General features: G+C 43.7%; 366 protein-coding genes, 3 tRNA genes and 1 pseudogene (2 of these 370 cut by a window edge). 136 read left to right on the forward strand and 234 right to left on the reverse strand.

Annotation, left to right across the window (positions count from 1 at the left end):
• Both VRU48_RS06470 and VRU48_RS06475 read left to right on the forward strand, forming a co-directional pair.
• On the forward strand, window positions 1-1,054 hold the 3' portion of the coding sequence (locus VRU48_RS06470) for an erythromycin esterase family protein (protein ID WP_330107102.1). The gene continues 197 nt to the left of window position 1, outside the view; 1,054 of the gene's 1,251 nt are visible here — the last part of the coding sequence; its start codon lies off the left edge, out of view; it ends in the stop codon at window positions 1,052-1,054.
• Window positions 1,055-1,149: 95 nt separating this feature from the next.
• On the forward strand, window positions 1,150-2,418 hold the full coding sequence (locus tag VRU48_RS06475; RefSeq protein WP_330107103.1) for a metal-dependent hydrolase family protein: 1,269 nt from the start codon (window positions 1,150-1,152) through the stop codon (window positions 2,416-2,418).
• Between the two features lie 69 nt (window positions 2,419-2,487).
• Here VRU48_RS06475 and VRU48_RS06480 read toward each other — a convergent pair whose 3' ends face one another.
• The 5 genes from VRU48_RS06480 to VRU48_RS06500 all read right to left on the reverse strand — a co-directional run bounded on the left by VRU48_RS06480 (window position 2,488) and on the right by VRU48_RS06500 (window position 10,314).
• Complete coding sequence (locus VRU48_RS06480) at window positions 2,488-3,483, reverse strand: phosphotransferase enzyme family protein (protein ID WP_330107104.1); 996 nt, start codon at window positions 3,481-3,483, stop codon at window positions 2,488-2,490.
• Between the two features lie 164 nt (window positions 3,484-3,647).
• Window positions 3,648-5,054 carry an efflux transporter outer membrane subunit gene (locus VRU48_RS06485; RefSeq protein ID WP_330107105.1) on the reverse strand — a complete coding sequence of 469 codons (1,407 nt, stop codon included), beginning with the start codon at window positions 5,052-5,054 and terminating at the stop codon, window positions 3,648-3,650.
• A gap of 148 nt (window positions 5,055-5,202) precedes the next feature.
• Window positions 5,203-8,379 carry an efflux RND transporter permease subunit gene (locus tag VRU48_RS06490; RefSeq protein WP_330107106.1) on the reverse strand — a complete coding sequence of 1,059 codons (3,177 nt, stop codon included), beginning with the start codon at window positions 8,377-8,379 and terminating at the stop codon, window positions 5,203-5,205.
• A gap of 42 nt (window positions 8,380-8,421) precedes the next feature.
• The gene (locus VRU48_RS06495) at window positions 8,422-9,591 is read right to left on the reverse strand and encodes an efflux RND transporter periplasmic adaptor subunit (RefSeq protein WP_330107107.1); all 1,170 of its coding nucleotides are present in this window, start codon (window positions 9,589-9,591) and stop codon (window positions 8,422-8,424) included.
• A gap of 138 nt (window positions 9,592-9,729) precedes the next feature.
• Window positions 9,730-10,314: a TetR/AcrR family transcriptional regulator gene (locus VRU48_RS06500; protein ID WP_330107108.1), complete on the reverse strand. Its 585-nt coding sequence runs from the start codon at window positions 10,312-10,314 to the stop codon at window positions 9,730-9,732.
• Between the two features lie 393 nt (window positions 10,315-10,707).
• Here VRU48_RS06500 and VRU48_RS06505 point away from each other — a divergent pair, with 393 nt between their 5' ends.
• The 6 genes from VRU48_RS06505 (at window position 10,708) to VRU48_RS06530 (ending at window position 16,774) form a co-directional block, all read left to right on the forward strand.
• Entirely contained in the window at window positions 10,708-11,391 is a 684-nt protein-coding gene (locus VRU48_RS06505) for a DUF6134 family protein (RefSeq protein ID WP_330107109.1), read from the forward strand.
• Window positions 11,392-11,553: 162 nt separating this feature from the next.
• Entirely contained in the window at window positions 11,554-12,546 is a 993-nt protein-coding gene (locus tag VRU48_RS06510) for an NAD-dependent epimerase/dehydratase family protein (RefSeq protein WP_330107110.1), read from the forward strand.
• Window positions 12,543-13,349 (forward strand): SDR family NAD(P)-dependent oxidoreductase, encoded by an 807-nt coding sequence (locus tag VRU48_RS06515; RefSeq protein WP_330107111.1) that lies wholly within the window; start codon window positions 12,543-12,545, stop codon window positions 13,347-13,349. Before VRU48_RS06510 ends, VRU48_RS06515 begins: the two co-directional genes overlap by 4 nt.
• 44 nt (window positions 13,350-13,393) lie before the next feature.
• Window positions 13,394-13,966 carry an RNA polymerase sigma-70 factor gene (locus VRU48_RS06520; RefSeq protein WP_330107112.1) on the forward strand — a complete coding sequence of 191 codons (573 nt, stop codon included), beginning with the start codon at window positions 13,394-13,396 and terminating at the stop codon, window positions 13,964-13,966.
• Window positions 13,963-14,922: a FecR domain-containing protein gene (locus tag VRU48_RS06525; RefSeq protein WP_330107113.1), complete on the forward strand. Its 960-nt coding sequence runs from the start codon at window positions 13,963-13,965 to the stop codon at window positions 14,920-14,922. Before VRU48_RS06520 ends, VRU48_RS06525 begins: the two co-directional genes overlap by 4 nt.
• Before the next feature lies 1 nt (window position 14,923).
• A complete protein-coding gene (locus tag VRU48_RS06530) occupies window positions 14,924-16,774 on the forward strand; it encodes a carboxypeptidase-like regulatory domain-containing protein (protein ID WP_330107114.1) in 1,851 nt (616 codons plus the stop codon).
• 151 nt (window positions 16,775-16,925) lie between these two features.
• Here VRU48_RS06530 and VRU48_RS06535 read toward each other — a convergent pair whose 3' ends face one another.
• The 7 genes from VRU48_RS06535 to VRU48_RS06565 form a co-directional block, all read right to left on the reverse strand.
• Entirely contained in the window at window positions 16,926-17,945 is a 1,020-nt protein-coding gene (locus VRU48_RS06535) for a WD40/YVTN/BNR-like repeat-containing protein (RefSeq protein ID WP_330107115.1), read from the reverse strand.
• A 26-nt stretch (window positions 17,946-17,971) separates the two neighbouring features.
• Complete coding sequence (locus tag VRU48_RS06540; RefSeq protein WP_330107116.1) at window positions 17,972-18,406, reverse strand: DUF2147 domain-containing protein; 435 nt, start codon at window positions 18,404-18,406, stop codon at window positions 17,972-17,974.
• Window positions 18,407-18,546: 140 nt separating this feature from the next.
• Window positions 18,547-18,801: a hypothetical protein gene (locus VRU48_RS06545; RefSeq protein ID WP_330107117.1), complete on the reverse strand. Its 255-nt coding sequence runs from the start codon at window positions 18,799-18,801 to the stop codon at window positions 18,547-18,549.
• A 77-nt stretch (window positions 18,802-18,878) separates the two neighbouring features.
• Complete coding sequence (locus VRU48_RS06550) at window positions 18,879-19,271, reverse strand: DoxX family protein (protein ID WP_330107118.1); 393 nt, start codon at window positions 19,269-19,271, stop codon at window positions 18,879-18,881.
• Window positions 19,272-19,275: 4 nt separating this feature from the next.
• On the reverse strand, window positions 19,276-19,701 hold the full coding sequence (locus tag VRU48_RS06555; protein ID WP_330107119.1) for a VOC family protein: 426 nt from the start codon (window positions 19,699-19,701) through the stop codon (window positions 19,276-19,278).
• A gap of 97 nt (window positions 19,702-19,798) precedes the next feature.
• The gene (locus VRU48_RS06560) at window positions 19,799-20,311 is read right to left on the reverse strand and encodes a DinB family protein (protein WP_330107120.1); all 513 of its coding nucleotides are present in this window, start codon (window positions 20,309-20,311) and stop codon (window positions 19,799-19,801) included.
• A 12-nt stretch (window positions 20,312-20,323) separates the two neighbouring features.
• Window positions 20,324-20,824: a DinB family protein gene (locus VRU48_RS06565; protein WP_330107121.1), complete on the reverse strand. Its 501-nt coding sequence runs from the start codon at window positions 20,822-20,824 to the stop codon at window positions 20,324-20,326.
• A gap of 124 nt (window positions 20,825-20,948) precedes the next feature.
• Here VRU48_RS06565 and VRU48_RS06570 point away from each other — a divergent pair, with 124 nt between their 5' ends.
• Window positions 20,949-21,917: a GlxA family transcriptional regulator gene (locus VRU48_RS06570; RefSeq protein WP_330107122.1), complete on the forward strand. Its 969-nt coding sequence runs from the start codon at window positions 20,949-20,951 to the stop codon at window positions 21,915-21,917.
• 48 nt (window positions 21,918-21,965) lie between these two features.
• On the opposite strand, the gene VRU48_RS06575 is transcribed toward VRU48_RS06570, so the two are convergent.
• From VRU48_RS06575 to VRU48_RS06655, 17 genes are all read right to left on the reverse strand, one after another.
• On the reverse strand, window positions 21,966-23,717 hold the full coding sequence (locus VRU48_RS06575) for a HAMP domain-containing sensor histidine kinase (RefSeq protein ID WP_330107123.1): 1,752 nt from the start codon (window positions 23,715-23,717) through the stop codon (window positions 21,966-21,968).
• 21 nt (window positions 23,718-23,738) lie between these two features.
• Window positions 23,739-24,851, reverse strand: coding sequence for a sensor protein KdpD (locus VRU48_RS06580; protein ID WP_330107124.1), 1,113 nt, complete (start codon window positions 24,849-24,851; stop codon window positions 23,739-23,741).
• 145 nt (window positions 24,852-24,996) lie between these two features.
• Window positions 24,997-26,067 (reverse strand): porin, encoded by a 1,071-nt coding sequence (locus VRU48_RS06585; protein ID WP_330107125.1) that lies wholly within the window; start codon window positions 26,065-26,067, stop codon window positions 24,997-24,999.
• A gap of 33 nt (window positions 26,068-26,100) precedes the next feature.
• Window positions 26,101-26,661 (reverse strand): K(+)-transporting ATPase subunit C, encoded by a 561-nt coding sequence (locus VRU48_RS06590; RefSeq protein ID WP_330107126.1) that lies wholly within the window; start codon window positions 26,659-26,661, stop codon window positions 26,101-26,103.
• A 25-nt stretch (window positions 26,662-26,686) separates the two neighbouring features.
• Window positions 26,687-28,717, reverse strand: coding sequence for a potassium-transporting ATPase subunit KdpB (gene kdpB / locus VRU48_RS06595; RefSeq protein ID WP_330107127.1), 2,031 nt, complete (start codon window positions 28,715-28,717; stop codon window positions 26,687-26,689).
• A 117-nt stretch (window positions 28,718-28,834) separates the two neighbouring features.
• Window positions 28,835-30,550, reverse strand: a complete 1,716-nt coding sequence (kdpA, locus tag VRU48_RS06600; RefSeq protein WP_330107128.1) for a potassium-transporting ATPase subunit KdpA — start codon at window positions 30,548-30,550, stop codon at window positions 28,835-28,837.
• Window positions 30,551-30,554: 4 nt separating this feature from the next.
• A complete protein-coding gene (locus VRU48_RS06605) occupies window positions 30,555-30,689 on the reverse strand; it encodes a potassium-transporting ATPase subunit F (protein ID WP_330107129.1) in 135 nt (44 codons plus the stop codon).
• 515 nt (window positions 30,690-31,204) lie between these two features.
• Window positions 31,205-32,785, reverse strand: a complete 1,581-nt coding sequence (locus tag VRU48_RS06610; RefSeq protein ID WP_330107130.1) for a M1 family metallopeptidase — start codon at window positions 32,783-32,785, stop codon at window positions 31,205-31,207.
• A 28-nt stretch (window positions 32,786-32,813) separates the two neighbouring features.
• Window positions 32,814-34,148 (reverse strand): sigma-54-dependent transcriptional regulator, encoded by a 1,335-nt coding sequence (locus VRU48_RS06615; protein WP_330107131.1) that lies wholly within the window; start codon window positions 34,146-34,148, stop codon window positions 32,814-32,816.
• Window positions 34,149-34,334: 186 nt separating this feature from the next.
• A complete protein-coding gene (locus tag VRU48_RS06620; RefSeq protein WP_330107132.1) occupies window positions 34,335-36,776 on the reverse strand; it encodes a bifunctional YncE family protein/alkaline phosphatase family protein in 2,442 nt (813 codons plus the stop codon).
• Between the two features lie 40 nt (window positions 36,777-36,816).
• The gene (locus VRU48_RS06625; RefSeq protein ID WP_330107133.1) at window positions 36,817-37,662 is read right to left on the reverse strand and encodes a metallophosphoesterase family protein; all 846 of its coding nucleotides are present in this window, start codon (window positions 37,660-37,662) and stop codon (window positions 36,817-36,819) included.
• Between the two features lie 132 nt (window positions 37,663-37,794).
• The gene (locus VRU48_RS06630) at window positions 37,795-38,460 is read right to left on the reverse strand and encodes an O-methyltransferase (protein WP_330107134.1); all 666 of its coding nucleotides are present in this window, start codon (window positions 38,458-38,460) and stop codon (window positions 37,795-37,797) included.
• 268 nt (window positions 38,461-38,728) lie between these two features.
• On the reverse strand, window positions 38,729-40,060 hold the full coding sequence (locus VRU48_RS06635) for a putative sensor domain DACNV-containing protein (protein ID WP_330107135.1): 1,332 nt from the start codon (window positions 40,058-40,060) through the stop codon (window positions 38,729-38,731).
• A gap of 126 nt (window positions 40,061-40,186) precedes the next feature.
• The gene (locus VRU48_RS06640) at window positions 40,187-41,509 is read right to left on the reverse strand and encodes a hypothetical protein (protein ID WP_330107136.1); all 1,323 of its coding nucleotides are present in this window, start codon (window positions 41,507-41,509) and stop codon (window positions 40,187-40,189) included.
• 107 nt (window positions 41,510-41,616) lie between these two features.
• Entirely contained in the window at window positions 41,617-43,806 is a 2,190-nt protein-coding gene (locus VRU48_RS06645) for a tetratricopeptide repeat protein (RefSeq protein WP_330107137.1), read from the reverse strand.
• Window positions 43,807-43,885: 79 nt separating this feature from the next.
• Complete coding sequence (locus VRU48_RS06650) at window positions 43,886-45,271, reverse strand: hypothetical protein (protein ID WP_330107138.1); 1,386 nt, start codon at window positions 45,269-45,271, stop codon at window positions 43,886-43,888.
• Window positions 45,272-45,325: 54 nt separating this feature from the next.
• Window positions 45,326-46,456, reverse strand: coding sequence for a hypothetical protein (locus VRU48_RS06655; RefSeq protein WP_330107139.1), 1,131 nt, complete (start codon window positions 46,454-46,456; stop codon window positions 45,326-45,328).
• A 290-nt stretch (window positions 46,457-46,746) separates the two neighbouring features.
• On the opposite strand from VRU48_RS06655, the gene VRU48_RS06660 reads away from it, so the two are divergent.
• Complete coding sequence (locus VRU48_RS06660) at window positions 46,747-48,690, forward strand: tetratricopeptide repeat-containing sensor histidine kinase (protein ID WP_330107140.1); 1,944 nt, start codon at window positions 46,747-46,749, stop codon at window positions 48,688-48,690.
• 388 nt (window positions 48,691-49,078) lie between these two features.
• A complete protein-coding gene (locus tag VRU48_RS06665; RefSeq protein WP_330107141.1) occupies window positions 49,079-50,275 on the forward strand; it encodes a S41 family peptidase in 1,197 nt (398 codons plus the stop codon).
• Between the two features lie 888 nt (window positions 50,276-51,163).
• Here the strand turns inward: VRU48_RS06665 and VRU48_RS06670 are convergent.
• From VRU48_RS06670 to VRU48_RS06715, 10 genes are all read right to left on the reverse strand, one after another.
• Complete coding sequence (locus tag VRU48_RS06670) at window positions 51,164-52,354, reverse strand: hypothetical protein (protein ID WP_330107142.1); 1,191 nt, start codon at window positions 52,352-52,354, stop codon at window positions 51,164-51,166.
• A 3-nt stretch (window positions 52,355-52,357) separates the two neighbouring features.
• Window positions 52,358-53,272, reverse strand: a complete 915-nt coding sequence (locus VRU48_RS06675; protein WP_330107143.1) for a PD-(D/E)XK nuclease domain-containing protein — start codon at window positions 53,270-53,272, stop codon at window positions 52,358-52,360.
• Window positions 53,272-53,961, reverse strand: coding sequence for a hypothetical protein (locus VRU48_RS06680; RefSeq protein ID WP_330107144.1), 690 nt, complete (start codon window positions 53,959-53,961; stop codon window positions 53,272-53,274). The genes VRU48_RS06675 and VRU48_RS06680 overlap by 1 nt, the downstream gene beginning before the upstream one ends.
• Window positions 53,962-54,263: 302 nt before the next feature.
• Window positions 54,264-54,347 (reverse strand) — tRNA-Leu (locus VRU48_RS06685).
• Window positions 54,348-54,747: 400 nt separating this feature from the next.
• A complete protein-coding gene (locus tag VRU48_RS06690) occupies window positions 54,748-55,512 on the reverse strand; it encodes an MBL fold metallo-hydrolase (RefSeq protein ID WP_330107145.1) in 765 nt (254 codons plus the stop codon).
• 145 nt (window positions 55,513-55,657) lie between these two features.
• Complete coding sequence (locus VRU48_RS06695; RefSeq protein WP_330107146.1) at window positions 55,658-56,731, reverse strand: TlpA disulfide reductase family protein; 1,074 nt, start codon at window positions 56,729-56,731, stop codon at window positions 55,658-55,660.
• Between the two features lie 113 nt (window positions 56,732-56,844).
• Window positions 56,845-57,741: an alkaline phosphatase family protein gene (locus tag VRU48_RS06700; protein ID WP_330107147.1), complete on the reverse strand. Its 897-nt coding sequence runs from the start codon at window positions 57,739-57,741 to the stop codon at window positions 56,845-56,847.
• Window positions 57,742-57,889: 148 nt separating this feature from the next.
• Window positions 57,890-58,540, reverse strand: a complete 651-nt coding sequence (lolA1, locus tag VRU48_RS06705) for an outer membrane lipoprotein periplasmic chaperone LolA1 (protein WP_330107148.1) — start codon at window positions 58,538-58,540, stop codon at window positions 57,890-57,892.
• Window positions 58,541-58,601: 61 nt separating this feature from the next.
• Window positions 58,602-61,172 carry an FtsK/SpoIIIE family DNA translocase gene (locus tag VRU48_RS06710; RefSeq protein WP_330107149.1) on the reverse strand — a complete coding sequence of 857 codons (2,571 nt, stop codon included), beginning with the start codon at window positions 61,170-61,172 and terminating at the stop codon, window positions 58,602-58,604.
• 269 nt (window positions 61,173-61,441) lie between these two features.
• The gene (locus VRU48_RS06715; protein ID WP_330107150.1) at window positions 61,442-61,648 is read right to left on the reverse strand and encodes a hypothetical protein; all 207 of its coding nucleotides are present in this window, start codon (window positions 61,646-61,648) and stop codon (window positions 61,442-61,444) included.
• Window positions 61,649-62,025: 377 nt separating this feature from the next.
• On the opposite strand from VRU48_RS06715, the gene VRU48_RS06720 reads away from it, so the two are divergent.
• Window positions 62,026-62,682, forward strand: a complete 657-nt coding sequence (locus VRU48_RS06720) for an ankyrin repeat domain-containing protein (protein WP_330107151.1) — start codon at window positions 62,026-62,028, stop codon at window positions 62,680-62,682.
• 455 nt (window positions 62,683-63,137) lie between these two features.
• Here the strand turns inward: VRU48_RS06720 and VRU48_RS06725 are convergent, their stop codons facing one another.
• From VRU48_RS06725 to pyrF, 4 genes are all read right to left on the reverse strand, one after another.
• Window positions 63,138-63,359, reverse strand: a complete 222-nt coding sequence (locus tag VRU48_RS06725) for a PspC domain-containing protein (protein ID WP_330107152.1) — start codon at window positions 63,357-63,359, stop codon at window positions 63,138-63,140.
• A gap of 2 nt (window positions 63,360-63,361) precedes the next feature.
• Window positions 63,362-64,642: a DUF2851 family protein gene (locus VRU48_RS06730; protein WP_330107153.1), complete on the reverse strand. Its 1,281-nt coding sequence runs from the start codon at window positions 64,640-64,642 to the stop codon at window positions 63,362-63,364.
• Window positions 64,643-64,773: 131 nt separating this feature from the next.
• Window positions 64,774-65,676, reverse strand: a complete 903-nt coding sequence (locus tag VRU48_RS06735; RefSeq protein WP_330107154.1) for a DMT family transporter — start codon at window positions 65,674-65,676, stop codon at window positions 64,774-64,776.
• Window positions 65,673-66,503, reverse strand: coding sequence for an orotidine-5'-phosphate decarboxylase (pyrF, locus tag VRU48_RS06740; RefSeq protein WP_330107155.1), 831 nt, complete (start codon window positions 66,501-66,503; stop codon window positions 65,673-65,675). The genes VRU48_RS06735 and pyrF overlap by 4 nt, the downstream gene beginning before the upstream one ends.
• A 271-nt stretch (window positions 66,504-66,774) precedes the next feature.
• On the opposite strand from pyrF, the gene rho reads away from it, so the two are divergent.
• Window positions 66,775-68,511: a transcription termination factor Rho gene (gene rho / locus VRU48_RS06745; protein ID WP_330107156.1), complete on the forward strand. Its 1,737-nt coding sequence runs from the start codon at window positions 66,775-66,777 to the stop codon at window positions 68,509-68,511.
• Window positions 68,512-68,655: 144 nt separating this feature from the next.
• Window positions 68,656-69,345 (forward strand): CDP-diacylglycerol--serine O-phosphatidyltransferase, encoded by a 690-nt coding sequence (gene pssA / locus VRU48_RS06750; RefSeq protein WP_330107157.1) that lies wholly within the window; start codon window positions 68,656-68,658, stop codon window positions 69,343-69,345.
• Between the two features lie 6 nt (window positions 69,346-69,351).
• Here the strand turns inward: pssA and VRU48_RS06755 are convergent, their stop codons facing one another.
• Together VRU48_RS06755 and folK are read right to left on the reverse strand one after the other, a co-directional pair.
• Window positions 69,352-69,732 (reverse strand): Hpt domain-containing protein, encoded by a 381-nt coding sequence (locus VRU48_RS06755; protein WP_330107158.1) that lies wholly within the window; start codon window positions 69,730-69,732, stop codon window positions 69,352-69,354.
• Between the two features lie 10 nt (window positions 69,733-69,742).
• The gene (gene folK, locus VRU48_RS06760; RefSeq protein WP_330107159.1) at window positions 69,743-70,255 is read right to left on the reverse strand and encodes a 2-amino-4-hydroxy-6-hydroxymethyldihydropteridine diphosphokinase; all 513 of its coding nucleotides are present in this window, start codon (window positions 70,253-70,255) and stop codon (window positions 69,743-69,745) included.
• A gap of 81 nt (window positions 70,256-70,336) precedes the next feature.
• Between folK and sppA the strand changes: the two genes are divergently transcribed.
• The 4 genes from sppA (at window position 70,337) to VRU48_RS06780 (ending at window position 75,389) form a co-directional block, all read left to right on the forward strand.
• The gene (sppA, locus tag VRU48_RS06765; protein ID WP_330107160.1) at window positions 70,337-72,106 is read left to right on the forward strand and encodes a signal peptide peptidase SppA; all 1,770 of its coding nucleotides are present in this window, start codon (window positions 70,337-70,339) and stop codon (window positions 72,104-72,106) included.
• A 264-nt stretch (window positions 72,107-72,370) separates the two neighbouring features.
• Window positions 72,371-74,047, forward strand: a complete 1,677-nt coding sequence (locus VRU48_RS06770) for a DNA polymerase/3'-5' exonuclease PolX (protein ID WP_330107161.1) — start codon at window positions 72,371-72,373, stop codon at window positions 74,045-74,047.
• A gap of 60 nt (window positions 74,048-74,107) precedes the next feature.
• On the forward strand, window positions 74,108-74,833 hold the full coding sequence (locus VRU48_RS06775; RefSeq protein ID WP_330107162.1) for a hypothetical protein: 726 nt from the start codon (window positions 74,108-74,110) through the stop codon (window positions 74,831-74,833).
• A gap of 55 nt (window positions 74,834-74,888) precedes the next feature.
• A complete protein-coding gene (locus tag VRU48_RS06780) occupies window positions 74,889-75,389 on the forward strand; it encodes a SixA phosphatase family protein (RefSeq protein WP_330107163.1) in 501 nt (166 codons plus the stop codon).
• Window positions 75,390-75,814: 425 nt separating this feature from the next.
• On the opposite strand, the gene VRU48_RS06785 is transcribed toward VRU48_RS06780, so the two are convergent.
• From VRU48_RS06785 to VRU48_RS06875, 19 genes are all read right to left on the reverse strand, one after another.
• Entirely contained in the window at window positions 75,815-76,678 is an 864-nt protein-coding gene (locus tag VRU48_RS06785) for an AMP nucleosidase (RefSeq protein WP_330107164.1), read from the reverse strand.
• Between the two features lie 346 nt (window positions 76,679-77,024).
• Window positions 77,025-78,263 (reverse strand): ATP-dependent Clp protease ATP-binding subunit ClpX, encoded by a 1,239-nt coding sequence (gene clpX / locus VRU48_RS06790; protein ID WP_330107165.1) that lies wholly within the window; start codon window positions 78,261-78,263, stop codon window positions 77,025-77,027.
• 90 nt (window positions 78,264-78,353) lie between these two features.
• Window positions 78,354-79,040, reverse strand: a complete 687-nt coding sequence (gene clpP, locus VRU48_RS06795; protein WP_330107166.1) for an ATP-dependent Clp endopeptidase proteolytic subunit ClpP — start codon at window positions 79,038-79,040, stop codon at window positions 78,354-78,356.
• A gap of 249 nt (window positions 79,041-79,289) precedes the next feature.
• The gene (gene tig, locus VRU48_RS06800) at window positions 79,290-80,633 is read right to left on the reverse strand and encodes a trigger factor (RefSeq protein ID WP_330107167.1); all 1,344 of its coding nucleotides are present in this window, start codon (window positions 80,631-80,633) and stop codon (window positions 79,290-79,292) included.
• A 140-nt stretch (window positions 80,634-80,773) separates the two neighbouring features.
• Window positions 80,774-80,858 (reverse strand) — tRNA-Leu (locus VRU48_RS06805).
• 260 nt (window positions 80,859-81,118) lie between these two features.
• Window positions 81,119-81,922 (reverse strand): helical backbone metal receptor, encoded by an 804-nt coding sequence (locus VRU48_RS06810; RefSeq protein ID WP_330107168.1) that lies wholly within the window; start codon window positions 81,920-81,922, stop codon window positions 81,119-81,121.
• A gap of 232 nt (window positions 81,923-82,154) precedes the next feature.
• Window positions 82,155-84,560, reverse strand: a complete 2,406-nt coding sequence (locus VRU48_RS06815) for an ABC transporter permease (protein WP_330107169.1) — start codon at window positions 84,558-84,560, stop codon at window positions 82,155-82,157.
• A gap of 76 nt (window positions 84,561-84,636) precedes the next feature.
• Window positions 84,637-87,105 (reverse strand): ABC transporter permease, encoded by a 2,469-nt coding sequence (locus VRU48_RS06820; protein WP_330107170.1) that lies wholly within the window; start codon window positions 87,103-87,105, stop codon window positions 84,637-84,639.
• A 161-nt stretch (window positions 87,106-87,266) separates the two neighbouring features.
• Window positions 87,267-89,687 (reverse strand): ABC transporter permease, encoded by a 2,421-nt coding sequence (locus VRU48_RS06825; RefSeq protein WP_330107171.1) that lies wholly within the window; start codon window positions 89,685-89,687, stop codon window positions 87,267-87,269.
• Window positions 89,688-89,835: 148 nt separating this feature from the next.
• The gene (locus VRU48_RS06830) at window positions 89,836-90,522 is read right to left on the reverse strand and encodes an ABC transporter ATP-binding protein (RefSeq protein ID WP_330107172.1); all 687 of its coding nucleotides are present in this window, start codon (window positions 90,520-90,522) and stop codon (window positions 89,836-89,838) included.
• Between the two features lie 120 nt (window positions 90,523-90,642).
• A complete protein-coding gene (locus VRU48_RS06835) occupies window positions 90,643-93,030 on the reverse strand; it encodes an ABC transporter permease (RefSeq protein ID WP_330107173.1) in 2,388 nt (795 codons plus the stop codon).
• A gap of 479 nt (window positions 93,031-93,509) precedes the next feature.
• The gene (locus tag VRU48_RS06840; RefSeq protein WP_330107174.1) at window positions 93,510-95,903 is read right to left on the reverse strand and encodes an ABC transporter permease; all 2,394 of its coding nucleotides are present in this window, start codon (window positions 95,901-95,903) and stop codon (window positions 93,510-93,512) included.
• A gap of 80 nt (window positions 95,904-95,983) precedes the next feature.
• A complete protein-coding gene (locus VRU48_RS06845; protein WP_330107175.1) occupies window positions 95,984-98,353 on the reverse strand; it encodes an ABC transporter permease in 2,370 nt (789 codons plus the stop codon).
• A 338-nt stretch (window positions 98,354-98,691) separates the two neighbouring features.
• Window positions 98,692-101,058, reverse strand: coding sequence for an ABC transporter permease (locus tag VRU48_RS06850; protein ID WP_330107176.1), 2,367 nt, complete (start codon window positions 101,056-101,058; stop codon window positions 98,692-98,694).
• A 94-nt stretch (window positions 101,059-101,152) separates the two neighbouring features.
• Window positions 101,153-103,525 carry an ABC transporter permease gene (locus VRU48_RS06855; protein ID WP_330107177.1) on the reverse strand — a complete coding sequence of 791 codons (2,373 nt, stop codon included), beginning with the start codon at window positions 103,523-103,525 and terminating at the stop codon, window positions 101,153-101,155.
• Between the two features lie 93 nt (window positions 103,526-103,618).
• Complete coding sequence (locus VRU48_RS06860) at window positions 103,619-105,970, reverse strand: ABC transporter permease (protein ID WP_330107178.1); 2,352 nt, start codon at window positions 105,968-105,970, stop codon at window positions 103,619-103,621.
• 125 nt (window positions 105,971-106,095) lie between these two features.
• Entirely contained in the window at window positions 106,096-106,794 is a 699-nt protein-coding gene (locus VRU48_RS06865) for an ABC transporter ATP-binding protein (protein WP_330107179.1), read from the reverse strand.
• A gap of 37 nt (window positions 106,795-106,831) precedes the next feature.
• Complete coding sequence (locus tag VRU48_RS06870) at window positions 106,832-107,878, reverse strand: alpha/beta hydrolase family protein (protein WP_330107180.1); 1,047 nt, start codon at window positions 107,876-107,878, stop codon at window positions 106,832-106,834.
• A 91-nt stretch (window positions 107,879-107,969) separates the two neighbouring features.
• A complete protein-coding gene (locus tag VRU48_RS06875; RefSeq protein WP_330107181.1) occupies window positions 107,970-109,214 on the reverse strand; it encodes an efflux RND transporter periplasmic adaptor subunit in 1,245 nt (414 codons plus the stop codon).
• A gap of 224 nt (window positions 109,215-109,438) precedes the next feature.
• Here VRU48_RS06875 and VRU48_RS06880 point away from each other — a divergent pair, with 224 nt between their 5' ends.
• The 3 genes from VRU48_RS06880 (at window position 109,439) to VRU48_RS06890 (ending at window position 112,788) form a co-directional block, all read left to right on the forward strand.
• Entirely contained in the window at window positions 109,439-109,972 is a 534-nt protein-coding gene (locus VRU48_RS06880) for a GNAT family N-acetyltransferase (RefSeq protein WP_330107182.1), read from the forward strand.
• A 4-nt stretch (window positions 109,973-109,976) separates the two neighbouring features.
• Complete coding sequence (locus VRU48_RS06885) at window positions 109,977-111,347, forward strand: sigma-54-dependent transcriptional regulator (protein WP_330107183.1); 1,371 nt, start codon at window positions 109,977-109,979, stop codon at window positions 111,345-111,347.
• 82 nt (window positions 111,348-111,429) lie between these two features.
• The gene (locus VRU48_RS06890) at window positions 111,430-112,788 is read left to right on the forward strand and encodes a sensor histidine kinase (protein ID WP_330107184.1); all 1,359 of its coding nucleotides are present in this window, start codon (window positions 111,430-111,432) and stop codon (window positions 112,786-112,788) included.
• A 60-nt stretch (window positions 112,789-112,848) separates the two neighbouring features.
• Here VRU48_RS06890 and VRU48_RS06895 read toward each other — a convergent pair whose 3' ends face one another.
• The 17 genes from VRU48_RS06895 to VRU48_RS06975 form a co-directional block, all read right to left on the reverse strand.
• Window positions 112,849-113,448 carry a CDP-alcohol phosphatidyltransferase family protein gene (locus VRU48_RS06895; protein ID WP_330107185.1) on the reverse strand — a complete coding sequence of 200 codons (600 nt, stop codon included), beginning with the start codon at window positions 113,446-113,448 and terminating at the stop codon, window positions 112,849-112,851.
• An 86-nt stretch (window positions 113,449-113,534) separates the two neighbouring features.
• Complete coding sequence (locus VRU48_RS06900) at window positions 113,535-114,806, reverse strand: glucose-1-phosphate adenylyltransferase (RefSeq protein ID WP_330107186.1); 1,272 nt, start codon at window positions 114,804-114,806, stop codon at window positions 113,535-113,537.
• Between the two features lie 12 nt (window positions 114,807-114,818).
• Complete coding sequence (locus tag VRU48_RS06905; RefSeq protein WP_330107187.1) at window positions 114,819-116,225, reverse strand: glycogen synthase; 1,407 nt, start codon at window positions 116,223-116,225, stop codon at window positions 114,819-114,821.
• A gap of 191 nt (window positions 116,226-116,416) precedes the next feature.
• Window positions 116,417-117,214 (reverse strand): uroporphyrinogen-III C-methyltransferase, encoded by a 798-nt coding sequence (gene cobA, locus VRU48_RS06910; RefSeq protein WP_330107188.1) that lies wholly within the window; start codon window positions 117,212-117,214, stop codon window positions 116,417-116,419.
• 271 nt (window positions 117,215-117,485) lie between these two features.
• On the reverse strand, window positions 117,486-117,941 hold the full coding sequence (locus VRU48_RS06915) for a protein-export chaperone SecB (RefSeq protein WP_330107189.1): 456 nt from the start codon (window positions 117,939-117,941) through the stop codon (window positions 117,486-117,488).
• A 2-nt stretch (window positions 117,942-117,943) separates the two neighbouring features.
• Window positions 117,944-118,186 (reverse strand): hypothetical protein, encoded by a 243-nt coding sequence (locus VRU48_RS06920; protein WP_330107190.1) that lies wholly within the window; start codon window positions 118,184-118,186, stop codon window positions 117,944-117,946.
• 12 nt (window positions 118,187-118,198) lie between these two features.
• Complete coding sequence (locus tag VRU48_RS06925; protein WP_330107191.1) at window positions 118,199-118,705, reverse strand: hypothetical protein; 507 nt, start codon at window positions 118,703-118,705, stop codon at window positions 118,199-118,201.
• Window positions 118,706-118,995: 290 nt separating this feature from the next.
• Window positions 118,996-119,463: a hypothetical protein gene (locus VRU48_RS06930; protein WP_330107192.1), complete on the reverse strand. Its 468-nt coding sequence runs from the start codon at window positions 119,461-119,463 to the stop codon at window positions 118,996-118,998.
• 496 nt (window positions 119,464-119,959) lie between these two features.
• Window positions 119,960-121,207, reverse strand: a complete 1,248-nt coding sequence (locus tag VRU48_RS06935) for a sulfate adenylyltransferase subunit 1 (protein ID WP_330107193.1) — start codon at window positions 121,205-121,207, stop codon at window positions 119,960-119,962.
• A 127-nt stretch (window positions 121,208-121,334) separates the two neighbouring features.
• On the reverse strand, window positions 121,335-122,240 hold the full coding sequence (cysD, locus tag VRU48_RS06940) for a sulfate adenylyltransferase subunit CysD (protein ID WP_431311617.1): 906 nt from the start codon (window positions 122,238-122,240) through the stop codon (window positions 121,335-121,337).
• A 136-nt stretch (window positions 122,241-122,376) separates the two neighbouring features.
• The gene (locus tag VRU48_RS06945; protein ID WP_330107194.1) at window positions 122,377-123,072 is read right to left on the reverse strand and encodes a phosphoadenylyl-sulfate reductase; all 696 of its coding nucleotides are present in this window, start codon (window positions 123,070-123,072) and stop codon (window positions 122,377-122,379) included.
• A gap of 5 nt (window positions 123,073-123,077) precedes the next feature.
• Entirely contained in the window at window positions 123,078-124,583 is a 1,506-nt protein-coding gene (locus tag VRU48_RS06950) for a TSUP family transporter (protein WP_330107195.1), read from the reverse strand.
• The gene (cobA, locus tag VRU48_RS06955) at window positions 124,567-125,343 is read right to left on the reverse strand and encodes a uroporphyrinogen-III C-methyltransferase (RefSeq protein WP_330107196.1); all 777 of its coding nucleotides are present in this window, start codon (window positions 125,341-125,343) and stop codon (window positions 124,567-124,569) included. The genes VRU48_RS06950 and cobA (VRU48_RS06955) overlap by 17 nt, the downstream gene beginning before the upstream one ends.
• The gene (locus VRU48_RS06960; protein ID WP_330107197.1) at window positions 125,340-127,424 is read right to left on the reverse strand and encodes a nitrite reductase; all 2,085 of its coding nucleotides are present in this window, start codon (window positions 127,422-127,424) and stop codon (window positions 125,340-125,342) included. Before VRU48_RS06960 ends, cobA (VRU48_RS06955) begins: the two co-directional genes overlap by 4 nt.
• A 246-nt stretch (window positions 127,425-127,670) precedes the next feature.
• Window positions 127,671-128,108: an RrF2 family transcriptional regulator gene (locus tag VRU48_RS06965; protein ID WP_330107198.1), complete on the reverse strand. Its 438-nt coding sequence runs from the start codon at window positions 128,106-128,108 to the stop codon at window positions 127,671-127,673.
• A 53-nt stretch (window positions 128,109-128,161) separates the two neighbouring features.
• Window positions 128,162-129,388 carry a sterol desaturase family protein gene (locus tag VRU48_RS06970; RefSeq protein WP_330107199.1) on the reverse strand — a complete coding sequence of 409 codons (1,227 nt, stop codon included), beginning with the start codon at window positions 129,386-129,388 and terminating at the stop codon, window positions 128,162-128,164.
• Entirely contained in the window at window positions 129,378-130,142 is a 765-nt protein-coding gene (locus tag VRU48_RS06975; protein WP_330107200.1) for an alpha/beta fold hydrolase, read from the reverse strand. Before VRU48_RS06975 ends, VRU48_RS06970 begins: the two co-directional genes overlap by 11 nt.
• A 268-nt stretch (window positions 130,143-130,410) precedes the next feature.
• Between VRU48_RS06975 and VRU48_RS06980 the strand changes: the two genes are divergently transcribed.
• Window positions 130,411-130,821 (forward strand): hypothetical protein, encoded by a 411-nt coding sequence (locus VRU48_RS06980; protein ID WP_330107201.1) that lies wholly within the window; start codon window positions 130,411-130,413, stop codon window positions 130,819-130,821.
• Window positions 130,822-130,999: 178 nt separating this feature from the next.
• On the forward strand, window positions 131,000-131,431 hold the full coding sequence (locus VRU48_RS06985; protein WP_330107202.1) for a hypothetical protein: 432 nt from the start codon (window positions 131,000-131,002) through the stop codon (window positions 131,429-131,431).
• Window positions 131,432-131,457: 26 nt separating this feature from the next.
• Here VRU48_RS06985 and VRU48_RS06990 read toward each other — a convergent pair whose 3' ends face one another.
• The 5 genes from VRU48_RS06990 to VRU48_RS07010 all read right to left on the reverse strand — a co-directional run bounded on the left by VRU48_RS06990 (window position 131,458) and on the right by VRU48_RS07010 (window position 137,404).
• Window positions 131,458-132,723, reverse strand: coding sequence for an NAD(P)/FAD-dependent oxidoreductase (locus VRU48_RS06990; RefSeq protein ID WP_330107203.1), 1,266 nt, complete (start codon window positions 132,721-132,723; stop codon window positions 131,458-131,460).
• A gap of 115 nt (window positions 132,724-132,838) precedes the next feature.
• Complete coding sequence (locus VRU48_RS06995; protein ID WP_330107204.1) at window positions 132,839-133,837, reverse strand: 4-hydroxyproline epimerase; 999 nt, start codon at window positions 133,835-133,837, stop codon at window positions 132,839-132,841.
• Window positions 133,838-133,849: 12 nt separating this feature from the next.
• Window positions 133,850-135,334 (reverse strand): aldehyde dehydrogenase (NADP(+)), encoded by a 1,485-nt coding sequence (locus tag VRU48_RS07000; protein WP_330107205.1) that lies wholly within the window; start codon window positions 135,332-135,334, stop codon window positions 133,850-133,852.
• 27 nt (window positions 135,335-135,361) lie between these two features.
• Entirely contained in the window at window positions 135,362-136,294 is a 933-nt protein-coding gene (locus VRU48_RS07005; protein ID WP_330107206.1) for a dihydrodipicolinate synthase family protein, read from the reverse strand.
• Window positions 136,295-136,531: 237 nt separating this feature from the next.
• Window positions 136,532-137,404: an AraC family transcriptional regulator gene (locus VRU48_RS07010; RefSeq protein ID WP_330107207.1), complete on the reverse strand. Its 873-nt coding sequence runs from the start codon at window positions 137,402-137,404 to the stop codon at window positions 136,532-136,534.
• A gap of 175 nt (window positions 137,405-137,579) precedes the next feature.
• On the opposite strand from VRU48_RS07010, the gene VRU48_RS07015 reads away from it, so the two are divergent.
• From VRU48_RS07015 to VRU48_RS07025, 3 genes are all read left to right on the forward strand, one after another.
• Window positions 137,580-139,355, forward strand: a complete 1,776-nt coding sequence (locus tag VRU48_RS07015; RefSeq protein ID WP_330107208.1) for an aminopeptidase P family protein — start codon at window positions 137,580-137,582, stop codon at window positions 139,353-139,355.
• 319 nt (window positions 139,356-139,674) lie between these two features.
• On the forward strand, window positions 139,675-140,082 hold the full coding sequence (locus VRU48_RS07020; RefSeq protein WP_330107209.1) for a DUF2790 domain-containing protein: 408 nt from the start codon (window positions 139,675-139,677) through the stop codon (window positions 140,080-140,082).
• A gap of 63 nt (window positions 140,083-140,145) precedes the next feature.
• Window positions 140,146-140,901, forward strand: a complete 756-nt coding sequence (locus VRU48_RS07025; RefSeq protein WP_330107210.1) for a hypothetical protein — start codon at window positions 140,146-140,148, stop codon at window positions 140,899-140,901.
• On the opposite strand, the gene VRU48_RS07030 is transcribed toward VRU48_RS07025, so the two are convergent.
• The 3 genes from VRU48_RS07030 to VRU48_RS07040 form a co-directional block, all read right to left on the reverse strand.
• The gene (locus VRU48_RS07030; protein ID WP_330107211.1) at window positions 140,891-141,904 is read right to left on the reverse strand and encodes a DNA cytosine methyltransferase; all 1,014 of its coding nucleotides are present in this window, start codon (window positions 141,902-141,904) and stop codon (window positions 140,891-140,893) included. The genes VRU48_RS07025 and VRU48_RS07030 overlap by 11 nt on opposite strands.
• A gap of 95 nt (window positions 141,905-141,999) precedes the next feature.
• A complete protein-coding gene (locus tag VRU48_RS07035) occupies window positions 142,000-142,503 on the reverse strand; it encodes a very short patch repair endonuclease (protein WP_330107212.1) in 504 nt (167 codons plus the stop codon).
• A 161-nt stretch (window positions 142,504-142,664) separates the two neighbouring features.
• Window positions 142,665-143,075, reverse strand: a complete 411-nt coding sequence (locus VRU48_RS07040) for a VOC family protein (RefSeq protein WP_330107213.1) — start codon at window positions 143,073-143,075, stop codon at window positions 142,665-142,667.
• Window positions 143,076-143,239: 164 nt separating this feature from the next.
• Here VRU48_RS07040 and VRU48_RS07045 point away from each other — a divergent pair, with 164 nt between their 5' ends.
• A complete protein-coding gene (locus VRU48_RS07045) occupies window positions 143,240-144,220 on the forward strand; it encodes a GlxA family transcriptional regulator (RefSeq protein ID WP_330107214.1) in 981 nt (326 codons plus the stop codon).
• 444 nt (window positions 144,221-144,664) lie between these two features.
• Here the strand turns inward: VRU48_RS07045 and VRU48_RS07050 are convergent, their stop codons facing one another.
• The 5 genes from VRU48_RS07050 to VRU48_RS07070 form a co-directional block, all read right to left on the reverse strand.
• Window positions 144,665-146,620, reverse strand: a complete 1,956-nt coding sequence (locus VRU48_RS07050) for an OmpA family protein (protein ID WP_330107215.1) — start codon at window positions 146,618-146,620, stop codon at window positions 144,665-144,667.
• Between the two features lie 27 nt (window positions 146,621-146,647).
• Entirely contained in the window at window positions 146,648-147,685 is a 1,038-nt protein-coding gene (locus tag VRU48_RS07055) for a PorP/SprF family type IX secretion system membrane protein (protein ID WP_330107216.1), read from the reverse strand.
• Between the two features lie 14 nt (window positions 147,686-147,699).
• Complete coding sequence (locus VRU48_RS07060) at window positions 147,700-159,198, reverse strand: DUF7507 domain-containing protein (RefSeq protein ID WP_330107217.1); 11,499 nt, start codon at window positions 159,196-159,198, stop codon at window positions 147,700-147,702.
• A 539-nt stretch (window positions 159,199-159,737) separates the two neighbouring features.
• Window positions 159,738-160,850 (reverse strand): AraC family transcriptional regulator, encoded by a 1,113-nt coding sequence (locus tag VRU48_RS07065; protein WP_330107218.1) that lies wholly within the window; start codon window positions 160,848-160,850, stop codon window positions 159,738-159,740.
• A gap of 36 nt (window positions 160,851-160,886) precedes the next feature.
• Window positions 160,887-161,948 (reverse strand): helix-turn-helix domain-containing protein, encoded by a 1,062-nt coding sequence (locus VRU48_RS07070; protein ID WP_330107219.1) that lies wholly within the window; start codon window positions 161,946-161,948, stop codon window positions 160,887-160,889.
• Window positions 161,949-162,588: 640 nt separating this feature from the next.
• Between VRU48_RS07070 and VRU48_RS07075 the strand changes: the two genes are divergently transcribed.
• A tRNA-Leu gene (locus VRU48_RS07075) sits at window positions 162,589-162,668 on the forward strand.
• 120 nt (window positions 162,669-162,788) lie between these two features.
• Here VRU48_RS07075 and VRU48_RS07080 read toward each other — a convergent pair.
• Complete coding sequence (locus tag VRU48_RS07080; RefSeq protein ID WP_330107220.1) at window positions 162,789-163,991, reverse strand: TlpA family protein disulfide reductase; 1,203 nt, start codon at window positions 163,989-163,991, stop codon at window positions 162,789-162,791.
• 423 nt (window positions 163,992-164,414) lie between these two features.
• Here VRU48_RS07080 and VRU48_RS19640 point away from each other — a divergent pair, with 423 nt between their 5' ends.
• A complete protein-coding gene (locus VRU48_RS19640) occupies window positions 164,415-164,615 on the forward strand; it encodes a PLDc N-terminal domain-containing protein (RefSeq protein ID WP_431311619.1) in 201 nt (66 codons plus the stop codon).
• A gap of 98 nt (window positions 164,616-164,713) precedes the next feature.
• On the opposite strand, the gene VRU48_RS07085 is transcribed toward VRU48_RS19640, so the two are convergent.
• The 6 genes from VRU48_RS07085 to VRU48_RS07110 form a co-directional block, all read right to left on the reverse strand.
• Window positions 164,714-166,666, reverse strand: coding sequence for an OmpA family protein (locus VRU48_RS07085; RefSeq protein WP_330107221.1), 1,953 nt, complete (start codon window positions 166,664-166,666; stop codon window positions 164,714-164,716).
• Window positions 166,667-166,691: 25 nt separating this feature from the next.
• The gene (locus tag VRU48_RS07090; protein WP_330107222.1) at window positions 166,692-167,657 is read right to left on the reverse strand and encodes a PorP/SprF family type IX secretion system membrane protein; all 966 of its coding nucleotides are present in this window, start codon (window positions 167,655-167,657) and stop codon (window positions 166,692-166,694) included.
• Window positions 167,658-167,682: 25 nt separating this feature from the next.
• Window positions 167,683-168,987: a T9SS type B sorting domain-containing protein gene (locus VRU48_RS07095; protein ID WP_330107223.1), complete on the reverse strand. Its 1,305-nt coding sequence runs from the start codon at window positions 168,985-168,987 to the stop codon at window positions 167,683-167,685.
• Between the two features lie 114 nt (window positions 168,988-169,101).
• A complete protein-coding gene (locus VRU48_RS07100; protein WP_330107224.1) occupies window positions 169,102-173,727 on the reverse strand; it encodes a hypothetical protein in 4,626 nt (1,541 codons plus the stop codon).
• 68 nt (window positions 173,728-173,795) lie between these two features.
• Complete coding sequence (locus tag VRU48_RS07105; protein ID WP_330107225.1) at window positions 173,796-177,569, reverse strand: hypothetical protein; 3,774 nt, start codon at window positions 177,567-177,569, stop codon at window positions 173,796-173,798.
• Window positions 177,570-178,146: 577 nt separating this feature from the next.
• The gene (locus VRU48_RS07110) at window positions 178,147-178,500 is read right to left on the reverse strand and encodes a response regulator (RefSeq protein ID WP_330107226.1); all 354 of its coding nucleotides are present in this window, start codon (window positions 178,498-178,500) and stop codon (window positions 178,147-178,149) included.
• A 155-nt stretch (window positions 178,501-178,655) separates the two neighbouring features.
• Between VRU48_RS07110 and VRU48_RS07115 the strand changes: the two genes are divergently transcribed.
• A complete protein-coding gene (locus VRU48_RS07115) occupies window positions 178,656-180,335 on the forward strand; it encodes a GMC family oxidoreductase (protein ID WP_330107227.1) in 1,680 nt (559 codons plus the stop codon).
• Between the two features lie 4 nt (window positions 180,336-180,339).
• Window positions 180,340-180,948, forward strand: coding sequence for a gluconate 2-dehydrogenase subunit 3 family protein (locus VRU48_RS07120; protein ID WP_330107228.1), 609 nt, complete (start codon window positions 180,340-180,342; stop codon window positions 180,946-180,948).
• A gap of 31 nt (window positions 180,949-180,979) precedes the next feature.
• Here the strand turns inward: VRU48_RS07120 and VRU48_RS07125 are convergent, their stop codons facing one another.
• Entirely contained in the window at window positions 180,980-181,345 is a 366-nt protein-coding gene (locus VRU48_RS07125; RefSeq protein ID WP_330107229.1) for a DUF2200 domain-containing protein, read from the reverse strand.
• A gap of 276 nt (window positions 181,346-181,621) precedes the next feature.
• Between VRU48_RS07125 and VRU48_RS07130 the strand changes: the two genes are divergently transcribed.
• Window positions 181,622-182,998 carry a sensor histidine kinase gene (locus tag VRU48_RS07130; protein WP_330107230.1) on the forward strand — a complete coding sequence of 459 codons (1,377 nt, stop codon included), beginning with the start codon at window positions 181,622-181,624 and terminating at the stop codon, window positions 182,996-182,998.
• 1 nt (window position 182,999) lies between these two features.
• Here VRU48_RS07130 and VRU48_RS07135 read toward each other — a convergent pair whose 3' ends face one another.
• The 9 genes from VRU48_RS07135 to VRU48_RS07175 form a co-directional block, all read right to left on the reverse strand.
• Entirely contained in the window at window positions 183,000-185,138 is a 2,139-nt protein-coding gene (locus VRU48_RS07135) for a tetratricopeptide repeat-containing sensor histidine kinase (RefSeq protein ID WP_330107231.1), read from the reverse strand.
• A gap of 198 nt (window positions 185,139-185,336) precedes the next feature.
• A complete protein-coding gene (locus VRU48_RS07140; RefSeq protein WP_330107232.1) occupies window positions 185,337-186,206 on the reverse strand; it encodes an ROK family protein in 870 nt (289 codons plus the stop codon).
• A gap of 148 nt (window positions 186,207-186,354) precedes the next feature.
• Entirely contained in the window at window positions 186,355-188,994 is a 2,640-nt protein-coding gene (locus VRU48_RS07145) for a glycoside hydrolase family 2 protein (protein WP_330107233.1), read from the reverse strand.
• Between the two features lie 5 nt (window positions 188,995-188,999).
• Window positions 189,000-191,258, reverse strand: coding sequence for a GH92 family glycosyl hydrolase (locus VRU48_RS07150; RefSeq protein WP_330107234.1), 2,259 nt, complete (start codon window positions 191,256-191,258; stop codon window positions 189,000-189,002).
• Window positions 191,259-191,449: 191 nt separating this feature from the next.
• The gene (locus VRU48_RS07155; RefSeq protein ID WP_330107235.1) at window positions 191,450-193,063 is read right to left on the reverse strand and encodes a RagB/SusD family nutrient uptake outer membrane protein; all 1,614 of its coding nucleotides are present in this window, start codon (window positions 193,061-193,063) and stop codon (window positions 191,450-191,452) included.
• A gap of 11 nt (window positions 193,064-193,074) precedes the next feature.
• Window positions 193,075-196,353 carry a SusC/RagA family TonB-linked outer membrane protein gene (locus VRU48_RS07160; RefSeq protein WP_330107236.1) on the reverse strand — a complete coding sequence of 1,093 codons (3,279 nt, stop codon included), beginning with the start codon at window positions 196,351-196,353 and terminating at the stop codon, window positions 193,075-193,077.
• A 195-nt stretch (window positions 196,354-196,548) separates the two neighbouring features.
• Window positions 196,549-197,718, reverse strand: coding sequence for a FecR family protein (locus VRU48_RS07165; RefSeq protein WP_330107237.1), 1,170 nt, complete (start codon window positions 197,716-197,718; stop codon window positions 196,549-196,551).
• Window positions 197,719-197,829: 111 nt separating this feature from the next.
• The gene (locus tag VRU48_RS07170) at window positions 197,830-198,438 is read right to left on the reverse strand and encodes an RNA polymerase sigma factor (protein ID WP_330107238.1); all 609 of its coding nucleotides are present in this window, start codon (window positions 198,436-198,438) and stop codon (window positions 197,830-197,832) included.
• A 234-nt stretch (window positions 198,439-198,672) separates the two neighbouring features.
• Window positions 198,673-199,200, reverse strand: a complete 528-nt coding sequence (locus tag VRU48_RS07175) for a hypothetical protein (RefSeq protein ID WP_330107239.1) — start codon at window positions 199,198-199,200, stop codon at window positions 198,673-198,675.
• A gap of 97 nt (window positions 199,201-199,297) precedes the next feature.
• On the opposite strand from VRU48_RS07175, the gene VRU48_RS07180 reads away from it, so the two are divergent.
• Both VRU48_RS07180 and VRU48_RS07185 read left to right on the forward strand, forming a co-directional pair.
• Window positions 199,298-199,519, forward strand: coding sequence for a YdeI/OmpD-associated family protein (locus VRU48_RS07180; RefSeq protein WP_330107240.1), 222 nt, complete (start codon window positions 199,298-199,300; stop codon window positions 199,517-199,519).
• Window positions 199,520-199,557: 38 nt separating this feature from the next.
• Window positions 199,558-200,202: a DNA-3-methyladenine glycosylase family protein gene (locus VRU48_RS07185; protein ID WP_330107241.1), complete on the forward strand. Its 645-nt coding sequence runs from the start codon at window positions 199,558-199,560 to the stop codon at window positions 200,200-200,202.
• Here the strand turns inward: VRU48_RS07185 and VRU48_RS07190 are convergent.
• A complete protein-coding gene (locus VRU48_RS07190; protein WP_330107242.1) occupies window positions 200,189-200,806 on the reverse strand; it encodes a short chain dehydrogenase in 618 nt (205 codons plus the stop codon). The genes VRU48_RS07185 and VRU48_RS07190 overlap by 14 nt on opposite strands.
• 201 nt (window positions 200,807-201,007) lie before the next feature.
• On the opposite strand from VRU48_RS07190, the gene VRU48_RS07195 reads away from it, so the two are divergent.
• The 4 genes from VRU48_RS07195 to VRU48_RS07210 all read left to right on the forward strand — a co-directional run bounded on the left by VRU48_RS07195 (window position 201,008) and on the right by VRU48_RS07210 (window position 204,567).
• Complete coding sequence (locus VRU48_RS07195; protein WP_330107243.1) at window positions 201,008-202,183, forward strand: glycoside hydrolase family 88 protein; 1,176 nt, start codon at window positions 201,008-201,010, stop codon at window positions 202,181-202,183.
• Window positions 202,184-202,193: 10 nt separating this feature from the next.
• On the forward strand, window positions 202,194-203,426 hold the full coding sequence (locus VRU48_RS07200; protein WP_330107244.1) for a DUF2264 domain-containing protein: 1,233 nt from the start codon (window positions 202,194-202,196) through the stop codon (window positions 203,424-203,426).
• A gap of 89 nt (window positions 203,427-203,515) precedes the next feature.
• Complete coding sequence (locus tag VRU48_RS07205) at window positions 203,516-204,220, forward strand: SMUG2 DNA glycosylase family protein (RefSeq protein WP_330107245.1); 705 nt, start codon at window positions 203,516-203,518, stop codon at window positions 204,218-204,220.
• Window positions 204,217-204,567 carry a DUF488 domain-containing protein gene (locus VRU48_RS07210; RefSeq protein WP_330107246.1) on the forward strand — a complete coding sequence of 117 codons (351 nt, stop codon included), beginning with the start codon at window positions 204,217-204,219 and terminating at the stop codon, window positions 204,565-204,567. Before VRU48_RS07205 ends, VRU48_RS07210 begins: the two co-directional genes overlap by 4 nt.
• Window positions 204,568-204,670: 103 nt before the next feature.
• On the opposite strand, the gene VRU48_RS07215 is transcribed toward VRU48_RS07210, so the two are convergent.
• A complete protein-coding gene (locus tag VRU48_RS07215) occupies window positions 204,671-205,438 on the reverse strand; it encodes a hypothetical protein (RefSeq protein ID WP_330107247.1) in 768 nt (255 codons plus the stop codon).
• A 351-nt stretch (window positions 205,439-205,789) separates the two neighbouring features.
• Complete coding sequence (locus tag VRU48_RS07220) at window positions 205,790-206,458, reverse strand: response regulator transcription factor (RefSeq protein WP_330107248.1); 669 nt, start codon at window positions 206,456-206,458, stop codon at window positions 205,790-205,792.
• 97 nt (window positions 206,459-206,555) lie between these two features.
• Between VRU48_RS07220 and VRU48_RS07225 the strand changes: the two genes are divergently transcribed.
• The 5 genes from VRU48_RS07225 to VRU48_RS07245 all read left to right on the forward strand — a co-directional run bounded on the left by VRU48_RS07225 (window position 206,556) and on the right by VRU48_RS07245 (window position 211,553).
• Window positions 206,556-206,966, forward strand: a complete 411-nt coding sequence (locus VRU48_RS07225) for a hypothetical protein (RefSeq protein ID WP_330107249.1) — start codon at window positions 206,556-206,558, stop codon at window positions 206,964-206,966.
• Window positions 206,963-207,607, forward strand: coding sequence for a hypothetical protein (locus VRU48_RS07230; RefSeq protein ID WP_330107250.1), 645 nt, complete (start codon window positions 206,963-206,965; stop codon window positions 207,605-207,607). Before VRU48_RS07225 ends, VRU48_RS07230 begins: the two co-directional genes overlap by 4 nt.
• On the forward strand, window positions 207,597-208,403 hold the full coding sequence (locus tag VRU48_RS07235; RefSeq protein WP_330107251.1) for a sensor histidine kinase: 807 nt from the start codon (window positions 207,597-207,599) through the stop codon (window positions 208,401-208,403). Before VRU48_RS07230 ends, VRU48_RS07235 begins: the two co-directional genes overlap by 11 nt.
• Window positions 208,404-208,568: 165 nt before the next feature.
• Window positions 208,569-210,530 (forward strand): glycoside hydrolase family 97 protein, encoded by a 1,962-nt coding sequence (locus tag VRU48_RS07240; protein ID WP_330107252.1) that lies wholly within the window; start codon window positions 208,569-208,571, stop codon window positions 210,528-210,530.
• Between the two features lie 336 nt (window positions 210,531-210,866).
• Window positions 210,867-211,553, forward strand: a complete 687-nt coding sequence (locus VRU48_RS07245) for a DUF2461 domain-containing protein (RefSeq protein ID WP_330107253.1) — start codon at window positions 210,867-210,869, stop codon at window positions 211,551-211,553.
• Here the strand turns inward: VRU48_RS07245 and VRU48_RS07250 are convergent.
• On the reverse strand, window positions 211,525-211,977 hold the full coding sequence (locus tag VRU48_RS07250) for a helix-turn-helix domain-containing protein (protein WP_330107254.1): 453 nt from the start codon (window positions 211,975-211,977) through the stop codon (window positions 211,525-211,527). The two genes, VRU48_RS07245 and VRU48_RS07250, sit on opposite strands and share 29 nt — an antisense overlap.
• Before the next feature lie 103 nt (window positions 211,978-212,080).
• Here VRU48_RS07250 and VRU48_RS07255 point away from each other — a divergent pair, with 103 nt between their 5' ends.
• The 3 genes from VRU48_RS07255 (at window position 212,081) to VRU48_RS07265 (ending at window position 213,697) form a co-directional block, all read left to right on the forward strand.
• Window positions 212,081-212,800, forward strand: a complete 720-nt coding sequence (locus VRU48_RS07255) for a CPBP family intramembrane glutamic endopeptidase (protein WP_330107255.1) — start codon at window positions 212,081-212,083, stop codon at window positions 212,798-212,800.
• A gap of 83 nt (window positions 212,801-212,883) precedes the next feature.
• Entirely contained in the window at window positions 212,884-213,225 is a 342-nt protein-coding gene (locus VRU48_RS07260; RefSeq protein WP_330107256.1) for an ArsR/SmtB family transcription factor, read from the forward strand.
• Window positions 213,212-213,697, forward strand: coding sequence for an SRPBCC family protein (locus VRU48_RS07265; RefSeq protein WP_330107257.1), 486 nt, complete (start codon window positions 213,212-213,214; stop codon window positions 213,695-213,697). Before VRU48_RS07260 ends, VRU48_RS07265 begins: the two co-directional genes overlap by 14 nt.
• Before the next feature lie 98 nt (window positions 213,698-213,795).
• Here VRU48_RS07265 and VRU48_RS07270 read toward each other — a convergent pair whose 3' ends face one another.
• The 15 genes from VRU48_RS07270 to VRU48_RS07340 form a co-directional block, all read right to left on the reverse strand.
• On the reverse strand, window positions 213,796-214,326 hold the full coding sequence (locus VRU48_RS07270; protein ID WP_330107258.1) for a GNAT family N-acetyltransferase: 531 nt from the start codon (window positions 214,324-214,326) through the stop codon (window positions 213,796-213,798).
• Window positions 214,326-214,622, reverse strand: a complete 297-nt coding sequence (locus VRU48_RS07275) for a DUF3817 domain-containing protein (RefSeq protein ID WP_330107259.1) — start codon at window positions 214,620-214,622, stop codon at window positions 214,326-214,328. The genes VRU48_RS07270 and VRU48_RS07275 overlap by 1 nt, the downstream gene beginning before the upstream one ends.
• An 81-nt stretch (window positions 214,623-214,703) precedes the next feature.
• Window positions 214,704-215,903, reverse strand: coding sequence for a threonine synthase (locus VRU48_RS07280; RefSeq protein ID WP_330107260.1), 1,200 nt, complete (start codon window positions 215,901-215,903; stop codon window positions 214,704-214,706).
• A 59-nt stretch (window positions 215,904-215,962) separates the two neighbouring features.
• Window positions 215,963-216,865, reverse strand: a complete 903-nt coding sequence (locus VRU48_RS07285; protein ID WP_330107261.1) for a LysR family transcriptional regulator — start codon at window positions 216,863-216,865, stop codon at window positions 215,963-215,965.
• Between the two features lie 56 nt (window positions 216,866-216,921).
• Window positions 216,922-217,443 (reverse strand): Fe-S protein assembly co-chaperone HscB, encoded by a 522-nt coding sequence (hscB, locus tag VRU48_RS07290; protein ID WP_330107262.1) that lies wholly within the window; start codon window positions 217,441-217,443, stop codon window positions 216,922-216,924.
• A 108-nt stretch (window positions 217,444-217,551) separates the two neighbouring features.
• Window positions 217,552-218,958 carry an RIP metalloprotease RseP gene (gene rseP / locus VRU48_RS07295; RefSeq protein WP_330107263.1) on the reverse strand — a complete coding sequence of 469 codons (1,407 nt, stop codon included), beginning with the start codon at window positions 218,956-218,958 and terminating at the stop codon, window positions 217,552-217,554.
• 7 nt (window positions 218,959-218,965) lie between these two features.
• Window positions 218,966-220,144, reverse strand: a complete 1,179-nt coding sequence (locus VRU48_RS07300; protein WP_330107264.1) for a 1-deoxy-D-xylulose-5-phosphate reductoisomerase — start codon at window positions 220,142-220,144, stop codon at window positions 218,966-218,968.
• A 54-nt stretch (window positions 220,145-220,198) separates the two neighbouring features.
• Window positions 220,199-221,701: a GH3 auxin-responsive promoter family protein gene (locus tag VRU48_RS07305; protein WP_330107265.1), complete on the reverse strand. Its 1,503-nt coding sequence runs from the start codon at window positions 221,699-221,701 to the stop codon at window positions 220,199-220,201.
• Window positions 221,702-221,792: 91 nt separating this feature from the next.
• Window positions 221,793-222,668, reverse strand: coding sequence for a DUF7847 domain-containing protein (locus VRU48_RS07310; protein WP_330107266.1), 876 nt, complete (start codon window positions 222,666-222,668; stop codon window positions 221,793-221,795).
• Window positions 222,665-223,633: a glycosyltransferase gene (locus tag VRU48_RS07315; RefSeq protein ID WP_330107267.1), complete on the reverse strand. Its 969-nt coding sequence runs from the start codon at window positions 223,631-223,633 to the stop codon at window positions 222,665-222,667. The genes VRU48_RS07310 and VRU48_RS07315 overlap by 4 nt, the downstream gene beginning before the upstream one ends.
• 67 nt (window positions 223,634-223,700) lie before the next feature.
• Window positions 223,701-224,651 (reverse strand): glycosyltransferase family 2 protein, encoded by a 951-nt coding sequence (locus VRU48_RS07320; protein WP_330107268.1) that lies wholly within the window; start codon window positions 224,649-224,651, stop codon window positions 223,701-223,703.
• Between the two features lie 183 nt (window positions 224,652-224,834).
• Complete coding sequence (locus VRU48_RS07325) at window positions 224,835-225,422, reverse strand: DUF4199 domain-containing protein (protein ID WP_330107269.1); 588 nt, start codon at window positions 225,420-225,422, stop codon at window positions 224,835-224,837.
• Window positions 225,423-225,433: 11 nt separating this feature from the next.
• A complete protein-coding gene (locus VRU48_RS07330) occupies window positions 225,434-226,105 on the reverse strand; it encodes a hypothetical protein (RefSeq protein WP_330107270.1) in 672 nt (223 codons plus the stop codon).
• Window positions 226,098-227,360 (reverse strand): dihydroorotase, encoded by a 1,263-nt coding sequence (locus VRU48_RS07335; protein ID WP_330107271.1) that lies wholly within the window; start codon window positions 227,358-227,360, stop codon window positions 226,098-226,100. Before VRU48_RS07335 ends, VRU48_RS07330 begins: the two co-directional genes overlap by 8 nt.
• A gap of 39 nt (window positions 227,361-227,399) precedes the next feature.
• Window positions 227,400-229,448 carry a BatA domain-containing protein gene (locus tag VRU48_RS07340; protein WP_330107272.1) on the reverse strand — a complete coding sequence of 683 codons (2,049 nt, stop codon included), beginning with the start codon at window positions 229,446-229,448 and terminating at the stop codon, window positions 227,400-227,402.
• A gap of 211 nt (window positions 229,449-229,659) precedes the next feature.
• Here VRU48_RS07340 and VRU48_RS07345 point away from each other — a divergent pair, with 211 nt between their 5' ends.
• The 3 genes from VRU48_RS07345 to VRU48_RS07355 all read left to right on the forward strand — a co-directional run bounded on the left by VRU48_RS07345 (window position 229,660) and on the right by VRU48_RS07355 (window position 232,172).
• Complete coding sequence (locus tag VRU48_RS07345; RefSeq protein WP_330107273.1) at window positions 229,660-230,496, forward strand: glycoside hydrolase family 16 protein; 837 nt, start codon at window positions 229,660-229,662, stop codon at window positions 230,494-230,496.
• A 217-nt stretch (window positions 230,497-230,713) separates the two neighbouring features.
• The gene (locus VRU48_RS07350; RefSeq protein ID WP_330107274.1) at window positions 230,714-231,184 is read left to right on the forward strand and encodes an Lrp/AsnC family transcriptional regulator; all 471 of its coding nucleotides are present in this window, start codon (window positions 230,714-230,716) and stop codon (window positions 231,182-231,184) included.
• Window positions 231,185-231,191: 7 nt separating this feature from the next.
• Window positions 231,192-232,172 carry an EamA family transporter gene (locus VRU48_RS07355; RefSeq protein ID WP_330107275.1) on the forward strand — a complete coding sequence of 327 codons (981 nt, stop codon included), beginning with the start codon at window positions 231,192-231,194 and terminating at the stop codon, window positions 232,170-232,172.
• On the opposite strand, the gene VRU48_RS07360 is transcribed toward VRU48_RS07355, so the two are convergent.
• Together VRU48_RS07360 and VRU48_RS07365 are read right to left on the reverse strand one after the other, a co-directional pair.
• Entirely contained in the window at window positions 232,169-233,020 is an 852-nt protein-coding gene (locus VRU48_RS07360) for a TlpA family protein disulfide reductase (RefSeq protein WP_330107276.1), read from the reverse strand. The two genes, VRU48_RS07355 and VRU48_RS07360, sit on opposite strands and share 4 nt — an antisense overlap.
• Before the next feature lie 98 nt (window positions 233,021-233,118).
• Window positions 233,119-234,696, reverse strand: coding sequence for a L,D-transpeptidase family protein (locus VRU48_RS07365; RefSeq protein ID WP_330107277.1), 1,578 nt, complete (start codon window positions 234,694-234,696; stop codon window positions 233,119-233,121).
• A gap of 274 nt (window positions 234,697-234,970) precedes the next feature.
• Here VRU48_RS07365 and hisG point away from each other — a divergent pair, with 274 nt between their 5' ends.
• The 9 genes from hisG (at window position 234,971) to VRU48_RS07410 (ending at window position 243,309) form a co-directional block, all read left to right on the forward strand.
• Window positions 234,971-235,822 (forward strand): ATP phosphoribosyltransferase, encoded by an 852-nt coding sequence (gene hisG / locus VRU48_RS07370; RefSeq protein ID WP_330107278.1) that lies wholly within the window; start codon window positions 234,971-234,973, stop codon window positions 235,820-235,822.
• 69 nt (window positions 235,823-235,891) lie between these two features.
• Window positions 235,892-237,190 carry a histidinol dehydrogenase gene (hisD, locus tag VRU48_RS07375; RefSeq protein WP_330107279.1) on the forward strand — a complete coding sequence of 433 codons (1,299 nt, stop codon included), beginning with the start codon at window positions 235,892-235,894 and terminating at the stop codon, window positions 237,188-237,190.
• Window positions 237,191-237,239: 49 nt separating this feature from the next.
• Window positions 237,240-238,283 carry a histidinol-phosphate transaminase gene (gene hisC, locus VRU48_RS07380; protein ID WP_330107280.1) on the forward strand — a complete coding sequence of 348 codons (1,044 nt, stop codon included), beginning with the start codon at window positions 237,240-237,242 and terminating at the stop codon, window positions 238,281-238,283.
• Window positions 238,284-238,356: 73 nt separating this feature from the next.
• Window positions 238,357-239,490, forward strand: a complete 1,134-nt coding sequence (gene hisB, locus VRU48_RS07385) for a bifunctional histidinol-phosphatase/imidazoleglycerol-phosphate dehydratase HisB (protein ID WP_330107281.1) — start codon at window positions 238,357-238,359, stop codon at window positions 239,488-239,490.
• Between the two features lie 50 nt (window positions 239,491-239,540).
• Entirely contained in the window at window positions 239,541-240,134 is a 594-nt protein-coding gene (gene hisH, locus VRU48_RS07390) for an imidazole glycerol phosphate synthase subunit HisH (protein WP_330107282.1), read from the forward strand.
• A 1-nt stretch (window position 240,135) separates the two neighbouring features.
• Window positions 240,136-240,885: a 1-(5-phosphoribosyl)-5-[(5-phosphoribosylamino)methylideneamino]imidazole-4-carboxamide isomerase gene (hisA, locus tag VRU48_RS07395; protein ID WP_330107283.1), complete on the forward strand. Its 750-nt coding sequence runs from the start codon at window positions 240,136-240,138 to the stop codon at window positions 240,883-240,885.
• 4 nt (window positions 240,886-240,889) lie between these two features.
• Window positions 240,890-241,645 (forward strand): imidazole glycerol phosphate synthase subunit HisF, encoded by a 756-nt coding sequence (hisF, locus tag VRU48_RS07400; protein WP_330107284.1) that lies wholly within the window; start codon window positions 240,890-240,892, stop codon window positions 241,643-241,645.
• Window positions 241,646-241,677: 32 nt separating this feature from the next.
• Window positions 241,678-242,277 (forward strand): bifunctional phosphoribosyl-AMP cyclohydrolase/phosphoribosyl-ATP diphosphatase HisIE, encoded by a 600-nt coding sequence (hisIE, locus tag VRU48_RS07405; protein WP_330107285.1) that lies wholly within the window; start codon window positions 241,678-241,680, stop codon window positions 242,275-242,277.
• A gap of 129 nt (window positions 242,278-242,406) precedes the next feature.
• Window positions 242,407-243,309, forward strand: coding sequence for a WD40 repeat domain-containing protein (locus VRU48_RS07410; RefSeq protein ID WP_330107286.1), 903 nt, complete (start codon window positions 242,407-242,409; stop codon window positions 243,307-243,309).
• Here the strand turns inward: VRU48_RS07410 and VRU48_RS07415 are convergent.
• Complete coding sequence (locus VRU48_RS07415) at window positions 243,296-244,042, reverse strand: carboxypeptidase-like regulatory domain-containing protein (RefSeq protein ID WP_330107287.1); 747 nt, start codon at window positions 244,040-244,042, stop codon at window positions 243,296-243,298. The two genes, VRU48_RS07410 and VRU48_RS07415, sit on opposite strands and share 14 nt — an antisense overlap.
• 51 nt (window positions 244,043-244,093) lie before the next feature.
• Window positions 244,094-249,925 (reverse strand): alpha-2-macroglobulin family protein, encoded by a 5,832-nt coding sequence (locus tag VRU48_RS07420; RefSeq protein ID WP_330107288.1) that lies wholly within the window; start codon window positions 249,923-249,925, stop codon window positions 244,094-244,096.
• 106 nt (window positions 249,926-250,031) lie between these two features.
• On the opposite strand from VRU48_RS07420, the gene VRU48_RS07425 reads away from it, so the two are divergent.
• A complete protein-coding gene (locus VRU48_RS07425; protein WP_330107289.1) occupies window positions 250,032-250,691 on the forward strand; it encodes a YceH family protein in 660 nt (219 codons plus the stop codon).
• Window positions 250,692-250,886: 195 nt separating this feature from the next.
• Here the strand turns inward: VRU48_RS07425 and VRU48_RS07430 are convergent, their stop codons facing one another.
• On the reverse strand, window positions 250,887-251,666 hold the full coding sequence (locus VRU48_RS07430; RefSeq protein WP_330107290.1) for a C40 family peptidase: 780 nt from the start codon (window positions 251,664-251,666) through the stop codon (window positions 250,887-250,889).
• Window positions 251,667-251,774: 108 nt separating this feature from the next.
• Here VRU48_RS07430 and VRU48_RS07435 point away from each other — a divergent pair, with 108 nt between their 5' ends.
• Together VRU48_RS07435 and VRU48_RS07440 are read left to right on the forward strand one after the other, a co-directional pair.
• Window positions 251,775-252,224, forward strand: coding sequence for a universal stress protein (locus VRU48_RS07435; protein WP_330107291.1), 450 nt, complete (start codon window positions 251,775-251,777; stop codon window positions 252,222-252,224).
• A gap of 23 nt (window positions 252,225-252,247) precedes the next feature.
• Window positions 252,248-252,796, forward strand: coding sequence for a P-loop NTPase family protein (locus tag VRU48_RS07440; RefSeq protein WP_330107292.1), 549 nt, complete (start codon window positions 252,248-252,250; stop codon window positions 252,794-252,796).
• A gap of 49 nt (window positions 252,797-252,845) precedes the next feature.
• Here VRU48_RS07440 and VRU48_RS07445 read toward each other — a convergent pair whose 3' ends face one another.
• Complete coding sequence (locus tag VRU48_RS07445) at window positions 252,846-253,196, reverse strand: 4Fe-4S dicluster domain-containing protein (protein WP_199137504.1); 351 nt, start codon at window positions 253,194-253,196, stop codon at window positions 252,846-252,848.
• A gap of 77 nt (window positions 253,197-253,273) precedes the next feature.
• Here VRU48_RS07445 and VRU48_RS07450 point away from each other — a divergent pair, with 77 nt between their 5' ends.
• The 6 genes from VRU48_RS07450 to dnaJ all read left to right on the forward strand — a co-directional run bounded on the left by VRU48_RS07450 (window position 253,274) and on the right by dnaJ (window position 259,166).
• The gene (locus VRU48_RS07450; protein ID WP_330107293.1) at window positions 253,274-254,293 is read left to right on the forward strand and encodes an acyl-CoA reductase; all 1,020 of its coding nucleotides are present in this window, start codon (window positions 253,274-253,276) and stop codon (window positions 254,291-254,293) included.
• A gap of 88 nt (window positions 254,294-254,381) precedes the next feature.
• Window positions 254,382-256,271, forward strand: a complete 1,890-nt coding sequence (locus VRU48_RS07455) for a T9SS type B sorting domain-containing protein (protein WP_330107294.1) — start codon at window positions 254,382-254,384, stop codon at window positions 256,269-256,271.
• 63 nt (window positions 256,272-256,334) lie between these two features.
• Complete coding sequence (locus VRU48_RS07460) at window positions 256,335-256,538, forward strand: fructose-6-phosphate aldolase (RefSeq protein ID WP_199137408.1); 204 nt, start codon at window positions 256,335-256,337, stop codon at window positions 256,536-256,538.
• A gap of 2 nt (window positions 256,539-256,540) precedes the next feature.
• A complete protein-coding gene (locus VRU48_RS07465; RefSeq protein ID WP_330107295.1) occupies window positions 256,541-257,224 on the forward strand; it encodes a cell division ATP-binding protein FtsE in 684 nt (227 codons plus the stop codon).
• Between the two features lie 129 nt (window positions 257,225-257,353).
• The gene (locus tag VRU48_RS07470) at window positions 257,354-257,914 is read left to right on the forward strand and encodes a nucleotide exchange factor GrpE (protein WP_330107296.1); all 561 of its coding nucleotides are present in this window, start codon (window positions 257,354-257,356) and stop codon (window positions 257,912-257,914) included.
• 88 nt (window positions 257,915-258,002) lie between these two features.
• Window positions 258,003-259,166 carry a molecular chaperone DnaJ gene (gene dnaJ, locus VRU48_RS07475; RefSeq protein ID WP_330107297.1) on the forward strand — a complete coding sequence of 388 codons (1,164 nt, stop codon included), beginning with the start codon at window positions 258,003-258,005 and terminating at the stop codon, window positions 259,164-259,166.
• A 49-nt stretch (window positions 259,167-259,215) separates the two neighbouring features.
• Here dnaJ and VRU48_RS07480 read toward each other — a convergent pair whose 3' ends face one another.
• The 5 genes from VRU48_RS07480 to VRU48_RS07500 form a co-directional block, all read right to left on the reverse strand.
• Window positions 259,216-259,719, reverse strand: a complete 504-nt coding sequence (locus VRU48_RS07480; RefSeq protein ID WP_330107298.1) for a hypothetical protein — start codon at window positions 259,717-259,719, stop codon at window positions 259,216-259,218.
• 285 nt (window positions 259,720-260,004) lie between these two features.
• Window positions 260,005-261,387, reverse strand: a complete 1,383-nt coding sequence (locus tag VRU48_RS07485; RefSeq protein WP_330107299.1) for a DUF3472 domain-containing protein — start codon at window positions 261,385-261,387, stop codon at window positions 260,005-260,007.
• A 119-nt stretch (window positions 261,388-261,506) separates the two neighbouring features.
• Complete coding sequence (locus VRU48_RS07490) at window positions 261,507-262,232, reverse strand: LytR/AlgR family response regulator transcription factor (protein WP_330107300.1); 726 nt, start codon at window positions 262,230-262,232, stop codon at window positions 261,507-261,509.
• A 12-nt stretch (window positions 262,233-262,244) separates the two neighbouring features.
• A complete protein-coding gene (locus VRU48_RS07495) occupies window positions 262,245-263,453 on the reverse strand; it encodes a serine hydrolase domain-containing protein (RefSeq protein WP_330107301.1) in 1,209 nt (402 codons plus the stop codon).
• A gap of 10 nt (window positions 263,454-263,463) precedes the next feature.
• Window positions 263,464-264,477 carry a sensor histidine kinase gene (locus VRU48_RS07500; RefSeq protein WP_330107302.1) on the reverse strand — a complete coding sequence of 338 codons (1,014 nt, stop codon included), beginning with the start codon at window positions 264,475-264,477 and terminating at the stop codon, window positions 263,464-263,466.
• Between the two features lie 213 nt (window positions 264,478-264,690).
• Here VRU48_RS07500 and VRU48_RS07505 point away from each other — a divergent pair, with 213 nt between their 5' ends.
• The 6 genes from VRU48_RS07505 to VRU48_RS07530 all read left to right on the forward strand — a co-directional run bounded on the left by VRU48_RS07505 (window position 264,691) and on the right by VRU48_RS07530 (window position 273,239).
• Window positions 264,691-267,102 carry an outer membrane beta-barrel family protein gene (locus VRU48_RS07505; protein ID WP_330107303.1) on the forward strand — a complete coding sequence of 804 codons (2,412 nt, stop codon included), beginning with the start codon at window positions 264,691-264,693 and terminating at the stop codon, window positions 267,100-267,102.
• A 146-nt stretch (window positions 267,103-267,248) separates the two neighbouring features.
• Window positions 267,249-268,421, forward strand: a complete 1,173-nt coding sequence (locus VRU48_RS07510) for an ankyrin repeat domain-containing protein (protein ID WP_330107304.1) — start codon at window positions 267,249-267,251, stop codon at window positions 268,419-268,421.
• A 17-nt stretch (window positions 268,422-268,438) separates the two neighbouring features.
• A complete protein-coding gene (locus VRU48_RS07515) occupies window positions 268,439-269,776 on the forward strand; it encodes an ankyrin repeat domain-containing protein (protein WP_330107305.1) in 1,338 nt (445 codons plus the stop codon).
• A gap of 198 nt (window positions 269,777-269,974) precedes the next feature.
• Window positions 269,975-270,886: an ABC transporter ATP-binding protein gene (locus VRU48_RS07520; protein WP_330107306.1), complete on the forward strand. Its 912-nt coding sequence runs from the start codon at window positions 269,975-269,977 to the stop codon at window positions 270,884-270,886.
• Window positions 270,879-272,216, forward strand: coding sequence for an ABC transporter permease (locus VRU48_RS07525; RefSeq protein ID WP_330107307.1), 1,338 nt, complete (start codon window positions 270,879-270,881; stop codon window positions 272,214-272,216). The genes VRU48_RS07520 and VRU48_RS07525 overlap by 8 nt, the downstream gene beginning before the upstream one ends.
• Window positions 272,217-272,327: 111 nt before the next feature.
• Window positions 272,328-273,239, forward strand: a complete 912-nt coding sequence (locus tag VRU48_RS07530) for a Ppx/GppA phosphatase family protein (RefSeq protein ID WP_330107308.1) — start codon at window positions 272,328-272,330, stop codon at window positions 273,237-273,239.
• Here the strand turns inward: VRU48_RS07530 and VRU48_RS07535 are convergent.
• The 15 genes and pseudogenes from VRU48_RS07535 to VRU48_RS07605 form a co-directional block, all read right to left on the reverse strand.
• A complete protein-coding gene (locus VRU48_RS07535; protein ID WP_330107309.1) occupies window positions 273,190-273,924 on the reverse strand; it encodes a carboxypeptidase-like regulatory domain-containing protein in 735 nt (244 codons plus the stop codon). The genes VRU48_RS07530 and VRU48_RS07535 overlap by 50 nt on opposite strands.
• Before the next feature lie 203 nt (window positions 273,925-274,127).
• Window positions 274,128-274,700: a Maf family protein gene (locus tag VRU48_RS07540; RefSeq protein ID WP_330107310.1), complete on the reverse strand. Its 573-nt coding sequence runs from the start codon at window positions 274,698-274,700 to the stop codon at window positions 274,128-274,130.
• Window positions 274,701-274,797: 97 nt separating this feature from the next.
• Window positions 274,798-275,211, reverse strand: a complete 414-nt coding sequence (locus VRU48_RS07545) for a hypothetical protein (RefSeq protein ID WP_330107311.1) — start codon at window positions 275,209-275,211, stop codon at window positions 274,798-274,800.
• Between the two features lie 153 nt (window positions 275,212-275,364).
• Window positions 275,365-275,892 (reverse strand): KdsC family phosphatase, encoded by a 528-nt coding sequence (locus VRU48_RS07550; RefSeq protein WP_330107312.1) that lies wholly within the window; start codon window positions 275,890-275,892, stop codon window positions 275,365-275,367.
• A gap of 186 nt (window positions 275,893-276,078) precedes the next feature.
• Entirely contained in the window at window positions 276,079-276,321 is a 243-nt protein-coding gene (iscX, locus tag VRU48_RS07555) for a Fe-S cluster assembly protein IscX (protein WP_199137370.1), read from the reverse strand.
• A gap of 94 nt (window positions 276,322-276,415) precedes the next feature.
• On the reverse strand, window positions 276,416-276,748 hold the full coding sequence (locus VRU48_RS07560) for a 2Fe-2S iron-sulfur cluster-binding protein (RefSeq protein WP_330107313.1): 333 nt from the start codon (window positions 276,746-276,748) through the stop codon (window positions 276,416-276,418).
• A 40-nt stretch (window positions 276,749-276,788) separates the two neighbouring features.
• Window positions 276,789-277,553, reverse strand: coding sequence for a Rossmann-like and DUF2520 domain-containing protein (locus VRU48_RS07565; RefSeq protein ID WP_330107314.1), 765 nt, complete (start codon window positions 277,551-277,553; stop codon window positions 276,789-276,791).
• Window positions 277,554-277,620: 67 nt separating this feature from the next.
• Window positions 277,621-280,095, reverse strand: a complete 2,475-nt coding sequence (locus tag VRU48_RS07570) for a heme lyase CcmF/NrfE family subunit (RefSeq protein WP_330107315.1) — start codon at window positions 280,093-280,095, stop codon at window positions 277,621-277,623.
• Window positions 280,095-280,511, reverse strand: a complete 417-nt coding sequence (locus tag VRU48_RS07575) for a cytochrome c maturation protein CcmE domain-containing protein (RefSeq protein ID WP_330107316.1) — start codon at window positions 280,509-280,511, stop codon at window positions 280,095-280,097. The genes VRU48_RS07570 and VRU48_RS07575 overlap by 1 nt, the downstream gene beginning before the upstream one ends.
• Before the next feature lie 101 nt (window positions 280,512-280,612).
• Window positions 280,613-281,254, reverse strand: coding sequence for a peptide-methionine (S)-S-oxide reductase MsrA (msrA, locus tag VRU48_RS07580; protein WP_330107317.1), 642 nt, complete (start codon window positions 281,252-281,254; stop codon window positions 280,613-280,615).
• A 285-nt stretch (window positions 281,255-281,539) separates the two neighbouring features.
• Window positions 281,540-282,961, reverse strand: coding sequence for a Glu/Leu/Phe/Val family dehydrogenase (locus VRU48_RS07585; RefSeq protein ID WP_199141559.1), 1,422 nt, complete (start codon window positions 282,959-282,961; stop codon window positions 281,540-281,542).
• A 146-nt stretch (window positions 282,962-283,107) separates the two neighbouring features.
• Complete coding sequence (locus tag VRU48_RS07590) at window positions 283,108-283,326, reverse strand: CcmD family protein (RefSeq protein WP_199141558.1); 219 nt, start codon at window positions 283,324-283,326, stop codon at window positions 283,108-283,110.
• Window positions 283,327-283,366: 40 nt separating this feature from the next.
• Window positions 283,367-284,041: pseudogene (gene ccsA / locus VRU48_RS07595) on the reverse strand (cytochrome c biogenesis protein CcsA); the annotation flags it as partial.
• Between the two features lie 223 nt (window positions 284,042-284,264).
• A complete protein-coding gene (locus VRU48_RS07600; RefSeq protein ID WP_330107319.1) occupies window positions 284,265-284,663 on the reverse strand; it encodes a hypothetical protein in 399 nt (132 codons plus the stop codon).
• Window positions 284,664-284,950: 287 nt separating this feature from the next.
• Window positions 284,951-285,613: a heme exporter protein CcmB gene (locus tag VRU48_RS07605; protein ID WP_330107320.1), complete on the reverse strand. Its 663-nt coding sequence runs from the start codon at window positions 285,611-285,613 to the stop codon at window positions 284,951-284,953.
• Between the two features lie 786 nt (window positions 285,614-286,399).
• Between VRU48_RS07605 and VRU48_RS07610 the strand changes: the two genes are divergently transcribed.
• On the forward strand, window positions 286,400-286,888 hold the full coding sequence (locus VRU48_RS07610; protein ID WP_330107321.1) for a methylated-DNA--[protein]-cysteine S-methyltransferase: 489 nt from the start codon (window positions 286,400-286,402) through the stop codon (window positions 286,886-286,888).
• A gap of 1 nt (window position 286,889) precedes the next feature.
• On the forward strand, window positions 286,890-287,405 hold the full coding sequence (locus VRU48_RS07615; protein ID WP_330107322.1) for a DUF421 domain-containing protein: 516 nt from the start codon (window positions 286,890-286,892) through the stop codon (window positions 287,403-287,405).
• Window positions 287,406-287,407: 2 nt separating this feature from the next.
• Here the strand turns inward: VRU48_RS07615 and VRU48_RS07620 are convergent, their stop codons facing one another.
• Together VRU48_RS07620 and VRU48_RS07625 are read right to left on the reverse strand one after the other, a co-directional pair.
• Window positions 287,408-288,148, reverse strand: a complete 741-nt coding sequence (locus VRU48_RS07620) for a LytR/AlgR family response regulator transcription factor (protein ID WP_330107323.1) — start codon at window positions 288,146-288,148, stop codon at window positions 287,408-287,410.
• A complete protein-coding gene (locus VRU48_RS07625; RefSeq protein WP_330107324.1) occupies window positions 288,145-290,052 on the reverse strand; it encodes a sensor histidine kinase in 1,908 nt (635 codons plus the stop codon). The genes VRU48_RS07620 and VRU48_RS07625 overlap by 4 nt, the downstream gene beginning before the upstream one ends.
• 298 nt (window positions 290,053-290,350) lie before the next feature.
• On the opposite strand from VRU48_RS07625, the gene VRU48_RS07630 reads away from it, so the two are divergent.
• The 5 genes from VRU48_RS07630 (at window position 290,351) to VRU48_RS07650 (ending at window position 295,984) form a co-directional block, all read left to right on the forward strand.
• Complete coding sequence (locus VRU48_RS07630; protein ID WP_330107325.1) at window positions 290,351-290,899, forward strand: hypothetical protein; 549 nt, start codon at window positions 290,351-290,353, stop codon at window positions 290,897-290,899.
• 2 nt (window positions 290,900-290,901) lie between these two features.
• Window positions 290,902-291,432 (forward strand): hypothetical protein, encoded by a 531-nt coding sequence (locus VRU48_RS07635; RefSeq protein WP_330107326.1) that lies wholly within the window; start codon window positions 290,902-290,904, stop codon window positions 291,430-291,432.
• A gap of 34 nt (window positions 291,433-291,466) precedes the next feature.
• Window positions 291,467-293,377, forward strand: coding sequence for an SEL1-like repeat protein (locus tag VRU48_RS07640; RefSeq protein ID WP_330107327.1), 1,911 nt, complete (start codon window positions 291,467-291,469; stop codon window positions 293,375-293,377).
• Window positions 293,378-293,444: 67 nt separating this feature from the next.
• Window positions 293,445-294,335, forward strand: a complete 891-nt coding sequence (locus VRU48_RS07645; RefSeq protein ID WP_330107328.1) for an energy transducer TonB — start codon at window positions 293,445-293,447, stop codon at window positions 294,333-294,335.
• A 5-nt stretch (window positions 294,336-294,340) separates the two neighbouring features.
• On the forward strand, window positions 294,341-295,984 hold the full coding sequence (locus tag VRU48_RS07650) for a hypothetical protein (protein WP_330107329.1): 1,644 nt from the start codon (window positions 294,341-294,343) through the stop codon (window positions 295,982-295,984).
• Between the two features lie 26 nt (window positions 295,985-296,010).
• On the opposite strand, the gene VRU48_RS07655 is transcribed toward VRU48_RS07650, so the two are convergent.
• The 5 genes from VRU48_RS07655 to VRU48_RS07675 form a co-directional block, all read right to left on the reverse strand.
• The gene (locus tag VRU48_RS07655) at window positions 296,011-296,421 is read right to left on the reverse strand and encodes a hypothetical protein (RefSeq protein ID WP_330107330.1); all 411 of its coding nucleotides are present in this window, start codon (window positions 296,419-296,421) and stop codon (window positions 296,011-296,013) included.
• A 225-nt stretch (window positions 296,422-296,646) separates the two neighbouring features.
• The gene (gldC, locus tag VRU48_RS07660; protein ID WP_330107331.1) at window positions 296,647-296,982 is read right to left on the reverse strand and encodes a gliding motility protein GldC; all 336 of its coding nucleotides are present in this window, start codon (window positions 296,980-296,982) and stop codon (window positions 296,647-296,649) included.
• 74 nt (window positions 296,983-297,056) lie between these two features.
• Window positions 297,057-297,320 (reverse strand): hypothetical protein, encoded by a 264-nt coding sequence (locus tag VRU48_RS07665; RefSeq protein WP_330107332.1) that lies wholly within the window; start codon window positions 297,318-297,320, stop codon window positions 297,057-297,059.
• Window positions 297,317-298,651, reverse strand: coding sequence for a DEAD/DEAH box helicase (locus VRU48_RS07670; protein ID WP_330107333.1), 1,335 nt, complete (start codon window positions 298,649-298,651; stop codon window positions 297,317-297,319). The genes VRU48_RS07665 and VRU48_RS07670 overlap by 4 nt, the downstream gene beginning before the upstream one ends.
• 170 nt (window positions 298,652-298,821) lie before the next feature.
• A complete protein-coding gene (locus tag VRU48_RS07675; protein WP_330107334.1) occupies window positions 298,822-303,663 on the reverse strand; it encodes an MBG domain-containing protein in 4,842 nt (1,613 codons plus the stop codon).
• A 228-nt stretch (window positions 303,664-303,891) separates the two neighbouring features.
• Here VRU48_RS07675 and VRU48_RS07680 point away from each other — a divergent pair, with 228 nt between their 5' ends.
• Window positions 303,892-305,226, forward strand: coding sequence for a dihydroorotase (locus tag VRU48_RS07680; RefSeq protein WP_330107335.1), 1,335 nt, complete (start codon window positions 303,892-303,894; stop codon window positions 305,224-305,226).
• 14 nt (window positions 305,227-305,240) lie between these two features.
• Here the strand turns inward: VRU48_RS07680 and VRU48_RS07685 are convergent, their stop codons facing one another.
• Complete coding sequence (locus VRU48_RS07685) at window positions 305,241-305,717, reverse strand: hypothetical protein (protein ID WP_330107336.1); 477 nt, start codon at window positions 305,715-305,717, stop codon at window positions 305,241-305,243.
• 279 nt (window positions 305,718-305,996) lie between these two features.
• On the opposite strand from VRU48_RS07685, the gene VRU48_RS07690 reads away from it, so the two are divergent.
• Complete coding sequence (locus tag VRU48_RS07690) at window positions 305,997-307,082, forward strand: DUF3810 domain-containing protein (protein ID WP_330107337.1); 1,086 nt, start codon at window positions 305,997-305,999, stop codon at window positions 307,080-307,082.
• 50 nt (window positions 307,083-307,132) lie between these two features.
• On the opposite strand, the gene VRU48_RS07695 is transcribed toward VRU48_RS07690, so the two are convergent.
• Window positions 307,133-307,714: a MiaE family protein gene (locus tag VRU48_RS07695; protein ID WP_330107338.1), complete on the reverse strand. Its 582-nt coding sequence runs from the start codon at window positions 307,712-307,714 to the stop codon at window positions 307,133-307,135.
• A gap of 176 nt (window positions 307,715-307,890) precedes the next feature.
• Between VRU48_RS07695 and VRU48_RS07700 the strand changes: the two genes are divergently transcribed.
• Window positions 307,891-309,129, forward strand: a complete 1,239-nt coding sequence (locus tag VRU48_RS07700) for a glycosyltransferase family 4 protein (protein ID WP_330107339.1) — start codon at window positions 307,891-307,893, stop codon at window positions 309,127-309,129.
• Between the two features lie 554 nt (window positions 309,130-309,683).
• Complete coding sequence (hscA, locus tag VRU48_RS07705; protein ID WP_330107340.1) at window positions 309,684-311,543, forward strand: Fe-S protein assembly chaperone HscA; 1,860 nt, start codon at window positions 309,684-309,686, stop codon at window positions 311,541-311,543.
• Window positions 311,544-311,605: 62 nt separating this feature from the next.
• Here hscA and VRU48_RS07710 read toward each other — a convergent pair whose 3' ends face one another.
• Entirely contained in the window at window positions 311,606-311,890 is a 285-nt protein-coding gene (locus VRU48_RS07710; RefSeq protein ID WP_330107341.1) for a hypothetical protein, read from the reverse strand.
• A 265-nt stretch (window positions 311,891-312,155) separates the two neighbouring features.
• Here VRU48_RS07710 and VRU48_RS07715 point away from each other — a divergent pair, with 265 nt between their 5' ends.
• The 4 genes from VRU48_RS07715 to VRU48_RS07730 are packed head-to-tail and all read left to right on the forward strand — an operon-like array spanning window position 312,156 to window position 315,062.
• On the forward strand, window positions 312,156-313,055 hold the full coding sequence (locus VRU48_RS07715; RefSeq protein ID WP_330107342.1) for a hypothetical protein: 900 nt from the start codon (window positions 312,156-312,158) through the stop codon (window positions 313,053-313,055).
• A 10-nt stretch (window positions 313,056-313,065) separates the two neighbouring features.
• Window positions 313,066-313,518 (forward strand): GNAT family N-acetyltransferase, encoded by a 453-nt coding sequence (locus VRU48_RS07720; RefSeq protein ID WP_330107343.1) that lies wholly within the window; start codon window positions 313,066-313,068, stop codon window positions 313,516-313,518.
• A complete protein-coding gene (locus VRU48_RS07725) occupies window positions 313,518-314,051 on the forward strand; it encodes an NADPH-dependent FMN reductase (protein WP_330107344.1) in 534 nt (177 codons plus the stop codon). Before VRU48_RS07720 ends, VRU48_RS07725 begins: the two co-directional genes overlap by 1 nt.
• Before the next feature lie 54 nt (window positions 314,052-314,105).
• Window positions 314,106-315,062 (forward strand): zinc dependent phospholipase C family protein, encoded by a 957-nt coding sequence (locus tag VRU48_RS07730; protein ID WP_330107345.1) that lies wholly within the window; start codon window positions 314,106-314,108, stop codon window positions 315,060-315,062.
• On the opposite strand, the gene VRU48_RS07735 is transcribed toward VRU48_RS07730, so the two are convergent.
• The 10 genes from VRU48_RS07735 to VRU48_RS07780 form a co-directional block, all read right to left on the reverse strand.
• On the reverse strand, window positions 315,059-315,733 hold the full coding sequence (locus VRU48_RS07735) for a DedA family protein (protein WP_330107346.1): 675 nt from the start codon (window positions 315,731-315,733) through the stop codon (window positions 315,059-315,061). The genes VRU48_RS07730 and VRU48_RS07735 overlap by 4 nt on opposite strands.
• Window positions 315,734-315,797: 64 nt before the next feature.
• Window positions 315,798-316,493, reverse strand: coding sequence for a DUF4397 domain-containing protein (locus VRU48_RS07740; protein ID WP_330107347.1), 696 nt, complete (start codon window positions 316,491-316,493; stop codon window positions 315,798-315,800).
• Window positions 316,494-316,586: 93 nt separating this feature from the next.
• A complete protein-coding gene (dnaN, locus tag VRU48_RS07745) occupies window positions 316,587-317,711 on the reverse strand; it encodes a DNA polymerase III subunit beta (protein ID WP_330107348.1) in 1,125 nt (374 codons plus the stop codon).
• A 33-nt stretch (window positions 317,712-317,744) separates the two neighbouring features.
• Entirely contained in the window at window positions 317,745-319,433 is a 1,689-nt protein-coding gene (gene gldG / locus VRU48_RS07750) for a gliding motility-associated ABC transporter substrate-binding protein GldG (RefSeq protein WP_330107349.1), read from the reverse strand.
• Entirely contained in the window at window positions 319,427-320,155 is a 729-nt protein-coding gene (gene gldF, locus VRU48_RS07755) for a gliding motility-associated ABC transporter permease subunit GldF (RefSeq protein ID WP_330107350.1), read from the reverse strand. The genes gldG and gldF overlap by 7 nt, the downstream gene beginning before the upstream one ends.
• 720 nt (window positions 320,156-320,875) lie before the next feature.
• Window positions 320,876-321,511: a porin family protein gene (locus tag VRU48_RS07760; RefSeq protein ID WP_330107351.1), complete on the reverse strand. Its 636-nt coding sequence runs from the start codon at window positions 321,509-321,511 to the stop codon at window positions 320,876-320,878.
• Window positions 321,512-321,672: 161 nt separating this feature from the next.
• Entirely contained in the window at window positions 321,673-322,182 is a 510-nt protein-coding gene (locus tag VRU48_RS07765; protein ID WP_330107352.1) for a hypothetical protein, read from the reverse strand.
• Between the two features lie 473 nt (window positions 322,183-322,655).
• A complete protein-coding gene (locus VRU48_RS07770) occupies window positions 322,656-323,186 on the reverse strand; it encodes a hypothetical protein (RefSeq protein WP_330107353.1) in 531 nt (176 codons plus the stop codon).
• 109 nt (window positions 323,187-323,295) lie between these two features.
• The gene (locus VRU48_RS07775) at window positions 323,296-324,003 is read right to left on the reverse strand and encodes an ATP-binding cassette domain-containing protein (protein WP_330107354.1); all 708 of its coding nucleotides are present in this window, start codon (window positions 324,001-324,003) and stop codon (window positions 323,296-323,298) included.
• A 1-nt stretch (window position 324,004) separates the two neighbouring features.
• A complete protein-coding gene (locus VRU48_RS07780; protein ID WP_330107355.1) occupies window positions 324,005-324,925 on the reverse strand; it encodes a glycerophosphodiester phosphodiesterase family protein in 921 nt (306 codons plus the stop codon).
• Window positions 324,926-325,305: 380 nt separating this feature from the next.
• On the opposite strand from VRU48_RS07780, the gene VRU48_RS07785 reads away from it, so the two are divergent.
• From VRU48_RS07785 to VRU48_RS07795, 3 genes are all read left to right on the forward strand, one after another.
• Window positions 325,306-326,946: a glycine--tRNA ligase gene (locus VRU48_RS07785; protein WP_330107356.1), complete on the forward strand. Its 1,641-nt coding sequence runs from the start codon at window positions 325,306-325,308 to the stop codon at window positions 326,944-326,946.
• Between the two features lie 120 nt (window positions 326,947-327,066).
• On the forward strand, window positions 327,067-330,525 hold the full coding sequence (locus tag VRU48_RS07790; protein ID WP_330107357.1) for a T9SS type B sorting domain-containing protein: 3,459 nt from the start codon (window positions 327,067-327,069) through the stop codon (window positions 330,523-330,525).
• A gap of 119 nt (window positions 330,526-330,644) precedes the next feature.
• On the forward strand, window positions 330,645-331,532 hold the full coding sequence (locus VRU48_RS07795; RefSeq protein WP_330107358.1) for a DUF6252 domain-containing protein: 888 nt from the start codon (window positions 330,645-330,647) through the stop codon (window positions 331,530-331,532).
• Window positions 331,533-331,722: 190 nt separating this feature from the next.
• Here the strand turns inward: VRU48_RS07795 and arsC are convergent, their stop codons facing one another.
• On the reverse strand, window positions 331,723-332,064 hold the full coding sequence (gene arsC / locus VRU48_RS07800; protein WP_330107359.1) for an arsenate reductase (glutaredoxin): 342 nt from the start codon (window positions 332,062-332,064) through the stop codon (window positions 331,723-331,725).
• A gap of 2 nt (window positions 332,065-332,066) precedes the next feature.
• Window positions 332,067-333,263 (reverse strand): C40 family peptidase, encoded by a 1,197-nt coding sequence (locus tag VRU48_RS07805; protein WP_330107360.1) that lies wholly within the window; start codon window positions 333,261-333,263, stop codon window positions 332,067-332,069.
• 164 nt (window positions 333,264-333,427) lie between these two features.
• Here VRU48_RS07805 and VRU48_RS07810 point away from each other — a divergent pair, with 164 nt between their 5' ends.
• From VRU48_RS07810 to VRU48_RS07845, 8 genes are all read left to right on the forward strand, one after another.
• Complete coding sequence (locus tag VRU48_RS07810) at window positions 333,428-334,510, forward strand: calcium:cation antiporter (RefSeq protein ID WP_330107361.1); 1,083 nt, start codon at window positions 333,428-333,430, stop codon at window positions 334,508-334,510.
• Window positions 334,511-334,573: 63 nt separating this feature from the next.
• Window positions 334,574-336,502: an LTA synthase family protein gene (locus VRU48_RS07815; protein WP_330107362.1), complete on the forward strand. Its 1,929-nt coding sequence runs from the start codon at window positions 334,574-334,576 to the stop codon at window positions 336,500-336,502.
• Between the two features lies 1 nt (window position 336,503).
• Complete coding sequence (locus VRU48_RS07820) at window positions 336,504-336,980, forward strand: GtrA family protein (protein WP_330107363.1); 477 nt, start codon at window positions 336,504-336,506, stop codon at window positions 336,978-336,980.
• 254 nt (window positions 336,981-337,234) lie between these two features.
• Window positions 337,235-339,019 (forward strand): aromatic amino acid hydroxylase, encoded by a 1,785-nt coding sequence (locus tag VRU48_RS07825; RefSeq protein WP_330107364.1) that lies wholly within the window; start codon window positions 337,235-337,237, stop codon window positions 339,017-339,019.
• Between the two features lie 175 nt (window positions 339,020-339,194).
• Window positions 339,195-339,896 (forward strand): SDR family oxidoreductase, encoded by a 702-nt coding sequence (locus VRU48_RS07830; RefSeq protein WP_330107365.1) that lies wholly within the window; start codon window positions 339,195-339,197, stop codon window positions 339,894-339,896.
• A gap of 67 nt (window positions 339,897-339,963) precedes the next feature.
• Window positions 339,964-340,335 carry a magnetosome magnetite crystal formation protein family gene (locus tag VRU48_RS07835; protein ID WP_330107366.1) on the forward strand — a complete coding sequence of 124 codons (372 nt, stop codon included), beginning with the start codon at window positions 339,964-339,966 and terminating at the stop codon, window positions 340,333-340,335.
• 125 nt (window positions 340,336-340,460) lie between these two features.
• Window positions 340,461-340,994, forward strand: a complete 534-nt coding sequence (locus VRU48_RS07840) for a C40 family peptidase (RefSeq protein WP_330107367.1) — start codon at window positions 340,461-340,463, stop codon at window positions 340,992-340,994.
• Window positions 340,995-341,037: 43 nt separating this feature from the next.
• Complete coding sequence (locus VRU48_RS07845; protein ID WP_330107368.1) at window positions 341,038-341,451, forward strand: DUF1801 domain-containing protein; 414 nt, start codon at window positions 341,038-341,040, stop codon at window positions 341,449-341,451.
• 165 nt (window positions 341,452-341,616) lie between these two features.
• On the opposite strand, the gene VRU48_RS07850 is transcribed toward VRU48_RS07845, so the two are convergent.
• The 3 genes from VRU48_RS07850 to rpiA all read right to left on the reverse strand — a co-directional run bounded on the left by VRU48_RS07850 (window position 341,617) and on the right by rpiA (window position 344,372).
• Window positions 341,617-342,504: a flavin reductase family protein gene (locus VRU48_RS07850; RefSeq protein ID WP_330107369.1), complete on the reverse strand. Its 888-nt coding sequence runs from the start codon at window positions 342,502-342,504 to the stop codon at window positions 341,617-341,619.
• A gap of 74 nt (window positions 342,505-342,578) precedes the next feature.
• The gene (locus VRU48_RS07855) at window positions 342,579-343,574 is read right to left on the reverse strand and encodes a fumarylacetoacetate hydrolase family protein (RefSeq protein WP_330107370.1); all 996 of its coding nucleotides are present in this window, start codon (window positions 343,572-343,574) and stop codon (window positions 342,579-342,581) included.
• Window positions 343,575-343,664: 90 nt separating this feature from the next.
• Window positions 343,665-344,372 carry a ribose-5-phosphate isomerase RpiA gene (rpiA, locus tag VRU48_RS07860; protein ID WP_330107371.1) on the reverse strand — a complete coding sequence of 236 codons (708 nt, stop codon included), beginning with the start codon at window positions 344,370-344,372 and terminating at the stop codon, window positions 343,665-343,667.
• Between the two features lie 251 nt (window positions 344,373-344,623).
• On the opposite strand from rpiA, the gene VRU48_RS07865 reads away from it, so the two are divergent.
• From VRU48_RS07865 to VRU48_RS07900, 8 genes are all read left to right on the forward strand, one after another.
• Complete coding sequence (locus VRU48_RS07865; RefSeq protein ID WP_330107372.1) at window positions 344,624-345,790, forward strand: homogentisate 1,2-dioxygenase; 1,167 nt, start codon at window positions 344,624-344,626, stop codon at window positions 345,788-345,790.
• A gap of 91 nt (window positions 345,791-345,881) precedes the next feature.
• The gene (gene hppD, locus VRU48_RS07870) at window positions 345,882-347,012 is read left to right on the forward strand and encodes a 4-hydroxyphenylpyruvate dioxygenase (RefSeq protein WP_330107373.1); all 1,131 of its coding nucleotides are present in this window, start codon (window positions 345,882-345,884) and stop codon (window positions 347,010-347,012) included.
• A gap of 16 nt (window positions 347,013-347,028) precedes the next feature.
• Window positions 347,029-347,385 carry a DUF6970 domain-containing protein gene (locus tag VRU48_RS07875; protein WP_330107374.1) on the forward strand — a complete coding sequence of 119 codons (357 nt, stop codon included), beginning with the start codon at window positions 347,029-347,031 and terminating at the stop codon, window positions 347,383-347,385.
• Between the two features lie 181 nt (window positions 347,386-347,566).
• The gene (locus tag VRU48_RS07880; protein WP_330107375.1) at window positions 347,567-348,154 is read left to right on the forward strand and encodes an RNA polymerase sigma-70 factor; all 588 of its coding nucleotides are present in this window, start codon (window positions 347,567-347,569) and stop codon (window positions 348,152-348,154) included.
• Between the two features lie 75 nt (window positions 348,155-348,229).
• Window positions 348,230-349,348, forward strand: coding sequence for a FecR family protein (locus VRU48_RS07885; RefSeq protein ID WP_330107376.1), 1,119 nt, complete (start codon window positions 348,230-348,232; stop codon window positions 349,346-349,348).
• Window positions 349,349-349,501: 153 nt separating this feature from the next.
• Window positions 349,502-352,846, forward strand: coding sequence for a TonB-dependent receptor (locus VRU48_RS07890; RefSeq protein ID WP_330107377.1), 3,345 nt, complete (start codon window positions 349,502-349,504; stop codon window positions 352,844-352,846).
• Window positions 352,847-352,857: 11 nt separating this feature from the next.
• Window positions 352,858-354,693 (forward strand): RagB/SusD family nutrient uptake outer membrane protein, encoded by a 1,836-nt coding sequence (locus VRU48_RS07895; protein ID WP_330107378.1) that lies wholly within the window; start codon window positions 352,858-352,860, stop codon window positions 354,691-354,693.
• A gap of 8 nt (window positions 354,694-354,701) precedes the next feature.
• Complete coding sequence (locus tag VRU48_RS07900) at window positions 354,702-355,565, forward strand: discoidin domain-containing protein (RefSeq protein WP_330107379.1); 864 nt, start codon at window positions 354,702-354,704, stop codon at window positions 355,563-355,565.
• A gap of 43 nt (window positions 355,566-355,608) precedes the next feature.
• Here VRU48_RS07900 and VRU48_RS07905 read toward each other — a convergent pair whose 3' ends face one another.
• The gene (locus VRU48_RS07905) at window positions 355,609-357,951 is read right to left on the reverse strand and encodes a PDZ domain-containing protein (RefSeq protein ID WP_330107380.1); all 2,343 of its coding nucleotides are present in this window, start codon (window positions 357,949-357,951) and stop codon (window positions 355,609-355,611) included.
• A 71-nt stretch (window positions 357,952-358,022) separates the two neighbouring features.
• Window positions 358,023-361,016 carry a glycoside hydrolase domain-containing protein gene (locus VRU48_RS07910; protein WP_330107381.1) on the reverse strand — a complete coding sequence of 998 codons (2,994 nt, stop codon included), beginning with the start codon at window positions 361,014-361,016 and terminating at the stop codon, window positions 358,023-358,025.
• 135 nt (window positions 361,017-361,151) lie between these two features.
• Between VRU48_RS07910 and VRU48_RS07915 the strand changes: the two genes are divergently transcribed.
• Window positions 361,152-362,081: a YihY/virulence factor BrkB family protein gene (locus VRU48_RS07915; protein ID WP_330107382.1), complete on the forward strand. Its 930-nt coding sequence runs from the start codon at window positions 361,152-361,154 to the stop codon at window positions 362,079-362,081.
• On the opposite strand, the gene VRU48_RS07920 is transcribed toward VRU48_RS07915, so the two are convergent.
• Together VRU48_RS07920 and VRU48_RS07925 are read right to left on the reverse strand one after the other, a co-directional pair.
• A complete protein-coding gene (locus VRU48_RS07920) occupies window positions 362,078-362,356 on the reverse strand; it encodes a hypothetical protein (RefSeq protein ID WP_330107383.1) in 279 nt (92 codons plus the stop codon). The genes VRU48_RS07915 and VRU48_RS07920 overlap by 4 nt on opposite strands.
• A 111-nt stretch (window positions 362,357-362,467) precedes the next feature.
• Entirely contained in the window at window positions 362,468-363,058 is a 591-nt protein-coding gene (locus tag VRU48_RS07925) for a porin family protein (protein WP_330107384.1), read from the reverse strand.
• Between the two features lie 130 nt (window positions 363,059-363,188).
• Here VRU48_RS07925 and VRU48_RS07930 point away from each other — a divergent pair, with 130 nt between their 5' ends.
• Window positions 363,189-364,952, forward strand: a complete 1,764-nt coding sequence (locus tag VRU48_RS07930) for a sensor histidine kinase (protein WP_330107385.1) — start codon at window positions 363,189-363,191, stop codon at window positions 364,950-364,952.
• A 30-nt stretch (window positions 364,953-364,982) separates the two neighbouring features.
• Here VRU48_RS07930 and VRU48_RS07935 read toward each other — a convergent pair whose 3' ends face one another.
• Window positions 364,983-365,285, reverse strand: coding sequence for a hypothetical protein (locus VRU48_RS07935; RefSeq protein ID WP_330107386.1), 303 nt, complete (start codon window positions 365,283-365,285; stop codon window positions 364,983-364,985).
• Between the two features lie 142 nt (window positions 365,286-365,427).
• Between VRU48_RS07935 and VRU48_RS07940 the strand changes: the two genes are divergently transcribed.
• Window positions 365,428-366,588, forward strand: coding sequence for a tetratricopeptide repeat protein (locus VRU48_RS07940; RefSeq protein WP_330107387.1), 1,161 nt, complete (start codon window positions 365,428-365,430; stop codon window positions 366,586-366,588).
• 56 nt (window positions 366,589-366,644) lie between these two features.
• On the opposite strand, the gene VRU48_RS07945 is transcribed toward VRU48_RS07940, so the two are convergent.
• From VRU48_RS07945 to VRU48_RS07970, 6 genes are all read right to left on the reverse strand, one after another.
• Window positions 366,645-367,103: a DUF4268 domain-containing protein gene (locus VRU48_RS07945; RefSeq protein ID WP_330107388.1), complete on the reverse strand. Its 459-nt coding sequence runs from the start codon at window positions 367,101-367,103 to the stop codon at window positions 366,645-366,647.
• On the reverse strand, window positions 367,103-367,696 hold the full coding sequence (locus VRU48_RS07950) for a riboflavin synthase (protein WP_330107389.1): 594 nt from the start codon (window positions 367,694-367,696) through the stop codon (window positions 367,103-367,105). Before VRU48_RS07950 ends, VRU48_RS07945 begins: the two co-directional genes overlap by 1 nt.
• A gap of 1 nt (window position 367,697) precedes the next feature.
• Window positions 367,698-369,188: an acetyl-CoA carboxylase biotin carboxylase subunit gene (gene accC / locus VRU48_RS07955; protein WP_330107390.1), complete on the reverse strand. Its 1,491-nt coding sequence runs from the start codon at window positions 369,186-369,188 to the stop codon at window positions 367,698-367,700.
• Window positions 369,189-369,292: 104 nt separating this feature from the next.
• The gene (locus tag VRU48_RS07960) at window positions 369,293-370,318 is read right to left on the reverse strand and encodes a threonine aldolase family protein (RefSeq protein WP_330107391.1); all 1,026 of its coding nucleotides are present in this window, start codon (window positions 370,316-370,318) and stop codon (window positions 369,293-369,295) included.
• Window positions 370,319-370,682: 364 nt separating this feature from the next.
• Window positions 370,683-371,294, reverse strand: a complete 612-nt coding sequence (locus tag VRU48_RS07965) for a GxxExxY protein (protein WP_330107392.1) — start codon at window positions 371,292-371,294, stop codon at window positions 370,683-370,685.
• 58 nt (window positions 371,295-371,352) lie between these two features.
• A complete protein-coding gene (locus VRU48_RS07970; protein ID WP_330107393.1) occupies window positions 371,353-372,504 on the reverse strand; it encodes an alpha/beta hydrolase-fold protein in 1,152 nt (383 codons plus the stop codon).
• A gap of 151 nt (window positions 372,505-372,655) precedes the next feature.
• Here VRU48_RS07970 and VRU48_RS07975 point away from each other — a divergent pair, with 151 nt between their 5' ends.
• The 7 genes from VRU48_RS07975 to VRU48_RS08005 all read left to right on the forward strand — a co-directional run bounded on the left by VRU48_RS07975 (window position 372,656) and on the right by VRU48_RS08005 (window position 382,878).
• Window positions 372,656-373,669 carry a LacI family DNA-binding transcriptional regulator gene (locus VRU48_RS07975; protein ID WP_330107394.1) on the forward strand — a complete coding sequence of 338 codons (1,014 nt, stop codon included), beginning with the start codon at window positions 372,656-372,658 and terminating at the stop codon, window positions 373,667-373,669.
• A 446-nt stretch (window positions 373,670-374,115) separates the two neighbouring features.
• Entirely contained in the window at window positions 374,116-377,175 is a 3,060-nt protein-coding gene (locus VRU48_RS07980; RefSeq protein ID WP_330107395.1) for a SusC/RagA family TonB-linked outer membrane protein, read from the forward strand.
• Between the two features lie 25 nt (window positions 377,176-377,200).
• Window positions 377,201-378,577, forward strand: a complete 1,377-nt coding sequence (locus tag VRU48_RS07985; RefSeq protein ID WP_330107396.1) for a RagB/SusD family nutrient uptake outer membrane protein — start codon at window positions 377,201-377,203, stop codon at window positions 378,575-378,577.
• An 88-nt stretch (window positions 378,578-378,665) separates the two neighbouring features.
• Window positions 378,666-379,166 carry a DUF5004 domain-containing protein gene (locus tag VRU48_RS07990; protein ID WP_330107397.1) on the forward strand — a complete coding sequence of 167 codons (501 nt, stop codon included), beginning with the start codon at window positions 378,666-378,668 and terminating at the stop codon, window positions 379,164-379,166.
• 18 nt (window positions 379,167-379,184) lie between these two features.
• The gene (locus VRU48_RS07995) at window positions 379,185-379,964 is read left to right on the forward strand and encodes a hypothetical protein (RefSeq protein WP_330107398.1); all 780 of its coding nucleotides are present in this window, start codon (window positions 379,185-379,187) and stop codon (window positions 379,962-379,964) included.
• Window positions 379,965-379,972: 8 nt separating this feature from the next.
• On the forward strand, window positions 379,973-381,751 hold the full coding sequence (locus VRU48_RS08000; protein WP_330107399.1) for a SusE domain-containing protein: 1,779 nt from the start codon (window positions 379,973-379,975) through the stop codon (window positions 381,749-381,751).
• Window positions 381,752-382,026: 275 nt separating this feature from the next.
• Window positions 382,027-382,878, forward strand: a complete 852-nt coding sequence (locus tag VRU48_RS08005) for an N-acetylglucosamine kinase (protein ID WP_330107400.1) — start codon at window positions 382,027-382,029, stop codon at window positions 382,876-382,878.
• Window positions 382,879-383,255: 377 nt separating this feature from the next.
• Here the strand turns inward: VRU48_RS08005 and VRU48_RS08010 are convergent, their stop codons facing one another.
• Together VRU48_RS08010 and VRU48_RS08015 are read right to left on the reverse strand one after the other, a co-directional pair.
• Entirely contained in the window at window positions 383,256-383,720 is a 465-nt protein-coding gene (locus VRU48_RS08010; protein ID WP_330107401.1) for a T9SS type A sorting domain-containing protein, read from the reverse strand.
• Window positions 383,721-383,844: 124 nt separating this feature from the next.
• Window positions 383,845-384,534: an NUDIX hydrolase gene (locus VRU48_RS08015; RefSeq protein ID WP_199141936.1), complete on the reverse strand. Its 690-nt coding sequence runs from the start codon at window positions 384,532-384,534 to the stop codon at window positions 383,845-383,847.
• 123 nt (window positions 384,535-384,657) lie between these two features.
• Here VRU48_RS08015 and pfkA point away from each other — a divergent pair, with 123 nt between their 5' ends.
• From pfkA to gap, 3 genes are read left to right on the forward strand one after another with little or no spacing between them, the layout of a single operon-like run.
• Complete coding sequence (gene pfkA / locus VRU48_RS08020) at window positions 384,658-385,644, forward strand: 6-phosphofructokinase (protein ID WP_199141935.1); 987 nt, start codon at window positions 384,658-384,660, stop codon at window positions 385,642-385,644.
• Window positions 385,645-385,655: 11 nt separating this feature from the next.
• Window positions 385,656-386,498, forward strand: coding sequence for a hypothetical protein (locus tag VRU48_RS08025; RefSeq protein WP_330107402.1), 843 nt, complete (start codon window positions 385,656-385,658; stop codon window positions 386,496-386,498).
• Window positions 386,499-386,503: 5 nt separating this feature from the next.
• Window positions 386,504-387,508, forward strand: a complete 1,005-nt coding sequence (gap, locus tag VRU48_RS08030; protein ID WP_330107403.1) for a type I glyceraldehyde-3-phosphate dehydrogenase — start codon at window positions 386,504-386,506, stop codon at window positions 387,506-387,508.
• A gap of 790 nt (window positions 387,509-388,298) precedes the next feature.
• Here gap and VRU48_RS08035 read toward each other — a convergent pair.
• The 7 genes from VRU48_RS08035 to VRU48_RS08065 form a co-directional block, all read right to left on the reverse strand.
• Entirely contained in the window at window positions 388,299-388,760 is a 462-nt protein-coding gene (locus VRU48_RS08035; RefSeq protein ID WP_330107404.1) for a JAB domain-containing protein, read from the reverse strand.
• A gap of 456 nt (window positions 388,761-389,216) precedes the next feature.
• Window positions 389,217-389,633 (reverse strand): hypothetical protein, encoded by a 417-nt coding sequence (locus VRU48_RS08040; protein ID WP_330107405.1) that lies wholly within the window; start codon window positions 389,631-389,633, stop codon window positions 389,217-389,219.
• Window positions 389,634-389,669: 36 nt separating this feature from the next.
• A complete protein-coding gene (locus tag VRU48_RS08045; RefSeq protein WP_330107406.1) occupies window positions 389,670-389,870 on the reverse strand; it encodes a hypothetical protein in 201 nt (66 codons plus the stop codon).
• Between the two features lie 111 nt (window positions 389,871-389,981).
• Window positions 389,982-390,371: a hypothetical protein gene (locus tag VRU48_RS08050; protein ID WP_330107407.1), complete on the reverse strand. Its 390-nt coding sequence runs from the start codon at window positions 390,369-390,371 to the stop codon at window positions 389,982-389,984.
• A 36-nt stretch (window positions 390,372-390,407) separates the two neighbouring features.
• Window positions 390,408-391,445 (reverse strand): hypothetical protein, encoded by a 1,038-nt coding sequence (locus VRU48_RS08055; RefSeq protein ID WP_330107408.1) that lies wholly within the window; start codon window positions 391,443-391,445, stop codon window positions 390,408-390,410.
• A gap of 352 nt (window positions 391,446-391,797) precedes the next feature.
• Window positions 391,798-392,838: a RelA/SpoT domain-containing protein gene (locus tag VRU48_RS08060; protein ID WP_330107409.1), complete on the reverse strand. Its 1,041-nt coding sequence runs from the start codon at window positions 392,836-392,838 to the stop codon at window positions 391,798-391,800.
• 196 nt (window positions 392,839-393,034) lie between these two features.
• Window positions 393,035-393,685, reverse strand: a complete 651-nt coding sequence (locus VRU48_RS08065) for a hypothetical protein (RefSeq protein ID WP_330107410.1) — start codon at window positions 393,683-393,685, stop codon at window positions 393,035-393,037.
• A 711-nt stretch (window positions 393,686-394,396) separates the two neighbouring features.
• Here VRU48_RS08065 and VRU48_RS08070 point away from each other — a divergent pair.
• Window positions 394,397-397,576 (forward strand): DUF6443 domain-containing protein, encoded by a 3,180-nt coding sequence (locus tag VRU48_RS08070; RefSeq protein WP_330107411.1) that lies wholly within the window; start codon window positions 394,397-394,399, stop codon window positions 397,574-397,576.
• A 16-nt stretch (window positions 397,577-397,592) separates the two neighbouring features.
• A complete protein-coding gene (locus VRU48_RS08075) occupies window positions 397,593-398,078 on the forward strand; it encodes a hypothetical protein (protein WP_330107412.1) in 486 nt (161 codons plus the stop codon).
• Window positions 398,079-398,659: 581 nt separating this feature from the next.
• Here the strand turns inward: VRU48_RS08075 and VRU48_RS08080 are convergent.
• The 8 genes from VRU48_RS08080 to VRU48_RS08115 all read right to left on the reverse strand — a co-directional run bounded on the left by VRU48_RS08080 (window position 398,660) and on the right by VRU48_RS08115 (window position 406,286).
• On the reverse strand, window positions 398,660-399,202 hold the full coding sequence (locus VRU48_RS08080) for a hypothetical protein (protein WP_330107413.1): 543 nt from the start codon (window positions 399,200-399,202) through the stop codon (window positions 398,660-398,662).
• Window positions 399,203-399,217: 15 nt separating this feature from the next.
• Entirely contained in the window at window positions 399,218-399,829 is a 612-nt protein-coding gene (locus VRU48_RS08085; RefSeq protein ID WP_330107414.1) for a hypothetical protein, read from the reverse strand.
• A 321-nt stretch (window positions 399,830-400,150) separates the two neighbouring features.
• A complete protein-coding gene (locus VRU48_RS08090; RefSeq protein WP_330107415.1) occupies window positions 400,151-400,627 on the reverse strand; it encodes a hypothetical protein in 477 nt (158 codons plus the stop codon).
• 163 nt (window positions 400,628-400,790) lie between these two features.
• A complete protein-coding gene (locus VRU48_RS08095; protein WP_330107416.1) occupies window positions 400,791-401,300 on the reverse strand; it encodes a hypothetical protein in 510 nt (169 codons plus the stop codon).
• A 338-nt stretch (window positions 401,301-401,638) separates the two neighbouring features.
• Window positions 401,639-403,468, reverse strand: a complete 1,830-nt coding sequence (locus tag VRU48_RS08100; RefSeq protein ID WP_330107417.1) for a hypothetical protein — start codon at window positions 403,466-403,468, stop codon at window positions 401,639-401,641.
• Window positions 403,469-403,521: 53 nt separating this feature from the next.
• Window positions 403,522-403,716 carry a hypothetical protein gene (locus tag VRU48_RS08105; protein WP_330107418.1) on the reverse strand — a complete coding sequence of 65 codons (195 nt, stop codon included), beginning with the start codon at window positions 403,714-403,716 and terminating at the stop codon, window positions 403,522-403,524.
• A 199-nt stretch (window positions 403,717-403,915) separates the two neighbouring features.
• Complete coding sequence (locus tag VRU48_RS08110; protein WP_330107419.1) at window positions 403,916-404,899, reverse strand: hypothetical protein; 984 nt, start codon at window positions 404,897-404,899, stop codon at window positions 403,916-403,918.
• A gap of 112 nt (window positions 404,900-405,011) precedes the next feature.
• The gene (locus tag VRU48_RS08115) at window positions 405,012-406,286 is read right to left on the reverse strand and encodes a tyrosine-type recombinase/integrase (protein ID WP_330107420.1); all 1,275 of its coding nucleotides are present in this window, start codon (window positions 406,284-406,286) and stop codon (window positions 405,012-405,014) included.
• Window positions 406,287-406,773: 487 nt separating this feature from the next.
• On the opposite strand from VRU48_RS08115, the gene VRU48_RS08120 reads away from it, so the two are divergent.
• Together VRU48_RS08120 and VRU48_RS08125 are read left to right on the forward strand one after the other, a co-directional pair.
• Window positions 406,774-407,058, forward strand: a complete 285-nt coding sequence (locus tag VRU48_RS08120; RefSeq protein WP_330107421.1) for a hypothetical protein — start codon at window positions 406,774-406,776, stop codon at window positions 407,056-407,058.
• A 63-nt stretch (window positions 407,059-407,121) separates the two neighbouring features.
• On the forward strand, window positions 407,122-408,540 hold the full coding sequence (locus tag VRU48_RS08125) for a TlpA family protein disulfide reductase (RefSeq protein WP_330107422.1): 1,419 nt from the start codon (window positions 407,122-407,124) through the stop codon (window positions 408,538-408,540).
• Window positions 408,541-408,557: 17 nt separating this feature from the next.
• Here VRU48_RS08125 and VRU48_RS08130 read toward each other — a convergent pair whose 3' ends face one another.
• Genes VRU48_RS08130 through VRU48_RS08140 form a run of 3 tightly spaced genes read right to left on the reverse strand, consistent with a single transcriptional unit; the run spans window position 408,558 to window position 410,656 of the window.
• Window positions 408,558-409,220 carry a hypothetical protein gene (locus VRU48_RS08130; RefSeq protein ID WP_330107423.1) on the reverse strand — a complete coding sequence of 221 codons (663 nt, stop codon included), beginning with the start codon at window positions 409,218-409,220 and terminating at the stop codon, window positions 408,558-408,560.
• Window positions 409,221-409,226: 6 nt separating this feature from the next.
• Window positions 409,227-409,691: an endonuclease domain-containing protein gene (locus VRU48_RS08135; protein ID WP_330107424.1), complete on the reverse strand. Its 465-nt coding sequence runs from the start codon at window positions 409,689-409,691 to the stop codon at window positions 409,227-409,229.
• Between the two features lie 59 nt (window positions 409,692-409,750).
• Window positions 409,751-410,656 (reverse strand): hypothetical protein, encoded by a 906-nt coding sequence (locus VRU48_RS08140; protein ID WP_330107425.1) that lies wholly within the window; start codon window positions 410,654-410,656, stop codon window positions 409,751-409,753.
• Window positions 410,657-410,781: 125 nt separating this feature from the next.
• Between VRU48_RS08140 and VRU48_RS08145 the strand changes: the two genes are divergently transcribed.
• On the forward strand, window positions 410,782-411,207 hold the full coding sequence (locus tag VRU48_RS08145; protein WP_330107426.1) for a hypothetical protein: 426 nt from the start codon (window positions 410,782-410,784) through the stop codon (window positions 411,205-411,207).
• Between the two features lie 109 nt (window positions 411,208-411,316).
• A complete protein-coding gene (locus VRU48_RS08150) occupies window positions 411,317-411,538 on the forward strand; it encodes a hypothetical protein (protein ID WP_330107427.1) in 222 nt (73 codons plus the stop codon).
• Window positions 411,539-411,643: 105 nt separating this feature from the next.
• Here VRU48_RS08150 and VRU48_RS08155 read toward each other — a convergent pair whose 3' ends face one another.
• The 3 genes from VRU48_RS08155 to VRU48_RS08165 all read right to left on the reverse strand — a co-directional run bounded on the left by VRU48_RS08155 (window position 411,644) and on the right by VRU48_RS08165 (window position 415,498).
• A complete protein-coding gene (locus VRU48_RS08155) occupies window positions 411,644-413,998 on the reverse strand; it encodes a sensor histidine kinase (protein ID WP_330107428.1) in 2,355 nt (784 codons plus the stop codon).
• Window positions 413,999-414,204: 206 nt separating this feature from the next.
• Window positions 414,205-414,933: a tetratricopeptide repeat protein gene (locus tag VRU48_RS08160; RefSeq protein WP_330107429.1), complete on the reverse strand. Its 729-nt coding sequence runs from the start codon at window positions 414,931-414,933 to the stop codon at window positions 414,205-414,207.
• 4 nt (window positions 414,934-414,937) lie between these two features.
• Window positions 414,938-415,498: an RNA polymerase sigma factor gene (locus VRU48_RS08165; protein WP_330107430.1), complete on the reverse strand. Its 561-nt coding sequence runs from the start codon at window positions 415,496-415,498 to the stop codon at window positions 414,938-414,940.
• Window positions 415,499-415,676: 178 nt separating this feature from the next.
• Here VRU48_RS08165 and VRU48_RS08170 point away from each other — a divergent pair, with 178 nt between their 5' ends.
• From VRU48_RS08170 to VRU48_RS08180, 3 genes are all read left to right on the forward strand, one after another.
• Window positions 415,677-416,645, forward strand: a complete 969-nt coding sequence (locus tag VRU48_RS08170; protein ID WP_330107431.1) for a hypothetical protein — start codon at window positions 415,677-415,679, stop codon at window positions 416,643-416,645.
• Window positions 416,646-416,752: 107 nt separating this feature from the next.
• Window positions 416,753-418,735, forward strand: coding sequence for a DUF7849 domain-containing protein (locus VRU48_RS08175; protein WP_330107432.1), 1,983 nt, complete (start codon window positions 416,753-416,755; stop codon window positions 418,733-418,735).
• Window positions 418,736-418,880: 145 nt separating this feature from the next.
• Window positions 418,881-421,580 (forward strand): CHAT domain-containing protein, encoded by a 2,700-nt coding sequence (locus tag VRU48_RS08180; protein WP_330107433.1) that lies wholly within the window; start codon window positions 418,881-418,883, stop codon window positions 421,578-421,580.
• Window positions 421,581-421,959: 379 nt separating this feature from the next.
• Here VRU48_RS08180 and glgB read toward each other — a convergent pair whose 3' ends face one another.
• The 8 genes from glgB to VRU48_RS08220 form a co-directional block, all read right to left on the reverse strand.
• Window positions 421,960-423,960, reverse strand: a complete 2,001-nt coding sequence (gene glgB, locus VRU48_RS08185) for a 1,4-alpha-glucan branching protein GlgB (protein ID WP_330107434.1) — start codon at window positions 423,958-423,960, stop codon at window positions 421,960-421,962.
• Window positions 423,961-424,054: 94 nt separating this feature from the next.
• Window positions 424,055-426,526: a glycoside hydrolase family 31 protein gene (locus VRU48_RS08190; protein WP_330107435.1), complete on the reverse strand. Its 2,472-nt coding sequence runs from the start codon at window positions 426,524-426,526 to the stop codon at window positions 424,055-424,057.
• A 212-nt stretch (window positions 426,527-426,738) separates the two neighbouring features.
• A complete protein-coding gene (locus VRU48_RS08195; RefSeq protein ID WP_330107436.1) occupies window positions 426,739-428,106 on the reverse strand; it encodes an MFS transporter in 1,368 nt (455 codons plus the stop codon).
• A 39-nt stretch (window positions 428,107-428,145) separates the two neighbouring features.
• A complete protein-coding gene (locus tag VRU48_RS08200; RefSeq protein WP_330107437.1) occupies window positions 428,146-429,972 on the reverse strand; it encodes an alpha-amylase family glycosyl hydrolase in 1,827 nt (608 codons plus the stop codon).
• Window positions 429,973-429,982: 10 nt separating this feature from the next.
• The gene (locus tag VRU48_RS08205; RefSeq protein ID WP_330107438.1) at window positions 429,983-432,292 is read right to left on the reverse strand and encodes a glycoside hydrolase family 65 protein; all 2,310 of its coding nucleotides are present in this window, start codon (window positions 432,290-432,292) and stop codon (window positions 429,983-429,985) included.
• A 3-nt stretch (window positions 432,293-432,295) separates the two neighbouring features.
• Entirely contained in the window at window positions 432,296-432,946 is a 651-nt protein-coding gene (pgmB, locus tag VRU48_RS08210; protein ID WP_330107439.1) for a beta-phosphoglucomutase, read from the reverse strand.
• Between the two features lie 5 nt (window positions 432,947-432,951).
• Window positions 432,952-434,796 (reverse strand): glycoside hydrolase family 13 protein, encoded by a 1,845-nt coding sequence (locus VRU48_RS08215; protein ID WP_330107440.1) that lies wholly within the window; start codon window positions 434,794-434,796, stop codon window positions 432,952-432,954.
• A 135-nt stretch (window positions 434,797-434,931) separates the two neighbouring features.
• On the reverse strand, window positions 434,932-437,841 hold the full coding sequence (locus VRU48_RS08220; protein WP_330107441.1) for a TonB-dependent receptor: 2,910 nt from the start codon (window positions 437,839-437,841) through the stop codon (window positions 434,932-434,934).
• Window positions 437,842-438,034: 193 nt separating this feature from the next.
• Between VRU48_RS08220 and VRU48_RS08225 the strand changes: the two genes are divergently transcribed.
• Genes VRU48_RS08225 through VRU48_RS08235 form a run of 3 tightly spaced genes read left to right on the forward strand, consistent with a single transcriptional unit; the run spans window position 438,035 to window position 441,852 of the window.
• The gene (locus VRU48_RS08225; protein ID WP_330107442.1) at window positions 438,035-440,467 is read left to right on the forward strand and encodes a penicillin acylase family protein; all 2,433 of its coding nucleotides are present in this window, start codon (window positions 438,035-438,037) and stop codon (window positions 440,465-440,467) included.
• A gap of 3 nt (window positions 440,468-440,470) precedes the next feature.
• Window positions 440,471-440,821: a hypothetical protein gene (locus VRU48_RS08230; RefSeq protein ID WP_330107443.1), complete on the forward strand. Its 351-nt coding sequence runs from the start codon at window positions 440,471-440,473 to the stop codon at window positions 440,819-440,821.
• 44 nt (window positions 440,822-440,865) lie between these two features.
• Window positions 440,866-441,852: a LuxE/PaaK family acyltransferase gene (locus VRU48_RS08235; protein WP_330107444.1), complete on the forward strand. Its 987-nt coding sequence runs from the start codon at window positions 440,866-440,868 to the stop codon at window positions 441,850-441,852.
• 247 nt (window positions 441,853-442,099) lie between these two features.
• Here the strand turns inward: VRU48_RS08235 and tyrS are convergent, their stop codons facing one another.
• Window positions 442,100-443,386: a tyrosine--tRNA ligase gene (gene tyrS, locus VRU48_RS08240; RefSeq protein ID WP_330107445.1), complete on the reverse strand. Its 1,287-nt coding sequence runs from the start codon at window positions 443,384-443,386 to the stop codon at window positions 442,100-442,102.
• 131 nt (window positions 443,387-443,517) lie between these two features.
• Between tyrS and VRU48_RS08245 the strand changes: the two genes are divergently transcribed.
• The 4 genes from VRU48_RS08245 to dapA all read left to right on the forward strand — a co-directional run bounded on the left by VRU48_RS08245 (window position 443,518) and on the right by dapA (window position 448,853).
• A complete protein-coding gene (locus tag VRU48_RS08245) occupies window positions 443,518-444,192 on the forward strand; it encodes an ACP phosphodiesterase (RefSeq protein ID WP_330107446.1) in 675 nt (224 codons plus the stop codon).
• Between the two features lie 98 nt (window positions 444,193-444,290).
• Window positions 444,291-445,790, forward strand: a complete 1,500-nt coding sequence (locus VRU48_RS08250; protein WP_330107447.1) for a hypothetical protein — start codon at window positions 444,291-444,293, stop codon at window positions 445,788-445,790.
• 40 nt (window positions 445,791-445,830) lie between these two features.
• The gene (gene ligA, locus VRU48_RS08255; RefSeq protein WP_330107448.1) at window positions 445,831-447,843 is read left to right on the forward strand and encodes an NAD-dependent DNA ligase LigA; all 2,013 of its coding nucleotides are present in this window, start codon (window positions 445,831-445,833) and stop codon (window positions 447,841-447,843) included.
• Window positions 447,844-447,965: 122 nt separating this feature from the next.
• Window positions 447,966-448,853, forward strand: coding sequence for a 4-hydroxy-tetrahydrodipicolinate synthase (gene dapA / locus VRU48_RS08260; RefSeq protein ID WP_330107449.1), 888 nt, complete (start codon window positions 447,966-447,968; stop codon window positions 448,851-448,853).
• 368 nt (window positions 448,854-449,221) lie between these two features.
• Here the strand turns inward: dapA and VRU48_RS08265 are convergent, their stop codons facing one another.
• The 10 genes from VRU48_RS08265 to mraY all read right to left on the reverse strand — a co-directional run.
• Window positions 449,222-449,398, reverse strand: a complete 177-nt coding sequence (locus VRU48_RS08265) for a histone H1 (protein ID WP_199138379.1) — start codon at window positions 449,396-449,398, stop codon at window positions 449,222-449,224.
• A gap of 253 nt (window positions 449,399-449,651) precedes the next feature.
• Window positions 449,652-450,896, reverse strand: a complete 1,245-nt coding sequence (locus VRU48_RS08270) for an aminotransferase class I/II-fold pyridoxal phosphate-dependent enzyme (RefSeq protein WP_330107450.1) — start codon at window positions 450,894-450,896, stop codon at window positions 449,652-449,654.
• A 154-nt stretch (window positions 450,897-451,050) separates the two neighbouring features.
• The gene (gene ftsZ, locus VRU48_RS08275; RefSeq protein ID WP_330107451.1) at window positions 451,051-452,700 is read right to left on the reverse strand and encodes a cell division protein FtsZ; all 1,650 of its coding nucleotides are present in this window, start codon (window positions 452,698-452,700) and stop codon (window positions 451,051-451,053) included.
• Between the two features lie 129 nt (window positions 452,701-452,829).
• Window positions 452,830-454,185: a cell division protein FtsA gene (ftsA, locus tag VRU48_RS08280; protein ID WP_330107452.1), complete on the reverse strand. Its 1,356-nt coding sequence runs from the start codon at window positions 454,183-454,185 to the stop codon at window positions 452,830-452,832.
• A gap of 25 nt (window positions 454,186-454,210) precedes the next feature.
• On the reverse strand, window positions 454,211-455,284 hold the full coding sequence (locus VRU48_RS08285) for a cell division protein FtsQ/DivIB (protein ID WP_330107453.1): 1,074 nt from the start codon (window positions 455,282-455,284) through the stop codon (window positions 454,211-454,213).
• Complete coding sequence (gene murC / locus VRU48_RS08290; RefSeq protein ID WP_330107454.1) at window positions 455,274-456,629, reverse strand: UDP-N-acetylmuramate--L-alanine ligase; 1,356 nt, start codon at window positions 456,627-456,629, stop codon at window positions 455,274-455,276. The genes VRU48_RS08285 and murC overlap by 11 nt, the downstream gene beginning before the upstream one ends.
• Before the next feature lie 89 nt (window positions 456,630-456,718).
• Window positions 456,719-457,831 (reverse strand): undecaprenyldiphospho-muramoylpentapeptide beta-N-acetylglucosaminyltransferase, encoded by a 1,113-nt coding sequence (gene murG / locus VRU48_RS08295; RefSeq protein ID WP_330107455.1) that lies wholly within the window; start codon window positions 457,829-457,831, stop codon window positions 456,719-456,721.
• 104 nt (window positions 457,832-457,935) lie between these two features.
• On the reverse strand, window positions 457,936-459,111 hold the full coding sequence (locus VRU48_RS08300; protein ID WP_330107456.1) for an FtsW/RodA/SpoVE family cell cycle protein: 1,176 nt from the start codon (window positions 459,109-459,111) through the stop codon (window positions 457,936-457,938).
• Between the two features lies 1 nt (window position 459,112).
• The gene (murD, locus tag VRU48_RS08305; RefSeq protein ID WP_330107457.1) at window positions 459,113-460,456 is read right to left on the reverse strand and encodes a UDP-N-acetylmuramoyl-L-alanine--D-glutamate ligase; all 1,344 of its coding nucleotides are present in this window, start codon (window positions 460,454-460,456) and stop codon (window positions 459,113-459,115) included.
• A protein-coding gene (gene mraY / locus VRU48_RS08310) for a phospho-N-acetylmuramoyl-pentapeptide-transferase (RefSeq protein ID WP_330107458.1) crosses the window boundary here: on the reverse strand, window positions 460,456-461,373 show its 3' portion. Its footprint extends 330 nt past the window's final position; the window shows 918 of its 1,248 coding nt (coding positions 331-1,248); its start codon lies off the right edge, out of view; its stop codon occupies window positions 460,456-460,458. Before mraY ends, murD begins: the two co-directional genes overlap by 1 nt.

The raw sequence follows: 461,373 nt of genomic DNA on the forward strand, positions 1-461,373 counted from the left end.
CCGTTATTGGATTACCCGCGACCTGATCGAAAATAAAGGCTTTACCCACATTGCCTTTGAAAACGACCTGAGCGATGGCCTGATGCTCAATCAAGAACTAAACAGTCAAGCCGACCTGAATACCTTGATGAAAAAGCGCCTGCTCAGCATTTGGCAGAACGAAGAAACCAAAGAACTGCTGGCTTGGGTGCGAAGCTACAACCAAACCCATCAAAAGAAAGTGCTAATTGACGGCATAGACTATGTGTACAACAACGTTGATATCGAAACCTTGCAAAAAACGTTGGCTAAGCAACCCGATTTTTTGGCTGATGTGAACCGCTTAAAAGCCCCAGCTTCTTTACAGGATGCCACTTGGGAAGCCATGAACGACAAAAACAGCAAAATTGATTTCGAAGCCATGAGCAACAGCAGCTACAAAGGCTATTTATTGGCCGATAGCCTCGATCAAAAAATACAGCAATCTAAACTGTCTGAAAAGCTGAAATCAGAAAGCCATTTGATTTTGCTGAATATTAAACAAGCTTTCTCGCCTTTCTATTACAGTGCCCTAAAAAAACCTGAACTGAGCCGCGATGTAAACATGGCCACCAACGTAGCCGAAATATTAAAGGGCACTCCAGATAAAATGATTATTTGGGCTCACAATGGCCACGTAGCCAAAACAGGCATTTACGATAATGAAGTCGGTGGCATGGGTGGCGAAATTGCCAAGCTGTTCCCCAACCAGTATTTTGTGATGGGCACCGGAACGGCCACCGGAACTTTTGCGGCAACCGAACAATCGCGCGATACCTATACCAATCCGATGAAAGCCTATCCCTTAGAAAAAACTGTAGCCGAATCGTGGGAAACCCAGTTTTTAAGCCTGAACAAACCAGCTTTTTACATTTTCCCTGCGCAATACAACAGCAAAAACGAAGTGAAGCCTTTGCGTTTCATAGGCTATGGCCCAAAGAGTGATCCAAGCACCAACGATAAAACCAATATCAGTCAACATTTTGATGCCTTTTTGTTCGTGAGCAATACCCACGCCGCTACTCCCTTAAAATAAACAGAAAGCATAGGCTCAAGGTAAATTTGTAATTACATCTTGGCAGGATAGGTAAATTGCGATACAAGCATCCCCTTTTTTCTTATCTTGAGCTTATGAAAGCTATTTTCTCTTTGGTATTGCTTTGTTTTGGGCTCTCGGCATTTGCCCAGCAAGATTCGCTTATTCTTTTAAAGCCGGCTCAGGTTTTTGATGGCGAAAGCTTGCACAGCAACTGGGTGGTATTGGTAAAAGGCAAGCAAATTGAGGCCGTGGGCGCCATGACTTTTAAGTTGCCAGCCCACACCAAAATTATTGAATTGCCAGGTACGACCTTGCTGCCTGGCTTCATTGAAGGACACTCGCATTTGTTTTTGCATCCCTACAACGAAGTAAGCTGGAACGATCAGGTGCTGAAAGAAAGTCGTGCCGAAAGAACCGCCAGAGCCGTTAAACACGCCGAAGCAACCTTAATGGCCGGTTTTACCACGGTTCGCGATTTGGGTACCGAAGGCGCTGGATTTGACGATGTAGGCCTCAAACAAGCCCTAGAAAAAGGCATAATCAGCGGGCCTAGAATGATTATTGCCACCAAGGCCATTGTGGCCAAGGGAAGCTACGGGCCCAACTATAAAAATGCGGATTTGGATTTGCCCCAAGGCGCCGCCGAAGTGGCCGGCACTGCCGAAATGGCCAAAGAGGTTTACCTGCAAATTAGCAAGGGCGCCGATTTGATCAAGCTCTATGCCGATTACCGTTGGGGATTGGACGGCAAACCAGCTCCCACTTTTAGCATCGAAGAAATAGCCACGGCAAGTGCCATTGCCAAAAGCAGCGGTAGGCCAACAGTTGCCCATGCCTCGACTAAAGAAGGCATGCGCCGGGCAATTTTAGGGGGCATATCAACCATAGAACATGGCGACAATGGCGATGAGGAAATTTTTAAACTCATGAAAGAAAAAGGAGTTGCCTTATGCCCTACTTTGGCCGCCAGCGATGCTACTTTGCAATATGATGGCTGGAAAAAGGGCATTGATCCGGAGCCCGACCGCATCAAAAACAAAAAGAAAAGCTTCGAACTGGCTTTGCGCACCGGCGTTACCATTTTAATGGGTGGCGATGTGGGTGTTTTTGCCCATGGTACCAATGCCCGCGAAATGGAACTAATGGTAGCCTATGGCATGAAACCTATCGATGTACTGCGATCGGCAACCTCAGTCAATGCCAAAGCCTTTGGCTACGACGAAAAGATTGGAAGCCTGCGCAAAGGCCTCATGGCCGACATTATTGCCGTACAAGGCGATCCAAGCATAGATATCAAAAAAACAAAGGAGGTGGTGTTTGTGATGAAAGATGGGAAAATCTACAAATCGGATCTTAAGTAAGGTAATTAGTTGGCGATTTGCAATTGATAGTTTTCAGTTTATCGCAAGATTTGGCAACAAACTAATAAACTAGTCGCGAAACCATTCCAGCCATTTCCCGATCAGCGCAACTCTTTGCTTCAAATAATTCGGCCCGAAGAAAATGCTCGACCAGTCGTCGAAGTTTTCGTATTGGAAACCAAGGTAAAACACCCAAAAGCCAAAACCAAAATAAGGCATGGCAGCGAGTTCTTCATCGCTTAAGGGTCTCGTTTTTCGATAGGCCTCTACAAACAAGGCAAAAGACTTTTCTGCTTCTTCCCTACTGATTTTATTGTGGAAACATTCCAGAAAATAATGGATGTAAAAAGAGGTGATATCGTTAATCAAATATCCCTTACCTATAAAATCGAAATCGAAGAAAGTGAGTTGTCCATTCTCTTGGAAATGGAAGTTTTTCGGCAGAAAATCGAAGTGGCAATAACCATAACTAAAATTACTCAGGTCCAACTTTTCTAGTTGAGTGCTTACCTGAGTAGCCATTTGAACCAGATCCGCATAAACTTCCCCCAGCCCCTCAAAAGCCGGCTTTATTCCTACTACTGGCTGGGTGATCGTAGTCGCTAGCGTATAGTCTTTTCTTGGGTTTTTCAATTCGATAACCGAAGCTAAATTGTGGAATTTAGCCATTTCTGTGCCTAGGGTTTCTAATTGTTGTGGACTAAGCTCATAAACCGGTTGGCCCAAAGCATAACTCAATAAGATTCCATGGCGCGTTCCTTCTGCGGCATTAAAAGATTGGATCTGGTTACCATCCAACGCTTTGATGGGATAAGAAACACTTACTCCGTTTTCTTGGAGGATATTGAGCAGCTCTACTTCGGCCATGATTTCGTCGAGCTTTCTGTGCGCATCGCGATAGATCTTGAAAATATACTTCTCGGTATCGTTTTCGAGCAGGTAGGTATCGCTCACATTATGTACCAGCAAGCGGCATCTCATTTGCGAAAAACCGTATTGCTGTTCCAGGAAATCTTTTAGGGCTCGAGAAGAAAGGGTTGAGTACTGCGTGGGGAAAATATCCATGATGATGCAAATATAGGGAATAGTTGATGGCCTGTAGTTTTCAGTTAACAGTTTTCGATTCTCAGTTTACAGCTAAGCCCATCAACAAACCAATGAACAAGTGAACCAATGAACTAATCAGCCAATGAACAAAAAAGCCCGCGTTGCGGGCTTTTTTTTCGTTCTTACTGTTTCCAGCCTCCACCTAAGGCCTTGTACAAATTGACTACAGCCTGCAGTTTCTGCAGTTTATCACTTACGCTGCTCAATTGTGCCGCCAATAGGCTTTGCTCAGAAGTTAATACATCGGTATAGTTGGTTGCCGAACTATAGCGCAACAGTTCTTGGGTAAAATCTACCGCTTTGGTTAAAGAAGCGATTTGTTTGGCGCGCGTGTCTTCTTTTTCGGTTGCCGTTTGGTAAGCATACAAGGCATTCGAAACTTCTTGTCCGGCGGTTAATAGGCTTTGCTGAAAACCATAGAAAGCAATCTGCTGTTGTGCCTGTGCTGTTTTTAAACGCGCCTTGTTCTGTCCTTTGGCAAAAATAGGCTGGGTTAAGCCTCCTACCAGATTGTAAAAAATCGATTGGCTAAAGAAATCTTTCAGTTGTAAGCTCGATAAACCTCCCGAAGCCGTTAAAGTCAAGGCTGGATAAAAATAGGTCCTGGCTACATTGGTATTTTCGAAAGCCGAACGCAGGCCCAATTCGGCCGCTTGCACATCCGGACGGTTTTGCAACAACTGTGCAGAAACACCGGTTTTCAAATCGTTGTAAGGCACTTGTTTATCCAAACTGGTACGGTTAATGGTACCTGGCGCCCTTCCCAACAAAGTGCTTAAGGCATTTTCGGCTTCCCTGATGCTTCTTTTCAAATCGGGGATGGTTACCTGCGCCGCATACAAATTGGCTTCGCTTTGCACTACCGCAGCACCGTTTACAATAGCGCCTTCTTTGAGCTCTTTCATGGTGCTTACGCTTTTCTCTCTCACTTTAACCGTTTGTTCGGTAATGGCCAATTGCTGATCCAAGGCCAGCAAATTGTAGTAGGCATTGGCAATATTGGCAATCAGTTGGGTTTGTACGGCACGCTTGGCGGCATCGCTTTGCAATAAGGCAGCATAGGCCGAACGCTTGGCACTGCTCAATTTGCCCCAAATATCGGCTTCCCAGCTGGTGCTGAGCTGCGCACGGTAAGTTTGGGTTTCCAAATCGATGTTGATGCCTGCCGGAAAGTTCAATGCGGCTCTCGATTGTTTGGCATCGGTTACCGAAACATCGCCTTGCAAGCTTGGCAACAAGGCCATCCTGTTTTGTAATAAGGTAGCCTCGGCCACTTTAATACGCTCGATGGCTGTTTTCAGATCGAGATTTTCTTTTAGCCCCTGCTCAATCAAGTTTTGCAACTCCGTATCGGCAAACAAGGTTTTCCAAGGCAAATTGGCGATAGTGGTGGTATCAGTACCCGTTTGACTACGGTACAAATTATCGCTGATGACCTCCGGGCGTGTGTATTTTTTGGTTACACAGGCACTGAGGCTCAGTACAACAAAGCCAAGGATTAATAACGAATATTTATGTCTAGAGTTCATCTGTCTTATATTTTTAATTTTGAATGAATGAGTTTTAATTAGTGAATGATTGAGTTTTGAATGATTGAATGAATAAATTTTTTATCATTCTGTCATTCCTTCATTCTGGCATTCCATCATTTCTTCCTTCTCTCATTCAATCATTCTATTAATGTTCGCGGGTATCAACTTCTGGAAACTCCAACGAAGCCTGTTCCGCATCGTAGCCTTCCTCAAATGGCGATTTGCTGCTTACTTTCTCTTGCAGGGTTTGGAAAACGATAAACAAGGCCGGAATTACGAAAATCCCGAAAATGGTACCGATCAACATCCCGCCTACGGCACCTGTACCGATAGACTTGTTACCTGCTGCGCCTACACCCGTAGAAATCATCAATGGCAACAACCCTAGAATAAAGGCAAACGAAGTCATCAAAATTGGACGCAGACGCGCCGTGGCTCCATCAATGGCTGCACTCACAATGCTCATGCCCTTGCGCCTTCTGTCAACCGCGTACTCTACAATCAGGATGGCATTTTTGGCCAATAAACCCACCAACATGATGAGGGTAATTTGGGTATAGATGTTGTTATCGATGCCGAAGATTTTATCGAAGATGAATACACCAGCCAAACCAATCGGCAAGGAAATCAATACCGCCAAAGGCAAAATATAGCTCTCGTATTGCGCACAAAGCAAGAAATACACAAATATTACGCAAAGCAGGAAGATAAACACGGTTTGGCTGCCGCTGCTCACCTCTTCGCGAGAAAGACCCGAAAACTCGTAACCATAACCTGTTGGCAGGTGGATGGCCGCTTCTTCCTGTACCGCTTTCAAGGCATCGCCCGAGCTAAAGCCAGGGTTTGGCGCACCTGTTACCGAAATAGAGGTAAACAAGTTGAAACGCGAAATGGCTTGTGGACCATAAACTTTCTCTAAAGTAATGAACTCGCTAACCGGAGCCATTTTGCCACCCGAATTGCGTACATAGATATTGTTGAGGCTTTGCTGGTTGGCACGGTATTGCGGTTCAGCTTGGTACATTACCCTAAACTGCTTGCCAAACTTGTTGAAGTTAGAGGCATAAACCCCACCATAATAACCTTGCAATACGCCTAAAACATCACTTACGGTTAAACCGGCCTGTTTTACCTTGGCCACGTTTACATTGATTTGGTATTGAGGGAAATTAGGATTAAACGAAGTAGCCGCATATTGTATTTCTGGTCGTTTGCCCAATGCAGCCAAGAAACCTTGTCCTATTTCATTGAATTTTTTGAGGTCGCCACCGGTTTTGTCCTGCAATTGGAATTCGAAACCACCACTGGTACCAAAACCTTGGATGGTTGGTGGGGCGAAGAAAATAATCTTTGCGCCTTTAATGCGAGCTGTTTTGGCAAACAGTTCGCCAATAATGGCCTTCACATCGCGCTTACGCTCATCCCAAGGCGCCAAACGGGCAATTACCATCCCGTAAGAACTACCGGTACCGCTGATCAGACTTCGGCCCACTACCCTGAACGAGTGTTTGATTTCGGGAATGGTTTTTACAATGCTGTCTATTTGCGTAATCACCACATTGGTGGCTTCCTGCGAAGTTGATGGAGGCAGGGAAATATCAGAAAACACCGTTCCCAAATCCTCGTTGGGTACAAATCCCTTTGGCGTGGTATTCATGAGGTAAATCAGCACCGCCGCAAAAATGGCAATACCCAAACCGGCTATCCATTTGGCATGCGACAAGAAGTTCACCGCACGTTTATAGCGGGCCGTCATGCTGTCGAAACCGGCATTAAAGCCTGCATAAAAGCGTTGCAAAAAGCTTTTCGATTTTTCGTGTTCTTCCTTGTGCGGTTTTAGGAACAAGGCACAAAGCGCCGGACTTAACGTTAAAGCGTTAATAGCCGAAAGGATAATGGAAATGGCCAAGGTTAAACCGAACTGCTTGTAAAACACACCCGATGAGCCTTGGATAAAACTTACCGGAATAAATACGGCCGCCATAACCAAGGTAATCGAAACAATGGCACCGCTAATGTCGTCCATGGCATCTATAGTTGCCTGTTTGGCCGATTTATAGCCATGATCGAGCTTGGCATGCACCGCCTCTACCACCACAATGGCATCATCCACCACAATACCGATAGCCAATACCAAGGCAAAAAGGGTTAACAAGTTGATGGTAAAGCCAAAGAGGCTCAGGAAAAAGAAAGTACCGATAATGGCTACCGGCACACTGATGGCCGGAATTAAGGTAGAACGGAAATCCTGCAAGAAGATAAATACTACGATAAACACCAGAATAAAGGCTTCCACCAAAGTATGCAATACCTTTTCGATAGAGGCATCCAAGAAATCGTTTACGTTGACCAATGCCTGATAGTGCACACCTTTAGGGAAAGATTTCGAAGCCAGATCCAAAGTTTTGATCGAGTTTTCGATTACCTCTTTTGCATTTGAGCCTGCCGTTTGGTTAATGGCGATACCCAAAGCCTGCTTACCGTCGAATTTTACCGAACTGCTGTAGCTTTGTGCACCCATTTCGATGCGGGCAATATCTTTCAGGCGCAACACTTCGCCACTAGAACCGGTTCTGATGATGATATTGCCGAACTCGGTTTCGTTTTTAAGCCTGCCGGTGTATTTTAAAATATACTGGAAAGCCTGGTTGCCCTGCTCGCCAAACTGACCCGGCGCCGCTTCGATGTTCTGCTCGGCCAAGGCCACGCTAATATCGTTAGGTACCAAACCATAGGTAGCCATTACATCGGGCTTTAGCCAAATACGCATGGTGTAGTCCATCAAACCAAAAGCACTCGCATCGCCCACCCCATTAATACGCTTAATTTGTGGGATGATGTTGATGTTGGCATAGTTCTGCAAGAATTTTTGGTCGTACGAAGGATCGTCGCTATAAATACCAAAAATCAATACGTTACTGGCCTGTCTTTTGGCCGTAATTACGCCCGATCGGGTAACCTCTGCAGGCAATAAGCTAGTGGCACGCGCTACCCTGTTCTGTACGTTTACCGCAGCCAGATCGGGGTTGGTACCCAGTTTAAAGTTAACGGTAATGGTTGCCGTACCGTCGTTGCCGGCGCTAGAAGTCATGTAAGTCATGTCTTCCACCCCGTTGATTTGTTCTTCGAGCGGAACAACCACGCTATTCATAACTACATCGGCATTGGCACCTTGGTACGAGGCGGAAACCTGAACGGTTGGTGGCGCAATTTCGGGATATTGGGATACAGGCAGGGTAATCAAGCCCAAAATACCCAATATAACGATGATGATGGATATAACCGTTGATAGTACCGGTCTCTCTATAAATTTTTTAAACATAAATTCTAATGCTGCTGGACCAAGCCAGTATTTAAATGAATCTTATTTTTTTACTTCGGCAAGTACTGAATCTGCATTCAGTTCTTCTGGCTTGATGGCCGTTCCATCTTTAAGCGACTGGAAACCTTCCAATACGATTTTATCGCCTGCCTTTAAGCCCTTGGTTACCACGTAGAAATTGCCTTTTGTCAATTCCATTACTTGAATTTCGGTGCTAACCACTTTAGCCGAATCGCCCAGAACGTATACAAATTTCTTTCCTTGCAAATCGGTAGTCGATTTTTGAGGGATCAGGATAACGTTTTCCAGGTGTTGCGGAATGCGTACCGAAGCACTGGCGCCACTTTTTAACAACGATACCGGATTAGGGAAAGTTGCCCTTAAGCTGGCCGAACCTGTGCTGGTGTTAATCTGGCCGTTAATCGATTCGATCTTGCCATTTTGTGCATAGATGCTGCCATCGGCCAAAACCAGGCTCACTGCCGGAATATTCTTCATCTGCTCGGCCAAGGTTTTGCCCTTGTAGGTATTAGAAAAATCGAGCAGTTGCTTTTCATTAAGCGAGAAGTAGGCATAAACCTTCGAAATATTAGAAACCGTGGTTAAAGGCTGTGCGCTGGTGCTGCTTACCAAAGTACCGGTTTTGTAAGGCAGGCTGCCCACTACGCCATCAACCGGGCTGGTGATTGAAGTATAGCCCAAATTGGTTTTGGCATTGACCAAATCAGCCTTTGCCTGAGCCAATGCTGCTTTTCTGGTCTGCAAAGTTAATTGAGCTGCTTCAAGCTCATATTTGCTGATGATATCCTTATCAACCAATGGCTTGGTTTTATTCACCTGTAGCTGCGCCGCGTTTACATTGGCTTCGGCACTGCTGATAGCCGCCGTTGCGGTTCTTACCTGTTGTTCGTATTGAGGTGCATTGATGGTAAAAAGCAATTGTCCCTTCTTCACCACAGCGCCCTCGTCAACGTAGATTTTCTCGATAAATCCGTCAACTTTTGGCCTGATGTCTATGTCCTGGATACCTTCGATGGTAGCCGGATAATCTTGATCCAGGGTGGTAGCTTGGGTGCTCACGGCAAAAACCGGATAGGCTTGCGGCTGTCCGGCTGCTGCCGCTGCCTTTGCCGCCTTATCGTCTTTACCACCGCAAGAAGCAAGTACGGTTCCCAGGAATAAAATAAGCGATAATCGAATTGTTGTTTTCATATTAATATGGGGTTTGCTTTTGTGTTTCGTCTGTTTATTTTCTCGTTTTTAATGATCAGATGGAGCCTTTGATGATTAAAATAATTATTACACGGTTTGCCTAACAATTGTTTCAATCATGCCGGGTTCATGTTGATTTTATTGATAAACCATTTCAAAAATGAGCTTTTTACGCTCTTTCATGAGCTGGAGGTATTCGGCATCGTTAATGTTATATAGTGATTTGTTTAAGCAGTTATTAATCAACGGATAAGCCATCAGGGCGAACAAATTCATGCAAAAATGACGGGGATCCATCCGCTTGATCTTCCCTTTGTCCATTTCTTCGCTGATCTCTTTTAGAAACGCATTCACCCTGGTTTTCTTCTCCTCCGGCACCTGACGGTCGTTGCGGTTCAAGTCGGTGATGATATACATTTCCCGGTAGGGATATTGCATGGCCTGATCCATAAATACATTGATCAGTTTTTCGAGCTTATCCTTAAACTCGAGTTGCGAAGCAAACACGCCGTCCATTTCTTTCGACATTTCGGCGCGTGCCTCTGTAGCCACCTGTTCAAATAAAATATCCCTTGTTCTAAAATAGTAGTTTAACAAGGTGCGGTTAACACCAGCTGCATCCGCAATATCCTGTGTTGTAGCATGTAATTTTCCCTCAGAAAAAAAGATCCGTTTGGCGGTATCTTTAATGTGCTGTTCAGTTCCCGTATCTCGCTGCGCCATTTACAATTGTGTTTAACATTTTTGTTAAACAAATGTAGACATCTATTTTAACCTGCCTATTTCCTATCAAAAAAGTAGCCGATTTATGACACTTGGCAAACACTTGCGAAGTTTTCAATTTGCAGTTCACAGTTGGCAGTTATTGCGAAGAACACTTGCGAAGTTTTGAAACGGCGTAGCCCTCAACTTTACCATTGAAACCAAAATAACTAAAAGTTAAACTTCGCAAGTGTAGTTTTCAATTCTCAATTAGCAGTTGGTAGTACCCAGTGAACCAATGAACAAATGAGCCCATGAACTAATGAACAAATATTTTAAAAAGGCATAGGGGTAAAAGCAAGGTGAGTTGTATTACTATAAAACCGCATTTAACACACCACAAAAAATTAGCTTATGATACCTGCACTTTTATTTTGGTTGTTCAAAAGATATGCACGGCCAACCTTCCATCAACTGTACCTGCAACTGAGCACCGGTAACCTGCTCAGGTTCACCAAAAAGAAAACCATCCTTGTGCTTTTCGTTGCTTCCAGCCTATTGGCGCGTGCCGAAGAAAAGACGGCTACCTATCAAATTAAGCGCAACGGAACCGTCATCGGACAGATGCAATTGCAACAAAAACAAAATGGTGCCGAAACCTTTTTAAAGATGAGTTCTAAAGTGAAGACCCGTTTCGTTTTTGAAATCAATGTGCAAACCGCCGACGAATCGCTTTTTAAAAACGGCCAGCTCCAATACTCGAGCGTTTATCGCAAGGTAAACGGCAAGGAAAAGGAAAACCGACAAACCAAGCTGTTGCAACAAAACTACCAGCTTTTAGCCGGCAACAAAAGCAGTTTGTTCAATTCGAACATCAATTACAACATGATGTTGCTGTATTGCCAGGAACCTATCCATATTTCGCAGGTTTACTCGGATAATTTCCAGCAGATGCTGGCCATCAAGAAAATCGGGATGAACAATTACCGCATCGATCTGCCCGATGGCAATTACAACACCTATTATTTCCAAAACGGAATCTGCAAAACGGTAGAGGTACACCACTCGCTGTACACCATTACCATGGAACTGGTTTAGGGATGATTAATGATTGAATGAGAAAGTGAAAGAATGATTGAAGGAGAGAATGATTGAATGAAAGAATGAGAGAATGACTGAATTAGAGAATGATGAAAATGAATCGAGAACTCCAACCCATTCAATCATTCATTAATTCACTAATTCAAAATTAACAACAACATGGAAACTAAAATATTTGTAAGCGGTGCTTCTGGTTTTATTGGTCGAAAATTATGCTTCGATTTGGCCGAAATGGGCTTCAAGGTGCATGCGCTTTGCCGGAATACGGCGCACCCCTACCTGCTCAAACACGAAAACATCAGCTTTTTCGAGGGCGACATCCTCGACATCAAAAGCTTGGAAATAGCAATGACTGGTTGCCAACAGGTTTACCATACCGCGGCCATGGCCAAAATGTGGTGCAAAAACAAAGACGATTTTTATAACGTCAATGTAATCGGCACTCAAAACGTGTTGCAAACGGCAGTCAATCAGGGCGTAAAAAAAGTGGTTTATACCTCAACCTGTGGGGTTTGGGGACCAACGTTGCGCCACCCCATGACCGAGAACGATCCGCGCATCATGGGTTTCCCTATCGACTACGAACGCACCAAGTACCTGGCCGAATTGGAAGTAAACAGCTTTGTAAAAAAAGGATTGGATGTAGTTACCGTTAACCCCTCGCGGGTTTTTGGCGAAGGTCCGATTACCGACAGCAACACCGTCAGCAAAATGGTTAACGGTTATTTAAAGGGCAAATGGCGCATCATTCCGGGCAACGGCAACAATGTGGCCAACTACGCCTTTTTAGACGATGTGGTAAACGGGCATATCGCAGCCATGCAAAACGGCGAAACCGGACAGCGCTACATTTTAGGGGGCGAAGACATCAGTTTCAATCAGTTTTTTGCCATCCTGGGAGCCATTTCGGGCCATCATCAAAAAATGTTCAGGGTACCCCAAAAAGTCATCAAGCTATACAGCCACCTCGAACAGCTCAAAACTACCTTAACCGGCCTGGCACCGGTGTTTTTGCCCGAGTTTGCCGACCGCCTGCTTTACGACCAGAAATACAGTAGCAAAAAGGCCATCAACCAACTCGATTACCACATTACCCCTTTTGCCGAAGCCCTAACCAGAACCGTTCATTACTTACAAAAACACGCATCATGAAACTAACCGCCATTGTAACCGGAGCCAGCGAAGGACTGGGCAAATCGTTCGCCTTCGAACTGGCCAGCAGGGCTATAAACTTGGTCCTGGTTGCCCTCCCCAATTCGGGCTTGCCTCAACTGGCTAACTTTATCCGCATCAATTTTAATATCGAGGTTACCGAATTTGAGCTCGACCTTACCCAAACCGAAAATTGCGAAACCATATTCAACACCCTACAACAACAAAGAATTACGGCCGATTTTCTGATAAATAACGCTGGCTTGGGCAATTGGTCGTGGTTTGAGGAAAAACAGATCGATTTCTACAAAAAACAAATCGACCTGAACATTACCAGCACCGTATTGCTTACGCGCCTGTTTTTAGACCAGATCAATAAACAGCAACCCTCTTACATTTTAAATGTGGGCAGTTTAGGTGGCCGATTTGTAGTGCCTCGGAAACTGGTTTATGGTGCCACCAAATCGTTCATCAGCTATTTTACGCGTTGCCTACAGCTGGAGCAGGTCAACTCTTTGGTTAAGGTGAGTTTGCTGAGCCCTGGGGGAATCAATACCAAACCCGAACTGCTGGTACTGAACCATGCGCTAAAAGGCATTTCGAAAGCCACCATTTTAGAACCCGAACAAGTGGCCAAAAAGGCTATCGATGGTTTGCTGAAGGGCAAGAAAGAAATCATCCCCGGACAAATCAACAGGCTTTTGGTGTTTTTCGATTTACTGCTACCCAATTTCATCAAGGCGCTGATCATCAAAAGAAAACTAACGGCCACAGTGGGCACGCCCCGTTTGGTTAATGCTTAAAGATTTTTAATAAAAGCTTATCTTCGATTGGAATAGCCCATAGCTTGGAAAGTAACGACAACCATTTAATCGGCCTCATCAAATCTGGCAGCCAAACCGCATTTGACACTGCTTACCTCAATTATTTTAAGCAGCTGCAACGCTATGCCTTTACTTTTACCAAAGACAACGACGAAGCCGAAGAACTTATACAGAATGTGTTTTGCAGGATCTGGGAAAAACGAACGCAGCTAGATGCCAACGGACAATTAAAGTCTTTCCTGTACAGAGCCGTGCACAACGAATGTTTAAACTATTTAAAACACCAAAACGTGAAGCTGTCCTTTAACAACTATCAACAGGAAAATGCAAGCATAACCAGCGATCCGGTTAAGGAAATGGCGGCGCAAGAGCTGGAGAAACAGCTTTACCTGGCCATTAACGAACTGCCCGGCCAATGCCGTACCATTTTTCAGCTGAGCCGGATAGAACAGCTCAAATACCAGCAGATAGCCGACCAGCTGAACCTTTCTATCAAAACCGTTGAAAACCAGATGGGCAAGGCCCTGAAAACGCTGCGTTTAAAACTGGTCAACTTTCTGCCCATTTTATTGATTTATTTAACCAAAGGCCTATGACCTGGAATGCTACAATAACTGATGATTTACTGGTAAAATACTTGCTGGATGAGGCCACTGTAGCCGAATGGGAGGAAGTAGAACAATGGCTGGCGGCCGATGCTCGGAACCAAAAATATTTGGATGATTTTAAGCTGATCATCCAAAAAAGCCAAATGCCCGCAGCCAACGACGAGAAAGATGATGCCGCCTTAGCGCGTTTGCACGCCCGTATGGAACGGGAAAAAGCGGAAGTACCTGCCCGACCGCTGTTTACGCGCACGAGGGCCATTGCCGCCGTATTGATGATAGCCGTAGGCTCGTGGCTGGCTTATACCCTGCTTAGCCAAAACAAGCCCATCAGCTTGCAGAGCGAGGCTAACGTGCTCACCCAAAACCTGCCCGATGGCTCTACCGTTATTTTAAACAAACATTCGTCGTTCACTTATCCGGCCAAGTTTAATGGCGATACCAGAACGGTAAAGCTCAACGGCGAAGCTTTTTTTGAAGTAGCCGCCAATCAGCAAAAGCCTTTCATCATCGAAGCCAACGGCGTTACCGTACAAGTGGTGGGCACATCGTTCAATGTAAAAAGCAGTCAAGGCCAAACCCAGGTTATTGTAGAAACGGGAGTAGTAAAAGTAAGCAAACTCGACAAAAGCATTACCCTTTTGCCCGGCGAAAAAGTTGATGTAGCTAGCAACAGCGATGTACTGGCCAAAGAAACCAACAGAGGCAAACTGTACAATTACTATTACAGCAGCGAATTGATCTGCGACAAAACCCCCTTGCACGAACTGGTACAGGTGCTGAATCAAAAATTCGACACCAATATTGTAATCAGTAATCCGAAACTGGAAGATTTGCCAATAAGTACTACCTTTAACAACGATTCGCTCAACGAAATTTTAACGGTAATCCACGAAACTTTTAAAGTGGGCGTTGAGTATAAAGGCAACCAGATTTTACTCAAGTAGCATGCGGTTATGGCTTAGGTGTTTTACATTTTTCGCTTCCCTCCTGTTTTTGGCCAACAGCGATATCAGTGCGCAAAACCTGGGCAAAACAGTGACTATTCAAGCCAAAAAGCAAAAACTTAAAGACGTACTTTCGCTTTTGGAAGAACAGGGCAAATTCAAATTTTCCTACAACAGCAACATCCTGCCCCTGGATAGCCTGGTTGATTTCGACTCTAAAAATCTCAATGTTAAGGAAAGCCTAAACCTCTTGCTCAAAAACCAATACGAGTATCGCGAAACGCCAAATTTTGTCATCATACGCTATGCGCCACTGGAAATGACTATGGTGGTACAGGAATCTAATGGCAGTCAGGAACAATATCTGATTAGAGGAAAAATAGTTGATAAACAAAACGGAAAGCCTATAGCCAATGCCAGCGTGTACGAGAAGAACCTGTTGCAATCGACACTAAGCGATAAGGACGGTTTGTTTAGCCTGAAGCTGAAAAATGTACACGCCACCATTACCCTTACCGTGAGTAAAGAGGGCTATAAAGACAATTCGTCTTACTTTTTGCCCGAAGTGGTGATTTTTAAAGACCCTAAAAAAAGCAATGGCTCTTATACCGACGACGAGCTACCCCAAGTAGAAAACACCTTGCTGGGCCGGACTTTCATTACCAAAAAGCAACGTACCCAAACGCGTAACATTGGTGGTTTTATTGCCAATGCACCCGCGCAGATTTCTATTGGTCCGGGCTTGGGTACGCACGGCTCGCTGAGCGGACAGGTAGTGAACCGATTCTCCATCAATGTAACTGGCGATTACAATGCCGGCGTTAACGGCACCGAAATAGGCCTGTTATTCAACATCGACAAAAAAGATGCGCGTTATTTCCAATTTGGCGGGGCATTTAATTTGGTGGGCGGTTCGTTTACCGGACTGCAAATCAGCGGTTTTCATAACGATGTACTTCAAAATTTCAAAGGCCTGCAGGTTTCGGTAGGTTACAACCATGTGTTGGGCCAATTTAATGGATGGCAGATTGGAGGCCTGTTTAACCAGGTTTACAGCGATATTAAGGGCATACAGGTTTCTGTAGGCTACAACGAGAACAAGCAATCGATGCGGGGATTACAAATTGGCGGCGTATTTAACCTTGTAAAAGGCAATTACAACGGCCTGCAAATCGGGTCGGGTTATAACCTTACAGGACAGCAGCTTAGTGGCGTACAGGCTGGAGCCATCAACCAAGCGCAAATGGTAAAGGGCTTGCAAATTGGTCCCGGCTATAATAGAGCAGGCCAACAGTTAGCCGGTGTGCAAATCGGCGCCATCAACAGTGCCCGAAACGTGAAAGGCCTACAAATCGGTTTCTTTAATTTTGCCGATACTTCGGCAGGTTATAGCATCGGGTTACTCAACATCATCCGCAAAGGTTATCATAAACTGAGCATCGGCACCAACGAAAGCATCGATTTGAATGTGGCTTTGAAAACGGGAACCCCTAAATTTTACACGCAACTGCTGTACGGACAAAACATGAGGCCTACCTATAAGCTCATTGCTTTAGGTTTTGGCTTGGGCAAAGAAATTGCCTTGGGCAAACAGTTTTCGCTTAATCCGGAGCTCAGCACCAGTTATCTTTATCAAGGCGATTGGACCTACGCCAACCTCTTGAACCGTGCCGACCTCAACTTGAACTATCAGATCAATTCTTGGCTGGCCATTAGTGCCGGACCAGCTTTTAACGTTTACTACTCAAAGCAATTGGTTCCTTTTGAGGGCTACGAATTTTTAAAGCCTCCTGCAACAGGCCATAAACTGCGTAGCTGGGCTGGCTGGAATTTTGGGGTAACGTTGTTTTAAAGACTTGCAAAGTTTAAGAAATGTCGCAAGTGTATCTAAAATACGTTGCGAAAGAAATAGGCAAAAGATATGAGATTGCAGTTCGAGTTCTTGGTGAAGAACACCAGCAAAAGCAAAAGGAGAAAAAATTTATTTAATCTTGGGCTATCAGCTACTTATAAACTAGCTGATAAATCTGTCCGCGGTTACCCGTTAGCAACACCAAGCTTCCTTTTTTAGCTTTTTGCAGGGCATTAAAGTTTTGGGTAGAGATATTGGTCCAGGTTTTGCCTCCATCTGTCGATACATCGGTACCTGATGAACCTGTGGCGAAACAAAGTTGCTCGTTTACATATTCAACTGCCGAGCGATAACCCAACACTGGCTTTTCTGGCTTAGACCAGCTTTTGCCACCATTTTTGGTGAGGAGTACATTGTTGGTGTTTTCCTTGTCTTTAAGATAGTTGCCCCCAACTACAATCCCCTTTCTATCGTTAAAAAAGGCAATAGAAAATGGCCCAGTGCTATTTTCGCCCTGGATAATGGGACATTGATAAACTTTCCAGCGATGGCCATAGTTGGGCGAATAGTAGATGTTGGAAGTTGAGCCTCCGGTAGCTATCCATACTTTGCCATCGGGTGCCGTTCTGATGGTGGTACCGCTTGCAGCAAATCCAGCTTCGCCTACTTTGAGATCTTTTTTTAACTGGGCCGAAATATCCTGCCAAGTCAAGCCGCCATCAACGGTTTTGAGCAACTGCATTTTGTTTTTGATCGGATCGCCGAAGATGATGCCTTGCTGTGCATCCCAAAAACCCATTCCGTCTAAAAATATGGCCGAATCGGTATTTTTATAAACCTCGCGCCAAGTTTTGCCTCCGTCAATAGTCGACAGTACATAAGCTGGCGAACCTGCATTTACGATAATAGCCTTTAATTTGTCGAAAGCCTCAATATCCCTAAAATCAAGCTTTTCATAGCCTTTGGGCTGGGTCCACTCCCATGTTTTGCCACCATTCAGGGTTTTGCCTACATAGCCGTTGCTGCCGCTTACCCAAGCTATCGAATCGCTAAGCACCGAAAGGCCACGCATGCTGGTATTTTTGCCGCTTGCCAGTTGCTTTAAAGTATAGTTTTGGGCTAGGCCTAAAAAAGGGCAAAGCAAAAAAACAAAAAGGAGTTTTTTGTACATAACAGGGATTTTGAGGACGTTTTAGCCTATTTTACTCTTTTCCAGCTTTCAGATCTACCAATTAGCGAAATGCCAATATAGCCTCTGATGTTGAGCTGACCGTTTTCTTTTAAAGTGATATTGCAGCTATAGGTCTTGCCGGTTTTCGGATCGTAGATGCTACCGTCGGTCCATTTTTTATCTTCAAAAACAAAATCCTTCAGAATTTCCAATCCCAATAAAGGCTTGGTTCTGAGGCTTGCATTCGGATTTTTGACATCGGTTTTTGGCTTACCGTTTTCGTCGTTAGGCTCTTTGATCCAGGCCAGTTTGCCAAAATATTTGTCCCCTTTTTTATAGATTTCTATTTGGCCTTCGCCAGAGGGGTTGATCCATTTGCCGAGAATATCGTCATTCTTTTGAGCAAAAACAGAAAGAGTGCAGAGCGCTAGTATAAACAAAAAGGATAGTTTCTTAACCATAATATGTGCTTTAGCTAGGCTAATTTAGCGATTAGGAATGGAAAATAAAACTTGGCTACACCAGCGCCAAGCTAATTTTACATTCAAACTTCTTTAAGCCAGGGCTCAAAACACATCAGTTGAGAAACCTCTTGCGCCTATTAAGGTCGGGTAAACAAGGTGGCCAGGGGCTGAAAATCGTCGGGGAGTACGCTGGCCTCAAAACCGTTTACCAAGAGCAGTTTGATGATCGAATGGGGACAAACCACGCCATTGGGGCATTGAATGCGAAGAATCAGGTCGCAATCTTCTAAATCGAAGTTGGCCTGATACTCGCTAAAGTTCTGGTGTATCTGATCGACGATGTTTTTGGCATCATCGCCATGGGCTACGTTTGTTTTAAAAACTTCTACCATAGGTATTTTAACATGAGCTTATCTATTTTCTCGTCCACCACACCTTCTTTCCCGCCCTGATGCTGGGCATAGGCGCCTTATTTTTCGGCCTTGATCATTTTATGATAACTGATGTAAGAAGTGAGCAATACCGCAAATACAATCAGCGGCGAAAAGCTCATCGGTGTTACCCCATCCACTGCCAAGTGGCCAATTAAAGCCGAAAGATATTTGATGCCACAGCCTACATAAGCCCATTCTTTGATGCGCTTGCCAAAAAATGGCAAGATCAAAATCAGTCCGCCAATAAAATGGCCAATGCCTATTTCCATAGCCAGCCAGGTGGGAATGCCCAAATGTTTGGTGCCTTCTACCGCTTCGGGACTGTTCATAAAAAATATACCCGGCAAAATAAACAAGGCCAGCAAGCCTGTTGAAACCCAGAAAACTATTTTCGCAGTCTTGTTCGATCTCTTCGTCTGATTTTCCATTGCCTTATTTTTGGTTATAATCGTAGTTCACCATCCATTGGATACCAAATTTATCGGTAAGCTGGCCATAGTAGGCATTCCAGAACATTTTTTGCAAAGGCATAATGATTTGTCCACCTTCAGCCAAGCCATTGAAAAGCTTATCTGCCTCGGCTTCATTTTCAGCGCCAATAGAAATAGACATATTGTTACCCGGTTTTACCTGCACCATATTGCTTGGGATATCAGTACCCATTAAAATGCTGGTTGGACCGATTGGAAGTGCCACGTGCATAATGCCTTCCTGATCTTCTTTGGTCATGCCTTCGCATCCAGGTGTGTCTTTGAAGCGCATCAATGCAGCAAATTCGCCTCCAAATACTGATTTGTAAAAATTGAATACTTCTTCGGTATTGCCGTTAAAGTTTAAGTAAGTGTTTAATGTTGCCATCTTATTTGATTATTTATTGTTTGTTTTAAGTGGTTTATAGCCTATGGTCCATGGATAGTCCATGGACTATAGGCTATGGTCTATTTACTATCGTCTATCAATTAGCCAATTGCTGATAAGCCTTATTTAGCTGACTAGTATGCCTTATGGTATGGAGCATCACAAAATGGAGGGCTTCAAGGCGAGTTACATAACCAATGCCAGGCAGTTCGAAACCCAGGCAAGTGGCACTAAGGTCCAGATCGGCTATAGCCTTTGTTAAGGTTGCGTTGATGGCTTTGATTTTGGCCAAATGAGGTTCCTTTTCATAATCTTTCATTTCGGGGTGTACAAAATCTGGTGCTTCCATCTTCGCATCGAAGTTGAGCATGATGTCTTTGAGCAGACCAACATGCTGATCGGCTGGCCTTTCGGTTTGCTTCGTTTCGCCGTAAAGCATATCGGCAAATCCACCATTGGCTTGGGTAAGATGCTGTACGATTTGTCCGGGCGTCCAGCTGCCTTCGAAAGGAACCAGGTTATATTGTTCGCTACCAAATTGTTGTGCGGCCTTTGTCCAATTGGCAAAAGCCTGATCCAGTTCTTGTTGCAAGGTTGTTTGCGTTGTCATAGTCTTTAAATTTTACATGTATTTCATTGCCGGATAATTAAGCAGGCGACGCCATAGAGCGATCTGTCCGATACAGTTGGCTTCGCGGTAGGTATTGAACGTTACCATATCGTACAAAGGAAAGCTCATGTTCATTTCCGGGAAATCGAGGATTTTGCCGAGTTCGGCATCACTGGCCTGCATCAGTTTTTCCCTCAAAATCGGCGAAATTTGCGCCCAATCCTTTTTATAGCTTTCGAGCGACGGATATTGTACATCGTCCTGAATGCCTTTGTTATGCTTAAACAACTCATGCGATTGAGCTTTTTGGTCGAGGCCAAACCAGTTAGCCAATTCGAAACGGCCTTCGAGCATGCTGCCAGCCAGCCAGGCAATGTGGTTAGCCTTGGTATCTAAGCGTTTATGGGCGTCGGCATCGGCAATGCCATCCAATACGTTATTAAAATAAGTGCTTTGCATGTCGTACAATACAACGATGGCAAACATGCGGTTACTTTTAGGTTGAGTTTCCATATTGTTTTTTGTTTATGCTAAGTTAAGCCATGTTTAACTGGATATGGACTGCTAAAAAAGTCAACCTTAGGGGGGATTTGAGACATTTTTGCTACCTTAGTTCTGCAACAACCCTATCCCTATCATGCGACAAATCGGCGTGCTGTTAAGCAAAAGCTATAAATTATTAAGTATTGCGGCCATTTTAGAGGTTTTTGAAACCGTCAACAAATTTTATGAGGCAGATGGACTGCCCCTGCCCTTTCGCATCAACATATTGACTTCCGAAGAGACTTTGGCCACGCAAAAAGAAGCTTTTGGTTATGCTTTGCAGAGCATTAAAGAAGCCGAAATCATGGAAATCATCCTCATTCCGGCTTTTACTTCAGACAACATGGCCGAAACCCTGCAAGCCAATTATGCCTGTATCCCACATTTGATCAAGCAATATAACTCCGGAGCCTGCGTAGGCACTTTCTGCACCGGAGCCTTTTTATTGGGCGCCAGCGGTTTGCTGAACGGAAAAATTGCCACCACGCACGTAGATGCCAGCAATGGTTTCGCACAGGCCTTTCCATCGGTCAAGCTCAAGGCCGATAAAACCGTAACGCAAGATGGCCGTTTGTACACCAGTGGTGGCGCTACTTCTTCGTTCCACCTGTTGCTGCACTTGGTGCACGAATATTGTGGCAAGGAAATGGCCATCAAGATTGCCAAGGTTTTTGCCATTGACATGGACAGGGATAAACAGTCGTATTTTAGCACTTTCCAGCCTTCTAAAGACCACAACGACGATTTAGTGGCCTCGGCACAGGCCAAAATAGAAAGCAATTACCAAGATGCGGCCACCATTGAAGAACTGATTAAGGATATTCCCTCAAGCCGGCGCAACATTGTAAGGCGCTTTAAACAGATTACGGGCATTACCCCGATCGAGTACCTGCAACAAACCCGCATCGAAGCAGCCAAAAAACTATTGACTAAAACCGGTCAGCAAATGTCTGAAATTATTTTCAACTCGGGCTACAGCGACCCCAAGGCTTTTAGAAAAGTGTTTAAGAAAAGTGTGGGTATGACACCTTCGCAGTATCGGGAGAAGTTTCAGGTGAGGTAACAAGCCTTGCGAAGCTTTAAAAACTTCGCAAGGCTGCGCCAAAAAATTTTATGCTATTGGCAAAGCAAAACAGAACCTGCTGCCTTCGCCAATGGCGCTTTCTACCCAAATCCTGCCTTGTTCGGCTTCGATAAAATCTTTAGAAATGGCCAAGCCCAAACCCGAGCCCGATTTGTTTTGTCCGTCGGTTGGCACCTGGTAGTAGCGATCAAAGAGCTTCTTTTGGTATTGTTCTTCTATCCCTTTTCCAAAATCGCGAACCGAAAACTCAATAAAACCATGCTGTTCGCTCACCTGTACCAATACTTTCGATTTTTCGGAACTGTAGCGCAAGGCGTTCGATAGGAAATTAACCAGCACCCAAGCCGTTTTCTGCACATCGGCATTAACTGCGGGCAATTTTGCAGGTACCTGTAGTTCTAACCTAATTTCTTTTTGTTCGGCCTGAAAATTCACCGCGTCTACGGCCAGTCCCACAATATCGGCGGGATTGGTGCGTACAAAATTAAGCTGCAGGTTTCCAGTTTCTACCTGGGCCAAATCGAGCAGTTCGCTGGTAATCTTCAACAGGCGTTCGCTGTCTTCCTTAATGTGCTTCACCAATTCGCTTTGCTCCTGGTTCATCGTGCCTACCCTTTCGTCGTTGAGGAGTTTTAAACTCATTTTGATAGACGAAAGCGGTGTTTTCAGCTCGTGCGAAACCGTGGCAATGAAATTGGTTTTGGCTTCGTCGAGCTCCTTGAACTGGGTGATGTTTTTGAGCACATAAACCTTGCCGACCGATTTGCCAACGGCAATCAGCGTAGGGTCGTTAAACTCGTCGAAATTGGGAATGGTAATTTCGCGCTGTTCGAGCATAAAGTACGATTCCTTTTCGTCGGCATAGATTTTCAAAGGTTCTTTGCTGTTTTGATCGGCCAATATCCTTTGAAGCAGTTCGTTCTTTTGGGCCAGCTCCTCGGCGCTTTTGCCTACTGCCAGTGCCGAATCGAGGTTAAGCAACTGTCCGGCCACCTTGTTGAGGAACAGGATTTCCTGCTTTTCGTTTAAGCCGATAATGGCATCCTGCATTTGCTCGATAATGGTTTCGATGCGCTGCTTTTCCGATTTGATTTTGGCCACATTGCTGTTGTCCCAGTTTTTGAGTTCCAATGCCATTTTGTTAAAAGCCAAAGCCAGTTCGCTAAACTCGTCGTGCCCTTTAAAATTGAGGTGCTGCTTGTAGTTTTTACGGCTGATTTCGCGAATACCTTCCAACAGTTCACGCAAGGGATTGGCAATAAAACCCGGAAAATTGACGATAAAGCTGAATAGAATGATGAAAGTAACCGAAGCGGTAATGCTCAAAAAAAGCGTCGCTCTTTCGGTAGCCTGTTGCGCCTTTTCGTTTTTCCTGACAATGGCGTTCATGTTCAGTTCGTCTATATTGCGCAACTGCAAGTGGATATCGCTCATGGCTTCGCGTTGCTGCGCAAACATAATGTTGGGCTGTTTTAACCGATCGAAAGCTTGTCGGAGAGCCAATACCGCCGCCTTTTCGCCAGGTTCGGTCACGTTGGCTTCTTCCAGTTGCAAAGCTTTTTCAATTTGTACCGCATTTGCGCTATTGATGGTACCATTTTGGGCATCGAGTGCCGTGCGGATATCGTTTACATACACCAACGACTTATAATTGTCTTTCAAAATCACTTTCGAACGCGAGGCAATTTCGTTGATATGGTAAAGGGAAATGGCTCCAAAGCTGATCACAACCAGGAACAAAAAGCCAAATCCAAGCCGAAGTTTTGTTTTTATCTTCATCGCTTTAAATTTAAAATTCATTTAAGACAAAATAACCAAGTCGGTATCCCTTTCTGCCATGGCCTTTAGCAACTGGTTAAACAAACTGGTGCGCCAAATGAGCTGAAACAGGTTAAAATGGGGCTTGCCGATACATATCGTAGTTATTTCTCTTTCGGTGGCCAACTGGATAATGGTTTTGGTAATCTCATCGCTTTTGATCCGGATTACTTCGGCACCCAATTCGGTGGCCAACTTCAAATTGTTCAATAAATATCGCTGTTTATCCAGCTTAATTTTATCGGCCTGCTCATTATTACTTTGCACATACAAAACCAGCCAGGGCGAATGGTAATAGGAAGCCAGTCGGGCCGTTTTTCTGATGACCACCTTGGCGGTATCAGGATTGGAAGAAATGCAGGCCAAGAACCTCTCCTGACGCAGCTTGATCTGTTTGGGCACTTCCCTGTTTACTTTCCGTTCTACCTGATGGGCTACCTCCTTTAGCGCCAGTTCGCGCAGCTGCAATATTTTCTCCGACTGGAAAAAATTATTCAAGGCCTGCGCAATCTTATTTTCCTGGTAGATTTTGCCTTCTTTTAACCGGGTAAGTAATTCGTCGGCTGTTAAATCGATATTGACGATTTCATCGGCCAGTTCCAAAATCTTGTCGGGAATTCTTTCGGTAACCGGAATGCCCGTAATCTCTTCAATTTCCTCGTTGATGCTTTCCAAGTGCTGGATGTTGACCGCCGAAATTACACTGATGCCAGCCTCCAAAATATCGTAAACATCTTGCCAGCGCTTGGCATTCTTGCTGCCTTCGGCATTGGTATGCGCCAGCTCGTCAACAATTACCACTTCTGGATGCACGTTGAGGATAGCCTGCAGATCCATTTCCTCCAGTTCTTTGGCCTTGTAGAAAATCTTTTTGCGCGGGATAACCGGCAAGCCATCGAGCAAGGCATGGGTTTCTTTCCTAAAATGGGTTTCGATATAACCGATACGCACATCTACCCCGCTCGCCAACAAGGCATGAGCCTCTTGCAGCATACGGTAGGTTTTGCCCACGCCCGCGCTCATGCCCATGTAGATTTTGAGCTTTCCTCTGCGGTTTTTCTTAACCAGCGCGATAAATTCATTTACATTTTCCATGTTGTGTTTGGCGCTTCGCGATTAGAGTTTAGTGTGATCTATTTAATTGTTCTTAATTGTTATATTTCCAATGAACCAATGACCAATGAGCTAGTGAACAATAAGTAACACTTTCGAAGTTTTAAAAACTTCGAAAGTGTTATTCTTAAAAAGCCACCGCAATACTCGCCGTTAAGGCTGCATCTTGGTTAACCATACTGCCATTTCTGGTAAAAATCTGGTCTTTGCTATCATAAACCTTGCCTTCTAAACGGACCACGGCATTGCTGATGGGCGAATAATCTAAATTTAGCGAATAACCCATCGTTTTGAAACCATTGGACGTTCCAGTGGCAATAAATACACCGTCCTTGTCTTTGTAATATTCGGCCCTGGCGGCAATGGCCCATTTCGGATCAAATTTATACTGGGCGATCAAAACCGGCGAGAGTACTTTGCTCTTGGCCGATTTTCCCTTTGTTTTTTGCTGCGTTCCATAATCAAAGCCAGCAGTTAAGCCAAACTTTTCGCTTAATTGGGCGACGGCATAAAAATTATGGTAAATGCGATGCACACGCACGGCATTCTGTCCTTCAGAACCAATATAGTTGCTATAGTTTAAGGTTAATTTGCTATTGGGTTTGTAGGTCAATTGCATACCTCCGGCAGGCTTGCTGTTGCCATCTGGGCGATTGATTTTCTGCCAGCCGTTTAAATAAAGCAAAGTAGCCAAAAATTGACCATTGCTGGTACCATAGCTGAGTTTGGCACCTGTTTCATAATAAGGTGTGTTTTCTGAAGCAATATTTCTGGTCAGCACCCAGCAATCTTTCGAAACCGCACTTTCAAAACCAATGTGCGAAGCAAAAATACCGGCATCGATCCACAGGTTGGCCGTTTTGCTCAACTTTAGGCCAGCATTGGCTTCGTAGATGTTTTTCAGTACGCCAGGCTCGGCCGATAGATTGGCATTGGTATAGGTACCGGCCATCAAAGCTACATTGGCCCTTACCTTATCATTGTCGTAATTGGCTTTGATAAAGGCCAAATTCAGGTTTACTTCATTGTGCCTGTTGTGCGAATACACAAAGCTTGGGCGATTGTTAGGATCAGGCTGATTAAAATCGTAGCTATAATAGGTTTCCAAATAACCCGAAAATTTGACTTTTGGGACATCCTGGGCTTTAACGCTTAGAGTTAGGGCTAATACGGCGATTGTTGCTATTATCTTTTTCATGTGTTTTATTCTTTCAAGTAGGGATTCGGCTAATTATTTCAATTGGTCTAATGCCAGGTTCAGTTCGAGTACATTAATTTTTTTCGGACCAAAGAGGCCTAAAAAAGGTTGTTCGGTATGTTTTACAACGAGTTCGGCTATTTTTCGCTCATCTATCTTACGGTAAGTCGCTATTCTTTTGATTTGGATAATGGCACCCTGCTCAGAAATATCCGGGTCGAGGCCACTGCCCGATGCCGTAACCATGTCGGCGGGGATATCGCTTTTTTGGAGGCTCGGGTTATATTTCAACAAGGTGTCTATTCTCGCCTGTACTGCTTGGAGATAATCGGGATTGCTTGGGCCCTTATTGGAACCTCCTGAACCGGCCGCGCTATAGCCAACTGCCGATGGACGGCTCCAGAAATATTCCGGTTTGGTAAACGACTGGCCCAACAGCGCATAGCCCATAACTTTACCGTTTTTCGTTATTTTTTCGCCACCACCTTGGCCCTTGCTTAGTTTTCCGGCAATAGCAATACTTAAGGGATAAAACACACATAACAACACCAAAAGGACTAGGGTTAAGCGGATGGATTGAATTAAAGTTTTCATTTTATATTTTTTGAATGATTTTGAACTAAACAAGGAGGCCAACTACCAAATCGATGATTTTGATGCCGATAAATGGCGCTACAATACCTCCAATACCGTAAATAAACAGGTTGCGACGAAGCAAGGCCGTTGCCCCAATGGGTTTATAGGCCACGCCTTTTAAAGCCAGGGGAATTAAAATAGGAATGATGATGGCATTGAAAATTACCGCCGAAAGAATGGCGCTTTCCGGACTGTGCAAGCCCATGATATTCAAACTTTGCAAAGCCGGAATGGAGGCAATGAACAAAGCCGGCACAATGGCGAAATACTTGGCCACATCATTAGCGATAGAAAAAGTAGTAAGCGTGCCCCTGGTAATGAGCAATTGCTTGCCAATTTCTACGATTTCGATCAGTTTGGTGGGGTCGTTATCCAAATCGACCATATTGCCTGCTTCTTTGGCGGCCTGTGTACCACTGTTCATGGCCACACCCACATCGGCCTGCGCCAAGGCAGGTGCATCGTTAGTGCCGTCGCCCATCATGGCTACCAGTTTGCCTTGTTGCTGTTCTTCCTTAATGTAGTTCATTTTATCTTCGGGTTTGGCCTCGGCAATAAAATCGTCTACCCCCGCCTTTTCGGCGATATATTTGGCGGTTAATGGATTATCGCCAGTTACCATTACGGTTTTAACCCCCATTTTGCGCAAGCGTTCAAAACGTTCACTGATGCCCGGTTTAATGATATCCTGCAATTCGATCACGCCCAGAGCTTTTTCGTTGAGGGCCACCACCAAAGGCGTACCTCCATTGGTTGCGATGGTTTTTACCCGGGTTTCAATATCAGAAGGAAATTGATTTCCGGCTTGTTGCACCAAGTTGCGGATCGAATCGAAAGCACCCTTGCGAATGCGACGGCCATCGGCAGTATCCATTCCACTCGACCTGGTTTCGGCCGTAAATTTGATGAACGCTGCACCTGCTGGCGCACTCTCAATAATTTTATGGTTATCGGCTTTGGCCAATTCAATAATCGATTTGCCTTCTGGAGTTTCATCAGCCAAAGAACTCAACACACAGGCTTCTACAAATTGAGCCAGCTCTACACCTGCAGTTGGGTAAAAATTGGTGGCTTTACGATTGCCAATGGTGATGGTTCCGGTTTTATCCAGCAACAGCACGTCGATATCGCCGGCTGTTTCTACCGCCTTACCCGATTTGGTAATCACATTGGCTCGCAAAGCCCTATCCATTCCGGCAATACCAATGGCTGACAACAAACCGCCAATAGTGGTTGGGATCAGGCACACAAAAAGCGAAATCAGTGCGGCAATGGTGATGGGCGTATTGGCATAATCGGCAAAGGGTTTTAAGGTTACGCAAACGATGATAAACACCAAGGTGAAACTGGCCAATAAGATGGTCAGGGCAATTTCGTTAGGCGTTTTCTGTCTGCTGGCGCCTTCAACCAAGGCAATCATCTTGTCTAAAAAGCTCTCGCCGGGCTGGGTACTCACTTTGACCTTGATTTGGTCGGAAAGCACTTTGGTACCACCGGTAACCGACGATTTATCGCCACCAGCTTCCCTAATTACAGGTGCAGATTCGCCGGTAATAGCCGATTCGTCGATAGTAGCAATGCCTTCTATAATTTCGCCATCGGTTGGAATGGTATCGCCAGCCTCGCAAATAAATACCTCGCCCTTTTTCAAGGTGTTAGACGAACGGATTTCGTAGTTCCCATCAGGTAAAACCACTTTGGCTGGTGTTTCCTCGCGGGTTTTGCGCAAACTATCGGCCTGTGCCTTGCCCCTTGCCTCGGCAATGGCTTCGGCAAAGTTGGCAAACAGCACGGTGAGCAATAAAATCAGAAATATAAGGAAGTTATACAGCGCACTGCCCTGACCAACATGGCTGATCGAATAAATGGTTACATAAGCCATTACGGCGGTGCCGATTTCTACCGTAAACATGACGGGATTGCGAACCATGAGGCGCGGATCGAGTTTAATGAGCGACTGTTTCAGCGCATTTTTAACCAAAGCAGGTTCGAATAATTTATTGTTGGATTTCATCTTTTTTAATTTTTTCTCAAGAGAGGGTTTGTTTTGGGCGATAGTCCATGGTCGATAGTTTATTGCTTAACTGACTATGAACAATGGTCTATTGACTATTTAACTACGAACCATTAACTATCGACTAGTAAAGTACTCGGCCAACGGGCCCAAGGCCAATGCTGGGAAATACGACAAGGCATTGAGTACCAAAATCACAGCGAAAGTCATCAGGCTAAAAGTGAGCGTATCTGTTTTTAAGGTGCCTGCCGATTCTGGAATGTATTTCTTGCGAGCCAGCAAACCCGCAATGGCCACCGGACCAATAATCGGTAAGAAACGGCCCAAGAAAATAACCAGTCCGGTTGAAATGTTCCAGAACACATTGTTATCTCCAAGTCCTTCGAAACCCGAACCATTGTTGGCATTTGACGAAGTCATTTCATACAGCATCTCCGAAAAACCATGGAAACTTGGGTTATTTAACCAGTTTTTAGGCTGTACGGCCCAATGGGCATCCCCAAAATTGACAAATAGATAAGCTGCAATGGCCGTTCCGGCTAAAATGAGCAAGGGACTGAGCAAGGTAATGATGGCCGCAATCTTTACTTCCCGTGCTTCTACTTTGTGGCCCATAAATTCGGGCGTTCTGCCTACCATCAAGCCCGAGATAAACACGGCAATAATGAGGTAGATGAAATAGTTGAGTATACCCACGCCGCAGCCTCCGTAAAAGCCGTTGATCATCATGGCCAACATTTGCCATAAGCCCGTTAGTGGCATGGTGCTATCGTGCATTCCGTTTACCGATCCGGTAGAAATTACCGTAGTCAGCGTACTCCAGTAAGCGGTTGCCGCCGGGCCAATGCGTACTTCTTTGCCTTCCATGGCTCCTGTAGCTTGCGAAATACCCATTTTGGCGATGGCGTGATTGCCACCTAGCTCGGAAGTTAGGGATGGAATCATGAGCAGCAACATACCGATGGTCATCACGCCAAAAATCATCCAGCCTAGTTTTCTTCTCCTGATGAAATAACCAAAGCAGATGACCATCGCAATCGGAATAATAGTTTGGGCCATCATTTCGACCATGTTGGTGAGGTAGTTCGGATTTTCGAAGGGATGGGCCGAATTAGCACCAAAATAGCCACCGCCATTGGTTCCTAAGTGCTTGATAGCAATAAATTGTGCAGCCGGACCTTTTGATACGTGTACAGTATCGCCTTGCAGGGAAATAAACTGATCTTTGCCTTCGTAACTGGCTGGGGTGCCGTTAAAAGTTAAAATCAGGGCCACTACCATACTTAAAGGCAACAACAAACGGGTGATGGCTTTGACAAAGAACTCCCAAAAGTTGCCTAATTGCTGCGTGGTTTTGTCTCTAAAAGCCTTAAACAGCACTACCGCAGCGGCAATACCGGTAGTGGCACTTACAAACTGTAAAAACATGAGCACAAACTGCTGGGTAAGGTAACTTACACCGGTCTCGCCCGAATAATGCTGCAGGTTGCAGTTGGCCACAAAGCTGATGATGGTATTGAAAGCCAAATCGGGGGTCATGCCCGGATTACCATCGGGATTGAAAGGGAGCTTATCTTGGTAAATCAGTACAAAAAAGCCATAAATGAGCCAAAGGGTATTGATCAGCAACAATACTTTAAGATGTTGCTTCCAGTTCATCTGTTCTTTAGGGTTGATGCCCGAAAGCTTATAGATACCTGCTTCGATGGGCTTCAGGAAGTCGGTCCATACTTTTTCTCCGGCAAACATTTTGGCCAAGTATTTTCCCAAGGGAATGGCTACAAGCAAAGTGAGCAGGAAAGTGGCGATGATGCCAAGGATTTCTGTGTTCATAGCGTTAGAATTTTTCTGGTTTGATGAGTACGTAAACCATGTACAGGAATACGGCTACTGCGGTGATAAATAGAGCAATCATGAGGTTAAATGTTTTCGAGCCAATCGATGGAGCGGTAAACGATCCAGCAAAAGACAAGGAGGGTGAGGAATAAGATTATGGTCATTTGTTTATTGATTTTCCATGCTTATACCAATCACTGTTCCACGAAACACAAAACCAATCCAAAGTATTTATTCACAAATACTTACATCAAAAACCGATAATAAACGCATAAAAAAAACCTTCCAAAATGAAAGGGTTTTTATCAAAAAGGAAGGTTATGGCTGGTTCTTTTATTCTTCTCCACTGGAGGGGTGCCTGCAAGGCGGGGTGGGTTAAGTTTCCGCCTCTTTTACCATTGAGGCATGAAGGGGCATTTAGGAGAACAGCAATTTCATTGGCCTCAGGTGTCTTAAATATTAAAAGGAAGACTATATCGGGCACTTCCATTCCCCTCCGCTGGAGGGGTGCCTGCAAGGCGGGGTGGTTCAAGTTTCCACTGTTTTTTTACCATTGAGGCATGAAGGGACATTTAGTCGAATAACAACTTGAATGACCTTAAATGTCTTAAATGGTAAGACCTCGAAACAACTACCGAATCGCTTTACGGATTATTTAAACGACCCCTCGTGGTTCAACAATTTGAAATAATCGTCGAGCTTGCCACCGATAGATTGCTCAAAAGATGCCTTTAAATCTTCGGGTTGCGGATGCTTGTTCTTCCATTTGGCAAAATAATCCTGGAAAGCTTTATCCATTTTCTCCTTACCAATACTCGATTCGAGCATATAAAGCCAAATAGCCGTTTTGAAGTATGATACAAGACCATAATCTTCGGAAGTTTTGAAATCTGCCGCTGGTGTTTCTATGGCTGGGTTCATGGGCAGGGCATTGGCCAAGGTATTGTAAATTGCTGCTTGAAACTTATCGACAGGCAAAGCCTTTACATTATCGGGGATTTTATCTCCAAACAACGAATTGTATCTGTATTTTTCGGCCTCGTACCTGAACTGAAAATAAGTATTCAGTCCCTCATCCTGCCAGGTGTGCGTGCGCTCGTTGCTGCCCAACATGCTCATGAACCAGTTGTGACCAACCTCGTGGGCAATCACGCCATCCAATGTTTCTTTTTTGGCATCCGGACTGGTAATCAGCGTAATGGTTGGGTATTCCATGCCCCCGCTCGAGTTGTTTGCCGGTCCTTCGATGGCCTGCACAATTGGATATTCATATTCACCTATCGATTTGCTGTAATATTTAACCGCATCTTTCACATAATCGATGCTATTTACCCAAAGCGAGTTCTTTTTATTGTGATAATAGCTGAAAACATCAACCACCTTGCCCGAAACCAATTTGGCAGTATCGTATTGGATAACCAGATCTTTATCGGCAAACCAGGCAAAATCTGGCACATCGTCAATTTTATAGCTTAATTTTTTGGTATCGCCTTTGGCAGCATAAAGTACAGGTGTATTGCCACGATTTAAAGTGTTTTTTGCACCAATGGTTTTGTAGGCCTGCAACTCGTCGGCATTTTGCAAAACGCCCGTTGCGCCCACCACATAATCAGCCGGCAAGGTAATGTTAACCTTATAGTTGCCATATTCGCTATAAAATTCGCCCATATCTAGGTAAGGAAACTCGTGCCAGCCATTTTTGTCGAAAACAGCGGGCTTTGGGTACCATTGCGTAACCATAAACTGGCTATCGGCATAACCTGACCTTGAAAAATAAGAGGGCAACAGCACTTTAAAATCGGTACTGATGCTGATCGAATCACCAGGTTTTAAAGCGCTAGGCAAAATCAGCTTAACCACATCGATGTATTGCGGATTGGGATGCGCCTCGGTTTTCGCCACTTTTCCGTTTACCTTAAAGTTAAGTCCCTCCATGTGGCCATAAGTATATTTGTTCAGCTTTTCCTTCCTCGACTCGTCGTTTTTGATCTGCTGAAACAAAGCCGTGGTTTCATTTTTATAGGCATTGGGATAGATGTGGAACCATATAAAATCTAAAGTAGACGGCGAATTGTTCTTATAAACGATGATTTCCGATCCGCTAAGCGTTTTGGTAGCTGGATTTAGGCTGACATCAATGCTATAATTAACTTGTTGCTGCCAATAGGCATCCTGTGCGAAAACAGCAATTGAAAATAGGGAAATTAAAAGCGTTAAAGCGGTTTTGATCATAGGTTTTGGGTTAAAGACAGGCAGATGGTTAATCGGCAATTTTATATTCTTCTAATTTTCGGTACAAGGTAGTTAATCCGATATTCAATAAACGTGCAGTTTCGGTTTTATTGCCCTTGGCATGCGCCAGTACTTTTTGGATGTGCAATTTTTCTACGCTCTGCAGGTCGAGGGCATTGGCTATGGGGCCATCTGCAAAAAACTCGTACGGCAATTGGCTGGCCTCCAGCGTATCGCCATTGGCCAAGATCACCAGGCGTTCGATTACATTTTTAAGTTCCCGCACATTGCCTTTCCAACTGTGTTTGGTTAACGCATCGATCAGCTTTTCGTCCATTTTTAACGCCGGCCGATTTACCTTGTCGGCAAATTCCTTCAAATAAAAAGTGGCCAGCATTGGAATATCCGCTTTGCGCTCTCTTAAAGCAGGCAAAGGAATAACAAATACCGAAAGCCGGTAATAAAGATCGAGCCTAAAATGCCCCTCGTCGGCTTGGGCCTTGAGGTTGCGATTGGTGGCGGCCAAAATACGGACGTTAACCTGATTAGTGGTGGTAGCGCCTACCTTGATGAACGATTGGTTTTCGAGCACGCGCAAGAGCTTGGCCTGTAAATCGAGGTTCATTTCGCCGATTTCGTCTAAAAACAAGGTACCGCCATTGGCCTCTTCCAGCAGACCTTTTTTGTCTTTGTTAGCTCCGGTAAAAGCTCCGGCTTTATAGCCAAACAATTCGCTTTCTAACAATTCGGCACTAAAACCACTACAGTTTAGGGCTACAAAAGGCTTGTTTTTGCGCTGGCTTTCGTAATGGATGGCCTGGGCAAACACCTCTTTTCCGGTGCCGGTTTCGCCCAACAAAAGCACGGTGGTATCGGTTACGGCAACTTTCTCGGCCAAGCCAATGGCTTCCCTGATGGCTTTGGAGTTGCCCAATATCGTTTTAAAGCTATATTTATTGCTTACCTTGCCCTCCAATTCGTAAACGCGTAGCTGCAGTTCGGCTTTGGCAATGGCTTTGTACACCAAGGGGATGATCTTGTCGTTATCGTCGCCTTTGGTCAGGTAATCGAAAGCTCCGTTTTTGATGGCCAACACCCCATCGGCGATGGTGCCATAAGCCGTAAGGTTAATGACTTCTACAAAAGATTTGACCGATTTGATTTTTTTGACCAGTTCTACCCCATTGGCATCGGGCAGTTTCACATCGCTTACTACCACCAAAACTTCGTGCTGTGCAAGCATTTTAAGGCCTTCATTTGCGTTTTGTGCCTGTAAAACCACAAATCCCTCAAGCTCCAAAATCCTGGCCAAAAGGCTTCTGATCTTGATTTCATCATCGATGATGAGTACGGTTGGCCCCATAAATTCTAATTGATAAGGCAATATTAGGAAAATAAGGCGAAAGGTAAAAGGAAGGGGATTGAAGTTAATGGTTAATAGTCCATAGCAAATGACTGGTTGAGCTTAAAGTCTAAAGACCAAAGCTGAAAGTAAAAAATTTGGGCCATAGACTATAGACCATCGACTGCAAACTCCCCCATCCTAGCGCTAATCATCATCGGCTTTCTTTTTCTTTTCCAATATCACAAATGCACTTCTTTTTGGGGCGGGCATCACCGAATCTTCGCCTTTAACCGATTTCCAAACCACTTCGTTCAGGTCTAAATCGGGAACCGAATCCTCTTTGGCAAAATTGAAGAATTCCGATCTTCGGCTGCTTTCATTGACTGCCACATTGCGTGTTTCCAAACTAATTAAAGGCTGGATGACTTTATAGGGCGTAAAATCGGGCTTATTGGTGAAACATTCGAACAAAGGCATGGCGCCCGCATCGTATTGGCTCATGGGTGGCAAACCTAAAATCAGTTCCATGGTTCTTAAAAATCCGGAAGTCGAATACATGGTATGGATTACGGCTTTTCGCTTTACATAAGGTCCAATTACATAGGCCGGCGAACGATGCGCATCAACATGATCAGGACCGTTTTGTGCGTCGTCTTCCAGAATAAACACAACCGATTCTTTCCAAACCGGACTATGCGAAAGGTGTTCTAAAATACGTCCTACGGCTAAATCGTTATCGGCAACCGCAGCTTGAGGCGATATTTTACCTTTCTTTTGTCCGCTGGTGTGGTCGTTTGAAATACGCAAGGTGCTAAACTGAGGTACGGCTCCCGCCACTACCAACGAATCGAAATCATGTTCCCAGGCATCGGCCCTTACCTGATCTGGGATATCCATGTTAAAGCCTGGAGATTTGGGGCTCATGTGGCCTTGCAACGATTTGATATTGGCCTTGCCATACTCGCCAAACTCGCCATAGCTTCGGTAGCTAATGCCTGCACGCTGGCAATAATCCCATATAAAACCATTTTTCGGATAGGTAACCGGACGGCCGCCTTCGTAATTGGTAGTTCCGCCACGACCACCATAGCTGGTTGGCCAGGTTTTTTCTACCACATCGGTGGCATAAGCGGCCATGCTCCAGTTGTGGCCGTCGGCACTTACTTCTGCATCGACATAGAAATTATCGAGCAATACAAAATTTTCGGCAAGCGCGTGCTGGTTTGGGGTTACTTTTCGGCCAAAAAGGGTAAGCGACGAATCGCCATTGCCCTGAGGCAGATCGCCCAATACCTGATCGTAGGTTCTGTTTTCCTTGATGATGTAAAAAACATGCTTAATCGGCGATTTTTCGCCTTGCTGACGAGGGATAGGATTTCCGGCCTCGCCATCGGCCAGCTTTTCCTTCTGCGCGGTAAAAGGCGTATTGGCATAAACCTGTTTGGTATAGGTCTTTAATTCGTCGGGTTTTGGTGTCTCGATAAAAGATAGCGTGCCTTTAAACAAACCAGCGATATATTGCAGCTTATTGTTGGCCGTGCTGCCCATCTGGTAGCCGCTGTTATCGGCCTTTGAAATAGGCTGTGGACCTTGCGGATTAGCCATCGAAGTATTTCCCTTGCCATTGGCCACCAATATTTTGTTGCCTGTCACCTTTACACTGGTTGGGTACCAGCCTACCGGAATAAAACCCTGGCTCTGGCTATTGCCAGGTTTGGCTACATCGAAAACAGCGAGGCAGTTGTTATCGGCATTGGCAATGTACAGTGTCTTTTCATTGGCACTTAGGGCCAGTCCGTTGGTGGTTGAACCAGTCAATTGCGTGGCATACAAGGTGGTGGCGATGGTTTCGATGACCTTGCGCGTAGCTGTATTCACTACCGAAACCGTATTGTCGTTGGCATTGGCCACAAATAGCAGGTTTCCTTTTTTGTTAAGCAACAATTCGTTGGGATGGTCGCCTACTTTGATCTGTTCGGTAATGGTTTCTTTGGCCAAGTCGACCACGGCCACTGCCCTACCGCCCCACAATGACACGTACAAAACGTCTTCATCGGATGCCAAAGCACAACTATAAGCGATGGCTGGCAACTGGATTTTCTTTAGGATTTTTTGCTCGGCCGGATTGATAATGTACAAGCAACTGTCTTCTTTAGTTACGGTATACAGTTTGTTATTGGCCTTGTTTACCACAATACCGGCTGGACTGATTTTCGCTTTTGGCCAAACAGGACCAAGTTTAATGGTATCGCTTTTAACCAATTTGCTATTGGCGATATTGAAATCCAATATCCAGTTGTCGTTACCACCCGAAACATACAAGTGTTGTTCGTTTTTGCTGAATGCCAAGCCATACCAAGCTTTGGTCAATACTTTTTCGTCGACAAGCTGCTCCGTTTTAAGATCGATCAACTGTAAGGATTGGGTACTTTGGCCGTTATTGGTCACAGCCAGAAATTTGCCCGATGGGCTTAGCTGGGTGTTCAGAGGCAAATCGCCTAGAGCTAAAGAATGACCTGCCGGACTTATTTTCCAGCCATTGGGCAAGAGAATTTGCTGGCCACCCCCTACTTTTCCGGGCCATTGGGCAAGAGCCGAGGTCGAAAAGTAAACAACAAAAGCAAGCAATGTGTATATTTTTTTCATGTTCGATATTACCGTGATATAAGGTTAACTGGTTTTAACGTTAAAATTTGTTTTCGTTTAGTGTTGGATTTTGGCTGGCATTTACCCGATAGGTGTAAACCTTATCGTTCTCGTCAACCTCTACCACACGATAACCCTTGTAGGCCGTGCCCCAATTGCCACCAATGTGTGCATCGAAAAAATGGGGCAGCTTATCGGTATAAAAAACCGAATCGAGGCTATGGTCGTGACCATGAAATACCGCCTTTACATTAGGATAGGCATGCAACAGCTTAATCGTATCTGGGCATTCGACAAAAGGACTTTCAGGCACCCAAAAATGGGGTGGTATGTGCAATACCACAAATACCGTTTTTAAACTCTTGAGTTTTTCCAGTTCTTGCTTTAAAAAAGCATTATTTGGACACAGGTATTCGCCTTTGGTATTAGAAGTATTGGCCAAAACAATACCTACATTGTTTTTTTGAATGGAAAAATTGTCTTCATAGCCAAAAACCGATTTCCACAGCTCGGTATCGGCATGGTCGTGGTTGCCTGGTATGGCATAAAATGGCACTTTAAGCTGATCGTAATGTTCCTTTTTAACTACCGACAACAAATCTGGCCTATCATGCACCAAATCTCCGTTAATAATCACAAAGTCTAAAGGATTTTGGTCATGGGCCTCATTCAGCCAACGCACAATATTATCGTGGTGTTTTTTATATTCGGTATTGGGCTGGCCATAATGCCCATCTGATGCGATGGCAAAGCGCAACCTTACCTTCCTTTCTGATTTGCTTAACAGCTGCTGTGGTACACTGGCCAGCGACGCTATGGATGGAACGATACCGGCAAGCACCGCAGCGGCCATACTACCCTTCAAAAAAGATCTTCTGTTCGACATGGGAAACGGTTTTAAAGAAAAGGCAATATTAGCTGATGTTGACGGCCAAGTCTCATGAATTGCATTACCTTTTGGTTAATTTTTCGTCATGTAAAAGTTACGAAAATAAGTGCCAAAAATGCAACTATCCATTTATTTCATCACCGCGATAGCCATTCCGTCGTATTCCTTGGCACCTACAGTTTGCATAATGGTAGCTTCTACCCGAGTGTTACTGGCCAACAACTGGTTAAAACGCTGTACGCCTTTTACCCTTTCATCAGTTGTGTTTTTATCGAGCACTTTACCTTCCCTAATTACATTGTCGCATATAATGACCGTACCGGGATGCGAAAGCTGCAGGGCCAATTCAAAGTATTCGGCATAAGGCTGCTTATCAGCATCGATAAAAACAAAATCGAAAGCCTCCTCCTTATGGGCAATCAGTTCCTGCAGTACGTCCATGGCTTTGCCAACACGCAGGTCTATTTGATGACTGAGGCCTGCTTTGGCGATATTCTGCTTGGCAATGCTGGCATAGTGCGGATCAAATTCAACCGTAATTACTTTTCCATCGGCTGGAATTGCCCTGGCCATCCAAATGGTACTGTAGGCGCCCAAAGTACCCAATTCGAGCACACGCTTGGCCTTGCACATCAACAGCATCACTTGCAAAAACTTGCCTTGTGTTGGCGTTACACTAATTTGAGGCATCGCGGCCTCGTCTAACGACTGAATGGTTTCTTGAAGCACCTGGTCTTCTGGCGCAACCAGATCGCTGATATACTGATCTACTTTTTCGAATAATTGCTGATCCATATTTGCTTAATTGTTAAAATTGTTGAAGCGACAAACTGTTAAATTGCTACATTGTACAACAACCCAAATGCTTTATTGTTAGATTGTTAAATTACATCTGTTCTTAATTGTAAACTGCCAACTACCTAAATGTTTCTTAATGTCTCAATGGTAAAAAAGCGGTTGAAACCTGAACCACCCCGCCTCAAGACATTGCTGTTCATTGAAGTTGCTAACTGCCAATTGAAACAACCACCCTTTGGTCTTTTCGCTTTAATCTTTAGTCTTTCTACGGTTTCCAACCCACCACCTTAGCCAGTTTGTTGCTCTTTAAGAACTGGTAAACCTTAATGTTTTCCCAAACGATTATTTTGCCATTCACATTTTTGATGGCCCGTATTTCTCCATCTTGCGAAACTACAAAGCCCAGACTCTCGGGATGCTTTAAACAATACGAAAACATGGATTGGTGACGTGTACCGAAATGCGAAGGTGCCATTTTAACCAGCTTATTGGCGGGTTTTGAGGCATTGCTGATGTACACCACATCGGGATGGCCTTTTTCTGAAATGACCGCACCAAAGCCATGGACCACCATTTGTGGCGAAAGCAGTACCAAACCGTCAACACAGGTTAGCGACGACACGAAGCGTACTGCCCCACTCAATTCGTTAAAACTGTCTTCAATATCTATTTCGCTCAGATCGTACTCCTCATGCAGTTCAATCGGCATATCCTCGCCCCTCCTTTTGAGCGATTTGATTACTTTTTCTAAAGCTTCGCTGTCCATTACCGTACTCAAAATATTCATGACAGCCGTTTGTATACGGTTATATTCGAGCTTGTATTTGATGTTGAGATCAGTACTTGGCTTAAAGTCTTTGGTAATGAGAATGGCACCACCGTGATGATAGTTCTTAATTTTGAGCAATATCCGGCTAATGGATTGGATGACGTATTCAAAAATAAAATCGTTAAAAACCTCTACATCCGTTTCGTCAAGCTTTTCTTTCATAGCTTTTTCCAGCTCCTTTTTACTGTAGGCAGAGCTGCTTACAATGAAATCGGAAACCGGGCCATATTCAAATACGTTGGGATAGTGCCTTACCAAATAATTCTGGTTCAATGCCGCCAAAGGCTGATATTCGAGCATCACGTTCAAGATGCCGATGCCGTTGATCATGGTTTGGATCATCCCCGGATACAAGGGTTCGTTATCACGCTCGTAATTGAGGAAATTCTGGTAATGAACCGCCTGGTCTATCATGCCATGGATAAACAGCTGTTCGTTTTCATTGTAGTAAACAGAAAGGCTCGAGCTCCAGGGATCGGCTGCTTTCGAAAGCTTAACCAAATTCTTTACGCTAAATTCCATCGGCGTACCGAAAGGAAAAAACTTCCAGTCGTCGTTATGGGTTACGGTTTTGTGGGCCGAAAGATGGTCGTACAGCGTAATGGTTACCTTAATAAACTGGCCTTCCTCGGTTTGCAAACTGGTGTAGTACAAGGTATTGAACAGCTGTTCCAATATACTTTTCGAGGGCTTTTTGCTGGTTTTAGAGCGCGCAAGTTCTCTAAACACAAAATTGGCCAAGTCGTTTGGGGTATAATTTTTAGACATTTCCGTAAAATCAATTTCGGTCTTACACAAACTTAACTGAAAATAAACGAAAAAAAACCGCCTTTTGGCGGTCTGTCAAATTTTGACACAAAAATCGATAATGGAGGCTTGTAGGCACATAGCTGATTATTGCAGCAGTTTCCTAAACTCATCCAGGTTAAGTTGGTCGATAAAAGATTCTTTTACCCCCATTAAAAATTTGTCGTTTGGCTTAAAGCGGAACATTACATCTATCAATGCTGGTTTGATTCCGTTGGGCGGATACTTTTTCAGGTATTCAGGGTTGATCTGGTACAGACTGAAACCTTCGGTGCCGGTATAAAATTCGGTGAAGTAAAAATTCCCGTATATTTCTTTTGAATTGATGTTGCGGTTATAAGGAACAGTAAAAGATTTATTATCAGGCTGGACAACGGCTTGCTGGCTCAGCCATTTTTCATCTTTCGATTGCAGCAACTTGGTAACGGTTTGTTTTTTCTGCTCATTTACAGCAAGGATATCCCGGGCACTTTGTTCCTGCAGGACCTGCCTGTTTTTTTGATCCTGTAAATAACTGCTGTTCGTCTTCTCCGATTCGATGATCGTTTTTGCCAGCTTCTTTATTCTATCTTGCATATTCGCTACCAGCTCAGGCTTTTCCCTGTCGTAAAATTCCAGCATATCCTGCAAAATTTTTTTCCTTGTAATGGGAATAAAAAAAGGAATATCGGTGTGCGTAATAAACGCATGGCGATACACCATATCGTTATTTACAGTAACGAAACCAGAATTAGGAAAGTTAATGCCATATCCTTTGCCGGGCCTATTCTCTACTACCTGATAGAGGCTGAGATTGCCCGTTTGTTCGGCATTCAGGTCAATAAAACCATTTCCGTTGTTAATTGCATTGACCACCCTGCTGTCGGCAAAACCATAGTAATTAAGTATGGCAATAAAAGGAGCATTTATATTTTGTGAATTTGCCGGGACTTTATAAGCATTGGCATTTCCCTCGATAGCATTAAACACCTTTTGAAACAATGGATTTCCGATTACCCTAAGCACGCCCTGGTATTCATCAACAATGGCCAGCTTATGTGTTTGTACGTTACAGACAAATTGATGCAAACCCAGGTTGTAGATATAACTGTAAACAGGCAACTGATTATAAAATATCCCAGAACTTAAGCCAAAACTGGCTTTCGCCAATCCGCCGGTAAATTGCAGCTTTGGTTTACATAGGTTTTCAAATGTCGTCATTATTTTATTTGCATTGGCTATTTCGGCCGAAGTATAACCCGCTTTGCCTCCGCTCGTTGTCCAACCAACGTGGGCATCAAAAAACCTGCCCGGTTCTTTTAATACACTTTCACCGTTGCAATCCTTGTTCATTTGTTTTGCTATTGCATTAAATTGTGCCTGTGCAGCAAAACCATAAAACAACAGGCAGCTAAAAAATATTCTTTTCATTTCTTTAAATATTTCATTGTAAAAATAGAATGGTCATCAAAGCCGGTCAATCCTTAAAAAGAATGATTGGATATGCCTGAACTTGATTGTTAAAACGCATCACTTGCTTAATTTTTTAAAAAGCTGCTGCCCATGGACGTAAAGCCCGGGCCAGCGCTATTGAACCCTCCGTTTACGCTTACCGTTACCGCACCTAAATCTGCCGAAACCCCTCCACCCATCGGTCCTTTTATTTCTGCTCCCGCCGATCCTGTAACGATCAGGTCGACAGGGTTCATATTGCCATCAAATTGTACAGTTGTTTCTACCGATGCGCCAATTTTGCCACCAATTTTGCCAATTTCAAATTCTTTGTCTTTGCCTCCTTTTACGGTAATGCTATGGCCAGTGGTTTCCCAGGTTACCGGATCATAGCTTCGGCTGTAAGTAAATTCGCCCGCCGGGATACTGCCATAAACCGAAAATCCTTCGCAATTCATTTTTGCGGCGACCACTTTGGCATCAAAACCAAAATCCACTTCGCAATGCTCCCTCTCCCAAACCTGTATTTTTCCTTTGGTATTGTTGTCTGGTTTTAAATAATCGCCACAAGGTTTTGACAAACCGCCATCTACATAAAAAGGAAAAAAAGAACGGAAGCTTTTCAAATCGTTGAGGTAGCCAACATAAGCCTGATAGTTTACCGGTGTGGGATCTTGAAAGGATTGCATGACTATTGTATTCCAAAACAGATATTCCTGTAGCCGCTGGTTCATCAAATCTTCCATCTTGCGGATATATTGGTTATTGATCTCAGCCGATTTGTCCAGCCATTTATTTTGTCTTGCTATTCTTAGTGCGCAGAGTTCTTTTTCAATTTCCATAGCCCGTTGGTTTGCTGCTCCTTTGCCTTCTCCGTCATCCAGTTTACTTTTCTCTTTTACAAGGGCGCTTATCTTATCGTCATAATCCGCTTTCAAGGCCTGCTTCAATTCATTTTCACTTTGCAAACGGCTTGCTGTTTCCTTTTTCATGCGATTGATGTAAGAAACGCTGTATTGTGGGTTATCAATGGCATTGAGCATGAAGGTGGCATGGGCCAAAAACGGATTGGTAAGCCCTGCTTTCATATCTTGTATGGCTTTAGCAGTGCCGGGTTTTCCTGCATTAGCCGCTATTTGCTGCACTTGTGCCATCCGTTTATTCATGTTATCTGTCAACTGTTTGCTGTAGTCTTTTTGGAGTTGTGTTCCTGTTTTTCTTGCGTCGCTTATGGTGACATCCAGGTTCAGGAAAAAGCCGTTTACTTCGGGATATACTGCTAAGGCAGCTTCGTAACTATGAGGTATTGGCGGTATAATAAATCTTTTGGTGATGCTATGGTCTTTATAAAATTGTTTGAAATTATTGCGTATGGCCTGGTACATAGCCGACTTATCGGCTGTTGGAGATAGCTGTTGCAAAAGGTTAATGTTTTGCGTGGTAGCGCCACCATGTGCAATGGCTTTTTGAAGATAGCCAGCGCATAACGGTTTATCTCCTTGTTTCTGGGCAATTAATGCCAAAGAACGATAGGCCTGGGCATTGGTCGAATCTTTTGTTACTGCTGCAACCAACATCGTTTTTGCCTTATCAACATTGCCAACACTCAGCAAAGCTTGTCCCGTGTTGTTGAGGACGGTGCCGCTATTAGGCAACAACTTTTGGGCATACAATAATATAGGCAGCGATTTATGCGCATAACCCGAAATGGTAAGCAGGCTTCCCAGGTTATTTAAGGAAACCAAATCATCTGGATTGGTCATGCAGGCATTCAGCAAGAGATACAACGCTTTGTCCAATTCATTATTTGCCCAAAACACCATGGCATACTTGCCTGTTTTTTCGCCTTTGTTTATTAGGCTTTTTACCGCGCTTTTGCTTTCGGGCTTTATCAGTTTATCTGTCTCGTTAAAAATTGGCGTAAGATAGGCCGTTAGCTGTGGCTTGGTCTGTGGTGTGGTGGCTATTTTAAGTTCAGCAATTTTATCGGGAACAATATTAGGGTCGGTACTCCGCTGCATTACATTCGTGTTCCCTTTGGCATTGTAATCCAACCCCTGCTGTGCGTTTTGCATGGCTTTATTGGCACCCATTTTTTCCATCATATCTTCAAAATTCTTTCTGGCCTCCGGGCTCATGGACGCTTTTTTAGCCTCCAGTTGTTTTTGAGCTTCGACCATTTTTTTTCTGTCTGCTTCCATTTGCTCTTTAGAAGGCTTTTGGGCATAAGAAATGCCGCTGATGAGCATCAGCATTGCTGCGATTAAATATTTCATACCTTGATTTTTTTTTTATCCGATTAAGGAAGAATTAATTCTTGATTGCTGCTTTCCCTTTTTCAAATTGGCCTAGTAATTAAAACTTATGAAAAGGAAGAACCGCTTCTATTTTGTTTTTATCATAATTACAGTCGTACAAACTCATTAGACTTTGCCACTGATTATTCCCGTATTTTTTTGAATAAAACCGGATGAAGTATCTTGTTACCGCCCCCGAACTAAATTTTCGCTCCAAAACATTTCCTTTTAAGGTAAATGCACCCTCGCCTTTAAATTGCTTACTCTTAATTAAATCATTATAATAGTCATAGCCCACCGTATAAGCAGATTGGGTTAACACATAATATTTTCCTTCTGTAGTGTAACTGGTAGCCGTACTTAAACTATTGCCATATAACCCGCTGCTTGAGCCCCATGTACCTATCAGTTGTTTTTTATAATCCACATTTTTTCCGGCAATACCGTTTATTTTTAAACTGAATAAAAGAAAATTCAAGGCCATATCTGTTTCGCTGCCCAGTATCTTATCAGCCGAATTAATCACGGCGAGGTTTGTTCCCGCTTGGATAAGCAGCACGGTACCTTTTATAACCTCACCATTGCCCCCTCCGTTTTTACTAATGCTATTGCTTAACATATAATAAGGCAGGCCCTGACTGGTCAACCCTTGTTCGTGATCTCCCTTTTCAAATAAAAGGTTGTTGGGACTGTTATACAGGCTCCAGCCATCAAAAACATCAAAGAAAACATGCTCCATATCCTTTTCTAAATTGCCCGACGATTTGATCATGCTCATGAACTCGATAATTCTTTTTCCTGTACTTGTATTTTTTTCTACCGTTACATTATTTCCCCCTTCATTTAAACTCCAGGTGGGCGGAACAGTAATTGAATAGACATTTTTGCTTCCCGCAACGGTGGTATAATTTGTGGACGAAGCCGTATTTTCAGGAGCAGGTTTTTCGGTTGCCGTTTCGTTTAAGTCCAAGCTTTTTATAAAACCCAATATTTGGTTTTGATATTTATCGGTATTGGTCATGATGACCACGTTGGTCATTTTGCCATTTCCAGTAGCAGTTATCAGCGTTACCCGCCCTTTATTGGCACCATCGGTATAGCCTGCCTGCCCAGAAATAATGTTCCATCCTTTTTCAGTAGCAGGCGCTTGTAGGGTTGGCTCCCCGGAAACAGACACCGTACCTTTTACCAGTTTTTCCCAACTGTTGGTAAAGTTTTCGTTTGCCGGGGCCGTACTTGCTACCGACCGCAGCATAATAGCAGTTGCATAATTTCCTTTGCCATCGTTTTTGGTGGACAGTTGAATGCCATTTGCCATTTCCGTTTTATCCCAAGCGCTGGGTATGACATAGTTTACTACATCAAAGGCCTGCTTTTGGGCAAAACAAAGCTGACTTACCGTCAATAGCAGGCTAAACAGGAGCATGTTTTTTACAGATTTCATCTTTTTTAGGTTATCTTTTCTCCAAAATCATTTCAAAATACCAGCAGTTATACATCAATGAAGCAAATAGTTAAATCCGCTTTTATTATTTGAATTGTTGCCATCGGTAAAACCATTTCCGGTTATTTGAATGTTGAACTTGTAAAGTACATTTTTGGGTAGAGTGGAGAAATTGGCACCTCCAGCTACTCTCGCATCATAGAAAAGTTCTTTTGCGCTTCCAGGTGCTAATGGAATTTCACCCGCGCCCAAAGTATTTCCTCCAGTAGCCTGCCCGCAACAGGCGGTTTCCAGAAAAGTACTGGGGTCATTATCTGTATCTTCAACCCGGCTTTGTAAGCTTAGTGAGGCAGTTGATGGAATGGCTGTTTCACCAATGTTTTTTAAGGTATAATAAATCCTAACGAATGATGCCGTATCCGCTGGGCTCTTTTCTATTTTGGTAATGGTAACTTCTATATCTGCCGGAGCTGGTGGTGGCGGTGGAATGGTAAACGAAGATTGTATCACATTATTTGTAAAATTCGATTCAGCAAATTGCTGCCCAACCCATTTTTCGGAAGCAGTGCCAGCATTTGATTTCATTCCATTTACACAGAGTTCAAATGTGTAGGCATTGCCCACGATAATACCATTGGTGCTAAACGTATTTCTGCTACTCATGGATTCTCCGGGATTGAGCAATTGATTTGTTTCGCTTGTTAGGCTGGTCGAATTGCCACCTCCTGCGGGGGCACCATTTATATAGCTCTGTACGGATAGCAAACCTTTTTTTACGGCAGCAGTACCCACATTTTTTAAGCTATAATTTACGGCATAGGTATTACCTGTATTGGGAGAAAAGCTAATATTGGTAATAACTATATCGGGAAGGGCCGTTGGTACAGGAGTTGAATTCGTAGTTGTAGTAGTTGTTGTTGTGGTGGTGGTGGGCTGATTTGGAGTTTGCGTTGTGCTTGATGGAGGGGTGTATAACATGCCTGTTGCCGTTTGCTTCGGCGGCGCTATTGAAACATTTGTAGTTGGCGTAGTATTCGTTTGCTGCGGTGTCGGCGTTACGATTTGTCCTTTAACCTTAGCGTTAATAACCGGTTTAACCAATTTACTTGAATCAATTTTTTTTATTTGTGCATTGCTGCCTATTGCACTTGCAATAAATAGAAATAGGATGATTATTTTTTTCATGGTTTTTAGATTTTATGATGTAAAATTAGATTGAATAACAAGACCGGGCAATCATTAAAAAAGATGATTTTTAAGCTGTTGGCAGATGAGCTAGAATTTCAATCAACAAAGACGAAGTCATTCCATTGCTTGGTTAAAATTTTAACTAACTTTAATTGAAACAAGCAAATAGCCAGGCATGCATCAATGAGGCATACCCATCCGAAAGATGGTTTTTAGTCCAGTATTTTTTATAAAATCATTAAAAAAGATGATGAAGAACCCCAACAGCTATACCTAATTTGTACTCCATGAAAAAACTAGTGACAAGCTTATTGATGCTATTGTGTTTACTAAATAGCTATGGCCAAGACCTGCAAAAAATTGATAGTCTTAAAAGGTTACTGAATAAGTCGAAAGAAGATACCAGCAAGGTAAAATTACTTTTTGCGCTTACCTTGGAATATGAAGACCACGATATGAAAAAGGCGATGACCTATGCCAAAGAAGGTGGTCGCCTTAGCAATAAGCTGAACTATAATGCAGGCAAACTAAAGTACAATAAAAGGATGATGTACCTGTTTGCAACGCTTATGCAGCACGATTCGGCCATATGGTATGGCAAACAGATCCTCAAAATCGCTACGGAAACGAAGGATTCTTTAAACATGGGCATTGCCTACTTTACCCTTGGAGAACGCTACAATTTCAAATCGGATTATGAAACAGGGATAGCCTATAGTTTGAAAGGGGTACGGATTATAGAACGGCTAGACACTTCATCCAAAACCAGGGCCACTTTAAATGCCAGTATGGCGGCAAACTACCTGATGATAAAAGACTATAAAAAAGCCATCGAGTTTGGAAAAAAGGCTGAAATCCTTGATAGAAAAAACAAGAATTACAAGTCGCTCACTTCTACGTTACTAAATCTAGGCAATGCCTACGATGCATTAGGGCAAGATACAAAAGCAATTGAAGCCTATAAAGAAAGTTTATCGCTCTGCGACAAATATAACTTTCCAAGTTTTGTTGCCATGAATTGTGAAGGGATGGTAGAAATCATGGATAGGCAAAACAAACTGGAACAGGTAAAATATTATGCAGAAAAAGGACTGGCAACAGCCATTCAAATAGCCGACAACTTTAATATCATGTCTTGCTATCAAAATTTGTCAGTCTATTATTTAAAAACAGATCAACATGCCAAAGCCAAAGAATTACTTTTTAAGGCACTTGATATCAGCAAAGCCAATGATTATAAAGAAGCAAGAGGAACAATATTACAAAGCCTCTCTAATGTGCTGTATGCAGAGCATAATTATGCTTTAGCATCTCAATATCAAAGAGAAGCCACAAAAATCAAGGAAGATATCTTTACCGAATCGATGGCTCAAAAACATGCCAACGAAGAAGTAAAATTCGAAACTGAAAAAAAAGAAAGCCAGATAAAGTTACAGACAGCCGAAATACGGCAAAAAAATATTCTTAATTACTTTTTGATAGCCGGAACCATCGCTTTTCTTGCCATTTCTATACTGAGTTACCGCAACTACAAGCACCGTCAAAAATTGCAACAGGCAAAGATTGATGAACTGGAAACCGAAAAACAGCTCACCGCTACAGAAGCTGTACTGAAAGGCGAAGAACAAGAACGTACCCGCCTGGCCAAAGACCTGCACGATGGATTGGGCGGTATGCTGAGTGGCATTAAATTTTCACTCAATACAGTAAAGGAAAACCTAATCATGACGCCCGACAATGCCCATGCCTTTAACCGGAGCATTGATATGTTGGATAGTTCCATTAAAGAAATGCGCCGCGTAGCCCATAACATGATGCCAGAGATACTGGTAAAATATGGGCTCGACGCTGCATTAAAGGAGTTTTGTACCGAGATAACCCATAGCGGTGTGGTCCATGTCAACTACCAATCGGTGGGCATGCAGCAGACCGAAATAGCACAAACCACATCGGTTACCATTTACCGGATCGTACAAGAGTTGTTGAACAATATCATCAAACATGCCAATGCCAAAAATGTATTGGTACAGCTCCACCAATCGGCACAAGAAAAACTGCTTGCTGTAACTGTAGAAGATGATGGAAATGGCTTTGACGCTGAGCTTTTGAAACAATCTGTCGGAATGGGCTGGCCCAATATAAAAAACCGTGTCGAGTTTTTAAAAGGTCGCATAGATCTGCAATCGAACCCTGGCAAGGGCACCTCGGTAATGATAGAAATTAATATTTAAGCGTAGGCAATAAAGATAAGCACTTTTGTGGTAGCCGACCACTACATGGCGACAGCAGGTATTCGTTCTTCGTTGCCAAACGAAAAAACGATTGATTGGATGGGCCATACAACCAAGGCGACATCTTTCTATAGTTGCAAGAGCCTGATGCTGTCAGTGGCCGACTAAATTTTGATAAAATCGAGATGAAGGGCTGAATTTTCCATGCTAAAGAAACAAATAAATCTCACAAACATGTGATATATTTGCAGCAGGAATAGGCTTTGGGACTTAAAAAATTTGCGCTAAGACCAGTGGCTATCTAAACAAAGCCTGCCAAACCACATACCAATCTTATTTAAGGACGAACCGTATGGAAAATGTGGCGACAAATCCGCAACAACCACGTATGAACAGAAGACTTTTGACAAAACTCGCTTTAACCATACTCATCTTAATTCATGGTTACTCCGCTTTCGCACAAACAAAATATCAAAAAGACTTTAGGGAATTTTGGTCCGACATCAATAATAATTACGCCTATTTTGACCAACAAGGCATTGACTGGAATAAAGTTAAAGAAATATACGAACCACAGGCCGAGAAAATTTCAAACGACAGCGATTTTATTCAGTTGCTTGAAAACATGTTGAATGAACTTTATAACGGACATTCCTCGTTAAGTACCAATCTAAAAACATCCAACAGATTAGTTCCATCCGGTTCGGATTTGTATATCGAAAAATCGGGAAACCAATATATCATAAAAGATTTGAGAAAAGGTTTTGGGGCAGATTTGGCGGGCTTAAAAATAGGAATGGAAGTAACCATGTTCAACGGAAAGCCTATTGATGAGCAGTTAAAAAAATTCTTGCCGAAGTTCACCAACCAATACCATCAAAAAATGTATCAATATGCTATCGATATGCTTTTTGCAGGAACCCACGATACAAACAGGGAGATTGTTGCAATTGAAAATGGAAATCCTAAAACTTTCAATCCTGTTAGCTATGGAAATAGAAGTGAACTCATTTTTGATAAAATACTAAACAAAAATACCGCCTACATCAAAATCAACAATTCCCTCGGAAACAATCAGCTGATTGCGGCATTTGATCAGGCACTCGATAGTTTGTTTCAATATAAAAACCTGGTTATCGATTTGACAGAAACGCCTAGCGGTGGAAATTCGACTGTTGCAAGAGCAATAATGGGGAGATTTACAAATAAACTCCTACCCTTCCAAGTTCACGAATTTGACGAAAAAGAATACCAAACCAAAAGACATTGGGCGGAGTATGTAGCACCGCGCAAGAAAATTTACAGCGGAAAAGTTTATGTTTTGGTCGGCCATTGGACAGGAAGTATGGGAGAAGGCATGGCAATTGGTTTTGACGGCATGAATAGAGCTAAAATTATTGGGACAAAAATGGCAGGTTTGCTGGGTGCAATCTCAAACTTTCAAATGTCGGAAACCAAAATAGGGTTTCAATTTCCAACTGAACGGCTTTACCACATCAACGGAACGCCAAGAGAAGATTTTATCCCTACAATTTTAACGCATAACATAGAAGAAACGTTACAGAAAGCCAGGGCAATAAACTAACTTTTCATAAGTGTTTTCGTAAGTACGGAAACTGTAAAAGCTCGTTTCCTATACATTTTTTCTATAATATTGCACAACCTCACTTTGTTGCGTGATAGTTTACCAAAGGAAACTTATTCTGTGGTTTTCTTGGCAAACATCTTGCACTTTTTTAGTTTACAACAGTGCAGGGAGATTATGAGCCAATTGAAAGTAAATTTGGTATCTGGATCATTTATATATGTTTGGGCTCACTCTGATAAATATTATATGAATGATCCCAGCAACCCCGAAAATGATATATATATCAAGCATTATTTTACGTTAGAAGACCTAGATAGTCTTTTATCCCCATCAGACTTTAAGCGACTACTATATTCAGAAAAAGAACGAATATTTTCAGAAAAGGAAATGCAAACACAAAAGAAATGGCTCGAAAAGTATCTAGACCACTTGGAGATATTTGATAAGAGCGAACGAGCGTCCTTGATAGAAGAACATTGGCAAAATAATACTGAGGCTGATATCATGTGTATTTATAAATTATCATAGCAAACATGAGATTTCTATGCTTAATACTAAATAGTATGGTTTTTCACATTTACAGTTGCTTTTTTAAAGGTAAAATATTCTGATCGTAGATTGTAGCCGCCCCATTTCCTTTCCGAACAGTCCATACGAGCTATTGTTTTTGCTTCTCGTTCCGACAGCACTCAGCATCCATAATTTTTACTTGATAATCCAATATCCTAGTTAGCAGACTAAACAATTTCTATGCAAAACAGATTACCGAAATAGATTTAATCTGTAAAGCAAAAAGTAGTTAAAAAGTTTAAAATGAGAAATGTTATAAACAACGATAACAGCAAAGGATCTAATTCACCCTTGCTGTTGGTAATGTGATCGTTTCTATTTTTGAGATTTCTTTCCTCTACCCTTTGCAGGTTTTTCCGTCACTGTGACTATCTCTTCCGCTAAATCATTGGCCACAACAACGGGCTGGTTATCAACATCTGGCCCAAAAGACATAGCTTTTGTAAATGGAGTTTTCAAAATATCTAAATATATTTCTTTGGCTTTGTTCCAGAATACAGATCGTAAATATCTACTCTCTTTCGCAGATAATTCCATTGGAATTTTAGTAAGCGTAATTTCGCTGTTTTCGCTTCCACCAAGAATACTTATTTCAAAAACTTTAGGACGGCCTTTAAATTCCGCTTTAAGTTGTAAGGTCTTTGTACTTTTAATATGTTCAAATTCATATGTCATCGCGTTAAAACGATAGCCACTTTCTACAGACTTTTGAACAAACATATTTTCTCGAAGATTTTTCCCTTCAAGTACTGCCTGTGAGATGCCAACCAGCTCATCTCCACTAACCTCTTTCTCACCCTCTTCATTATCTTCACTTGAATTATTTGTTCCTCTTTTTAACGTCAGGTGCTTAATATCCGAAAACCGGTATTCATCGGACATACCATGTTTAGATAATCTGTCAAAAAAATCTATAGAATTAGAATCTGTCAATAAATCCTGCTCCAATTCTTCAATATCATAGTCATTGCTAATTCCTTCTTTAAAAAGATCTTGTAGCGCTTTGATATCAGTTGACCGGTTACTATCTACCTCAACCTGCCAACTGCCATCCCCTAGTGGTTCCATTTGGAACTCAAAAGAGGTGGTCTCGTCTTGAAGAAATTCAATACGACCCGGTCTAATCTTGCGATAAGTTAGCGAGGCTTTGTATACTTGCTTTTCCGGTTCAACCAAAACGGGGGCTGTGAGTTTCTGCTCTAGCTTCTGATATATGCCACTATCAAATATGCCTTGATAAACACTTTTCAAATTAAACTCTTTGTTCTTTGTTTTAACGGTAAATCCCGATAAAGCATGAGAACTCGAACGATGATATGCCTTAGACCTGATGACTTCCAAATCTTCATTATCAAAAAATTGTTTAGCAAGCTCAGATGCTAATTCTGGAATTCCTGCTTTAGTGATAAAAATACCTCTAGATTGAGCGAATTCATCTAATACTGATTTGTGTAGCATATTGAGCACTTGGATCAGCTCATAATGTGTTGGATATTTTCTCTCCATAGTTTAATCTTTTCTCATAAATCTCGGAAGTTGGGTGATGTACTCCATTTCCTGGGCATCTATTGTAAGTCCAGCAAAAATGTTTTCTAATTCAGGTTTAATCTTACGATAAAAATTGTCATCACGCTGATAAGTAAATATTGTCAAAGGTTTTTGGGTATCTAAAAAACCAATATTTGAAAGCGCATTTTGCAATCGTTCAAAGGAAGCGATATCTAACCTACCCAAATAAAATACCACACGGTGTTCCACATGATTTACATCGGTATATTGCCCTAAAATAAATTTTGCAGGAAAATAATTAAGAGCTAGCACCGCCGAATGGTTAACCGCCTGTCTTTTTCCTGCGGCAGGAAAATAGAACTGAAAGGGGTCTTTGGTATCTTTATGGCGATTAATCTCATCTATTGCCATAAAAAGTGAAGCTAATCGCAAAACACCACTGTTATCAAGAACATATATATGATTCGAATCTCCTTGCTGCCTATTAAGCTTGACCTTTGCTAGGGAATCTATGAATTTTTGACGAAATGAAGGATAATTATCAAGGTCGGAAAACCAGATGGCAATAACACCTGTTCTAAAAGGCATACTTTGAAGAGATGGAAACATTTCATAAAGCCTTTCCGAATTCTTTAGGTTACTAATCTTCTTATCCAATGTTTTTATCCAAGTATCGATATGTCCCGAATTATAGCTTGTAGTAAGATAGTTCTTAGCCTCAAAAATCACTGCTTCTTCCCTTCCATCGATGAAAGAGTTTACAAATGTGAACAACCGGTCTACACCGTGTTGCTCATCTACTTCATTAGTTAAATCCATGTTGGCATCCCCCAGACTAGTCCAGCCAATTGATTCCAAAAGTTTAGTAAACTGACCGTTCCAACGATCTCCATTTACAGCTTGATCTTCAGGCATTAAGAAAATATAATTTGTTTAAGGTAATCTAAATAATATTCAAAATCATCTTCGTCACACAGTAGCTTGACATTGCCATTGGGTAGTATTTGTACTAGCAATTCCTCTTGTTCTATCAAAACACCAAAAACTACTTTAACTACCGAACTTTTATAGTGCTCCAATAGCTCACGTGCTGTGGACTGCTTTACCACTTCCCCACTAAACCGACCAATCATTCCATTCTCATAATTGAATCGGCGAATGGTAAGTTGGCGAATGCTAGAATTAACTTTCTTATCGATTAAAGTTTCGTTAAATTCTCTAGCGTTTAATAATATGGGTTCAGCATTATATTTTAAACCTTGTACGTTTCGGAGCATGGTTCTTACCATATTTAATTGAATCTGGCCTCCATATACGGTTAAAAGTCTTAGCATACTATTTATTGAAAAATTCACAGATGAAAAGACAGCGATTTGCTTCCTAACAAGGTCACTCTCAATCGGATCAAATTCTTGAATATAGGTAAAACTCCGTTTTAGTAAAGTAGCTTCTACATAGGTAGAATCCCCTGTGACCCTAGTAAATCCCATCCCATTCTCATCAGTATATTTTGCCTCGCTAAGCAAAGCAAATAAATCGACGGGGTGATGTTCATTTATGTCCAATACAAACTTGTTGTACACAAGACTTTTTACTCGTTTCATACTAAGTGATTTGATTAAACTATATAAACGTTGATATTCCAATGAGCAGGAAATACCCATTTGACGAAATAGAGCAGAGCGTTAAATAATTATAGCCCAAAATAGTCATCCATAATGGATAAATCAATAAGATACCTAAAAAATGTTTCATCTCCATATTAGTCGATTAAAAACCATTTTGAAATAAATGCACTAAAAAAGATCAAGGTCCGCAAGGGTCACTGGAAATTTTAGCATCAAATCATCGTAATTTTGCTAAATGGCCTAAAAACAAAAAAGCCCTAGCTTTCGCTAGGGCCCTGTACCCGGAAGCAGATTCGAACTGCCACGCCGTTGCCAGCGCCACCCCCTCAAGATGGTGCGTCTACCAATTTCGCCACCCGGGTATAATGCTGCAAATATAATGGAATGCTCCAATTTTTAAAGCCTTAGCGTTAAATTTATTGATTAATGAATTTCTATTACTGCATAAGTACCTGCCAACTGAGAACTGAGAACTGGAAACCATTATTTTTTTATCACCTCAGACACCTTAGGTTATTTGTGTCTTTGTTGCCATTGATAACTGAAAATTGTTAGGTGGTTACTATGGTTGAGGGTCAACCGAAAACTGCGAACCGAAAACCGCCAACTGAAAACCACTATTTCTTCAACCACCTAAGACACCTTAGATTACTTTGCCCTTTTGTTGCCACTGATAGCTGAAAATTGTTAAATGGTTGCTATTGTTAAACGTTAACTGATAACTGCGAACTGAAAATTGCTAACCGAAAACCGCCAACTGCCTTACTCCACATCCAACACTAGTCCGTCATACGCCAAACGAATGTGGGCAGGCAATTCTTTTTCTACTTCGACATGTTTGCCCAAATTGTGGCTGATGTGCGTAAAATAAGTCCGCGCTGCCCCTACCTTATCGGCAAAGGCTATGGCTTCTTCCAAGGTGAAATGCGAGATGTGCGCTTCTTTTTGCAAAGCATTAACCACTAGATATTTCGTACCCTTTATTTGTGCAAACGACTCTTCCGAAATCGTCTTGGCATCGGTGATGTACGTGAAATCGCCAATGCGATAGCCTAAAATCGGCAATTTAAAGTGCATGACTTCAATAGGTATAACTTTTGTTTTCCCCACCTCGAAAGGCTCGAGTGCTACGGTATGCAGGTTAATCTGGGGCAATCCGAAATATTTGGTATCCTCAAAAATATAGGAAAATTCGCGGCGCAAAGCGTCTTGTACTCTTAAAGTAGCGTAAATATCTATCCGCTTATGCAACAAATAGTTAAACGGCCTGATATCGTCCAATCCAGCGATGTGGTCTTTATGCTCATGCGTAAACAAAATGGCATCCAAGTCTTTTACCCCGGCCCGCAACATCTGGTACCTGAAATCCGGACCGCTATCGATCACGATGGTCTTATCATCGGTTTCTACCAATACCGAAACCCTTAATCGCTTGTCTCTATGATCTGTAGATTGGCAAACCACGCAGCCACACCCAATTACGGGAATGCCTTGCGATGTACCTGTACCTAAAAATGTTATTTTCAAAATCTAAACCGCTTGTGAAATAGCCATAGGCTAAGCTCAGTATCTTCCATTTATTTACCAAATATTTGGGCCAGTTTTTTATCCATGGCTCCGTCATCTTCTCCGCCACCACCATAACGTCCAATAATTTTGCCTTCTTTATCAATCAGTATCTTGGTGGGCAACGTGTGGATGCCATAATGCCATCATTGGTTCGTTTCAAACCACGTAAAACATGTTTCCAAATGCCTATCTCGTCTTGCTTAACCGCCTTATGCCAGGCTTCAGGCTTACTATCGTCGTCAGAAATACCGATAATTTCGAAACCTTTGTCGCGATATTGGGCATACAGTTTTTTCAGATGGGGATTGCCTTCCCTACAAGGTACGCACCAGCTTGCCCAAAAATCCAGTAAAACATATTTGCCCTTAAAATTGGCCAGACTTAGCATTTTGCCATCGATATCAGCTGTTTCAAATAATGTTGCCATTGCTCCTGGCGAGCCTTTTTTAAGTTTTTCGATCTCGTCCACTATTTTTTGGGCATAACTGCTTTTTTGTACCCTCGGCGACAAATTGTGATACATTTTTTCCAATTGCGCCAACGAAGCGTCAGACGCCTCGAAAATCATCAAATAAGCGGTGACATACGAATCCGGATTTTCGGCAAAAAAACGTTTATCAATCTTATTGAGCTTTTCACTAAAAGGGTCGAACTGATTGCGTATTTGGTTAGCCTTTTTTTGGAGAGAATCCTGTACCGCTTCAGGTGCCTTATCTTTCATGGATTTGATATAAGCCAAGTTAGCTTTATCGTAAGCCTCGCTTAAAGGCTTCATTTCATCGTAAATTGATTTTTTGGATGCCATTAACCTGTAATAATCATCCTGCATCGGGGAGCCCGACAGCTTGAAATGTTCATAATCACCCTCTGTCAGTTCGAGCAGCATGGTGCCGGGTTCGATAAACATCGTAGCATAATTGGTGCTATTCAGCTTTTTGTTATCCGAAGTCCCTTTAAGAAAAACCGTTCTCGGTCCAATCAAATTGCCTTTAAATTCGAAATTTCCGGCACTAATAGCCGTGCTGTCGTTTTTAAGATTGTTGTTTTCGTCGTAATAGGTAATATAAATTTTGCCTTCGTCCCTGCCCTTTACCTTGCCTTTTAACGTGTAGGTACTTTGAGCAAACGCGGCCATACTTAAACAGGTCATGGCCAAAAAAAATCCGACTTTTTTCATATCTTTTTTGTTTGGGTGGTTAAACAATATTAATAAAAAACGGACATAACTCAAACCGAAAAGCGCCCGTATCAAATTGATACAGGCTACCATCCTTGCTACAAAACGAAATATTATTTGAAAATGGATCGAGGCACTACACCAGTCCACGATTTGGGAAGATCCTTGCAACCAAAGATATGTGCAATAACCAAAGCCGTATTTTTATTGCTGTTGGGTTCGGTCATCAAGCCCCGTTTTTTGATCTGCGGACCGGTTATCGCCCAGGGCACCTGCATTTCGTTCATGCTCGTGCCGCCATGCCCGTTCCCAATGCCACCATGATCGGTCATCAAAATAAAATGCGTACCCGAATACAGTTTTGCATCCCTTAACTTATCCAACAAAGCTCCAATGGCCACATCGGCTTCTTCCACGGCCTTAACATATTCAGGCGACATCCATTTGTATTTATGTCCTGCATGATCGGTGCTTACATTGTACAAAAAAACCAAAGTCGGCTCATTTTTATGCTTCACCACAAAATCAAAAGCCTTTTGGTAATTAGAGGCATAGCCGTCATTCGCTTCAAAAGAAACTTCGTCGAGGTATTTTCTATTGATCGAGTTGATCAGTTCTGCCCAATTGTAGTAGTAGCCAATTTTAACGTTGGGAACCTTTTCTTTCAGCACTTTGAATATCGACGGATAATAACCTTCTTGGTCGGTTTCTATGGCCTGCAATTCATGCTTTTGCACAGTCCAACTGTTGCTGGTTACACCATGTTCTTCAGGTCCAGACCCGGTAAGGTGGCTGGTCCAATTAGGCAAAGTTACCGAAGGCATTACCGGTCTGGTGGTTAACGAGAGCACGCCATCGGCTACCATTTTATCGATATTGGGGTGCTTGATGGCTTTAAAACCTTCGGCGCTGAAACCGTCGAGGCCAATGATCAGCACTCTTTTTTGAGCTACGGCAGTGAAGCTCAAAGTCGTTAACGCGACTAAAACTGCATAATATATTTTTTTCATGTTTAAGGAGATGAACTCCTAAATTAGATTATTTTGTATAGATATATTAAACAAATATGAACCATCTCTAAAACAATTTTGCCACTTGCAAACTAAAAAAGGGTTCGAGCCTAAACCCGAACCCTTTTCAACAGGTATCCCAATTCAATTATCTTAAATCGACCACTTCAACACCAGGATATTTTTTGGCATCGAATGCAAAAGTGGTTTCAGGCACTTTTACGTTTGGCGAAAATGTTTTTACGTTATAGGTATAGGTATTTCCGTTTTTCTCGAAAATAACCACATTCGTAATCTGTTTAGATGCTTTATCAATACTCAAACGGATCTTGAATACATTTTTCTTTACATCAATTGGCGACAAATCGATCATTTGGTAAACTTTGCTGCCTACTTTGTTTTCGCCAGTGTAGATGTATTTGAAGCCTTTTTCGTAAATGGTAAAGATTTTGGCCGGATTAATGGCATCGCCACTGTTGTCTACATTCGAAATCTGAACCTCTTTGTCGTTTTTAAGGTAAGTCCATTGGCTTTTGCCATCGCTGATCAAATCTTGGTTGGTCATGGCTACCTTGTATTTATTGGCATTGGCCTTTACATATAAAGTTCCTTGCTGCGTTTCTTTTACTTTGGCTTGTGCGTTGTTCAGCGTAAAAGTAAAATCGGTTTTTACCACATCGTAAGAACGGTATTTTTTGCTTACGGCTGCCAATATTTCCTTGGCCTTTGGGTCTGTCTGCGCTTGGGCGGTAAAACCAAATACGCCGATTGTAATGAGTGCTAATACTATCTTTTTCATAATTTTCTTTTAAAATCCGTTAGCAACACTACATTTACTGGCTAACGGAGCTGTACATCTGTTACTTGTTGTTAAGGTTATTCAAGAACTGTTCCAAAGCATATTGGTCTGGCAACAAAACTTCGCGGGCCTTGCTGCCTTCGAATGGGCCAACCACGCCGGCAGCCTCCAGTTGGTCGATAATACGCCCAGCCCGGTTGTAACCTAGTTTCATTTTGCGCTGAATGAGCGAAGTAGAGCCCTGCTGATGGGTTACGATCAATTGTGCGGCTTCTTCAAACAATGGATCCCGATCGTCAGGATCGAAATCAGCCTTCGAAGATTCGCCGTTCTCATCGATATATTCTGGCAGTTGGTAAGCTTCTGGATAGCCTCTTTGGTTGCCGATAAACTCTGAAATACGATCAACCTCTGGTGTATCTACAAACGCACACTGTAGCCTAATCAAGTCATTTCCTGTTGATAAGAGCATATCTCCCCTACCAATCAGCTGATCGGCGCCACCACTATCCAAAATTGTTCTCGAATCGATTTTAGACAACACCCTAAAAGCCAACCTGGCCGGGAAATTGGCCTTGATGGTACCGGTAATGATGTTAACCGATGGCCTTTGCGTGGCCAGCACCAAGTGGATGCCCACCGCACGCGCCAGCTGGGCCAAACGCGCAATCGGGGTTTCTACTTCCTTGCCAGCCGTCATCATCAAATCGGCAAACTCATCCACAATCAGCACAATGTAGGGCAAATAGCGATGTGAATTGTTCGGGTTCAGCTTGCGCTTGATAAACTTCTCGTTGTATTCCCTTAAATTCCTTACCTGCGCATCTTTCAGCAAATCATAACGCTGATCCATTTCTACGCAAAGCGAGTTTAAGGTATGGATTACCTTTTTGGTATCGGTAATAATAGCATCGGCTTCGCCCGGCAATTTGGCCAAGAAATGGCGCTCTATTTTATTGAACAGGGTAAGCTCTACCTTTTTAGGGTCGACCAATACCAGTTTGAGCTGGGCTGGGTGTTTGGTATACAACAAAGACACCAAAATAGCATTGATACCCACCGACTTACCTTGTCCGGTTGCTCCTGCCACCAACAAATGGGGCATTTTGGCCAAATCGGCAATGTAAACCTCGTTCGAAATGGTCTTGCCCAAGGCAATCGGCAAATCCATATTGGTTTGCTGAAACTTCTCGGTAGCCAAAATACTGCGCATCGACACCATTTCAGGGTGCAAATTAGGCACCTCGATACCAATGGTTCCCTTGCCCGGCATCGGCGCAATGATACGGATGCCCAAAGCCGCCAAGCTTAGGGCAATATCGTCTTCCAAGTTCTTGATTTTAGAAATCCTTACGCCTGGCGCCGGAATAATTTCGTATAAAGTAACCGTTGGACCAATGGTAGCTTTGATCTTATCGATCTCGATGTTGTAGTGATTTAAAGTCTCTACAATTTTATTTTTGTTGGCCTCCAACTCGTCGGCATTAACCGAAATCTTGTTAGAGCCGTAATTTTCTAATAAATCGAGGTGCGGTTTTTTATATGAAGCCAAATCCAAGGTAGGATCATAAGTCCCGAACTGTTCTACCAGTTCTTCGGCCTTGGTTTCTTCTTCTGTTTTTTCTATCGTAAAGCTCGGTTCGTTTGCCGGCTCCACTTCAATCGGAGGTGCAACAACCGGAGCCACCGGAGGCGTTACCGTTGGGTTCAGCATCACATTGGTTGGCAAAGGCAACGGTGTTTCTTCCTTAGATTCCTCTTCTTCCTTCGCCTCAAAGCGGTTGGGCGTTAACACGATATTCTGTTCTCTTTTGGGCTGATTTGCCGTCTGATAACGATCGTTAATGCTAAATTCTACCGGTTCAGACTTATCTTCGTTTACCAGTTCGATATGCTCGGGCACCTCTGGAACAACGCCATTTTCGGTTTTGCGGGCAGGCAATTTAAAATCGATGTTGTAAGCGATAATCAGGATGGTAAGGCCCAAAAAGATAATCAAGCCACCCACACCTGCCTGACCAATCTGGGCAACCAGCAATTTGTTGCTCCAATAGCCAAATTCGCCCTCCAAGTAATGTGGCGTCCTAGCCAGGAATGAATGTCCGAAGGCCAAAGTGAGCGAAATGAACAGCAGAAAGAAAAAGCTATAGCCCAATACTTTTTCTACCGCAAATATTTTAACCTTGAACAGCAAACGATAGCCGATAACGAAAAACACAAATACGAACAGGAAGGAAGCTACCCCAAACCATTCATAAATAAATTGGTGAGCCAGCAATGCGCCTATTTTACCCAACCAGTTCTGTACCACCGGATCTTCTACCCCGCTGTTTTTGAGCTCGTCAACCGTTTTAAACAAATTGCTCCAGCCGCCGTTGGCATCAACCACATAGCTCTGGTCGTCCTGCCAAGTAAAAAGATAGGACGTGAAAGCAACCAAAAAGTAGATCGAAATAATGATGAACAAAAGTCCGACGATTTTTACCGCTCGGCCATTCTGAAGGTCAAACTTGGGCAAAATATCGACTTTGGCGCGGGGCGGTCTGCTGGTTGTTGGCCGCTGTCCATCTTTTGATGGTTCGGCACCTTGCTTAAATGAATTGGCTTTAAATTGATTTCCCCTTACCGACATCTTTCGTTAATAAATATAATCAACAAATATAAAACATATAGTGGTTTTGTGGTGTACAAAACCTTTACGATTTAAACAAAATATTTAGAATTGGCAAAAGCACAGTCAATTTATTTTGCTTGCGATGATAACGCTGGTTCTGGCCACATCGATACAAGCGATTAGTGAAAATCGTTTTTTACTGAGCTGGCTCCAAGTCTGCATTCGGTTCAAAAAAAAACCACCATCGGTACTGAGGGTGGTTTTTCGGTTCAATGGACAGCCAACTCTTAAACAGCGTTATCGTCACAGGTGTACACCTGAAGGCAGGCCATATACTGTGCGCAATAAACCGGACCGGTAACCCTACCGGCACAGTCGCAGCCACATTTTGATAAATCAGGAGGATTGCCACCGCCAGCACCTCCAAGAATAGCCTTTTGTTCGCTTCTGCTCAACTGTTGAACATTTTTGATTTTTGATGTGTTTTTAAACATAAAATTTAGGTTTGATTACCATTCAATTTACAAATTTTTAAGTGCTACCGTTAAGCCACTCGTCGAAAAAGATGTTTATCGCACATGGTCATTTACCAAAAAACGTCTTTCTGAAGCCACAGACACATTTTGACTATAAAGCGAGTAAAAAAATTGAACACGATTAAACTTTTTTCAAAAACCTTCGTCTTACTTACAAACTGAATAATTTCGTTTAAATAGTTTTGTTTTAGGTTAATCCTGCTTGGCAACCCTGAGCAGGATTTTTTCATTTCTTTTCTTCCCGATTATTTGCATTAGCGAGCATTTAACGAGTTTTATGTATATCTCATTAATTTTTTGTTAATTTAAGGGCTTAGTTTCAAAACTATTTCAAAATGGATATCACGCATCTCGAAACCTTGATCGAAAACGACCAATTGGCAGAGCTTATCGCTTTGCTTTCTCAGCAGCCCCAATTGGCCGTGCAGAACACTTCGCATCAAATTTCGCCTATCTTATTAGCCTGCTATTACAAGAAACCTCAAATTGCCCAAGCCATTGCCGAATTTGTTCCGGAACTGACTTTGTTCGATGCCTGTGCCATTGGAAAATTCGAAGATGTAACCTTGCTGATTTTTAAAAATCCGGCCAGCGTTAACGAATATTCGGTTGATGGTTTTACGCCATTGGGCCTGGCCTGCTATTTCGGACATGAAGAAATTGCCAGCTTTTTGGTGCTCAAAGGAGCCGAAGTGAATGTGCCCAGCAAAAATGGCTTTAACGTTTTTCCGATCCATTCGGCCGTTGCGGCCAATAATTTTACCATTACCAAAATGTTGCTCGATGCCGGTGCTTACCCCAACGTTTGCCAAAAATCGGGCGCTGCACCTTTGCATACCGCAGCCCAACTGGGCAATATCGAATTGATTATCCTTTTGCTCGAACATGGCGCCGAAGTTACCCTGCGCATGGAAGGAGGCAAACTACCGGCCGATTTGGCGGCCGAAAAGGGCTTTCACGAAATTGCGGAGATCTTGAGAGATGATGATTAGTTTTCAGTTGGCAGTTTTAAGTTTTCAGTAAACAGTTGGCAGTTTTCAGTTGGTATTCAGCAATAGTAGCCACTTAACAATCCTCAGTTTGATGTCGGCACTAAACTAAAGCGTCTTAGGTAGTGAAAAGTATACGGTTTTCAGTTCACAGTTGGCAGTTTTCAGTTGGTATTCAACAATAACAACCATTTAACAATTACCAGTTTGATTGTCGGTACTAAACTAAGGTGCCTTAGGTGGTAAAAAGTACACAGTTTTCAGTAAACAGTTGGCAGTTTTCAGTTCTCAGTTAACCTTTCGCAAAAGGGACATCAATGAAGCATACATCCTTTAGTATTCAGCTATTCTTAAGTGCCTTAGATGGTGAAAAACAAGCAGTTTTCAGTTCGCAAGCCAAAACCTTTCAACCTTACAAGCCTTACCAATGAACTAGTGACCACAAATGAGCCAATGAACTAAGATTCCCAAACCCGGAGCCTTACTTTTTTCATGTAGGTTCTGATATCCAGCACAATGGCCGCCAAAATATAGAACAAAATAGGAAAGCCTACGGCCAGAAACGACGAATAGATAAAAAACAAGCGTACCTTAGCCGTACTCATATTTAGCTTGTTGGCCAAATACGCGGATACCCCAAAACTCTGTTTTTCGAAAAAGGTAACTATGCGTTGAAACATGACTATTTCTTTAAAATCTTAATACCGATACCACAATTTAAGCATTTTTTTTCGTTGCAATAAGTTTTTTTTAATTGTAACAAGGCTTGCGAATTAAAGGCCGTATGTATTTCCAATCCGGCGTTGCGGTATAAATCTATAACGGCATTTTGTTCGGCAGGCGTATGCTCCAACAAAGAAAAAGCACGGGTCATGAGATAAGATTGATCCATAGCCTTGCCATAGGCGAACAAGCAGAGCGAAATGGTATTGATGGAAAGGTTGGCTACTGACGATCGGCCAAGCTGCAGGCTCACTTTATCGGCCTTTTTGTTAAAGTGGTAATGGGTTTTCCAAAATGGATTAACAGGCAAATCTTCAAACAATTTTTGGATCGATTGGTGACCTTTGATAGTCAATATTTTCGAAAAAAGATGATTGCTCCGTATAATCAGCGCCGCAAACTGGGCTAGCCTGAGCGTAGGAAAATTCTGTGGCCTCATGCGCATAAATTTCCAAAGCGAATTATCAATAGGCGTTAATTGATGCTTCTTTTTCAGGAAAAGATACTCCGTTTTCAGCTGCAATGGATAAGCTTCGGCAAATGTCTGGCTCAAGAAACCCGCCTGACCAAAAATCAGGGCTTCTATCTGCAAGGGCTGGTCTTTATAACGGGCCAACAATTTTTGGGGCAACGATTGCGCCAAGAGTTCCATCGGAACGGCATTGATGTTAAAGCCAAAGTTTTTTGCCAACAAACGATAAAATGTTTCCTCCCAATTACCTTTAAGTTCGGCTACAGTGGCATATACCGCTGCCGATTTATGCTCAAGCCTTTCTACCAAAACCCTCGACAAAAAACCGTTGATCAGAAATTCGTCTACCTGTGCCAGCTGCTTTTCGCAGGGAAAGCGGTTAGCCGAACCGATCAATTGCTGATAATTTTCTAACAGTTTAGCTTGAAAAAGGCCTTTCAGACGCAAAACAGGAAGCAAAGTGCCATCTCGCCTGTAAATCGGCTCGTCATCTTCGTACACCACATGCAAAATTACATTTTCGTAGGCATCGTCTAATTGGTGCTGGTGAATAAGCCAGTCTGAAGACTTGACGTGGATTTCTACATGGCCAACCCAGGTGGTATTTCCGATCAGCAATTTGGCCCGACTAAAATCAGGGCCAGCATTTTTATTGGGCATACCTGTTTCGATAACCAGCAAATCCTCTCCACTGGCCAATTGCAAACGCTGGCTTCCGTACAACCTAAATTGCCAAATAAAATGCAGAAATTCCTCAGGCAGTTTCATACTGAAATTTAGCAACTAAATCACAGTAAAACAGCATCTTGCTCAAAATTTAACCTTTACTAAAAACCAGCGCAATAGATGAGAAATTTAATTTCTAAGGGCAATAAATAAATTGCTCGGCAAGAAACTGATTAGACAATTGCCGGTTTCTTTTTATAGTTCGTAATCACTACACCACTAATAATCAGCACAGTAGCCACTAGCAGGTCTATCGTAATAACTTCGTCTAAAACCAGCCAGCCCAAGAACAGGGCAATTACTGTATTAAAGTAGGAAAGAATGGAAACCTCAGTAGCACTTACCTTCTTTAAAGCATAATTATAGGCCAAGTAGCCCAAAACCGAACCAAAAACACCTAAGTAGCACACGGCCAAAATACTGTTAACGGTCCATTTTTCAGGTTTGATTTCGGGCGAGAAAACAAAGGCAAACACCCATTGCACCAAGGCCGAAAAAACAAATTGATAGAAGAGATCCAAAAAAATATTGGAGCTTTTGTGGGAATATTTTTTGGTATAAATTGTGCCCGATGCCCAGCCTAAAATGGCCATACCCAGAAACAAAATCCCAGTTTTATAATGGGGATCGAGCAGGTCGTCAAATCCGTCCCTAAAAATAAAGGCAACACCCAAAAAGCCGATGGTTACGCCCAAAAAACCCTTCAAACTAGGTTTCTGCAAGCCAATCAGCACGCTTCCCAAGAAAACAACGATGGGCGAAAGCGCATTGAGTAAGGAAGCTAATCCGCTGGGTACACTCTGTTCGGCTACGGTGGTCATGCCATTGGCAATCACGATCATGAGTACCGACAAGAGCAATTGCCTTCTCAGTGCAGGCCAGCCTATCCATTTCAGTTCCTTTTTGCGCAGCAACAGCACCAACAAAATAAGCGAAGCAATGGTTTGGCGTATGGCGGTTACAAACCAAGGCGGGATGGTTTCTACGGCAACGCGAATGCCCAAATAGGTAGTTCCCCAAATAATGGCTACGGCCAATAGGGCAACAATCAGCCTGAAATCGGTTTTTGAGCTCATAGCAACTGTGCTGCCTTGAGCAGCTGTTCCATTTCCTGTTGCAATGCCAAGGCTTCGGCCCTTGCTGCTTCGGCAAAATCTTCGCCACTGCTGGCGTAAATAATGCTTCTGGCCGCGTTAATCAGCAAACCACATTGCTTATTGAGGCCATATTTGCAAACGGCCGCCAAATCTCCGCCCTGTGCGCCTACACCGGGCACGAGCAGGAAATGATCTGGTGCCAACCGGCGGATATTTTCAAATTCTTGAGCTTTAGTAGCCCCAACTACATACATCAACTGGTCGCTATTGGCCCAAGTGGCAGAAGTTTTGATTACCTGTTCGTAAAGCAGCTGTTCGTTGCTTTGCTGGGTCTGAAAATCCTGGCTACCCGGATTGGAGGTAAGCGCCAGCAGAATGACCCATTTATTGGGGTGGTTCAAGAACGGCGAAACCGAATCCTTGCCCATATAAGGTGCTACGGTAATTGAATCGAAGCTCATGGCCGAGCTTTCTTCGTTAAAAAAGGCTTCGGCATACATGGCCGAGGTATTGCCAATATCGCCACGCTTGGCATCGGCAATGGTAAACTGGTCTTTAGGAATATGTTGCCAGGTTTTAACCAGGGTTTCCCATCCCTTTACGCCCCTACTCTCATAAAATGCCGTGTTGGGCTTATAAGCTACGCACAAATCGTGGGTGGCATCAATCAGCTGTTTATTAAATTCCAAAATAGGATCTTCGTATTTTAACAGGTGCTTTGGCAGTTTTTCCAATACCGGATCTAAACCAATGCACAAAAAAGATTTCTTTAGCTGTATCTGCTCAAAAAGTTGTTGCTTATTCATTTTATGGGGAAATAGTGCGCAAATATGCCAATTTTCCTGGGCATTTTGAGGTTCAACAGTTTACAATTAGGAAACTATTTATTAACAATTTCAAATTTTTGTTGCAGATTAATTTTCAAATACATACAATTGTGCCATAATTCCAGAAAGTAAATCTGAATATCTCAGAAAAACCTCAATCAAGTTATTCTCCAATAAATGTTTCAAAGGCATTTTTCCGTTGTATTCTTTTGACAAACCCTATTTAAAATTTCTCGACAAACACACATAAATGTTTAATAAAACAGAATTAACTGAAAAGCTAACTGCTGAATTACGTGAGTTAGCGAAAAACGAAGGCATTCAGAATGCAGAAGAGTTGCGCAAGAACGACCTCATCGAACAGATCTTACAACAACAGGCCAATAAAACAACTGCTAGCGAGCCTAGCGCCGCAACACCGGTAAAAGAAGCCAAGCCCAAAGCGGTAAAAGAAAAAGAAAACAAAGAGGCACCAGCCGAAAAACCGGCGCGCAAAAGGACCCGCATTGCGGCCAAAGGCGAAGAAGCAACTGCACAACCCGAACGCGAAGCCATTACTTTGTTTGACGAACCGCTACCACCAAGACAAGAAGAACAAATTATCGAGGCCTCAGAGGAACCTATCATTGTAGAAGATCCTGAACGCCTGGAAACCATAGCCGAAAAGCTTCAAAAACAAGCCAAACAAGGCAAAAGAGAACGCATCCCTCGCGAAGAGGTAAACAAGGCCAGCAAAGAGGCCAAGCCACAACAGCCTGCCGGCGAAGAAAAAGCGCCAAAAGAGGACAATCGCCCTCAAAAAAACCAGAACAATCCGAACCAAAACAACAATAAACAACAACAGAACGAAACCAGCTATTCGAACCTCGATTTCGACAACACCATTACCAACGAAGGTGTTTTAGAGATCATGCCCGATGGCTATGGATTTTTAAGATCAGCCGATTACAACTACCTGTCATCTCCCGATGATATTTACGTATCGCAATCGCAGATCAAATTGTTCGGTCTAAAAACGGGCGATACCGTAAACGGAAGCATCCGCCCGCCGAAAGAAGGCGAGAAATATTTTCCTTTGGTTAAGGTAATCTCCATCAATGGCCGTGTGCCTGCCGATGTGCGCGACCGTGTGCCGTTCGATTACCTAACTCCGCTTTTCCCGACAGAAAAACTCAACCTGTTTACCGATAGCAGCAACTATTCTACCCGCATCATGGATCTTTTTACCCCAATTGGTAAAGGACAGCGTGGTTTAATTGTGGCACAGCCGAAAACCGGTAAAACCAATTTGTTAAAAGAAGTAGCTAACGCTATTGCCAAAAACCATCCAGAAGTTTATTTGATTATTTTACTGATCGACGAGCGTCCGGAAGAGGTAACCGACATGGCACGCAGCGTAAGAGCCGAGGTTATTGCCTCTACTTTCGACGAACCTGCAGAACGCCATGTGAAAATCGCCAACATCGTATTGGAAAAATCTAAGCGTTTGGTAGAATGCGGCCACGATGTGGTTATCCTATTGGATTCTATTACCCGTTTGGCCAGGGCCTACAATACCACGGCACCTGCTTCGGGCAAAATCTTATCTGGTGGTGTTGATGCCAATGCCCTGCACAAACCAAAACGTTTCTTTGGCGCGGCGCGTAACATCGAAAAAGGTGGTTCATTAACTATTTTGGCTACTGCCTTAACCGATACCGGTTCTAAAATGGACGAGGTAATTTTCGAAGAATTTAAAGGTACCGGTAACATGGAACTTCAGTTAGACCGTAAATTGTCTAACAAACGGATCTTCCCTGCTATCGATATTACAGCTTCGAGTACACGTAGAGATGACCTGTTGCTTGACCGTGAAAGCCTGCAAAGAATTTGGATCTTGCGCAACCACTTGGCCGATATGAACAGCCAGGAAGCGATGGAGCTGGTACAAGCCCAAATTAAAGGAACAAAATCTAACGAAGAATTTTTAATGGCCATGAATGGCTAATGAAGGAGGTTGAAGGCATAAAGGCAGCGGGCGGAAGACCAACTTTCAAACCTACCTGCCATGAAACCTTCAACCTTTATACCTTCTACTTTTCATCCAAAAACCTTCCACCTTCCTACCCTCAGCCTTTAATCTCCTCACAAAATGAAAAAGCATATCCCTAACGCCATTACCTGTGCCAATCTTTTTTCGGGTTGCATAGGCATTGTGTTTGCTTTTAGCGGCGATTTGTTTACCGCGGCCTATTTTGTATTGCTATCGGGCATTTTCGATTTCTTTGATGGCATGGTAGCGCGTTTGCTCAATGTGAAATCGGCCATTGGAAAAGAGCTTGATTCTTTGGCCGACATGGTGAGCTTTGGCTTTTTGCCCGGCGTGGTGATGTTTCAGCTGCTCAAGGCCAGCGATTTTAGTTCGGCCTACCTGCCCTACCTGGGTTTTATCATTACGGTATTCTCGGCCCTGCGCTTAGCCAAGTTTAACATAGACGAAAGGCAGACCGAAGAATTTATTGGCCTCAATACACCGATGAACACCTTGTTTATCGTTTCCTTGCCCTTTATTGCCCAAGATTATCCCGCAGTAATCGGATCGAGCATTTTGTTGCTGGCCATCACGGCCATTAACAGCTTTTTGCTGGTTAGCGAAATCAAGATTTTTTCGTTGAAGTTTAAGCAAATGACCTGGGCAAAGAACAAGTTCAAATTTATCTTCTTGATCCTTTCGGCCGTGTTGATCGCCTTTTTAAGGTTTACAGCCGTGCCTTTTGTGTTGGTGCTGTATATTGCGCTTTCTATCTTCCATTTCAGGAGCAGCGCGGCAAAAGAGAGTTAATCGGGTTTAGAGTTCTTTTTCGAGTACCGTTTTGGCTTCATCCAATTGCCTGTAAAGCACATTGTTGATAAAGTCCCTGGCTTGTTCAAAAGCCAATTGCACTCCGGGAATATCGACCAGTTCACGCGCATTGCGCTCAATATCCTGCATGTGGTCGCGTACATCTTCCCTGCCCACATAATAAAAAGTAGGTTTCATTTTATGCGCACATTCCGATGCCTTTTTCCAATCGGCATCAAATACTGCTTTTTCCAGCTCTGCCAAATAAACCGGGGTCTGCTTTTTAAAGGCATCGAGCATTTCGATGATAAATTCGGCGCTGTTTCCAGACATTTCCCGCAAATACGAAAGGTCTAAAGGCTCATTATTTTTGTTAGCGTTGATCATTTTACCAAAGCTAAGAAATTATCTTTACCGACAAAGAATCTGCCAATTGGGTCAAAATTTCGACGAGTGTTTGCTGCAGTACGGGATGCACAAAATCGGGTGCAAGCGCTGCCAGAGGCTGTACCACAAACTTTCGGTGCTGCATTTGCGGATGCGGAATCTGAAGCTCATCTTTGATATCCACAACTTCGTTCCCGTAAAAAATAATGTCGATATCAATCAGTCTGGCGCCCCATTTCTCATGCCTTACCCGGCCCAGCTTTTTTTCGATATCCAATACTTTGTGCAGGAGTGCTAATGGGCTTAAGCTCGTGTTTACAGCCAAGGCCATATTCAAAAAGCCGGGCTGATCGGTTTTGCCCCAGGCTTCGGTTTCGTATATGGCCGACTGCCCTATCACTGCTCCTACCTCTTCGGCAATCAGCGTGCAGGCTTTGGCTAGATATAATTGTCTATCGCCCAAATTGCTGCCCAGTAACAAATAGGCTTTTTTTACATCTAAACTCATATTTTCCAGTGGCATGCTATTTTAAATCGCGAGTGCAAATTTACTATAAGATGCGAATTGGTTTTATATCTTTACAAATTAATATTTATTCTTTTTATGAAAGACTTTTTTAAGTACGTTTTTGCTACGGTTATCGGCATTGTCATCTCTACTGTTGTGCTGGCCATCATTTTCATGGTGGTTATCTTTAGCGCAATCAGCTCTATAGGCGAAGATAAACCCGTGGAGGTTAAGAACAACTCTGTGCTTTACATCGACCTTGACCAGGCCATTACAGAACGTACACCAACCAATTCTCTAGCGGGCTTGCCTATTATTGGTGGCAGCGATGTAAAAAGCATCGGATTTTACGACTTGATCAAAGCCCTTAAGGCTGCCAAAACCGACGATAAAATCGATTGTATCTACCTGAATGTAAGCGCCCCGAATGCCGGCATGGCCACCATGCTCGAAGTAAGGAATGCCCTGCTCGATTTTAAGGAAAGCAAAAAACCGATTATCGCCTACAGCGAAGTTTACAGCCAAGGCGCTTATTACCTCGCTTCGGTAGCCAATAAAGTATACCTTAACCCACAAGGTGCCTTAGAATTTAAAGGCTTTAGCTCTGAACTTACCTTTTTTAAAGGCGCGTTAGACAAATTGGGCGTTGAGGCGCAGATTATCCGCGTGGGCAACTACAAAAGCGCAGTTGAGCCATTCATCAACACCAAAATGAGCGATTACAACCGTCAACAGGTTACCGCTTACGTAAACGGACTTTACCAAACCTTTTTACAAGGCATTTCGCAAACCAGAAAAATAAGCACGGATAGCTTGGCGCTGTTAGCCAATGACTATAAGATACAGCAGCCTAAAGATGCCTTGGCCTACAGAATGGTGGATGGTTTACGCTACAAAGATGAGGTGCTGGATGAACTTAAGACCATTACCGGCAAAAACAAAAAAGAAAACATTACTTCTATCCCTTTGAATAAATATGCGCAAAAACTGCCTGCGTCAACCTCAGGTAGTCCAAGCCAAGTGGCCGTCATTTATGCCAATGGCGATATTGTAGGGGGCGAAGGTTCTGACGAGCAAATCGGTTCAGAACGCATTTCGAGAGCCATCAGAAAAGCGCGACTAGACGACGATATTAAAGCGATTGTTTTACGTGTAAATTCTGGAGGCGGCAGTGCCCTGGCTTCCGATGTGATTTGGCGCGAGATTGTGCTGAGCAAAAAAGTTAAGCCGGTTATTGCCTCTTTTGGCGATGTGGCTGCTTCGGGTGGCTATTACATTGGCTGTGCGGCCGACAGTATTTTCGTACAACCTAACACCATTACGGGTTCTATTGGTGTGTTCGGTATCATTCCTAATTTCCAAAACCTGCTCAACAACAAACTGGGCATCACCTTCGACGGGGTTAAAACTGGCCAATATGCCGATATCATGAGTACCAACCGTCCGTTAACCCCTGGCGAGCGCTTCATTATCCAAAACGATGTAAACCATGTTTACGACAGCTTTATTACCCGCGTTGCCGATGGCCGCAAAAAAACAAAGGCACAAGTAGACAGCATTGGCGGCGGGCATGTTTGGACGGGTAGCGATGCCGTAAAAATTGGATTGGCCGATCGCCTGGGCAGTTTTAACGATGCCATTAAAGCTGCTGCCAAAAAAGCCAAACTTAGCGATTATCAAATTGTAGAATATCCAGAGAAAATAGATCCTTGGAAATCGTTTATTACCGAAGCCAAAGACAATGCCCATGTGTATTTCGCCAAAAAAGAATTTGGCGAAAACTATTTGCTTTACAAACAGATGCAGAAAGCCATTGTAAACTCGGGCATCCAAGCCAGAATGGATTACGAAATCAAAATCAAGTAGGCTACGGCCTACTCGTCATAGCAAGAGCAATCAAATCTACTTGATCGGTTTCCAATCGGGATCATAGGTCAGGTAGGTTTCATTGCTTTTTTTATTGACTGGATTTATTTCAATCCCATTAAAGCCATTATTTTTCAACAATTATCAGTCTAAGCTGTCAAATTAACAATGGTTTCACCATCCTTTAACAAATAACCAGCTCATTTGTGCTTAATCGCATAAAAAGCTTTTCACATTTGCCATTTTACTTTTACTTTTACGTCGATGGAGAACAAACCCATAGCCAGAACACTTCGATTGCTATCTCAACTGATGGAGCTGCACGAGGAAAATCCCTTTAAGATCAAATCGGTAGCCAATGCGGCTTTCAAGATAGACAAACTGCCATTTGCCATCGCCCAAAAGCCATTGGACGAATTGGACAAAATAGACGGCATTGGCAAAAGCATTGCGGGCAAGGTCATCGAGCTGTTGCAAACGGGTACAATGCAGGAGCTCGAAACGCTATTGGCGCAAACTCCTCCGGGCATTGTAGAAATGCTGGGGATCAAAGGCATCGGCCCAAAAAAAATTGGTATTATTTGGCATGAGCTCCAAATCGAAAACGTTGGCGAGCTTTATTATGCCTGCAACGAAAACAGACTGATTGAAGCCAAAGGTTTTGGACTGAAAACCCAGGAAGAAATCAAAAAAATCATCGAATTTAAGATGGCGGCCAGTGGCAAGTTTCTGTATGCCCAGGTGGAAGCTACCGTAAACCAGCTCTTGGCCGATATGGCCGTGTGGCTGAACAAAGCCGACCATCATGCCCTCCTGAGTGTGGCTGGCGATTTTAGGCGCTGTTGTGAGATTATTGAAGAAGTGGTTCTTGTACTGGGTTCCGACGTCATTTTTGGCGAGCAATTAGCTGCTTTCGAAGGACAGGCCTTCGCAGCGGTGAGCGATAATGTGTTTTCGGCAACTACCGAAGCCGGCCTGCATATCCGCTTGGAAATTGTTGCTCTTGAAGATTTTTATCTCCAATATTTTAAGCTTACCGGCAACGAAAATCATGTAAAAGCCGTACTCGAACTGGCTGGAAATGGTCCGTTTGCTGATGAAAAAGCCATTTATGCCAAAGCAGGCCTTGATTTTATCGAGCCTGAATTAAGAGAAGACCTAGGCGAAATAGCATTGGCCCAAAAACACCAATTGCCTCAGCTCATCGAATACAAAGACCTTAAAGGCACTTTGCACAACCACTCCGACTGGAGCGATGGCGTGCATACCCTCGAGGAAATGGCCAGGTATTGCAAGGAGAATTTAGGCCTATCCTATCTGGGCATCTGCGACCACTCCAAATCGGCATTCTATGCCAAGGGGCTGAGCGAAGAACGCGTGTGGGCTCAACACCGCCAGATTGACGAGCTGAACCAAAAACTTGCGCCTTTTAAAATTTTCAAGGGCATAGAAAGTGATATTCTGAACGATGGTTCTTTGGATTATAGTGACGATATCCTTAAAACCTTCGATTTTATAGTGGCTTCTGTACACAGCAATTTGCGCATGGACCGCGACAAGGCAACAGCTCGTCTCATTAAAGCCATCGAAAATCCTTACACCACTATTCTGGGCCACCCTACCGGCAGACTTTTGCTGAGCAGAAAGGGCTACGAGATCGATTATCAAAAAGTAATCGATGCCTGTGCGGCTAACCAGGTAGCCATAGAAATCAATGCCAACCCCTTGCGCTTAGACCTCGATTGGCGCTGGCATCGCTATGCGCTCGAAAAAGGCGTGCTGTTGTGCATCAATCCCGATGCGCACCGCAAAGAAGGCTTCCACGATATGCATTTTGGCACTTTAATTGCCAGAAAAGGAGGACTGACTGCAGCTAACTGCCTAAATGCGTTCAGCTTAGAACAAATAACTGCTTACTTTGAACAAAATGAACCAAAATAACGTTACTAATAATTTATAACTTTATTTTGAGCGCTATAACAATACAAGGAAATCCTTATAATGTCTGAAAAATACATTTTTTGCATGAAATGGGGCAAGCTATATGGCCCCGAATACGTGAATAGACTCCATGCTATGGTAACCAGAAACCTTAGCTATCCTTTTAAAATGGTATGTTTTACCGACGATGAAACAGGCATTATACCAGAAGTACAGTGTTTCCCAATACCGGCCATGGAGTTGCCAGGCGGGCTTCCAGAGCGGATGTGGAAAAAGCTGTCTACTTTAAAAGAGGATCTATACGGTTTAAAAGGCACGGCCCTCTTTCTGGACCTTGATATTGTAATTGTGGCGCCAATTGATTGTTTTTTTGATTATGAAGGCGAATTCCTCATTATCAAGGATTATAAAAAACAATGGCGCATTACCGGAAATTCATCGGTATACCGCTTTGAAATTGGCCAACATGGCTATGTGTTTGACGATTTCCTTCAAAACTTTGATGAGATCAGGAAGCGCCACCGCAACGAGCAGGAATACCTTACTCAAGCCATTTACGACAAAGGAAAATTAGCCTATTGGCCAAAAGAATGGTGTCCGAGCTATAAATACGATTGTGTATCGAGGTTTCCTTTGGCATTTTGGGTAAAGCCATTTATTCCGAAAGGGGCGAAAATTATCATCTTCCATGGGGAAATCAATCCACATAAAGCGATAAAAGGTGGACGAGGCAAATGGTATCGCTACGTGAAACCGGCACCTTGGGTAGCCGATTATTGGCGATAAACATTTTAGGAATAATTTCTGTTGCAATTGTTCGTTTAATCATTTAAAGTTGAAAATGGGAAAACAGCTACTTTTAATAAGGCATGCCAAATCTGACTGGGGAAATGCGGGTTTGAGGGATTTTGACAGGCCTTTAAATGGCAGGGGCAAAAACAATGCACCAGAAATGGCCGAAAGATTGGTCAAACAACAGATTGTACCCGAACTGATGGTGAGTAGCCCGGCATTAAGGGCAATAACTACGGCCAAATATTTCGCAGCAGCCTGGCATATTCCCATCGAAAACATTCAGCTAGAACCCGCTATTTATGAAGCGAATGTAAAATCGCTATTGAAGGTAATTAACCAACTAGACGATCAATATGATCAAATTGCTTTGTTTGGGCATAATCCTGGCTTGACCGATTTGGCCAACTACCTGTGCAACGGACATATCGTAAACATGCCTACGGCTTCTGTTATCCGCATTCAATTTCCTTTTGATAGTTGGAAGCTTATCAGCAGCAATACAGGAAACGTTTTGTTGTTTGATTATCCGAAAAGTTTGGAAGACTAGGTTGGAAGATTCTAATCGACAACTGAAAACTGCTAACTGAAATCTTTTTTTGGACCACCTGAGAAACCTAAGAGCGCCTAAGCTCTACTTCTTTGCGGGTTTTATGATGAGCTCAAACTGAAAACTGAAACTGTTAAATTGTTTCTATTGTCGAGTAATAACTGAAAACCGACAACTGAAAACTGCCAATTGATAAGCGCTTATTTTTTGACCATCTGAGACGCCTAAGAGCACCTAAGTCATCCTTCTTTGTGGATTTTGTGGTGAGCTGAAACTGAAAACTGAAACTGTTAAATTGTTTCTATTGTGGAGTGATAACTGAAAACTGCCAACTGAGGATTGGCTTCTGAAATCTCCAAATGGAGCATGCAGCGAAGAATCTATTGTTTAACAGACTCCTCCTGCCTCCAGATGAAAGAATGACCTTAGAATTTAAGGTGCTTAACGGTTAAACCGCCATTGATAAGTTGCTTAAGCGAATCGATACCGATTTTTAAGTGGGTTTCTACATAATTTGCAGTTACCGAGCTATCGCTTTCGCTTGTTTTTACGCCTTCTGGGATCATGGGCTGATCTGATACCAGTAACAAGGCTCCCGTTGGGATTTTGTTGGCAAAGCCAGTGGTAAAAATGGTAGCGGTTTCCATATCAACAGCCATTGCCCTTAGGCTTTTCAGGTATTTTTTGAACTCTTTGTCGTGCTCCCAAACCCTACGGTTGGTGGTGTAGCATGTTCCTGTCCAATAATCCCTTGAGTGATCCCTGATCGTGGTAGAAATCGCTTTCTGCAAGGCAAAGGCCGGCAATGCTGGCACTTCGGCAGGCAGGTAATCGTTAGAGGTACCTTCGCCCCTGATGGCTGCGATAGGCAAAATCAGGTCGCCCAACTGGTTTTTCTTTTTCAAACCGCCGCATTTGCCCAAAAACAATACCGCCTTTGGCATAATGGCCGTTAACAAATCCATCATGGTTGCCGCTAGTGGACTGCCCATCCCGAAATTGATAATGGTAATGCCGTTTGCCGTTACGCTTTGCATTGGCTTGTCTAGGCCCATAATCGGGGCATTGTCGTTCCACTCAGAGAACATGGTCAGGTACTTGCTGAAATTGGTGAGCAGGATATACTGGCCAAACTCTTCCAAGGGTCTTCCTGTATAACGTGGCAACCAGTTCTTTACAATGTCGTCTTTAGATTTTAAACCAGGTTTTACAGGAGTTTCTACCTCTTTTACTTTTTGCGCTTTCTTTGCGATTGCTTCGTCTTTTTTTACGTCTTTTTCTTCGTTCATCTTTTTATACTCCTTTCTTTAAATTTAAAAATATTATGTTAAAAAAAATCCCGAACAGGTCGGGATTTTTTGATGCGGTTATTATTTTTTTGTTAAGCTTTTTTCTTTCATAAGATATTTTTTGATCGACTGCCTGTAGCAATCAGCAACGAAAACTTGTCTTCAATAAGACGCTTTGCAAAATGTCTTCGTTATTTAATCTGCAAATATACGAATTTTAGCCGAATAACCAACAATTAAAATGACAATCGTACGCAAATGTGGGTTGTTTATGGTTTCAAGCAAGGTAAAAACAAAATATTTCTCTGTTAAAACAAAAAATCCCGAACAAGTCGGGATTAATTTTTTAGGCTGCTTTCAGCTTCTTGAAATCTGCTTTTTCGAATTTCTCGATGGCATAATCCAAGGTAATGTGCAGTTCTTTTACGTGTTCGTCTGACGGCGTGTCGTACATCGCATCAAGCATAATGGCTTCGCAAATAGAACGCAATCCTCTTGCGCCCAGTTTATATTCCATAGCCTTCCCTACAATAAAATCGAGCACTTCTTCGTCGAAAATCAATTTTACGTTTTCGTAATCGAACAATTTGGTGTATTGCTTAATCAACGAGTTTTTAGGTTCGGTTAAGATGTTGCGCAAGGCTTCAATATCCAATGGGTTCAAGTGGGTAAGCACCGGCACACGGCCAATCAACTCTGGAATGAGGCCAAAAGCCTTCAAATCTTGTGGCGTAATGTATTTGTAGAGATTTTTCAGGTCTAAATCCTGATCGTCTTTCTTCACCTTGTAACCTACGGCCTGTGTACGCAAGCGATTGGCAATTTTACGTTCGATGCCGTCAAAAGCCCCGCCGCAAATAAACAGGATGTTATTGGTGTTTACCGGGATCATTTTTTGGTCTGGATGCTTCCTGCCTCCCTGTGGCGGTACGTTTACAATGGTGCCTTCCAAGATCTTGAGCAAGGCCTGTTGTACGCCTTCTCCCGATACATCGCGGGTAATGGAAGGATTGTCGCTTTTGCGGGCTACCTTATCCACCTCATCGATGTAAACAATGCCTCTTTCGGCGGCCGCCACATCATAATCTGCTGCCTGTAGCAGGCGGGTTAAAATGCTTTCTACGTCTTCGCCCACATAACCTGCTTCGGTTAACACGGTTGCATCGACAATACAGAAAGGCACATGCAGGATTTTGGCAATGGTTTTGGCCAACAGGGTTTTTCCGGTTCCGGTTTCGCCAACCAGCATGATATTTGATTTTTCGATCTCTACTTCATCTTTCTCCAGCTTTTGGCTCAACCTTTTGTAGTGGTTGTACACCGCTACCGAAAGTACTTTTTTGGCATCATCCTGACCAATTACATACTGGTCGATGTGCGCTTTTATTTCTGCAGGCTTTAACAAGCTAAACGATTCGTCGAAAGCCTTGTTTTTTCTGCTGCCCAGCTCCTGCGCCAATAAAACATTGGCCTGCGTTACGCATTTGTCGCATATATAGGCGTCCATTCCCTCTATCAGCATCAAAGTTTCCTGCTTCGGAGAGTTACAGAAAGAGCAACGGGAGTCTTTATTTTGCTTAGCCATTTTTATCAGTTTACAGTAGGCAGTTCCCAGTATTCGGTTCACAATTCTCAATTTGCAAACCGTTAGCTGAAAATTGCCAACTGATTTATTTTATTTAGTTGTGCCCAATACTTCATCAATCATACCAAAACCTTTGGCTTCGTCGGCTTTCATCCAGTAATCGCGGTCTGAAGCTTTCTCTACCCACTCGTAGCTTTGGCCCGAATGTGTTGAAATGATGTCGTAAAGTTCTTTTTTCAATTTTAACATTTCTCTCAGGTTGATCTCCATATCCGAAGCCACGCCTTGTGCGCCTCCTGATGGCTGGTGGATCATCACCCTCGAATGATTTAACGCTGCACGCTTGCCTTTAGCGCCCGCCACCAATAATACTGCTCCCATTGAAGCAGCCATGCCGGTACAAATGGTTGCCACATCAGGTGTAATGTATTGCATGGTGTCGTAAATGCCTAAGCCTGCATATACCGAGCCTCCTGGCGAGTTGATGTAGATCTGTATATCGCGATTGGCATCTGTAGATTGCAAAAACAACAGCTGCGCCTGGATGATGTTGGCGTTCTGATCGTAGATGGCATCACCCAAAAAGATGATACGGTCCATCATCAAACGCGAGAACACGTCCATTTGGGCTACGTTTAACTGGCGCTCTTCAATAATATAAGGCGTCATCGATTTTGGCGAATTATTGGTAGAAGCGATGAACCTATCAACGTTCAAGCCATTAATTCTATGGTGTTTAACTGCGTATTTTCTGAATTCTTCTTTATCTATTTTCATGTTATTGCGTTTTGCGTTTCTATTTTTTAAAGATTAATAATTATTTCCAATATGCCCGCCTTTGCTAAATTATTTAAATCTTCGAATAAATTGATAAATATTGGTCAGATATACGCAATCTTAATAGGTATAAAATTAGTTGTATAAGTAAAGAGCAGCCAAAAGCTGCTCTTCTATGCATTATAATCAAATCGTTATGTCAAAAATCTAACTCTTAAGTCCAGAGTCAAATTCAGGACAGGAACTTCCTTACTTCAACTCGATAAACTTGTTGTAAGCTATCTCTTTTTCGTTTAAGGTAGCTACCGATTTGATGTAGTCGAATACTTTCAATGCTTTTACCTCTTCGAAAATACGGTTGGCATTTTCTTTTTCCTGCAAGAAGTTGGCGGTATATTGGGCCAATTGGTCTTCTGGCAATGCTTGAGGGCTGTACATTTTGAATTGTGCATCTAAACGCGCTTTGGCTAGTTCAAAAACATCTTTGTATTCGATTTTGATATCGTTGTCTTTAATGATTTTGTTTTCGATCAAAGTCCATTTCAGGTTTTTCGCGAAATCCGCATAACCTTGCTCCAATTCTTCGTCAGAAAGTTTTTCGTTAGTGGCTTTTAACCATTTGCGCAAAAACTCGTCTGGCAACTGCATTTTGCTTTGTTCGGTTAACTGGGCATAGATATCGTTTTGCAATTTACGATCTGCATCCTGTTTGAACATGGCTTCAACTTCTTCGGTAATTTTGGCTGTAAATCCAGCTTCGTCACTTACTACACCTGCACCAAATATTTTATCAAAGAACTCTTGGTTTAAATCTGCCTCTTCAAGACGGTTTACGTTTTTAACCGTTACTTTGAATTTCGACTTCAATTCTTTGGCATCTTCTTCGCTAATGTTCAACAATTTGGCAATTACGGCTTCGTTGTTGTCGAAGGTTTTTTGGATGTCAATATCTACGACGTCGTCTTTCTTTAGACCAACTAAAGATTTTAGGATCTTTTTGTCGGTAACCAAGTCTAAGCGGACAGAACCTGTACTGGTAATGCCACCTTCAAAAACCGAACCATCAGGCGAAAGTTGTGCCAATTCTGCATAAAGCACATCGCCTTCTGCCGAAACTTCAGGGTTTGACATTTTGCCATAGCTTTTGCGGATGTTTTTGATACGCGCCGCTAGGGTTTCTTCGTCGGCCTTTACGTTATAGTGTGTAAATTTATCTTTAGAGGTCACTTCAACATCAACTGCTGGAGCCAAGCCTAATTCGTATTTGAATTCGAAAGAATCTGTGTTGTCCCATTTGTATTCGGCATCGTCCATTACCGGCAATGGCTGACCCAAAACTTCAACTTGGTTATCGGTAAGGTGCTTAGAGATGTTCTCGTTCAGCATGTTGTTGATTTCTTCAACCAAAATACTCTTGCCATACATTCTCTTGATGTGGCCAACTGGAACCATTCCTTTGCGGAAGCCTGGAAGGTTAGCTTTTTTAGCTTGCTCTTTTAGGGCTTTTTCTACTCTTGGATTGTAATCTTCAGGCGCAATGGTAATTTTTACTACTGCATTTAAATCGTCAACTTTTTCCTGTGCGATGTTCATTCTATTCTAGATCTGAGTAATGAGATGCGAGATTTAAGGCTTAATGCCCTGCCGGCCCACATCGGTTTATGTTTATTTCTTTACCAATTACCTTTTAAAAATAAAACCGTTTCAGAATTACTCGAAACGGTCTTATCTTTTGGTGCGGAAGAAGGGACTCGAACCCCCACGCCGTGAAGCGCCAGATCCTAAGTCTGGTGCGGCTACCAATTACGCCACTTCCGCAGTTATTTAGGATTTATTTTGGATTGCAAAGATAGCGTTTCCCTTTAATTCTCCAAAAAAATATTCGAATTTATTTCAAAAAAATATCTTAAAAAACACATCGCAATGCTTTCTCGAACAGCACAGCCCTACTAACTCAAAGTGAATTAACCGGTTAGCTAAAAGGCAACGTGAAAGAAAAAAATAAATCTTGATCGGTTGGTTATTCAATTCGGTCAAACGGCAGGGCAAAAGAACCAGACAACGGGAATGAATTGTGGCTAAAAGCCTGCCAACTGTTGCTGGAAATTGAACAGGTACTGCACCGCTTTAACGAGCCTGCTGCCATACCAAGAAAACATTTCGCCATCTACGAGCCAAACCTTGGCTTGCGGCAAAGCCTCCTGTAATTCCTGAATATGTTTTTCTTTAAATGGATAGGGTTCTGACGAGAGCAAAACCAATTGGCAGTTTAAGGCTTGCAGTTCTTGAAGCGTTAGCGCTGGGTAGCGACTTTCGGCAACGGCATTGTTTAGGCCAATTCTTCTTAAAACATCGTCGATGAAGGTATGGCGGCCTGCCAACATATAAGGGTCTTTCCAGATAAGGTAGGCCACGTTTTGGTGAATGCCTTTGCTAAGGGCCAAGGTCTGGAGATCGTTAAAGCCGGCATGGATAAGGTGGTTGAGGTAGGCGGCTTCGGGTTCGCGGTTCACCAGCTCCCCTATTTGCCTGATGGTGGCCACGGCATCGTCGAGGTTGTAGATATCGCTCATCCAAACTGGAAATTCGCGCATGAGCAATTCGATTTCAGCCTGGGTGTTTTCTTCTTTGTTGCCGATGATGAGATCGGGCTGCAGGCGCCTGATTTCGTCGATGCGCAACTTTTTGGTGCCTCCTACTTTTGCCCTGGTGGCGAATTTCTCTATCGGATGGATGCAGAACTTGGTGATGCCGATTACTTCTTCGTCGAGGCCCAAATCAAACAAAAGCTCGGTTTGGGAGGGCACAATGGAAATAATCCGTTGAGGCGGATAGTTAATGGTGAGTTCATTGCCCAGCTGATCGACAAAAGTTCTTTGCATGGCACAAAGTTAGGTTATTGCTTTGATTGTTTGGTGGGATTGGGAAATTGCTAAATTGTTGGATTGTTTCCATTATTGAGCAATAACGAGAAAACTGCCAACTGGAGTTTATACGTTGCTAACCACCTAAGACGCCTCAGAGAACCTAAGGGCAACGACGAGTATATCATCGCCGCTATTTTATGATAGCTTTCTAAAAACCGAAAACTGCCGGTTCCCAACTGAAAACAGGTTATTCGTACTTCAACGCATCAACCGGTTTGGCCGTAATGGCATTTTTAACTTGGATGCTTACCGTGAGGACAGTGGTAGCGATGGAGACTCCAAAAGCGATCACAAATGGCAAAATTGGCATATCAATCCGATAGGCAAAACCACTGAGCCAATGGTTAACGGCAATATAAATCAGGGGCCACGAAACAACATTAGCAACAATCATGAGCCATACATAGTTTTTGTTGAGCAGCAGGAACAGCGTTCGATGGTCGGCACCCAAAACCTTTCTAATGGCAATTTCCTTGGTCCGTTGCTTGGTTAAAAAGGCGGCCAGCGCAAAGAGGCCAATCAGCGAGAGGGATATCGATAAAAACGAAAACAGTTTCACCATTTCCTTAAAACGCTCGTGTGCCACCAGCACCTTGCTCAAATCGTCTTGAATATAGGTATAACTTAGCGGAAATGCCGGATATTGGCGTTTCCAGATCTCGTTGATGGCTGTCAACACGCTTTTTTGTTTTTGCTGGTCAAATTTGATGATGTAGTTTACCCCACGATTTGGATAGCCTGTGGCATTGTTGTTAGCCGTAGTATAAACCGTTGGCAAAATCTTGGTTTCGAAACCGGCCACCTGTATATCCTTGATTATTCCTACAACCTGTGCTGGCAGGCTATCATTCACGTAAATGAACTTGCCAATCATGTGTCCTCCATAGGCTTTTTCAAGGCTTTCGTTTAGGATTACCGTGCCTAAGCTATCTTGTGCATTATGGCTTTCGAACAAACGGCCTTGCAGCAGTTTTACATCAAGCGCCTGCAAACCTTCGGCATTTACAAGTACAGTATTTAGCTCTTTCGATTCGTTGTTGTATTTGTATTTGCCGGTAAGTTTATGATTTAGGCTAATCATCCCGTCGTTGCTGCCTACATATTTCACGCCATCGATGCTTTTAAGCTGGGCGGCTATTCTTTTATCGAATGATGTTTTGATGTGGATAACGGCACTGGCATTAAAGCCAGGATCTCTGTTCTCCATATACTGCATCTGCCTCGAAATAACCATGATGCCAATAAAAAAGCCGACCGCGATTACAAACTGCAAACCAACCAATAAGTTTCTTAACGTTTTGCCTTTATGGCTGTGTCCAAAATTGCCTTTTAAAACATTTTGTGGTCGGTAAGACGACAGAAAAAATGCCGGATAGGTTCCCGCCATCAGGATAACCAATAACAACAGCAGTACGAGTTCTGCAAGAATGACGAGGTTATTTTGGTTAAACGTAAGCGATAAATCGAGTTTAAAAAGCTGGTTGAGGTATGGCAAAAAGCCTTCTAACAAAACCGTGCTCAACAGCAAGGCAAATAAGCATTGCAAGGCAGTTTCGAGCAAGAACTGAAAAATCAGCGATTTCCGGTGGGCACCAATCACTTTTTTAATGCCCACTTCTTTGGCTCTCGATACAGCTTGGGCCGTAAACATGTTCACGAAATTGATCACCGAAATCAAGAACAACAAAGCCGACAACAAAATAACCGGTTTAACCAGGCTTAGCCAACTTTTTCCGGTTAAGGGCTCCTGATGAATTTGATGCAGCGGCACCAAACGGGCCGACGGTTTAAGCCCATGCTGCAGATAATCTGCAACAGCCATTTTTTGTCGCTTAAATAAGGCAAGCTTAAAATCGTAATATACATTTTGCAAGGTACGGTTCAGCAATTCGTTGGTTTGCTGGCCTTTGATCTTGACATAAACCGTGGCAAAAAAATAGAAGTTATCATTTAACGGAAACGTTCTGATGTTTCTCTTGATCAGCTGAAAATCGACACTGCTCGGCGTTACCGGATCGGCCACTCCCCCCGTAACGAGATAGGTTTCTGGAGTGGTCCAGTTCTGTTCGTTGATTTTGATGGTCTTGCCTACCGGATTGATTTTCCCAAAGTATCGCAAAGCCACACTTTCCTTGATGACCACATTGCCCGGCTTGCCTAAAGCGGTTTCTGGTGTGCCGTAGATGAATTGAAAAGGAAAAACCGAAAAAAAACCATCGCTGGCACTAACAATTCCTTCTTGCATAAACGGATTATTGTCGCCCAAAATCACCGATTGTGGTCCTGCTTCATTAAAAAAAGCAATATCCTCAACTTGAGGCATTTTATCTTTAATCAGGTCGGGAATACGCAAATCGGCCACGTCCATCCATTCTTTTTTGCCCTCTTTGATGGCCCAAAAATCGAGTTCCTGCAACTGATATACCTTTTCCAGTTGCGGATCCCAGTGGTCGTAGCTCTTTTCGTGGTTTACATAAAGTAATACGAAAATAAAGCCGGCCAAACCCAAGGCCAAACCCATTACATTGACCAGGGTGTATACCTTGTTTTTAAGCAGGTTCCGGAAAGCGATTTTTAGGTTCAGTTTGAACATATTGGATGTTTAAATCATCAAAAAAGATAGTCGAATTTTGTGCTTGGGCATTTAATTTACCCTATATCTTTCGCAATTACTCGTATTTCAGCGCATCAACCGGCTTTGATTTTACCGCTTTTAGGCTTTGAATACTTACCGTCAGTACAGTAAGCAGCACAATGGCCGCATTGACCAAAATAAAAACCAAGTAAGGCATATCGATCCTATAGGCAAAGCCGGCAAACCACTTCTTCATATAAATATAAGCCAAAACATCGGCCAATACACTGGCTATTAACACCAGTTTCACAAAATCTTTGTTCAGCAATTGAAGCAGCGAAGTGGTAGACGCACCAAGAATACGCCTTACCGCAATTTCCTTGAGCCTAATTTTAGCCGTGTAGGCGGCAAAGCCGATTAGTCCGAAAACAGAAATCAGAAAGGTAACCATGCCAAAAAAGAAGATGATTTTCTCGCTTACTTCATAACTATGGTTCATTTTTGCAAAAACCTCGTCCACAAAAACGGGCTTAATCTCTGCTCCCGGCTCTATTTCCTTCCAAAGTTCCGTAATGGCCGAAGTGGTTTGTGCTAAATCGCGGGTACTTAAGCGCACAATGACATTGGTGCGCCAGTGCAACGCATAATCACTTACCAGGTAAATAGTTGGCATAATCGGCTGGTCAAATCCGTAGACCTGAATATCTTTAACTACGCCAACCACGTTAAATTTTTTAGCTTCGTCGTCGCCTTCAATAGCCACCTGGGCGTTTATCTTGTCCAATCCGAGTTTTCGGAAAGCCGTTTCGTTTACAATGATGCTTTGCAGCGAATCGGTACCTAGCAATTGGTAAGAGAAATTTCTGCCTTGTGCTAGTTTTGCGCCAAGCACCGTTAAATAATTAGGATCTACGTATCTGGATTCGGCACTGATTTTCGTGTTGTTGTAGCTCACATTATCTTCAAAGCCTGAATCGTTGATGGGTTGTTCGGTCGACCTCGTTACGTCTTCTACACCCTTTATGGCCAAAAGCCGGTTTTTTATCGATTCGAAATGAGCCGGAGGCAATACCCTGTTTGTGTATTTTGCAATCCTAAACGACAACAGCTGGTCGGATTTCAGGCCCAAATCTTTTTGCTTTATAAAGTTGAGCTGGGCGAAAATCACCCCAAAGCTGATTACGAGCGCAATGGCGATGGTAAACTGAACAACAACCAATACCCTTCTCAGGTTGCCAATATGCGTAGCTGTGCTAAAATTGCCTTTCAATACCTTAACCGGACGGAAGCCAGCCAAGATAAACGCCGGATAGGCGCCTGCCAACAGCATAATGACCATTAATATCAGCAAGGCCTGACCCAAAATTAGCCAAACATCGAAAGATTTGAACAGCTCCAGGTTATCTGCAAGGAGCCGGTTGACCTGTGGCAACAACAATTCAGCAAAAATAAGCGCCAATAAAAAGGCAATAGAGCATTGAATAGCCGTTTCGGTAAAAAACTGTTTAATCAAACTCCACCTAAAAGCACCCAATACCTTTTTAACGCCTACTTCCTTAGCTCTCGCCTGCGCCATCACCAATGCCAAATTAGTGTAGTTGATACAAGAGATGATGATTAAAAACGAAGCCAGCGCAAAGAGAATGTAAATCGTAGTTTGCTTGGCATTTGTTGAATAAAAATTGCTCAGGTTCAGGCTAGCGATCGGCTCGGTGATGAGCTTGATGCTGGTAATGCCCTCTTTGTCTTTCAAGATTTTTAAAGCTTCTTGTTGCGAAGGCTTATAATTAGCGTCGCTATTTTGGGCGATATATTTGCCCAGTTCAACAATATAGGCATCGTTTATTTTTTTCAGGGCTTGTTGCTGATCTACATTTTCCTTTAACCTGAATAAGGTTGTAAACGGGGTGGACAGCAACTGATTGCCATATTGCTTAAAATCTTCCTGATAGAGCAGGTCTAAACCGAAAACCGAAGCCTGCCTCCTATCGTCCCATACGGCCTTGACTACCAATTTGCCCGGAGGAAAATTGACGCCCCTGTTCTGAACCACAACCTGGTTAATCGGGTCGGCAGTACCAAACAGTTTTTGGGCGGCTGTAGCGCTAATGGCAATGGCATCCTTATCGGTATACACATCCTCCATGCGGCCATGAATGGCTTTGAGCGGATATAAACTAAAGAAACTGCTATCTATCGAGGCCGAAGGAAGCAACTCGTTGATGGTTTTGCCCTCTCTTTCGAACTTGATATCAAATCTTCCGGTCATGTTCCCCATCGACACCACTTCGGCTTCGCTAATTTGCTCCCTGATTACTTTGGCAAGCAGTCCCTTGATCTTGGTTCCTTTATTCTCCGCTCCGTTTTTGGTAAAATCGGCCGCTACGATATAGGTTCTTTTCAAAGCAGGGTCCCACTTGTCGTAGCTCGTTTCTTTGGCTATGTAAAGGAGGATGATCACGAAACCCGCCAAGCCTGCCGCCAAACCAAATATATTGATAGCCGTGTAAGCCTTGTTTTTCCAAAGGTTACGGAGTGCGATTTTGAAATTAAGTTTGAACATCTTGAGAAGACTTTAATTGTGAATAGTGAAGTTTCTGTATTGCCTTATTGTTAAATTGTCTGATTGCTCAATTGTTATATTGCTTTATTGTTAAAATGCTAAGTTGCCGAATTGGATGATGAACCAACAACTGCAAACCGATAACCGCCAACTGGTTCATCCTACTCATATTTCAACGCATCAACCGGATTGTTTACCGCGGCTTTACGGGCCTGTACGCTAATGGTAAACACCGCTATAATTACCGACGATAAAGTGGCGATAATAAACGGCCAGATTGGCATGTCAATCCTGTAGGCAAAGCCTGAAAGCCAGCTATTGGTAAAAATATAGCCTATCGGCCAGCTGATCAGGTTGGCAGCCAACACCAAAATCAGGAAAGAACGGTTCAGCATGTTTACAATCTGCAGGTCAGAGGCGCCCAAAATCTTGCGGATGGCAATTTCCTTGGTTCTTCTTTTGGCCATAAAAGTAGACAAGGCAAATAGGCCCAACAGCGAAAGGATAACCGAGATGATACTGAACAATACCACCAATTGCATTAAACGCTTGCTCGATTCGAGTTCTTTTTGAAAGGCATCTTCTACCGAGGTATACTGCATCGGATAATTTGGATAGAGCTTTTTCCACTCTACCTCGATAGCCTTAATGGCATTTTGGTAGTTTTCGGTATTGAACCTTACCAAAAGGTTATTGGTATTTGAACTGCCCCCAAGTTGGGTTACCTTGTAAACGGTTGGCAACACGGCTTTATCAAAGCTTTCGTTGTTGTAGTCTTTAATTACGCCAACAATCTGAAAGGACACTTTGCCTTCGCCCTTGCCACTTTGGTACATTTGGCCCACGATGTTTTTGCCCAGCAGTTTGGCCGCAGTTTCATTGAGTACGGCTGTATTAACGGTATCTTGTTTGTATTCGCGAGCAAAGATCCGACCGCTCACTACCTGCGCACCCAAGGCAGGCAAGGCATCCATGCTTACTGTAACGGTATTGATATCGAATTGCTGGTCTTTATAAGTGATTTGTTGAGGCACGTTAAACGAATTGCCCATGACCTGCGTCGTTGTAGCTACATACTGCACACCCGCTATTTTCTTTATCCTTTCGGCAAAATTATCGTCGTAATTGGTGGCGATATTGATAAGCTTGCTCTTATCAAAGCCCAAATCCTTGCTGGCAATATAGCTGGTTTGCATTTGCATGACGCCGATGCCGATGATAAAGGTAACGGCTATGATAAACTGCAGGATAACCAATCCGTTTCTTAAGGCCATGCCCTTAAATCCGGTTTCGTAATTGCCTTTGAGCACTTTTACCGGATTATATTTAGACAATACCCAAGCCGGATAAAAACCCGACAACAGGGTAATGAGTACAAACAGGCCTAAGAGTTGCAGCACCAGGCTCAACAGTTGCTTGCTGTGCCAGAAACTCAGTTCTACTTCAAAATGATTGCTAAAGGCCGGCAACAGTACTTCAACCAATGCGATACAGATAAACAGCGCTGCTAAACTTTGAATGGCCGATTCGACCAGAAACTGTACCACCAACTGTTTTTTGTAGGCACCCAATACTTTCTTTACGCCAACTTCCTTGGCCCTTTGTACCGACTGTGCAGTAGCCAGGTTTACAAAGTTGATGACCGAAACCAGCAACAAGAAAATAGAAAGTGCTACAATAGGCTTTATTTTATCGAACCAACCCGAACTCAGGGCCGGATTGGAATGTACGCTCTGAACCGGAACCGCCTTTAAGCCGGGTTTCTTTCCATCTTTATAGTAATCGGCGAAATTGATTTTACGCTGTGCAAAGTTGGCTTTCTTAAAATCGACATATACTTTTAACAAGTTCTGGTTTAAAGAAGCCGTGTCGAGCGCTTGAGCCGCCACCGCATAGATCTGGCAATAATTAGAGTTCCCGGGTTGTTCAGGGTCTTTTTCCCGATTGCCACTATGGGTAATGGCATTAAAAGCCACGCTTTGCGCAGTTGCGGGATCAGCCACTACACCGGTAACGGTATATTCTTCGCCCGGATCATTGCGCCACATCACTACTTTCAGGGTTTTGCCGAGCACCTTATCGGTTCCATACAATTGCTTGGCTACGCTTTGTTTCAATACAATGGTATGGGGTTTATTAATGGCCGTTTTTTCGTCGCCGTAAATAAACTGGTATGGAAATACCTTGAAGAAAGACGAATCGGCATCTCTGAAGCCTTTTTGCAACACCGGATCGTTCTGGCCTACTTTTATCGAGTTATAGCCACTACCCCAATTGTTGCTGATCTTGGTAACGTGTTTGAACTGGGGCACATTTTCTGTAAGGAGGTTGCCAATGCGCGAATCGCCGATATCTTGCCAATGTGGCTTGTTATCGGGCGTAAAGAAATCGTGCATTTCCCTGATTTGGTAGACTTTTTCAAGTTTCGCATCCCATTTATCATAGTTGTTTTCGTGGTTGATAAACAACAGCAGCAATACAAATGCGGTAAGCCCAAGCGCAAGGCCGCCGATATTGATGGCCGCATAGACTTTGTTTTTGAACAGGTTTCTTAGGGCGATTTTGAAATTGATCTTAAACATATAATTGATTGGTTGGTTTATTGGTTCGTCGTTCGGTTAATTCATTGCTAAATTGTTGAATGGTTAAATTGTTAAGTGTTAAACCGTTAAACACTAGACCATTGAACTGTTAGTTGCTAATTGCTAACCGAAAACTGCTAACTGAAAACTATTGAACGGCAACTGCCAAATCCTCCTTAATTACACCGTCTTCTATATTCAGTATCCTGTTGCCATACTGCGCATTTTTCTCCGAATGGGTTACTTGCAGGATGGTAATCTTTTCTTCTTCATTCAGTTTTTTAAACAAATCCATGATCTGCTCAGCCTGTGCCGATTGCAGGTTTCCGGTAGGCTCATCGGCCAAAATGATGGAAGGCTGCGCAACCAAGGCACGGGCAATGCCCACCAACTGTTGCTGGCCGCCCGAAAGTTGGTTAGGAAAGAGGTCTTTTTTGGCTACGATGTTAAAACGATCGAGGATATCGGCAATGCGACTTTTGCGCTCTCCGCTCGAAATCTTTTTGTACAGCAAAGGAGCCTCGATATTTTCGGCCACGGTCATTTCATCAATCAGGTGGTAGGCCTGAAACACAAAACCGATATGGTTCCGGTACAGCTCTATTCTTTTGCGTTCGTTCAGTGCGGTTACATCCTCGCCCATAAAATGATATTCGCCATAGGTTGGCTCTTCGAGCATACCCAAAATGTTAAGCAAAGTAGATTTTCCGGCTCCCGATGGTCCCATGATAGAAACAAACTCGCCAGCTTTTATACTGGTTGTTACATGGCGAAGGATATAACTTTTTACACCTTTGTTGGCGTAATATTTCTCTATGTTTTTTAATTCGATCATTTGACTTTATGTTAATTGTTGATAGCTTGTTAAACTGTTGTTATTGTTAAATTGTTGGTATTGTTGGATGGCTACAAATTGTTGCTGATAAACTGCTAACCGCCAACTGTAAACTGTTTCTTATTCATATTTAAGTGCATCAATGGTATTGGCTACCGCTGCCCTGTACGAACGGATGCTTACGGTAATGAGCGTAACGACCATAGAAATAAGCATGGCCCAAACAAACGGCCATACGCTAAGGTCTATCCGATAGGCAAAGCCCGAAAGCCAGCCTGAAACAAACAGGTAAGCCAAAGGCCAGGCCACCAGGTTGGCGATAAAAACCATCCATAAAAAAGAGCTGTTCAGCATTTTGACCAGTTCTTGCGTCGATGCGCCCAATACTTTTCTGATGGCCAGCTCGCGCGTACGTTGTGCCGCCACAAACGAAATTAAGCCGAAAAGCCCAATAAAAGAGATAAAAATGATAATCCCTGCAAATACCTTGAACAGCATACCCAAGGTTTTTTCTGCCTCGTAATAATTATTGATGCTCTCGTTCAGAAATTGTGCATAGTAAACTTCCTGCGGAAAAGTATTGTTCCATATTTGTTCTACCTGTTTCATGGCCGACATCATTTGGTTGTTGTCTATTTTGAGGGCCATATTGTAGTAGCGCCTGCTTTCTGGATAAATGGCCAAAGGCGAAATGCGCTGCTGCAACGATTGGTCGTTAAAATCTTTCACTACGCCAACAATCGGGGCCCTTCTTCCATTTTGGTCGATGATTTTGCCCAAGGCCTGTTGCGGATCGGAGATATTGACCTGTTTGAGGAAAGTTTCGTTCACCACATAGGCATTTACCGAATCGCTTTTGGCAAATGTTTTGCCGGCAATAAGCTGCAATCCGAAAAGCTTAAAGTAATTTTCGTCAGATGGTGCCAATCGTACTTCAAAGTCCTTGTTTTGCTGTCCGTTAAAATTAAAACTAGTGGTATTCAAATTATTAGACATCGGCGCCATGGTGCAATAGCTTAGCATTTCAACGCCCGGAATTTTCAATATCCTTTCTTTAAGGGTACCGCGCTTGGTCTTACTCGCGCTGTCATTTGGCAAACCGACCATGGCTATCGACTGCGTATTGAATCCCAAAGGTTTTTTGCGCATATACTCCATTTGGTCCATGATAACCAATGTGCCAATGATCAAAACCACGGTAATGGCAAACTGCACCACCACCAATATTTTCCGCAGGCTCAAACCACCAGTATTTACCGTAACCTTGTTTTTGATAGCCAAGGCAGGATTAAAGCCCGAAATAACCAATGCTGGATAAAAACCCGCCAAAAAGCTGACCATCACCACCAAACCAGCCATAAATAGGAAAATAGACTGATTTTTGAAGAGGCTGAAATGGGCTTTGTTGTTCAGTATCTTTTCCATTAGCGGAATTGACAATTCAGACAACACACAGGCAATCAACAGTGCAATTACGGTAATGGCCAAGGTTTCGGTAAGGAATTGGAAAATCAATTGTCTGCGCGCACTGCCCATTACCTTGCGCACGCCAACTTCTTTTGAGCGGTTAATCGATTGTGCGGTAGCCAGGTTAATGAAATTGATGCAGGCCGTAATCAGCAGAAAAAGCCCAATCACCACCAGTCCGTAAATTTCTTTTTTGGTAATCGTATTTTCGCCAAAACTGCCATAGCGCTCGTCAAAGTGTACTTCTTCTAAAGATTGTAGTCGATTGCTCTGGTTGCCCGGCAACAGATTGCCCTTGTTGTATTTTTCGTTAAACTTGGCCAAAGGCGCCTGTAAATCGGACAGGGTAGTTCCTTTTTTCAAAAGCACATAGCATGCATTGCTCGAGCTTACCGATTCCCAGTCTTTGTTGTTTTTAGCATAATAGGTCTGAAAGCTCACCACCACTTTTAATGGAAAGCTGCTGTTTTGGGGCATGTCTTTAAACACGCCAACGACTTTGAGCGTGTTGCCATTAATCGTAATTGGCTTGGCCATTGCCGATTTGGCATCGCCGAAGTATTTCTGGGCCATGCTTTCGGCCAGCACCACCGTATTGGGGTCGGCCAAGCCATTATTTTGGTTGCCAAATAGCCAGTTTACGTTAAAGATATCGAAAAACGCGGGGTCGGTATAGTAGAGAAATTTGTCTTCTTTGATTTTGTCTTTGCCTTGTTCGTCTTTTACGATAACCACGCCCCCATCGCGTAGGATGCCTGCTACTTTTTCAAAATTGGCAATATCGTTGCGCGCTGCACCGATGAGCGGAATAGGCACACCAGCAGAATTATCCTCGAAGCTATTGTATTTCCAGTCGGTCACAAAGCGATAAATACGATCCCTGTTTTCAAAATCCCGATCAAAGCTAAGCTGAAAGCTCACATAAATGAAAATCAGGATGCAACAGGCCATGCCGATAGAAAGACCCAGGATATTGATGAGGCTGTAGCTCTTGTTTTTCCAAAGATTTCGAAATGCGATTTTAAGATTCAGGCGGAACATAGCATCAGTTTTTTTAATCGACTAGCTATAATGCCAATTTTATACCAAGCAGAGAAAATAAAATCAAAACACTAAAAATCAACAACTTACAAAACGAACAAAATCAAAAATGTTCGTTTCCGAACACCGCGCTGTACGGTAGCGGACGGGTTGGACAAAGTAATGTGATTTTTAGAAACTTCGCATTGCTTTGTGGGTTCATTGGTGGATTGGCTAATCTTTTATTGTTCAACTGCTTTATTGCTAAATGGTTTAATTGCGAATTGCAACCATAAACTGTTAACTGAAAATTGCCCATTTTTCTGTAACCACCTGAGACACCTAAGATGGTTAAAGACTAAGGGATGCCTATTTCATTACTGCTATTCCTTTGTGAGAACTTTGAATCTTTACGGTTAATTGAGAATTGAAAACTGCCAATTGAAAACTGCCAACCGAAAATTGCTCATTTTTCTTTGACCACCTGAAACGCCTAAGAATTACTCATACTTTAGCGCATCAATGGTATTGGCTCTGGCGGCCTTATACGACCTGATGCTTACGGTAATCAAGGTAATGAACATCGAGATGCACATGGCCAAAACGAAAGGCCAAATACTCAAATCTACCCGATAAGCAAAGCCGTTTAGCCATTTAGACACAAACAAGTAAGCCAAAGGCCAAGCCACCAGGTTAGCAATAAATACCATCAATAAAAAGGAACCGTTCAGCATTTTAACCAGCTCGAAGGTAGAAGCGCCCAATACTTTTCTAATGGCTACCTCTTTGGTCCGTTGCGTAGCTACGAAAGAAATCAGGCCAAACAAACCGATAAAGGAAATGAAGATGATCACGCCGGCAAAAACCTTGAACAAAATGCCCATAATCTTCTCGCTTTGGTAGTAGTTATTGATCACATCATCTAAAAACGACGAGCCGTACACATATTCTGGATATACCGAGTTCCACGTTTTTTCAATATCCTTCATGGTTTGCATGATCGATTTGCTATCCATTTTTACCGCTATAGCCGTGTAGGTCTTTTTATGGCTCATAATGGCAATCGGCGAAATGGCATCGCGCAGGGTATTGTTGTTAAAGTCTTTGACCACACCAACAATAGGTCCCGAAAAATTATGGCTTACCCTCATTATTTTGCCAATGGCATCATTGGGATTCAAGACATTGAGCTTTTTGAGCAGGGTTTCGTTGACCACAAATTCTTTGATGGTATCGCTCTTGCTCAGGGTTCTGCCTGCCACCATTTCCAAGCCAAAAGTCTTGAAATAGTTCTCGTCGGCCATTTTGGTATTGAGGTCGAAGTCGGCGTCTTTGGAACCGTTATAAGAAAAACTGGTGCCGTTGTTGTTGAGCGAGGAAGGTGCGGCGCTACAGAAAGAAACGCTTTTTACGCCTGGCATTTGCATGATACGCTGTTTGAGCACATCGTAGCGTTGTGTACTGATGCTGTCGCTGGGCACATCGACCATGGCAATAGCCGAAGGGTTAAATCCGATTGGCCTTTCCCTCAAATATTGCATCTGTTTGATGATAACCAGCGTTCCAATAATGAGTACGACCGTGATGGTAAACTGCACCACCACCAATACCTTGCGCAGGCCCAAGCCACCCGTGTTCGCCTTGATCTTGTTTTTAATGGCCAAAGCTGGACTAAAACCCGACATGACCAAGGCTGGATAAAAGCCCGATAAGCAGGCCACCACAACCGTGAGCACCAACATAAACACCAAAATAACAGGGTTTTGCAGGATGCTGAAAGAAATTTTGGCGCCAAACAGGTTCTGCATGCTCGGCAAGGCGGCTTCTGTGAGTACGCAGGCAATCAACAAAGCCAAAACAGAAATGGCAAAAGTTTCGGTCAGGAATTGGGCGATTAACTGCTTGCGCATGCTGCCCATTACCTTTCTCACCCCAATTTCTTTAGATCTGCTTACCGATTGTGCGGTAGCCAGGTTAATAAAGTTGATACAAGCGGTGAGCATTAAAAAGGCACCGATTACCATTAAGCCGTATAGCTCTTTCATCGGCATGATGCTACCCGCAAAATTGCCAAAACGCTCGTCGTAATGGATCTGGTTTAAGGGCTGGAATACATGGCTTTCCTTGCCCGGCGCTTTCTCGGTATAATACTTGGCTAAAAACTTAGACATTGGTGCATCAAGGCTGCTGATGTCAAAGCCTTTCTTTAACAGTACAAAACATTCTGAAGAGGAGGCCACTGAGCCCCAGTTTGCCAAATCTTTGCTTTTATAATTTTTGTAGGAAAGTACAATCGTTAATGGATTAGAGCTGTTTTCTGGAACATCGTCAATTACACCTACCACCTTGTAATTGATGTCGTTTTGGTAGTTGAATGATTTGCCGACTGCATTTTGCCAGTTGCCAAAGAAGCGGTTGGCCATTTTTTTAGAAAGCACCGTGGTATTGGGATCTTTCAAAGCCTGGGCATTGCCGGCAAGCCATTTGAAATCGAAAATATCAAAGAAATCGGGTTCTATGTATAATACGTCTTCGGCGGTTTTAAGCCTTTCTTTGCCATTGGCATCATTGATCTTGATAATGCCTCCGCTACCCTGAATGGCCGATACTTTTTCTAAATACTGCGAAAAATCGTTGCGCACGGCCGGTGCCAAAGGCCTTGGCACGCCTTGCGAATAAAAGTCGTTGCCATCGGCATATTTCCATTCGGAAACTACCCGATAAATCCGGTTTCCATTCTTGTAGCCCTTATCATAGCTCATCTGGTAGTTGATGAAGATGAAGATGAGGATGCAGCTGGCCATACCGATAGAAAGGCCCAAAATATTGATCAGCGTATAGCCCTTGTTTTTCCAAAGGTTTCTTAAGGCTATCTTTAAGTTAAGTTTGAACATATATCTTTTTGTAAGGTTCGGCAGTTTTTTAATCTTGTTGACCCAATTAACTCATTGGCTTATTGGTTTATTTAATCGCGCTACTCGTATTTCAAGGCATCAATTGGATTTGATTTGGCTACTTTGATAGACTGTATGCTTACTGTAAGTATCGCAATAACCAAACAGGCTACCATGGCGATAACAAAAGGCCATACCGAAATGCCTACCCTAAACTCGAAAGCCGAAAGCCATTTGCTTACAATAATGTAGGCCAACGGAAAAGCAATGAGGTTGGCAATGGCTACCAGCTTAACAAAATCTTTGTTCAGCAAGGTGAGGATATCGGTGGTGTTGGCACCCAATACCTTTCTAATGCTGATTTCTTTTTTACGTTGTTCGGCCATGAAAAGCGCCAAGCCCAACAAGCCCAGGCACGAAATAAAGATGGCAAAGCCACCAAACCAGTTAGACAGCGTGCCCAACAGCTTTTCATTGTTAAATTTTTGTTCAAAATTATCGTCAACAAAAACCCTGTCTACCGGAAAATCGGGGTTGATTGATTTCACCACTTCATCAACCTGGTTTACCGAAGCGCTGATGTTTTGATTCGGATTTAGGCGAATCAATACCCTGTTAAGGTCGTCGGGATAATAATACATGATCATTGGCCTCACGCTTTGGTAAGGCGATTCGTTGGTAAAATCCTTCATCACGCCGATTACGGTTACCTGATCGTTGCCATAGGTTAAGGTGGCCCCCACCCCTTCTTTCAGCTTCATCACTTTTACCGCAGCTTCGTTAAGCATGACTTGTTTATTCTTGAAATCGGCATTAGATGAAAATTCCCTGCCCGAAACCAATTGTGAACCTATGGTTTTTATCAAATCAAAATCTACTGCACGGGTATTGAAAAGCACATTCTCTTTAGGGTTTTTACCTGGCCAAGAGATGCCAAAAGTATTATTGCCACCTTCGTTTAAACCCGTACTGAAGGCACTGACGTGAGTAGCCGCACCCGAAGCCAACAGTTGCTGTTTCAGCAGGTTGAACTTGCTTTTATCGAGCAGGTTTCCTTGTATCGGGATTTCGATAAGACCAGCCTTTTGAAATCCGATGGGCTTATTTTTTATAAAATTAAGCTGCTGGTAAACTACCGCCGTGCAAACAATAAGACAGGCGGCAAAAGTAAATTGAAATACCACCAGCACTTTACGCACAGATATCGATGCCTTGCCCGGCAGGCTAAAGCCTTTCAATACTTTGATGGGTTCGAAAGACGATAAGTAGAATGCCGGATAACTTCCTGCCAACAGGCCTGTAATAATGGTCAAACTAATTAAAGCGCTCCAAAATTTCCAATCGGTATAGTCGATGGCCAAATGAATGTTGAGCAAGCCATTGAAATAAGGCAGGCTAACTTCGATGAGTACAAAAGCAACGGCCATCCCGATAACGGCAAGCAGCAATGATTCGAGCATAAACTGGTTGATCAGCGATTTCCTCGACGAACCAATCGCCTTACGTACGCCAACTTCCTTGCTCCGCTTCTCTGAACGGGCCGTAGAAAGGTTCATAAAGTTAACGCAGGCAATAAGAAGGATACAGAAAGCCAAAATAAAGAAAAGCTTAATCTGGTCTATACGGCCGCCTACCGATTTGCCGTTTTCGAATTTATCGTACAAATGCCATTTGGTTAATGGATGCAATAAGGCCGTACTTACATTAGCATCTCTAACGTGACGGCCATAAATTCCCTTCATCTCGGCATTAGCCTTGTTAAATAAAGCATTATCCTGCAACTGCACCAGGGTTAGGCAATGGTTGCTGCCCCAGTTGTTGTTTTTTGCCCAAGGGTTTTGCTTCAGGTACATGTCCCAGGTAAGCAGGTAATCGAAACGGATGCTGCTGTTGTAGGGAATATCGGCAATAACGCCACTTACCTTCAATACGTCGTTATTGTTGAGCTTTAGTGTTTTATTAATAGGATCTTCGTTGCCAAACAAGGATTTGGCCAAAGTTTCGGTTAAAACAACCGAATTTACATCGTTTAGTGCCTGCTCGGCATTGCCACGCGAAAACTTAAGATCAAGTATCTTCAGAAATGCCTGATCGGCGCAGACGGTATTTTTTTTGAATTGCTTTTTGTCGTAACCGATCAGCTGCTGTTGCGGATAGCTTGAGTGCGAAGCGTAGGCCACGCCGGGAATGGTTTCCTGCACTTCTTTGGCCATCACCCCTGGTGTCCAGGCCCAGCTGAAAGTTTCGGCATCGGTTTTAAAGTTATTGTAAACCACGTAGGTTTTATCGCTATTGGGTGCCTGTCTGTCAAAACTCCACTCGTAGGCCACGTAAATGAGCAACAACATACAACTAGCCAAGCCAATGGCCAAGCCACCAACGTTAATTAAGGTATAACCTTTATTTTTCCAAAGGTTACGCAGTGCGATTTTAAGATTCAGTTGAAACATATATCTTTTTTATAGTTAGGCTATGCCAATTTTTATACCAAGCCACAACAAAAACACAACACACTAATTATCAATCAATTAAACATAAAACCCATTCAGCAATGTTCGTTTTCGGACAATCTATTGTACATAAGCGAACGGCGCTGGAGGATGGTTCATTGGTTCATTAGTTCATTGGTTCATTAGGGATTGGCTGATTGGTGTATTGTTATATTACTAAATTGTTAAACTGTTAAATGCTGAATTGTGATAGGGTTGAACTGACAACTAACTGCTCATTGGCAACTGAAAACTGTTAACTGAAAACCGCCAACTGAAAACTGTTAACTGGCATCAACCTATTCATATTTCAATGCATCTACAGGATTGGCTTTTACGCTTTTATTGGCCTGCAAACTTACCGTAAGTATGGCCAAGCCAATGGTAATCAATGCACTGAGCGCAAACGGAAGCATCGGCACGTCTACCCTGTAGGCAAAAGTTTCGAGCCATTTTTTGGTGATGAGGTAAGCCAACGGCCAAGCCAACAAATTGGCAACAACCACAATAACAAAAAATGAACTGTTCAATAATTTCAGTATCTGCAAATCGGATGCACCCAATATTTTACGCACGGCTATTTCCTTCATTCGTCCGGCGGTAATGTATTTGGCAAAGGCAAACAAACCCAATACGGCAATGAAAATGGTGAGGATTGCCGCCGCAAAAAATACGGATTGCAATTGCTCTTGTTTCTTGAACAAACGGCCGTACAATTCGTCCAGAAACTGGTAGCGGAAATTGTCGCCATCTTTTTTGTTGATGGTTGGCCATTTGGCTTTGAGCATCGCCAAGGCGCTTGCCATTTGGTTCTCTTCTATCTTGACCATGATATCCAATTTCGCATTGGAGCAAGGATCTTTGATGGTGTAAATGGTTGGTGCTACCGCTGTTTCAAAGCCATCAGCTTTAAAATCCTTAATCACGCCTACAATCCTGTAATCGGTGCTGCAGCCTCTAATGATTTTGCCTATTGGATTGGTCAATCCGTATTTGGCGATGGCACTTTCGTTCAAAATGGCCGAATTAGCGGTATCGGCAGCAAAATTTCTCGAGAAAAAGCGTCCTTCCTTTATTTTGATGTCCAGCGTTTCGAAATAGTCGAAATCAACGCTTAACATGTTGATGCTTTCATTTTTTCCATCAACCGTATACCCATTGATTCCAGTTTTTGAGCCATCGGGAATGCCATTGGCCACGGTTACCGATTTTACGCCTGGAATTTGCATCATCTGGTTACGTACAGGTTCAAAAACGGCAGGATCAGAAAAAACCGCCATATTTTTAATTCGCACCACCTGATCAGGCTTGAAGCCCACATCCTGCGTACGCATGTACTTGAGCTGCGAATTGATTACCAACAGTCCGATGATAAAAATAACCGCGATGCCAAACTGCAGTACCAATAAACCGTTTTTGAGCCAGTAGCTCTGTCTGCTGGTTTGGAAGTTTCCTTTAAGCACCAATGCGGGTTTAAAGCCAGAAAGCACCATTGCCGGGTAAACTCCTGCAACCAAGGTAAGCAGCATCAATACCAAAGGGAGTTGCCACAACAAGGCACTGCGTTGCCAAATAACCAGGTTAACCTCAAAAAGGCTATTGAACTTAGGCAACACCAATTCGGCCAAAATCAGTGCAAAGATGGTAGCTACCACACATTGCATCAAGATTTCGATCAGAAACTGGAAGGTTAGCTGTGTCCTGAAAGCACCCATCACCTTTTTTACACCCACTTCTTTGGCCCTTTTGGTGGCCTGCGCAATACTAAGGTTAGTGAAATTGATACAGGCAATCAACAACATCAAAAAGCCTAATACCGAAAGCGCTATCAACACCTTATAATTGGTGTCTGTACCTGCCGTTGGCCTCAAATGCAGGTTTTTTAATGGATCTAAATAGATATTTGTGGCATTGATGTATTTCCAGTCGGGATCGGTATCGGCTTTAGCCAGACTAACGCGGTACATTTTTTCGATCTTCTGCCTCAAGGCTTCTACATCCGTACCCGGTTTTACTTGAATATAGGTAAAGTAATTGTTATAGCCTTCGGGTTCGCCAACTCCTATTTCTTTGGCAATCGAAATGCCATCAAAAGAAATATTAGAATGCGGATTGGCAAATACCGCGCCTTTTATCACACCCGATTGACCCGAGGTCTTGTTTCCCATCGTCACCAAATTCGGTTTTTGGTCGTTCTTGTCGGGGAATAGCGTAGCCATGTAAGACTCGTTCAGGTAAAATAAGAATTCGCCGCCCGCAGGCTCCTCCAGTCCTTTTAGGGGCTTAATGTTTAGCATCTTGGCGGCTTCGTATTCGGCAAACAAGAGTTTTTGCACAAACACGGTACTCTTATCACTATTAATGGCAAATTCAAAACCACCCGATTTCATTTTTCCTACGGCCTCCACTTCAGGAAAATTCTGCTTGATTTCTTTGCTTAGCGGTGGCGAAGTATAGTTACTTGTAAAGGCCGGTGTTTTTCGGCCCACCAAATAAATATTGTCGTAGTTCGGGTTGTCCTTGTCGAAACTTGTTTCGTAAGCCACATAGATCATGATAAGCATGAAAGCGGCCAATGCAATAGACAAGCCACCAATATTAATAGCGGTTATATTTCTATTTTTCCAAAGGTTACGGAGCGCGATTTTAAGGTTTAATCGGAACATATTTTTAGTTTTTACAGGTTCATTTGTATCATTAGTCCATGGTTTATAGTCGATAGACCATGGACTCTAGACTATCGGTTATCGACTCGACCAACTACTCATATTTCAATGCTTGTACCGGATTGGCTTTGGCCGATTTGAAAGCTTGGAAACTGATGGTTACCAAGGCTACAAACAGGGTTCCGAAAGCGGCAAGAGGTACCAGCCACCAGTTAAACTCGGTATGGAATTCGAATTTGGTCAGCCATTTGTTCATGGCGAAATAACTGATAGGCGTAGCAATTACAATGGCCACTACGATCATTTTCACAAATGAAACCGAGAGCAGCTGCATCAAATTAGCCACCGAAGCGCCCAATACCTTGCGTACGCCAAATTCCTTGGTACGCTGTTCGGCGCTGTAGGCCACCAATCCGAAAAGGCCCAGGCACGACACGAAGATGGCCAACCCGCCAAAAAGGTTCGATAAAATGCCTAAAGTCTTTTCTGTATTGTACTTATCGGCATAAAGCGTATTCAAAAAGTTGATTTCTACGGGGTAAGCCGGATTGAGGCTTTTGGTAAGCTGCGTAATGGTATTGATGTTCTGTTCGAGCGTATGGGCTTCGTTCAGGCGCATGGTAATGGTGCCTTTGCGTCGTGGGTCGAAGAAAACCACCATCGGGTTATTCGATTTGTAAGGCGAATCCCACACATAATCGTCAAACACACCAATGATGTTGAACTTATCGCCAAATACCGTTACGGTTTTGCCCACCGGATTGGTGTAGCCAAAGGTCTTAACCGCTGATGCACTGACCATAATACCTGCCGTATCAGAGGCAAATTTTTCGGAAAAGTCCCTTCCTTCCAGCATTTTGATGCCATTGGTTTTAATGTAATCGTAAGTAGTGGCTACCTGGTTAAACAGTTGCGTGTTTTCGGCTTGGGTCATTCCCTCCCACCTGATGTCCATAAAATTAGAACCACGATGCGAAAGGCTTACCGACGATTGGAACATGCTGGTAACCGCACCCGATTTGAGCAGTTCGGCACGCAGCAATTCGTATTTGGTTTTCAGTTCGCCATCTTGGGGCATCTCTACCAAAGCATTGATATTAAAGCCAACAGGCCTGTTTTTCACATATTGGATCTGACGATAAATAACCAAAGTAGAAATGATGAGGATGATAGCGAAACAGAATTGTCCAACCACCAACACCTGCCTTAAACTGATCTGCAAGAAGCTATTTTTGCCAATTTTGCGCTTTAAAGTCTGTATCGGATTAAAAGCCGACAGGTAAAATGCCGGATAGCTGCCAGCAATCAGTCCGGTAGCAAATACAATAGCCAAAATGCCTATCCAGCTGCCTCCGTTAAAATAGCCCATGTTCAATTTGATATTGAGCAAATGGTTAAAGGTTGGCAAAAAGAGTTCGAGCAGGGCAATGGCCACAATAACGGCCACAAAAGCCAGCACCATCGATTCGGTGAGGAACTGGGTAATGAGCGACCAGCGATTGGCGCCAATGGTTTTTTTAATGCCCACTTCTTTGGCCCTTTTCTCCGATTTGGCGGTAGCCATATTCATAAAATTGATACAGGCAATCAGTAAAATGCCAAATCCCAATCCCGTAAACAGCCAAATCTGCTCGATGTTGCCACCAATACTCTTGCCGTTTTCAAACTTCCCGTACAGGTGCAATTTGCTCAAAGGAAACAAACATTGGCTCTGAAAATCGACATCGGTGTTTCTTTTGATTACTTCTTTTATCTTTTTGTTGACCAAATCCAAATTGGCATTAGGCTTTAGCATCACCAGGGTAACATAGCTGTAATTTTCCCAGTTCAGCTCTTTGGCACCAGGATCGATGCTGCCCAATAATGACCAAGGCATGAGGTAATCGAATTTATTAGAGCTGTTATCCGGCTGATCTTTGATTACGGCGGTTACGTTCAGGTCGATTTTATCCTGAAAACGAACTGTTTTGTTCAACACATCGGTAGTACCAAACAGGATGTTGGCCGTAGTTTCGGTCAGCACCACAGAGTTAGGATTGTTTAAAGCCGTATTGGGATTACCGTTAATGAACTCGAAATCATACATATGGAAAAAATCGGGTTCGGCAAACTTAGAATTGCGCTTAAACGAATTGGTACCATTGGCAATCAGGCTCTTGCGACCATAATCTAACCTGGTCATGTATTTTACCTCGGGCACATCCTGCTTAATGGCAGGGCCAAACGCAGTGGTAGAACCTTCGAAAGTACCAGAAATAGTACCGCCTTCTCCGGCAATATTGGTCATGGTAGTGTACACATCAGCGGCGTTTTTCGACTGCTTGTCAAAATTCCACTCGTAGGTTACATACAGCAGCAACATGAGGCAGGCAGCCAAACCAATGGCCAGGCCAACTACATTGATGAAAGAAGCAGTTTTGTTCTTCCATAAATTACGCAAAGCGATTTTAAGATTTAATCGAAACATATTGTGAGTTCATTGGTTCACTAGTTCATTGGCTCATTAGTCCATTAGCTTGTTAGGCCATCGACTAAGGACTATAGACCATGGTCCATAGACTTATTCGTACTTTAACGCATCTACTGGTTTGGCATTGGCGGTTTTATAGGCCTGCAAGCTTACGGTTACGATGGTGATGATTACCGAAATCAGCGTTGCCGCCACAAATGGCCAAATGGTAATCGTGGTACGGTAGGCAAACCCAGCCAGCCAATTGCTCGATAAAATGTAAGCTACCGGAATGGCAATGAGGTTGGCTATGATGATGAGCACCAAAAAGCTTTTGTTCAATAGTTGCAAAATATCCTTTGTTTCGGCGCCTAATACTTTTCTTACGCCAATCTCTTTTGTCCGTTCCTGAACGGTAAAAGAGGCCAGGGCAAATAGGCCCAAAATGGCAATTGACAGGGTAACGTAGGTAAAAATATTGAATAGCTTATCGAGCCTTACATATTGCTCGTAAACCTTGGCAAAGCTTTGGTCGAGCCAAGTGTATTGGAAAGGAAAAGGTTCTACCGATTCCCAAACGCCTTTCACTTCGGCTAAGGTTTGTTGTGCATTTTCACCCTTTATTTTTAAGATTACATTATCGGCGCTATTTGTATTTCGGCCCTCCACCACAAAGGCAGTTGGTTCGGCACGGGTTTCCATTCCTTTTTGCACATGGTCTTTGACCACACCGACTAAGGTTCTGTCTTCAATCCATTGGTGACCAACCTCTTTTTGCAACTGGTATTTTTTAACTGCCGATTCGTTAACCACAATGGCCGAGCTATCTGTAGCAAATTGGGTAGAAAACGTACGGCCCAATTGCGCAGGCATGCCCATCACTTCAAAGTAGTCGAAATCTACAGTAACCATGCTGAGGTTCTGGATGCTCTTGCCCTTATACTCGCGACCAATAACCTGCATGGCCTTTACGCCTGGATAATAATTTACCCGGCTTACCGCGGCAACGCCATCTATTTTGGCAAGTCGCTGCTTAATCTGCGCAAAATTTTTCCTGCTTTCCCATTTGCGGATCTTAAACACCACCACGTGGTCTTTGTTGAAGCCTACATCTTGGTTTTTGATGTAATTAACCTGTTGCCTGATGATAATGAGTGCCACCATAAATACGGTAGCCACTACAAACTGCACCATAATCAACGATTTGCGCATCCATAAACTGCCCATGCTCCTCGACAAATTGCCTTTCAGCACCTTTACAGGCTCATAATTAGACAAGAAAAATGCGGCATAACCTCCAGACAACAAAATAACCAGCAACATGACCGAACTTAACTGCAGGGTCAGCTGCATCGGATTGTTGTAGCCGAATAAAGAGAGGTTCAAATCCATTAAATTGTTGAGCACAGGCGTAAACACCTCTACCAATGCAAAAGAAAGCAACAGGGCCAAAATGCACTGAATGGCCGTATCGGTTAAGAAATAAGTAATCAAATTGTTTCTTCTGGCTCCTAAAACCTTGCGTACGCCGGTTTCTTTAGCGCGTTTTACCGATTGGGCAATAGACAGGTTGGTAAAGTTGATGCAGGCTATAACCAGCAACAAACCCGAAAACAACAGTAAAAGCGTTACGGTTTTGGCATTGCCCCGTTTCGCCGGATCTTGCGCGCTGGTTGCCTTGAGGTAGATATCCTTAACTGGCGTAATGTAGATGTGTGCCTTTTTTAGCCAGTCTTGTTGCTTCATAATCGGCAACCTGTTAAAGGCTTTGTTGATTTTTTCCTCAAAAAGTTTTCCGTCGATGCCCTTTTTCAGGAACAAATAGGTATAAAAGTTTCCATTGCCCCAGCCATCGCCTGCCGAAGATTTTTTGATAAAACCATCAAAATCCATGTGCTCTGCCGTATTGGGCTCCTGATATACGCCACTTACCGTATAACGTTTATTGTTGTTGATGGTAAGGGTTTGCCCAACGGGATTGGCCTTGCCAAAAAACTGTTCGCTGGTTTTGCTGCTCAATACAATCTGATCGGCGGCCATCAGCGATTTTGGTGCATCGCCATAAATAAACTTATAAGGGAACAGCTTAAACCAGGTACTGTCGACCCCCATAATGTGGTCTACATAGGCCTCATTTTTGTCTTTGGCCACCAAGCGCTGCCCAATGTCCCATACATAAAAACGGGCATAGTCTTGGATCTCGGGCAAGGCCTCTTTCAATGCCGGAGCCAATTCGGCCGGGCTCGATGAATATTCCTCCTCGCCAGGTGCCCATCTGATCGAAATGCGGTAAATATTATCGGCATTGGGGTTCCAGCTATCATAGCTTTTCTCATGGTTGGCAAAAAGCAAAATCATGATAAAGCCGGTTAGGCCAACAGAAAGCCCAAAAATATTAAGCAATGTATATCCCTTATGCTTCCACAGATTGCGTAATGCGATTTTTAGGTTTAATCGAAACATCTTATTAGTTGATTAGGTTCATTTGTGTGTGGTATTGGCTGATTGGTTCACTGGTTCATTAGTTCATTGGTTTATTGGCCATCAGCGAGGCACAATAAACCTAAACTGCAACCCTGAAGGGCCGATTAAATCAGCTCTTCAGTTCTGCCTTTGTTAACTTTCTCCGAAATCACGTGACCATCTTTCAGGTTGATGATACGGTTAGAGAAACTGGCATCGTGACTAGAGTGGGTAACCATCACAATGGTGGTGCCCGATTCGTTCAGCTCGCAAAGCAATTCCATCACCTCGTTACCGTGTGTACTATCCAAGTTACCGGTAGGCTCATCGGCCAGTACCAATTTAGGTTTGGTTACCAAGGCGCGGGCTACCGCTACACGTTGCTGCTGACCACCCGAAAGCTGTTGCGGAAAGTGTCCGCTACGGTTTACGATGTTCATACGACCGATAATTTCGTTCACCATTTTTTTGCGCTCGCCGGCAGGTACTTTGTTGTAGATCAAAGGCAATTCGATGTTTTCGAATACGGTCAGCTCATCAATAAGGTTAAAGTTCTGGAACACGAAGCCCATGTTTCTCTTTCTGAAATTTGAACGTTCCCTATCGTTTAAAGTCAACAATTCGGTATCGATAAACTTGTAGCTGCCACTTTCAGGCTTGTCTAAAAGGCCCATTACGTTAAGCAAAGTTGATTTGCCACAGCCGGAAGGGCCCATAATGGAAACAAATTCGCCTTCGGCCACATGCAGGTTGATTCCGTTGAGGGCAGTGGTTTCGATTTCTTCGGTTTTGTAAACTTTTTCTAGATTTTCGATCTTAATCATAGCAGTTATCCTATTTTAGTTTTTTTAATATTTGATGTTATTTGGCAGTAGTTGGTGTTCGTTCTGTTTGATGATTGGCATTGATCCAATCGATGGCATATTGATGGGCCTCGTCTAAACGGTCGGTCTTTTTCACCTTTCCATCAACAACTTTTTCTTCCTGAAAATAATGATCGGCATTGGGATAAACCTTGTAGGTGAGGTTTTTCTTGCCTTTTCTCAAAAATTCCAGTTTCGCATAATCCATATCCAAAATGGTTTGGTTGTTATCCCGGCCCCCGGCTACATACAAAATGGGAATATGGAGTTTAAGCATGTTTTCCAAGGGCGTTGTTTGCGTAAAGCTGCTCCATTTCAAATAACTTTCGCCGTACCAATTTTCGGTAACCGAAGTAGGATTTTCATAAATCTTGGCATATTCGCGATACAAAGAATCAACGATCTCCTGACCCTCTTCGGCAGAAATCTTACCGCTATAGGCTTGCAACCTGGCGCCAATCATAAAATCGTACAGCTGGTTCAGCGCATTGCCAACAAAGCAAACCACATGGGTAACCTTTTTATTGAGCACTGCTACTTTAGGCGCAACCTGCGAGCCCTCGGAGTAGCCCATTACAATGATCTTGTTCTTGTCTACATCGCCTTTTTTTACCAAAAAATCGATAGCAGCCGAAGCGGTTTCTGCCCGCCAATCTAAACTGTACAATTCCTTGTAGCTTGCATTTTCGGGATAAAAAGCCCTTCCCGAGTGGCTGTACTGCAAAGAATCGGAAAACGGTGTGCCCGGTTTGCTGATGATGACCACATAATAGTCTTTGGCATAACGGCCAATATTCATGGCAATGGAGGTAGAATAACGGCCAGATTTGGTTTTGTACTCGATCGGATAATTGCCAGAACCATCCAAATAAATCAGCAAAGGCTTTGGTCCTTTGGCTACGGGCTTGGTTACATAAATATCGAACGATTTTGTTTTCTTGGTCGATAATTGATAATGCTCAAAAAACGACTTCGGAAAAATCTGTCCAACAGCCATGAAGCCATGCAACAAAAGGAATAAAAATATGTAGCCCGCTTTCTTCATCGGTTTTTCTACTGGTTTATGTTTTTTAAGGTTGGTGCTCCGATCAACGCACCTGATACAGAGCTAACCCAACCTAAATTTCTATTTGAACCTACTTGCTAATTTCAATGATATCGTATTGGTTAAATTGGTCGTACGATGATGTAATTACCTCTTCGCCTTTTTGCAGGCCTTCCAACACTTCATAGTACAAGTAGTTTTTACGGCCAATTTTTACGTTTCTTTTGGTGGCCTTGCCATTGTTCACTACAAATACCCAGCTGCCACCGGTGCTTTGGAAAAACTGTCCCTGCGATAGCAATAGCGATTTGCTGTTGTCAGACAAGGTCAATTTCACCTGCATAGACAAACCCCTTCTCAGCTCGTCGGGCGATTTGCCTTCAAAGGCCAACTCCACCTGGAACTGACTGGCCGTAACCTCTGGGATTACTTTTTTAACGGTCAGTTTATAGGTCTTTCCGTTAAACTCGCATTGCGCGGTTTGTCCTTCCTTCACACGGTTGATGTAATACTCATCAACGCCAGCCTGCAGCTTATAGCCTTGCAATACATCGATTTTTCCGATCATTTCGTTCGCGCCATACGATTTACCGATCACCGGATCGTACGACGACAGTTTACCCGAAACCGGCGCCTTGATGGTCATGTTTTCGATGTTCTTGCGGATCATTTCCAAACTCTCGTTCATTTGGGCCATCGACTGGTCAATTTGCGCCAACTGCATCTTACGGCTTTGGTTTTCCTGCAAAATGGCTTGTTTTACAATTTTGCGTTTGCCTTGGTAGTATTCGTAATCCTGGCTCGATTTATTGAATTCTTGGAGCGTAATTACTTTTTTCGCAAACAAAGAGCTGTCTAATTTATATTGTCTGGTTGCGGTTCTCAGGTTGTTTTCTACATCGAGCAGGTCTTGGTTCAGTACCCTTTGGTTTTGTTCCAAATCCAACCTCGATTTGCGCAACTGGTTAATTTGTTCGGTAGCCGCGGTTTGGCTCGACGTATAGCCCAGCATGGCATTGGCATTGGCAATGCGCAACAAAGGTGTGCCTTTAACCACCGACGCACCATTTTCGGTAAAAATTTCTGCAACGGTACCTCCTTCAGACGAACTCACGATTACCGAAGTTAACGGCACTACGCTGGCATTCAACAATACCACGTCTTCAAAATCGCCATACTGAACTTTGCTGATGGTTACCTTATCGGGATCGGCCTTGTAAACCTTATTGAGCGATAAGCTATAGCCATAGGCCACTAAGCCTACGAAAATGATTGTACCTGCTATGATTAAAATCGTTTTCTTACTAAATCTTTTTTTCTGTATTACTTTGTCCATTTGGAATATCGTGTTAATGCTCGGTTAATTGCCAAGTTTGTGCCAAGCGGAAAATAATTTTTAAATAACTGATTTACAGTTAATTATTTTTTATTCCCCAAAAAACATGTCCGATAACGGACAGTAGCTGTACAGCATCGAACAGTTTCGGTTATTTTTGCTTTGTCTTATTTAAAGTCCAAGCCTAGTTTTGGCAGCAAACCACCGTTTAATACAGCAAGAAAATGGAATTCCCGATCATCAAAACCGACAGACTTTTGCTTCGCCAATTTACCGGCACAGACCTTAAGGATGTATATCGTGGACTTTCAGACCCTATCATTACCAAATACTATGGCATTAGCTATCAAAGTTTGGAAGCAACCAAAGAACAACTGAAATTCTTTGCCGACCTCGAAAAAAACGGAACGGGAATCTGGTGGGCTATTTGTTCCTTGCACGACGGAACTTTTTATGGAGGTGCAGGGTTCAACAATCTAAGCAAAGCCCATCGAAAGGCAGAAATCGGATTTTGGTTGCTACAGGATGCCTGGCACAAGGGAATGATACAAGAGGTTGTTCCCCTGATCTTCACCTATGGTTTCAGCAACCTCAACCTACACCGGATAGAGGCATTTGTAGAATCAGAAAATACGGCCTGCAAAAATACCATGCGCCAACTAAACTTTATACACGAAGGAACCATGAGAGACTGCGAAATAAAAAACGGAGAGTTGATCAGCCTCGATATTTATTCAAAATTGAAAACCGATATTTAAGCTTATGACCAATGCAAACATACTGGTGATAGATGACGACGACGACATCTTGCTGAGTGCCAAGCTATTTCTAAAGCAGCATTTTAACCAGGTGCTTACCTGCAAATCGCCAAGAGAGATCAACGTATTGCTGAGCAAAAACGAGGTAGACATCATCCTGCTCGACATGAACTACCAAAAAGGCGCGAGCGACGGCAGAGAGGGCCTCTACTGGTTGGAACATATCCTTTCTATAGATAAGGACTATGTGGTGATTTTGATGACCGCCTTTGGCAATGTGGAATTGGCGGTACAAGCCATTAAAAAGGGGGCTACCGACTTTATCCTGAAACCTTGGGAAAACGAGAAGCTTTTTGCCACGCTTTCGGCCGCTTCGCGCTTGGGACAATCGAACAAAAAAGTAAAGAAGCTCGAAAAAATACACACTTCTTTGCAAAGCGACATGGCGCGCAAGTTCGAACACATTATAGGCAACAACGAAAATGTACAGCAACTGCAAAAAACCTTGACCAAAGTAGCACCCACCGATGCCAATGTGCTCATTTTAGGTGAAAACGGTACCGGAAAGCAGGTATTTGCCTACGAATTGCATAAAAATTCGCTCAGGCGAAAACAGCTCTTTATGCACGTAGATTTAGGTTCACTTAACGAAAACCTGTTCGAAAGCGAACTGTTCGGTTATGCCAAAGGTGCTTTTACCGATGCCAAGGAGGATAAACCTGGCCGTTTTGAAATGGCTGATGGGGGCACTATTTTTCTGGACGAGATAGGCAATCTTTCCCTGCCCCTACAGGCTAAACTGCTCAGCGTTTTGCAAAACCGTACTGTAATCAGGCTGGGCGAAAGCAGGGAGCGAAAAATTGATGTGCGTTTGATCAGTGCAACCAATATGCCCCTGGATGAAATGGTACACAAAGGAACTTTTAGGCAAGATTTGCTGTTCCGCATCAATACCGTAGAGCTCTTGTTGCCTTCGTTGCGCCAACGCGGCAACGATATTGTGCTATTGGCCCAACATTTTTTGCAAGTATTTAGCGGCAAATACCACAAGGCCTTAAAAAGCTTAACCCCAAAGGCAGAAAGCACCTTGCTCAATTACAGCTGGCCAGGCAATGTACGCGAACTGCAGCATGTAATGGAACGTGCCGTTATTATGGCCGATGGATTTGAAATCAGCGAACACGACCTGCAGCTTTCGCCACAAAAATTTGGCAACCAGCCAGTGCTACAAAACGACATGGCCTTAGACGAAATGGAAAAAATGATGGTCAACAAAGCTATCGAAAAACACAAAGGCAATATTTCGAGGGCTGCCGCAGAACTGGGCCTTACCCGCGCTGCCTTATACCGAAGAATTGAAAAATTTGGATTGTAGAAAAAATAAAGTCTATGGTCTATAGTCTATGGACTATGGTCTATTAACCATAAACAAAACGCTAAACGCCATACCCAATACTATGTTTTACCAAAGATTTACCTTCCGTTTAATTAGCAGACTGGTGCTCATCAATGTATTGGCCCTACTCTTGGTATATCTGGTACGCAATACGCAATTATGGTTTACCATTACGGGCATCAGCCTGGTTTTGCTGGGCAGCATTATTTCGCTTTATTTTTACATCAATCAAATCAGGGAAGACATTCAGCGCTTTATCCTGGCCGTAAAAACGAGAGACCATACCCTTAATTTCAGAAACAAGGTTACCATGGGCAGTTTTCCGGAGCTGTACGAATCGTTCAACGAAATCATCCAGATCCATAAAGACATTCAGCTGGAACAGGATGCCATATTCCAGCTCATCAAAACCATTTTAGAACAGGTACCCGTTGGAGTAATTGTGGTGAAGAAAGAGAAAAATGCCTACGACAAATCGGAAATTTCGTTTTTCAATTTGGCGGCCAGCAACCTGCTTAATGTGCCGGCCTACAGTTATTGGCATCGTTTTCAGGAGCATTTGCCCATTTTTGCCCACGAAATCGATAAAATCAGTACGGGTGGCAAACGCTTTCTCGAGCTCAAGATACAAGACAAATTCATCCAGCTTTCCATCGAAGTGATACCGCTCAACCTATATGGCGCCGACCATATCATCATTTCCTTCCAAAACATCAAGGACGAAATCGAGCAAAAGGAAACCGAAGCCTGGAACCGTCTAATCGGCGTTATTTCGCACGAAATCCTAAATTCCATTACGCCAATCAGTTCTTTGTCTGATACCGTAAACCAAATGATCAGCAACAAGACCAGCTTAGATACCGAAGACCTCGAAGACCTTAAGCCGGCCCTGCAAACTATTAAAAGGCGTTCGGAAGGCCTATTAGATTTCGTAAAAGACTACAGGCTTATTGCCGAGCTTCCTACCCCAAATGCCGAAATGCACAGTGTAGGCGAAATTTTGCAGCACGTTAAAGTACTGATGCAGCCGATGGTCAGCGCCAAGCACATCAAGCTTCAAGTGTTACAAACCGCCTCGAAAATCTCCATCCAAGTCGATTTCAAATTGATAGAACAAGCGCTCATCAACCTCATTACCAATAGCATGTACGCTTTGGAAAATACCGAAAAACCAGTAATCGAGGTTACCTACCGATTGGCCCACAATAAGGTTTATATTGATGTAACCGACAATGGCAAAGGAATTGAACCCGATAATATCGACAAGATTTTTGTGCCTTTTTATACCACTCGGAAAAATGGTTCGGGCATTGGCCTCACCATTACACGCAACATCATGAAAATGCACCGAGGGGGCTTAGAAGCAGATTCGATACCAAACGAAAAAACGACCTTCTCGTTGGTTTTTAATTATTCATAATACCCTTGTGGTTTTTGTAAATCACTTGCGAAGTTTCCCAAATTTCGCAAGTGTAAAATGCTAACTATTCAGGTATTTGCTCTTTTTAAACGGAATGCCCTTACGCATTAAAATGGCATGGTAAAAGCTCGGCACATCGTGCGCCCAATTGCGCAAAATCAAGATAATCAGGATTACATCTAGTTGCGAAGCTAATCCCAGAATTACGCAGGTCTTAAAGATCCAGCCATTATGGGCAAAACCCAGCAATGCAGTAAACGTGGCCAACAAGGTCAATCCCCACATTTTAGAGAGGAAAGCGTGTGTACAGGTTTCTTTGCCAAACTTCAGAAAGCTGACCAAATAACAAAGTCCTTCCATGGTCAAGACCAATATCACTCCAATCTTGTTTTCTTCAATCAAGTCGGGATAAATCAGGTAGCAGCTCCAGGCAATGCCCAACCAAAATACCAAATCCACCTGACTGTCTATCCTGCGCATTTTTGTGGTAGAAAGTTGCTGTTTCCGGGCAATTATCCCGTCAAAAATATCGGAAAAAAGCCCAACATACATCAGCCCCAGAATAACCAGAGCACTTTGTTCCTTAAAAAGATAGGCCAAAATTACCACCGTTGGTGCCAAAAGCAACCTCAGTAAAATCAATGCGTAGGGAACATTCATCAATGTGCAATTAGTTTTCAGGTTTAAGCTACAAAAAAGCCCCCTTAATTTGAAGGGGGCTTTGTCAATTTATCAATATAATGTGTTTAAATTACGGTTCCGTTGGCAATAGTCGAGCCTTTTTTAACCACTACAATTCCGTCTTTCACCACATACAGGCCATAATCGCCCTCGGCAAGATGACTGCCGCCATTAATGCGCACATCGTTGCCAATCCTGCAGTTTTTATCTACAATGGCGTTATTGATGTAGCAACGGTCGCCAATGCCTAGCAAAGGTTTTCCTATGGCTGTAGCTTCCTGTATTTCTTCTAGGGTTTGGTAATGATCGCTGCCCATAATGTAAGAATTGGCAATGGTAGTGCCTTTTCCAATCCTCGACCTGATACCCAAAACCGCCCGTTCTACCCTACTGGCCTGGATAATGCAGCCCTCGGCCACAATGGTTTTTTCAAGCGTGGTACCGGATACCTTTGAGGGAGGCAACATCCTTGCCCTGGTAAAAATAGTATGGGCACTATCGAACATGTTAAACTGAGGCAGTTCGTCGGTAAGGCCCAAATTGGCTTCAAAGAAAGAAGAAATGTTACCGATATCGGTCCAATAGCCTTCGTACTGGTAGCTTAGCACGTGGTTGCTCACCAAAGAACGCGGGATAATCTCCTTACCAAAATCCTTTTCTTCCGGATTTTCGTTCAGCATTTTGATCAGCAAATCGCGATTGAAGATATAAATACCCATCGAAGCGAGGTAATTCCTGCCTGCGCTCTTCATTTCGTCGCTGGTTTCCGAAGTCCAATCAGGCAACAAATCGGCCTTGGGCTTTTCGATAAACGAAGTGATGAAACTGTCTTCATCGGTTTTCAAAATCCCAAATTCGGTAGCCTCTTTGGCATGTACCGGAATGGTAGCGATAGAAATTTCGGCACCTTTATCGATATGCGCCTTTAGCATTTCCCTAAAATCCATTTGGTACAACTGATCGCCCGAAAGGATCAGGATATAATCGAATTCATGGTTTACAATGTGGTGCATGCACTGCCTCACCGCATCGGCGGTTCCCTGAAACCAAGTGGGGTTATCAGGCGTTTGCTCAGCGGCCAAAATATCCACAAAAGCCTTCGAAAAATGGCTAAAGTGATAGGTATTCTTAATGTGCTTGTTTAAGGAAGCGGAATTGAACTGGGTCAGTACGAACATCCGGTGGATGCCTGAGTTCATACAGTTGGAAATTGGAATATCGACCAGGCGGTATTTACCACCTATCGGTACTGCCGGTTTAGAGCGGGTTTGCGTTAACGGAGACAATCTCGATCCCTGGCCCCCGCCAAGGATAACACCCAATACTTTGTCTGTCATAGCTGTTGATGTTTACATTTGGTACAAGTCTATATATTGTTGTGCCGCAAGGTCCCACGAGTGGTCCAGCGACATGATATATTTGCGGATATCCTTTACTTTCTTCTGGTCTAAAAACAGTTCGTAAGCCCTTCCAATGGCATGACCCACATCCCAAACGCTGGTTTGGTCGTGGCAAATGCCGAAGCCTCCATCGCCAATATCTGTAACCGTATCTTTTAGGCCACCTATGCGCCTTACAATGGGAATGGTGCCATAGCGTAGCGCATACATCTGGTTCAATCCGCAAGGCTCAACCCGCGAAGGCATCAACAGGAAATCAGCTCCTGCATAAATTTGGTGAGACAATACTTCGTTATAGCCAATATAAGCATTATAACTGCCTTTAAAATGATGTTTCAGTTCATTTAACCTATCTTCTACGTGAGGATCGCCAGAACCGAGCACCAAAATATTGATTTCGCGATTGCTCTGTTGCAATGCGTTGTAAAAAATATCGGGCAACAAATCGGCTCCCTTTTCGCCCACCAGGCGTCCAATGAAAGTATACAGCGGTTTCTCTTTATCTAGATTAAAAACAGTGCATAAGGCTTCTTTGTTTGCTTTTTTACCACTATCTACCGTACGTACCGAAAATGTCTTGCTCAGCATCGGGTCTTTGGCCGGATCCCATACCTCGTTATCGATGCCGTTTAAGATGCCCGCCGATTTGCCACGCTCTTGGGCCAAAAGACTTTCTAAACCATTGGCTTGATAGCTGATTTCTTCCAAATAGCTCGGCGATACCGTTGTTACGCGCCAGGCGCATTTAATGGCCGCTGCCAAAGGATTGATGCAGTTGCCCCAATCGAGCTTGCTCGAATTGCGTAGTTCGTAGGCCGGAAGATAATAAAGCTTATCCCAGCCAAACTGGCCCTGGTATTGGGCATTGTGGATGGTAAGTACCGTAGGAATATGGCTCAAATGGCGATACTGGTAGCAGTTGCCCACCATAAACGGAATCAGGCCGGTATGATGGTCGTGGCAATGGATAACATCAGGACGATGTTCCCACTGTGCAATCCAGTCTAATGCCGCAATCTGGAAAGCCAAAAAGCGCTCGGTGTCATCATCATAGCCATATACCTTTTCGCGGTCTAACAAACCGCTAATGTGCACCAAAAACAGATCGAAGCCCAGTTTATTGGCCTTTTCCCTAAAAATACGGGCCTGATAGTTATTCGACCCTAGGCGTACCCAGCCATCGTAAACTACTTCAAATTCGTTCTGCTGCAGAAACTTATTGTGATAAGCTGGCATTACCACTTTTGCCACGTGACCAAGCTTGTTCTGATACTTTGGCAAAGCGCCTACCACATCGCCCAGGCCGCCAACTTTTGCAACTGGATAACATTCGGCACTGAAGTGTATAATTTCCATAAACGTAGCATTGAAAAATCTTAGTCAAAATAGGCAATAGATTGAGTATTGCAAACATTTAGGAAAAATAATTTTTGACGGTCGGCGATATATTATTTCCAAGGAAAATTTATTTCAAAAAAAGAAAAGGCTGAGTTTTACCTCAGCCCTAACAACCAAACAAAAAATAAATATGAATTTACCTAAGCTCTTTAATAGCCTTCTTCTACAAGCGTGGCATAAAAATCCTTTATGACATTGAATTGTGGATGTAAGGAAACCACCTGTCCAAAAATAAGAAGTGCCGGCGAGCTGATTTGCTTTTCTTCGATCAGTTCTTCAATGGTATCAACAATGCCCACTACTACGTTTTCTTGAGTCGAAGAACCATTTTCGATAACGGCTACAGGCAATTCTGTTTTGCCCTCGGCTTTAAAGATGGCTGCAATTTCCTTAATTTTTTCGATGCCCATCAATACCACAATGGTGGCATTCGATTTGGCCGCTACGTACAAATCGGGAGAGATAGCTCCTTTGGCATTGGTACCGGTTACCACCCAAAAGCTTTCGCTCAGCGTGCTGTATACCATCGGTATTTTTTGCAGGCCGGGTACGCCCAAGGCACTCGAAACGCCCGGCACGATCTCTGTAGGAATGCTGTACGATTCGGCTACATCGATTTCTTCATAACCACGGGCAAACACAAAAGGATCACCGCTTTTCAGGCGTACCACATGTCCGTAGTTTAAAGCATAATCGATCATCAGCTTGTTAACCAAATCTTGAGAAAATGATTCGTCGTCAGAACGTTTGCCTACATATACTTTGATGGCATTTGCAGGCGCATAGTTTAGCAAGGCTTCGTTTACCAAGGCATCGTACAAAACCACATCGGCGGTTTTTAACGCTTTTACGCCTTTTAAGGTCAACAAATCAGGGTCGCCGGGACCCGCACCTACTAGGGTGATTTTAGGCTCGATTGTGGTTCTTTCTGTCTGACTGAGTATCATTTCTCTTTTGGTTTGGTTAATCAACAGGACAAATATATATATAATATCTATAGAATTAGTAGTATTTATTTTTAAAAATTTTAACTAGTTGATTTAAAGAATGATAAATTCACAGCTTTATCAATGATCTTTCCCAAAAGAGGTTATTATGTTATAGAAAATATGCTGAAGCTCTATTTAGATTTTCTGACGGTCGGAAGGAAACCACTAAGTATAGCTATAAATATAACGATGAGATATTTTAGAAAATATTGAGCCTCTAACTATTGTTCTAATTCAAAGGCTCAATAACATCGCCCTGATTGTCTTCTTCTAGAGCCTGTGGGTTCAATATTTCTAAATCACCTTTGAAAATTTGAGCAGGAATTGTAACCGTTCCAGTTGTTTTACCAAGATTTGAAGTTAGGGTCGAAATAAATGCACGTACATAGGGAAACATAATTGCTGGTGAATTTTGATTCATGAATATTTTACGATATTCATCACCAGCGTTTTCACCAATTATGAAGGTTCCAATTGCGGTTAGGTTTATATCAAATGATCCTTCAGCTTTTACAGAGACACCCATAACGATTTCAAATGAATTTTTTGAATGCTTGTGTAGAAATATTGATGGCTCTACATTAAGTACGATTTCTTCATCAGTCCACGGCTTTTCACAACTGTAGTTGAGGTTAACGAAATTTACACCTTTAAATTTGAGGTTTTCCTGATTAGTGGTAGCCATGGTTATGCGGCAATAGCAAAGTGACTATCCTTAGGTATATTTAGGTCAGTCTGTGAATTTGAAGGCGAATTTGATACCGAATTAGTATCTCTAATTGCTTCCATGTTACGTAAATATCCCTGCACTCCGATATAATCGGCTACTTTCTTTTTTTCTCTTTCCTTAAACCAGGCAAGAACAGACTCGGTCGTTTCACGTTCCAAAGCTTGGTCCAGAGATTTTTCGAGTTCTTTTAGATTGAGCATTTTTAATTAGTATTAACAATCACCGTCAAAGTGATGTGCAAAGTTAGCAATTATTTCTTTGGTATATGCAACTAGTTGTATACGCTTTCTGTAATACAAACCAGTAACTTTTGATATTGTTTCGTTTGAAGGTAAATCCTGAAACATGATTCCTGTTACTTTATCACCCCATCCACCCCTTTCCAAAAAGTACTCATTTACGTCTGCAATCGTTGGTTTTCTACCGGCTTTTTTTGTCAATGCATCGACTGCTTTTTCAATCGATTTAAACCAAAAATCATAATGTTCCTCATCAAATACCGTATCTAAAACGTTTTCACATTCTATTTCTGCTGTATAGACAGAATATTTTTTGAAGTTTTTTTTGCCGTTGATTCCCCAAGAAACTGCATCATTTTCTTCATTCCAAAAATACATCCCATGGCCTAACCAAGCATCGTCTCTTGTACATGGAATTGGTTCGGTAAGATAAGGGGTTGAAAAACCCTGTGTATGAAACATCTTACGTTGTTTTGACATTCGAGAGCATTTTAAACATGTTAACAATTATAAACGAAATAAATACAATCTCCAAATAAAAACAAGAACAACGTCGCAATACCATCTTCCAAGATAAGCCCAATTGCTCAACAATAGGGCTGTATTTTTTCTATCCCTAGGTCTCCTGAAGGGATATATGCCTGTTATATTACCAAATTATTGGATGGTTTGTTCGAAATACACTTGCGAAGTTTTTAGAAACTCCGCAAGTGTTAGTCAGGTTTTAACCTTCGAACTTTACAACCTTAAAACCTTCCAACGCCTATCGCCTATTTGCAATCTTTCGGCTCGAAGATAAACTTGCCGGCTTCGAAATTAATGGGTTTGCCTTTTACAAAATACGATCGGCCCAAGGTAGTTTCGATCTGGCCAACGCCCATGATCAGCTTGCCATCTTTTTTAAGGAAAGCCAGCGGATTGGTATAAGTACCTACGCTATCGGTTCCTACTTTGAAGCTATAATCCACAAACAAGGTATCGCCTTTCAACTCTCCGGTAAAAAAGCCATCGTTTTTGGGCTTATCGGCATAGTTGATCAATAATGTTCCAGATACTTTGCCCGAAGCCAAGGTATTTAGTTTCAAATCGGCCGATTCGGTTTCGTACTTTGCCTGGTAGCAGCTTGAGTTGGTTACATCGTCCTTTGTTTTAGCAGTTTCTTTTTTTTCGCCGTTTTGGCCACAGCCAAATGTCAAGGCACTCAAAGCGACGGCCAGAAATAACAGGTTCTTTTTCATGTTTTTAGGTTTGAGGTGGTTTTTCTTTTTTGAATAGGATGAAGACTCCTATTCTTTTCCATAAGATAACCAATAAAATGCAGAAAAAGTTTGTTTGAAACGATTATGTGTATTGCGTAGTGCGTATTGCGTTAAAATTCTTCTACGCATACCAAATATGCAAAATCTTAAACTCCTCAATTTCTTAATGGTTAAAAATAAAATAGCCACAGATTGACAGATTTTTAGCGTTGTGCGTATTGAGTATTGCGTATTGCGACGGAATTCTTCTAAGGACTGAACCCGAGATACAAAAACTTAACAGCCTTAATTTCTTGATGGTTAAAAAACAGAAAAGCCACAGGTTGACAGATTTTTAGCGTTGTGCATATTGAGTAATGCGTATCGCGATGGAATTCTTCTAGGAGAAACGCTAGAGATGCCTAATCTTAACTACCTTAATGGCTTCAAAAAACAGAAATGGTCGAGACGAGCACATCCCGACCAGCGAAAAAAACTATTCAACCGCAGCGCGAAACATCAAAGCGCCAACGGTAAGGTTCGTTCTGCTATCAATTAAAATGGCCGAACCGTTGTGGCGGCTTTCACTATACAAATCGAAAGCCAAGGTCGCAGCCGTTTTAAGCACTACCCTACCAATATCGTTCAATGCAAAAGCAGCCGCGCTGTGTTTTTCTAAGGTATTGATGTCTACCTTGTAAATCAGTTCAGAAACCTTGCAACGGGTCAAGGTGCTGTTGTGTTGGATCAAATAAGTCAATTCGGTATCTAAAGGCCTGGTGTCCATCCAGCATAAATCGGCCTCTATCAGTTTCGATTCGTGGGGTACGGCCGAAGAATTAACAATCGTATCGCCTCTGCTCAGGTCTACATTGTCCTTCAAATGAATGGTTACCGACTGTCCGGCCTGGGCTTCCTGCAATTCGTTGTCGAAAAACTCAATCTTGCTTATGCTCGAGCGTGCTCCTGAAGGCAATACCGTAATCTTGTCGTTTACCTTAAAACTGCCACTCAATATCCGACCGGCATAACCACGGTAATCGTGCAGCTGATCTGTTTGTGGCCTGATTACCCATTGTACCGGCATGCGTGCAGGCCCCTGTTGCGGTTCTTCGGTGTTTACCTGCTCTAAAAGCTCAATCAGGCTTTTGCCATCGTACCAAGCCATTTGCCCAGACTGGTGCACAATATTATCGCCTTTTAGCGCACTTACCGGCAAGTAGGTAATCTGTTTAAGATTCAACTGTGCAGCCAAAGCTTTGTACTTTGTTACAATGGCATTAAATACGGTTTCGCTATAGCTTACCATATCCATTTTATTGATGGCAACTACCACTTCCTTAATGCCCAGCAACGACACCAAGTAGGTATGCCTAATGGTCTGTTCGACCACACCGTTGCGCGCATCAATCAAAATAATGGCCAAATCGGCTGTAGAAGCACCTGTAACCATGTTTCTGGTATATTGAATATGGCCCGGAGTATCGGCAATGATGAATTTCCGTTTTTCGGTTTGGAAATATTTATAGGCCACGTCGATGGTAATGCCCTGCTCCCGTTCGGCACGCAAGCCATCGGTTAAAATAGCCAGGTCGATGGTACCATCGTCGTTTTTGCGGTTGGCATTTTGCAAGGCCTCCATCTGATCGGCCAGAATTGAATTGGTATCGTAAAGCAAACGGCCAATGAGGGTGCTTTTGCCATCATCAACGCTACCTGCGGTAAAGAATTTGAGTATGTTCATGTTTTTCGTATTGCGATTGGCGTATTTGAGTATTGCGTACAGCGTATTGCGCTAATGCAAACAGCCCATCCAGTAATTAAATAGGTTAAAGACCAAAGCCATGGACTATGGACTTCAGACTAAAGACTTAAAAATATCCTCCTTTTTTACGGTCTTCCATAGCGACTTCCGATACTTTATCGTCCATGCGGGCTCCTCTTTCGCTGACCTTCGAATTGCTGATTTCGGCAATGATATCGTCGATATGGGTAGCCTCCGATTCAACCGCAGCCGTACAGGTCATATCGCCAACGGTACGGAAACGCACTTTTTTGCTAATGATAGTATCTTCTTCGTCGAGGTTCAAAAACGGCGTAGCGCCCATCAACTGTCCGTTTCTAACCACGCAATCGCGCTGGTGCGCAAAGTAGATACTTGGCAAAGCGATATTTTCTCGGCGAATATAATTCCACACATCCAGCTCGGTCCAGTTACTAATGGGAAAAACCCTCACATTTTCGCCCTTGTGGATTTTCCCGTTGTAGATGTTCCACAATTCTGGGCGTTGCCTTTTCGGATCCCATTGGCCAAACTCATCTCTCACCGAAAAAATACGCTCTTTGGCGCGGGCTTTCTCTTCATCGCGACGGGCACCACCAATACAGGCATCAAATCCGTAAGCCTGAATAGTGTCGAGCAAGGTAACGGTTTGCAAGGCGTTCCTGCTGGCATTTTTACCGGTCTGCTCTACCACTTTTCCTTCGTCTATCGATTGTTGTACGGAGCCTACAATGAGCTTTTCGCCAATGCGGGCTACCATTTCGTCGCGATACTGGATGGTTTCTATAAAATTATGACCGGTATCTATGTGTACCAACGGAAAGGGAAACTTGCCTGGCCTAAAAGCCTTCTCGGCCAAACGCACCAATGTAATCGAGTCTTTTCCGCCCGAAAACAGCAAGGCTGGCTTTTCGAACTGGCCTGCCACTTCGCGCAAAATGTGAATGGCCTCGGCCTCCAACTCGTCTAAATAATCTAAATTATACCTACTCATGTTCTTGTTTGTATTGTTTTTATATTGGTAGATTGTATTGTTCAATTCCTACATTGTTTAATTGCTACATTGTTCAATTGTTGCATTGCTCAATTGCTATATTGTTAACTGAAAACTGGTAACTGGCAACCAAAAATCAGCTCACATGCAGGCCACATTCCTTTTTCGATTGGTCTTCCCACCACCAGCGACCGGCTCTAAAGTCTTCGCCCTCTTTTACGGCTCGCGTACAAGGCATACAGCCGATGCTCGGAAAGCCCTTGTCGTGTAGGGTGTTGTACACAATGTGATGCTGTTTGATGTAGGCCTTCACTTCTTCGAGCGACCAATCGAATATAGGATGGAATTTAACCAGCTGATTGCCTTCATCCCATTCCAGGTTATCCATATGCTCGCGGTTTGGACTTTGTTCGGCGCGGATGCCGGTAATCCAGATTTCGTTTCCGGCCAATGCCCTTTTCAAAGGCTCTATTTTGCGGATGTAGCAACATTCCTTTCTATTCTCAACCGATTCGTAGAAACTGTTGGGGCCTTTGGCGTTCACCATTTCCTGCAACAATTCGTTTTGTGGATAATAAGCCTCGATTGGCTTTCGGTAGATTTCTAAAGTCCTGTTCCATACATAATAAGTTTCCGGAAACAGTCTGCCTGTTTCGAGCGTAAAGACCCTGATGGGGAGGTTATTTTCGAAAATGAGGTGCGTAACCACTTGGTCTTCCCAGCCAAAACTGGTCGAAAACACGATTTTACCCGGGAACAAATCGGCCAACAGGGCCAATTGCGCTACCAAATCTAAACCGATTAATTGTTTTTTGATTGCTGCTATATCCATTTTCACTAAATCAATTTTAAAATAAACGATATCACGCTACGCAGACTTACGGCCATCACGATGATGCCCACGGCTACCATAATGGTTTTGGCCGAAATGCGATTGGAAACCTTGGCAGCTATAGGCGATGCCAAAGCACTGCCGATGATCAATCCTACAACAGCTTCCCAATATTTGCCACCCAGCATGGTAAAAAAAGTAAGCGAGCTGAGCGTGGCGATAAAAAAACGGCTGATTTTTACCGTGCCCAAAGAGAACAAGGGATGCCTGCCACCGGCAATGAGGCTCGACAGCACGATAGAACCCCAGCCTCCGCCAAACGCGGCATCGATAAAGCCTCCAAAAAAGCCAAGGGCACCTATTTTTTTGATCTTTTGCTCGGCTTTTTTTCTTTTGATATTGAAAGCTTTCATCAAGATAATGCCTCCTAATATCAGGGTATAAACGGCTACAATGGGCTTGGTATATTTGCTGTAATGCTCTAGCGACGATAATAGGTAGGCACCCAAAACGGCACCGATAATGGCTGGAATAATCAAAATCTTGAACAGTTTCCAGTTTACATTGCCCATGCGATAGTGCATCCAGCCGGCGATGCCGTTGCTCAGCACTTCCGAAATATGGATAGCCATGCTGGCCGATGCCGGTGGCAAGCCCATGGTTAGCGAAAACGAAGCCGAGGTTACGCCATACGACATGCCAATGGCACCATCAATCATGGCAAACACAAAACCTGCACCCAAAAACCAGTAAAACAAGGGGTCGATGTTGATCAGGAAATGCTGAAATGCAGGTTCGGTATTCCATAACGTTAACCCGGCCGTACCGATCAGCAAAATACTGGCCAGCCAAATCATCCATTTGATGTTGGCTTCCCAAAAGCTCTTGCGGGGCTTCACCAAAATCTCGGTCACTTTGTTGAGCTTTTTTACCTTTTTGGCAAAATCGCCATCCAAGCTCTGGCGCAAAGTGTTCATGTTGATGAGCGTTTCTTCGAGCTCGTTAGGTAAACTCTCGTTAAGGATTTGCTTTAAGCGCTTGGCAATGGTGGGCGATTTGCCGTTGGTAGAAATAGCTATTTTCAAATCGCCTTTTTGGGCAATGGATCCCAGGTAAAAATCGCAAAGTGCTGGCTGGTCGGCCACGTTGATGAGCAAACCTTTTTGATGGGCTACTGTCCTTAGTTGCTCATTGAGCTCGCTATTGTTGGTCGCTGCAAAAACAATATCCACTTCCTCCAAATCTGCAGGTTCAAAAGACTTTTGCTTAATGGTTAAATAAGGATGCTTTTGCTGCAAGGCCAGTACGGCTGGCAAAACCTGTTCGGCCACCACGGTTACCCTTGCCTGCCGACTATTGCCAATAATGGCATTTAGTTTTTCCAAGCCCACATGGCCAGCTCCGATCAATAGCGTACGCAACTGGTTCAGTTTTACAAAAACCGGAAACAGCTGGTTGCCTTTTTCTTCAACAGCAATATGGCCTTCCTGAAGGCTAGGCAATGTTTGCATAAGACTGGATCAATGTTTTAAATGCCGGATGCAGGGAAACCACTTCGCCGAAAACCAATAAGGCCGGAGCCTCTATTTTTTCTTTTTTAACGGTATCTACAATCGTATTGACTTTGCCTACTACAAATTTTTCGTCGTCGGCCGAACCGTTTTGAATAACGGCAACAGGCAGTTGGTCTTTGCCAGCTTCCTCAAAAACAGCCACAATCTGCGCCAATTTCTTCAAACCCATTAAAATCACGACCGTGGCGTTCGAGTGGGCAGCCTGGTAGATATCGGCCGAAATGGCGCCTGAAGTGGTGGTACCGGTAATCACCCAAAAACTTTCGCTCAGCCCGCGATGGGTGACCGGAATTTGCTGCAACCCAGGCACGCCTATGGAGCTCGAAATACCCGGAATAACGGTTACCGGAATATTGTACGAATCGGCAAAATCTAATTCTTCGTAGCCCCTGCCAAACACAAACGGATCGCCCCCTTTGAGGCGCACCACGTGGCCAAAATTAAGAGCGTAATCTACCATCAGCTTATTAATGGCATCTTGCTCGTACGAATGTTCGCCAGAGCGTTTGCCTACATAAACCTTGATGGCCGTTTCGGGTGCGTAGGCCAGCAAAGCTTCGTTGATGAGCGCATCGTAAAGCACCACATCGGCCGTTTGCAGGGCTTTTACGCCTTTCAGGGTCAGCAAATCCGGATCGCCCGGACCCGCGCCCAAAAGGGTTATTTTGGGTTCTCTATCTAATTTCAAATTGCTCATGCGGTAACCTCCCTCTTGGCTTTAATTTGTGTTAAAAATTGTTGTGCGGAAGCCAAATAGCTTTCCGCAAAAACCTGACTAGGCTCATTTTTGTTAATTTGCAGGGCGATTTCCTGAAAACTAGGCTCGAAAACAAATTCTCCAGTCGCTACATATTGTGCATCAAACTCTTTGATTACCCCAATTTGCGTACTGCTGTTGATGCCTTTATCGAGCAACAAAGACTTGGCCGCACTGACCAATACGCTGTAAGTATGGTAAATCGAATCGGCATGAGCGCCATGAGCCAAGGCTTGTGTGGCCCAACCCAGTTTTTCTTCAGCTTCGAGCAACAAAGTAGCCACCAAATCGATCACCACTCCCGCACATTCGCCTACGCCAATAGCGGTTTCAAAAGTTTCTTCATGACCCCAATCCACAAAATCAGTAGCCTGCAACTCGTTTAAATCGGCCAATGGTTTCAAAAGCTGATAAAAATAATCCTTACCTTTTCTATCGTAATAAGCATGAAAAGTTTCTTCATAGCCATCAGCCTTAAAATCGTTTAGCAGGGCATGCAACACCAAATCGGCCCTTTTTGAAGGCACTTTGATTACACGTTCGGCTACACGACCTACGCCATTGCCTACCGTGCCGCCACCCAGCATCACCTGTACGGCTGGCACCACCTTACCCGCTGCTTTAAGCGAACTGCCGTGGAAACCAATTTCGGCCAAACCATGCTGACCGCAAGAGTTCATGCAACCGCTAATCTTGATTTTGATGTTCTTTTCGTAAATAAACTCCGGAAAATCGTGCTGAATGGTATGTTCCAATACCTTAGCCAAGGTCATGCTGTTCGAAATGCCCAAGTTACAGGTATCCGTCCCCGGACAAGTGGTGATATCGGCCAAACTATCGAAGCCCAATTCGGCTAAGTCCAGTTCATACAAACCGGCATAAAGCGCTGGCAAAGCTTCTTTGCGTACAAATTTGAGCAGTAGACCCTGGTTTTGGGTCACACGGATTTCATCGGCAACATAAGGCTTCACCGCCGCCACAAAGGCTCTTGCCTGATCGGTTTTGATATCACCGATCTGTACTTTTACATATACGGCATAAAATCCTTTTTGTTTTTGTTCAACCACATTGGTATCCAGCCATTGTTGGTAGCGTAGCTGATTTTGAATTTCAACGTTCGGATAATCGATAGCAAGGGGCGCTTCCGGTTGTTCAACCGAATTGCGGTCAACCTTAAAGCTTTTTACTTTATTGGCCAATCGCTCCTCTTCTACCAAACGCAGCACCTCTTCCAAACCCAATTTCTGCACCAGGTATTTTAAGCGGGCCTTGTTTCTGTTGGTCCGTTCGCCATAACGGTCGAAAACGCGCAATACCGATTCGCTAAAAGGAATAAGCTGGTCTTCGGGCAAAAATTCGTGTACGGCACTGGCCAGAAAAGGCTGTGCCCCCAGGCCACCAGCAAACATCACTTTAAAGCCCCTTTCTCCGGCTTCGTTTATTTTGGGGATAAAACCCAAATCGTGGATATAGCTGTAGGCCGTATCTTTATCGCTTGAGGAGAAGGAAATCTTGATCTTGCGGCCCATCTCCTGACAGATGGGGTTGCGCAGGAAATAGCTGAACACGGCATGGGCATAAGGCGAAACATCAAAAGGCTCGTCGAGATCGATGCCCGCATTGGGCGATGAGGTTACGTTTCTTACCGTATTGCCACAGGCCTCGCGCAAGGTAATGTCGTCCTGCTCTAGCTTAGCCCATAACTCGGGAGTGCGGTCTAGGCTCACATAGTGAATCTGTATATCCTGACGGGTGGTTAAATGCAGGTTGCCACTGGCATATTCGTCGGCAATATCGGCGATGCGCAGGAGCTGCCTGAAACTCAGTTTCCCGAAAGGCAATTTAATGCGGATCATCTGTACGCCGGGCTGGCGCTGTCCGTAAATGCCACGGGCCAAACGCAGGCTCCTAAAACGCTCTTCGTGTATCTTGCCCGCCCTAAAATCATAGATCTTTTTTTCTAAATCGATGATATCCTGCTCAACGATAGGATTTTCTAATTCTGTTCTGAAACTCTGCATTCGGTGTTTTTATAGGTAGTTTTTTACTCATGATCAGCTTTTTGCGGGCTAAACAACCGCCCGAACAAATCGCTTAATTCTAGCAAATATATAAAGTATATAGATTTAGTAGTAATTTATTTTTATTTTATTTCTTTTTGAGCTTAGTACCAACACGAAAATCAAGGGGAGTTCAATAGCGCAACAAGCCGTCCACGGCTTCGTCTATTTGTCGGAAACCATCAACACCAATACGTAAAAAACTGATTAAAGATCGAGCAAAGGTGTTTTCTCTTTTTCGATGATCTGGGCAATACTGGTTTCGCTCAATACTTTCAGCGTAGCATCGCGTACATCGATAAATACCTTACGGATGCCACAGGTAACCTCATCGTGGCACTCGTCGCACTTGTGATAAAACTTAAGGCTGGCACAGGGAACCATGGCAATAGGGCCATCGGTAATACGCAAAATATCAACCAAATAGATGTCAGCTGGATTTTTGTTGAGGCTATAGCCACCGCCAGCACCTTTTTTGCTGTACAGGTAGCCTGCATTGCGCAGGTCTAGCAAGATCTGCTCTAAAAATTTTTTCGGAATATGCTCCTCTTCCGCAATACGTGCAATTTGCATCGGCGGCTCATTGATGTTTTTTCCTAAAACCACCAATGCTTTTATGGCATACTTTGTTTTTTTAGACAGCATATGAACAAAGCTAATAAAATTTTAGAAATGCAAGGGCTATTGCGCCTTCTTGCCTATACTTTTTCTACCTTTTCGTACTGCAGCACATAATTGCGGTACAGCTGACTGAGGTAAAAGGTTCTTTCGAGCAAAATAAGGATGAGCACCGGAATAAAAATCAGCGCAAAGCAATCGAGCTTCCAGAAAACATAAGCCACCACCATCATCAGCCTGATGCATTCGAGGTAATAAATCCACTTGCGCTGTTCGAGCAGGGCACCACAGTTGACCAGGGTAATCAATACAAAACCTAAGACAAACAACTTATCGTCGAGCCCCAAAAAGGCAAAACAGGCTGTGATGAAAGTAAGCAGCAATACCGAAAGCGCCAGCTGAAAATTAAGGTACTGCTTAAATTTAAAACGGTATTGTTCGCTGACCTTGTGTTGCAAAAAACGTCTTTCCAGAACAGGCCTGATATCCTGATCGAGCGTAGCCGGATGACCAAACCATACTTTAAGCTTATTGCCCAAGCCCCCTACCCTTCGGGCCGCCTCGTCCAGTTCTAAATAATAATGAAAATGCTGCCACAAAAAGCTGTAGCTCTTAATTGGGTGTGTTAAGCCATATTTGGGTGCTTCTTCTTCCCGCTGGAAAGTGCCGAACAACTTATCCCAAAACACAAATACATCACCGTAGTTTTTATCGAGGTATTGCTCGTCGCTGGCATGGTGTACACCATGCAGGGAAGGCGTGATGAAAACATATTCGAGCCAAGGCAATTTACCGATCAGCTGGGTATGCGTAAAGAACGAGTAAGCCCCGTGAACAGTCAAAATAACCATCACCAATGCCGGATGGAAGCCCAAAAAAGGCAAAATGCACCAAAATACATTCCTGATCAAGGCCTGAAAGGTGGTAATCCTGGCCGATACGCTCAGGTTAAACTCTTCGCTTTGGTGGTGTACGATATGCGCCGCCCATAGAAAATTAACCTCATGCCCCAAACGATGATACCAGTACCAAATCAAATCAGTAACCAAAATGAGCAAGACCCACACCCACCAGGTATTTGGGATAGGAAACAACGCGTAATTTTTATAGATATACTGAAACAACTCGTAGAAACTACCAGCAATAAACAAATTGAGCAAACGCTCGGCAATGCCAATACTGACGTTAGACACCGAACTCTCGTACCTGAACAAGTGCTTTTTCTTTAGCCTGACGGCCAACTGATATTCGAGATACAGAAAAAGGAAAAAGGCTGGAATGGCAAAAGCCAGGTAGTTAATCGACATAATTACTGGCTAAAAAGTTGCTCAGGTGCAGGTTAAAAAGTTCTGGTTGTTCCATCATGGGCGCATGGCCACAATTGTCGAGGTAATGCAGCGTAGCTTGAGGCAACAGTTGCTTAAATTGCTCGGCAACCGCCGGAGGCGTAACCACATCCTGTAAGCCCCAAAGCAGCAAAGTAGGCACTTTAATGTTGGGCAATTGGTTTTTAAGGTTTTGTTTTTGCGCATCCCTGGCCAAACCGATAATGGATAAAGCTTTTGGTTTTTGTTGAACGATTTCGAAAATGTGGTTAACCAAGGCCTCGTCAACCACTTCTTTCCGGTCAAAAACATCTTCCACCTTCCCTTTGATATAGCCGTAATCCTTCACTCTCGGAAAAGTGCCTCCAAATGTATTCTCATACAAACCGGAACTGCCCGTAAGCACCAGTTTAGCTACCTTTTTGGGATGTTTAAGCGTGTAGAGCAAGGCGATGTGCCCACCCAATGAATTGCCAATAAGTACTGGCTGATCAATTTGGTTTTGGGCAATGTAGTTTTCCAGAAACTGCACCAAGCGATCGAGCTTGTTGCCCCAAAATCCGTTAAACAAAGGCAATTCGGGCGCAAAAACCCGATGCCTATACTCAAAGCGTTCTTTAACGTGCTTCCAATTGCTCAACTGCCCCAACAGGCCGTGAAGCAAAACAATAGGCCGGCCCTTTGCCAAACCGTTTTGGACGTTTATTGCCGAAGGTGAAGTGCATGATAACTGCATAGGAAAGTTCTTTGGATCAAAACTTTTCAAAAATAACAATATTTCAAATAATTACTACTAAATCTATAGATTAAATATAATAAAATACAAAAACAGACAACAACAAAACATAAAGTACTTAATTATAGACAGTTAAGACATCAACAATATATCTATAATTAAATAAAATAATCAAAGATTAACATATTTAATCTTTGATTAATTATAGGCATCAACCCGTCATTGGCATTTCATTTGAAAACTATAGGTTAACCTTAGCATTCTATTTATGAAAACCATTTACCTACTATTTATCCCATTCTTTCTTTTAATTTCGTTCACTGTCAAGGCTCAAAGTGGCTGTATTGTTACCTACGATACCTACATTGCCGATTACAAGGTGTACACCAAATCGTTAGGCACCTTTACCAGTTGCAATGGTTTTAACAACGTGGAACGTTTCGACCCTAACGTGTATACTTCTTTTAGTCCACAGTGTACGGTATCTCCAAATCCTTTAAGCCTTATTACCAGTCCTGGCTATCGAAACTGTATTGTAGGCAGTGGCTGTGGTGTAAAGGGGAATTATGTCATCGACAATTGCCCATTAGATGATTATACCTGGGCAACGCTGTTGTTGGTAGGCGGCACTGGCTTTTCGTTGTTGAGGAGGCGCAATAACCTCCCGTTTTCGGCTTAGATGATAAATGGCAGTGGGCCATAAATGCTACGTTCATTTTTTTAGGCTCATTTAAAGCCTGTTAGTTTTCTTCTCCAAAAATTAATCTTTAATTAAAAAACAAACTTTAATATTTGGGCAATTCAACCGCGATAACTAATTAACTTTTTGCCTATACCAGAACCTGCCGATCATCCTCATGCTTTTTACTTTCCGTTCCAAGAAAAAAATTAAGCAGCTCTCTCTCCTATTCATCCTCCTCCTTTTTAACCTGCCCAGCTATGCGCAAAAGGGCTGTATTATTGTATACAGCACCACGAGTTTTGGCAATAGGGTCTATACCAAAAGCCTAGGTACTTTTACAGAATGTAACGGCTATAGCAACGTTGAGCAATTTGACCCGAACGTATACACCGACTTTAGTGCAACTTGCACCGTAACCCCCAATCCCCTGGGTTTGGTGATTAGTTCCAACTACAGAAATTGCATTGTAAGTTCCAGTTGCGGCGTTAAGGAAACTTTTGTGGTAGACAATTGCCCGATAGATAGCTACATTATTGTTTTATTGTTGCTGATAACTGGTGTTGCTTGTTATTTTATTCGCAAAAACAGGCCAGCTGTTCTTAGCTAAAGAAAAACAACTGTATCAAAAAATAATTACTGAAATCTATTCGGGTTAAAAGCATGGAGCGGTACCGCTGTTTCTCGGCCAGTAGCCAGTTCGGCCACTAATTTTCCGGTAGCTGGCGCCAGGCTCAGTCCCATCATGCCATGTCCGCCTGCAATAATCAGGTTTTTGAGGTGTTGGCTGTAGCCGATATAAGGCAAGCCATCGGGCGAGCAGGGCCTAAATCCATACCAAATTTTATCGATTTGTGGCATAACCACTTGATGGTCTTTATAATACTGCGGAATAGCATCTACAATGCCCTGCACTCTTTTTTGATTGATCTGTTTATTGATCGGTGCAATTTCCATGGTTCCGCCAAAGCGTACCTGCCCATTCATGGGGGTAACAGCCACTCTGGCCTCCAGCAACAAAGCAGGATGATGAATCTTCTTTTGTTGAGGATCGACCATAAAGGAATAGCCTTTGCCTGGCATCAGCGGGATATTGAGTTTGGCCATTTTAGCCAGTTCGGGCAACCAAGCCCCGCCTGTCATCACGGTTAAATCGGAAACAAAATGCCCCTTTTCAGTTTTTATGGCCTTGATTTCTCCCTTATCCAGTTCGAAACCTGTCACCTTGCAGTGGGTAATCAACTTAACATCATTGCGTTGCAAATAAGTAATCAGCTGCTGCACCAAAGCATTGGGGTATAAATGGCCGTCGCAACGGTAATGCACCGCTCCCAAAACGTTTAGCTCGGTATCTGGCTCCAAGTCCTGTACTTGTTGGGCGTTGAGTACGGCTACATCAAGTCCTAATTTTTGCGCCTCGCTGGCCAAGTGGATTTCTTCCTGGCCAGTTGCCTGTGTTTTATAGAGCATGAGTATGCCTTTTTTCTCGAGCCCGAAATCCAGCCCTGGTTCTTTTTCCAGGTCGTCGTACAATTGCTTGCTCAACAAATGCAAATCGCGAAGTGGGACGGCCGAATTGGCTACATGTTGCGCATTGGCATGTTTCCAGAATTTTATCCCCCACGAAAACAATGCCGGATTAAGCGAAGGCTTAACGTAAAATGGGCTTTTACTGTCGAACATCCACTTAATCCCCTGACTGATCATACCGGGCGCCGCCAAAGGCACAAAATGGCTGGGCACAATCATTCCTGCATTACCCGAAGAGCAGTTATCCAACAGGTTTCCCTGATCAATGAGCGCAGGCTGATAACCTTGCTTCAACAAATAATAAGCCGAGCAAAGGCCAATAATGCCACCGCCGATAATGGTTACTGAAGGTTTAGCCGGATGAGGATTCATGATGGATGTAAAAGGGGCTTCTATTGTTGTTATTGTTAAATTGACCTATTGTTAAATTGTTGTTGATTGTTAACTGAAAACTGAGAACCGGCAACTGAAAACTACCAACTGGAAATCAAATCACCTGAAAGCCATGTGCATAAGGATCGTCATCGTCTATAAAAATGGTATTGTAGCCCGTTACTTTGGCCCAGCCCTCTATACCGGGCACGATAGCGGGTTTGCCAGCAATGGTGGTTTCTTCTTCAATGGTGCCTACAAACTGCGAACCGATGATGCTTTCGTGAACAAAGCGATCTCCTTTTTTCAGTTTTCCCTTGGCAAACCATTGTGCCATGCGCGCTGACGTGCCTGTACCGCAAGGTGAGCGGTCAATGGCTTTATCGCCATAAAAAACCGCATTTCTGGCCGTAGCTTCCGACGAAATGGTTGCACCAGTCCATAAAAAATGGCTCAAACCATTGATATTGGCATCTTCTGGATGCACAAAACTGTAGCGTTCGTTCATCTGTTTACGACAGGCCCTGCTCCAGCTGATCAACTGATCGGCCGTATGGTTTTCAATGCCTTTAAAATTTTCCTGCGGATCAACAATGGCATAGAAATTTCCGCCATAAGCCACATCAACGCTTAGTTTACCCAAATCCGGGCAATCAATTTCCAGCGCTTCGGCAGCCAGGTAAGACTTGATGTTAATGAGCTTAACCGATTTAACCTTGCCGGCTTCCTGCACATATTCTACCAGCACCAAGCCTGCAGGAGTTTCGAGCCTTAATTTGCCAGGCACTTTGGGTATCACCAAGCCTTCTTCAATGGCAATGGTTACCGTGCCGATGGTACCGTGGCCACACATGGGCAAACAGCCACTGGTTTCGATGTAAAGTACACCAATATCATTTGCAGGATCGATTGGCGGATATAAAATACTGCCGCTCATCATGTCGTGTCCACGAGGTTCGAACATCAGCCCTCTTCTGATCCAATCGTATTCCCTTAAAAAGTGTAAGCGACGTTCCATCATGCTGTTGCCCAACAAAATCGGACCTCCGCCAGCCACTACCCTCACCGGATTGCCACAGGTATGTGCATCTATGCAACTGAATGTTTTTTTCATCGACTGTTATTTTTAGGAAATGGCATCACGGGTAAGCTCGTTGTTAATGGTTCTCCATATTTGCAAAGGATTACCGTTTTTAAGCTCGTCTGGCAAAAATTCATCGCCCCAGTTCTGAAAGCAAACCGGACGTGCAAAACGCTTAATTCCATCGGCGCCTACCGACGTAAACCGACTATCGGTACTGGCCGGAAATGGTCCGCCATGCTGCATAGGCAAACTTACCTCTACACCCGTTGGCACATTGTTGAGGATAAAGCGCCCACAGATTTCCTGTACGTAAGTTAGCAACTCGCGATGCTGCCTCATGTCTTTCGGCGTAGCCATTAAAGTTGCCGTTAGCTGGCCTTCCAGTTTTTGGGCAATTTCGAGCATTTCGGCTTCGTTTTGGCATTGGATAATGAGCGAATAAGGTCCAAATACCTCTTCGTGCAATACCGGATTATTTAAAAAAGTGCGTGCGGTAGTCGTCGCAATACTGATGAGGCCCTCACCTTCGCCCATGTTTTGTTCGGTTTGGGTAAGCAGCTGCACTCCTTTTTGAGCCAAGGCCTTTTCTAGTTTTTCGCCGAAATTTTTGGCAATACCTGCATGCAACATCTTGCTTGGCATAACACTTTTGATTTCTTTGCGCAGGTGCTGTACAAAACGGTCTAATCCTTCGCCATCAATGGCAATAAGTAAACCGGGGTTGGTACAGAACTGGCCCATACCCAAAGTAATAGAGCCGGCACATTGCTTGGCCAGCGCCTCAGCTTCTGTCTGTAGTTTTTCGGGCAATAAAAAAATAGGGTTCACGCTGCCCATTTCGGCAAAGACCGGAATTGGATTTTTACGCTGATTGGCCCAGTCGAACAAGGCTTTGCCTCCGCTAAAAGAGCCCGTAAAACCAATGGCCTTTACAGCTGGATGTTTGGCCAGGTATTCGCCGGTTTCGAAACCCGCACCGTATACGTGGTGAAAAATTCCATCAGGCATTTGGCATTGCTCAGCCGCCTTGTGAATGGCATCGGCCACCAAGGTAGAAGTTTTGGCATGCGCCGGATGGGCCTTTACCACCACCGGACAACCGGCCGCAAAAGCGCAGGCCGTATCTCCACCTGCGGTAGAATAGGCGAAAGGAAAATTACTGGCTCCAAAAACCACTACTGTACCCAAGGGCACAAGCATTTTTCTCAAGTCGGGTTTGGGTGGCGTTCGTTCTGGCAAAGCCGTATCGATACTTGCTTCCAACCAATTGCCTTGTTCGGCCGCATCGGCATAGCTGTTGAGCTGAAAAATAGTCCGGGCCCTTTCGTTCATCAAACGGGCAGCCGGCAAATTGGTTTCTGCGTGGGCAGTTTCAATGAGCTCATCGCCCAACAATTCGATTTCCTTGGCAATGGCACGCATAAAATCGGCGCGTTGCCGCAACGAATAGGTTTTGTACTGGTGATAAGCTCTTACCGAACTGGCCAACAGCTCATCAAGCATGGCTATACTGGTATCTTGATACATGATTTTCTTGTTTTACTTTAAACGAAGTTAAAGAACTGCTACTGCTAAATCCAAATAGGCCGGCAATTTTGGACGGACAGCAAGGCCTTCGTCAATAACCTGTTGCACATAAGCACGTTCCTGGCCTTTTAAAACCAAACGTGGCGCTCTTACATATTCCGATCCGATGCCGGTAGCCTGCGCTGCCAATTTGATATACTGAACCAATTTGGCATGGATATCCAATTCTAACAAAGGCAAAAACCAACGGTAGATTTCCAAAGCTTCGGCGTGGCGGTTGTTTTTAACCAAGCGATAAATAGCAACGGTTTCGGCAGGAAAGGCATCAACCAGTCCAGCTACCCAGCCGTGTGCGCCCAAAGCCAAGCATTCGAAGGCCAAAGGATCTACGCCACATAAAATCTTAAAACGGTCGCCAAAGCGGTTGATCATTCGCGTTACGTTCGAAACATCCCTGGTGCTTTCTTTCACGGCCTGTATGTTGGCAAAGGGCTCCAATTCTTCAAACATCTCGACAGAAACCTTGATGCCGTAATCAACCGGGTTGTTGTAAATCATGATAGACAGCGAAGTGGCACTCGCCACACTTTTAAAATAGGTAAGCGTTTCTTCGTCGTCGGCTTTATAGCGCAATGGTGGCAATAGCATCAGACCATCGGCACCGATTTGTTCTGCCTGTTGGGCCATCGCAATGGCATCTTTGGTTATCTGCTCTGCAATATTGAGGATCACCGGAACCCTGCCATTGATGCTTTTTACGCAATATGCCAATAATTCCAGCTTTTCGGCACTGCTCAGGGTACTGGCTTCGCCCAAGGAACCACAAATAATAATGCCATCAACCCCAGCCGCCAACTGGGCATCGAGGTTTTTCTGGAACAAAGGGTAGTCTATTTCGTCGTTTTCCTTAAATGGAGTTAATAGTGCAGGATAAACACCTTGCCATGCTACGTTTTTCATCTGTTTAATTTTTTAATGCAATGAAAGCTTTTTAATCATTCCTTAATGGCTTGATCAATTATCGCGGCTTTCATTTTCCAATCGGTTTAAATTCGGTTTTAGCAAATTGCCGTTGCCAACAATCAACTAAGCCAAAAGTAAAAAGACGAGGCTATAAATTTTGACCGGTTTTGATGAAGAATTGACAGATTTTAACCCAATAAACAAATTAAAGATTAAAATATGGGTAATTTTATTTCAAATCTGCAATAAACGCTTAAAATAGGCTTTGGGTGCCTGACCTTTTACCGAGCGGAAAACACGGTTAAAATTGGTGATGTTGTTGAAGCCACAGGTATAGGCCACGCTCGCAATATTTTCGAATTGGCTGCTGGTTAGTTTCTTGCAGGCCTCGTTAATGCGCAGTTCGTTCAGGAAAGCAATGAAAGTTTGTCGGGTGTGCTTTTTAAAATACCGGCAAAAAGCCTGGGGCGTTAAGTGGGCTTCGGCCGCTACTTCTTCCAAGCTGATGTTGCGATGATAGTTCTGCATCAGGAAATTAAAAATATGGCCAATTCTCAGTCCCTCACTTTCTGAAAAGCCCGACAAAATAGAGGTTGACAGGGGCTCTAACTGATTGTTCAACTGCTGTAACGACTGAAACAAATTCAGAAAACTGACCATTACCTCTGTATTTCCGGCTTGCTGCACGGCCTCCATCTGGCTAACAATATGCGCTTGATGAGCCTGGGGCACCTTAAATCCATTTTGATGCTGCTGCATAAAAGTAGCCAGCCACTGCATTTCGGGGAGCGCCAGAACAGGCGCCAGTTTTCCCTGCGGATCGAAAAAAATCATAAGCGACTGGATTTTCAGTCCGCTGTTTTCTTCAAAGTAAACCGGATTACTTTTCAACAAATGGGGCTGGTTGGCCCCCAGCAGGTATACATCGCCTTTTTGAAACGCATACATATTGTTGGCCACGATTAGCGTCCCCTCTCCTTCTTTAATCCAAATCAGCTGGGCCTCGCGATGGCGGTGCAGGTAGGGATAAAAGTGAGGCATATCGTCTTCCTGCACAATCACTGTACGATCGTGGGCAACGGGAATGGTAAACTGGAGGACTTTCATTTTTGGAAAAAGCGAAATCAATATTAACCCAAAAATTTCAGAAACAAATAAAAACAAGTCAAAATTTGTAAGCAAATCGAAATATTTAGGCTCAACAGACACGAGAAACGTCGTTCGAATGCCATAAACTCTTTTTTAGCTTTCACTTTAAATTCTTTTTCGTTTAGATTTGCGCATGACGTATCCTGAAAAACTGAATGCCATCCGCGAGCAAATGAAAGCCGATGGCGTTGACGCTTATATTATTCCATCGGCAGATCCGCACATCAGCGAATATTTGCCCGACCACTATAAATGCATTGCTTTTACCACCGGTTTCAAAGGTTCGGTAAGTACGGTAGTGATTACGCAGGATTTTGCCGGTTTATGGGCAGATTCGAGGTATTTTGAACAAGCTGAAGAACAACTGCAAGGAAGCGGCTTTGAATTGGTAAAACTGAAGGTGCAACATGCGCCCGAATATATCCAATGGCTGGGCAACACTTTAAAACAAGACGCTACCATTGCTTTCGACGAAAAATTGGTTTCTATTTTACTTGGCGAACTGTTACAGCAGCAACTGGCCTACAAAGGCATCCGTTTCGAAAACAAGGATTACCTGAACCCGATTTGGACAAACAGGCCAGCCTTGCCAAAAGAGCCTGCATTTTTGATAGCCGATACCTATACCGGCCAATCGATAGCCGATAAACTGACTGCGGTTAGGGCAAGCCTGAAACAATACCATGCCGATAGCCACCTGATTTCGTCTTTGGATGATTTGGCTTGGTTGTTTAACCTGCGTGGTTCGGATGTAAGCTACAACCCAGTAGTTTTGGGTTTTGCGCTCATTACGCCTAGCCAAGCTACGTTGTACATACAACACGACAAACTAAACGCAGCCGACAAAGCTACCCTAAGTGCAAACGGCGTAGAAATATTAGGTTACGACACCATTGCCAAAGACCTGCAGTTTCTGACTGCCGAGAGCACCATTCTAATCGACCCGAAACGCAATTGCTTTGCACTGTATAAACTAATACCAACTTCGGTTAATCGCGTATTGGAAACCAACCCTTCAACTCACCTCAAAGCGGTTAAAAACGAAACAGAAGTAGAAAACACCCGTAAAGTGATGCGCAGAGATGGCGTGGCCATTACGCAGTTTTTAAAATGGGTAAAAGAAAATGTAGGCAAAATTGAAATGACAGAGCTTTCTGCTGCCGCACAGCTCAGCGCTTTCAGGGCTGCCCAGGAGGGATTTATCGGCGAAAGCTTCAATACCATTTCGGCTTACCGAGCACATGGCGCCTTGCCTCACTACGCTTCTACCGAAGCCAGTAACGCAGCCATTAAAGCCGAGGGCCTATTCTTGGTCGATTCGGGTGGTCAATACCGCTACGGAACCACCGATATTACCCGTGTGATGCCGATGGGCAACAACACCGAGGAAGAAAGCATCGATTATACTTTGGTGCTAAAAGCCATGATCGAGGGTTGCAAAACCCGTTTTCCGAAGGGAACCTGTGGCTATCAGATCGATGCCATTACCCGTAGGCCGATGTGGGATTATGCGCTGAACTATGGCCACGGCACCGGTCACGGTGTGGGCTACTTTTTAAATGTACACGAAGGTCCGCAGGTATTTAATCCAACGGCAACTGCCGTTCCGGTAGAGCTGGGCATGATTACTTCGATAGAACCAGGTATTTACCGTCCGGGCAAACATGGCATTCGCATCGAGAATTTGGTGTTGACTGTGAAAGACCAAACCAATGAATTTAACGAATTCTACGCGTTTGAGGCCCTCACTTTAGCCCCTATCGATACCACGATTGTGAAGAAAGAACTGTTGGAGCAAAGCCATATTGATTGGTTAAACAGCTATCACGAAAAGGTTTATACGGCTTTAAGTCCGTTATTGAACGAAAAAGAAAAGGAATTCTTGAAAGAGATGACGAAAGCGATATAAAGATTGCCATATTCATGAGAAAAAGCCTCGAACGATAATTGTTTCGAGGCTTTTTTATTTCTTCAATTTACAGTTTTCCCCACATCGGGGAATTCTTGCAGAGTAAACAATTCCCCATATTTCCACATCACGGTCAATTCTCTCCTTTTCTCAAAAACAGCCCAAAAAGAATATTTGATGCTTATTTGCGCACCAACATATATGTTTAAACATAGATAGAGCCCATCCCTGAAATTTCCATGACAAACCTGTATCAGCGCTTTTTCACGCTGGCCTACAAGTTGCCTAATGGGTGTTATAACACGTAACATCCAAAGTCATGAAATTTTTAAAATATATTCTAGCCGCTTCTCTACTTATCCTTTCTTTCAGCGCAATGGCCAATTACGGTTGCAACGTTGGTAACACCATTTATCCTAATGCCACTGGCGGCGTAAATGCTTCTGGTTACCCAACTTACTACGCAAGTGAGCCCATCAACATCAGATGGTGGGATGACGATCCAAACTGTGGCATCAGAGATAACAAAATTTCTCCGCGCACCAACAGCAACGATAAATGCCAGGTGAATGGCGTAAACTGGGGTACTGTTTATTATTTCAACCCTGCCGATAACAACTGTGCCCCAATGAACCTTCCTTTAGACGATTATACTTGGGTTATTTTAGTGGCCGTTGGCGGTCTTGGTGCCCTTTACATCAGCAAAAAAGGTTTATTCGCAGCTTAATTCCATCTTGAAGCAAACAGGCTTTTCAATTTTAGCTATCTTTAGGAAGCTAACCTATTTGAAATGGCCAAGTTCCAAAGACTTTCCCGAAGCGGTTCTCAAAATTTTGCCGTCAATAGCAAAAGAGCGTTTAACCCATTATTTAGCCTAAACGATTTCTTGCCTCAGGCTTTTGATTTTGCCTATGCCATGTGCTTTACCGATGGCCACCACAGAAACATCCGTTCGGGAGGCCAAATCCATCGGAGCCAAGGCGAGCTTTTCATCAACACCTTACAGGGAAAACTGGCCGAATTTGGGATATACAGAAAATTTAGCGAACATGGTATAACCTTGCCCCCGCCAGACTTGAACGTGATGGGCAAAGGCATTTGGGACAATGGCGATTTCGACTGCCTGGGGTATAAGCTCAGCATCAAATCGGCTGCACATTTTTCGAACCTGATGCTCTTGGAAACCAAAGATTGGGATGAAGAAGCCCATTACATTCCGGATGGTTCGAGCTACGATTTCTTCATTTTATGTCGCATTAAGCCCGATGGCAAGGCCTTGTTTGGTCACCATCCCTTACTGGCTCCTAACAAGCCTCCATACGAAGCCTTAAAAGCATTATTTCTTGCCGAAAATTGGGAGTTTGACATTGCCGGATGTATAGGAAAGGGCGAACTGAAAGAACTAATCAAGCGCGAATACATTTTGCCCCAAAAAGCACTACTGAATGGCAAGATCATCATGGATGCCCGTAATTATTATGCACAGAGTGGCGATATGCATACTTTTGAGCAATTGCTTCAAAGGCTAAACCCAGCTATACCGTAGCTTTCTTTTTGCCTTTTGTTTTGGCTTGAGCAACCGGAGGCTCCTGCAACAACGCATATTTAATGTTGGCCGCAATCCTGGCAATTACAGGTACAGTTACCGAATTGCCCGCCTGTTTGTAGAGTTGCGCTTCTGAAATGGCTGGCAGTTTAAAATCTTCCGGAAAGCCCTGAAACCTGAAACATTCTGCAGGGGTTAGTTTTCTGATGCCCGTTGCAGTTAAGACAATCGGCACATTATGGCCACCCATGCCCATGTTGGCCGTTAAGGTTGGACAAACATTTTGCTTGTTCTCCCGCACATAATGCCTGCGCCATTGGTAAACCGTTTCTTTCGACCTTACGTTTTGCGCCAATTCGTTATGGATCATTTTATCTGGTCCGTAGTAATATTTGTGCGCCACTTCATGGGGCGTAATCAGGTCGTTAATTTTAACGTTTAAAGGCAAAGGCTCCGGAAATTGGAAGTGTTTGCCGTAAATATCTTCGCCTTGTTCGTTATTTTTAAAGGCTACGATATAAATACGTTCCCTATTTTGGGGGATATTGCCAAAATCCTTGGAGTTGAGCACCTTGGTAAAAACGGTATAATTCAAGGTTCTTAAGGTTTCTATAATGACCTTAAAAGTATTCCCTTTATCGTGTGAGGTCAGGTTTTTTACGTTTTCGAGCAACAGCACCTTGGGTTGCAATTCCTCGGCATACTGGATAATCCTGAAAAAATGGTTGCCTCGTTGGTCTTCAAAACCTTTGCGATAGCCCGCAATAGAAAAAGGCTGGCAAGGAAAACCACCGGCTAACACATCGATGGGGTCCAAGGTTTTGGGATCGAGTTCAAATACATCGCCTTCGTGAAGCGTGTGTTTAAAATTTTCGCGATAGGTAATGCAGGCATATTTATCAAATTCGTTGGCCCAGGCCAATTCCATTCCTGCTTCTATAAATCCTTGACAAATGCCACCAACGCCTGCATAAAGGCTACCTACCTTAAATTTCTTGCTCATATTGTACGGGGAAACCAATCAGGTTGATTGGCAAAGGCCTAAATTAAAGTTTTAATTCCAATCTTTTTCAACATTTTGTCGCCAAGAAGCAATCTTCATTGATCGTTGCCGGGTACACGGCCTGTTTGCGCAGCTTCGATGTACAATTGAATCTGGTTTACGCAGGCCTTAAGGTTCTGTTTTACCTCATGCTCCCAAAAGCGCATTACATTATAGCCCATCAAGCCCAAGCTTTCGTTGGCAAATTTATCGCGTTGCATGTTCCGTTCTATTTTGGGGATCCAGAAACCCAGGTTACTTTTCGGTTTGCGTTTGGCCCATTCGTAGCCATGCCAAAAATCACCATCTACAAAAATGGCCAGGCGGTATTTGTCAATTACAATATCTGGTTTGCCCGGCAGGTCGTTTCTGTGCAGACGAAAACGGATGTTGGCTGCCCATAAAGCTTTTCTGAGCAACAATTCGGGCACGCTATGCTTCCCCCTGATTTTAGACATGGTTTTACTCCGTTGCTTGGTGGTGTAAAACCCTGCGCTTTCCTCAAACTTGGGAACCTTAATAATATCTTCTTCCGGTATTGGATAAGGCTTATGTTTCATGCCAGCTCATTTGCTTACAAAGTAAACGAAAGTAATTGGAATTTGTTTGTGCTGGAGCAGTTGACAATTATCAGTTGGCAATTTGCAGTTGGCAATGTGCAGTTATCGGTTGGCAGTTGAACAGTCAACCAATGAACTCATGATACGAATGAACCAATGAACTAACCTTTATCATAATTCAACAACCACCTGATGCCAAACTGATCGGTTACCGAACCGAATATGGCACCCCAAAAATTGGTTGCTAAAGGTTGTGTAGCCTGCCCCTGTTGCGCCAATTGATGGTAATAATGATGGAGTTCCTGTTCTGACTGGCAATTGAGCAACAGCGATACCGAATTGCCCGAATTTAAGCCCTCATTGGCTACCATATCAGTGGCCATGAGCACCAAATTGTCTTTGCGCAAAGTAGCCTGTACAATATAGGCCTTGATGTTGTCGGGCAAAGGCTCGCTTAAGGGCGCTTGGCCAATGGTTTGCAGTTCCAGTTCGCCACCCAAACAGCTTTGATAAAAGGTCATGGCCTGTCTGCAATTGCCATTAAAAGTTAGGTATGAATAAAGCTGCGCCATTGGTTAAACTTCTTGATGAGGATAAAAAACAATATTTACTGTGATTTACCCTACAAATTTAGCCAGTAGCCCATTGTGCCGAATAGGGTATAAAAGACAATTCGAGGGGTTGTTTGCGACAAAGCCTTCGCTTATATTTGTTTCGTCAAAATTAAATACGGCCCATGAAACACATCTCTATTCTTGTACCCGAAACCGCTGTGATCGAAGCCATTGCAGACCCCAGGTATCTATTTACCACGGTAAACGAATTTTTGGCCGCGGCAGGCAAGGCTCCCTTGTTCAACGTACAGCTGGTGGGCGTAAAAAAAGAGATGAGGCTGAACAACAACCTGTTTTCGGTACATACCGATATGCTTGTTGAGGACCTTGCCAAAACCGATCTGATTTTTATTCCCGCGCTGAGTGGCAACATGAACCGCGCAGTGGAGATGAACAAGGAACTGCAACCCTGGATTATAGAACAGTACCACAAAGGTGCCGAAGTGGTTTCGCTGTGTTTAGGGGCTTTTTTATTGGCTTCTACCGGATTGCTGGATGGCAAAAAGTGTTCTACGCATTGGCATTTGGCCGCAGACTTTAGAAACATGTTTCCAAATGTTGAGCTGGTTGATGGCAGCATCATTACCGAAGAGCGAGGCATTTACTCGAGTGGCGGTGCCAATTCTTATTGGAACTTGCTGCTTTACCTGGTAGAGAAATATACCGATCGCGATACGGCCATTTTGGCTTCCAAATATTTTGCCATCGATATTGACCGCGAAAACCAGTTGGCCTTTATGATGTTTCAGGGACAAAAGAAACACAACGACGAAGAAATTAAAAAAGCCCAGGATTTTATAGACGAGCACTATCAAGATAAGCTAACGGTTGATCAATTGGCCGATATGGTGGCGCTGGGCCGAAGGAGTTTTGAACGCCGCTTTAAAAAGGCTACCAACAACACGGTAATCGAATATATACAAAGGGTAAAAATAGAAGCCGCCAAACGAAGCTTCGAATCGAGCCGGAAAAACATTACCGAAGTGATGTTTGATGTAGGCTATACCGACACCAAGGCTTTTAGGGATGTTTTTAAGAAAATAACCGGCCTTACGCCGATCGACTACCGCAACAAATACCACAAAAAGGTGTTGGTTTCTTGAGAAGCTGAAAGACTAAAGACCAAAGCTTAAAGGCTAAAGGGGGATGGTAGAAGGTGGAAGACCAAAAAGACTAAAGACCAAAGCTAAAAGGTTAAAGGTAGAAGATCAAAGACCAAGGCTTAAAGGCGGGAGGTTTTTGACTATCGAATATGGGCCATTGACCAAGGCCTATAGACCATCAACAAAAGTGCTATAAACAAACAAAGCCCGACCTAGGTCGGGCTTTGTAGCTGTTTCTAATGAGTCTCATTTTAAATTATCCCCTGATAATTTGTCAATGATGATAAGAAGCAATGCCAGGAATGCAATTATGATAACTGCAACGGCAAGGATCTTCATCTTGTTAGCTTTCATCCTTAATAAACGCTCTTAGATCTGATTATAACAGCTGCTATTAACAAAACGCCCGAGCTCAACCAGGCGCTGCTAATATCTCTTATATCTTCAATATTTCAAAATTTTAAATTCAGTACGACGGTTCGCTTGGTGTTCTGCTTCTGTACACTTTACGCCGTTGCTGCATTTATTAAGCAATTGGGTTTCTCCGTAGCCCTTTGCCACCATTCTGTCTCTGGCTATGCCCCTACTTACTAAATAATTCACTACCGATCTTGCTCGGCGCTGCGATAGGTCTAAGTTGTAGATATCAACTCCACGGCTATCGGTATGTGATCCCAATTCAATCACCAGCGTTGGATTATCGCGCATGGTGCGTACCAATTCGTCGAGAATTTTGGCCGCATCAGCCCTGATGTTATCCTTGTCAAAATCGTAGTGGATATTTTGCAATGCGATAGCTTTACCTACCTCAAACAATGGTTCCAACTGCAATTTTACGGCAAAAGTTTGGGATTTGTCAATACCTTTAGTAGAAATTGTTGTAGAATCTGCATAAAACTTCTCTTTCTGTGCCAAAATCTGGTAATCCTTACCCGGTTCTATGTCGAACAAAAAGGTTCCGTGCTCGGTGCTGCTTTTGCGGGCCACCACTTGGCGACCCGCACTGAATAACGTAACTGCAGCAGCTGGGATGATCTCACCAGACTTTTTATTAACCACATCTCCTTTTAGGGCCAAAATTACTTTTGGTTGCTCTCCCCTGTGGCTAAAGCTATAAATATCGTCTCTGCCTACACCGCCTTTGCGGTTAGACGAAAGAAATCCAGTAGTTAAATTATCGCTGTTGCTGATGGTGAGGTAAGCAAAATCATCAGCAGGCGAATTTACTGGGTATTTGAGGTTTTCAGGCTTAGACCAGCTTTGTTTGCTGCCCTTGGTGCTGAATATATCGAGGCCACCCATTCCAGGCCAGCCGGTACTCGAAAAATAAAGGGTACCATCGTCGCCTATGGTCGGGAACATCTCGTCTTTTACCGTGTTGATGCCCGCGCCTGCGTTTTTAGGCTGTCCCCAGGTTTTATCTTCCTGCAACTCGCAGTACCAGATATCGGTACCGCCCAAGCCTCCAGGCATGTTTGATACGAAGTATAGGGTTTTCTCATCCGGACTAAGCGCTGCATGGCCCACCGAATATTTCTCTACGTTGTTGTAGGCAAAGGCTTGCTCAACCCATTTTCCGGCCAACTGTTTAAAGAAGTAAAGCTCGAGGTTATTGGTATTGTACTTGTTTTTGCCCACAGTGCTTACTTCTACCGTTTTGCCGGTTGTAGTTCTGGTTACATACAATACAGAGCCCAATTTATTGGTAATTACCGGACCAATATGGTATTCGCCTTTGTTATAGATTACCGAATCGATAGCGGCATTAGACAGGTCGTTGGCCTCGTTTCTGTTAGCGGTATAAATGCGCAAGTAAGGGCGACCTGTCCGGCCGTACAAATCTTTGAGCGATTTGCTGTTCGGCTCTCCGGTAAAGAACACTCCTTTTTGATAAGGAAATACCGAGAACTCTGAAAGTGGCGTATTCACGCCCGCCTGGTTTTTGATTTGGTGTGTTGTAGGTTTGGCCAACCATACCACTGCCGAATCGCAACCGGCGATATCTACGCTTACACGGGCATTGTCGCCGGTGGTGCTGGCATATTGCTGCAACACTTTTTTGGCTTCTGCATATTTAAGGTTCGATTTCAGGGCATCGCCATATAAAATCAGATTCTCTGGCTTGCTTTCTGGAACGGCCACCACGCGGGCGTACCAGTTTTCGGCCGCCTCGTAGTCCTTCATTTTTACATAGCAATCGGCCAAGCTCTCCAAATCTTCGAGCTTAGGCTTTTTCACGTCTACCAGCTTTTGGAAAAGCTGAACGGCCTGAAAATATTGATATTCGTTATATAACTTCTTGGCTCGATCGCGAAGGTTAAACTGTTCTTGTGCAAATACAGTGGTTAAACTGGCACCCCAGGCAATCAATGTGGCAATGATGATATATTTCTTCTTCATAATTCTATTTGTACGGAATAACCTTCTTTAAAAAAACCTCGGACTTAGCAAACGGTTAAGCGACCTGTTGAAGGTAATGCCCAAAGTCAGCTCGTGCGAACCAGACTGTACCGAGCTCAGTTTGTTCAGCATGTAATCATAAGAGTAACCCAACCTGAAACGGCTGCTTACATTGAACTGCACCACGCCCGAAACAGAGTTGACGTTGCTTAGCGAAATGTTTTGGCTGTAGGCTTTGTTCCACAAGTTTAAACCTGTACGGTACGAACCGCCTAGCCATACCCTATCGTTAAAAATGAACATGGCGCTTAAATCTAAACTGGTTGGCCCTTTAAAATCTTCCTTGATCAGGATGCTTGGCCTTAGCCTTACCTCGTCTGACAGGTTGTTGAGCATACCGGCAATGATGTACATGTGGCGCTTGCGCTTCAGGTTTTCTGTTGTTCCGGCATCCCATTTGAAAATGCTGTTCGATTTGTCGCCCGAGAGCAGGTCCATCACCGATGCTCCTACATAAAAATTCTCGTTGTAATAGTAAACTCCAAAACGCGCATCGGGAATATAGCTGTTGATTTGCCCGGTTGGCAAATTCGGATCGTTTACATCTACCGGGTTCAGCTTGGTGCCATCGAGCGAATAGTTGGTTACGCCCAGTGCCAAGCCGAAGCTCAGGCGTTGGGTATCTTCGGCATTGAGCCTTAAGCGATAGGCGAAATTGGCATAGGCCGAAGCCGATGACTGTGCGCCTAATTTATCGCCTGTAAGCTGCAAGCCAACCCCCATGCGTTTGGTAACGGGATCTACTACGCCATCAATCGAAACCTGCCCTGTATTTGGCGCACCATTGAGGCCCGTCCACTGTGTGCGGAGTGCCATTTGGCCAAACCAATCTTCCTTATAACCCGCATAGGCTGGATTTACGCTCAATGCATTGAACATGTATTGCGTAAACTGGATGTTTTGCTGTGCCCCTGCAGGTTTTAAACCTGCAAGGATTAAGCTTAAGCCAATGATTGTTGTTTTGATATAATGCTTTTTCATAATTTCTACTCTTGAATACCTCATGATAAAATTTCTGATTAACGTTTAATTAAAACCCATCCTTTTATCGTGCTGCTGGTATTGCCTTTTATCAGCTTAATGGTATAGTAATAGGTACCTTCGTTCAGGTTCTCGCCATTCCAGTTGTTCTGGTAGTTTTTGCTATAGTATACCTGGTTGCCCCAACGGTTGTAGAACTCTACTTCGGCCCTGTCGTAGCTTGGCAAGCCTACAATCACGAAGTAATCGTTTTTGCCGTCGCCATCTGGCGTAATCACGTTAGGGATAAAGAAGCCTTCAACGGTTACTTCCACATTGGCCACGTTGGTCCAGTTGCCATAGGCATCTCTTACGCGGTAGGTGAAGGTATCTTTTCCGGTGAAGCCACTGTTAGGCGTATAGGTAATGGTACCATCGCTGTTTACCTTCACGGTTCCGTTTTTAGGCTGTCCGATGATTTCTACCTTTGTTGGATCTAGCTCGGCGCCATCTTTCACGTCGTTTTTGATTACTGGGATAACTACCGGTTTGTTGAACTGGGTTTTATCAGTATCATCAAGCGCTTTCGGATTGCTGGCCACTACCGTGATGTTCACTACCGCTGGATTTGAAGTTTGTCCGTTGGTATCTTTTACGGTATAGGTAAAGTCGTCGGCACCTACATAGCCAGGGTTTGGCGTATAAGTTACCGTGCCATCGGCATTAACAGTTACCGTACCATGTTTAGGCTGTACCGTAATGACTACGCTGCCCGGAACAATTGGCGTACTGCCTGCCACGTCGTTGGTTTCGATGGCAATCTTAACCGGATCGTTCTGACGGGTAGTTGCATTATCGTTATTGGCTACCGGTGGTTTGGCCAGGGTAGTTACCGTAGGCGTATCGTTGGTAGCTGTAGTACCCGATTGGTCGGTTACTGGCTTATTGGCCGGATCGGTTGCATTAACTACCGCCTGGTTGGTTACGTTGCCTTTTGCAATATCCGCTGCTGTAATTACATAAGTTCTTACCACAGTGGTTGAGGCGCCAGGTGCCAATGTACCAGCTACATTAATTACACCTGCTCCTAATAGTGGATCGGTTAATTTAATATTGGCCAAGGTTACGTTACCGGTGTTGGTAATGGTAAAGGTATACTCGATTGGATTACCCAATACAAATGCTCCTCCTACTCCGGTTCCGGTATTGGTTACCTTTTTAACCAAGGCAATTGCGCCGGTTTGTACCAATGGTGTAACAGTACAGGTTGGACAAGCTGGTGTTGGTGGCGTAAGCGGATAGTTAGGATCAGCTGATGCCACTGGCGTTGGATCGGTAGAAGTAACCGTAATGGTATTGTTTCTTGGATCTTTTGCCGAAGCTGTAGCCAAGTTGAATACGCCACGGTTATCTAAATCTGCCTGTGTAATTACATGGTAAGCGGTAAAGGTACTGTTATCGCTTGCACCAGGTGCCAATGAGGCTATCGGTCCGCCCACTATCGTAGCATTTGGATCACTTAGGGTAACATTGGTCAGGGTTACGTTGCCCGTGTTGGTTACTTTAAAGGTATAGTTGATGCGATCGCCCACATTCACCTTGCCATCGCCATTGGTATCGTTGTAAGTACCATCCTTGGTTAAGGTCATGCTGCCTGTTTGCGTAATCGGCGTTACCGTACAGGTTAGACAAGCAGGAACTGGAGGCGTTACCGGATAGCCTGGATCGCCAGGATTTACCGGGGTTGGATCGGTTGAAGTAACCGTTACATCGTTGTTGCGCGGATCCTTGCCTTTAGCCGTTGCGATGTTGAACACGCCGCCGTTATCAAAATCGGCTTGGGTCAACACGTGGTAAGCCGTAAAGGTGCTGTTATCGCTCGCACCTACAGCCAAGCTAGCTATTGGGCCACCACTTACAACCGCGTTGGCGTCAGTAATGGTTACGTTTGTCAAGGTTACGTTACCGGTGTTGGTTACTTTAAAGGTATAGTTGATACGGTCGCCAATGTTCACTTTGCCATCGCCGTTGGTATCGTTGTATACGCCTTCTTTAGCCAAAGTCATGCTTCCAGTCTGTACAATTGGTGTAACGGTACAGGTTGGACAAGCCGGTGTTGGAGGCGTTACCGGATAGCCTGGGTCGCCAGGGTTTACCGGGGTCGGATCAGTCGACGTAGTAGTCACATCGTTATTGCGTGGATCCTTGCCTTTTGCCGTTGCGATGTTGAACACACCACCATTATCGATATCAGCCTGGGTCAACACGTGGTAAGCCGTGAAAGTGCTGTTATCGCTCGCACCTACAGCCAAACTAGCTATCGGTCCACCGGTTACCACCGCATTGTTATCGGTAACCGTTACGTTGGTCAAGGTTACGTTGCCGGTGTTGGTTACTTTGAAAGTATAGTTGATACGGTCGCCAATGTTCACTTTGCCATCGCCATTGGTATCTTGATAAACACCTTCTTTAGCCAAGGTCATGCTACCAGTCTGTACGATTGGTGTTACGGTACAGGTTGGACAGGCAGGAACTGGAGGCGTTACCGGATAGCCTGGATCGCCTGGATTCAACGGTGTTGGATCGTTAGATGTAGTGGTTACATCGTTGTTGCGCGGATCCTTGCCTTTAGCCGTTGCGATGTTGAATACACCACCATTGTCAAAATCGGCTTGGGTCAATACGTGGTAAGCGGTGAAAGTACTGTTATCGCTCGCGCCAGGTGCCAATGAGGCAATCGGCCCACCCACTACGGTTGCGTTGGCATCGGTAATGGTTACGTTAGTCAAGGTTACGTTGCCAGTATTGGTTACTTTGAAAGTATAGTTGATACGGTCGCCAATATTCACTTTGCCATCGCCGTTGGTATCGTTGTATACGCCTTCTTTAGCCAAAGTCATGCTGCCTGTTTGCGTAATCGGCGTTACGGTACAGGTTGGACAGGCCGGTGTTGGAGGCGTTACCGGATAGCCTGGATCGCCTGGATTTACCGGGGTCGGATCGGTTGACGTGGTGGTTACGTCGTTGTTACGAGGATCCTTGCCTTTGGCCGTTGCGATGTTGAACACGCCACCATTATCGATATCGGCTTGGGTCAACACGTGGTAAGCCGTAAAGGTACTGTTATCGCTTGCGCCTACAGCCAAGGTAGCTATCGGTCCGCCAGCAACAGTTGCATTTAGATCGGTTACGGTTACATTGGTTAAGGTTACGTTACCGGTGTTGGTTACTACAAAGGTATAATTGATGCGGTCGCCCACATTTACCTTGCCATCGCCATTGGTATCTTGATAAACACCTTCTTTAGCTAGGCTCATGCTGCCTGTTTGTACAATTGGTGTTACGGTACAGGTTGGACAAGCCGGTGTTGGAGGCGTTACCGGATAGCCTGGATCGCCAGGATTTAATGGTGTTGGATCGTTAGATGTAGTGGTTACATCGTTGTTGCGTGGATCTTTGCCTTTGGCCGTTGCTGTATTGAACACGCCGCCGTTGTCGATATCGGCTTGGGTCAACACGTGGTAAGCGGTAAAGGTAGTATTGTCGCTGGCTCCTACCGCTAATGAAACGATTGGACCACCAGTTACCACCGCATTGTTATCGGTAACCGTAATATTGGTTAGGGTCACGTTACCGGTATTGGTTACGACGAAAGTGTAGTTGATACGGTCGCCCGCATTTACCTTGCCATCGCCATTGGCATCATTGTACACACCATCTTTAGCCAGGGTCATACTGCCTGTCTGTACGATTGGAGTAACCGTACAGGTTGGGCAGGCAGGAACTGGAGGCGTTACCGGATATCCTGGATCACCTGGATTCAACGGTGTTGGATCGTTAGAAGTGGTGGTGATGTCGTTATTTTTTGGATCTTTTGCTTTAGCGGTTGCGATGTTGAACACGCCACCGTTGTCAAAATCGGCTTGGGTCAACACGTGATAAGCAGTGAAAGTACTGTTATCGCTTGCCCCTACAGCCAATGAAGCAATCGGGCCACCCACTACGGTTGCGTTGGCATCGGTAATGGTTACGTTGGTTAAGGTTACGTTGCCGGTGTTGGTTACTTTAAAGGTATAGTTCATACGGTCGCCGATGTTCACTTTGCCATCGCCGTTGGTATCGTTGTATACGCCTTCTTTGGCCAAGGTCATGCTACCTGCTTGGGTAACCGGGGTTACGGTACAGGTTGGACAGGCCGGTGTTGGCGGCGTTACCGGATAATTAGGATCGCCAGGCGCAACAGGTGTTGGATCGGTTGAAGTAACCGTTACATCGTTATTGCGCGGATCTTTACCCTTAGCCGTTGCCAAGTTGAACACACCACCGTTGTCGATATCGGCTTGGGTTAGCACGTGGTAAGCGGTAAAGGTACTGTTATCGCTCGCACCTACAGCCAAGGTAGCTATCGGACCACCTGCTACGGTTGCATTGTTATCGGTTAAAGTAATATTGGTTAGCGTTACGTTGCCGGTATTGGTTACCACAAACGTGTAGTTGATGCGGTCGCCAACGCTTACCTTGCCATCGCCATTGGTATCGTTGTAGGTACCTTCTTTAGCTAGACTCATGTTGCCGGTTTGTACAATCGGTGTAATGGTACAGGTTGGACAGGCCGGTGTTGGAGGTGTGATTGGCGTATTTGGATCGCCAGGCGCCAACGGTGTTGGATCGGTTGAAGTAACCGTTACATCGTTATTGCGTGGATCCTTGGCTTTGGCAGTAGCCAAGTTGTACACGCCACCGTTATCTAAATCGGCTTGGGTCAATACATGGTAGCCGGTAAATGTGGTGTTATCGCTTGCACCTACAGCCAAAGTAGCTATCGGGCCACCAGTTACGGTTGCGTTAACATCGGTTACGGTTACGTTGGTCAAGGTTACGTTGCCGGTGTTGGTTACTACGAAAGTGTAGTTGATGCGGTCGCCCACGTTTACCTTGCCATCGCCATTGGTATCGTTGTACACCCCATCTTTAGCCAAAGTCATGCTGCCCGCTTGGGTAATCGGCGTTACGGTACAGGTTGGACAGGCCGGTGTTGGAGGTGTTACCGGATAGCCTGGATCGCCTGGATTTAACGGCGTTGGATCGTTTGAAGTAACCGTTACGTCGTTGTTGCGTGGGTCTTTACCTGTTGCGGTTGCCAAGTTGAACACGCCACCGTTGTCTAAGTCGGCTTGGGTCAATACGTGATAAGCGGTAAAGGTGCTATTGTTGCTAGCGCCTGGTGCCAATGAGGCAATCGGGCCACCAGTTACCGTTGCGTTAACATCGGTTACGGTTACGTTGGTTAACGTTACGTTGCCGGTGTTGGTTACTACGAAAGTGTAGTTGATGCGGTCGCCAACATTCACTTTGCCATCGCCATTGAAATCGAAGTAACTGCCTTCTTTGGCCAAAGTCATGCTACCTGCTTGGGTAATCGGAGTTACGGTACAGGTTGGACAAGCCGGGGTTGGCGGCGTTACCGGATAGCCTGGATCGCCAGGGTTCAATGGTGTTGGATCGTTTGAAGTTCTGCTTACATCGTTGTTGCGTGGATCTTTACCGGTAGCTGTTGCCAAGTTGAACACGCCGCCGTTGTCAATATCGGCTTGGGTCAATACATGGTAGCCGGTAAAGGTGCTGTTGTTACTTGCACCCGGTGCCAATGAGGCAATCGGGCCACCAGTTACGGTTGCATTGTTATCGGTTACGGTTACGTTGGTTAACGTTACGTTGCCGGTATTGGTTACCAAGAAAGTATAGTTGATGCGGTCGCCTACATTCACTTTGCCATCGCCGTTGGTATCATTATAGGTACCCTCTTTGGCCAAGGTCATGCTGCCAATTTGTACAATTGGAGTTACGGTACAGGTTGGACAGGCCGGTGTAGGTGGCGTTACCGGATAGTTTGGACTCGCAGGTGCCAATGGAGTTGGATCGGTTGAGGTAACGGTTACGTTATTGTTTCTAGGATCCTTAGCCTCTGCAGTGGCCAAGTTGAACACACCGCCGTTGTCGATATCGGCTTGGGTCATTACATGATATCCGGTAAAGGTGCTGTTGTTGCTTGCGCCTGGTGCCAATGAGGCAATCGGACCGCCAGCTACGGTCGCGTTGTTATCGGTAATAGTTACGTTGGTTAAGGTTACGTTGCCCGTGTTGGTTACCACAAAAGTATAGTTGATGCGGTCGCCTACATTGATTTTGCCATCGGCATTGAAATCATTGTATACGCCATCCTTGGTTAAGCTCATGCTACCAGTCTGTACAATTGGTGTTACGGTACAGGTTGGACAGGCCGGTGTTGGAGGCGTTACCGGATAGCCTGGATCACCAGGATTCAATGGTGTTGGATCGTTAGATGTAGTGGTTACATCGTTGTTGCGCGGATCTTTACCCTTAGCTGTTGCCAAGTTGAACACACCGCCATTATCGATATCGGCCTGTGTTAATACGTGATATGCCGTAAAGGTGCTGTTGTTGCTCGCGCCCGGTGCCAATGAGGCAATCGGTCCACCAGTTACAGTAGCATTGTTATCGGTAACGGTTACGTTGGTTAGCGTTACGTTGCCGGTGTTGGTTACTACAAAAGTATAGTTGATGCGGTCGCCCACGTTTACTTTGCCATCAGCGTTGGTATCGTTATAGGTACCCTCTTTAGCCAAGGTCATGCTGCCTGTTTGGGTAATTGGTGTTACCGTACAGGTTGGACAGGCCGGTGTTGGAGGCGTTACCGGATAGCCTGGATCGCCAGGCGCCATCGGTGTAGGATCGGTTGAAGTGGCGCTTACATCGTTGTTGCGTGGATCCTTGCCTTTCGCTGTTGCGACATTGAACACGCCACCGTTATCAAAATCGGCTTGGGTCAATACGTGGTAAGCGGTAAAGGTACTGTTGTTGCTCGCGCCAGGTGCCAATGAAGCAATCGGCCCACCAGTTACAGTCGCATTTGGATCGGTTACGGTTACGTTGGTCAGGGTTACGTTGCCGGTATTGGTTACCACAAAAGTATAGTTGATGCGGTCGCCGATGTTCACCTTGCCATCGCCGTTGGTATCGTTATAAACGCCTTCTTTGGTTAAGGCTATGCTACCTGTTTGGGTAACCGGAGTTACGGTACAGGTTGGACAAGCCGGAGTTGGTGGCGTTACCGGATAGCCTGGGTCGCCAGGGTTTAACGGTGTTGGATCGTTTGAAGTAGCGCTTACATCATTGTTGCGCGGATCTTTGCCTTTCGCTGTGGCCAAGTTGAACACACCGCCGTTGTCGATATCGGCTTGGGTCAATACGTGGTAAGCGGTAAAGGTGCTGTTGTTGCTTGCACCCGGTGCCAACGAGGCAATCGGGCCACCAGTTACAGTCGCATTTGGATCGGTTACAGTTACGTTGGTTAACGTTACGTTACCGGTATTGGTTACCACAAAAGTATAGTTGATGCGGTCGCCCACGTTTACTTTTCCGTCGCCGTTGGTATCGTTATAGGTACCTTCTTTAGCCAAGCTCATGCTGCCTGTTTGGGTAACCGGAGTTACGGTACAGGTTGGACAGGCCGGGGTTGGCGGCGTTACCGGATAGCCTGGATCGCCAGGTACCATTGGGGTTGGATCGGTTGAAGTAGTGGTAATATTGTTATTGCGTGGATCTTTACCTACTGCTGTTGCCAAGTTGAACACACCGCCGTTGTCAAAATCAGCTTGGGTTAATACATGATAAGCGGTAAAGGTACTGTTGTTGCTTGCGCCTGGAGCCAATGAGGCAATCGGTCCGCCAACTACAGTTGCGTTGTTATCGGTTAAAGTGATGTTGGTTAAAGTAACGTTGCCCGTATTGGTTACTACAAAAGTATAGTTGATGCGGTCGCCAATGTTCACCTTGCCATCGCCGTTGGTATCATTATAAACACCTTCTTTGGCCAAGGTCATGCTGCCACTTTGTACAATTGGGGTAATGGTACAAGTTGGGCAGGCCGGTGTTGGTGGCGTAATCGGATAATTAGGATCGCCAGGCGCCAATGGTGTTGGATCTGTTGAACTTGCCGTTACGTCGTTATTTTTAGGGTCTTTACCTGCAGCTGAAGCCGAGTTGTAAACACCACTATTATCTAAATCGGCTTGGGTAAGCACATGATAACCCGTAAAAGTGCTGTTATTGGTCGCACCTGCCGCCAAAGAGGCAATAGGTCCGCCGGTAATCGTTGCATTGGCATCGGTTAGCGTAATATTGGTTACCGGAACCGTACCCGTGTTGGTTACTACAAAGGTATAGTTGATACGGTCGCCCACATTCACTTTGCCATCGCCATTGGTATCGTTGTAAACACCGTCTTTTGCAACGGTAATTTCTGCTTTGTAAACTGTGATGTTTACGGTAATTGGATCAGAATCTACGCCATCTGGTGTTCTTAAGATATAAGTATAGCTATCTGGACCCACATAATTGTTTGATGGCGTATAGGTAATGGTGCCATCAGGATTAACCGTAATTGTTCCGTGGCTTGGGTCTGTACCTTTCACCACGGTTGTTCCGATACCGCTGGCTCCGTCGTTCGCAGTTACCGTGGTGGTTACCGCGGTATTGATCGGCGTAGTCTCAGTATCTGTAGTGCCTACCGGCTTAATGATAATTTCGAAAGTCTGCGCAGGTGAAGTATCAATACCTCCGTTTGCGGTTCCTCCGTTATCGTGAATTTGAACGGTTACCGTTGCCTTGCCATATTTATTTGGCGCTGGGGTATAAGTTAAATTTCCAGCGGCATCAATAGCAGGTTGGGTATTGAATAACGCATTATTGTTATTGCTTACAATAAAGTTTAAGGTTTGTCCACTCTCATCGGCCGGACCAGCACTTAATGCCGTTGCCCAACCATTTACAGTTTTAACTACTGCTGTCGAACTTATGGTATTGGTTTGATCTGCTCCTTTTGTAAATGAAGGCGCATCGTTAACTGGATCAACAGTTATGGTTAAAGTACTTGTAGTCGTTACCGTACCATCACTAACAGTATACGTAATTACATCTACCGGACCATTATAATTGGCCACAGGCACAAAAGTATAGCTACCGTCGGCATTGAGGGTAATGGTTCCTTTTCCTGGAATTAGATGCGAAGTACCTGCAGCATAATCAATACCACCAATGGTATATTTCGTAACCGTTAGTGGATCAGAATCGGCATCGGTATCATTGGCCAATACACCATTGGTAGCAGTTACCGTCAGGGTGGTGTCTTCATTGGTCGATTTGGTATCTGGATTGGCTACCGGTGCAGTATTGGTCGAATTTACGGTTAAAGTCAATGTACTTGTTGCCGTTGCCGTTCCATCGGTAATGGTATAAGTAATTACATCTACCGGACCTGTGAAGTTGGTTACCGGCACAAAAGTGTAGCTACCATTGGCATTAATAGTAATGGTTCCTTTTCCTGGGATAAGGTGTGCCGTACCTGCTGTATAATCAATACCACCAATGGTGTATTTGGTTACGGTCAAGGCATCGCCATCTACATCAGTATCATTAGCCAACACGCCACCGGCCGCCACCGTTAAGGTAGTGTTCATGTTAGTGCTGTTCACATCAGTGTTAGCCACAGGAGGCGAATTGGTAATGGTTACACCAGCAGCAGTTTTGATGTTATTACAACCTACTCCACTCGGATTGCCATTACACTCGGTATCAACGTTGCCCGAGAAGGTTGGTGTACTTTCGTCGGTTGCATCCGGATCGGCAATATCTGCAGGGCGCAAAATAGTTGCCCTTGGCGTAATTGTTGTATTTTTTAAAGCTTGGCCGATGGTACCTGTAATCACATAGGTAGCCTGCGAACCATTGGTCATGCTCAACGTGGCGCTGAATTTCGTAGCAGTAGTTGTCGGCGAGGTAGCCACAACTGTACCTGCATTAGTAGTTAAAACAGGTGGCGTACTGATGGTAAAACCTGCCGGATATTCGAAACCAAAAGTAGCGCCGGTTACATCGCTCACACTTTGTGCGTTTTGTAAGTTTTTAATAACAATGGTATAGGTTACCGTATTGCCCACCTGTTGCGTAGTAACCGAAGGTGTAATGCTGGTTACTTCTAAGTCGGCCTGATAAATGGTAGCGCTAATGGTTTGCGACACCTCGTTACCTTCCACAAACGAGTAGGTGTCAATAGACCTGTTGTTTCCCCAGTCTGAACCACCTGCTCCGCCATTATCACTGTATTTTCCGAATTTGTGTCCGTTTGAGTTACTTGAAACCCCGTTTACACCAAAGGCTGCCTTTGTAGGCGAAGAAGCTGTTGATGAGGCACTATTAGCACCTGATGAGCCATCGCCAGCAATGGTTACATCGCTGTCGTCCCAATAAACCACATCCTTGCCGGGAATGGTATTGTAATTTCCATCGGTGGTAAGCTGTTCAATGATGATACCTTTAGGGTTGATCTCTACGTCGATAAACGGAAAGTGGACTTCCGCCCCAAACAACTGTACCTTAACCGTATTCAAAACCGTTCCTGGCGGCGTAGCCAAACCAGCTGTAATTGGATCGGCAACAGAGGCACCGGCTTTTCCATCCCAATAAACTTGGTTAGAACCGGACACACAACTGCCAATCAATACCCTATCTATAAAATTGCCGTTGCCCGGGATGGTTATTTTATAGGAACCTGCCAAGTTAGAAGTAAAATTGACATAGGCACCTTTAGAACTTACGTAGGTGGCAGAGCCCTCTACCCCTACAAATGAAATATTAGATACGGTAGGAAATTGCGGACTTGCCACTTTGATCCACGTACTAGCGTTCTGTGCAATAGTGGTTGGCGGCAAGTCGTTTGCCGGTTTAGCATAGAAGAGCTTATGCGTGATGTTAAGCGCATCGTCTACTTCATTCGGATTCTTTACGTTTGGATTCGTTGAGGTATTCAAACTTTTGCGGGTCATCGAACCCGTACCATTTGTCCCAGTTGTATAGCCGCGGTTATCTGCAAAAAAAGTAAAACCTACCCCTACTTGTCCATTTCCACTTACTTTATACGCAAAACCGTCTTTAGTTAATACATAGAGGTTGCCATAAAAACCGCCACTAGCGGAATTGAAATCGCCAACCACGTGCGCATTGAATACATTGGTATAAACCCTACCTGTAATAAATGGATTGGTTACTACGGTTCCAGTACCTACAGCTGCCGATCTTACCGACACGTCCCAGGCCAAAATGAGTGGCTGGTTATTGGGCTGTTGGCTCGTCGTAGTAGCTGTCCAGTTTGCATTTGCGCTTAAAGTTGGTACGGAAGGCGTACCGCTTAAAGTAAGGTTCGGAGAAATAAAATCAATCTCAAAAACCCCATCGGCACCGGTATTATTCTGTACCACATAAGGTGTATAACCACCAGCAGCAGGCAATGCTCCCGCCAGCTCTTCACTCCTGTTAGCAATACGTCCGGTAGTAGCTCCCCCTCCAGATGTTGCATCGAAATTGCTTCTACCTGCATTTGGCACCGTTGTAGGATTAAACACATTGATGGTACCTCCACCAATACCTTGAGCACTAGAGCCAAGGTAAATATACTCTCCGGCCTTTACGAATACCTTCATGGTACCCCGGCTTTGGAAAGGCCAGCTTGTTGCATTTGAACTGGTAGAGCTCAAAAGGAAGGCCCTGTTTCCACTCACTCCCGAGGGATAGAGATCTTTTGACCCGTCTGCAAAAACATTCGATGTGCAGCAAGTGGCAAGCAGGAAAATAACTGAATAGAGAATTCGTTTGTAAAGTTGTATCATATTCAAACAGCGTTTTATATCTATTATAAACTCGTTGCAAATATGTACGCGTAAAGGCCTAAAAAACGAGTCATCCGTGCGGCGTGGACACCATGCCGCACGGATGATACATCGTGCCATTGCATGGCTACAAGGGCTTAAAAACAGGCCTATCGATTAAATAAGGGCACCTTGCATAAAAACTGATCAAACAATAAGCAGATTTAGGGATAACAAGGCGAAAGGCGTGTCCGATATGCCCCCACTCGAGCAAACTGTAACAAACAGCGCAGCCGAAATGCCAAAAACGACAAAGTAATTCGCCGAGAATTTGCCAAACGATTAGACTAGGAACAAAAAATAATTTGTAAGGGTTAGGCCCTGATACGGTCTCTGTACTCGGAAGGTGTACAGCCTTTGATTTGTTTGAACTGCCTATTGAAAGAAACTTTGGCATTGAAGCCGCTTTTCTCTGCCAGCTCCTCTAAATTCATATCCAGCTTCTGATCTTCCAGCAATTGGCAGGCGTAGTTTACCCTACACCCATTAATAAACTGATAAAAGGTTTGCTTCAGCTGCATATTGAACACTTGGGTAAGGTGATGGTTCGGAATTTTCAGTTGATTGGCAAGACTACTCAGCGAAAGCGAAGTATCTAAAAAGAGTTTTTCATCTTCCACTATAGCGACCAGCCTTTTTTGATAAGCTAATAATTGCACATGGGTAAGCGGCGAACGCTCATATTTTACATTTTCGCGTTCCTCTTGCCTATTGTCATCGTATGGCGTGGTCATTGCGCTTCTCTTCAACAGCCTATTGAAGGTATAGTTAAAAATCATGAGGATGAAGATCAGCATACAGGCGTATACAATAATCCGCAGCAAATAAACCGCATTCGGATTATGGGCCACCTGGCCAGAAAATGAAAGAATCATAATGATGGTAGCCAGGAACAGCAAAAACACCCGGCCAAAAACAAACATCAGCAACTTGTCTCTAAAGCGGCCGAATATTTTCCTACTCGAAAAGACCGAATACAAGGTATAGCCCAAAAAAGAAAGTGGCCCTATCCGGTACAGCTGCTTATAAACAGTATCGTGAACTTCTTCACTGTTTTTGATGGCTCCAAACATCAAGGCCAGAAACAAAACACTAAAAGCGATAAAGGGTATAGCGTGTAAAAACACTTTCCAAGGTGGCAATACCCTATCACGCAAGGCTACAATGCCAAAATACAAAATGGGGCCGTACATCAGAATAAACGGTGCAATTTTGTTCTTCCATGGCTCGGCTGGATAAAAAACCTCCACACTAAAAGCATAGAAGCTGTTGACGAAAACATAAAAAATCGTCCACAACAATACTTTATTGAACAGATTTTTGGCAAGCGAACGGTAGGCCAAGTAAAAAGTAATGGCCGCCACCAAGCTCACACTAAACAAAATCAACGGGATAACAGGAACCTGCAATACTACAGCCAAACGCATCAGCATATCAAAAAAAGAGAAACCGATAAAATGATGTTAAGCGCTTTGTCGTTCCAACTGCAAAAGGTATTCTGAAGGCGTAAAACCGGTACGCTCCTTAAAATACTTATTGAACGATGTTTTGGAATTGAAGCCGCAAGAATAGGCCAAAGATTCTATTTTTAGCCGCCCCTGGTTATCGCTCAACAATTCTATGGCATACAGAATTCTGTAATCGGCTACAAAATTGTGGAAGCTGCGTTCTAAATAAACATTGAACAGTTGCGAAAAATAATGTTTGGGTATGCCTAGCTCCTTCGAAAGAAAATCGAGCGATAAACTCGGCTCCAGGTAAACACGGGTATCTTCAAAATAATTGACAATACGTTCCTTGTATTCGTTGGCTTGCTCATCGGCCAAGGCAGAATTTTTATAGCTCTTGAGTTGCAAGCTGTCTTCCAGTTCCATAAATTTTGCCTTAATGGCTTTTTTGTCGCCCACCACCCAATACCAGCAAATGGCAATATTGATAAAAACCAATAAGCCGTAGGCAAAGTAGCGATAGTCGAAGCCCATGTCTATTTTGGCAATGCCCCAACCAATAATCATGAGGCTAACCAAAATGGCAATGAGGATATACAAGGCGGCAATGGTAACCAACAAGATATCGGCATCGGGCTTGTTTCTGGTACTCGACTTCCAAATTTTGGCCAGCACATGTACGCTATAAGGAATAAGCGACAGGATAATGATGCCATACGAATTTTGATAAAACGTAAAAGCATAGCTCCCCCAAGGATTGTTCATGTCTGTAGTGAGCGCTACAATCAGGTAAAACAAGCTGAAGCCCATAAAAGGCACCAAGTGGAGGCTGTTTCTAAAAGTAATGCTTAAAGGTTTGTTAACCAGCGAACGGTAGGCGCAATACAGCAGGGGACCGAATAACAGCCAGCTTGGATTCCACATGTTAAATGCAGCCTTAATGCCTCCATCAGCCCAATCAAATTTATAGATGATGTTGAGAATACCTAATATAAAAATCAGGGTTGTGAGTAGGCGAAAGTCGTTTCCCAGCCTGTTTAGGCGGAGAACCCACTTAGGGTAATTTAGTTTGAGCATAATGTATTAAGGATGTAAGACAAAAATACAATTTCTGATTAATTAAAAATTAATTTTTTTATCCAAAACATGCCCATTAACTACAATCAGGTAAAAATACCTGATTAAAACAGTTATTCTTGTCGTTTTGACCCACTCTTTAACTTTTTTGTTACAAACATCAGACTAACTCTTTCATTTAGAAGCAGATGCTTCAAAAAATTTGCTTTAAACTTTTACATCGGGAATAAATTCAGGTTTAAAAAAGCGAGCGGTCTAATGCCCCGGCTTCCTCAATGCACCCAGTACCAAAACCAGCAGATTACCAAATATTCCCACAAGCCAGATTGTTATTTAACTTCTCCTGATCTTATATAATAGATTTCTGCAAAAGGCAATCATCTTGAACGCCTGTGCCGGCTAATAATAACAATCAAGATGATCTACTTTTCGACAAAAAACGGTTGAGATGCGCATAGCTCTTGATAAAAACAGGTAGGAAATACGGAGCTGAAAGGCCTTATTTGACCAAGGTTAATACAAAGCTCCCCTTTTTAAGCACAGAAATCCACTGTATTCAAGCGTGTTATGCTTTATTTGAAAATAATGTTTGCAAATCAATATTGCCCTTGCTATATTTGCATCCCGCTGAACAGCAAATGCCCAGATGGCGGAATTGGTAGACGCGCTGGTCTCAAACACCTGTGGGAAACCGTGCCGGTTCGACTCCGGCTCTGGGTACAAAGACGATAACATCGTCCAAAAGGGCTCTATTTTGAATAGGGCCCTTTTTTTAATATTCTTTCCTAGAAATTCCGAAAGTGTTGCAACATTTGGAAATGGCCGAGGGGCCTAACGCCTCTAATAAAAGGTCATCTTTATGAAACTGATTTCACCCGTTTTTCGCTTTAGTTGAAGGCCGTGAAAACCTAATGTTTTTTGTAAAGAAGCGATATCGGTTAGGTTAAGGGAAAGGTCATAGGTAGCATCACCGGAAATATCGGTTCGAATAATTATTCCACTAGCTTTCTGAACCTCCTGAGCTATATCCTTGAGGCTGTAGCCAACGATTTCATAATTTTCTAATTTATCCGGTGAAATACTGGAATGCTTATCCTGCAATGACTGAAAAGGTTTCAGTTTATTGGGGTCCGATACGACCAAATCATAATATTCTTTTTGTTCATTCACCGACTTCACATCAAACCTCAAGGCATCGCCTAGCATCTCCATGATCATATTCCTTCTTGGGTTTCCCGGAATAATCTGGTTGCGGTATTTTCTAAACAATGTAGTATCCAATTTACTTTCAAAATTTAGCTCTACCAGTTGACTAAGCTTAGCGGTATCATTCGTAATGATCTGTGTAGTCCGGCCGTACCCGCTAATGTACTCCATCACATCGCCCAACTGATAATTGCGTTGCAACAATTCGCCTAAATCCCCCTCTCTGTTCGTTCTGCTCTGTCTGGTTTTCTGAGCATTACTGCCCAATCCTACGCTGAACGTAAATAGAGGCTTTTGCATCTGGACACTGGTCGCTTCAGCTTGTTTGGGGATTTTTTCAACGATATTCAACGGCTCGCCTTTAATTATTTTTTCTAGGATTGATGGCGTTAAACTTTGTCCCGGACCGGTCCATCTCACCACGTTATTTTGATCGATTACCACGCAAAAAGGAATGAGAAGCACGCCAAAGGCCTTTTTTGTTACCTTGCTGGTATCTGTGATGCTTAATCCTTTGATCTCTTTTTTACTTCGTTCGAAAAATTTCTTGATGGTTGAAGGCTGTTCATCGCTGATTACGGCAAAAAGTACATTTTTGCTTGAATATTTTTCAGCCAACTGGTTAAAGTGGGGAAAGTTTGCGATACAAGGCGCACACCAGGTTGCCCAGAAGTCCAATACCAAAATTTTCCCTTTATAAAAATCAGGGTTAACAGGTTTTGTCGTGGTTGACTGAAAGATTACTCGCGGGGCTTCCTTTCCAATCAAGGGAACGATTTGCGCACGACTCTCTATAGAGATGAAAGCGACAGCTACAATTAATGTAAGGTACTTCATTTTGAAATGCATAGATGAACAGGTTGTTTAAATGATTGGAAATAACTTAGTAGCCGATGAAGCTATTGCCCTTAAGACTAGAACAATCAGGGAAAGTTAGCCGGCCATCGCAATTGTTACATCGGCAATCCACCACAGACCATTCTGAAAAAAATACCGCTTTTACGGTAAGTCGTAAAAGACTGCTTTGAACTCTGTTTAGCTTTAGTCTACATTTTAAAAACACTTAACCTTAAGTATTATTTTATAGATTAACGACAATAACTTTCTCAAAAAGAAACAATTACACCCTGAAATGTTCTATTTTTTCACATTTTAAGTTTCACATCAATAACTACATAAATTAGTTGAACCAATAAATACCTAAGCCATGAAAATCAAACACGCTCTCCTTACATTTTTAAACCACAAAACAATTTAGCTATGGGTTTAGAAGAAATATTTTTATTGGGGATCGCATTGGCGCTACCAGCTTTATCGCTGATTGATTTATTGAGGGATAAATCCATGAAAAACCACCAAATCATTTGGACGCTCTTAATTGTTCTCATCCCGTTTTTTGGGCCCGTTGCCTACCTCATTTACAGCAGGTATGTTTTCCTTTTCCGAACCAAGGCCCAATAGGCAGGTTTTGTATGGGAGAACAGGCTGAAATAAAAGAGGCATTACCCTAAAGCAATGCCCCCTAACAAGCCAACAAACAGCAACCAGTGTTTACCCCATTACTGCTTCACGATTTTAAATTCCGTTCTTCTGTTCAGCTGGTGTTCCGCTTCGGTACACTCTACTCCTTTTTTACAGTGGTTGAGCAACTGGCTTGCCCCATAGCCCATGGCAAAAATCCTGTTTGGAGAAATGCCCCGATCAACAATATACTTCACCGCAGCATCGGCCCTTCGTTGTGACAATGCCAAGTTGTACTGGTCGTTGCCCCTACTGTCGGTGTGGCTGCCCAATTCGATCCAAATCGTAGGATTCTCTTTCATGATCTTGACCAGCTTGTCTAATTCTATGGCGGCTTCTGCCCGGATATTCGACTTGTCAAAATCGTAATAAATATTTTCGAGCTTAATCGCCTTATTGATTGCGACACGCTCCAACAATAAATCCTTTTTCATTGTCGATAACACTACCCCATCTGTCGAAATCGGGGCATTATCGCTCATGTAGTCTGTTTTTTCGCCAGAAAGACTATAAGTATTGCCTTTCTGTAAATCAAAGCCAAAATTGCCTGTGCTATCCGTTTGCACCTTTACCGGCGAAGCTTTTACACCCGACAGGGTAACAATGGTGTTGGCTAATGGCCGACCTGAAATCTTATCCAGTGCCCTACCCACCAACCTGAGCCCCGATGGTTGCGCTTGTTCGACAAAGCTGTAGATATCATCGCTACCTGCCCCACCCAAGCGGTTTGAGCTCAAATAACCTTGCAGTTCGTTTGTCTTCATATAGGCGAAATCGTCTTGTGGCGAGTTGATCGGATACCCCAAGTTCTTAACCTCTACCGATTTTCCGTTAACCATTCGAGCCACAAATATATCGAGGCCACCCATGCCCACAAAGCCATCGCTACTGAAATACAAATAGCCTCGTTCGTCGAAGAAAGGCGTACGCTCGTTGCCTGCGGTATTGATCTCTTTCAGGTTAATTGGGTTGCCCCAGCTCCCAGCTTCGTTTCTCCAGCATACATAAACATCGGTACCTCCAAGTCCCCCTGGCCTATCGGAAACAAAATACAGGCGTTTGCCATCATTGGTGATGAAAGGATCTCCCATGGAATAGGCATTACTATTGTTGTATGGAAAAGCTACTGGAGCGGACCATTGACCATCAGCACCTTTCCTGCTCGAATATATGCCAATATTGACCGTTGCGAGGCCATCTTTTTCAAAAGCCGGTTTTGGCGATATCCGTGTCAAAGTAAAGTACATTTCGTTGCCATCGGCGGTAAACGTGGCTGGCCCTACGTGATAATTGCTGGTTACTGCCAAGGGAAAAAGCGAAACACTATCTTTCGCATGGCTTGCATAAAGTTTTAAGTAGGCATTACCGGTCCAGCCGTAAACCACTCTATCAGGCAATTCATAGCCGTCAAATTTCAGGAACGGTCGTTCTTGAGCAACATCTTTCCCTGTTGCATTACCTCTATCCGAAGCAAAAGTTATTCCTCCTAGGTACAAGCCGACACCCCAATCTGATGTTGGAGAATTGAGCTTATGCCTATTTTCGACATCGATTTTTTGGGGGGTTGCCATCCAGCGCATAGCCGAATCGCAACCCATCAACCATGTTTCCAGTTCGCCAGCCTTTAGGCCTTTTTCCAAATCGGCATATTTCCGGTAAGCTATCTTGGCTTCTGCATATTTGGAATTCTGCTGCAAGGCCTTTGTATAGGCCAATACATTTTTTGGCTTGCTGTCAGTCTTGTTCGACACAATTGCATACCAGCTTTCGGCCTGGGTAAAATCACGCAGACGTACATAACAATCGGCCAAGCGTTCGGCCGCTTCCAACGAAGGTTTTTTCCGATAGGCCTGTTCATAAAGACCCACAGCTTTTTTGTAATTGAACAGCTTATATTGTTCATCTCCTTCCTTCAGCACATATTGTGCCCGACATGTGGTGGCTGCCAGCAAAGCAACCGCCAACACCAATAGTATTTTTTTGTATTTCATGCGCATTGGATTAATCAAGATACTCCTAGAAATATCGCGGACTTAGCATCCTGATATGCTTTTTTTGAAAAAAGTAACCGATGGACAACTCATGGGTGCCACCACTATAACCCTGAAGTGGCCCAATGGAAAAATCGTAGGCATAGCCCAGCCTAAAGCTTCCATTTGGAAAGAACTGGATGGCCCCTACCGCAGAATTGAGCTGCGAAAGGTTCTTTTGCAGATAATCTTTATTGTACAGTTTCACCCCTGTTCGGTAGCTTCCACCGATCCAAAATCTTTCGGAAATAATCAGAAAGGCATTGATATCCAAACTTGTGGGGCCACCTCTGTCATCTTTCAACAGGAAAGAAGGCTTGAGCTGGAAATCGTACGACAAAGGCAACAGCATGCCTACCGTGAGGTAATAATGGGGCTTAGGCTTCGGAATAAAGGCATACCTGTTGACGTCGATATACTGCGAAACAAGGTTATCGGCACTAAAACCTGCATAAAACTTCTCATTGGCAAAGAAAACCCCTGCACGGGCATCGGGTACGATGGTAGTTTGCATGCCCATGGGTTGATCTGGCTCTGCATCATTTGGGGTTAACCACGCACCATCGACGCCCAATTGCACCGCCCCCACTCCTATGCCAAAGGCCAAACGCGAAGTTCCATCATCATTTAGTCGGATGCGATAGGCGTAATTAGCATAAACGCCATCATTGCGCTGCGCACCCAAACGGTCGCTTGATACCTGCAAGGCAAGCCCTACGTTGCCATCATTCGCAATCGCATCAACGGCCATGCACATGGTTCTGGGCGCCCCTTTAATTCCGGTCCATTGCGTGCGGTAAAACGCATGCAGGTTCAGTTGTTCCCGGTATCCGGCATAGGCTGGGTTAATGTAGATGCCATTGAACATATACTGGCTGAACTGTGCGTCCTGTTGGGCATAACAAACCTGAAACAAGGCCGGCAACCATAAAATCCATAATAGTCTTTTCATTTTCTTCTGTTCGTTTTCTGGTCCATTATTTTTTGAAAGCCCTTACCATCATCACATCGCCTTTGAACACCTGCCAATCAGACGACTTGGTTTCTTTGACGCGAAGCAGGTAATAATAGGTACCCTCGTTAAGTCCTTCTCCGCTCCAGTTGTTGCGGTAGCCCGAAGCACGGTACACTTCGTTGCCCCACCTGTTTACAATAACGAGCTCGTTCTCGGCAAAAAGCTCCAGCCCTTTGATCTCGAAAGTATCGTTGTTGCCATCGCCATTAGGGGTAAATAAATTGGGAATAAAAAGATCTGTACCCGACACCGAAAGCTTGGTAAAATAGCTTCCATTGTCGGTACCATTGGCACTCGGCACAACACCTTCCTTAGTATGGACGCCAATTGCGGGGTTCGTTCCTTTGAGGTAATCCCATCTGTTGCCGCCTGCATACCTAGCTATGGCCGCATTGGCATCGAGAAACAACTGGCCATTGGTGTTGCTGTTGTGCGCCAAGGTCATATCGATGCTCGCTTGGGGCGTTCCATAGATATGCCACATCCGATCCATGCCCAATTGTGGTTTTGGGAGCACGGGCCCGGCGGCCCGGTAGTTCAGCACGCCCACATATAATTTTGCGGCCGAAGCTGGCGCCAAGGTAGCCGGTGTATAATCGCCTTCGGCAATGCCCAATGGGAAGACAAAACTCCCGCCTAACGAATAATTCTTGATGACATGACCAGCAAGACTGTTTCCGGTTACCACCATCCTGTCTTTCGAGTAATTGGTTATCTTTCCGTCAGGGCCAAATTCTAGGTTATGGCCGTTCAGCAGGATATCTCCACGGTCTACCAAAAAATCTAAAGTACTATTGGCGCGAAGAGATGCCGATAGTGCACCAACTGGGTTGGAAGTACCAAATCCGGGGTCTGGAACATCATCAAGTACGATATTTTCGGCATTCCGGTGTTCTACCAGCAAGGCGATAAAATTGCCGTTGTTGCCATCTATTACCGTTGGTTGAGCACCTGCACCACTGTAATACGGGCTACTTGCGGGATTGTGAATCACAATCTTGCCTTTGCCACTGATATTGGCCGTTGGTGCAATCCAGATGTATCGGCTCCAAATCTCTAAGGTACCGTCTATTGTCCAATTGCTTCCCGGACCAAAACTGATAGTTTCGGCAAAGCATTGCTTAACGGTTCCAGTGGCCACATTAACCGTACTGGCTTGGCCAACGGCTACTGCGCCCTCAACGCTTTTGCTTCCTGCGCCCGTTTGGGCCTTGAGCACTCCCATGCCCAACAAGGCCATCCACATTATGGTGATTAACTTTTTCATGCTCTGTCTATTATTTTTGTACCGCCAATCTCACCGACGGATTTGCCTTTGCACAGTTCTCCAAAACCATTATTTACCTCTAACCGAATAGATTGCAGTATCTAACAGCATATATTACTGTTTAACTCTTGTTCTTAAACTGGGGTTAGCCATTACCGGAGCCATCTTTATTAGCAAAACATTGTCTGTACTGATGCCACAGCTATTGGTAATTCTCCATTGTAATTCTGCCCTGTTCCCCGAATTAAGTGAGATGGTGGTATTATATTTTGTATTATCAGCAATGGATATGTTTCCAGAAATCACAATCCATTCACCCGTTGCGGTTTGCGGATCATTTGCGACCATGGTAAATGTTATTGGATAATTGCCCCCCTTCTGCTGGTCGGGTCCGGCATTGGCAACCATTGGCTGTTCTACAAGCACCTGTGCTAAGGTTCTGGTCGGGCTTACACAGCCTGTTGCATCAACCACCAGTTCTGCATAATAATCGCCACTCACCAATAAGTCGGCAGGGTTCAAAGGAGCCCCACCCGCCGCTGTTGCATACCATTTAATGGATGCGACTCTGAGCGCCATTTCATTAGCTGTAGAAACATCTACAGACAAATTGGCTATTGTTTTAGAATCGTTTGCACAAAACCTATACGCATTTGCACCGGCACTGAGCACTACGTTTTTGGGTTTGTAGCTTACGGTTATTTCATCTGGAACCTTGCATTGTTGCGCAATAGGCAAGCTGGGGTCATAAATAATTTCGGCTTTATAAACACCATCGTAACCAAAGTTTCTCACATCAATAACGGTGGTGGTAGTGGGTACATTTAAGTTTACAAAGGTTCCGCCAGCATCTTTCTTAAACCAGGTGTAGCTACTGGTTGGCCCACCAACAAAATTTGCGACAAGCTGATAAGTAGCGGAATCGGCATCATTTATAGTGGCACAAGAAAAATTATCGGGCAACCCAATTAAACCCGGCAATTGCCCAGGAACAACCTCCTCGACATGCTGGTTATTGCCTAACTGCGTACTGTTGGCATACAAAAGTAAATGGGCATTAGAAGCGATGATTCCGCCTATGCGAATAAAATCGTATTTATTACTATTGTTGGGATTGCTGTAATTAATGGTAGCCTGCGTGGTTTGGCTACTGCCGGTTTCGCCACCAACACGTATACTGTTTAAATAACAAGGTGAACCACTAAGCAACAGGTAATTGGCAACCGCCTGCGTAGAACCTGTCTGCAGGTTGAGCGTAAGCCCGGTTGGCTTTAAAAACAAAGTTCCAAAGGTATTGTTGTCGTTTATTGTTCTGGATTGGTTCAAAATAAGCTCATCGGCTATGATACCACCCTGGATATAATAACCACTACCTAGATATGCCTGTAACGGAACTATAATTTTACCGTATACATCATTGGCCTTGCCATTAAAATTTTCGAGTACATTAATGGTAGAACCTCCAGCCTGTAGTGTTGCCGTTGCCAAATTGGAATGGAACCAGCTTCTTACGGTAATATTGGAATTACGTATATCTACAGAACGTGGATTAGTGGCATCATTAGAAACAAAGTCTTGGGTTAAATTCATGGTAAGCCCCGATGCCTTGAAATCTCCTTTTTGTAACCAAACACCCTGTAAATTAATGGTCTGCACATTTAAATTCAATGCTACTCCATTTAGCTGGCACTCTGCATTGCCATCCCATAACGTAGCATTTGCGGTTACCGTAGCACCTGTTTGTATATACTTGTTATTGAACTTGATATTGCCGTTAAAAATCCAGTTTGCCGTAGGGCTGTTTACGGTCAAAAAATCAAATTTAGCCAGCTGACTAGTGGTTAACACACCATTATTAGCATCGCCCTGCAAAGTTAACCTATTGATATACATATTGCTTCCCAATTGTATGGTGTTGCCATAGGCATTGGCTATGGTATTCACATCGTTAACAATGGCAATTCCATCAGGAGCATCGGCATGCGCAATTAGGTTATTGAAATATGCAGGTATATTGAGTATGTTAATTGGCAGATTGCGGTTAGAAAAGCTATTGAAATGGACGTTGTCGTACCTAGTAGGCACGCAGCCACCTAGTGTTGGCGTTCCATTGGTATTGGTGGTCCAATTTAAACCATTGTTCCAATTGCTATCGCTTGCGCCTGTCCAGTATAACTCTTTTGGAGCTGTTGGCACAAAAGTCCAGTTGTTTACGTCAGGCCCCTGTATCCCTGTGGCTGTATATGTTTTCCCAGTAGTAAGATCGGCAGTAACACCTGTCATCCATACATTGGGTATATTTACATTATTTAGGGCTTTAAAGGTAAAGCTTTGTCCTGGGGTTTTATTATTTACGTACATTTCCATCAGCCCCATACAATCGGCTGTGTGCGAAATAAAGTTTTGGTTAATGGTCAGCGTAACCCCGCTGTTTGCCGAAATTATGGCACTGGCCTGTACTTCCATAGCATTGGTGGTAAAGTTGCCTTGGAAGTATAGTTCTGCCCTGCCTAAAACAGGCATGGCTTTTAACAGGTTTGCGGTGTTATTTGGAGCTTGTACAAAGCTGGCATAGCTTGAATAAACATAGATATTGTGGTAATTTATATTTGGACCAGAAAAATCATAGCCAATACGCTGGGCATTACCCGCAGGGCTAACCGTAACATCATAATAGGTATAGCTATCGCCGGCGTTAAATGAACCATTCGGATTCCTCATGATAATGTGCGAGGTGCCGGCATCAAGCGTACCTCCGCCAGGATATTCCCACAAATAAAGTGCTGATATTGCAGAACTGCCAAAAATCAGGTGTCTGTTGCCGGGTGACATCGGATAACCCCAATGATCTGGCGAAAAGTTCTCCGCAATATACACTTCTTTGCTATTGGTGTTTAAGGTACCGCTATTGAAATAAAGGTTTTGGCCCGTTGTAAGCTTGTCTTGAAGCACCCATCCGCCAAGCCCCCTAAAATGAATGTTTTTTGTAAAAACAGAATTATTTGAAGTAATGGTTTCGCCTAAGCTTGGCGCATAGAAATAAACCACATCATTCACTGAAACGCCACTCTTCATGTACCAAGACCCATAGCAATTGATGCCCACGTTATTTGCAGAGCCCAAGGCAAAAGTTGCCTGGGGGAAATTATCCTGAATGGTGATGTTACGGAAATAGGCAGGTGAGCCGGTAATATTTACCGTTGCCCCCGTTACTACCGAATTGGCATCAAAAAATACGTTGTCATATTGGGATGGAATACAATAGCCACCCGCTCCGCCCGAGCTTGCCGACCAGTTCATTTTGGTATTCCATTGATTATCGGCACCAGCACCAACCCAATAAATATCTTTTGTTGGAGGTTGCGTAAAATTAATTAAACCGGTATTGCCTCCGTTATCAACACCAACCACATTTACCGTTTGCGTAAGTACATTTATGCCACTTATACGAGCATTGGTTAGGTTAATGGGTGCACCCGTTTGGTTATTAAGTTTTGTGGTATAGCCTGTTGGGTAGGCATAAATCTGATAAAAGCCCGTACAATTTGGTGTACTGTCTACCAACTGTCCGGTTACGGCAAGCTCGCTATTGAACTGCATCAAATAGTTGGCCGATGGAGCAAGCCGTAACTTGCCTACATACATGCTTTCCAAGAAATACCCGCCGCTGGTTGTAAAAAAAAGCTCGTTAATGGTAGAGCCTGCCCCAGCAATTACCACCGTAGCATTCTGATTAGTATTATCTATAAAAACCTTGTTTACCGTGGTGGCACTTTTTGTTTTAAACTCATTACCCGTAATGTGAAATTGGGCGGTACCTGCGCTTAAGTTACCTATATACGACCAATTAAAAGCAGTTACCACTGCACCATTGGCTAAGGCAAGGGTAGCTGCAGGGTTTCCGTTATCAACTACGCCTTCTGCATTAAACACCTGCAAACTAGGCAAATTTAATGGTGTGGTAGAGTTAAGCGTAAAGCCCTTGGTATTGATGGTTTGTAGCAAAGGTACATTTAGCGAAGCGGTACCATTAATATTTTGGCCACGATAAGCCGTGAAATTTAAGGTACGTAAACTGGGCATGTTTAACAGGGCATCGTTATTCATCAAAAAGCCTCCGCTCTGAAAAACCGTGCCATTATAATTGGTGATGCCGTTGTTGATATAAGTATCCCCGCTATTGTCAAAATTACCCTCTATGTTTAAGGTACCAGCTCCCTTTTTTACAAAGTCTAAACCCAAGGTAGTTCCATTTAGTTTAAGCGTAGCGATGGTGCCTACAAGCTGGTCTAGCGTAAAACCATTGCCTGGGGCGCCCCCAAACACCATCATTACTGTTGAACGTAGGGTTGCATTGCCACTTACGGCAAGTCCAAAACTTCCAACGATACGGGGCGAATTGCTGGCTGTTAAATCGCTTTCAAAAGTTAAAGATTTAATGAATACGTTGGCCGTTAGGTTAATGATAGTACCGGGACTATTGGCAACCGCAGATCCACTAAAGCCCGATGCCGCATTGATGATTACATTGGTTTCGGAAGTAGGGATAGATGAGGGCGTGGTAGGTCCTTGTGTACCAGATTGAAAAGACCAGTGAGTAAGGTCGCCCCAATTACCAGCACCGCCAATCCAATACATGGTCTGCTCTTGTGCTGCAGCAGCATAGCCAAAAACTAAAAAGAGTAAGGTTAATTTAATTTTGAAAATTTGTTTTTTGCCAATAGCGCTTAATTTCATCATTTACGGCATAAGAGGTTACTTATTAATAACTTTTAAATCTTTTATTAGAAAATTAAAATACAGTTGCACTATTTTACCTTAAACACAATATTCATGTAGGTTTTTTCTGTTACGATACCTGCCGGCAATATTTTGTAGGTGAGCACGCCATTGTCATCTAAGGCGATGCTTGCTGGATCGAAAACCGTGTTATCAAAATAAGTAACAAAATATTCTAATGCTGATACAGGCAGCACTGGCAAGTTGGTTGCCGATGGGCTTTTAACGGCCGATATAGTTGGCGTAGCAAGGCCTGCCATACCAAACTGATTGCTATAAATAGTGTATAAATCGGCCGTAAAGGTTTGCGTACCTGCATCGTAGGTTACACCAGCTGGCAAGTTGGCATTGGCTGTTGGCAACACTACCGATGGTGAGTAGAAGAAACGCGGAGCAGCCGTAACGGAATACACTTTTTTGAGGTTACCACTAGGGTCAGAAACTATAAAGGCATCATTAGACTGTGCAGCTACGGCAGAGGGCAGGTTGGGTACACGCACATTTTGGCCATTAATGTCAATATTAGCATTTTTATATACGGTAAGGGCATTATCTCGGGTGTTCCTGTCAATACCATTGCCCAATTGGAACAAGGGGTCGGTAGGTACCCAGCTATTGGCACTACCCGTGGTAATGGCATTATAACGGCCTGCCACCAGTTCGTTTATTGATGCCGATTGTAGTCCTTCTCCCAGCATCATCGAATTATCGCTAGTTGAATAATTGCTAAATCCAGCTGCAAAGGCTTGTACACCTTTTACCACGTTAAACTTTCCAATAGCAGCAGCATACTCACCCGATGCTGCAATATCATTACGAAATCCAGCAGCCATGGCACCTTTTGCACTAACTGCGTTGTCTCCTCCTAAGCCTACAGCATACTCTCCTGACACGTCGTTGCTTGTACCAAAAGCCATACTGTTTTCACCCCTCGCATAATTGCGGCTACCCAAAGCCGCAGAGTTTTCTCCTATCACAGATTGTCCTTGCAGCTCTGATTGGCTAGGTTCGCCCCCACGTACAGCGCCCCTAACATCTAACCTGGCAATGGGCTTTGCAGCTGTAAAATCACCCAAACCTACATTACCGTTTTGATAAATATTCTGTGTATTTGTTGTTGCGGGATTGGCAGTGTTTTCAATGCGCCAAGGTTCTGGTGCCAATGCCGAAATATCTTTCCACGAAAGCAGCGCCTGCCCAGCCACACCATTTGTAGTTAGCACCTGATTAGCTGTTCCATTGTTGCGCGGAAACAAGTAGTTACCTTCGACATTACCAGTTACGTTTTGATAATTAAAGGCAATACCGTCATAACTGTTTACATTCATCTCAGTACGCTGCTGATTAGTAAGATTAGTTGAATTAATGCCAAAACGGTTTTCCGTAAGAGAGAATGCCGAGGTATAGTTCGGATCGGCGGTTGAAGCCAACAGACCAGTACTGCTTTGCGTAATTATCGAAGTTGCATTGCCAATTTTAGACATGAGCGTATTGCCGTTTCTACTAATACCCAGCACACCTAGTTCTGAAGCTGTAAGAAAATTCGGGTTATTCGCTGCCGAAATAAAATTCACACCTCCACCTGGTATTGAAGTATTATTGGTTTCCATGTTATAGTAGCTACCATCTGCTGTTTGAACCGATGTTTTAAAATCGCCTTTTACTTCCAGTTTTTTGGTGGATGTTGAACCCGTAAAATCGCCTACGGCAAAGTTGCTGTTCAGGTAGGCCGGTACATTATTGGCCGTTGCCTTGTTGGTACTGCCCTGTATTTGTAAGGGCTCTATGGCCAAAGTAGCCTGATCAATTTGTCTTAATACCCCGTTGGCATCCGCACTAACGATTTTATCGCTTGCCGCTCCGGTTTGCAGTCCTGCAATGGCCAAGGTTTTGGCAGCGTCGGTAGTCAAGGTAGTGGCTGTGGTCAAAGCCCCACCCAACTGTATATTGTTAGCGCTTTTGGTCAATCCGTTATCAGCTGTTGTAGCTGCAGGTGCGGTACCGATCATCAACTGCCCGTTGGCATCGGCCACCACTGGCCTGTTGCCTGCTGTTACTGTAGCTCCGGTAGCCAAATCGGCAATCTTTAAGGTACTGTTAATGGTTAGTTTTCTACCTGCAAAATCACCATCAATCAAAGGGGTATTTGTGTTGGAGTTATCAATCATTAAACGATCATCTCCACTATAGTTATAACCCACATTATAGCCTAATATCACGTTTCGAGAACCTTGCAAACTACCTCCAGCCAATCTGCCAATAGCTGTGTTTTTGTTTCCATTAGTAAGGAAGGCCAACGCTTGCGCACCCACCGCAACGTTGTCGCTGCCGCCATCTAGGTTAACTAACGAGTTATAGCCAAAAGCCATATTATCTGAGCCGGTTGTATTTTTCCCCAATGCATTGCGACCTATACCAATGTTGTGTCCGCCGGTGCTATTAAAGTTCAAGGCATTCGAACCAATAGCCACATTATCTGAACCGGACGTATTTTTGCTGATGGCACCGTTGCCGATGGCAATGATATCGGCACCTGTTCCTACACTGGTGCCATTCGAGCCCACGCCGGCATCCTGTGTGAGGTGACTGCTGGCTCCTACCAAACGTAAATCCTGCACGAAATTGGAGGCCGGTATTGTCCTTAGTTCTCCTCCTGCACCATTGGCTACTAAAATTTGATCGGCAGCTGTCCCTGTTGCAGGTAAGCCAGTGATGGATAATGGATTGGCCCCCACGGCAATGGTTGTCGGCTTTAACAAGGCGCCACCCAACTGTACATCGCCTGTAACGGCATCAATGCCCAATCCATTCGAAGCGGCCACTTTTAACGAGCTCATGTCGACCGTTTTGGTGTTTCCCCGTTCTAAAACAAGCGTTAGTTTTTTCGTTGCATTGTCAAAGTCGAAACTGGTTATGGTTTGGTTATCTGTATCTACTATGGTATTGTTGATGATGTAAGGATCGGCAGCGGTTCCGGTTCCGGTAATATTTATCCCAGTGCCTGCCTGTGATTTGCCTCCAACACCATCTATACCATTTGCTCCAGCAGGACCTTGTGGGCCTTGAGCTCCAATCGGACCTTGTGGACCAATTGCTCCAGTTAAACCAATGGGTCCCTGTGCACCAACTGCACCTGCAGGACCTGGAGCACCAGTTGCCCCAGTATCGCCCTTGTCGCCTTTAGCACCTGTAGCGCCGGCAACGCCTGTTAAGCCAATCGGACCTTGTGGGCCAATTGCTCCAGTTAAACCGATTGGGCCTTGCGCACCAGCTACACCTGCAGGGCCTTGAGGGCCGGTTGCTCCGGTATCGCCTTTTGGTCCCTTGGCACCATTTATATTTGTCCAAGTATGAGTAACGGGATCGTATATCCAGGTACCACTATCGTTGATTACAATGGTTGTTCCGGCTCCTGGTCCGCCAGGCTGGCCCGGGGTTCCCGGAGGTCCGGTTTGGCCCGGCTTGCTTTCGATCAAGACACTCCCCGTATCTCCTTTCAGGCCTTTGGCCGAAATCCATTTAGTTCCGTCGTTATAATATATACCTGGGGTTACATCGCCGGCCGTAGCTATGTTGTACACCATCATACCGGCTACGTGGGCCGATAAAGGGCTCGCATCGGTAGTCACTTTTAGCGAAACCCTGGTAAACAACAGCCCTTTGCCCATACTTTCGAGCTCTAGGATAGCATCCTTATTGGGCAGGTTGTTGCCCGTAACGGTACCGTCCTTGATCTTTTCTTGCGAGAACGCAACGACAGACACCAGCATAAAGCTGACTGTAAATTGTAAAAATTTCCCCATGGTATAAATTATTTGTTAAGTGTGCTTAGAGGCAAGCAATAGGAAAGATTTCTCGACTAACGCAAAAGGAAGTCCAAAACACAAGGAACTGAAAGTCAGCCGAATAAAAAACGGATTATTATAGCTACGAGCATATCGCTCAACATTTCGAGGAGCTTGCTCTGCAACAACACGCCAGAAGGACGATTTTAAAGCTAGGCTACCGACAGCTGAGATTTGATGGAAAAATTTGACAAAACCTAAGTATAGCACAAAGCAAAGCCCAAACAACAACTCACTACAAGTCAAATCATTGCAAAAAAAACCATAAAAATAATCAATGTTATTTTTCTACAAATCGAATAACTAATTCCACAAAAGTGCACGCCATATAATTTCCCATATCGTTAAAATATGTGACCTAGATGGAAATAGGCTCAAGACCGTTAGTAAACTGTTTTGTTTTTTTTGGCACATAAACCTGCTATTGCAGACATGTGCATCCGAAAATAGATGTGGCTGCCCAATAAGTATGGGAAGGCATAACACTGCTATGATTTTTACATTGGCCGATAGCCTGCTACAAAATGTTTAGCACCTAACTAAACATCCATTTTAATATATCGCTGACTTCTTCTTTGGATGTTGACCTGAAGATGATTGCATCGGCACCGATTTTAGACAGGGAGCTGGCTTCTTCGTTAAGACAATCTCCTAAAAGCATCACCACCTTGGTATGCCTAATCGCCTTACCGATAAAGTTGGCCAGCAGTTCTTGTGGTGCCAGTTCGATATCCAGTACCAAAAGGTCAAAGTTATTGTCGAAAACAAGCTCGATCGCCTTGTCAAAATTGCAGGCCTCGCTCACCACCGCATCGGTCCATAGCTCGCCAATGATCGTTTTGAAGCCGAATCGATAAACACCTATTTTATCTGCTATCAAAATGTTCATCTGTTCAAGTTTTGAGTTATGGCCCTTCTATGATTTAGCCACAAAGCTCACACACAACCTCCATGCGAAAAATGACAGATATCTATCATTTTTCAAATACTTCATGAGCAACATGTCCATTATTTTTATTTTTAGCTTACCTCCAATACCATAATATGAAAAACAATGAATTTGATGCCATCGTAGTTGGTTCGGGCATTAGTGGTGGCTGGGCCGCCAAAGAGCTTTGTGAAAAGGGATTAAAAGTACTCATGCTGGAACGCGGGGGACCATACGACCATATCAAAGACTATAAAACTGCTTCAAAAAATCCCTGGGAATTTGAACACCGAGGCAGAACTACCGTAGCGCAACAAAAAGAATATCCTATTATTCACCGTGGATGGGCGGCTAATGAAGCCGTAATGGATGCATGGGCCAATGAACAGGATTGCCCCTATGTAGAAATCAAGCCTTTTACCTGGTGGCGCAGCTATCGCATGGGCGGACGCTCAATTTTATGGGGAAGACAATCTTATCGCTGGAGCCCGATGGATTTTGAAGCCAACGAGAAAGACGGCATTGCAGTTGCCTGGCCCATTTCCTACGCCGATTTGGCTCCCTGGTATGACCATGTAGAGAAATTTGCAGGAATAAGCGGCTCCATAGAAAACCTTCCGCAATTGCCTGATGGATCCTTTTTGCCGCCAATGGAACTGAACTGCGTAGAAAAAGATGTGGCCGCCAGGATAAAAAAGCACTACCAAGAAAAACGGCACCTTATTATTGGAAGAACCGCAAACCTCACTGCGCCGCTACAGGAAAGAACCCAGTGCCAATACAGGAACCGTTGTTGGGAAGGCTGCCAGTTTGGCGGCTACTTCAGTACGCAGTCGTCAACCTTGCCCGCCGCCGTCAAAACAGGAAACCTTACGGTAAGGCCTTATTCGCTCGTTACCGAAATCATTTATGACCAGGACAGCAAAAAGGCTAAAGGCGTAAAAATACTGGATACCGAAACCAACGAAGTACATGAATATAAAAGCAAAATAGTTTTTTTATGTGCTTCTGCCTTAAACAGTGCCTGGGTGCTGTTTAATTCGGCAACCCACATTTGGCCTGGAGGCTTGGGCAGCAGCAGCGGCGAACTGGGTCACAACGTAATGGACCATCACTATAACATTGGTGCCTGGGGCACTGTGGAAGGCTACGAAGACAAATATACCTACGGCAAAAGAGCAAATGGATTCTATGTGCCACGCTTTGTTAACCTAGGTGGCGACAAAAGAGATTACCTGCGCGGATTTGGCTATCAAGGTGGCGCAAGCAGGGATGGTTGGGGCAGAAATATTGCAGAGCTAAGTATTGGAGGCGATTTTAAGGATGCCCTTGCAGAACCTGGGCAATGGACCATCGGCGCAACCGGCTTCGGTGAAATCCTCCCCTATCACGAGAATAAAATCTCGCTCGACAAAACCAAAAAAGACAAATGGGGGCTTCCGGTTTTGGCCATGGATGCCATGCTGAGGGAAAACGAGTTAAAGATGAGGAAAGACATGAAGCAGGAAATTAGCGAAATGCTTGAAGCAGCAGGAATAAAAAATGTCGGCACCTGGGACAGTGGTCACGCCATGGGACATGGAATTCATGAAATGGGAACAGCCAGAATGGGGAAAGATCCTAAAACATCGGTACTGAACAAATGGAACCAGGTTTGGGACTGCCTCAATGTATTTGTGACCGATGGAGCGTGCATGACTTCTTCGGCCTGTCAAAACCCTTCATTAACCTATATGGCACTTACGGCCAGGGCCGCCGATTATGCTGTTAGCGAACTCAAAAAAGGAAACCTATAAAAAGATGGACAGAAGAGAACTGATTAAACAAATTGCCTTGCTCACAGGTGGCATTATGATTGGTGGCAATGCTTTGCTTACCGGATGCAGTCCCAATAAATCTGCAAAAAACGAAAAAATCCGTTTTAGTCAGCAACAGCAAGACTTGCTGAACGAAATTGGCGACACGATACTGCCCCCTACCAAAAGTCCTGGTGCAAAAGCGGCCAATGTAGGTGCTTTTATGGAAATCATGGTCAGAGATTGTTACGAAGAAAAGGATCAGCAAGCATTCATTGATGGCATGAAGAAACTCGATGAGGCCAGTAAAAAGATACACGGAAACGGGTTTATGACCATCAATGCTCAGCAGAAGCTCGCATTCATACAACAACTCGATAAAGAGGCTTCAGATTTTCAGGCCAAGAAAGGCGAATTGGAAGCGGCTGAGCGCAAAAAAGACAAAAATTTTGCAGGCCTGCCCAACCACTACTTCATCATGATAAAGCAATTGACCCTTTTGGGCTATTTTACTTCAGAAGTAGGCTGTACACAAGCCATGCGCTATACACCCGCACCTGGGCGTTATGAAGGCGACGTTCCTTATCAAAAAGGAGATAAAGCCTGGGCTTAAACGTTGATCATGTTGCTTTGCGGTTAACAGTTTACAAGCTCCGCAATATCTTTTCCATCTTCCTGCCTTTGGCCAGCTCGTCTATCAGTTTGTCGAGGTAGCGAACCTGTTTGGTCAAAGGATTATCGATTTCTTCAATGCGATAGCCACAAATCATGCCGGTTATGAGCGATGCATTAGGATTTAAGACAGCCCGTTGGAAGAAGGTTTCAAAGGTTACTTTTTCTTCGATGAGCTCCTTTAGCCTTCTGTCGTCAAAACCAGTTAGCCAGGCGATAACTTCATGAAGTTCTTCTTTTGTCCGGCCTTTTGCCTCTACTTTCTTCACATACATCGGATAAACCGAAGCAAAAGTCATTTTTGCAATACGCTCATTGTGCTTATCAGTGGTATTCATGTCTTTTTAGTTGTGCTGTTACGCCGTTATTTGGCACTAATTTACCGATTTAACCAAAGCGGTAAAAATTTGTTCGGATATTCGTCCGTAATCAATTGCGTTGAGATATAAATTTTGTGGCGCTGAAGAGCGCAAAATTAATCCCAGCAAAATACGGGAGGCGCTGGCCTTGGCATTTTAAATATTTTGACAGCTAAGATATTTTATGCGTCTGATAGAAGGATATTCGTAGAAAAAATTATTTTTACAAACTAACCAGGCCCACAAAAAGCTAACATGCCCAAATCATCTCCTATTGCCATTGGTTTAAGGTCTATCAGAAACAAGACGCTTTGGGCCGACCTCATCGGCAGCCCCAGGATGTTTTCGTTAGAGAGCCGGATTTTCCACTCCATTTGCGCGGCATTGGTTCTTTTAGACCTATTTTACATCCCTTACAATTTGTATGCGGGTTTATATGTGGGCTCCCTCTCGGCGCTTATATTCGGCGTACTTTTCATTTACCAGTATTATTTGTCGAGGTTTAAGGCCAAAACGCACAACACCAGCATATTTGGACTAGCCGGCCTTATTATTTTTAGCATCAACTACTTTACCAATTCCGGCATCGACGGTTCAACCGATCTGATTTGGCCGGCCTATTTGTTGTTGGCACTGGCCATTTCGCCCTATAAACAACATCTGCAATGGCTAATTACCTATGTAATCAGCTTCTTGATTATCCATTTCATCGAGTTTCGCTATCCAAATCTGGTGCAGCATCCCTTTATAGCCGGACAAGGGCAGTTCATAGATCGGGTTACTGCTTTCCCGATACCTGTTTTCGTGGTCTATATCATCATCAGGTTTATTAGAAGAAGCTACGACGCAGAAAGGCAGGTTGCCGTTGAAAAGACTTTGGCGGTAGAAATAAGCAAGGAACAGATTTTGGCCCAAAACGAACAACTGGAAAAGAGCAACAGCGAAAAGAACAAGCTGATGTCTATCATTTCGCATGATTTGCGCTCGCCTTTGATCAATATCCAGAACTACCTGGAGCTGCTCAACGAAAGCCAGGTAGACGACGTTAACCGCCCCTTGCTCGAAAGGGCCCTGATTCAATCGACCAATGGTGCCGTACAAATGCTGTCTAATTTCCTGCATTGGTCGAAATCGCAGATGGATGGCATGAACGCCAATCTGGCAGCCATGAACTTGGGCGAAACGTTGCAAGGAACCATTGAAATGGAAAGTGTAAATGCCGCTAAAAAAAATATTGCGCTACAGGTTAACATCCCAGCATCGCTCTTGGTTTTTGCCGATGCCGACATGCTGCAGCTGGTGGTGCGCAATTTAATCAGCAATGCCATCAAATTTACGCCAACGGGCGGAAAAATAAACATAAGCACCCAACAGCTGGCCAACGAATGCCAAATTACCATCAGCGACAACGGAAAGGGTATCCCGGAAGAAAAGCAACAAAAAATCTTCTCGATCAAGGCCCAATCTACCTATGGTACCAATAACGAAAAGGGCATTGGGCTAGGCCTGATGCTTTGCAAGGAATTTATCGAACACCAGGGCGGCCGCATAGCCTTTAAAAGCACCTTTGGTCAAGGTTCCAGTTTTTTTGTGTTTGTGCAGCTCGTTCCCCAAGCTGAAACCGCCTCATAAATCATTTGCTTGTTACGGTTTGTGGCTCCGCTTTTGGAAGCGCGAGTTCCGGCTTATCCAGAGGCAGTGCTACATAAAAAACAGTGCCCACCCCTACTTCGCTCTCGAACCATATTTTGCCGTTATGTGCCTCGATAATCTGTCTAGAGATCGCTAAACCCAAACCAAAAGTCTGCTCGCCGGCCGTTCCAACCCTGGTGCTTTTGCTGTAGATGTCGAATATGCTTTCTTTCAATTCGTCGGGAATTCCAATACCACTGTCCTTTACCGAAATCAAGGCATCCGAATCGGTATGGCTCAGGGAGATTTCGATAACGGTATGCGCATAGCTGAACTTAATGGCATTACCAATCAGGTTGCTGATGACACGCCAAAGCTGCACCGCATTGACCGATACCACCAGCGACTGACCATGGAGCAGGAGCTGCTGACTTTTGGTTTCGGCCTTTAATTTAAGTTGCGCGATGCAGTAATTGAGCATGCCATAGAGATCTTCGGGCTCTTTTTTTAGCGCATCAACGGTTACCGCTGGTTGCAACAACTGGGCAACAAGGTTCAAGCAATCTTCGGTCGATTGTTTCATCAAATCAACCAGCTCTTTTTCTGTAGCATGAAGCGTATTTTTGGTCAACAACATATCGGCGAGCATATCTATGGCTCCAATTGGGCTCCGAAGGTCGTGGGCCACCAGTTTCATGAGCTGTGCATGATCCAGCTGGCTCTGCTCCAATATGGAAAGAGTTCGTTGCAGCTGCTCGTTCTGCTCAATTACGCGTTTATTGAGCGCGGTAAGGTTGGCTACATTTATTCTCGAGCGCTTTAAACTTAGCCATACCATGAGCAGGATAACAATAACCATGACCGAGATAATGGCAGTGGCCACCAGGTATACGGTTTTTAAATGCCGATCTCTTTTTACCAGTGCCAACAAATGCTGCTGTTCTGCCTGCTTAAAGGCTACATCTAAATCGGCGCTTTTCAGTTCGCTGTTTACTGCCAGCAGCGAATCTTTAAGTGCATTGTACTTAAGCATTGAGCGATAGGCCCTATTCGTATCGCCAACGCTTTCGAAATAACGGCTTTTGAGTTGATAAAGCCAATTACGCAGGTTCAGGTTGGCATCATTTTCTCCCTGCCTGGCTGCCAAATTGTTTTCGAGTTCGGCGATTGCATTTTTTGCCGTAGCCACGCGATGGGTACGTAGATACAGATCGGCAAGTTTGGCCTTGGCAGTTTGCGCATCGCCTATGGCATAACCTGGCCTATCATTAATGCCGATACTCATGTTAAGGTATTTTTCGGCATGGGCATAATCTTTCATTCTGCTATACAAACCGCCTAAATTGCCATAGAAAACCCCTTTTGCCGTTTCAATATAAGCTTTTCTGGAGGGGTATTTTGGCTCCGCCCGTCTGATGAAAGCCAAGCCACGCAGGTAATACTGCAAAGCACTGTCGGGTTGATTGGCGCGTTCAAAACACAAGGCAATGCTGTTGTAGGTTGATTGAGGCGTAATAAACTGGTTTTCGAAAGTAGAACTATCCGTACAGCTCGCCATTTCTTTCAAGGTTTGCTTAAAATAAGGCACCGCCTTTAAGTAATGTTGCTGTACAAACCTTACCAAGCCCAGTTTAGCCGAAAAGCTAGCCACCTGACAACTGTCGAGGTTTTCTTTGGCAAAAGAATGGCCTTGGTAATAGCTTTCAAAAGCCTTGTCGTACCGGTGCTGGGCGCGCAACACATCGCCTTTGGCAAAAAGTGTTAAGGCATATTCGGTGTTGTATTGCGACCCTTTGTTTTTCAGCATGGCAAACATGCTGTCTACATATTTTTCTGCTTTAAAAGGCGCCACATCATAATAAAGGTAAAAATTGCTCAGAAAACTGTACTTCTTCCATCGATCTAGAGAACCGGGATTGGGAAAAGTGCTATAAACAGAATCGACATAAAGGATGGAGCGGTTGATTTCGCCACTGTTGAGCAATCCGTTCACCACATCAAAAGCGCTATCTACTTTTGCATCGTGATTTTGAGCGGGCTCGACGGCTCTTCTGCAAGAAACGGCAAAAAAAAGGCCTACACAGACCAAAGCCCACCAAAACTGCTTAAAGAATTTGAAGGTTGGATATAAACAATACACGCTCAGGATGATTTTTTGCCCTTATAAACCAAGATAACTAAAATTGGACTAATAGACGAGCAACTTTTATTCTTTATCTATTCATTTCATTCAATTCAACGGCCAATGGCCAGCTGCAGCTTCAATTGTTCCCAAACAAAAAAGACCTTGCCGATGGGCAAGATCTTTATCGTATTTTTGGCAACAGCCATTGGTCCATTAGTTTTTACCTTGCCAGCAACTGGCTGCGCCAATAAGGGCGGCTTGTTCGTTCAATTCAGAAATATAAATAGGCAATACAAAATCGTGTTTTTTAAACTGTTTGGCCAGGCCGGGCAAAAACTTGCCCGAGGCATTGGCTATGTTACCCCCGATAATCAAGGCTTCGGCATTTTCCTTTTGCTGAAAATCCATGATGAAATTGGCCAAGTTAACAGCAAATTCTTCAAATACCTCACGCACATTGGGCGAGGTTTCATAAAATTTGGCCATTTCCTTTACATCGATTACGTTGATGCCGGTGAGTTCGTAATAATGCCTTAAAAACCAACGGGTAGACAGGTGGTCTTCCGCATAGCTATCTAAAAAGGGCGTACGCCAAAGATCGGCATCGCTTACTTTGCCTTTTTCGTAAACGGCGGTACCCAGGCCCGTGCCCAAGGTAAGGCCAATTACCTTATCAAAGCCCTGCCCTGCTCCGGCAAAGGTTTCTCCAGCCAAAAAGCAGGCCGCATCATTTTGCATCAAGATATCGCTTGCAGGCATTCCCAGCTGCGCCGCCAACATTTCCTTGACGTTCAATCCGTAAAAAGACTCGTATTTGGTCGTATTCTTCATGTAGGAAATACCCGTTTCATAATCGAAAGGGCCTGGCATGGCAATTCCGATTTTGCTGCTTTGCATGCCTGCCTGTGCAAGCGTTTCGCCTATTACAGCCGTCCAGTCGTTCAGGATCTGTTCGTGCCCAGCCCTCGAATTGATTTTTTTCCTCACATAGCTATCGGCCAAAATTGTTTTGTTTTCCATATTTAGCATAGCCGTAGTGATGTGAGAGCCACCTATATCTATGCCCATTACATATTTATCCATTGGTAAGTAGATTGATTTCAATTTTTTTATTCAAAACTTGTGCATTTGGTTACAAACAATGCAGGCAGGAAAAACCGTTATAATAAATCATCCCTAATTGTTTTACAGCTCTCCCGCCTTACATTGTTATTTCTTATGCTTTGCCTGGCTATTTAACCGGCAATTGCTGGTCCTTTACATTCCATCCGTAAACCCGTACGGCCAAAGGCAAGGTACCTTGGTCTGGAAATTCGATGGTTACCGTTTTCTTTTCGCCTGGCAAAATGCTTACATAGTTGTCGGAAAAGAAAGTGGGCAAGATACGCATTCCTGTATTGGCATTTTCTAATGCAATGCGATTAAAAAACGCAATAGGCCCATTTGACGGATTTTCGAGCGTGAGGTTTAACTTTCCTTTTGCTACGGTTTCTACAGCCACCTTCAAATCGGCTGGCTTCATTTCCTGAAGCCCGTTGTATTGGCCATCTTTTCCGGGCAACCAATATAGGTTTTCGCTCAATAATTTTTGGTCGGATGCCAGTAACTTAAGTACTACAAAAACGCCGTTTTTATCATTTCCTTTTTTAAGCGGATCGTTAATCGGGAACATTTTTTTAACCATCGATGGTCCTATCTCTGCAAAAAGCTGGTTGCTAAACTGCAATTTGCCATTCATGTCGTAAACATTGGCCTGCACCATCAGGTTACGTTCCATTTTAAAGCCGTTGTTTACCACCTGGATCATGCTGTCTAAAGGGTTCATCATGATATGCAAAGGCTCGCTGCCTTTCCTCAAACCATACAAGCAAGCATTGACGTCGAGGTAATAATCGTACATCTGTCCACGCAATGCCGTCCACGGATTTTGTGTTTTCCAGATGATGCTGCCGGTGTACCAATCCCACATATGGCTGGAAAAGCCTTCCATCAGTGCCCGGTACTGGTTGTAGTTGACCAATTGGGCCTTCATGGCAAAGTCGGCTGCATTTTTGGCCTTGCCGTAAGGATCGATGTACTGATTATAAGGAATATATTTATGGTATTCCCACACCGAATCGGCCTTTTCGCCGTTTTGCGGTGCGATGAGGTTTTTGGCCGGAATAAAACGCTGCAAGGAAGCATAATCGCCTACACCTACCGAGCCTACTTCAGAATTGTAAGGATAGGTTTTGTGGCCCCAAAAAGTGCGGATGTCCTGAATGTTATAAGGGCCATCGCCATTGCCGCCGATCGAATTGTACGACATGCTATCGGTGTTCGAAAAGTCGAAGAAATAGCGCGTACCATCCAGTTCGGGCAACAGTTTGTTTTTGAGTGGCTCCAAGATATCGTCGGGCGGTGTAATTTCATTGCCACCGCACCAAAAAGCCAAGGAAGGATGGTTTCTGATGAGTTTGATCTGATCGGCAGCCGCTTCGAGTGCCAACTGGTGGTTATCGGGATATTGCCTGCGTGTCCACTGGTCTTCTTTTTTTAGCGGATCAACCCATTTGCCGTTGCAATCGCCACTGAACCAAAAATCCTGGAATACCAGCAAACCATATTTGTCGCAAGCCTGGTAAAACTCGGGACGTTCGGTTAAAGCTCCGCCCCAAATACGGATCAGGTTCAGGTTCATATCTCGGTGAAAACGCACCTCGGCATCGTAGCGCGCATCAGAAAAACGCAACATGGCATCAGAAATAATCCAATTGCCACCCTTGATAAATATTTTTTGTCCGTTTACACGAGCCTCCATGCTCTGCGTGCGGTCGTTCCAAACATTGCTGATTTCTCGTACGCCGAACTGCACGGGCTCTTCATCCAATACTTTTCCCGCAGCATTCACAAATTGCATCCTGATCTGGTAAAGGTATTGCTCGCCATAGCCGTTAGGCCACCAAAGTTTCGGATTTGCCAAACTCAAATCGGGCAGTTTCACTTCCCGCTTTTCGCCAGGTTTTAAAGTTACCGGGGTACGCACAAGTTTGCCTGCCAAATTGTATTGCAAAAATCCCTGTACGGGCTTGGTAGTAGGATTGCTGATTTCGGAAGAAGTGCGGATTACAGCCGGAGCCTGTGCACCCATAGGCAAGCGCTTGCCGGGAACCAAAGTAACCACATGCGGGTTTTCGACATTAACGCTGTTTGTTTTTTCGATAGTTACCTTATCCCAAATGCCGGTATTGCGATCTCTGATGGGCTGTATCCAATCCCAACCGGCCGTATACTGGGTGGTAAGGCCTTTGGCAATGGTGCCATCGCCTCCTTGGCCTCCATTCGGATCGCCTGGAAAATCGGGCGGATAAACCAAAACTGCCAAACGATTGTTGCCGTTAGGTGCCAATAACTTGGTAATATTGTATTGCTGACGCAAATGCATGCCTTCGTGGGTCTTGGCATTTACTTTTTTGCCGTTCAAAAATATTTCGGCTTTATAGTTAACGCCCCTAAATTGCAGCCACACCTGTTCATCGCCCTGGGCAACCTGCTTAAACGATTTGACAAACCAATACGTGTAATAGGCATTGCCGGTATGGTAAACGTCTTTAATCAGCTTATTGTTCATGCCATAAAATGGATCTGGCACTTTATTGTTGTTGAGCAAGGTGGTGAGCACCGTACCAGGCACGGTGGCGCGCATCCATGTATTAACCTGAAAACCAGCTTGCGACAGCTGTTCGCCATTGGCTTTTACATCGTTGATATTGGCACAATACCAATCTGAATTCAGCTCGTAACGTTGCTGGGCGGGCACCTGACTGGTTAGGCAAATCGTAGACAGCAACAGCAAAAAATAACGGAAAGGTTTAATAAGAGCTGCAAACATGGCCATTAACGGTTAAGGTGTGATGATGGCCTATTTGTTGCACTTACGCCAAAGGTTGGCGATGGTTTGCTACCCATGTAAACCTGCAGATTGCCACCCGCCATAATGGTTTTGTGCAAAATATAGCTCTTGGTATAAGGCTTGCCGTTAAGCGTAATCTTTTGAATGTACTTGTTGGCGGCACTGTTGTTCGTAACCTTGATGTTAAACTTTTTGTTGCCCGGCAAAGCAATGCTGGCCTCGTTAAGCAAAGGCGAACCAAAAACATAGGCACCGTTTGCGGGATTGACCGGATAAAAGCCCATGGCCGAGAAAATGTACCAGGCCGACATCTGCCCTACGTCTTCATTGCCACACAAACCATCAGGTTTATCGGTATAAAATTCGCGGTCTATTTGGCGTACCAAATCGGCGGTTTTCCAAGGCTGGCCTACATAGCTGTACAAATAAGGGATATGATGGCCTGGCTCGTTGCCCTGTGCATAATTGCCAATGAGGCCGGAGATATCGGGAGAACTTTCCTTGCTGAACTGAAACGGAACGCGGAACAATGAATCGAGCTTGGTAACGAATGATTTTTCGCTGCCAAAAAGCTTAACCAATCCTTCTACATCGTGCGGTACCAGCCAGATATACTGCCAGGCATTCCCTTCGGTATAATCGTCTTCGCGGTGTTTGGAGGCAAAGGGGCTGAAAGGTGTGCGCCAACTACCATCGGCCAGTTTGCCACGCATAAATTGGGTTTGCGGATCAAAATATTCCTGATACAACTTGGCCCTTTTGCTAAAATAGGCATAGTCGTCTTTCTTGTTCAAAGCCAATGCCATTTGTGCAATGCAATAATCGTCGATGGCATATTCTAAGGCCTTAGCCACCGATTCGTTCACCTTATCGGCCGGAATGTACTTCAGTTGCTGGATGTAGTCGATTCCGTCTGTTTTTTGCATGGCCGATTGTTTGATGGCCTCATAAGCCAGATTTACATCAAAACCCCTGTAGCCTTTCAAATAGGCATCTACAATAACCGGAACGGCATGGTAACCGATCATGGTATTGGTTTCGCTGCCCATCAAATGCCAAACCGGCAATTTGCCCTGCTGTTTATAAATGGCCAGCATGGTGTTGATCACGTCCGAAACCTTCTCAGGATGCAGGATGGTAAACAAAGGCTGTGCGGCGCGGTAAGTATCCCACAACGAAAAAGTTGTCAGGTTATTGAAATTAGCGTTTTTGTAAACTTTTTTATCGGTACCCAGGTAATCCTTGTTCACATCGTTAAAAAGCGAAGGCGCCACCATGGTGTGGTAAAGGGCGGTATAAAAAACCCTTTTGGTTGCCGTATTGGCTTCTATTTTTACCTTTTGCAACTGTTTTTCCCATTTGGCATCGGCCTGTTTAACCGTAGCTTTAAAATCCCAGCCCGGCAACTCGGTTTTGAGGTTAAGGATGGCATTGTCGGTACTTACCGGCGAAAGCGCCACTTTAACCTGAAGCACATTTTGTGGCAGGCTGGCAAAATCGATAACAGCCTTTAGTTCTTTGCCCTGTGCCTCGGTATTGAGTTGCAACTGGTTGCTGCTGTAAATCTTTAAGCTTTTAATAGGCTGCGATAGTTTGATGACAAAATAAAGGCGCTGATCGGCCGACCAACCTTTAGAATTTCTGTAGCCTACCAAGGTATAGGCATCTAATTGTTTGAGGCTCGAAGCAACCGGACTGTCCCAGCCAATACCCTCTACCAAATCGAGCATCAAATGTGGATTTTCACTTCCCGCTTTAAAGGTATACTGATGAAAACCTACGCGCTCGGTTGCCGTAAGCTCTGCCTTAATATCATAGCGGTCGAGCCATACGCTGTAATAGCCTGCTTTGGCCACTTCCTTATCGTGTGAGAAAGTGGAAGCATAGCCTAGCTCCAAATTGTCTTTTTTGCCTTTTTCCAGCAACACTTTTCCGGTAGCGGGCATGATCGAGATATCGCCCAAATCGCCAATTCCGGTACCACTTAAATGGGTATGTGCAAAACCGGTAATGTTGTTGCTGCTGTAGTTATAGCCGCTGCACCAATCCCAGCCTTCGAAAATATTGTTGGGACCGAGCTGTACCGCACCATAAGGCACATTGGCCCCTACAAAAACGTGGCCATGCTTGGCCGACCCGATGATGGGATCGACGAACTGGGTTAAGCTTTGAGCATGCGAGCCTTGTGCAATTGCAGTCAGAAAAATTGCGCCAAGAATTAGGTTAAACGTTTTAGTAAACATTCTTTTAAGAACTGATGAGGTAGGATTGTTTTTCACAGGCATTTATTTTGGTTGGTCAAATCTACCGATTAATGTGTTATTAACCGGTAGATTAAACTAGCTATTTATTTCTCGGGCTAAAGCCCGGTTTTATTTTCGAAAATAACCAATAGGTTTGAGGTTTCCATGGTTTTCTTCATTCTTCTCTTCGGTTAAGGCTTTTTATCCCACCATAATTTGGTACCTCCATTATCTGGGCCACCCAACAAAGCAACGGCTTTCAGCACTTCGGCATTGTTGCTTTTATACTCATCGGGCGAGAATGGCACCCTTCTGATTTGTTTCTGGGTATCGATCAAACCGCCACTCAAATTGTTCACTACCGGGAATATTTTGGGGTAGCCTGTACGCCTAAATTCGGTCCATGCTTCTTGTCCGTCGGGGAAAATGGCAATCCATTTTTGGGTAATGATTTTTTCCAGTTTCACTTCGTCGCTGGCAGATTCATCCCATTTCACGGTGGTCTTGCTCAACAAAGTCGAATTGGCAGGTACATCGTTCGCGGTATTGTTTGCTGGGTCTTTGTAAGCCGCTTGTGTACCGGTATTGTTGGCAATGTAGGCATCTACCCCACTCGCCCCCGACTGCTCAAAAGAAAGCTTGATGCCTTGTTCGTAAAACGATTGTGCGGTTCCGCCCATATTCCAGCCCCAAAAAGCACCTTCGGCACGCAAAAACGCGACTTCGGCTGCGCACATGTACTGCACGGGAGAGCTTTCTTTTAAGGTGGTAGACGAAGATTTCAAGTAGCCATCGGGTTTGTTGCCCGCAATCGAAATTCCGTTTCTGATCCCTCGGTAATCGCCAGGAGTAATTTTCGACACCTGAAAATATTTGGTCAGGCGGTTATCGTTGTAGCCTTTCAAAATCGATTCGATCGAGGCATTCATACGGCAATCGTCGTAAGCCTGATCGGCCACCCACAAACCATTCGAAGTAGCCACCCCTTTGCCGGCCACCACAAGTGCATTATCGGCATTCGTAGCTAACAGGCCATAACTGTTGTTAACGGCCTCTTCTGCCTTGGTACGCGCCAGGCTTTTATTGGCGTAAACAATACGCATGGCCAAACGCAGTTTCAGCGAGTTGGCAAATTTTATCCATTGCTTGTAATCACCATTGTAAACCAAGTCGAATTTGGCCAAGGAATTATCGGTCGGGTTTTTCGCCACATAATCGCTCAGCACTTTAATGGCATTGTCCAGATCCTGAAAAAAGGCATTGTAAACGGTCTGCTGATCATCATAAGGCGTAGTTAGGGTGTTTACGCCAAATTTGGTATACGGAATGGGGCCATAGGTATCGGTTATGCGGTGCATGCCTTCTACTTTAAGGATATCGGCAACGGCCACTACCTGCGGCGCATTGGCTGCGCGACTTTTGATTTCCTTCCAGCTGCCCATAATGCCACTGTAGGCAATCTGAAAAGCCCAGATATTCCAATTTTTGGCCACAAAATCGTAAACCGTGGTATTGGGACCGCCAAAACCGCCCGGGGTGGCAAAATAGCCCGAATACATATCGGCAGTTAAATTCTGTTGCACCTGGTATTTCCAGTTGTCTTGGGGTTTGCAGTAAAAAACGTTGACTTGCATGGTGGGGATGAAGGAACCCGCCCCCAAGTTGTCTTTCAACAGATCGGCACTTGTTAAACCATTTGGATTGGTATTGTATTCGTCGAATTTTTTGGTACAAGCACTTAATAACGCTACAAGAAGCACCGCACAAACCGGTACTAGCCTGAATGTTTTATTGATATATTTCATGTTTCTTGATATTATAAGGTAAACTTTAAACTAAATCCGATGCTTCTCAAACTTGGCACCGAGAAATCTTCATAACCCTGAAAGTTGTTTCCGGTTAGGGTAATTACTTCAGGATCGAAAGGAGCCTTGTTGTAAATCATCCAAAGGTTTCTGCCGATAACAGAAAGCTGGATGCCCTGGATTTTGTTGTTGAACACTTTGGCCGGAATGGTATAGCCAAACGACAACTCGCGCAAACGGATATTGGTTGCACTGTACACGTAAGGTGTATATTCTGACGAAATACGGCCATAGTAATCTTTGGTGATATCGGTACCGCCAAAGCTCAAGCCACCACTGTTGCGGGTATCGGCCGTTCTTTGCGACATGCCAAATTGGTCGAGTACTTTTTCGGTGTTAGACACCACGTTGCCTCCAAAACGTCCGTCGAGCAAGAAACTTAGGCTGAAGTTTTTATACTTGAAACCGTTGTTAAAACTCAACAGGTATTTCGGGTTGACATTACCCACCACAATCAGGTTATTCGAATATTGTGGCAAACCTTTATTATCCAGCAGGAGATTGCCACTGGCATCGCGTAGGTAATCTTTTACCTGGATATCGCCATAAGAGCTGCCTTCCAGGATAACCGAACTGCCATTGAGGCTTAAGCTGGTTACATGTACCTGTTGTCCGGTAGCTGGATCAATGGTGTTCAACAAATCGACCACCTTGTTGCGGTTAAAAGAGAAGTTAACCGTTGGCATCCATTTAAAGTCGCCGAAGGTTGCATTGTAGCCCAACGAAGTTTCCATACCCTGGTTGCGTACCTTGCCTGCATTGTAATCGATGTAAGAATAGCCCGTAGAAGGCGCAGCCGGCAAGCGGAAGAACTGATTATAGGTATTGGTGTTGTAGTAAGTTGCGGTAAGCGTCAATTTGTTATTGAAGAACCTCAAATCGGCACCAATTTCGAACGATTTAGATCTTTCGGGCTTCAACTCGTTGCCCAGCGACTTACCAGTATTCAGCGAAATACCGCCACTTGAAATGACATAGGTTGGATTGCCTGCATAAGCATATTGCGAAGGAATAGCATTACCAACTTCGGCATAAGACAGCCTCAATTTGGCAAAAGATATGGCTTCAGGCATTTTGGTCATTTCGCTGATCACCGCACTTAAGCCTACAGCAGGATAGAAAAACGACTTCGGCAACGACGAATTCCAATCGTTGCGGGCGGTAACATCTAAATATAAATAGTTCTTGTAGCCCAAGGTTCCGGTAAAAAACACAGCCTGATTCTGTTCGCGGTACACCGGCCTTGGATCTGAACCGTACGGAGCCGGATTGATTTTTAAGGCACTCGGGTCAATGTTGTATAAACTGAAGAAATTGGGAACCTTAAACGGATCTAAAGGACCGCCAATATCGGTAGTCCGCATTTTGGTGTTTAAAATACTGCTGCCCAAGGTTGCGTTCAGGCTAAACTGGTTAAATGTTTTAACAAAGTTGAGCAACAAATCGGCATAAGTTTGGCTATTCAAGGCATCCCGCTCGTTGTACTTTCCGTTGTTGCTGTTGTCGGTAAGCACCGGTATGGTGGTGGCGTACAGCTTGGTTGTTCCAAAATCGGTGGTGCGGTCTATTCTTGCCCGTCCTTGCAGGTTAAGGTAGCTGGTAAAGTTGTATTTGGCGGTAACGGTTCCCATTATCCTGTTTCTTTCGGTTTGGAACAGGTTTCGGTTGGCTACCCAATACGGGTTTTGGAGGGCGATGCCACTCGGATCGTATGGCCAGTTTTGCACATAGATATTCCTGGCCGAATTAAACACCTCGAAGTTTTTGTACTGATCAAAATTGGCCGAGGCACTTGGGAAAAGGTATACACCGGTTAAAGGATTGTAATATTGGCCCTGACCTGGCATGTTTTGCGATTTTTGGTAGGTATAGGCAATATTGGCATCCAAACTCAGTTTGTTTTCAAAAAAAGAAGTGGTATTGCGGTAAGAAAAATTATATCGGTCTAGTTTATTGTTGGGGATAATACCATCGGCATTGGTAGCCGCAGCCGAGAAATAAGACTGGTTCTTCTCTGTTCCTCCGGCTATAGACAAGGCATTGATATAGGTTTTGCCGGTATTGAAAAAATCTTTGGGATCATAGCTACTCGAAGCCGAAGCCTTGGCACCCCAACCGTTAAATCCATTGTCGGCAGCACCATAAGAAGTTTGCACTTTAGGCAATACAAAAGGCTGATCAAAAGTAACGTTCGAGCTATAATTGATGGTGGCCTTGCCTGCCTTTCCTTTTTTGGTGGTGATGAGGATAACGCCATTAGAGGCGGCACCGCCATATAGCGCCGAAGCAGAGGCACCACTCAATACGCTAATTTCGTCAATATCGTCGGGGTTGAGGTTAGCAATGCCATCGCCACTGTCTGAAAGCTGAAAACCATCGCTGGTGCTCGTACCGCTTAGGCTTGGCAAAGGAACGCCATCAACCACATAAAGGGCATTGTTGTTTCCGTTAATGGATTTATTGCCACGCAACACAGCTTTGGTAGAACCCCCTGGTGCCGAAGAATGCGTTAAGGTTAAGCCGGCCACTTTACCCGATAGACTGTTTACAAAACTTGGATCTGGAACCTTGGTCAGTTCCTCGCCTTTTACCTGTTGCACGTTGTAGGTAAGCGCATTGGTAGACCGCTTAATACCCAAAGCGGTAACCACAACCTGGGCCAAAGTGCTTTTTTCTTCTTTCAGCACCACAATTAGCGCAGTGGCCGAACTGATGGTAAGTTCCTGTTTTTCGAAGCCTATGGAAGAAAAAACCAATACATCGCCAATGTTGGCATCAATGGCAAAAGCGCCCTTATCATCAGTACTTACCGTTTTGCTGGTGGCCTTGTTCTGTACCGAAACATTGGGTATGCCCACACCGACCGTATCTTTCACCAAGCCACTAATCTTCAGCAGCGGTACCATCTTAATGGTTGAAAGCACCGACGAGCGCTTGTTCTGCTGCTCGGCAATGATTACCATGTTATCCTGAATTTTATAAGACAGCGATTGGTTGGCAAAACAAAGCTCAAGCGCCTCTTTAAGCGATACGTTGGTGCATTTAACACTTACCGGTTTCGCTTTTTTAAGACTGTACACATTGTACAGAAAATCGGTGCCGGTTTGCTTTTTAATATTTTGGAGTACCTTGACCAAGGTGGTATTCTTTTCGTCGAGTGAGATCTGCGCATGCACACTAGCGCTTAGCCGAAACAGGAATACAGTCATTAAAATCGTAGTGAGTTTCATAATACGAACGATTTTTTTAGCGATACAATTGAAGCCCGCATTTCGAGTGGGATAAAATTTCATATATTTGGTTTTAGTTTATTTCATTGATTTATTTGTTTCGCAGCATTTTAAAAAGACGAGATCAAACTATGGCCAGGGGGAGGTCGAAGCACCTCTGGCTTTTTTTGGCCTATCTTTTATGAAAAGGTAACATCAATCCATAACGATAACCCTCCTTCCTTCTATTTTAAAGCTGATGGTGTTGGTATTGGCAATGGTATTGAGCAGGGTTTCGATATTGCCATATCTGGAAATGGTTCCGGCAAAAACTTTTTCCCTCATATCGCCTTTATACACAATTTCTACATCGTACCAACGCGCCACTTTGCGCATAATGCTTTCTATAGGTTCGTCAACAAAAGCAAAACGGCCATTTTTCCAGGCCGCGGCGGCATCCGCATCAACGGCCACTACATTGAGCTGGTTCTGGCTCAATACGGCTTGCTGGCCCGGTTTCAGAATTTCGTCGGCATGGTTTGGCGTAGTCACCCGTACAAGGCCTTCCAATAGCGTGGTTTTGATATTGCCCTCATCGGCATAGGCATTTACGTTAAAGTGGGTACCCATTACTTGTACTTCTTGTCCTGCCGACAATACCTTAAACGGATGGGCTTTATCTTTGGCTACCTCAAAATAGGCTTCGCCGGTTAATTCTACCTTGCGCTCTTTGGCGCCCGTAAAGCTTAGCGGATATTTGAGGCTGGTGGCGGCGTTGAGCCATACCTTGGTGCCATCGGGCAGGTGGATCTGGTATTGGCCGCCCTTGGGCGTTTCGATGGTGTTGTAAAGGGCAAAGCTTTGGGTTTGGTGCTGGTCTTTTATTTCGTAGCGCAACTGTCCGTCGGCGGTTTTGGTAATCTCTATGCCCGCCTCTTTGGCCAGCGCCCCATTAACCGCATGGGTCAGGTCAATTTTGGCCCCGTTGGCCAAGGTAAGCATGGCCTTGTTGCCCCCAGGCATAATCGGGCTATTGGCTACCTGTTCTTGCTTTTTTAAGTTCGAAGAAGAAAAATAGGTCCACAACCCAACCGAAGCGCACAATACAATAACTGCCGCAGCAACATAACGATAGATTGCGAATTGGGGTCTTAATTTTACAGGATTTGGATTGCCGATTCTTCCTTTGATGTTTTCAAACACCTCTTCTACCATCATATCCAACTGGCTGTTCGATTGGTAGGTCTGGCTCAGCTGCTTCTTGATATTTCTTTTGAGGGCCGTTTCGTCATTGCCCTCAGCAAAATATTTCAACAGGTACTCCAATTCCTGGGCACTGCATTCGTTCTTTGCGAATTTGGCAAACAGCAGATCGATTTGATCCATAAATATATTTGGTTAATAACTACTAATACGTTTTAGTAAGCCCGAACAACTAGTCTAATCGACAGAAATTCTTAAAAAAGAGATAAACAACTGATAATCAGGCTTAAAAATTTATTTCACCCGATCAAAAAGGGCAACTACGGCCAAGGCTAAGGCCAGATCGCCGTGTTCGTAGAGAAAATTCCTTACCGCCTTTGAAGATTTGACGATATGGTTATTGACGGTAGAAACAGAAATCCCCAAACGCTCGCTGATTTCCTTATGGCTTAAGCCCTCTATTTTAGACAGTTGGTATACCTGTCTGCTTTGTGGCGACAGGGCTTCGATAGCCTGATTGAGGCAGGCATTTTTTTCTTTAAAGCTCAGCAGTTCTTCTGTATGGCTATAACTTTCTATGGTATTGGCAATCAGCTCCTGGGTTAATTTCTTGTCTAGCGCTACCTTTCGCAGGTAATCGTACACCCTATTTTTGGCTATGGTAAACAAAAAAGACTTGAACGATTTTTCTACATCGATGCTTTCCCTTTTTTCCCAGACTTTCAAAAACAGGTCTTGTAGCAATTCTTTGGCAACCTCCTGGTCTTTCACCATGTGCATGATATTGCTGAGCAACATGCGGCTATACAAATCATAAAGCGAGCCAAAAGCGTTGCTATCCCCTTCCTTTAATTGCGAAAGAAGCAAAGATTGATCATCCCCTGTTTTTAGCGGTAAGCTCATAAACGAAGCCGTTAAGCGACAATAAATATATAATTAATGGGATGATAAATTATAGGAATTAAAGTTATAAAAAAATAAGCAAGCATTAATTTGAAATCAACACTGTAAAAACGGCTGGATTGAAGGCTTGTCGCCAATTTGCGCCCATCAGTCTAACAAAAAAGCCCCCCGTTTTACACAGGAGGCTTTTTAACCAAAGTTGTACCCTTGGGCCACCAACATTTTTAAATAAGTTTAATTAGGCAGTCTTTCTATAAATGCGATCGAAATTCCGTTAAAACAATCGTCTGCACAGTTATCTTCTACATAGCCACAAGAAGAAATCATGCCATTGTTCTTCGTTTCCAACGAAGTTTTGGCACCTTTTCTTTTCAATAGCCATACGGTTCTTGCCTTTTCGTATATCTGATCTAAAGTTAGCGTTGCTGCGCCATTAGCATGGGTATTTAAGCTACCCTCCTCCTCGATCCATTGCTCAACGACAACAATTTGTGGTGTTGGACCGCCACTTATATTCTTTGCCACATAAGCACGCTTAACTACTTTTCCATTTTTTACGGTGATGATGGTTTCTGTTGAATGGCCTGTCCACGATGCGGTATTAACCTGATACCGATAAGAATCATTAGTCGAGGATTTGAAGGCGGTGTAGGTTTTATAGCTGCGGGCAAAATCGCTTTCAAAGGCGATATCACTTTTTTTGCACGAAGCAAATAGCCCGGCCAGGAGCAATAAAACAAAAAAGTAGTGGTTTCTTTTCATAAAGCTTAGGTTTCCTTTAAGGTTGTTTTATTCCCATACGTAGCACAGGCGACTTTCGCTACAATTTGTCATCCCGAAATTAAAATTAACTTTGTGTATGCTTAAAAAAGGAGAACATATTGAAGGGATACCTGCCGAATTGCAAGCCCTTTTAAATCAGGATAGCGAGGCCAATACTTTTTTCGAAAGCCTGGCCAAGTCGTACAAACAAGGCTACTGCGATTGGGTAGGTTCGGCCAAACAGGAAGAAACCCGCAAAACCAGGGCAGCCAAAGCACTCATCATGTTGCAGAACAAGCAAAAAACCCTAAAAACCTAATTTGCTTTACCTAGCGAAAGCAATAACCGGCTCATTCCATGTTTCCAGCATTTAACGAAAGTAACTTCAAGGAAAGCTGCGAAAAGGTAGCTTCCATGGATCAAGACCTCGCACTAATAATCAGCGAGCACGGTTATCCACCCGTGTGGAACCGCCCAAATACTTTCGAATCGCTGGTGCATATCATTCTCGAGCAACAGGTATCGTTGGCCTCGGCATTGGCTACCTTGAATAAGCTACGCGAAAAAATAACTGTAGTAAGTCCGGAAAACGTACTGGCTTTGAGCGATGAGGAATTGAGGGCTTGTTATTTCAGCAGACAAAAAACGACCTATGTAAGGCATTTGGCCCAAGCTTTGGCAAAGGACGAGCTTAATTTGACCGAGCTGGAGGCTTTACCCGATGAGGAAGTTCGTCAAAAGCTATTGACCCTCAAAGGCATTGGCCACTGGACCATAGATGTGTACTTGATCTTTGTACTGAAACGCACCGATATCTTCCCCATTGGCGACCTGGCTGCCGTAAATGCGTTAAAAAGAATCAAAAAACTAGCCAAAAACACCACCCGCGAAACCCTTTTAGAACTTTCAACCCTGTGGCAACCGTACCGTACCATAGCCACCATGCTGTTGTGGCACTACTACCTTTCTTCGGCCAAGCCCAAACAGGTTAATACACCTTGATGACTTTGCCTGTAACGATGCCAAAAATAGAGTTCTCGTAGGCCCTAGCTACTTTCCAGCCTTCAACCGGAATAAAACCCGGAAAACTATCGTGATAGCCTTTTGACTCGGCAAGCACGGTTGGGCTGATGCAATTGATCCGGATGGCTCTCGGCAATTCGTAAGCAGCGGCTTTTACAAAACCTTCTACCCCGCTGTTAACCAACGAAGCAGCTACCCCACCCAAAATGGGTTCTTCAGACAAAATACCCGATATCAAGGTAAAAGAACCGCCATCGGCAATATAGGGCAAAGCCGCGCGTACCAAGTTGATTTGCCCCATCAGTTTGTTGCCTATCGAAAAGGCGAGGTCTTCGTCTGTGAACTGCTCAACACCCTTAAAAACCACCGATCCCGACGCATTGGCAACCGCATCAAAGTGGCCTATTTTTGCAAAGAGTTCTTCCAGACTTCTTTTATCCTGGATATCGGCCTGAAAATCGCCCGAGGTTCTCGACACCTCGATTACTTGATGGCCTTTCTCGTTGATCCTTTTTACAACTTCTCGTCCGATAGTGCCATTGGCACCAACCACCACTATTTTTAGCTTACCGTTATTGCTCATGTTGTTCTTTTTTACAAAGCTCAACAAATTTTAGGCAAACTATGTTCAGATTTATGTCAGTAATGGTTGAAGTACTCGATAAGTCCATATCAGACAAACGTTTGCGTTAAACATCTTATTTCAATTTGCTCTATATTTGGTTTAGGCCTCGTCAAAAAACTACCTTGTTGAGGCTAAAAACCCAAATAAAACTACCTTTAAATGAAGAAACCAATTTTAATCGCCTTTCTGCTTCTCCTCTCCACCTTCGGTTTTGCGCAAACCGAAATGAAACAGCTGATCGAAGAACAATTCAACTTTGCCAAGCAGCAGTACAAAGTAATGGATAAGAATATTCCGCCAGGACTAACGCCACAAAGCTACGATGCCCAGAACAAAAAATTTATCGGGTATGGGGTTCAATGGTGGTGCAGCGGTTTTTACAGTGGCTCGCTTTGGTACATTTATGAACAGACCCAAGATGAGGAAACCAAAAAAAATGCAGAAAAAGCGCTCAAGCTATTAGAGCCAAACCAAACTTTTACGGGCAACCACGACTTGGGCTTTATGATGTTCTGTAGTTTCGGCAATGCCTACCGCTTAACCAAGGATCCGGCTTACAAAGCCATTATCGAGCGTTCGGCACAATCGTTGGCTACACGTTTCCGTCCGGCTATCGGCGCCATCCAAAGCTGGGACAAAAACAAGTACTGGCAATGCCCGGTTATCATAGACAACATGATGAATTTGGAAATGTTGAGCTGGGCCAGCGATAACGGTGGCGATCCGAAGTATAAGCAAATCGCCATCAAACATGCCAACACCACTTTAAAAAATCATTTCAGGCCAGATTTCAGCTCTTATCACGTCATCGATTACAACCCAAGCAATGGCAAGGTGCTTAAAAAGGCAACTTGGCAAGGCGCGGCCAACTGCTCGGCTTGGGCACGTGGCCAAGGTTGGGCCCTTTATGGCTACACCATGATGTACCGCTTTACCAAAAACCCTGCTTATTTGAAACAGGCCAATGGCATTGCACATTTTATATTGAACCATCCTAATTTGCCGGCCGATAAAATTCCTTACTGGGATTTTGATGCGGGCTTAATTCCTTATGCCAAACGCGATGCATCGGCAGGTGCTCTCATCGCCTCGGCATTGTTAGAGCTTGGCCAATACAGCACTAAAGACAAGGCCGAATACAAAAAAGCAGCCGAAACCATGCTGCGTTCGTTGGCTAGCGATGCCTACCGTGCCAAATTGGGCGAAAATGGCGGTTTCCTACTCATGCACAGCACCGGCGCACTGCCTTTGAACAGCGAAATAGATGTTCCTTTGGTTTACGCCGACTATTACTTTTTAGAGGCCTTGGCCAGGTATAAAAAATGGTACTTATAAAATTTAGCGAATGAAGAAATATACACTTTACCTGATGCTGCTCGTCCTTGCAGTGCCTGCTTGGGCGCAAAAAGGCAAAATAAAAGAAACCACCGGTGCACAAGACCGTGCCTTTTGGGTAAAAAGCCTTTATAAAATCTCGTATCCGGTTATCCATAACCTGGCCAACGGCACCTTAAAAGCCAACATGCCCTTAGAAAAAGGCAACAACTACAACCTCAACCTCAAGGCTGTTACCTATACTGAGGCCTTAGGCCGTACATTGGCCGGGATTGCACCTTGGCTCGAACTGCCAGACGATGATAGTGAGGAAGGCAAACTAAGAAAAGCCTTCAGGACCGAAACCTTAACCGCACTCAAAAATGCGGTTGACCCCCAAAATCCCGATTACCTGAACTTCAGAACCGAAGCCCAACCCATTGTAGATGCCGCCTATGTGGCACAGGCGTTTTTACGCGCGCCCAAAATGCTTTGGCAACAGTTAGACCCAACCACGCAAAAAAGATACATTGAAGAGTTTAAATCACTACGGACAAGAACCGGCGCCTATAACAATTGGTTGTTGTTTGCCGCCATTACCGAAGGCTTTTTATGGAATATTGGCGAGCAATACGATCCGGCAAGGCTCCGTTTTGGCATCAACAAGCTAAACGAGTGGTACGAAGGCGATGGCTGGTACAGCGATGGCTCCTCTTTCAGCATGGATTACTACAATTCGTTTGTAATCCACCCGATGATGGTCGACCTGCTCAAAAGCATGGTGGAAAAGAAAAGGGCTAGCGCCAACGATTACAACCGAGCGGTTGACCGCATGGCGAGGTATGCCAGCTTCCTGGAAAGAAGTATTGCACCCGATGGTACCTTTCCTGCCTTTGGCCGATCAATTACCTACCGCACCGCAGCTTTCCAGGCATTGGCACAAACAGCGCTGATGGAGAAACTGCCCGAAGGCGTAAACCCGAGCCAGGTTCGATGCGCATTGACCAAAGTATTTCACCTAATGTACGAAGGCAACCAAAATTTCGACAAAGACGGCTGGTTGGTACTGGGCTTTAACGGACATCAGCCAGAAGTAGCTGATGTGTATACCTCTACCGGAAGCTTGTACATGGCTAGCTTGGGCTTTTTAGCCTTGGGCCTGCCTGCCGACAATAAATTCTGGGCAGATCCGCCAGCACCATGGACATCACAAAAAGCCTGGTCTGGACAAACCTTGCCAAGAGATCACCGCATTGAAAACTAACCAAAAGCCCTCTAAACGGAGGGCTTTTTCATTTACGCTGATTTTATCTTTAAATTTAAGTCCCGTTAACCCGATAAATAGTTTAATCTATGACCTTTGCCGAAAAAGCCATCAATTTTAACCGCAACCTCAGCTATACCGGCAAGGCATTGCCCAAAGGAATCAGGATCATGAATCCCTTTCTCGAATTTGAACAGACCATGGGCATTATGGAATCTTTTTACCATAAGTATTATAACGATAATCGACAAAGACATTTGATTTTGGGCATTAATCCCAGCAGGTTGGGTGCTGGTTTAACCGGTATTCCTTTTACCGACCCTAAAAGGTTGGCCAGCGAACTCCACATCGGCTACACCGGACGCATTACGCACGAACCTTCCTCGGTATTCATGTACGAAATGATCAATGCCTATGGCGGTCCAACGGCCTTTTATGGCGATTTTTACATCAATTCGCCCTGCCCTTTGGGTTTTACTTCAGTTGATGCACAAGGCAAAGAAAAAAACTACAATTATTACGACAGCAAGGCACTTTTAGATGCCGTAGGCGATTATACGGTTGAAATATTGCATCGATTGATTTCGCTAGGCATCAATACCGATTTGTGTTTTTGCCTCGGGACCGGAAAAAACGAACAATACCTAAGTAAACTTAACCAAAAACATGGATTTTTCAAGAAACTGGTTGCCTTGGCACACCCAAGATTCATCATGCAATATAAATATCCAGCCAAGCAACAATACATTGATCATTACCTGGCCGAACTCGGCGCTATACACGATGAAATATGAACATCAAAACCAAAAGAATTTATGAAGCCCCAAGCACAGCCGATGGCTATCGTGTTTTGGTAGACCGGCTCTGGCCCCGTGGCCTCAAAAAAGAAGATGCCCAAATTGCACTTTGGCTCAAGGCTGTTGCTCCTTCCAACGAATTGAGGAAATGGTTTCACCACGAGGAAAGCAACTGGCCCATGTTTGTATTGCGCTATCGGGCAGAACTTCAAAACAACGAAGCCCTACAAGAGCTCAAAGAGCTGGCCGAGGCACATCAAACCATTACCCTGCTGTATGGCGCTAAAGACGAAGCCCACAACCAAGCCATCGTACTTAAACAATTACTCGAAGGCACAACATAACAGAGGCCCCCAACATCCATCGGGGGCCTTGCTTTTTTAAGACTTTAACCTATTGTTGTGTGTTAAAATCTAGGAGAGCTATTAAGGATAATTCTATTTTCGATTAAATAAAGGCTAACAGGTTGATGTTCTCTTTTTTTCTTCGGTACAGTTCTTTGATCATTTCGCTTTCTTTCATTCTTACCGCCCAAGCAGGCCTTAATTCGAAATGCGGAACCGCAGTGCTGTTTTTATTGGATGAGGCGCAGGTTAATCCAATCGATTCGCCCAGTTGCGCTACCTTGGCATACAATGGCGATTGGTCTTTAAAAATGAGTTCGCCGGTCGTGTTTCTTTCAAAAATGCCGATATCAAAGGCGAGGCCGAAATTGCAGCTCGAAAAATTGCTCTGCGCATCGATAAAAATATGTCGCGATAGCTGATGCTTTCTTTCTTTGGCTTTATTTTGATCCTCCACCTTTAATGAATTGATCAATCGGAGGCAAATGCCCTCATCCGCCGCAATGTGGATCAATTCTTTGGCAAACGGAACCACCTCTTTCGGCATTTTCTTCAAAATGGTTTCATTGTACAAATCTTCCTGCTGCTCTTGAGCCACCTCATATTGGTACTCTTCTAGGCTATCGGTGTTGGCTTCGCTACCAAAAATTGCTACATAAGCCCTATCCAACGTTTTTGCACTCGGTTTGCCCTCGGCTTCTATTTGTAGTTTTTGTTGTATCGCCTTAATCAATGCCGCCTGACCTGTTTCTGTGGGTAGCGCTTCAAACAATAGATCATAAATACCAATCCAAGTTTTAAGGCTAACAATGCCATCTACCTTAAGGCCAGCTTTGAGCTGTATGGCTTTAATTTTGTCTGAATTGTTCATTTTGGTCGAATATTTAACTTATACAATTGTCTGCTTTGGGCAACTCGCTGTTTTTGAACCAGGTAAAACGGCAAACGTTTGGAGTAGCATTGCAATGCTAAGTGAGCGCTTTTTTGGAAAAAATTCTAGCGTGGTTTTGCCCAAAAGGCCAATTGGGTAGATTTACGGAACAAACAGGTGTTTTTACCTAGAGGAGGATTCAGCTGGCAGTTGACAGTTTGCAGTTGATTATTCAACAACAATGAAACAATTTATCAATTCTCAGTTGGCAATTGGCAGTTAACTATTCAACAATAACCACAATTTAACCATTCAACAATGGCAACAATAGAAGCAATTAAACAATAAAAACTAACTAAAAAAATCCTCCAGGTCAATGAGGTGATGTTTGAGGGCATAAAGCACCAATCCGGCGGTATTGCGGCTGCCCGTTTTGAGCAAAAGATTGTTGCGGTGCCCCTCTACCGTACGGTTGCTCAAGAAAAGTCTTTCAGCAATTTCGCTGCTGCTCAGTTGCTTGCAAATCAGGCCCAGCACTTCGGTTTCGCGACCAGTGAGCTTGTTTTCCTGCTCTAAACTCACTACTTGTGCCTTTCTGACTACGCCTTTGCGCATAATTTCGAGCATGGGTAGGGTAAAATAGAAATCGTTTTTAAAAACTTCCCTAATGGCCTGCTCTACTTCTTCGGGCTCGGCATTTTTGGCCAAATAGCCGTTGGCACCGGCTTGTATAGTGGCCAAGATGAAATTTTCGGCCTCGTGTACGGTGAGGATAATGACCCTGATGCTCGGATATTTTTCCTTTAGGATTTTTAAGGTTTCCAGACCATTCAATTCGGGCATCGAAAGATCAAGTACAATGATATCCGGCTTAACCGTTGCCTGTTCGCAAAGCTCCAATAGCTCCCTCCCATTTTCGGCCTCAAAAAGCATGCTCATTTGGGCAAAAGAGCCGATTAGCGCGGCCATTCCTTTCCTAAAAAGCTTCTGATCGTCGGCTATGGCAACATTAATATTCATTGTCGGAAATTTTAGGCTGAAAGTAGAAAAAAATTACTCAAAACCCTTATTTTTTTTAATTTCGGGGAAATTAATTTATTTAAAGCTCAGTTAAATTATGAATTCTACAATTAACACCCCAACCATTCCCCTGCGCGACGCTCAACTTAGGATTGAACGTTACAGAAAACAATTATCGGCCTATGTTCCTCAAGAAAACCTGCCTTGCGCCATCTTGATTCCGATCGACGATCTTTTGGCGATTATTAAGCAATACGAAACGGTTGACGAGGAAGGAAACATTACCAATAAGCTAAGGGGTGTTCGTGCCTATTTTGCCGTTAAAGCCAGCGACCAAGAATTGCCAGACGACATTACCGCGCTTATCGTACCTGTTGATTTACAAGGAAACGACGTGGTGGTTAACCCCGACAAACTAGGCGGCGTTGACGACACCGAGATCTACGACTTTACCAAACCATGTCCTACCGAATGCGACGTTAAGAGCCCATTGTACGACCTTCCATGATCTCATTCAAGTACCTGTTTTATACGATCATCGTTCCGGGAAGCATCTTAATACCGCTTTTGGTATTTGTGCCGAGGTACAAAACTGCAAAAAAAGAAGAACGATTGTTGTTTTTTTACCTGATTACCGCAGGCCTTATCAACCTGGTAGCCATTATTTTAAGCTTGTACGGCATGCCTAACCTGCCTTTGCTGCATTTGTATACCATTATGGAGGCTGCGTTTTTATTGGGTTATTTTCAGCTGATCTTTAAAGAACCATTCATCAAAAAAGCCATTGGCCTGATTATGGTCCTATTTCCGATCCTCTGTATACTCAATTTCAGTTTTTTGCAGAGCTTATTTACTTTTAATACCTATACAAGACCTTTAGAAGCGATATTGATTACCTTCTTTTGTTTGTTGTATCTCTATAAAAGTGGGTTTGCCGAAGATTGGACAAAACAGTCAACAAGCTGGTTTAATGCGGGGATTTTAATCTATTTCCCCGCTGCTTTTATCATTTTTATCCTTTCCAACTACATGCTGGCCAGTAAAAACGTAGCCATGAATACCATTGTATGGAATGTTCATGCCGCACTGGTATTGCTGATGTATGTAGTTTGGGCAAGGGGCTTTAGGTTAGCTGGCCATGGGCGATAACCTGTATATCCTCATTTTTTACAGCGTAATTGGCGTTTTGGTCATCGTTACGTTTTTTCTGGTGCTGTACATCCGCAACCAGAACGTAATCTGGCAACAGCGCAAACAATTTCAGGAAACTGAAATCCAGCAACAAAAGCAATTGCTCAATGCCGTTATCGAATCGCAGGAATCGGAACGCAAACGCATTGGACAAGACCTGCACGATGAAATTGGGGGCACCTTATCGGCTATGAAGCTGATGTTGGGTGCCCTTAAGCAACAGGGCCTCATTAGCGAAGACAATATCCTGCCCGTTAAGGAACTGATCGACAAAATGATCAAAGATGTACGCCACATCTCGCACGACCTTTCTCCTCCCGGATTGGCCATGTTTGGTTTGTACACCACCATAGAAGCCTTTGTATCGCTCATCAACAATACCGGCAAAATCGACATCGAAATTGAGCACGACCCTTATGTTGAAGAAAGGCTCTTGGCCGAAAGAACAGAACTGGCTCTGTTCAGGGTCATTACCCAACTCATTGCCAATTCGCTCAAACACGCCGAGGCCACCCACATCAACCTTTCGTTCAAACCTAGCGATACCACGCTCCAAATCGGCTACACCGACGATGGAAAAGGCTTTGACGTGGCTATTTTAAACGAAAGAAAAGGTATAGGCATGCAAAATATTGTGAGCCGCCTGCAAATGGTTGATGCCGTTTATACCCTCGAAACAAGCCCGGGCAAAGGCTTTAAAATGGTCATCAACTGTCCATTAGACAAAGAAGCCGAAACTGCAATGGCCCTTTAGCCTGCTTTTCCAAGAGAACAAGCCCAGCTACTCCCCCCAAAAACTTACCAATCCAAAAATTACAGGACTTTCTACATAAAAAAGCACCTATTCTTTTCATTATTTTGATATTTCGACCTAACTTACGCAACAAAACCTATTAAAATCTCTTACATCCTACCCAAAATGAAAAAATCTATCCTTTTTGCCTTGATGTTATTCCTCATCAAGCCCGTATTTGCCAAAGATTACGAACTCAGTTCTCCTAGCGGGAACAACAAAATCAAAATCAGTTGCGACAAACGCATTTCCTTCGTGGTATTTAACCAAGGAAGCCCAATCTTAACCACCGAGCAAATCGCCTTAGCGCTTAAAGATTTGGGCGTTTTGGGCCAAGACCCCAAAGTAGCCAGGGAAATCAGAACCAAGGCCAATACCAGCATCAATGTTGAGGTGCCGGTAAAATTCAAAACCATTACCGACGAATACAATCAGCTTGAATTGGTGTTTAAAGGCAATTACAGCATTATTTTCAGGGCCTACAATAATGGCGTGGCCTATCGTTTTGTAACCAGCCTTAAAAACGACAAGGTTTTTGTAAACAACGAAAACATTGCCTTTCAGGTAAACGATGCCCAGAATACCATTTGGCCTTTTGAAGGATCAAAACATGCCAATTTGTTTCTCTCTCATTTCGAATACTCTTTTAAACCGCAAAAATATACGGCTATTGACAGCGCGCAGGTTGGACTGCCTACTTATTTTACGGCAAAAAACGGGGCCAAAATCGTTTTTACCGAATCAGATCTTTTCGATTATCCCAATCTTTTCATCAAGAAAAAAGAAAATATAACCGGTGTTTTTCCGCATGTGATTTTAGAACAGCAAAAAGTGGGCGACCGCAGCATCAAAATCTTAAAGGAAGCCGATTACATTGCCGAAACCAATGGCACAAGAGCCTTTCCTTGGCGACTTTGGATGATCAACGACAACGATGCGGGCCTCCTTACCAACACCTTGGTTTACCAATTGGCCACTCCATCAAAAATCAAGGATGCCAGCTGGATCAAACCGGGCAAGGTAGCCTGGGACTGGTGGAACGACAACAACATTTATGGTGTCGACTTTAAATCGGGCATCAACACCGAAACCTATAAATATTATATCGACTTTGCTTCGAAATACGGCCTCGAATACATTATGCTCGATGAAGGCTGGACCAAAAACACACAGGATATCCTCCACTCCAACCCCAACATCGATATTCCGGAATTGGTGGCCTATGGCAAAAAGAAAAACGTAGGCGTGTTGCTTTGGGTATTGTGGAATCCGCTGAACGAAAAAATGGACGAAGTTTTAGACCTCTACAAAAACTGGGGCATCAAAGGCATCAAGGTCGATTTTATGACCAGGGCCGAGCAATACATGGTTAATTTTTACACACGTACCGCCGAAGCCTGTGCCAAAAGAAACCTCATGGTCGATTTTCATGGCGCTTATAAACCAACCGGATTGCACCGCACCTACCCTAACGTCATTTCATACGAAGGCGTGCATGGGCTGGAAAACAACAAATGGGAAGCCACCGTTACGCCCGAGCATGATGCCTTGTTGCCTTTTACAAGGATGATGGCCGGTCCGATGGATTACACGCCAGGTGCCATGCGCAATGCCATTAAGGCTAATTTTAATGCCGTGTACAGCCAACCCATGAGCATGGGCACCCGTGCGCACCAAACGGCTTTATACGTTTTGTTCGAAAGTCCCCTGCAAATGCTGGCCGATAACCCATCAAACTATCAGCAAGACGAAAAATATACGCGCTACCTGGCACAATTCCCTTCTATCTGGGACGACACCAAAGTGCTTTATGCCGATGCGGGAAAAGCAGTAGTTGTGGCCAGAAAACTCGGCAACAAATGGTATTTGGGTGGCATCACCAACTGGAATACTTTTGCCCAGGATTTTAAGCTCGACTTTTTGGGCAAAGGAAAATTCAGCATCGAATTGCTAGAAGATGGCATCAATGCCAATAAAATGGCCGAAGATTATAAAATCACTCAAAAACAAGTGGATGCTACTAGCGTATTGCCAGTTAAGATGGCTCAAGGCGGCGGCTTTACGGCTATTCTAAGCCCAAGCAATTAAGCATAAACTTTCCAAACCTATTCAAAAGCCCTCCATTCGAGGGCTTTTTTGTTTCCAAATGCCATAAAAATCTGAAGCGTATCCATCCTGATTTTGGCAACGATGCGCAAAGGCTGATCAAGAAATTGTCTTTTCACAACTTTAGGGCTGGCAAAGATGTAACCGTTTGGGCTCGAGCTAAACCAGCTATATTTATTTCGACGATTTGGCGGTGAACAAAATCAGTAATTAATTTTAAGCCGATGGGGAGCCATGACAAAAAAGACATACAAATTAGAGGACACTTCTATTTTTGCATCTTGTTAGCGGTATATTTGTGTAATAGATTATAAAAAGATGTCGAAAGCGCAAATTCAACCCTCGAGCTTCAAATTTCTAAACACGCTCAAAAAGAACAACGACAGAGATTGGTTCCAAGCCAACAAGGAGAGCTATTTGAAGGAACTGGCCGTGATAGAAAATTTTGCCGACAGGTTGTTAGCCGAGCTGAATACCCACGACCTGATCGAAACCGTTTCTGGCAAAAAGAGCTTATACCGGATTTACCGCGACACCCGTTTTTCGACCGACAAAACCCCTTATAAAACACATTGGAGTGGCAGTTTTAAACGGGCCACCAAATATCGCAGAGGCGGTTATTATTTTCATATCGAGCCAGGCAACAGCCTGATTGCGGGTGGCTTTTGGGGACCAGCAACCGATGATTTGAAACGGATCAGGGAAGATATTGCTTTTGACGATGCACCGTTAAGAAAGATTTTAAGCGACCCAACCTTTGTACAGACTTTCGGCGAATTGCGTGGCGAACAACTAAAAACCGCTCCAAAAGGCTACGATGCAGAGAATTCGGCCATCGATTTGTTGCGCTACAAGCAGTTTTTATTGGTCAGAAAATTTACCGACCAAGAAGTACTGGACGATAGTTTTTTGCAACAGGCCAGCCTTACCTTCAGCAACATGCGCCCTTTTTTCAATTACATGAGCGAGGTGCTAACTAGCGATAGTGACGGCCTGTCGCTTTAGCATGACCTTTCCAAATCAGCAACAAAAACAGCGTATAACACATTAAAAGAATCAGCACCAAAACCAACACTTCAAAACTGGTTTCTGGAAACCTGGTGCTTTGCGCCACAAAAGCGAGAGTGGCCAGCAACAAGACGACGAAAAGTGCAACCGATAAAATTAGCCGTTGTACAAAATTGAAACGTGAAGTTGTGCTTTTTCTTTGGCTTGGCTCAACTGGCCTTATCAATTGGTCGAGCTCTAGGTTGAGCGTGCTGCCCAAGACCCTAAGCGTATAAAGCCTGGCTTGTACTTCGGCACCTTCGATCCTTTGAACGGAGCGCAAAGCTATCCCCGAATTCTCGGCAAGCTCCTGCTGGCTCCAACCTTTATTTAGCCTACCTGCTTTTACGGCATCGGCTATTTTGTTTTTATCGTACTCCATATTTGGCAACGCCATTGCTACGCCATTTGCAAGTGGCGCAAGTTTCTACCAATTAAAGATATTAGTTTTAGGCCAAAACCCGACTTCCAAACAAAATCTATTCATGATTGGCATTTTCATTTTATTAGCATTGACCATCGGCATTACTTTTTTCTTGTACAAAAGCTGGAAAGATCTGCTGGGCATGGTTCCAACAGGCAAAAGGATGGCCTATTTTATAATGGGCCTATTATTAATGTCGGCCTTGTGTCTACTCAATATCGGCATAGCTACCATGTTCAAATCAATAATGTGGCAAACAAATTCAAGCTTCTCCTACACCCAACTGCTCTCGATTAGTCAATACATGCTCAAATCTGTGTTAACCGAAGAATTGCTTTTTAGGGGAATTGTGTTCTACCTGATTTTAAAGAAGCTCAAAACCAAAACAGCCTGCCTGATTTCGGCCATTGCCTTTGGTGCTTATCATTGGCTAAGCTATGGCGCTATTTCTTTCAGTTTGGTGCAACAGCTCTATATCCTCTTGATTACAGGTTTAGCCGGCTATGCATGGGCTTATGCCTTTACCCAATCAAAAACCATTTGGCTACCACTAGGCCTCCATTTGGGATGGAACATCAGCAACGCCCTCTTTCATCCAGCTAAAGGCTTCGATGCTTTGCTGGTGATAGCACATCAAGAACAACTTTCGCCAGGAGCAGAAGCTATCCTTTCATTTGGATTAGGTTTACTGCCAAACCTGCTTACCTTACTTCTTTTAAGACATCTAATTGGTTTCCTTCAAAGGAATAGACTTTTATTCAGTCGGCAACAAGACAGCTAAATCCTCTCTTTTTCGATTATTTGAAAATAAATTTGCGCAATCAAATGATTGCATTTATATTTGCAACCATATAGTTGCATAACATGATTACACGAAGAGATGTTTTTCAGGCCATTGCCGATCCTACCCGCAGGGAGATCATCCACAGGATAGCGCAGGCCCCCTTATCGCTTAATGAAGTTGCCGAAACTTTCGACATCAGCAGGCAAGCGGTATCAAAGCATATCCAAATTTTAACCGAATGTGGCTTGGTTACCATGAGGCAACAGGGTCGAGAGCGTTTTTGCGAGGCACAATTAGGCAAGCTAAACGAAGTGGCCAGCTGGGTTGATCAGTACAAAAAACATTGGGTTGGCCGTTTTGAGGCATTGGATACTTACCTAACCGAATTAAAAGAAAACCAAAAAGAAAATGGAACAAAGTAAAACAGAAGAAAAGGAAGTGCTGATTAGTCACCTTTTCAATGCACCGAGAGAATTGGTGTTTAAGGCATGGACAGACCCAAAATTATTGGTCAACTGGTACGCACCCGATGGTTGCACCATTGAGTTTAAGACACTTGATGCTAGTAAAAATGGCGAATTCCACTCTTGCGTACACGACCCGGTACATGGCGATTGCTGGATCAAAGGAACCTACGAAGAGGTGATTTTTCCCGAGAAACTTGTTTTTACCATGATCTTAACCGATGAGCAAGGCAGTTCTGTAGAAGCCCTTGCTGCCGGAAAACCCGAAGACTGGCCTAAAGAAACCATAACCACGGTAACTTTCGAAGCCATTGGCGAGCAAACCAAGCTTACTTTGCATCAAACCATTCCAGAGGCACAGGCCAAAGCCACAGGCGCTTACCAAAGCTGGATCAAGATGTTTAATAAACTGGAAGGAATTTTGGGCTAAGCATTTGGTAAAAAGCGATATTCATGGCCGGGATAGAAATCTCGGCCATCGTAATTGATCAGCCACCTTCACCTCTCTACCTTCCTCCCTCTTACCTTCTACCCTTCCTTGAGCTCCAGTTTCATCATCAGGTCTAGCTGAATTTCTTCGCCGAGCTTAAACTCATGGCTATCAAACTGCACAAAACCTATCCGCTGATAAAAACTGATGGCTTTGTGGTTATGCTCCCACACGCCCAGCCACACGTAGCGCTTATCCTCGAATTTGGCTATTTCGATGGCCTTGTTTATCAGGAAAAGACCTAGTTTCTGCCCTTGAAAAGCTTGCTTCACATAAATACGCTCTATCTCAATAGCATTCGCATCTTTTACGTCGCTTTGCGCCTCGTTGAAATTGAGCTTGAGATAACCTGCTAATTCCGAATCTACTTTCAGCAAGTAAAATGCAGAATCGGCGCATTCCAATTCTTGACGAAGCTTGGCTACGGTAAGGTTTTGGGCCACATATTGCGCCATGCTCTCGGTCGAATTGGTCGGTGCAAAGGTTTCAACAAAAGTTTCGGTGCTTATGACTACCAATTCTTCCGTTGCCGAACCATCTATTTTTACAAATTCGATCAGGGGTTTCATTAATTGGCTTGCGGTTCTTCGTCTTTTAATTTTTTATCTACAAAGAATGGTGCAAAAGGCAATAAGGAAGCTACAAAAATAAGTGCGGCCTTGCTAAATTTCCATTTGGTTTCTTGCCAAGCCATCACCAGGCAAGCGGCATAGCCCACAAATAACAAACCATGGGCCCAGCCGGTATATTTAACCGCCAAAGGCATATCGGCCAGGTATTTTAAAGGCATGGCAATAAACAGCAGCAAGAGGTACGAAATTCCTTCGGCCACAGCCACTTTTCTGAAAATGTGTAAAGAAGTCATAAATTTAAGGGTATGCCTCAAAAGTAACCATTCGGGGCTGAGCAAACGGCTCGATTTTCCTTTTTGACAATCCTTTAACCTTTAAAAATCAAAATTATCCAGGTATTTATAGCCAGAACCGGTATTGAGCAACATTACTTTTTGGTGGGCTTCGATTTGTCCGTTTTTTAGCAGGCGTTTTAAGGCGGCCAACAAAGCAGCGCCCTCCGGTGCCACCAACAGCCCTTCGGCCTTGGCCATTTCTTTTACACTGGCTATGATTTCATCTTCGCTAACGGCTAAGGCTGTTCCGCCAGACTGCGCTAGCACATCGAGCATCATCCTTTCGGCAAAGGGACGTGGCACGGCTAAACCGTTTGCGATGGTGGCTTTGCCTTGATAATTGGACGAACTGCTTTGCAGGCCTGAAAAAGTAGCCACCAAGGGTTGACAATTGGTGGCCTGTACAGCAATCATTCGGGTTGGAAATTCCTTGATCCAGCCCATGCTTTTCATTTCTTCGAAAGCTTTCCAAATTCCAATCAATCCGGTTCCCCCTCCTGCCGGATAAAGAATTACATCGGGCAGGCTCCAATCCAATTGCTCGGCCAATTCGTAGCCCAAGGTCTTTTTCCCTTCCAGGCGATAGGGCTCTTTCATGGTCGAAACATCAAAATAAGGCCGCTCTTTTTTCAGCATGGCTACTTTTTGTGCGCAATCATTGATCAAACCCTCAACCAAAATCAATTCGGCCCCAAAAGCAAGGCATTCTTTTTTAAAGGCCTCGGGTGTATGGCTTGGCATAACCACAGTGGCTTGCAGACCAGCCTTTGCACAATAGGCACTGAGCGCGCCACCTGCATTTCCTGCCGTAGGAACAATGCAGGCTTCAACACCGAGCTCTTTGGCCTTGGATACGGCCATACTTAAGCCACGGGCTTTAAAAGAGCCTGTAGGGTTCAACGATTCGTCTTTGAGCAACAGACTGTGCATGCCCAAGCGGCTGGCCAAGGTATCGAGTTGCAAAATGGGTGTCCAGCCTTCGCCTAAACTTACCCTATTCAATTTATTCTTTAAGGGCAATACACCGGCGTAGCGCCACATCGAACGTTCTTCGAAATCAATCAGGTGTTGGGGCAAACTAGTACCCAATTCAAATTTTACGCTGATAGGCGATTGGCCACAAAGTGCGCAAAAGGTTTGCAGTTGTCTTTGGTCATAAACAGCCTCGCAAGTACTGCATTTTAACTGATAGGAATAGGTGGTAGCCATGGGCGCGGCAAGCGAAACATTCGTTTTCATACCCCTAAATTAGTTCGCTTGAAAATTGCTTGCCAATACCGTTTGGGGATGATGTATAACTAAAAGTTATAATGTCCTTTGGCAAACCTGATGAAAGCCTTGTTCATGCCGTTGTTCTCGTCGCCCAAGCGCTGCACAAAATAGAAATGCCTTTCAATGTTCAATCCATCGATATACAGTTGCACCAGTTCTCCCCTTTCCAGTTCTTTGGCTACTGCCTTTAAGGGCAAAAAGCCTAAGCTGTCATCGGCCAGAATAAAATTCTTAAGCGCTTCAGTACCGCCCAAACGCATGCATACGTTTAAATCGCTGGTTTTAAGCCCATGTTGGGCCAATGCCTGACCAATTGCCGTTAAAGTACCCGAACCGCGTTCGCGCAAAGAAAGTGGCATATGCTTGAGTTCATCGAGCTGATAATGCTGTTGCTTGGCCAAGTGACTGCCACTGGCGCATACCGCAACCACCTGCTCTGCCAAGAAATACTGACTATGTACGTTGGCCATTTTATCCTTGCCTTCTACAATGGCCAAATCGATTTCGTGGTTGAGCAAGGCAGCCATTACGTTTTCCGAATTGCGGTTGAGCAAGCTCATTTTCACGGCTTCGTTCTGTTTCCTAAATGCCGAAAGCACTGCAGGAATAATGTAAAGGGCAATGGTGGTACTGGCGCCGAGTTTCAATTCGCCTTTGAGCAGTTGCTCGTTATAAATACTGCCGATATCAAATTCGATCTGTTGGGCCAAAGAAGCAGCGGTTTGCAGGTGCAGTTGCAAGATCTGGCCGGCCAAAGTAAGTGTTACCGCCCCTTTTTTGCGTTCGAACAGGGGTGTTTTGTAATGCGCCTCGAGGTTATGGATATGCTTGCTGATTGCAGGCTGGCTGATAAAAAGCGCTTCGCTGGCCTTGGTAAAGCTCAGGTGCTTGGCCACTTCGATAAAAACCTGATGTTGATAAGACAGCATTTGATCAAAATTATCGATAAAATAAGGAAAGTGATCAGATGCAACGTAAAATTTTACTAGCCGAACTTAGCCAGGCTTTCGGCTAAGCGCTGCAAGTATTTATTGCGGTAATACAAATCCTTGATGGCTTTAAGCTTTGCTCCTTCGTCGCCTTGCTGCTGATCGAATTCAGTTGTTAAGGTTTCGAGCTCTTGATGGAGTGCCTGCTCTATTTGCGCAATCTGTGTTTTTACTTCTTCCAGCTTACTGGCATCAGGTTCAAATTCCAGTTCCATCAAAGCTTCGTTTACATCCATCATTTCCATTAAGAAACTTTGGGGCAACACGTAATTCTCTCCCTCCTGCAATTGGCCTTTTAGACTTAAAATATAATGCAGTCTTTTTTGCGGGTCTTTCAAGACCTGAAAAGCTTTGTTGTTTAACGTAGAAAGTTCTAAAACCTCGTCCTGCTTGGCCTGATCTTCGTTGATATAAAAATCGGGATGGTATTTCTTGCTCAGTTCATAAAACTTCTGCCTCACCAATTGCTGGTCGGGATTAAAGCTGATAGGCAACTCGTAAAATTCGAAGTAATCCATGGGTTGAGGGTTTAAGCCTAATGACTAAAGAGCAAAGACTAAAGGCTACTAAAGGTTTAAGGCAGAAGGCTAGAGGCTTAAGATAGTTGCTCAAGCCTCTAGATCGTATTATTTGCCAAACAGTTTGAGTATATCGTTACCGAAGGCAAAAACCATCAGGCTGAGCAGGATTACGAAACCTACAATCTGGGCACGTTCCATAAATTTATCACTCAACGGCTTGCCTTTAATCATTTCGATGATGAGGAACACTACGTGGCCACCGTCCAATGCCGGAATTGGCAACAAGTTCATAAAAGCTAACGCAATAGAAATAAGACCGGTTAAGCGCCAGAAGTTTTCCCAGTCGAAATCGCTTCCATAAACCTGTGCAATGCCAATCGGGCTGCTGATGTTACGCGCGCTTACTTTGCCGGTAATCATTTTCCAAATGCCTTTGGCATTATCAGAAAAGGTTGTCCACGCTTTGTTGGTTCCTACAGAGAAAGATTCCAAAAAGCCGAAGTCTACATGCTTTGTTGGCAATTTGGCAAAGGCAAAGCCCATTCCTATCGTTCCGTCTTTGGCAACAGTTGGGTTAAAATCCAACACCTTTCCTTTTCTGGCTACTTGTATGTTGATTATTTTTCCTGCCGAAGCTTTTACTTCGCCAATAATCTGGTCGGCAAAACGAAGCTCTTTATGATTAACCGATATAATGCTATCGCCTTTTTGAAGGCCTACCGTAAAGGCGGCAGTTGAATATTGCACCTGTTTATATTTGCCAAAAAGGTTTTTGATCCAATCGATCAGTCCCTTTGGACGAACCTTATTGCCCTCTGGATTGAATACGGTATCGATATTTTTCACCACTAACCTTGGTGTGGCAAACTGTCCAATGCCACCGTATTTGCTAATGCTATCCAATATGGTTTCGGGCACTTTATAATCCATAGCCTGACCGTTTCTGGCGATGGTGAGCTTAGGGCTCCCCAATAACACTTTCGAACTCATCAGTTCTTCGAAACGAACTACTTTTTGTCCGTTAATGGCCAAAATCTTATCTCCGTTCTGCAAACCAATGCCTTTGCCAATAACACCCGGCGAGACGCCGTTTGTCAACTGGTCGTTTGGTGTATAGTTTTCGCCATATTTAAAGGTAATCATCCAGAAAATGAGGATACCCACAATGATATTGACAATAATACCGCCCAACATAACGATTAAACGTTGCCAGGCCGGTTTTGAACGGAACTCCCAGGGCTCTGCCGGTAAAGCCATTTGCTCGGTATCCATAGATTCGTCTATCATCCCCGAAATCTTGACATAGCCCCCTAAAGGCAACCAGCCAATTCCGTACTCAGTTTCGCCTACTTTAAAGCTTACCAGCTTCACTCCCCAGGCATCGAAGAAAAGGTAGAACTTCTCTACTTTTATTCCAAAGGCACGCGCCGCCAAAAAATGTCCTAACTCGTGTAAGATTACTAGTATTGATAAACCCAGCAAAAGCTGGCCCGCCATAATCAGTCCATTCATATCGTATTTAGTATGTTTTTGTTTTTAGATTGGTTAAATTTTGTTTTGTTACGAGTTCGCCGGCAAATATACGTGTCTGACGGTCGGTTTCTAAATAATTGTTGAGCGTTGGATGTGCTATAAAACCGATGCTTTCCATACAGGCTTCGATGACGTCGCTCATTTGTAAAAAACCGATATGATCCTTTAAAAAAGCATCGACCACCACTTCATTCGCGGCATTAATGATACAAGGCATATTGCCTCCCTTTTCCATCGCTTGGTAAGCCAGGTCCAGGTTTCTGAAAGTTTGGGTGTCGGCTTGTGCAAAAGTTAATTCGGGGTAGTTCAAAAAGTTGAAGCGCTCGAAGTTGCTAAGCATGCGATGAGGATAAGCCAAGGCATAATGGATGGGCAATTTCATATCGGGAAGCCCCATTTGCGCCTTGATAGAGCCATCGGTAAACTGCACCATCGAATGGATGATCGATTGCGGATGTACAATGACCTCGATCTGATCGCTGGCTAATCCGAACAGCCATTTGGCTTCTATAGCTTCCAGTCCTTTGTTCATGAGCGAAGCCGAATCGATGGTGATTTTGGCCCCCATTACCCAATTGGGATGCTTTAAGGCCTGCGCTTTGGTTACATGGGCCAAGAAGGCGCTATCCTTGCCCCTGAAAGGTCCACCAGAGGCGGTAAGCATGATTTTTTCGATGGCATTGTTGGCTTCGCCCACCAAGCATTGAAAAATAGCCGAGTGCTCCGAATCAACCGGAATAATATTCACACCGTTTTGTTTGGCCAACTGCATCACCAATTCGCCGGCTACTACCAGGGTTTCCTTATTGGCCAAGCCGATATCTTTTTTAGCTTCGATGGCGGCAATGGTGGGTTTAAGTCCTACCGAACCCATAATGGCCGTTAATACCAATTGGGTTTGGGGCAATTGTACGGCCGCCAGCAATGCCTCTTCGCCACACAATACTTGGGTGTTAGGCAAGGCGTTTTTAACCGTCTGATAATGATCTTCGCAAGCGATTACCACCAATTCAGGCTTAAATTCGAGTGCCTGTTCAATCAGCAGCGTGGCATTGTTCTGAGCAGTAAGGGCATTTACGCGGTACCGCGTTGGATTGGCCCGAACCACTTCCAAAGCCTGCGTACCTATTGATCCTGTGCTGCCTAGTATAGATATATTCTTCAATTCATTCTTTTTTAAGTACCATCCATTCTGAAATTTACCATAAGGATAGCAACCCTACGTTTTCACATACTGCATCAGCTCTTCGGCAATCTTTCTGTCGTTGCTTAGGCGAGGCACCTTGTTCTGTCCGCCAAGCTTTCCAGCTGCACGCATATAGTTTACAAAAGCATCTTTTTGCAAGGTACGGATAATTAACGGTTGCAAAATTTTGCCTTCAATGAGGTCAAAATAGTAAATATTCTTCTTTTGCAAAGCCTCGTCTACTTTAGTGGCAAAGGCTTGCGGGTCTTTCGGTGCTGTACCAAACTCTACAAACCACTCATGGTAAGGCAATTGCCCATCAGGTGCATTCACTTGTGGCGCCACCGTAAATTCTGTAATTTCTATGCCTTCCTCGTTGGCTACCGAAAGCAGCGCATGTTCTACCTCCTCGCCGATCACATGCTCGCCAAAAGCCGAAATGAAATGCTTGATACGGCCGGTTACCAAAATCTTATAGGGGTTTTTGGATACGAATTTCACGGTATCGCCAATGCTATAGCCCCATAAACCAGCATTGGTGTTTAAAATCAATGCGTAATTCTTGTCCAGTTCTACTTCGCCCAAGCTTAAACGGGTCGGATTTTCATTGTAGTACTCGTCGGCGGGAATAAATTCGTAAAAAATACCCGCGTTGGCCAACAGCAAAAGTCCTTTTTCCTGCTGACTATCCTGATAGGCAATAAAGCCTTCGGATGCCGGATAAGTTTCTATCGAATCGATCTTTTTGCCAATGCTGGCCTCTATCTTTGCCCGATAAGGTTCGTAATTGACACCTCCGTAAACAAACAGGCTAAAATTCTTGAAGATATCCTTTATTTTCTTTCCTCCTGATTGCACTTTCAGCCTGTCAAAATACATTTGTACCCATGGCGGAATACCCGAGATCAAGGTCATATCTTGATTGATCGTTTCGCCCACAATGGCATCCACCTTTTCCTCCCAATCTTCAATACAATTGGTTGGATAAGAAGGCAACCTGTTCTTTTGCAGGTATGCTGGTACCAGGTGCGCTACAATACCCGACAAACGCCCTACTTTAATGCCGTGCTTTTCGGTTAATACTGGACTGCCCTGCAGAAAGATCATCTTGCCGTTTACAAAATCGGCCTTGCCTGTTTCGTGGATATAAGTTAACAAGGCATTACGGGCAGCCTTGATGTGCTCAGGCATCGATTCCTTTGAAATAGGGATGTATTTTACGCCAGACGTGGTACCCGAAGTTTTGGCAAAATAGGCTGGTTTTCCTTTCCAGAGGATATCTTTTTCGCCAGCTACCACCCGATCAACATAAGGTTTCAAGGCTTCGTAATCGCGAATGGGAACCTTGACCTTGAAATCGGCATAGCTTTTTATGGAAGCAAAATCGTGGTCTTGTCCAAAAACGGTCGACGAGGCCTCTTTAACCAACGATTGGAAGATGGCTTGCTGCGCTTTTACCGCATTCTTCTTCCACTTGTCGATCCCTTTAACCACCCATGCCGCAAATGGCTTGCTCAGTGCTGCTTTTAATCCCATTTTTCAGATTACAGTTACCAGTTTACAATTCCCGGTTTTCAGTTGCCAGTTGTCAATGAACTCATGACTAATTGAACCCCTAAACTTTAAATTAAACAATGTTATGGATAATATCCGGATGCTCATCACCTTTGTAATCGCCCATGATCTTGCGATAGGCTACCGCAAAAAAAGCCGTTGTAAAAGGCACGATCACAAACGAACTGAATATGACCACAATAAGCGAAATGTATTGGTTGATATCGGTATCAAAAAAGAAATTAATCAGACGGAAACCCGTGGTAACCACTACGTAGAAAAAGCCAAATACGATGGCCTGTACAATGACCAAGCCCAACAAAAAGAACATGAGCTTGATAAAATTGCCCTTGGTGGTAGCCAAACTCAGTTTAATGGATTCGAAAGGTGGAGAATGCTTATCGATGATAAAAAACGGAAAGAAAATGATGCGGATAAACGTAAAAAAGATACTGATCATGGCAATAACCACTGCTATGTTTACAATGATCTTTCCCGTTTCGGCATAACCGTCTATCAGGTGCTGACTTACCGCGAATTTGAAAATCAGGTCTAAAATATACAGCACAGGCATGAGCAAAATACCGACAAAGAAGATACTGATGCCAAAATAAATGGTGCCCAGCAAGAAACGGCCTATTTCCTTTCGGGTAGGCAGTGTATCGATAATCTTGATATCGGCATTTGCATCGTCGAGCAGGTGAAAAATATACTTGATCATGCAAAGCTCGATTACGCAATAGCACATGATGAAAATGAGCAGCATCACGATCTTGATGCCGATATGCAGCTCTTCCATAAAGAAGGCCATAAAGGTGGAGGTAGATGCCGTGATGAAAATCAGGAAGCAAAGCGTAGCAACAGAAAAATAATTTTCCTTGGTTACCTTCCAGGCCTGCAGCACCACATCCTTAACCGCAAATGTGCTTTCCTTTAAATAATCTATCATGATTGCTTAAATATAATTCGCTTAAAAAAATCCTGTATAAAGCCTAAACCGTAGGCCGTAAGTTGTATGAAAGATGCAACTACACTCAAAAATGCAATTTTTATCGATTTGTTGACCTGCCAGGCATGAAAAAATATCAACACAAAAAAGAGCAGCAAAAAGAAATTGCATACCCAGGCCAATGGCCAATAAATAAAGTTGCACAATAGGGTAAGGCCCAATCCGATGACAAAAAATGCCGGGAAGAAGTGCACCAGTTTCAGCTCTGAAGGGAAATGTTTGTAAATATTGATCCTTGCACGCCCAAAAAAGTGGAGTTGCTTGTAAAACTGCTTAAAGCTGGTTCTTCTTTTGTGGAAAACCTTGGCTGCTGGAATCAACCCGATTTTAAAGCCGTTTTCGTGGATACGGATGCTGTATTCGATGTCTTCGCCCAAACGGGTGAGGATAAAGCCTCCTACCTTCTCCCAAACCTCTCTCGAAACCCCCATGTTAAAGCTGCGCGGATGGAACTGGCCAATATGCTTTTTATTGCCACGGATGCCACCGGTAGTAAACGGCGAAGTCATGGCATAACTGATGGCTTTTTGCACGGGCGTAAAGGTGTCGTGCGCCGCATCTGGGCCACCATAGGCGTCCAACTGGTGTTCGAACAGATAATCTCTTACAATTTCGAGGTAATCGGCCGGAATGAGGCAATCCGAATCGAAGATGACAAAATAATCGCCTTTGGCCCGTTCGAAACCAAAATTGCGCGAAAAGCCCTGCCCCTCGTTGGGCTTAAAAAAATACTTTACATCTAAACGGTTGGCATAAGAAGCTACGATATCCTTGGCATCGTTTACCGAACCATCTTCAATAACCAGCACCTCAAACTGCGTATAGGTCTGCCTGGTTAGGGTTTCCAGCAGCTCGTCTATTTCTTGTGGACGGTTATAAAGCGGTATGATGATGGAGAAAAACATAGGTTGGGGCTTAAAGCCGAAAGACCAGAGACTAAAGCTATTCGGCTTTAAACTGTGGTCTTTAAGTTTATAATTCTTTTTCGATTAAATACTGGTTTCTTTCTGGGGCGTTGCGCGTTACCAGCTCGGCCACAAATCCGGTAAGGAACATCTGCGAACCCACTATAATGGCTACCAGGGCAATGTAAAACAAAGGCTGGTCTGTAATTTCTCTTTTGTAAGGAATGTGCGCGGCAATATGATAAAGCTTTACCCCGATCATCCACAAGGTCATGATGATGCCGATAAAAAAGCTCAATACGCCCAACGAGCCGAAAAAGTGCATCGGCCTTTTGCCAAACTTGCCCACAAAAAAGATAGAAAGCAGGTCTAAAAAGCCATTGATAAAACGGCTCAGTCCAAATTTGGTTACGCCGTATTTTCTGGCTCGATGCTCTACCACCTGTTCGCCAATTTTGCTGAAACCCGCCCATTTGGCAATTACCGGAATGTAGCGGTGCATTTCGCCGTATACTTCGATGGTTTTAACCACATCTTTGCGGTAGGCTTTTAGGCCGCAGTTGAAATCGTTGAGCTGTATGCCACTCATTTTGCGGGTAGCCGCGTTAAACAGCTTGGTCGGTATGGTTTTGGTAATCGGGTCGTAGCGCTTCTTTTTCCAACCCGAAATGATATCGAAATTCTCTTCCTTTATCCTTCTGTAAAGTTCTGGCACTTCATCCGGACTATCCTGCAAATCGGCATCCATGGTAATGATCACGTCGCCCTGCGCCGCTTCGAAACCCACGTTCAATGCTGCAGATTTGCCGTAATTCCTCCTGAACTTGATGCCTTTTACGCTGCCATAGCTTTCTTTAAGCTGCGTAATGACCGACCACGAAGTGTCCTTGCTGCCGTCGTCAACAAAAATGGCTTCGTACGAGAAGTTATTTTCGACCATCACTTTATCAATCCAAGCGATAAGCTCGGGCAACGATTCTTCTTCGTTATAGAGTGGAATTACTATTGATATATCCATTAATTTAGATTTATCGTCATTGCAAGCCTGCGAAGCAATCTATCTGGAAAGATGGGCACGCGCCTTAACGCTTTCCCGTCTTTCGTTCGCAATGACGTAACATTTGTATAAATTAAAACGTGCAAATTTCATCAAATTAAATGACAAAACCTGCACGTATAGCTATTCGATTATTAATTATAATTAATTTTCGTTGGTATCACTTACAAACAAGGGCGGCTCTTTTTTAAAGATGGCTCCGAATATTAACGACAACACAAATACAAAAATTATTCCAATGAGATAGCCTTGGGCTTTTTGCATCACCGTTCCGCTGTTTTTATCTTTAAACTCTTTGTTTTTTTCACTCACTATTTCGTTGATTTTATCTTGGTCTAAACCTTGTTTTTTCATCATAGTGACAGAAGCATCCATAGCAGCGGTTTGCACTTTTGCCTCCATATCTGGATCTACCAATTTAACATAAGCAAGGTTTACTACAGCAGAAATGATATAGCATGTTAAAAACATAATGAATATTCCTGAGGTAGCTCTCCTGAAATTCCAATAGCCACCAATTTTTTTCCGCAGGTCTTTGCTAAAGAAAATTGCAATTACTATTGGAAGAATGATGCTTAAGCTGATGGGATAGATCATTATTGCCCAAATGGAGGTCGAACTAATGACCAAGTAAGCCGATACAAGACTTAACACCACTAAAATCAGACCTAAACCCAGGCCATTTTTAATGGCTTCGACCTTTAAGTCCTTATCGTTAAATTTAATTTCCATGTTAGTTTAGTTTATTTTTTATTAAAGTTAGCAATTAAGCTATAGACTGCAACATCATAGCTTTTGTTACTGCTGTACTTCAACAAATCGGCCTCTACCGCTTCGCCACCGTTCGGGTGTAGGAAAAACGTCATGAAAGGCACAAACAGTTCTTCCATTTCTTCCTTCAAATCGAGGGTCTGGCCATTTTTGCAGATATCTTCTACGCTGCTTTCGGCCAATTGCTGATTGCTGATTAGGTCTTCGTAAATATGGAACTCGTCTTGGAACTCGTCTTCGTCAACCAACAGAAACTCTTTCAAGAAATCGTCCAATTCTGGCTTGATCTGCTCGTCGTGGCACTCGTTGATGTACAGCAACAGGTTCAGCAGTTCGGTTCCCCTATCAATCGTTTCTTCTTCAATATCTTCCCATTCCTTCGATTCAAGATAGTTTTCTTCCAGCTTATTCACATCGCTGGTAAAGAAATTGATCATCAAGGTATCGAAATACACTTCGCGCAGCTCGTCGAAAGCCGGATAATCGTCAAAAACGGCATCAAATTCGGCCACCTTCTCTAAAAAATTGATGTCTAAGGCAAAAACAGCAGTCAGCCTTTTTTCTACTTCTTTGGCATCCATTCCTTTAGCCTTTGCAAAAGCAGCCAAAGAAGCGGCCAATGCCTTTTCTATTTTGTTATTCATATGTTTCGAATTGTTTGTTGTTATAAACCAGCTGCACTTTTCCTTTCAGGGTTTTGCCCAACAAAGGAGAATTGGCTGCTTTCGAGCGGTTATTGTTTACGTTATATTCCCATTCTTGTTGCGGGTGGTAGACCACAAAATTGGCCGTTGCCCCTATGCCGATTACCGGAACTTCGAGCTTCAACAATTTACGTGGGTTGATGGCCAGTTTCTCGGCAATAAGGTCTGCATCTAAGCCAGCTTGCAGCAACAAAGGCAGAACCGTTTGCAGGGCGATGATGCCATAAGAGGCGATTTCGAACTCCACATCCTTAAACTCGATCTCGTGTGGACGGTGCTGCGAAGCCACGGCATCGATGGTACCGTCTTTCAATCCGGCAATTAAGGCTTTGTTATCGGCTTTGCTCCTTAATGGCGGTTTTACCTTATAATTACTGTCGAAATCGTTCAACAGCTCTTCGGTAAATACCAATTGGTGGGCGGCTACGTCGCAGGTAATTTTTAGGCCGTCTTTTTTGGCCTTTTTAATCAAGGCTACTGAACCTGCCGTAGAAATCTGGCTGATGTGGATAGGCGCATTGTGGTAGGTTGCCAAATAAATATCGCGGGTTAGCTGCATTTCTTCGGCCAATGCCGGAATGCCTTTCATGCCCAAAAGCACGTTGTTTTTGCTTTCGTTTACCTGGGCTTTGCCAGCAATAGACTTATTTTCTGGATAAACCATCAGCAAACCCTCCAAACCTAGGGCATATTGCAAGGCACGGCTCATAAAACCATCGTCGGCAATAGCTTTGCTGCCATCTGAAAAGGCAACGGCACCGGCATTTTTCATGTCAAAAAGTTCGGCCAGCTCCTTCCCTTCTAAATCGTTGCTGATAGCGCCGATCGGATGCACATCAACCAGGTTGTTTTTGGCCCTGTTCAGGATATATTCAACAGCTCCCTTGGTTTGTACCACAGGCTTGGTGGTAGGCAAAACGGCAATACCGGTAAATCCACCTGCTTTGGCCGCTGCTGTTCCGCTTTGCAGGTCTTCCTTGGTTTCGAGGCCCGGATCGCCAATCATACAATTCAGGTCGAAAAAGCCCGGCGAAAGTATAGCGCCATCGGCTGCTACAACAGTTTCGTTCTTTAAAGGCGATAATTGTTTTTCGATAGCCACAATTTTTCCACCTTCAACGCGTAAATCAACTTTTTGCTGGTTAAACTCGCTGTTAGGATCTGCAATAGTAATTCCCTTTACTAAGAGGTTCATGAATGTATATGTTATTGATTAGCTTATAATATTTCTGTATCAATGAGCTTGCAAGCCCGGTTTTTGGGTATGATAAAATCGTACCAATAAAATTTCAATAGCCAAGAAAACCAGGCTCAAAATTAGGCAAAGTTTCCATAACTCGGTTCCATTATTTTTGGAAGAAACAGCCGAAGCAATGCTATCAGATTTCGGATCCAAAAACGTTAACTGCTGTTTTCCAAATAGTTCCTTAATCTGATCGGCCGAACTGTAATGCATATCCGATTCGGTACGGTTATCGTTAAAGGCAATAACGGCCAAGGTAGAATCGGCTTTTTTAAGTTCATAATAGCCTGCTTTTTTCACTTGGTCGGCCACGTAAAGCAAGGTTTTGCCATTGATTTGACGCAATTCGGGAATGACCTCGAAATTGTCGGCCACCAGCTTTAGCGTTTGGTTGGCGCCCAGTACTATTTTTTGGCTTTCGAGCACGTTGTTGCGGCCTACGGTATAGTAAATAGGCTGTTCTTTGGCACTGACAAAGGCTATTTTGTACATCAAGGGCACAAAAACAGGATGCTTGGCCAGGTTGCTGTCATCATTGTCCAAATCGGTTGCAGCCAGATATGCCTGTCCGTTGCCCATTGGATAACGTGCAAAAAACAATTTGCCGGCAGGTAGCGACAACAAATCTTCCTTGCTGCGCTGGCTACTTTCTACAAAGTTAAAATAACGGTTTACCTGAGGCAGGTCGATATTTTGTGGCAGGGTTTCGAATACTTCCTTAAACAACGGATGCTTCAGCTCGATATGGCTCACTTTGGTGGCGTTGCCATTCACATCGGCAATTGCCGGAAGGCCCAGCGACGTTAAAAACGCAGAATAAACATTTTTATCGGCCTTTACATTCGGAAAAACAACAACCGAACCTCCATTGGCGATATAGCTTTTGAGCTCTTGGGCCAAGCCGCTGGCGGGATTATCGAGGCTGTTCAATACAATCAGGCTGTAACTGGCCAAGGCCGAATAATTGATATTGCTCTCGGGCATTTCAGTAAGCTGAAAATACGGATCAGCACCAAACAGCGCCTTGATGTATTTTTCGGCAGTTTGCCCATTAATGCTCAGTACCTTTTGGTTGGCGTTTACCTTGAAACTGAAATGGAGCTGGTCGTCAAAAGTGAGCGGAAAGTCCTTAATGCTAAGGGTTCCCCTTTGCCAGCCCAAGCCCAGGCCACTGTAAGCCAAGGTATCGGTTTGGGTTTTACCGGCTGCAATGTTAAGACTGCTGATGGCCTTTTGCTGTTGATTGATGGTCAGTTTAATCGGGATGTTCTTCGCATCTTCGTCGCCATAATTATGCAGCTGCACCACCAGTTTTTCGGTAGCACCGGCCTGGTGCGTGGGCGACAGCAGCCAAGCGCTATCAACCGCTACATTAGGCAAGGCATTTGAATTGAGCTTGATGAGCGAAACATTGGTATTGGGATTGGTCTTGATAGGCTGGTTTCCGGCAAAGCCCTGTTGAAAATCGGAAATGATGTAGGCAAAACGGTTGCGGGCGCCAGTAAAAATGCTTTGTTGCCGATTGATGACCTGTTGCAACTGTCGACTGGCCGAAGATATTTTCACTTCGTCAACTGCCTGGATCAGCTCGTCGGCATTGAGCAAACGCTGATGCTTGCCTTCAAAGTCGTTGGTCAGCAATTGAAAGCGGTCGTTGAGCTGAAAGGCCTTTACAATTTCCTTGGCTTTGCGCTTGGCTTCGTCCAACAAGCTTCCCTCCTTGTTTACGGCCTCCATGCTGTACGAATTATCGATGTAAATGCTGACGATATTCCCCTTACTTTGGTCTATTTTGCTGGTTGAAGGCAAAAACGGACGCGCAAAGGCGAAAACCAAAAACACGATGGCCAATATGCGGCAACAGAGGATAAGCAGGTTTTTCAGCTTCTCTCTCGACGATTGCTGCTCTTTGATCTCCTTTAAAAAGGCGACATTGCTGAAATAGACTTTTTTAAATTTCCTGAAATTGAATAAATGGATAATGACCGGAATAGCGACCGTTAAAAGTGCAAAAAGAAAGCCCGGATAAAGGAAATTCATTAAAAACCAAAGATAGAAAAAATATGGAGATTACTCACAGTCAAAAAAGAACTTATTTCGATGGCAAATCAGGCTCCAGGCACAAACGTTTGCGTTAAGACATCAAGTCCGACTGTAAAAAATTTGTGATATCATTAAGGTATCGGTTAAGAAATAAAGCTAGCATTAACTTATCTTCAACCCACAAAACCACGCCTATTTGCCAATTGCCATGAATAAATTATTGCCTACTCTCCTAATCGCCCTATTGATAGTTACCTGTTGCCTAAGCTGCAAGGTGCTGCCTTCAAAAATCGAGAATGGCTATTCCTACATCCAGAAAGATGGAAGAGCCGAGAAAGAATGGAAACTGGTTTGGTTCGATGATTTCAATGCGACTTCGCTCGACACCACTAAATGGACAAAAATACCAGCCAATACTGCCGATTGGGGCAAACACATGAGCAGCAATCCCTTGTGCTACGAACTCAAGGATGGCCAATTGCTTTTGAAAGGAATCAAAAATCCGGATACGCTCACAGATAAAAGACCTTTTTTAACCGGTGGCATTTACAGCAAGGGGAAATTCGCTTTTCAATACGGCAAAATAGAAATCCGCGCCAAATTGGGCTGTGCACAGGGCGCCTGGCCGGCCATGTGGATGCTGGCCGAACGCAACAAGTACGGAAAATACCCTAGAAATGGGGAAATAGACATTATGGAGCATCTTAATTTCGACAAGATCATCTACCAAACCACCCATTCCTACTATACCTTAGAGCTTAAGCAAAAAGACAAGCCGCCACACTCTGGAACCACAAAATTAGACCCCAACCAGTTCAATATCTTTGGTTTGCAGTGGTACCCCGATAAATTGATATTTACCCTAAATGGCAAAGAAACCTTTCGTTACCCGCGCATAAGTGGTGTTGACCCAAGCCAATGGCCCTACGACCAGCCTTTTTACATCCTCATCGACCAGCAATTAGGTGGCAGCTGGGTTGGAAAAGTCAATCCCAACAACCTGCCTGTACAAATGGAGGTAGACTGGGTTAAGGTTTATCAGTAAAAGGATTGGGCTTTTCTTGGTCTATCCATCTATCAGTTTGGTTTTACCACTGAACATTTCTTGCGCTACTTCTTTGAGCTTAGTTAAGCTTCCCTTGGTTCACCACGCCGTATAAACAACGCCCACAACCACTTTTATAGAATAAAAATCATTTTTTATAATTAAATTATGAATATTATTCTTTTAATAACTAGATTTACTGAACTAAAATCAGAACATGAACTTAGATAAAATAGATTTGTCCATTTTGAGGCTGATGCAGGAAAACGCACGCATATCGAACGTTGACATGGCCAAGGAACTGGAAATGGCTCCTTCGGCGGTGCTGGAGCGGGTAAAGAAACTGGAACAACGGAAGGTAATTACCCAATACACCACCAAAATAGACCCTGCCGCGATAGACATGAGCCTTTTGGCTTTTATTTCGATGAAAACCTCGAATACTGTGGGCTGTACTACTACTGCCGACGAACTTTCGAAGATCAAGGAAGTACAGGAAGTACACATTATTGCCGGCGAAGACTGCTACCTGGTTAAAGTAAGAACCCGCGATTCGGCCTCACTCATGGCTTTGATGCGCGACGAGTTCAGCAAAATATCAAACATTCTTTCGGTTCGCACCACCATTGTGCTCGAAACCGTAAAAGAAGACCAACAATTAATCATCCCAGAAATCAACACTAAATAACACCATCATGGCAAACGTAAAAAAACCAGCGCCCCTCCTTTTCGTCTATCTAGCCTTTGCCATTGTTTACATTGTGTGGGGCTCTACCTATTTTTTCATCCAAAAAGCCTTGGCCGGTTTTCCGCCGTTCATTCTTGGCTCCTTTAGGTTTATTTTGGCCGGGCTGCTCCTTATCACCTGGTGTGCACTAACTGGACAACCCATCTTCAACAAACGCCTGATCAAACATGCTGCCATTGCCGGCATATTAATGCTGGGCATAGGCAATGGCATCGTTATTTGGGTCGAACAGTTTATTCCGAGTGGTTTGGTGGCCATCATGGTCGCTTCGGCTGCCATTTGGTTCGTTATTTTGGATAAGCCCAAATGGAAAGAGAATTTCGGCAGCACCTCAACCGTTGCGGGACTAATTGTAGGCTTTATCGGCGTAATTCTGCTGTTTGGCGAACAACTGGTTCAAATTTTGGGCACCAGCCAAAGTCCTACCCAAATTGCCGGTATGGTACTTTTGGTACTGGGTCCCGTGGCTTGGGCGGCAGGTTCGCTTTATGCCAAACACCAATCCAACCCTGACGATTCGGTGGCAGTAGGTACGGCTTGGCAAATGCTGGCTGCCGGGGTTGCCTTTATTCCTGGCGGCTTGTTTACTGGCGAGTTTAAGACTTTTAATTGGACTACCATTCCGCTAGACGCCTGGCTTTCGGTGGGCTATTTGATCATATTTGGCTCTATTGCAGCCTTTAGTGCTTATGTGTGGCTGTTAAAGGTACGTCCGGCAACACAGGTAAGCACCTACGCCTATGTAAACCCGGTGGTAGCCGTATTGCTAAGCCTCTGTTTTACCAACGAGAAAATCAGCCTGTTGCAGATAGCTGGATTAGTGGTTATTTTGGGAAGTGTATTGCTGATTAACCTGAGCAAATACCGAAACAGCAAGAAAGCCGCCAAACAGCCAAAACTGGAACCTGCCCTGACCAATAAGGGTTAGTTTTTGGCCACTTCACGTTCCAACAAACTGGCAATCGCGACTTCTTCGCTAACCACATTAACCAACAGGCCGTTTTTATCGATTAAAAAATGGGTTGGATAGGCATTGACCATCAGTTTTTCGGCCATGTAATGCTCCTGATTGGGAACCGTGGCATAATCGAACTTGGTTTTAGCTAAAAACGCCTGCAATTCGGCTTTGGCATCAATAGCCAAACTCACAAACAGGATATCGTTGCGGTCTTTATATTGTTGAACCAGTTCGTTTAAGGCAGGCATTTCCTGTACGCAGGCTACACAGCCAATAAACCAGCATTTAAAGAGTACAATTTTGCCTTTGGTATTGGCCGAGGTATACAGCTTGCCATTGATATCCTTAAAACTGAATGCCGGAATGGGCTTGCCTTTCATTTGGTCGTATTTCAACTCGTCGGCCGCAAACTGCCTCATGTAAGTCCCAATGTTTGGGTCGGTACCTTTGGGTATGCGAAACAGCTGGTAATGCGGCTTAGAATCGGACGAAGTAAGCAACATCGGCAGGTAATGCTCCGTTTTCATTTGCTGCAGGAAAGTTGTTTTATCCATCACCTTTCCATCAACATTATGCGCTACAAAGTCTTCGTAAAGCTTGATGTTACTCGTATAATAGCTCCAAAAGCCCCTAAAATCCAAGGGTGCTTTAACCGCAATCAGTTCGGATTTTGCCACACTATCGGCAGCCACTTGCTTGGTTGCCGAATCGGCTTTCTTTGTTACAGTGGATTGTGATGCCTTATCATGTGCCGGTTGGCAGGCGGCCAGAAAGCCGACAGACAGCACGAGTACAAACAAATTATTTTTAATCTCCATAAGGCTTAATTGTTAACGCAAGTTAAGCTTTTGCCCTATGGAACGCAAGTGGGCGTTTTACTTTGGATCAGAGCACGCGACGTGCATCACCGGGCTACCTACATGTATTTTTTAATGGCTTCCCATAAGGTTTCGTCGTAATCGTAAACATCAGGCCTGAACTGAACCTTGCCATTTTCGGCCCAAGCCGTAAAATAACCAATTACCACGGCCACGCTTTTCCTGGTGGCAAACCAGCTCGGCTTCAACTGGAAAGTATTGAGCGTATCGGTTCTTTTGGCCAGTTTTTTCTGGTACTGCTTCATCCTTGTGGTATCAACCGGTGGCAGGTTTACCTCCATGCGCAATTGGTCGTACTGATATTTATCCCTCACCATGAGCTGTGCAAACTCGAGCGGTTTTTCAATACGCACACAACCATGGCTGATTGCCCTGTTGGCCAACCTGAACCCGTTTTTGTTGTTGGTATCGTGCAGGTAAATGCTTGAGCTATTGTCGAAAATGAATTTGAACTTGCCCAAAGCATTGCCTTCGCCCGAACCCTGCTTAAATTGAAAAGGCAGTTTTTCGCGCGAATATTTGTTCCATTGGATGGTATCAGGATCGTTTACCAATTTGCCTTTCAGGTACACTTTAATGTTGTTGTTAGACAGGTAATAAGGATCTCTTACCGCCTGCCAGTAAATTTCGCTCTGCGCAATGCTTACCGGAATGTTCCAAACCGGATTTACCTGGATGGCGTTAAACACACTAACCAATTGCGGAGTTTCGTGGTTTTTAGGCTTATCGTCCAAATTTTTCGACTTCAAATAAGCCTTCATTTTATCAGCATAGCCTTCCTCGCGTTTACCGCCCACGCATACGTTCATGTGTGTTAAGGTATCTTGGCCCTTAAACCAGGTTAAGGAGAAATCGGGAATATTGACCAGCACAGTTTCCTCCGTTTTGATTGGCAATTGCCAACGCATGCGCTCCATATTGAGCTTAATGGCTTTGATGGCCGGGTTTTCGTCGGTACCCAAGCTATCGCGATAAAGCGCCAAGGCTTTTTTCAGGTCGAGGTAATTTTTCGAGGTCTGTTGCGCATCCTTCAATACAGCCACCAAATCGCTGGTGTTCAACATCGAATCCAGTTTCAGACTATCTGGTCGTTTGCTGGCAATGTAATAGCGGTTAAACAGCTTTCTTGGATTTACGCTGCCGTACTTGGTAAAGGTGCTATACTTTAAAAGGGCATCGGCGGTCTTGATTTCCAAATCGGCAATCAAAGGATAAACCTCGCTTATTTTCTTGAATTTGTTCGCATCAAGGGTTTGCAAAAGGGTTTCCAGTTCGTTTACCCTGAATATTTCGGGGTTAAACCCATCGGCCTTGCTGCGTTGGATATAACTTTTTAAGGTATCCAAAGCGCCGTTTACGTAAAAACGCGTAACTAGCAACGGCCTGTCTTGGTTATGCGTGTAATAAGCCTTGATTACTTTCGGATTGGACAATTTACTGCTCAGTTCGTCCATTTTTTTGACAAATACCGAATCGTAAGCAACGGTATCAAAATCATTGTACAGTTTATTGTCGAAATGTTTAGACAAAACAATGGCGATCTCCGGCTTGGTGCGAAACCAGCTGCAAGAGCTCAAAAACAAACATACGGCTACAAATAGGAGCGTTTTTTTCAATTTTCTGTGAGGTTTAAGTATCATTTGGCCTGCGGGCCTGGCACTTACATGGCAAATAAAATGCCATATTTTTTTGATTTCACATTTACAAAGTTATATTTGCAACATCTTCTGGCCAAAATTACGGAAAGAAAGTAATATATGATCCAAGTTTTAAACCATTATGCACATTTACACCATCATCGCCATTGCGGCGATAGATAGATAAATGTTTTGTACGCAAAACGGTTTTTAACAATAGACTCAATATTTCTTATTCCTAATTTTATAACAAGTGAAAACACTTAAAATCGCTATCCAAAAATCGGGTAGGCTCAACGAAAAATCAGTAGAAATTCTTAAAAATTGTGGTTTAACTTTCGAAAACTACAAAAGTTCCCTCATTTCAACAGTTACCAATTTTCCTTTGGAAATCCTTTTCCTGAGAGATGACGATATTCCAGAATATGTGCAGGACGGCATTGCCGATTTGGGCATTGTGGGCGAAAACGTAATTGTAGAAGCCGGTGCCGATGTTTGTTATTTGCAGAAGCTCGGCTTTGGCAAATGCACCCTCAAAATCGCCGTGCAGAGCACGAGCAACATTACCGAACTGGCCCAATTAAACGGCAAGGCAATCGCCACTTCCTATCCGGTAATCCTCGAAAAATATTTAAAAGCCAACAACGTCGATGCCCAGATCAGAAACATTTCGGGCTCGGTAGAAATTGGTCCGGGCTTGGGCTTGAGCGACGCCATTTTCGACATCGTTTCTACTGGCGGAACTTTAAAGAGCAACGGCTTAAAACCGTTCAAGGATGTGATGAATTCGGAGGCTGTTTTGATTTGCAACAAGGAGCTCGAATTCAATGCCGAGGTGAGAGAATTGGTGCAGCGGATCCAATCGGTGCTACGCGCCAAAGCCACCAAATATGTGGTACTCAACGTGAGCAAAGAAAACCTGCAGGCCGTTGTAGCGCTATTACCTGGCGTAAAAAGTCCCACCGTGGTTCCTTTGTTTGAAGAAGGTTGGGTAGCCGTTCATTCGGTTATTGCCGAGCAGGATTTTTGGGAAAAAATCAACAGCCTCAAAGCGGCAGGCGCACAGGGCATCGTGGTGATGCCAATCGAGAAAATCATTACGTAAATTCGACGTTCTCAGTTGAAAATCACTTAAAAAACATATTAACTAATAGTTAAATCAAAACATAATAAATTGAAAATCTATAGTTATAGAGATTTATCTCAACAAAAAATAGAAGAAATTTGTTCGAGGCAAATTGCCGACGACAATTTGGTCGAAACAAGGGTAAAAGACATCATAGCCACCGTAAAAACCGAAGGCGATACCGCCCTATTGACCTTTGCTTCGCAGTTCGACAAAGTAAACCTGGAGCGACTTTACATCGGTAAGGAAGAGCTCGAAACTTTGGCAAAGGCTATTCCACAATCGGTAAAAAACGCCATTGATATAGCCTATCAAAACATCTACAAATTTCACGAAGCCCAACTCCAAACCGAAGCCAAAATAGAAACCATGCCGGGTGTAAACTGCTGGCGCGAAGCCCGCGCTATTGAGCGTGTTGGCCTTTATATTCCCGGCGGAACAGCGGTCTTGCCAAGTACTTTTTTAATGCTGGGCATCCCTGCAAAAATTGCCGGTTGCAACGAAATTGTGGTGTGCTCTCCACCACAAAACGACGGCAAGGTGAACACCTATTTGGCCTACGTAGCCACGCTTTTGGGTATCGAAAAAATCTACTTGGTTGGAGGCGCACAAGCCGTGGCCGCCATGGCTTATGGCACCGCGACCCTACCGAAAGTGAGCAAGATTTTCGGCCCTGGAAACCGTTATGTAACCGAGGCTAAAAAGCAGGTGCAAAATATAGTGGCCATCGACATACCTGCCGGACCATCAGAGGTTTTGGTCATTGCCGACGAAACTGCTGACCCCAACTTTGTAGCTGCCGATTTGCTGGCGCAAGCCGAACATGGCACCGATAGTCAGGCGATATTGGTGAGCACTTCGCAAACCATGATCAATGCAACTTTAGCCGCCATTGAACAGCAACTGGCCAACTTGCCTCGTAAAGACATTGCCACCGAAGCCATTGCCAATTCTTACGCGGTTCTTGCCGAAACTTTAGAAGAAGCCATGATTTTTAGCAATGCCTACGCACCAGAGCACCTGATTTTGGCGACAGAAAATTTCGAGAAGCTTATTCCGTCAATCGTTAATGCAGGTTCGGTGTTTTTGGGCAATTTAACTCCAGAAAGTGCCGGCGATTATGCCTCGGGTACCAACCACACCTTGCCAACCAGTGGTTTTGCCAAAGCATTTTCAGGTGTTTCGGTCGATACTTTCCTCAAAAAGATCACTTTCCAGCACTTGAGCCAACAAGGCTTGACCAACATTGGCCAAACGGTAGAAAACCTGGCCGAAGCCGAAGGCCTGCAAGCCCATAAAAACGCCATTACCATCAGGTTAGCAAAAATCAAAAATCCATCAATATAAACTTTTGTGCTTCGCGAAACCTTTGCTTCGCGGTTAACTTCAACAAAAAATGGACATTAAAGACTTACAACGAGAAAACATAAAAACACTCCGCCCCTACTCTACGGCCAGGGACGAATTTAAGGGCCAAGCCAGCGTATTTTTAGATGCCAACGAAAACAGCTTTGGTTCGCCCCTGCCGGCCAACTACAACCGCTACCCCGATCCTTTGCAACTGGATTTGAAGGAAGCCATCAGCAAAATCAAGGGCGTTCCGATAGAAAATACATTTTTAGGCAATGGCAGCGACGAAGCCATCGACCTGCTGTTCAGGGCTTTTTGCAATCCGGGCAAAGACAACGTCATTATCCTGCCTCCAACTTACGGTATGTACGAAGTATCGGCCAATATCAACGATGTAGAGGTGAGAAAGGTAAATTTATTGCCTAACTTCCAATTGGATTTGGAGAAAATAGCAGAAACCATCGATGCCAATACCAAAATCATCTTCATCTGCTCGCCCAATAACCCTACCGGCAATTCGCTCAACAGAACCGATATCGAAACCATTTTGGCCAACTTTAAAGGTCTGGTCGTGATTGACGAGGCTTACATCAACTTCGCCAAGCAAAAAACCTTTATCCAAGAGCTGACCGAATACGTAAACCTGGTGGTGCTACAAACCTTTTCTAAGGCTTGGGGCCTGGCCGCCTTGCGTTTGGGCATGGCTTTTTCGTCGCGCCCGGTTATCGATATCCTGAACAAGGTAAAACCGCCCTACAATATTAATCAGGCTACGCAAGATTTGGCTTTGGCTGCTTTAGAGAATATCCAGCAGGTAAACGAATGGATCAAGATTACCGTAGCCGAAAGGGAAAGGCTAAGCGCTGAACTGGCTAAAATACCGATGGTGAAAAAAGTTTATCCATCAGATGCCAATTTTATACTAGCCGAAATAGCGAATGCCGTTGATGTTTACAACAAGCTGGTAGATCATGGCGTTATTGTACGCGACCGTTCTAAAGTTACGCTTTGCGAAGGCTGCTTAAGGATTACCATCGGCACTGCCTCAGAAAATGACCAGTTAATAGATTTGTTGAGAGCAATGAATTAAGGAGTGAATTATTGAATGAGTAAATGGCTCTATTATTCAATCCTTCAAAACTCGTTCATCCAAAATTAAACTTATGAAAAACGTATTATTTATAGACCGCGACGGCACTTTGGCCCTAGAACCTGAAGATGAACAGGTAGACAGTTTTGCCAAATTGCAGTTTTACCCAAAATCGCTGTATTACTTGGCTAAAATTGCTAACGAACTCGATTTCGAACTGGTGATGGTGACCAATCAGGATGGTTTGGGCACTTCGTCCCATCCAGAGGAGAATTTCTGGCCGGTGCACAATTTCCTGATCAACACTTTTGCCGGCGAAGGCGTGGTATTCAGCGATATCATCATCGACCGTACTTTTGCCAAAGACAATGCCCCTACCCGTAAACCAGGCACGGCCTTGTTGGGCAAATACCTGAATGGCGATTACGATCTTAAAAACTCTTACGTCATCGGCGATAGGCTCAACGACGTACTATTGGCCAAAAACCTGGGTGCCAAAGCTATTTACTTGCGACAAAACGATGCCTTGGGCGCCAACGAGGGAATGGATAAACTGGAAAGCTTGGCCACTGTTATTGCCTTGGAAACCAAAAACTGGGAAGACATTTATACCTTTTTAAGGGCTGGAGCGAGAAAAGTAAGCCACCAACGCAAAACCAACGAAACCGATATCAGCATTGCGCTTGATTTAGATGGCACAGGCAAAGCGAACATTCATACCGGACTTAACTTTTTCGACCACATGCTGGACCAGATTGCCCGCCACGGAGGCATGGATCTCGAAATTATAGCCAAAGGCGACCTGCATATCGACGAGCACCACACCATTGAAGATACCGGAATTGCGCTTGGCGAAGCTTTTGCACAGGCCATAGGCAATAAATTGGGGATTGAACGTTATGGATTCTGTCTGCCAATGGACGATTGTCTGGCTCAGGTAGCCATTGATTTTGGCGGACGCAGCTGGATCGTTTGGGAAGCCGATTTTAAACGCGAAAAAGTGGGCGACATGCCAACCGAAATGTTCTTCCATTTTTTCAAATCCTTCAGTGATGCGGCCAAATGCAATTTGAACATCAAGGCCGAAGGCGATAACGAACACCACAAAATAGAGGCTATTTTTAAGGCTTTTGCCAAGGCAATTAAAATGGCCATTAAACGCGATGCCGAAAAAATGGTCTTACCAAGTACCAAAGGACTGTTGTAAGCTTAAGAATTAAACAACTGTAAACTGCCAATTGAAAATTGCAAACTGAAATGATCGGAATAATCAACTACGGAGCAGGCAACATTTTTTCGCTTACCGCAGCGCTCGAAAGGCAAAACATCGCCTATGGCATGGTAAACAACGAAGCCGAACTCGAGCCATACAGCCACATCATCATCCCAGGAGTGGGCCATGCAGGTACAGCCATGCACAAACTCGAGCAAACCGGCATGGTCAAAGCTATTAAAGCATTGCAAAAACCCGTGCTTGGCATTTGTGTGGGTATGCAATTGCTCACCGCGCATTCTGAAGAAGGCGATGCCAAACTACTGAATATCGTGCCTTTGGAAACCAAGCTGTTCGACAAAAACCTGGGCATCAAAATTCCGCACATGGGCTGGAATACCGTAGATTTTAAAAACAATTTATTATTTGAGAATGTTCCTAGTGGAACACAGTTTTACTTTGTACATTCTTATTTTATTGAATATAACCCTATTTTTGATATCGCCTCTGTTAATTATGGAAACAAATTTTCGGCTGCCATACAAAAAGACAATTTCTTTGGCGTTCAGTTTCACCCCGAAAAATCGGGCGAAGCCGGCGAGCGTCTATTAAAAAACTTCTCAAATTTAAGATCCTAGCATGTACATTATCCCAGCAATCGATATTTTAGACGGAAAAGTTGTCCGCTTGCGCGAAGGCGACTACAATCAGAAAACAGAATACGATGTTTCTATCGAAGAAATGATCGAGCGTTACCGCTCAAACGGTACAGATTTTATCCATATCATCGATTTAAATGGCGCCAAAGGCGATTTCAGCAACCAGCAGACCCTGTTCAGCATCATCAAAAAAACCGAAATGCGCGTACAATATGGCGGTGGCATCAGAACCATTGAGCAGGTGACCAATTTGTTGGATGCAGGCATACACCGGGTCATCGTGGGCACGCAAGCTGTAAGCAACCCCGATTTCCTTCCTAATCTGAGCGCTGCTTTTGCCAAAAAAGACGATTATGCCAACCGTATTGTGATTGCCATCGACGTGTTAGACGAGGTTATCAAATATTCGGGCTGGATGGAAAGCTCGCCAATTAAACTGATGGATTACGTAGACAAGTGCCTGCAATTGGGCTTTTTCAGGTTTTTGTGCACCGATATCAACAAAGACGGCAAATTGGGCGGTACGGCTATCGATTTGTATAGAAAACTGCTAGACCACTCTCCTTTCATCAAACTGATTGCCTCGGGTGGCGTAAGTTCTATGGCCGACATTAAGGAACTGGCCCAGCTCGATATCAGAAGCGTGGTAGTGGGCAAAGCCATTTACGAAGGCCATATCTCCATCGAAGAAATCAAGGAATGGAATTTAAAGGCTTTGAGCAGTATTTAGCGCCATGCTGACAAAAAGAATTGTCCCTTGCCTTGATGTAAAAGATGGCCGTACGGTAAAAGGCGTCAACTTTGTAGACCTGCGAGATGCGGGCGACCCGGTTGAACTGGCTGCGCAATACGCCAAGCAGGGTGCCGACGAACTGGTTTTTCTAGACATTACCGCGACCCATGAAAGGCGAAAAACCATGATCGAAATGGTTAAGGCCGTGGCGCGCCAACTAAATATCCCTTTTACCATTGGTGGTGGCATTAGCGAAATTGCCGATGCGGAAGCCTTACTCAATGCGGGTGCCGACAAAATCAGCATCAACTCGGCTGCCGTACGCAATCCGCAACTGATAGAAGATCTGGCCAAGGCCTTCGGCGTTCAATTTGTGGTTTTGGCGGTAGATACCAAACACATCGATGGCAAAAATTGGGTACATTTAAATGGAGGCCGTTTGATAACCGAACTCGAAACCGAAGACTGGATCAAAAGAGCGGAGAATTTGGGTGCTGGCGAAATCTTGCTGACTTCGATGGACCACGATGGCACCAAACAAGGCTTCGACTGCGGTTTGTTGGGCAAAATCAACAAAATGATCAACATTCCCATCATTGCCTCTGGTGGCGCCGGAAAAACGGAGCACTTTACCGAGGTTTTTCAACAGGCTGGCGTAGATGCGGCATTGGCGGCCTCGGTTTTCCACTATGGAGAGATTTTGATACCAGACTTGAAACAAGAATTAAAAAAACACGATATTCCGGTAAGGTTATAAGCTTGGCTTTGCACCTACCAACAACAAATCAAATGACAAACCAAATTACTTCCCTCGACTGGGAAAAAACAAATGGATTAATTCCTGTAGTGATCCAGGATGAGCAGACCTTAGAAGTGCTGATGCTGGGCTATATGAATGCCGAAGCTCTGGCCAAAACACAAGCCGAGGGCAAGGTTACTTTCTTTTCGCGAAGCAAAAACCGTTTGTGGACCAAAGGCGAAGAAAGTGGCAATTTTCTTTTCGTTAAATCCATTGCGGCCGACTGCGATAACGATACTTTGCTGATTAAGGCAAGTCCGGTTGGGCCAACCTGCCACAACGGCACCCGTAGCTGTTTCAATACCCCCTACAACCAGAACTTTATTTTCGAGCTGGAAAATATCATCAAAGACCGTTTTGAAAACCCAACCGCCGAATCTTACGTGAACAAGCTTCGCCAAAAAGGCCTGAACAAAATTGCCCAAAAAGTGGGCGAAGAAGGCGTAGAAACCGTGATTGCGGCCTTGAATGAAACCGATGAGGATTTTATAAACGAGGCCTCCGATTTGGTCTTCCACCTGCTGGTTTTATTAAAAGCCAAAGGAAAAACGCTGGGCGATATTGCACTTAATTTGGAAAAAAGACATTAATAAGTATAGCGTATGGCGTAAAGCGTAGCGCGATAACTTAAACTCGAGATAGCAAAACTCAAGACGCCCAACGCCATACGCTCAACGCTTAACGCAAGACGCAAGACGCACTACCCAACACCAACCACCATGCTCAAACACCTTCGTACGCTTTCAGGCCACCAAAATCCGGTATACGCTTTGACCAATTCGGGCAAGGAAGGCATATTTTTTAGCGCAGGCAACGATAAAGGCGTGGTCGAGTGGTCGCTCGAGAAACTGGCGTTCCTCATGGTTAAACTGCCGGTTCAGAGTTCGGTTTACTGCCTACACTACTACAACGACCAGCTATTTATTGGCGAACGAAGCGGTGCTTTTAGCGTATTCGATTTTGTAAAGCAGGAAGTTGTGGCGCGCATCAATGCCCATACCAAGCCTATTTTCAACATTCAAACCGTTAAAAGCAAAAACGAACTGCTTACTGCCGGCGAAGATGGCACGGTTGCCGTATGGTCGTTGAGCGATTTGAAGGAAATCTACCGATTTCAAGTCGCTAAAGAAACCGTTCGAGCCATCGCCATTTCACCCAACGAAACCGAAGTGGCCTTTGCCTGTAAAGATGGTTTCATCCGCATTTATAATTTGGCCGATTACAGTCCGAAACAGGAACTCGATGGCCATACCTTACCAGCTACCTCATTAGCTTACCACCCCGAAGGGAAATACCTCATTACGGGTGGTCGAGATGCCCAGCTGCGCATTTGGGGTTTGCCTAATTACGAGCTGAAACAAACCATTCCGGCCCATTTGTTTGCCATTTACGATATCGTCTTCCACCCTAAGCTTCCTTATTTTGCTACGGGAAGCCAGGACAAGAGCATTAAGCTTTGGGATGCCGAGAACTTTAAGCTTTACAAAATCCTAAACATCGATAAAGCAGGCATTGGGCATACCCATTCCATCAACAAAATCATTTGGTCGGCCAAGGGCGAGCACCTGATCTCAACCGGCGATGATAAAAAGATTATGGTTTGGGATTTTAACGATGCTTAACAAAAGGACTTTTGATAAAGTTCCAAATGCGTTTGTGCAGCGGATATCTTCTGTAGCTGACTACCACCGCGCCCATCGTTAAGCCCTCATCGCTAAAGGCCATTTCCAATTCCAGTTCTTGCGCCACTGATTCGGGCGTAATTTCCAGCTCTTTTGTTGCGTATCCCAAGCATTTAAACTCGAGCAACAGTTTCTGGCCCGGAGTGGCTTTTACTTGAAGCGTAAATCTACCATTGTCGCCAGTACTACCTGATACGCTACTATTTTTTAAAAATATGCTTACATCCGGCAAAGGCAGTTTGTCTTCCTTGGCTGTAATAATACCTTTTATTATGATTAAACTATCTGATGGTTTGGCTTCTTCTTTGATTTTTGAACCCTTTTCATTCGTGTTTTGATGTATAGCAGAATCGCTTTTTGCAAAAGTATTCGAATAAACCTTCGAACTGGTCAATAAAGCCAAGCTTGAAGCCAGCAAAACCTTGGCGCTAAAGCTCCAACCTTCATGACGAACTTCTTTTGGTTTAAAGTAATCCAACTGTTTTTGCGAAAGACGTCCACAAACACGGCCGTTGCTGTTGGCAAACCAGTCTTGCAGTTCGTCGGCTGTCCAGCCCCTAAAATCGATCACCTCCTTTTGGCAGGAACTGCAATAACGGCCTTTTTCGGCTGGAGATAGGTCTGCCCAATTTTGGGTGCAAGGCTTGGGTATAGAGATTCTGAGTTGTTGCATAAACGTTAATTTAATTTAGGATGCACTTCGAGCTAAATTCCATAAAACTACTTAATTTATACCTACTTTTTTCATGCCTTCCCTACCAAAGAATACCGGAAAATACATCATTTCGGCCTTTGCCGGATTGAGCACATAACTGCCCGAATAGCGTGGCATCAGATCGATATTAAAAGTGTACTTGCCCTGTTTGAGTTTGGTACAGAAAATAGCCGTTTTTTCTTTAAAATATTCGCGATGCGTTTCTACACCCCAAAACGACTGCAATTTGTTTTCGTAAGAACAACCTGCCGGAATAGGAATTTCGATCATCACATAATCTGCATCGGCCCTTACCTCCACTTCTACACTAAGCGTTGCCAAAGTTCCAGCTTTGAGTTGCTTTACCTTGGCTCCTTTTTGCCTAAAACTTGAACTCACCGTAAAATCTTTGCTCACTTTTTCGGGCTTTGGGTTTTGGAATTGCTGGTAAGCCGTAAAATAAATAGGCATTCCACCTTTTTTGGCCAAACTAAATCCGCTTGCATGGGTAAGCGTTTTGCTAAAAGGAAAAGTACTAACGGTTTCCTGATTGATGGTTAGGGTAGCTGGAGCTCCTTTGGGGTTTGCCGCAAGCATTTCGGGCAGTATGGTTTCTAAAATCAGCGACGATTCGTAGGTATTGCGCCATTGTCCGTTTTTGCGCTGCTCTAAAAAGTAAAGCTGTATTTTTTCGAGTTCGTTGGCATGGCCACCCGCAGCCTTTAGAATCTCGTAAGCCAGCAAAGTGTTCTGGATGCTGTTATCCCAGAAACGATTGTTTTCCTCGCCCCAGTAATAATTGCCAAACATGGTCTGTTTTTTCAGCAGGAGCAATCCATCGGTATCTACTTTTAGACCAGCCATTTGCTTCAGGCGCATCAGCTGCAAGTTGCTGTACAACGAAGGTTTTTCTGCTGTTTCGGCTTTTTCGATGGCCAGCGCCCAATCTTTAATATAGTTCTTATTGTCTAATAGATAAAGTAGTTTTACTGTTGGCAACTGGCTTAGGTCGGTATTTGCAACCAATTTATTAACCAGGTAGGTATAAAGCATTTTTTTGTCGAGCGCAATGGGATAGCCGTCTTTTTCGGCCATTAATAAGGCTTCTACAACGTGCAGGCTGATCCACATTTCTTCGCTGCTGTTTGTCCACCAGCCCCAGGTGCCTTCGGGCCTTTTGTTCTGTCCAAGTTTTTTAAGGATAAAGGCAATATCTTTTTCATGTGTAAAAGGCTCGCCGAGATATTTCCTTACTTTCTTTTCGAGCAGCAATGCTTTGAGTTTAGAGGCCAGCTGTTCGTTGCAGAGGTATTCGTAGTTGCGCAGCTTGGTCATTTCATCGAGCAACGACGGAAAAACAGAAGCTTCTGCCTTTAGGGTAATGTTGCCCAGCTTCTTGTCAAATTCGTAATTGACAGTTGTATCTCGCAAAAAAGCACCAAAATAACCCTTAGTTTCTTTTACACCTGCCTCAACTACCGGCACTTTCCTGATTTCTCCATCAAAATAACCATTGCTTTGTTTCAATGTATACTCAAAGTTCAGGCTGTCTTTTCCGTTTACCGCAATGGTCATCGTATCGATGTGTGCGTTTTTAAAACCGACTTCTCCACTGAGCAGTTCTTTGCCGTTATACACAAACCTGCGGTTCATTTTTTCTTCCAAAGGCGTATAGTTCATCAGTTTGCCCAGCACCTTAATGCTATCGCCATTAACGGCAAACAAAGGCGACACAAAATTGGCGCTTAAGGTTTTAAAGGATTTGATGGCTGTTTCGGCATAACCGCTCTGTTTATTGCCGTTCATGGCAATTACCCTGGTTTTCCAATTGGTGATATCGTCTGGAAACTTGACACTAAAGCTCGCATTGCCATTTTCGTCGGTAAACAATTGGGGTTGCCAAAAGCCAACGTCAGAGAAATCGTGACGCATAGTCTGTTGTTGCGCAACCAGCTCTCCCGTTTCGGTTAGGGCTGTATTCCCCTTTTTGGTTTTGATCAGGATGACTCCATTAGCTGCCATCGCACCATAAATGGCAGTGGCATCATTGCTATTAAGCACGCTCATGTTGTCAATTTCTTCAGGGTTTAGCTTGCTTATCATTTCATAAGGCACCACCACACCATCGAGCACTACCATGGCTTTGTTGTTATCGGGCAGACTTCTAGCTCCGCGCAATACCAAACGCATTTGATCGCTGTTTACGCTAAGCCCAGCCACACGCCCTGATAGTTCGTTGGCAACAAGGGTAGTTGAAGACATGGCCAAACTGCGCTTGGTCGCAACGCCATAGCCCGTTATCACCACCTCATTCAATTCATTTTTGCTATTTTCGAGTGCAATGGTTCCGATGTTTCCATTGGCTATAGGTATTTCCTTGCTTTCGAAACCTATCGCTGCAACAATGATTTTTCCGTTTGCCGGAACGGCAATGCTGAACTGCCCATCGGCACCGGTTACCGTACCCTGTCCAAACCCAACTACCCTAACCGAAGCTCCAGGCAAAGCTGATTGATCGCTTGCGGCAACTACTTTTCCGTACATCTGGTTAGCCAACATGCTTTTGCCAATATTCATGCTGTTGTAATTGTAGAGTACTTTATCATCAATGGCATTGTAAACACCGCTTTTGGCTGCTTTGATGTAGGCATCGAGCTCTTTGCTCAACCGATCGGCTGCCACAATCTTAAAAGCCTTCCATTCATAATAGTTCTGTCCATTGGCTTTAATATTGACATCATCGGCCATGAAATAACGATTATCTTTGAGCAAGAACAGTATGCGGTAGCTCCCTTCGCCGAAATAGGGAAAAACAGTGGTGTTGCCGGGGTAGATATGAATAAAATCTGGCTGGTTATTTTTATAGACCACAATGTTTTTAATATACGGCAATTTGTTTTTAAAGGCCGTATCTATGGCAATGACCAGCCTTCCCTTCATCTTGTTTGTGGTCTTTTCATTGCTGAACAATAAAGTTGTATAGCTTCTCAAGTTCAGGTATTCGTTCCAAATACTATCGATTTCGCCTCTTTTTAGAACGTATTGGCTGAAATTGTCGTTGCCATTTTGGGCTACATTGGCTAAAACCACCGCTGAAGAAGATAGAGGATCTACCGGTTTTTTCGGCTGGTTGTATACGCGTTTTACATAGCTGGGCACCTGTAGGCTTTCATAAGATTTTTGCTTGATCAGTCCCGGCAAAAACGTATAGGTATAGCCTGGCTCCTTAATAAAGTTATGCGAAAGCCCCTTGGTTTCAAAGCTGAGGAAATTTTCTTTAAATGGCCCAACCAGCAATTCTTTTGCACGCGAAACCATGGGTGGCGGATTTAGCAAAACCAATGTTGTATCTGCCCGAAGTGTAGTTTTCTCCGCTTGAAAATTGTCGGTTATTTTAATCATGAACCGTTCCAGGTATGAAGCCTCATCTGGTGTCAATACATTTTTCTGGAGTGTTACCTCTGCTTTGGTATTGGCTACATCAGCCTCCACGCTGATTACTTTTTTGCTTCCCCTGGCTATATCAACCTCGCGCAAATAGATCATTTTGGTAGCCGTACGCATCCTAATGGAATGCGTGCCGGGCTTTACCGCAAAAGCGTAGCGTTGCAATTGTTCTGCCTGACTAAAATATACCGGCACTTCGTCGATATACAAGATGCTTACAGGGTCGATATCGCCATTTTCGATGACAAAAGGAGCTAGCTGGGCCAATTCGCCATGGAGTTGCTCTACATAGGTGTAAATTTCTTTGGGGTGGGTAAACTTGTAATATTCGATGGTATCCAGACCTAAAGCCCTGCCCCATTTTTGCCAATCCATTTGAAGTGCGCCATGGGCACTTACTTCTTCCATTTCCAATAATCTTTTCCTTTTTCGGGCAAAATAGCGCTTCGAGAAATCGGGTAGCGAAGGCGACGGCACATTTCCAAACTTAGCGGTAAATGCCTGTGCCGTTACATCGGTACCAGCCACCGGTTTATCGGCAATATCGGTAACCTTAACCAGCATTTTCACCTCTTGGCCCGGATAAACTACAGGCGGGGCAATCAGCTTGACATTAAGGTAATTTGGATTATAAACAGTGCTTATTTCCTGGTTTTTTTCTTCTCCATTCCAAAAATAATTGATGCGGATATGCGCCGCCTTGCTGATGCCGTGCCTCAAAGCGGTATCCAGGCGATTGGCATACCCCTGCAACAAAATGCGGTTGCCTGAAAAAACGGTATACCAAAAAGGCACTTTGTTTTCATTGTTAACCAGCACTTTTAGCGAATCTTTGGTCTGCAAGGCACCAATGCTCAAAGTCGGCGAAAAATTGCGCAGGTAAATCGAATCGTTAAAACCGTTCAGCAACTTCACTTTATAGTATTCGGCATTGTAATTGGCTTTTACACTGGCGGGCAAGGTGAGTTGCATCGAATCGAGTTGTATACCTGAAGCGGCATAGGCAACTACGCTTGCCTGTTGTGGCAACAGCTGGTCATTTTCCTTGTAGGTGATCAGCAGGCTGTCTTTTTGCAGCGTTCCTTTAATTTCTTGCAGTTTTTGCTCTTTTTGGTACCGATAAGAAAGCGATTGCTCCTGTCTTCGCACTTCGTTGTTGCTGTTTCGCAAAACAATATTTAGCCTGAAATCGATATTTGCCTTTGGAAAAATACTATCGGGCAATATCAATTTGGTTTCGCCAACCGGATCGAGCTTCATTTCTTTCTTCCAAAGCGTATCGGGTACAAATACTTTCCGGTCGAAATAACCGCTGACCCCACTGGTAACGGCCACTATTTCTACGCGACCATCGGGTACGGCCAATTCGTTTTCGTCAGTTGCTTTCATAAAAACGGCAAGTGGCGAACCAATTTGATGTACGGTTTTGTCGGTTCTTACCTTAAAATCCAATGATTTGAGTTCATAATCTTCATACCTAAAGCCCGAGCTAGCGAGTCTGTTTTTTTTGCCATCATTAGTTACCAACTCGATAAAGTAGTCTCTATCCAACACCAATTTCAAGCTATCGGCCAGTATAAAGCTAAAATCATAGCCTCCATCGCGATAAGGGTTTAGTGTTCCTATTTTTTTGGGTTGGCCATATCCATACAGAAGCACATCGGCCGTTTTGTTTTTAATGGCTCCGCCTTTGACATCTACTACATAAGCCTTAAACTTAACCGCATCTAAGGGTTTGTATTTGGGTTTACTAAAAACCAGATAGCCCCGATATGGCGATTCCTCATTCCGGTATCGGTATTTCTTTCTGAACAGGTTTTTAAAGGGCTGCCAAGTATATTTGATTGGAAAAGAATAGGCAACTTTTCTAAAAAACGGCCAGTCTTCGCGCGGATTGTTGATTTCGAAACTAAAAAAATTACTCACGCCTTGGTAGCTCACCTTAACCACTTGGCTCTTTTTACTATAGCCGCACTGGTAAAGATGGGCCTGTTGATTATAGGCTACCTTTTGTCCGTTGGCCAGTTCTACTCGGGCATCAGACACTAAATTGCCTTTAAGGTCTTTTACATAGAACTGTAGGTTATATTGGTTGTTCACGATAGCCACATCGACGTTCCGCTTGTCGACCAGACTATAATTCAGCTTATTTTTGATGGGGCTTACATACAGGTAATTGCCATAAGGCAGCTTGTCTTCATATTTCTTATTGATTTTGAAGCTATCGATCAGCGTATGCAAAAAACCGTCGTTGATAACCGATTTGCCTTCGCTGGTCAAACCGAACATTTCTTGATCAGTCAATCTATAGATATAGGTGTAATGGCCCAGCTGACGACTGCTGTTTAACCTCGATTGCGCGGCAACGAAGGTGGAAAGAAAGCAAAAAGACAAAAAGAGTAAGCGTATCTTCATAAATGAGGGTTTATTTAAAGATACTTTTTGGGCATCGATTCCATATTGAGTAACCAAATTTTATGCAGTTTCTTAGATATTTTGTCGAATTGCCCTATATTTAGCCATGGACACACCAAAACCACTACCTATACTAGATGCCGAACAGATCAGGGTGCTTGGCGCCTTGATGGAAAAATGCAAAACAACACCCGATTACTATCCGATGACCCTAAACGGCTTGGCAGCCGCCTGCAACCAAAAAACATCGAGGAAACCGGTAGTGCAATACGACGAATCGACTATTGTAACAGCACTCAACTCCTTAAAAATTGCGGGACTAATTGCTACGGCTACCGGTGGATCGATCAGAAACATCAAATACAAACATAATTTTGCCATTGTTTACCCCTTGGTTCCGGCCGAAGTAGCGGTAATGTGCCTCTTGTTTTTACGTGGTCCGCAAACACCGGGCGAAATCAATACCAACTCGGGCAGGCTGTACGAATTCGAAACTTTAGAAGAGGTACAAGGCGTTTTAGAAAAACTTGCCAACGAAGAACCGCCCTACATCAAGCAACTGCCACGCAGACCCGGACAAAAAGAGCAACGCTACATGCATTTGTTTGCTGGCAATATGGAAACTTTTGAAGAAGAATACATCAACGCAGATGAGCCTTCGGGCAAATCAAACAGCGAATTGGAAGAGCGCCTAGGCAAAGTTGAAGCGGAACTTGCCGAGCTTAAAACCAAGCTAGAGGAATTGATGAGGGAACTTGGCGTTTAGTACTAACGTTCATTAGTTCATTGGTCATTGGTTCATTAGGTTATTGGTGCATTTACCATATAAGACATTTAAGTTTCATGTAAGGCAATAAGTCTTAATAAATTGCTTCGTAAAGCTCATTGACGTAGGTTTTTTGGCCTTCGGTGAAAATCCTTACATGGTTAATAAATTATCCAAATAATTAAATAACTAGCTTTAAAAGAACCTTTTAATGATGCGCAGCTTGTGCGTATAACGTCCGAGTTCGGCATTGTAAATTCCCTTGCCATCAATAGGGTCGATACGTACCTTACCTGCCGCATGGATGATTTTGTCGTTGCCCAGCATCATACCCACGTGGGTAATTTTGCCTTCTTCGTTATCGAAAAAAGCCAAATCGCCAACAGTTGCCCCTGATAGGAAATCGACCAATTCGCCTTGCTCTGCCTGCTGTGAAGCATCTCGCTTCAATTGTATCCCATGTAGCCTGAAAACAGTTTGCACAAAACCCGAACAATCGATGCCAAACAAGGTTCTGCCACCCCATAAATAAGGTGCATTTTCGAAAAATTTGGCCGTTTTTTCGATTTCGCTGGCGATAGATTCACGGTTTGGCAACCATGCCTCGAACTTTACTTCGAATTTTTCTTCGCCCAAAAAGCAAAAGCCGTTTGCATAAAATGGCAATGTACAACCTGCCGGCACGTAATAGGCACTTCCGTTGGCCGCAATCAGGGTATTGTTTACCGCAGCTGGGGCCAAATAGCGGTAAGCATGGCTATCCAAATATGGTGCCTCGCCTAGTTTGGCCAACTGCTTAAAATCCATCCAGCCTTCGTAACCATCGTCAAAATTCTGTACCAGCCACCATTTTTCGGTCTGCTCGATTACTTTTACCCGATCGCCAAACAACAGTTGCGATACGATTTCACTTCGGTCTGATGGTTCTTTTCTGAGTGGCGCAATGGCAACCCTGCAAATTTGGTAATTTTCCATGCTTTAAATGCGAGCCCTAAAATAACGATTAATAGTTAAAAACTGCATTATCAAACTTTTATGGCCAAAAATTGTTATTTTTAACAGACAAATCCAAATGCTGAAATCATGAACTACAAAAAAATCCTCATTGCTGTAGACAACAGTACTTGTTCTGAAAAAGCAGCAAAAACGGGCTATGAAATGGCCAGTAAATTCGATGCCGAAATTGCTTTGTTAAACATCATAGAACCAGCTCCAGCCACGGTTAATCCCGATTTTACCTTGGCGCCGGTTTTTATGGAAATGTACGACAACAGCGAGGAGAACAGCCATGTGCTGCTCAAAGAAATCGAAAAAAAATTCAGCAACAACGTCAAAACCACTTACCTCACCAGTTTAGATACGGCTAGCCACGGCATTTTGAAGCAGGCCGAAGAATGGGGCGCCGACCTGATTGTAATCGGTACGCATGGCAGAACCGGTCTTTATCATTTCTTTATGGGCAGCGTGGCCGAACATGTAGCCAGAAAAGCGCCTTGTCCGGTGTTGGTGGTCCCTAACCGTAGTGATGTATAACTGATTGTGATTAGCTTTGTCCTATGAAACTGCATATTTTTGGAGCTTCAGGCAGCGGCGTAACTACTTTGGGCCAGGCTTTAGCCAAACAACTCGACATTCCTTATTTAGATAGCGACGATTTTTTCTGGGAGGTTTCTTCTCCACCCTTTACCATTAAGCGAAACCAGGCCCTCAGAAATGAAATGGTCCAACAAGCCTACAGGCAAACCAAGCACTGGGTATTGGGTGGTTCTATTATCAATTGGGGTGAAAATGTATTTCCTCCATTCGACCTGATTGTTTTCTTGTGCTTGCCTCCGGCCATCCGTTTGGAGCGACTAAAAGCAAGAGAACTTGAACGTTATGGCGATGTGATCATCAGCAATCCGCAAAGAGCAAGTCAATTTAGCGAATTTATGGCATGGGCTACCGATTACGACCATGCCACAGGACTGGCCAATCGTACGCTAAAGGCACATGAAAACTGGCTTGGCAAACAAACTAGTCCAGTACTCGAAATCAGAGGCGATTACAGTATCGAACAAAAATTGGCGATGGTCGGCAAAAAACTGGAAAAGTTGCACCCATAAAAAAAGGGACCCGATTACCGCGTCCCTTTCGTTTATTTTTAAGCCCAATTTAGCCTTCTTGGTGCAACCAGGCTTTTTTGGCCAATAATTCTTCTTCGGTTTCGCGAACATCTTCATCGTCAACACAACAATCTACCGGACAAACCGCTGCACATTGTGGCTCGTCGTGAAAACCTTTACACTCCGTACATTTGTCGGAAACAATATAATAAACTTCGTCAGAAAGAGCTTCCTGCGAAGCGCCAGCATCGATCTGCTGATCGCCAAAATCGATGATGCCATCTAAATTGGTACCATCTGAAAATCTCCAGGCCGTGCCTGCATCGTAAATTGCATTATTTGGGCATTCTGGCTCACATGCGCCACAATTAATACACTCGTCTGTTATTTTAATTGCCATGTCTTCGTCTATATCTATTGCTAAGCTTAACTTTGCAGTGCAAATATAACACATAATCATTTATAATAATTCTAAATATGTCATCACTTAGCAAAGAAAGCCTTATCCATGCCTTTGAAAAACTCGGCGAATTGATGGCCAACCCCGGCCAAACGTTCGAAGCGGTTATCCAATCGGCAAGCAGGCACAATGCCTGGTTTACCGAACAAGAGGTAGAAAAAGCACTTTCATCGCTAAGCAAAATGCTTAATACCAAAGATTTGCAAAAATGGATGGAGCCCATCAGCTTCAGCGCCAACCCCAAAAAAGTAGGCCTGATTTTGGCCGGAAACATTCCTCTGGTAGGCTTTCACGATGTGCTTTGCGTATTGGCAACCGGAAATATCGCGCTGATTAAAATGTCGTCGTCTGATGATAAATTATTGCCAGCCCTGCTCAAAAAACTAACAGAACTGGTGCCTGAGCTAAACGATCGCATTATTTATACCGAAAGGTTACAGGATTTCGATGCCATTATTGCGACCGGCAGCAACAACACCTCGCGCTATTTCGAATTCTATTTTGGCAAAGTCCCTAACATCATCCGCAAAAACAGAAACAGCGTGGCTGTGCTGAGTGGCCAAGAAAGCGAAGCCGAACTGCAAAGCCTGGGCCACGACATTTTCGATTATTTCGGCATGGGTTGCAGAAATGTTTCTAAAATTTATGTGCCCAAACATTACAAAATGGATCATTTATTTGAGGCCATCGAATCCTACAGCGCCATTATTAACCATTTCAAATACAACAACAACTACGACTACAACAAATCGGTTTACCTTGTAAACTTGGTGAAGCATTTCGACAACGGCTTTTTGTTGGTCAAGGAAGATGAAGCCATGACTTCTCCTTTGGCCGTTCTTTTTTACGAAAGCTATGAAGACGCTAGCCAGTTGGCTCAAGAGCTGAACGAGAAAGAAGAACAGATCCAATGTGTGGTGTCGCATTTAGACCTGCCTTTAAATCATGCGCCTGTTGCCTTTGGCCAAAGCCAAAACCCAAAGCTTTGGGACTATGCCGATAACGTGAATACCATTGATTTTCTGCAGGCTTTGTAGCCTCTAAATTTATCGCTATTTTGTAGGCACTTTATCCCCGAGTGCTCATTTGACAGCGATTAGAAGTTTCGTTTGGCCTTTACTGCTATTGCTTTTTTCCGTTGTAGGATTAAAGGCCCAGGTTTGTACGGGTTCATTGGGCGATCCGGTGATCAATATCGATTTCGGAAGGGGTTCCAGTTCCTTTGGGCCTCAGTTAAGCGGTACGCTCACCAATTACACCTACGTAGCTGGCACGCCCAACGATGGGCAGTACACCATTGCTCAAAGCACTAACGGCATGCACAATAACCCGGGCAACGGTTGGTTTCAAATCAATAATCACACCCCTAATGACCCCAATGGCTACATGATGGTGGTTAATGCCTCTACTACGCCAGGTATTTTTTACCAGTCTACCATTTCTTCGAACCTCTGCCCCGGCACCACTTACGAATTTGCCGCCTGGATCATCAACATCCTGAACTATTCGGGCAACAAACCCAATGTAACCTTTACCATCGAAACCACCGATGGTACCGTACTTAAAAGCTACAATACCGGCGATATTCTGGAAACGGCTCAACCCACCTGGAAACAGTATGCCATGACCTTTACCACCACCAGCAACGCGGCCATTGTACTCAAAATGACCAATAATGGGCCTGGCGGGGTTGGAAACGATATTGCTTTGGACGATATCACGTTTAGGCCTTGCGGACCAACGGTAAATCCCACCATCAACGGCGTTAGCAGTCAGCTTACCTATGCCTGCGAGGGCGATACCAAAAGCTTTCTGCTTTCGGCCAACATTGGCACGGGCTTTAATCAGTTGAGCTACCAATGGCAACAGCTGAGCAACGGCACCTGGACCGACATTGCCGGAGCAACAGGCAGTCAGTACCAAGTTAATTTCAACAATGCCGCTAAAAATAATTATCAGTATCGGTTGGCAGTTGCCGATGGTACCAACATCAGCAGTGTAAATTGCAGGGTGGTCTCTCCCCCTATTACCCTCAGCGTAATTTCGCCCACTACGGTAACCAGCTATCCTAGCAATAAGGTGTGTTTGGGCCAACCTATTTCATTAAAAGTTGAGGCAGGCACCAGCTATTTGTGGACTGGCCCCAATAATTTCACCTCTACCCAGCAAAACCCTGTCATTAACAATGCCTCGCACAGCATGGAGGGCACTTATACCGTAGTAGTAAGCAACGAAGGCGGTTGCAAAAGCACGGCGACCACGGTGGTTACGGTTAACGATCCTCCGATAGCCAACGTAACAGCAAGCGCCAATACCATTTGCGAAGGCGACCAAACCACGTTGACTGCAACAGGCGGCACCACTTACACTTGGTTGCCAGCCGAGGGACTTGCTGCTACCGATATTCCCAACCCCACTGCCTCGCCCACCGAAACCACTACTTATCAGGTAACCGTAGCCAACGGCGCTTGTCAAACCACCCTACCCATTACCATTACCGTGATCAAAAAGGTAACGGCATCGGCCGGCGAAGACAAAAGGGTGCTCAAAGACAATCCCATACAGCTTGATGGCAAGGTCACCGGCCCTTACACCAAATATTACTGGACACCGAGCGATTACCTCGACGACCCTAACAAGCTCAACCCCATTGCTACGCCGCCACAAGACATGGTCTACACGCTACACGTAGAAAATAGTGGAGGTTGTGCCAGTAGCGAAGACGAAGTTTTGGTAAAGGTTTACGAAAACCTGCATGTTCCAAATACCTTTAGTCCCAATGGCGATGGGCAGAACGATGTGTGGAAAATTACGCCCCTAGGCCCCTATCCCAACGTCAGCATCAAGGTTATGAACCGCTCTGGCGAAACTGTTTACCAGGCCACAGGCAATACCGCAGCGCCTTGGGATGGCAAATACAAGGGCAAGGCCGTTCCGCTGGGCGTTTATTATTACGTCATTCAGTTAGAGCCCGAGCTAAAGGCCGTTAGCGGCTGGGTAATGCTGGTCAGGTAAGAAGAATGAAATCATGTTGCTTTCGTGCCTCGTTTTTCGGCTAGAAATGTTATTTTTGGGCAAATGTATATCATTAAAGTAAAAGGCATCGCCAAAATACCTGATTACGTGCAGCTAAGGGACGAAAAATTTACGCTCTTGGCCTACTTCAGGGTAGACAGGCCCGATAAATCTTTAGAGAAATTGGGCTTTGGCGATAAGCTCGACGAAATTATGAACGTTATTAATGACCTTCCCTTTGGGCAGGTTACCAAATTAGATATCTGAACATGACACAAAGCGCAGTAATCAACTTACAGAACGTAGACGTTTTTCAGCAAAAGCACCTGGTTTTATCCAATGTTAACCTCGATATAGCCAAAGGCGAATTTGTTTTCCTGATTGGCCAAACCGGTTCTGGAAAAAGCAGTTTGCTTAAAATCATTTACGGCGATTTGCATATCGGCAACGGCAACGGTAGTGTGGCTGGTTTCAACCTCAAAAACCTGGCCGATAAGGAAGTTCCTTTTTTACGCAGGAAACTGGGCATTGTTTTTCAGGATTTTCAGTTATTGAGCGACAGGACCATCGAACAAAATTTGGATTTTGTACTGAAAGCCACCGGCTGGAACGACAAAAACCTCATCAACGAGCGCATTAAAGACGTATTGGAAAAAGTAGGCCTGCGTTCTAAAATCAAGAAAATGCCTCACGAGCTTTCGGGTGGCGAGCAACAGCGCGTGGTTATTGCCAGGGCCTTGCTCAACAATCCGGAAATTATATTGGCCGACGAGCCAACGGGCAACTTAGATCCAGATACTTCAGAAGAAATCGTATTGCTATTGAAACAGATCAGCCAAAGCGGCACCGCGGTTTTAATGGCCACCCACGACTACCATATCATCCGTACCTTCCCTTCGCGCATCATCAAGTGCGAAAACGGCATTGTACATGAAGACGCCCAGATTGCCTAGTGCAATGCTGACAAAAAATTAGATTTCAGCCATTCTGTTCGGTAACAAGTAATTAAAACTGACAGCATGGCTGATTTTTTATTATTGGCAAAACTTTTGAGTTCGAACACAAAAACACGAGTATACAACATGTTTAATAAGAAGAAAAAGGAAGAAGAACCGATGACTGAAAATCAGGCGGAACAAGAAGCGCAAGATACGCAAACCGAAGATAAAGTAGCTGAACCAGTTGCAGAACTTTCTGCAGAAGAAAAACTGCAACAAGAAAACGCGGCCCTTAACGACAAATATCTTCGTCTGTTTGCCGAATTCGACAATTATAAGCGCCGTACCCAAAAAGAACGCGTTGAGCTGTTGCAAACTGCAGGCAAAGACGTAGTTGTTTCCTTGCTCCCTGTGTTAGACGATTTTGAGCGCGCCATTAAAGCCACCGAAAACGCTACCGAAGTAAGCGCCATTCGCGAAGGCATTATCTTGGTTCAAAACAAGCTTAAGAGCATTTTGGGCCAAAAAGGCTTAAAAGAAATGGAAAGCATCCACACCGTTTTCGATACAGACAAACACGAAGCCATTACCAATATTCCTGCGCCTAGCGACGATTTAAAAGGCAAGGTGGTTGACGAATTAGAAAAGGGCTATACCCTAAACGATAAAGTAATCCGCTTCGCCAAAGTAGTAGTAGGAGCATAATATAAATCAGTGAATTTGAGAATGAGTGAGTGAATGATTAAATAATACATTCAAAATTCAATCCTTCAAAATTCAATCATTAGGAAAAATGAGCAAGAGAGATTATTACGACATACTTGGCGTAGCCAAAGGCGCTTCGGCGGAGGAAATTAAAAAAGCCTACCGCAAATTGGCTATTAAATACCACCCTGATAAAAACCCCGATGATAAATCGGCCGAGGAAAAATTCAAGGAGGCAGCCGAGGCTTACGAAGTATTGAGCAGCCCAGAGAAGAAACAGCGTTACGACCAATATGGCCATGCAGGCGTTGGTGGCGCAGCGGGTGGAGGCTTTGGTGGTGGCGGCATGAACATGGAAGATATTTTTAGCCAGTTTGGCGATATCTTTGGTGGCGGAGGCAGCCCTTTCGATAGCTTTTTTGGTGGCGGTGGAGGCCAATCGCGTGGCGGCCGTAGGGTAGCCAAAGGAAGTAACCTGCGCATCAAGGTTAAACTAACCTTAGAGGAAATTGCCAATGGTGCGGAGAAAAAAATCAAGGTAAACAAACAGATTACCTGTAAAACCTGCGATGGCACAGGCGCTAAAGACAAATCGTCGGTGAGCACCTGTAAAACCTGTGGTGGCAGTGGTGCAGTGCGCAGGGTAACCAATACCATTTTGGGCCAGATGCAAACCACGGCAACCTGCCCTACCTGTCATGGCAGCGGCCAACAGATTACGGCCAAATGTAACGCTTGCCATGGCGAAGGCACTGTTCGTGGCGAAGAAACCATTACCATCAACATTCCGGCTGGTGTAAGCGAAGGCATGCAGTTGAGCATGGCTGGCAAAGGAAATGCCGCACCGAATGGCGGTATTCCGGGCGATTTGATTATTCTGATCGAAGAACTACCTCACGAAACGCTTAAACGCGAAGGCAACAATATTGTTTACGATTTGCACGTCAGCATTATCGATGCGGCCATAGGTGCCAGTGTTGAAGTGCCAACCATTGATGGCAAGGCTAAAATCAAAATTGATCCGGGAACCCAAAGCGGCAAGCTACTGCGTCTAAAAGGCAAAGGTATTCCGGAGGTGAATTCTTACCACCGTGGCGACGAGATCATCCATGTAAACATCTGGACTCCAAAAGCGCTCAGCAGCGAAGAAAGGGCCCTGTTAGAAAAACTGCGTGAATCTCCGAACTTTAAGCCACAGCCCGGCAAAAACGACAAAAGCTTTTTCGACAAAATGAAAGAGTATTTCGAATAACAAAAAAGCACCGAAAATTCGGTGCTTTTTTTATGCTTTTAGGTTTCGTTTATAAACTAATGGTATATACGTTGGCAAATTTGGCAATGTAGTCACTAGCTACGGGAACTTCTTTTTGGTCAATCAACAGTTTTTTAATCATTCTTTTATCCTGTAGCATAGACAAGCTGATTTCTAAGGGTGCTTTGTTTCCCAGTTTCAGGTAAAAGACCTGGTTTGCATTTTGGTTGACCAAAGCAATGATTTGAGCGGATTCGATCTGATAATAGCCAAATTTCTCACTGCCCGCATTAAAGGGTTCTCTGATCCTGAACTGGATTTGCTTCATGTTTCCAGCATTGTCTTTTTGATACAGCTGGATCTGCCCTTCCTGATAAGAGCCACTTACCGCAGTATTGAGCAAATCCTTCTCATCTACGCCCTTAACAGCCAATTGCAAAGTTGGGGCAGCCATTACAGAGCAGGCGCAAAGCCTCTCGCCACCAACATTTTCTTTTTTACAGGCAACACTTACCGTAAAAAGGAGAAAACAAACGATTAAAAATTTTTTCATCTTGATTTTAGGTTTATCCGGTTAACCCAAATATAATGATCTATCTTTAAATGCAATGTTAATTTTGCGTGGATTAAAAATCTAATGCGCTTTGGGTTGAGAGGACACATCCTGACCAACTTTACCTGAATTAGCAAACATTTGCCACAGCTTAACAAGTTTTAGTGAAGCAACTTTAATAATCTGCAAATCGGTGGCTTTTTGAAATACCCACCATGCCACCTAACTTGAGATTTTAAATCCCACTAAGAGATCACGAAACGGATATCGACGCTACCAAATACGTTATTTGCTCTTTTTCAGCTTGTCTTTGTTCTGGTCTTCATTTTTGAGTGCCAAAGCTATCCTGTCTTCAAAAGGCTTTAAGTCGAGATTCATTTGGCTTACCGATAGCGGAATTTGATTGGCTGTTTTTAAGGTAGGCGTATACCCGCCCGATGCCATGTAAAAACGATCTGGATACTTTGGCGAAACACCTTGCTCAAAATCTACACGTTGTCCTTCCTTGCCATCGGTATTCGAAAATCTTACTTTGTTAAAGTTTATCCATTTGCCCGTAGCCTCTTCCTTGCCCCAGGCATTATAATAGTAAGCTTCCCTCCTGATTTGGCCATTGGTATAGCCATAGTTTTCGATAAACGAATAAAAGCCATCGAACAAGCGTTGCTCTTTGGGTGCGCGCCACGAAGCTACATATTGCCAGTCTTGCCCCTCCAGTTTGTACCAGGCAGAAAGCACTACCGAATTATTGGCCTGCTTGCTGATGTTCATCAAGAACTTAACCGGCTTGCCAGTTTGCCAATTGGCTGTTTTTACATACGATTGGCCACCAGTACCCTCCCCACCAAAACTGTTTACCGTAGTAGCTTCGCCTTTGTCGACTAAGGAAACATAATCGTGTTGGGTTATGGTTTTATCGTGCTCGGCATCTTTGCTGTCCCAGACTGAAAATAGTACCCTACGTTCGGTTTCGCTATTGGTTTGGATGCCCATATAGCCCCTAAAAAATCCGAGGCTCATGTAATAGGTAGCCAAAGGATCGCCGCCCTCAGGCACCAAGATCTCTTCGTAAATCCAGTTATAAGCCTTGGTGGTTTGATCGGTTGTGCTAAACGACAAATGCACCGAAGGCGACGATTGGTAATCGGTTTGGTTCACTTGACCGCCCGGTTTTAACGATTTAAAAGTCAAGTTTGCGATTTTAATGGCCGATTCTGGATCTGAAATTGGTTTCAGCTCGTACCTGAAATAACCCGTTTGCGGTACATCGACTTTCGCCGCAAACAAACTATCGGCCTGGCCTGTACCTTTAAAGGTTATTTTTTTGGTGAAGCCCTTAAAGCCACTATTGGCATAGGTGGCGCTTACCTTCAATTCGAACTGTAGGTTTTTGCCTTGTTCAACCGTGTGGTTGAAAGAAAGCTCATAGCTTCCCGGCTTTTGGTACAGGTACCATACCACGCTTTTGCTTTTATCACGCCAGTTGGATACGATGCCTTTGTTTTCCGGATAGCCAACAGGTACAGAAACGCCTGGTCTGCCAGGACTGAAAGGCTCTACATAACCTTTATTAGCTGGTATTTTAAACAATTGGGCAGCAGGCTGTTGGGCAAGTGCCATGTTGCAAGCCAAAATGGCTAGAAATAATAGGATTTTTCTCGGTTTCATGAGGTTGAATGGTTGTTTATAACAAATAACCTTATTTTAAAGCGAAATAAGAAAATCCATTTCACACAAACGTTTGTGTGCTCAAATCCTGTAAAAAAGCTGTGGCAATCTATTCAAAATCAGTTGCTTTCCCTGATCATCTTAAAAAACTCGTCGCGATAGGTTTCGCCAATAGGCAAAGCCTGGTCTTTGATAAAAACCGTATTGCCATCAATCATTTTAATATGGCTAGCGCCTACGATATAAGATTTATGGATGCGATAAAAAGACTGCTTGGGCAATATGTTTTCGAGTTCGCGCAGGGTTTGGTAGGTAATGAGGCGTTGCTCTCCGGTAAAAATAGAAACATAGTTTTTCAGCCCTTCAATGTAGAGGATATCGCTGTATTTGATCTTGATGAACTTGTTTTTGGTATCGCCTTTAATAAAGATGAAATCTGGAGTACTGGCCTGCGCAGGTACCTCTGCCTGAACGGGTGCCACAGCAGGCGGGCTCAGCAATTGCTGCACCTTTAAGGCTGCTTTGTAAAAACGCTCGTAAGAAACCGGTTTTAACAAATAGTCGACCACGTCGAGTTCAAAACCTTCTAAGGCATATTCTGGATAGGCAGTAGTCAAAATGACCTTGCACTTGCCTCCGCAGATCTTCAAAAACTGAATACCGGTGAGCTCGGGCATCTGGATATCCAAAAAAACAAGGTCAACCTTACCTTCCTGAACGAGGTTCAAGGCCTCAAAAGCATTGGTCGTTGTGCCCAAAAGCTCTAAAAAAGGCGTCTTCTTAATATAGGTAGCAATAATTTCTGAAGCATAGGCTTCGTCGTCAACAGCGAGGCAGCGGATCATGGCAATTGTCTTTTAGTTAATTTCTCTGCCCACAGCAGGAATGAAACCATTAAAATAGAGGTTCTTGTTAGGGTAATTTCCCAGCCTGACAATAATAACATTATTATCAGGATTTACATACACGATCTGGCCTAAAATTCCTTCGGCGCGATAATCGTTCGACTTGGTCTGGAAGTAATAGGTACCGTTTTTCATTTTCTTGATCGGCGCCTTTAAATTTAGCTTAGCCAACTTTTGACTGGCGCTGAGCGAATCCTTGAAATAGCTGATCTTGCTACAGGCCCACCATTGATTTTTGTAGCCTCTTTTACCCAGCGAATCCGGATTAACCGTACCATTTACCCAATGGCTCGAAACGATTTGCTTCCCTTCCCAGTTTCCTTTTTTGAGGTAGAGCCTGCCTAGTTTTGCAAAATCGGTAGCGGTGGCGTTGAGGCAGCAGAATGCTTTAATGGTTTTACGACCATCGAGGCTCCAAATGGCATCAGACTCTGCCCCCAAAGGCTGCCACAGGTATTTGGCCATTAAACTTTCTATCTTTTCGCCACTGACACGTGCCAACAAATTGGCCAGCAGCTGGGTATTGATGCTTTGGTATTCGAAAACTTGGCCGGGCTCCCGTTTCATTTTCAGATGAGCCACCTGATTTTTGAGCGAATTGCCATAGTAGAGCTTCGCGATGCTGCCAAAAGGGCTTGTACTGTCTTCGTCGAAATCGAAACCGCTTTGCATGTCTAATACGTGCTGAATGGTGAGTTTGCGGAAACGCGCATCGTTCTTTTCGAGTTCGGGCATGTATTTGATCACCAAATCATTGGTGGATGCGATAATTCCCTTGTCGATGGCCATGCCGATTAACGTACCGATATAAGATTTAGCAACCGAAAAGCTGGGATGCAAAGTACTATAGTTAACGTTTTCGGCAAAGTTTTCATAAATGATGCTGTCGTTTTTAATGACCAAAAAAGCGTTGGTATTGGTTTGCTGCAAGGCACTATCCAGGTACTTTTTCATTTTGGCGTATCGAGGCTGACCAACGGCAGGCACAAACCTGAACGGGCTTTGGTTGGCTTGCAACCTAGCATACTTAAATTTTGAACTGTCATTCAAATCGGGTTCGCGCCAGCGTGCGGCCCGCATGGGTGCACAGCCATACCAAAGACAGAGGACTAAACCAGCTAATCCAATCCATTTGGCCTGTTGATGAATAGGGAATTTCATTTGATCAGATTTATAAGTTAATAATCAGTGTACTTTTATAAGTATTGCCATTATTAGAAACCAAAAGTTCGTGTCGATTTGGGTAGATGAGGTCAAGCCTGCGGTACACGTTAACCAAGCCCACGCCGCTCGAGTGGTCTTTTTGGCTATGGTTAATCTTGTTGCTCACTTCAAAAACAAGCCTCCTGTTTGCCTGCACTTTCAAAACAATGCGCACCGGGTGCTTTTCATCGTTTACCACACCGTGCTTAAAGGCATTTTCTACAAAAGGGATGAGCACAAGCGAGGCGATTTGCTGTTCGTCGTCGAGCCCTTCAGTTTTAAAATCGACATAAAATCGAGGCTCAAAACGCATCTTGAACAAGGCGATATAACTTTCGAGGTACTCTACCTCTTTGCCCAGCTTTACCTTTCCATCGGCGCTATCGTTCAAGGTATAGCGCATCAGATCAGAAAGACGCAAGATGGCATCAGCCAACTTTTCTGAAACAGGAATGGCCAACGAGTACACATAATTGAGCGAATTATACAAGAAATGCGGATTGATCTGCGATTTCAGAAAGGCCAATTCGGCTTTAACCACTTCGTCTTTCAGCTTACGCTGGGCAAGCTGTCCCTTGTAATTTTCCTGTACCGAATAAATGCCGAGGGCAATAAAAACATAGGAAATGCTATAGTAGATATTATCAAGTATATAATAAGAAAAGGTAACGCCATCGGCGTAGTTATGGAAGCCGAAAAAATGCAGGTAGATGATTTCTTCTATCAGGTACCTGCCTCCTATAAATGCGCCCATCGACAACAAAATGCCACCAATGAGCTGCAGCGTTTTGCCCTGCTTTAAAAAACGGGGATAAACCCACAGAAAACAGATGTAAAATTCTACCAGCTGTAAAATCGTCATCGACACATCGAAGGCCGCATCGTAAAAGCTGTTGATTTTTAAAAGATAGGCTCCATAACGGTAAATCAATACCAATAACCAGCAACTGATGTGGATCAGGATCATTCGGGTTCTTTTCATGCAATAAAACTATAAAAAGCTTTGCCAACGCCATAGTTTCTTATGCCAATCTGGTTATAAATTATCCCAACACCCCGTTTTTAGGGACAAACCCTTCGAATGGCGAAAAATCGGATTGGGATAATATTTTGAGGGGTTCGTATCATTTAATTGAGCAAAAAGGCGGTTTGACCCACCTTTGAAGAACAAAAAAGAACACACCATTTTAACATCATGAATACATTTTTCAAATCAATCCTCGCATTATCCATGTTCTTCGCCTTTAATCAGGCCAAGGCACAAACCTTTAAAGTAAGCGGCACTGTATTAGACCAAAGCAAAAAGCAGGCTTTGGATTACGCTTCGGTTACGCTGATCCACCTGCCCGATTCGGTTGCCCTGCTTCAGGCCACCAACCAGCAAGGCCTGTATGAGTTTAAATCGGTAAAACCGGGAAGTTATGTGGTGAAAGCTTTGATGATGGGCTTTGACAAGGCTTCTTCGGCTGTTTTCGAAGTGAAAGATGCCGATGTCAAACTGCCTAACATCCTACTGGCCCACCGCACGCAAGATCTTAAAGAAGTTAACATTGTATCGAAAATGCCGGTTATCGACCAAAAAGCCGATCGAACCATTGTAAACGTTGAAAAGATGAATACTGCCGGCGATAATGCCCTCGAAGTATTGAGCCGTGCCCCAGGCATTAAACTCGACAAAGACGAAAACCTGATTTTAAAGGGCAAACAGAATGTAACCGTTATGATCGACGGCAAGCTAAGCTATATGAGCGGCAGCGAACTGAATACCTACCTCAAATCGTTGCCAGGCGAGGTCATCAGCAAAATAGAACTTATTTCTAACCCGCCAGCTTCTTTTGATGCGGCTGGTACCGGAGGTTTCATCAACATTAAACTGAAAAGAAACAGGATGCAGGGCATGAATGGAAGCTTGTCGTTAGGTGGCGGCTACGGCAAATACGAAAAAATAAACGGAGGCCTCAACCTCAATTACAACATTGGAAAAGTAAGCAGTTATGCCCGCTTCAACGCCGGTCGATACAATTCATTTAACCGCCTGACCCTTAACCGTACCATTGGCAACGAGCAATACAACCAGGTAAACTACTGGCACCCCATAACCGACAACAGAAACTATGCCGCCGGTGCCGATTACTTCATTAACGACAAGCATACGGTTGGCGTGATGTTTAAAGGCTTTAGCTCGCCCGATGAAACCGATGTAACCAGCAATTCGCCTAACTATAATGCCCAAGGCGTTAAATTAGGTTCGGTGGCCATGCACAGTCCGCAAAAGAACAAAACCGGCAACTATGCCCTCAATTTCAACTACCGTTTTAAAATAGACACTGCTGGGAAGGAATTGGGTTTTGATGCCGATTACGTGCATTACAATAGCAACCAGACCCAAAGCTTTGTAAACAGTTACTATAATGCCGCCGACCAGCTTATAGGCGCACCCATCAATTTGCGCAACGCCAGCGATGGGGATATCTCCATCTATGCCTTAAAAGTGGATTATGTACATCCGTTTAACAAAAACCTGAAAATGGAAGCTGGCTGGAAAAGCAGCTGGGTTGATGCCAGCAGCAATGTGCGTTTCGATTCGCTTAAAACAGCGGGATGGATCAACGACCCAAGACGCACCAATCTTTTCCAGTACAAGGAAAACATCAATGCAGCCTATGTTTCGCTCAACCAATCGTTCAGCAAGATAGACCTTAAGGTAGGCTTTAGGGTGGAACAGACTTTGGGCGATGGCGTTTCTACGGGCACTAATGTCCTCATCGACCGCAAATACTGGAAATTATTCCCCAATGTGGCAGCTTCGATCAAAACTACCGAAAACAACCAGTTGGTACTGTCTTATCGCAAAAGCATCAATCGCCCGTCGTACAACAGCCTCAACCCATTTACCTTTTATTCCGATCCTTATACCGCTTTACAGGGTAATCCATTGTTGCAGCCTTCTTATTCGAACAATTTCGAATTCAATTACAGCTTTAAAAACATGCGTCTGCTCACCGTGAGCTATGCCACTACCAAAGGTGCGGTTTCTGAAGTCATTTATCAGAACAGTACAACTAAGGAAAGTATTACCCGTGGCGAAAACCTGAACAACCAAAGCAGTTGGTACTTTGCCACCGGTTCGCCTTTCGATGTGGTAAAATGGTGGAACAACAATACCGAAATTTCGGCTTCGTTTGACAAAACGACCTCGCAGGTACAAGGTATGGGGTTTGATGCGGCTAAATGGAGCTGGGCGGTAAGCTCAGACAACAACTTTAGCCTACCCAAAGACTACGTGATCGGTATTTATGCCTATTACCAATCGCCATCGGTGTCTGGCCTTTTCCGCAACCTCGAAGCCTATGCAGTTAACGTGGGCGTAAAGAAAACCTTTTGGAGGAAAAACGCTACACTTTCGCTCAAGTTAAACGATGTTTTCGCTACCGGAAAATTCAGGGCTTTGCTACAGTACAACAATGTAAACACCTATTGGCAAAACGAATGGGAAAACCGTAAAATATCGTTGAATTTCAGCTACAAATTTGGCAACATGAAGATCAAAACCGCCCGTAGCCGCAGAACCGGAACCGGCGAAGAAGAAGGTCGCGTAGGTAACTAATCGATTATATATAGCTCCCTCAATCCTCTTTATTTAATCATAAAGGGGATTTTTTTGTTTTGTGCTTTTAGAAAACGATTAAAAATTTCTAATAGGTTAAAATTTGGTATAGATATTGAATTAGGCTACCCAGATCAATACCATCTATGTTACAAGAACAACTCCAATCGGCAAACTATAGCGAAGCCTTAGCGGCTTTGGCTAATGGCGAAAAACTGCCCAACACGCTCCAGGATTTTCAAAAGCAACAGCTTGTTGATCAGTTGCTGAGAGATAGGCAGTTCGACATTTTGCTTTGCCTGGTTAAAGACAATACCCTAGAAAAAGACATTTACGAGTACAGCAGCTTTAACCGGAGTATTTTTGAAAGTATGGTACGCTACCTGCCCGATGACGAAGCTTCGATAGCATTTTTGGAAGAGTTTTGTTCGCAACTCGATAACCTTAACGACGAGGTAGAAGCCAAAACCCTATTGGGCTATTTTTTCGAAAATATGGCTTCTGTGGCCAAGATCAAAGTGCTTTTGGCCGTTGGAGCCGATACCCATTTCAAGAATAACGCCGAAGAAAATTTCATCCATCAGGTTGTAAAAACGTACTCTACAAATCCAGCACTTTCTTTGGCCTATCTCGAGCTTTTAATTGCCGAAGGCCTCGACCTAAATGCACCAAACATTGTACAAAAAACACCGCTGATTGCAGCCATCGAGTTCAATAGACCGCAGTACATCGACTTGTTGCTAGAAAACGGTGCCGATGTAAACCAGCTCGACAAAGATGGCAACAACGCTTTTTATTATGCCGTAGCGCAACAGTTTAACCTCGAACTTTACCACAAGCTGCGCAACTATGGGACGCCACAATTCGACATCCTGAATAAAAACGGCGTATCGCTTTTGTTCGAGTACATCAGAATGCTTAATCATCCCTCCACAAAAGAGACTGAACTATTGGCTGAACTTATTGCCGATGGAGCAGACTTATACCAAAACAGTGTTTATTATGGTTCGGAAACCAGTCCGGCCGACCTGCTAGCCGAAAAAAGTACGGAACTGCTACAGACCGTACTCGATAGTGGCTCCCTGCAGGTAAACCGGCAAGACGAAAACGGAAATACTTTGCTGCACAAGGTTTGTGCCTTTAATGTCAATTACGAAACGGAAAAGGCAAAAGATACCTACAGAAAAGCCAAGCTATTGCTCGAACATGGCGCAGATGCAACTTTAACCAACAACAAAGACCAAACGGCGCTCATGCTGGCTACCGACGATAACCTTAAAATAAAGACTGTTGAGTTACTCATGAAGTTAACCATTTAATTTTTGACCCCATGTCAATGTCATTTATTCTCGCTTGTGAGGGAGGAAAAAGAAAAATAGCCGAGCTTTTATTGGCTAACAACGAAGTAGAGGTTGCCTATACCGACGAAAAAGGCAGAACCGCTTTGCATTACGCGGCGCATCATGGTTTTCTAGATCTTGTTAAAGCATTGATTGCCGCTGGTGCCGACCTCGATTATGAAGACCATGCCGGCGAAACGCCATTTTATTTTGCCTGTCTGCAAAAGCAAAAACAAACCGCCCTGCATTTATTGGCACAAGGTGCCAAAACCAATATTAAAGATTACAACGGCAATAGCTTATTGCATCTTACTGCCCAAACCGGACAAATAGAAATCTTCGAAAAGCTTTTAGAAGCTGGCTTAGACGGCGATGCCGAAAACAACGACGCCGAAACGCCTTTAATGATGGCCACCAATTGGCGCAACAAGCCAATTGTAGAACTGTTGCTAAACAAAGGCGCCAATGTAAACGCAACCAATCAACAGGGCAATTCGCCTTTGCTCTACGCAGTTAAAGCGAAAAATATGCCTCTGGTAGAGCTGTTGCTCAAAAACGGGGCTGATGTAAACCAAGTAAACCATGCCGGTGTATCGGCCTTGCTGATTGCCTGCTACGACATGAACCGCATGCTGACCAAACTGTTGGTAGACCATGGTGCCGACGTATTTACTTCGGCAAAAGATGGCCTCTCGCCTATTTGGTATGCCTGTGCCTATAACCAAAAAGATGTGGTAGAACTGTTTTTAAACCACGGCATAGACGTCAATTACGCCAAACCATTAACCGGTGCCGATAGTGGAATGGGCTCTTACCTCAATTGGGTAGAAACAGCCAATAACCTTTCGGCCTCCAATAATTTGGTGTTCGATTACAGCTATGGTGGCGAAAGGCTATTACACGTAGCTTCGAAAAACGGACACCTCAGTATGGTTAAACTATTGCTAGACCAACAGGCCGATATCAATGCGCAGGACGAAAGCGGCAACAGTGCCTTGCATTATGCGGCGGCGAACGGCAAAAAAGACATCGTAAAATACCTGCTCGAAAACAATGCCGATGCTTCGCTCGTTAACGTAAAAGAGCAAAAGGCCATTGATTATTCGAACATCAAAGGCCTGAACGAAATTACCGAATTGCTCATCAAATTCGGACCGGCAAACGCAAGCAGCAGTCTTAACAACAATTTTACACCGCCAACTCCACTTGCCGATCCGGTCAATATGGGCGTAAAGAAACAAGCCTTGCTCAATTTGAAGGAATTACTGGATGCAGGCATCTTGTCGCAGGCCGAGTTTGACGAAGAAAAAACCAAGATCTTAAAAAGCAGCTAGACCAAGAACCGAACGGGCATTTATTTATTTTAACAATACCTGGGGCAATGGGGCCTTAACCCATGCCAAGCAATTGCAACAGCTAATCAATTCATGGATACCATGATCAAAATAAGCTATCTCTTAGCTGTTTTTGTTCGGTTCGTAACATTTCTTAGCATTCCGCATCTTATATTTACTAAAAACTAAACATCGAAAATGCTAAGCGTAAGAAATATTGTAAAACAATATGCCACGCACCGCGCCCTAGACCATGTGAGCCTCGAAATTGAACGAGGCAAAATATTTGGTCTGTTGGGACCCAATGGTGCAGGAAAAACATCACTCATCAGAATTATTACCCAAATAACCGCACCCGACAGTGGCGAAGTGCTTTTTAATGGCCAGCGTTTAAATGCCGACCATATTGCACAAATCGGCTACCTGCCCGAAGAACGCGGCCTCTACAAAAAAATGGAGATCGGCGAGCAGGTATTGTACCTATCCAAACTGAAGGGGCTGAGCACCGCCGAAGCCACCAAGCGCATCAAATTTTGGTTCGAAAAACTGGATATGGCCAGCTGGTGGAACAAAAAAGTGGAAGATTTGAGCAAGGGTATGCAGCAAAAGGTTCAGTTTGTGGCTACGGTACTGCACCAGCCCGAGCTGATTATCCTTGATGAGCCTTTCTCTGGTTTTGATCCGGTAAATGCCGATATCATCAAAAATGAAATCCTCGAGCTGAACAAGCAAGGCGCCACCTTCATCTTCTCCACGCACCGTATGGAAAGCGTAGAGGAGCTGTGCGACAATATTGCGCTGATCCATCGCTCGCAAAAAATACTTGATGGTGCAGTCGACGAAATCAAGAGCAGCTACCGCAACAATACCTATTGGGTAGAATACGAAGGCAATTACGATGCGTCGAATGCCAAAAACATATTCGAGGTATTGCAAACAGAAACCGTAAAAGACAAAACCCTGATCAAGGTACAGTTGCAAAAAGACAAGACCGCCAACGAGGTTTTGGCTACCCTGTTGCCTCATGTTGCCATTAGTCGCCTAGATGAGGTTATTCCAACCATGAATGATATTTTTATTGAAAAAGTGAAAGGAAAAGCACATGAATAAGGTTCTACTCATCATACGCAGAGAATATTTGTCGAGGGTAAAGAAAAAGTCGTTCATCCTCATGACCTTCCTCACCCCTCTACTTATCGCAGGCATTTATGGCCTCATCGGTTATTTTACCTATAAAGGCATTAGCGATACACACGATAAGGTTGCCGTAATTAGCCAAAACAAAACGCTGACCGAGAAACTGGCCGCCGACAAGAACATTACTTATGTGTACGAGAATAAGTCGCTGGAGCAGATGAAGAAATCGCTCAAAAACTCCGACTACGACTATATCCTCTACCTACCCGAATTTAACTTAAAGGAGCCAAAGGGTATCGAACTGTTTGGTGCCAAACAAGCGGGCCTATCGTTAAGCAACCGCATTTCGGGCGATATCGAAGAATTGATCCGCAACCAGAAACTAAAGGAATCAGGCATCGCGCAAAGCGATTTGGACCAGCTGAATACATCGGTTGATATTTCGACCAAGAAAATTGCCGAAACCGGCAAGGAAGAAGAATCAAGCGCCGGAGCAAGCACCGTTATTGCCTTTATTGCAGGTGTGTTGATGTTCATGTTCATTATGCTTTATGGCGTGCAGGTAATGCGTGGCGTTATTGAAGAAAAAACCAGCAGGATTATCGAAGTTATGATCTCGTCGGTTAAGCCCTTTCAGCTCATGATGGGCAAAATCATCGGCATTGCCTTGGTAGGGCTTACACAATTTGTTTTATGGATCGTGCTTACTTTTACCATCAGTACCATTGCCGTAAGCGTTTTTGTAAACAAGGAAGACGTTAAAAAAATAGCGGCTTCGGCACAAACCAACAGCCAGATTTCTACTGGTACGCAAGCTGCCAGCATGGCCGCCGCACAAGGTCCAATGACCGATGTACAGAAAAGCCTGGCAGGACTTGATTTCGGAAAAATCGTATCGGTATTCATCTTCTTCTTTTTGGGAGGCTACCTGTTTTACAGTGCGCTCTATGCCGCCATTGGCTCGGCGGTTGATAGCGAAACTGAAACCCAGCAGTTTATGATGCCCGTCATGCTGCCCCTGCTCTTGGGCTATGCGCTTTCGCTAAGCGTAGTGACCAACGATCCCTACGGCAACGTGGCTTTTTGGCTCTCGATGATTCCGTTTACCTCGCCTATTGCTATGGTGGTGCGCATGCCTTATGGCGTATCGAACTGGGAGCTGATCCTATCGATGGTTATTTTGGTGATAGGATTTATAGGCACCGTTTGGATAGCCAGCCGGATTTACCGCGTGGGTATTTTAATGTATGGCAAAAAAACCACTTTCAAGGAAATGTTCAAGTGGTTTACTTATAGAAACTAAAAAATTCAAAGCTATCGCAGAGAGCGCCTCGTTTAAAGAACTTGGCGCTCTTTGTATTTAAATCGCAATTGCCAGTAGGTATTGTTAAATTAGCCCCATATTGTTGTGTAGATGAAAATAGCCGTTATCGATTTAGGTACGAATACCTTCCATTTGATTATTGCCGAGAAAAACGGCAGCCAAACGCCACAAGTCGTTTTCAAAACGAACAAACCCGTTAAATTGGGCGAAGACATTACCAAGGCCAATTTGATTATTCAGGCTGCTTTTGAAAGAGGCATTGCCTGTTTAAAAGAATTCAAGGCGATTGCCGATCGGTTTGGAGTAAGCCAAATCAAGGCCATGGCCACCTCTGGCGTTCGCAGCGCCCATAACGGAAGCGAGTTTGTAAAAGAGGCCAGAATCCAGGCGGGCATCAACATCGAAGTCATTGATGGCGAACAAGAAGCTACCTACATTTATGAAGGGGTCAAATGGAGCGGTGCCATTACGGGTAAATCCTTGATTATGGATATTGGCGGCGGCAGTACCGAATTTATCCTCTGCAGCGAAGAAAAGGTGATTTGGAAAAAGAGCTACAACATTGGCGCCGCCCGTTTGATGCAGCGTTTCTTTAAATCAGACCCCATTAACGAGCACGACAAGCAGGCTATTTTAACCCATTTAGCCGAAGAACTTGAGGCTTTGAAAGCCATCTGCAAAGAACACAAGCCCCAAACCCTGATTGGTTCGGCTGGTGCTTTCGAAACCTTTGCGGGTATGATCGATCCGATGCTCGACATCGACCATGTAGCAACTGCCAACATTTCTTTGGAAGCCTATCAAAAACTTTCGCACCAGCTTATTAAGGCCACGCACCAAGAAAGAGCCAATATGCCCAGATTAATCCCTTTGCGGGTAGATATGATTGTGATGGCCAGTATATTGACCAATTATGTGCTCAGCGAACTGGGTATTGCGCAAATGAAGCTTTCTACTTACGATTTAAAGATGGGAGTTTTAGCTTCTTTATCGAATCAATAACTTTAATAGGCTTGCGCTCCTTAATCGGCATTGCGATTTTGCCCATGATAAATGATGGCCTTGTAACAATAACTTCTACTTGTTTTTCTTTGGAATAATCGATGTTAAATTGGGCTATTTCTATTTGGTCATCGCCAATTAACATTCGCTTATTTTTGACATCAAAGCCATGATCAAATTTGATTTCATATCTCCCATCCTTATCGGTTTTAGCCACATATTTAGTTTGAATAACGGCAACTTTGATACCAGCCAAAGGCTTTTTGTCTTCATCAAATACATAACCATAAATACGCTTGATTTGAAGGGGTTTTGGATCGCCTCCCTTGGCTTTTACGTGGCTTTCGATGGCTGGAACTGTTTTGGCAACGGCAGCACTTGCGTTCTGTACAAAAATACTTGCACCAATGGCCAATACCCCTAAATATTTCATCCAATTGCTTTGGGCCGGCACCAATACCAAATGATAGTTCAACTGATCGAGCTGTTGCCTGGTTAAACGGCCACATACTTCTTGAGTTGCATTGGATAAAACCTGAATGATTTCGGCATTGCTATAGGCAGAAAAATCGACCACGCATTTTTGGCAGCTCGAACAGAAGCGCTCGCTATCGCGTTTTTCCATCAATTCCCAGTTTTGGGCACAAGGCTCGTCTATGTTGATTTTAACAACAGCAGCTTTCATAGGCATCATTTTGAATACATGATGAATACAAAGTTCAGATTCCACAAACGGGGAATAAATTGTTGAATTGTTATTATTGCTGGATTGTTATTATTGTAAAATCGCAAAAAAGTCCATTCCAACAAGACTCTGGCTTTTTTAGTACTACACCTGACTATGGACTATGGACTATGAACTATGGACTATCGACTATGAACTACAGACTAAACCCCAAGCCTAACCAGCTCCTGGTATAACTTCTCGGTAGGCAGTCCCATTACATTGGTGTATGATCCCTCAATTCGTTGTACCACAGCTACGCCATACCAATCTTGTATGCCATAGCTACCGGCTTTGTCAAAGGGCTTAAAATTGTCGATGTAGAAATCGATTTCGGCTGGTGTAGTTTCCCTACAGTGAACCTCGGTAAGGTCGTAAAAAGATTGCAGGCCCTTTTCGCTAATGATGCTGACGCCGGTATACACTTCATGCTTTGATCCAGACAGCTCTTGCAACATTTCCTGTGCCTGAGCACGATCTTTAGGCTTTCCTAAAATCTCGCCGTTAATAGCTACAATCGTATCGGCGGTTACCACGATTTGGCCGGGCACCGCACCAAAGGCATTGGCTTTTTGGGTAGCGATGTAAACAGCAATTTCAGCCGGGCTCAAACCCTCGGGGTAGCTTTCGTCAACCTCTTTAAGTTCTACGGTAAAATCGAGGCCCATCAAGTGCATCAGTTCTTGTCGGCGAGGCGATTTGGAAGCCAAAATGATTTTTTGCTGCTGTTTGTACATCTGCTCTAAGTTTGCGCTAAAATAGCAAAATACAAGGCCATTAAACAACAAAAGCGGCCGATAAGCCGCTTTTGTTGTTGTAAATACTGTGGTTCAATTATTTACCGCCACCGCCTTGTTGTCTTTCTTTCATCATTTTCTCTCTGGCCGCTTTAACTTCGTCTTGCCAAGCTTTGTAAGCTTTTTTCTGATCTTCGGTTAAGAATGCATTGATTTTGGTATCGGTTTCAGCAGTCATTTTTTGCATTTTTTCCATCATGGCTTGTCTGTCGCCACCGCCACCTTGCATTTCTTCGCGCATTTTTTTCTGAGCTTCTGCCGCTTCGGTATAAACAGCTGTAGCTTTTGTTTTTTGGTCGTCGGTTAATTTAACTTTCTCGTCCAATTGCTTTACTCTGTCTTCTGGAGTAGCCATCATACGTCTTTGACCACCTTGGCCACCGCCTTGTTGCGCTTGAGCAAAAGTTACTACACTGAATAATAACCCGCAAATCATTACTAATTTTTTCATGTTTTTGTTTTTGTTTTAATTGTTTTGGAGCTATTGATCAGCCCTTATGTTGTTTATGTTTTCTTAGAACATAAATCTATTACAAAGTTTAATCGCAACGGAGTAACTTAATTGTTGCAAATTCAACTCCTTAAAACACAAAGAAATAAAATTTTATTTGCTCGAATCGGCAGCCGAAGGTTTTATACCGTGCCAATTGTGCTGCACCTTGAGCACTTTTTCAATAACATCTCTTACGGCGGCTTCGCCTCCTTTTTTGGGAGAGATGTAATGTGAGATTTGTTTGATTTCGTCTACGGCATCAATCGGGCAGGTAGCGATGCCCACCAGTTGCATCACTTCATGATCGGGCATATCGTCGCCCATGTAGAGTACCTGTTCGGGCTTGATGTGGTGCTGCTTTAAATAGTTCTCGAATACTTCTACCTTGTCGCCCACCCCTAAAAACACATCGGCTACGCCCAAGCCTTCAAAACGCTTGTGCATTGCCACGCCTTTACCACCAGAAATGATACAGATCTTGTAGCCTTTTTTGGCGGCCAACTGCAGGGCATAACCATCCTTGATGTTAAAAGAACGCAAAAGCTCACCCGATTCGGTAGCGATGACGGTTCCGTTGGTCAACACGCCATCGACATCAAAAACAAAGGTGGTGATATTTTTAAGATTGGCTAAAAACATTGGTCAGACTGGAAAAGGGTTGAACGCTTATTAATGAGGTGGTTTATTGGCTGATGTTAGATTGTTCGATTGCTAAATTGTTAAATTGCTAAATTGCTAAACTGCTAAATTGTATAACTGTTAGCAGCGTTAACTGAAAACTGTCGACTGAAAATTGCCAACTGGAAACTGCCAACTGAAAACCGCTTACTGGTTATCTCTCCACTCGTAAACCCAGGCCGACTGGATCTGCTCCAAATGGCCCTCGTTGCATTCTTCGCGCGTTCCTTTAAAGTTGGGCAATTCCAATACCCATTCAATCAGTTCGGTAAAACGGATACGGTAAATCCTGGCTTCGCCAAATTCATCGCCAAATTTCTCATAAAGCTCTTGGGCTATATCTTCGTGGTCTTTCCAGTATATTGGCAATGCAAACTTATCGCTGTTCATAGTTATGTTGTAAAGTTTTAATGTTGTAAGGTTTAAATGTTAACCTATTGGTTCATTGGTCATTTGGACCATGGACTATTGACTATCGACTACCCTAGTGTCCCAAAAATCCCGACTGATCAGGTATGGTAATTTCCAGATCGCCGTCAATCACCACGCATTGGCAAGCCAACCTCGACGTAATTTTCGGTCTAACGGCCCTATCAATAAAGTCTTCTTCCTTGTCTGATATTTCCTGGATGTTATCCATGCCTTGATTTACGTAGATATGACAGGTGCTGCAACCACAAACACCGCCGCAGTTATGCTGCAGGTCTATTCCATTGTCGAGCACTACATCTAAAACGTCTTCTCCGGCTGCTATAGGCAATTCAACAGGTTCCTTGCCTTCTTCTTCAAAATTTATCTTTAATTTAAAAATACTCATAATTTAATTGCAAAAGTAAGGAGCTGAAACCGCAATCGCGCTATGATTTTGTTTTTTTAATGCTCTCACTTAATGTTCTATAGATTTCTAACAAATGTGGATGTTGCAACAGGAGCTCCTGATGCGCTTTTAGGGTCTGTTCGTCGCTTCTGATGGCAGGCCCGGTTTGTACGGCCAAAGGCAAAGCATGCTGTACCTTGGAGGCTGTTTCGTTAATCAATGGGCGCAGGATATCGAACTCCAACCCGTTGGCTTCCAAGAGCTGTTCGCCCAAGGCATAAAGATGATTGGTAAAATTGCAGGCAAAAACGGCTGCCAGGTGCAGGATTTTCCGCTTATCGCTGTCTACTTCCAATACACGATTGCTTAATTTGATGGCTACCTGCTTCAATAGCTGCATCGAAGCTTCGCTGTTGGCTTCCAAACAAAGCGGAATATCGTCAAAATTTAAAGCTTTGCTTTTAGAGAAGGTCTGCAAGGGATAAAATACGCCGTAGTTTGCAAATTTCCCGGCGAATACACTCATCGGCACCGCCCCGCAGGTATGGGCAACCAAACCCTTAAAACCGGCCAGTTGCTCGGCAATGCCTGCCACGGCATCGTCTTTAACCGCGATTAAACAAAGTGCGGCTTGGTGATCAACTTCGTCGAGCTTGGCAATGGCTTGCGCACCTACCTGATTGGCCAATTGAACGGCATTGACGTAATGATAAGACCAAACCTGAGCCACGGGCAAGCCAGCCTTTTTTAAAGCAATGGCCAGGTGCGTAGCAACATTTCCGGAACCTATAATTACAATTTTCATGCAGCTCGTTTTAAAAAGTATCATGAGCTGCATGACGACTAGAATTGCAAACCCATGATGGTGGTTGTTAGTTAGCCTTCAGCTCCTTCTTTCTTCTAAAGATAGAGATCAGGAAGCCGATAACCATTACGATGGTACCTACCCAGTACAAATTGATGTAAGGGAATTCGATCGATTTGAATACCAGCCAGTCTTTGGCCTGTTGCGGTTTTTCGTAAACCATCAGTTCGAACTTGCCTTGGTCTGGCAGAACTTTGGTAAACCTGAACCTTAAGCCCAATTCGTCTACTTTTCTGGCGAAATCGAAGGTATTATTGCCCTTCACCATAAACAAGGGCTCGGTTTTATATATCTTGCCACTTACGTTAATTTCTAATGGCAGACCAATAGCCAAATCGCCTGGAGCAATAGTCAAGTCTTTTACTACCGGGTTGCTGTTGATTGGTTTTACCGTAAGTACGGCGCCATTGATGTGCAAGGTATCGTTAACGCCCAAAGTAACCACACGAGGCGCTTTGTAGTTTTCGTCTTCAGAATGTCCCTCGTGTTCGCCATGCTCTGATTTCTTCTCGGCAGCACTGGTAATGTGAGTATAGATATCGGTGGTGAGGTAATGTTTGGTATCTGGCGAAGCCACCATTCCCATCTTGCCATTCTCTTGGATATTCGGGTTCAAATCGAAATCTTCCTTAACCTTTCCGGTTTTTTCGTCGATTTTCTTGAAGTTAATTTTGTAATAGGTATTAGGCGCTATGGTCGTATCGCTGAGGTAAGTAACGGTATATTCGCCCATTTTCTTAGGCTCGTTCTTGTACAGCATGATATTTTCGCCTGGTTTTTGGTTTTTTTCAAAATCCCTAACCGGAATAAATTTGTCTTTGTTAACCGAAATCGGCTTACTGGTAGCCGCCGCCACCAAGGCACCCAAAAGCAAAATGGCAAAACCGATATGTGCAATGGCCGAACCGATCAGCTTGCCGCCTTTGCCTACAAATGCGCCCGATAAGATCCTGGCATTGGAAAGCACCGCAAAAACGCAGCTAAAGGTAAGCAACACGTACATCAGGTTGGTATAAACGTTGGTTAGCCAAACAAAGCCTCCGGTAATGACCAAAGAGAATACAAACGACGAAATTAAGCTGCTGTAAAATTTGCGCGGATCAGTACGTTTGTATTTCAAGAACTGCGAAAAGCCTGAAATTAAGGTAATCAGTACGGCAAAAGGTGCCTGCCATTGGTTATAATATTGGATAGCTCCTACTTTAGGCGGTGCAAAATTGGTTCCAAAAGCCCTATTGAATACCGGTACCGAAGTGGTAAAAATAATCTGCAGACAGGCAACCGTAAGCACCAATGCACCGATGAACATCCAAAACTCGCGAGAGTAGGTTTCTTCGTCTTTATGGGTAATCGGCAATTCTTTCCAGCGGGTAACCACAAAATAAACCGCGATAACCAAGAAGATGACATTGTAGGCAATCAGGTGGCCAAACATGCCCAAATCGGTAAACGAGTGTACCGAAGTATCGCCCAAAATACCACTACGGGTTAAGAACGAGGCGTAAAGCACCAATAAGAAACTCACCAAAATCAACACCATGGCCGTAAAAAAGGCATGGCCGGTGTTTTTATAGGCAATGAGTACGTGTACGCCGGCAATTAAGGTTAGCCAAGGAATGATAGAAGCATTTTCTACCGGATCCCAAGCCCAAAAACCGCCAAAGTTGAGGGCCTCATAAGCCCAGAACGAGCCCATAATGATACCGGTACCCAAAATCATCACGGCAAACAAAGTCCATGGCAATACGGGTTTAACCCATTCTTTATAGCGTCTTTGCCAAAGAGCTGCAATGCCGTAGGCAAAAGGAACCACCATACTGGCAAAGCCCAAGAACAAGGTTGGCGGATGGATTACCATCCAATAGTTCTGCAACAATGGATTTAAGCCGTTTCCGTCGGTGATGAATTTCAAATAGTTTTTATAGTTTTCGGGATCGTTGAAAACCATTGGCGCAAATTCCTTCAGGTTTTTGGCCTCTCTTAGCAGGATGAAAGGCGAACTGCCAAAGCGTTGTCCGAAAACCTCTACGCCCAAAAGCATGGAAGTTAATAAAGCTTGCGAGAAAGCCACCACGGTCATTACGCTGTTTTCCCAGGTTCTGGCCTTCCAAATGAGGATGGCACCCAAAATAGACTGCCAAAAAGCCCAAAGCCAGAAACTGCCCTCCTGTCCTTCCCAGAATGCCGATATGATGTAATAAACCGGCAGGGTTTTAGAAGAGTGCTGATAAACGTAGTTATACTCGTAATAGTGGTTTAAAATCAGGTAGAATAAGATCGACCCGATGCCGATTATACTCACTAGGTTGGTTAAGAAAGCGATACGGCCTATTTTAGCCCAAGATTTGTCTTGCAGGTCCTTGTTTTTAACCGCAAAGAAATAAGCAATTGCAGAGAGCAACGAAGAGGCAAATGCCAGCACAATAAAAAATTGGCCGAGTTTGCCAGGTAGGAGATTCTCTCCAATAAATTGTATGTCCATTAAGATTTCTTGTATTGTTTTACCTGACCGTCCTTACTCACTTCAACCATATTGTCGTTGTATTTAGAAGGGCACTTCATCAATATTTTGGTGGCATAAAAAGTATCGTCTTTCATTGCACCAATAAGTACCAGTTTTTCGGAACGTTCAAAATCTTGAGGCTTAGTACCGTTAAGTACTACTTTTTTCACTTCGCCTTTTTCGTCTTTCATGTAAAAGGCAAAATGATTGGGATCTTTAACGGCATCGTAATAAGTGCCTTTGCTTTTTTCCCAATGGCCCATTACATGTTCTTCTTTTTGAGAAACAGCAGCTTCCTTAAAGTTAGAATAGCTGTCGGTATCTGCGTTTAAGCTAACCAAAAAGCCAATGCAGATGGCAATTGTAATTAAACCAATAATAGCACTTTTTTTCATGTGGGCTTAGAAAATTAAAAATCCTGACCACAAAGATAAAAAAACTAAGGCAGCGGGCTATTGGTAATGCACAACGTGACAATTAATTGATAGTTCTAGCGTTATTTAAATTCATCCTTAATAAGGTTAGGCAGGGCTTTTCTCAGCTTTTCTACTTTTGGTCCGCAAACATTGGCTACATAAGCCTGGTTGGGATTGAGGCGCACATAGTTCTGGTGATATTTTTCTGCCGGATAAAACACTTCAAAAGGCTTTACTTCGGTTACGATTTCGCCAGGATGAAATTGTATGCGGTTGTATTTGGCAATGGCAGCTTCAATCAGCTTTTTCTCTTCGGCATTGTTGTAAAAGGCAATGGAGCGATAGCTGGTGCCTACATCCGGCCCTTGCCTGTTCAGTTGCGTAGGATCGTGCATCACAAAAAAGGCATCGAGCAATTGCGAGAAGCTGATGACACTGGGATCGTACACCACCTGTACCGATTCGGCATGCCCGGTCTGCTCCGTGCCCACCTGTTCGTAGGTTGGATTTTTGGTAGTTCCTCCGGCATAGCCACTAGTGGCCTTGATTACGCCCTTCAGTTCTGAAAATCCTTCTTGGATAGACCAGAAACAACCACCTGCAAAAGTAGCCACCTGCTCTTTGGCCCCAGGCTTTGGCAAAACTGCCAGTTTTTTATCTTCTCCATTGCTGCAAGCGGTTAAAAACAGCAGCAGCATTAAAATTCCTGATATCTTTTTCATTTGCTTAAGATTGAGTAGTGCGTATTCAGTATAGCGTATGGCGGTTGGCGTTTAATATATCGCAATACGCAAATCGCTCTACACTATACGGTTTAATTATTGTTAGCATGGCGGTTGGCGAATAGTGTATAGCGATCCTTTAAACGCTTTACGCGAAACCCCAAACGCTCTACCCCAATATACGAGCTAAATGCCTTATTGTATTTGGCCGATTGTCATTTGTAAACAATAAAAAAGCCCCGCGAAATTTGCGAGGCTTTCCAAAAAATATGATTTCGGTTTAGCTTATGGCCAAACGCCCAAGTTCATGTAAGAAATGGCAATCTTATCGATAGAGTTTACAAAAGCCGCGGTTCTCAATGTCTTGGTAGCCGGCTTGTTCATTAATGTTTCTCTAATTTCGTGGTAAGAGTGGATCATGGTATCTTCTAAACCAGAGTTTACCAATTCCATTTCAGATGCGCCTTTTACAATCATTAAGCGGTGCTCGGCCGGAATGGTTTTTCCGGTTAGGCTCTCTAATGTATTGATCAGGTTGGCATTCGAGTTTTCGGCGTAACGGTTTTCCATACGGCCAAAAGCTACGTGCGAAAGGTTTTTCAACCACTCGAAGTAAGAAACGGTTACACCACCAGCGTTACAGTACATATCTGGAATGATGATACCGCCCATTTGGGTAAAGATTTCTTCAGCTTCTGGGGTACAAGGACCGTTGGCACCTTCGGCAATGATCTTAGCCTTGATGTTACGGATGTTCGCACCAGTAATTTGGTTTTCTAAAGCTGCAGGAACCAAGATATCGCATTCTTGCTCCAAACCTTCGCTTGAATTTTTAAAATCGGTTGCACCTGGGAAGCCTAAAAGCGATCCTGTGTTTTTACGGTGAGCAAAAACCTCGTCGATGTTTAAGCCATCGGCATTGTAAATAGCGCCTTCGAACTCGCAAACACCTACAATCGTTGCGCCAAACTCGGCCAAGAACTTGGCTGAGTGGTAACCTACGTTACCTAAACCTTGTACGATTACTTTTTTATCGCCCAAACCGGCTTTGAAGCCTAGTTTCTGCATGTCTTCGGCTACCGAAACGCACTCGCGCACCGCATAGGCAACGCCACGACCGGTAGCTTCTTTTCTGCCACGGATACCGTGCAAGGCAATAGGTTTACCGGTAACGCAACCCAAGGCATCTAAAGAACCCGGGTTCATGGTCATATAAGTATCGGCAATCCAGCTCATTTCGCGTTCGCCAGATCCGTAATCAGGGGCAGGCACGTCGATACCAGGGCCAATGAAATTCTTTTTGATCAATTCTGTAGTATAGCGACGGGTGATGGTTTCCAACTCCGCTACTGAATAATTTTTAGGGTTGATGCAGATACCGCCTTTAGCACCGCCAAACGGCACGTTAACGATTGCGCATTTATAGGTCATCAACGCTGCCAAGGCCATTACCTCGTCTTCGTTAACCATATCGCTATAGCGGATACCGCCCTTGGTTGGGCTCATGTGGTGCGAATGCTCAACGCGCCAGGCGTCGATTACTTCAAAACCGTTTCCCCTGCGGATAGGGAATTGGAAACGATAAACACTGTTACACGCTTTTATCTGGGCCAATAAACCTTCGGGATGCGAGGTAAACTGGGCAGCACTGTCAAAGTTCATGCAGACATCTGCAAAAAAACTTGTCTCGTTTGCTTTACTAGCCATTAGTACTTCTTTAAAAATTTTGAATTTTCTTCTTTATGGGTGCAAAATTGCATCAAAATAAACCACTATTGCAAACAGAAATTTGCTTAGTGTATATCAAACACCTTATTAAAAAGGCTAAAAGATTAGGCTTATGATGTTTAAAATTAGTTTTTGTCGGCAGATTTTTTTTCTAACATTTTTAATCTTTTGTCGAGCGCGAAGAGATAGCCCAACAAACCAACCAAAATTATCACGATACAAACCACCACAACGTAGATTTTTCCGTTGCTGCGCAGGGCATCGGCCATTTCTACTTGGCTGCCTTGGGCAAACAGGTTAAGGGTGGCCAATAGCATTAACAGGGTGAAAGTTATTTTCTTCATCTTTTGATTTTATTTTTAGGGGTGATGGACCACCACGACATTAAAGTTGTTTATTTTCTAGGGAACGGATTCTGAAACGGATGGTATAGATCCAGTAGCCGATAATAGACCAGCCAATAAAAGCCGGGTAGAGCACCGCCCTCATCCTATCGTCCAAATCGTAAGAGTTAAAGCCCGGATTGCCACCGTTGCCCGGGTGCAGCGAATCAGACAGGCGCGGCAACACCATGATCAGCACTACCATCATCGGAAAGGCAAAAATATTGTAGATGGCCGAAATCTTGGCCCTTTTCTGTTCTTCGTCAATCGAGTTGCGCAGAATGAGGTAGGCAAAGTAAAGCAAAATGGCAATAGCCGTAAAATTCTGCTTCACATCGAAGCTCCAGAACTGGCCCCAGGTAAACTTGGCCCAAACAGCACCGGTTACCAAGCCCAACAGGCTAAAAACAACACCCACGTTTACACTTTCTACCGCCCTCAAATCGTCGCTTTCTTTACCATACAGCAAATATTTAACGCTGTAGAAAATCGAAATCGAAAACAGGGTAAGCATGGCAAACCACATCGGTACGTGGAAATAGAGGTTTCTGATGGTTTCGTTTAATATGGCCAAACGCGGAACGCCTAAAAGCAATCCTGCTATTGCCGTATAAATTACAAGGCCGGCGCCTAAAATTTTCCACCAGGTTTTATGCATACAAGTCGAATTTTGAGCGGTAGAACTTGCGAGGGATTGGCCAAATCACTTTGCCACCATTAACCTTCGCCATTTCTGTCGTTTTTGTTTAATCTGCCAAAGTTAATAATCTATTGTTTATAATATCGCAAGGCTTGCACACATTTGGCATAAAATACTTTAAAATGACCATTTGGCCAGCAGAAGGCAAAAAAATGCGGGCACCTTGGCCCGCATTACTGGTTTGTTCATTTTTAAGGGATCAGATCACGATAGACGTCGCCGTTGCCGAATCTATTCTCCAGCCCAAAGTCGGACTTCCCGATACCGTAACATAGATATAGTATTCGTAGTAAGAGCCCGCCACATAGCCTTCAAACTTGTCTACATTAATGGTTCCCGGCGAATGCGAAACACTGGTGAGGTTAATGGTGCCCAGCCCCTGTATGGTGGCTTGTACGCCGGTGTAAACCTGTCCGGCAGTATAGCTGATGCTTGCCGATCCGGGTACGCCGTTATCGGCCGTAAAATTTTCGGTCACCACAATTGGCGGCCATACTTTACGCAGCTGCTTAGGCTGGTTCACTTCTGGCTTAAAGCCACTGAAAAGGCAAAGAGCGGCCGTTAAAGCCAATACGAGGTAACGTGCTGTTGTTTTCATGTTTTTTAGGTTTGAAGGGTGAATGATTGGAGAATTTGCCAAGCCTAAAAGCATCCGCCCAGCGACTTGGCTTATGACAAGATTCGAAAAATTAAGCTTATTCGGAAAAATAGATGCACACAATCGTTTGCGTACAACTTATTGCCCAACAACAACTTAACAACCCTGAAAGCTACTGAACCTGCAACAACAAAACACCAGGCATAATTTGAACTAGCCCAAAAACCAGGCATCAATCAAAAATCAACACAATCGTTTGACAAGCAGTTATTTACAAGAAAAAACGATTAATCTCGCCACAAATAAGGAAAAAGCAGCAAAGATGCGGTCATTACCAAGGCATTGATAACCAGCATGAGCCCAATCTCGTCTAAACTCACGCTTCGATCTAGCCCATCGATGGCATTTTTGGCAAGCTTGATGAGCACGATAAGTACAGGAATGATTACCGGAAAGCTCAGGATAGCCATCAACATACCCCCATTACCGGCTTTGGAGGCAATGGCCGATACCATGGTAAAGATGGTGGCAAAACTCAGGCTGCCCAGCACCGTGGCCACCAAATACATCAGCACATCGGCCCCGTTTGGAAAATTGAAGACCAAGCTGTAAAACAACAAGGCAATCAGCGTTAGCCCTATCATCAACAAGCTGTTGTAGACCGTTTTGGCAATAATCAATGCCACCGGACTTACCAGCGTGTAAATATACAAGTGCCTGCCCCTGCTCTCCTGCATAAAGCTTTTGGCAATGGCATTGATCGAAGCAAAAAGCATGATGATCCAAAACAGGGCATTCCAGGTAAGTTTCGGGATGCTCACAAATGACAGGAAACAGACAAAAACAGTAGAAACCACATAAAGCAAAACTCCGTTGAGCGCATATTTGGAACGCCATTCTAAGAGAATTTCCTTTCTGATGAGGTGTTTAACCTGATGGATGAGCTGCATGGGGCAAAGATAGCAATTCGAGTCTATAGTCAATGGATTCATGGCCCATGGACTAAAAGCCAAAGCCTAAAGATGGAAGGTGCAAAGAGAGAAAAATGGCCGAAATACTCAGCTTTCCTAAGGCGCCTCAGGTGGTAAATGAAGAAACCATTAAGGCATTTAGTCTGTTGTTATTTTAATCCAAAAATTATGTCAAACAATGGCAAGCTGAGTTTTCCTAAGGCGTCTCAGGCGGTAAATGAAGAAACCATTAAGGCATTTAGTCAGTTTGCGGTTTCGAGCTTCAGTGGCAGTTTGCGATTTCCCTTCAATCAACCAATGAACTAATCGCTAAAACTCGTAAAAAACCGAAAACTAAGTTTTCCTAAGGTGTCTTAGGTGGTAAATGAAGAAACCATTAAGGCATTTAGTCAGTTTGCAGTTTTGAGCTTCAGTGGCAGTTTGCGATTTCCCCCTCAATGAACTAATCGTTAAAACTCGTAAACAACGGAAAGCTGAGTTTTCCTAAGGTGTCTTAGATAGTAAATGAAAAAACCATTAAGGCATTTAGTCAGTCTGCAGTTTTTAGATGCAGTGACAATTTGCGATTCCCTCTCAATGAACCAACGAACTAATCGCTAAAACTCGTAAAAAACCGAAAACTAGGTTTTCCTAAGGCGTCTTAGGTGGTAAATGAAAAAACCATTAAGGCATTTAGTCAGTTTGCAGTTTTGAGCTTCAATGGCAGTTTGCGATTTCCCCCTCAATGAACCAATGAACTAATCGTTAAAACTCGTAATATTGTATATGGACAACTATTGTAGCGTAGTAAAAAGCCCCATTGGCGATGTGCTCATTTTTGCAGACCAGCAGGCCGTAAACGTAATTACCTTTGCCAAAAAGGACATTACCGGACTAAGCCCCAATGCAGTAAGCGAAAAAGCCGCACAGCAGCTCCGCTCCTATTTTGATGGCCAGCTGCAGGAATTTGATTTTCCCATGGCGCAAACCGGCACCGAATTTCAGCAAACGGTTTGGCAGGCCTTACTGACTATCAATTATGGCGATACGATTTCGTACCTTAAATTTTCCGAACAGCTGAACAACCCGCTGGCCATTAGGGCAATTGCCGCAACCAACGGTAAAAACAATATTGCCATTGTGGTGCCTTGCCATCGGGTAATTGGCAGCAACGGCAAGCTGGTGGGCTATGCGGGCGAACTTTGGCGCAAGCAATGGCTGTTGGAACATGAAAGAGAAATACTTGGAAAAGGACAAATGAGCCTTAAATTTTAAAATGAACCCTTACCTAGACATCGCGCTGAGAAGCTTATCTGTTTACGCCTTTATGCTGGTGGCCATTAGGCTAACCGGCAAAAAAGAGCTTTCGCAACTGAACACTATTGACGTGGTGCTGATTTTACTGATCAGCAATGCGGTACAAAACGCCATGGTTGGCGACAATACCACTTTGCTTGGCGGATTGGCCGCGGCAGCCGTACTTTTTATCCTGAATTTCGTACTCAAAAAACTGCTTTTCAAAAGCCAAAGATTGAGGGATCTGATTTTGCAGCATCCAGAAATACTGATCCACGATGGCAAACTGAACTTCAACAAACTGAGCCACCTAGGCATCAGCGACGAAGAGTTGAAAGAGGCCATGCGCGAACACGGTGTAGAGCATTACAAAGACGTAAAACTGGCCATTTTTGAAGTAGATGGCAACATCAGCATCATCAGTGGCGAAAAAAACCTCAAGCAAACGCACTTTAAGCGCAAAAAGATACACAAGACCTTGGGGCTAAACGAATAGTCTTAAACCACCCCAAATTTTTCAATGAGCTTGTCTTTTTGAATTCGGGCTACCTGCAGCTGTTTGTTGTTTTCCATGGTCAGCAGGCAATCGTTTTTGTTAAAGTGCTTTACCTTGTTCAAATTGATGATGTACTGCCGGTGGATGCGAAAGAAATGCCTGTGTTCCAAGATTTCCTGTACGTCTTTTAGGGTTTTAGAAACAATAACCTTTTCGCCATCGAGCAGTACCAAAATCGAATAATTGCTGCTGGCCTCCACATACAGAATTTCGTCCAGATTGATAAAGACGATGCCACTGAGGGAACTCACGGCTATTTTGTTCACTTGCGCCAACTGTAGCTGCTTCTGAAAAATATCCAGTTGCATTTCGGAAGGCTTACCAACATCGACCGCTTTTTTGACGGCCTCCATTAAATCGGCCACATAAATGGGTTTCACCAGGTAATCCAACGCACTGAACCTAAACGCCTTAATGGCAAATTCGTTATAGGCCGTAATAAACACCACGCTAAAGCTAAGTGGCATGAGCTTCTCCAAAAACTGAAAACCGTTCAATTCCGGCATTTCAATGTCCAAAAAAACAAGATCGGGTTTTAAAATCTCCACTTCTTCCAAGGCCCGCAAAGGACTGGTAAAAGCAAAAACATCACCAATCTGCGGACAGTATTTTTGCAATTGGATGCGCAACAGGTTTACGCTATCCTCCTCATCATCAACAATTACTGCGGTTAACAATTTCATACCAGGTGGATGTTGATAGACACCAAGGTTCCGGCCGGCTCATTGTTTTCATCGTATAAGTCTTCGATTTGGAGCTTGGTATCGGCGTTAAATTTCTGATTAAAAATAGCAATCCTTTCGTTGGTAATCAGCGTGCCGTATGATTTTTCTTTTTCGGCGGCCTTGCTGTTCAGTTCGGCAGCCTTGGCACGGCCTATACCATTGTCTGCTATGGTAATATGGAGCGTTTGCGCCATCAGGTTTTGGCTAATCTTGATAATGATGCGCCCTCCTTCGCTTTTGTGCATCAGGCCGTGCCATATCGCATTTTCCAAATGGGGTTGGATCAGCATCGGCGGAATTTCTATAAAATCGATATCTACGTTTTCCTCAATATCGAAAACATAGTTCAACTTGCCCTTAAAACGCATGGTTTCCATTTCCAGATACAGTTTGAGCACAGCGATTTCTTCGGCCAACACGATCTTCTCTTTTCTGGAGTGTACCAGCGAAAGACGCATCAGTTGCGAGAACTTACTCAAATAACTGGAGGCCAAAGTACTGTCGTTTTTTTCGATATAGAGGTTGATGGAATTGAGGCAGTTGAAGATGAAGTGAGGGTTCATCTGCAGTCGCAAAATCTTGTGCTCGTTTTCGGCATTTTTGATTTTGAGGTCGATCCGTTCTATCTCGCTTTGCCTATCCCGGTAGGCCAGCGCCGTTAAAAACAGAATGGTATCTATAACAAAAGCAATCGTTACCAGATCTACATATTTGGTAATGGCCGTATACCAATCCGGCAACCGGTAGATATTGAACCATTTGGGGGCCATCGTAAACAGCAGCGCTATCGAAATGGTGAGCAGGCCTATAAATGCAAACTGCAGGTAGCCCCTATTGGGTTTTGGCCGAGTATGGTAACTCAGCAAAAGCGTAAAAATAAGAAAGGGCAGAGAACTGTAAATCCATATAAACTTGGTAATGGAGCTAAATTCTGGCCATGCATAATGTACAATCATCACCGCGATCATCAAAACCCATTGCACCAGACAGAAATTTGAGAGCGCATGCAGGAGCTTGTTGTTTTTAACCTCTAAAAACTTGGCCAAAAAAAGGATATAGAAAAAATTCTGGGGCACAAATGACAAGAGAAAGATAAAATCGTTATTGAGCCCAGACAACCAGCTGGTTTCGAGAACGATGGCATCAACCTGTAGCGAATATCTCAAAAACAAGGAAATAGAAGCCAGGGCATAATACAGGTAGGCAATATCCTTACGCTGGAAAAAATACTTGAGGCAACAATAAATAAATACAGCAAAATAAAAGCCCGCCACCCATAATTTGATATTTCTGAAGATGGCCGGCGATGCCACCTGCTCGTCGATTTTCTCCCGATAAGCACTATCAAAGGTTTCGATGGCCGGATGTTGGGGCTTGATATTGTAAATGTATTTGCTGTTAAGCAAGTAAAATTCCTGTCGTTGTCCTTGTTTTAGGGGCAAATTGATGCGCCAATAGTCGCCACCGATGGAAAGATCGGAAATCCGGGAGCCAAAGCCACTTTGCCCAAGTAAACGCAGTTGTTGCCCCCTTCGCTCATACAATAGGGTTTGTTGCATCTTATCTGCTACTTTGAGCAACAAGGTGGTATCGTTTGGGTAATCGTTTTGGATGCTGAAGCGTATCCAATACTGCAACACGGCATCTGGAAATTCGTACAAAGCCTTGAGGCTGGTATCCAAAGGCTTCCAGTTGAGTGCAACTAAATCAGGCAAAGTTTTACTGTTGCTCTTTTTCGAAATGGCATAATCGGCCTGATTTAAAAGGCTAATGTGTTTGGTAGTGGCGCTGACGAATATGGGCTTGCTGTCTTTTTGCGCCAAAACCTGGAGGCTGGTCAGCAAGATAAGCCCTAAAAACATTGATATTTTTAAACATGCGCTTTTTAGCGTCCCCATAAAGAGAGATTTTGGTATTTAAAGATAACCAGAAAAAGCAGCAAAAGAATCTAAAATTGAGTGGGATTTGCCTTTGCAATTGTGAGATGGCCAATTTGCTGTTTAGGCTTGGGACCGAAAGCGGTCTGCGCTTAGGCACAAGGTGCACTTTTCATTACACTCAACATAAGCAATAGCCTATCACCAAAAGCGTACACCTCACTCAATTACCTCTTTTAATACCATCAGGCTTGATAGCTTAGTATAACAAAACAAATTAAAGATGCGTTTCCATTGGTCTATTTTATTGGCATTTGCACTGTTTTCATGCCCTAACTTGGCTAAATCGCAGGATTTCAGCTTCACCTTTATCAAAAAATTCAAGGACGAAAAAGAGATCCAGGCCGTTGCCGACAGTTTGAAAACACCACTATTGATTACCGAAAACAAAATTTACGCCATTGGTGGCGACTGTATAACTCGCGAGTTAGGAGGCGATGCTACTGGCCGAGAGGAAGATGGCGATCAAAATAATCGCGATAAGGACGGGAATATGAATAACCGGGAAAAGGGAGGTGGTGTTGGCGATAGAGATAAAAAGGGCAAAGCCAGCCAACGGGGTAAAGATGGCGATATCCTGGGAAGGGATAAAGCTGGGAGCACCAACCAACGAGATCAGGATGGCCAAAGCAGTATAGGTACGAGGTGCGGCGTAACCAAAAATGGAAAATTGATGCTCTATACGCGTGAAAGCATGAACGCTAAACAGACCAAAATCTACTACAATGGTAAATATTACTCAAACAAATATTACAAGATTATACAATTATGAGAATGAACAAAGCCCTTTTACTGTTATTTATGCTACTATATGGAATAAATAGCTTTTCACAATCTGCTAAAGTAGAGATTGAACGCAATAAACTGGTAAGCGACATTACCATCAAAATAGAAAATTCGGGAAAAGAATTGGTAAAAGATAAAATGTTTACGCTACAGGAGATGGGTTTTGAGGCCAACAGCCCTGGCGGTTTTTCGGCCGCCAAAGTATCGCAAATGACAGAAGTTGCTACAGCAATGAAAATGTTCAAAAAAGACAAGGTGATAAATTACGATATCATTATTAAGAACAGTCGATATCCAAAACCATTTTATGGCAAGATTGCATTTTTTAATGTGTTTAGAAAAAGTGAAATGGATGCGGTGGCTCGTTACAGGGAAATAAGTATTGATGAATCGTATTTTACCAGCGCAACGCGTGGTCGTGTAGCAATTACCTATGAATACGCTACGTTAACCGGAGCTTTCGGCAAGACAGCAAAATGGCCTACGTGGATCATTATGATGAGTGACGAACCTTTTTAGACGTGAACATCATCTTTAATCAAAATCAGCCATCATGAAAAAATACATCCTCCTTACATTTATCCTCTTGCAAACAGCCTTTGTGTTTGGGCAAAGTGCCCAATGGGGGCCATGGACTTCTGTTTCGTGCTATAAAGGCATTCAATATAGCGTGATGAACCTGGGTTTTAACAAAAGTACAAACAGCTATTGGTGGAACGTAAGATGGAAAAATAATTACTCGAAAGCCGTAAGCTTTGATGGCGAAGTAGTAATTGCCGGCGAAAACTCTTTACACGGCGGCTTTGGAAACATACAGCCTGGCGGTACGCAAACCTATACTTCTCTCCCCTATAAATCAAGTTCGATTAATTTTACCGTCCGTGTAACCAAGGTTTGTTTTTCGGATAGATATGGTGGTTGTAGCACCAACCTGGAAGGCTACCCCAATTATGCCGAATGCGACAACGGAACGCCAAATTATAAGATCAATCCTAAAAAAACCGCCAACAATTCACAAGGCGGTCCTTCAACAACAGCCGGTGCCAACTCACCAAACAATCAAGCCCCGAGTCCAGCACCTGCAAGTAGCCAAAATCCCGTTTACAACAATACGCCGGTTAGCCTACCTACCTACACGCCACCTGTTGCAAACACCAACAACAATCAAAGCGCTGTTAATGCCCAAAGAAAAGTAGACGCCATTAATCAGCTTGGCCAACAAGCCGTCAACCTGATCTCGTCTATTCAGGCGGATGCACAAAGGCGCAAAGAAGAAAAAAAGATTGAGGCCCAAAATGCGGCTATCGAAACGCAGAAAAAAGCCGAAAGAGCCATAAATACGCTAAAAGATCCAAAGTTCTTTGAAACCTACTGCGATTTTATTGTGGCCAACGTAGAAGCCATCGGTTTTCCCTATGCCAAAATATCGAAATACAAAGAAGACGAAAAACTCAAATCTGTTACTATCGATTTTGCCAACAATGTTCAGGCAGACATTAAACATTACAGGTTAGCTGATGGGGATATGCTTTACACCGTAGATTTTACCACAAGAAACCTGGTACACGGCAACCATTTGGCAAATTCGCAATTGTTCGAATTTATGAAACAGTTCCATTTTTTCGAATACAATGGCTATACCAATTACAATACCAGCAGCAGTACGGTAAGCGGTGTTACTTATTATTGGTACAGGTTTTCAGACTTGTTCAGAATGGATAAGAGCCAACCGTTTACCAACCTCTACCTGCAAGGCTATAAAACCGATAAGTATGACGGGGCATCAACCGAGATAGGCAAATACAAGACAAGTGCAATGGATGAAATTTCAACGCTCGTGAACTCGGAGAACGCAGGCGCTAAAGCTTACACCATAGCCAGCAAATACGAGGACATGAAAGATTACGAAAACGCGGTTAAATATTACATCATCAATTACAACAATACCCCTGAAGAAAAAAGGAGCTATTGGCTCACCGAAAAAATAGCAGACCTCTATTACAATAAAGAAAGGCTGGATAAAAAGGACAGCGCTGCAACGTGGCTAGCCCTTACCCTTAAGTACATGGAAAACGACCCTAAAAACAAGGATGACATTGGAAAGCCAAAAGGCAATTGGTTCGACAGCAAGTATACTACGCTTTTGTATAACTATGGCAATTCGGTAAAAAAAACGGACGGAAAATTAGCCATCGAAATTTATCTAAAAGCTGTTAGAGAAGGCTTTACTGGCGCATACACTGCAGTTGGAGTAATATATGAACTAGGTACGGGCGGCATAGAAAAAGACTGGAAACAGGCAGCAGCCTATTATGAAAAAGATGCCGATAAGAAAGGTGGCAAAGCGATGTACTATTTGGGGCAGCTTTATGAAAAAGGCGGGCCAAACCTGGAAAAGGATGAAAGAAAATCGGAAAAATGGTTTAAGATGGCCTGTAAAACCGATAAACAGTATTGCAAATAAAATCGGACAAGCTGAACATTATATTACAAAGCAGGCGAAATATTTGACTTCTTTTAACACTAATATTATGCTCCAGTTCAAAAAAAACACTTTAATCCAAACCATAGGGTGTATAGGTCTTTATTTTGCGCTATGTACAAATGCCTTTGCCCAGCAATACTCCAGTTCAAACCCTCAGTTTGGCTGGGGACCTTGGACCCAAAACCCTTGCTACAAGGGCATTTATATCCGTGCACAAAAAGCTTATTTTAACAAAAGTGCCAAACAATGGTACTGGAACTGGCAAATACAGAACCGATACGACAAAAGGGTTGCCATCAGCTGGGTATTTTATGACAGTACCAAAGGAAAACCTAGTCAAACCAATGCACGCCACACCTTCGAACCCAAAGAAATTTGGAAAAACGGCAGCTTCGGCAGCGAAACAGAACTTTCGTGGCTCTTTGAGAGTGCTTGTTTTGCTTTTAAGACCGTAAATGGAACTTTGCTCGACGATTGTTCAAGTGACCCAGCAACCTATGGAAAAGGTTATTATTATGCCGAGTGCGATAACGGATTACCCAATTACCAAGCCTACAACGGCACAACAAAAGGCACAACCAGTATAAGAAACCAACAGAACACCCCTGCTCCCGCTAACCAAAACACCATTTACGATTCGCATTCCGAAGTGGTCCCAGCAAAATTCAATGGAAATTTAGGGTCTTTTATTGGTCAAAATCTCAAATATCCAGAACAGGCTGCCGAAAATGGTGTTCAGGGACGAGTAAACCTTAAACTCATTATCGAAACCGATGGCACTATTAGCGCTTCGGTAATAGATGGTCCCGTTGCATTGAGAGCCGAAGCATTAAGAGTTGTTAACCTCACTAGCGGCAACTGGATCCCGGCAAGCCAAAACAACAAAAGGGTAAGATACTCGCTTACCCTCCCCATAACGTTCAATTTAAGCGATTAACAGCCATGAAAACTCTCATTTCCAAAAGCTTTTTGATTGCGCTATTTTTGATAGCCTTACAGGCAAACGCCCAAGTAAAAAAAGTTCCTGTAAAAAAAACAGTCGCCTCAACCAAGGCCAAATCTGCCAACACAGCCCAAGCTTCTTCAAAAAACATGGCTTTGGCATTGCTAGGCATTAATGTAGAACAAGCCTCTCGACTGATCAGCAATGAATTGAAAGCCATAGGCATTCAAATTGAAAGTATAGGCGAAGAAGCCATCTACGATGAGGTAAAAAATGGCAAACAAACCGGAAAATTACTGCAAAACCGAACCTCCCTTGTATGCAACAACCGTACACAAATAGACCTGATTGCCGACCCAAACAATGTGGTACTTCATGTGAATTGGTTTTTAAACGACGTCTTACATGACGACTACATCAAAATTGAAAGATTGTTAGGTTATCAAAAGTGGCCTGTAATAACTAAAAGCGAAGAATTCAGCAGCTATTTGAACAATAACCTGATTGCCAATGTAAATTACTTTGGAAGCAGCGAAAACGACGCAACCAAACTCACCTATGCCATCCATTTAAGCAAAACGGATCGCTTTAATGCAGTCATTTTGCCATCACCGTTCATCATCGATTCGATAACCGTTCACGATAATGCAGAGGAGACTGGCCAAAACGTTGTACAGTTTTTAAAGAGTCAAGGCCTTAAATTTCTCTACAAGTCCACAAGAGAAATTTTAATCAACATGGAAGGCGATGGCCTGGCAAGCGCAGCTTCTTATGCCACAACCTATATGTTTGCAGAGGGTATGCATGTAAATATACTCACCAATAAATATCAGCAACTAGATGAAATCAACTTTTATTTCACCGACCCATTGGTACATCATAAAATCAAGCGGCTGTTTAATCTTGGCAGCTGGACAAAAGAAAACGAAGGAGATAACGAGGACGATATCGTTTACAGAAAAGACCATTTGGAATGCACGAACAACGACAGGGAAAAATCTATAGCGTTTACGATTGCCCCTTTCATTAACGACATCGAAACGCGCTACCAAAACACCACTCCTATGGCGGCGAGCGCTTTCATAAGCTATTATTTTAACATGGAAAAAGACAAGCTGAAAAGCTATTTAGCTAAAAACTATGTAAATATGGCCGACGTGAGCTGGAAAAGCAGAAAATTAACCTATCGGGCAAATGCCAATCCCTTCCATGTGTTTTTTAAATCACCTGCCGATTCGCTTTGTTTCGCCGCATACGAATACGATTTAAGCGACACCAAATCGCGTATTGCCTATTTTTCTACCGGCGACCAGGCTTACCTCGAAAAAATGAAAGCCGAAATCATGGAATTGGAAAAAGACAAGAAATCTAAATTTATTGCAACTTATAGCGAAAAGTCAAGTGCCACATCAGGCATGAATTACATCATGATCTTTTCGAAGGCCCAAGAAGCCATACTTACCGAAAACAAACGCAAACAGGCCGACGCAGAACAGGCACAAAAACAACGCGAAAAGGAACTGGCAGCCGAACAGGAACGTTTAAAAGCCGAAAAGGCCGCCAAAACCGCTGCCGACATTCAAAAAGTAGGCGACATTCTTATACAGGGCATACAGCAAATGAAAAAGAAAGGGAACAATTAGCTTGATGATAGGAAGCCAATGCTGGTTTAAGCCTTTTTGATCATCTCCAAACGCTCTTTCTTCACGCTTGTGGCCAAGAGGATTACCCCAACCATTAAAACAATCCAACCCCATTGGAAATGAATGGTTTTAGACAGCATTCTGTCGAAGAATTTGGAACCAAAATAATTATGTACCTTGAACCAAACCGCAATGACCATTAACACACTCCAAATCAACGTAATGATGGCCATCACCCTAAAAGCACCAAGTGCACGTATAAAAAGCAACAACGCGGTTAAGCCTAAAACAGCCATAGAAATATAAAGCAGCCTTGGGTCGGCTTCATATAAAGTCCAGTTGCCCTTTAAAGGAATCCTTAACATGGGTGAAATGGTAATGGCTATGGTGGCCAAGAGCAATCCTATATAGGCATTGATTTTTTTAACGACTAACATTTTTAAGTGATTACGCTGGTTTAATGATTTAGATGGTTTGGAATGCTAAAGTTACAATGTAAACCGAAGATTTTGATAGGAATATTTCAATTGCCCGATTGTTAAATTGTTAGACTGGTTAATCATTGAATTGGTTAATTGCTAACTGTTTAAATTGTTGAATTGTGCTTACTGCCAACTGAAAACGGACAACTGTAAACTGAATAGGACCAACTGCCAACTAGCCTATCTCCTGGTATCGATACCCATTTTATCGGCAAAATGCGCGCAATAATCGCGTAGGTCTTCTACAATATTTGTTTCGCCGGTGGCTTTCAGAAAACTGTCGCCCATGGTTTGCAGGGTTTCATAAAAGAAGCGTTTCATCTCGTCGACAGGCATATCTTTGGTCCAAAGGTCAATGCGCATCGAGTTTTTATAATTGTGGTCCCATAAAGCCAAAATCATCGATTTTACCGGAACCTGGTCTTTGTTTTCGGCATCGGTACTTTCCCAGAGAATTTGCTCTGGCATGTTTTGATCGTCTAGTTCTACGGTAATCTTGATTTCTGCTTTTCTCATTGTATATTGTGCTTACGCGATTTTAAAAGTGCAAATATGCTGATTTTGGCAAGCATATTCCAGTGCCTATCGTTTTACTTTTGTAATATTAAAATCAGAATGGCAGTAGCCGCGATAAACAGCATTTCTACCATCCAAATGCGCTTCAGGCTTTTGAGGGCAAACCTAAAAATAAGGTCGCTTACAAAAGTTACCACCACCAGTGCCAACAGCAGCCATTTGTAAAAACCGCCAAAATTTACCTGTCCCTTACCTGTAGCTGGTCCAAAAAAACTGGCTACCAACAAAGCCAAGCCCAAGGCAGTGATGATATTTAAGGGTGTTAATCTGAATTTCATGATTTAAAACGTTTGGCCTTTTTAAAGGGCTTCTTACCTGCTTTGGCCTTCGCTTTTTCTCTTTCGCGCGCTTCGATCTGCTTCGCGTTCTTCTTCTCGTGAAAAGCACCTTTAAAATCAGGATCCTCTTTGCGCTTCTGGTTGTCTATTTCGCGAGCCAAATGCTGGCGTTCTTCGTAAGGGGTTTCCTCCACAAAAACTTCGTCAGGAATGGGCAAGCGGGTAATGGTTTGCCTGATCAGCTTTTCTATTTTTTTGAGGTAGTATTTTTCGGCCTCGTTGCAAAAAGTAATGGCATCACCGGTGGCAAAAGCCCTGCCGGTACGTCCGATACGGTGCACATAATCTTCCGTTACAATGGGCACATCAAAGTTAATCACATGACTTACGTCGCTTACGTCGATACCCCTCGATGCCACATCGGTTGCCACGAGTATACGGATATTACCCTCCTTGAAATCGTTGATGGAATTGATGCGCGTATTTTGGCCTTTGTTGGCATGGATTACCCGAACGGCATCTTCGCCAAACCTGCGCATCATATTGCTATAAATGTTATCGGCAACGGTTTTGGTTTTGCAGAAAATAATCAGGCGATTAAAAGCCTCATCGTCTTTCAGCAAATGCTGCAACAAATTGATCTTGGTCTTAAAATTGGGCACTTCATACAGCACCTGTGTTACCGTACTGGCCGGGGTGGCCTGCTCGGCTACCTGAATTAAAGTAGGATGCTTCAGAAAATCGCCCGCAATTTTATGCACCAGCTCGCTCATGGTGGCCGAAAACAACAGGTTTTGGCGTTTGCGTGGCACAACTTCCAAAATACGGTGGATAGAACCGATAAAGCCCATATCCATCATTTTATCGGCCTCGTCGAGCACCAAAAACTGCAAATATTTAGGATTGATATCTCCCGACAGGTAAAGGTCTAAAAAGCGACCCGGCGTAGCAATCAGGATATCTACACCCGCTTTGATTTGTTCTTTTTGGGTTTTAGGGCCAATGCCTCCAAAAATAACCACCGTCCGCAAATCGGTATAAGTAGCAAACAATTTAACCTGTTCGGCAATTTGCATGGCTAGTTCCCTTGTCGGCGCCAAAATCAGCGCCCTTGGCGAATCGCCTTGTGCATATTTCAGCTTCATGAGCATGGGCAGCACATAAGCCGCGGTTTTGCCCGTTCCGGTTTCGGCAATGCCAAAAATATCCTGGCCAGACAGCACCGGCGAAATAGCTTTTTCCTGGATGGGCGTGGCTACCGTAAAGCCTGCATCGGCAACTGCATTTAAAATCTGCCTGTTGAGCTTGAATTCTTCGAATGATTTTGCCATAGCGTGCAAAGATAGCAAATCTTAGTTAAGGTGGAGGGTTGGAAGCGGAAGGCGGAAGGTGGAAGGTAGAAGGTCGAGGGCGGAAAAGCAGAAGGCTCGAAAATTGGTTGTCCAACATTCAAGCCTTCTCTCGTTTAACCTTATTGTAAACAGCCCATAGGCTGGTATTGCTATTTCGTTGACCTAAGTATGGTGATGTAGCCTTTGAACCTCAGGCGCGAAGTTCCGAAATCTATCACATAGTAATAGGTATTTTCGCTTAGCGGACTACCGTTAACGGTTCCATCCCAGCTGTTGTCGTAGCCTTTTTTCTTATAAACTATCCTGCCGGCCCTATCAAATACGGTTACTTCGTTGTTTGGATAAAAATCGATGTTGTCGATTATCCATTTATCGTTATAACCATCGTTGTTCGGGGTCAATATATTGCTGGCATTGATTTTGGCATAGTCTTCTACCACGTTCAAGGTAAAGCTTTGGCTTTGCGCGCATGAGTTGGCATTGGTTACGGTTACGGTGTAAACAGTATTTACCTGTGGCCTCACGGTAAGCACCGCCGTATTTTGTCCGCTAATGATGCTGTTATCGGCCATCCATACATAAGATGTACCGCCACTAGCGGTTAGTCGGGCAATATCGCCTTTGCTAATGCTGCCACCTTTATCGCTGGCAATGGTTACCACCGGCAAAGGATTAACCGTTACAGTAAAGCTTCTCGAATAGGTATCTACTCCTCCATTAGCGGTGCCACCATTGTCTTTAATGGTTACGATAACGGTAGCTACGCCACTTGCACCGTTTTTAACTACATAGTTTACCGAACCTGTGGTTCCGTTCTTGGTGGCTGTTAGGCTTTCGAATAAGGCGGCATTGTTGCTGGTTACACTAATGGTAGTGGTTTGCGTAGTTTCTGGTCCGGCACTGATTCCCGAAAGAGCTACGGTTTGCGCCACAGTGGTGTAACAGTGCGTAACGTTGTTGATGGCTGCCAAGGTTGGCACCTCATTTACATCAGAAAGTGCAATGGTGAGCACTTTTTCTAGCGAGAGGCCAAACTGGGTTATGCTTTTTACCCTGATGCTGTAGCTGGCTTTATTTTCGAAATCGAGGCTGGCCGTAGTATTTACGTTGGTTCCGGCAATAGCGAACAAGGCATTGTCTGTATCGCCTGCGCCACTTACCAAAGAGTAGGTAAAAGTAGCCGAAGGATCATCGGAAGTACTGCTCAACGAACCTGCATTCGTACCCGCAGGTCTGTTTTCGTACAAAGTAACCCCTGTCAAAATGATATTGGTTGGCGCGCCTGCTTTTACTTTCAGCACTCCATTTACATAAGCGATGGTATAGTTTTGTGCTACGGCCCCGTTTACGGTGATCGGATAATCGCCAATGGCGCTTGCCGGAGTTGCAACAGTAGCCAGTGCAGGTTGCGTAGTGAGTACCGCATTGGTTTCGCCATTTACAAAACCAGTATAGCTAGCTGTTAAAGGCGGATTAACCCCACCAAAAAAGCGTTCTTTATTGTCGGCCGTAATGGTTAATGCCGCTGGATTGATGGTAAAGTTGGCACTTGTATAGGTCAGTGTATAATTGCCATTGAGTGCTAAAGTACCTTGGTTAATCGCGTATGGTCCAACATTTTCGCCGGCTACCCTAGCCAATGCACCTGTAAAGGCATCACTGCCTACCAATGGTCCGCCTGCTGTAATGGCGTAGGCAAATGTTGGATCGGCCTGGCCGTAGGTTTTATTCTGTGCGGCGCTGGCAGTTACTGTAATGGCTTTTGGCGTAATCGCAAAATTTGCCGATGTATAGCTGAGGCTATAGTTGGCATTTAAAGCCAATGTACCTTGATTAATGACATAAGGACCAACATTTTCGCCAGCTACCCTAGCCAATGTCCCTGTAAAGGCATCAGTACCTACCAAAGGTCCGCCTACGGTAATGCTATAGGTTAAAGCGGGATCGGCCGAGCCATAAACCTTAGTTTGTCCGCTATTGGCGGCTACCGTCACGGCCTTTGGCGTAATCGCGAAACTTGCATTTACATAAGTAAGCGTATAGTTGGCGTTTAAGGCCAAATTTCCTTGATTAATCACGTAAGGCCCAACATTTTCGCCAATGGCTCTAACTAACGCACCTGTAAAGGCATCGGTACCAATAAGTGGCGCACCTGTGGTAATGCTGTAGGTTAAGGCAGGATCGGCCGTACCATAAATCTTGCCTTGGCCTGCATCGGCAGTTACCGTGATGGCTTTAGGGGTAATCGTTAATGCAGTAGCGTTTGAAGCTCCTTGCGCAAAAGTATAGTTTGCCGCAGTTAAACCAGAACCATTAATGGCATAGGTGCCAATTGGGCTCAAGTTGGTAGCAGCGCTTGAAAAGGCTACTGTTCCTGTAGTGGCATTGCCTAAGTTATCGGCATATTTGAAACCGGTTACCGTACCTGTAAAGCCAGGGTTGACCGTTCCATAAACCTTGCTCGACGCATCGGCCACATAGGTTAAAGCTGCTTTATTAATGGTTAAAACTTGTGTTTTTTGAGCTGCTGGTGCATAAGTGCCATTTCCGGCCTGATTAGCAAAGACATTTACCGTTCCCGCACCTACAATATGTACCTTGCCAGCTACAATAGTTGCGATGGTTGGATCGCTGGTCGAATAAGTTACGCCCAAGCCTGAACTGCTTGTTGCACCTGGATCAATATCTGCATCACCATAATTGGCTGTTGCCGTTGAGGCCAAAGTAATGGTCTGCGGCAAGAAGTTGATGTTAACTGTATACGTTTTGGTAGTGCTGTAAGGGCCTAATCCGGTAGAAGAATCAGTAGTGCTTATATCAAAAGTATAGCTACCCCCAGCTGTCGGCGTACCGCTTAACACACCTGCCAAACTGAGCGTTAAACCGTTTGGCAAAGTACCGCTGGTTACTGAATAGATATAAGGACTTGTGCCCCCTGTAGAGGTTATGGTTTGGCTGTACGCCGAAGCTACTGTGCCACCCGGTAATGATGTTGGTGCCAAGGCAATGCTTGGAGCCGCCACCACCAAACTATAAGCTTTTGAACCCGTATAAGGCCCAGCACCTCCTGTGGCATCCGTGGCGGTTATGGTAAAATTAAAAGTACCTCCCGCAGTTGGCGTACCACTTATGCTACCCGTGGTACCGTTTAAAGATGTCCCGGCTGGCAATGAGCCTGCAGTTACCGCAAAAGAATAAGGCAACGTACCGCCGCTAGCAGTAATATTTTGCGAATAAGCCGAGGCTATGGCTCCGCCTGACACGGTTGCTGGATTAACCACAATTGCTGGTGCGCCAATAGTAAACGAGTAGGCCCTAGAACCGGTATAAGGACCAGTTCCTGTAGAAGCATCGGTTGCAGTTACTGTAAAATTATAAGCCCCAGCAGCGCTTGGTGTACCACTCAAAACACCAGTAGCGCCATTTAAGGTTACGCCTGACGGCAGAAATCCCGCCGTAACGGCAAACGAACGAGGGCTTGTACCCCCTGTAGAAGTTATGGTTTGCGAGTAGGCTACGCCAACACTAGGCGCAGGCAAAGTTGTTGGATTTACAACAATGGTTGGTGCAGCAATGATTAAAGTGTAAGCCCTTGATCCGCTGTGCGGAGAACCAATACCTGTAGAAGAACCCGTTGCGGTAACTGTAAAATTAAAAGTACCACCCGCAGTTGGCGTACCACTTATGCTACCCGTGGCACCGTTTAAAGATGTTCCGGCTGGCAATGAGCCTGCAGTTATCGAGTAAGTGTAAGAAGCTATGCCCCCACTTGCACTAATAGTTTGGCTATAGGATGTGCCTACTGTTCCGCTTGACACTGTAGTTGGCGCAACAACAGTAACCGGAGGAGCTACAACAATTGTATAGGCTCTCGTACCCGAAAATGGTCCGCCACCTGCTGAATTATCAGTAGCCTTGATGGTAAAGTTGAAAGTTCCTGCCGAGGTAGGTGTGCCCGACAAGGTACCCGTAGTAGGGTTTAATGTCAAGCCGGTTGGAAAGGTGCCGTTATTAAGCGCAAATGTATAAGGAGTTGCCCCCCCACTTCCTGTAAAGGTTTGACTGTAAACTACGCCTACCGTTGCCCCTGGCGTTGTTACCGGGTTTACAACGATGGTAGGTGTAACAGTAGCAAAACTCAAATTGCTTCCGTAGCTTGTACCTTTGCTGTTAATGGCATAAGCCCTAAAATATATGGTGGTATTAAGAGGCAAAGAACCCACGGTCCCGTTAAAAGTCCCTGTACCACTGCCCATGGTTACTTTATTGTCTGCAGTAGTCGGGTTTGTAGAGGTAGACCAAACAATGCCCCTTTCGGTTACACTGGCACCACCATCGGCAGTAACATTGCCACCCAAGGTAGCAGAATTTGAAGTGATTGCACTTGCAGCTGCCGAAGTTACGGTTGGCGCAACTTCTGTTCCCGCAACTACGCCTACCCTAATGTCGTCTATCCAGTACCTGTTGTTGGCCTTAAATAAAATGCTCACCTGTGTTACGGTTAGGTTTTTCGTATAAACTTTTCCGCCTGTGGTGTAAGTGCCGCCAGATACCGGCGTATTGTCAACTTCTACCTCGGGAGCACCCACAGTTTTGGCATAGGTAATTTCATAAAAAGGCGGAATACCCGGAAAAGCGCCTACATAACTGTTGATGCTTTCCTGCCCCACGTAAAAGCCGTAGAACTGAAAAGGCTGTCCATCTGCCCGCTCAAGCACAAAAGTATCGCCACCAGAACCGTCTTTTTGCAAAGAAGCACTGTTGCCATTGCCGTTGGTGGCACTGTTAGAAAAACCGCCATTGCAGCATGCCGTAAGCTTATAGGCGATACCACCGATGGTAATATTGGCCTGGGTGTTCCAAATAGATCCCGGAGGCTGCGAAATAACCGCGCCGGCATCAAAATTATAAGTGGTTTGTGCACGGGAAGCCAAGGCGAACCCCAAAAGCAAAAACCATACAAAGCATTTTACCAAGTAAATCTTCTTCATAGCAATCGTTTTTAATAAAATAGGTCCTTGATTTGAGCATTAATCATGTTTGGGAACTATTAAGGATGAAGCCCTAAAATTACCTCATATTTATTATTGCAATACCGCTTTATCGTAATGTTCCTGTTACAAAACAATATGAACAGCATGCCTGTGCCGATTGCTATTTAATACAATTTGAAGTCCCATTTATCCACAGGTTAAATTGTAATCCTTATCTTTGAAAGCATGAATACTTACCTGATCAAAAACGCTACCCTCGTCAATGAAGGCCAACAAAAGATTGCCGATGTTTTAATCAAAAATGGATTAATAGCCAAAATCGGACAAAATCTGAGTGCTCCCGAAGCACAGGAAATCAATGCAGAAGGCCTTTACCTTTTGCCGGGCATGATCGATGACCAGGTACATTTCAGGGAACCCGGACTAACCCATAAGGCAGACATCTTTACCGAAAGTATGGCCGCCGTTGCGGGAGGAATAACCTCTTTTATGGAAATGCCCAATACCGTTCCAAACACCCTGACTCAGGAGTTGCTGGCCGATAAATACGCCATTGCCGCGGAAAGTTCGCTGGCCAACTACTCTTTTTACATGGGCGCCAGCAACGACAACATCGAAGAAGTGCTGAAAACCGACCCCAAACAGGTTTGCGGCATCAAAGTATTTATGGGTTCCTCGACCGGAAACATGCTGGTAGACAATGAGCAAACACTCGAAAATATATTTAGCAAAGCTCCAATATTGGTAGCCACGCATTGCGAAGACGAACAGACCATCCGCGAAAACATGGCGGCTTTTAAAGCCAAATACGGCGAAGCCATTACCATCGAAATGCACCCGTTGATCCGCAGTGCCGAAGCCTGCTACAAATCTTCTTCGCTGGCGGTCGAATTGGCCAAACGCTACCAAACCCGCCTGCATATCCTCCATATTTCGACGGCTAAGGAAGTCGCACTTTTTGATGCCACAACGCCACTTAAAGATAAAAAGATTACCGCTGAAGCCTGTGTGCACCACCTTTGGTTTAACGACCAGGATTATGCCAGCAAGGGAAATTTCATCAAGTGGAACCCAGCGGTTAAAACTGCTGCCGACCAAGCTGGCATTTTACAGGGCTTGCTCGACAATCATATCGATGTGATTGCTACCGACCATGCGCCTCACACCCTCGACGAGAAAAGACAGCCTTACCTGCAAGCCCCATCGGGTGGACCATTGGTGCAACATGCACTGCCTGCCCTATTGGAAATGCACCTGCAAGGCAAAATCAGCTTAGAAAAAATAGTGGAAAAAACCGCACACAACCTGGCCATCTGCTTCGATATCGAAAAAAGAGGCTACATTAGGGAAGGTTATTGGGCCGATTTGGTACTGGTTGATTTGAACGACCCGTTTAAGGTAACGCCACTGAATGTATTTTATAAATGTGGCTGGTCGCCTTTTGATGGCGAGACTTTTAGGGCCAGCATTACCCATACTTTTGTATCGGGCAACCTGGCTTACCACAAAGGCAGATTTACCACCAGCGAAACCGGAAAAAGGCTGAGTTTTACCAGATAATTTGATGAATGGGCTTAGTTGGCGATAAGGGAATCCAAATATCCCCGCGTAATTGGAGGAACTTCGATTTGGATGCCCTTGGCTCTTTTCCCCCTAATATCTGCATTGATTTGCGCTATGCCTTTTTGCAATATATCGAATAGTTGCTCAGAAATATTAATACTTTTAGCGGTTTTTAAATCCGAAACATAAAATCCATCCACCAGTTTTACATGCGAATAGTAGCGATATACAAGAGCCTTTGCTTTGGCAAGTTCCATTTCCTGTTCGCGCATCTGGGCAATGCTTTTCTTAGCCTGGAGCCTTGCCAAGGTTATTTTAGATAGGTCTACATCTAAGTAAACGTTTCGTTCGATCAGTGATTTAACCGATACATTCGTTTGATACGAACTTACCCCATTTAAGATTTTACGTTGTTCATCAGAATCTTTTGAACAGCTCAAACCTAAAATGAGCAAAAATGCTAAGGCAAATTGTTTTTTTGTTTTCATTGTCATAAAATGTTGTCTTTTTTAGTTTGTTTCTCATAGATAATTAATTACGACTTTGTTATATGACGGTCTGCTAAAGCCAAAGGGGGGGGATATTTTTCAAATATTTTTAACGGCTGGTTTAATCAAAATCCTTTGAATTTGTTTTAACTACCAAAATCCGAACTCTTTTAGCTAAATTGCCCTTATCATCAGCTATACTGATCGATACGATATTTGGCAGTCGAGCAAATGGAAACCCCAAGTTAATCCGCACCCCGCCTTAAATCAGCACAAGAAATGGTTTCAAAACAACTTCGCCTCACTACATCTATCCTGCTTGCCGCATCGGGCATTATTTTCATCATCGGCCTGTTTCCGAATGTTGTGTTGTCCTACTATTCGAAAGGATTTTACCCGGTGGTTTCTGTCGCTTTGCGGTGGATTTCTTCTTGGTTTCCCTTTGCTTTGGGCGATATCCTTTATGGGATTTTGATTATTTTCGGATTGATCAGACTCTTTTTCTTCTTCAAAAAGTTGCAATCAAAAGAACATCGGCGTGCACTCCTCATGAGCACTCCATTGCGCCTGCTCAACCTGATCCTGATTTTGTACATGAGCTTTAAGTTGCTTTGGGGCCTCAATTATTCCAGACCAAGCATCAGCCAGCAACTGCACATCAGCGATGAAAAATATACGGTAAAAGAACTGGCCTTGCTCACCAATTATTTTGTAGACCGTTTGAACACCCTGCAGCAAATTGCAGAGTACAAACCAAGTACTATTCAGCAACTGCAGGCACAGGCCGTGTTGGCTTATGGGCAACTGGCACAAAAAAATGCCTTTTTCAGCTATCCGGCTCCTTCGGTAAAACCGGTGCTTAACAGTTGGGCCATTTGTAAAATCGGCATTGAAGGTTATTACAATCCGCTTTCGGGCGAAGCCAACATCAACACCAAATTGCCGGCTTGGGTACTGCCGTTTGTAACCTGCCACGAAATTTCGCATCAGTTGGGCGTAGCGCGCGAAGACGAAGCGAACTTAGTGGCTTACCTCGTTGGAAGTCAGAGCGAGGATGCAGATTTGCAATATTCAGTATATTACAACATGTTGAGGTACCTGCTTTTTGAGCTAAGATTTAAATCGCCGGAAGATTATTTGGCCTTGCGCAATAAAATAGACCCCAGGATCATTGCCAATTTTAAAGCAGAAAATAAATTTTGGTCAAAATACAATGGCCAAATGTCGAACTACATGGGCGCGGCCTTTGATAAGTTCCTCAAACTGAACAACCAGCAACGAGGCATTAAAAGCTATCAGAATATTGTGATCTGGCTATGGAACATCCATAAAAAACAGCTTAGCACTGCCCCCCATAGTCCATAGTTCATAGTTCATAGTCCATGGTCCATAGTCTATTAACTATCGACTAAAAACTACCCGTGAATAGCCTCCTTGTTTCCAAAGCTTTGGATAAGCTCCCCCTCAAAGGCAAGCCATTCCTTCCACCTTTTGTCAACATCTACATCGGTACTGTATTGACGGGCAAAATTGAGAAAAGTAGTATAATGACCAGCTTCTGAAACCATCAAATCGTGGTAAAACTTGGCCAGTTCTTGGTCTTTAATATTTTGCGAAAGTACCCTGAAGCGTTCGCAGCTACGCGCTTCGATCATGGCCGCAAACAAGAGTCTATCTACAAAAGCCATGTTCCGGCTTCCGTCTTTTTTACTGAATTTGAGCAATTTGCCTACATAATCGTCCTTACGCTCGCGACCCAAAGTATAGCCGCGTTGCTTGATAATTGCTACCACCTGCTGAAAATGTTGCATTTCCTCAATGGCAATAGTTGTTAATTCGTCAACCAGCTCCTGATGCTCTGAATTGTTGGCAATCAGCGTAATGGCATTAGTAGCGGCTTTCTGTTCGCACCAGGCATGGTCGGTTAAAATCTCTTCCAAGTTCGATTCTGCAATGTTTGCCCAACGCGGGTCTGTCAATAATTTTAATCCTAGCATGGTGTAAAGGGTAATTCTCGGGGCAAAATTAGGAAAAAAGATACACTTGCGAAGTCTTGTCCAATACACTTGCGAAGTTTTAAAAACTTCGCAAGTGTCACCAAATAGAATCTTCGCAAGGGTTACGCCATTTGAAACTTCGAAAGGGTTACTTTACTTTTACAGAAATTTCGACCATGAAAAACCAAAAACTATTGATTATCGGATTGGTATGGCCAGAGCCCACTTCTTCGGCGGCCGGCACACGCATGCTTCAACTGATCAATTTATTTTTGGATCAAGGTTTTCAAATCACTTTCGCCTCTGCGGCCACCAAAAGCGAATTTAGCTTCGATTTGCCAAGCATTGGGGTAATCGAACAGGAAATCAAACTTAACGATTCGGGTTTCGATTCTTTGGTGAGCGCATTAAATCCTGCCATAGTGATGTTCGACCGCTTCATGACCGAAGAGCAATATGGCTGGCGGATACAGCAGCAATGCCCTGAAGCACTTCTGATTTTAGACACCGAAGACCTCCATTTTTTAAGAATAGCCCGTCAGGAAGCCTCCAAAAAAGGTCGCGAATTTACAAACGGCGACTTGTTCTCTGACCATGCTAAAAGAGAAATCGCCTCCATACTCCGCTGCGATCTTTCGCTCCTCATTTCTGAAGCAGAGCAACAGCTTCTTGGGCAACAGTTCCACATCCACCCTTCGTTGATCTACTACCTTCCTTTTTTGGAAGAAGAAATCAGCGCAGCCAAAATTGCGCATTGGCGAGGCTTTGATGAGCGGAATGATTTTGTATTTATCGGCAATTTCCTGCACGAACCTAACTGGAATGCTGTCCAGGTGCTTAAAACTACAATTTGGCCCCTGTTACGAAAAGCGCTTCCCAAAGCAAATCTGCACATTTATGGCGCCTATCCTTCGCAGAAAGTACTGCAGTTGCACAATCCGAAAGAAAACTTCTATATCAAGGGCAGGGCAAAGAATGCGCAAGAAACCATTTCCAATTATAAAATCCTATTGGCACCTCTACAATTTGGTGCAGGCGTAAAAGGCAAACTGATTGATGCCATGCAGAGTGGCACACCAAGCGTAACCACCACCATAGGCGCCGAAGCCATTAAAGGCGACAGGAACTGGAATGGCTTTATTGAAGACGACCCTGCACAATTCGTAGAAAAAGCTATCCATCTTTATCAAAATAAGGAGCTCTGGGAAAACATGCAACAAAACGGTGTAAGCATCATCAACCAGCGCTATTCGAAAGCACGGTTCGGCCAGGCCTTGATTAAACAACTCAACGAGCTGATGGCAAATTTAACCGAGCATCGTCAGCAAAACTTTTTCGGCCAATTGCTGCGCCACCATACCGCACAAAGCACCAAATATATGTCGCTTTGGATTGAAGAGAAGAATAAAGGTTGAAGGGAAAAAGGCTGAAGGAGAAAGGTAAAAGTCTAAAGTAAGGAACAGTTCAATTCCTCTCCCCTGGAGGGGTGCCCGCCGGGCGGGGTGGTAACCTTGCTCGGTTTGCAGTTGGCAATTGGCAGTTTGTATAAAGCACCAACAATTTAACAAGGTTAATTTTCAAGCTATTCAACAATCCTACGTAGCAATTTAATCATCACAACAATTTAGCAATCCAACAAGGTAAAAGACCAAAGCTCAAAGCTGGGAACGTTGCAATTCCCCTCGCCTGGAGGGGTGCCCAAAGGGCGGGGTGGTAACCTTGCTCAGTTTGCAATTGGCAGTTGACAGTTAGTAAGCATTTAACAATCTAACAAAGCTAGCCTTCAAGCCATTCAACAATCCAACCATCAAAACAATTTAACAAGCCCCCAAACTAATCAGCCAATCAGCTAATCACCCAATGAACTAATGAACCAATGACTAATGAACAACTGAACCAATGAACGCTATTCTATCCAACTTTACAACATTACAACAATACTAAGCTAGAAACTCCGTAAATTTGCGCCATGGCAAAAATATCCATCAACCTGGCAACAGGTTCTCTGCAACAGGAAGAAATTATTGTAGGCATCGATTTGGGCACCACCAACAGCTTGGTTGCATTCATCAATCCAGACAAGCAACCACAGGTAATCAACGATACCGGCAAAGGCGTTCTGGTACCATCGGTAGTGCATTTTAACGAGCAAGGCGACGCCGAAGTGGGCAATGAAGCCAAGGCTTTTTTAACCACCGACCCTGCCAACACTATTTTTTCTGTAAAGCGCCTCTTGGGTCGCTCTTATAAAGACGTAGCCAGCCATCAGGATGTTTTCAGCTACAAAATTATCGACGACGATACTGATGCCTTGGTTAAAATCAAAGCCGGCAATAAATTCTATACCCCTATTGAGCTTTCGGCCGAAATTTTAAAAGAACTGAAAGCCAGGGCCGAACATGCCCTCAAAACACCGGTTAACCGCGCTGTAATTACCGTTCCGGCCTATTTTAACGACAGTCAGCGGCAAGCTACCCGCGATGCTGGAAAATTGGCCGGACTAGACGTACTCCGCATTGTAAACGAACCCACCGCCGCTAGCTTGGCTTATGGCTTGGGCTTAGACCCTACCCAACAAAAAACCATTGCCGTTTACGATTTGGGCGGAGGCACTTTCGACGTGTCTATTCTTCAAATCCAAAACGGAATTTTCGAAGTCCTTGCCACCAATGGCAATACCTTTTTGGGGGGAGACGATTTTGACCGCACCATCCTCGATTACTGGATAGCAAAGAACAATTTAGACCTTAAAACCCTTGCTCAAGACCATGTGCTGATGCAAACCCTGCGCCTGCAGGCCGAAGCGGCCAAAAAAGCCCTGTCTACGCAAAACCTCTACAACGAAAAACTGGGCGATATCTGGTGCACTTTAGACAAGCAGACTTTTGAGCAATTAATCGAGGCCAAAGTAGCCGAAACCATCAATTGCTGCAAACAAGCCCTAAGCGACGCCAATTTGAAAGCGAGCGAAATAGACGAAGTGGTTTTGGTGGGAGGATCGACCCGTACCCCATTTGTAAAGCAAGCAGTAAGCAATTTCTTCAACCGCCAACCGCACGACCAAATCAATCCCGACGAGGTAGTAGCCCTTGGCGCAGCCATCCAGGCCGATATCTTGGCCGGAAATCGCTCGGATATCTTATTGCTTGACGTTACCCCACTATCCTTGGGCATTGAAACCATGGGCGGTTTAATGGACGTGATCATTGCACGCAACAGCAAGGTGCCAACCAAGGCTGGTCGCCAATACACTACCTCTATTGATGGGCAGGTAAACATGAAGATTTCGGTTTACCAAGGCGAACGCGATTTGGTAAAAGAAAACCGCAAACTGGCAGAATTCGACCTGAAAGGGATTCCGGCTATGCCAGCAGGACTTCCAAAAGTAGACATTAACTTTTTGCTGAACGCCGACGGCATTTTAACCGTACAGGCCATTGAACTGCGTTCGGGCGTAAAGCAGGAAATCGAAATCAAGCCAAGCTATGGCCTAACCGACGATACCGTAGAAAAAATGCTGATCGACAGCATCGAACACGCCAAAAGCGACGTGGAGCAACGCATGCTGATTGAAGCCAAAAGCGAAGGCGAACAATTGGTGTATACCGCCGAGCGTTTTATTGGCAAAAATTCGCAAATCTTGAACGAAGCAGAAATCAGCAGCACCAACGCCCATATCGATGCGCTCAAAGAGGCGCTAGCCAAAGGCGAAAAAGACCTGATTCTGAAAAAAGCCGACGAATTGAATGAGTTTACCCGCCCTTTTGCCGAACGACTGATGGACATGGCGGTTGGACAGGCCATGAAAGGCAAGAAAATAAACGAATAATATTGGCTAAGCCAATTTGAAAAGGGAAAGCAACTAGATTGCTTTCCCTTTTTTGTGATTTGCTATTGCTCGTAAACCGAAAGCGAAGCTCCGGGTATCGGCGTAGCCCCACTCGAGCCCAATTGGCCAAAAGAAAAACTGGCACCCATATCGGTATTGGTTTCTACCGCACAATAATACGGACTGCTTAACCACGAACAACCGCTTACATCGGCGTCGTCAACCTTAATGTAATGCACGCCGGTGTTGATGTATTTGTACTCGGCCCTTACCTTGCTCAGCGAGAAAGCACTCTGCGTAATGAGCAGCGCCAAGCCAACGACAAGGCTTAAACTTGCTACATTCATTTGTTTGAATTTCCTCATGGTGAACTGACTGCTATTTTGCATTTGAAAAAGCAGACGAAAAAGTTTGGTTAAGAAATGATTAATTTATTCGCCATTGTTTAGCGATTGTTTCCGGTATAACCTAAGTTAAGCTTATCGGCACACTCTTTTAGACCTAATGGGCAAAAGACAAAAAATTGAACTTCTTGGCATCCAATGGATAATCGGTTAAATAGCCTTTGCTTATTAGTCTTTTAGTCATTATTTTGGTTCTTCTTATTTCCACATGAAAAAGTACACCATCCTCCCTTTATTATTGAGCGTCGTTTTACTGGCTTGTAGCCAAAACAAGAAACAGGAAAAGGCCAAAACCGATAGTGTTCGGGTATACCCCACTGTAAGTTATTTAAACATCAAGCTGGATGCCGCTGGTCATTTGCCCTCCAACCCTTACATTCTTACTTTTAAAAAAGGCAAAAAGGAGATTGTTTTTTGTGGCACGAATCACTTAGAAGACAACAGCGATATCAATAACCCCTTATTTACCGGCATAGAAAAACAGTTTTTCATCACCAAACCGGAAGTCTGTGTAAATGAAGGTGGCGATGTTTCTAAAAAGATCTATGCTTCAAAAAAGGAGGCCATTACCCAAAACGGAGAAATTGGATTGACCAAAATCCTGGCCGATAGCCTGAAAATAAAAACCGTTAACGGCGACATGACCGATAGCCTCGAATTTAAGGAACTGTTAAAGCATTACAGCAAAGGCGAATTCTTGGCCTACATTGTTACCGAACGTTTCATGTGGGGCTTTGCGGGTCCCAATCCACCCGACAGCACTGTACTGACCAAAAAGTATGAAAAGTTTATACAGGGCTATATCATGAAAACAGGTGGCGTTGCCCTAACCAAAGAAGAACAAAGCCTAGCCTTTTACCAAAACAATTACCAAAAATTACTGAACAGGCCTTTTTCCTTGGCTACGCTAGCGCCTACCAATCCCTTCGACCCCAAGGGGAAGTTTCAGCAAATCGGACGCAAATCGAAAGAGATAAGGGATCAGCATCTGTTGCAAACCATTGACCAGCTGCTGGACAAACACAATAAAGTATTTGTTGTTTTTGGTGGCTGGCACCTGCTTACCTGCAAACCCGGCCTCGAAATGATCATCAACCGCAAGAGGTAACCGCTATTTTATGACAACCTGCATCCAAACCACATCCGAAAATTCCGACTTTCAGCAACTTGTTAAGCTACTCGATGCTTATTTAGCCGAAAAAGACGGCAACGAGCATGCTTTTTATGCGCAATACAACAAAACAGATGACATTAAACAGGTCATCGTAGCGTACCGTGATGATGTGCCCGTGGGCTGTGGAGCCATCAAAGCCTTTTCGGCACAAGCCATGGAAGTTAAACGGATGTATGTGAAACCCGAACACCGTGGACAAGGCATTGCATCGCTTGTTTTAACCGAGCTCGAAAGCTGGGCCAAATTGCTGGGCTATGAAAAATGCCTACTCGAAACCGGCAAACGCCAACAAGAGGCTGTTGCATTGTACCAGAAAAACGGCTACCAAATTATCCCCAACTACGGGCAATACATCGGCGTTGACAACAGTGTTTGTTTTGAAAAGATTTTGATGTAATGGAGCAGCGTAAAAATGTACTGGCCATTATCGGCAGCACCAGGGCCAACTCTTCCAACCTCAACCTCGTTAAAGCTTTTGCCAAACAAACCACGCCAAAGTTCGAGGTGCATATTTTTGAAGGCATAGGCAACCTGCCTCATTTTAATCCGGATCAAGACACCGAAAATCCTCCTGAAGCAATTGTTGCCTTTAGAAAGCTGATCGCCCAAGCCGACGCTTTGCTCATCTGTACACCAGAATATGTTTTCAGCCTGCCGGGATCATTAAAAAACGCCATCGAGTGGTGCGTTTCTACGACCTTGCTCTCGCAAAAACCTACCGGACTGATTACCGCATCGGCCTCCGGCCTCAAGGCGCACGAAGAACTGCAACTGGTAATGCGTACCGTAGAGGCCAGATTTACCGAAGCCACTACCCTTTTGATACCAGGCATCAAAGGAAAATTCGACACAAATGGTAACCTTATCGACGAACCTACCATTAAACAACTCAAAGCATTTGAATTGGCTTTTGAAGCCTTGCTTGATTAGCTACACTATGCTTTCGAAGTTTTAAAAATTCGCAAGTATTTAGTATATTCAGGTATGAAAAGATTAACGTTCACGCTCGCGTTAATCATCCCATTGCTATTGTGTACTTCGTGGGGCTTTTTTGCGCATCGGCGAATTAACCAGCTGGCCATATTTACCTTGCCACCCGAAATGCTGGGCTTTTACAAAGGCGCGTACCAGTACCTGACCGAACAGGCCGTTGGACCAGACAGGCGCAGGTATATCGATACGCTCGAAGCGCCAAGACATTACCTCGATGCAGAAAACTACGAAAGCCATATCGACAGCATTCCGGAGAAATTTAAGGATGCACTGGCCAAGTATGGGCAACAAAAACTTAACGAAAACGGCATCGTTCCCTGGCAAATCCAACGAAGCTACTACAGTTTGGTTAAAGCCTTCCAACTACGCGATTCGATAAAAATCTTAAAATATTCGGCCGATTTAGGCCATTACATTGCCGATGCCCACGTACCCCTGCATACCACGGCCAACCATAACGGGCAGTTAACCAATCAAGTGGGTTTACATGCCTTTTGGGAAAGCAGAATTCCGGAGCTGTTTGCCAAAAATTATAAATTGGTGGTGGGAAAAGCCAATTACATCAACGACCCTTTAAAAAGTGCTTGGGCTATAGTCAAGCACAGCCATTTGCTGGTTGATACCGTGCTGAAGTTCGAAGCCGAGCTGAATGCCGAATTTCCATCAGACCAGAAATACAGCTTTAGCGAGCACAATGGCACTATTGTTAAACAGTATGCCCCTGCCTATGCCAAAGCCTACCAAGACCGCATGCAGGGCATGGTAGAAAAACAGATGCGCGCAGCCATTCTAGCGGTGGGTTCTTTCTGGTATTCGGCATGGGTTGATGCCGGTCAGCCCACACTTAAAAACCTGGTTAAAATAGAGCCAAGCCTCGAAGAAAAACGCGCCGAAGAACTCGAAATGAAAAAATACAAAGAAGGCCGGATTATTGGTCGCGAGTACTAATCTTCGCTTACTGTTTCCTCTTCGGGAGCTTTAGATTTAAACCTGCTCCTTACCGCAGCGTAAATGGCCGGGAAGAAAGTAACTACCGCAATAAGCACAACTACAATATCGAAGTTTGCCTTAAACCATGGAATTTGGCCCAATAAGTAGCCCGCAAACAACAAGCTGAAAATCCACGATACGCCACCCACAATATTGAAAGTAGTAAACCTGCCGAAAGGCATTTTTGCAATACCGGCCACAAAAGGCGCTATGGTTCTGAAAATCGGCAAAAAGCGACTGAAAATAATGGCTTTTCCACCGTGTTTTTCAAAAAACTCGTGCGATTGATGGTAATATTTAAGTTTGAGGATTTTGTTTTTCTCTTTGAACACGCCTGCACCGAGCACGCTGCCCAGCTTATAGTTGAGCGTGTTGCCCAAAATGGCAGCCACAATCAAGATTACTAGCATCACCCAGATATTCAGGTCGGTTTTACCGCCAGCAATCAATGCGCCTGTTGCAAAAAGCAACGAATCGCCGGGCAAAAACGGAGTCACTACAAAGCCTGTTTCGGCAAAAATAATAAGGAAAAGGATGAGATAGGTTAAAGTGTGGTATTCGTTTACAATGTCGGCAAGATGCTTATCAATGTGCAGAATAAAATCTAAAAGTTGTTGCAGTAGTTCCAAAATATCTGATTTTTGCCCAAAAATAGGCATCTGCTTTTGATAACCGCGTATTTTTTAGAAATTATTAGTTATAAATTACCTTATTGATTTTTAGGGTAGCATTTGAAGCGCCGTTAATCCAGATGGTATAGATTTTACCGGCTTCGAATTCAGATCCTGCAATGGTTTTGTTGGCACTGCTGCCCAAAACAGAAATATTAAGGTCAACATCAGGTTCTATCGAAAAATAACCCGACGCGCCCTTAAATGGCAATGAATTAACCAACAAAACACCTCCAGCCAGGTTTACATTTAGGGCATTGGAAAACGAAGGCCCAAGGTTAATGATGCGGACTTTGGCTTTTCCAGCGTCTGTTGCGCCCAAATTGTCTTCGAAGGTGAGTACCTCGCCCTTGCCTGTTTTGTCTTCTACATAAAACGAGGTGTACGACAATGTAGGCACAAAATTAAACGATGTTGGTGTATCTGCTACGCCATCAATGGCTACATAGGTACTTTTAACGCCCGATTGCACCTTTACGTAATCGCTTGCCTGTCCAGCGTTTACCGTTACCACATTTATTTTGGTATCGTCTAAATAAAAATCAACCTGACCCGATTTGTTGGAGGCATTAATCATTTTCACCTTGGCTTCTCCCTTTACCTCGTCCGTACCAGGCGTATCGTCCTTTTTACAAGAAAACAGACACAAAACTGTAGCAAAAAAAAGCAGGCCCAAATAAAATGAAGTCCTATTTACGGGAGTAGAGATCGTTTTCATAAAGAGTTTGGTTAGGATGAGTATAATACAACAATGGCTCGGTCAAAAACCAAGCCATTATTTATGATTGTATTAATTTTGAACTATTTACGCTTAGTAGCTGTTATTCAGCATGACTGGCATCACCAACATCAATACGTCTTCGTTCTCATCGTTGGTTTGTGGAATAAGTAGGCCTGCGCGGTTAGGGGTAGAAAGTTCCAAGGTTACTTCCTCGCCACTTAAATTGCTCAGCATCTCGATCAGGAAACGGGCATTGAAACCGATTTCCAAATCTTCGCCTTCATATTGGCAGCTCAAACGCTCGTGTGCTTCGTTGGCAAAATCCAAATCTTCAGAAGAAATATTCAATTCGCTGCCGCTGATTTTTAAACGAACCTGATGCGTGGTTTTATTGGCAAAGATAACCACCCTGCGCAACGTATTCAGGAACAACGCCCTGTCAATCACCAATTTGTTCGGATTGTTTCCAGGAATTACCGCTTCGTAATCCGGATAGCGCTCGTCGATTAAACGACAAACCAAATTGATATTTTCGAACTTGAAGAAAGCGCTGGTGGCATTGTAATCAACCGATACATTCACATCGGTGCTTGGCAAAGCGGCCTTTAACAGGGTTAATGCTTTTTTAGGCAGGATAAACGACGAAGCTTTATCGGCTTTGCTATCCATGCGACGGTAACGCACCAATTTATGGGCATCGGTAGCTACAAAAGTGATGTGCTGAGGCGAAAGCTGACAATATACGCCAGTCATTGCCGGACGAAGCTCGTCGTTGCTTACCGCGAAAATGGTTTTGGTAATGGCTTCGGTTAAAACCGATGCTGGCAAATTGACCGAAGAGGCATTCTCTACAACCGGAATTTTCGGAAAATCGTCGCCGTTTTCGCCACTTAGTTTATATTTTCCATCTCCGGCACTAATCTCAATCGCAAACGAATTATCGTCGATGTTGAAAGAGATAGGCTGATCTGGCAAAGTCTTTAAAGTATCTAACAAAATTCTCGACGGAACGGCTACTTTACCTTCTTCTTTTGATTCGACTGCCAAAGAGGTCGTCATGCTGGTTTGCAGGTCGGTAGCCGAAATGGTAAGGCTGCCATCCTTGATCTCGAACAAGAAGTTTTCTAATATAGGCAAAACAGTACTGCTGCTTGAGGCACCATTAACTGTTTGTAAATGTTTTAATAACGTAGAAGTGGATACTATAAATCTCATAGTTTATTTTGTCTATTCTCAAAAATATAAAAATTACTTCGCATACTTATGTTTACGGTAATAATGTTGAAAAATTGCAAAACATATTAACAATAAAATCGGGGCAACGGCATTAATCAGCTGCCATTTTGTTTTTTCGGTACGCAACTTGGCCTTATCCAGCAACCTTACCTTGATTTCTTTGTTGCGCAGGGCGATAAGGTTGTTGTCGTCGGTAAAATAATCGGCAATGTTGAGCAATAGCGCCTTGTTGCCATAGTTCTGTTGCGTATAGCGATCAAACCCCAAGGGAAAAGGCGAACCATCGTTGCTGCTCACCTGGTTTTCGAACACGTCGCCATCGCCAATAACCATCATTTTAGTAGGCACGCTTTGGGCAGGCACGTTGTAGTTTTCGGTAATGCCAGCAGGTATGGGCCTGTTTAAAAACACCGACTTGAATTGCCCCTCCAACAATACGCCTACCGCTTTGGGCGAACTGGTGTATTCTTCCTGTTTGGGCTGTTCATTAAGCATTTGCAAAGAAAGCATTCTTGGCGTTTCGAATACCTTGTTGTAAGGCGAAGTGTACAACACCACTCTTTTGCTGACGTTGGGCACGCCAATAGTATCAACGGTACTGGCAAACTGGCTGCGTATGCCGTCTATGTTTCTGGTGAGGCTACTCGAGGTATCGGGCAGCAGCACCGGATAAAATACCCAAGGCGCCAAATCTATTTGTGCCTGTTGGCCAGGGGCGCCCGTGGCGATAGGGATAGAAGCGCAATTGACATCGGCAATGAGGTTGTAATTGATCCTTGCGCCATATTCGAACAGCATATCGTCTATATTCAGTTGCCTGTTAAAGGTCATTTCCTGACCCCTGCGTTGCAAACTGTCGAGCTCTGCCCCAACCTGGTCTATGGCCCATACCAAACGTCCGCCCTTCATGACAAAATAGTTGATTTTGTATTTTTCCATTTCGCTCAATGGCGTTTGTGGCTTGGCGATAATCAGCACCTTCAAGCTGTCCAACCCTTCTTTGGTAATGAGCTTAAGGTCTACCCGGCCTACATAATGCTGTTGCGAAAGCGAGGTAATAGCATCGTACAGGTAAAGATTGGAAGGTTCGCCATGGCCTTCGGTAAAACCGATCCTTGGATTGGAACCGCTCCTTAAACGTTTAATGGCCGAAGTAAACTGATATTCGAGGTTTTGTACAGAACTGGTAATGTTTTCTTCATAGTCGCTGGCCGCACCGCCTGTTTTCTGCAACAGGTTAATGGGCGTTTGCTTGCCGTTGTACTCTACCAAAGCCATCGGGAAGATGATTTTCTGGGTCAATCCGGCATCATTTTTAATATTTACCGCCATCGGCTTGATGCCAATACGAGCCAGGCTGTTGATTACGGTATCTTGCTCGCCGACAGGCAATCCTTTAAGCGGATCTTCGAACACAATCTTGATATTGGCTTTTGAATAGGCTTTGTAATCGTTAAGCAAATCTTTGGTGGCATTGCGCAACCTTTTAAAAGCGGCCGGAATTTCGCCATCCAAAAAAACGGTAATAACGATATCGTGATCGGTTTTGGCCAGGTTATCCTTGGTTTTTTGGGTTAGGGTGTAACGCTTTTCCTTGGTAAAATCGAAACGCGTATAAAACTGCTGGGCCAATACATTGAGCAGCACCAACGCGAGCACAAAAACAATTGCGCCAACATATTTATTGTTCTTTTTTACCATTTCCTACCCCCTATCGCCAATTTGCTCAAGCCAAAAAACAAGGCCACAAAGGTGATGAAATAAACGAGGTCGCGCGTGTCGAGCACACCCCTGCTTATGGATTGGTAATGCTCGTTGATGCCCAAATTAACCAAAAGGCCTTCCAGAAACTGAAATTCGAACAGTTTGCTGGCCGAATCGAAGCCACTAAAACTAAAAAAGCAGAGGAACACGGCCACCGCAAAGGCGATAACCTGATTTTTGGTAATGGAAGAAGCAAAAATCCCGATGGCCGTAAAGGCATTGCCCAATAAAAACAGGCCCAAATAAGAGCCAATAACCGCACCGCTATCGATATTGCCTTTGGGAAGGCCTAGCTGATAAATGCTGTAATAATAAACCGCCGTTGGAATTAAGGCGAAAAGCAGCAACACCACGCAAGCCAGGTATTTGGCTACAATGATTTGCAAATCGGTTAGGGGGCTAGTGGCCAAAAGCACATAAGTACCTTCTTTGCGTTCTTCGGCAAACGAGCGTATGGTGATGGCCGGCACCAAAAACATGAACAGGAAAGGCACCAAGCTAAAAAAGCTGCCTAGTTCGGCATAGCCGTAATCCAGAATGGAAGTATCTGGAAAAAACCAGAGCAGCAGCGCACAGGCCAACAAAAAAACACCAATGGTGATATAAGCCATTAGCGAGTTTAAAAAACTGAAGAGTTCTCGTTTAAAAACTGCGTACATGCATCGGAATTAATACGGCCGAAGTTAGAGAATATTCGGCAATTTTCTTGCATGGGTTCAATCGTTCATTAGTTCATTGGTTCATTAGTTCATTGGCTGATGAGTTTGGAAGAATTGTTAAATTGTTGTATTGTTAATTGTTGTGGTGGTTGGATTGCTGAATTGTTTGGTGGATATGGAATTGTTGCGACGGCAGGACTGTTAAATTGTTGGCGCTTTATGCAAACTGCCAATTATTCAACTGCAAACCGAACAAGGTGGCCACCCCGCCCTGTGGGCACCCCTCCATGGGAGGGGAATTATGATACCTTCTGCTTTGAGCTTTAGTCTTTGCGCTTTACCTTCTACCTTCCACCCTCAACCTTTAATCTTATGAAATTGTTGGATTGCTAAATGGCTAATGCCTCATGCCAATTGTCAACTGCAAACCCAGCAAGGTGGCCATCCCGCCATGGGAGGGGAATTGTGATACCTTCTGCTTTGAGCTTTAGTCTTTGCGCTTTACCTTCTACCTTCCACCCTCAACCTTTAATCTTATGAAATTGTTGGATTGCTAAATGGTTAATACCTTACGCTAACTGCCAACTGAAAATTGCCAACCGGCAACTGCAAACTGCTTAATGCTTAAAACCACGTTCCATCCAACACTTATCGCCATACGTTCATAAACAAAAAACTCCCCTGCTGGAGGAGAGTTTTTCGTTATCTTTTGGTTTCCGCTTAGAAAGTAAAGCCGGCGCCAATCGTGAAAACCCTGTTCTTGAATTTTACGATATCTGATGCGTCGCCACTCAAAACATTGCTCAAGCCCAAGCCGTAGCCTGCGTTAAAGTTAAGGCCATTTTTCAGTTCGAAACCGGCCATAAAATTAAGGCCAAAATCGCCGCGCTTGAAATCCGTTCCCAACTCGATGTTTTCTTTTACGCCGTTTGCCTTGGCATTGGCATCAACAGCGATGGCATAATATGGACCAAAACCTAAAAACACCTTGCCAGCATTGCCGGCGTTGAATCGCACTACGGCATTTACCGGAATTTCGATATAGGTAAAGTTCAGGGTTCCAGTAACCATTTCGTTGCCGTTTTCAATATCGATAGCACCGGTTACTTTGGTTCCTTTGTTACTCAAGGTCAATCCAGGCTGAACCGAGAACATCGGCGAAACCGGAATATCAATGGTACCACCCACAAAATAAGAGGTTTTAGAATCGAGGCTAACCGAAGCGCCCATAGCCGAAACTACCATGTTAGGGAAAGCCACACCCGCTTTGATACCAAATTTAACCGGAGCGTTTTGGGCAGATGCCGTAAAGGCTAACGTTGCTGCCATCGTCAACAAAAGAAATGTTTTCTTCATCTGTTTGTTTTGTTTATGGTTTTATCTGATTTTCAGCAAAATTATAATAACTAGTCAATTAGTTAAATTTTTAACTAAATTTAACTTACAAAAAGAAGCTTCCCCAACGAGGAAGCTTCTTTTGGATCATCTAGGTTCTTTACCAAGAAACGGTTTTATTTTTAAAGTCCGAAATTATAGCCTATACGCAAGCCCAGCAAAGACAGGCTTCCGCCATTGGCCGATAAGTTTTCGTAGCGAAGTCCGATATCTACATTGTTTTTGCTTTTAGAAGCAAGAGATACCCCAAGACCGGGGGCAAAAGTAAAAGCAGTAACGCTCTCTCCATCACCTGAAAGAATAGATGCTCCCAATTCGGTTGCGCCATAAAAACCTTTGCCAAAATAATACTTGGCACCGGCTTTAAGTGGAATAAGATTAAGACTTTCACTTGCTCCTCTTTCGGTGCTAAATAGGTTAACATAACCTCCAGATAGCGTAAAATTTAGTGCAGGTGCAATAGGATGCTCATATTTTAGCGAAGCACCTAAACCTAATACGCCCGACGAGCCTTGGCTAACTGGCAATACGACCTCCGCGCCTATTCCTAATTTCTGAACTGCACCCTGGGTTTGAGCGTGTGTAGTGTAGCCTGCGAAGGCCAAGAGCGCTAATAAGAATGTTTTCTTCATCTGTCTTTTTTGTTTATGGTTTTATCTGATTTTCAGCAAAGTTATAACAACTAGGCCATTAGTTAAATTTGAGCTCAAATTTAATGCAAAAAAAAGAGCCTCCTTACGGGAAGCCCTTCATTGCTATAGATTTTTGAGAAAGTTTAAAGTCCTGAAGAAATTTCCGTTGGACCAACTGCCTGCTAAGTTCTCCTAATTTTTTAAAGTTCAAACATCCGAAGCCCTTTTTTAACGCTTTTTAACCTGTTTTACGCTTTTTAACATAAAAATCTCTAAATAGGAATCCTAAGCTTTCTGTATAGGTTGGTGAAGAACACCAACGCTGGCAATTAATGCCAAACGGAAGTCTTTTACTTGCTTCTTGGATTGGTTGGTGAAGAACATCAATCCTGGCAATTAGCCCATCCAATGTTTTTTCAATAAAAAAGCCTCCCAAATTGGAAGGCTTTTTCAATATCAGTTGCGTGCTGTTCTTACAAACCGAAAGCGTAAGCAGCTCTTAGGCCGATGAAGCCAGCTGAATTGCCACTTCTAGACCAGTTCTCATAACGTAAACCGAAATCTAAGCTAGATTTGTCAGCTACAGAGAAAGAAGCGCCTAAAGTTGGAGCAAAAGTAAAAGCGGTACCACCACCTGTTTCAGTGCTGAATACTGCACCTACTTCGCCAGCACCATAAAAGTTGCCACCGAAATAGTATTTACCACCAGCTTTAACAGGAATTGATCCGTAGCTAGTTTTCAAACCTAATGCTTTAAGGGCATCTTTAGTGTCGCCAGTTGCCATAGTTGACAAATAACCAGCAGAACCTGTCAAGTTGAAAGATTTTGCAATTGGGTGCTCATATTGCAATGAACCACCTACGATAAAACTATCAGAGTTTTTCTCGGTTGGCAGACCGAATTCAGCACCGATGCTTAGTTTTCTAACTGCACCTTCAGTTTGAGCTGATGCTGCAAAGCCTAACCCAGCTACCAATGCTAATGATAATAATAATTTTTTCATGTGTTGTGAAATTAAATTGTTTATTTATTGCCTACTCAGACGCAACAATTCAGCCAATAGTTACAAAACATTCAAAAATATCTGAACAAAAAAGCTAATAAAATGAATTTCAGCTGGTTAATTTTCTAAAAATTTCCTCGAGCGTTTGGCCGGCATTTTGGCTTTTAAGGTCGGCCATCGTGGCATTTGCGACAATTTGTCCTTTGCTGATAATGATTACATCGTCGCAGAGCGCTTCTACTTCCTGCATAATGTGCGTAGACAAAATGACAGTCTTGTTTTTGCCCAAATCCTTAATCAGCTTTCTGATATCGGCCAATTGGTTGGGATCGAGACCCGAAGTGGGTTCATCTAAAATAAGCACCTGCGGATCGTGGATGATGGCCTGGGCCAAACCCACCCTCTGCTTATAGCCTTTAGAAAGCATGCCGATTTTTTTGTGCTGCTCTGGACCAAGGCCCACCATGGCAATCACTTCGCGAACCCTTTGGTCAAGATCGTCTATATGGTACAACTGGCCTACAAAACCCAAGAACTCGCGCACATACATCTCGTTGTACAATGGCGTGTTTTCGGGCAGGTAACCAATCAGGCTTTTTACCTGCAACGGTTCTGATACTACGTTTTTTCCGCAAATCTCGGCTTCGCCTGCACTTGGACTCAAATACCCGGTCAGCATCTTCATGGTTGTAGATTTACCCGCGCCATTCGGACCCAAAAAGCCTAATATCTGTCCCGGCTTAGCTTCAAAGCTAATGCCATCAACCGCTTTCTGTTGCCCAAAGTGTTTAGTTAAAGCCTTTACGCTGATGCTCAATTTATTTGATGGTTAAGTTTGCAAATTTCAATTTTTTCTCGGCCCTGTAATTGTCCAATTGCTTTCCAGCGAATGCCAATTCGTCGCTCGAAAGAATATCCGCCCCATTGGCTACCAGTTTTTCATAAACCTTTTGATTGGGGTTGGCTATGGCACTCTTGTCTAAGTTGCCCATGGTGCCCAAAATACAGGTAATTCCTTTGCTGTGCAAATATTCGTACACGGCCTTGTCGGGAGCCGATGTACCTACAAAAGCCACAATCCTATCGTTAGGCACGCCCATTTGGTTTAAACGCTCGATATCGGCAATGCCTCTGGCCGATGCCGAAATCATGAGGTCTGGAGCCAGGCGATGCACTTCTGCAGCCTGATTGGCATTGTAGGTAATGATAATAACATTGCTTTCTGATTTGGTTTTGCGTACCGAAGCAATAATTTTGGCATAAGGCACTCCTTTTTTCAGGTCGATGGTAAACAAGACCTTGTTTTTGCCCCAGGTTAATACTTGGTCTAAAGTGGGGATTTTAAAGCTGGTTTCTTTGCCGTTATCGTCTTTCAGCCTAAATTTTTGCAGTTCGGCATACGTGTAGTTGCCAATGAGTCCGGTTCCGGTACTGGTTCTGTCCAATTTATCATCGTGCATAATAACCAAGGCCGAATCTTTGCTCAGCGCTACGTCAAACTCGATGATTACCGGCTGATAAGTGGTCGCATTCTCGAAAGTTTCGATGGCATTTTCGGGAAATCCGGCCATTGGTCCGCCACGGTGTGCGCTGATTAAAGGATAGCCGCTTGTTTTGCGGTTTAGGAAGTTTCTCAGTTCATCCGCATTGCGAAACGAAAGGTAAAAATGTTTGGCAGGCCCTACAAACGATAAGCAAACCACAAGAACCGATGCTAGAACAAGATATATTTTCTTCATTTTGATATTTTACATTAAATATTGCCGAAACCGTTGCGATTTTATGTTTAAAAGGCACGCCTGTTTCATGCCCAAAAGTAAACGAAATGTTTTAATGTTCGATTGGGCCAGTGTTAAATTGTGTTAAAGGGCTTGTAACATCTGTGCGATTCATGAGTTCATTGGTTCATTAGCTCATTGGTTCATCAGTTCATTGGTTCATTAGTTCATTAGCTGGTTAGTTCATTGGGTGATTAGTTTTAATGCTGGCGCAGAACTGTGAACTGTAAACTGCCAATTGCAAACTGCCAGCTGACAAACTGCAAGCCTCAAACACCTCTTGCCTGATACTTGATACTTTACCGTAACCGAAAACTGTTTTTTATTATCTTTGTCGCATTATGGCTAAATCAAACGACGAACAATTTAAAAATGTAATCTCCCACGCTAAAGAATACGGTTTTGTATTCCAAAGTAGCGAAATATACGATGGACTAAGTGCTGTTTACGACTACGGCCAACTTGGTGCCGAACTTAAAAACAACATCAAAACCTATTGGTGGAAAGCCATGGTGCAAATGCACGAGAATATTGTAGGCATCGATTCTGCAATTTTCATGCACCCCAAAGTATGGAAAGCCAGTGGCCACGTTGACGGTTTTAACGACCCGATGATCGACAACAAGGACTCGAAAAAACGCTACCGTGCCGACCAGTTGTTAGAGAACAAAATTGACGAACTGTATTCGGAATTAGCCAATTTCAGCGAAGCCAACCAAGCCCAGTTCGAAAAATTCCAACAGGGCATCTTGGCCTTGAGCGACGAAGAACAAGCCGCTTGGATTATCGGCTTTAAGAACGAAACCGAAATTTTAGACCCTAGCAAACACCCCTTTGTTGAAGAAACAAGCTGGAGGTTTGTTAGAAAAGGCCTGGCGCTTGAGGTAGAAATGAACCTGGCCCTGAAAGCCGAAAACCTGTCCCAATTAAAAGACCTGATTGTTGATTATAAAGTAATCTGCCCTATTTCTAAAACATCGAACTGGACAGACGTACGTCAGTTTAACCTGATGTTCAGCACCCAATTTGGCGCCATGGCCGATGGCAGCGAAGAGGTTTATCTTCGTCCGGAAACCGCACAAGGCATATTCGTGAACTTTTTGAATGTTCAAAAAACCGGCAGGATGAAAATTCCTTTCGGTATTGCGCAAATCGGAAAAGCCTTTAGGAACGAGGTTATTGCCCGCCAGTTCATCATGCGTATGCGCGAGTTCGAACAAATGGAAATGCAGTTCTTTGTACGTCCTGGCGAAGACAAAAAATGGTTCGAATACTGGAAAGAGGCCCGTTTGAAATGGCACAAAGCCTTGGGTACTCCGCCAGAAAAATACCGCTACCACGACCACGTTAAATTGGCGCACTATGCCAATGCCGCTACCGATATCGAATTTGAATTCCCATTCGGATTTAAAGAGGTAGAAGGCATCCACAGCCGTACCGATTTCGACTTGTCGCAACACCAGGAATATTCTGGCAAGAAAATGCAGTATTTCGACAGCGACCTCGACGAAAACGGCAAGCCTTATGGCAACTACGTGCCTTATGTAATCGAAACCTCTATCGGTTTAGACCGCATGTTCTTGTTAACCATGATCAATGCGCTTGAAGAAGAAGACCTGAGCACTGCCGAAAAGCAAGACAGTCGTACCTTGTTGCGCCTGCATCCTGCCCTGGCTCCTATCAAAGCTGCCATTTTCCCGTTGACCAAAAAAGACGGATTACCAGAAAAGGCCCGCGAAATTATGGATAGCCTGAAACTGGATTTCAACTGTATGTATGAGGAGAAAGATGCCATTGGCAAGCGTTACCGCAGACAGGATGCCATCGGAACACCTTTCTGTATCACGGTTGACCATCAAACCTTGGAAGACAATACGGTAACCATCCGCCACCGCGACACGATGGAACAACAACGTATCGAGATCAAGGATCTTCATTTTACGATAGACAGCAAGGTAAGCTGGAGAACCTTATTGACTTAATTATTTAATTTCAGGTTAACATTGTATATTCATCCAAGAGCTAAATCCTCTTGGATGTTTTATTTCCGACTTATTTGAATGCCAAAAAAAATAGTTCTACTTATTCTGCTTGTGGTTTTAATGGGAAGCACGTCCCATGCTGAAATCTTTACGGTTCTAAATAACAACGATAGTGGACCAAATTCTTTTAGAGAGGCATTAACAAAGGCGGCCGCCAACGGAAATAGCGAAATCGATTACATCTACTTCAACATTCCTGGCAATACCCTTGCCGAACACACGATTAAACTTTTAACAGACCTGCCTTCCATTACGACAGACCTTGTCATTGATGGTTCTACGCAACCCGGCATCGATGCTTCCATAAATGGCGCAAAAATTATATTGGATGGAAGCAATTTCGCCTATCAGTTTTTTAGTGACCAGTCGGTTTTAAAGGTTTCAGAGGTCAATATTTTTGAAATGTATGGAATGGTTATCAAGAACTTCTTCACCACTTTTATAGGTAGTATAACCGGCCCAAGAGGCATATATTTTACTAGAAACACAAAAAAAGCAATCATCGGCGCAGTTGGCAAGGGAAACGTATTTTACAATGCCGCAGGCATAACCACCAATTTTGATCATCCTACCGATAAAGGCTCCATACAGAGTTTAACCTTAACCAACAATTTTTTTGGCATACTGGAAGATGGGGTGAACATAGCAACTGTTTTGGGCACTTCAAGCCATATATACCGAAGCACAGAAGTAAAGATTGGAGGAGAAACTCCTATGGAAGGAAACTTGATCTACGGACTATTCGAACTCTATCCGGCCGGCTACTTGGAAGCCTTAATGCAAAACACTAACATTACAGTAAAGAACAATATTTTCACAGCCAACAAAAATGAAGAGCGTCCGAATGTTACCGTGGCAAAAAACAGCATTTATACAACATTTGGTCTTGCCCAAAACATGAACCATCCGGCAAGCAGCAAATTAGCAATAACGGATAATGTTTTCGGCTCTGCATTAACATTGTCAGGATTTGACAATGCCGACATCCTAATTTCAAGGAATTTCTTTGGCACTTCTAGAGACCTTACCAAAAAGTTACCCGTTCAAGCACAATTGCTAAACCTAAACTCCATCAATGGACGTGTAATGGTTGGAGGGATAGCGACCCAAGAAGGCAATATTTTCACTAATGCAAATGACGATCTTCCTTTTCTAAAGCTATACCCAGGCGCGGTGTGGTCTCAAAGTTCCAATACCATAGAACTTTCCCACAATTCGTTTCTGTGCAACCCTAGTATTCCTTTTCTTTATGCCAATACGGGCCCATTTGACAAAGCTTTGGAGGTCTTTTTAGACGATGTAACCCCTAGTACCGTTAGTGGCCGGTCAAAGCCAGGAGCTAGAATTGAATTGTTTTATTCAGACCCAGAATGCACAAACTGTCAACCTAAAAGATATTTTGCCACCGTTATCGCAGACCCGTCAGGAAATTGGAAGTATACCGGCACCATAGAAATCGGTTATTCTATACTCGCCTCTGCAACCATCAACCAGATGACATCGGAGTTTTCAGATCCAAGAATTTACATGATCAATGCTGCTGGCAAAACATTTAAAATAACACATCAGACCTGTGACAACCCGAATGGAAAGATAGAAGGCGCATTTACCGTAAATGCAAAAAGCATAGAATGGGTAAACGAAGCTGGCCAGGTAGTAGGCACATCTCTAAACCTGGTCAACATCCCTGCAGGAAAATACAGGATTAAAGCCCTCCAGTTTGGGTGTATTGTTTATTCGGAATGGGTTGTAGTTGAAGACCAAAGACCTGCTTTGGCTTTTACTGCCACTCCAAACATTGTACACCCTTCCTGTGGCAATTTGGGATCTATTTTGAACCTGTTCCCTAATTATTACAAAGATTTTAGCTGGTTAGATGCCAATGGCAGGATAGTAGGCAAAGACAGAGAACTGAAAAATGTACCAGCAGGAAGCTATACCCTACATCTTGTTGGCCTTACTGATTGCGAGAAAGACTTTGGTCCTTATGTTATAAACAATGTTTCTGGCCCTAATGCCGATCTGAGCAACATGGCACTCTCCAATACTACCTGCGCCGCAAATATTGGAAGCATTAAAGGAATTTTGGCCAGTGGCACAGGCAATCTAACTTATAAATGGACAGATCGTACAAACGCCATTGTTGCAACGAGCTTAGATTTGGAAAACATCGGAGCAGGTTCTTATCGGCTTGAAATAAAGGATGAAAGCGCATGCCCTCCATTAATATTAGGACCTTATGATATTTCTGAAGATGGAGCTATCGTTTTGAACGAATCGCAGGCAGTTTTTAAGGCCTCCGCTTGCAGCTCGGCTACAGGCTATGTAAAAGGAATTCTGGTTTCGGGGGCAACAAGCTATACATGGTTCGATAAAGCAGGCAACCAAGTTTCGTTCAGCCGGGAATTAGAAAACATCAAGCCTGGCGAATACAAGCTAGTTGCTTCAAATGGGTTAGGCTGTACAAAGGAAAGCAAGTATTATATAATTACCGAATCGCAACCTCGGGTATTTCCTGATTATAATATTACTGTAGTTAATGCCAGCTGTAACCTAAACAATGGCTCATTATCAATAAACTTAGGTACAGGAATAGTACCAGCATCCATGAAATGGGTAAATGAGACCAATCAAACGGTTGGCACCACTGCAACGATAAACAATTTGGCAACAGGCCTATATAAACTCTATTTAAAAGACGAAAATGGCTGCGAAGTTCTGTATAAATCTAGCACAATCAATAGAATAGCTCCACTAGCTATTAACGAGGGGGCCATAAATATCGCTTCAGACCTTTGTGGACAAGGCATAGGCGCTATCAACAATATTATAGTTACAGGTGGGCAAGCCCCTTATCAGTACAGTTGGAAAAACCAGGATCAGCAACAAATCGGAACCACGCCAAACCTCTCAAATTTGTCGGCTGGCAGCTATACACTTTCGGTCACCGATGCGTTGAACTGCGAGGTAAAAACATTGCAGGTTGTTATCCAAAACCAATCGTCGTCTTTAGAAACACCCATTGTAGATCCTATTAGCATTTGTGCACCCACTAAAGTTAATATAGCTGTAAAAAATGTAGTAAAAGATGGAACTTATAGACTGTATTCCTCTTTACAATCTACACAGCCGATCGCAGAACAAAAAAACGGCGTATTTCAAATCGACGTTGCTACCAATTCATCATTTTACGTTACCCAATTTTTAGGGAATTGCGAAAGCGCGAAAGGAATAATCAATATAGAATTAAACGGTGCAGAACTAAAAATCCCCAGTTCTTTTTCGCCAAATGGCGATGGCGTAAATGATTTGTGGTCAATTGCAGGGCTCGACAAATACCCCTGGGCCCAAGTAAAAATATTCAACAGACTAGGGGCTAAGGTATTTGAATACACCGGATCGGCGCTAAAGTTTGACGGGAAATACAATGGCAGCAAATTGCCACCTGGTGTTTATTATTACGTTATTTCGTTGTCAGAGAATTGCCGTCAGCTTTCGGGAAGTCTGCTCATTTTATAATTAGCCAACGATCCAGATGAAAGATTTTTTATAGCTAATGTGCTTTTCCATTCAAAAAAGAAGAAAAGATAACAAATTGGCTTTTTTGTTTATTTTCGCGTTATCATTTGAAAAACTACATGAAAAATTTCCGCTCTATCATCTTACTCCTAAGCCTATTAACCTTTGGACTAAGCGCCTGCCAAAAACCTATCGATTTTCCCGAAGGTTCTGGGCCTGGCGGCAAAAAATCAACTTCTGGCTTTTTTAAGGCAAAAGTAAACGGGGTTTGGGTAGAATGCAACGTCACTACAGTACAACGCTATAATACCCCTAATCCCACTATCCAGATTTCGGCTTTCAAAGGTGCTACAGATGGCTTTACCATTGTATTGCAAGACTATACCGGCGTAGGAGATTATCCTTTAGGCTCGCCAAACACGGCATCTTATATCAATGATTTCAAAAATCCTCTTTCGGGCAACTTTATAGCCGAGAAAGGCCATGTCAAGATTACCAGTGTTAACGCCAAAACAGTCAAAGGCACTTTTGAATTTAGCGGCTTCAACATCGATGGAACCGACACAAAAAACATAACCGAAGGCTCATTTGAGGTATCGTTAGAAACACCAAATGGCCCAACACCAGGCGATAACGACAAAAGCCTAAGCACAAAAGTTGACGGCACCTTGGTTTCTTTTGTAGGACTAGGCGGTATGGTTCAAACACCACTTGGCAAAACCATCAGCATTGCTGGTGCAAATGGAACAAAAGCCATCTCGATAGCTATTTTTGATTATACCGGGCCTGGTACCTATACCCTGAATGACTTGGCCCAGGTTGGCTACAACCAAGACCAAAGCCAAACAGGCTCTTTCCTATCTGCAAGCGGAAAAGTAGTGGTAAACAGCTATATTAATGGCGTAATTAAAGGAACTTTCGAATGCGTAGCGCCAAATGAGGATAGTACACTCGGCACCAAAGTAACGCTTACGGAAGGTAAATTTGAGGTCAAGTTGCAACAGTAAACAGTTTTCAGTTGGCAATTGACAGTTTCCAGTTTAAGACATGAGGCTACGCCACCTGTAATTGATTACAATATGGCGAGCAATATGGGCAAATGGACCTTGCCAAGCAATATAGACGATGAAATAAGCTTTAACCTTATCCTTTTGATGTTAGTGTGAGGATACAACACCTCTTAGAGGCCAAATAGCTTTAGAGCGCCGCTTTGATCGAATCTTCTGAACGGGCAATTACGGCTTTGTCTTGATTAACAATAATTGGCCTTTGAATCAGTATTGGGTTATCGTGCATAGCTTGCAGCCACTCTTCGTCGCTTAGGTTTTGGCCTTTATACTTTTCTAGGTAAACAGCTTCGTTGACACGGATAAGATCGTGTGGCTTGCAGCCAAGCTTTGCTATAATTTCCCGTAGCTCTTCCAAACTCGGCGTATCTTTCAAATATTCGATGATTTCGAAAGGCTCTCCACATTGGGTCAGGGCCTTTAGAGCGGCATTGCTCTTGCTGCAACTGTTGTTATGGTAAATGGTAATCATCTTTAGTTTTTGCCGTACCAATCGTGTTGGTCTATTCTGGTAATTTCGGGTTTCCCGATTTCGTTAAGCAAGCGACGCGCGCCCACCAAAGTACTGCTCTGCGCATCGTAGTCGGTTGCGGTGGGTACCAGGCTATTGATTTTAACCATGCCTGCCGACTGGATAAACTGCCCATTGCCCATGTAAATAGCCGTGTGGGTAACCCTGCCACCATTAACTCCCCTACGCTTGGCAGCCGAGAAAAACAGCAAGTCGCCGGGCTGTAGGTTATTGAGGCATTTGGCTACGCTGATGTTATCGTTTTCGAGCACATCAACCGCATCGCCAACCAAGGCCTGTTGCGAGGCATCTCTCGGAATAACAATCCCGTTGAGGAAATAAGCCGTTTTGGTAAAGCCGCTGCAATCTACTCCTTTGATAGAGGTTCCGCCCCATAAATAAGGTACGCCCAACAAAGTTTGTGCAGTTGCCAAAATGGCATCGGCATTAGGATTTGGGCGTTTAACCCACTGATTGTATAATTTGGCCTGGGCCTGTGGCAGGTAAGCGATGCGGCCATCGGGATAGCCAACCTTGTAAAAATCTTTCTCCTGCCCCAACAACTGCAAAATGTTGCCACTGACCAAATCCGACACTCTTTTCGAACTCACATTGGCTTCGCTATAGCTATGGCCATAATCGGCCACAAAAACAATTTTGCTCGCCTTTTGCCAGGCTTCGAAGCGGGCTTTGTCCATCAGGCCTATGGCACCCCCATCGGTCCACGACAAATAGCCATCGGGTGTTTGCACCAAATAAAAACCTCCCTGTTTCTTGAATACCTTTACAGGAGTGCCCAAAAGCATTTGGGTCATGAGTTCTGCAGCATTTTGCGGATGGGCCCTGTTGTTGCAAACCGAAAGATTAGCCACCCCATATTCGAAACCGTTCAGTTCTTTTGCGGGCAAGAGTACCGCACTGAACTTCAGCGATGAAGCCTGTGGCCTTGCCCGCTCAAATTCGTCCAATACTTTTTTCGAAGTGCTCTCCAACTTGGCAGAATCGCCTTTTAGCTGCAGGTTCACATAGATGGCCCGTTTATCAGGCGCGTATTGTTTTTGTATTTCAATGGCCTTGGCTCTGTAGGCGCTGGTATCTGTTTGGGCACCGGCTACAGTCCAACACACGCATAAAAACAGTATGGTATAAAAGCTTTTCATCTGCTCATCAATTGAACAACTAAGTTACGCAAACTTGATTCTTTAATCCGAATGATGAGGTAAATTAATCCTTACAAATTGGTTTTTAGCGATGACCTTGCAAACAGTTTCTTTAAAAATTATGTTATATTAGTTATCGTACTGCATACCTGAAGATTATTCGCATGTTAAAAAAACTACCGCTCCCTTTTTGGACTATCGCTTTGCCAATTCTGGCCTGGATTGCCTATATCAGCCCGATTAATGGGCTGGGCATTTTTTATGTTATCATCTTAACCGCTTTGCTGATTGGCAGCGTTTTGGCCGCGGTTCACCATGCCGAAGTTGTAGCGCACCGGGTTGGCGAGCCTTATGGAACATTGTTGCTGGCCCTGGCCATTACCACCATAGAAGTTGCGCTGATTGTTTCGTTGATGCTGACGGGTGGCCCAGAAACCACAGCCCTGGCAAGAGATACGGTTTTGGCGGCCGTGATGATTATCTTAACGGGCATGATTGGCATTTGTTTATTGGTTGGTGGCGCCAAGTACCGCGAACAGGAATTTAGTTTAAGCGGTGTGAGCGTGGCCTTGGTAGCCTTAATCGCCATTACCGTACTGACACTGATCTTGCCCAATTACACCACCAGCACGCCGGGCCCCGTTTATAGCCAAGTCCAGCTGGGCTTTGTGGCCATTATATCGCTTGTTATTTATGGTGCGTTTGTATTGACACAAACGGTGAGGCATCGCGATTTCTTTTTGCCACCGGGGGCAGACGGAAACGAGGATGAACATGCTGCTCCTCCTACCAAAAAAACGGCCTGGCTAAGTGGACTTTTGCTGTTGGTTTGTTTGGGGATTGTGGTTTTATTGGCGAAAGCCCTGGCGCCCGATATTGAAAAAGCGGTAATCAATGCTGGAGCACCCAAATCGTTGGTGGGTGTAATTATTGCCGCGGTGGTACTTTTACCCGAAGGCTTGGCCGCCTTTGCGGCCGCCAGAAAAAACAGGTTGCAAACCAGCTTAAACCTGGCCCTGGGCTCGGCTTTGGCCAGTATCGGACTTACCATACCGGCAGTTGCCATTGTGGCCATCTTTACCGGAATGACCATAACCCTGGGTATAGACATGAAAGCAACCGTACTGTTGCTCTTGTCGTTATTTACCATTATGCTATCATTAGCTACCGGCAAAACCAATATGCTACAGGGCGTAGTGCTATTGGTTATTTTTGCCACTTACCTATTTACCACTATTGCACCTTAATTTGGATTAGCCACTATTTTTTTTAACCATTCCGATTAGCTAAATTGCCGGCTTTTTAATTGAATGAGCCGTACAAATATTCGCCCCACTTCCATATACCTGGCCTTAATTTACCGTTTGCTGTTGCTAATGGTCATTTATTCGCTTTGCCGGCTGGGCTTTTACCTCGCCAACCGGTCGTTGTTTAACCATCTAGACTTTGGCGAGCTGGCTTATGTATTTCTGGGCGGACTTAAATTCGATATCGCCGCTTTGCTCTATCTCAACTCGCTATACATTGTATTGCAGGCCATTCCTTTTCCCTTTCGTTACCGCAACGGCTATCAGCGTTTTTGCCAATGGCTGTTCGTAGTTAGCAACAGTATCGGCATATTGGCCAACTTCATAGATTTTGCGTATTACAAATACACCCTAAAAAGAACAACCACGAGCGTATTTTCGCAGTTTAGCAACGAGCAGAACAAACTCAAGCTGACCTTCGATTTCTTGATCGATTATTGGTACCTGCTCCTCCTGTTCATTGCTTTGATTTACGGCTTTGTTAAACTTTACCAATGGATCAAGGTGCAACAGGCCCCAAAATTCACCTGGCAGGTTTACCTAGCCCAAACCTTGGCCTTTGTCTTGATTTTGGGGCTCTGCGTAATTGGCATGCGAGGCGGCTGGCGCCATAGCACAAGGCCCATTACCTTGAGCAATGCCGGCGATTTTGTAAAATCGCCAAACGACATGAGCCTGGTGCTCAACACGCCGTTTACCATCATGAAAACCCTTCAGTCGACTAACCTGAAGCCGGTTTATTATTACAGCGAACAAACTTTAGACAGCCTTTACAATCCCATTCACAAACCCGATCACAAAGCGCCGTTTAAAAAGCTGAACGTGGTTTTCCTCATCATCGAAAGCTTGGGCAAAGAACATGTGGGCGCCTTGAACAAAGACCTGCTCAACGGCCAATACAAGGGCTATACGCCATTTATCGACAGTCTGGCCGAGCAGAGCTTTACCTCTACCCGCACCTATGCCAACGGCCGCAAGTCTATCGATGCCCTGCCATCCATCATTTCGGGCATTCCCTCAATACGCGAACCTTTTGTGCTTTCTACTTACTCGAGCAACAAAACAACCAGTATAGCCAAATTGCTGGGCAACGAAGGCTACGAAACGGCTTTTTTCCATGGCGCGCCCAATGGTTCGATGGGTTTTTCGGCCTATACCAACCTGGCGGGAATCAAAAAATACTTCGGCAAGAACGAATACAACAACGACGCCGATTTTGACGGCATTTGGGGCATATGGGATGAACCTTTTATGCAATACATGGCCAAAACCATTAATACTTTTAAGCAGCCTTTCTTTACGGCTTTTTTCTCTGTTTCTTCGCACCACCCCTTTAAGGTGCCCGAAAAATACGCAGGCAAATTTCCGAAAGGCCCCTTGCCTGTGCAAGAGCCAATGGGCTATACCGATATGGCCATTGGCAAGTTCTTCGCTACCGCGTCCAAGATGCCTTGGTTCAAGAATACGCTCTTTGTGCTTTGCGCCGATCACGCCACGGTTTCCTACCTGCCCGAATACAAAACGGTTGCCGGCGATTTCTCCATCCCGATTTTATTCTATTATCCGGGTGGCGACTTAAAGGGCCGTACCGACAAAATGATCCAGCAGATAGACATTATGCCTACCGTGCTCAATTACCTCAACTACGACAAACCGTATTTCGCTTTCGGCTTTGATGCCTTTAGTCCGCAAAAAAACAATTTTGTGGTCAACAACAACGACGGCACCTTTAGCTTTTACCTGGGCGACTACCTGATGATGCACAACGGCAAAAAAGCGTTGGCCCTCTACGATTTAAAAAACGACCGCCTCAACAAAACCAATTTGGTAGACCAACGCCCCGAGATACAGCAAAACATGGAAAAATACCTCAAAGCTTTTATCCAGCAATACGACAACAGAATGATCAAAGACCAATTAACTGCCAAATAAGATGAGAAAAAGAGCCTTGATGATCATCGATTTCTTTTATCCTCCTTTTAAAAACTGGTTCAGCCTGCACACGTTTAGGTATATGGCATCGGGAGGCATTACGGCAGCTACGGGTATTGTGGGCTACTTTGTGATCTATAATTACATTTTGCATCAGCAAGACGTACAAGTGGGCAGCTACCTCATTACGGCGCACATTGCGGCGCTGGCCATCGAATCGGTATGTACTTTTATTGTGGGTTTTGCACTGAACAAGTACCTGGTTTTTACCCAATCGACCCTGAAAGGCCGTATCCAGCTTTTTAGGTATGCCACAGTAGTTAGCACCAATATTCTGCTCAATTATGCCCTGATGAAGATTTTGGTAGAGGGTTTTCAATTTTACCCAACCATTGCCAAAGCCCTTATTACTATTGTACTCGCCGTATTCAGCTATTTCTTGCAGAAATATTTTTCGTTCAGGGTTAAAAAGAAATGAGAGAATAAAAGAATGATTGAATGAGAGAGTGATAGAATGAAGGAGTGATTGGATGAGTGAATGATAAAATGACCCTTCCCTCCTTCCACCATCAAGCTCCCCAACGCCATACGCATTTCGCTATACGCCGTACTCTCTACGCTATACGCCTATCGCCTCCCAAGCCCATCATCTTACCGTAAAAGCGCATTCTTTTTTTGGATTACTAGCCTGAACCCGCTATTTTAGCCTAATTCCCACAATCCACATGAAAAATGAGCGATTTTAATGATTTTAACAATCCGCAAGTAGCTAAACTGCCGAAGCACCTCCGACAATTTATTGTTGAGCAACATTACGAAAAATACACGCCGATAGACCAAGCGGTTTGGCGTTATGTAATGCGCCAAAACTATAGCTATCTCAAACATGTGGCTTATTATCCTTACATCAAAGGCCTGCAGCGCGCCGGGTTGAGCATCGAATACATCCCGAACCTGCAAACCATGAACGACAACCTGGGCAAAATTGGCTGGGGCGCGGTAACCGTAGATGGTTTTATTCCGCCTGCTGCCTTTATGGAGTACCAGGCTTACCGTGTTTTGGTTATCGCTGCCGATATCCGCCAGATCAACCACATCGAATACACACCCGCACCAGACATTATCCACGAAAGCGCCGGTCACGCCCCCATTATAGCCGATACCGATTACAACAATTACCTCAGCTATTTTGGTTCGATTGGCGCCAAAGCCATGTTTTCGAGCAAGGATTTCGAGCTTTACGAAGCCATACGCAAGCTTTCTATTTTAAAAGAAGCCGTAGATGCCGACGAAGAAGAAATTGCCCAAGCCGAAAAGAACCTGAGGCATATTGCCGACAACATGGGCGAACCGTCGGAAATGGCTTTATTGGGCCGTTTACACTGGTGGACGGTAGAATACGGATTGATCGGCACTTTAGAAGATCCTAAAATTTATGGCGCAGGCCTGCTCTCTTCTATCGGCGAAAGCGCTTCGTGCATGAAACCCGATGTGGCCAAGCTCTGGTACAATCTAGATACCATAAATTACCAATACGATATTACCAAACCGCAGCCACAGCTGTTCGTAACGCCTACTTTCCAAAACCTGATCGATGTGCTGGAGGCCTTTGCCGATACCATGGCCTTTAGGCGAGGAGGTTCGGAAAGCATCCTGAAAGCCATCGAATGCAAAAACCCGAGTACCGCAGTTTACAGCTCTGGACTACAGATTACAGGCATTTTTACAGATTTGGGGCTCGACCAAGCCGATGAGCTGACCTTTGTTAAAACCACTGGTCCTTCGGCACTCGCCTTTAACGGCAAGCAACTGGATGGACATGGCAAAGATTACCATAAAGACGGATTTTCTTCGCCGGTTGGCCGTTTAAAAGGAAGCAGCAAAGCTTTCGAAGACCTTAGCCTTGAAGAATTGGCAACGTTAGGCATTGCCGAAAACCAAACTGCCGAACTCACCTTCGAAAGCGGCATTAACGTAAAAGGCCAGGTTAAAAACATCGTCCGCATGGGCGATAAAACCATATTGATTGCTTTTGCAGATTGTACGGTAACAGAAAGCAATGGCAATGTACTGTTTAGGCCAGAATGGGGCACCTACGACATGGCCATTGGCGAAAAAATAGTTTCTGTGTTTAATGGCGCGGCCGATAAAGACGCTTACGAAGAAATTACTTTTGTAAGCAAGGAACAAACGCACAAAACCCAATACGACGAAAGCACTCAACAGTTGCATAATTTATACCGAAAAGTGCGCGAGGTGAGGGAAAAGCAAATCGGCTATGTCCAATTGCCTGAAATTTTCGAGGAGCTCAAAACCAAGCACAGAAGCGATTGGCTTTGCGCATTGGAAATTTTGGAAATCGTTTACCATAAACAACTGGATGCCCAGATGGAAAAGGAACTGCGCATTTACCTCGAAATGAAAGCGGCTACAGAAACCGAATTGAGCAAGCTGATTAACGATGGCATGCACGTCATTGCCAATCCGGTTACCCAATTAATCACCAAAGAAGACTAATTTAAATAACACACTTGTTGAATAACACTTGCGAAGTACTTTGAATAACACTTGCGAAGTTTTAAAAACTTCGCAAGTGTAGCTAACTTTAAAACAGTTAACCCCTTTAGCAATTGAACAATTAGCGCTAAAAACATTACAACATTTCAACTTTACAACCTTCCAACAATAAAGCATGAACGTTATCATTACAGGCGCCAGCAGTGGCATAGGCTTTGAAACCGCTCTCGAATTTGCGCTAGACAGCAAAAACAAGATATTGTGTATTGCACGCTCGGCCGACAAGCTGCGCAAGCTGCACGAAATTGCTACAGGCATCAATCCCGACTGTACTTTATTGCCCGTGGCTTTCGATTTGGTAAATGACGATTATACCGCGCTTGTTCCTTTCATCAAAGAACGTTTGGGAACGGTCGACATCCTGATTAACAATGCCGGAAGCCTAATTAACAAGCCTTTTGTAGAAACCACCGAAGAAGATATGGCTACCATGCTCGAACATAATGTAATGAGCCATTTTAAAATGATCCGCTATACCTTGGGTTTTATGGGAAGCGGTGCGCACATTGTAAACATTGGCAGCATGGGCGGTTTTCAGGGCAGCGTCAAGTTTCCGGGATTGGTCGCCTATTCGGCCAGCAAGGCCGCTTTGCATACGTTGAGCGAATGCCTGGCTTTTGAGTTGGCCAATACAGGCATCAAGGTCAATTGTTTGGCCTTGGGCTCGGCACAAACCGAAATGCTCGAAGCAGCCTTTCCAGGCTACGAAAGTCCGGTAATGGCTTTCGAAATGGGCAAATACGTAGCCGATTTTGCAAAAACCGGACATAAATTCTTCAACGGAAAGGTATTGCCCGTAGCGGTTACAACACCTTAGTGTACAACAGCATATCCATACTTGGCATTAGTTTTGTTCCTGCCAAAGAACTAAAACTAAAAACTATATGGAAACACAAAACTTCTCCACCACCGACGACGGCAAAGCGGCGGCAATTGTTAGCTATCTTTCTATTATTGGTTGGCTAATCGCCTATTTTGCGCTGTACAAAGACAAGGAAACCGAGCTGGCACGTTACCATTTAAGGCAAACCTTATTATTTGCCATCGTTTCAACTGTCCTGTACATTCTACTTTCTATCGTCCTGGTACCCATCATCATTACAACCGGCCTTGTTTTTCTAGGCTATTTGCTTAATGTGCTATGGCTTGCCTTGGCCATACTTTGGCTTATTGGATTGATTGGCGCCATACAAGGCCAAAAAAAACCGATCCCTTTTATTGGAGAAAAAGCACAAAGCATGTTCTCGAGTATTTAAATTTGACGGTTAAACCTAACAAATCCTGTCTTTGAATTTAAGAGGCAGGATTTTTTTTTGCACTAAGCCACAAGTTTTCAACACCTTACCCTATTTATATTTTTTTTCTATCTTTGAAGCGATTTATGAAGAAATCCCTATTCATTTTTTGCTTCCTATTTGCTTTTGCCTTAAGCAGCAAGGCTCAGGATAATGTGTCGTTGCCGGCACAGTACCAAAAAATGATGGAAAAAATCCTGGGCAACATTCCAAAAGTGGCCACTTCTAAAGCCAACAGCCTGCTCGATTTTGCCAAATCCATGATTGGTGTTCCTTACAGGTATGCTTCCAGCAATCCGAGTAGAGGCTTTGACTGTTCAGGCTTTGTAAGCTATGTTTTTGGCAATTTTGGTTTCAAGGTGCCCCGCTCCTCTCCAGAATTTGCCGCTACCGGTGTTCCTGTTAAGTTATCGGAAGCAAAAGTTGGCGACGTGCTCATTTTTACCGGCACCAGCCATAAATCGAAAAGGATTGGCCATGTGGGCATCATCTATTCTATCGACAACGAAGGCAACATCAAATTCATCCACTCTACCTCCGGAAAGGCCAATGGCGTAACCATTACCGATTTCGACAACTACTACAAAGGCCGTTTCATCAAGGCCGTCAGCATCATGTAATTGCATTGGCAATTCGAGGTATTTTCCTTAACTTCAAACTATCATGGCAGAACTTAAAACCAAGGCAACCGCACAATCGGTAGCAGATTTTTTGGCCCAAATTACCGATACCGTAAAGCAAAACGACTGCAAAGCCATTTGTACGCTCATGGAAGAAGTAACAGGGCAAAAGGCAAAGATGTGGGGATCGGCCATTATTGGCGTAGGCGATTACCTGTACAAATACGACAACGGCCGTACCAACGATTGGTTCATGATGGGCTTTTCGCCACGCAAACAGAACATCAGTTTATACATTTTGGGTTGCAAGGCCGAAGAAAAATCAGCTATCCTGGCCGATTTGGGCAAGCATAAAACCGGAAAAGGCTGCCTCTACATCAACAAGCTTTCCGATATCAATGTGGATGCGCTTAAAAAGCTTTGCGAGGAATCGTACAACAACCTGAAACAGGGATAACTCCTCGCTTGTAAACTATTGACTAGCTACCTTCTTTCCTAGATTTGAAAAACAACAGCAGTGCCCATTGGTTATTGCCGCCCTTCTTTCCGCTTTACGCCATTGCATTTCGTGTTCGCTTCAATAAGGTTTAGCTAACAAAGGCAGTGCAACATGGCACATCAGCTAGAGCAATACCACCTTCAGCGCATCTTGTACATGACCAAGGGCCAACATTTGATGTGCCAGTTCGTGCAGTTCGCGTTCGCGGTTATTGGCATCGCCAATGGTGGCATCCAAAATATCCTTTACCGCAGTATTCCAGCGCATGCCGTCTATTTCATCGGCACTTGGCAGCTGTTCTACATTGCCCAGCATGCCCAGGTCGTTGCCCGTTAAAACCTTCGAATTTCTAACAGATACCGGCAAAGCATCTACACCGATGCCCAAAGTGGTAAGTGGTTTGGCCACCTTAAAAAGATTTTCAGCTGTTACCCTGCAATACCAATCGCCACCCAAACGGGCCACCAAATCTATTTTGGCCTGGTCTATTTTGCCATCGGCATCTAAAATCTCCTCTTTGATGTGGATGACCTTAATTTCGGCCAGCACCAGGTTGCCGGCACCATGCTGGTCGCCCAGCGCAATCACATCCTTTACCACACACTCTAACTGTACCGGAGCCTCGGCTACCCTTGGCGGCTTTACCGTAAGCGATTCGAGCATGCTGAAACCCGCCTTCTCAAATTCGTTTACGCCTTTGGCATATTCGGTACTGGCCAAGCTGGTTTGCTGCACCATGGCGTAGTTTACAATGTTGATCACGCATTCCTTTACCTGCAACACATTTTCTAAAGTATGCTTGGTGGTGTTATCGCGAACCCGGCGTGCCGGCGAAAAGACGCACATCGGCGGATTGCTGCCAAACAGGTTGAAAAAGCTAAACGGGCTAAGGTTGACCTGTCCATCGGCATCAACCGTAGAAGCAAAACAAATCGGCCTAGGCGCAATGGCATATTGCAGGTAGTTCTGTAACTGTACTGGCGAAAGATCGGCGGTGTTTAGGGTAAGCATTTTAGAAGGGTTGGAAGGTTGGAAGGCAAATAACACTTGCGAAGTTTTAAAAACTTCGCAAGTGTACTTGGTATCTATTTTTTCAGCGCCAAAATCGAAAAATCAGTATCTACTTTGGTAATAACATTGCTCAGGGCGCCCAAGCCCGTAATTTCCATTTCTACGTTATCGCCGGGTTGCAGCCATTGTACTTTGTAGTTTGGATCATTAAGCAAGCCGGTGCCGTTCAGTTCCAAAAAGCATCCCGTTCCTACTGTACCCGAGCCAATTACGTCGCCTGGCAAAATATCAACGCCATAAGCACAACGCTCAATAATTTCGGCAAAAGTCCAATCCATATCAGCCATATTACCGGCCGAAACTTCAATGCCGTTTACCCTGCAGGTCATTTTAAGGTTATAGTTATTGCCTACGTGATTAGGTTTTGAGGCTACTTTGTAAGGTTCCAACTCATCGGGCGTAACCAACCATGGACCAATTACCGTAGAAAAATCCTTGCCTTTGGCCGGACCAAGGTTCAGCAGCATTTCTTCCATCTGCAAGGTACGGGCGCTCATGTCGTTCATGATCATGTAACCAGCAATATAGTCGTCGGCTTCGGCAGCCTTGATGTTTCTTCCTTTTTTGCCAATAACCACGGCTACCTCCAATTCAAAATCCAGTTTCTGGAAATGGTCTGGCATACACGCAATCTCTCCCGGGCCTTGAACGGCATTGTGGTTGGTAAAATAAAAAATCGGATATTGGTCAAACTCGGCAATCATGTCTACCTTACGGTTGCGCCTGGCCGCAGCCACGTGCTGCCTAAACGCATAGCCATCTCTGCACGAAGTTGGATGTGGCACCGGAGCCAAAATCTCATAAAAAATTTCTTCTTTCGGCGACAATGTTCCATCGGCAATAGACCGGCTGATTTTTTTTGCCCTGTCCATCAGCTCTTCGCCACCTTGTAAAAAGGCATTCATCTCATCGGGAATCAGCTTGTCGCATGAGTTCAAATTGTAGATATGACCGTTTACAAAAACGCCCAAGTGCTCTCTATCTTCGGTTTTATAGGATACTAATTTCATATATAATATTTGGCTAAATGACGCGATAAAGCTAGCGTTTTACATTAACCTGTACAACGCTTGGCCTGAAGATTTTAAAAGATATGCTGATTATGAACCTTTTTGGCTTTGCTCAAAAACAAGCAACCCCTCGCCTGTAGCCATGATAACCTTGGTGGCCAAACCGATAAAAAGGCCATGTGCCAAAACCCCTTCAATTTGGTTCAGCTGTATGGCCAGTTCCTCCGGGTTGGCGATGAGGCCAAAATCAACATCGGCAATGTAATTTTGGTTATCGGTGATAAAAAGCGCATCGTTTTTGTACCGCAGCTGCGCCTGGCCACCCAATGCCTCGAACTGGTCGAGTACATACCTGCAGGCAACCGGAACCAGCTCAACCGGCACCTTAAAAGCACCCAACTGGGCTACTTTTTTCGACGAATCGACAACTACTACCCTATTCTTGCTTAGCGAAGCCACTATTTTTTCCCTAAACAAGGCACCGCCGCCACCTTTAATCAGTTGCAGTTCTTCGTTAAATTCGTCGGCCCCGTCAATGCTGATGTCTATTTGAGCCACTTCGCCCAAGGGCAACAAGGGAATGCCCAAGGCCTTGGCCTGTGCTTCGGTAGCTAGCGAACTCGGTACGCCCCTGATTTGGAGGCCTTCCTTTAGCCGCTCGGCCAATGCCATCAAGGCAAAGCGTGCGGTAGAGCCCGTACCCAGTCCTACAATATCATTGTTTTTCACCAGTTTCACAGCTTCTTGGGCTGCCAATTGCTTTGCTAGGTTGCGGTTATTTAGGGTTGCAGCTGCCATCAATTAAAAGTAACAAAGAAATTTGAAACTTTGTCGATTAAAAACCCTAATTTAGTCACGAAAATGATCGACAACCCTTCATATCAGAACCATAACGCCAACGAGGTGCTCGCTGCGTTCAGGTATGCCATGCTGTCCAAGATCATTTTTGCGCAATATTCTTTATAAGCCGTTCCATCTGAGCGCCTGTCAAAAACGTTTCATCGTTTTTATCGTTATATAATTACATTCTAACCAATATACCTAACGTTATGCCAATTTACCATACTTTAGGAACCATTCCAGCTAAAAGACATACGGTTTTTCGCAAACCCGATGGCAATCTCTACGCTGAAGAACTGGTTTCGACAGAAGGCTTTTCAAGTCTTTACTCCTTGGTTTACCATTGCCATCCGCCAACCATTGTCAAATCGTTGGGCGAACCGTATTCGGTAGAACCTAAAATTGCCCGCGAGAAACATCTACGCCATACCAGTCTGATCGGTTTCAACATCAAGCCCGAAGACGACTACCTGAAAAGCAGGAAACCGGTTTTGGTAAACAGCGACCTGCATATTTCTTTGGCCGCCCCTCGTCAATCGATGACCGATTATTTTTACAAAAACAGCCAAGCCGACGAAGTGGTTTTTATCCACGAAGGTTCAGGCACGCTAAAAACCGGTTTTGGCCAAATCAAGTTCCAATACGGTGATTACCTCGTTATTCCGCGTGGCACCATTTACCAGATGGAATTCGACAACGAAACCAACAGGCTTTTCATCATCGAAAGCTTTAGCCCAATCAGAACACCCAAACGCTACCGCAACCAGTTTGGCCAGTTGGAAGAACACTCTCCGTATTGCGAAAGAGATATCAAAAGGCCACAAAACCTAGAAACCATCGACCAGTTTGGCGATTTCAAGGTGTTGATCAAAAAACAAGGCATGATGTATCCTTACGTGTATGGCACCCATCCTTTCGATTTTGTGGGCTGGGATGGTTTCCATTATCCTTGGGCGTTTTCTATCCACGATTTCGAGCCTATAACCGGTCGTTTGCACCAGCCGCCACCGGTACACCAAACTTTTGAGGGCCACAATTTTGTGGTTTGCTCTTTCGTGCCGCGCAAATACGACTACCATCCGCTTTCTATTCCGGCGCCGTATAACCACAGCAATGTAGACAGCGACGAGGTGCTTTACTATGTAGATGGTGACTTTATGAGCCGAAAAAGCGTAGTAAAGGGACAAATTACCCTGCATCCTGGAGGCATTCCGCACGGACCACATCCAGGCACCGTAGAAAAATCGATAGGAAAAGAAAAAACAGAAGAGCTGGCCGTCATGATCGACCCTTTCAGGCCTTTGATGCTCACGGAAGATGCCGTAGCCATTGAAGACGAAAGCTATCACAAAAGCTGGCAGATTAATGTAGAATAGCGTTGTGCGTTTGGCGCAAAGCGCTCAACATTACAACCTTAAAACTTTACAACCTGCCTACCGCAGGCAGGCATTTTAAACATTACAAACAATGAGCACACAAACATTTGCAGAAAAAATAGCGAAGGCACAAGATTTCCTTCCCATTAACGGAACAGATTATATCGAGTTTTACGTAGGCAACGCCAAGCAGGCCGCCCACTACTACAAAACGGCTTTTGGCTTTCAATCGCTGGCCTATGCGGGACCTGAAACCGGCGTTCGCGACCGCGCTTCGTACGTTTTGCAGCAAGGCAAAATCAGGCTGATTTTAACTACCGCCCTTAAATCGGACCACCCGATTGCCGAGCACGTGAAAAAACATGGCGATGGCGTAAAGATTTTGGCTTTATGGGTAGACGATGCCTATAGCGCCTTTGAAGAAACCACCAAACGTGGTGGCAAGCCGTACATGGAGCCTCAAACCTTAAGCGATGAACATGGCGAGGTAAGAATGTCGGGCATTTATACCTACGGCGAAACCATCCACATGTTTATCGAGCGCAAAAACTACAATGGTATTTTTATGCCGGGCTACCGCGAGTGGAAAAGCGACTATAACCCTGCAGAAACGGGATTGTTGTACATCGACCATTGCGTGGGCAACGTGGGCTGGAACCGCATGAACGAAACCGTGAAATGGTACGAAGAAGTAATGGGCTTTGTGAACATTCTTTCTTTCGACGACAAGCAGATCAATACCGAATATTCGGCCCTGATGAGCAAGGTAATGAGCAATGGCAACGGCTATTCAAAATTCCCGATCAACGAACCGGCCGAAGGCAAAAAGAAATCGCAGATTGAAGAATATTTGGAGTTTTACGAGGGCGAAGGCGTGCAGCACATCGCTGTAGCTACCAAAGACATCGTAGAAACCGTAACCGCACTCAAAGCACGTGGCGTGGAGTTTTTAAGTGCTCCTCCAGAAGCTTATTACGAGATGATGCCTAACCGCGTTGGCGAAATAGACGAAGAAATAGAGTTGCTTAAAGGACTGGGCATTTTGGTTGATTGCGACGAGGAAGGCTACCTGTTGCAGATTTTCACCAAGCCAGTTGAAGACCGTCCGACGCTTTTCTTCGAAATTATTCAGAGAAAAGGCGCGCAATCATTCGGTGCGGGCAATTTCAAAGCTCTTTTCGAATCTTTAGAACGCGAGCAAGAGTTAAGAGGAAATCTTTAAATCTTAAATCAAGCTTATGTTAAATGCTTTAAAAACTGTATTTGTACTGGTGCTGATTGCCCAGGCAAGTACCTGTAAAAAAGAAGAGCTGAATATAAGCGCTCCCGAATGCGTCTTGCAAAAGATAGCGGCCATCAAAGCCGAAGAGGTATGGAACCCACCGGCCAAGGTTTATGAATATGACTACAACGGACAAAAGGTTTATTACATCCCTGCCCGTTGCTGCGACATACCCAGCGCCTTGTACGACAGTAATTGTAAATTGATTTGCAATCCCGATGGGGGCTTTACCGGCAAAGGCGATGGCAAATGTGCCGATTTTGTTGAAAAACGAAAGAACGAGCGACTGGTCTGGCAAGACGAACGGAAATAGATTGATAATTTGAAACAAAAAGGGGCGAAAATTTCGCCCCTTTTTTATTGCCGTCTATTGACGATACGATTGAGCTAAACAACGAAAAAAAATGGAGAACAGCTCTCCTCTTTTCTAAAACATTTTAGAGCAGGTAATATTTCCGTTATATTAAAATAAATGTTGTAAATTCAATTTAGAAATGACGAGCCCTCAGCACAAATTATGGCCAGATAATGACCTGCTTGCATCATTATGCAACAATGATCATAGTGCATTTGAAAAAATATACAATAAGTACTGGAGCAAGTTATATGTTTCTGCGTTTAATTTATTAAGAAACAGGGAACTGTGCGAAGACATACTACAGGATATTTTTACGCAGCTTTGGCTAAAAAGAACCACCAACAAAATAGACAACCTGAACAACTACCTCTTAACCTCGGTAAAGTTTCAGGTTTTTAAGGCCATCAGGGATGGAAAAGGCAGAACCGACCTGCTGATCACAGAAGAAATCATCAACGACCCGTTAAGCCCGGAAAACTTTTTGAACGAAAAGGAACTGAACAGAATTCTTGACGAGAACATTGAGCAGCTACCCGAAAAGTGCAGGGAGATCTTCATCTTAAGCCGAAAAAACCATCTTACCGTAAAGCAAATCGCTACCCGCCTCAATATTTCTCCAAAAACCGTTGAAAACCAAATTACCATCGCCATCAAGCGCCTCAGGCTAAATATGGGCGATTTTCTGTTTTGGCTGTTGCTATTTCTGTACGAAACCTGGAATTAATTGCATTTATTTTGAGCTGTGTTTGGGGGATAGTGCCCGTCAATGGTACTTACATAAAATAACACCAAATTTAAATTGACGGAAGAGCATCTAAAATACCTGATTGACCATTACCTGCAAGGCCATATTTCTCCCCGCGAAGAGGAGGAACTGATGGCGTTTTACGAACGTTTTCAACAGGGCAAGGAGCACTGGGCCACGCCTGAAATGGGCGATTTTGAAGAAACCAGGGCGAAAATTTTTCGTCAGATTCAATCAAACATCATCGCGTTCGAAAAACCCAAGCAAAAGAAAGGCTATTGGAAATACATAGCAGCCGCTTCGGTTATGACCATCATTGGCCTATCGTTTTGGTTTTCCCAATCGAGGAAACCTGTACCAGAAAACCTTAAAAACTCATCAGGACTTATTTTATTCGATGGAACGGTCATTAATTTCGACCATTACCAAACAGGCGACACGATCAGCCAATCAGGCGCAACTCTTATCAAACTCGATTCGGCCACTGTGTCTTACGCTTTCAGTCCATCATCCAGTGCTACATCGGCACAACAGTCGAACACGTTTAGCATAGCCAAAGGAAAACTGTTGACGGTAAAACTGGCCGACAGCTCCAAAATCTACCTCAACGCCAACAGCAACCTGGTTGTTCCTGCTACATTTTCAAAGCTATCGAGATCGGTAACGTTAACTGGCGAAGCTTATTTTGAAATTGCAAAAGATAAAACCCATCCTTTTAAAATACTCACAAACAATCAGCAGATAGATGTACTGGGTACCCATTTCAATGTGAAAGCCTATCCAGCCTGGCCAATCAAAACAACCTTGGTCGAGGGCCGTGTTAGGGTAACCAATACGCAAATAGCGGGAAGCCAAGCCCAGAAATATCTTTTGCCCGGAGAGCAGAGTATAGTTAAAGCAGATTCCATTAAAGTAGAAAAAGTGGAAATAGAAAATGAACTGGCCTGGAAAAACGGCTTCTTCATCTTTCATGAAGACAATATCAGATCGGTTATGGAAGACCTTTCACGCTGGTACGACATTGACGTTTCCTATAACCTGGATACAGAAGGCCTTTTCATTTCGGGAAGGATCTCCAAATCAAAGTCGTTAAGCGAAACCTTGCAAGTGCTTAAGCTTGCCAACAACATCAACTTTAAACTGAACGGAAGGAGGCTAGTGATTATGAAATAAACTTTACATACCACCAAACCCTACTAGCCATGGCACCTAATACCTGGCTTATCAACTAAAAACTAAATAACATAAACCTAAACTAAACCTATGAGATTTTGCAATTTTAATTGTAAGGGGCTTCCCTATGCAAAAAATAAAATCAAGAAAACAATGAATCTGATTACGATTCTAATGTTTTCGTTGTTCATTCAAGTAAGTGCCGCCACTTCGGCACAGGATAAAATTTCACTTTCAGAAGCCAACACCAAGCTATCGGTTGTATTAGACAAAATCAGCAGGCAGTCTAAGCTCGATCTGCTGTACAATGCAAGCTTGGTGAGCAAATCGAAACTGATTACCGTAAAGCTGCGCAATGCCGATCTTGCCGAAGCATTAAACACCTGCCTCAAAGACCTGCCTTTAACCTACCTCATCCAATCGGGCACGATCATCATCAAAGACAAGCCTACAGAAACCGTAACACCCATAGAAACCCGAAAAGGGGCTGGCTACAAGATCAAGGGCATTATTAGAGACGAACTCGGGCAGGCTATCCCTGGAGCAACCATCCGCGTGGTGGGCTCGAAAGCAATGGCGCAATCAGACAACGATGGTAAATTTAGCATCGAAGTAGATCCTAACGACGTTTTGGAAATCGTTTATATGGGTTACAAAACCAAAACCATTGCTGTAAAAAACCAAACAGACCTTTTGATCGTCATGGAACCCGAAGCGGGAAGCTTAAACGAGGTATCGGTAGTTGGTTACGGCAAGCAGAAAAAGATAAGCGTGGTGGGCGCCTTAACTTCTATCAAACCAGAAGAACTGAAAGTGCCTACCAGTAATTTATCTAATGCCATTGCGGGCAAACTGGCCGGTGTAGTGGCTTATCAACGTACGGGCGAACCCGGTGCAGACGGTGCCTCCTTTTTTATCAGGGGTATTTCTACCTTTAGTGGCGCTACCAATCCCTTGATTATTTTAGACGGTGTAGCCATTTCGGCGGGCGATTTAAATGCCTTGGCTCCCGAAGTAATCGAGAGCTTCTCTATCTTAAAAGATGCCACGGCTACCGCCATTTATGGAACCCGAGGTGCCAATGGGGTAATGATCGTTACCACCAAAAGCGGTAAGGACCTGGAAAAAGCCAGGTTGAACATCCGTTTGGAAAACTCTTTATCAACCCCTACCAAAGTGCCTAAATTTGTAGATGGCGCTACCTTTATGGAGTTGTATAATGAGGCGGTAATCGGCAGAAGCACCTCTACCCCAACAACCGATTTCACTTATTCTCAGGAAAAAATAAACGGTACCAGAAACCATTTAAACCCCTATGTATTTCCTGATGTAGACTGGTATGGCGAAATGTTCAAGAACAATGCCCAAAACAGAAGCATCAACCTAAACTTTCAGGGCGGTGGCAAAAAGGTAGACTATTTTATGAGCGGAACCTTGAACATGGATAACGGTGTTCTTAAAAACTCAGACCTCAACTCTTATTCCAACAATATTTCTGTAAAGCGGTATTCTTTCCAAAATAACATCAATGCCAATTTAACCAATACCACCAAGCTCTCCCTTAAATTAAACACACAGCTTAGGGATTATAAAGGACCTGGTTTACTGGCCAGCGATATTTATAGCAATGCCATTAACGCCAATCCGGTAGATTTCCCGATTTTATTCCCTAATCCTACCGGAACAAAAAGCATTTATTTTGGAGGCAAAACCGGGGGCCGCGTTAACAACGGCTTTGTGAATCCCTATGCCAGAATGGTGAATGGCTACCGGAACGATTTTCAAAGTACCCTTTTGGCCATTGTTGACGGAGAGCAAAGGCTGGATTTCTTAACCAAGGGATTGTCATTTAAAGCCTTAGCCTCGTTCAAAAACTTCTCTCAAACTCAAACGGTAAGAACAAGGGGCATTAATCAGTATGAAGTTGCCAGCTATAGCACCAATCCAGACGGCAGCTATAAATACAACCTGTCGATGGTAGGCTCGCCACAATCGGAAACCTTGGCCACCACCAATACTTTTGGCGGCGACAGGACGATCTACTTCCAAACCTCTTTTGATTATTCGCGTACATTTGGCGAAAAGCACTCCGTTTCGGGCTTGCTTTTATACAATCAGCAAGAATACAATGCCAACCTCCCTTCCAGCTTTATCAACTCTTTGCCTAGAAGATCGCAAGGTTTTGCCGGAAGGGCAACCTATTCTTACGACAATAAATATTTAGCCGAATTTAACTTTGGCTACAACGGTTCAGAGAATTTTGCCGAAGGAAAAAGGTTCGGCTTCTTCCCATCTGCAGCGCTTGGCTACGTATTGAGCAACGAAAAGTTTTTCGAGCCCTTATCCAAAGTCATCAACCTGTTAAAGTTCAGGGGTTCGTGGGGATTGGTTGGAAACGACCAGATTGGATCTGACAGATTTGTTTACCTCTCAGACATTACCCTAACCGGACAAAGCTATACCACAGGCGTATCGCAGGATTATACCAAAAGCGGACCGGTTTACAACCGTTTTGCCAACCCGAACATTACTTGGGAAATAGCCGAAAAAATAAATTTGGGTATGGATCTGACGATTTTAAACAAGCTAAACTTAACAGTTGACGTGTTTAAGGAAAATCGCCGCAACATCTTCCTGACCCGCCAGGTTATACCTGATTTCTTTGGTACCACAGGTACTACCATTTACAGCAACTTGGGCAAAGTACTAAACAGGGGCATTGATTTGTCGGTTTCTTACAACGAAAACTTCGGCAAGGATTTCTCCATGGGCTTTAAAGGCACGTTTACTTTTGCCAGAAACAAAGTACTTTCTTATGATGAACCGGCCTTTACCAAATACAAAAACCTGTTGAGGCAAGGCTATCCTATCAATCAGCAATTAGGCTATGTAGCGCAACGCCTGTTTATCGACCAGGCAGAAATCAACAGAAGTCCAGTGCAACAGATAGGTGGTGTTGTTCAGGCTGGCGATATCAAATACCAGGATATTACCGGCGAGAATTTGATCAACAGCGACGATATGGTGCGTATGGGTTTCCCAACGGTTCCTGAAATTGTTTACGGATTTGGTCCAACCTTCAATTACAAAAAGTTCGACTTTTCGTTCTTCTTCCAAGGCGTAGCCAGAACCTCTTTCTTCTTAAGCGGCTTTCATCCGTTCGGAACAAGCGACCAGCGAAACGTGCTTTCTTTCGTAGCCGAAGATCACTGGAGCCCTTCAAACCCAGATATCTATGCCTCTTATCCTCGTTTAAGCAAGCTAGACAATCCGAACAATACGGCCAACTCGTCTTACTGGCTAAGAAATGGCTCTTTCCTCAAGCTGAGAAACATAGAAATGGGTTATCGTTTCAAGTTCGCCCGCGTATACCTGAGCGGTCTGAACGTACTTACCTTTTCAAAATTCAAGCTTTGGGATCCTGAACAAGGCGGAGGCGCAGGCTTAAGCTACCCTACTCAACGCGTATTTAATATTGGTTTACAAATGGGCTTTTAATGATTAAGATTATGAATAAGTTAAAATATATATTCCTTATTGTTGCTTTGATAACAATATCGAACACAGGCTGCAAGAAATTTCTGGATGTGGTTCCCGACGAAAGGCCAACCGAAGATGATGCTTTTAAGGACCCGATCGTGGCCGAGAATTTCTTGTATTCTTGCTACTCTTTTATCCCCAATCCAAGGGCTAGCGCCACTTCGCTCGACTTTATGACCAGCGACGAGGTTGTAACCGCATTCGAGCACGAAACATTCGCCAACTTTCCAAAAGGCACCTATACTGCTTCCAATCCGGTAATTACCTATTGGGCGCCTTTGTACAAAGGCATCAGAACCTGCTATATCCTTTTGCAGAATATAGACAAGGTGCCAGGCTTGCCCGACTACAAAAAGGCCGATTACAAGGCTCAAGCCAATTTTTTAATTGCCTATTATCATTTCTTGTTGGTTAGGATGTATGGCCCGGTGGTGATTATAAGAAACATTAAAGATGTAGAATCGAGTCCCGACACCTACGATGCCAGAAATACCTACGACGAATGTGTTAATTTCATCGTAGAAAAATTTGACGAGTCGGCTGCCGTTCTGCCTACTACCCGTACCGACAACAACGAATATGGTCTGGCTACTAAAATAGCAGCCAAATCCTTAAAATCTCGCATGCTTTTGTATGCGGCTTCTCCTTTGTTTAATGGCGGAGGTGGCCTGCAAGCCAGTTTTTATGCAAACTTTAAAGATACGGAAGGCAAACAGCTCATTTCTTCTACCTACGACAAGGAAAAATGGAAAAAGGCTATTGATGCTACCAAAGAAGCCATAGACCTTGCCGAAGCCAATGGCGCGGTGCTGTATTCAAATTCAACCGTAGCCGGTCTTCCATCCAACCAAACACAAAAAGACCTGAGGTACACTTTTGTTGACAAAACTTCGAAAGAGCTCTTATGGGTTGATACCAGACGAGAAGGCATCTATGATTTCCAAAACAAAAGCACGCCTTATTTAAATCCGGGTGCCTACGATGGCGTATCGCCTACTTTGGCTATGGTCGAAACATTCTACTCGGCCAATGGCCTTCCTATCGACAAGGATCCTGCGTTTAACTACAGTGGCCGATATAACATCGCTACAGGGCCGTTGGGCAACACGCTTTCGCTCAATTTAAATAGGGAGCCACGCTTTAATGCCTGGATTGGTTACCATAACAGCTACTACGAAATTAAGCGTGCCAATAACGTTACCCAGGTACAATTGCAGTTCAGAAAAAATGATGCACATGGCATTCAAACCAGAAGCAACAACTATCCGCCTACGGGCTACCTAAACAAAAAAGGAGTTAATCCTCAATTCGGGGCAGGCCAAACACAAGAGGCCCAGCCTACCATTGCAGAGTCTTATCCTTGGCCGATCATTAGGCTGGCAGAATTATACCTGAATTATGCAGAAGCCCTTATTGAATACAACCAAAACCTGCCATTGGCCAAAACCTATATAGACAAGGTAAGAACCAGGGCCGGCATTCCTACCATCGACGTGGCTTGGGCGCCAATTGGCGGTGCCAACGACCAAGCTACTTTGAGAAGCATTGTTAGGCAGGAAAGATCAATCGAATTGTACATGGAAAACCATCGCTTCTGGGATTTGAGAAGGTGGATGGATGCAGAAAGATTTTTGGGCGTTAAGGCCAAAGGCATGAACATCCAGGGAACTACAGATATCGATTTCTTCAAAGTGACAGAAATATCCTTCCCTAGAGTATTCAGGTCGCCGGCATTCTATTTAATGCCAATCCCTATCGCCGAAATCAACAAGGATAATAAACTAGTTCAGAACCCTGGATATTAAAATATATTATGAAAAAGATATTATATCTTATGCTGGCTATGTTTTGCTTAGCCGCATGCAAAAAAGATGAAACTAAGGTCAATGGCCCATCAGATATATCAAACGTAAGCGCAAAGCCTATTGTAGGTGGCGCCGTTATTAAATGGACTTTGCCTAAGGACAGTAATTTTCTATACCTGGAAGTGAGGTACGAGAAGAAAGGAAAAATCGTCACCACCAACGTGAGCAAATACACCGATTCGCTAGTCATTGATGGTTTGCTCAACAAATACCAGTATAAATTTGAGGTACAAGCCTTTAATGCCACCAAAACAGACAAGGTTGGTGGAGCTATACTCACCACAAATACCGTTACCCCCATCAGGAGAGGCATCAATACTGTTTACTCTAAAATTCCTGTCACCAATAGCATGATCGACACCTATACGCAGGAAACAACCGAGGGACCAAAGTCAAATCTGGTCGACGGAGATAAGGCCACCTACTGGCACTCGGCATGGTCGGCAAATGTGCAGCCACTTCCCCATTGGATCACCATAGCCTTTCCAACCGAAACGGAATTATCTCAAATCAGGTATTACTTTAGGCAAAACACCACCCTAACCGGTAGGCCTACGCAATTTGGCTTAGACACCAGTACTGATGGCGTAAACTACACCAGGGTTTGGACTTCGGCCAGTGGTCTGCCTGTTGGTACCGGGGTAGTAACTACAGAAAATATCCTGCAGCTCGACAAATCTTATAAATCCAAATATTTTAAAGTATTGATTTTAGCTGCAAGTGGCAATCCTACTTTTACCACTTTGGGCGACATGAGTTTTTATACCGCTATTTTAACTGATCTCGAATTGGCTGCCGAACAAAATTATTAGGCAATCTCAAAAACGAAAAGGGGCGAAAATTTCGCCCCTTTTTTTATTTCAGTTTAATGTTCAGCGTTTTTTCCTGCTGATCTCTGATGATCTTTATTTCGGCAGCACTCAAAAACTGGCTTTTTTGGATAAGTTGTTGCAGTTCGAGTATAGAATTGACTTTTTCGTTGCCCCATGCAATGATTACATCGCCTTTCTGCAATTTGTTTTGGCCAGCCAACGACTGTGGCAGCAGATTAATCAACAAAGCGCCATGATCGTCGTGCAAACCCGCAGCCGAGCGTTCGCCCAAGCTTTCTATGTTTTTGAAGGTAGCCCCCAACCAAGCAAAGGTAGCCCCTTGTTGCTGACTGGCCAATGCCTTTATCGGTCTGATCGGTGGTTTGGTTGCCAGTTTCTTTAAGTTCGGTTCGGTTACGCCAAAATTCATCTCAAAATTTTTAAACCCTGTTTTCAATGCCGGCGAAGTTGGCCTCACGCGGTAATCGCCAGTATTGGCCGCTATAAATTGTGCATCGCCATAATTGCTGTTCGCATCAAGTCCCAGTTTTTGGGCAGCCGCTAAGCCTGCCTGCGAAAGGAAGAAATTCTCATCCACCTTTTTGCCCCAAGCATTCATCCCGATAGGCGCATAAGGCGTAGACACGATATTATGGGCAAAAGTATCGTCGCTGTTGCTGAACCACACATGCGGATGAAAAGTATTGTTGATGATGATGTTATTGATTACGGTACGGTGATAGCCTTCCCGGAGTTTCAATCCACCACTTAAGCACACGTTGTTATAGATCAAGTAATTGGTGCTTCCATCGTCCAGGTCAATATCCCAGCCATGGTCGCACTGAAAACGGTTATTGCGCAGTACAATGGGGTCGATTACATCCAAATATTCAATTCCAGGCCTTGCAGCTACAATACTGTCTACCACTTTTCTTCCCGGGCGCCAATAGCGATCGCGACCCCAAGAGTTAAATGCCCCATGGTCGCCTGTTTCCAACACCGTATTAAATACATCGTTAAACTCGATGATATGGCCACCCCAAGTGCCTTCACTTACATTAATACCTGCCCTTGGCACATCGTAAATGGTATTATGGCTGATGGTGATATGCGCTGCCATCGAGATTTCGGTTCCGGCCACTTGCTTTTCGATGGTACCAATGTGATGAATAAGATTGCCGTTTGCCGAGCAATACTGCGGATAATTGTCGCTTTTTGGACCTTTGGTAAAATCCATCTGTGTCCAAGGCACAAAATTTTCGTACCTAAAAGCAGGCGACCGTACGGCATCGGCACTGCCCACAAATGAAATGGCACTTGCCCCGATGTTATAAATGTGGTTGTCTTTGAGCTGATTATTCTTGTTGTAATTGCTTACAAAAATGGCATTGCCACCCAATTCGTAAAAATTACAGCCAGTAACCGTAATTTTCTCCGTTCCATCCAACAAAAGTGCACCTCCACGGTAAATGGTCCAATCGCTGCGCAACAAGGGTTCCTTGGTGAACATAAAACTCCTGGCGGTTTGGGTAAAGTCTATTTCGGCAATGCTGATGTTTTGAACTGGCTTTGCACGATCTCCTACGATATGGATCAAGTCTGTTAAATTGCTGATGGCAAAATCGGCTTTGGTCAGATCTAAGTTTTTGGGTGGATAGAAATAGAGTGTTTGTTCTGCCTGGTTATAGTACCACTCGTTGGGTGCATCCAATTCTTCGAAAATATTCTCTACAAAGCGGTGCTCCTTGTTCATGGCCGAAGGGCGGTTGTTTTGCCAGCCCCCCACATAATCCAGTTTATCGCCTGTTTTACCCGTAATCTCAAAATGAAAGCCACCCCATTCGCCAGCGTGCAAGGCATGGATATAGCCTCCCTTGGGGTTTTGCCAACGGGCAATCCTCTCTTTGGCCAAGGCATCGGCAGCCGTACCGTTAAAAATCCTTGCTTTTTCGTCGAAATTCGGGTAACGCGCCATGGGCAACACCTTTCCATTCAGAAACAGCCGATCAGGATTGACAGCCGACGCTAAGCGAGCTTTATAAATTCCGTCGCGATAAGGCGTCCATTGGAGGCTTACTTTTTTTCCGCCACTAAAAACTACTTTTTCATGCTGGTAGGACTGTATTTTTAATGAACGCGACGTAATGCTTTTGTTCGAAATTGTTACCGTCTGGTCAAACACATAGGTCCCTTTCCTGAAAAGGATTTCTACTGCTTCGCCTTTAAGGCTTTGCGCTTTTTGAAGTGCGCCTTGTAGTGTTTTTAAAGGCTGGTTTAGGCTTCCGATTTGAGTGTCGTTGCCAACAGGCGATACAAAAAGCTTTTTTTGCGCCCATAAAAAGCTGGGCAATATGCCCAAGCAAAGCATCAACAATTGTTTTTTCATAGGTGTAGGTATTGTTTAGCCAACAAGATACAAACAAGCCCCGAGCTTTTGCAGGGGGCTTGCCTAGTTATTTAGTGCTGCTTAATCACAATCAGATAGCCTTTGGCCTTAGGCACTGTAATTTCGCTATTGGCGGTAAGCTGTTGCGCCTGTTGAAAGTTAGTAACTCCTGGAATATTAATACTGGCTTTTGCCGGATCGATGCCTAGTTTTTGCCAATCGATGTTCAAGGTAACTTTCTCATCTTGGTCTGCCCAACTGGCTATGGCCACCAAAGCTGCGCCTTGTTTTTTATAAACCGTAGCCAAAACCTGCGGATTGCTGGTTTTAACCGGGCAATTTGTAGACCAGTAACCAATCATCTTGGTGCCTTTCATGCCGAAATCGTCCCAAACTTTCCAAATCGGTCTTGGATCGTTGTTGCCCGACCAAGGCAGTCTGTTGGTCATGCCATAAATCATGCCTCGCCATTGGTTGCCGCCATCTTGCAGCATTTCGCCCATCAAGCCAAACGGAATACCGCTTACTTCGGTCAGGAAGAAATCGGGTTTGTTCTTTTCGTAGTCGAAATATTCGCCAAACCACAAACGGTTCAGGTAAGGAAAATGTTCCATGTACAAATTGGCGCTGTTGTTAAAGCCATCGCTCTTGTTGTATTGGTTGGCCGAGTGTAGGTCGATAATACCCGGATGGCCATCTTGCGTCAATACGCGCTTGATGCGTTTCATCGTAATGCGATCAAAAGCCACATCATCCAAATAAATGCCGTCGATGCCCACATTTTTGGTCAGCCAGTTCATGCCCTCTACATAATAGTTGTGCCAACGGCTCATGCCGCTGTTTACAATGGCTGCATCTTTGATTTCGGGTACAAACCAGGCTGCAATGTAATCGTCTTTTACGTGTTCCTGTAACCAAGAAAAGCCTCCCCCCTTGCCTGGCGAGTAGATTTCGTGACCCAAGCTGCGCATCGGGAAAGTTTCGTAGGCGCGGTTAGACAGCTCGCGAACGGTGTTATAGATTTTCACTTTTAGGCCTTTGCTGTGCGCCTCGGCAATGTAGCTTTTCATTTTGCCGTATTCGATAAACGGATAGTTGATCCAAGGGTTAATTGGCGTAGCATGGTGGATGTTGACCACCGTAGCGCCAGTAGCCTTGATGCTATCTATCGAATTGTACTTATGGTAAAAGCGGTTCTCCCATTGAAAATCGGTGTTAATGGTGTGGAAAGGGGTAATCAATAGTGTAAAGTTGTAATATTGCACCTCTCCTTTTTTCATTTCGCGTTCGCCGGTATAGTTATTGGCCAGCATCGAACTGCCTTTAATGCCGATGCTTACGCCGCCTTTATTGCCATTGCCCCAAGAAGTTGGGAGCAATAAAGGTTTTTGCAGGTAGAAATTGGTGTTTAACGGACGGACATATTTCTCGTCGCGAAGCGAATACTGCAAGCCAGCATTTACATTGCCCAACCAAGCACCATCCTGGTTTTTATTGGCTACATCCCACTTCCATTCAAATTTTTCGGGGCGTTCGCCACCTTTTTGGCCGAAGCCCATCAAATAGGTAGCGGCTGTTTTGTTAAACGGAATGTGCATGGTTACGTCTTTTAAATCGAGGTCTTTCAATGCCGTAACTTTAACCGTATACGACATAAAGCCGTCAAACTCCAAGCTTCCTGCGATGTCCATTTGCAGACTGTCGTTCGCACTGGTGGTTTTCCATTGCACCGTTCCGGCTTCCTTTTTGGTGAATTCTACCCCGCCATCTTTCAATACGATGTTTTTGCCATCGGCTTTGCGCACAAAATGGAAATGGATATTTTCGGCCAATAAATTATTTGGTGTGGTGGTATAATCGGTCATTTCAGGACTAAAAAACGTCTGGATCTGTTTTGGAAAACCGTTTTTATCCAGTTCTACCTTACGTCCCAACAAACTAATGCTCGTTCCCTCTACCTTTAAAGGCGTATAAGGCGCAATTACCGTATTGCTTTGCGCCAAAGTAGAGTTTAGCCAAGTCAGGCGAGTTTGTTTCCAAGGTTCATTGATGCCGTTTTCCTTGCTCACGCGTGCATCAACCTTTAAGCTGATTTTGATGCTTTGCACAGGCGCGTTGGCCACCGATACCTCTACCGTGCCTGTGTAGGTTCCGGCTTTGGTGGCAGTAGGTACGTTAAGCAGGCACCACAAGGCCTGCACCTGATTTTGAGGCACATCAACTTCTTTGCTAAACGGCTTGCCATCGTAGGTGGTGCCATCGGTATTGAGGCAAGAAAAGAGCTGCGACGCTATTTTGTTACCCGATTTGTCTTTCAAATCACTGAATTTCAGCTTCACGTGCTGCAAATCCTTCAAGGCATAAATCCCTAACTGAAAAGAGAAGTTTTCGCCTCTTAAAGCTATATCTGCAAATGTTTTTTGAGGCCCATTGGCTATCCAGCGTTGCGGAATATCGTTCTTCATCACAATGGGGTACATCCTGTACTCTGGAAATACCAAGTAAGCGGGTTCGGCATGCTGCGCTTTTAGCTTGGCTACTTCGGCACTGGTTGCAATCACCTCCATCGGGTAAACGTTGTTAAAGGCATTGATCGATTCCAACTGGAGCGCTTTGGCATTAACAGGCATCAGTTCTGCATCTTTTGGGGCTATCCAATTGGGCAGCTTGCCTTGTTTCGGATAAATTCCTTTGGGATAGTTAGATCGGCCTTCGTTTTTGTAGGGCTGATAATAAATGTAATAAGTTCCGGCGCCACTGGTAGGCTCGAAACAAATGATGCCACGTTCTTTATTTAACAACAGCGGCAATATGTTTTCTATTTTTTTTCCGGTTTTGGCATCTTGTACAATAATTGCCTTTTGTTCGGGATTGGGATCGCTACGGCGCCATTCGATATTTACTTTGGCAATTTTTCCGGCACCGGTATAGCTGACCAATGCACGTTGGTTGCCCAAGGAATCGGCATTCCAGCCGTTGTTGCCAGCGGTGTATTTGACTTGCTGGGCATTAGCCCAAAAGGGAAATGTGCAGCCGAACAGCAACACAATAAGGTAGTTTTTCATGGATGAGGTTTTAAAAATTAACTGATGGTAAATTTAATTTTTTTCTACGTTGTTTAACAGTGTGGCAAAAATTAAGTCAAAAACGTTACAGCTACCATAATTTTGCTATTTTTGACCTTAGGGTAAATTCCACAGATGTCAGCAATTACGGTAAAAAGGTCGAAATTATTTTTTAAGCACATTAAAACGGCCTTCAAGCTGTTCAGAAAAAACGATCCTTTGCGTCTTGCCGGTGCAACAGCCTTTTTCGCCAATTTCGCCCTCCCGCCCATCCTGCTGATTTTGATTAGATTGTTTGGTTTTTTTGTAGACAGGAAGCTTTTGGCCAGACAGATTTTTGAAAGATTGGCCAGCATTTTAGACGACAGCAGCACCGATCAGATCAGGCAAACGCTCAGAAACATCAGGGGAATTGACCACAACTGGTGGGCTACCATTTTGAGTTTTGTGTTTTTCATCTTTGTGGCCACCACGCTCTTTAATGTCATCAAAAACTCGATGGACCAGATTTGGAAAATTGGCGTGAACGAAAAAATCGGTATCATGTTTAACCTCAAGTTAAGAGCACGCTCCATGGTGATTATTCTTTTGGCGGGCATCTTGTTTTTTGTAGGCCTTTTAACCGACAGCGTGCAGGCATTTATCGGCACCTACATCAATACCGCAGCCCCAACTTTTGGCAAAATATTTCTGTCTGTACTTAACCAGGCACTTTTTGTGGTTATCGTAACCGCTTGGTTCACGGTGTTGTTCCGGTTTCTTACCAATGGACGTCCCAGTTGGAAAGCATCGATACGCGGTGGCATCCTAACCGGCATTTTGTTTACGCTGGGCAAGTTTATTTTGCGCATTATGCTGCCTTTGAGCAACATTGGCAATGTGTACGGCGCTTCGGGCTCTATTGTACTGATTATGCTCTTTGTATTTTATTCGTCGTTTATCTTCTATTTTGGGGCCTGCTTTGTAAAGGTATTAAGCGATGCCGGCAGTAAGCCGATTAAGCCAATAAAAGGCGCTTTCCTTTACGAAATCAAAGAAATAGCCAAAGAAGAAGGCAAAGGTTAATTGGTACGCAAACCCACCTGCTCAAAACCCTGCATTTCGAAAACAGCCAATTTGTTCAGCAGATTGAGGTGCAGCGTTCCGAAGAAATTAAAGATGCCATCTTTGTTTTTGCCTTCAATGCAAATGGTTTCCTTCACAATTTCGCGCTGTGCCAGATTTTGGTCGGCCGTAATCATGTCTTCGTCCTGAATAACGAAATCATTGGCTTCGATGGCAAACTCTTTTAACAGGGCCAAAAAGCTCTGGCCATTCAACAATAGCTCTTTTAAATTCATGGCAATAAGGTTTAGGTTTGTGACTGACAAAACCGCATCAATTTTATTGCCAAAAAAAATGGATGGACCTTTTTTGGCCATCCATTCTTACAACTTTAAAGAGATATTGTTTTAAAACAATTTATAGGCTAGACCTAGGGTAAACAAATTGAGTTTGGTCGACTGTGTATAACCAGTAGAATTAAGCTTAGAAAGGCCCAATTCGTATCTTAAATCAACACCTATGCTACCGATATCAACACCGGCACCAAACTGCCAGGCAAAAGCCTGACCTTTGAACTTGCCATTAAATGCCGAAGCGGCCGCCTGCGAAAAATTTTGGTCTTCGTTAAGCACAAACGAAACAACCGGACCTGTATTGAGCCTTAAGCCTACACCGGCTGCACCAAATTTAGTACCCACCAATACCGGTACGTCTAAACTGGTAAACTTAACCTTGTTTTCTTGTCCAGCGGCATTTTGCAAGGTTGCATTTTTGCCCGAAAGGTACAGTTCTGGTTGCAAGTGCAGTCCGGCGGCGCCAATACGGGCCCAAAGGCCAACATAATAGCCAGCACGGTTATCGCTGCTGAATGTATTTGAGGTATTAAATTTAGAAAGGTTCATCCCTCCTTTTAGGCCGAGCTGGAAAGAAGGCACCGTTTGGCTAAAAGCAAGGCTGCTGGCGCAAAGCAGTACGAATAATAGGCTAATCTTTTTCATATTAAAGCATTGGGTTTCTAATGTTATTAACGTAAAGATAATATTTTAAATTGAAAGCTAAATTTTGTAGTTTTATCAGTACCCTTTGTTAATTTTCAAGTGTTTGTTTTTGAGTATTTTCCCTTCGTAAATGGAGTTTTCATTTAATATTTATGCGATTGTTTTGCTGGCCTGTGGCTGTACAACAATTGTTTTATCCAATTACATTTACAGAAGAGGCGGAGAAGCCGTAAAGTGGTTCTCTATGATGATGCTCTCTAACGCCATTTGGTCTACAGCCTATGGTTTCGAGCTGGCCAGCAGCACCTTAAGCCAGATCAAGTTTTTAATCAATATCGAATACATCGGCATTGCCACCCTGCCTTTAAACTGGTTTTTGTTCTGCCTCAGCTTTTGCGACAAGGAATGCTGGTACAAAAAACGATTAAACCTTGCGCTCATTCTGATTGCGCCCATCGTCACGATATTGATGGTTTGGACCAACAGCTATCATCACCTGCACTACAAGCACATTGAAATTGCGACCGATGGCCCTTTTCCGATGGTGGCTATTACCCCTGGCATCTGGTACCGCATCTTTACCATTTATTTTTACCTGTTGCTGGCTTGTGGCTGCTACCTGATTTTGATGAAGTTCAGGACTTCCGATCCCATTTACAAAAAACAGAATTACAGTATTGTGATTGCGGCATTTATACCTTGGCTGGCCAACATGAGCTATCTGCTCGGATTGAGGCCGTTTGCCCATTTGGATATTACGCCCTTTGCCTTTGTGCTTACTTCTTTTTTCATCCTGATTGGCATTTACCGCTTCAAGCTGTTCGATATCATTCCCATTGCGCGCGAAAAGGTGCTGGAACTGATGCAAGACGGTTTTTTCGTACTCGACCAGCAGAACCGCATTATCGACTATAACAAATCCATACAGCGCTATATTTCGATAGCCAAAGACCAAAAAATTATAGGAACGCAATTAGAAAAGATTTTTCCGAACCAGCCTTATTTCTTCGAGCGCATCAAGAACCACCAATCGGGCAAGATAGAGCTGGATGTAACACTCGAAAACAAAATACTTTACCTCGAAGCCGATATCCTTTTTTTGGTCGACAATAAGATCAACAACGATTTTACCATTATCAAGCTTCAGGACTTGACCAATTTTAAAAGAGAGGCCATACGTACCAAAGAGCAGGCCAATGAGCTGGAAAAGCTGAACCAGCTTAAAGACAGGATATTTTCTATTATTGCCCACGATTTGCGGGGTCCGTTGGTTAACCTTTCTGAAGTGCTTAAAATGATTGCCAACGACCAGATTACCCGCGAAGAATTTAAAAGCATCTCGCCTACGTTGAGCAAGGATATCATTTACACCACCGATTTGCTGGAAAACATTCTGCATTGGTCGAGAAGCCAGCTTAAGGGCTTTGGCATCAAAAAGGAGTTTTTCAACCTGCGCAACCTCATCATCAACGAAATCAATTACCACCTGCCCGCTGCTACCACCAAGAAGATAAAAATCATCCACGATGTTTTTCCTGGCGAGATGGTTTATGCCGATATCCTGATGATCCAGATCGTGATGCGCAACATTTTAAACAATGCCATTAAGTTTTGCCACGAAAACTGCGAGATACACATCACTGCCGTATACCAACGCAACGGCACCATGCTGGTGTGCATACAGGACAACGGCGTTGGCATTCCGGCCCATGTGCTGGAGCGTTTGTTCAAAAATGAAAACATCACCACCCGAGGCACTTTTAACGAAAAAGGAACGGGTATTGGCCTGATGGTGTGCAAGGATTTTATGATCCGCAACGATGGCGACATTACGGTAAGCAGCCAGGAAGGCCAAGGCGCCAAATTTTGCCTGAGCCTGCCTACTTCCAAATAAAAAAGGCTCCGATGGGGAGCCTTCTTGTTATTATTTCTGACCTGTTGCTTCGTTAATGGCCTGTTGCTCTTTGAGCGCTTCTACGTTGTTTTTATTACCAAAATTGGTGGTTTTATCGGCAAAATAGGCCAAGATATCCACGATGGTATCGAGGTTGTCGGCCACCCGCTGGTGCATGTCGGGCAAGTCTTTTTCCAGTTTTTTATCGCCCAGCTCTATATTGTCTACTTCAATCTTTCCAATTTTTTGGATAATGGCCTGCTGAGAGTGTTGCAAGTCTTCAAGTTCCCTTACAATCTTTTCCATTAATTCAAACTTCTTTAAGGTATCCATATGCTTTTCTAATTAAGGTTTAACAATATGTTTTGCCTCAATAGAACCAATTACCTTGCCAAAAAGTTTGACCCACAACTAATTTGTGTCTGAGAAATTTGGAGATTAAACAAATAACTAATAATTTAGTTAAAAATAATCGATGATGAGAAACTGGCTTCCCTTTTTGTTTGTATTGCTATTTTGCAAAAGTTTAACTGCCCAAACTGTTAGTATTGATAAGGAGAAATTATTGGAATATTACCAAAGTCAGCGTTATGCCGAGGCTGCCCAATATCTGCAAAGCATCTACCCTAGCGATACGCAAGACATAAAGGCACTGGGCCAAATGGCCTACTGCAACATGATGTCGGGCAAACTGCCTGATGCCGAAAAAAACTACTTACAAATCAACACCTTACAGCCCAATAGCCTGCCTGTGCTGTTCAGCCTTACCAATATCAATACCAGAAGGGGCAACAACGCCAAGGCCAGAAGTTATTTAGCGCAGATCATCTCGATAGACAGCACCAATTTTAATGCCTACAAACAGTTGGCAGGACTTACCGATAGCAGCGGGCTCAAACTGGCTTACCTCAAAAAAGCCAATGTATTAAATGCAACAGATGCCGATGTAGCTTACGACCTGGCTACGGCTTACCGCAACGATAAGCAATACGAACCGGCCTACAATGTACTCAAAATAGCCATTGCAGCTGATACGGGCAATTTCATCTTGCAACAGACCCTATTGCCCATGGCCAACCAACTGGGCAAATACAAAGAAGTAATTGCCGTTGGCGAGAAGTTGTTGCAAAACGATGCCGATGCCAACGTAATGAAGGATGTAGGCAAAGCCTATTTCTTTTTAAAGAACTACCAAAAATGCCTGAGCCTTTACAAAGTACTGGAAGATGCCGGTACCGTTAACGAAGCCATTGTGTATTACATGACCTTGAGCTACCGCGAGCTGAAGAACTATGAAATGGCCCTTGTATACGCCAAAAAGACCATTGACGAAGGCATATCGACGAATACGACAGCCTACTACGGCACCCTAGCCGGCATTTATGAAGAAAAGAAACAGTTTGCCAATGCACTTACGGCCTATAAAAGAGGCCTCACCTTTAGCAGCAGCAATTCGATTTATTACAGGATGGGCTTATTGTACGATTTAAGTCTGAAACAGGCCAAAAATGCACTGACCTATTATAACCTTTACCTCAAAGGCAAACCAGACCCTGAAAAAGACAAGGAGCAAATTGTTTATGTAAAAGCGAGGATAGAAGCTTTGACCAATCCAAAAGAAGCGGTTACGAAATAAAAATCAAATTCTTCTCCCTTGGGGGGAGATTAAAAATTCAGCACAAAAAGAATTTACTAAAGCGCCTCGAAAATAGGCTTTACATCGCTCCAAAACTGATCGAGGGCAATGAGGCGTGGTTTGAGGAAAGAGATAATTGCGGGCCAATCTTCTTGTTTAAAGATACTTACTCCTTCCGTAGTTTTCGCAATGCGACTTAAGGGCTGGCTATAATCGTTCGTGGTATTGGCCTGCCATTCCCATTCTTCACCAAGGGCATCGGCGAGCAAAAGTTTTACGGCTTGGAATTGTTCAAAGTAAAGCTCTCTTAAGCCGGCGTCGGGATGAGCCAATTCAATGGCAATGCTGGCGCCTCGTTTAACGGCATCCATTCTAAAGAAAATATGTTTGACACCGGTTTTGTAATTAACCCAGTTTACAGGCATCCCATCGGCCGACGGGATAGGCTTCATGTATTTGTCAAAGGTAATCCAAAAAGACTGGCGTATTTTTGAGGCTTCTTCTTTGCTGTACATTAATGAGTTGCCTTGTCCATCAAGCGGGCTACATATTTACCAATGATATCAAATTCGAGGTTAACGGTATCGCCTACCTTTACCTCCTGCAGGTTGGTATGTTCGAAAGTATAGGGAATGATGAATACAGAGAACTCGTCTACTTCCGAATTAACCACCGTAAGGCTAATCCCGTTTACACAGATAGAGCCTTTTTCAACGGTTACGTTGCCTGTACTGCCATCATATTTAAATCGGTATTCCCAGCTGCCATCCAATTCGTTTACCAAAATACATTGCGCTGTTTGGTCTACGTGCCCCTGCACAATGTGGCCATCAAGGCGGGCATTCATTTGCATGCAACGCTCTAAATTTACCTTGCTGCCTAGTTTTAATTGGCCCAAGCTGGTTTTATTCAGGGTTTCTTCAATAGCCGTTACGGTATGCGAATGCCCATCGATAGCCACTACCGTTAAACAAACTCCATTGTGGGCAACGCTCTGGTCTATTTTCAGCTCATGGCTAATAGCTGATTGAATGGTAAAATGCAAGTTGTTGCCTTCGGCCACAACTTTCTCCACTTTCCCTAGGGTTTCGATAATTCCGGTAAACATCTTAAATATAGTTTTTCCTGTTCCTTAACCAGTTGCTTTGGCTTTGCTCGCTTTCGGCACTTTGGTTCAGGGCTGTTTTTTCTTGTTGCAACATCTTAACGGCTGTTAAAGCGGCCAACATGGCCTCTGCTTCGTTTTCGGTCTTTAAACTATCGGAATTAAAGTATTTACCCACAAAATGGGTATCAAATTTGCCCGAAGTAAAGGCCTCGTGTTGCATTACAAATTTACCAAAACCCAGGGTAGTTTGTATGCCCGTAATGTCATATTCGTCGATGGCACGGATCATGCGTTCGATGGCCTCTTCCCTATCCTTGCCATAGGTAATCAGTTTGGCAATCATTGGATCGTAATAAATCGGGATTTCCATGCCTTCTTCAAAACCATCGTCAACCCTTACGCCGTTGCCTTTTGGGGTGCGATAAGTTTGCAAAGTGCCTATATCGGGCAAGAAATTATTCAACGGATCTTCTGCATAAACACGCAGTTCCATGGCATGGCCATTAATTTTCAGGTCTTCCTGTTTAAAGCTCAATGCCTCGCCCCTGGCTATTTTAATCTGTTCTTTGACCAGATCCAGTCCGGTAATCATTTCGGTAACCGGGTGCTCTACCTGCAAGCGGGTATTCATTTCCAAGAAGAAGAAATCGAGGTTCTCGTCTAAGATAAACTCTACAGTACCTGCCCCCACATAATTTACCGAGCGGGCCACATCAACGGCACAACGGCCCATTTTTTCCCGAATTTCGGGTGTAAGCACAGCCGATGGAGCTTCTTCAATTACCTTTTGGTGCCTGCGCTGTACCGAGCATTCGCGCTCGAACAAATGCACAATATTGCCGTGGGTATCGCCCAGCACCTGGATTTCGATATGGCGAGGCGAGGTTACATATCTTTCGATAAACACCGACCCATCGCCAAATGCCGACGTAGCTTCGCTTACGGCCAAGTGCATCTGCTCGTCAAAATCGGCTACTTTTTCTACAATGCGCATGCCTTTACCGCCACCGCCTGCAGCGGCCTTGATCAAGATTGGAAAACCAACTTCAATGGCGCGTTGCTTGGCTTCTTCGATGTCGGTTATGGCCTCTTCGGTACCGGGTACCATCGGAATGTTATATTGGAGTGCAGCCGCTTTAGCCGAAAGTTTATTGCCCATGATTTCCATGGCTTCGGGCGTTGGGCCAATCAAAACCAGTCCGGCTTCTTTTACCGCCCGGGCAAAAGCTGCATTTTCAGACAAAAAGCCATAGCCTGGATGGATAGCCTGCGCACCTGTAACTTTGCAAGCTTCGATAATCTTTTCGCCAAGCAGGTAAGATTGGTTTGAAGGCGCTGGACCAATACAAATTGCCTCGTCGGCATACCGCACATGCAAAGCCGAGCGGTCGGCCTCAGAAAAAACAGCCACTGTTTTGATACCCATTTCTCTTGCCGAGCGCATGACGCGCAAGGCAATTTCGCCACGATTGGCCACTAATATTTTGTTCATACAGTATTTCGGTTGCCAGCTTGAGCCGGCAGTTTTCAATTCACAATTTAGCACGTTTATCCGCGAAAGGATAGCATATTTCCTGACGAAAGCTTTGTTGATCCTTACACATGCAGTCCCTTGATGTTGCTTATGGCCTGATCAATCATGGCCGAAGAAACATCTAAATGGGTCACAAATCTAATGGTTTTATCGGAAGTGCTGTTACACAAAATGCCTTTGCTTTCTAAAGCTCTGACCATATGGTCGGCTTTGAGGCCTTTTGCCACATCGAAAAGGACAATATTGGTTTCGACCGACATCACCGATTCTGCATAACTGGTTTGTTGCAAGGCTTCGGCTAAGGCTTTGGCATGCTGATGGTCATCGGCTAGGCGATTTACGTGATGGTCGAGCGCATAAATGCCCGCCGCCGCTAAAAATCCTGCCTGACGCATCCCTCCGCCCAGTACTTTCCTAATTTTTAAGGCTTTTTTAATGGTAGCCTTCGAACTAAGCAATACAGAACCCACCGGCGCGCCCAAGCCTTTTGACAAACAAACCGAAATGCCGTCGAAATAATGGCCATAGTCTTTGGCTTTATCGCCGGTGGCCACCAAGGCATTGAAAATTCTGGCGCCGTCTAAATGAAGCTTAATTCCTTTGATGGCACACAAATTATGAATGGGCTCGATTTGGCCAAGGGTATAGCATTTGCCACCACCCTTGTTTACGGTATTTTCGAGCACTACGAGGCTTGAATTAGGGTAATGGATGTTATCGGCGTTGATTTCGGGCTCGATCATTTCTGGCGTCAAAATACCTCTCTCGCCATTAAGCAAACGTACCGAAGCCATCGAATTGTAGGCAATGCCACCACCTTCGTAGCGATACACATGCGCCGTTTGGTCGCAAATGACTTCGTCCATAGGCTGGGTAAAGCACTTGATGGCAATCTGGTTGCTCATGGTACCCGAAGGACAAAACAACGCGGCTTCCATGTTGAACATCGCGGCCAGTTTTTCTTCTAAGGCATTAACGGTTTCGTCTTCGCCAAAAACATCGTCACCTACCTTGGCATTCATCATGGCATCGAGCATCCCAGGCGTTGGCTTGGTTACGGTGTCGCTCCTAAAATCTATTTTGTTCATTTGTTATCGGCATTAAAGGAATTAAGATAAAAGGAAATATCTAATCCGCCAGCAAATTAAAAAACTCCTTTGCAAAAAGCCTTATCGATTTTGTAATATTATCGGTAAAAAAACTATAAAACAACATTTAAGCAGCTAGTACTTGGCTCAGTGTTTTTTTAACCATTTAGGAATTAAGGCGACATTTAGGCATATGCGCCAGCTACAAACACAAACTTATTGATGCCCATAAATACCTTAATGTTTTTTCACCATTTAGGAGTTAAGACAACATTTAGGCATATATGCCAGCCACAAACACCAAGTTTAATGGCTCTAAATGCCTTAATGTTTAAACCTATCGTCAGTTTTAAGAAAGAAATAGTTAATCGGGTAGGGAATTAAAGAACTCGTTTACAAAAGGCTTCATCGACTTGGTAATGTTATCGGTAAAAAAGTTAATCAATAGACCTTGAGGTGCCCCTACCAATTTCATATAAGTCAAAATCTGTGCTTCATGAACCGGCAATAAACGTTCGATTGCTTTTAGTTCAACAACAACCAAATTATTTACCAGAAAGTCTAATCTTAATTCTGTATTTATCTGAATGCTATCATAAAACACGGGGACTATCAATTGTTGTTTCACGTCAAATCCATTCTTCAGCAATTCATAATACAAACACATTTCATAAACACTTTCAAGCAAACCCGGCCCAAGCGATTTATGAACCTTAATTGCACAACCTGTTACCTGATACGATAAAGCCGTAATATCCCTTTTTGTCATCTCCGTCCCTCCATTAAAACTTATAGGAATAAAAATAAGATTTAATTTTGTTACTTGCCAATAGTTGTTTTTCCACCATTTAGGAATTAAGGCAACATTTAGGCATATGCACCAGCCACAAACACCAAACTTAATGGTCCTAAATGCCTTAATGTTTTTTAACCATTTAGGAATTAAGGCAACATTTAGACATGTTGCCAGCCACAAACACCAGGCTTAATGAACCCAAATGCCTTAATGTTTTTAACCACTTAGGTTTCAAACCTTAATTTGCAATAAACTGATAAAACGCCGGAAATTCGCGTCGCCAAAACCATTCACTATGCTTGCCATCGGCTTTTTCTACCAGTTTTACTTCTTTGTTTGCCTTAAGGAACTGTTCTTTTTCAGTGCCCAGTAAGATCTGATAAACGCTTTCCATATCACGGGTCATCATTTGGCCTTCCAAGCCACCTGCCACCAGATAAACCTGATGGCCTTTTAAGGCAACACCAGCATTTTTAATATCGGCTTCGATGGCCTTGCCCAACCAGAATGCCGGAGAAAAAACACCCGCCTTCCCATAAACATTAGGATAGGCCACCATGGCATACATCGAAATCAAACCGCCCATCGAACTACCCGCTATTGCCGTGTGCTTACTGTCTTTTAAAGTTCGATAATGCTGATCTATATAAGGCTTTAAAGTTTCGGCCAAAAAAGCCACATAAGCTTTGCCCTTGCCTTTTCCATACTGACTATCGTAGGGATTATATTCTTTTAGTCTTTCACTTCCCCCATTCGCAACAGCCACCACGATGTATTCCTTTGCCCCTTTGGCAATCAGGCTATCCAATATTTCGTCAACTCCCCATTCGCCAAAGCCAGAGGTCGATTGATCGAACACGTTTTGTCCATCTTGCATGTATAAAACCGGATACTTTTTCTTCGATTTGGCATACGAAGGAGGCAAATAGATCCAAATACTTCTTTTGGCATGGAGCTGGGGCATTTCGAAGGCACTATCCAACAAGTGTACATTTGCCGTTGCGGTAGATTGGGGAGCTTCCTTTTTAAAGGCATCGGCCCAGGCTGCAACATTTAGCCGAATCAGCGTATCTTTTTTGAGCGTGAAACTTCGATTGGCGATGGCCTGTCCACTGCTAGCACTTTCCACCTTGTTCCAATGGCCACGGGTAATTTTAAACTCATAGTTTCCAAGGGGAAGAGATTTTTCTAAAACATAGCTGTCCGTCGTTTTCACCAGCTGACTATTGGCATCGTTGGGCGACCAGTTGTTAAAGTTGCCAGCCACAAAATAAGCAGGTTTCTCTTCGTTGGTTTTGGGCACATCAAGCAGTTCAAAACGAACTTTAACCTGGCCATTAACACCTAAAAAAGCCGCATGCAAAAGAACCAAAAACAAGATACGCTTCATAACAGTGAGGTTAAATTTGTTGCTTTGAGGTTATTTATTTGATGAAATGTGCCAATTTTCAAATCATTTAACAAATAAATAGAAATAATTACTTCTTTTATCATTTATATTTACACACAAATCAAATCATTACAATAATTGTTGCCGGTAGATGGACAATGTGAACATTAAAAAATTAGCGAAGGCCCTTCATCTTTCTACTTCTACTGTTTCGAGAGCGTTTAGAGATAACAGCGATATCAGCGCCACCACCAAGGCACGCATCCTGGCCATGGCCAAAGAGCTCAATTACCAGCCCAACCATTATGCCAGCAACCTGAGGGAGCAAAAAAGTAAAACCATTGCCGTTATTGTACCCGAACTGGCCAACAATTATTTCTCGCTGGCCATACAGAGCATTGAGCGTGTGGCAAGCGCCAAAGGCTACCACATTTTGGTTTATGCCACCAACGACCAGTTTGAAAAAGAGGTTTCCTTTATCAAACACTTGCACAATGGCAGGGCCGATGGCATTATCATGTCGGTATCGGGCGAGGCCAACAACCACAATTACCTGAACGAATTGTCGAAAAAACGCCTGCCTATTGTATTTTTCGATAGGGTTTACGAAGACATTGAAACCCCGAGGGTAATTACCAACGACTACGACAGCAGCTTTGCCGCCACCAAGCACCTGATCCAACAGGGTTGCAAACGCATTGCCTACCTGGCCGTAAACAAAACCCTTTCTATTGGCAAAACACGTATGCAGGGCTATATCGATGCCCTCAAAAAATTCAAGATTCCTTTTGAAGACGAACTGATCATCGACTGTACCAACAACTACAAGGAAAATATAGACCGTTTGAAAAAGGCCTTTATCGATTTGAAACCCGACGGCGTTTTTACTTCGGTTGAGCGTTTGGCCTTTGCCACTTACTACGCCTGTTACGACATCAACCTTGTTATACCCAAAGATTTGAAGGTAATCGGTTTCTCGAGTTTGGAGATTGCACCCTTGCTCAACCCTGCGTTAAGTACCGTTACGCAGCCTGCTTCGGAGCTGGGCAAAACCGCCGCCGAACTGCTGTTTAAAATGCTCGAAAACCCCGACGATGTAACCCCAACTACGCAGCTTGTTTTGAACTCGAAACTGGTGCAGCGCGAGTCGACTTCGAAGGCCTAAAACAGGTTCAAATCAACCGCATTTTTCAGTCCCAAAAAACCGATGGTTTTTCATCAGTTTTTTCTCCGATTTTTCAAAAACGCGCAGAATCAACCCCCTCTTGTTGCAACATTATTTCATTTTCTTTTCGATTTTTCGGGAACGTTCCCGAAAACGTTCCCGAAAACATGCAACAAAACAACTTAGTGTAAAAAATACACTTAAATTTCGATTTTTGAATTGTAAAATTTTAATTATCAGTTAATTAAATAAAAAATAAACTGATTTTAAAAGAATTTAATTGCTCATTTATTTGCTTTTTAAAGGCTTTTCCCTCCATAAAATATGGCTTCAAAAAAAATTATGATATAAAATTTTGATTTTTAATCTGCGCCATTAAATTTACAATAGTGTAATACACAATTAATTATAACCAAATATTTAAACTTTAAAACGGGCTTTTTTCTATGAAAGTACTCTACCCTATTAAGCTTTGTTTGTTGATGTTTTTTGCGCTCTGCACATCGGCAGCTTATGCACAAACTGGAAGCATTTCTGGTAAAATTCTTGACGATTCCAAACTGCCTATTCCGGGGGCATCGGTTCAAGTAGACGGTACCCAAAAAATTACCGCAACCGACAACGATGGCAACTACCGCATTACGGGTTTGGCCACGGGCACTTATACCTTAACTGCAAAGTATATTGGTTTTGGCGCCACCAAATTATCGGTAACGGTAGGCACTGGCAATGTAGTGCTTAATTTTGAATTGAAGCCCGAATCGCAAAACCTGAACGAGGTGATTGTGGTAGGCTACGGTACACAGACCAAACGCGAGGTAACCGGCGCCATTGCCAAGGTAAGTGGCGATAAGCTGACGGCCTTGCCTACACCGAGTTTCGAAGCCAGCTTGCAGGGACAGGCACCAGGCGTGCAGGTAACCCAAGGCAGTGGTTTGGCAGGTAGCGGTTCTGTAATCAGGATCAGGGGTATTGGCTCTATCAGTGCCGGTGGCGATCCTTTATATGTAGTAGATGGTATTCCGATTACTTCGGATCCTTTTATTACCGGCAATCGCGGCGCGATGAACCAAAACCCTTTGGCCACCATCAATCCTAACGATATCGAATCGGTAGAGATTTTAAAAGATGCTGGTGCAGCTGGTATTTATGGATCTCGTGGCGCCAATGGCGTGATCCTCGTTACCACCAAAAGAGGAAAAACAGGAAAGCCAACCATATCACTTTCGAGCAAATTTGGCTTGAGCACCTATGCCAATAAACCTACATTTGCCAATGGTCCGGAGTGGTTGCAATTGCGCCAAGAAGCTTGGACCAACGACGGAAATACGGGTCTGGCTCCACTTCCAGGTGGTTTAACTTGGGCACAAGCGCAGCAAAACAACACCGATTGGTGGGATATTCTAACCCAAACCGGTAAATCGAACGACCAAAGCGTATCTTTTAGCCAAGGCACAGAAAAAATCAAAACCTATGTTTCGGCCAATTACAGCAACAACGAAAGCTTTTTAAAAGGCAACTCTTACGAGCGTTACGGTTTCAGGACCAATTTCGATATCAAACCAACCAACTACTTCTCCACCAGCATTAACGTAGGTTACGACAAAGGAATTAACCAACGTGTAAATGCAGCATGGAGCGGCGGTATTGGCGATGCCATGTCGACGGCACTTCCAATTTATCCGGTTTATAATGCCGATGGCTCTTTCTTTAGCAATGGAGCCAATCCGGCACGTAACCTGGGCCTATTGGATTGGAAAACCAGAAACGAGCGCATTATGGCCGGTGTAACCATGGAATTAAAGCCTTTCAAAAACTTCAGTTTAAAAGGCAGTTTCAATATGGACAATTTAGATGTGGAAGATAACATCTTTAGTCCGGCGGCGCTAAACGGCTCTACCGTGGGCAGTGCCACCTTATACCCAACCAAAATCTTTAACAGAAACTTTTCTGGAATAGCTACCTACGATTGGCAAATGGACGATAAGAGCAAAATGACCATCATGGCAGGTGCCGAATCGCAGGTTTCTTATAAAAACTATTATAAAGATGGCATAAGCGGTGGGTCAGATGCGCCTTTCTCGAGCAACCTGCAAGGCTTATATCAAGCCATGCAAACTTTGGCCGCCAATAATGGATTGGTTTACTACGCAGGTGCAAATCGTGATACCTTTGGCTCCCTTTTTGCCAGGATCAACTATTCTTACGACAACAAATACTATTTGCAAATCTTGGCTCGTAGAGATGGTTCGTCTAAATTCGGTCCAGAAAACAAATATGGCTATTTCCCTGCCGCATCGGCCTCTTGGTACATCAGTCAGGAAGATTTCTTGAAAAACAGCAAGGTCATCAGCAATTTAAAACTGAGAGCCAGTTACGGATTGGTGGGCAGCTCAAACTTCCCTCCTGCGCAATACTACCAACAGTTCCAGTTCTCTGGAAGTTATAACGGCAATCCGGTATTGTATCCAACCAACGTACAAAACCCTGCCCTGAAATGGGAAGAAGGCCGCAACCTCGATTTAGGATTGGATTTCGGTCTCTTCAATAACCGCATTTCGGGAGAATTCTCTTACTACAGAAAAATAACCACTGGTGCTTTGCTTAATGGTGGCATTTCGCCCTCAACAGGCTTCAACGCGGGATGGGTTAACGTAGGCAAAATCTTAAACGAAGGCTACGAGTTAAGCTTAAACACGGTGAACGTACAGGCCAAAAACTTTAAATGGGTAACTCGCTTAAACGTTTCGAAAAACTTTAACGAGGTACTTAGCTTAGATCAACTTACGCCTGATGCCGTTGGTGGTGGCACCAATGATACACGTATTGCGGTGGGCTACCCTATTGGCACCAATTTCTTGGTTCGTTACAAAGGCGTTGACCCTGCTGATGGCTTGCCGATCTGGTTGGACAAAAACGGCTACGAAACCAAAACCTTCTCGTTAGACAACCGTGTGCCGATTGGCAAAGTATTGCCTGATTATGTAGGCGGTCTGACCAATACCTTTACTTTTAAAGGCTTTGAACTGAACACCTTGTTTACCTTCTCTTTTGGAGGGAACCTGTACGATGGTTCGGCCAAGCGCCAATTGGGCATTGTTACCGATTGGAACATCAGGGAAGACATTGCCGATCGTTGGAGAAAACCTGGCGATATAGCCAAATTCCCTCGTCTAACCATGAACAGCGGTACTTATGCAGGCCTATCGAGCGAGTGGCAGTACAACTCTACCATGTTCTTGTACAGCGCTTCTTTTGTGCGTTTGAGAGAAGTAACCCTGGCCTACAATGTACCAGCAACTTTTGCACGTAAATTAAGGTTGCAAAACCTGAAGCTGTTTGCTACAGGCATGAACCTGCTTACCTTTAGCAAATACCCTGGTGGCGATCCGGAAATTGCGCGCGACTTTGAAAACCCGCAAGACAGGAACATGAGTCCTAACGTAACCTATTTGACTACGCCTCAGCAAAAAACGTTCACTTTTGGGTTATCAACCTCATTTTAGGCAATTGACATTAATAGACAAGAAAATGAAAATCAATTATAAAAACATTTCAAAATCATTCTTGGTACTTGCCGTGTTGACGGTTATGGGCACCGGATGTAAAAAATTCTTGGAAGCGCCATCGCCAGAATCGATTCCAAAAGACGTAGCCATAGCCGACGAAACCGGCCTGAAAGCCGAAATGAACTCGGCCTACCAAATTGTAGGTGGTGGCAACATGTTTGGCGGCAAAATACAGGTAATCAATGACATGCTAGCCGATCAATTGAACGGACAGCAGCTGAGTGGCGATTTTGGCGAAATTTTCGGCCGTAAAACCTCGGTATTCGGCGAATATAAAAATGCCATGTATACCGACATCTACCAAGCCATCTATCGCGCTAACATTGTGTTGGAGAACCTAGACAAAGCTTCTAGCCTGAAAGACAACCTCGAAGGCCAAGCCAGGTTTATCAGGGCATTGTGCCACTTCCAGGTTGTACAGCTGTTTGCCCAGCCTTATGGCTTTACCGCCGACAATTCGCACTTGGGCGTTCCGATCAGGACCAGCACCACCATCAACCCCGGTGTTCGCGCTACGGTAAAACAGGTATACGATATCATCATCTCCGATTTAAAAACCGCCGAAACGAAATTACCAGACGACAATGGAGGCTATGCGACCAAATGGGCGGCCAAAGCATTATTGGCTAAGGTTTATTTCCAAATGAACGATTTCCAGAATGCCTACCTCTATTCGAACCAGGTTATTGGCAGCAACAAATTTACCCTAGATGCCACTTATGCCATTCGTTTTTCTGAAACAGGCTCCAAAGAAAGCATTTTCAAAATCGTAAATACCAAAGGTGCCTACGAGCCGGGAGGCGAATTGAGAGGTCAGTATCGTTCTGATTTCAGCTTGCCAACCCTGCGTTTTACCACCGATTTTTACAACAGCGTAAACACGCCAAACGATGTACGCAAAGCTTTGTACGACAACGTCAAATATCCAGGCTTTGTGGTGACTAAGAAATATAATTCGGATCGTTTTGAAATTCCTGTATTGTATTTAACAGACATGAAACTGATTAGGGCCGAATCTGCCGCAGAAACCGGACAAAACCTAACCGTTGGTGCCCAAGATATCAACGACATTTTAAACAGGGCTTATGCAGGAACCAAAAGCATCCCGCTTAACTCATCGGCCAGCTTGATCAAAACCAATGCCCGTTTCGAACGCAGCATCGAGTTTGCAGCCGAAGGCAATCGCATTGCCGAGATCAAAAGAATTGGTGCCAAAGGCGAAAACATCGACAAACGTGGCGCGCCTTGGAACTGCCCAGGATTGGTGCTTCAGTTTCCTCAGGGCGAAATGGCCAGCAATACGGCTTTTCAACGTAACCCAGAGGGAGGATGTAATTAGTAGTTAATGATTGAATTAGAGAATGATTGAATTAGAGAATTAAAAAATCATGCTATCATTCAAACCCGTTCATTCAAAATTAAATAACATGAAAAAGATTAAATATATAGTACTGGTATCCATCATCGCTACCATTTGGGGATGCAAACCAGAAGAATTTGGGCCGATTGTTGGTTCGGAAGAGAATTTTCTAAAAGAAATGCAGGGCACCTGGAGCCTCACCAAGGTTACACAGGTAGATCAAAATGCGGTTTCGAACGGATGGCCTTACAAAGAATTGGACATTACCAACATTTATCCTTACAAAGAATTGGTGGCTTCCTTTCAGGGCGATGCCTCTGGCAACCCGTCTACCTTCACCATTACACCGGGCAATGCGCCAAAAATTACCGACCTCAATTCGGGCAATTGGAGCGTAGACAATGCAAAGGCACCAAGTGTAATTACGCTGAGCAATAACGGGCAAACCTCAACCCTTACCTTGGGTTCTTATGCCAACCTGAAAAACGGAAAATTCTATTTGAAAAGAGAAAAAAAGGTAAACGGCAAAACCATTCTGGTTTACCAATATGAATTCACGAAAAAGTAATCGATAAAATAGTTCGTCATGAAAAAATTAATACTATCTATCATATTTATACTGAGCGCAACCTTTGCCTTTGCACAGGTAACGCTTAGTCCGGCTACTTTTACCGCCGAAGACGAGGTAACCATTACATTAAACGTTTCTGGTACTCCGCTTGCCGGCCTAAACGACATTTACATCTGGGCTTTCTCTAACGATGGCGTTGGTGGTGGCAAAGATGCATTGACCAATGGCCAATGGGGCAACTCGGCCGATGCCGCCAAGATGACCAAAACCGGCACCAATATTTTTACGTTTAAATTTACAGGCACTACCCTTTTCGGACAAAGTCCGGCAGAGCTGATCAACTTCGGCTTCCTGGCCAAAACCAAGGATGGTACCAAGCAAACACAGGATTACAAACCTTACAAGTTCGACCCCTTGGTGTTTGTTCCTATGCAATTCAGGGTTTTCCCTTCTAAGATGGACCAAACCGATATGACTACGGTTTACTTCCATCAGGATTTAGCCACCGACCAAAACCTACAACGTATGTTCGACGTCAAAGTAAACCTCGTTTTTTACAACGATGCAACCCCTGTTCCAGCAGTTGTGGCTACGAGAACGGCATTGGTTACTGTTAAAGAATCGAACATACTGTATTCTTACTCGTTCATTCCAGAACGCTTAATCACCCTAACCGCAGGCACCAAGCTCACCAAGTTTACTTACCAGTTTACCGGAAGCGTAAAAGATGCCAATGGAGCCAATGTACCCGTGGCTGGTCCAGTTACCGAAGTAGTTTATACCCCATTTAATTAAGCTCGCATATGAAAACCAAGATATTATACACTTTATTGGCAGTTGCAACAATTGCCTTCGGCTGTAAAAAAACAGAATTCGACGAGCTGTCTAAAGGCGAAGCATTGGGCTCATTTGCAAGTACTGCGCCTGCAAACAATACCATGTTGGTGCTCAACTCGGCCACGCCAAGCAACAAGGTTACCTTTACCTGGAGCGCCGCCACACCAGGCGTAAGCACCAAACCAACTTATAAATTAATCGCAGCCTTGAAAACCGGAAGTCTTGATGCACCATTCATCGAATTTCCGGCCGATAACAATGGCACTGCAACCAGCTTGAACCTTACCCAAAAACAGCTAGACGACGCGCTAAAAGCCAAGGCTGTTGCCGATGGTGCTAAAGTTGACCTGATTTGGGCCATACAGGCTACTAATGGAACCGTAAAAGTAAATACGGCAACCATGAACATTTCCATCACGCGCATGGGCGATGGTGTGAGCAATTTCTTGCTTTATGGTCCCGTTTCTTCAAGTACGCCGGTGGTCATCAATCCAAACTCGACCACAGACTTCCTGAACTTCAAATGGCAAAAAGCTTTTCCGGGTGTAACCGCAAATGCCGTGAAATACCAAGTGAAATTTGTAGCCAAAGGAGGCGATTTCAACAATCCGATATTCACTTATACCTCCAACAATTCGGGGCTTGATTCTGCATTGGCTGTGGGCTATAAAGACATCAGTGACAAACTGACCGCAGCCGGCTATACCGATCAGGCTACACCAGTTGCCTTGCAATGGACCGTAGAAGCGACTTCGGGCAACTTTAAGAAAACCGCCGACTACGTAAACGATTTGGTGATTACCCGCGAAGTTAAAATGTTCTTGGTAGGTGGCGATACACCTGCGAGCTGGACAGCTGAGAGTGCCTTGCAAATGATTCCGGATGCGGCAAATCCTGGTACTTTCTATATCTACGTGAAACTGAATGCCGGCAACGGTGGCTTAAAATTCCTGAACCAGCAACAATGGCCAGGTGGCAGCTTAAATTCGTCAGATTGGGGCATGAAACCTGGATCGCCAGGCGATGCCTTGGTTGAGAATGAAGTCAACATTGAAAACTATGGTCCTAGCGGCGTTTACCGCGTGACCTTCGACTCAAAAAACCTGAAATACTATGTACAGGCCGATCATGGACAGATGGGCGCCGTAGGCTCGGCAACCGTAGCAGGCTGGAATCCTCCAGGTGTTTTCCCTAGTCAAGCCCTTTCGCTCATTGCTACAAATAAATTCTTGGGCTTTGTTAACTTAACTAGCGGACAAGAATGGAAAATGATCGATGGCAATGCTTGGGGCAATGGAAGCGTTTCGGGCTCTAGAGATTATGGCAAGGGCACCACTGACGGTTCCATGCTTGAAACCGGCGAATCAAACTTCTCATTTACGGGCACAACTGGCCTGAAACGTATTGTTTGGGATGGCACCGACATCAAAAACCTTAAATATTCGGTAACCGATGGTACTGTATTCCTAGTAGGTAACGCTACTGCAGGTGGCTGGGATAACTCTCCTGGTAATGCCGCACTACCGGCCATGACTTACCAAGGCAACGGCAAGTGGACAGTAACCACAAACCTTGCTGTAGGCGAGTTCAAGTTTATCTTTACCAAAGGCAACTGGGATTACAACTATGGTGGTGCAGCAGGTGTTATCGCAGAAGGTGGCGCCAATATTGGCATTACTGTTGCGGGCAATTATACCGTGGTTCTAGACGAATACAACAGAACCTATACGCTGACCAAAAATTAAAAAACATAAAAACTGTTATAAAAGCCTTCCGAAAATTCGGGGGGCTTTTTTTCTTGTGAAAAACACCGCATACCAATTAAAAATCCGGTCTGATTTAGGCCTAAATAGTGTATAAAATACACTTTACAAAAAACCGATGTTTTAACTATAGATTCAAATCTTTAACATCAAGGAATTGTTAAGGAATAAAAAACTCAATTTTAATTTTTTATTTCAAAAAAGGCACATATATTGGTAGACTTTTTTTACCGATTTACTAAACTAAAAAACAAAAAATGATAGTTATTGCAGATGGTGGATCAACCAAAACCAATTGGTGCCTGATCAATGAAGCCGGAAGAAAAATCCATTTTAATACCGAGGGCTACAACCCTTATTTTTCTAAAGGCGATTACATCGAAAGCTCCCTGAGAAATTCTTTGCCCGATCATTTAGAACCCGAAAAACTAACAGAAGTTTATTACTACGGAGCGGGCTGTTCTACCGATGCGAACAAAAAAATCGTTGCCGATGCCATGCAAAAGGTTTTCGTGAATGCGAAAATCAATGTTGGCCATGATTTGCTGGCTTCTTGCCGTGCACTTTTAGGCGACGAAGCAGGTTTTGCTGCCATTTTGGGTACCGGCACCAATACTTGTTTATACGATGGTAACGACATTACCTTGAACATTGATTCTTTAGGTTATTTCCTAGGCGACGAAGGCAGCGGCAGCTTCATCGGTAAACGCATCTTGGCCGACTACATGAAAGGTTACATGCCCAAAGGCCTAAGAGAAAGCTTTTACGACAACTATGCCTTAACCAACGAGGATATTTTCGACCATATCTACAACAAACCGTTGCCTAACCGTTTTTGCGCAGGCTTTAGCAAGTTCATTTACGATTTCAAGGAAAACTACGAAGATTATACCACTTCTGTAGTTGATTACGGTTTTACGGCTTTCTTCGAGAACTTGGTTATCCATTACCCTAACTACAAAGATCACGAGTTAAACTGCGTAGGTTCTGTAGGCTATAGCTTCAGGGATATTTTAAGCATTGTGGCCGATCGCTATGAAATGGGCGTTGGCAAAATCATCCGTTCGCCAATAGACGATTTAGTAGAATACCATCTGAGCAAAAAGTAATTTCATACAATCACAAAATAAAATCCCCGAAGCAAAACTCCGGGGATTTTTTATTTAAGTTCAAGGATAAAGCCAAAAGACCAAAGTCTAAAGCTTATCCTCCAAAGAATTCAACAATAACAACAATTTAACAATGGAGCTATCATCCGAAAAGGCAAAAGTCCAAAGACCAAAGTCTAAAGCCTATCCCCTAAACAATTCAGCAATAAAAACAATTTAACAATGGAGCTATCATCCGAAAAGCCAAAAGACCAAAGCCTAAAGCTTATCCCCTAAACAATTCAACAATAACAACAATTTAACAATGGAACTCTCAAAGCAAAAAAAATCCCCGAAATAATCGAGGACTTTTGTTTAGGTTGGTTTTTAGTTTAGGTTTATTGTACAATGATTTTTCGGCTGTAGTTTTTGTTGTCTACCTGTAGGACTAAAATATACATGCCAGAAGTAATGTTGTTCTTAGAAAGCTCCCAAAAAAATTCCTTTTTGCCAGCATCTTGTGCTTGTTTACTGATCAGCACGGCTAATTGCTTGCCGGCAAGGTCTATCACCCTTAAACTTACATTGGCTCTATCGGTTAACTGATAGGCAATCGTCGTAGAAGTAGCGGCTGGATTGGGATAGTTGGTAAAGTTGATCACCTGAAAAACGCCAAATGGATTATACTCCCAGCTAGACTCGTTGTTGAGGTCGGCGCTTAGGAAACCTTCTGTAGTTAGGCTATCTGCATTTACCTGAGCTACGCCCAAGTAAGGCAAAACACCACTCGATTGCGCCTGGACCTTGGTGTCCATCACAATTAAGCCAACAAAAAGTAAAATAATCTGGTAGAGTTTTTTCATTCAATAAGGTTGATAGTGTAAATATAACACATCGAAACTAATTTTTATATGAAAATATAATATTTTTTTCAAAGCTACGTTAGCAAGCTTTGTTTCAAAAAACCAAGAAGCTAACTGCGTTGTTTTAGAAAGAAATAGCCTTTCCAAAGAGCTTGGCATACTTCCGTTTATCGAACTTGTATAAGGTAGCGGCCCTGAACGAAACGCCTTTCTGCTTCTCATCCAGTTCCTTGAGCACGCCGAAGCTCAGAATCTTCTTCCTGAAATTACGCTTGTCCAGTTTTTTGCCTAAAATGAGCTCATAGACATGCTGTACCTGAGTTAGGGTAAATTTCTCTGGCAAAAGTTCGAAAGCAATAGGCAGGTGCTTAATGCGGCGCTTGATTTTTTCGAGCCCCTTATCAAAAATATGCTGATGGTCGAAACCCAATTTAGGCAAATCTTTCACATTGATCCACTGCGCTCTTTTGGCATAAGAAGTCAGTGGTTTCAGGGCCTTGTCTCCGCCCAGGCGCAACATGGCATAGTAAGCCACGGTGATAACCCTGCCCTGCGGATGTCGGTTTACTTCGCCAAAAGTATAATACTGCTCCATGTAGATATCGCTCAAACCGGTAAGCTCATGCAAAATACGCAAAGCCGATTGGTCGAGGCTTTCATTCACCCCTACCAGGTTGCCCGGCAGGGCCCACCAATCTTTAAAGGGCTCTTCGTTGCGCTCTATCAATAGGATCTTAAGTTCGCCACCATCAAAGCCAAACAATACGCAGTCGATGGAAACAGCCGAATTAAATACAGGTAATACTTCTTTCAAAACACTAACGTTTTAGATATGTAAATATGAGAACAAAATAAAGACACTTGCTCGGTTAATCCATAAAAATAATAAAAAAAAATTACTTAGTGTAATTAATACACCTTATATTCGTGTATTATAATGAAACAAGACCTTAAAAATATTGCAGTACTTACTTCTGGGGGCGATGCGCCCGGCATGAATGCCTGCATTAGAGCCGTTATTCGCACCGGTATTTACCATGGCAAAAACATGTTCGGGGTAATGCAGGGCTATCAGGGATTAATAGACAACAACATCATTCCGATGGATGCCCGTTCTGTAAGTAACATTTTACACATGGGCGGCACCATCCTCAAAACGGCCAGGTGCCTGGCTTTTAAAGAAGAGGCGGGCATGGAACTTGCCTTCAAAAATCTGCAGGAAAAAGAAATAGACGGACTGGTGGTAATTGGTGGCGACGGCACCTTTACCGGGGCCAAGCGTTTTGGCGAAAAATACAACATCAACGTAATTGGCGTACCCGGAACCATCGATAACGATTTGAGCGGCTCCGACTTTACTTTGGGCTATGATACAGCCATCAACACCGTAATCGAAGCTATTGATAAAATCAGGGATACGGCCGATTCGCACGACCGTTTGTTTTTTATCGAAGTAATGGGCAGGGATTCAGGCTGCATTGCCTTAAGAACTGCCGTGGCAAGCGGTGCCGAAGCCGTGCTTTTGCCCGAAAGAGAAACTTCGCTCAAAGAGCTGATTACTAAACTAAAGGCAGGCGCTTCGACCAAAAAATCGTCGAGCATTGTGATTGTATCTGAAGGCAACAAATATGGTGGCGCCTACGATATTGCCAAAAGCGTAAAAAGAAAGTTCACCCACTATGATACCAAAGTAACTATCTTAGGGCATTTGCAACGTGGGGGCAGCCCTAGTGGCTTCGATCGTATTTTGGGCAGCCGTTTGGGCTATGCGGCAGTCAATGCGCTGATAGCCGGCGAAAGCATGCAGATGGTTGGACTTTACGGCAATGCCATCAAGCTAACCAGCTTAGAAGATGCCTTGAATACGCACAACTATAAATTGGAGAGTGATTTACTAGAAATGACCCACGTTCTATCCATTTAATCAACAAACCAATGATAGCAGTAGTTTATAGCGGATCTAAAAGCGCCTTCTGGAAAATCTCTAACGAGGGCAAAACCGTAGCAGAATGCACCATACCGGGCATCAACCCTTGTTTTAACGACCCCAAGCACATCCTTTACCTGCTTAACAAGGAGATTACCCTGATCAACCACGCCGAACGCATCAAGAAAATCTATGCTTTTGTAGCTGGAACTTCTTCGCCAGGCATGCAGGAATCGATGGCAAACACCTTAGGCCAGTTTTTCAGGAACAGCAAAATCAAGGTAAACGACGATTTATATGGTGCTTCTATCGCGGCCTGCTACAACCAAAGCGGTATTGTAGGCATTTTGGGAAGCGGGGCCAACTGCGCCTATTTTGATGGCAAACGTCCGGAACAGAACAATTTTGGCCTAGGCTATATTTTGGGTGATGAGGGTTCTGCCAATTACTTGGGCAAGATCTTGCTGAAACAGTACCTCGAAGACAAGTTGCCTCAGGATTTGAAGAAGCAGTTTGAAGAACGCTACAACGTTGACCGTCCGCTTGTTTTGGAGCGCATCTACAAAAAACCCAACGTACAGAATTACCTCAGCTCTTTTTTAGAGTTTTATATCGACAAGAGAAACAACAAATACATTGAACAGCTGATTGACCAGGCTTTCGAGCGCTATTTCAGCACTTACCTGATGCCAACGGTTAAGCAGCATCCAGGCCAGGAAATCCACTTTGTGGGTACTGTTGCCGGCACTTTCCAAGACAGGCTAAGGCTGGTGGCCCAAAAGCACGACGTTCATATCATTACCATAACAAAAGAACCAATACATAATTTACTTCATTATTATTCAAATTAAATACAATGACTAAAGTAGGAATAAACGGATTTGGCCGTATCGGCAGACTTGTTTTCAGAGCCGCCTTGAAAAGAGGCCTCGACATTGTTGCCATTAACGACCTGATCGAGCCAGATTACATGGCTTATATGCTAAAATATGACACTATCCACGGCCGTTTTGACGGTACCGTAGCGGTAAAAGACGGACATTTGGTAGTAAACGGCAAAACGATCCGCATTACTGCCGAGAAAGATCCGGCTAATTTGAAATGGGACGAAGTTGGTGTAGAAATCGTGATCGAATCGACCGGTTTGTTCTTAACCCGTGCCGATGCCAACAAACACATTGCCGCTGGTGCCAAAAAAGTGGTATTCTCTGCTCCTGCAAAAGATGACGACATCCCAACTTATGTGATGGGCGTAAACCACGACCAATTAACTGCCGATCAAACCGTGGTATCGAATGCTTCATGTACCACCAACTGCTTGGCTCCTATTGTGAAGGTATTGCACGACAACTTTGGTGTAATTGAAGGCTTGATGAGCACTGTACACGCAGTAACTGCTACCCAAAAAACGGTTGACGGTCCTTCGGCCAAAGACTGGAGAGGTGGCCGTGGCGGTTTCTCTAACATCATTCCTTCATCAACAGGCGCTGCCAAAGCGGTAACCAAGGTAATTCCTTCGCTAAAAGGCAAATTAACCGGCATGTCGTTCCGTGTACCTGTGGCTGATGTTTCGGTGGTTGACTTAACTGCGCGTTTAGAAAAACCAGCTACTTACCAACAAATTAAGGATGCCATGAAAGCTGCATCGCTTGAAGGTCCGTTGAAAGGCGTTTTGGGTTATACCGAAGACGAAGTAGTTTCTTCAGATTTTATCGGCGACGACCACGCTTCGATTTTCGATGCTGGCGCAGGTATTTCGTTAAACGACAACTTTGTAAAAGTAGTTTCTTGGTACGACAACGAGTGGGGCTATTCTTCGGCCTTGGCTAAGTTTGTAGAGTACTATGGCTCTTTAAAATAGTTCCGGTTTATACCGTATCAAAAAGGCAGTGTCTATTGGCATTGCCTTTTTTTGTTTTAATCAGCCACTGATTAACAGATTTTTAGTTGTCATTAGTTTTAAGCTTAGCAATAAATCTCCGTTTACTTTCAATCGCCCTTGGCTGATGCGGCAGGTATACTTTTACCAAAGTAGGACCAGACCCCAAACCGCAACACTGTACGTACGCCATACGGAATATCATTTAATCTGTTAATCTGTAGCCAAAGTTTAGTGGTATACCTCGCCCGCCCTACATTTAACAAAAATTTAACACCTTTCCGGCCGCAGCCTCAAATATTGGAACTATTTTTGCATTTAGTATCGGAAAAGCGCTTGGAGAAGCAATTTGTCATGTCAAAAACATGAAATGGAATATTGCGTTTTTTAATAGTGTACTTTTTACACTATCAGAAATTATTTCTATATTTGCACTGTGATGGCTCTGAACACTGGGCATCGCGTCAAAAATTGACAGCATATATTTCTCTGCCTTTGTGCAGGAAATTTTAAAGATAACCCGTTCATACAGGTTTATATTTGGTTAGAAAAAGAGACATGCGTGGATGCGATGTCTCTTTTCTTTTTTATAGCCAATTATGCGCTGTTTTGAAGCAATAGAAACAGACTGTAGTTAGAGTAGTTATTTAATCTGTTAATTATTTATTTTCAAACTTACAGTTTTGAAGTAAGTTTTGCTAGTCTCTCGTCCCTGTCATCCCCTATCTCGTCCCTATTTTAACTTTTAAACTTAGCTCTCGTCCCCGCCTTTTTATATCATTCCATTATCAACAAGGCTATAATAGCCTTCATTGCTTATAATCAAATGATCCCAAACTGTTACATCTAACAACCTTCCACCTTCAACCATTTTCCTTGTCAATTGAATATCTGCATCACTAGGCTTTATGTTCCCACTTGGGTGGTTATGGCAGAGAATTATCGAGCTAGCGTTAGCTTTTAAGGAAATAGCGAAGATTATCTTAGGATCAACCACTGTACCGCTAACTCCACCTTGAGAAATATCAGCAATCCCTAGCACTCTGTTATTTCTGTTTAGCAGAACCACCTTGAACTCTTCTAACAATTCTATCTTTCCCTTACTCCATCTTGATAGAAGCAAACTGTAAGCCTGTCCTGATGTAGTGATCTTAGGCCTTTCTAATGCCTTGAATTTTGGCCTGTAGGTTACTTCAACCTCTGCCACTTTGAATGTGTTTTCTTGTTGTACCATATTTTTATTAATTATGGTACGAGGGCAAGCTTTCAGCTCAATTAAGCAAAGGCAGGAACGGAATAAATAGACTGAGGGTAAGGGCCACGTGAGCGTTTATGCCGGAATTCCTTTAGGCGTATTGAGCAGACAAGCTTAAATTTGTTGAGTGATTAATGATATATACTATTATTTTTCATCCATTTTTAGTTCAAAAAACTGTTATATAAGGGTAAGACTAGATTTTGGATGAGCTAGGCATTCATTAGGTCAATATTCATTTTTTTGTTAATATTCCTTATTAATACCAGTAAACAAAATTTTGGATATTGAGTTGGGATGGTTTATTGGTTTGCCTCTTTGCCCTCTATTATTTACAAGGTCAGTAGCCGAAATGACTAATGAAATTGACCTTATAAACAATTCAGTGCCGACCTTTCCTGCAAGCAAGAAAGCAAGAGCCACAATGCCTTAATTTCACTTAGATAGTTTGTTGAACTCGTTGTAAAGCCAATCTATATAATCTAAAAGCTCAGCTCGGATAGTTTCGCTATCGGCACCTGATCTAATTTGTATTCCTTTATCTGTAACATAGGTTTCGTGTTGGGTATTAAGCAAAGTAAACATTTCGTAATATTTATCAAACAACCAATCTCTAAGAAACAAATTCTTATCAACCATTTTCTTCCTTTCATTTCTAACTTTGTCATTGGAATGAAAATGTTCAAGATCATAAATACTAGAATTATCCTTCGGAAAGCCAATGATGTCTAGCACGATATCTAAATTGTTTACACAGACATTCGACAAATCAATACCTTTCTCCTGTAATTCATCCAACAAGCATTGTTGCTTAAATTCTTCAAAGAGCAGGTTCGCTAAATGTTCCCTCATTATTGTTGTTTTTAAAACTAAGCCTATTTTCAATTATTATTCATCCATGGAGCTTTCAAGTTCCGTTAGCATTTTAATAAGCTCTTGAACGTCGGATTTGTCAAGCGTAATAAAATTTCCATCGTATGGTGCATCAAAGTCTTTGGCACTGATATTTATGTATACTTGGCCTTTATCGTTAAGGTAACAATTCATTTCGTTGTTGTTGTCGTCTTCAAATATTGTTCTAATAGCCATGCTTTAAATGATGTTTAATGGTTTATTAATTTATTTTATCTATTCAAATAAAGATATGAAGATTAAGTTATTCGATTGATAGATGTTTAAAACTTACATCATACCCTATATTCAGAGTTCACTTTTAAAATGGATCATCTTTTCTAACAGTTCCCTTTGTTTAATTCTGTAGTAATCGACTTCTTTACATCTCATTTCTAATGTTACTTCATCTACAAACTCGTCTACCTGTATGTTAATTAATCGATTATATTCTGTATCTAACGCCTCAATATTAGATGTAAGGTATCTTGAAAAATGTAAGACAAAATCTCGTGGCGTAACAAACTTAATATCTTTGCCATTGATAGCTAACAAATGGTTTTCCTTTCCAGTAGCAAGATTAGTCATGCGATACAAGCTTTCGAATTCAATCCCGCTATCTTTTAATTGGGAATGAAATTTCAATCCAATCAATCCTGATAGAAGTTTATATGTGCTTTCTCTTTCCTCTATTGCCATAATGAATGCTGACTATGTGCATGTTTTCCCATTTAATCATTGCCTAGAAAAAAAATAAGTCCCATTAATCAAATTATCTTTTACCCTTTTGCGTATTGTATAGCGAACTTCTTGTTTGTATACCTTTATACTTTCTATCCCCATTTTATCATAAACAAAATCAACAATGCTTTTATTGTCAAGAAGCAATATTAACGCTTTGGCATTTAGATTACTAGCTTGATCTATAAAGTAACTATAGCCATCTTGAGGCCTTGATGAAGATTTTATTACATCAATGATGTAGGGTATAATTTCATTTAACTGTTCTTCATTAATTAAAAAGTATTGGAATGCGGTAGTACGCAACTGTTCATTTTCGCCTTTCGCTTCTAATGCCTTCAGGAAAAACTTATTAATGGCTTCGGATTTTCTCATTAAGAACATGGCACCTAAAGTATTGATAAGCGCTTCGTCTTTAGTTTTGTTAACTTCATTTACGATTAGGCTGATTTGTGATTCGGAGAGATCGATTTCTGGGTTTGCCTGTAATGTTTGAAAGCCCATTATAATCTTAATTCTATCTTGACTTTTCAAATTCTCTAGTAAAGCTTGTTTTTGTTTTGCTTTAGTTTCAGCTATTTTACTATCAACCAGAGATTTGATTTGTGGCTCTATTCGTTCTTTTGCTACATCAACAATGAATTGATCAAGGTTTTTATTGTCAAAAACAGTATTAATGCTTCTTGTAGCTTCTTCCTTCGCTATTAACGTTGAAGTATTTTTGACTTCGGAAATTTGATTAATGGCATCAAGCTTGGTTTGCCCAACGGAGTTTCGAGTCTCATTTATAAGCGCCATTGCTTCGGATTTCATCACGGCTTTTGCTTCATTAAGCTCACTTTTCATTTCTGCTATCTCATCTTTCATATCCTTTCGCTGTTCTCTGAAGTCATCTCTCATTTCTTTTCCATTGGAATAAATTAAAAGACCAAGTACTATAGATACTGCGCCTGCGCCTGCTAATGCGAATTTAAAAAGGCTGATTAAACTTCGATAATGAAGTTCTTCTTCAGAAGGTGCACGATTTGCCATTGAGAGTTGAGTTAATTAAATTTTATTCTAAGATATGAATTTGGTTAAATATGTATTGCACACAAGACAAAGACGCCAAAGTCAAGCAATATCCATTTTTTGTTAATATTTCTTATTTTAATACCCTTGAGTAAAATTTCGGATATTGGGTGAGCTGGCTTTTGTAATTGCTTGTTAGCCCTGTACTGTTTAAAAGGTTAGTAGTTGAAATGATTAACTAGGTTGACCTTATAAACAGGTGAACATTAGTTTGCTCCAAAACGGAATTTCTTGGAGGGTACTGGCTTAAATTTGTGCAAATGATTAATATATACTCCTGTTTTAAATTATAGAGTTGCATTCTAGAAAAATATTAGAGAGCTACGTACCCCCTGTGATAACAGTTTGCCTGTATACCTGCTAGAGCTTTAATAAACTCAGTGGTATCAAGAAAGTAGCTTGGATAAGCTTTCTTTAAAGCGCGCATGTTCTTTGCAGACACTAGCACGACTGCATTTTGACTGCTATCGATATCCTTTTCCATTAGGAGATAGTCTTCCGTTGCGTATTTGAGTTGTGTTTTTTTGTACACCACAAGGTTAACTTGCAACTTATCAAAATCTATATTGATCAAATAGTAATCGTCTGGAAAACCTTTTGCGTTCATGCTACTTATAGTAACCTTAATGGCTTCTAAAGTATGAATGACATTTAATTCTTCGCACAGGTGATAACACTCAATCATCAAGTCCTTCATGCTAACGTCCTTATGTATATCAAGTTTTGGGAGCTGTTCCTTTATTGCAAATAATGAGCTCACAACCTTGAAGAACTGCAACCATCGATCTGAGCCTTGGCTAGATTTTAATGAAGTGTTTGTTATTAGTCCAACAGTCTCAACTGCGGTTGCCCAAGAATGTTGCAAACGTGTTCTTATCTGAAGTTCTAATTTTATATCCTTATACCTTTGTTGTTTAGAACAATAGGTATATATAAAGTGTATACTCCGATAACCAGACGACTTAGGTATTGTGATATAGTCTGAAATCTTGTCAAGTTTATGATTTGATCGTTGTCCTCGAATTAACTTATATAGCTTTGACAGACTTTGTACGTCTTTTACAACTATCCTGTAACCTCCAATATCCTGCATTCCACCTAGACGCATGTTTGGATTTAGGTCTAGCTTGTATTCGATTGAAGAAAGCCGTTTAAGTCTTTGTGATGCAATGATAGCTTCTATATTATTCTTGCTCATTAATCGGAGCAATGAGTTCTTACGGTTAAGTAAGGGTAATATATGACTAGCTCTCCAATCATTGATGATTTGAAGTGCTTCATTGCGATCTTCAATGGATTTGGAGGACATTATAGTTTCTCCAGCCTTACTGATCTTCTTACGACTATGTATCATTTAGAGATTGTTAATTCTTAAATATAGCCAATCGATTACAAATGTCAAGTCATACCTAATTTCTTTATATAAGTCTAAACTTGGTTGTTGTGGTTCTTCATCTGTATTTAAAGGTTTCAAAAAATCAATACACGTATTAGATTTCTTTTTAGTTGAAACAGCATTAATACACTCATACAACTAATCTTCAATAATGCTATTGTTTAAATGCACGCTTGACTTTTAATAATGAAACGATTGTGTCCGCTTTGATATCTTGAAACGAAAGTTTCACTTTAGCAAATGCTAATTCTTCGTTGGCTTTATCCCACTCAGCTCTTGATAGCTTTGTTCTATTATTTCCATGCTGATAGTACTCTGTTTTAATATCATCATCAATAGTGTTCTTGTAACTAATTTGCAGAAAGGTTTCAATACTAAAATAACCGAGGTTTATCAATTCACTTCTTAACTTTTGCTCGTGCATACTATTATGACCGTTTGTAAAGGTCGCAAGCAAACCTTGCGAATCGCCTGTTAATGTCGTTTGCAAATCCCAATAATTATAAACTACTAATGAAATTGTGTCAACATCCTTAATACCTGTACTTATAAACATAAGCCTTGAGTCAACGCTTATATTAAAGTCTGACAATTGACCTCCACGATTAAATATGTAATACCTTGTATTAACAAATGGCTTCACCGTATCAGGCTCATGACTAGTCCTTAATTCAATCTGAGGAAGCATACCCTTTTTTGTTAAATAGGTCTGGGTTTCAGCAATTCTATTTGCTTGGTAGGAAACTATTATACCCATTAATGTTAAAATAGAGAATGCAATAACCTCAAAGAAGATTTTGTTCAACTCTAACCACTTTTTAAATGAAAGACGTCTCCTAGCCATATTTCCTTTTACTTTGATAAAATTAACTACCTTCGGTTAATGAGGACATTATTTACATGATCTATCCATCCGCTGAAAATAGCAATATCCTCACTAATTATCAATTAACAAACGCTCACCGCCTGCGAACTGAGCTGAGGTGTTAAAGAAAAAGCACGATAGTGCGCCTTTAACTATGTTCTACACGAGCAAACTTGTTTGCGAAGCCGAAGCGATTACGCAGGTGAGCTGAAAAGTGGAAAGCGGTTAGCTTTATCCAGGATGAAGCGGCGAAGAATGAGTGAGCAAATCCTAGATAAAGATAAGGAGAGCTTTCATAGAGCAACCGATGCTCAATATAAAAACCATGACAGTGTATAACGATGGCGTGTGTTTTTTGAGAGCAGAGCCTTGCGAAATACCGATTTACCTAATAATTATAGCACTAGCTTAACCCAAGAACTACAGGCAGAAAAGTTAACGCAGTACCGCTTATAAAACAACAGTAGCAATGATAAAACCACTAAACAAATGACTGGACTTAGCCTTTGCAATCTCTAAGCCGAAAAAGAGTGAAAGGCTGAGTTCAGGAATAAATAAAGTAAAAATTATGAACACTCTTTTTTGCTCCGAACCACTAAATTTTTAAAGCAAAATATTCTAAATTAGAATGCTCATCTAACCGGAACAAGAATGATCAGAAAGACGCCCCTCTTTGCCTTTACATTCCATATTATCTGCGGAATGGCCTTAGCACAAACCCCTACCTCATCAAGGAACTATGTAATGGAAACAACGGTAAAAACGAATGGCATTACCGATGCTTCTCAATTGGCTTTATTGGATGTTGATTATGCCAACCGTACCATAACCTATTTCGATGGTTTAGCAAGGCCTATCCAAAAAGTTCAATGGAAAGCAAGTCCAAATAGAAAAGACATTGTGCAATTCATGGTCTATGATGCGCTTGGTAGAGAGGCCGTCAAATATCTTCCTTATGCGGAACAGGCAAGCAACAACGGAAGCTTTAAGGATTCGGCGTTAGCCAACCAGACAAGTTTTTACGGCACGGGAAGCTGGGATGCAAATGTTGCAAGAAGCCAACATCCCTTCAAAAAAACAGTCTTTGAAGCATCCCCACTCAATAAGGTTTTGGAACAGGGCGCAGAAGGCGCTTCTTGGCAACCTTACAGTGCCAGCATACCAAATTCTGGCCACACGGTTAAAACAGACAGCAAGTTCAATTCTGTTAACGAAGTACTTCACTGGACAACAACAAGCTCTGGTGCAATGGCTTCTTCAAGTTATTTGCCGAACACTCTATATAAAACAATAAGCAAAGACGAGAACTGGATGAGTGGAAAGGGCGGTACGAGCGAAGAGTTTAAGGATATGGAAGGAAGGCTCGTGTTAAAAACAATTTGGCAGGACGAAAGCACAGCTTTGTCCACTTATTATGTTTATGATGAAATTGGAAACCTTAGGTATGTAATTCCTCCTGCAGTTTCTTTGACGGCCTTTACAGAGGCAGATGCCATTTTTAAGAATTTTGTCTATGGCTATCATCATGACGGCAGAAAACGGGTCATAGAAAAGAAGATCCCAGGAAAGGGCTGGGATCATTTAGTGTACAACAAGCTTGACCAGATCGTAATGACGCAGGATAGTATCCAACGACTTAATAACAAATGGTCGTTTATTAAGTATGATGCAATCGGAAGGGCGACATTAACCGGAACTGCCAATAGTTCATCGGGCCGAGCATCATTGCAAGCAAGCATTGACGGCCAGTCTGTACTTTGGGAAAGCAGGGACGATGCCAATAGCAATGGTACTGGTACAGGCTATAGCAATCTCTCACTTCCTATTACGGGAATAGCCGAATACCTTAACATCAGCTATTATGACGACTACAATTTCTATGGAAACAGCTTTGGCCAACCTGTTTTTCCTCAGGTTGCAGACGGACGAACTAGAAGCCTCGCTACAGGAACAAGAATTGGCACATTGGGAACTAGCGACAGGTTGCTTACGGTTAATTATTACGACAATAAAGGCAGAATTGTACAGACCAAGAGCGAAAACCACTTAGGCGGTACCGATATCATCGATAATGTATATAATTTCGCCGGAGAACTGACCGCCAGCACTAGAACACATTCGGCCAATAGTACAACTACGATTATTGCCAATTCTTACAATTACGATCATTTAGGACGTAAAGTTAGTACCAAAGAAAACATAAATAGCCAAGGAGAAGTGGTGCTTAACAAATTGGAGTATAATGAAATTGGCCAATTAAAGCAGAAAAGCCTACACAGTACTGATAATGGCGCTACCTTCCTACAATCGACAAAATTCTCAAATAACGAACGGGGATGGCTTACTGGCAGTATTTCTCCTGAGCTAAATATCAGGCTTGGCTATGACACAACCGCCAATCCACAGTACAACGGAAATATAAGCACGCAGTTGTGGGGTACTGGTTTCGGGAATAAATTCATATATGCTTACGATAAGCTTAGCAGGCTGACAAATGCAACAAGCACGGGCACCTATATGAGCGAGGCAATAAGCTACGATGCAATGGGAAACATCAGCTCGATGAGCAGGGATGGAGCCACAACAGGTGTCTACACTTACACGGGCAATCAGCTCAATTACATTACAGGTGGGCCATTGGCCAGTTCTAGCTATGCCTATGACGGCAATGGCAATGCGACTACAGCCACTGTTGGCTTAGCGAGGACAGCTGTATCTGTAAGCTATAACCAGCTAAATCTTCCTGTTTCTGCAACGGGTTCGGGCATCAGCCTGTCCTACGTTTACAATGCCGTAGGACAGAAACTGAAAAAGACGAACAGCACAACCGGAGCTGTATCAGATTATATAAATGGCATCCAATATTCAAACGGCTCTATAGAATTTATCCAGACAGAGGAAGGTTTGGCAAGAAAAAGTGGAGGAAGCTACGCCTACGAGTACAATCTTACAGACCATTTGGGAAATGTGAGGTATACCTTTAACAAGCACCCTACCACGGGAGCCTTGCAAAAACTACAGGCTGACGATTATTACGCCTTCGGACTTAGAAAATCTTCACAGTTCGGCAACAATAAATATCTTTACAATGGAAAAGAGCTACAGGAAGAATTGGAACAGTACGACTATGGTGCACGCTTTTATGACCCTTTGGTAGGAAGATGGAACGCAGTTGATCCTTTGTCTGAGAAAATGAAAGTGCTTTCTCCGTATGTTTATGGGGCGAACAATCCAATAAGATTTATAGATCCGGACGGCAAAGAAATATGGATAGGATTTAATGTAACTGATAAAGATGGTGGTGTTACCCATCAACAAGTACAGTACAGAAACGGGAAGCTATATGAAAAAAACGGCAAGGAATATAAAGGGAACAATAATTATGTCATGGAGGTAACCGATGATTTAAATAGGCTTTCTAAAGGTGACAAGGAATTATCTAAGCGATTAGGCACTCTTCAAAAAAGCAAAAACAAGCATATGATAGTCATGACTGAAAAAGGACAAGGAGACCAAAACTCAGCACTATCAAAAAGTGACGACATGAAGGGAATCCCAACAGGAAGCCTAACAGAGTATAATCCGTATTCAAGAACTAGGTCGGACGAAATTGGGCCTCCTCAAACTGTATTGGCCCACGAACTTTTAGGTCATGGATATGATGTTGATCAAGGAAAAACAAATTTTAGCAAAACAAAAAGTGGAGTCTGGATGTATGAAGTCAGTGCAGTTAAAGCTGAAAATAGAGCAAGAGCAGATATTGGCCTTCCAAAAAGAACCACTTATGGAGGTAGGCAAATACCAGCCTATTTATTAGAAGATAATCGTTAATTAAATTTTTTATGCTATGAAATTATGCTTGTGTTTGTTATTGACTTTTGTGCTTTGTTCGCATCCCAACCTCTTTTATGAAAAGCTATTAAATGATTTTGACCGAAACAGCTGGTTTGTGTGTATAAATGCAAGTTTCGGCACTGAGAAAAGGCAAATTATTATCGAAAATGATGACTTGTTTTACTTGGTTAACGAAAAAAACAAAATCAACAAAACAAAATATTATGAGCTTATCAAAGGAAGACTGCTAAAGAATGAAACAATATCGTTGCCTAAGATCAATTTGGAAAAATTGAATATTCTAGAAATGCAAAAAGCTGATAAAATCGAAAAAGATGCTAAAAAAGGTTTAGAGGCATTTCTTAAGATATATTTTACGAATAGAATGTTAAAAAAAGAATTCATTGATTATCAAAATGCCATTATCTATCAATTGTTCAAATGGAAGGTACTTACCAAAATAGATGATGTAAGTGGGTTTCTAATTTTCTATCGATAATTGTTCATTTAATCGAATTGCTCCTAAACCAATGCTCTTTAGGTGAAAATAACAAGGTATTTCTTAGCCTCTTTACTAATCCTCATTATTCTATTTGAAATAGCAATGATGTTGATAAAAAACAAATATTATCACGTTAATGAGGTAGTTCTTTTAGCCGTTTTATCCGTTTCGTTGTTTTACAAAAGCCGGCTAACTTGGGTTATAGCTATCATTATTTGCATATCAGGTATTTATAATCTTAGTTGGGTTCAGCCAAAATATAGTTCGCCTACGATTTTCAACTTTACCTATACAATTTATGTTCCATTGTTAGGTAAGGCCCACATGAATGTAATTAGAGCAATAGCTTTACTACCTATCATTTGTTATTTATTTACATTTGTTATTTTTCTAACTAAGCCTGTCAGAACTCAATATTTTGCCATAAAAGGCAAACAATAATAGTGGTGTATGAGGAATTTGCAAAGAGTACTACTTGGAATAATTGTCTCTATTCTGCTTTTTCAATTCATTGCTATATTATTATTGGCCGACTTAATGAGCATTTGCAAGGGGGCTACAGTATTGTGGCCCCTTTTTCATCTTAAGCTTGCCTCTCCTAATGCTAGTACTATTGGCAGTGCATAGTCACTTTTGTTAACCATTTCCCTATCTCCGCTTGCCCTTAACAGTATTCTTTTGTAAAGACCTGTTTCTTGTTCATAGACTAGTAATGCGTTTGAACGGATGCCTGCATCACACATGTATCGATCTCCATATTTTACCTGTGATGCAAACAGATCATCGATTATTGTTTGTGTTATCGGTGCCTTTCTACGCATCATTGGGAATAGTCTAAGGACTTCGGTTGAGCTTCTAAGATTTTGGAAAAGGCTTTCAGGGCTAATGATGCCATCGGTTTCATAGCCCCAAACCATCTTTTCGTTTGGACAGGAATAGAAATTCCATTCCTCCGGCATATCGTACCTGTATTTTCTTCCATCTGGTGCTATGTAAAACCCATAATGGCGCTTCCCCCATGCTAAGCTGTAGTATTCGCTCTGAAAGATAAAGGGAAGGTTCTCGATTGTAAAGAGTTCATCAGCTATGGACGAAGCCTGCTTTTTAAATATGCTAAACATAATGAAGAATTAAGGTTAAAAACCGTTATTGGCCCTTTCGTTAGTAAAATTGAGTATACCTATGTCATAATATCTATAAGTGTTCCCCAAAAACTCAAATCTTTCATTTACGGGTGCGCTCCATCTTGTCATCCGTAAAAATACTTTCTCTCCTTGCCAGTCAAGTGTATAAGCAATCTGGTTTTGCCTGAGCTCAAAACTATCATCAGAGCTAGAACTATTGGTCGGGAGACCATATTCCTTTTTTAGCATTTCATTTAATTGATCAGAATCTCTGAGGAATCTAGAATCGGCAAGGTTTACCTCTATAAATGCCAAAACATTAATCTGTAATTCATTGCTGTTAAAAAAGCCAAGGGATATACTTTTAACTTTGTAACTTCCAAACGTGTACGTTTCGTTGGCATTCTTTATAGAATAATATTCCATTTTGCCATTTTTCACTTTGGTTTCATTAACCTTCTTTAGGCTAACGAGCTTCTTCACCTCGTTGAATGTGCTTTTAAGTTTCAAATTGTTGAAGCCGTTCTTGTTGTCCAGATTATTGAGAAGGCTTTCTTGGGCATATGTAGTTAAGCTACATAGCAGGGTTATGATCAAAATAACCGTTTTAGAGATTGTAGACATTTAGATTTGCTTATCGCCGATGATTCCATTTCGGCCTTTAAAACAAAATAGCGTGGAACCTAACTATGTCTGCCCTAGAGGCTCTGGAAAAGCCCACGCAACAAACAAGCTAAGCCCACGCTATTCACGCGGGCATTAGGCTTATCTGTTCTTGTGCTTGTAAATTTTCCAGATTTCTAGGCAAGAACCGATAGCTAACGCTATTATCTTAATATGAATTTATTCTACTTTTATTTTACTATAGCTTTTTTCTTTTGTTTAAATAATAACGTAAAGATAAAGAAGATAATCAAAATATAGAGGCGCAAAGCCTCCATATTTTTAGGCACTGTCTCTTTCAATCGCTTTAATAACAACAAATTCCTTTTCCTTGTCGATCATCCGTTTCCATAGAAAATTATGAATGTCCGACGGTTCGGTAGCAAACCTTATTCGGTCTTGAACATCAATGGACGTTTTTTCCCTTGCAGAAATAGCGACCAACGCTCTCAAGGTCTGATTGAATACCCTAGTTCCGAATTTGGAAATCGCCTCTTCATCATAATTAAAATATATCAGAAAGTAGCCGTTCTTGTTCTTGCACAAGGTCAGCTTAAAGTGAAAGCAGAGGAACTCTTTTATGAGGTTTTCATGTGTTTTTAGTTTCTCGTGATCAATTGCTACCACTGTACGGTATTTTTCCATGTCGAATGGCTTAAGAAATTCACTGGCCGTCTTGCAAGCCAATTCAAATATCTTTTCGAGTTCTGTACGTTTTTGTTCCTCTGTGGGTGGCGAGGCTGTTTTCTGTTTTTTCATGTTGTTCTATTTTAAATTGTTTCGTTGAACTGTGTTACCTTATAAATGACCGATGTTGGAGCTGTACTCTCTACCGTTTAAAAGGCAGATACGACCAAAAGGCCATAAAACAAAAAATCACCTAGCAGTATGCCAGGTGATTTGACTTTAAGTATTTGTGATGCTACAGCAAATGGATGAACCTTTCAGGATTTACCTGTAGACATCTTTTGAAGAATGCCGGATATTCAGGCTGTGTTGTAATCTGCGTACTGTAGCTACGAAGCGAAAGCTTGTTTATCAGCTCCTGTATCTGTCCCTCAAACTGACACTTGAAGAACTGGTACTCTACCTTATAGTTGTTGTAATAATCGCATTCGAGGTGGACAAAAAAGCTCGGAGTAACAAGACAGTGTATTCCTGAAAGGTTAACTGGGTCTTTTGTAAGGTCGAGCAAAATTACAACTCTATCTTCTTTGTTTGGGAGCGTGGCATGAAGCTCTTTTACCTTTTCGACGAGCGAGTGATAAAAGAATTCGATTGCGCTGTTGGTATCGGTCTGGTTCTTCGAGCCGTGGGTTTTTGCCCTTTGGTAGTTCTTGTATTTGGGCTTTTGCGACTTCAACCGCTCTTCTATTTCGTTGAGCGAAGCCAAATTCTTGTTGTTTTCTTGTTTGTGCTTGATAAAATCCATGGTTCTTGACTGTTTAAAAGGTGAAATAGTTCTAGTTGGCTTTTGAAAGAAAAGGCTTCTGTTTTAACATAGAAGCTTTGAAAATCTCTTTTGCTTTCCAAAGTCCAATGCGTCGGGGGTGAAGTCAAACCTACTGGCTAGTGCAATTTCCACACATTATTCTGTTTTGGGCAGTCTTTCTTATACTGAATTACTTGGATTTTTCACCTTTTAAACAAGCGAAGTTTTATTGGTCTTGGAATAACCTCTCAAAACGCAAGAGAGATACATTATTCGTTTTCACGATTGGATTAGGGAGGGGGTGGGCAAATCAAGAGCCCTTATAAAATGTTTTTTTGCTAATTTTTGGGTTTCACTTCAAAAAGTTTATTAAAGGTTGCATATCCCTTTCCTTTCCCTACAGTAGTCCTCTGAACACGATAGAATAGCTTGATATCGGATGCTTTGGGTCTCTTTTTGACGCCCATCTTGTTATATATCGAACCAAGAACCACCTTAATCCGTTCATCTGTATATCTAGAGTTAGATTTGAGATATTCATATACTAGGACTGCAGTTTTATTGCACTTTAACAAACGTAGTTGTTTTGTTGTTTCTATAGCTCTTTTTATCTTGCTTTCAACGTAGTTTGCTTTTTTCAGACCTTCTAGGCCAATAGCATAATACCCTTCAACTAGGGTTTTATTCAAGTTTCTGAGCAATTCTATCTCCCGTTGTTTATCCCCAAGATAAAAAGTAGCCTTTTCAACACTATCCAGTTGACAGGCAATCTCCATGAGGAGCGCTCTTTGGCTTTCTCTGGTTTCTCTCTTCAATCTATCCCCATCCCCTAGAAGGTAACAGGCTTCTTTTGGGCTAAGAACAAAGTGTTCGTTGGCCAGCCCATACGCTTTTAAAAGATGTTCGGGCTTTTGATAATAGCCCTTAACCCTCTCTTCATTTAGAAAATTATCGTACATAAACCAGTCATAGTCTCCATTTGGCTTAAAGAATTTAGCTAACTCAACTTTCCGTATCTGCTCTAAGAAATCCGTCTTGCCTTTATGTGTCATGTTCCCTGCCAACTGCAGAATGCTCTTGAACATTGCCTTTATTCCATCAAGATACAATATAGCCTCTTCTTTGTCCATTGACTTCAATTCGGGATTGTAATTTGTGATATGGGCAAGTTTTCCTATTCCGTTTCTAAGCCTGCCTGCGATCTGGATAGCTTCAGTTACGGGATCTAATATTGAATGCTTTGCAAAGAACACATCTGTAAGCATGATTACATGGGGCTTGTAGCTGAGTTTCATGTCAAATGCCGAAAAATACCTGCTTGTAAAGAAATTATATTTTTTCATATGCCTATCCCCAAAATCGCTTCGGGCAATATGCAATCCTTTTAGCTCCAGCTTCAGAACACTTTCATCCGCACAGAACACGGCACTTTCGTCACTAATTCTGAGCTTGGCCACTAATGCCTCTATTGTATTTGTCGAATTAACAAAAATACAGTACCTATCCTCTGGATTGTCTTTGATATAATCTGTAAAGGCTTCCAGCACGTTGTTGGTACTGATAAGCTCTAAAGACTGGCTAAAGCGGTAATCGGGCTTCACAACATATCTTACAAAACCATGTTCAGCAAATCTTGGATCGCTAAAGGGCAAAGGGGTGGCCGAAATAAGGCCTTTGTTTTCAAACTCAAAGAAGATATCGAATGGCGCATTAATCTTCGCTCTGTAGCTCGTGTCTTGTATATTTTTCTCACATTCATCTATAAGCAGGTAAAAATTTTTCTGGTAGAAATCAAGATTTTCCTTGATAGCGGGCATGATCTTATCAATAAACCCTTCGGGTGTTGTAAGTATCTTTTTATACTTTGACTCTGAGGTAAGATATTCTAGGATATCATCTCTATAAACTCCTTTGTAAACCCCGAAAATCTGTCTATCCTTGTTTTCTAGATTACTGTTATGCTCCTGAACCTTACCCATTATTACTGGCACGTTTGGTTCGATAATAAAGCTGTGCCGGTCAGAGTTGATTTCTGAGTATGTTGCACCTAAGCCTGTCCTAGCCTTGTAGATAATTGCATTATTGGGCAATGGTTTAAGCTCTGGAAGATCGATTATTCTTTGTCCTATTTTGGCTGTGACCTCAATGGTCTTTAGTTTTTTTTTCATTTTAATACGATTTAAAGTCAATAGGCGGAGGGTTGCCCCTCCGCGTTTAGCTATTACTCTAAGGGCTTACCCATTAAGTAATTGTTCAGCATTTGTTCAGCTTCTTCACTGTAGCTGATCGACAGCTCTTTTGCTCCACGAGCAAAATGGAACTGGATGTAAAGGCGTATTTCACCTGTAGATAGCGACGTATACTCCTTTACCGTCACTTTTTTGCACTCTTTTAGGTGCTTTTTAAGTTCTTCCATAAGAATAATGGATTGTTTAATGCTCTTCATTACTGGGCAAGAGCTTGCTCCCTTGTCCTCTCAGTGAGAACGAGTGTAAGAGAGCAGGGGGAAATGCAGGCGGTCGAATTATTTTAAAAGAAATGAAAAGGCCCCACTGCATTCTGCAATGAGGCCTTTAATAAAACTTTACCTTTAACCGTTCAGATTGTATTTCCCTCTATAAGGGATTATCTTTTAATATTGTTCTTATAGCTGATGCTTTGTCTGCCCTATTTCTTTTTAAGGGCATCGGCAACATCTTTACGATTGCCAAAAGGTCATAGATTAGTTCCCTGCGGTCTGTAATTGACGAAGATTTGTTGTTGGCATGTAGATAGCTATCAAGCTGAAGGATCAGTTTAACCAACATTCTATTATTACGTCCGTAATTTCTAGTTTTAGTCCGCTCCCTCCAATACCTTGTATCAATATATCCCGTTGTCAGCTCCTTATAGAATTGTGTATCGGCTTTTTTGTGCTCCTCGATTATGTACCTGATTATTGTTTCGTTCAGCATCTTTGACAAACGTTCAGGTAGCTTGATAGCATCTTTATCTATATCACGTTTATCGATCACAATCGGCCTGTCGTTTGCGAAATGATAAATCTTGTTATCGGGGGGAACCATTCTGGAATAGACCTTGAACCCACCGTTCAGTTTTAGTTCCTCCTCTGTAAACAGATGTTTGCCGACTTCGCTCTCAATCCCTGTAACTACATCGGGAAGCCAAACGTAGTCCCCATCAGTTGGCATATGCTTGCTGTCGAGCAGATCAATAAAAACATCAATAAAATCGTCAAGGTACTTTTTATTTGCATTATAACCGTAAATCTCTGCAGAATAGCCTGTATAGAAATAGGTAAGAAAAAGGATATCATCTATATGCTCAATTTTTAAATGCTTGAGGCGAGAATTGCTATTTTTGACCAAATCCTCTAATCTGTTTTTGAATATTTTAGCTTCATCCGCGTTAGCGAACAGATTTGGATAGATACCAGAAAATCGAAAGCTTTGCGCTACTGCGTCATAAGCTAACTCTTCAACAATGGCATCGTTAAGATAGAAAGTTCCCTTATCTCTAATTGTTTGTTCAATAAGGCATGCCCTCAACTGGCTTGTTGGCGTAATCAAAAGTTGGGGTTCATTATGTATTGCTTCCATCCATTTTCTGTTATAAAAACTGCTTTATAGGGGTATGATCTGTTTTTGGATTAGCGGAGCAACTATTGCTACTCCGCTTGTAAAGTTATATAATTCAGGATGCCATTTCCAATTACTCCAAATCGAAATTCAATTCATAAGGTGTTACCTTTTTGCTTGCCTGCAAATATATTTCAGTTGTTGAAATACTCCCATGATTTGCTCGTTCCTTGATTTGGTAAGGGTCAACACCATTATTAAATTGATGGGTAATTGAGGTATGCTTATGTTCATACAATGTTATTTTTCCGAATTGAGGGTACTTTCTTCTAAACCGTCTCATCACTATTCCCAACTCTTTTTGTCCGTGAGGTATTCCTGATTTAAACATGTTATATCCACCGACAATATACATATCGGGAGTAATCTGAATTCCTGACTTAATTGTGTTTGCTTTTATGATATTGATTAGTTCCATTACTTTAGCTGAGATAATAACGGTTCTTATCTTGTCATTTTTATTATTTACAATTTTAACAGTATTGTTTTCCAAATTAACGTCAGCAACCTTAATTAATACTTGTTCAGAAAGTCTTATATTATTTTCATACAGAAATAAGGCAGATAAGTATAATCTAGTAAAATAATACTTTTCGTAAGTTTCTAAAATATCGTAGAATTCCCTTAGCAGGTCATTTGATATAACTTTAAATCGTTTTTCTTGCTGTGCTTCGTTCAGCTTATTTAGCTTATTAGGATGATTCTTTATAGGCAATTCATTATATTCAATAAGCCAAGAATATAATTGAGCTACGTACAAAAAATGCTGATTCACTGAGCTGTTCTTTAATGGCTTTTTACCAAAGTTATATCTGTTGTTTAAAAGGTCAATTCGATAATTAAGCCAAATTCCAGAATTAAGCTCGGCTAAAGTTAATTTGCTAAACTGAGGAAGGGAAAAGTATAGCTCAAGTTTCCGCTGATGATGTTTATAACCATACATTGCTGTTTTCCCAACGGTTCCTTCCCTTTGTTGCAATTCCTTATAAGCGTAAAATGACTTTAGTACAGCGATCAGTTTACTGTGTAAGCCTATTTCTTTTGGAAGCTCCTTTGACAGTATTTCATTTTCAATTACAGACAAATCCGACTTAAAAAGTTCAACTAGTTGTGAAGTAATTACCGATTGTCTTAAGCCTAATCCATCTATTGACTTGAAGTATTCGACAGCTTTTTTCTTCACTGAGCCTTTGCCATAATACTTTTCTCGTACCTCTTTCTTATAATCAAGGTAGTATTTTTGCTCCTTTGCTCCAGCTTCTGGAACTACTAGAAACACTTCTACTCCATTAAAATTAGCTAAGAGGTGCTTTGTTGTTTTTACTGTTTGTCTTTTTAAGGTTTTCATAAAACTTTCGTTTTACTCGTCCCTACTCTCGTCCCTATACGGCTTCAAAAGATAACTCAACCCGCTTTGCGGGTTGAGGACGCAGTACCCGTTCATACAGGTTTATATTTGGTTAGAAAAAGAGATTCGTCTGGATGGAGAATCTCTTTTCTTTTTTACAGCCCCTTATAACGTTCTAAAGCAGTTTTACCACCCAGTTTTTGGTATTCTATCAAAACTTCTCAGGTTTAAATAAAGGCCATACAAAGACCTTCCTTAAGCGTATTGAGCTTACAGGTTTATAATTTGAGGAATTTATTGATATAAAAAACCTCATATATCTTTAGTTCTTTGTTAGCGCATCATTATCTTTCAACCATATCAAGGCTTCAACAGCGACAAAGAAACATAAGGAAATGTTCTATTTTTTTACATTCTTTGGGATGTTGGATTAATTCTATAGTTTCCCTTTATTTTAATAAATCATTTAACTTAAAGCAATCTAAAAATGAAAAAAGCAAATTTACTCAGTAAAGCTGAGATGAAACAAGTAGCAGGCGGAGTAGCTGCCCCAGGTGATGGATCAGGAGGAGGAACAACTCCCGAGGGATGTATCGTTTATTCAATTAAGACAGTCAATGGGGTTGTTGAAAGAAGATTTATGGATGAATATGGTACAGCTCAAGAAGCACAGAATAAAGCAACCGAATATGCAACAGGCAGTAGTACTCATTACGGATATGATTGTCCTGACGCTAATGGAAATTACGAGCATAGCTATATCTGGAGTTAGAATAGAGAGATTACTCGGGTTAAACTCGGGTAATTTTCTTTGTAATTATATAAATACTTAGATATGCCTTACGCCATAACACATAAAAACAATAAGTATATTGTTTTTGGATTATTGTTTCTGTTAATTTCACTTTCGATACCGTCCAAGGCATTAACAATAGTGGCCAAACTAAAGGCAAAACAATACATTACTTTCTTTTTTGGTGGAGAAAACTTTTATCGTTTTCGCAACGTTTCAGAAAGAGACAGCACTATAATTAGGCATATACCTATTCAAAAACTAACTGAATTTAGATATTCGGTCGGCTTTACAAAAGACAATAAAATAACCCATATTCGACATACCATGCTTTTATCTCCAACTGATAGCCTGGTGTTTAAAAGAGAAGATAATGAGTTAATACCCATAAACAAAACTCCATCATCAATTTTCTTGGATCAGCATATTGCGGTTGGATATACAGCTGAATTTGATTTTACTAAGAAAATAAGTGCTAGTACGGAATTCGAAAACTATTTAAATGATTTAAGCAAAAAATTTTCGAGAGATAGCATAAAAGTTGATAGCCTATATCATTCGAAGGTTATAGGTATAGAGGAAAAACGTAATTGGGTAACATTTAGTAAAATTCACCTTATAGCTAAAACGTTTAAGATAGCAGAGGACAACAGCAATATCAAGCCAGATCAAGAGAAATACGATGCTTTATTTAACGAAGCTATAAATAATATTGATTTTCAAGATATAGATGGAGATTTAGTCAATGAGATGTTCAGCCTCCTATGCAATTACTGGCTTAAACAAAACAATAAAGACCGAAAATCCAAGCCTCTCGATTTTATAGATTTTTACCTAAATCACCTTGATAAAATCAATAGGGATTATATCTATGGAAAGTTTATGCGGTATGTAAGAAATGTACCTAAGAAAAACAGTTTGGAATACACCAATAATATTGAAAGAATACGACAGTATGCTGGTGAGTACGACCAAAAACTATTAAGTGCAATGATGGTCGGCAAAGCAGTTTTTTTTGATATGGATCAAGTTAATTTGATCGATTCCAAGAATAATATGACAACCCTAAAGAATGTCTTTGAAAATGCCAAAGAGAAATATTTCTTGATAGATATGTGGGCCAGCTGGTGTGCCCCGTGTAGACAGCAGTTGCCCTTTTTTGAAAAGTTTAAAAAAGAACTCGAAGGAAAAAACATCCGTTTCTTAAGTATAAGCACGGACAAGGATGAGAAAGATTGGATTAAGGCAATGAAGGAAGAAGGCACAGATGCCCAACCCTTTCAATATAGATTAGCGAATACTGGAGGAATATCGGCACTAACAAGGTTTTTTGAAATATTTACATTACCAAGGTATCTAGTATTAAGCAAAGGTGGTAAGGTTGTTAATGATCGATTTTATCTGCCCACAGATACAGAATTTAAACCAGAGATTTTAAAGATTTTGACGGATGACAGATAAGAAAAACCAGCATCTATTCAGTGTTGTATTTGATTTTTAAAAACATAGTCATTAAAGGTAATTATAACCATCTCACCCAGTATTTCCATGGGGTGGCTTCGTGTCCCACTAAGAACCCTAAAATATTGCTTACTTTGAAAGTAAATAAATTCTAAAGAAAAGACTGTTGCATTGGGTTGGTTTGCTTCATTTGCCACCTCATTTATTCGGTCCATAATCTTTAATAGTTTAGGGTTTTTAGTTGATAGATTTAATTCTAATGGGCGTTCCATTAGATTATTTATTAGCACTTTTCCAAAACCTTTCCAAAAATTACGTTCGCTAAACAAAGTAATCCCTAAGTTAAATCTAAATATGAAATCTTCTATTTCATATTGTAGTTCGTGGATTTTTAGCCCTTCAATTACAGCGTCGCTGTACCAAGTAGAATTATCAGGATCATGATTACATTTGATAATCGCATTTGTAATATGTTCCAGTACACGGTATGCAACTAAAGAATCTTTAATCTTAGCGTGCATGCACCAATTACAATACAAATTTAAGATCTTATATACTTCTTTAAGGTTTTCATGTTCAATGACCAATCTTATGTTAACCATGAAACTTTCTAAATCTGTATGGTCTAAATCTCTTGGACTTTCAAACAAACCTTTTATTTTATCAAGAAAAATCTTCATTGTAAGCTAGAACTTCTTAAAAGAATATTTGTTTTTATTCACTCTATCCCTATTCACACATAGCATCTCAGTAATATGGTCTGCCGTTTCTTCTAAGTGATGTTTAATTAGGGAGTTTGGTATTCGAAGTGTTAGAAAACCTTTTAAAAAGGAATGATATGTCCTCTTTAAATCTGAGAGGGCTTGCTTACTATTGTAGTTATGATGCCCACCATCAACTTCTATATTAACTCTTGCTTCAGGGATTGCAATATCGATATGCTTATAGCCATCGTATTTCTCAAGTTGTGCAGGAACATTACGCGCCTTTAATTCAAAATACAACGAGATTGTTTCGACAGTACTTACCAATTCTTGTTGCTTCAACCACTTTTGATGGTTTATGCAGAGCGGAATACCAAAATAACCTATAGAGTAGCCATTTACTTCATAGCTAATGGAACAATTGCATTCCAAACATTTAAAATCCATAGAGAAAGGGTTAATAAACTAATATAGCATTATTAAAATGCTGTTTAAAAGAGTGTATGTTATGAATTCAAAATCCTTTTACCAAAAACTCGTTCAATATCTTTCGCAAGGCCATTTGCTTCAGTTCGACAAGTGATTATGTCTTTTAAAAAGAGTAAATACTCTTTTCTTTTGAAAAAGTCTAAATTGAATGATTTAGTCAGCGTTAAAAACAAAACAGTAAACTTTAATGACCACGGTTTATCACTTTTAGCAGACTCTCCAAACTGTTCTTTAATCATTTGCTCAACATCTTTCCGAAACTTTGAGGCTGTTTTTATATTTGAAGTTATTTCTTCTATTTTATTACGAAGTGATTTGACTTTGCCACTATCTTTTAATTGAATAATAACGGTCAACAAATCTTCAGAAGATGTTGCTTGAGATAATACATAATGTGTTATTGATGGAAATATAAAGTTATGTTCAATCCCAACTTGTAAATTATTGTACCATAAGGAGTCCTTTTCATTCTTTATTTTTTCATCAATTATCTCTAACGTTCTATCCAGTGGACTGTTTATATTGGTTTGTCTTTCTGTAATGATTCTATCTGCTCTTTCTGGGCTAACAAAAAGGTCTGTTTCAAATTGTCTAGCCGAGACTAAATAATTTCTAATTCCTTTGTCAGAGTAACTAGCTTGACTATTCCAGTCAATATTCAAACTATCTGAATTAATGGGCTTTACAAATAATAAAGTATTTTGTTGAAACCATTCAAATCTTTGCCAATCACTTTCAAATCCATTAGCTATGAAATTTGTATCATCATATAAAAGCATTGAATTAATATAGTTTGAAAGTCCACCCATTGATGTAATGAATTCTTGTTCATTCAAAGACTTATGAAGTTCTCTGTTTTCAAGTAAAATTCCCGCATGTTCTAAAGACCAGTTGTCAATTAATGACTTCTTAAAATTATTCACCTAGATTTAGTGTTTTAAAATATTGTGTACTATTAAGATATGATATTTTAATCTTATTCAAAATTCCAAAAAGAGAGTATTACTAAATCCCCCAACTATTTCCTATCTTTAAGTAACCCCAACCGATGAACTACAGACTATCCTATCCGTTTAAAATCTGGCTAACCAGTACATTGGTGGGAACTTTATTGTTTGTCATTTATTTCAGCATGGTTTCGGCCGCTCCTTTCGAAGGTGTTTTTACTTTCTTTATTTTTGGTTTTTTTGCAGCCCTGGGTACTTCTATTCCTGCTTTTTTTATTTTATGGCTTTGCTTGTATCTGCTCACCAAAACTAGCCTGAGTACCCAAAAGATAAGAATCATTATTGCCATTGTAGGCACCGTTTGCTGTACCTTGCTTTTTAACACATTGGGCGTTTCCTATGCAGCTACTTCAGACCTGGTTTTGATCGGCGCTTATGCCTTGCCGGTTATTGTTTCGGCATTGGTTTATCCATTAAGGCCATCACCCAGTTCCAATTTGGTCAAGCACAGCAGCGAAATGGCCTGAAATATTTATTTGCTGATGGGTCGATAAGTCATTAAAATCAGCTAAGCGCAATATTAAATTTTAGCGAAACAACTCCCCTATTCAACTGTTTTATTAAAAAACCAAGATCATGATCAATCCAGAAGACAACATTCCAGTAGACGATTCGCAAAACAGCGAAGCAGAAGACCAACAAAGCCAAAAAGATATTCATGCCAATGGCCTAGACCTTAACGAAGAACCTTTGGAAGAAGAACAAGCCAATCCCGATTTATTGAAACAGGCCTTTGATGCCAGCGAAGCCGCCTATACTTTAGATGTGGATAAAGGCATTGCGCCTAAAAAAGAATAGTTCATTGGTTCAGTAGTTCATTGGCTCATTGGTTCATTGGCTGATTAGTCATCAGTTAATAGCCCATGGACTATCGACTATAAACCATGGTCTATCGACTATTCGCTACTTGAAATAAATCTTAAACGTAGTTCCCATATTTTCGGCGCTTTCTACGGCTATATTGCCACCCATGGCCTCGATTTGGTTTTTTGAAATAAAGAGGCCAAAGCCACGGGCATCGGCGTTACCGTTAAAAGTCTGGTAGATGCCGAATATCTTGTCGCCGTGCTTTTTAAGGTCGATACCTATCCCGTTATCCGAAACGCGTAGCACCAACTGATCGTTTTCTTCAAAACAGCTCAAAGAAATGACGGGTTTTCGATCTGGATGACTATATCGCAAAGCATTGGAAACGAGGTTAAGCAAGATGCTTTCGAGATAAGCCTTGTTGTAATTGATTTTGATATTGCTATTTACCTTGTTGAGCACCGTGGCGTCTTTGGCCAAAATCTGCGCATTTTGTGTAGCCAGCGTCTTGAGCACATAATCGTAGAGGTTGAGTGGCTCTACCACAATGTCGATGCTGGTTTGGATGTTGACAATGTTATTGAGGTTAAATAGAGTTTCGTTCAGGTTTCCGGCTACCCTTTTAAGCAACTGGATCATTTCATCACGTTCCTCATCGTTTTTTGCATTTTCAATCAAACTGGAAATACCCTGGATGTTGCTGGCATGCGAACGCAGGTTGTGCGATACGATGTACGAGAAATTGAGCAGGCGCTTATTTTGTTCAGTTACGAGGTTAAAAGACTTGCTTAAGGCCGACTCCGATTGTTTTTTATTGGTAATGTCGATCATGATGCCCCTGAGCTTGAGTACTTGTCCCGGCTCGTCAATTACACTAACCACATCTCTGATCCACACCACGCTCCCATCGCTGGCCAGCATACGGTATTCATAATCGTGCTTTCTCCTTTCGGCAGTTGCCTTTTCGCTGAACACTTTGACCCATTCTTTATCGTCGGGATGCAAGTGATCGAACCAGAAGCTTGGACTTTCGGTCCACTGGCTCACAGTATAGCCCAAAATATCCTTTACCTTCTGACTGATAAAAGTGCAGGAATGAGTACCAGGTTCGCCTTCCCAAACAATCCCGTCGATGGTGTTGATGAGCGACTCGATACGTTGCTGCGATTCGATCAGGCTCTGCTGTTCGGCCTTGCGCTTGGTTACATCTTCTACAATGATGATGTGATTGTTGGGCTCTTCTCCAACAGCCCAAAGCGGCGTAATGATTACATTGCCCCAAATAATCTGTCCTTCTCTCGACAAATATCTTTTCTCCCGACTAAACTGCCTTATTTTGCCGGCCAGCAATTGCTTAAACAGCTTGGCGTCTTCTTCCAGATCTTCGATATGGATAAGCGATTTGATCTTCTTGTCCATCAATTCCCTTTCGCTGTAGCCCAAAAAATTGCAGAGGTAGCGGTTTACTTCCAAAATAAGTCCGGTGCGCGAATCGACCCTTGCAATACCAATGGCGGCATTATCGAATATGTTTTTGAACTTGCTTTCGGTATTGATAAGCTGCGAGGCCTGATCGTTTACAAGATCCTGCAACTGGGTTTGTTTTCGGAGCAATCGCGATAGCAAATAACTCGACAACACCGCCAAGCTCAATCCAAACAAAATGGCCGAAGCCAGTTCAAACCAGGTGTCATAAGCATTAACGTCAACCACATAGAGCTTCCAATCGCCTTCCGGAAAAACTACCGAATGGGCATGTTTCAATGAAAAACGTTCATCAACCGGCAGGAAAAACTCTTCCTTTTTGGTAATGGGATTAATCTTGGAAAATTGAAATCGGTAGTTTTCGTATTTTTTATTGTCGATACCTGCATTCTTGAATAATTTCTCCAGCCTAATGACTACGGCAGAAAAGCCCCAAAACTTGTTATTGATGTACAAAGGTAGTCGGCCTACCACGCCTACGCCACCTTGGTTGAGCTTAACCGGCCCCTGATAGTACATCTTTTTGGTTTCGATGGCTTTTTTCACCTCCAAAACAGTTTGAGGCGGACTTTTAAAAAGATCGACGTTAATGGCCTGCTCGTTTCCTTTTATCGGATACATGTACTTGATGACCCCATTAGGCACCAATTGCACGGCCTGCAAATCGGGATTGGAACGGATCAGCCGATCGGCCACGGTTTCGAAATGATCGGGTACGCCCTTGTTGTCGAGCGTTAGGGCCAAGGTAAGGGCCACCGTATAGCTGTTTTTTAGCGATTGTTCGAGGTTCTGCTTGACTCCATACAGGATATTCGAAACCTCGCGTTCCTTGTTTTCCCTGAACAATTCGTAACGCTGATGCACAATGAGCGAAATAAGCGTTAGCAACAAGAAAAAGGTGATGAAGCCCGAGGTCTGCGGTTTAGAGATAAACCAGCTCGATAACTTATTGGACTTTTTCACCATGGTTATTGAGCAGTTTATTATACCTAGAATACATAATTTAGACCTTGAGCACGTTAAATCAGAGCTAAATATAGCAAAAATGATCCGAAAGCGATCGGATGACAACCTTAAAACACAAAGATAAAATTTCTTAATTATTAAAATTAATAACTTAAAAGAAATATCACATTCGCTTTTATGGGGCTGAAATAGCCCGAAATGCGCTTTTAAAGCTTTTGTATCAAATCTGTTGCTTTTTGATAATGCGTGGTACCCTTGGCTATTTTTTGAAGCCAAGTTTTGCATTCGGTTTTTTGCCCTGTTTTTAAATAACTCATGGCCATGGCATAAGCTGCATCGTATTTAAAGGCCGATTCTCCGTTGTAAATAGCATTCAAAAGTTCGCGACCTTGTTCTACCTGTTCGGTGGCCAATAAGGTTTGCGCATAATAATAGCTCAACTGCGCATTTTGGGAATCCTTGCTGTACAGCTTTTCGAGTATATTTTTGGCTTCTGCGTATTTGCCATCGTTATAAAAAGCAGCGGCTTTGTCCAATTCGGTCTCACTGGCTGCACCCCGTTCGGTAACCAACATTTGGCCCGGCGTATGATACTGCTGGTAAAGATCGCCTCGCCAAGGCGCCCAAATAAACAGGCCTATGGCCAAAACCGCAGCAATTCCACTCGCCCATTTGATGATCGGCTTAAGCGAAAGCATTTTGGTTTCGTGTCCAAAATACTGGCTGTTCAGCTTGCCCAAGGTTTGCTGGAGTGCCTTGCGATGGGCATCTGGTGCCAGTTGCAACCGTAGCTCTTGCTGCAATTGCCTGTAATTTTTCAAATGTTGCTGCAATTCGGCATCGGTTTGCAATTGTGCTTCAAACTCGGCCATTTCGGCTTCGTTTAAATCTCCCTCTACAAAACGGGCTGTCCATATTATTTTATCTTCGGCCATCTCTTTATTTGTTAACCTGAACCAATTTCATTAGGCTTGCCATACATTCCGATTTCTTTTTGCGCAAATAACCATAGGTAACACCCAGTGCTTCGGCCACTTTTTCCTGTGCCTCGCCCTTTAGGCTCCACCTGATGATTTCCTGGCAACGCTCGCCCAGCTTTTCGAAGGCTTTAAAAAACAATTTCGACTGTTCTTGTTGCTTTTCAAGCTGTTCGGCCTGTTCAAATGTATCCTCGCCGATATGTAATAAACTGTCTTCTTCTTTTGTTACCGGCAAAACAGCTCTTTTTTTCAATTCGTTGAGCCATTTGCGTTTACAGACCAGCAAAAGAAAGGGTTCGAACGGACAGGTAAGTTCCAACCCCTTGTATTTGGCCTGGTTATATACATCAACCAGGGCTTCCTGAAAAATATCTTCGGCATCGTTGGCATCGCCATTGTTAAAGCACACGAACGATTTGACCTTGCCAGCACATTTCTTATAAATTTCGTTGATCAATTGGGCATCGTTGTTCATCAATGCCAAAAGATAACGCTGATCTGGATGTACTGTTTTGGCCATTGGCGCTATTTTTTAGAGGGTTTGCTAGCCTAAATTACTCTTTCTTGCGCATTGCCGAAAAAAAATTGAAAATAATGGGGTAACATTTTTTGCCGTGGCTTTATCTCTCATCAAACCTTATGAAACGGCGTTTGCTGAAAAGCCTGAAGAGAGTAAGCGAAATATAAAATCAAAGATCATGAAAAAGTTAAACCTAACCTATGCAATAGTTGCCCTTATCGTTTTATTTGCGGCAGCTTGTAAGAAAGACAAAAACAACAGTGGCAACGCCGCCTACTCGGCCAAAGAATTTACTGCATTGTATGGCCCGCAAATGCAGGGCAGAAAAGTAATGGGTAATGTAGCAAATACCTTTACCTTGCCAGGCGGCACTCAAATCACCATTCCGGCAGGTGCCATCAGGTTGGGTGGCGTGGCTGTAACCGGCGAAATCACCATCAGCGCCATGGAAGTGCTCAAAAGAAGCGACGTGGTATTTGGTGGCATGAACACCAATCACATCAGCGGTGCACCTTTGGCATCGGATGGCTTTATTTATTTGAACGCAACGGTTAACGGCACTAAAGCAGACCAAGCCTTGGCCATTCCAATCAGAGTTTCTATTCCGGCCAAAAGAACCGGTGTTACCCAACTTTGGGAAGGTGTTGAAAAAGTAGGCAACAATAACCAGATGGCCTGGCAGGCACCAGCTCCACAGGCCAACGGCGTTGGCGTAAAAGTTGATGTGACCGCAGCGGCCCAAGCCTTTACTTTCGATATGGGTAACCTGGGCTGGATCAACTGCGACGTGTTTTACAGCTACAGCAACCCAAAAACCACTACCCGTGTAACTTTGGTTAACAATCCTGGCAACCTGGCTGTTTTTAGAGGCTATGCTGGCGAAACCTTTGTGTTTTTCTGTGCCAAAGGTAGCAACGTAGTGGCCCAGCTGTATACTCCTGATGGCCCTAACAAAGTAAAAAGCTATGACAATGCAATGCCGATTGGCGTACAAGGCAAGTATTTGTCGTTCTCGATCAAAGATGGCAAATACTACTATGCCGAACTGGAAACTACGATTGTGGCCGACCAAAGTATTACGCTCACCTTGGCCGAAACCAGCGAAAGCCAGATACAACAGGCTATCAATGGCTTAAACAATTACTAAGTGCTTATTATCCCCCAATTTTTAACAAGGAAGATGGAGCCGAATGCGTGCTTCATCTTTTTTTGCCGTTTCTTTATTTCAGATAAAAATCTATAAATTTAGTACTCATGAAAACGCTTCTTCTTCCCTTATTGGTTATTTTAGGCTTCCATGTAGTACAGGCTCAGGTATTGCCCACTGATACCGTACCAGCCAAAATCAGTTATACCACCGAGAACGGCGTTACCAAGTTCAGTGCCGAGCTCAGGCCCTTAAGACCAATTTCGGGTGCTCCTGCTCCTTTTTACACCTATTTTTGGGAATTTGGCGATGGGGGCTTCAGTTTCGAAAAAGACCCCCTGCATATTTACAGTTCTTCGAACCCTACCATGGTCCGGTTATTTGCCACCAACAACTACGACGATGGCAAGCATCCACCCACAAGGCCCAGACCGATTAAACCAACCAAACCAAGTGGCGGAGGCAAACCCATGTTGGCTTCGAATACACCCAACTTTTTTAAAATGGGTGGCAGCATCGAACTCAAAAGCAATGCCATGCCCAAACCCGGCGACGACATGATGCTGGTTTTTGGCTACAGAAACAAAGCCAGCAACGGACAACCCAACCTGAATGGCACATTGGCTATTTTATACAACGATCGCGAGTTTAGCAACAACAATTTTGTACTGACCGAAGCCAGAACCTATTTCGGGGAGAAAAAGGCCGATCTGAAACCGATGACGCAAACGGCCTACCTGCCACAAAAAAGCAAAACACCGGTTTATTATGCTTCGGCAAATCCAGAATTAACTTTGCCCAAAGCAGACCAAGTATTGTTTAAAGACAAAGCCAAGGATTTTAAAAACCAGGAAGGCTGGCGATTTGAAGGCCTGAAAACCGACGAAGAACGTTTCCTCTTTCTCGAGTTTAAGACTACTCCTGAAATGCTGAAAGACACCAATGCGGTTGTTCGCCTTTCGGCGGTGTTTATTCCGGATAATCCCTTGGTAGAAAAAGAGTTTTTTAACCTCGAACTCCAAATCGTAGCTTCGCACGACCCCAATAAAATGGTATTGCGAAAAAGTAGGATGAATTACCGCTTTACCAGTAAAAGCCGGGAACTTACTTATAAAATCCGTTTCCAAAATACCGGCAAGGGTCCGGCTAAAAAGGTTGACGTGGCCGTAAATATAGCTCCGGTTTTCGATCCAGCTACTTTAAAAGTCACCAAAACCAAACCCGAAGTCATTACCTGTGATTCGGCTTATAGCGGGCAGAGCTGCCTCAAGGTTCTGAAGGGAACAGACAGTGTGCATTTTGTTTTTAGCAATATCTACCTGCCCGGCCTCGACCAAAAAGGGGTTAACGATGCCGATTCGACCATGGGTTTTGTGGAATATAAGATCAGGTTTAAGGAAAAGCCCGAAAAACTGCCGATTAAAAGCGGTGCTGCTATTGTTTTCGACAAAAATGAACCTATTTATACCAACCGAGCTGTGGGCCGCTTTAAAATGGGGCTTTCTCCAGGCATTATCTTAGGCTATGGCTTTCCTTTTGAAACGAACAACCAAAACTTCCTGAACAACAAAAATATCGTGATTGGGGCTAGCTTGGCTCCTTATGCGCCTCATCGTACCTATTGGCAGGTCGAGCTCTTCCTCAATACCTTTAAAGAAAATACGTATCTCGTTAGTTCTACCACCACCTCAAAAGATACCGTCATCAACAATACGCCCTACCGGATAGACAAAAAAGACTATTATAAAACCAAGAAAGTAATAACCATTAACGCAGTGCCTTTGCAGGTGCGTTATAACCTTAATAAATATGTTGGCGCAGGTGCCGGAGCCTTGGTTTCGCTTAACCTGTACGATAAAGACATCGACGAGCTGAAATACAACCTTACCGCAGCCAATGGCGTAGGTAAGATTAATTTAGACAGGATAGCCAATTCGAGCAAAAAGCATTTCTCCGACTTGAATGCCTCTTTGTTTGCCGATGTACAATTTGGCTTGGTGCGTGTAGGCCCGTCTATCGGTTTCCGCTACCTCTACGATCCCAAAACCAACAACAACCGAATGGCGAGCTATGTAACCTGGAAGTTCTAGATGGGTTCATTGGTTCAATAGTTCATTGGTTTGTTAAGCTGATTAACGGATTGGCTTTGGGATTACCTGATCGATGATCAGCCGAAAACCGCAAACCATTAACTAAGCAATAAAATCATTAAATTAGCTGAAATGCAAACCTTTTATGCGCTCAGCTTTTTTACGTTTTAGCTTTTTCCTTTTGTTTTTTGGGGCGCAATTGGCTGTTTTGGCACAAAGCAGGTTATTGGATATTCGTTTGGATTCGTTGCAAAAGGCCAACGATTTAAGCGGGTGGATTTATGAGCGGTTGGATTATGCCAAAAATAATCCGCAGGCAAACCTGCCTTTCCTCTTGCAAACCCAAGCCAAGCTATGGCGCAAAGCCAAAGACCAAACAGAGCACTTTGCCTATTTGGATTTACTGAACGTACAGGGCTATCATCAATTGTTAACCGGCAATATCTTAGGCTCCATCAACAGCTATGAATCGGCTTTTGCCTATTATTTGAAAAACGAAGTGGTCGGCTATGAAATTGTCGACTATACCTTAAAACCCTTAAGCAACAACTACACCCGCCTAGGCGATTACGAACGGGCGCTCTACCTGCAGCGCAGAACCCTCAATTTTCAACTTAAAAACCAATACCCGCCTGCCGACATTGCTTCTATGTATGGCAACATGGCCATTTGCTACCAATCGATGGGCAATTTGGCCGAAGCCGAAAAAAGCGTTAACGAAGGCTTGAAATTAGCAGCCAAAGATGCCAAGACACGAGTGGTTTTACGTAATGTTTTGGCTGGTATATTTTTCGAAGGAAAGGAATACCAGCAAGCAGCCCAACTGATCGAAGCGAATATCAATGCCCAAAGGCAAAACATCAATGCAGAGAGCGCCTATTGGCTGGCAAGCTCATTTTCCACGGCTGGCAATGTATATACCGCTTTAAATCAACCCCAAAAGGCCGACGCCTATTTAGCCAAGGCAATTGCTTTGCTCGACCGCTATTATCCCAATAAATGGCTCAGGGAAAGGGCCAATCTGTTTACCCAAAGAGGACGATTAAAATTGATGCAGCAACAACCGTTGCAGGCCATTCAATTTTTCGACAAAACGTTGCTCACCTTAAAAATAAAAGACGGCAAAAACAACCTCATTACGCAACGGATTTATGGCGATAACCGGGTAATGGAGGTTTTTGAACAGCTCGCCATCGCACATCAAGAGCTTAAACAGGCTGATTTGGCTATCAAATACATCAAATTGGCTTTGTTGGCTGGCGACAAGATCAGAAACGAATTTGCCGACGACCAAACCAAAGAGCGTTTACAGGCCGATCTGAAAAACACCGCTGAAAAAGGAATCGAAATCAGCTACCAGCTTTACCAGCAAACCCATGAAAAATCGTTGTTGCACGAAATCCTGATTTTTGCGGAACAGAGCAAGAGCCGAACCTTGTTAGACCAAATCAGGCGCAACCAGCAATTGATGGGTTTGAACCAAAAAGACTCGCTGTTTATCAAGAAACGAAACCTTGAGTTGGCCATTGCCTATCAGGAAAAACAGGAACTGGAAGGCATTGCATCGGCCAGTCAGCATATCGCCGGACTTAAGTATGATTTAGCCCTGATCAATAAACAACTGCAACAAAAATATCAGCAACTGCAAACGGCCAATCCAGCATTTGAAGCATCCTTGCCAACCCAAAGAACGCTGGAATATTTTGTGGGCGAACAGGCCATCTATCTTCTCGATATGGGCAATGGTCGCATCAATTCGGTGCTACGTCTATCTGATGCCTCCAAAATCAAGCAGACTATCCAAACCTATGTGAGCACTTATTTCCAACAGGGACCAAGTGCCATGCTCAACTCGCCCAAAGCATTTTATTTGGCTTCTTATCAGGTTTACAACACCATCCTGCAAGGCGTCCGTTTAAACAAAGGTGAAACCCTAACGATTATTCCAGATGGTATTTTGGGCTATATTTCTTTTGATGGATTGCTAACCAACAATCGATTTAGCCCAAACATTTCGGCTTGGCCATTTTTGATCAAGAACAACACTATTACTTATGCCTTTTCGCTCCAAACCTTAAGCGCCAATACACAAAAAAACAAGCAAAAGGGTTTTGCAGGCTTTTTTATTACGCACCAACAAAACAACAATGCTCCCCTAAAAGCGGTACAGGCAGAGGCCGATGGCATAAAAAAACTAATCAGAGGCCGTTTTTTGTTTAACGAACAAGCCAATGCGAAAAGCTTTAAAAATGAATTTGGACGTAATCAGGTGTTGCATATCGGTACACATGCCTATTTATCGGGCAAAAACCAGGAACCTACACTCGATTTTGGTCAAGAAAAACTGTTTCTGTTCGAACTTATCGCTCAACAAAAAGCACCCTCGTTGGTGGTATTAAGTGCCTGCAGAACCGCCGACGGCTTATTGGCCAATGGCGAAGGCGTAATCAGTTTATCGAGGGGCTTTAATGCCATTGGCACATCAGCTACCATTGCCGGTTTATGGAACGTAAATGACGTGGCGGCTTCGGTTATAACCAGTAACTTTTATAAAAACCTATTAAATGGCGAAAACAATGGACGAGCTTTGCATCAGGCCAAATTAGACTGGCTGCAACAAGCACAAAACAACGATGCGCTGTATTTGCCTTATTATTGGGATAGCCTGATTTATATGGGGACAGACCAACAAATAAATTTGGAAACACCGTTCGGCTGGACATGGATTGCAGGTATTGGTGTCTTAGTTCTTATGATGACAATCATTTTGCTTTGGCTTAGAAAAAAAATGAGCATAATTACACAATTATTGTCCTCACCACCTAAGGAACCTCAGACACCTTAGCTTTTCTTAGGTGCCTGAGGTGGTAAAACCAAGCGGACAAACATTATTTTCACCACCTAAGAAGCCTTAGACACCTCAGCTCGTCAATAACTAACTTTAAGAATCTTAGCTTCCCTTAGGTGCCTGAGGCGGTAAAACCAAGCGGACAAACATCATTTTCACCACCCAAGAAGCTTTAGACACCTCAACTCGTCAATAACTAATTTTAAGAACCTTAGCCTCCCTTAGCTGTCTGAGGTGGTAATTAATACGTAGACAAAGTACTATTTTCACCGCCTAAGAAGCCCAAGTGCACCTTAGTGACTAAATTAAAAGCCTTAGTTTCTCTTAGGTGTCTGAGGTGACAAATCAACATTCGCCTTTGTTGTTCTTTTTAAACTCATGTACTCTTTTTGGCATTGGTTCCCGCTTCCTTTTTAAAAATAACAGCTCCCAACGGTGGTAAATTAATCGCTATCGACTGCTTGTGATGGTTGCAATCTATATTTTCTGTTGCTATGGCTTTTGGATTAAGTTTGTTGCTTCCGTAAAACTCGGATGCATCAGTATTGAATATTTCCTTCCATTTGCCCTTTGCAGGTACGCCAAGCCTGAAGTTTTCGCGGTATACCGGCGTAAGATTCAGCACTACGAGCAAAGTATCTTTCGGTTTGGAACCCTTTCTGCAATACGTAAATACAGAGTGGTCCATATCGTCGGCATTGATCCATTCAAAGCCTTCGTAAGAAAAATTATATTGATAAAGCGCCGGCTCTGTACGGTAAAGCTGGTTTAAAGCCTTCACCACTTTTTGCATACCGGCATGCGGCGCATATTGCAACAAATCCCAATTAAGCGATTCGCTAAAATTCCATTCGTTGGTTTGCGCAAATTCGTTGCCCATAAACAAGAGCTTAGTACCCGGATGTGTAAACATATAGGCATACAAGGCTCTCAGGTTGGCAAATTTTTGCCATTCGTCGCCGGGCATTTTATAAATCATAGACGATTTGCCATGCACCACCTCATCATGCGAAAAGGGCAACATAAAATTCTCGCTAAAGGCATACGAAATGCTGAAGGTTAGCTGATGATGGTGGTATTTGCGGTTGATGGGATCATTTTTGAAGTACTTTAAGGTATCGTTCATCCAACCCATCATCCATTTCATGCCAAAACCCAAGCCACCTGCAAATACCGGACGGGTTACCCCATCAAAAGTGCTGCTTTCTTCGGCAATGGTCTGCACCCCCTGATAATTGCCATAAACGGCTTCGTTCAGGTCTTTCAAGAAACTTATCGCACCTAAATTTTCGCTGCCACCGTATTCATTGGTTCCCGCTTCTTCGGGTGTTCTCGAAAAATCGAAATACAGCATCGAAGCTACCGCATCAACACGCAGACCATCGGCATGGTATTTTTCAAGCCAAAACAAGGCATTGCTGATGAGAAAAGAACGCACTTCGTTGCGGTCGTAGTTGAAGATGTACGATTTCCAATCGGGATGGAAACCCTTACGCATATCGGCATGCTCGAACAGGTGCGTACCATCGAAGTTAAACAAGCCATTGGCATCACCTGGAAAATGCGAAGGCACCCAATCCAGGATAACCGCAATATTGTGCTGGTGCAACTGGTCGATCAGGTACATCAAATCTTGAGGAGCGCCATGTCTGGAACTTGCTGCAAAATAACCGGTTACCTGATAGCCCCACGATGGATAGTAGGGATATTCCATAATAGGCATCAGCTCTACATGGGTAAAGCCCATTTCCAAAATGTAAGGAACCAAGGTATTGGCAATTTCGCCATAGCTTAACACCCTTTCCGGATTGCTCGGATCGCGTTGCCAAGAGCCCAAATGCAATTCGTAAACCGAAATTGGCTGGTTAAGCGCATTGAGCTTTGGCCTTTTCTTTAACCAGGCTTTGTCTTTCCAGCCGTAATCTACATCCCAAACAATAGAAGCTTTTTGTGGCGGATGTTCCCAGCGTAAAGCATAGGGATCACCTTTTTCGATATCACTGCCATCAAAGCCTTTGAGGTAATATTTATAAACCTCGCCTTTGGCCACATGCGGAATAAAACCTTCCCAAATACCCGATTTATCCCAACGTTTGTTCAGTTGGTGGCTTTCCCTGCTCCAGCCATTAAAATTACCCGTGACGGCAACCTGTTGCGCATTGGGTGCCCATACGGCAAAGTAGGTACCGGCCACATTATTTACCGTACAAAGGTGTGCCCCCATTTTCTCGTACAAACGAAAATGCTTGCCCAACAAAAACAGCGAAACATCAAAGTCGGTAAACAAACTATGAGCCCAAACACTTTTAAAAGCATCTAAAACGCTTTCTTTTGGAGAGGACTTTTTACTCGGGGTATTCCTTTTAGCGTTAGGCATAGTTTTTCAATTGGCAGTTTACGGCTTCAGTTCACAGTTGGCAGTTTGTAGTTTACAGTTAAACGCTACATTTTTTAACTGTAGCGTTTAGTACTTAGGCACCTATAATCTTGATGTGCATAAAATTCTTGTTCGATTTGAATCTTAGGCGTTTGCGTTCGTCTAGGTAAAAATCAGTAATTTCCTTGTCGTCGGCAAAAACCTTGGCTACTTCAAATGGCAACCCGATTACATTGTAATCATACAATTCGTAATTCGGGGTATATAGTCCTTCTATCATCTGCTCGATAAATAGATTGCGACCATCGCCTTTGACTACAAATTTCTTTTCCAGGTAAATGTCCTGTTCGTAGGCAAAAGTATCGCCATGATCTTCGAACATAAATGAATTGACCTCATAATCGGCATAATAAATATTGAGCCAAACCTCGTCTATCGGTTTTTCGCCCACATATTGCATCACCGGATATTCTGGCAATACCGAACCTGCCCGCACAAACAGCGGCATATCTTCTAAAGGTGCTTCGATATCGTATTCGTTGCCCCCATCAAGTAGTTCGTGGGTCCAGAAATTGTACCATTGGCCTTTAGGCAGGTATACAACCCGCGAAGTGGCGCCTTGCTCCAATACCGGACAAACCAACAGCTTATCGCCAAAGGTAAATTCATCCTGGCGGAAATGGTTGCCGATATTTTCTTGCTCGAGCATCGCCAATGGCCTCAAAATAGGGAAACCGTAGCGGTGATGCTCCCAAAACACCGAATAGATGTACGGCATTAGGCGATAGCGCAACTCGATAAATTTACGATTGATGCTGGTAAACGGTTCGCCAAAACTCCAAGGTTCGCGCTCGGAGGTATCGCCGGCCGAGTGCGCCCGCATAAACGGCGAAAAAGTGCCCAACTGGATCCAGCGGGTAAACAATTCGCCATCAGGCTCGCCGCTAAAACCGCCGATATCCGTTCCAATAAACGGGGCGCCAGAAATAGACATACGCTGACACTGGATATTGCCCAGTTTGAGATGCTCCCAGGTAGCCACGTTATCTCCCGTCCATATACAAGCGTAGCGTTGTACGCCCGAATAGCCTGCACGGGTAATGGTAAAAGGGCGTTTGTTGCGCATCAGTTTTTTCAAACCATCGTAGGTTGAACGCACCATTTGCATACCGTAAATATTGTGCGCCTTGCGGTGCGATCCGCGATAACCATCGAAATTATGTCGAACATCGTTAGGGAAAGTACCTGCGCCAAACACGGCAGGTTCGTTCATGTCGTTCCAAAATCCGGCTACGCCCAAATCAACCAGCTCTTTGTACAGTCCGCCCCACCATTGTCTTACCGTTGGATTGGTAAAATCGGGGAATTGGCAACGGCCTGGCCAAACGTGGCCTTCCATAAAGTAATCGTCGCTTCGGCGACAGAAATAATTGTTTTCCTTGCCTTCTTTAAATACCCAATAATTATCGTCTACCTTGATTCCCGGATCGATCATCACCACGGTTTTCATGCCAATGCTGGCCAGGTCTTTGATCATTTTTTTAGGATCTGGAAAATACTTTTTGTTCCAGGTAAAGCAACGATAACCGTCCATGTAATCGATATCCAAATAAATGGCGTCGCAAGGAATCTGGCGTTCTCTAAAACCTTCGGCAATTTCCCTTACCTTCGACTCTGGGTAATAGCTCCAACGGCATTGATGATAGCCCAAAGCCCATTTTGGTGGCAGTTTATGCGTACCGGTTAAGCTTTGGTAGCGTTTAACCACGTCCATCATGTGTGGCCCGTGGATATAATAGTATTGCAATTCTCCGCCATCGGCCCAAAAACTGGTTTTCAGGTGGTCTTCCTTGCCAAAATCGAAGTAAGAACGGAAGGTATTATCGAAAAAGATGCCATAAGAGGCGCCTTGATGTACGCCGATATAAAACGGAATGGTACGGTAAAGCGGATCCTGATCCCAGCCAAAAGAGTAGGCATCGGTATTCCAGTTCTGGAATTTACGTCCCCGCAGGTTCATGTTACCCGACTTATCGCCCAAGCCAAAGAAATTCTCCTCCGGCAGGCAATTTTTGGTGGCAAAAACATAATAGCCTCCAAACTCAACGTTTTCTTCCCAGTGCATCGGCGAGCTGTCTTCGCTCATCACCATACTCGAGTGGTTGTCGAGAAATGAAATATGAAAGGTTTCCTTGTTCAGTTTGCAGGTAACGGTATTGGTGGCAATCAGGTAATCTTCGTCGGTTTCTTCGAGCCTAAAAGTGCTCACACGTTGGTCTACCTGAGGTACGGCATAAGAAAAATCGTCGAGAAAAACACTGTGAGGTGCCATTCTTACCCGGATAATCTCGTCGCTCACTACCCTCACTTCTACCCGCGCATTTCCGTCTGAAAAATAAAACCTGTTGTCTTCTTTTTTAACCTCTACGATAGAAGTGAGGTACTGTTTTACAATAGGCTTTAAACTGGTAACAGGGTTATTCAGGTGCTGAATAATATCGTCTTCAATATGTTCTGTAGCAATTACTGGCGTTTCTTTTTCTTCTTTGTTCAATTCTTCTTCCATAAGTTTATCTTCGTTTCCCAATTAAAACCAATAACATTCTCTATTTCGAATAATATTGGCCGTTGGTGCTCTTCACCAACCAATTTAACGCTCCCCCTCGTCGGCCTGTAGGCAAAGAACGCCCACAAAAGCAACAAGGAACTAGGATAAACATATTAAAAATCCCTTAGTTATCCTCCATTTTTTTGAGGTTTTTACAAGTAGTGTGATTTTTACACCGAACGCCCCTCTTCTACTTCCAATTTGTTCGCCAAAACTTCGTCGGTACGCTTCGGCTCCCTGACAAAAACATAACAGATAACCGCAGCCAAAATCATTAGCGCGCCGCCTAACTGAACAGCCAACAGCCTGTCATTGTGCAATACGTTTTTCATGAGCCAGCCAAAACCCAAAGAAGCTATAATTTCGGGCAGTACGATAAAAAAGTTGAAAATGCCCATGTAAATTCCCACTTTATCTTTGGGCAAAGAACCGCTGAGCATGGCATAAGGCATAGACAGGATACTAGCCCAGGCAATGCCCACACCTGTCATGCAGAGGTACAACATGTTTTTGTCGTGCACCCAAGCCACGCTGATGAGGCCCAGCGCACCGCAAAGCAGACAAAGCGCATGGGTGGTTTTACGGCCCAGCAGGTCGGCAATTTTAGGCAACACTAAGGCAAACAAAAAGGTAACCACGCTATAATACGCCAAAGTGAGGCTGCCAAAGTCGGCACCGTGCGCATAAACCGGATCGCTGGCATCTTTGCCGCCAAATACGTTTACCGCCACGGCCGTGGTATAATAAAACCACATCAAGAATAAACCCGGCCAGGTAAAAAATTGCACCAACGATACAATCCGCATCCTTTTGGGCATATTGGCCAAGGCATGAAATATTTCTCTCACACCCGAACCAAAACCTTTGCTTTGGACTGTGGTTTCTTCTTTAGCGGAAGGCGGATATTCTTTGGTGGTTAAAACCGTGTACAGCACCGCTGCAAAGAAGAAAAAAGCACCCAGGTAAAAAGAGAACTTTACGTTTTCTGGAATATTGCCTTGTGTTGCGGTATTGGTCAGGTGGAAAATATTATTCATTACCCAAGGCAACGAAGAAGCCACGCTGCCGCCCAAACCAATCATGAGGCTTTGCATAATAAAACCACGGTTCACCTGACTATCAGGCAGTTTATCGGTTACAAAGGCACGGAAAGGCTCCATGGCAATATTGCCAAAAACATCGAGCACCCATAACAGGCCCGCGGCCATCCACAAAGCACTACTGTGTGGCATAAAAATAAGGGCAATGCTACTAACCAGCGCGCCGATAAAGAAATATGGCCTCCTACGACCCCAATGCGGATGCCAAGTCCTATCGCTCAGGTAACCGATAATAGGTTGCACAATGAGTCCGGTTAAAGGCGCGGCCAAGAACAACAAAGGCACTTGGTCGGCATTGGCCCCCAGGTTTTCGTAAATACGGCCCATGTTGGCGCGCTGCAGGTCCCAGCCAAACTGGATGCCAAAAAAGCCTACGCTCATGTTGATGATCTGCGCGAGAGACAGTTTGGGATTTTCGGTTAATGTTTTGTGGTTCATGGGGTTGGTTTATTTGGTTAGGGTTTAGGTTCGGCGTTCTTAAAACTCCAGGATAGCCGCACTGGTGGCCGGCATTTTCAGCTGCAGGCCATTGTCTATGTTGTCGGTCTTAAATTCGGTGCCCGACAACAGGTCTTTAAAGCTTAGCGATTTTCCGTTCAAATGAAAGGCATCCAATACGTCCTTCGGAAACTTGACCTGCAGTTGGCTTTCGCTTCTGTTAAAATTGGCTATAATCAGCACCTGTTTATTTTCGGTGTAGCGCAGGTAGGCGTAAACTTTGTCGTTAAATCCGGCCGAGTTTTTATTGGCCTGCAGCAATTCATAGAAAGCACCTTGGTTAAGTGCCTCGTTTTGCTGCACCAGGTTGAGCAACTTGCTGTAAAACTCGCGCAAACGCTTTTCATCGGCATTGAGCTTGCCTCCGTCGAACAAGCCGTTGTTCATCCATTTTTGGTGCTGTGGCAATCCCCAATAATCGAATATGGTCGAGCGACCATCGTCGCCTCCAAAGCCTTCGGCACCATTGGCGGGTTCGCCAACTTCCTGGCCATTGTAAATCATTACCGGCCCTGTTGATAAGGTAGCGGTAACCACCATGGCCGGCACGGCATACCATGGGTTTGTGGCAAATGCCTTAGAGGCAATCCGCGTTTCGTCGTGGTTTTCTAAAAAGCGTAGCATGTGCTGACCAAAGCCCTTGCTTTCTTGTTGCCAAACAAAGCTGATGTCTTTTACCGTAGCTTTCTCATCGTTCATCATCAGGCGTTTCAAGCCGTCGTACAAGCCAACTTTATCGTATAGGTAATCGAATTTGCCGTTGAGCAGAAAGTTCTTGTATTCGTTCCGGTCGTAAGCTTCGCCAATAAAAACAAGGTTTGGATATTTCTTTTTCAAATCGCTGATGGCCCAGTTCCAAAATTCTACAGGCACCATTTCGGCTACGTCACATCGAAAACCATCTACCCCTTTCGAGGCCCAAAAAGCCAGAATATCGCGCATTTTTTTCCAAACTGGCGGATGGGGCACCAAATGCTTGGTATTGTTTTGCTGTACATCTACGCCATAATTGAGTTTGATGGTTTCGAACCAATCGTCGAGTTTGGGACTGGCGCTAAATACGTTGTTTCCCGTGGCTTTTGCCGGAAATTCGTCGAATTTTCCATCCTTTAAAGGGTTTTCATAACCTCCGCCACCCGGCTGATACCCTGTTGGCACCACGAAATGCTGATTGGGGATGTAATAAAAATCGTTATTGGGATCAAAGCTTTTGCTTTTATCGTCTTGGGCACCCAAATCGATTACATTGGTCGGCTTGGCATCCGAATGGTAAGTTCTGGCTACGTGGTTGGGGATAAAATCCATCAATACTTTTAAGCCCTGATCGTGGGTTCGTTTAATCAGGTTTTCATACTCGGCCATCCGATTGGGCACATCAACCGCCAAATCGGGGTCTACATCGTAATAATCCTTAATGGCATAGGGCGAACCCGCCTTGCCTTTCACAATATCCGGATCATCATTCTTAATCCCCGACTTCGAATAATCAGACATGGTGGCATGCTCGATTACGCCAGTATACCAAACGTAATTTACCCCCAATTTTTTAAGTTCCTTTAAGGCCTGATCGCTGATATCGTTAAACTTGCCTACGCCGTTTTCTGCCATCGAGCCATAAAATTTATTGGTGGTATTTTGGTTGCCAAAGTAGCGTACCAAGGCTTGATAAATGACTATTTTTCGGTTCTCGAGCTTTTCTGAAGTCGTTTGGTTCGGGTCTAACATCTGCAAATTATTTTTACGTACACAAGCGCACAGCCCCGTAACAAGGACCAAGAATACGGCTATTTTGATAACGTTTTTCAAGGGAGTTGGTTTAAGTATTCAGTTCTAAATTGCTGTTGGCTTGCAGCTGATGCGCCAGGCCAAAAACATGGATTTCGAGGTTGACATTGCTTTCGTTGCTCAGTTTTACTTGCTTATCGCTTACCTTTACCGTAACCACAGCCTGCCTAAAGCCTATTTTAAAGGCATAGGAGGTCCATTTTTGAGGCAATATCGGATGCAGGTGCAAAGCTCCCTCTTTTATGCGCATGCCACCAAAGCCTTCTACCACGCTAAGCCAGGTACCAGCCATGGAGGTAATGTGCAAACCATCTTCGGTATCGTTGTTGTAATCGTCTAAATCCAGGCGCGAAGTACGCAGGTAAAATTCGTAGGCCCTGTCTAAATCGCCCAGTTTGGCTGCAATAATGGCGTGTACGCAGGGCGACAGAGAGCTCTCGTGCACGGTGCGCGGCTCGTAAAAATCATAATTCCTTCGGATGGTTTCGAGGTCATAGTCTTCTTCAAAAAAGTAAATTCCCTGCAAAACATCGGCTTGTTTGATAAAACACGATCTTAAAATCCTGTCCCAGCTCCATTTTTGATTCAAAGGCCTATCGCTTGCGGGCAAATCTTTAACCAGTACCTGTTCCTTGTCTAAGTAGCCATCCTGTTGCAGGAAAATGCCTAATTTCTCATCAACCGGATAAAACATCTGGTCAATAATTTCCTGCCAGTGGCCAGTTTCTTCCTGTTCCTTAAAATTGGTTTTGGCAAACAGTTCGGTTAGTCGAACGGGGTCCATGCCTTTTACCAATTCAATGGCTTCTATGGTATATTTGAGGCACCAGGTAGCAATAGTGCTGGTGTACCAGTTATTGTTAACGTTGTTTTCGTACTCGTTTGGCCCGGTTACCCCCAACATGACGTAGCGTTCTTTTTCGATGCTCCAGTTTACGCGTTGCGCCCAAAAGCGGGCAATGCCGATGAGCACCTCTAAACCATATTTGGCCAAATAGCCCTGATCGCCAGTGTAGCGGCTATAATTGAAAATGGCAAAGGCAATGGCGCCGTTGCGGTGGATTTCCTCGAAGGTAATTTCCCATTCGTTGTGGCATTCTTCGCCGTTCATGGTGACCATCGGGTATAAGGCCGCGCCATTTTTAAAGCCAAGCTTCTCGGCATTTTCTATAGCTTTGTCCAATTGCTTGTAACGATAAATGAGCAGGTTTTCGGCTACCTGCTGTGGTGCAGTGGCCAAATAAAAAGGCAGGCAGTAGGCTTCGGTATCCCAATAAGTGGAGCCTCCGTATTTTTCGCCGGTAAAGCCTTTCGGACCGATATTTAAACGGGCATCTTCGCCAGTGTAGGTTTGGTGCAACTGAAAAATATTAAACCTGATGGCCTGTTGTGCGGCTACATCGCCTTCAATCACCACATCGCCGTTCTGCCATTTACCAGCCCAAGCCTGTGCCTGTTCTTGGCGCATGCGGTCAAAACCTTTGGCCACTATCTTTTGCAAGGTTGCGACAGCCTCTGCCTCCATTTTGTTTTTGGTGTAATTCTCTGACGAGAGGTTAACGGCATATTTGTAAATAGCGGTGGTTTCTCCCTTTTTCACGTCGACCGTAAATTGTTGGGCCACATATTTTTCCTTACTGACAAATTTGGGTTTCAGGCCTAACGGCGCTCCGTTTTGATGGATTTCGGTGTGGATGCCAGAACTTACCCAGAAAGCCGTTTTCTTGGTTTCCATGGTCAGCAATGCGAAACTGTTTTGTTCGGTTTTGCTGATTTCGGTCCAGAATTTTTCGTCGTAATTCGAATCCTGGTTTTTCACGTCGCCGTCCAAACTCGATTCGATGCTGATTTGACCCTCAAAATTATGTGGGGTAATGCTGTAGCAAATGGCTCCTGCCTCGTCGTCAACCAGACTGCAAAAACGAACGGCCTCAACTCCGAGAACGTTCCCGCTCCTGAGTTCGACAATAAATTTTCGGGTTAATGTACCCAATTGCATATCGAGCACCCGACTGAATTCCAGCACCTTACCGGTATTCAAATCCAGCTCTTCGCCATTTACGGCAACACGGATGCCTATCCAGTTGGTGGCATTCAAAACTTTTGCAAAATACTCCGGATAACCGTTTTTCCACCAGCCCACACGGGTTTTATCAGGGTAGTAAACGCCGGCCACATAATTGCCCTGCAGGGTTTCGCCGGTATAAGTTTCTTCAAAATTGGCACGCTGGCCCATCCGGCCGTTGCCTATGCTAAAAATACTTTCAGAAATCTTATTCAAATGCGGGTCAAATCCCTCTTCAATGATTTGCCACTCCTGATGTTTGATATAATTCTTCATCGCTTATAAATTCTCTAATTTTGCTAAAGTCATCTCCAATAAACCGGCTACCACTAAATCTGCGCCTTTTAATACCTCGGCCTTGCCAATGCCTACGGCTTTCATGCCACCGCTTTTGGCCGCTTGTATGCCCGCAATGGCATCTTCAAAAACCACACATTGGTTAGGTGGCACATTCAATTCCTGAGCCCCCACCAAAAACACTTCCGGATCGGGCTTAGACTTGCTTACCTTGTTGCCATCAACCAGTGCATCAAAAAGGTGGGTAATCCCTACCTGACGCAAAATGGTTTCAGAATTTTTGCTGGCCGAGCCCAAAGCCGTTAAATAATGGTTGGCCTTGACTAGTTCCAAAAACTCCTTTGCTCCCGGCAAAATCTCCCGAGGCGTCATTTTGGTAATCATCTCTACGTACCATTCGTTTTTGAGCGTAGCCAGTTCCTGCATTTCCGCATCGCTTTTGCTTACGCCACCCCAATTTAGTATTATTTTTAGAGACTCTATCCTACTAATTCCTTTGAGCTCTTCATTTTGTGTTTCGGTAAAGTCGAAGCCCAACTGGTTGGCCAAGCGGCGCCAGGCTTTATAATGATATACGGCGGTATCAACAATAACCCCATCGAGGTCGAAAATACAGGCTTTTGGTTTAGACATATTTTTTATTGCAGTTCAAATATATAAGTTGTTTTGGCAGGAAGCTGTATGTTGCCTATCGGAATTTGCTGACCCGAAATAATATTGCGCAAATTTTGATGCGCACCTATGCGCTCGGCAAAGCGGGCTGTTTCCAGGTTTTCGGCCTGCTCGTTGCTGTTCATCACCACCATCACCGTTTTTTGATTATCGTACCTGAAGTACACATAAATACCCTTTTCTGGCACAAACTGCATCAATTTGCCTGTTTGCAGTACCGCATTGTTTTTACGGTAATTGGCTAGTTTCTTTACAAAATCGAAAGCTTCGTTTTCTTTGGCACTTCGGCCCGAGGCCTTAAACTTATTTACCTTGTCGGCAGGCCAGCCTCCCGGAAAATCTTCACGTACCAAACCATCGGGGTTGGAGAAATTCTTCATCAGGATTTCGGTTCCATAATACATTTGAGGGATACCACGGAGCGAGAACAATAAAATAATTCCAGATTTGAACTTGTCGAAATCTTCGCCTACCACCGAATAAAACCTGCTAATGTCATGGTTATCCAAAAAAAGTACATTTTGTGTGGGGTCTTTGTACTGGTAATCGCTAGCCAAGGTGGTATAAAGCCTGTTTACGCCATCTGTCCAGCCAAATTTGCCGTTTAAGGCTTCATTGATGGCAAAATAAGTCTGAAAATCGGTTACGCCCTGTAAGCCCGTATCAAAATGTTGGTTTACGGTATTGCCTTCGGTAAAAAATACCTGGTTCGGAATGCCGTTTACCCAAGTTTCGCCAAAGAAGGTAAATTTTGGAAATTCCCGGGTAATGGCTTTGGCCCATTCGGCCATAAAAACCTTATCGTTATAGGCATAGGTATCGAGCCTAAAGCCATCTAAGCCTGCATATTCGATCCACCAGATGTGGCTTTGGGTAATGTAGTTCTTCACCAAGGGGTTTTGCTGGTCAACATCGGGCATGTGGTGGTCAAACCAGCCATCGGTCATTAACTTGCGATCGGCTTTCGAGGCGTAGGGATCGAAAAGAGTCTGATCTTTATAGGTTGTACCGGTATATTTTGGCCATTGGTGGAACCAGTTTTTGGCTGGCGGGTCTAAAAACAGGAAATGCTGGTCGCCGATATGGTTGTGCACCAAATCTTTGATCATTTTCATGCCTCTTTTGTGGCACTCGGCTACCAGTTTCTGGTAAAGCTCATTGGTACCAAACCGGCGGTCTACCCTGTAATTTTCGGTAGCCGCATAGCCGTGATAGGAAGTCTTGAACTCGTCGTTTTCCAATACCGGATTAAGCCAAAGCGCGGTTACTCCTAATTCTTGCAGATAAGGTAAATGATCGATGATGCCTTGCAAATCGCCGCCATGACGATAATACATCGAATCGCGGTTGAAGCTCTGGTCTTTCATTCCCTTAACCTGATCGTTGCTGGCATCGCCATTGGCAAAACGGTCGGGCATAATCAGGTAAATGAAATCTTTATTGCTTACACCTGTGGTATGGTTGGTTCTGGCCTTGAGCTCGTAGGTATAGCGAATCGTAGCTTTCCCCTTTTCGGCAAAAGTTAGTTCGAACTTGCCGGGCTTAGCCTGTGGCGAAATAGCCAAATTGACAAACAGGTAATTGGGATTGTCTACTTTTTGCACGCTGACCAACTTAACTCCGGGATAGGCGTTGATGCTGGCGCTTTTCCTGCCCATCTGCTCGCCCCTCACCAATAATTGCAAAGCCGGATTTTTAAAGCCCGTGTACCAATTGGCAGGTTCTATCCGCTCGATAGCCGGCAGCTGCGCAAAAAGCGAAGTCAGCGGCACAAGGAACAAAAGGCAAAGGAGCAAGATCTTTTTAGTCATTAAAAAAGAAAGGAATGGTTAGCAGGGCTAAAGTGTTAATTTTTACATTAAAACCAAAGCAAAATGCAAAATAATGTTGGGCAATAAAAAAGCCTCCCGGTTTTCGGGAGGCTTTTCAAATCAAATATAAATCTACTATGGATTAAATGTAAACGATAAATAATACAATGCGCCAACTGATGGGTTACCAAAAGAAGTAGTATAATATTTATTCAGGATGTTTGAACCGCCCAATTTAACAATCGATTTTACAGATGGCACTTTGAGGTTAACCTGTGCATCGAAAGTAGAGTAAGATGGTACGTTTCCTGTGGCGAAGGTCGAGTTCCACAAGAAAGCATCTTGCCAGCGGTACTGTACGTTGAAACCGAAGTTCTTCACGATTTCCCTGCTGCCGATACCTGCATTAAATCTCCACTCAGGCGTGTTGAAGTTGTTATCGAAATTAGCTGGCAAATCGGTTAGTTTGTTGTACGAAGTATTTCCGTTGAAGTTGAACTTGCCTACTTGGTAATCCAATCCGATAGCGGCACCGTAGGCTTTTACCTGATCAGCTACGTTTACCGGAACGCTGAATTTAACTGCGGTAGTGGTTGGATTTTGGTACAAGTTAACACCGCTGATGAAATCTTTGTAGATATTGTAGTAAGCATAAGCATCAATCAACAAGCTTTTGGTAGCCAAACCTTTGTAGCCGATTTCGAAAGATTTCACGCTTTCTGGACGAAGGCCTTTGGCATCGAAAGTATAAGCCTGCAACAAGGCCGGATTTGGCGTACCACCGGCTACAGAAGCCAAGAATGCTCTATAGCTGGCTTCGGTTACTGCTTTGTTGGTGTTCAGGTTGTATTTGTTGATCGACTCTGGCAAACCACCAATTAAACGGGTTGAACCGCCACCTACAGCCAAATCAATGTATTGGTCTTGTGTAGTTGGGTTACGATAACCTGTTTGGAACGAAGCCCTGATGTTGTTGTTTGGTGCTACGGTCCATACGCCGGTTACACGAGGGGTTAACCTGCCTTCGAAGTTTTTGCTCTTATCATAACGGCCAGCAACGGTCATTTTAAATTTGTCGCCAAATTTCTTGCCCAATTGTGCAAACGCACCATACTCATCGATAGTAATGTTGCGGTTGGCATCATCGAAAATAGTACCGTCAGAGTGCAGGAAATAATCGCGGTAAGAAGCACCAACCTGAAACTCTACTACGTTGTTAAACAAGCTAGAGAAGTTGTACATACCTTCGTAGTGGTACAAATTGGTTTTATCGTTAAACTTGGCACCATTAGCCGGACCAATTGTTTTAGAAGTGATGGCATCTTTAGCAGTTTCGTAACCTGGTGTACCTGGCATTAAACGGCCAATATCAGCCTGCGATCTTGCAAACGCGTGGGCCGCCGCATCCGATTGTCCACCAGCTCTTGCACCAATGTAGTTACCGATATATTGTGGAAACCAAGTAGTTGAAGGTTTCCAGGCCTCGTTAATAAATGTACCCAAAATGGTCGCGTTATAGGCATCGCCAGAACGCTCTTGGGTGGTATAGGCCCTTAAGAAGAAATCCTGTCCTTTCAACTCCAGTTTATACTGGCCAATTTTGAAGTTTCTTAAAGAATAACGGTCAGTGCCGGTATAAACCGAAGTACCTGTTCCCCAGTTAGCTTGGGCTATGGCTTCAACCGTGTTGTTGAATTTGTAGTGCAACGAAGTTGAGGTTTTTAGCGATTTGGTATCATAGTCAACCAAATCAGTTTCGGCATAACCTGTTCTCGATACAAACTGGTTAGGCAACAAGCCCGGTACCCTTAAACCGATATAAAATGGCAGGTAATTTTGTACGGCAGGTCTTAAGGCCGCTGGCAAACCAGCTAAGAAAGCCGCTTGTTGAGCAGCCGAAGGCGCTCCGGTTGCCGGTACGCCCATGGCACCAAATGCACCGTCCATTGTGTTTTTGATATTTGGAATAAGACCACCACTAGCCGTTGCAATACCGGCAATGGTTTGGTTTTGTACGCTTTGCGAAACATTGATCATGTTTTGGCTAATCTCATCGCCATATACGTTTACCCCGTCGTAGTTAGGATCGCTGTTCCTGTCGCCATTTTTGAGCTGACGTGCCACACGGTCAAAGTTACGGGTATCGGTAGCCGCCCAGTCTTTAGCCTGCAAGAACGAGAACGAAGTTTTGAAACCAAATTTGTTGTTCCATGATTTAGCCATACGAACATCCAATTGTTTAAACTCTTGGATACCTTGCGATGTTTGGTTGTCGTTTACATGGTTGATACCGGTTTTGTATTGGAAACTGGCACCTTGGTATTGATAAGGATTTTTTGAAGTCATTAACAAAGTACCGTTGGTACCACCAGCACCGTACAAGGCCGAAGCCGCGCCAGGCAAAAGCTCTACATTGTCTACATCAAGCTCAGAAAGGCCAACGATATTGCCTACCGAGAAGTTAAGACCAGGCGCCTGGTTGTCCATACCATCAATGTACTGATTAAAACGAACGTTGCCATTGGCATTGAAACCACGGGTATTCACCGATTTAAAGGTTAAACTTTGGGTACTCATCTCCACGCCTTTCAAGTTGTTCAAGGCATCGTAAAACGAAGGGGCCGGAAGCTCTTTTAAAGCCGCCGAGCTGATGCGCTCTACAGAAACCGGAGATTCTAAAATTCGCTCAGGCGTTCTCGAAGCAGAAATTACTACCTCTTGGCCCAATATGGCGCCACTTTCTAGTTCGAAGGTCAAATTAGCCGCATTTCCGCTCACTTCTTTTTCAACAGAGGTAAAACCGATATAAGAAACCACTAAGGTAAAAGGTGGTTTTTCTGTAGTAGTGAAGGCAAATTGGCCTTTTGCATCGGTAGAAGAACCAACTGTTTTTCCCTTAATGGTTACGCTTACCCCGGGAATAGGCTCCTTCGTGGCCTTGTCTGTAACCGTACCACTTACTACTATGCTCTGTGCATATGCTCCAACACCAGTTGCCAGCAGTACGAAAAGCATAAAAATGATTTTAGTAAAGATTTTATTCATACTTAAGTAGTTTATATTTGTTTATCACATAAACTTAATACAAATTTTCTTACTAACAAATTCTATTCTGTAGAAAATTTACTTCGCAAAATCTAATTTGATTGTAATCGGATTTATTTTTATATGTAAATTGCAGGCTAAGTTTCTACCGATGAAACCGAGCAAAAACCAAATAACCCCTTAGTTCACAGCAATGAAGAAAGTTAAAGCCCTAATCTGTGTCATCATACCCATTCTATTAGCCTACGTTTTTAACACCAAATTTGGTGATACGCCACCCGTTCTCAAGTTCTTGAACCCTTTTACGGGCTTTTGGCAAAATGCCGAGAGCAACATCGTTACGGCCAACAAAAAAATAGTGCTTAAAGGTGCGCAGGACAAGATCGACATCCTTTTCGACGACCGCATGATCCCACACGTGTTTGCACAAAACGACCACGACCTTTACTATGCCCAGGGCTATGTAACCGCCATGCACCGTTTGTGGCAGATGGATTTCCAGACCCGCTTTGCTGCCGGAAGGATTTCGGAAGTGGTAGGTAAAAAAGCCATAGAGGTTGACCGCTACCAACGCCGCATGGGTATGGTTTACGGTGCCGAGAACTCGCTGAGAGGCATGATGGCCGACCCGAAAGCCAAGGAAATGATTTTGGCTTATACCGATGGCATCAATGCCTATATCCGTTCTTTAAACAGGGCAAACCTGCCACTCGAATATAAATTGTTGGATTTTAAGCCTGAAAATTGGACTCCTATCAAATGTGCCTTGTTGCTTAAGCAGATGTCGGCCGTGCTGGCTATGGGCTCAGACGAGTTTTACATGACCAACATCTTGAAGAAATTTGGCCCAGAAGTAACCAAAGACCTTTTCCCCGATTATCCGTTTAAGGAAGACCCAATTATTCCGGTAGGCACCAAATGGGATTTTAAGCCTTTGCCAATTCCGCAAACGCCCAACAGCTTTACCGAAATGATGAGTACCGACATCAAAACCAAACAAAAGGAAGAAGGCATTGGCAGCAACAACTGGGCAGTGTCTGGGTCTAAAACGGCGTCGGGCTACCCTATTTTGGCTAACGATCCGCATCTCGACCTTACTTTGCCTTCTATCTGGTACCAAATCCAGTTGCATGCCCCTGGCGTAAATGCCTATGGGGTTTCCTTGCCGGGTGCACCGGGAATCATTATCGGCTTTAACCAAAAAATTGCCTGGGGCGTAACCAATGTGGCGGCTGATGTACTCGATTTTTACCAAATCAAATTCAAGGACAACAGCCACAAAAGCTATTGGTACAACAACCAATGGAGAGATACCAAACCTACTTACGAAAAAATTAAAATCAGGGGCGGAGCTACCGAAATCGATACGGTTTTTTATACCCATCATGGCCCGGTGGTTTATTTCAACAAACCCAGCTATGGAAAAGCTGCGAATATTCCGATGGGCAGTGCCTTGCGTTGGATTGCCCACGATGAATCGAACGAACTCATGACCTTTTACTACCTGAACCGTGGCAAGAACTACGCCGATTACAGAAAAGCATTGACGTTTTATACCGCACCGGCCCAGAATTTTGTATTTGCCAGTGCCGACAACGATATCGCCATTACGCCAAACGGCAAGTTTCCGCTCAAATGGAAAGACCAGGGCAAGTTTATTTTAGATGGTTCCGATCCGGCCTACGATTGGCATGGCTGGATACCTGCCGACCAAAACCCAACGGTTAAGAATCCACCACGAGGCTTTGTCAGCTCGGCCAACCAATCATCAACCGATCCGTCCTATCCATATTACATCAACTGGGAATTTTCGCCATACGAACGGGGCAAACGCATTAACGATAGGCTTGCTGTGATGACGAAAGCCACTGTTGATAGCATGCGCAACCTGCAAAGCGATTCGTACAGCATTACCGCACAAAACCTATTGCCATCGGTTATGCCCTTGATCAATGCCGCGCAACTGAATGCCACCCAAAAGGAAGCTTTCAACTACATGGGCAAATGGAACAAGTTTTTCGATGCCAAGTCGGCTGCCGCCAGTGTATTCGATTTGTGGCTAAAGCGGTTGGATTACGATATCTGGGATGACGAATTTACCGTAGCCAATATGCCGATGCGCCACCCTTCGAGAGACCGCACCATCGAGCTGATCCAGAAAGACCCTAACTCCAAATGGTTCGACAATGTGAAAACCAGTCAGAAAGAAACTTTGGCCGATTTGGTTAACGAATCGTTCAGATTTGCCTGCGACAGCTTGGAAAGAAAGTATGGCCCGATTGGCAAAAACTGGGCATGGGCTAATGTTAAGGGTTCAAATGTGCCTCACTTGGCCAAAATACCTGGTTTTGGTTCTAAGAAGCTGATGATTGGCGGTGCCAAAAGTACGGTTAATGCCTTGAGCGAAACCAATGGCCCTTCGTGGCGTATGGTGATTGAACTGGGCAAAACGCCTAAAGGCCATGGTGTTTATCCGGGCGGACAATCGGGCAATCCCGGCAGTCCGTTTTATGACAACATGATCGATACCTGGGCACAAGGCAAACTCTACGATCTTTTCTTTATGCAAAGTCCCGACGACCGTACGGGCAAAATAATCTCACATTACAAAATCTCTAAAAAATAAGACATGGTTTTTATCGTCGTTATTATAGCTTCTTTTTTACTGCAAATGGTGATGCCTTGGTGGGCTGTTATCGTGATTTCTTTTGCCACTTGCGGCTTGATTGGCAAAACAGCCCGCGTATCTTTCTGGCAGCCTTTTTTGGCCATTTTAATTTTATGGATCGGCATGGCGCTGCTTAAGAGCCTTCCCAACCACCACGTATTGGCTACCCGTGTAGCTGAAATGATCGGAGCCAAGCTGTGGCCGGTGGTGTTGGCCGTTACGGGCCTGCTTGGTGGACTGGTAGCTGGAATTAGTGGTTATTGTGGACATCATTTCAGGAAAACGCTCATCAGCATGAAAACCAAGGCTTAGGCAGGTTACCTTCTACCTTTATCTATTTTTCGTATTTTTGCGCAGTGAATACTCCAGATCCTGCGCAAATATTTTCTATTGATAACCCAACTGCATTTGAGCAGGTTGCGCTAACCGTTTTTAGGCATCAGGCCGAACATTGCGCCGTTTATCGCGATTACATTCATTACCTGAACATCGATCCGGCATCGATAAACAGTTACCTGCAGATTCCTTTTTTGCCGATCAGCTTTTTTAAAAGCCATGAAGTAGTAAGCACAGCCGATCAACCCGAAATTGTATTCAGCAGCTCGGGCACTACCGGGCAAAGCACCAGCAAACATTTGGTAAGCGACGTTAAAATTTACGAACAGAGCTTTAACCTGGCTTTTGAGCAGTTTTATGGAAACCCGCAAGATATTTGCATCTTGGCCCTGCTCCCCTCTTATTTAGAACGCGAAGGCTCATCGCTGATTTACATGGTTGATGATTTGCTCAAACAAAGCCAACATCCTCAAAGCGGCTATTTTTTACACGACTTGGAAGCCCTTTACCAAACCTTGTTGACCGTTAAAGCCAGTGGACAAAAAACCATTCTGATTGGCGTTACTTATGCCCTGCTCGATTTTGTAGAAAGCTTTCAGCTGGACTTCCCCGAACTGATTGTGATGGAAACCGGAGGCATGAAGGGCAAGAGAAAGGAAATGGTACGGGAAGAACTGCACCAGATTTTAACGGCTGGCTTTGGGGTAAGCAATATCCACAGCGAGTATGGCATGACCGAGCTGTTATCGCAGGGCTATTCTTACGGAGATGGTATTTTTAATTGTCCGCCATGGATGAAAATTCTACTGAGAGATACTTCAGATCCCTTGAGTTTGTTAGCAGGCAAGCAAAGCGGAGGCATCAACGTCATCGATTTGGCTAATCTTAACTCTTGCGCCTTTATTGCTACGCAAGATTTGGGTAAAGTTTATCCCGATGGAAGTTTTGAAGTACTCGGTCGTTTCGACAATGCCGATATCAGGGGCTGTAATTTGTTGGTGCAATAGTATTGAAAGAAGTTTAAGGGCTCCCGATTAACAGGTTTTCTATTTATAATATGCTAATCTGTGACAGCTCTATATCTAATGCACTTGTTGGTGTTCTTCACCAACAAGTTATAAATCTTACATTCATTAGCTGACTTTGCACCGTCGTCGGTGAAGAACACCTACGACTGCGAGAAATAGCAAAACAAAAAAGCCACATCTTAGCAAATCGAAATCTGTTAATCTGTGGCTATTTTCTATCCAAAAACTATCCCGCGATAATCAAGAAATAGTTTCTTTTCCCTTTTTGCACAATGATAAACTGGTCGTTAATCAAGTCTGCAGTGGCATATTGCGTTGAAGGTTCGGCAATTTTGACCTTGTTGATGCTTAATCCACCACCTTGGACTGTTTTTTTCACCTCTCCTTTTGATGGGAAAATAGCTGTTTTTTCGGCCAACAAACTAGCAGCATCAATACCTTCGGCCAGTTCGGCTTTCGAAATATTGAATTGAGGCACTCCTTCGAACATTTCCAATACGCTTTTGGCATCCAAGGTTTTCAGGAAATCCAAGTCGCCATTGCCAAACAAAAACTCCGAGGTTTTAATCGCAGCTTCCAAGGCCTCTACAGAGTGGGTTCTAACCGTAATATCTTCGGCCAAGGCTTTTTGCAAAATACGCAAATGTGGTGCAGCATCGTGCTCTTGCTCTAGCGTTTCAATTTCTTCTTTGCTTTTGAGCGTAAAGATCCTAATCCATGCCTTTACATCGCTATCTGAAGCATTAAGCCAGAACTGGTAAAATTTATAAGGCGAGGTTTTCTCTGCATCCAACCATACCGCTCCGCTTTCGGTCTTGCCAAATTTGGTACCGTCGGCTTTTTTAATCAGTTGGGTAGTGATGGCATAAGCCGTACCGCCGTCTTTTCTCCTGATCAGTTCAGTACCGGTAACAATATTGCCCCATTGGTCTGAACCGCCCATTTGCAAAGTACAGTTATGGTTTTTCCACAAATAGTAGAAATCGTAGCCTTGCACCAACTGGTAGCTGAATTCGGTAAACGACATGCCCGTTTCGCCTTCTAAACGTTTTTTTACGCTGTCTTTGGCCATCATGTAGTTCACGGTAATGTGCTTGCCTACATCGCGGATAAAATCGAGGAAAGTAAAGTTCTGGAACCAATCACCGTTGTTGACCATTTGGGCAGCATTGCTACCTTCGCCAAATTCTAAAAAGCGGCCCAGCTGTTTTTTCAGCTCGTTTAAGTTGTGGTTTAAAATCTCTGGCGTTAACAAATTGCGTTCGGCCGATTTACCCGAAGGATCGCCTACCATGCCAGTAGCACCACCAACCAAGGCAAAAGGCTTATGGCCTGCGCGTTGGAAATGGATTAAGGTCATGATTTGGGTCAAGTGGCCTACGTGCAACGAATCAGCAGTAGGATCAAAACCGATATAACCGGCACACATGCCTTCGTTCAGTTTCTCCTCGGTATTGGGCATGATGTCATGCAACATTCCTCTCCAGCGTAATTCATCAACAAAATTTGTCATCGTGTACTTATTTTAGCCTGCAAAGATAGCTTTTTACGCCTAATTTTCACTCCATTTTTCTCCGTTCAAAAATGACATTTGTTCAGTTTTAAACGATTTCGCTTTCTGCCCAGAAAAACTATCTTTACGAGATGAACTTTTTGTCGCATTATTATTTCGATCGCAACAGCGCCAACCAAAATTTGGTGCTCGGCACCGTATTGCCTGATTTGGTCAAGAATGCACACAAAGACTGGAACTTCTACCCACAAAAAAACGAAGCGTTATTTACAGCCGACGAACAACAGCGCCAACTGTTGCAGGGCTGGAAAAGGCATTTGGCTGTCGATGCCATTTTCCACTCTTCCGATTTTTTCCTCACCGAAACCGCTAAGCTCAAACAACTGCTCTTGCCCATACTTGGCGATAGCCCGGTACGTCCCTCCTTTTTGGCCCATATCGGTCTGGAACTGCTGCTCGATCATTTGTTGGTCACCAACCGTACCATAGACATCAATGCTTTTTACAGCCATCTCGAAAAGGTAAACGATCAGGTTTTGCTTCATTTCCTTCAACAATGTGGTTGCAACGATACCGATAGGTTCTTTGGCTTTTTCAACAGCTTTAAATCGAGCAGGTATTTACTGAGCTACCAGAAGCTCGAAAATATCAGCTACGCCTTGCAAAGGATCTGCATGCGCTTGTGGGCTCATCCGTTTAGCGAAACAACGGTTGCCCTGCTTACCGAACAACTGGAAGTTTATAAGGCAATGCTCGAAAAAAACTATCTTTCGATATTCGAAGACATCGAAAATCATCTCAAATAAAATATCCTTATTATCAATATTTTATAGCGACTTCCCATATTTGAAACCGGCATACTCGGTTCATATTTATATCTTCATCGAATCAAATTAACAATTCAATGAAATATAAATTAACCCTACTCTTGGCCTTCTTCGCTATGGCGTCATTTGCCCAATCACAACTTCAGGTACTTAAGAAACCCCAATGGAATACAGTCAGCGCTTCAGACAGCCGGTATGGCACTAGGCTAAACCTTGCCGATGACAACGTAGCCATGATTGTAAATGTGCCCAAGGCCGATTTTGCTGTGGTTACCATTGACAACAAGCTTCAGCAAAAATGGATGGTTACCTTAGAGGGCTTTCCAATGGCTATGGGCAAGTTCAAAGGGAACATCCTGGTTGTAGCAGCAACCGACCATTCTGATTCAAAAAGCTTTACCAATACTTTTATCGGTTATTTGATTGAGGAGAAAACCGGAAAAGTAATCACGAAAAAAAACATTTATAACGGCACTTCAGACTACATGGAAGAACCTCAGTTCTTTTTTGCCAAAGACGGTTCGTATTTCAAAATGACAGTTAGGTTAACCGCCATGAAAAAGAAGTCGAGGGTAAATTCGACATTGCTTCCACTGGTTACCTATTTAAGTAATTTGGGAACCGATAAGGATTTTGCCACCACCGTTGATTATAACCTGATAGATTTTGACAGTCAATTAGAACAAGCCCAAAAAACCACTCCAATTATGCCCGTAGGAGAAACCTGGGATGCCTATTGTGCAGAAGATGGCACTTTGCTGCTATTAACCAGAGACTCCAAGCTGGCCCAATGCAACCTTGCATTTTATACAAGCGGCAAGAGAGAACCTTTAAAAACCATAACGGTACCCGTTGATTTTTACAAAAAAACACGAGGCGGAAATGTTCAGTTTGCTTCAAGCGAAACTCCGTTGGTTTACTATTTTTCCTTAGTGTACCAAAATGCCAATCAAGATGCTTCCCTACTTGTTGCAAAAATCGATTTTAGAGATAACACCACCACCATAGAAAAAGAGATCATGGATAAAGCCCACACCAAGGAGTTGATCAAATCCTTTGTTGTGGTCAACAAGAAATTTGACGACATCTATTTTTCTAGTGCTTACCTTGATGTAAAAAGCATCAAAGAATACGGCAATCAGGTTTTGGTAGCCATTTCTCCAAACTATACCGTTTCTTACCAACGAAGCAGCTATAATGCAGACGAATCTGTTTTATTGAATGTATACGATCAGAAACTCAAACAACAATACCATCAGTTTATCCCTAGGTATTACGGAAGCTTAAAAGGCGAAGGTTCGCAAATTGCCTTTAGCCTTAAGGGCGATTTACTAAGAATGGTTGCCAATCAAAAGCGCGGACTTGGTGCGGTTACAACCAGGTATGCCGAAATGGATATGAAATCAGGAAAAATATTAAAGCTTATAGAACTTCCAAAAGACGACATCAGAAACCAATATTATGCCGATACGGAAGCCATGTGGTGGCAGGACTCTTCATTCACCTTGCCTTTTGTAGAAAGAAAGGGCTGGTTTAGCGACAAAGTCGACATGCAATTTCTACAGTTGAGCTATTAATTGCTTTTCATTTAAACCGGTCTTTAATTATCTTTGTTTCATGTCGATTTTTGCGGTAAAAGAACAGATGGATGCGTTGGTGGCAGAGCTGAACCAGCATACCTACAATTATTATGTATTGGCCATGCCTACCATTGCCGATTACGAGTTTGACAAGAAATTGGAAGAACTGGCCAAGCTGGAAAAAGCATATCCCGAATATGCCGATCCCAACTCTCCTACCCAAAAAGTAGGTGGCGACATCACCAAGAACTTTGTTACCGTACAGCATCGCTGGCCCATGCTTTCGCTGGGCAATACCTACAATGAGCAAGACCTGCGCGATTTCGACGAGCGTGTTAGAAAAGCCATAGGCGATGATTTCCAATATGTTTGCGAACTCAAATTCGACGGCCTGTCGATGAGCCTCACTTACGAGAACGGTATTTTAGCCAGGGCGGTAACCCGTGGCGACGGCACACAGGGCGATGATGTAACTACCAACATCAAAACCATCCACACCATTCCACATCGCTTACAAGGCGAAGATATTCCCGATGTTTTCGAAATCAGGGGCGAAGTTTTTATGCACCGCGCGGCTTTTGAACGCCTCAACAAAGAACGCGAAGAACTGGGCGAAGTACCTTATGCCAATCCGCGCAACTTTGCGGCAGGCACCGTTAAAATGCAAGACTCAAAAGAGGTACGTAAACGCCCGCTCGATTGTTTTTTGTATGCCTTTTACAGCGACAGGCCTCAATTCAAAACCCATTGGCAAAGTTTGGAAACCGTAAAAAAATGGGGCTTCCATGTATCAGAACACAGCCGTTTGGTATCGAACATAGACGAGGTGCTGGCCTTTATCGCCCATTGGGAAAACGAACGCTTCAAACTCAGCTACGATATTGATGGCATCGTTATCAAGGTAAACAGCTATGCCCAGCAACAGGAATTGGGCTTCACCGCCAAATCGCCACGTTGGGCCATTTCTTACAAATACAAAGCCGCAGAAGTACAAACCGTACTCGAAAAGGTAACCTACCAGGTTGGCCGCACGGGAGCCGTTACACCGGTAGCCAACCTCAAACCGGTAGTACTAGCAGGTACCACGGTAAAAAGGGCCACCCTGCACAATGCCGACGAAATCAAAAGGCTCGACTTGCACGAACACGATACTGTTTACGTAGAAAAAGGTGGCGAAATTATTCCGAAAATCATCAAGGTGAACCTCGATAAAAGGGTATCGGATGTAGCCATCGAATACACCACTACTTGTCCGGAATGTGGCACCGAGCTCATCAGAAAAGAGGGCGAAGTAGCTTTTTACTGTCCGAACGACGAGGGCTGTCCGCCACAAATCGTAGGCAAAATCCAGCATTTTATTGGTCGCAAGGCGATGAATATTGATGGTTTGGGCGACGAAACCATCGAAACCTTTTACCAAAGAGGCCTGGTATCGCACATCAGCGATTTGTATACCTTGTACCAAAAAGCCGACGAGCTCAAAGCTATTGAACGTTTTGGAGAGAAATCGATCGACAACATGCTGAAAGGAATCGAAGCCTCTAAGCAAATGCCTTTCGAAAAGCTCTTGTTTGGGCTGGGTATTCGTTATGTGGGCGAAACCGTTGCCAGAAAATTGGCGCGTGGCGTAAAAAACATCGACAACCTGGGCAAGGCTTCGGTAGAAGAACTGACGGCTATCGATGAAATCGGACAGCGCATTGCCGAAAGCATACAGGAATACTTTAGCAACGAAGAACACCTGCAGCAAATTGAGCTGTTAAAGGTAGCCGGACTGCAGTTTGAGGTTCAAGAAAATGCAATAATCCTGCAAAGTGATAAATTAAACGGAAAAACATTTGTAATTTCGGGTGTTTTTGAAAAACATGGTCGAGAGGAGCTTAAAACCATCATCGAAGAAAACGGAGGCAAGATTTTGAGTGGTATTTCTGCCAAATTAGACTACCTCGTTGCAGGCGATAATATGGGTCCGTCAAAACTCGAAAAGGCAAAAAAACTAAACGTGCCTCTGATCAGCGATGAGGAGCTGTTGGCCATGCTTGCAGAATAAATGATAAAGTGATTGAATGAGGGGATGAAAGAATGAGTATGATTGAATTTTGAAAGGATGGTTTAAACCTTAGCCATTTCTCTCATTCAAAATTCAGTCATTCAATAATTATATAAACAAAAATGAACAAATTTCACGGAACTGGTGTGGCTTTGGTTACACCTTTTAACACAGACGGAACGGTTGATTATCAGGGTTTGAAAAAACTGATCAATCACTTGGTTGATGGAGGTATCGATTACCTTGTATCATTAGGTACAACAGGCGAAACAGCCACATTGAGCAAGGACGAGAAGAAGAAGGTGTGGGATTTTACCGCTGAAATTAACGATGGTCGCCTGCCCTTGGTAGCCGGCATCGGTGGCAACGATACGCTAAACATTGCCGAAGCCATCAAATCGTTCGAGAACAATCAATACAGTGCCTTGCTTTCGGTAAGCCCTTATTACAACAAGCCTACACAAGAAGGCATTTACCAGCACTACAAATATTTGAGCGAGCAAAGCGAGCTGCCCATCATTTTGTACAATGTACCAGGTCGCACGGGAAGCAACATGAGCCCAGAAACCACTTGCAGGTTGGCCCACGATTTTAAGAACATTATTGCCACCAAAGAGGCCTCGGGCAGCTTTGACCAGTTTAACCAGATTATGCGCGATAAACCAGCAGACTTTATGCTGATTTCTGGCGATGACCCGATTGCCCTACCCATGATTTCGATTGGTGCCGTAGGCGTAATCTCGGTAGTGGGCAATGCTTTGCCTCAACAATTGTCGAGCATGATCAGATTGGCCTTACAAGGCGATTATAAAGCTGCTTTGCCAATCCACCTGAGCTTGTTGGAAATTACCAGACTAATGTTTGCAGAAGGCAACCCAGCGGGTGTTAAAGCCGTTTTAAAGCAATTAAACATTTGTGGCGACGATGTACGCCTACCATTGGTAAAAGCCACCGAAGGATTGAACAAAAGCCTTGCCCAGCAAGTAGAAAACCTATTGAGTTTAGTTTAAATTACTGGCGAACAGCCCAGTAATCAAATAGAGCAATATAAAAGGCGCTTCCAGTAATGGAGGCGCTTTTGTTTTTAAGTAGTTTGGGCTTGCCAAAGATTAACAGATTTTATATTCATAGCCTATAACCTGTTGTTCTGGCAGATTGCAAATATACCGCTTTCAACATCCCAACTAACCAGAAGTAGCTTACCAGTGATTTCATCAAATGAATCTGTTAATCAGTGGCTTAATAACGAATCTGTTGTTTTTGTAGCCGACAAACCCACAGCTACTAAGGTCAATGGCACATCTCAACTAACCAGAAAATACAAGGCATAAAAAAAGCGCCTTGGTAATGGGCGCTTCTTTTTTCAATGGCTTAAGAACTAAGCTTTGTTTTTAGTTTCTTGGATCTCTAAACGGATGCTTTGAGCTAAGTTTTTAAGATCTTGCATACCTTTACGTACACGAGTACCAGCGGCACTGTTAGATTTGTTGTAGAATTTGTCAGCATCAGCTTCTAAAGCTGCAACAAGTGCCTTTACTTCATTAAATTTTTTCATTTTTAAATTACTCCTTTTAGTTTTTTTTAAGGTTTTGATTAATACTCTCTTACTAAAGTAAGATGTTTATTCTAATAAAAAAACTTTTGCAACAATAAAAAAAGGCTTTCAGAGCGGTTTTTTTCCACATTTTAAGTGGTTATAAACAAGCTTGCATGCATAAAAAACAGCTATAAGACTGATTTACAGTCAATTAAATAAATTTCAAAAAAAATGCCCTCTAATGTACATTGAGGGCATTTTTCTGTGTTTTTTATTCAGTTGCCGAGAACTTGTTCTCTTTATAGTATCCCTTTTTCAGCTTTTCTGCCACCTCGCTAAAGGCATCGAGGGTTCTTTGTACGTCTTCCATCGTGTGTACGGCTGTTGGGATTAACCTCAATTCGATCATTCCCTTTGGTATAACCGGATAAACCACAATAGAACAGAAAATTCCGTAGTTCTCGCGCAAATCCATAGTCAAGGCTGTTGCTTCTAGCAGTTCGCCTTTTAAGAAAACTGGCGTAACTACCGTATCGGTTACACCGATATCAAAACCGCGCTCGCGCAAGCCTTGTTGTAAGGTTGTGGCTACTTTCCACAGTTTTTCTCTCAGCTCTGGATTGTTCTTTAACAGTTCCAAACGTTTCAGCAAACCAATTACCATGGGCATTGGCAAGGCTTTGGCAAAAGTTTGCGAACGCATGTTATACCTGAAATAGTTGGTCAGTTCTTCAGTAGAAGCTACAAACGCGCCAATACCCGCCATCGATTTGGCGAAAGTGGCAAAATATACGTCAACGCCTTCGATACAGTTTTGAGCCTCATGCGTACCTGCGCCAGTTGGGCCCATGGTACCAAAACCATGTGCATCGTCAATCAGCAAACGGAAGTTGAACTCTTTTTTCAAATCGATCAGTTCCTTAAGCTTGCCTTGCGCGCCCGACATGCCGAAAACACCTTCGGTAATCACCAAGATACCGCCACCGGTTTGTTCAACCAGTTTGCTGGCTCTTTCCAATTGTTTACGTGCATCTTCAATATTATTGTGTTTGTACACAAAGCGTTTGCCCATGTGCAGCCTCAAGCCGTCAACGATACAGGCATGCGATTCGCCGTCGTATACTACTACATCATTCCTATCCAATAAGGCATCAATAATCGACACCATACCTTGGTAACCAAAGTTCAACAAGAACGCATCTGGCTTGCCTACAAAAGTGGCCAATTCCTGTTCTAATTGCTCATGGTATTTAGAATTTCCCGACATCATACGGGCGCCCATTGGGTAGGCCATACCAAAATCGATTGCACCTTGCTCGTCGGCCTTTCTTACTTCCGGGTGGTTGGCCAAGCCCAAATAGTTGTTCAAGCTCCAAACCAAATGTTCTTTTCCCCTGAAATTCATATGTGGTGCAATTTCTCCTTCTAGTTTTGGGAAAGAGAAATATCCGTGAGACCATTTCTGGTGTTGCCCGATTGGGCCCATCCGCTTCGCTACTTTTTCAAAAATGTCCAATGTAATATATTTTAATGTGATAGAGTTTTTTTATTAATCCGGCAAATTTACGCTTAAAATCCCTATTTAACAACGGGTTAAGTTTAATTAAAAAGCAAAAAAAAGCCTTAGCAATAATGAGTTGCTAAGGCCGATCTATTATGATTTTGGTCTATTAGTCAACGTTGTCGTGTAGAAAAGAGTTGTTAGGCCTAATTTCAGTTGTTCCGTCTTCGTCGTTGCTCAAGGTAAATCTAGATACTTGCGATTCTGACGAGTGTTGGATTTGTTGCAATTGCATTTGCTTGCGTTTGTAGGCAGGCTCGTTTTCCAATTCCTGCAAACCATTGGTGGTACGCAATTTCATGCTCAGGTCTTTTAACCTCAAGATGCGTTCTTTCGATTTTCTTAATTGCTCTTCGATCGAATCATCGTTTTTATGGTCGTCTGCTCCTACCACTGGCTCTGGTTCAACCGGCTCAGGTGCAACAATTTCTTCTTGTTCTAATTGGGCAACCGGCGTTTCGAATACAAAATCGGTTTCGGCCAATTTCACCTCGAACTCAAAACCTGGCTCTTGTGGCTGAGCTTCGGCCATTGGCACTTTTTCTTCTTCTACCAACTGGTGAACGATGGTTACATCTTCGGCTTCCTGAACCGCTGTTGGCCTGTTCATGTTGAACAAATCGCCGAACAAATCAGATTGCTTAGGTTCTTCCTGAACTTTCAATACCGGCTCGTCGCTTACCGGAGCTGGTTTAGCTTCGATGAAAGAGTTAACAGGCTCTACAGGTTTGACCAAAGGCGCTTCTTCAGGCGTTAGCAACGAGATTTTTTTGATGTTCTGTCTGTCTTTGGCTCTTTGCTCGGTTGTTTGGAAACCAGTGGCGATAATGGTAACCGACAGCTTATCTTCCAAGTTTTCGTCGATACAGTTACCCCAGATCAAATCGGCAGATAAGCCTGCTTTGTCTTGGATGTAGTCTGTAATTACCGTTACCTCGTCCATGGTTACCTCACGCAGGCCAGAACTGATGTTCAACAGGATATATCTTGCACCTTCAATTTCGTTGTCTTTGAGCAATGGCGAAGCCAAAGCACCTTCTACGGCAGCCAAGGCACGGTTTTCGCCTTCGGCCGAATGGCTACCCATAATCGATACGCCACTGTCTTTCATTACAGTACGCACATCTTTAAAATCGACGTTGATATAGCCAGGCACGGTAATGATCTCGGCAATGCCTTTGGCGGCAGTGGTTAAGATATCATCAGCCTGTGCAAAGGCCGAGCCCAAGGTTAAGTTGCCGAAGATCTCGCGCAGGCGGTCGTTAGAGATCACCAGGTAAGAATCTACGTATTTTTTGAGTTCTTCCAAACCGTCGTCGGCCTGCATCTTACGACGCTTGCCCTCGAAGGCGAAAGGTGTAGTAATGATAGCTACGGTCAGGATATCAAGTTCTTTGGCAGCCTGGGCAATAATCGGACTGGCACCTGTTCCGGTACCGCCACCCATACCCGCCGTAATGAAAAGCATTTTAGTGGTGCTGCCCAGCATGGCCTTGATATCGTCTATGTTTTCGATAGCCGAATTCTTGCCCACTTCAGGAATAGAACCTGCCCCCATACCTTCGGTTAAGCTAGAGCCTAACTGTACCTTATTGGGAATAGGACTAAATTCTAAAGCCTGTGCATCAGTATTACAGATAATAAAGTCTACACCCGTAATTCCTTGACGGTACATATGGTTTACCGCATTACCTCCACCGCCACCAACACCAATAACTTTGATAATTGACGACTTATCTTTTAACATTTCGAACTTCATATCGTTATGAATCAGTTGTTTAAAAAATTATAATTCTCTGTTCATCGCTTCTGTAATATTAACACTTTTTTAACAGTCGTTTCCCACAACTGTTAACAATGTGGAAAAATCCCAAATTGTGGAAAAATATTACGGCTTGATGTAGTCTTCGTCGCTCACATTCATGTCGTCTTTGATAAATTCTGTTGTTTTTCTCAACAATTTATCAAATAAGCCACCACTGCGTTTGGCTTTTTCCTTGGCTACCGGTTGCTCAACAAAAACGCCCGGTTGCTTCATTTCTTCTAACAATTCTTCGGCTTTTTGAATGCCTTTGATCAATAAGCCCACACTGGTGGCATACATCGGGCTCTTCAAATCGTCGTAAATGGTTTTTGGCATTTCTTCGTATTTAGACAAGTGCTCGTTAGGATAACCTACACGGCAATCTAAACCGGTTACATATTCTACCAACTGGTTCAGGTGCTTCAATAAGGCACCACCACCGGTAATCACCACGCCACCAATCAATTTTTTCTCGTAGCCAGAAGATTTGATTTCGTAGTAAACGTGCTCAACGATTTCTTCCATACGGGCCTGGATGACATACGCCAAGTTTTTTACCGAAATTTCTTTAGGCTCCCTGCCACGCAGGCCAGGTACGCAAATGATCTCGTTTTCTTTGTTTTCTTCGGCCAACGCAGAACCGAAACGGGTTTTTAACAATTCGGCCTGGTTACGCATCACCGAACAGCCTTCCCTGATGTCTTCGGTTACGCTATTGCCACCAAAAGGAATTACAGCCGTATGGCGGATAATACCTTGGTGGAAGATGGCAATATCAGTCGTGCCACCACCAATATCAACCAAGCAAACACCGGCTTCTTTCTCTTCGTCGCTCAACACCGACTCTGAGGAAGCCAAAGGCTCTAAAATAAGCTCCTGGGTTTGCAAACCTGCATTGGTTACGCAGCGCATAATATTTTTAACAGCAGTTACCTGTCCCGAAATGATATGGAAATTGGCTTCTAGGCGTACGCCGGCCATACCAATCGGATCTTTGATACCTGGTTCGTTATCGATGGTAAACTCTTGTGGCAATACATGGATAATCTCTTCTCCGGGAGGCATAACCAGTTTGAACATATCGTCAATGAGCTTGTCGATATCTTTTTTGCTGATTTCGCTGTTGAGTTCCCTGCGGGTTAAAATACCACGGTGCTGCAAGCTCTTGATGTGCTGCCCCGCAATACCCACGTTAACCACCCTGATTTCGACATTCGATTGGCTGCTGGCCAACTCTGTAGCCGCGGCAATGCCCTGCACCGTTTTTTGGATGTTGGAAACCACGCCACGGGTAACGCCCGCCGATTCGGCTTTGCCAATGCCCAAAACCTCAATTTTATCGTGCTGTGTCCTGCGTCCCACAATAGCACAAATTTTCGTTGTACCAATATCTAATCCTACTACGATTGGAGATTGAATGGTAGATTTATCTTTGCCCATAACTATATAATTTTGTTGAGTTTACTTATTTATTCTTCTTGGTATCTGTCTTCTCTTTTGTTGCCGCCGGCTTTGGTTTTTCCTTAGCCGTTGTTGCTGCAGCTGTTTTGGCCGGCGTCTTTTCGGCCGGTTTAGTCGTTGCAGGCTTGTTTGTAGTCGCAACAACTGGTTTTGGCGTTGTTGGCTTTGCCGTTTGTGCAGTCGAAGCGGCAGCCGCCTTTTTAATTTCGTCTTGTATGCTATTCTTGATGGCCGAATCAATCGCTCTGTTGGCCAACGCCGTGCTATCTGCCACCACCGGTTTCGCCTTTTTTACTGCCAACGAATCGTACTTTTCGCATACGATCTGATTGGTGTACTTGAGGTTGATCGTTTTATAGGCATTCCAGCCTACCGTAGGCATGGCCTGCTTGTAAAACGCCAAGAGGTTGTTCATCTTGGTTTCGAGCGAATCGGCATTGCCCAAAATAATCCTTTGGTTGCCCACACGCGGCACCAGCTCTATATCGTGTTTATCGTTTACAAAAAGCTGCTCAATCTGTGCATCCCACAGGGTATCTTTTTTCATGAACAAGGCGGTCTTGTACAAATCAGCACCCATTGGGGTTAGCAAAGTGTCGACCTTGCCGCTAAAGCCTTCCAAAATATTGCCCGACGCTACCAACACATTAGCCGTAAAGTTGGGCGACATTGGCATTTTCAAGCCGTTGCTGTCAATGTAATAATCCTGTCCACCTGCATTAAGCACCCTCAGCACAGGCTGACGTTGCTTAATGGCCACTTGCAAAACGCCATCCATATCTACAAAAACCTTGGCAAAGGCAATGTAAGGATTGGCCTTGAGGGTTTCTTCGATCGCGTGGATGTTGATTTGCTCGAGGTTGCGGCCAACCAGCTGTCCCTGTCCCTGTTTCAAAATGGCATCGATTTCTTCTCTTTCGATAAAATTATCGGCACCCGGAATCAATATTTCTACCTTCACGCATTTCACCTCACGTTTTTTGACCGAGATGAAACTCATGAGCACCACCACCCCCGCCAAGCAAACCAGCCAGGCAAAGCACTTCAATATCATTTTCCAATTCACACTACTCAACATGGCCCAAGACATTTTTTAGTGGTTCTACCAAGGTATCTATATCGCCTGCACCAACCGTCAAAAGTAGTTCAGGTTTTTTATTCTTTATCTCTTGTACCGCCAAATCTTTTCCACATATTGCTTTCTGCGGCGCGGTAATTTTATCCAGCAGCAACTGCGAATTCACTCCCGCAATCGGCAATTCGCGTGCCGGATAGATTTCCAGGAGCATCACTTCGTCGGCAGTGCTTAAAACTTTTGCAAATTCATCTGCAAAATCACGCGTGCGGCTAAACAAATGGGGCTGAAACATCACCGTCAGTTTTTTGTCGGGATGCAACTGCCTTACCGCATCAAAACAGGCCCTCAGCTCCTCTGGATGATGTGCATAGTCATCGATATACACATGCGACGCCGTGTTGACAATGGTTTCGAACCTGCGTTTCACGCCTTTAAATGTTCCAACGGCTTTTTTTACCGATTTGGGATGGATGCCCAAACTCAGCGCCACGCCAATAGCCGCAGTTGCATTTTCGACGTTATGTTTGCCCGGCATAGCCAAGCTGATATCTTTTATGGTGGTGTAACCGTCTTCGAAATCGAAAACGAAACTGCCATTTTCTACACGGATATTGGTGGCCCTGATGGCCGCATTTGTCGTTGCGCTGTACGTAATTCCATCCAAAGGCAAACCATCTTTTACAAACAATTTTCCGTCTTCCTTAAGCTGGTGCGCAAACAAACGGAAAGATTCCTGCAGGTGGCTTTCATCGCCGTAAATATCCAAATGGTCGGCATCCATTGAGGTAATTACCGCTACATCGGGATGCAGGGTCAGGAAAGAGCGGTCGTACTCGTCGGCCTCTACCACTACCACATTGTTTTTGCCAAACAACACATTGCTGTTGTAATTGGTGGTAATTCCTCCCAAGAAAGCGGTACAGCCAAAACCGGTATCGGTAAGGATATGCGCCACCATTGACGAGGTGGTAGTTTTGCCATGCGTACCAGCCACGGCGATGCAAAACATGCCTTGGCTAATGATGCCCAACACTTCCGAACGTTTTTTCAAGGCAAAACCCTTGTTTTTGAAATATTGGAGAATATTCGAATCTTTAGGAATGGCCGGTGTGTAAACGATCAGCGTATCATCATGTTTATCGTGGAAACAAACTGGAACGTTCGATTCTTCGTCCAAATAGGAAATCAGAATGCCTTCGTGCTCCAGGGCGATGGTCAGGTTAGTACGGGTTTTATCGTAGCCACAAACCACCACACCGCGTTTGGCAAAATAACGGGCAAGCGCACTCATACCGATCCCGCCGATACCTACAAAATACACCCTATTTATGTTTGCCAATTCCATTTCTTTTAGTCTAAAGTGGAAAGACTAAAGCTTAAAGCTCATCTTTCCTGGTTGATTTATTTTTGCTTTGGTCTTTCTCCTTTGGTCTTTTAACTTTTAGCTTTCGCCAGTTTCAGCACTTCTTCCGCAATGATCGTGTCTGCATCTGGCAAAGCCATTTTTGCAATATTTTCGCTCAGCATTTCGCAACGCTGGCTGTCTTTTAACAATTTGAGGGCCTCGGCTACCAAGGTATCTTCTGCCGAACGATCGTTGACCATCATAGCCGCATCGTTTTTAACCAAGGCCAGCGCGTTTTTAGTCTGGTGGTCTTCGGCCACATTTGGCGATGGCACCAAAATAACCGGCTTCTCAATGAGGCAAAGTTCTGCGATCGTTCCCGCCCCGGCTCTCGAGATAATCACATCAGCCGCGGCATAGGCCAAATCCATTTTATTCAAAAATTCCAAGATGCACACATTGGGATGATAGGCCGCCGTTAAGCGTTCTATAATTCCGTTGTAGTAAAACTTGCCGGTTTGCCAAATTACCTGCACATCTTGCGCAATGATCTCGGGCAAATGTTTTTCTATGCTTTTGTTCAGCGTTCCAGCGCCCAAGCTGCCCCCGGTTACCAAAATGGTTTTCTTTAAGGGATCTAGCTTGAGTAGTTCTGCTCCGGCATGGTGCTTGCCTGTGATATCAACAATATTCTTCCTTACCGGGTTTCCTGTTTTCAGGATTTTATCGGCTGGAAAGAATTCCTCCATTCCATCAAAAGCCACGCAGATTTTAGCCGCACCCTTGCCCAACAGTTTATTGGTGATACCCGCATAAGAGTTTTGCTCTTGAATGAGGTATGGTATGTTTTTGAGCTTGGCTGCATACAACAATGGACCAGAGGCATAGCCCCCTACGCCCACTACGGCATCGGGTTTGAAATCTGCAATCAGTTTCATAGCCTTGCGCACGCTCGAAAGCACTTTAAACGGCAAGGCAAAGTTTTTTAAAATCGAACCCCGCTTAATCCCACTGATATTTAAACCCACAATTTTATATCCGGCTGCAGGCACTTTCTCCATCTCCATCCTGCCCTCTGCCCCAACAAAAAGGATTTCGCAATTGGGCGAAATGCTTTTAAGCGCGTTGGCAATGGCAATGGCGGGGAATATATGCCCGCCTGTGCCACCTCCAGATATGATAATTTTTGGGAAATTATTCATCTTATTTTTATTTAACCGCAAAGTGCACAAAGGGCACTCAGCTTATTACTTTTATACTTAGCAGCTAACGTTACAACATTGCAACCTTAAAACTTTTAACTTTTCTAAGCCATCGCCGGTATTTCTCCGATAATGACTTTTTTCTCTTTTTGTGTACTGTGTTCTTCTACGTCTTTGCTTACACTCAAAATAATGCCAAAGGCAATACTTGTAAATATCATCGAGGTACCGCCCATACTTACCAAGGGCAACGGAACCCCGGTTACCGGTCCCAAACCAACGGCTACGGCCATATTGGCAAAAGCCTGAATGGTGAGGCTAAAACTTAGCCCGGCGGCCAACAGAGCCCCAAAGGCCTTCGGACTTCGCGTTACGATACGCACGCATCGGTAAAGCAAAACCAGGTAAAGCACTACAATAGCCAATCCGCCCACAGTTCCATATTCCTCAATAATAATGGCGAAAATAAAATCGGAATATGGATGTGGCAGAAAATTACGTTGCGTACTGTTGCCTGGCCCTTTACCAAACAGGCCACCTGTGGCCAAAGCTATTTTCGATTGGTCGGCCTGGTAGGTTTTGTCAGAATGCTGCTGTTCTGGGTGCATAAACGCATTGATACGCGATTTATAGGTTTCCCTCCTCGGCCCCAAGAATATCACAAACAACAACAACACTACTCCACCCGCACAAACGGTTAAAATCTGCTTGATACTGATCCTTCCAATAATCAGCAATAAAATACTTACTCCAAACAACATCAAGGCTGTTGAAAGGTTGGCTAAGGCAATTAAAATAAAGACCACGCAAACCGACCCCATAATCGGGATAAAGGCATTCTTAACGTCTTTGATGTTTTCTTGTTTTTTGGTCAGCATCCTGGCCAGAAAAGTAATCAGCGCCAGTTTGGCCAAATCCGAAGTCTGGAAGGTCAAACCGATTAAAGGCACCTGTACCCAACGGGCCGCACCGTTAATCTGTCCACCAAAAACCAGCGTATAAAGCAATAAAGGCAAAGTAATGATCATGAGCACCTTAGAAATGCCCGCATAGTATTTATAGTCAAGCAGGTGTGCAATGTAGATCATGGCAATACCCAAAAGCACAAAAATAACGTGCTTAAAAAGCAGGTATTTTTCTACGCTTATGCCTTTTCTATAGGCAATTGCACCGGTAGCGCTATAAACCACCATAATAGAAACCATAGACAACATGATGATGATCAGCCAGATCCATCTGTCGCCTCTTGTTTTTGCCAGAAGTGCCTTAACGTCAAACATATTATAATTCTTTTACGGCCGCCTTAAACTGGTTGCCTCTGTCTTCATAGTTTTTAAACAAATCGAAGCTTGCACAGGCCGGCGACAACAACACGGTATCGCCTTTTTTAGCCAAGTGGTAAGCCACCTGAACGGCCTCGTCGGCCGAGAAAGTATTCACAATCACATCCACATCATCCTCAAAAGCCTCATGGATGCGCTTATTGTCTTTGCCCATACACACAATTGCCTTTACCTTGCTGCGCACCAAATCTTTGAGCATGGTGTAATCATTGCCCTTGTCAACACCGCCCATAATGAGCACCACTTCTGTGCCTACGCTTTCTAAAGCATACCAAGTAGAATTGACGTTGGTTGCCTTCGAATCGTTGATGTAGGTCACATCAGATATTTTGGCCACGAACTCTAAACGATGTTCGATGTTCTTGAAATTGCCCATGCTTTCGCGAATGGTTTCATTGCGCAACTCTAAAACCTTGGCTACAATGCCCGATGCCATTGAGTTGTAAATGTTGTGCTTTCCTTGTAAGGCTAAATCTGAAATTGACATGGTTAATTCTTCGTTTAAGTGTGTGTTGATATGTATGGTGTTGTTTTCAAGGTAGGCTCCGTTTTCTATTTTCTTTCTGATAGAGAAGGGATAGGTCCTCGCCTTGATGTTGGTTCGTTTTAATATTTTTTGGGTTTCTTCATCGTCTTCGCAGTAGATGAATACATCCTTTTCGGTTTGGTTTTGTACAATCCGCATCTTTGAAGCGGCGTAATTGTCCATTTTATAATCGTAGCGGTCTAAATGGTCGGGCGTAATGTTGAGCAATACCGCTACATCGGCCTTGAACTCGAACATATCATCGAGCATAAAGCTCGAAATCTCCAATACGTACCACTCAAAATCTTCGGTAGCCACCTGCGCCGCAAAGCTCTGCCCGATGTTGCCGCCTAAACCCACGTTCAACCCTGCGTTTTTGAGGATGTGGTAAGTCAACATGGTTGTGGTCGATTTACCATTAGAACCTGTAATGCAAACCGTTTTGGCTTGGGTATACCTTTTGGCAAACTCGATTTCCGAAATCACCGGGATGCCTTTTTGCTTCAATGCCTTTACCATAGGCGCCGTAGCAGGAATACCCGGACTTTTAACCACCTCGGTTGCGTTTAAAATCAGTTCGCTGGTATGCTGGTTCTCTTCGAAAGAAACATTCAGTTCATTCAAGGCAGTTTTGTAACGATCGGCAATGGCGCCAAAATCCGATACAAAAACATCAAAACCCTGTTTTTGTGCCAGCTTTGCCGCGCCCACTCCGCTTTCGCCCGCGCCTAAAACAACCAACCTCTTTCTTTCCATTAGCGTAGTTTTAAGGTTACAAAAGTGATTACCGCCAGTATAATGCCCACGATCCAGAAACGGGTCACGATTTTAGCCTCGTGATAGCCTTTTTTCTGATAGTGGTGGTGCAATGGCGACATCAGGAAAATCCTTCTGCCTTCGCCAAAGCGTTTTTTGGTGTATTTGAAATAACTTACCTGTAGCGTTACCGACAACACCTCGACCAAGAACACGCCGCATAAAATCGGGATGAGCAATTCCTTGCGGATCATGATGGCAAACACCGCGATGATACCACCGATGGTCAAGCTGCCTGTATCGCCCATAAAAATCTGCGCAGGATAAGAATTGTACCATAAAAAGCCCACACAAGCCCCCACAAAGGCACCTGCAAAAATGATGAGCTCGCCCGAATTCGGGATGTACATGATGTTGAGGTACTCGGCAATAACCGTGTTACCCGACACATAGGCCAAAATACCCAAGGTAATGCCAATAATAGCCGATGTTCCGGTAGCCAGTCCGTCTATACCATCGGTAAGGTTGGCCCCGTTTGATACGGCCGTTACAATGGTGATGACGAAAAACAGGAACACGATCAAGGCGTATTTTTCATAATCCTTACCCAAGAACTTCAATACCTTGGCATAGTCGAATTCGTTGTTTTTATAAAAAGGCACATTGGTTTTGGTCGATTTTACGTCTTGAGTATAATAAAAGCTCTCGCCTTTTTGCCTCAAAACCATTGGCGCCGTACTGGTGGTTTTACTCGCCTCGTCAACGGTTTGCCTAACCACGATATTCGGGTTAAAATACATGGTAAGCCCCACAATAACGGCCAAACCTACCTGGCCCACTACTTTGAACTTACCGGCCAAGCCTTCTTTGTTCTTTTTGAATACTTTGATATAGTCGTCGAGGAAACCGATAGCACC

Origin of the sequence: Pedobacter albus (genome assembly GCF_036324255.1) — a bacterium.
In the GTDB taxonomy this organism is placed as follows: Bacteria; Bacteroidota; Bacteroidia; order Sphingobacteriales; family Sphingobacteriaceae; genus Pedobacter; species Pedobacter albus.

Bases quoted from the DNA above. Each gene is read 5' to 3' on its own strand.
- VRU48_RS06475 (WP_330107103.1), top strand. From the start codon at position 1,150: ATGAAAGCTATTTTCTCTTTGGTATTGCTTTGTTTTGGGCTCTCGGCA.
- VRU48_RS06480 (WP_330107104.1), bottom strand. From the start codon at position 3,483: ATGGATATTTTCCCCACGCAGTACTCAACCCTTTCTTCTCGAGCCCTA.
- VRU48_RS06485 (WP_330107105.1), bottom strand. From the start codon at position 5,054: ATGAACTCTAGACATAAATATTCGTTATTAATCCTTGGCTTTGTTGTA.
- VRU48_RS06490 (WP_330107106.1), bottom strand. From the start codon at position 8,379: ATGTTTAAAAAATTTATAGAGAGACCGGTACTATCAACGGTTATATCC.
- VRU48_RS06495 (WP_330107107.1), bottom strand. From the start codon at position 9,591: ATGAAAACAACAATTCGATTATCGCTTATTTTATTCCTGGGAACCGTA.
- VRU48_RS06500 (WP_330107108.1), bottom strand. From the start codon at position 10,314: ATGGCGCAGCGAGATACGGGAACTGAACAGCACATTAAAGATACCGCC.
- VRU48_RS06505 (WP_330107109.1), top strand. From the start codon at position 10,708: ATGATACCTGCACTTTTATTTTGGTTGTTCAAAAGATATGCACGGCCA.
- VRU48_RS06510 (WP_330107110.1), top strand. From the start codon at position 11,554: ATGGAAACTAAAATATTTGTAAGCGGTGCTTCTGGTTTTATTGGTCGA.
- VRU48_RS06515 (WP_330107111.1), top strand. From the start codon at position 12,543: ATGAAACTAACCGCCATTGTAACCGGAGCCAGCGAAGGACTGGGCAAA.
- VRU48_RS06525 (WP_330107113.1), top strand. From the start codon at position 13,963: ATGACCTGGAATGCTACAATAACTGATGATTTACTGGTAAAATACTTG.
- VRU48_RS06530 (WP_330107114.1), top strand. From the start codon at position 14,924: ATGCGGTTATGGCTTAGGTGTTTTACATTTTTCGCTTCCCTCCTGTTT.
- VRU48_RS06535 (WP_330107115.1), bottom strand. From the start codon at position 17,945: ATGTACAAAAAACTCCTTTTTGTTTTTTTGCTTTGCCCTTTTTTAGGC.
- VRU48_RS06540 (WP_330107116.1), bottom strand. From the start codon at position 18,406: ATGGTTAAGAAACTATCCTTTTTGTTTATACTAGCGCTCTGCACTCTT.
- VRU48_RS06545 (WP_330107117.1), bottom strand. From the start codon at position 18,801: ATGGTAGAAGTTTTTAAAACAAACGTAGCCCATGGCGATGATGCCAAA.
- VRU48_RS06550 (WP_330107118.1), bottom strand. From the start codon at position 19,271: ATGGAAAATCAGACGAAGAGATCGAACAAGACTGCGAAAATAGTTTTC.
- VRU48_RS06555 (WP_330107119.1), bottom strand. From the start codon at position 19,701: ATGGCAACATTAAACACTTACTTAAACTTTAACGGCAATACCGAAGAA.
- VRU48_RS06560 (WP_330107120.1), bottom strand. From the start codon at position 20,311: ATGACAACGCAAACAACCTTGCAACAAGAACTGGATCAGGCTTTTGCC.
- VRU48_RS06565 (WP_330107121.1), bottom strand. From the start codon at position 20,824: ATGGAAACTCAACCTAAAAGTAACCGCATGTTTGCCATCGTTGTATTG.
- VRU48_RS06570 (WP_330107122.1), top strand. From the start codon at position 20,949: ATGCGACAAATCGGCGTGCTGTTAAGCAAAAGCTATAAATTATTAAGT.
- VRU48_RS06575 (WP_330107123.1), bottom strand. From the start codon at position 23,717: ATGAAGATAAAAACAAAACTTCGGCTTGGATTTGGCTTTTTGTTCCTG.
- VRU48_RS06580 (WP_330107124.1), bottom strand. From the start codon at position 24,851: ATGGAAAATGTAAATGAATTTATCGCGCTGGTTAAGAAAAACCGCAGA.
- VRU48_RS06585 (WP_330107125.1), bottom strand. From the start codon at position 26,067: ATGAAAAAGATAATAGCAACAATCGCCGTATTAGCCCTAACTCTAAGC.
- VRU48_RS06590 (WP_330107126.1), bottom strand. From the start codon at position 26,661: ATGAAAACTTTAATTCAATCCATCCGCTTAACCCTAGTCCTTTTGGTG.
- kdpB (WP_330107127.1), bottom strand. From the start codon at position 28,717: ATGAAATCCAACAATAAATTATTCGAACCTGCTTTGGTTAAAAATGCG.
- kdpA (WP_330107128.1), bottom strand. From the start codon at position 30,550: ATGAACACAGAAATCCTTGGCATCATCGCCACTTTCCTGCTCACTTTG.
- VRU48_RS06610 (WP_330107130.1), bottom strand. From the start codon at position 32,785: ATGATCAAAACCGCTTTAACGCTTTTAATTTCCCTATTTTCAATTGCT.
- VRU48_RS06615 (WP_330107131.1), bottom strand. From the start codon at position 34,148: ATGGGGCCAACCGTACTCATCATCGATGATGAAATCAAGATCAGAAGC.
- VRU48_RS06620 (WP_330107132.1), bottom strand. From the start codon at position 36,776: ATGAAAAAAATATACACATTGCTTGCTTTTGTTGTTTACTTTTCGACC.
- VRU48_RS06625 (WP_330107133.1), bottom strand. From the start codon at position 37,662: ATGTCGAACAGAAGATCTTTTTTGAAGGGTAGTATGGCCGCTGCGGTG.
- VRU48_RS06630 (WP_330107134.1), bottom strand. From the start codon at position 38,460: ATGGATCAGCAATTATTCGAAAAAGTAGATCAGTATATCAGCGATCTG.
- VRU48_RS06635 (WP_330107135.1), bottom strand. From the start codon at position 40,060: ATGTCTAAAAATTATACCCCAAACGACTTGGCCAATTTTGTGTTTAGA.
- VRU48_RS06640 (WP_330107136.1), bottom strand. From the start codon at position 41,509: ATGAAAAGAATATTTTTTAGCTGCCTGTTGTTTTATGGTTTTGCTGCA.
- VRU48_RS06645 (WP_330107137.1), bottom strand. From the start codon at position 43,806: ATGAAATATTTAATCGCAGCAATGCTGATGCTCATCAGCGGCATTTCT.
- VRU48_RS06650 (WP_330107138.1), bottom strand. From the start codon at position 45,271: ATGAAATCTGTAAAAAACATGCTCCTGTTTAGCCTGCTATTGACGGTA.
- VRU48_RS06655 (WP_330107139.1), bottom strand. From the start codon at position 46,456: ATGAAAAAAATAATCATCCTATTTCTATTTATTGCAAGTGCAATAGGC.
- VRU48_RS06660 (WP_330107140.1), top strand. From the start codon at position 46,747: ATGAAAAAACTAGTGACAAGCTTATTGATGCTATTGTGTTTACTAAAT.
- VRU48_RS06665 (WP_330107141.1), top strand. From the start codon at position 49,079: ATGAACAGAAGACTTTTGACAAAACTCGCTTTAACCATACTCATCTTA.
- VRU48_RS06670 (WP_330107142.1), bottom strand. From the start codon at position 52,354: ATGGAGAGAAAATATCCAACACATTATGAGCTGATCCAAGTGCTCAAT.
- VRU48_RS06675 (WP_330107143.1), bottom strand. From the start codon at position 53,272: ATGCCTGAAGATCAAGCTGTAAATGGAGATCGTTGGAACGGTCAGTTT.
- VRU48_RS06680 (WP_330107144.1), bottom strand. From the start codon at position 53,961: ATGAAACGAGTAAAAAGTCTTGTGTACAACAAGTTTGTATTGGACATA.
- VRU48_RS06695 (WP_330107146.1), bottom strand. From the start codon at position 56,731: ATGAAAAAAGTCGGATTTTTTTTGGCCATGACCTGTTTAAGTATGGCC.
- VRU48_RS06700 (WP_330107147.1), bottom strand. From the start codon at position 57,741: ATGAAAAAAATATATTATGCAGTTTTAGTCGCGTTAACGACTTTGAGC.
- lolA1 (WP_330107148.1), bottom strand. From the start codon at position 58,540: ATGAAAAAGATAGTATTAGCACTCATTACAATCGGCGTATTTGGTTTT.
- VRU48_RS06710 (WP_330107149.1), bottom strand. From the start codon at position 61,172: ATGTCGGTAAGGGGAAATCAATTTAAAGCCAATTCATTTAAGCAAGGT.
- VRU48_RS06715 (WP_330107150.1), bottom strand. From the start codon at position 61,648: ATGTTTAAAAACACATCAAAAATCAAAAATGTTCAACAGTTGAGCAGA.
- VRU48_RS06720 (WP_330107151.1), top strand. From the start codon at position 62,026: ATGGATATCACGCATCTCGAAACCTTGATCGAAAACGACCAATTGGCA.
- VRU48_RS06725 (WP_330107152.1), bottom strand. From the start codon at position 63,359: ATGTTTCAACGCATAGTTACCTTTTTCGAAAAACAGAGTTTTGGGGTA.
- VRU48_RS06730 (WP_330107153.1), bottom strand. From the start codon at position 64,642: ATGAAACTGCCTGAGGAATTTCTGCATTTTATTTGGCAATTTAGGTTG.
- VRU48_RS06735 (WP_330107154.1), bottom strand. From the start codon at position 65,676: ATGAGCTCAAAAACCGATTTCAGGCTGATTGTTGCCCTATTGGCCGTA.
- pyrF (WP_330107155.1), bottom strand. From the start codon at position 66,503: ATGAATAAGCAACAACTTTTTGAGCAGATACAGCTAAAGAAATCTTTT.
- rho (WP_330107156.1), top strand. From the start codon at position 66,775: ATGTTTAATAAAACAGAATTAACTGAAAAGCTAACTGCTGAATTACGT.
- pssA (WP_330107157.1), top strand. From the start codon at position 68,656: ATGAAAAAGCATATCCCTAACGCCATTACCTGTGCCAATCTTTTTTCG.
- VRU48_RS06755 (WP_330107158.1), bottom strand. From the start codon at position 69,732: ATGATCAACGCTAACAAAAATAATGAGCCTTTAGACCTTTCGTATTTG.
- folK (WP_330107159.1), bottom strand. From the start codon at position 70,255: ATGCCACTGGAAAATATGAGTTTAGATGTAAAAAAAGCCTATTTGTTA.
- sppA (WP_330107160.1), top strand. From the start codon at position 70,337: ATGAAAGACTTTTTTAAGTACGTTTTTGCTACGGTTATCGGCATTGTC.
- VRU48_RS06770 (WP_330107161.1), top strand. From the start codon at position 72,371: ATGGAGAACAAACCCATAGCCAGAACACTTCGATTGCTATCTCAACTG.
- VRU48_RS06775 (WP_330107162.1), top strand. From the start codon at position 74,108: ATGTCTGAAAAATACATTTTTTGCATGAAATGGGGCAAGCTATATGGC.
- VRU48_RS06780 (WP_330107163.1), top strand. From the start codon at position 74,889: ATGGGAAAACAGCTACTTTTAATAAGGCATGCCAAATCTGACTGGGGA.
- VRU48_RS06785 (WP_330107164.1), bottom strand. From the start codon at position 76,678: ATGAACGAAGAAAAAGACGTAAAAAAAGACGAAGCAATCGCAAAGAAA.
- clpX (WP_330107165.1), bottom strand. From the start codon at position 78,263: ATGGCTAAGCAAAATAAAGACTCCCGTTGCTCTTTCTGTAACTCTCCG.
- clpP (WP_330107166.1), bottom strand. From the start codon at position 79,040: ATGAAAATAGATAAAGAAGAATTCAGAAAATACGCAGTTAAACACCAT.
- tig (WP_330107167.1), bottom strand. From the start codon at position 80,633: ATGAACATCGCACAGGAAAAAGTTGACGATTTAAATGCAGTAGTAAAA.
- VRU48_RS06810 (WP_330107168.1), bottom strand. From the start codon at position 81,922: ATGCAAAGAACTTTTGTCGATCAGCTGGGCAATGAACTCACCATTAAC.
- VRU48_RS06815 (WP_330107169.1), bottom strand. From the start codon at position 84,560: ATGTTCAAACTGAACCTAAAAATCGCTTTCCGGAACCTGCTTAAAAAC.
- VRU48_RS06820 (WP_330107170.1), bottom strand. From the start codon at position 87,105: ATGTTCAAACTTAATTTCAAAATCGCACTCCGTAACCTTTGGAAAAAC.
- VRU48_RS06825 (WP_330107171.1), bottom strand. From the start codon at position 89,687: ATGTTTAAGATCAATTTCAAAATCGCCCTAAGAAACCTGTTCAAAAAC.
- VRU48_RS06830 (WP_330107172.1), bottom strand. From the start codon at position 90,522: ATGATCGAATTAAAAAACATAGAGAAATATTACGCCAACAAAGGTGTA.
- VRU48_RS06835 (WP_330107173.1), bottom strand. From the start codon at position 93,030: ATGTTCCGCCTGAATCTTAAAATCGCATTTCGAAATCTTTGGAAAAAC.
- VRU48_RS06840 (WP_330107174.1), bottom strand. From the start codon at position 95,903: ATGTTCAAACTTAACTTAAAGATAGCCTTAAGAAACCTTTGGAAAAAC.
- VRU48_RS06845 (WP_330107175.1), bottom strand. From the start codon at position 98,353: ATGTTTCAACTGAATCTTAAAATCGCACTGCGTAACCTTTGGAAAAAT.
- VRU48_RS06850 (WP_330107176.1), bottom strand. From the start codon at position 101,058: ATGTTCCGATTAAACCTTAAAATCGCGCTCCGTAACCTTTGGAAAAAT.
- VRU48_RS06855 (WP_330107177.1), bottom strand. From the start codon at position 103,525: ATGTTTCGATTAAATCTTAAAATCGCTTTGCGTAATTTATGGAAGAAC.
- VRU48_RS06860 (WP_330107178.1), bottom strand. From the start codon at position 105,970: ATGTTTCGATTAAACCTAAAAATCGCATTACGCAATCTGTGGAAGCAT.
- VRU48_RS06865 (WP_330107179.1), bottom strand. From the start codon at position 106,794: ATGATTAAGATCGAAAATCTAGAAAAAGTTTACAAAACCGAAGAAATC.
- VRU48_RS06870 (WP_330107180.1), bottom strand. From the start codon at position 107,878: ATGAAGAAAGCGGGCTACATATTTTTATTCCTTTTGTTGCATGGCTTC.
- VRU48_RS06875 (WP_330107181.1), bottom strand. From the start codon at position 109,214: ATGGACAAAGTAATACAGAAAAAAAGATTTAGTAAGAAAACGATTTTA.
- VRU48_RS06880 (WP_330107182.1), top strand. From the start codon at position 109,439: ATGGAATTCCCGATCATCAAAACCGACAGACTTTTGCTTCGCCAATTT.
- VRU48_RS06885 (WP_330107183.1), top strand. From the start codon at position 109,977: ATGACCAATGCAAACATACTGGTGATAGATGACGACGACGACATCTTG.
- VRU48_RS06890 (WP_330107184.1), top strand. From the start codon at position 111,430: ATGTTTTACCAAAGATTTACCTTCCGTTTAATTAGCAGACTGGTGCTC.
- VRU48_RS06895 (WP_330107185.1), bottom strand. From the start codon at position 113,448: ATGAATGTTCCCTACGCATTGATTTTACTGAGGTTGCTTTTGGCACCA.
- VRU48_RS06900 (WP_330107186.1), bottom strand. From the start codon at position 114,806: ATGACAGACAAAGTATTGGGTGTTATCCTTGGCGGGGGCCAGGGATCG.
- VRU48_RS06905 (WP_330107187.1), bottom strand. From the start codon at position 116,225: ATGGAAATTATACACTTCAGTGCCGAATGTTATCCAGTTGCAAAAGTT.
- cobA (WP_330107188.1), bottom strand. From the start codon at position 117,214: ATGATACTCAGTCAGACAGAAAGAACCACAATCGAGCCTAAAATCACC.
- VRU48_RS06915 (WP_330107189.1), bottom strand. From the start codon at position 117,941: ATGGCTACCACTAATCAGGAAAACCTCAAATTTAAAGGTGTAAATTTC.
- VRU48_RS06920 (WP_330107190.1), bottom strand. From the start codon at position 118,186: ATGCTCAATCTAAAAGAACTCGAAAAATCTCTGGACCAAGCTTTGGAA.
- VRU48_RS06925 (WP_330107191.1), bottom strand. From the start codon at position 118,705: ATGTCAAAACAACGTAAGATGTTTCATACACAGGGTTTTTCAACCCCT.
- VRU48_RS06930 (WP_330107192.1), bottom strand. From the start codon at position 119,463: ATGAAAAAGAACCTGTTATTTCTGGCCGTCGCTTTGAGTGCCTTGACA.
- VRU48_RS06935 (WP_330107193.1), bottom strand. From the start codon at position 121,207: ATGAACATACTCAAATTCTTTACCGCAGGTAGCGTTGATGATGGCAAA.
- cysD (WP_431311617.1), bottom strand. From the start codon at position 122,240: ATGAGTAGGTATAATTTAGATTATTTAGACGAGTTGGAGGCCGAGGCC.
- VRU48_RS06945 (WP_330107194.1), bottom strand. From the start codon at position 123,072: ATGGATATAGCAGCAATCAAAAAACAATTAATCGGTTTAGATTTGGTA.
- VRU48_RS06950 (WP_330107195.1), bottom strand. From the start codon at position 124,583: ATGCAAACATTGCCTAGCCTTCAGGAAGGCCATATTGCTGTTGAAGAA.
- cobA (WP_330107196.1), bottom strand. From the start codon at position 125,343: ATGAGCAATTTGAAATTAGATAGAGAACCCAAAATAACCCTTTTGGGC.
- VRU48_RS06960 (WP_330107197.1), bottom strand. From the start codon at position 127,424: ATGCAGAGTTTCAGAACAGAATTAGAAAATCCTATCGTTGAGCAGGAT.
- VRU48_RS06965 (WP_330107198.1), bottom strand. From the start codon at position 128,108: ATGCTGTCTAAAAAAACAAAGTATGCCATAAAAGCATTGGTGGTTTTA.
- VRU48_RS06970 (WP_330107199.1), bottom strand. From the start codon at position 129,388: ATGTCGATTAACTACCTGGCTTTTGCCATTCCAGCCTTTTTCCTTTTT.
- VRU48_RS06975 (WP_330107200.1), bottom strand. From the start codon at position 130,142: ATGCAGTTATCATGCACTTCACCTTCGGCAATAAACGTCCAAAACGGT.
- VRU48_RS06980 (WP_330107201.1), top strand. From the start codon at position 130,411: ATGAAAACCATTTACCTACTATTTATCCCATTCTTTCTTTTAATTTCG.
- VRU48_RS06985 (WP_330107202.1), top strand. From the start codon at position 131,000: ATGCTTTTTACTTTCCGTTCCAAGAAAAAAATTAAGCAGCTCTCTCTC.
- VRU48_RS06990 (WP_330107203.1), bottom strand. From the start codon at position 132,723: ATGAATCCTCATCCGGCTAAACCTTCAGTAACCATTATCGGCGGTGGC.
- VRU48_RS06995 (WP_330107204.1), bottom strand. From the start codon at position 133,837: ATGAAAAAAACATTCAGTTGCATAGATGCACATACCTGTGGCAATCCG.
- VRU48_RS07000 (WP_330107205.1), bottom strand. From the start codon at position 135,334: ATGTATCAAGATACCAGTATAGCCATGCTTGATGAGCTGTTGGCCAGT.
- VRU48_RS07005 (WP_330107206.1), bottom strand. From the start codon at position 136,294: ATGAAAAACGTAGCATGGCAAGGTGTTTATCCTGCACTATTAACTCCA.
- VRU48_RS07010 (WP_330107207.1), bottom strand. From the start codon at position 137,404: ATGAAAGTCCTCCAGTTTACCATTCCCGTTGCCCACGATCGTACAGTG.
- VRU48_RS07015 (WP_330107208.1), top strand. From the start codon at position 137,580: ATGACGTATCCTGAAAAACTGAATGCCATCCGCGAGCAAATGAAAGCC.
- VRU48_RS07020 (WP_330107209.1), top strand. From the start codon at position 139,675: ATGAAATTTTTAAAATATATTCTAGCCGCTTCTCTACTTATCCTTTCT.
- VRU48_RS07025 (WP_330107210.1), top strand. From the start codon at position 140,146: ATGGCCAAGTTCCAAAGACTTTCCCGAAGCGGTTCTCAAAATTTTGCC.
- VRU48_RS07030 (WP_330107211.1), bottom strand. From the start codon at position 141,904: ATGAGCAAGAAATTTAAGGTAGGTAGCCTTTATGCAGGCGTTGGTGGC.
- VRU48_RS07035 (WP_330107212.1), bottom strand. From the start codon at position 142,503: ATGAAACATAAGCCTTATCCAATACCGGAAGAAGATATTATTAAGGTT.
- VRU48_RS07040 (WP_330107213.1), bottom strand. From the start codon at position 143,075: ATGGCGCAGCTTTATTCATACCTAACTTTTAATGGCAATTGCAGACAG.
- VRU48_RS07045 (WP_330107214.1), top strand. From the start codon at position 143,240: ATGAAACACATCTCTATTCTTGTACCCGAAACCGCTGTGATCGAAGCC.
- VRU48_RS07050 (WP_330107215.1), bottom strand. From the start codon at position 146,620: ATGAAGAAGAAATATATCATCATTGCCACATTGATTGCCTGGGGTGCC.
- VRU48_RS07055 (WP_330107216.1), bottom strand. From the start codon at position 147,685: ATGAGGTATTCAAGAGTAGAAATTATGAAAAAGCATTATATCAAAACA.
- VRU48_RS07060 (WP_330107217.1), bottom strand. From the start codon at position 159,198: ATGAAGGTATTCGTAAAGGCCGGAGAGTATATTTACCTTGGCTCTAGT.
- VRU48_RS07065 (WP_330107218.1), bottom strand. From the start codon at position 160,850: ATGCGTTTGGCTGTAGTATTGCAGGTTCCTGTTATCCCGTTGATTTTG.
- VRU48_RS07070 (WP_330107219.1), bottom strand. From the start codon at position 161,948: ATGCTCAAACTAAATTACCCTAAGTGGGTTCTCCGCCTAAACAGGCTG.
- VRU48_RS07080 (WP_330107220.1), bottom strand. From the start codon at position 163,991: ATGAAGTACCTTACATTAATTGTAGCTGTCGCTTTCATCTCTATAGAG.
- VRU48_RS19640 (WP_431311619.1), top strand. From the start codon at position 164,415: ATGGGTTTAGAAGAAATATTTTTATTGGGGATCGCATTGGCGCTACCA.
- VRU48_RS07085 (WP_330107221.1), bottom strand. From the start codon at position 166,666: ATGAAATACAAAAAAATACTATTGGTGTTGGCGGTTGCTTTGCTGGCA.
- VRU48_RS07090 (WP_330107222.1), bottom strand. From the start codon at position 167,657: ATGAAAAGACTATTATGGATTTTATGGTTGCCGGCCTTGTTTCAGGTT.
- VRU48_RS07095 (WP_330107223.1), bottom strand. From the start codon at position 168,987: ATGAAAAAGTTAATCACCATAATGTGGATGGCCTTGTTGGGCATGGGA.
- VRU48_RS07100 (WP_330107224.1), bottom strand. From the start codon at position 173,727: ATGATGAAATTAAGCGCTATTGGCAAAAAACAAATTTTCAAAATTAAA.
- VRU48_RS07105 (WP_330107225.1), bottom strand. From the start codon at position 177,569: ATGGGGAAATTTTTACAATTTACAGTCAGCTTTATGCTGGTGTCTGTC.
- VRU48_RS07110 (WP_330107226.1), bottom strand. From the start codon at position 178,500: ATGAACATTTTGATAGCAGATAAAATAGGTGTTTATCGATTCGGCTTC.
- VRU48_RS07115 (WP_330107227.1), top strand. From the start codon at position 178,656: ATGAAAAACAATGAATTTGATGCCATCGTAGTTGGTTCGGGCATTAGT.
- VRU48_RS07120 (WP_330107228.1), top strand. From the start codon at position 180,340: ATGGACAGAAGAGAACTGATTAAACAAATTGCCTTGCTCACAGGTGGC.
- VRU48_RS07125 (WP_330107229.1), bottom strand. From the start codon at position 181,345: ATGAATACCACTGATAAGCACAATGAGCGTATTGCAAAAATGACTTTT.
- VRU48_RS07130 (WP_330107230.1), top strand. From the start codon at position 181,622: ATGCCCAAATCATCTCCTATTGCCATTGGTTTAAGGTCTATCAGAAAC.
- VRU48_RS07140 (WP_330107232.1), bottom strand. From the start codon at position 186,206: ATGGATAAATATGTAATGGGCATAGATATAGGTGGCTCTCACATCACT.
- VRU48_RS07145 (WP_330107233.1), bottom strand. From the start codon at position 188,994: ATGTTTGCAGCTCTTATTAAACCTTTCCGTTATTTTTTGCTGTTGCTG.
- VRU48_RS07150 (WP_330107234.1), bottom strand. From the start codon at position 191,258: ATGTTTACTAAAACGTTTAACCTAATTCTTGGCGCAATTTTTCTGACT.
- VRU48_RS07155 (WP_330107235.1), bottom strand. From the start codon at position 193,063: ATGAAATATATCAATAAAACATTCAGGCTAGTACCGGTTTGTGCGGTG.
- VRU48_RS07160 (WP_330107236.1), bottom strand. From the start codon at position 196,353: ATGAAACTCACTACGATTTTAATGACTGTATTCCTGTTTCGGCTAAGC.
- VRU48_RS07165 (WP_330107237.1), bottom strand. From the start codon at position 197,718: ATGGATCAAATCGATCTGCTGTTTGCCAAATTCGCAAAGAACGAATGC.
- VRU48_RS07170 (WP_330107238.1), bottom strand. From the start codon at position 198,438: ATGAGCTTACCGCTAAAAACAGGGGATGATCAATCTTTGCTTCTTTCG.
- VRU48_RS07175 (WP_330107239.1), bottom strand. From the start codon at position 199,200: ATGAAAAGAAACCACTACTTTTTTGTTTTATTGCTCCTGGCCGGGCTA.
- VRU48_RS07180 (WP_330107240.1), top strand. From the start codon at position 199,298: ATGCTTAAAAAAGGAGAACATATTGAAGGGATACCTGCCGAATTGCAA.
- VRU48_RS07185 (WP_330107241.1), top strand. From the start codon at position 199,558: ATGTTTCCAGCATTTAACGAAAGTAACTTCAAGGAAAGCTGCGAAAAG.
- VRU48_RS07190 (WP_330107242.1), bottom strand. From the start codon at position 200,806: ATGAGCAATAACGGTAAGCTAAAAATAGTGGTGGTTGGTGCCAATGGC.
- VRU48_RS07195 (WP_330107243.1), top strand. From the start codon at position 201,008: ATGAAGAAACCAATTTTAATCGCCTTTCTGCTTCTCCTCTCCACCTTC.
- VRU48_RS07200 (WP_330107244.1), top strand. From the start codon at position 202,194: ATGAAGAAATATACACTTTACCTGATGCTGCTCGTCCTTGCAGTGCCT.
- VRU48_RS07205 (WP_330107245.1), top strand. From the start codon at position 203,516: ATGACCTTTGCCGAAAAAGCCATCAATTTTAACCGCAACCTCAGCTAT.
- VRU48_RS07210 (WP_330107246.1), top strand. From the start codon at position 204,217: ATGAACATCAAAACCAAAAGAATTTATGAAGCCCCAAGCACAGCCGAT.
- VRU48_RS07215 (WP_330107247.1), bottom strand. From the start codon at position 205,438: ATGAACAATTCAGACAAAATTAAAGCCATACAGCTCAAAGCTGGCCTT.
- VRU48_RS07220 (WP_330107248.1), bottom strand. From the start codon at position 206,458: ATGAATATTAATGTTGCCATAGCCGACGATCAGAAGCTTTTTAGGAAA.
- VRU48_RS07225 (WP_330107249.1), top strand. From the start codon at position 206,556: ATGAATTCTACAATTAACACCCCAACCATTCCCCTGCGCGACGCTCAA.
- VRU48_RS07230 (WP_330107250.1), top strand. From the start codon at position 206,963: ATGATCTCATTCAAGTACCTGTTTTATACGATCATCGTTCCGGGAAGC.
- VRU48_RS07235 (WP_330107251.1), top strand. From the start codon at position 207,597: ATGGGCGATAACCTGTATATCCTCATTTTTTACAGCGTAATTGGCGTT.
- VRU48_RS07240 (WP_330107252.1), top strand. From the start codon at position 208,569: ATGAAAAAATCTATCCTTTTTGCCTTGATGTTATTCCTCATCAAGCCC.
- VRU48_RS07245 (WP_330107253.1), top strand. From the start codon at position 210,867: ATGTCGAAAGCGCAAATTCAACCCTCGAGCTTCAAATTTCTAAACACG.
- VRU48_RS07250 (WP_330107254.1), bottom strand. From the start codon at position 211,977: ATGGAGTACGATAAAAACAAAATAGCCGATGCCGTAAAAGCAGGTAGG.
- VRU48_RS07255 (WP_330107255.1), top strand. From the start codon at position 212,081: ATGATTGGCATTTTCATTTTATTAGCATTGACCATCGGCATTACTTTT.
- VRU48_RS07260 (WP_330107256.1), top strand. From the start codon at position 212,884: ATGATTACACGAAGAGATGTTTTTCAGGCCATTGCCGATCCTACCCGC.
- VRU48_RS07265 (WP_330107257.1), top strand. From the start codon at position 213,212: ATGGAACAAAGTAAAACAGAAGAAAAGGAAGTGCTGATTAGTCACCTT.
- VRU48_RS07270 (WP_330107258.1), bottom strand. From the start codon at position 214,326: ATGAAACCCCTGATCGAATTTGTAAAAATAGATGGTTCGGCAACGGAA.
- VRU48_RS07275 (WP_330107259.1), bottom strand. From the start codon at position 214,622: ATGACTTCTTTACACATTTTCAGAAAAGTGGCTGTGGCCGAAGGAATT.
- VRU48_RS07280 (WP_330107260.1), bottom strand. From the start codon at position 215,903: ATGAAAACGAATGTTTCGCTTGCCGCGCCCATGGCTACCACCTATTCC.
- VRU48_RS07285 (WP_330107261.1), bottom strand. From the start codon at position 216,865: ATGCTGTCTTATCAACATCAGGTTTTTATCGAAGTGGCCAAGCACCTG.
- hscB (WP_330107262.1), bottom strand. From the start codon at position 217,443: ATGGATTACTTCGAATTTTACGAGTTGCCTATCAGCTTTAATCCCGAC.
- rseP (WP_330107263.1), bottom strand. From the start codon at position 218,958: ATGAATGGACTGATTATGGCGGGCCAGCTTTTGCTGGGTTTATCAATA.
- VRU48_RS07305 (WP_330107265.1), bottom strand. From the start codon at position 221,701: ATGGGATTAAAAGCAGCACTGAGCAAGCCATTTGCGGCATGGGTGGTT.
- VRU48_RS07310 (WP_330107266.1), bottom strand. From the start codon at position 222,668: ATGATAGATTATTTAAAGGAAAGCACATTTGCGGTTAAGGATGTGGTG.
- VRU48_RS07315 (WP_330107267.1), bottom strand. From the start codon at position 223,633: ATGTTTTTCTCCATCATCATACCGCTTTATAACCGTCCACAAGAAATA.
- VRU48_RS07320 (WP_330107268.1), bottom strand. From the start codon at position 224,651: ATGGATATATCAATAGTAATTCCACTCTATAACGAAGAAGAATCGTTG.
- VRU48_RS07325 (WP_330107269.1), bottom strand. From the start codon at position 225,422: ATGGAAATTAAATTTAACGATAAGGACTTAAAGGTCGAAGCCATTAAA.
- VRU48_RS07330 (WP_330107270.1), bottom strand. From the start codon at position 226,105: ATGAATAACAAAATAGAAAAGGCATTGGCCGCTTCTTTGGCTGCTTTT.
- VRU48_RS07335 (WP_330107271.1), bottom strand. From the start codon at position 227,360: ATGAACCTCTTAGTAAAGGGAATTACTATTGCAGATCCTAACAGCGAG.
- VRU48_RS07340 (WP_330107272.1), bottom strand. From the start codon at position 229,448: ATGAATTTCCTTTATCCGGGCTTTCTTTTTGCACTTTTAACGGTCGCT.
- VRU48_RS07345 (WP_330107273.1), top strand. From the start codon at position 229,660: ATGAATAAATTATTGCCTACTCTCCTAATCGCCCTATTGATAGTTACC.
- VRU48_RS07350 (WP_330107274.1), top strand. From the start codon at position 230,714: ATGAACTTAGATAAAATAGATTTGTCCATTTTGAGGCTGATGCAGGAA.
- VRU48_RS07355 (WP_330107275.1), top strand. From the start codon at position 231,192: ATGGCAAACGTAAAAAAACCAGCGCCCCTCCTTTTCGTCTATCTAGCC.
- VRU48_RS07360 (WP_330107276.1), bottom strand. From the start codon at position 233,020: ATGGAGATTAAAAATAATTTGTTTGTACTCGTGCTGTCTGTCGGCTTT.
- hisC (WP_330107280.1), top strand. From the start codon at position 237,240: ATGGACATTAAAGACTTACAACGAGAAAACATAAAAACACTCCGCCCC.
- hisB (WP_330107281.1), top strand. From the start codon at position 238,357: ATGAAAAACGTATTATTTATAGACCGCGACGGCACTTTGGCCCTAGAA.
- hisH (WP_330107282.1), top strand. From the start codon at position 239,541: ATGATCGGAATAATCAACTACGGAGCAGGCAACATTTTTTCGCTTACC.
- hisA (WP_330107283.1), top strand. From the start codon at position 240,136: ATGTACATTATCCCAGCAATCGATATTTTAGACGGAAAAGTTGTCCGC.
- hisF (WP_330107284.1), top strand. From the start codon at position 240,890: ATGCTGACAAAAAGAATTGTCCCTTGCCTTGATGTAAAAGATGGCCGT.
- hisIE (WP_330107285.1), top strand. From the start codon at position 241,678: ATGACAAACCAAATTACTTCCCTCGACTGGGAAAAAACAAATGGATTA.
- VRU48_RS07410 (WP_330107286.1), top strand. From the start codon at position 242,407: ATGCTCAAACACCTTCGTACGCTTTCAGGCCACCAAAATCCGGTATAC.
- VRU48_RS07415 (WP_330107287.1), bottom strand. From the start codon at position 244,042: ATGCAACAACTCAGAATCTCTATACCCAAGCCTTGCACCCAAAATTGG.
- VRU48_RS07420 (WP_330107288.1), bottom strand. From the start codon at position 249,925: ATGAAGATACGCTTACTCTTTTTGTCTTTTTGCTTTCTTTCCACCTTC.
- VRU48_RS07425 (WP_330107289.1), top strand. From the start codon at position 250,032: ATGGACACACCAAAACCACTACCTATACTAGATGCCGAACAGATCAGG.
- VRU48_RS07430 (WP_330107290.1), bottom strand. From the start codon at position 251,666: ATGGAAAATTACCAAATTTGCAGGGTTGCCATTGCGCCACTCAGAAAA.
- VRU48_RS07435 (WP_330107291.1), top strand. From the start codon at position 251,775: ATGAACTACAAAAAAATCCTCATTGCTGTAGACAACAGTACTTGTTCT.
- VRU48_RS07440 (WP_330107292.1), top strand. From the start codon at position 252,248: ATGAAACTGCATATTTTTGGAGCTTCAGGCAGCGGCGTAACTACTTTG.
- VRU48_RS07445 (WP_199137504.1), bottom strand. From the start codon at position 253,196: ATGGCAATTAAAATAACAGACGAGTGTATTAATTGTGGCGCATGTGAG.
- VRU48_RS07450 (WP_330107293.1), top strand. From the start codon at position 253,274: ATGTCATCACTTAGCAAAGAAAGCCTTATCCATGCCTTTGAAAAACTC.
- VRU48_RS07460 (WP_199137408.1), top strand. From the start codon at position 256,335: ATGTATATCATTAAAGTAAAAGGCATCGCCAAAATACCTGATTACGTG.
- VRU48_RS07465 (WP_330107295.1), top strand. From the start codon at position 256,541: ATGACACAAAGCGCAGTAATCAACTTACAGAACGTAGACGTTTTTCAG.
- VRU48_RS07470 (WP_330107296.1), top strand. From the start codon at position 257,354: ATGTTTAATAAGAAGAAAAAGGAAGAAGAACCGATGACTGAAAATCAG.
- dnaJ (WP_330107297.1), top strand. From the start codon at position 258,003: ATGAGCAAGAGAGATTATTACGACATACTTGGCGTAGCCAAAGGCGCT.
- VRU48_RS07480 (WP_330107298.1), bottom strand. From the start codon at position 259,719: ATGAAAAAATTTTTAATCGTTTGTTTTCTCCTTTTTACGGTAAGTGTT.
- VRU48_RS07485 (WP_330107299.1), bottom strand. From the start codon at position 261,387: ATGAAACCGAGAAAAATCCTATTATTTCTAGCCATTTTGGCTTGCAAC.
- VRU48_RS07490 (WP_330107300.1), bottom strand. From the start codon at position 262,232: ATGATCCGCTGCCTCGCTGTTGACGACGAAGCCTATGCTTCAGAAATT.
- VRU48_RS07495 (WP_330107301.1), bottom strand. From the start codon at position 263,453: ATGAAATTCCCTATTCATCAACAGGCCAAATGGATTGGATTAGCTGGT.
- VRU48_RS07500 (WP_330107302.1), bottom strand. From the start codon at position 264,477: ATGAAAAGAACCCGAATGATCCTGATCCACATCAGTTGCTGGTTATTG.
- VRU48_RS07505 (WP_330107303.1), top strand. From the start codon at position 264,691: ATGAATACATTTTTCAAATCAATCCTCGCATTATCCATGTTCTTCGCC.
- VRU48_RS07510 (WP_330107304.1), top strand. From the start codon at position 267,249: ATGTTACAAGAACAACTCCAATCGGCAAACTATAGCGAAGCCTTAGCG.
- VRU48_RS07515 (WP_330107305.1), top strand. From the start codon at position 268,439: ATGTCATTTATTCTCGCTTGTGAGGGAGGAAAAAGAAAAATAGCCGAG.
- VRU48_RS07520 (WP_330107306.1), top strand. From the start codon at position 269,975: ATGCTAAGCGTAAGAAATATTGTAAAACAATATGCCACGCACCGCGCC.
- VRU48_RS07525 (WP_330107307.1), top strand. From the start codon at position 270,879: ATGAATAAGGTTCTACTCATCATACGCAGAGAATATTTGTCGAGGGTA.
- VRU48_RS07530 (WP_330107308.1), top strand. From the start codon at position 272,328: ATGAAAATAGCCGTTATCGATTTAGGTACGAATACCTTCCATTTGATT.
- VRU48_RS07535 (WP_330107309.1), bottom strand. From the start codon at position 273,924: ATGAAAGCTGCTGTTGTTAAAATCAACATAGACGAGCCTTGTGCCCAA.
- VRU48_RS07540 (WP_330107310.1), bottom strand. From the start codon at position 274,700: ATGTACAAACAGCAGCAAAAAATCATTTTGGCTTCCAAATCGCCTCGC.
- VRU48_RS07545 (WP_330107311.1), bottom strand. From the start codon at position 275,211: ATGAAAAAATTAGTAATGATTTGCGGGTTATTATTCAGTGTAGTAACT.
- VRU48_RS07550 (WP_330107312.1), bottom strand. From the start codon at position 275,892: ATGTTTTTAGCCAATCTTAAAAATATCACCACCTTTGTTTTTGATGTC.
- iscX (WP_199137370.1), bottom strand. From the start codon at position 276,321: ATGAACAGCGATAAGTTTGCATTGCCAATATACTGGAAAGACCACGAA.
- VRU48_RS07560 (WP_330107313.1), bottom strand. From the start codon at position 276,748: ATGAGTATTTTTAAATTAAAGATAAATTTTGAAGAAGAAGGCAAGGAA.
- VRU48_RS07565 (WP_330107314.1), bottom strand. From the start codon at position 277,553: ATGAAAATTGTAATTATAGGTTCCGGAAATGTTGCTACGCACCTGGCC.
- VRU48_RS07570 (WP_330107315.1), bottom strand. From the start codon at position 280,095: ATGGACATACAATTTATTGGAGAGAATCTCCTACCTGGCAAACTCGGC.
- VRU48_RS07575 (WP_330107316.1), bottom strand. From the start codon at position 280,511: ATGAAAAAAAGTGCTATTATTGGTTTAATTACAATTGCCATCTGCATT.
- msrA (WP_330107317.1), bottom strand. From the start codon at position 281,254: ATGAAAAAGATATCAGGAATTTTAATGCTGCTGCTGTTTTTAACCGCT.
- VRU48_RS07585 (WP_199141559.1), bottom strand. From the start codon at position 282,961: ATGGCTAGTAAAGCAAACGAGACAAGTTTTTTTGCAGATGTCTGCATG.
- VRU48_RS07590 (WP_199141558.1), bottom strand. From the start codon at position 283,326: ATGAAGAAAATAACTTTCACCCTGTTAATGCTATTGGCCACCCTTAAC.
- VRU48_RS07600 (WP_330107319.1), bottom strand. From the start codon at position 284,663: ATGAAAACAACAGCACGTTACCTCGTATTGGCTTTAACGGCCGCTCTT.
- VRU48_RS07605 (WP_330107320.1), bottom strand. From the start codon at position 285,613: ATGCAGCTCATCCATCAGGTTAAACACCTCATCAGAAAGGAAATTCTC.
- VRU48_RS07610 (WP_330107321.1), top strand. From the start codon at position 286,400: ATGGACAACTATTGTAGCGTAGTAAAAAGCCCCATTGGCGATGTGCTC.
- VRU48_RS07615 (WP_330107322.1), top strand. From the start codon at position 286,890: ATGAACCCTTACCTAGACATCGCGCTGAGAAGCTTATCTGTTTACGCC.
- VRU48_RS07620 (WP_330107323.1), bottom strand. From the start codon at position 288,148: ATGAAATTGTTAACCGCAGTAATTGTTGATGATGAGGAGGATAGCGTA.
- VRU48_RS07625 (WP_330107324.1), bottom strand. From the start codon at position 290,052: ATGTTTTTAGGGCTTATCTTGCTGACCAGCCTCCAGGTTTTGGCGCAA.
- VRU48_RS07630 (WP_330107325.1), top strand. From the start codon at position 290,351: ATGCGTTTCCATTGGTCTATTTTATTGGCATTTGCACTGTTTTCATGC.
- VRU48_RS07635 (WP_330107326.1), top strand. From the start codon at position 290,902: ATGAACAAAGCCCTTTTACTGTTATTTATGCTACTATATGGAATAAAT.
- VRU48_RS07640 (WP_330107327.1), top strand. From the start codon at position 291,467: ATGAAAAAATACATCCTCCTTACATTTATCCTCTTGCAAACAGCCTTT.
- VRU48_RS07645 (WP_330107328.1), top strand. From the start codon at position 293,445: ATGCTCCAGTTCAAAAAAAACACTTTAATCCAAACCATAGGGTGTATA.
- VRU48_RS07650 (WP_330107329.1), top strand. From the start codon at position 294,341: ATGAAAACTCTCATTTCCAAAAGCTTTTTGATTGCGCTATTTTTGATA.
- VRU48_RS07655 (WP_330107330.1), bottom strand. From the start codon at position 296,421: ATGTTAGTCGTTAAAAAAATCAATGCCTATATAGGATTGCTCTTGGCC.
- gldC (WP_330107331.1), bottom strand. From the start codon at position 296,982: ATGAGAAAAGCAGAAATCAAGATTACCGTAGAACTAGACGATCAAAAC.
- VRU48_RS07665 (WP_330107332.1), bottom strand. From the start codon at position 297,320: ATGAAATTCAGATTAACACCCTTAAATATCATCACTGCCTTGGGCTTG.
- VRU48_RS07670 (WP_330107333.1), bottom strand. From the start codon at position 298,651: ATGGCAAAATCATTCGAAGAATTCAAGCTCAACAGGCAGATTTTAAAT.
- VRU48_RS07675 (WP_330107334.1), bottom strand. From the start codon at position 303,663: ATGAAGAAGATTTACTTGGTAAAATGCTTTGTATGGTTTTTGCTTTTG.
- VRU48_RS07680 (WP_330107335.1), top strand. From the start codon at position 303,892: ATGAATACTTACCTGATCAAAAACGCTACCCTCGTCAATGAAGGCCAA.
- VRU48_RS07685 (WP_330107336.1), bottom strand. From the start codon at position 305,717: ATGAAAACAAAAAAACAATTTGCCTTAGCATTTTTGCTCATTTTAGGT.
- VRU48_RS07690 (WP_330107337.1), top strand. From the start codon at position 305,997: ATGGTTTCAAAACAACTTCGCCTCACTACATCTATCCTGCTTGCCGCA.
- VRU48_RS07695 (WP_330107338.1), bottom strand. From the start codon at position 307,714: ATGCTAGGATTAAAATTATTGACAGACCCGCGTTGGGCAAACATTGCA.
- VRU48_RS07700 (WP_330107339.1), top strand. From the start codon at position 307,891: ATGAAAAACCAAAAACTATTGATTATCGGATTGGTATGGCCAGAGCCC.
- hscA (WP_330107340.1), top strand. From the start codon at position 309,684: ATGGCAAAAATATCCATCAACCTGGCAACAGGTTCTCTGCAACAGGAA.
- VRU48_RS07710 (WP_330107341.1), bottom strand. From the start codon at position 311,890: ATGAATGTAGCAAGTTTAAGCCTTGTCGTTGGCTTGGCGCTGCTCATT.
- VRU48_RS07715 (WP_330107342.1), top strand. From the start codon at position 312,156: ATGAAAAAGTACACCATCCTCCCTTTATTATTGAGCGTCGTTTTACTG.
- VRU48_RS07720 (WP_330107343.1), top strand. From the start codon at position 313,066: ATGACAACCTGCATCCAAACCACATCCGAAAATTCCGACTTTCAGCAA.
- VRU48_RS07725 (WP_330107344.1), top strand. From the start codon at position 313,518: ATGGAGCAGCGTAAAAATGTACTGGCCATTATCGGCAGCACCAGGGCC.
- VRU48_RS07730 (WP_330107345.1), top strand. From the start codon at position 314,106: ATGAAAAGATTAACGTTCACGCTCGCGTTAATCATCCCATTGCTATTG.
- VRU48_RS07740 (WP_330107347.1), bottom strand. From the start codon at position 316,493: ATGAAAACGATCTCTACTCCCGTAAATAGGACTTCATTTTATTTGGGC.
- dnaN (WP_330107348.1), bottom strand. From the start codon at position 317,711: ATGAGATTTATAGTATCCACTTCTACGTTATTAAAACATTTACAAACA.
- gldG (WP_330107349.1), bottom strand. From the start codon at position 319,433: ATGGTAAAAAAGAACAATAAATATGTTGGCGCAATTGTTTTTGTGCTC.
- gldF (WP_330107350.1), bottom strand. From the start codon at position 320,155: ATGTACGCAGTTTTTAAACGAGAACTCTTCAGTTTTTTAAACTCGCTA.
- VRU48_RS07760 (WP_330107351.1), bottom strand. From the start codon at position 321,511: ATGAAGAAAACATTTCTTTTGTTGACGATGGCAGCAACGTTAGCCTTT.
- VRU48_RS07765 (WP_330107352.1), bottom strand. From the start codon at position 322,182: ATGAAGAAAACATTCTTATTAGCGCTCTTGGCCTTCGCAGGCTACACT.
- VRU48_RS07770 (WP_330107353.1), bottom strand. From the start codon at position 323,186: ATGAAAAAATTATTATTATCATTAGCATTGGTAGCTGGGTTAGGCTTT.
- VRU48_RS07780 (WP_330107355.1), bottom strand. From the start codon at position 324,925: ATGAAGAAAATATATCTTGTTCTAGCATCGGTTCTTGTGGTTTGCTTA.
- VRU48_RS07785 (WP_330107356.1), top strand. From the start codon at position 325,306: ATGGCTAAATCAAACGACGAACAATTTAAAAATGTAATCTCCCACGCT.
- VRU48_RS07790 (WP_330107357.1), top strand. From the start codon at position 327,067: ATGGGAAGCACGTCCCATGCTGAAATCTTTACGGTTCTAAATAACAAC.
- VRU48_RS07795 (WP_330107358.1), top strand. From the start codon at position 330,645: ATGAAAAATTTCCGCTCTATCATCTTACTCCTAAGCCTATTAACCTTT.
- arsC (WP_330107359.1), bottom strand. From the start codon at position 332,064: ATGATTACCATTTACCATAACAACAGTTGCAGCAAGAGCAATGCCGCT.
- VRU48_RS07805 (WP_330107360.1), bottom strand. From the start codon at position 333,263: ATGAAAAGCTTTTATACCATACTGTTTTTATGCGTGTGTTGGACTGTA.
- VRU48_RS07810 (WP_330107361.1), top strand. From the start codon at position 333,428: ATGTTAAAAAAACTACCGCTCCCTTTTTGGACTATCGCTTTGCCAATT.
- VRU48_RS07815 (WP_330107362.1), top strand. From the start codon at position 334,574: ATGAGCCGTACAAATATTCGCCCCACTTCCATATACCTGGCCTTAATT.
- VRU48_RS07820 (WP_330107363.1), top strand. From the start codon at position 336,504: ATGAGAAAAAGAGCCTTGATGATCATCGATTTCTTTTATCCTCCTTTT.
- VRU48_RS07825 (WP_330107364.1), top strand. From the start codon at position 337,235: ATGAGCGATTTTAATGATTTTAACAATCCGCAAGTAGCTAAACTGCCG.
- VRU48_RS07830 (WP_330107365.1), top strand. From the start codon at position 339,195: ATGAACGTTATCATTACAGGCGCCAGCAGTGGCATAGGCTTTGAAACC.
- VRU48_RS07835 (WP_330107366.1), top strand. From the start codon at position 339,964: ATGGAAACACAAAACTTCTCCACCACCGACGACGGCAAAGCGGCGGCA.
- VRU48_RS07840 (WP_330107367.1), top strand. From the start codon at position 340,461: ATGAAGAAATCCCTATTCATTTTTTGCTTCCTATTTGCTTTTGCCTTA.
- VRU48_RS07845 (WP_330107368.1), top strand. From the start codon at position 341,038: ATGGCAGAACTTAAAACCAAGGCAACCGCACAATCGGTAGCAGATTTT.
- VRU48_RS07850 (WP_330107369.1), bottom strand. From the start codon at position 342,504: ATGCTTACCCTAAACACCGCCGATCTTTCGCCAGTACAGTTACAGAAC.
- VRU48_RS07855 (WP_330107370.1), bottom strand. From the start codon at position 343,574: ATGAAATTAGTATCCTATAAAACCGAAGATAGAGAGCACTTGGGCGTT.
- rpiA (WP_330107371.1), bottom strand. From the start codon at position 344,372: ATGGCAGCTGCAACCCTAAATAACCGCAACCTAGCAAAGCAATTGGCA.
- VRU48_RS07865 (WP_330107372.1), top strand. From the start codon at position 344,624: ATGCCAATTTACCATACTTTAGGAACCATTCCAGCTAAAAGACATACG.
- hppD (WP_330107373.1), top strand. From the start codon at position 345,882: ATGAGCACACAAACATTTGCAGAAAAAATAGCGAAGGCACAAGATTTC.
- VRU48_RS07875 (WP_330107374.1), top strand. From the start codon at position 347,029: ATGTTAAATGCTTTAAAAACTGTATTTGTACTGGTGCTGATTGCCCAG.
- VRU48_RS07880 (WP_330107375.1), top strand. From the start codon at position 347,567: ATGACGAGCCCTCAGCACAAATTATGGCCAGATAATGACCTGCTTGCA.
- VRU48_RS07890 (WP_330107377.1), top strand. From the start codon at position 349,502: ATGAATCTGATTACGATTCTAATGTTTTCGTTGTTCATTCAAGTAAGT.
- VRU48_RS07895 (WP_330107378.1), top strand. From the start codon at position 352,858: ATGAATAAGTTAAAATATATATTCCTTATTGTTGCTTTGATAACAATA.
- VRU48_RS07900 (WP_330107379.1), top strand. From the start codon at position 354,702: ATGAAAAAGATATTATATCTTATGCTGGCTATGTTTTGCTTAGCCGCA.
- VRU48_RS07905 (WP_330107380.1), bottom strand. From the start codon at position 357,951: ATGAAAAAACAATTGTTGATGCTTTGCTTGGGCATATTGCCCAGCTTT.
- VRU48_RS07910 (WP_330107381.1), bottom strand. From the start codon at position 361,016: ATGAAAAACTACCTTATTGTGTTGCTGTTCGGCTGCACATTTCCCTTT.
- VRU48_RS07915 (WP_330107382.1), top strand. From the start codon at position 361,152: ATGTCAGCAATTACGGTAAAAAGGTCGAAATTATTTTTTAAGCACATT.
- VRU48_RS07920 (WP_330107383.1), bottom strand. From the start codon at position 362,356: ATGAATTTAAAAGAGCTATTGTTGAATGGCCAGAGCTTTTTGGCCCTG.
- VRU48_RS07925 (WP_330107384.1), bottom strand. From the start codon at position 363,058: ATGAAAAAGATTAGCCTATTATTCGTACTGCTTTGCGCCAGCAGCCTT.
- VRU48_RS07930 (WP_330107385.1), top strand. From the start codon at position 363,189: ATGGAGTTTTCATTTAATATTTATGCGATTGTTTTGCTGGCCTGTGGC.
- VRU48_RS07935 (WP_330107386.1), bottom strand. From the start codon at position 365,285: ATGGATACCTTAAAGAAGTTTGAATTAATGGAAAAGATTGTAAGGGAA.
- VRU48_RS07940 (WP_330107387.1), top strand. From the start codon at position 365,428: ATGATGAGAAACTGGCTTCCCTTTTTGTTTGTATTGCTATTTTGCAAA.
- VRU48_RS07945 (WP_330107388.1), bottom strand. From the start codon at position 367,103: ATGTACAGCAAAGAAGAAGCCTCAAAAATACGCCAGTCTTTTTGGATT.
- VRU48_RS07950 (WP_330107389.1), bottom strand. From the start codon at position 367,696: ATGTTTACCGGAATTATCGAAACCCTAGGGAAAGTGGAGAAAGTTGTG.
- accC (WP_330107390.1), bottom strand. From the start codon at position 369,188: ATGAACAAAATATTAGTGGCCAATCGTGGCGAAATTGCCTTGCGCGTC.
- VRU48_RS07960 (WP_330107391.1), bottom strand. From the start codon at position 370,318: ATGAACAAAATAGATTTTAGGAGCGACACCGTAACCAAGCCAACGCCT.
- VRU48_RS07970 (WP_330107393.1), bottom strand. From the start codon at position 372,504: ATGAAGCGTATCTTGTTTTTGGTTCTTTTGCATGCGGCTTTTTTAGGT.
- VRU48_RS07975 (WP_330107394.1), top strand. From the start codon at position 372,656: ATGGACAATGTGAACATTAAAAAATTAGCGAAGGCCCTTCATCTTTCT.
- VRU48_RS07980 (WP_330107395.1), top strand. From the start codon at position 374,116: ATGAAAGTACTCTACCCTATTAAGCTTTGTTTGTTGATGTTTTTTGCG.
- VRU48_RS07985 (WP_330107396.1), top strand. From the start codon at position 377,201: ATGAAAATCAATTATAAAAACATTTCAAAATCATTCTTGGTACTTGCC.
- VRU48_RS07990 (WP_330107397.1), top strand. From the start codon at position 378,666: ATGAAAAAGATTAAATATATAGTACTGGTATCCATCATCGCTACCATT.
- VRU48_RS07995 (WP_330107398.1), top strand. From the start codon at position 379,185: ATGAAAAAATTAATACTATCTATCATATTTATACTGAGCGCAACCTTT.
- VRU48_RS08000 (WP_330107399.1), top strand. From the start codon at position 379,973: ATGAAAACCAAGATATTATACACTTTATTGGCAGTTGCAACAATTGCC.
- VRU48_RS08005 (WP_330107400.1), top strand. From the start codon at position 382,027: ATGATAGTTATTGCAGATGGTGGATCAACCAAAACCAATTGGTGCCTG.
- VRU48_RS08010 (WP_330107401.1), bottom strand. From the start codon at position 383,720: ATGAAAAAACTCTACCAGATTATTTTACTTTTTGTTGGCTTAATTGTG.
- pfkA (WP_199141935.1), top strand. From the start codon at position 384,658: ATGAAACAAGACCTTAAAAATATTGCAGTACTTACTTCTGGGGGCGAT.
- VRU48_RS08025 (WP_330107402.1), top strand. From the start codon at position 385,656: ATGATAGCAGTAGTTTATAGCGGATCTAAAAGCGCCTTCTGGAAAATC.
- gap (WP_330107403.1), top strand. From the start codon at position 386,504: ATGACTAAAGTAGGAATAAACGGATTTGGCCGTATCGGCAGACTTGTT.
- VRU48_RS08035 (WP_330107404.1), bottom strand. From the start codon at position 388,760: ATGGTACAACAAGAAAACACATTCAAAGTGGCAGAGGTTGAAGTAACC.
- VRU48_RS08040 (WP_330107405.1), bottom strand. From the start codon at position 389,633: ATGAGGGAACATTTAGCGAACCTGCTCTTTGAAGAATTTAAGCAACAA.
- VRU48_RS08045 (WP_330107406.1), bottom strand. From the start codon at position 389,870: ATGGCTATTAGAACAATATTTGAAGACGACAACAACAACGAAATGAAT.
- VRU48_RS08050 (WP_330107407.1), bottom strand. From the start codon at position 390,371: ATGGCAATAGAGGAAAGAGAAAGCACATATAAACTTCTATCAGGATTG.
- VRU48_RS08055 (WP_330107408.1), bottom strand. From the start codon at position 391,445: ATGGCAAATCGTGCACCTTCTGAAGAAGAACTTCATTATCGAAGTTTA.
- VRU48_RS08060 (WP_330107409.1), bottom strand. From the start codon at position 392,838: ATGATACATAGTCGTAAGAAGATCAGTAAGGCTGGAGAAACTATAATG.
- VRU48_RS08070 (WP_330107411.1), top strand. From the start codon at position 394,397: ATGATCAGAAAGACGCCCCTCTTTGCCTTTACATTCCATATTATCTGC.
- VRU48_RS08075 (WP_330107412.1), top strand. From the start codon at position 397,593: ATGAAATTATGCTTGTGTTTGTTATTGACTTTTGTGCTTTGTTCGCAT.
- VRU48_RS08080 (WP_330107413.1), bottom strand. From the start codon at position 399,202: ATGTTTAGCATATTTAAAAAGCAGGCTTCGTCCATAGCTGATGAACTC.
- VRU48_RS08085 (WP_330107414.1), bottom strand. From the start codon at position 399,829: ATGTCTACAATCTCTAAAACGGTTATTTTGATCATAACCCTGCTATGT.
- VRU48_RS08090 (WP_330107415.1), bottom strand. From the start codon at position 400,627: ATGAAAAAACAGAAAACAGCCTCGCCACCCACAGAGGAACAAAAACGT.
- VRU48_RS08095 (WP_330107416.1), bottom strand. From the start codon at position 401,300: ATGGATTTTATCAAGCACAAACAAGAAAACAACAAGAATTTGGCTTCG.
- VRU48_RS08100 (WP_330107417.1), bottom strand. From the start codon at position 403,468: ATGAAAAAAAAACTAAAGACCATTGAGGTCACAGCCAAAATAGGACAA.
- VRU48_RS08105 (WP_330107418.1), bottom strand. From the start codon at position 403,716: ATGGAAGAACTTAAAAAGCACCTAAAAGAGTGCAAAAAAGTGACGGTA.
- VRU48_RS08110 (WP_330107419.1), bottom strand. From the start codon at position 404,899: ATGGAAGCAATACATAATGAACCCCAACTTTTGATTACGCCAACAAGC.
- VRU48_RS08115 (WP_330107420.1), bottom strand. From the start codon at position 406,286: ATGAAAACCTTAAAAAGACAAACAGTAAAAACAACAAAGCACCTCTTA.
- VRU48_RS08120 (WP_330107421.1), top strand. From the start codon at position 406,774: ATGAAAAAAGCAAATTTACTCAGTAAAGCTGAGATGAAACAAGTAGCA.
- VRU48_RS08125 (WP_330107422.1), top strand. From the start codon at position 407,122: ATGCCTTACGCCATAACACATAAAAACAATAAGTATATTGTTTTTGGA.
- VRU48_RS08130 (WP_330107423.1), bottom strand. From the start codon at position 409,220: ATGAAGATTTTTCTTGATAAAATAAAAGGTTTGTTTGAAAGTCCAAGA.
- VRU48_RS08135 (WP_330107424.1), bottom strand. From the start codon at position 409,691: ATGGATTTTAAATGTTTGGAATGCAATTGTTCCATTAGCTATGAAGTA.
- VRU48_RS08145 (WP_330107426.1), top strand. From the start codon at position 410,782: ATGAACTACAGACTATCCTATCCGTTTAAAATCTGGCTAACCAGTACA.
- VRU48_RS08150 (WP_330107427.1), top strand. From the start codon at position 411,317: ATGATCAATCCAGAAGACAACATTCCAGTAGACGATTCGCAAAACAGC.
- VRU48_RS08155 (WP_330107428.1), bottom strand. From the start codon at position 413,998: ATGGTGAAAAAGTCCAATAAGTTATCGAGCTGGTTTATCTCTAAACCG.
- VRU48_RS08160 (WP_330107429.1), bottom strand. From the start codon at position 414,933: ATGGCCGAAGATAAAATAATATGGACAGCCCGTTTTGTAGAGGGAGAT.
- VRU48_RS08165 (WP_330107430.1), bottom strand. From the start codon at position 415,498: ATGGCCAAAACAGTACATCCAGATCAGCGTTATCTTTTGGCATTGATG.
- VRU48_RS08170 (WP_330107431.1), top strand. From the start codon at position 415,677: ATGAAAAAGTTAAACCTAACCTATGCAATAGTTGCCCTTATCGTTTTA.
- VRU48_RS08175 (WP_330107432.1), top strand. From the start codon at position 416,753: ATGAAAACGCTTCTTCTTCCCTTATTGGTTATTTTAGGCTTCCATGTA.
- VRU48_RS08180 (WP_330107433.1), top strand. From the start codon at position 418,881: ATGCGCTCAGCTTTTTTACGTTTTAGCTTTTTCCTTTTGTTTTTTGGG.
- glgB (WP_330107434.1), bottom strand. From the start codon at position 423,960: ATGCCTAACGCTAAAAGGAATACCCCGAGTAAAAAGTCCTCTCCAAAA.
- VRU48_RS08190 (WP_330107435.1), bottom strand. From the start codon at position 426,526: ATGGAAGAAGAATTGAACAAAGAAGAAAAAGAAACGCCAGTAATTGCT.
- VRU48_RS08195 (WP_330107436.1), bottom strand. From the start codon at position 428,106: ATGAACCACAAAACATTAACCGAAAATCCCAAACTGTCTCTCGCGCAG.
- VRU48_RS08205 (WP_330107438.1), bottom strand. From the start codon at position 432,292: ATGAAGAATTATATCAAACATCAGGAGTGGCAAATCATTGAAGAGGGA.
- pgmB (WP_330107439.1), bottom strand. From the start codon at position 432,946: ATGTCTAAACCAAAAGCCTGTATTTTCGACCTCGATGGGGTTATTGTT.
- VRU48_RS08215 (WP_330107440.1), bottom strand. From the start codon at position 434,796: ATGACTAAAAAGATCTTGCTCCTTTGCCTTTTGTTCCTTGTGCCGCTG.
- VRU48_RS08220 (WP_330107441.1), bottom strand. From the start codon at position 437,841: ATGAATAAAATCTTTACTAAAATCATTTTTATGCTTTTCGTACTGCTG.
- VRU48_RS08225 (WP_330107442.1), top strand. From the start codon at position 438,035: ATGAAGAAAGTTAAAGCCCTAATCTGTGTCATCATACCCATTCTATTA.
- VRU48_RS08230 (WP_330107443.1), top strand. From the start codon at position 440,471: ATGGTTTTTATCGTCGTTATTATAGCTTCTTTTTTACTGCAAATGGTG.
- tyrS (WP_330107445.1), bottom strand. From the start codon at position 443,386: ATGACAAATTTTGTTGATGAATTACGCTGGAGAGGAATGTTGCATGAC.
- VRU48_RS08245 (WP_330107446.1), top strand. From the start codon at position 443,518: ATGAACTTTTTGTCGCATTATTATTTCGATCGCAACAGCGCCAACCAA.
- VRU48_RS08250 (WP_330107447.1), top strand. From the start codon at position 444,291: ATGAAATATAAATTAACCCTACTCTTGGCCTTCTTCGCTATGGCGTCA.
- ligA (WP_330107448.1), top strand. From the start codon at position 445,831: ATGTCGATTTTTGCGGTAAAAGAACAGATGGATGCGTTGGTGGCAGAG.
- dapA (WP_330107449.1), top strand. From the start codon at position 447,966: ATGAACAAATTTCACGGAACTGGTGTGGCTTTGGTTACACCTTTTAAC.
- VRU48_RS08265 (WP_199138379.1), bottom strand. From the start codon at position 449,398: ATGAAAAAATTTAATGAAGTAAAGGCACTTGTTGCAGCTTTAGAAGCT.
- ftsZ (WP_330107451.1), bottom strand. From the start codon at position 452,700: ATGAAGTTCGAAATGTTAAAAGATAAGTCGTCAATTATCAAAGTTATT.
- ftsA (WP_330107452.1), bottom strand. From the start codon at position 454,185: ATGGGCAAAGATAAATCTACCATTCAATCTCCAATCGTAGTAGGATTA.
- VRU48_RS08285 (WP_330107453.1), bottom strand. From the start codon at position 455,284: ATGTTGAGTAGTGTGAATTGGAAAATGATATTGAAGTGCTTTGCCTGG.
- murC (WP_330107454.1), bottom strand. From the start codon at position 456,629: ATGGAATTGGCAAACATAAATAGGGTGTATTTTGTAGGTATCGGCGGG.
- murG (WP_330107455.1), bottom strand. From the start codon at position 457,831: ATGAATAATTTCCCAAAAATTATCATATCTGGAGGTGGCACAGGCGGG.
- VRU48_RS08300 (WP_330107456.1), bottom strand. From the start codon at position 459,111: ATGTTTGACGTTAAGGCACTTCTGGCAAAAACAAGAGGCGACAGATGG.
- murD (WP_330107457.1), bottom strand. From the start codon at position 460,456: ATGGAAAGAAAGAGGTTGGTTGTTTTAGGCGCGGGCGAAAGCGGAGTG.